314 protein-coding genes, 4 pseudogenes and 1 riboswitch are annotated in these 352,542 nt (G+C 70.7%); of the genes and pseudogenes, 140 read left to right on the forward strand and 178 right to left on the reverse strand.

From position 1 onward, the window contains the following. From ACFV7R_RS13965 to ACFV7R_RS13990, 6 genes are all read right to left on the reverse strand, one after another. Positions 1-8,630: type I polyketide synthase (locus ACFV7R_RS13965; RefSeq protein WP_385263381.1), on the reverse strand; the 8,630-nt coding region annotated here is incomplete at its 3' end. Between the two features lie 181 nt (positions 8,631-8,811). Further along, a complete protein-coding gene (locus ACFV7R_RS13970) occupies positions 8,812-9,342 on the reverse strand; it encodes a LuxR C-terminal-related transcriptional regulator (RefSeq protein ID WP_385263383.1) in 531 nt (176 codons plus the stop codon). A gap of 517 nt (positions 9,343-9,859) precedes the next feature. Continuing rightward, complete coding sequence (locus tag ACFV7R_RS13975; RefSeq protein ID WP_385263385.1) at positions 9,860-10,081, reverse strand: ferredoxin; 222 nt, start codon at positions 10,079-10,081, stop codon at positions 9,860-9,862. Then, positions 10,078-11,067, reverse strand: coding sequence for a cytochrome P450 (locus ACFV7R_RS13980; RefSeq protein WP_385263386.1), 990 nt, complete (start codon positions 11,065-11,067; stop codon positions 10,078-10,080). The genes ACFV7R_RS13975 and ACFV7R_RS13980 overlap by 4 nt, the downstream gene beginning before the upstream one ends. A 347-nt stretch (positions 11,068-11,414) precedes the next feature. Next, the gene (locus ACFV7R_RS13985; RefSeq protein WP_385263388.1) at positions 11,415-12,203 is read right to left on the reverse strand and encodes a thioesterase II family protein; all 789 of its coding nucleotides are present in this window, start codon (positions 12,201-12,203) and stop codon (positions 11,415-11,417) included. Beyond that, positions 12,200-13,123: an oxidoreductase gene (locus ACFV7R_RS13990; protein ID WP_385263390.1), complete on the reverse strand. Its 924-nt coding sequence runs from the start codon at positions 13,121-13,123 to the stop codon at positions 12,200-12,202. Before ACFV7R_RS13990 ends, ACFV7R_RS13985 begins: the two co-directional genes overlap by 4 nt. Positions 13,124-13,196: 73 nt before the next feature. Here ACFV7R_RS13990 and ACFV7R_RS13995 point away from each other — a divergent pair, with 73 nt between their 5' ends. After that, positions 13,197-13,820, forward strand: a complete 624-nt coding sequence (locus tag ACFV7R_RS13995) for a TetR family transcriptional regulator (protein WP_385263785.1) — start codon at positions 13,197-13,199, stop codon at positions 13,818-13,820. 20 nt (positions 13,821-13,840) lie between these two features. Here the strand turns inward: ACFV7R_RS13995 and ACFV7R_RS14000 are convergent, their stop codons facing one another. After that, positions 13,841-15,073, reverse strand: a complete 1,233-nt coding sequence (locus ACFV7R_RS14000) for an FAD-dependent oxidoreductase (RefSeq protein WP_385263391.1) — start codon at positions 15,071-15,073, stop codon at positions 13,841-13,843. A gap of 151 nt (positions 15,074-15,224) precedes the next feature. On the opposite strand from ACFV7R_RS14000, the gene ACFV7R_RS14005 reads away from it, so the two are divergent. Beyond that, entirely contained in the window at positions 15,225-16,514 is a 1,290-nt protein-coding gene (locus ACFV7R_RS14005; protein ID WP_385263393.1) for a cytochrome P450, read from the forward strand. Positions 16,515-16,520: 6 nt separating this feature from the next. On the opposite strand, the gene ACFV7R_RS14010 is transcribed toward ACFV7R_RS14005, so the two are convergent. From ACFV7R_RS14010 to ychF, 6 genes are all read right to left on the reverse strand, one after another. After that, complete coding sequence (locus ACFV7R_RS14010) at positions 16,521-16,811, reverse strand: sulfurtransferase TusA family protein (protein ID WP_385263394.1); 291 nt, start codon at positions 16,809-16,811, stop codon at positions 16,521-16,523. Further along, on the reverse strand, positions 16,808-18,076 hold the full coding sequence (locus ACFV7R_RS14015) for an MFS transporter (RefSeq protein WP_385263396.1): 1,269 nt from the start codon (positions 18,074-18,076) through the stop codon (positions 16,808-16,810). The genes ACFV7R_RS14010 and ACFV7R_RS14015 overlap by 4 nt, the downstream gene beginning before the upstream one ends. Before the next feature lie 30 nt (positions 18,077-18,106). Further along, positions 18,107-18,646 (reverse strand): DinB family protein, encoded by a 540-nt coding sequence (locus ACFV7R_RS14020; protein WP_385263398.1) that lies wholly within the window; start codon positions 18,644-18,646, stop codon positions 18,107-18,109. Continuing rightward, positions 18,643-19,302: a flavin monoamine oxidase family protein gene (locus ACFV7R_RS14025; RefSeq protein ID WP_385263400.1), complete on the reverse strand. Its 660-nt coding sequence runs from the start codon at positions 19,300-19,302 to the stop codon at positions 18,643-18,645. The genes ACFV7R_RS14020 and ACFV7R_RS14025 overlap by 4 nt, the downstream gene beginning before the upstream one ends. After that, positions 19,289-20,623, reverse strand: a complete 1,335-nt coding sequence (locus ACFV7R_RS14030) for an ATP-binding protein (RefSeq protein ID WP_385263402.1) — start codon at positions 20,621-20,623, stop codon at positions 19,289-19,291. Before ACFV7R_RS14030 ends, ACFV7R_RS14025 begins: the two co-directional genes overlap by 14 nt. Before the next feature lie 468 nt (positions 20,624-21,091). Then, positions 21,092-22,180 (reverse strand): redox-regulated ATPase YchF, encoded by a 1,089-nt coding sequence (ychF, locus tag ACFV7R_RS14035; protein WP_385263404.1) that lies wholly within the window; start codon positions 22,178-22,180, stop codon positions 21,092-21,094. A gap of 586 nt (positions 22,181-22,766) precedes the next feature. Between ychF and ACFV7R_RS14040 the strand changes: the two genes are divergently transcribed. Further along, on the forward strand, positions 22,767-23,159 hold the full coding sequence (locus tag ACFV7R_RS14040; RefSeq protein ID WP_385263406.1) for a DUF6542 domain-containing protein: 393 nt from the start codon (positions 22,767-22,769) through the stop codon (positions 23,157-23,159). A gap of 4 nt (positions 23,160-23,163) precedes the next feature. On the opposite strand, the gene ppgK is transcribed toward ACFV7R_RS14040, so the two are convergent. Continuing rightward, positions 23,164-23,910, reverse strand: coding sequence for a polyphosphate--glucose phosphotransferase (gene ppgK, locus ACFV7R_RS14045; protein ID WP_385263407.1), 747 nt, complete (start codon positions 23,908-23,910; stop codon positions 23,164-23,166). Positions 23,911-23,939: 29 nt separating this feature from the next. Beyond that, the gene (locus ACFV7R_RS14050; RefSeq protein WP_385263409.1) at positions 23,940-24,950 is read right to left on the reverse strand and encodes a 4-hydroxy-3-methylbut-2-enyl diphosphate reductase; all 1,011 of its coding nucleotides are present in this window, start codon (positions 24,948-24,950) and stop codon (positions 23,940-23,942) included. 103 nt (positions 24,951-25,053) lie between these two features. On the opposite strand from ACFV7R_RS14050, the gene xseA reads away from it, so the two are divergent. The 3 genes from xseA to ACFV7R_RS14065 all read left to right on the forward strand — a co-directional run bounded on the left by xseA (position 25,054) and on the right by ACFV7R_RS14065 (position 27,249). Next, complete coding sequence (xseA, locus tag ACFV7R_RS14055) at positions 25,054-26,286, forward strand: exodeoxyribonuclease VII large subunit (RefSeq protein ID WP_385263411.1); 1,233 nt, start codon at positions 25,054-25,056, stop codon at positions 26,284-26,286. Beyond that, positions 26,283-26,522 carry an exodeoxyribonuclease VII small subunit gene (locus tag ACFV7R_RS14060; protein WP_385263413.1) on the forward strand — a complete coding sequence of 80 codons (240 nt, stop codon included), beginning with the start codon at positions 26,283-26,285 and terminating at the stop codon, positions 26,520-26,522. Before xseA ends, ACFV7R_RS14060 begins: the two co-directional genes overlap by 4 nt. Before the next feature lie 136 nt (positions 26,523-26,658). Next, the gene (locus ACFV7R_RS14065; RefSeq protein ID WP_385263414.1) at positions 26,659-27,249 is read left to right on the forward strand and encodes a malonic semialdehyde reductase; all 591 of its coding nucleotides are present in this window, start codon (positions 26,659-26,661) and stop codon (positions 27,247-27,249) included. Between the two features lie 113 nt (positions 27,250-27,362). Here the strand turns inward: ACFV7R_RS14065 and ACFV7R_RS14070 are convergent, their stop codons facing one another. Further along, positions 27,363-27,896 carry a DUF4245 domain-containing protein gene (locus tag ACFV7R_RS14070; RefSeq protein ID WP_385263416.1) on the reverse strand — a complete coding sequence of 178 codons (534 nt, stop codon included), beginning with the start codon at positions 27,894-27,896 and terminating at the stop codon, positions 27,363-27,365. A gap of 126 nt (positions 27,897-28,022) precedes the next feature. On the opposite strand from ACFV7R_RS14070, the gene glpX reads away from it, so the two are divergent. Further along, positions 28,023-29,054, forward strand: coding sequence for a class II fructose-bisphosphatase (gene glpX / locus ACFV7R_RS14075; RefSeq protein WP_385263418.1), 1,032 nt, complete (start codon positions 28,023-28,025; stop codon positions 29,052-29,054). A 156-nt stretch (positions 29,055-29,210) separates the two neighbouring features. Here the strand turns inward: glpX and ACFV7R_RS14080 are convergent, their stop codons facing one another. Both ACFV7R_RS14080 and ACFV7R_RS14085 read right to left on the reverse strand, forming a co-directional pair. Further along, a complete protein-coding gene (locus ACFV7R_RS14080; protein WP_129801260.1) occupies positions 29,211-29,588 on the reverse strand; it encodes a WhiB family transcriptional regulator in 378 nt (125 codons plus the stop codon). Between the two features lie 126 nt (positions 29,589-29,714). After that, complete coding sequence (locus ACFV7R_RS14085; protein ID WP_385263420.1) at positions 29,715-30,413, reverse strand: DUF1707 domain-containing protein; 699 nt, start codon at positions 30,411-30,413, stop codon at positions 29,715-29,717. 154 nt (positions 30,414-30,567) lie between these two features. On the opposite strand from ACFV7R_RS14085, the gene ACFV7R_RS14090 reads away from it, so the two are divergent. The 5 genes from ACFV7R_RS14090 to ACFV7R_RS14110 all read left to right on the forward strand — a co-directional run bounded on the left by ACFV7R_RS14090 (position 30,568) and on the right by ACFV7R_RS14110 (position 38,495). Continuing rightward, positions 30,568-32,235 (forward strand): fumarate hydratase, encoded by a 1,668-nt coding sequence (locus ACFV7R_RS14090; protein ID WP_385263421.1) that lies wholly within the window; start codon positions 30,568-30,570, stop codon positions 32,233-32,235. Between the two features lie 102 nt (positions 32,236-32,337). Continuing rightward, positions 32,338-33,723, forward strand: coding sequence for a class II fumarate hydratase (locus tag ACFV7R_RS14095; RefSeq protein WP_385263423.1), 1,386 nt, complete (start codon positions 32,338-32,340; stop codon positions 33,721-33,723). 82 nt (positions 33,724-33,805) lie between these two features. Next, positions 33,806-34,498, forward strand: coding sequence for a DUF402 domain-containing protein (locus ACFV7R_RS14100; protein ID WP_385263424.1), 693 nt, complete (start codon positions 33,806-33,808; stop codon positions 34,496-34,498). Between the two features lie 329 nt (positions 34,499-34,827). Beyond that, on the forward strand, positions 34,828-36,897 hold the full coding sequence (locus ACFV7R_RS14105; protein WP_385263426.1) for a SpoIIE family protein phosphatase: 2,070 nt from the start codon (positions 34,828-34,830) through the stop codon (positions 36,895-36,897). 134 nt (positions 36,898-37,031) lie between these two features. Then, positions 37,032-38,495 carry a catalase gene (locus tag ACFV7R_RS14110; protein WP_385263428.1) on the forward strand — a complete coding sequence of 488 codons (1,464 nt, stop codon included), beginning with the start codon at positions 37,032-37,034 and terminating at the stop codon, positions 38,493-38,495. Positions 38,496-38,545: 50 nt separating this feature from the next. Here ACFV7R_RS14110 and ACFV7R_RS14115 read toward each other — a convergent pair whose 3' ends face one another. Continuing rightward, complete coding sequence (locus ACFV7R_RS14115; RefSeq protein WP_385263429.1) at positions 38,546-40,843, reverse strand: transglycosylase domain-containing protein; 2,298 nt, start codon at positions 40,841-40,843, stop codon at positions 38,546-38,548. A 252-nt stretch (positions 40,844-41,095) separates the two neighbouring features. On the opposite strand from ACFV7R_RS14115, the gene ACFV7R_RS14120 reads away from it, so the two are divergent. The 5 genes from ACFV7R_RS14120 (at position 41,096) to ACFV7R_RS14140 (ending at position 45,964) form a co-directional block, all read left to right on the forward strand. Next, positions 41,096-42,025 (forward strand): SPFH domain-containing protein, encoded by a 930-nt coding sequence (locus tag ACFV7R_RS14120; protein ID WP_385263431.1) that lies wholly within the window; start codon positions 41,096-41,098, stop codon positions 42,023-42,025. Further along, positions 42,022-42,279 carry a hypothetical protein gene (locus ACFV7R_RS14125; RefSeq protein ID WP_240797735.1) on the forward strand — a complete coding sequence of 86 codons (258 nt, stop codon included), beginning with the start codon at positions 42,022-42,024 and terminating at the stop codon, positions 42,277-42,279. Before ACFV7R_RS14120 ends, ACFV7R_RS14125 begins: the two co-directional genes overlap by 4 nt. Before the next feature lie 147 nt (positions 42,280-42,426). Next, positions 42,427-42,951, forward strand: a complete 525-nt coding sequence (locus ACFV7R_RS14130; protein ID WP_385263432.1) for a PadR family transcriptional regulator — start codon at positions 42,427-42,429, stop codon at positions 42,949-42,951. Then, positions 42,948-43,637 (forward strand): ABC transporter ATP-binding protein, encoded by a 690-nt coding sequence (locus ACFV7R_RS14135; RefSeq protein ID WP_385263434.1) that lies wholly within the window; start codon positions 42,948-42,950, stop codon positions 43,635-43,637. The genes ACFV7R_RS14130 and ACFV7R_RS14135 overlap by 4 nt, the downstream gene beginning before the upstream one ends. Further along, complete coding sequence (locus tag ACFV7R_RS14140) at positions 43,634-45,964, forward strand: ABC transporter permease (protein ID WP_385263435.1); 2,331 nt, start codon at positions 43,634-43,636, stop codon at positions 45,962-45,964. Before ACFV7R_RS14135 ends, ACFV7R_RS14140 begins: the two co-directional genes overlap by 4 nt. A gap of 1 nt (position 45,965) precedes the next feature. Here ACFV7R_RS14140 and ACFV7R_RS14145 read toward each other — a convergent pair whose 3' ends face one another. Next, complete coding sequence (locus ACFV7R_RS14145; protein WP_385263436.1) at positions 45,966-46,922, reverse strand: LysR substrate-binding domain-containing protein; 957 nt, start codon at positions 46,920-46,922, stop codon at positions 45,966-45,968. A gap of 134 nt (positions 46,923-47,056) precedes the next feature. Here ACFV7R_RS14145 and ACFV7R_RS14150 point away from each other — a divergent pair, with 134 nt between their 5' ends. Both ACFV7R_RS14150 and ACFV7R_RS14155 read left to right on the forward strand, forming a co-directional pair. After that, a complete protein-coding gene (locus ACFV7R_RS14150; protein WP_224737606.1) occupies positions 47,057-47,611 on the forward strand; it encodes a peroxiredoxin in 555 nt (184 codons plus the stop codon). Positions 47,612-47,616: 5 nt separating this feature from the next. After that, positions 47,617-48,150, forward strand: a complete 534-nt coding sequence (locus ACFV7R_RS14155; protein ID WP_129801243.1) for an alkyl hydroperoxide reductase — start codon at positions 47,617-47,619, stop codon at positions 48,148-48,150. Positions 48,151-48,237: 87 nt separating this feature from the next. Here the strand turns inward: ACFV7R_RS14155 and ACFV7R_RS14160 are convergent, their stop codons facing one another. The 4 genes from ACFV7R_RS14160 to ACFV7R_RS14175 form a co-directional block, all read right to left on the reverse strand. Further along, positions 48,238-49,554: an AI-2E family transporter gene (locus tag ACFV7R_RS14160; protein WP_385263437.1), complete on the reverse strand. Its 1,317-nt coding sequence runs from the start codon at positions 49,552-49,554 to the stop codon at positions 48,238-48,240. 124 nt (positions 49,555-49,678) lie between these two features. Next, complete coding sequence (locus ACFV7R_RS14165; protein ID WP_129801241.1) at positions 49,679-50,383, reverse strand: transglycosylase SLT domain-containing protein; 705 nt, start codon at positions 50,381-50,383, stop codon at positions 49,679-49,681. Between the two features lie 418 nt (positions 50,384-50,801). Further along, the gene (locus ACFV7R_RS14170; protein ID WP_129801240.1) at positions 50,802-52,127 is read right to left on the reverse strand and encodes a PhoH family protein; all 1,326 of its coding nucleotides are present in this window, start codon (positions 52,125-52,127) and stop codon (positions 50,802-50,804) included. 314 nt (positions 52,128-52,441) lie between these two features. After that, positions 52,442-53,215, reverse strand: coding sequence for an isoprenyl transferase (locus tag ACFV7R_RS14175; protein WP_385263439.1), 774 nt, complete (start codon positions 53,213-53,215; stop codon positions 52,442-52,444). 562 nt (positions 53,216-53,777) lie between these two features. Here ACFV7R_RS14175 and ACFV7R_RS14180 point away from each other — a divergent pair. Continuing rightward, positions 53,778-54,944, forward strand: a complete 1,167-nt coding sequence (locus ACFV7R_RS14180) for a winged helix DNA-binding domain-containing protein (protein ID WP_385263440.1) — start codon at positions 53,778-53,780, stop codon at positions 54,942-54,944. Between the two features lie 10 nt (positions 54,945-54,954). Here ACFV7R_RS14180 and ACFV7R_RS14185 read toward each other — a convergent pair whose 3' ends face one another. Further along, positions 54,955-55,740: a class I SAM-dependent methyltransferase gene (locus ACFV7R_RS14185; RefSeq protein WP_385263442.1), complete on the reverse strand. Its 786-nt coding sequence runs from the start codon at positions 55,738-55,740 to the stop codon at positions 54,955-54,957. 90 nt (positions 55,741-55,830) lie between these two features. Beyond that, positions 55,831-56,703, reverse strand: coding sequence for an LLM class flavin-dependent oxidoreductase (locus tag ACFV7R_RS14190; RefSeq protein ID WP_385263443.1), 873 nt, complete (start codon positions 56,701-56,703; stop codon positions 55,831-55,833). A gap of 277 nt (positions 56,704-56,980) precedes the next feature. Here ACFV7R_RS14190 and ACFV7R_RS14195 point away from each other — a divergent pair, with 277 nt between their 5' ends. Together ACFV7R_RS14195 and ACFV7R_RS14200 are read left to right on the forward strand one after the other, a co-directional pair. Continuing rightward, positions 56,981-58,048: a DUF418 domain-containing protein gene (locus ACFV7R_RS14195; protein ID WP_385263444.1), complete on the forward strand. Its 1,068-nt coding sequence runs from the start codon at positions 56,981-56,983 to the stop codon at positions 58,046-58,048. Between the two features lie 88 nt (positions 58,049-58,136). Further along, positions 58,137-58,499: a DUF192 domain-containing protein gene (locus ACFV7R_RS14200; RefSeq protein WP_385263446.1), complete on the forward strand. Its 363-nt coding sequence runs from the start codon at positions 58,137-58,139 to the stop codon at positions 58,497-58,499. Between the two features lie 23 nt (positions 58,500-58,522). On the opposite strand, the gene ACFV7R_RS14205 is transcribed toward ACFV7R_RS14200, so the two are convergent. The 3 genes from ACFV7R_RS14205 to ACFV7R_RS14215 all read right to left on the reverse strand — a co-directional run bounded on the left by ACFV7R_RS14205 (position 58,523) and on the right by ACFV7R_RS14215 (position 62,177). Next, positions 58,523-59,050 carry a hypothetical protein gene (locus ACFV7R_RS14205; protein WP_385263447.1) on the reverse strand — a complete coding sequence of 176 codons (528 nt, stop codon included), beginning with the start codon at positions 59,048-59,050 and terminating at the stop codon, positions 58,523-58,525. Further along, positions 59,047-59,766 (reverse strand): hypothetical protein, encoded by a 720-nt coding sequence (locus ACFV7R_RS14210; protein WP_385263448.1) that lies wholly within the window; start codon positions 59,764-59,766, stop codon positions 59,047-59,049. Before ACFV7R_RS14210 ends, ACFV7R_RS14205 begins: the two co-directional genes overlap by 4 nt. Before the next feature lie 74 nt (positions 59,767-59,840). Further along, positions 59,841-62,177 (reverse strand): Tox-REase-5 domain-containing protein, encoded by a 2,337-nt coding sequence (locus ACFV7R_RS14215; protein WP_385263449.1) that lies wholly within the window; start codon positions 62,175-62,177, stop codon positions 59,841-59,843. 132 nt (positions 62,178-62,309) lie between these two features. Here ACFV7R_RS14215 and ACFV7R_RS14220 point away from each other — a divergent pair, with 132 nt between their 5' ends. Next, a complete protein-coding gene (locus tag ACFV7R_RS14220; protein WP_385263451.1) occupies positions 62,310-62,501 on the forward strand; it encodes a hypothetical protein in 192 nt (63 codons plus the stop codon). A 135-nt stretch (positions 62,502-62,636) separates the two neighbouring features. On the opposite strand, the gene ACFV7R_RS14225 is transcribed toward ACFV7R_RS14220, so the two are convergent. After that, positions 62,637-63,173 (reverse strand): hypothetical protein, encoded by a 537-nt coding sequence (locus ACFV7R_RS14225; RefSeq protein ID WP_385263452.1) that lies wholly within the window; start codon positions 63,171-63,173, stop codon positions 62,637-62,639. A 184-nt stretch (positions 63,174-63,357) separates the two neighbouring features. On the opposite strand from ACFV7R_RS14225, the gene ACFV7R_RS14230 reads away from it, so the two are divergent. After that, positions 63,358-63,741, forward strand: coding sequence for a hypothetical protein (locus ACFV7R_RS14230; protein WP_385263453.1), 384 nt, complete (start codon positions 63,358-63,360; stop codon positions 63,739-63,741). A 67-nt stretch (positions 63,742-63,808) separates the two neighbouring features. Here the strand turns inward: ACFV7R_RS14230 and ACFV7R_RS14235 are convergent, their stop codons facing one another. The 17 genes from ACFV7R_RS14235 to ACFV7R_RS14315 form a co-directional block, all read right to left on the reverse strand. Next, positions 63,809-64,417 carry a hypothetical protein gene (locus ACFV7R_RS14235; protein ID WP_385263454.1) on the reverse strand — a complete coding sequence of 203 codons (609 nt, stop codon included), beginning with the start codon at positions 64,415-64,417 and terminating at the stop codon, positions 63,809-63,811. A gap of 165 nt (positions 64,418-64,582) precedes the next feature. Further along, positions 64,583-64,789 (reverse strand): hypothetical protein, encoded by a 207-nt coding sequence (locus tag ACFV7R_RS14240; RefSeq protein ID WP_385263456.1) that lies wholly within the window; start codon positions 64,787-64,789, stop codon positions 64,583-64,585. A 181-nt stretch (positions 64,790-64,970) separates the two neighbouring features. Beyond that, positions 64,971-65,246 carry an Arc family DNA-binding protein gene (locus ACFV7R_RS14245; RefSeq protein ID WP_385263458.1) on the reverse strand — a complete coding sequence of 92 codons (276 nt, stop codon included), beginning with the start codon at positions 65,244-65,246 and terminating at the stop codon, positions 64,971-64,973. A gap of 1,179 nt (positions 65,247-66,425) precedes the next feature. After that, positions 66,426-67,052, reverse strand: coding sequence for an OmpA family protein (locus tag ACFV7R_RS14250; protein WP_385263459.1), 627 nt, complete (start codon positions 67,050-67,052; stop codon positions 66,426-66,428). A gap of 8 nt (positions 67,053-67,060) precedes the next feature. Next, complete coding sequence (locus ACFV7R_RS14255; protein ID WP_385263461.1) at positions 67,061-67,642, reverse strand: hypothetical protein; 582 nt, start codon at positions 67,640-67,642, stop codon at positions 67,061-67,063. Between the two features lie 33 nt (positions 67,643-67,675). Further along, complete coding sequence (locus tag ACFV7R_RS14260) at positions 67,676-68,272, reverse strand: pilus assembly protein TadG-related protein (RefSeq protein ID WP_385263462.1); 597 nt, start codon at positions 68,270-68,272, stop codon at positions 67,676-67,678. Continuing rightward, entirely contained in the window at positions 68,272-68,469 is a 198-nt protein-coding gene (locus tag ACFV7R_RS14265; RefSeq protein ID WP_385263463.1) for a Flp family type IVb pilin, read from the reverse strand. Before ACFV7R_RS14265 ends, ACFV7R_RS14260 begins: the two co-directional genes overlap by 1 nt. Positions 68,470-68,620: 151 nt before the next feature. Continuing rightward, positions 68,621-69,550: a response regulator gene (locus ACFV7R_RS14270; RefSeq protein ID WP_385263464.1), complete on the reverse strand. Its 930-nt coding sequence runs from the start codon at positions 69,548-69,550 to the stop codon at positions 68,621-68,623. A 39-nt stretch (positions 69,551-69,589) separates the two neighbouring features. Beyond that, complete coding sequence (locus ACFV7R_RS14275; protein ID WP_385263786.1) at positions 69,590-71,140, reverse strand: histidine kinase; 1,551 nt, start codon at positions 71,138-71,140, stop codon at positions 69,590-69,592. A 23-nt stretch (positions 71,141-71,163) separates the two neighbouring features. Further along, positions 71,164-72,051 carry a DUF5936 domain-containing protein gene (locus tag ACFV7R_RS14280; protein ID WP_385263466.1) on the reverse strand — a complete coding sequence of 296 codons (888 nt, stop codon included), beginning with the start codon at positions 72,049-72,051 and terminating at the stop codon, positions 71,164-71,166. A 19-nt stretch (positions 72,052-72,070) separates the two neighbouring features. Beyond that, positions 72,071-73,015, reverse strand: a complete 945-nt coding sequence (locus tag ACFV7R_RS14285; RefSeq protein WP_385263468.1) for a type II secretion system F family protein — start codon at positions 73,013-73,015, stop codon at positions 72,071-72,073. A gap of 15 nt (positions 73,016-73,030) precedes the next feature. Then, positions 73,031-74,368 (reverse strand): CpaF family protein, encoded by a 1,338-nt coding sequence (locus ACFV7R_RS14290; RefSeq protein ID WP_385263470.1) that lies wholly within the window; start codon positions 74,366-74,368, stop codon positions 73,031-73,033. Positions 74,369-74,384: 16 nt separating this feature from the next. Next, positions 74,385-74,759, reverse strand: a complete 375-nt coding sequence (locus tag ACFV7R_RS14295; protein ID WP_385263471.1) for a TadE/TadG family type IV pilus assembly protein — start codon at positions 74,757-74,759, stop codon at positions 74,385-74,387. Between the two features lies 1 nt (position 74,760). Beyond that, a complete protein-coding gene (locus ACFV7R_RS14300; protein WP_385263472.1) occupies positions 74,761-75,147 on the reverse strand; it encodes a TadE/TadG family type IV pilus assembly protein in 387 nt (128 codons plus the stop codon). Beyond that, positions 75,144-76,397 carry a CpaE family protein gene (locus ACFV7R_RS14305; RefSeq protein WP_385263474.1) on the reverse strand — a complete coding sequence of 418 codons (1,254 nt, stop codon included), beginning with the start codon at positions 76,395-76,397 and terminating at the stop codon, positions 75,144-75,146. Before ACFV7R_RS14305 ends, ACFV7R_RS14300 begins: the two co-directional genes overlap by 4 nt. A gap of 7 nt (positions 76,398-76,404) precedes the next feature. Continuing rightward, positions 76,405-77,112 (reverse strand): Flp pilus assembly protein CpaB, encoded by a 708-nt coding sequence (gene cpaB, locus ACFV7R_RS14310; RefSeq protein WP_385263475.1) that lies wholly within the window; start codon positions 77,110-77,112, stop codon positions 76,405-76,407. Between the two features lie 118 nt (positions 77,113-77,230). Beyond that, the gene (locus ACFV7R_RS14315; RefSeq protein WP_385263788.1) at positions 77,231-78,052 is read right to left on the reverse strand and encodes a hypothetical protein; all 822 of its coding nucleotides are present in this window, start codon (positions 78,050-78,052) and stop codon (positions 77,231-77,233) included. 364 nt (positions 78,053-78,416) lie between these two features. Here ACFV7R_RS14315 and ACFV7R_RS14320 point away from each other — a divergent pair, with 364 nt between their 5' ends. The 8 genes and pseudogenes from ACFV7R_RS14320 to ACFV7R_RS14355 all read left to right on the forward strand — a co-directional run. Beyond that, a complete protein-coding gene (locus ACFV7R_RS14320) occupies positions 78,417-79,979 on the forward strand; it encodes a Flp family type IVb pilin (RefSeq protein ID WP_385263477.1) in 1,563 nt (520 codons plus the stop codon). 21 nt (positions 79,980-80,000) lie between these two features. Continuing rightward, positions 80,001-80,555: a hypothetical protein gene (locus tag ACFV7R_RS14325; RefSeq protein ID WP_385263478.1), complete on the forward strand. Its 555-nt coding sequence runs from the start codon at positions 80,001-80,003 to the stop codon at positions 80,553-80,555. A 3-nt stretch (positions 80,556-80,558) separates the two neighbouring features. Then, positions 80,559-80,984, forward strand: a complete 426-nt coding sequence (locus ACFV7R_RS14330; RefSeq protein ID WP_385263480.1) for a DUF3592 domain-containing protein — start codon at positions 80,559-80,561, stop codon at positions 80,982-80,984. 3 nt (positions 80,985-80,987) lie between these two features. After that, entirely contained in the window at positions 80,988-81,377 is a 390-nt protein-coding gene (locus tag ACFV7R_RS14335) for a hypothetical protein (protein ID WP_385263481.1), read from the forward strand. 226 nt (positions 81,378-81,603) lie between these two features. Continuing rightward, positions 81,604-83,265, forward strand: coding sequence for a chitinase (locus ACFV7R_RS14340; RefSeq protein ID WP_385263483.1), 1,662 nt, complete (start codon positions 81,604-81,606; stop codon positions 83,263-83,265). A 265-nt stretch (positions 83,266-83,530) separates the two neighbouring features. After that, on the forward strand, positions 83,531-83,698 hold the full coding sequence (locus tag ACFV7R_RS14345) for a hypothetical protein (RefSeq protein WP_385263485.1): 168 nt from the start codon (positions 83,531-83,533) through the stop codon (positions 83,696-83,698). After that, positions 83,695-84,129, forward strand: coding sequence for a hypothetical protein (locus ACFV7R_RS14350; protein WP_385263486.1), 435 nt, complete (start codon positions 83,695-83,697; stop codon positions 84,127-84,129). The genes ACFV7R_RS14345 and ACFV7R_RS14350 overlap by 4 nt, the downstream gene beginning before the upstream one ends. Continuing rightward, positions 84,030-84,257: pseudogene (locus ACFV7R_RS14355) on the forward strand (putative T7SS-secreted protein); the annotation flags it as partial. The gene ACFV7R_RS14350 and the pseudogene ACFV7R_RS14355, both read left to right, overlap by 100 nt. A 644-nt stretch (positions 84,258-84,901) precedes the next feature. Here ACFV7R_RS14355 and ACFV7R_RS14360 read toward each other — a convergent pair. After that, positions 84,902-85,396 carry an ATP-binding protein gene (locus ACFV7R_RS14360; protein ID WP_385263488.1) on the reverse strand — a complete coding sequence of 165 codons (495 nt, stop codon included), beginning with the start codon at positions 85,394-85,396 and terminating at the stop codon, positions 84,902-84,904. A 267-nt stretch (positions 85,397-85,663) separates the two neighbouring features. Here ACFV7R_RS14360 and ACFV7R_RS14365 point away from each other — a divergent pair, with 267 nt between their 5' ends. From ACFV7R_RS14365 to ACFV7R_RS14380, 4 genes are all read left to right on the forward strand, one after another. After that, positions 85,664-86,515: a helix-turn-helix domain-containing protein gene (locus tag ACFV7R_RS14365; protein ID WP_385263489.1), complete on the forward strand. Its 852-nt coding sequence runs from the start codon at positions 85,664-85,666 to the stop codon at positions 86,513-86,515. A gap of 11 nt (positions 86,516-86,526) precedes the next feature. After that, the gene (locus ACFV7R_RS14370) at positions 86,527-86,718 is read left to right on the forward strand and encodes a hypothetical protein (RefSeq protein WP_385263490.1); all 192 of its coding nucleotides are present in this window, start codon (positions 86,527-86,529) and stop codon (positions 86,716-86,718) included. A gap of 80 nt (positions 86,719-86,798) precedes the next feature. Then, a complete protein-coding gene (locus tag ACFV7R_RS14375; protein WP_385263492.1) occupies positions 86,799-87,305 on the forward strand; it encodes a SigE family RNA polymerase sigma factor in 507 nt (168 codons plus the stop codon). A 61-nt stretch (positions 87,306-87,366) separates the two neighbouring features. Continuing rightward, the gene (locus tag ACFV7R_RS14380) at positions 87,367-88,638 is read left to right on the forward strand and encodes a hypothetical protein (protein WP_385263494.1); all 1,272 of its coding nucleotides are present in this window, start codon (positions 87,367-87,369) and stop codon (positions 88,636-88,638) included. Between the two features lie 3 nt (positions 88,639-88,641). Here ACFV7R_RS14380 and ACFV7R_RS14385 read toward each other — a convergent pair whose 3' ends face one another. From ACFV7R_RS14385 to ACFV7R_RS14400, 4 genes are all read right to left on the reverse strand, one after another. Continuing rightward, positions 88,642-89,970 (reverse strand): Nramp family divalent metal transporter, encoded by a 1,329-nt coding sequence (locus ACFV7R_RS14385; protein ID WP_385263496.1) that lies wholly within the window; start codon positions 89,968-89,970, stop codon positions 88,642-88,644. A 76-nt stretch (positions 89,971-90,046) separates the two neighbouring features. Next, entirely contained in the window at positions 90,047-90,544 is a 498-nt protein-coding gene (locus tag ACFV7R_RS14390; protein WP_385263498.1) for an ATP-binding protein, read from the reverse strand. An 87-nt stretch (positions 90,545-90,631) separates the two neighbouring features. Continuing rightward, positions 90,632-91,540: an anti-sigma factor RsbA family regulatory protein gene (locus tag ACFV7R_RS14395; protein ID WP_385263500.1), complete on the reverse strand. Its 909-nt coding sequence runs from the start codon at positions 91,538-91,540 to the stop codon at positions 90,632-90,634. Between the two features lie 29 nt (positions 91,541-91,569). Beyond that, positions 91,570-93,888, reverse strand: a complete 2,319-nt coding sequence (locus ACFV7R_RS14400; protein WP_385263502.1) for an ATP-binding protein — start codon at positions 93,886-93,888, stop codon at positions 91,570-91,572. Between the two features lie 359 nt (positions 93,889-94,247). On the opposite strand from ACFV7R_RS14400, the gene ACFV7R_RS14405 reads away from it, so the two are divergent. Beyond that, complete coding sequence (locus ACFV7R_RS14405; RefSeq protein WP_385263503.1) at positions 94,248-95,603, forward strand: M14 family metallopeptidase; 1,356 nt, start codon at positions 94,248-94,250, stop codon at positions 95,601-95,603. Here ACFV7R_RS14405 and ACFV7R_RS14410 read toward each other — a convergent pair. The 5 genes from ACFV7R_RS14410 to ACFV7R_RS14430 form a co-directional block, all read right to left on the reverse strand. After that, positions 95,600-96,088 (reverse strand): hypothetical protein, encoded by a 489-nt coding sequence (locus tag ACFV7R_RS14410; RefSeq protein ID WP_385263505.1) that lies wholly within the window; start codon positions 96,086-96,088, stop codon positions 95,600-95,602. The genes ACFV7R_RS14405 and ACFV7R_RS14410 overlap by 4 nt on opposite strands. A 54-nt stretch (positions 96,089-96,142) precedes the next feature. Beyond that, positions 96,143-97,630, reverse strand: coding sequence for a GntP family permease (locus tag ACFV7R_RS14415; RefSeq protein ID WP_385263506.1), 1,488 nt, complete (start codon positions 97,628-97,630; stop codon positions 96,143-96,145). 107 nt (positions 97,631-97,737) lie between these two features. Beyond that, positions 97,738-98,148, reverse strand: a complete 411-nt coding sequence (locus ACFV7R_RS14420; RefSeq protein ID WP_385263507.1) for a RidA family protein — start codon at positions 98,146-98,148, stop codon at positions 97,738-97,740. After that, on the reverse strand, positions 98,145-98,906 hold the full coding sequence (locus ACFV7R_RS14425) for an IclR family transcriptional regulator (protein WP_385263509.1): 762 nt from the start codon (positions 98,904-98,906) through the stop codon (positions 98,145-98,147). Before ACFV7R_RS14425 ends, ACFV7R_RS14420 begins: the two co-directional genes overlap by 4 nt. Beyond that, positions 98,903-99,976 (reverse strand): sugar kinase, encoded by a 1,074-nt coding sequence (locus ACFV7R_RS14430; RefSeq protein ID WP_385263511.1) that lies wholly within the window; start codon positions 99,974-99,976, stop codon positions 98,903-98,905. Before ACFV7R_RS14430 ends, ACFV7R_RS14425 begins: the two co-directional genes overlap by 4 nt. Before the next feature lie 135 nt (positions 99,977-100,111). Here ACFV7R_RS14430 and ACFV7R_RS14435 point away from each other — a divergent pair, with 135 nt between their 5' ends. Both ACFV7R_RS14435 and ACFV7R_RS14440 read left to right on the forward strand, forming a co-directional pair. Further along, entirely contained in the window at positions 100,112-101,377 is a 1,266-nt protein-coding gene (locus ACFV7R_RS14435) for an amino acid deaminase (RefSeq protein WP_385263512.1), read from the forward strand. Between the two features lie 10 nt (positions 101,378-101,387). Next, on the forward strand, positions 101,388-102,998 hold the full coding sequence (locus ACFV7R_RS14440; RefSeq protein WP_385263514.1) for an amidohydrolase family protein: 1,611 nt from the start codon (positions 101,388-101,390) through the stop codon (positions 102,996-102,998). 19 nt (positions 102,999-103,017) lie between these two features. On the opposite strand, the gene ACFV7R_RS14445 is transcribed toward ACFV7R_RS14440, so the two are convergent. Beyond that, a complete protein-coding gene (locus ACFV7R_RS14445; RefSeq protein WP_385263516.1) occupies positions 103,018-103,950 on the reverse strand; it encodes a serine protease in 933 nt (310 codons plus the stop codon). Positions 103,951-104,206: 256 nt separating this feature from the next. Here ACFV7R_RS14445 and ACFV7R_RS14450 point away from each other — a divergent pair, with 256 nt between their 5' ends. The 7 genes from ACFV7R_RS14450 to ACFV7R_RS14480 all read left to right on the forward strand — a co-directional run bounded on the left by ACFV7R_RS14450 (position 104,207) and on the right by ACFV7R_RS14480 (position 111,396). Beyond that, positions 104,207-104,656 (forward strand): hypothetical protein, encoded by a 450-nt coding sequence (locus tag ACFV7R_RS14450; protein WP_385263517.1) that lies wholly within the window; start codon positions 104,207-104,209, stop codon positions 104,654-104,656. Between the two features lie 310 nt (positions 104,657-104,966). Further along, a complete protein-coding gene (locus ACFV7R_RS14455) occupies positions 104,967-106,178 on the forward strand; it encodes a pyridoxal phosphate-dependent aminotransferase (RefSeq protein ID WP_385263519.1) in 1,212 nt (403 codons plus the stop codon). Positions 106,179-106,278: 100 nt separating this feature from the next. After that, entirely contained in the window at positions 106,279-106,701 is a 423-nt protein-coding gene (locus ACFV7R_RS14460; RefSeq protein WP_385263520.1) for a hypothetical protein, read from the forward strand. 249 nt (positions 106,702-106,950) lie between these two features. Then, positions 106,951-108,024: a hypothetical protein gene (locus tag ACFV7R_RS14465; RefSeq protein WP_385263521.1), complete on the forward strand. Its 1,074-nt coding sequence runs from the start codon at positions 106,951-106,953 to the stop codon at positions 108,022-108,024. A 12-nt stretch (positions 108,025-108,036) separates the two neighbouring features. After that, on the forward strand, positions 108,037-109,248 hold the full coding sequence (locus ACFV7R_RS14470; RefSeq protein WP_385263523.1) for a toxic anion resistance protein: 1,212 nt from the start codon (positions 108,037-108,039) through the stop codon (positions 109,246-109,248). Further along, entirely contained in the window at positions 109,245-110,786 is a 1,542-nt protein-coding gene (locus tag ACFV7R_RS14475; RefSeq protein WP_385263525.1) for a substrate-binding domain-containing protein, read from the forward strand. Before ACFV7R_RS14470 ends, ACFV7R_RS14475 begins: the two co-directional genes overlap by 4 nt. Then, positions 110,773-111,396 (forward strand): hypothetical protein, encoded by a 624-nt coding sequence (locus ACFV7R_RS14480; RefSeq protein WP_385263527.1) that lies wholly within the window; start codon positions 110,773-110,775, stop codon positions 111,394-111,396. Before ACFV7R_RS14475 ends, ACFV7R_RS14480 begins: the two co-directional genes overlap by 14 nt. Here ACFV7R_RS14480 and ACFV7R_RS14485 read toward each other — a convergent pair. Both ACFV7R_RS14485 and ACFV7R_RS14490 read right to left on the reverse strand, forming a co-directional pair. Continuing rightward, entirely contained in the window at positions 111,386-113,116 is a 1,731-nt protein-coding gene (locus ACFV7R_RS14485) for an Ig-like domain repeat protein (RefSeq protein WP_385263529.1), read from the reverse strand. The two genes, ACFV7R_RS14480 and ACFV7R_RS14485, sit on opposite strands and share 11 nt — an antisense overlap. A 304-nt stretch (positions 113,117-113,420) precedes the next feature. Further along, on the reverse strand, positions 113,421-115,244 hold the full coding sequence (locus ACFV7R_RS14490; protein ID WP_385263530.1) for a phosphoenolpyruvate carboxykinase (GTP): 1,824 nt from the start codon (positions 115,242-115,244) through the stop codon (positions 113,421-113,423). A gap of 339 nt (positions 115,245-115,583) precedes the next feature. On the opposite strand from ACFV7R_RS14490, the gene ACFV7R_RS14495 reads away from it, so the two are divergent. From ACFV7R_RS14495 to ACFV7R_RS14510, 4 genes are all read left to right on the forward strand, one after another. After that, positions 115,584-116,297: a hemolysin III family protein gene (locus ACFV7R_RS14495; RefSeq protein ID WP_385263532.1), complete on the forward strand. Its 714-nt coding sequence runs from the start codon at positions 115,584-115,586 to the stop codon at positions 116,295-116,297. Between the two features lie 122 nt (positions 116,298-116,419). Next, the gene (locus ACFV7R_RS14500) at positions 116,420-117,976 is read left to right on the forward strand and encodes an MFS transporter (protein WP_385263533.1); all 1,557 of its coding nucleotides are present in this window, start codon (positions 116,420-116,422) and stop codon (positions 117,974-117,976) included. Continuing rightward, positions 117,973-118,611: a TetR/AcrR family transcriptional regulator gene (locus ACFV7R_RS14505; RefSeq protein WP_385263535.1), complete on the forward strand. Its 639-nt coding sequence runs from the start codon at positions 117,973-117,975 to the stop codon at positions 118,609-118,611. The genes ACFV7R_RS14500 and ACFV7R_RS14505 overlap by 4 nt, the downstream gene beginning before the upstream one ends. A 34-nt stretch (positions 118,612-118,645) precedes the next feature. Next, on the forward strand, positions 118,646-119,377 hold the full coding sequence (locus ACFV7R_RS14510) for a Mut7-C RNAse domain-containing protein (RefSeq protein WP_385263537.1): 732 nt from the start codon (positions 118,646-118,648) through the stop codon (positions 119,375-119,377). Here ACFV7R_RS14510 and ACFV7R_RS14515 read toward each other — a convergent pair. The 5 genes from ACFV7R_RS14515 to ACFV7R_RS14535 form a co-directional block, all read right to left on the reverse strand. Then, positions 119,374-121,779 carry a galactose oxidase-like domain-containing protein gene (locus ACFV7R_RS14515; protein WP_385263538.1) on the reverse strand — a complete coding sequence of 802 codons (2,406 nt, stop codon included), beginning with the start codon at positions 121,777-121,779 and terminating at the stop codon, positions 119,374-119,376. The genes ACFV7R_RS14510 and ACFV7R_RS14515 overlap by 4 nt on opposite strands. After that, positions 121,776-122,993, reverse strand: a complete 1,218-nt coding sequence (locus tag ACFV7R_RS14520; protein WP_385263540.1) for a glycosyltransferase — start codon at positions 122,991-122,993, stop codon at positions 121,776-121,778. The genes ACFV7R_RS14515 and ACFV7R_RS14520 overlap by 4 nt, the downstream gene beginning before the upstream one ends. Continuing rightward, the gene (locus tag ACFV7R_RS14525; RefSeq protein WP_385263541.1) at positions 122,990-124,633 is read right to left on the reverse strand and encodes an ArnT family glycosyltransferase; all 1,644 of its coding nucleotides are present in this window, start codon (positions 124,631-124,633) and stop codon (positions 122,990-122,992) included. The genes ACFV7R_RS14520 and ACFV7R_RS14525 overlap by 4 nt, the downstream gene beginning before the upstream one ends. After that, on the reverse strand, positions 124,630-125,892 hold the full coding sequence (locus ACFV7R_RS14530; protein WP_129801178.1) for a glycosyltransferase: 1,263 nt from the start codon (positions 125,890-125,892) through the stop codon (positions 124,630-124,632). Before ACFV7R_RS14530 ends, ACFV7R_RS14525 begins: the two co-directional genes overlap by 4 nt. A gap of 187 nt (positions 125,893-126,079) precedes the next feature. Then, positions 126,080-128,110: a thioredoxin domain-containing protein gene (locus ACFV7R_RS14535; RefSeq protein WP_385263543.1), complete on the reverse strand. Its 2,031-nt coding sequence runs from the start codon at positions 128,108-128,110 to the stop codon at positions 126,080-126,082. Between the two features lie 180 nt (positions 128,111-128,290). Between ACFV7R_RS14535 and ACFV7R_RS14540 the strand changes: the two genes are divergently transcribed. Beyond that, a complete protein-coding gene (locus ACFV7R_RS14540) occupies positions 128,291-131,491 on the forward strand; it encodes a tetratricopeptide repeat protein (RefSeq protein ID WP_385263544.1) in 3,201 nt (1,066 codons plus the stop codon). Positions 131,492-131,601: 110 nt separating this feature from the next. Here ACFV7R_RS14540 and ACFV7R_RS14545 read toward each other — a convergent pair whose 3' ends face one another. Both ACFV7R_RS14545 and mca read right to left on the reverse strand, forming a co-directional pair. Beyond that, complete coding sequence (locus ACFV7R_RS14545; protein WP_385263546.1) at positions 131,602-131,865, reverse strand: hypothetical protein; 264 nt, start codon at positions 131,863-131,865, stop codon at positions 131,602-131,604. Continuing rightward, a complete protein-coding gene (gene mca, locus ACFV7R_RS14550; RefSeq protein WP_224734025.1) occupies positions 131,858-132,718 on the reverse strand; it encodes a mycothiol conjugate amidase Mca in 861 nt (286 codons plus the stop codon). Before mca ends, ACFV7R_RS14545 begins: the two co-directional genes overlap by 8 nt. A gap of 170 nt (positions 132,719-132,888) precedes the next feature. On the opposite strand from mca, the gene ACFV7R_RS14555 reads away from it, so the two are divergent. Further along, complete coding sequence (locus ACFV7R_RS14555; RefSeq protein WP_385263547.1) at positions 132,889-133,287, forward strand: DUF4307 domain-containing protein; 399 nt, start codon at positions 132,889-132,891, stop codon at positions 133,285-133,287. Between the two features lie 168 nt (positions 133,288-133,455). Then, positions 133,456-133,956 carry a transcription elongation factor GreA gene (gene greA, locus ACFV7R_RS14560; RefSeq protein WP_385263548.1) on the forward strand — a complete coding sequence of 167 codons (501 nt, stop codon included), beginning with the start codon at positions 133,456-133,458 and terminating at the stop codon, positions 133,954-133,956. A gap of 136 nt (positions 133,957-134,092) precedes the next feature. Here greA and ACFV7R_RS14565 read toward each other — a convergent pair whose 3' ends face one another. The 3 genes from ACFV7R_RS14565 to ilvA form a co-directional block, all read right to left on the reverse strand. Beyond that, a complete protein-coding gene (locus ACFV7R_RS14565) occupies positions 134,093-134,938 on the reverse strand; it encodes an ABC transporter permease (RefSeq protein WP_129802047.1) in 846 nt (281 codons plus the stop codon). After that, positions 134,935-135,963: an ATP-binding cassette domain-containing protein gene (locus tag ACFV7R_RS14570; protein ID WP_385263550.1), complete on the reverse strand. Its 1,029-nt coding sequence runs from the start codon at positions 135,961-135,963 to the stop codon at positions 134,935-134,937. The genes ACFV7R_RS14565 and ACFV7R_RS14570 overlap by 4 nt, the downstream gene beginning before the upstream one ends. A 188-nt stretch (positions 135,964-136,151) precedes the next feature. Further along, the gene (gene ilvA, locus ACFV7R_RS14575) at positions 136,152-137,381 is read right to left on the reverse strand and encodes a threonine ammonia-lyase (protein ID WP_385263551.1); all 1,230 of its coding nucleotides are present in this window, start codon (positions 137,379-137,381) and stop codon (positions 136,152-136,154) included. 161 nt (positions 137,382-137,542) lie between these two features. Here ilvA and ACFV7R_RS14580 point away from each other — a divergent pair, with 161 nt between their 5' ends. The 3 genes from ACFV7R_RS14580 to ACFV7R_RS14590 all read left to right on the forward strand — a co-directional run bounded on the left by ACFV7R_RS14580 (position 137,543) and on the right by ACFV7R_RS14590 (position 139,133). Beyond that, on the forward strand, positions 137,543-138,049 hold the full coding sequence (locus ACFV7R_RS14580; RefSeq protein WP_385263790.1) for a MarR family winged helix-turn-helix transcriptional regulator: 507 nt from the start codon (positions 137,543-137,545) through the stop codon (positions 138,047-138,049). Positions 138,050-138,367: 318 nt separating this feature from the next. Further along, entirely contained in the window at positions 138,368-138,871 is a 504-nt protein-coding gene (locus ACFV7R_RS14585) for a sigma factor-like helix-turn-helix DNA-binding protein (RefSeq protein WP_385263552.1), read from the forward strand. Positions 138,872-138,884: 13 nt separating this feature from the next. Then, entirely contained in the window at positions 138,885-139,133 is a 249-nt protein-coding gene (locus ACFV7R_RS14590) for a hypothetical protein (RefSeq protein WP_385263554.1), read from the forward strand. A 9-nt stretch (positions 139,134-139,142) separates the two neighbouring features. On the opposite strand, the gene ACFV7R_RS14595 is transcribed toward ACFV7R_RS14590, so the two are convergent. Beyond that, positions 139,143-140,297 (reverse strand): cystathionine gamma-synthase, encoded by a 1,155-nt coding sequence (locus tag ACFV7R_RS14595; RefSeq protein ID WP_224735496.1) that lies wholly within the window; start codon positions 140,295-140,297, stop codon positions 139,143-139,145. A 142-nt stretch (positions 140,298-140,439) separates the two neighbouring features. Here ACFV7R_RS14595 and ACFV7R_RS14600 point away from each other — a divergent pair, with 142 nt between their 5' ends. Continuing rightward, positions 140,440-141,558: a hypothetical protein gene (locus ACFV7R_RS14600; protein ID WP_385263555.1), complete on the forward strand. Its 1,119-nt coding sequence runs from the start codon at positions 140,440-140,442 to the stop codon at positions 141,556-141,558. A 175-nt stretch (positions 141,559-141,733) separates the two neighbouring features. Here ACFV7R_RS14600 and msrA read toward each other — a convergent pair whose 3' ends face one another. Both msrA and ACFV7R_RS14610 read right to left on the reverse strand, forming a co-directional pair. Continuing rightward, positions 141,734-142,246, reverse strand: coding sequence for a peptide-methionine (S)-S-oxide reductase MsrA (gene msrA / locus ACFV7R_RS14605; RefSeq protein ID WP_385263556.1), 513 nt, complete (start codon positions 142,244-142,246; stop codon positions 141,734-141,736). A gap of 80 nt (positions 142,247-142,326) precedes the next feature. Continuing rightward, a complete protein-coding gene (locus tag ACFV7R_RS14610; RefSeq protein WP_385263557.1) occupies positions 142,327-142,494 on the reverse strand; it encodes a hypothetical protein in 168 nt (55 codons plus the stop codon). A gap of 180 nt (positions 142,495-142,674) precedes the next feature. On the opposite strand from ACFV7R_RS14610, the pseudogene ACFV7R_RS14615 reads away from it, so the two are divergent. After that, positions 142,675-142,821 (forward strand): annotated as a pseudogene (locus ACFV7R_RS14615) (DUF4291 family protein); the annotation flags it as partial. Between the two features lie 67 nt (positions 142,822-142,888). On the opposite strand, the gene ACFV7R_RS14620 reads toward ACFV7R_RS14615, so the two are convergent. Continuing rightward, the gene (locus ACFV7R_RS14620; RefSeq protein WP_385263792.1) at positions 142,889-143,599 is read right to left on the reverse strand and encodes an alpha/beta fold hydrolase; all 711 of its coding nucleotides are present in this window, start codon (positions 143,597-143,599) and stop codon (positions 142,889-142,891) included. 365 nt (positions 143,600-143,964) lie between these two features. On the opposite strand from ACFV7R_RS14620, the gene ACFV7R_RS14625 reads away from it, so the two are divergent. Then, positions 143,965-144,291 (forward strand): hypothetical protein, encoded by a 327-nt coding sequence (locus tag ACFV7R_RS14625; RefSeq protein WP_385263793.1) that lies wholly within the window; start codon positions 143,965-143,967, stop codon positions 144,289-144,291. Between the two features lie 313 nt (positions 144,292-144,604). Continuing rightward, entirely contained in the window at positions 144,605-145,711 is a 1,107-nt protein-coding gene (locus tag ACFV7R_RS14630; RefSeq protein WP_385263559.1) for a serine hydrolase domain-containing protein, read from the forward strand. Between the two features lie 158 nt (positions 145,712-145,869). Here ACFV7R_RS14630 and ACFV7R_RS14635 read toward each other — a convergent pair whose 3' ends face one another. The 7 genes from ACFV7R_RS14635 to ACFV7R_RS14665 form a co-directional block, all read right to left on the reverse strand. Then, positions 145,870-146,829: an MvdC/MvdD family ATP grasp protein gene (locus ACFV7R_RS14635; RefSeq protein WP_385263560.1), complete on the reverse strand. Its 960-nt coding sequence runs from the start codon at positions 146,827-146,829 to the stop codon at positions 145,870-145,872. A gap of 14 nt (positions 146,830-146,843) precedes the next feature. Then, on the reverse strand, positions 146,844-147,035 hold the full coding sequence (tgmA, locus tag ACFV7R_RS14640) for a putative ATP-grasp-modified RiPP (RefSeq protein WP_385263562.1): 192 nt from the start codon (positions 147,033-147,035) through the stop codon (positions 146,844-146,846). A 566-nt stretch (positions 147,036-147,601) separates the two neighbouring features. Then, complete coding sequence (locus ACFV7R_RS14645) at positions 147,602-148,582, reverse strand: hypothetical protein (RefSeq protein WP_385263564.1); 981 nt, start codon at positions 148,580-148,582, stop codon at positions 147,602-147,604. 289 nt (positions 148,583-148,871) lie between these two features. Continuing rightward, positions 148,872-150,533, reverse strand: coding sequence for a SpoIIE family protein phosphatase (locus tag ACFV7R_RS14650; RefSeq protein WP_385263566.1), 1,662 nt, complete (start codon positions 150,531-150,533; stop codon positions 148,872-148,874). A gap of 664 nt (positions 150,534-151,197) precedes the next feature. After that, complete coding sequence (locus ACFV7R_RS14655; RefSeq protein ID WP_385263567.1) at positions 151,198-152,379, reverse strand: LCP family protein; 1,182 nt, start codon at positions 152,377-152,379, stop codon at positions 151,198-151,200. Further along, a complete protein-coding gene (locus tag ACFV7R_RS14660; RefSeq protein ID WP_385263569.1) occupies positions 152,376-154,481 on the reverse strand; it encodes a bifunctional polysaccharide deacetylase/glycosyltransferase family 2 protein in 2,106 nt (701 codons plus the stop codon). Before ACFV7R_RS14660 ends, ACFV7R_RS14655 begins: the two co-directional genes overlap by 4 nt. Positions 154,482-154,783: 302 nt before the next feature. Beyond that, on the reverse strand, positions 154,784-155,164 hold the full coding sequence (locus ACFV7R_RS14665) for a hypothetical protein (protein ID WP_385263570.1): 381 nt from the start codon (positions 155,162-155,164) through the stop codon (positions 154,784-154,786). A 113-nt stretch (positions 155,165-155,277) separates the two neighbouring features. Here ACFV7R_RS14665 and ACFV7R_RS14670 point away from each other — a divergent pair. Continuing rightward, positions 155,278-155,672 (forward strand): annotated as a pseudogene (locus ACFV7R_RS14670) (peptide-methionine (S)-S-oxide reductase); the annotation flags it as partial. A 49-nt stretch (positions 155,673-155,721) separates the two neighbouring features. Here ACFV7R_RS14670 and ACFV7R_RS14675 read toward each other — a convergent pair. The 3 genes from ACFV7R_RS14675 to ACFV7R_RS14685 all read right to left on the reverse strand — a co-directional run bounded on the left by ACFV7R_RS14675 (position 155,722) and on the right by ACFV7R_RS14685 (position 158,975). Continuing rightward, positions 155,722-157,338 carry a phospholipase D family protein gene (locus ACFV7R_RS14675; RefSeq protein WP_385263571.1) on the reverse strand — a complete coding sequence of 539 codons (1,617 nt, stop codon included), beginning with the start codon at positions 157,336-157,338 and terminating at the stop codon, positions 155,722-155,724. Between the two features lie 58 nt (positions 157,339-157,396). Then, positions 157,397-157,780, reverse strand: coding sequence for a VOC family protein (locus ACFV7R_RS14680; protein WP_385263572.1), 384 nt, complete (start codon positions 157,778-157,780; stop codon positions 157,397-157,399). Positions 157,781-157,931: 151 nt separating this feature from the next. After that, positions 157,932-158,975: an NAD(P)-dependent alcohol dehydrogenase gene (locus tag ACFV7R_RS14685; RefSeq protein WP_385263573.1), complete on the reverse strand. Its 1,044-nt coding sequence runs from the start codon at positions 158,973-158,975 to the stop codon at positions 157,932-157,934. Between the two features lie 169 nt (positions 158,976-159,144). On the opposite strand from ACFV7R_RS14685, the gene ACFV7R_RS14690 reads away from it, so the two are divergent. Further along, the gene (locus tag ACFV7R_RS14690) at positions 159,145-160,065 is read left to right on the forward strand and encodes a helix-turn-helix transcriptional regulator (RefSeq protein ID WP_385263575.1); all 921 of its coding nucleotides are present in this window, start codon (positions 159,145-159,147) and stop codon (positions 160,063-160,065) included. A gap of 89 nt (positions 160,066-160,154) precedes the next feature. Here ACFV7R_RS14690 and ACFV7R_RS14695 read toward each other — a convergent pair whose 3' ends face one another. The 5 genes from ACFV7R_RS14695 to ACFV7R_RS14715 form a co-directional block, all read right to left on the reverse strand. After that, a complete protein-coding gene (locus ACFV7R_RS14695) occupies positions 160,155-163,448 on the reverse strand; it encodes a S8 family serine peptidase (protein WP_385263576.1) in 3,294 nt (1,097 codons plus the stop codon). Positions 163,449-163,625: 177 nt separating this feature from the next. After that, a complete protein-coding gene (locus ACFV7R_RS14700) occupies positions 163,626-164,309 on the reverse strand; it encodes an ABC transporter ATP-binding protein (protein ID WP_385263577.1) in 684 nt (227 codons plus the stop codon). Between the two features lie 63 nt (positions 164,310-164,372). Further along, positions 164,373-165,833, reverse strand: a complete 1,461-nt coding sequence (locus tag ACFV7R_RS14705; protein WP_385263578.1) for an ABC transporter permease — start codon at positions 165,831-165,833, stop codon at positions 164,373-164,375. A 177-nt stretch (positions 165,834-166,010) separates the two neighbouring features. Continuing rightward, entirely contained in the window at positions 166,011-167,276 is a 1,266-nt protein-coding gene (locus tag ACFV7R_RS14710) for an Ig-like domain-containing protein (protein ID WP_385263579.1), read from the reverse strand. Positions 167,277-167,483: 207 nt separating this feature from the next. Continuing rightward, positions 167,484-167,828 (reverse strand): hypothetical protein, encoded by a 345-nt coding sequence (locus ACFV7R_RS14715; protein ID WP_385263580.1) that lies wholly within the window; start codon positions 167,826-167,828, stop codon positions 167,484-167,486. A gap of 110 nt (positions 167,829-167,938) precedes the next feature. Between ACFV7R_RS14715 and ACFV7R_RS14720 the strand changes: the two genes are divergently transcribed. After that, positions 167,939-168,250, forward strand: coding sequence for a hypothetical protein (locus tag ACFV7R_RS14720; RefSeq protein WP_224738497.1), 312 nt, complete (start codon positions 167,939-167,941; stop codon positions 168,248-168,250). A gap of 56 nt (positions 168,251-168,306) precedes the next feature. Further along, complete coding sequence (locus ACFV7R_RS14725) at positions 168,307-169,077, forward strand: hypothetical protein (protein WP_385263582.1); 771 nt, start codon at positions 168,307-168,309, stop codon at positions 169,075-169,077. A 44-nt stretch (positions 169,078-169,121) separates the two neighbouring features. Here ACFV7R_RS14725 and hutH read toward each other — a convergent pair whose 3' ends face one another. From hutH to ACFV7R_RS14740, 3 genes are all read right to left on the reverse strand, one after another. Continuing rightward, a complete protein-coding gene (hutH, locus tag ACFV7R_RS14730) occupies positions 169,122-170,660 on the reverse strand; it encodes a histidine ammonia-lyase (RefSeq protein ID WP_385263794.1) in 1,539 nt (512 codons plus the stop codon). 96 nt (positions 170,661-170,756) lie between these two features. Beyond that, positions 170,757-171,899, reverse strand: a complete 1,143-nt coding sequence (locus tag ACFV7R_RS14735; protein WP_385263583.1) for a diguanylate cyclase domain-containing protein — start codon at positions 171,897-171,899, stop codon at positions 170,757-170,759. Positions 171,900-172,146: 247 nt separating this feature from the next. After that, positions 172,147-172,947 (reverse strand): enoyl-CoA hydratase/isomerase family protein, encoded by an 801-nt coding sequence (locus ACFV7R_RS14740; RefSeq protein WP_385263585.1) that lies wholly within the window; start codon positions 172,945-172,947, stop codon positions 172,147-172,149. A 212-nt stretch (positions 172,948-173,159) separates the two neighbouring features. Between ACFV7R_RS14740 and ACFV7R_RS14745 the strand changes: the two genes are divergently transcribed. Then, positions 173,160-173,789 (forward strand): hypothetical protein, encoded by a 630-nt coding sequence (locus tag ACFV7R_RS14745; protein WP_385263587.1) that lies wholly within the window; start codon positions 173,160-173,162, stop codon positions 173,787-173,789. Between the two features lie 8 nt (positions 173,790-173,797). Here ACFV7R_RS14745 and ACFV7R_RS14750 read toward each other — a convergent pair whose 3' ends face one another. Further along, positions 173,798-174,958, reverse strand: coding sequence for an adenylate/guanylate cyclase domain-containing protein (locus ACFV7R_RS14750; RefSeq protein WP_385263589.1), 1,161 nt, complete (start codon positions 174,956-174,958; stop codon positions 173,798-173,800). A 129-nt stretch (positions 174,959-175,087) separates the two neighbouring features. Continuing rightward, complete coding sequence (locus tag ACFV7R_RS14755) at positions 175,088-175,954, reverse strand: biotin--[acetyl-CoA-carboxylase] ligase (protein ID WP_385263590.1); 867 nt, start codon at positions 175,952-175,954, stop codon at positions 175,088-175,090. Between the two features lie 110 nt (positions 175,955-176,064). Between ACFV7R_RS14755 and ACFV7R_RS14760 the strand changes: the two genes are divergently transcribed. From ACFV7R_RS14760 to ACFV7R_RS14775, 4 genes are all read left to right on the forward strand, one after another. Further along, on the forward strand, positions 176,065-177,657 hold the full coding sequence (locus tag ACFV7R_RS14760) for an acyl-CoA carboxylase subunit beta (RefSeq protein ID WP_385263592.1): 1,593 nt from the start codon (positions 176,065-176,067) through the stop codon (positions 177,655-177,657). Between the two features lie 15 nt (positions 177,658-177,672). Beyond that, on the forward strand, positions 177,673-177,882 hold the full coding sequence (locus ACFV7R_RS14765; protein ID WP_129802020.1) for an acyl-CoA carboxylase epsilon subunit: 210 nt from the start codon (positions 177,673-177,675) through the stop codon (positions 177,880-177,882). Positions 177,883-178,020: 138 nt separating this feature from the next. Next, the gene (gene mmpB, locus ACFV7R_RS14770) at positions 178,021-178,149 is read left to right on the forward strand and encodes a morphogenic membrane protein MmpB (RefSeq protein WP_129802019.1); all 129 of its coding nucleotides are present in this window, start codon (positions 178,021-178,023) and stop codon (positions 178,147-178,149) included. Between the two features lie 31 nt (positions 178,150-178,180). Further along, entirely contained in the window at positions 178,181-178,801 is a 621-nt protein-coding gene (locus ACFV7R_RS14775; RefSeq protein ID WP_385263593.1) for a Maf family protein, read from the forward strand. Here ACFV7R_RS14775 and ACFV7R_RS14780 read toward each other — a convergent pair. Beyond that, positions 178,770-179,246, reverse strand: coding sequence for a hypothetical protein (locus ACFV7R_RS14780; RefSeq protein ID WP_385263595.1), 477 nt, complete (start codon positions 179,244-179,246; stop codon positions 178,770-178,772). The genes ACFV7R_RS14775 and ACFV7R_RS14780 overlap by 32 nt on opposite strands. A gap of 391 nt (positions 179,247-179,637) precedes the next feature. Here ACFV7R_RS14780 and ACFV7R_RS14785 point away from each other — a divergent pair, with 391 nt between their 5' ends. Beyond that, the gene (locus tag ACFV7R_RS14785) at positions 179,638-181,410 is read left to right on the forward strand and encodes an acetyl/propionyl/methylcrotonyl-CoA carboxylase subunit alpha (RefSeq protein WP_385263597.1); all 1,773 of its coding nucleotides are present in this window, start codon (positions 179,638-179,640) and stop codon (positions 181,408-181,410) included. Positions 181,411-181,568: 158 nt separating this feature from the next. Here the strand turns inward: ACFV7R_RS14785 and ACFV7R_RS14790 are convergent, their stop codons facing one another. Continuing rightward, on the reverse strand, positions 181,569-182,537 hold the full coding sequence (locus ACFV7R_RS14790) for a DeoR/GlpR family DNA-binding transcription regulator (protein ID WP_385263598.1): 969 nt from the start codon (positions 182,535-182,537) through the stop codon (positions 181,569-181,571). Between the two features lie 167 nt (positions 182,538-182,704). Then, positions 182,705-184,153: an NAD(P)H-quinone dehydrogenase gene (locus ACFV7R_RS14795; protein WP_385263599.1), complete on the reverse strand. Its 1,449-nt coding sequence runs from the start codon at positions 184,151-184,153 to the stop codon at positions 182,705-182,707. 105 nt (positions 184,154-184,258) lie between these two features. Between ACFV7R_RS14795 and ACFV7R_RS14800 the strand changes: the two genes are divergently transcribed. The 3 genes from ACFV7R_RS14800 (at position 184,259) to ACFV7R_RS14810 (ending at position 187,345) form a co-directional block, all read left to right on the forward strand. Then, on the forward strand, positions 184,259-184,696 hold the full coding sequence (locus ACFV7R_RS14800; protein WP_224734967.1) for a gamma-glutamylcyclotransferase: 438 nt from the start codon (positions 184,259-184,261) through the stop codon (positions 184,694-184,696). 114 nt (positions 184,697-184,810) lie between these two features. Beyond that, positions 184,811-185,635, forward strand: a complete 825-nt coding sequence (locus tag ACFV7R_RS14805; protein ID WP_129802012.1) for a purine-nucleoside phosphorylase — start codon at positions 184,811-184,813, stop codon at positions 185,633-185,635. A gap of 78 nt (positions 185,636-185,713) precedes the next feature. Beyond that, positions 185,714-187,345, forward strand: a complete 1,632-nt coding sequence (locus tag ACFV7R_RS14810; protein WP_385263601.1) for a phospho-sugar mutase — start codon at positions 185,714-185,716, stop codon at positions 187,343-187,345. 185 nt (positions 187,346-187,530) lie between these two features. Here the strand turns inward: ACFV7R_RS14810 and ACFV7R_RS14815 are convergent, their stop codons facing one another. Continuing rightward, a complete protein-coding gene (locus tag ACFV7R_RS14815; protein WP_385263795.1) occupies positions 187,531-188,226 on the reverse strand; it encodes a PH domain-containing protein in 696 nt (231 codons plus the stop codon). Positions 188,227-188,340: 114 nt separating this feature from the next. Between ACFV7R_RS14815 and deoC the strand changes: the two genes are divergently transcribed. The 4 genes from deoC to ACFV7R_RS14835 all read left to right on the forward strand — a co-directional run bounded on the left by deoC (position 188,341) and on the right by ACFV7R_RS14835 (position 192,543). Continuing rightward, positions 188,341-189,291 (forward strand): deoxyribose-phosphate aldolase, encoded by a 951-nt coding sequence (gene deoC, locus ACFV7R_RS14820; RefSeq protein ID WP_129802082.1) that lies wholly within the window; start codon positions 188,341-188,343, stop codon positions 189,289-189,291. A gap of 5 nt (positions 189,292-189,296) precedes the next feature. Continuing rightward, positions 189,297-190,733: an aldehyde dehydrogenase family protein gene (locus ACFV7R_RS14825; RefSeq protein ID WP_385263602.1), complete on the forward strand. Its 1,437-nt coding sequence runs from the start codon at positions 189,297-189,299 to the stop codon at positions 190,731-190,733. Further along, entirely contained in the window at positions 190,726-191,640 is a 915-nt protein-coding gene (locus ACFV7R_RS14830) for an aldehyde dehydrogenase family protein (protein WP_385263603.1), read from the forward strand. Before ACFV7R_RS14825 ends, ACFV7R_RS14830 begins: the two co-directional genes overlap by 8 nt. Positions 191,641-191,838: 198 nt before the next feature. Continuing rightward, on the forward strand, positions 191,839-192,543 hold the full coding sequence (locus ACFV7R_RS14835; RefSeq protein WP_385263604.1) for a uridine kinase: 705 nt from the start codon (positions 191,839-191,841) through the stop codon (positions 192,541-192,543). Between the two features lie 134 nt (positions 192,544-192,677). Here the strand turns inward: ACFV7R_RS14835 and ACFV7R_RS14840 are convergent, their stop codons facing one another. After that, the gene (locus ACFV7R_RS14840; protein WP_385263605.1) at positions 192,678-193,421 is read right to left on the reverse strand and encodes a SigE family RNA polymerase sigma factor; all 744 of its coding nucleotides are present in this window, start codon (positions 193,419-193,421) and stop codon (positions 192,678-192,680) included. Positions 193,422-193,683: 262 nt separating this feature from the next. On the opposite strand from ACFV7R_RS14840, the gene afsQ1 reads away from it, so the two are divergent. The 5 genes from afsQ1 (at position 193,684) to ACFV7R_RS14865 (ending at position 197,607) form a co-directional block, all read left to right on the forward strand. Further along, on the forward strand, positions 193,684-194,361 hold the full coding sequence (gene afsQ1 / locus ACFV7R_RS14845) for a two-component system response regulator AfsQ1 (RefSeq protein ID WP_210927948.1): 678 nt from the start codon (positions 193,684-193,686) through the stop codon (positions 194,359-194,361). Next, complete coding sequence (locus tag ACFV7R_RS14850; RefSeq protein WP_385263606.1) at positions 194,358-195,923, forward strand: ATP-binding protein; 1,566 nt, start codon at positions 194,358-194,360, stop codon at positions 195,921-195,923. Before afsQ1 ends, ACFV7R_RS14850 begins: the two co-directional genes overlap by 4 nt. Then, positions 195,923-196,528, forward strand: a complete 606-nt coding sequence (locus ACFV7R_RS14855) for a hypothetical protein (protein ID WP_385263607.1) — start codon at positions 195,923-195,925, stop codon at positions 196,526-196,528. Before ACFV7R_RS14850 ends, ACFV7R_RS14855 begins: the two co-directional genes overlap by 1 nt. A gap of 123 nt (positions 196,529-196,651) precedes the next feature. Continuing rightward, positions 196,652-197,233: a VanZ family protein gene (locus ACFV7R_RS14860; RefSeq protein ID WP_385263608.1), complete on the forward strand. Its 582-nt coding sequence runs from the start codon at positions 196,652-196,654 to the stop codon at positions 197,231-197,233. 173 nt (positions 197,234-197,406) lie between these two features. Next, the gene (locus ACFV7R_RS14865) at positions 197,407-197,607 is read left to right on the forward strand and encodes a PspC domain-containing protein (protein WP_385263609.1); all 201 of its coding nucleotides are present in this window, start codon (positions 197,407-197,409) and stop codon (positions 197,605-197,607) included. 114 nt (positions 197,608-197,721) lie between these two features. Here the strand turns inward: ACFV7R_RS14865 and ACFV7R_RS14870 are convergent, their stop codons facing one another. Together ACFV7R_RS14870 and ACFV7R_RS14875 are read right to left on the reverse strand one after the other, a co-directional pair. Next, positions 197,722-198,063 carry an ATP-binding protein gene (locus ACFV7R_RS14870; protein WP_385263610.1) on the reverse strand — a complete coding sequence of 114 codons (342 nt, stop codon included), beginning with the start codon at positions 198,061-198,063 and terminating at the stop codon, positions 197,722-197,724. 142 nt (positions 198,064-198,205) lie between these two features. After that, positions 198,206-199,369, reverse strand: a complete 1,164-nt coding sequence (locus ACFV7R_RS14875; protein ID WP_385263612.1) for an adenosine deaminase — start codon at positions 199,367-199,369, stop codon at positions 198,206-198,208. Between the two features lie 112 nt (positions 199,370-199,481). Here ACFV7R_RS14875 and ACFV7R_RS14880 point away from each other — a divergent pair, with 112 nt between their 5' ends. Beyond that, entirely contained in the window at positions 199,482-200,243 is a 762-nt protein-coding gene (locus ACFV7R_RS14880) for an alpha/beta hydrolase (protein WP_385263613.1), read from the forward strand. A 93-nt stretch (positions 200,244-200,336) separates the two neighbouring features. Here ACFV7R_RS14880 and ACFV7R_RS14885 read toward each other — a convergent pair whose 3' ends face one another. After that, complete coding sequence (locus tag ACFV7R_RS14885) at positions 200,337-201,290, reverse strand: LysR substrate-binding domain-containing protein (RefSeq protein ID WP_385263614.1); 954 nt, start codon at positions 201,288-201,290, stop codon at positions 200,337-200,339. Positions 201,291-201,353: 63 nt separating this feature from the next. Here ACFV7R_RS14885 and ACFV7R_RS14890 point away from each other — a divergent pair, with 63 nt between their 5' ends. Together ACFV7R_RS14890 and ACFV7R_RS14895 are read left to right on the forward strand one after the other, a co-directional pair. Then, positions 201,354-202,625 carry an MFS transporter gene (locus ACFV7R_RS14890; protein ID WP_385263616.1) on the forward strand — a complete coding sequence of 424 codons (1,272 nt, stop codon included), beginning with the start codon at positions 201,354-201,356 and terminating at the stop codon, positions 202,623-202,625. Positions 202,626-203,137: 512 nt separating this feature from the next. Next, positions 203,138-204,154, forward strand: a complete 1,017-nt coding sequence (locus tag ACFV7R_RS14895) for a sigma-70 family RNA polymerase sigma factor (protein WP_385263617.1) — start codon at positions 203,138-203,140, stop codon at positions 204,152-204,154. On the opposite strand, the gene ACFV7R_RS14900 is transcribed toward ACFV7R_RS14895, so the two are convergent. Then, entirely contained in the window at positions 204,038-204,424 is a 387-nt protein-coding gene (locus ACFV7R_RS14900; RefSeq protein ID WP_385263618.1) for an STAS domain-containing protein, read from the reverse strand. The genes ACFV7R_RS14895 and ACFV7R_RS14900 overlap by 117 nt on opposite strands. Positions 204,425-204,580: 156 nt before the next feature. Here ACFV7R_RS14900 and ACFV7R_RS14905 point away from each other — a divergent pair, with 156 nt between their 5' ends. Next, complete coding sequence (locus ACFV7R_RS14905) at positions 204,581-205,501, forward strand: AEC family transporter (RefSeq protein WP_385263620.1); 921 nt, start codon at positions 204,581-204,583, stop codon at positions 205,499-205,501. 159 nt (positions 205,502-205,660) lie between these two features. Here ACFV7R_RS14905 and ACFV7R_RS14910 read toward each other — a convergent pair whose 3' ends face one another. From ACFV7R_RS14910 to ACFV7R_RS14945, 8 genes are all read right to left on the reverse strand, one after another. After that, entirely contained in the window at positions 205,661-206,944 is a 1,284-nt protein-coding gene (locus ACFV7R_RS14910; RefSeq protein ID WP_385263622.1) for a thymidine phosphorylase, read from the reverse strand. A 71-nt stretch (positions 206,945-207,015) separates the two neighbouring features. Next, the gene (locus ACFV7R_RS14915; protein WP_385263623.1) at positions 207,016-207,411 is read right to left on the reverse strand and encodes a cytidine deaminase; all 396 of its coding nucleotides are present in this window, start codon (positions 207,409-207,411) and stop codon (positions 207,016-207,018) included. Then, complete coding sequence (locus ACFV7R_RS14920; protein ID WP_385263624.1) at positions 207,408-208,673, reverse strand: ABC transporter permease; 1,266 nt, start codon at positions 208,671-208,673, stop codon at positions 207,408-207,410. The genes ACFV7R_RS14915 and ACFV7R_RS14920 overlap by 4 nt, the downstream gene beginning before the upstream one ends. After that, positions 208,670-209,791 carry an ABC transporter permease gene (locus tag ACFV7R_RS14925; protein ID WP_385263625.1) on the reverse strand — a complete coding sequence of 374 codons (1,122 nt, stop codon included), beginning with the start codon at positions 209,789-209,791 and terminating at the stop codon, positions 208,670-208,672. The genes ACFV7R_RS14920 and ACFV7R_RS14925 overlap by 4 nt, the downstream gene beginning before the upstream one ends. Continuing rightward, the gene (locus tag ACFV7R_RS14930) at positions 209,791-211,386 is read right to left on the reverse strand and encodes an ABC transporter ATP-binding protein (protein ID WP_385263796.1); all 1,596 of its coding nucleotides are present in this window, start codon (positions 211,384-211,386) and stop codon (positions 209,791-209,793) included. The genes ACFV7R_RS14925 and ACFV7R_RS14930 overlap by 1 nt, the downstream gene beginning before the upstream one ends. 162 nt (positions 211,387-211,548) lie before the next feature. Continuing rightward, positions 211,549-212,598: a BMP family protein gene (locus tag ACFV7R_RS14935; protein ID WP_385263626.1), complete on the reverse strand. Its 1,050-nt coding sequence runs from the start codon at positions 212,596-212,598 to the stop codon at positions 211,549-211,551. Between the two features lie 445 nt (positions 212,599-213,043). After that, positions 213,044-214,087 carry a BMP family protein gene (locus ACFV7R_RS14940; RefSeq protein ID WP_385263627.1) on the reverse strand — a complete coding sequence of 348 codons (1,044 nt, stop codon included), beginning with the start codon at positions 214,085-214,087 and terminating at the stop codon, positions 213,044-213,046. 297 nt (positions 214,088-214,384) lie between these two features. Then, positions 214,385-215,614 carry a M20 family metallopeptidase gene (locus ACFV7R_RS14945; protein WP_385263797.1) on the reverse strand — a complete coding sequence of 410 codons (1,230 nt, stop codon included), beginning with the start codon at positions 215,612-215,614 and terminating at the stop codon, positions 214,385-214,387. Between the two features lie 317 nt (positions 215,615-215,931). On the opposite strand from ACFV7R_RS14945, the gene ACFV7R_RS14950 reads away from it, so the two are divergent. Next, complete coding sequence (locus tag ACFV7R_RS14950; protein WP_385263799.1) at positions 215,932-216,558, forward strand: methyltransferase domain-containing protein; 627 nt, start codon at positions 215,932-215,934, stop codon at positions 216,556-216,558. On the opposite strand, the gene ACFV7R_RS14955 is transcribed toward ACFV7R_RS14950, so the two are convergent. The 5 genes from ACFV7R_RS14955 to ACFV7R_RS14975 are packed head-to-tail and all read right to left on the reverse strand — an operon-like array spanning position 216,529 to position 221,512. Further along, a complete protein-coding gene (locus ACFV7R_RS14955) occupies positions 216,529-216,708 on the reverse strand; it encodes a hypothetical protein (RefSeq protein ID WP_129801984.1) in 180 nt (59 codons plus the stop codon). The two genes, ACFV7R_RS14950 and ACFV7R_RS14955, sit on opposite strands and share 30 nt — an antisense overlap. A 56-nt stretch (positions 216,709-216,764) precedes the next feature. Further along, complete coding sequence (locus ACFV7R_RS14960; RefSeq protein WP_385263629.1) at positions 216,765-217,829, reverse strand: hypothetical protein; 1,065 nt, start codon at positions 217,827-217,829, stop codon at positions 216,765-216,767. A gap of 58 nt (positions 217,830-217,887) precedes the next feature. Next, entirely contained in the window at positions 217,888-218,826 is a 939-nt protein-coding gene (locus ACFV7R_RS14965) for an N-acetylneuraminate synthase family protein (RefSeq protein ID WP_224735114.1), read from the reverse strand. Positions 218,827-218,840: 14 nt separating this feature from the next. After that, on the reverse strand, positions 218,841-220,121 hold the full coding sequence (locus ACFV7R_RS14970) for a cytidylyltransferase domain-containing protein (protein ID WP_385263630.1): 1,281 nt from the start codon (positions 220,119-220,121) through the stop codon (positions 218,841-218,843). Positions 220,122-220,162: 41 nt separating this feature from the next. Beyond that, positions 220,163-221,512: a DUF6716 putative glycosyltransferase gene (locus ACFV7R_RS14975; RefSeq protein WP_385263632.1), complete on the reverse strand. Its 1,350-nt coding sequence runs from the start codon at positions 221,510-221,512 to the stop codon at positions 220,163-220,165. Positions 221,513-221,710: 198 nt separating this feature from the next. Between ACFV7R_RS14975 and ACFV7R_RS14980 the strand changes: the two genes are divergently transcribed. Both ACFV7R_RS14980 and ACFV7R_RS14985 read left to right on the forward strand, forming a co-directional pair. Continuing rightward, on the forward strand, positions 221,711-222,697 hold the full coding sequence (locus ACFV7R_RS14980; RefSeq protein ID WP_224734562.1) for a glycosyltransferase family 2 protein: 987 nt from the start codon (positions 221,711-221,713) through the stop codon (positions 222,695-222,697). Continuing rightward, entirely contained in the window at positions 222,697-224,028 is a 1,332-nt protein-coding gene (locus ACFV7R_RS14985) for an alpha-2,8-polysialyltransferase family protein (RefSeq protein ID WP_385263633.1), read from the forward strand. The genes ACFV7R_RS14980 and ACFV7R_RS14985 overlap by 1 nt, the downstream gene beginning before the upstream one ends. A gap of 240 nt (positions 224,029-224,268) precedes the next feature. Here ACFV7R_RS14985 and ACFV7R_RS14990 read toward each other — a convergent pair whose 3' ends face one another. Next, positions 224,269-225,108, reverse strand: coding sequence for a helix-turn-helix transcriptional regulator (locus tag ACFV7R_RS14990; RefSeq protein WP_385263635.1), 840 nt, complete (start codon positions 225,106-225,108; stop codon positions 224,269-224,271). 311 nt (positions 225,109-225,419) lie between these two features. Between ACFV7R_RS14990 and ACFV7R_RS14995 the strand changes: the two genes are divergently transcribed. Together ACFV7R_RS14995 and ACFV7R_RS15000 are read left to right on the forward strand one after the other, a co-directional pair. Continuing rightward, complete coding sequence (locus ACFV7R_RS14995; RefSeq protein WP_385263637.1) at positions 225,420-226,469, forward strand: S1 family peptidase; 1,050 nt, start codon at positions 225,420-225,422, stop codon at positions 226,467-226,469. A gap of 247 nt (positions 226,470-226,716) precedes the next feature. Next, positions 226,717-227,559 (forward strand): FkbM family methyltransferase, encoded by an 843-nt coding sequence (locus ACFV7R_RS15000; protein WP_385263638.1) that lies wholly within the window; start codon positions 226,717-226,719, stop codon positions 227,557-227,559. A 78-nt stretch (positions 227,560-227,637) separates the two neighbouring features. Here the strand turns inward: ACFV7R_RS15000 and ACFV7R_RS15005 are convergent, their stop codons facing one another. After that, positions 227,638-229,974 carry a glycosyltransferase gene (locus ACFV7R_RS15005; RefSeq protein ID WP_385263640.1) on the reverse strand — a complete coding sequence of 779 codons (2,337 nt, stop codon included), beginning with the start codon at positions 229,972-229,974 and terminating at the stop codon, positions 227,638-227,640. After that, complete coding sequence (locus ACFV7R_RS15010) at positions 229,971-231,476, reverse strand: glycosyltransferase family 29 protein (RefSeq protein WP_385263642.1); 1,506 nt, start codon at positions 231,474-231,476, stop codon at positions 229,971-229,973. Before ACFV7R_RS15010 ends, ACFV7R_RS15005 begins: the two co-directional genes overlap by 4 nt. 287 nt (positions 231,477-231,763) lie before the next feature. On the opposite strand from ACFV7R_RS15010, the gene ACFV7R_RS15015 reads away from it, so the two are divergent. After that, positions 231,764-232,930: an acyltransferase family protein gene (locus ACFV7R_RS15015; protein ID WP_385263643.1), complete on the forward strand. Its 1,167-nt coding sequence runs from the start codon at positions 231,764-231,766 to the stop codon at positions 232,928-232,930. 7 nt (positions 232,931-232,937) lie between these two features. Here the strand turns inward: ACFV7R_RS15015 and ACFV7R_RS15020 are convergent, their stop codons facing one another. Then, a complete protein-coding gene (locus ACFV7R_RS15020; RefSeq protein WP_385263645.1) occupies positions 232,938-233,666 on the reverse strand; it encodes a TetR/AcrR family transcriptional regulator C-terminal domain-containing protein in 729 nt (242 codons plus the stop codon). Between the two features lie 35 nt (positions 233,667-233,701). Between ACFV7R_RS15020 and ACFV7R_RS15025 the strand changes: the two genes are divergently transcribed. Next, positions 233,702-235,156: an FAD-dependent oxidoreductase gene (locus ACFV7R_RS15025; protein ID WP_385263646.1), complete on the forward strand. Its 1,455-nt coding sequence runs from the start codon at positions 233,702-233,704 to the stop codon at positions 235,154-235,156. Positions 235,157-235,296: 140 nt separating this feature from the next. Further along, positions 235,297-236,244 (forward strand): class I SAM-dependent methyltransferase, encoded by a 948-nt coding sequence (locus ACFV7R_RS15030; RefSeq protein ID WP_385263647.1) that lies wholly within the window; start codon positions 235,297-235,299, stop codon positions 236,242-236,244. Between the two features lie 94 nt (positions 236,245-236,338). Here the strand turns inward: ACFV7R_RS15030 and leuE are convergent, their stop codons facing one another. Both leuE and ACFV7R_RS15040 read right to left on the reverse strand, forming a co-directional pair. Continuing rightward, complete coding sequence (gene leuE, locus ACFV7R_RS15035) at positions 236,339-236,986, reverse strand: leucine efflux protein LeuE (RefSeq protein ID WP_385263648.1); 648 nt, start codon at positions 236,984-236,986, stop codon at positions 236,339-236,341. A 45-nt stretch (positions 236,987-237,031) separates the two neighbouring features. Further along, positions 237,032-238,612, reverse strand: a complete 1,581-nt coding sequence (locus ACFV7R_RS15040; protein WP_385263649.1) for a methylmalonyl-CoA mutase — start codon at positions 238,610-238,612, stop codon at positions 237,032-237,034. A 154-nt stretch (positions 238,613-238,766) separates the two neighbouring features. On the opposite strand from ACFV7R_RS15040, the gene ACFV7R_RS15045 reads away from it, so the two are divergent. After that, a complete protein-coding gene (locus ACFV7R_RS15045) occupies positions 238,767-239,612 on the forward strand; it encodes a L,D-transpeptidase family protein (RefSeq protein ID WP_385263650.1) in 846 nt (281 codons plus the stop codon). 201 nt (positions 239,613-239,813) lie between these two features. Here ACFV7R_RS15045 and ACFV7R_RS15050 read toward each other — a convergent pair whose 3' ends face one another. The 9 genes from ACFV7R_RS15050 to ACFV7R_RS15090 all read right to left on the reverse strand — a co-directional run bounded on the left by ACFV7R_RS15050 (position 239,814) and on the right by ACFV7R_RS15090 (position 245,967). Continuing rightward, complete coding sequence (locus tag ACFV7R_RS15050; protein ID WP_385263651.1) at positions 239,814-240,869, reverse strand: hypothetical protein; 1,056 nt, start codon at positions 240,867-240,869, stop codon at positions 239,814-239,816. Next, positions 240,869-241,540: an RNA polymerase sigma factor gene (locus ACFV7R_RS15055; RefSeq protein WP_129801968.1), complete on the reverse strand. Its 672-nt coding sequence runs from the start codon at positions 241,538-241,540 to the stop codon at positions 240,869-240,871. The genes ACFV7R_RS15050 and ACFV7R_RS15055 overlap by 1 nt, the downstream gene beginning before the upstream one ends. A 395-nt stretch (positions 241,541-241,935) precedes the next feature. After that, entirely contained in the window at positions 241,936-242,673 is a 738-nt protein-coding gene (locus ACFV7R_RS15060; protein WP_385263652.1) for a hypothetical protein, read from the reverse strand. Positions 242,674-243,045: 372 nt separating this feature from the next. Beyond that, the gene (locus ACFV7R_RS15065) at positions 243,046-243,663 is read right to left on the reverse strand and encodes an RNA polymerase sigma factor (protein WP_385263653.1); all 618 of its coding nucleotides are present in this window, start codon (positions 243,661-243,663) and stop codon (positions 243,046-243,048) included. 118 nt (positions 243,664-243,781) lie between these two features. After that, the gene (locus ACFV7R_RS15070; RefSeq protein ID WP_385263654.1) at positions 243,782-244,633 is read right to left on the reverse strand and encodes a hypothetical protein; all 852 of its coding nucleotides are present in this window, start codon (positions 244,631-244,633) and stop codon (positions 243,782-243,784) included. Then, positions 244,630-245,061, reverse strand: coding sequence for a hypothetical protein (locus tag ACFV7R_RS15075; RefSeq protein WP_385263655.1), 432 nt, complete (start codon positions 245,059-245,061; stop codon positions 244,630-244,632). The genes ACFV7R_RS15070 and ACFV7R_RS15075 overlap by 4 nt, the downstream gene beginning before the upstream one ends. 227 nt (positions 245,062-245,288) lie before the next feature. Then, the gene (locus ACFV7R_RS15080) at positions 245,289-245,459 is read right to left on the reverse strand and encodes a hypothetical protein (protein ID WP_385263656.1); all 171 of its coding nucleotides are present in this window, start codon (positions 245,457-245,459) and stop codon (positions 245,289-245,291) included. Beyond that, the gene (locus tag ACFV7R_RS15085; protein WP_385263658.1) at positions 245,456-245,731 is read right to left on the reverse strand and encodes a hypothetical protein; all 276 of its coding nucleotides are present in this window, start codon (positions 245,729-245,731) and stop codon (positions 245,456-245,458) included. The genes ACFV7R_RS15080 and ACFV7R_RS15085 overlap by 4 nt, the downstream gene beginning before the upstream one ends. After that, positions 245,728-245,967, reverse strand: a complete 240-nt coding sequence (locus tag ACFV7R_RS15090; protein ID WP_385263659.1) for a hypothetical protein — start codon at positions 245,965-245,967, stop codon at positions 245,728-245,730. Before ACFV7R_RS15090 ends, ACFV7R_RS15085 begins: the two co-directional genes overlap by 4 nt. A 184-nt stretch (positions 245,968-246,151) precedes the next feature. On the opposite strand from ACFV7R_RS15090, the gene ACFV7R_RS15095 reads away from it, so the two are divergent. The 5 genes from ACFV7R_RS15095 to ACFV7R_RS15115 all read left to right on the forward strand — a co-directional run bounded on the left by ACFV7R_RS15095 (position 246,152) and on the right by ACFV7R_RS15115 (position 251,847). Continuing rightward, positions 246,152-246,994, forward strand: coding sequence for a helix-turn-helix domain-containing protein (locus ACFV7R_RS15095; protein ID WP_385263800.1), 843 nt, complete (start codon positions 246,152-246,154; stop codon positions 246,992-246,994). Next, positions 246,976-247,185, forward strand: a complete 210-nt coding sequence (locus ACFV7R_RS15100) for a DUF397 domain-containing protein (protein ID WP_385263661.1) — start codon at positions 246,976-246,978, stop codon at positions 247,183-247,185. Before ACFV7R_RS15095 ends, ACFV7R_RS15100 begins: the two co-directional genes overlap by 19 nt. Positions 247,186-247,685: 500 nt before the next feature. Beyond that, positions 247,686-248,570, forward strand: a complete 885-nt coding sequence (locus ACFV7R_RS15105; protein ID WP_385263662.1) for a septum formation family protein — start codon at positions 247,686-247,688, stop codon at positions 248,568-248,570. A gap of 209 nt (positions 248,571-248,779) precedes the next feature. Next, entirely contained in the window at positions 248,780-249,064 is a 285-nt protein-coding gene (locus ACFV7R_RS15110; RefSeq protein ID WP_385263663.1) for a hypothetical protein, read from the forward strand. Between the two features lie 104 nt (positions 249,065-249,168). Beyond that, positions 249,169-251,847 (forward strand): FG-GAP-like repeat-containing protein, encoded by a 2,679-nt coding sequence (locus tag ACFV7R_RS15115; protein ID WP_385263665.1) that lies wholly within the window; start codon positions 249,169-249,171, stop codon positions 251,845-251,847. Positions 251,848-251,894: 47 nt separating this feature from the next. On the opposite strand, the gene ACFV7R_RS15120 is transcribed toward ACFV7R_RS15115, so the two are convergent. The 4 genes from ACFV7R_RS15120 to ACFV7R_RS15135 form a co-directional block, all read right to left on the reverse strand. Next, entirely contained in the window at positions 251,895-252,290 is a 396-nt protein-coding gene (locus tag ACFV7R_RS15120) for a hypothetical protein (RefSeq protein WP_385263667.1), read from the reverse strand. A 130-nt stretch (positions 252,291-252,420) separates the two neighbouring features. After that, positions 252,421-252,990 (reverse strand): hypothetical protein, encoded by a 570-nt coding sequence (locus ACFV7R_RS15125; RefSeq protein ID WP_385263668.1) that lies wholly within the window; start codon positions 252,988-252,990, stop codon positions 252,421-252,423. 76 nt (positions 252,991-253,066) lie between these two features. After that, complete coding sequence (locus ACFV7R_RS15130; protein WP_385263669.1) at positions 253,067-253,591, reverse strand: hypothetical protein; 525 nt, start codon at positions 253,589-253,591, stop codon at positions 253,067-253,069. 81 nt (positions 253,592-253,672) lie between these two features. Next, on the reverse strand, positions 253,673-255,328 hold the full coding sequence (locus ACFV7R_RS15135) for a glycoside hydrolase family 20 protein (protein ID WP_385263670.1): 1,656 nt from the start codon (positions 255,326-255,328) through the stop codon (positions 253,673-253,675). Between the two features lie 166 nt (positions 255,329-255,494). Here ACFV7R_RS15135 and ACFV7R_RS15140 point away from each other — a divergent pair, with 166 nt between their 5' ends. From ACFV7R_RS15140 to ACFV7R_RS15175, 8 genes are all read left to right on the forward strand, one after another. Next, positions 255,495-256,052: a 2-oxo-4-hydroxy-4-carboxy-5-ureidoimidazoline decarboxylase gene (locus tag ACFV7R_RS15140; RefSeq protein ID WP_385263801.1), complete on the forward strand. Its 558-nt coding sequence runs from the start codon at positions 255,495-255,497 to the stop codon at positions 256,050-256,052. Positions 256,053-256,231: 179 nt separating this feature from the next. Continuing rightward, positions 256,232-256,612 carry a succinate dehydrogenase, cytochrome b556 subunit gene (gene sdhC / locus ACFV7R_RS15145; RefSeq protein ID WP_129803666.1) on the forward strand — a complete coding sequence of 127 codons (381 nt, stop codon included), beginning with the start codon at positions 256,232-256,234 and terminating at the stop codon, positions 256,610-256,612. Positions 256,613-256,617: 5 nt separating this feature from the next. Next, entirely contained in the window at positions 256,618-257,100 is a 483-nt protein-coding gene (locus ACFV7R_RS15150; RefSeq protein WP_224737944.1) for a succinate dehydrogenase hydrophobic membrane anchor subunit, read from the forward strand. A gap of 23 nt (positions 257,101-257,123) precedes the next feature. After that, positions 257,124-258,878, forward strand: coding sequence for a succinate dehydrogenase flavoprotein subunit (gene sdhA / locus ACFV7R_RS15155; RefSeq protein ID WP_385263671.1), 1,755 nt, complete (start codon positions 257,124-257,126; stop codon positions 258,876-258,878). Further along, entirely contained in the window at positions 258,878-259,639 is a 762-nt protein-coding gene (locus tag ACFV7R_RS15160) for a succinate dehydrogenase iron-sulfur subunit (RefSeq protein ID WP_385263672.1), read from the forward strand. The genes sdhA and ACFV7R_RS15160 overlap by 1 nt, the downstream gene beginning before the upstream one ends. 139 nt (positions 259,640-259,778) lie before the next feature. After that, entirely contained in the window at positions 259,779-260,189 is a 411-nt protein-coding gene (locus ACFV7R_RS15165) for a VOC family protein (protein ID WP_385263673.1), read from the forward strand. A gap of 23 nt (positions 260,190-260,212) precedes the next feature. Next, positions 260,213-260,971, forward strand: coding sequence for a TetR/AcrR family transcriptional regulator (locus ACFV7R_RS15170; RefSeq protein ID WP_385263674.1), 759 nt, complete (start codon positions 260,213-260,215; stop codon positions 260,969-260,971). A gap of 90 nt (positions 260,972-261,061) precedes the next feature. Continuing rightward, positions 261,062-261,676 carry a Uma2 family endonuclease gene (locus tag ACFV7R_RS15175; RefSeq protein ID WP_385263676.1) on the forward strand — a complete coding sequence of 205 codons (615 nt, stop codon included), beginning with the start codon at positions 261,062-261,064 and terminating at the stop codon, positions 261,674-261,676. On the opposite strand, the gene ACFV7R_RS15180 is transcribed toward ACFV7R_RS15175, so the two are convergent. Then, positions 261,669-264,077 (reverse strand): MMPL family transporter, encoded by a 2,409-nt coding sequence (locus ACFV7R_RS15180; protein ID WP_385263803.1) that lies wholly within the window; start codon positions 264,075-264,077, stop codon positions 261,669-261,671. The two genes, ACFV7R_RS15175 and ACFV7R_RS15180, sit on opposite strands and share 8 nt — an antisense overlap. Before the next feature lie 174 nt (positions 264,078-264,251). Here ACFV7R_RS15180 and ACFV7R_RS15185 point away from each other — a divergent pair, with 174 nt between their 5' ends. After that, positions 264,252-264,941 carry a response regulator transcription factor gene (locus tag ACFV7R_RS15185; RefSeq protein ID WP_385263678.1) on the forward strand — a complete coding sequence of 230 codons (690 nt, stop codon included), beginning with the start codon at positions 264,252-264,254 and terminating at the stop codon, positions 264,939-264,941. After that, positions 264,938-266,401 carry an ATP-binding protein gene (locus ACFV7R_RS15190; protein ID WP_385263680.1) on the forward strand — a complete coding sequence of 488 codons (1,464 nt, stop codon included), beginning with the start codon at positions 264,938-264,940 and terminating at the stop codon, positions 266,399-266,401. Before ACFV7R_RS15185 ends, ACFV7R_RS15190 begins: the two co-directional genes overlap by 4 nt. A gap of 32 nt (positions 266,402-266,433) precedes the next feature. On the opposite strand, the gene ACFV7R_RS15195 is transcribed toward ACFV7R_RS15190, so the two are convergent. Continuing rightward, positions 266,434-267,702: a metallophosphoesterase gene (locus ACFV7R_RS15195; RefSeq protein WP_385263682.1), complete on the reverse strand. Its 1,269-nt coding sequence runs from the start codon at positions 267,700-267,702 to the stop codon at positions 266,434-266,436. 34 nt (positions 267,703-267,736) lie between these two features. Next, on the reverse strand, positions 267,737-267,976 hold the full coding sequence (locus ACFV7R_RS15200; RefSeq protein ID WP_129799148.1) for an SCO4848 family membrane protein: 240 nt from the start codon (positions 267,974-267,976) through the stop codon (positions 267,737-267,739). A gap of 91 nt (positions 267,977-268,067) precedes the next feature. Here ACFV7R_RS15200 and ACFV7R_RS15205 point away from each other — a divergent pair, with 91 nt between their 5' ends. Then, a complete protein-coding gene (locus ACFV7R_RS15205) occupies positions 268,068-269,366 on the forward strand; it encodes a D-alanyl-D-alanine carboxypeptidase family protein (RefSeq protein ID WP_385263684.1) in 1,299 nt (432 codons plus the stop codon). On the opposite strand, the gene ACFV7R_RS15210 is transcribed toward ACFV7R_RS15205, so the two are convergent. Next, positions 269,320-270,231 (reverse strand): YihY/virulence factor BrkB family protein, encoded by a 912-nt coding sequence (locus ACFV7R_RS15210; protein WP_385263686.1) that lies wholly within the window; start codon positions 270,229-270,231, stop codon positions 269,320-269,322. The genes ACFV7R_RS15205 and ACFV7R_RS15210 overlap by 47 nt on opposite strands. Positions 270,232-270,366: 135 nt before the next feature. Here ACFV7R_RS15210 and ACFV7R_RS15215 point away from each other — a divergent pair, with 135 nt between their 5' ends. Further along, the gene (locus ACFV7R_RS15215; RefSeq protein ID WP_385263688.1) at positions 270,367-271,119 is read left to right on the forward strand and encodes a decaprenylphospho-beta-D-erythro-pentofuranosid-2-ulose 2-reductase; all 753 of its coding nucleotides are present in this window, start codon (positions 270,367-270,369) and stop codon (positions 271,117-271,119) included. A gap of 30 nt (positions 271,120-271,149) precedes the next feature. Here ACFV7R_RS15215 and ACFV7R_RS15220 read toward each other — a convergent pair whose 3' ends face one another. Beyond that, positions 271,150-271,728: a 2'-5' RNA ligase family protein gene (locus ACFV7R_RS15220; protein WP_129799152.1), complete on the reverse strand. Its 579-nt coding sequence runs from the start codon at positions 271,726-271,728 to the stop codon at positions 271,150-271,152. A gap of 250 nt (positions 271,729-271,978) precedes the next feature. Then, positions 271,979-272,992, reverse strand: coding sequence for a tryptophan--tRNA ligase (trpS, locus tag ACFV7R_RS15225; protein ID WP_385263690.1), 1,014 nt, complete (start codon positions 272,990-272,992; stop codon positions 271,979-271,981). A gap of 131 nt (positions 272,993-273,123) precedes the next feature. On the opposite strand from trpS, the gene ACFV7R_RS15230 reads away from it, so the two are divergent. The 3 genes from ACFV7R_RS15230 to ACFV7R_RS15240 all read left to right on the forward strand — a co-directional run bounded on the left by ACFV7R_RS15230 (position 273,124) and on the right by ACFV7R_RS15240 (position 275,112). After that, complete coding sequence (locus tag ACFV7R_RS15230) at positions 273,124-273,684, forward strand: RNA polymerase sigma factor (RefSeq protein WP_385263692.1); 561 nt, start codon at positions 273,124-273,126, stop codon at positions 273,682-273,684. After that, the gene (locus tag ACFV7R_RS15235) at positions 273,671-274,588 is read left to right on the forward strand and encodes a hypothetical protein (RefSeq protein ID WP_385263694.1); all 918 of its coding nucleotides are present in this window, start codon (positions 273,671-273,673) and stop codon (positions 274,586-274,588) included. Before ACFV7R_RS15230 ends, ACFV7R_RS15235 begins: the two co-directional genes overlap by 14 nt. A gap of 101 nt (positions 274,589-274,689) precedes the next feature. Next, complete coding sequence (locus tag ACFV7R_RS15240; protein WP_385263696.1) at positions 274,690-275,112, forward strand: hypothetical protein; 423 nt, start codon at positions 274,690-274,692, stop codon at positions 275,110-275,112. Here ACFV7R_RS15240 and ACFV7R_RS15245 read toward each other — a convergent pair. Then, entirely contained in the window at positions 275,088-276,539 is a 1,452-nt protein-coding gene (locus ACFV7R_RS15245) for a glycine hydroxymethyltransferase (RefSeq protein ID WP_385263698.1), read from the reverse strand. The genes ACFV7R_RS15240 and ACFV7R_RS15245 overlap by 25 nt on opposite strands. A gap of 240 nt (positions 276,540-276,779) precedes the next feature. Here ACFV7R_RS15245 and rocD point away from each other — a divergent pair, with 240 nt between their 5' ends. Then, entirely contained in the window at positions 276,780-277,985 is a 1,206-nt protein-coding gene (gene rocD, locus ACFV7R_RS15250) for an ornithine--oxo-acid transaminase (RefSeq protein WP_129799158.1), read from the forward strand. A gap of 8 nt (positions 277,986-277,993) precedes the next feature. Here rocD and ACFV7R_RS15255 read toward each other — a convergent pair whose 3' ends face one another. Both ACFV7R_RS15255 and ACFV7R_RS15260 read right to left on the reverse strand, forming a co-directional pair. Continuing rightward, complete coding sequence (locus ACFV7R_RS15255; RefSeq protein ID WP_385263700.1) at positions 277,994-279,178, reverse strand: glutathionylspermidine synthase family protein; 1,185 nt, start codon at positions 279,176-279,178, stop codon at positions 277,994-277,996. 15 nt (positions 279,179-279,193) lie between these two features. Continuing rightward, a complete protein-coding gene (locus ACFV7R_RS15260) occupies positions 279,194-279,559 on the reverse strand; it encodes a hypothetical protein (RefSeq protein WP_385263702.1) in 366 nt (121 codons plus the stop codon). 421 nt (positions 279,560-279,980) lie between these two features. On the opposite strand from ACFV7R_RS15260, the gene ACFV7R_RS15265 reads away from it, so the two are divergent. From ACFV7R_RS15265 to ACFV7R_RS15290, 6 genes and pseudogenes are all read left to right on the forward strand, one after another. Next, entirely contained in the window at positions 279,981-280,559 is a 579-nt protein-coding gene (locus ACFV7R_RS15265) for a hypothetical protein (protein ID WP_385263704.1), read from the forward strand. Between the two features lie 30 nt (positions 280,560-280,589). Further along, a complete protein-coding gene (gene pabB, locus ACFV7R_RS15270; RefSeq protein ID WP_385263706.1) occupies positions 280,590-282,938 on the forward strand; it encodes an aminodeoxychorismate synthase component I in 2,349 nt (782 codons plus the stop codon). Continuing rightward, positions 282,935-284,458 (forward strand): benzoate-CoA ligase family protein, encoded by a 1,524-nt coding sequence (locus ACFV7R_RS15275; protein WP_385263708.1) that lies wholly within the window; start codon positions 282,935-282,937, stop codon positions 284,456-284,458. The genes pabB and ACFV7R_RS15275 overlap by 4 nt, the downstream gene beginning before the upstream one ends. 29 nt (positions 284,459-284,487) lie before the next feature. Next, positions 284,488-286,053 carry a class I adenylate-forming enzyme family protein gene (locus tag ACFV7R_RS15280; RefSeq protein WP_385263710.1) on the forward strand — a complete coding sequence of 522 codons (1,566 nt, stop codon included), beginning with the start codon at positions 284,488-284,490 and terminating at the stop codon, positions 286,051-286,053. Further along, positions 286,050-287,227, forward strand: a pseudogene (locus tag ACFV7R_RS15285) (FAD-dependent monooxygenase). The gene ACFV7R_RS15280 and the pseudogene ACFV7R_RS15285 overlap by 4 nt, the downstream one beginning before the upstream one ends. Positions 287,228-287,240: 13 nt before the next feature. Next, positions 287,241-288,035, forward strand: coding sequence for an aminotransferase class IV (locus ACFV7R_RS15290; protein ID WP_385263712.1), 795 nt, complete (start codon positions 287,241-287,243; stop codon positions 288,033-288,035). A gap of 104 nt (positions 288,036-288,139) precedes the next feature. On the opposite strand, the gene ACFV7R_RS15295 is transcribed toward ACFV7R_RS15290, so the two are convergent. Both ACFV7R_RS15295 and ACFV7R_RS15300 read right to left on the reverse strand, forming a co-directional pair. Further along, positions 288,140-288,628, reverse strand: coding sequence for a carboxymuconolactone decarboxylase family protein (locus ACFV7R_RS15295; protein ID WP_385263714.1), 489 nt, complete (start codon positions 288,626-288,628; stop codon positions 288,140-288,142). A gap of 86 nt (positions 288,629-288,714) precedes the next feature. Continuing rightward, on the reverse strand, positions 288,715-290,118 hold the full coding sequence (locus tag ACFV7R_RS15300; protein WP_385263716.1) for a PLP-dependent aminotransferase family protein: 1,404 nt from the start codon (positions 290,116-290,118) through the stop codon (positions 288,715-288,717). A gap of 47 nt (positions 290,119-290,165) precedes the next feature. Here ACFV7R_RS15300 and ACFV7R_RS15305 point away from each other — a divergent pair, with 47 nt between their 5' ends. From ACFV7R_RS15305 to ACFV7R_RS15315, 3 genes are read left to right on the forward strand one after another with little or no spacing between them, the layout of a single operon-like run. Continuing rightward, on the forward strand, positions 290,166-290,672 hold the full coding sequence (locus ACFV7R_RS15305) for a carboxymuconolactone decarboxylase family protein (RefSeq protein ID WP_385263717.1): 507 nt from the start codon (positions 290,166-290,168) through the stop codon (positions 290,670-290,672). Continuing rightward, positions 290,669-291,115, forward strand: coding sequence for a carboxymuconolactone decarboxylase family protein (locus tag ACFV7R_RS15310; RefSeq protein ID WP_385263719.1), 447 nt, complete (start codon positions 290,669-290,671; stop codon positions 291,113-291,115). Before ACFV7R_RS15305 ends, ACFV7R_RS15310 begins: the two co-directional genes overlap by 4 nt. Further along, positions 291,112-291,258 (forward strand): hypothetical protein, encoded by a 147-nt coding sequence (locus ACFV7R_RS15315; RefSeq protein ID WP_385263721.1) that lies wholly within the window; start codon positions 291,112-291,114, stop codon positions 291,256-291,258. The genes ACFV7R_RS15310 and ACFV7R_RS15315 overlap by 4 nt, the downstream gene beginning before the upstream one ends. A 3-nt stretch (positions 291,259-291,261) precedes the next feature. Here ACFV7R_RS15315 and ACFV7R_RS15320 read toward each other — a convergent pair whose 3' ends face one another. From ACFV7R_RS15320 to ACFV7R_RS15375, 12 genes are all read right to left on the reverse strand, one after another. Then, positions 291,262-292,218 carry an ABC transporter substrate-binding protein gene (locus ACFV7R_RS15320; protein WP_385263723.1) on the reverse strand — a complete coding sequence of 319 codons (957 nt, stop codon included), beginning with the start codon at positions 292,216-292,218 and terminating at the stop codon, positions 291,262-291,264. Between the two features lies 1 nt (position 292,219). Further along, a complete protein-coding gene (locus ACFV7R_RS15325) occupies positions 292,220-294,154 on the reverse strand; it encodes an ABC transporter permease (RefSeq protein WP_385263724.1) in 1,935 nt (644 codons plus the stop codon). Then, on the reverse strand, positions 294,154-295,344 hold the full coding sequence (locus tag ACFV7R_RS15330; protein WP_385263726.1) for a glycine betaine/L-proline ABC transporter ATP-binding protein: 1,191 nt from the start codon (positions 295,342-295,344) through the stop codon (positions 294,154-294,156). The genes ACFV7R_RS15325 and ACFV7R_RS15330 overlap by 1 nt, the downstream gene beginning before the upstream one ends. Next, entirely contained in the window at positions 295,344-296,873 is a 1,530-nt protein-coding gene (locus ACFV7R_RS15335; RefSeq protein ID WP_385263728.1) for a GMC family oxidoreductase, read from the reverse strand. The genes ACFV7R_RS15330 and ACFV7R_RS15335 overlap by 1 nt, the downstream gene beginning before the upstream one ends. Before the next feature lie 46 nt (positions 296,874-296,919). Further along, complete coding sequence (locus tag ACFV7R_RS15340; protein WP_385263730.1) at positions 296,920-298,440, reverse strand: aldehyde dehydrogenase family protein; 1,521 nt, start codon at positions 298,438-298,440, stop codon at positions 296,920-296,922. Between the two features lie 206 nt (positions 298,441-298,646). Further along, positions 298,647-299,741: a hypothetical protein gene (locus ACFV7R_RS15345; RefSeq protein WP_385263732.1), complete on the reverse strand. Its 1,095-nt coding sequence runs from the start codon at positions 299,739-299,741 to the stop codon at positions 298,647-298,649. A gap of 43 nt (positions 299,742-299,784) precedes the next feature. Next, a complete protein-coding gene (locus ACFV7R_RS15350; RefSeq protein WP_385263733.1) occupies positions 299,785-300,147 on the reverse strand; it encodes a hypothetical protein in 363 nt (120 codons plus the stop codon). Continuing rightward, the gene (locus ACFV7R_RS15355) at positions 300,134-301,903 is read right to left on the reverse strand and encodes a hypothetical protein (protein WP_385263735.1); all 1,770 of its coding nucleotides are present in this window, start codon (positions 301,901-301,903) and stop codon (positions 300,134-300,136) included. The genes ACFV7R_RS15350 and ACFV7R_RS15355 overlap by 14 nt, the downstream gene beginning before the upstream one ends. A gap of 274 nt (positions 301,904-302,177) precedes the next feature. Next, positions 302,178-303,167 (reverse strand): malate dehydrogenase, encoded by a 990-nt coding sequence (locus tag ACFV7R_RS15360; protein ID WP_385263736.1) that lies wholly within the window; start codon positions 303,165-303,167, stop codon positions 302,178-302,180. Between the two features lie 317 nt (positions 303,168-303,484). Then, on the reverse strand, positions 303,485-304,738 hold the full coding sequence (locus ACFV7R_RS15365; RefSeq protein ID WP_385263738.1) for a DUF2690 domain-containing protein: 1,254 nt from the start codon (positions 304,736-304,738) through the stop codon (positions 303,485-303,487). A 541-nt stretch (positions 304,739-305,279) separates the two neighbouring features. Continuing rightward, positions 305,280-305,774, reverse strand: a complete 495-nt coding sequence (locus ACFV7R_RS15370) for a DUF3017 domain-containing protein (protein ID WP_385263739.1) — start codon at positions 305,772-305,774, stop codon at positions 305,280-305,282. Beyond that, positions 305,764-306,618 carry a bifunctional methylenetetrahydrofolate dehydrogenase/methenyltetrahydrofolate cyclohydrolase gene (locus tag ACFV7R_RS15375; RefSeq protein ID WP_385263740.1) on the reverse strand — a complete coding sequence of 285 codons (855 nt, stop codon included), beginning with the start codon at positions 306,616-306,618 and terminating at the stop codon, positions 305,764-305,766. The genes ACFV7R_RS15370 and ACFV7R_RS15375 overlap by 11 nt, the downstream gene beginning before the upstream one ends. A 321-nt stretch (positions 306,619-306,939) precedes the next feature. Between ACFV7R_RS15375 and ACFV7R_RS15380 the strand changes: the two genes are divergently transcribed. From ACFV7R_RS15380 to ACFV7R_RS15390, 3 genes are all read left to right on the forward strand, one after another. Then, positions 306,940-307,554: a hypothetical protein gene (locus ACFV7R_RS15380; RefSeq protein ID WP_385263742.1), complete on the forward strand. Its 615-nt coding sequence runs from the start codon at positions 306,940-306,942 to the stop codon at positions 307,552-307,554. Between the two features lie 228 nt (positions 307,555-307,782). Then, a complete protein-coding gene (locus ACFV7R_RS15385) occupies positions 307,783-308,523 on the forward strand; it encodes an FHA domain-containing protein (protein WP_129799179.1) in 741 nt (246 codons plus the stop codon). Beyond that, the gene (locus ACFV7R_RS15390) at positions 308,520-309,968 is read left to right on the forward strand and encodes a protein kinase (RefSeq protein WP_385263743.1); all 1,449 of its coding nucleotides are present in this window, start codon (positions 308,520-308,522) and stop codon (positions 309,966-309,968) included. Before ACFV7R_RS15385 ends, ACFV7R_RS15390 begins: the two co-directional genes overlap by 4 nt. Here ACFV7R_RS15390 and ACFV7R_RS15395 read toward each other — a convergent pair. After that, the gene (locus ACFV7R_RS15395; RefSeq protein WP_385263744.1) at positions 309,926-310,936 is read right to left on the reverse strand and encodes an ArsR/SmtB family transcription factor; all 1,011 of its coding nucleotides are present in this window, start codon (positions 310,934-310,936) and stop codon (positions 309,926-309,928) included. The genes ACFV7R_RS15390 and ACFV7R_RS15395 overlap by 43 nt on opposite strands. 85 nt (positions 310,937-311,021) lie before the next feature. On the opposite strand from ACFV7R_RS15395, the gene ACFV7R_RS15400 reads away from it, so the two are divergent. Then, a complete protein-coding gene (locus ACFV7R_RS15400) occupies positions 311,022-311,519 on the forward strand; it encodes a hypothetical protein (protein ID WP_385263745.1) in 498 nt (165 codons plus the stop codon). A gap of 200 nt (positions 311,520-311,719) precedes the next feature. On the opposite strand, the gene purH is transcribed toward ACFV7R_RS15400, so the two are convergent. Both purH and purN read right to left on the reverse strand, forming a co-directional pair. Beyond that, positions 311,720-313,285 (reverse strand): bifunctional phosphoribosylaminoimidazolecarboxamide formyltransferase/IMP cyclohydrolase, encoded by a 1,566-nt coding sequence (gene purH / locus ACFV7R_RS15405; RefSeq protein WP_385263747.1) that lies wholly within the window; start codon positions 313,283-313,285, stop codon positions 311,720-311,722. Continuing rightward, positions 313,282-313,911, reverse strand: coding sequence for a phosphoribosylglycinamide formyltransferase (gene purN, locus ACFV7R_RS15410; protein ID WP_129799184.1), 630 nt, complete (start codon positions 313,909-313,911; stop codon positions 313,282-313,284). Before purN ends, purH begins: the two co-directional genes overlap by 4 nt. 314 nt (positions 313,912-314,225) lie before the next feature. Here purN and ACFV7R_RS15415 point away from each other — a divergent pair, with 314 nt between their 5' ends. Continuing rightward, the gene (locus ACFV7R_RS15415; RefSeq protein WP_385263748.1) at positions 314,226-315,047 is read left to right on the forward strand and encodes a hypothetical protein; all 822 of its coding nucleotides are present in this window, start codon (positions 314,226-314,228) and stop codon (positions 315,045-315,047) included. A gap of 136 nt (positions 315,048-315,183) precedes the next feature. Here the strand turns inward: ACFV7R_RS15415 and ACFV7R_RS15420 are convergent, their stop codons facing one another. Next, positions 315,184-317,289, reverse strand: coding sequence for a DUF6350 family protein (locus ACFV7R_RS15420; protein WP_385263750.1), 2,106 nt, complete (start codon positions 317,287-317,289; stop codon positions 315,184-315,186). 96 nt (positions 317,290-317,385) lie between these two features. Here ACFV7R_RS15420 and ACFV7R_RS15425 point away from each other — a divergent pair, with 96 nt between their 5' ends. After that, positions 317,386-318,522, forward strand: a complete 1,137-nt coding sequence (locus tag ACFV7R_RS15425; protein ID WP_385263751.1) for a helix-turn-helix domain-containing protein — start codon at positions 317,386-317,388, stop codon at positions 318,520-318,522. A gap of 75 nt (positions 318,523-318,597) precedes the next feature. Here the strand turns inward: ACFV7R_RS15425 and sucD are convergent, their stop codons facing one another. From sucD to ACFV7R_RS15460, 7 genes are all read right to left on the reverse strand, one after another. Continuing rightward, the gene (gene sucD / locus ACFV7R_RS15430; RefSeq protein ID WP_129799186.1) at positions 318,598-319,482 is read right to left on the reverse strand and encodes a succinate--CoA ligase subunit alpha; all 885 of its coding nucleotides are present in this window, start codon (positions 319,480-319,482) and stop codon (positions 318,598-318,600) included. Between the two features lie 28 nt (positions 319,483-319,510). After that, the gene (gene sucC / locus ACFV7R_RS15435; protein WP_385263753.1) at positions 319,511-320,692 is read right to left on the reverse strand and encodes an ADP-forming succinate--CoA ligase subunit beta; all 1,182 of its coding nucleotides are present in this window, start codon (positions 320,690-320,692) and stop codon (positions 319,511-319,513) included. A 499-nt stretch (positions 320,693-321,191) separates the two neighbouring features. After that, positions 321,192-323,327 (reverse strand): hypothetical protein, encoded by a 2,136-nt coding sequence (locus ACFV7R_RS15440; RefSeq protein ID WP_385263755.1) that lies wholly within the window; start codon positions 323,325-323,327, stop codon positions 321,192-321,194. Between the two features lie 266 nt (positions 323,328-323,593). After that, positions 323,594-324,718: a hypothetical protein gene (locus ACFV7R_RS15445; protein WP_385263756.1), complete on the reverse strand. Its 1,125-nt coding sequence runs from the start codon at positions 324,716-324,718 to the stop codon at positions 323,594-323,596. A gap of 191 nt (positions 324,719-324,909) precedes the next feature. After that, the gene (locus ACFV7R_RS15450; RefSeq protein ID WP_385263758.1) at positions 324,910-326,091 is read right to left on the reverse strand and encodes a vWA domain-containing protein; all 1,182 of its coding nucleotides are present in this window, start codon (positions 326,089-326,091) and stop codon (positions 324,910-324,912) included. 82 nt (positions 326,092-326,173) lie between these two features. Next, positions 326,174-328,633 carry a DUF5682 family protein gene (locus ACFV7R_RS15455; protein ID WP_385263760.1) on the reverse strand — a complete coding sequence of 820 codons (2,460 nt, stop codon included), beginning with the start codon at positions 328,631-328,633 and terminating at the stop codon, positions 326,174-326,176. Positions 328,634-328,756: 123 nt separating this feature from the next. After that, positions 328,757-329,956, reverse strand: a complete 1,200-nt coding sequence (locus ACFV7R_RS15460) for an AAA family ATPase (RefSeq protein ID WP_385263761.1) — start codon at positions 329,954-329,956, stop codon at positions 328,757-328,759. 145 nt (positions 329,957-330,101) lie between these two features. On the opposite strand from ACFV7R_RS15460, the gene ACFV7R_RS15465 reads away from it, so the two are divergent. Both ACFV7R_RS15465 and ACFV7R_RS15470 read left to right on the forward strand, forming a co-directional pair. After that, the gene (locus tag ACFV7R_RS15465; RefSeq protein ID WP_385263762.1) at positions 330,102-331,457 is read left to right on the forward strand and encodes an SWIM zinc finger family protein; all 1,356 of its coding nucleotides are present in this window, start codon (positions 330,102-330,104) and stop codon (positions 331,455-331,457) included. Positions 331,458-331,576: 119 nt separating this feature from the next. Then, positions 331,577-333,226 (forward strand): DUF5691 domain-containing protein, encoded by a 1,650-nt coding sequence (locus ACFV7R_RS15470; RefSeq protein ID WP_385263764.1) that lies wholly within the window; start codon positions 331,577-331,579, stop codon positions 333,224-333,226. A gap of 343 nt (positions 333,227-333,569) precedes the next feature. On the opposite strand, the gene ACFV7R_RS15475 is transcribed toward ACFV7R_RS15470, so the two are convergent. After that, positions 333,570-333,986, reverse strand: a complete 417-nt coding sequence (locus ACFV7R_RS15475) for a cobalamin B12-binding domain-containing protein (protein ID WP_224735418.1) — start codon at positions 333,984-333,986, stop codon at positions 333,570-333,572. 560 nt (positions 333,987-334,546) lie between these two features. On the opposite strand from ACFV7R_RS15475, the gene ACFV7R_RS15480 reads away from it, so the two are divergent. Beyond that, the gene (locus tag ACFV7R_RS15480) at positions 334,547-335,434 is read left to right on the forward strand and encodes an esterase/lipase family protein (protein ID WP_385263766.1); all 888 of its coding nucleotides are present in this window, start codon (positions 334,547-334,549) and stop codon (positions 335,432-335,434) included. Positions 335,435-335,637: 203 nt separating this feature from the next. After that, positions 335,638-337,194: a M23 family metallopeptidase gene (locus ACFV7R_RS15485; protein WP_385263768.1), complete on the forward strand. Its 1,557-nt coding sequence runs from the start codon at positions 335,638-335,640 to the stop codon at positions 337,192-337,194. A gap of 65 nt (positions 337,195-337,259) precedes the next feature. On the opposite strand, the gene pcrA is transcribed toward ACFV7R_RS15485, so the two are convergent. Then, entirely contained in the window at positions 337,260-339,728 is a 2,469-nt protein-coding gene (pcrA, locus tag ACFV7R_RS15490) for a DNA helicase PcrA (protein ID WP_385263769.1), read from the reverse strand. A 306-nt stretch (positions 339,729-340,034) separates the two neighbouring features. After that, positions 340,035-340,207: riboswitch (cyclic di-AMP (ydaO/yuaA leader) on the forward strand. A 7-nt stretch (positions 340,208-340,214) separates the two neighbouring features. Between pcrA and ACFV7R_RS15495 the strand changes: the two genes are divergently transcribed. Then, the gene (locus ACFV7R_RS15495) at positions 340,215-341,417 is read left to right on the forward strand and encodes an NlpC/P60 family protein (protein ID WP_385263770.1); all 1,203 of its coding nucleotides are present in this window, start codon (positions 340,215-340,217) and stop codon (positions 341,415-341,417) included. Between the two features lie 289 nt (positions 341,418-341,706). Then, complete coding sequence (locus ACFV7R_RS15500) at positions 341,707-342,696, forward strand: tellurite resistance/C4-dicarboxylate transporter family protein (RefSeq protein WP_385263771.1); 990 nt, start codon at positions 341,707-341,709, stop codon at positions 342,694-342,696. A 21-nt stretch (positions 342,697-342,717) separates the two neighbouring features. Here the strand turns inward: ACFV7R_RS15500 and ACFV7R_RS15505 are convergent, their stop codons facing one another. Beyond that, positions 342,718-343,071, reverse strand: a complete 354-nt coding sequence (locus ACFV7R_RS15505) for a hypothetical protein (protein WP_385263772.1) — start codon at positions 343,069-343,071, stop codon at positions 342,718-342,720. Positions 343,072-343,558: 487 nt separating this feature from the next. Here ACFV7R_RS15505 and ACFV7R_RS15510 point away from each other — a divergent pair, with 487 nt between their 5' ends. After that, positions 343,559-344,614, forward strand: a complete 1,056-nt coding sequence (locus tag ACFV7R_RS15510) for an NlpC/P60 family protein (RefSeq protein WP_385263773.1) — start codon at positions 343,559-343,561, stop codon at positions 344,612-344,614. A gap of 9 nt (positions 344,615-344,623) precedes the next feature. Here ACFV7R_RS15510 and ACFV7R_RS15515 read toward each other — a convergent pair whose 3' ends face one another. Beyond that, positions 344,624-345,364, reverse strand: a complete 741-nt coding sequence (locus ACFV7R_RS15515) for a LuxR C-terminal-related transcriptional regulator (RefSeq protein ID WP_385263774.1) — start codon at positions 345,362-345,364, stop codon at positions 344,624-344,626. Further along, positions 345,361-346,659: an ATP-binding protein gene (locus ACFV7R_RS15520; protein ID WP_129799211.1), complete on the reverse strand. Its 1,299-nt coding sequence runs from the start codon at positions 346,657-346,659 to the stop codon at positions 345,361-345,363. The genes ACFV7R_RS15515 and ACFV7R_RS15520 overlap by 4 nt, the downstream gene beginning before the upstream one ends. A 179-nt stretch (positions 346,660-346,838) precedes the next feature. Here ACFV7R_RS15520 and ACFV7R_RS15525 point away from each other — a divergent pair, with 179 nt between their 5' ends. Further along, positions 346,839-348,407, forward strand: a complete 1,569-nt coding sequence (locus tag ACFV7R_RS15525) for a PspC domain-containing protein (RefSeq protein ID WP_385263776.1) — start codon at positions 346,839-346,841, stop codon at positions 348,405-348,407. Next, on the forward strand, positions 348,394-348,636 hold the full coding sequence (locus ACFV7R_RS15530) for a hypothetical protein (RefSeq protein ID WP_385263778.1): 243 nt from the start codon (positions 348,394-348,396) through the stop codon (positions 348,634-348,636). The genes ACFV7R_RS15525 and ACFV7R_RS15530 overlap by 14 nt, the downstream gene beginning before the upstream one ends. A 51-nt stretch (positions 348,637-348,687) precedes the next feature. Here ACFV7R_RS15530 and ACFV7R_RS15535 read toward each other — a convergent pair whose 3' ends face one another. The 4 genes from ACFV7R_RS15535 to ACFV7R_RS15550 all read right to left on the reverse strand — a co-directional run. Next, a complete protein-coding gene (locus ACFV7R_RS15535) occupies positions 348,688-349,212 on the reverse strand; it encodes a DoxX family membrane protein (RefSeq protein ID WP_385263779.1) in 525 nt (174 codons plus the stop codon). 152 nt (positions 349,213-349,364) lie between these two features. Next, positions 349,365-350,654 (reverse strand): hypothetical protein, encoded by a 1,290-nt coding sequence (locus ACFV7R_RS15540; RefSeq protein ID WP_385263781.1) that lies wholly within the window; start codon positions 350,652-350,654, stop codon positions 349,365-349,367. Between the two features lie 239 nt (positions 350,655-350,893). After that, entirely contained in the window at positions 350,894-351,688 is a 795-nt protein-coding gene (locus ACFV7R_RS15545) for a class II aldolase/adducin family protein (protein ID WP_129799216.1), read from the reverse strand. 125 nt (positions 351,689-351,813) lie between these two features. Beyond that, positions 351,814-352,542, reverse strand: a 729-nt coding sequence (locus ACFV7R_RS15550; RefSeq protein WP_385263783.1) for an RNA-guided endonuclease InsQ/TnpB family protein, incomplete at its 5' end; no start/stop codon positions are given.

Genomic DNA, 352,542 nt, shown 5'->3' on the forward strand with positions numbered 1-352,542 from the left:
ACCGTCACACCACCGGCCAGCGCGAGCGTGCACTCCCCGTTCCGCAGCGCCTGCGCCGCCAGATGCAATGCCACCAACGACGACGAGCACGCCGTGTCCACCGTCATCGCCGGGCCTTCCAACCCCAGCAGATACGAGATCCGGCCCGAGGCCACACCACCGCTGTTGCCGGTGATCATCAGGCCTTCGATGCCTTCGGTGGCCTCCGGGAGCCAGGAGCCGTAGTCGTGGTACATCAGGCCGGCGAACACGCCCGTCCTGCTGCCGCGCAGCGAGGTCGGGTCGATACCCGCCCGCTCCAGAGCCTCCCAGGACGTCTCCAGCAGCAGCCGCTGCTGCGGGTCCATCGCCGCAGCCTCACGCGGGCTGATCCCGAAGAAGTCGGCGTCGAAGTCACCGGCCCCGGTCAGGAAGCCGCCCCGACGGGCGTATGTCGTGCCGAGGTGGGTCGGATCGGGGTCGTAGAGGCTCGCGAGGTCCCAGCCGCGGTCGGCCGGGAAGTCGGAGGTCGCGTCCACACCGTCGGCGACCGCCTGCCACAGCTGCTGCGGCGACTCGATGCCATCGGGCATACGGCAGGCCATGCCGACGATCACGATCGGGTCGTCGTCCGTGACCGTCGCCAGTGGCACCGGGGTCGTCGGACCGGTGGCCGTGCCGTCGATCTGCTCGGCCAGGTAGCCGACGAGTGCGGTGAGAGTGGGGTAGTCGAAGACCAGCGTCGACGGCAGCCTGAGTCCGGTCGCGGACTGCAGACGCTGACGCAGCTCCAGACCGGTCAGCGAGTCGAAGCCCATGTCCCGGAAGGCACGGGACGGCTCCACCGAAGCAGCATCTCCATGCCCCAGCACCAACGAGATCTGCATACCGACGAGGTCCAGCAGCGCAGACTCCCGCTCGGTCTCCTCCAGGGCGGCCATCCGGGCAACCCAGGACGAGGCCTCCTCGGCGCTGGGCGCCACCGCTCGTCGTGCCGGCACCCGCACCAGGGACGTGAAGACTGCCGGGAGGTTGTCCTGCGCAGCGCGGTTCCGCAGGGCCGGCAGGTCGAAACGGGCCGGGACGACGGTTGCCCGGTCGGCGGCCAGCGCTGCATCGAGCAACGCCAGGCCCTGGGCGGGTGACATCGGTGCCAGCCCACTGCGCGACAACCGCGCCAGGTCCGTGTCGTCCAGATGCGCCGTCATCGAACTCTCGCCGGCCCACAGTCCCCACGCCATCGACGTGGCCGCCAGCCCCTCGGCCCGGCGCGCACCGGCCAGCGCATCCAGCCAGGCATTGGCCGCGGCGTAGTTGCCCTGCCCGGCCGTCCCGATCACCCCGGCCGCGGAGGAGAACAGCACGAACGCCGCCAGATCCGCACCCCGGGTCAGCTCGTCCAGCAGCCGCGCCCCGTCGGCCTTCGGCCGCATCACCGTGTCGACCCGCTCCGGCGTCAACGCCGTCACCACACCGTCGTCGAGCACACCCGCCGCGTGGATGACAGCCGTCAGCGGATGCTCCATCGGAACCCCCGCCAGCACCCCGGCCAGCGACTCCCGGTCGGCCACATCACAAGCGGCGAACGTCACCGACGCCCCCGCCGCCCGCAACTCGGCGACCAGATCCTCCGAACCGGCCCCACCCCGGCGGCTGACCAGCAGCAGATGCCGTACGCCGTACTCGGCCACCAGATGCCGGGCCACCAGTCGGCCCAGCGCACCGCCGGCCCCGGTGATCAGCACCGTGCCGTCCGGATTCCACTCCGGCAGCGCGTCCGCGTCCACGGCGACCGTAGCCAGCCGCGGCACGTACAACCGCCCCTCAGTCAAGGCAAGTTGGGGCTCATCCGACGCGACGGCGAGAGCTGCCGCCGCCTGGGCGTCGTCCCCCTCCGCCACGTCGACGATCACGAGACGCCCGGGGTGCTCGGCCTGCGCGGAACGCAGCAGACCCCACACGGCCGCCGTCGCCGGATCAGGCGTCCCGGCCACTCCGCCCCGGGTGACGACCACCAGCCGTGACTCGGCCGACTCGGCGTCCCCGACGAAACCCTGCACGAGCGCGAGCGCCTCACCGACCCGCGTACGCACGTCCCCGCCCGGCTCCACCGACGCGACGACGACGTCCGCCGGGACACCCGACGAACCGCCCGGGGCCGGTATCTCAACCCACCGCACCTCGAACAACGGATCAGCAACCGTCGCCCCCAACTGCTCCGGCGCCATCGGCTGCAACCGCAGCTCATCGACCGTGACGACGGGCAGCCCCGCACCGTCGAACGCGGCGACCCGCACCGCCCCATCGGTACGCGGCGACAACCGCACCCGCAGCACCGAGGCACCCACCGAATGCAGCCGCACACCGTTCCAGGAGAACGGCACCCGCACGTCACCGGACAGCAGCGGATGGAGCGCGGCATCGAGCAACGCGGGATGGATCCCGAACGTGTCTGCCTCAGCGGGCAGTTGGACCTCGGCGAACAGCTCCTCGCCCACCCGCCATACGGCACCCAGGCCCTGGAACACCGGCCCGTAGCCGTACCCCAGGCCGGCCAGACGCTCGTACGCCTCGGAGACGTCCACCGGCTGCCCACCGGCCGGCGGCCACACTCCGTCCAGCCGCTCCCCCGACGCCATCGAACCGGCCGCCACCACACCCATGGCATGCCGGACCCACTCGGCCTCGGCGTCCTGCGCCCGCGAATGCACAGCAACCGACCGACGACCGGAGGCGTCCGGCGCCCCCACCGACACCTGCACCGCCACCTGCGCGTCCTCCGACAGCACCAGCGGCCGCTCCAGCGTCAGCTCCTCCATCACACCGCAACCGACCTCGCCACCGGCATGCAACGCCAGCTCGACGAACCCGGTGCCGGGCAGGATGACCGTGCCGAAGACAGCATGGTCGGCGAGCCATGCATGCGTGTGCAGCGACAGCTGACCGGTGAGCACCAGCCCGTCCTGGGACGCCAGCCGGACGGCCGCGCCGAGCAGCGGATGATCAGCGGAGTTCAGTCCGAGCCCGGCCGCATCCACGACCGACCGCCCCGCCTGCAACCAGTGACGCCGCCGCTGGAAGGCATACGTCGGCAGATCCACCAGCCGCCCGCCCTGCGTCCAAGGCGACCAGTCGACCTCGACACCGGCGACGAACACCTCGGCCGCACTCTGCAACAGCCGCGCCTGACCACCCTCACCCCGCCGCAACGTCCCGACCGCGGTCACGCCGGTCACCCCGCCGCTCTCCGCAGCCTGGGTCACCGCCCCAACCAGCACCGGATGCGGACTGGCCTCGATGAAGACCCGATGCCCGGATCCCAGCAACGCGTCCACGGCCGCGTCGAAGCGGACGGTCTCGCGGAGGTTGGTGAACCAGTACTCCGCATCCATCGCCGCGGTGTCGATCACCTCACCCGACACCGTGGAGAACAACGGGACCTGGCCGGATTTGGGCGCGATGCCGGACAGGACGTCCAGCAGCTCCTCGCGCAGGTCCTCCACCTGCGGGGAGTGGGAGGCGTAATCCACCGCGATACGACGGACCTGGACACCGTCGGCCTCGCACGAGGCCACGAACGCGTCCAGTTCCTCCGGCGCGCCGGAGACCACCACCTGCTCAGGACCGTTGACCACGGCCACCTGCAGGCCGTCGGTGAGCCGGCCGGTGACCCGCGCCGGCGGAGCCAGCACCGACACCATCCCGCCCCGCCCCGCCAGCCGCACAATCGCCCGACTCCGCAACGCCACCACCCGGGCCGCGTCCTCCAGCGACAGGCCACCCGCGACACACGCCGCAGCGATCTCCCCCTGCGAATGCCCCACCACCGCAGACGGCCGCACCCCCACCGACCGCCACACCTCGGCCAGCGACACCATCACCGCAAACAGCACCGGCTGGATGACATCGACCCGCTGGAGATCCTCTTCACCGCCCTCCCGCACCACGTCCAGGAGAGACCAGCCGTCGATATGCGGCTCGAGCGCGGCCGCACACTCCGCCATCCGGGCCGCGAACACCGGCGAGAACTCCAGCAGCTCCCGCGCCATGCCCACCCACTGCGAGCCCTGACCCGGGAACACAAACACCACACCACCGGAACCAGCCCGCCCGCAGACCACGCCCGAAGCGTCACGGCCGGCCGCCAACTCCCCCAGCCCGGCTGCCAGCTCAGCAACGTCACCGCCGAGCACCACCGCCCGGTGCTCCAACGCAGCCCGCCCCGCCAGCGACCAGGCGACATCCCGCGGCGCCAGCCCGGCATCAGCGGCAACCCGAGCCAGCAACCGCCCCGCCTGCTCCGCCAACGCCGCCGCACTCCGCGCCGACACCACCCACGGCACCACACCCCCACCGACCACCGCTTCGGCCGGCTCCTCCCGAACCGGCGGCGCCTCCAGGATCACGTGCGCGTTCGTCCCGCTGATCCCGAACGACGACACCGCCGACCGGCGCGGCCGGTCCAGCTCGGGCCACTCCTCCTCGGACGTCAGCAGCCGGACCTGGCCGGCGGTCCAGTCGACGTGACGGGAGGGCACCTCGGCATGCAGGGAACGCGGCAGCACACCGTGCCGCATCGCCTGCACCATCTTGATGACACCGGCGACACCAGCAGCCGCCTGCGTATGCCCGAGGTTCGACTTCACACTGCCCAACCACAACGGCCGGTCCTCCGGCCGGTGTTGGCCGTATGTCGCCAGCAGCGCCTGCGCCTCGATCGGGTCGCCGAGCGTCGTCCCCGTACCGTGCGCCTCCACCACGTCCACCTCGGCACCCGACAACCGCGCACTGGCCAGCGCGGCCCGGATCACCCGCTGCTGGGAAGGACCGTTCGGCGCGGTCAGGCCGTTGCTGCCGCCGTCCTGGTTCACCGCCGAACCCCGCACGACCGCCAGCACCGGATGACCGTGTCGCTCGGCGTCCGACAACCGCTCCACGACGAGGATGCCGACGCCCTCGGCCCAGCCGGTCCCGTCGGCCTCGTCGGAGAACGGCTTGCAGCGGCCGTCGGGGGCGAGTCCGCGCTGGCGGGAGAACTCGACGAACATGCCCGGCGTGGACAGTACGGTCACGCCGCCGGCCAGCGCGAGCGAGCACTCGCCGTTGCGCAGCGCCTGGACGGCCAGATGCAACGCCACCAACGACGACGAGCACGCCGTGTCCACCGTCATCGCCGGGCCTTCCAGCCCCAGCAGGTAGGAGATGCGGCCGGAGGCCACGCTGGTCGTGTTGCCGGTCAGACGGAAGCCCTCGGTACCGTCGACGGGGGCGTGCAGGCGGGGGCCGTACTCCATGTTCATGGCGCCGACGAACACGCCGGTTCCGCTGCCGCGCAGGCTGTCGGGGTTGATGCCGGCCCGTTCCAGGGCTTCCCAGGACGTCTCCAGCAGCAGCCGCTGCTGCGGGTCCATGGCGGCGGCCTCACGCGGGCTGATCCCGAAGAAGTCGGCGTCGAAGTCGCCGGCGCCGGGCAGGAAGCCGCCCCGGCGGGCGTATGTCGTGCCGGGGTGGTCCGGGTCGGGGTCGTAGAGGCTCGCGAGGTCCCAGCCGCGGTCGGCCGGGAAGTCGGAGGTGGCGTCGAGGCCTTCGGCGACCGCCTGCCACAGCTCCTGCGGGGAGTCGATCCCGCCGGGCAGGTGGCAGGCCATGCCGACGATCACGATCGGGTCGTCGTCCGCGGTCGCCGGGGTGACGGCGGTCTCGGTCCCGGTCTCGGGTGTGTCGTCGAGGACGCCGAGGATCTGGTCGTGCAGATACGCCGCGAGTGCGTTCGGCGTGGGATGGTCGAAGAGGACGCTGGTGGGCAGGCGCAGGCCGGTGGCCGAGACGAGCCGGCCTCGCAGCCGTACGGACAGGGCCGAGTCGAGGCCCAGGTCGCGGAAGGTGGAGCCGGGGTCGAAGCCGGTGACGCCGGTCGCCTCCGCCAGGTGCTCGGCCAGCCAGCGGGCCAGGAAACCCTCCGGCTGCGTGCGCAGGCGTTCGCGCAGGGCGAGCGTGGCGGAGCTGAGGTGCTGTTCGGGCGTGGCCGCGGCCGGGCGTTCGTCGAGCCAGTAGCGCTCGCGCTGGAAGGCGTAGGTGGGCAGGCCGACGGTCCGGGCCTCGCCGATGACCGCGGGCCAGTCCACGGGCACGCCGGCGACCCAGGCCTCGGCCAGGCCGGTGAGCAGCGCCTGCGGCTCGGGGCGGTCGCGGTGCTGGAGCGCGACGGCGAGGTCGCTGTCGGCCGGCTGGACCAGCGGGGTCAGCACGCTGTCGGGGCCGAGTTCGACGAACCGGGTCACGCCCTGCGCGCGGCACGCCTCGATCGCGTCGTGGAAGCGGACGGTGGCGCCGACGTGCTCGATCCAGTACTCCTGCGTCATGTCGGTGCCGGTCCGGCCGGTGACGGTGGAGACGATCGGGATGTCGGGTGTGGCCACGGACAGCCCGTGGATACGGCGGGCGAACTCGTCGAGCATGGGCGCGGTCAGCGGCGAGTGGGCGGCGTTCTGGACTCGCAGGCGGGTGGTGCGGCGGCCGTCGGCGCGGAAGGCGTCGGCGATCCGGGTGACCGGCTCCTCGGCGCCGGAGAGCACGATCGCCCGCGATCCGTTGATCACGCCGATCGAGACGTCGTCGACGCCGTCGAGGGCGGTGAGCGCCTCCTGTTCGGTCGCCTCGACGGCGATCATGGCGCCGCCGGGCGGGAGCGCCTCCATCAGTTCCCCGCGGGCGGCGGCGAGGGCGGCGGCGTCGGCGAGGGAGAGGGAGCCGGAGACGTGGGCGGCCACGATCTCGCCGAACGAGTGGCCGACGAGCAGGTCCGGAACGACGCCCCACGAGGTGACCAGGCGGTACAGGGCGACCTGGAAGGCGAACAGGGCGGGCTGCATGTACCGCATGCCGTCGAGTGCCGTGGCGGCGTCGTCACGTCGGCCGAACAGCACGTTACGCAGGCCGAGTTCGGGGTCGAAGTGGTCGAGCACCTCGTCGAGGGCCGCGGCGAAGACCGGGTACGTGTCGTACAGTTCGCGCCCCATGCCGACGCGGTGGGCGCCGCCGCCGGCGAACAGGAAGGCGGTCCTGCCGGTCGGGGCGGCGACCCCGGTGACGGCCTCGTCGTGGAGGCGTTCCAGGCCCGCGACGAGCTCGGAGCGCCCGGCGCCGAGGACGACGGCGCGGTGTTCGAACGTCGTCCTGCTGACCGCCAACGACCGTGCGATGTCGGGGGCTTCGGCGTCCTGGTGCCGCTCCAGGTGGGTGAGCAGGCGGGTGGCCTGGCCGTCCAGGGCCCGGCCGGAGCGGGCGGACAACACCCAGGGCAGCGGACGCGGGGCCGCGGCGGGCGCCACGTCGGCGGCCTCGGTCGCGGGACCGCCGGGGTGTCCGGTGTACGGCCCTTCCGTCAGGACGACATGGCAGTTGGTGCCGCCGACGCCGAACGAGCTGACGCCGGCGATCAGGGGTGCCTCGGGGTCGGGCCAGCTGTCGAGTTCGGTCTGCACCCTGAGGTTCAGCTCGGTGAGCGGGATCGCCGGGTTGGGGGTGCGGAAGTGCAGGCTCGGCGGCAGCCGGCGGTGGCGCAGGGCGAGCGCCGCCTTGAGCAGGCCCGCGATGCCGGCGGCGGCCTCGAGGTGGCCGATGTTGGTCTTGACCGAGCCCACGTGCAGCGGCGCCCGCCCGGCGTCGCCCCGGCCGAGGACGGCGGACACGGCGGCGGCCTCGACCGGATCGCCCACCGGCGTGCCGGTGCCGTGCAGTTCGACGTACTGGACGGTCTCGGGGCGGATCCCGGCGTCGGCGTAGGCGCGGCGCAGGACGTCCTGCTGGCCCTGCACGTCCGGGTCGGTGAGCCGGTCGCCGCCGCCGTCGTTGTTGACGGCGCTGCCCCGGATGACGCAGTAGACGGGGTCACCGTCGGCGACGGCCTGCGCGAGCGGCTTGAGCAGGACGACGCCCCCGCCCTCCCCGCGTACGAACCCGTCGGCGCTCTCGTCGAACAGGGCGCACCGTCCGCGCACGGACAGCGCACCGAGTCCGGCCGTCGTCACCATGCTGTCCGGGGAGAGGATCAGGTTGACACCGCCGGCGAAGGCGAGGTCCGCCTCGCCGCGCCGGATGCTTTCGCAGGCCAGGTGGACGGCGACCAGCGAGGACGCCTGGGCCGCGTCGACGGCGAGGCTGGGGCCGTGCAGCCCCAGCGTCCAGGAGACCCGGTTGGCGATGATGGCGCGGTGCCGTCCGGTGAAGTCGTGCAACTCGCCGCCGGGGCGGTCCCCTTGTGCGGCGAGGGTGGCGTAGTCGTCGGACGAGACGCCCACGAACACGCCCGTACGGGAGCCGCGGAGCCGGTCGGCGCGGACGCCCGCGTCCTCCATCGCCTCCCAGGCCAGCTCCAGGGCGAGCCGCTGCTGCGGATCCATGGCGGCCGCCTCGTCGGGCTCCACGCCGAAGAACGCGGCGTCGAACTCGTCGACCTTGTCCAGGAAGCCACCATGCCAGGACCGGCGCCCGGGGCCGCGCTGCGACGGCCACGGTGAGACGGCGTCGGTCCCCTCGGACAGCAGGCGCCAGAACTCGTCCGGATTCGACGCCGAAGGCACCCGGCAGGAGGCCCCGATCACGGCGATCGCGGTGCTGTCGACGCCGTCGGCGGTGTGGTCACCAGACATGGATGGCTTCATATCTGGAGTATCTGTTTGCGCCGGGTGGCGGGACTTCGGCCAGAGGATGGGGGTCGGCGGCAGGGCTTCGGTGCAGGAACGCCCGCTGAAACCAGGACTTTCGGCCAGGGTGGGGGCGGACGTGTGGTGGTACGTCCGCCCCCTGCCGGTCAGTCCCGGTCAGTGCCGTTCAGATCGAGGCGCCGGACGCGATGAGCTGTGCCCGGGACGCCATGTGTGCCTTCGCCAGCACGTTGGACACGTGGAACTTGATGGTCTTCTCGCTGAGGCCCAGCCTGCGGGCGATCTCCTTGTTGGCCATTCCCCGTCGCACCAGTTGGAGGACTTCGGCCTCGCGTGAGGTCAGCGGGGTGTGGGTCCGTACGGCCCGCAGCGGTCGCGGCAGCGTGGCGCGGACGAGCCGTAACAGCTCGCCGCTGAGGCCGGCGGAGACGTAGTCGGAGTCGTCCGAGGCACGGCGGACCGCCTCGACGAGTTCCTCCTCGGGATCGTCGGCGTGGACGAGGCCGCGGACGTTCGCCTGGGTGAAGCGGATCCACTCGGCGGCGGCCTCCGCGTCTCCCACGACGACCACCATGGCGGCGTCGACATGGGTCAGGTCGTCCAGGTGCTGGGCCTGTGCTTCGAGGACCACGACGTCCGGCCTCTGCGCGTCCGCCACGGAGACCAGCTCGTCGACGTTTCCCGCCTCACCGACCACGGCGAGTGCCGGATCCCGTTTCAGCGCTCCACGAATGCCCAGCCGGGCGTAAGGGTGTCGGTTGCATATAACAACGCGTGCGTGGGTACCACTATCCAACTTGTCCGCTCTCCTGTTACGTGAAATTCACATAGGGGTGAGGAACGCATTCGCCAGGAATTCGCCTCCGACGCTGGAGACGCGGCAGCGGAATGCATACCGACTCACAGTTCCTGGGCCTTTTCGGCGCACGAGGGGTCGGTCGGCTCGGACTACCCGGCGGTCACGACAGAGGTCGGGGCGCCAGGCGCGTATGGATAGAGATGGCGCGTGCGGAAATCCCGCGAATCCCGCGAATCCCGCGGATCCCATGGATCCCGTAGACCCTGTGGATTCCGTGGAACCAGCCATGGTCTGCCTGTGGCAGATACCGGTCCGGACCGGCCGCCCGCCGAGAGACGCTCGGCGGGCAGCGGGCAGCCGGACACGTCGAGATACACGACGAGACGTCGTGCACCAACCCCCGTGCACTGCATCGTCAGCCCTTTTCTCCTACGGGCTGACGCGTCATGTCGATCGCGCCCACCGGGCACAGCTGGACAGCCAGCTCGACCGACTCCTGAAGGTCTGCGGGCGGCTGCGTGATCCGCAGCGTCACCAGACCCTCCGTATCGTCCTGATCGAACACCTCGGGCGCGGTCACCACGCAGTTGCCGGAGCCGCAGCAGAGGTCCCGATCCACCGTGACCCGCGCGCTCACCAGGTCACCGGCAGCTCGCCCAGCCCGAACGTCACGGCCATGTGCCGTTTCGGGACGTCCGCCAGGGTCGTCTCGGCGCGCAGGCCGGGGAAGCGGCGGGCGAGTTCGACGAGCGCCACCCGCAGTTCGGCGCGGGCCAGCGGCTGGCCTATGCACTGGTGCAGGCCGAAGCCGAACGCCATGTGCCGGTGCGCCTCCTTGCGCTGCGGGTCGAACAGCTCGGGGTCCTTGAAGACCGAACCGTCCCGGTTGGCCAGCGACAGCATCGCCACGGCGCCCTCGCCCTCACGGATCAGCCGGCCGCCGATCTCGGCGTCCTCCAGCGCCAGCCGGGGCAGGCCTGTGCGGACGACGGTCACGTACCGCAGGAGCTCCTCCACCAGGCCCGGCGCGAGGCTCGGGTCGGCGCGCAGCGCATCCAGGTGCTCGGGGAACTCCAGCAGGGCGAGGGCGGAGAGCCCGATCATGTTGGCGGTGGTCTCGTGACCGGCGACGAGCAGCAGCATCGCCATGCTCAGCAGCTCGTCCTCGCGGAGCTCGCCGGGTATGACGCGCTCGGCGACCAGCCGGCTCAGCAGGTCCTCGCCGGGCGAGGTGCGCTTGGCCTTGATCAGCTCGGCGAGGAAGCCACCGAGGGCGCCGAGGGCGGCCTCGACCTCCGCGGGTCCGGACTCCCGGTCCATGATCGCGCGGCTGTGGAGCTGGAAGAAGTCATGGTCGGCGTACGGGACGCCCAGCAGGTGACAGATCGTCATGGAAGGGACCGGCAGGGCGAACTCCGCCATCAGGTCCGCGGGCGGTCCCAGGGCGCGCATCTTCTCCAGCGCGTCGACCACCGTCTCCTCGATCAGCGGTTCGATCCGCCGAATGTTCTTGATCATGAACTCGGCGGTCAGCATCCGCCGGAAGCGACTGTGCGCCTCGCCGTCCATGAAGATGAAGAGGCCCGAAGCGTCCTCCTGCTTCTGCGGGATCGGGTTCAGCACCGGAAAGCCGGGACGGTACTGATCGGAGCTGAAACCCGGGTGCCGCAGCAACTGGCGTACGTCTTCGTGCCGGGTGACTAACCAGGCCCAACCTCCGAACGGAAGTCGCACCTTCCCCAGCGGCCCGTCCAGGCGTTCCAGATCGGAATCGCGGACGGGGATGAACGGATTCGAGTCGGGGCCAATAAATGGGAATGCCGGAAGATCTGCGACATTTGGACTGCCCACTCAACACCTCGCGAAAATCGGCATTGCAAAGAGGGCTTCAGACTAACAAGCGGGCACCGGACAAACGTTCCATAGTGACACAGGTCACACAAGTCCTGACAAGGCCTACTCTTGGCCATTTATCTGGTATGCACACCTGGCTGGACTTGTACCGGGAGCAACTCCGAGATCTGCTCGGAGACCGCGGCGAGCAAAAGCGGAATCTGATCGTTCAGATAAAAATGGCCGCCCGGATAAGTCCGCAGCTCGAAGCCGCCCTCCGTGTGCTCACCCCAGGCGCGCACCTCGTCGAGCGTCGCCCTCGGGTCGTCGGTGCCCGTGTGCGCACGCACGGGCGCCGCGAGCCGGGGACCGGGGACGTGGCGGTAGGTCTCGGCCGCGCGGTAGTCGCTGCGGATGGCCGGCAGCACCATCCGCAGCAGCTCCTCGTCGTCGAACACCCGGGCGTCGGTACCGCTGAGCGCCCGCAGCTCGGCGAGCATGCCCCGGTCGTCGAGCAGATGAATGCCGCTGTCGCGGTGCCGGGAGGGCGCGCGCCGACCGGAGACGAACACCGCGAGCGGCCCGGCCCCCAACCGCTCGAGCCGCAGGGCGAGTTCGAAGGCGACCGTCGCCCCCATGCTGTGCCCGAAGAACGCCAGCGGCCGGTCGGCCCACACCAGCACCTCGTCGGCCAACGCGTCGGCGAGGACGGGTATGGAGTCGATCAACGGCTCGTCACGGCGGTCCTGACGGCCCGGGTACTGGACGCACAGCACGTCGACGGCGGGCGAAAGGCCCTGGGAGAAGGGGAAGTAGTACGACGCGGAGCCGCCGGCGTGCGGCAGGCACAGCAGCCGCACCGGCGCGTCCGGAGCCGGGTGGTAGCGGCGGATCCAGCGGCCCGTGTCGGCCCGGTTCACCGTCACAGCGCGAACCGGACGTCGGTCAGCTGCTCCGAGAGCTCCCACAGCCGGCGGCCGGTCTCGGCGTCGGTCGCGCGGGGCGCCAGCTGGACCCGCTTCGGTGCACCGCGCAGCTCGCCCATGCCGTCCGGCCCGATCAACTCGCCGCCCGCCACCGTCGGTTCGGTGGCCGCGTACAGCTGCGGCAGCGCTCCCTGGTCCGGGGACTGGGCGAGCGGCGAGAGGAGGGTGCCGAAGAGCAGCTTCACCATGCCGGTCGGCGAGCTCGTCTGCAGGTTGGTGGAGGTGTAGCCGGGGTGGGCGAGCACACTGCGCACCGGGCTGCCGGCGGCGGTCAGCCGCTGGTGGAGGGTCCAGCCGAAGACGGCGTTGGCGAGCTTCGACTGGTTGTAGTGGCCCATGGGCGAGTACTTGCGCTCGCCGGTGAGATCGTCGAAGAAGATCGTCGCCTGCCGGTGGTTGGTCGACGTCACCGAGACCACCCGGGGGTCGGTGCCGACGGACAGCAGATCGAGCAGCAGGCCGGTGAGCGCGAAGTGGCCGAGGTGGTTGGCGGCGAACTGCAGCTCCTGGCCCTGCCGGTTCAGGGAGCGGGGCGGCGCCATCAGACCGGCGTTGTTGACCAGGACGTCCAGCCGCGCGTGGTCGAAGCGCACCTGGTCGGCAAAGGCCCGTACCGAGTCGAGGTCGGCCAGGTCGACGCGGCGCACCTCCAGGCTCGCGCCCGGCTGCCGGGCGGTGATCTCCTGAGCCGCCCGCTGCCCCTTCGCCTCGTCACGCACCGCGAGGATCACATGCCCGCCCCTGCGGGCGAGCGCCCGCGTGGTCGCCAGGCCGAGGCCGCTGTTGGCTCCGGTGACGACGAACACCCGCTTGGTCTGGTCCGGGATGTGATCGACGGTCCAGCGCTGCTGCTTGGTCATGCGCCACACGTTGCCCTGCATGGCACTTGGTGTCAAGGCGCGCCTGGGTGCCATTCGCGGCATGGCGTGTACGATGGTTGGGGTGAGCACCCGCCCCGAAGTGAGCCTGGCCCAGCGCAAACGTGAGCTGGTCTCCAACGAGCTGACCGAAGCGGCGCTGCAGCTGCTGGCCCTGAAGGGGTTCGACGGGGTCACCATCGACGAGATCGCGGCCGCCGCCGGAGTGTCCAAGCGGACGTTCTTCCGGTACTTCGCGTCCAAGGAGGACGTGGTCGTCCAGTTCCTGGCCGAAATGGGCGCCGGCATCCGCACCGAGCTGGCGGGCCGCCCGGCCGGGGAGCCGCCGTCCGTGGCCCTGCGGCACTCCGTCTCGGTCTCCGTCGCGGCCTGCGCCGGCCACTCGGACCGCGCCCTGCGTGTGGTCCAGCTGATCCTGGGCACCCCCGCCCTGCACGCCCGCTTCCTGGAACGCCAGGCCCACTGGCGCGACGAACTGGCGACGGAACTGGCGCACCGCCTCGGCCTCGACCGCGCCACCGACCTCTACCCCCAACTGGCCGCCGGAATGGCCCTGACCGCCTTCGACACCGTCCTGCAACGCTGGAGCGGCAGCGACGGCGCCGAGGACCCCGCGGCCCTGTCCGACCGGGCCTTCGCCATCATCGCCCCCGCGCTGGACAGAGCCGCGCAGGCGTAAGGCACGCTCCGCTTCAGCGCTCACCGCACCGACGCGGCCGGCGGACGCTCTCGTACGGCGCCGTAGGCCAGGAAGTAGGCAGGCACCCGGTTCAGCCACCGCGAGGTGGTGATCAGCTCGGTCATCCGCTGCGCCCGCCTGGGGTTGCCGAAGGGGGAGCGTCCCGCCAGCAGCGGTTCGATGACCCGGGCGTGGGCCGTCCGCTGCAGCGCCTGCGTCAGGGCCGCGGTCGGCCACCGGCGGCGCTGGACGGCGCGTACGTCCCGCAGGCCCACCGCGCCCGCGCGCAGCGGCTCGACGAGATACCGGGCGGCGGCCACGGCGTCCTCGACGGCGAGGTTGATGCCGATGCCGAAGACCGGCGACATCGCGTGCGCCGCGTCGCCGATGCACAGCAGCCCGGGGCGGTGCCAGCGGCGGAGGCGGTCGAGCCGTACGTCGAGCAGCTTCACCTCGTCCCACGACCGCACCGCCTGCGCGCGGTCCCCGAGCCACGGGACGGCGACCGTGAAATCGGCCATGAACCGGTCGAGCCCGGCGGCGCGGCGGCGGGCGTCGGTTCCCTTGGGGATCAGCGCGGCGCACTGCCAGTAGTCCCCGCGGTCGATCATGGCGGTGAGAAACCGGTCGCCGACGCCTCCCACGAGCCCGTACGGGTCGCCCTCCCGCCGCGGCAGCCGGAACCACCAGGCGTCCATCGGGCAGTCGAACCTCCGCAGTCCCAGTTCGGGCCGTGACCGGGCCAGCGAGTCCCGGCCGTCGCAGGCGACCGTGAGGGTGGCCCGCAGCTCACCGGTACCGCCGTCGGACGTGCGGTACCGCACCCCGGTGACGCGCCCGCGCTCCACCAGGAAGGAGGTCGCTTCGGTGCTCATCCGCACGGAGAAGGACGGCTCCCGCCGGGCCTCGTCCGCCAGGAGGTTGAGCAGGTCCCACTGAGGCACCATGGCGATGTAGTTGTACGTGCCGCGCAGCGCGCCGATGTCTCCGACGGTGACCAGCGAACGGTCCCGGCCGAGCGGCAGCCGGACCGTCGTCACCCGCCGCTGCGGCAGTTCGGCGAACCGCTCGGCCAGACCCAGCTCCTCCAGCAGCGCCAGGGTGGACGGATGCACGGTGTCGCCGCGGAAGTCGCGCAGGAAGTCACCGTGCTTCTCCAGGACGGTGACCGCCACGCCGGCCCGGGCCAGCAGCAGGCCGAGGACCATTCCGGCGGGGCCGCCGCCCACCACACAGCACGTCGTCCGCTCCATCACGCGCCTCCCTGTCGGGTCCATCACGTGCCGCCCTGTCGGGGATTCCCGAAGCCGCCCGGGCCGTTCCTGAAGCCGACCAGACCGGATCATATAATCCCAAAGTGCCGTAATTTCTCCGTAGATGTCCTCGACGCTCCGGGAGGCCGCCATGAATCGGCAGCCGGTCCTTCTGCCCTACGCCGACCCGGCCTTCCTGGCGGATCCCTTTCCGTTGTACCGGCAGCTGCGGGAGGACGGCCCCGTGCGGCGCGCGGTCATCGCCGGCGGCCTGGAGGCCTGGCTGGTCACGCGGTACGAGGACGGCCTCGCCGCCCTGTCCGACCCCCGGCTGAGCAGCGACGTCCACGAAGCGTCGGACCCCCGGCTGCTGCAGCAGCTGCCCGCTACGGAGCGCGAGTCCATGTTGCGCACCATGCTCCGCGCCGACCCGCCCGAGCACACCCGTCTGCGCCGCCTGGTCTCCAGGGCGTTCACCGCCCGCAAGGTGGCCGAGCTGCGGCCCCGCGTCCAGGAGATCACCGACCGGCTGCTCGACGCGATCGCTCCGGCCGGCGCCGCCGACCTCGTCGATGACTTCGCGCTGCCGCTCCCGGTCACCGTGATCAGCGAACTGCTCGGCGTGCCCACGGCGGACCGGCACGACTTCCAGCGGTGGACCGACGACATGATCCTGCGCGGAACGGAGCCGCCGGACCCGGCCGTGGTGAACGAGGCATGGCAGCACATGCGCTCGTACCTGACCGGCCTCCTGGCAGCCAAACGAGCCCGGCCGCAGGAGGACCTGCTCAGCGCACTGATCACCGCCCGGGACGAAGAGCAGCGCCTCGACGAGGACGAGCTCATCGCGATGGCGTTCCTGCTGCTGGTGGCCGGCTACATCACCACGGTCAACCTGATCGGCGGCGGCATCGCCGCACTGCTGGCCCACCCCGACCAGCTCCGGATGCTGCGCGACGATCCGGCGCTGCTGCCGGACGCCATCGAGGAGTTCCTCCGCTACGACGGACCGGTCAACCCCGGCATCGCCCGGTTCGCGCGCGAGGACGTCACCATCGGGGGCGTGACCGTCCCGCGGGGCGCGACCGTGCTGATCGCCTCCGCCATCGCCGACCGCGATCCGGCACGGTTCCCCGACCCCGACCGCCTGGACATCACCCGACGGGACAACGCCCACCTCGCCTTCGGCCACGGCCTGCACTACTGCCTCGGGGCGCCGCTGGCCCGGCTGGAGGGCCAGGTCGCCATCGGCACCGCCCTGCGCCGCCTGCCCGGCCTCGCCCTCGCCGTACCGCCCGGCGAACTCCGCTGGCGGCCCGGCGGCCTCCGCGGCCCCGAGCACCTGCCCGTCACGTTCACTCCGGCCGCCGGACGTCCGTCCCAGGACCGCTCCAAGGACAGGGACCGCCCGAAACACCTTGGCCCGGCGCTCGGCCGGTGACGGACCTCAGGGTTCGGCCAGCTGCCATGGCGCGTCGGGGCGGGGGGTGTGCGCGTCGGCGGCGACCCGCAGTGCATACACCGCCTGATCGGTACCGGAGACGGGCCCGAGGTACTGGTGTCCGGTCATGTGGCACCAGGCGGGCAGGTCGAGCGGTGCGGCGGGGTCGGTGGCGATGACGTGGACGACGGTGCCCGGTGCTGCCCCGTCGATGGCCTGGCACAGGCGCAGCAGGAGGGTGACGCAGAGCAGGCCGGTGCCGTCGACGGCGAGGTCGGCTTCGGCGGGCGGGGTCACCGGCTGCTCGCGGTGGCAGCGATGGCGGGAAGGACGGCGAGGGCGAGGACACCGCCGCTGAGGGCGAGAACGGGGTAGCCGGCGGCAGAGACGACGAGGCCGGAAGAGATGCCACCGGTGGCGCCGGCGATGGCGATGGAGACGTCGACCAGGCCCTGGGTCTTGGCACGGGTGGCGAGGGGCACGGCGTCGGTGATCATCGCGGTGCCGGAGACGAGGCCGAGGTTCCAGCCCAGCCCCAGCAGGGCGAGTGCCAGGGCGAGCAGGGCGATGGAGTCCGCGGGCGCCGCAGCGGCCATGATTCCGGCGGCGAGGAGGGTGAGGCCGGAGGCGGCGGCGATCGCGGTGGGGCCGTAGCGGTCGACGAGCCAGCCGGTCAACGGTGAGGGCAGGTACATGGCGCCGACGTGGATGGCGATGACGAGGCCGGAGGCGGCGATGCCGTGGCCGTGGTCGTGCATGTGCACGGGGGTCATCGTCATGATCGCGACCATGACGAGCTGGGTGAGGATCATCGTCAGTGCGCCCGGTATCAGCCCCGGACCGCGGGTGGGTGCCGGGTCCGGTTCGGTGTCGCCTGCGGTCTTCGCCGCGGCGGCTTCCGTCCGCTGCTGGAGGTCGAGGCTGCGGGCGAGCAACAGGGGGTCGGGGCGCAGCCAGACGGCGAGAACGAGGGCGGCCAGGGCGTAGGCGGCGCCGGAGAGCAGGAACGGCCCGGCCAGGGTGGGGATGCCGAGGGCGTCGGCGAGGCGTCCGGTGGGGGCGGCGAGGTTGGGGCCCACGACGCCGCCGAGGGTGGTGGCGACCAGGACGGTGGACACGGCGCGGGCGCGGTGGGCGGGCGCGGCGAGGTCGGCTCCGGCGTACCGGGCCTGGAGGTTGGTGGCCGTCCCTGCGCCGTAGACGAACAGGGCGATGAAGAGCAGCACGGGGTTGTCGGCGACAGCGGCGGCGATGACGCCCGCGCTGCCGACGGCGCCGGTCAGATATCCCGCTGCCAGGCCCGGCCGACGGCCCCGGGCTTGGGAGATACGGCCCACCGCGACAGCGGCGAGGGCCGAGCCGGCGGTGAACAGCGCACTGGGCAGGCCCGCCAGGTCGGTGGAGTCCAGCATGTCCTGCGCGAGCAGGGCACCGACGGTGATGCCGGCCGCAAGCCCCGCCCCGCTCAGAATCTGGCTGCTGACCAGGACGGCGAGGACGCGGCGCTGCGCCTCGGGCCTGGGGGACATACCGGCGGTGGTGGCTGAGGCGGTGCTTGTCACGGACAGTTCTCTTTCCCTCTCAGGACCCGACTACAGAACATCGACGACGAGGTAGCCGTCGATACGGCGTACGTGCTCACCGTCGGGATCGGCCGGGAGTGCGTGGCCGAGGTCGCCCGCGCGGACTTCGCTGATCCACTGGTCGTGCTGGTACTCGTGGTTGATGAGCGCGGCGAGCAAGTGGGTGGCGACGATGGTGAGTTGGGTGGGGGCACCGACCCGGCCGGCGGCGATGTCGCCCATGCGTGCGTGCACGCGTTCGGCGACGGTGGTGCGGAAGTCGGTGAGTCGTCGGATCGTGGGCAGGGCTCCGCGGAAGCGCTCGGGATTCGCCGAATCCATCAGGGCGTCCAGCTCCGGGTCCGGACTGGGTTCGGCCGCGGTGAGGTTGCGGATCATGAAGTGCGCGACGTGGGCCTGGTGGCCCAGGTGCCAGCCGATGGCGCTGGAGTTCTCGTGCGGTCGCCAGGTCACCTCGTCCGGGGTGAGGTCCTTCCACAGGGCGTCGGTGTAGGCACGAGCGCGGTCGTACTCGCGCAACAGTGCCTCAATCCGGTTTTTCTGGTTCATGAGTTCGTCTCACCTGTGTTCAGGGACGCCGGTTCACGGAGCGGGGCGGCCGTACGGGCACGGGACACGGACAGGACGGCGTGCGCCGCTCGCTCGCCGGTGGCGAGAGCACCCTCGATGTGCCCGGCGTACCGGGCGGCCGTCTCGGTCGAAGCCCAGTGCAGCCTGCCACCCAGTGCGGGCCGCTGGTAGAGGGGGTGACCGAACAGAGAGTAGTCGGCCAGACGGTGCACGGCAGGCGGAGCGGTCCACCGCTCGCTGCTCCAGTCCTGCATCTGCAGCGTCTCGGGCCCGGCGGCGGCAGGGCCGAAGAGCCGTACCAGCTGGGCGATCACCGCTTGCTCGAAGCCGGGGCCGACGACCTGGGCCGGAGCGAAGCCGAACAGCGCGGCGGGTCGCCCGTCGGGCCCCGACATGTCGTGCAGCTCCTGCAGCGGGCCGGTTCTGCTGAACGCCGCACCGGCCAGCCCCTCCTTCCGCCAGAAGGCGGAGGGGTACTGGGCGACGACCTTGGCGACGGCCCCCCTCCAGACCGGGGTGGACCTGGCCAGGTCCACGAGGTCGGCGGGGAGCGCGTCGCGGAAGTCGATGCGCTCCAGGGCCAGGGCCGGGGGGACGGCCAGGACGAGGTGCGCCGACCGGTCACCGCCAGGCACGTACGAGGTCCTCCGGACCCCAGTGCGCCACGAGCGGCAGGCGGTCGGCGACGCCACTGCGTGAGACCGCGACGAGAGGGGTGTCCGTTCCCGCGCCCGGCACGGCGAGCATGTCGCGGACCAGTGCGTCGTAGTCGTGGCGGTCGAACGGCCGGTCCTCCAGCCACTTGATGGAGCCGAGGAAGTGCACCCGCCCGGCCACCGGTTCCCGGTCGGCGCCGATCAGGTCGATCTCGGGGTTGTTCTGCCGGTTCCACCAGCCGCCGACCGCTTCGGTGTCCGGCCACGCCTCGTCGGGCAGCAGCCGCAGCAGCGACTCGCGGACGATCGGCTCCACCGCCCGTCCGCGCCAGCTGGTCCAGCCCCGCTCGATGCGCTCCAGCGCCAGGTCGCCCCGGCCTCGCTCGATCAGCGGCAGGCCGCGCTGCAGAAAGGCCAGCCAGAAGCGCAGATAGGGGTCGGCGATGCGGTAGCGCTTGTTCTTGCGGTCGGATTTGGCCGACAGCGGGAGGTCGGCGGCCAGCACCCGCTTGCCCAGCAGCGTGTTCAGCAGCGGAGTCAGCACCCCGGAAGGCAGTGCGCCGGCCCCGCCGGCCTGGGCCGCGATGGTGGAGAACGTCCGCTCGCCGGCGCCCACAGCCTCCAGCACCGCCCGGGCGTGGGACGCCTCGGGGAACTCGCCCAGCAGCGACAGCTCGCCCGCCACCAGCAGCGGCGAGAGCGGGTTGGCCACCGCCTCGGCCAGGAAGTCGGTACGGCTCATCCCCGGCCGCCAGGACTGGACGATCTCCGGGAACCCCCCGGTGATCAGCAGGGCGTCCACCGCCTCTGCCGCGCCCAGCCCGGTGGCGGCCTGCACATCTCCGAGGTGCAGCGGATCGACGGTCATCTTCGTGGCCCGTCCGAAGAACGGACGACCATGGGACTGCAATGCCTCCATCACGGAGATATCGCTGCCGACCAGGATCAGCAGCACGGGCTTGGCGGACAGGTGGCGATCCCAGACCGTCTGCAGCGCGCCCTCGAACTCCCGGTCCTGCTCCACCGACCACGGCACCTCGTCGATCACCGCGATGCTCGGGGCGTCGTCGGGCAGCGCGACGGCCAGGGACCGCAGCGCCTGGTTCCAGTCGCCGGCCTGCAGCCCGGCCACCAACTCCGCCCCCGACAGCGGCGACTGCGCGAGCGTGGCGATGAAATCAGCCCGCTCGGCCACAGGGTTACGGCCTCGCGTGGCCTGGAAGACCACGTAGGGCAGCCCGGATCGATCACAGAACTCCTGGGCCAGCCGCGACTTCCCCACCCGCCGCCGCCCTGTCATGATCACAGCCTGACCGCGCGTGGTCCCAGTCCCCTGGGCCACCCGACCCAGTTGGCGATCCAGCCGCTCCAGGTCCAGCGCCCTGCCCTTGAAGCCGCTCACAGCCCACCACCTCGACCGGGAATGCAAACGCAGTTTCGATATTACGTAGATGGAATCTACGTTTAGCGTAGCTCACCCTCGCGGCTCAGGCCCGGGGCCGAGAACCGCACGGCAACTCGGACGCGTACCCTTCGGTGGCCGAACACGCTCCGTCGCCACTGAAAGCGAGCCGGCCCCGCTGACGGCACAGACACACGAGTCGGCGCGAACCCGGACCAGGGAGGCGTGAGGACCGGGGCGTGAGGTGATGGCGCGTCAGGTATCCCAGCACCATCCCGGCACGGGAAAGAGCCAGGGGCCCGACTCCAACGAGCCGGGCCCCTTCTGACCTGCATATTCGACAGCAGCAACGTGATGGAATTGCGCCTACACGTTGAAGCGGAACTCCACCACGTCCCCGTCCTGCATCACGTAGTCCTTGCCCTCCATCCGCGCCTTGCCCTTCGCGCGGGCCTCGGTGACCGAGCCCGTTTCGACCAGGTCCTGGAAGGAGATGACCTCCGCCTTGATGAAGCCCTTCTGGAAGTCGGTGTGGATGACACCCGCGGCCTCCGGGGCGGTGGCGCCCTTCTTGATGGTCCAGGCGCGGGATTCCTTCGGGCCGGCCGTGAGGTAGGTCTGCAGGCCGAGGGTGTTGAAGCCGACGCGGGCCAGGGTCGCGAGGCCGGGCTCGTGCTGGCCGACGGACTCCAGGAGTTCGAGGGCCTCGTCCTCGTCCAGCTCGGCGAGGTCCGCCTCCAGCTTGGCGTTGAGGAAGATCGCCTCGGCGGGGGCGACCAGCGCCCGCTGCTCGTCCTTGAAGGCGTCGTCCATCAGCTCGTCCTCGTCGACGTTGAAGACGTAGAGGAAGGGCTTGGTGGTGAGCAGGTGCAGGTCGTGGAGGAGCTCGTTGCGCTCGGTGCCCTGGACGATGCCGTGTGCGAAGAGGGTGTCGCCCTTTTCGAGGATCTCCTTGGCCTCCTCGACCGCCTTGACCTTCGGCGCCACGTCCTTCTTGATCCGCGACTCCTTCTGCAGGCGCGGCAGGACCTTCTCGATCGTCTGCAGGTCGGCCAGGATCAGCTCGGTGTTGATCGTCTCGATGTCGTCCTTGGGCGAGACCTTGCCGTCGACATGGACGACGTTCTCGTCCTTGAACGCGCGGATGACCTGGCAGATCGCGTCGGACTCGCGGATGTTCGCCAGGAACTTGTTGCCGAGGCCCTCACCCTCGCTGGCGCCGCGCACGATGCCCGCGATGTCGACGAAGTCGACGGTGGCCGGCAGGATCCGCTCCGACGAGAAGATCTCCGCCAGCTTGGCCAGGCGGGTGTCGGGGACGCCGACCACGCCGACGTTCGGCTCGATCGTGGCGAACGGGTAGTTGGCCGCCAGCACGTCGTTCTTGGTCAGGGCGTTGAACAGGGTCGACTTGCCGACATTCGGCAGACCGACGATTCCGATCGTGAGCGACACGTTGCGACTTCCCGTACGTGAGAGGGCCAGGGGTGGTGGGCCGGGGCCGGGGCCAGGAGACGTCTGGCCGATCCACCAGTCTACGGGGTGCCCGGCGCCGCCCCGGCGACGTATCGAACGCTTGGCCAAGCTCTGCGCCTCGGCGTGTCTGACGGGCTATTCGGCACATAAGCCGACCTAAGTTGGTCCAGTGGAGCAATACAAGGCGCGACCCCCGCAGCACGGACCGCGACGCGCCACGCCCCCGCCCCTGCCGCCGCAGGCGGTGCGCGGCGGAGCCGGCGGTGGTCCTTCGGGTGCCGGCGGGGCTCGCGGTGCTGCCGGTTCGGGCGGCGCGGGCGGCGCGGGCGGCGGCGCCGTACGGTCGACGCGGTCCCCGCGGCCCGAGCGGACTGGACGGGCCGAACGGACCGAACGGACCGAACGAGGTCAGCGGCCCGAGCGAGGCAACCCTCCGGCTGACCGGCCGGTCCGCCCCCGCTCGCCGCAACCGCGCGGGGGCGCGGGCGTGGGCCGGGCCGGTGGGGTGAAGCGGCCCGTGGCCGTACGGCGGCCCGCTCCCCAGGGGGGCCGGGTGGCACGCCGGATGCCCAACCCCCGGCTCACCGGGCTGGGCGTCGGATTGTTCTGCGGGGCGCTGATGCTCGCGCTCGGCTGCCTGGATCAGCTGCTGTTCGGGGCGTCGCTGGTGGTGTACGGCGTGCTGTTTCTGCCGGTGTGCGTGCTGACGGCGGTGTGGGTGCGGCGGGGCGACCTGGTGACCGTGCCCATCGTGGTGCCGATCGCGTTCGCCGTGGGGCTCGTGCCGGTCGCCGAGCGCGGTGACGGGGTGAGCGGGCGGTTCGTGGGCCTCTTCACCGCGCTGGCGACTCAGGCGGGGTGGTTGTACGGCGGGACGCTCGTCGCGGGGTCCCTGGTGACCGTGCGCTGGATTCGTATGCTGCGCCGCCGGGCCGCACGCAGCCGCCCACCCGTGTGAGGCCCTACCCTTCCTTCGCCGCCCGCATCGCCGCCCCCACGATGCCCGCGTTGTTCTGCAGTTGCGCCGGGACGATCTCGGCCTTGATGCCGTCGATGTAGCGCAGGAACTTGTCGGCCTTGCGGCTGACGCCGCCGCCGATGATGAACAGCTCGGGTGAGAAGAGCATCTCGACGTGGGCGAGGTAGCTCTGGACGCGGTGGGCCCAGCTCTCCCACGACAGGTCGTGGTCCTCCTTGGCCTTGCTGGAGGCGCGCTTCTCGGCGTCGTGGCCGTGCAGTTCCAGGTGGCCCAGCTCGGTGTTGGGGACGAGGGCGCCGTCGATGAAGAGGGCGCTGCCGATGCCGGTGCCGAAGGTCAGCAGGATGACCGTGCCCCTGCGGTCGCGGCCGGCGCCGAAGGACATCTCGGCGATGCCCGCCGCGTCCGCGTCGTTCACGACCGTCACCGGGGCGCCGCCCAGGCGGTCGCCGAGCAACGCGCGCGCGTCGGTGTCGATCCAGCTCTTGGCGACGTTCGCCGCCGTGCGGATCGTGGCGTTGCCGGTGACGACGCCCGGGAACGTGACGCCGACCGGTCCGGTCCAGCCGAAGTGGTCGACGACCTCCTTGACCCCGTCGGCCACCGAATCGGGCGTGGCCGGGTGCGGGGTCAGCACCTTGAACCGCTCGTCCGCCAGGTCGCCCCTGTCGAGGTCCACAGGGGCGCCCTTGATCCCTGATCCGCCGATGTCCACGCCGAAGATCTGCATGTCACCACGTTACGACGGACCACTGACGGTCACTCCCCTGCGGGGTCCTCCGCCCTCGTGCGCTCCGCGATCAGCGCGGCCGCCTCCTCGCGCAGATCACGGCGCAGCTCCTTCGGCAGGGAGAACGTGATGGACTCCTCGGCCGCCTTGACGATCTCGACGTCCTCGAAGCCACGCTGGGCGAGCCATTCGAGGACCTCCTCGACGAGGACCTCGGGAACGGAGGCACCGGAGGTGACACCGACCGTGGACACACCCTCCAGCCAGGCCTCGTCGATCTCGGCGGCGAAGTCCACGAGGTAGGACTCGCGGGCGCCGGCCAGCTTGGCGACCTCGACGAGCCGCTTGGAGTTGGAGGAGTTCCGGGAGCCGACCACGATGACCAGGTCGGCCTCGGCGCCCATCTGCTTCACCGCGAGCTGGCGGTTCTGCGTGGCGTAGCAGATGTCGTCGCTCGGCGGGGAGATCAGTTGCGGGAACTTCTCCTTCAGTGCGTCGACGGTCTCCATGGTCTCGTCGACGGAGAGCGTGGTCTGGGACAGCCAGACGACCTTGGAGGGGTCGCGGACCTCGACCTTGGCGACGTCGCCGGGGCCGTCGACGAGCTGGATGTGGTCGGGGGCCTCGCCGGAGGTGCCGATGACCTCTTCGTGGCCCTCGTGGCCGATCAGGAGGATGTCGTAGTCGTCGTTGGCGAAGCGGACGGCTTCCTTGTGGACCTTGGTGACCAGCGGGCAGGTCGCGTCGATGGTGGCGAGGCGGCCCTGCCTGGCCTCCTCGTGGACGGTCGGGGCGACGCCGTGCGCGGAGAACATGACGATGTTCCCCGGCGGGACCTCCTCGGTCCGCTCGACGAAGACGGCGCCCTTCTTCTCCAGGGTCTGTACGACGTACTTGTTGTGGACGATCTCGTGGCGGACATAGACCGGAGCCCCGTACTGCTCCAGTGCTTTCTCGACGGCGATCACGGCGCGGTCCACACCCGCGCAGTAGCCACGGGGGGCGGCGAGCAGGACACGGCGGCCAGGCGAAGCAGTCATGGGCACCATCGTAAGGCCGCGCTCGGGGGGCCAAAGATCGCGTTCCGCGTCGGCCGAACGCCGGACGGGCCGGAATGTCGGCGGTGGCCATTACGCTCGCGGCATGGCTGTCAACACGTCCCCCGAATCCCCGCTCCCTGTCGGTGAGGTGTCGCGGCTCATCGGTGGGTGGATCGACCGGCTCGGTGCGGTGTGGGTCGAGGGACAGATCACGCAGTTGTCGCGGCGGCCGGGCGCGGGGGTCGTGTTCCTGACGCTGCGGGATCCCTCGCACGACATCTCGGTGAGCGTCACCTGTTACCGGCAGGTGTTCGACGCCGTGGCCGACGTGGTGAGCGAGGGCGCCCGGGTCGTCGTCCTCGCGAAGCCGGAGTGGTACGCACCGCGGGGGCAGTTGTCGTTGCGGGCCGCCGAGATACGGCCCGTGGGAGTGGGCGAACTGCTCGCGCGCCTCGAGCAGCTGAAGAAGACGCTGGCGGCCGAGGGGCTGTTCGCGGCGGAGCGCAAGCGGCCGTTGCCGTTTCTGCCGCAGCTCGTCGGGCTGGTCTGCGGCCGGGCCTCCGCCGCGGAGCGGGACGTGCTGGAGAACGCCCGGCGCCGCTGGCCGGCGGTCCGCTTCGAGGTGCGCAACGTCGCCGTGCAGGGCGTGCACGCGGTGCCGCAGGTCGTGCAGGCGGTGAAGGAGCTCGACGAGCTCGACGACGTCGACGTGATCATCGTGGCCCGGGGCGGCGGCAGCGTGGAGGATCTGCTGCCGTTCTCCGACGAGCAGCTGATCCGGTCCGTCGCCGCCTGTCGTACGCCCGTGGTGTCGGCCATCGGCCACGAGCCCGACACCCCGCTCCTCGACTACGTCGCCGATCTGCGCGCCTCCACTCCCACCGACGCCGCGAAGAAGGTCGTACCGGACGTGGGCGAGGAGTTCGAGCGGGTACGGCTGCTCCGCGACCGTGCGCGGCGGTGTGTCGAGGCGTTCGTGGAGCGGGAGGAGCGCGGGCTTGCGCACGCGCTGGCACGGCCGGCGATAGAGGATCCGCACCGGATGATCGACGAGCGGGCCGACCAGGTGACGGCGCTGGTCGACCGCGGGCGGCGGTGTCTGGGGCATCACCTCGACCGCGCGGAGTCGGAGCTGACCCATACGCACGCGCGCGTGGTGGCCCTTTCTCCGGCGGCGACGCTGAAGCGGGGCTACGCGGTGCTGCAGAAGGCCGACGGGCACGTGGTCCGCACGCCGGACGAGGTGACGGCCGAGGAGCGGCTGCGGGCCCGGGTGGCCGAGGGCGAGTTCGCCGTACGAGTCGATGTCGAGTCAGGTCCTAGGGTGGGCGGATGAGCAGCAAGGTGGATGAGGCGCTCGGGTACGAGCAGGCGCGCGACGAACTGATCGAGGTCGTACGGCGGCTGGAGGCCGGTGGCACGACGCTGGAGGAGTCGCTCGCGCTGTGGGAGCGGGGCGAGGAACTGGCGAAGGTGTGCCGGCGGTGGCTGGAGGGGGCGCGGGCCCGGCTGGACGCGGCGCTGGCCGAGGAGACGGCGCACGAGGAGAAGAACGGGGACGACGCCGGGTAACCGGGGGCTGGGTGGACTGTGAAGCGGATCACCACACCCCGCTTTTGGTTGAACGTTGAACTTCACTTCGCGTACGGTCATGCCTGTCAGCCGATCCGGCCCGCCGGATCCGACTCATGCACCCAGAAGGTTCACCATGTCTCTCGTTCTTGACCCCGCCGCCCAGGACCTGCTGTTCCGCGAGGCCCGCACCGCGAACACCTTCACCGACGAGCCCGTCACCGACGAGCAGGTGCAGGCGATCTACGACCTGGTCAAGTACGGCCCGACCGCCTTCAACCAGTCCCCGCTGCGCGTCACCCTGGTCCGCTCCCCCGAGGCCCGTGAGCGCCTGGTCCAGCACCTGGCCGAGGGCAACCAGGCCAAGACGGCCGCCGCCCCGCTGGCCGCGATCCTCTCCGCGGACAACGAGTTCCACCAGGAGCTGCCGGAGCTCTTCCCGCACTTCCCGCAGGCGAAGGACCTCTTCTTCTCGGAGCGCCCGGTGCGCGAGAACTCCGCCGTGCTGAACACCGCCCTCCAGGCCGCGTACTTCATCATCGGCGTCCGCGCCGCCGGGCTGGCCGCCGGCCCCATGAACGGCTTCGACGCCGAGGGGCTGCGCAAGGAGTTCCTGGACGACGACCACACCCCGCTGATGGTCGTCAACATCGGCAAGCCGGGCCCGGACGCCTGGTTCCCGCGCTCGCCGCGCCTGGCCTACGAGCAGGTCGTCACCACCGTCTGAGACGCGTGCACCACAGCGAAGGCCCCCGGCTGCCGTGCCGGGGGCCTTCGCATGTCATGGGGGGGCAGTGCCGTGGGGGTCACATGCCGCGGGCGGTCACGTGCGGTGGGGGGTCAGGACGTCTTCAGCGCCCCGGCCACCTCCGCCAGCTGCTCGAACGATCCCGTGCCGGCGACCACCGTCGTCGCACCCTTGGCGTCCTCGTCCTCGGCCAGCACCAGCGCGTCGTACCGCCCGCCGGTGTACCGCACCCACGTACGGCCGCCGATCTCCTCGGTGACGTCGGTCTCCTGCGCGCCCTGACTCGCGTCCTCGATGAACGGGATGCGCTTCTCGGTCGACTGCTTCACCGCCACGTACTCCCCGTCGGGGGCGTGGAAGCCCAGGTGCCAGACATCGTGCTCGGTGCCGTCGAAGCGGACGGACGTCGGCTTCCAGCTCTGCGACAGGCCCTCCGGCGCGGCCACCGGATACGCGGCAGCACGGCGTGCCGTGAGCAGCTCGACCCGGTAGTCGACCCTCGGGAGGTCGGGTTCCTTGTCGTCGTGCGGGATGAAGAGGTAGATGACCCATGCCGCCAGCACGATCAGGCCCAGGGAGAGCACCATGTCCCGGACCGTTTTCTGCTTGCCGTTCGTACCTGCCACGCGTCCTATCGTCGCAGGTGCTCACGCTGCTCATCCGTGGGGGTATCTGCTCATTCTGTCGTCTGACGATAGAGTCATCAGCGAAACCCTCATCCGGCCGTCGTCGTATCAGAAAGGTGCGTTCCGATGACCGAGCATCATCTGCCGTCCGAACTCGATGTCCCCTCCGAGGCCCCCGACCGCAACCTCGCGCTGGAACTGGTCCGCGTGACCGAAGCCGCGGCGATGGCCGCCGGCCGCTGGGTGGGCCGCGGTGACAAGAACGGAGCCGACGGTGCCGCGGTACGCGCCATGCGCACCCTCGTGTCCACCGTCTCCATGAACGGCGTCGTCGTCATCGGGGAGGGCGAGAAGGACGAGGCGCCGATGCTCTTCAACGGGGAACGTGTCGGGGACGGCACCGGACCCGAGTGCGACATCGCCGTCGACCCGATCGACGGCACGACCCTGACCGCGAAGGGCATGCCGAACGCGATCGCGGTGCTGGCCGCCGCCGAGCGCGGATCGATGTTCGACCCGTCCGCCGTCTTCTACATGGACAAGCTGGTCACCGGGCCCGAGGCGGCCGACTTCGTCGACATCGACGCACCCGTGTCCGTGAACATCCGCCGGGTCGCCAAGGCGAAGGCCCGCCAGCCCGAGGACGTCACCGTCGTCATCCTCGACCGGCCGCGGCACGAGGGCATCATCAACGAGATCCGGGAGACCGGCGCGCGCATCAAGCTGATCTCCGACGGCGATGTCGCCGGCTCGATCCTGGCGCTGCGCGAGGGCACGGGGGTCGACCTGCTGCTGGGGATCGGCGGTACGCCCGAGGGCATCATCTCGGCCTGCGCCGTGAAGTGCCTGGGGGGCACCATCCAGGGCAAGCTGTGGCCGAAGGACGACGAGGAGCGGCAGCGGGCAGTTGACGCGGGGCACGATCTGGATCGCGTGCTGACCACGGAGGATCTGGTCACCGGGGAGAACGTGTTCTTCGTCGCGACCGGCATCACCGATGGTGAGCTGCTGCGGGGGGTTCGGTACCGGTCCGAGACCGCCACGACCGACTCGATCGTGATGCGGTCGCGGTCGGGTACGGTGCGGCGGATCGACTCCGAGCACCGGCTGAGCAAGCTGCGGGCTTACAGCGCGATCGACTTCGACCGGGCGAAGTAGCTCCGCCGGTGGCGCGGGGAAGCTTGGACCGTGGGCGACTGCGGGCTGTCCTTGGCTGGTCGCGCAGTTCCCCGCGCCCCTGAGTCGGCATGCTCCCCGGCGTCATAAGGGGGCGCCCTCTGGTGCGGAGAGGGCGCCCCTTGCCATAAGTACCGGCTAGCCCGCTGCCGCTATGTGGTTCGTCGTGCGGGCTGCCTTCTTCAGTTCCAGTTCGCGGCGGCGACGCCTCGCCAGGACCACTCGGCGTTCGGCGGCGGTGAGACCGCCCCAGACTCCGTACGGCTCGGGCTGGAGCAGGGCGTGTTCGCGGCATTCGACCATCACCGGGCAGCGGGCGCAGACCCGCTTCGCCGCCTCCTCGCGGGACAGCCGCGCGGCGGTGGGTTCCTTGGAGGGTGCGAAGAACAGGCCGGCCTCGTCGCGCCGGCACACGGCCTCCGTGTGCCAGGGTGCGTCTTGGTCCCTGTCTCGCGCTGGCACCCGCTGGGCCGGAACGGCAGCTACCTGCAGGGACGAATGCGGCGGTTGCAGCACGGTCTACTCCTGACGACGGCTTCGCGAGCGAGAGACGATGCAGCAAGGTCTACCCGCTGTACGCACGCCTATGCAGGGAGTCCCCAACCGCTGGAGTTCGTGCGTTCTTGTGCGGCGCCGGGAACACTAGAGGTGCTTGCGCACACTCTTGTCGACCTTGCGCTGCACCCGGTCGAGAATGTCCGCGACGAGCTTGCCGCGCTTGGGCCGCGCCTCGATGTTGCCCAGAACGGCCCAGCCGTCCACGAAGACCACCGGTGCCTCGGCGTCCGGCGCGTCCAGCGTGTCCACCTCGAAGTTGCCGAGGACGCCGCCGCCGGTGCCGCGCAGCGAGACGTTCTCCGGGACGCGGACCTCGACGTTCCCGAAGAGCGAGAACGCCTTGATCACGACCTGCTGATACTCGAAGATCGCCTCGCTCAGATCGATCTCGACGCTGCCGAAGATCGAGTACGCGTGGATACGGCGGCCCGCCCGCCAGCGGCCCTTGCGGACGGCGCTGCTGAACACCGCGATCACGTTCTCGTCCGGGTCGGCGGGTATCGCACCGGCCGTGGGGCGGCCCGGGGCGGCGGCGTAGGCCGGAGGTGTGCGGTGTTGATGCGCGCCCGGCAGGTCCCGTACGAGAGGCTCGAGTTCGCCCACCGTCTTGGCGCGGAAGACGTCCTCCACCCGCTCGGCGTGCTCCTCGGCGGTGAGGCGCCCCTCGGCGAGGGCGTCGCGCAGGATGTCGGCCACGCGGTCGCGGTCGGCGTCGGACGCGCGAAGCTCGGAGGGGGCGGGCGCGGAGGCGGCCGCAGGAGCGGTCTGCTTCTGAAGGTCCACGGGAGCAGCGTACCCAAACACGATAGATCGCGACACCCCTGGGGGCATCGAACTGAGCCTTACCTCACAAGCTCGCCGTCAGTGCCAGGTCCTACGCTGGTGGACGCTGCCAATGGAGGCCAGCCGCGCTGTCTGTCGAGTGAGGAATGGGCGCATGCCTGAGTTCGCGTACACCGATCTGCTCCCCATGGGAGAGGACACCACCCCGTACCGGCTGGTGACCTCCGAGGGTGTCTCCACCTTCGAGGCCGACGGGCGGACGTTCCTCAAGGTCGAGCCGGAGGCGCTGCGCAAGCTGGCCGAGGAGGCCATCCACGACATCCAGCACTACCTGCGCCCGGCCCACCTCGCGCAGCTGCGCCGCATCATCGACGACCCGGAGGCGAGCGCGAACGACAAGTTCGTCGCCCTGGACCTGCTGAAGAACGCGAACATCGCGGCGGCCGGCGTGCTCCCCATGTGCCAGGACACCGGCACCGCGATCGTCATGGGCAAGCGCGGCCAGCACGTCCTGACCGAGGGCGGCGACGAGGAGGCGCTGAGCCGCGGCATCTACGACGCGTACACGAAGCTGAACCTCCGCTACTCGCAGATGGCTCCGCTCACCATGTGGGAGGAGAAGAACACCGGCTCCAACCTCCCGGCGCAGATCGAGCTGTACGCCACCGACGGCGGCGCCTACAAGTTCCTGTTCATGGCCAAGGGCGGCGGCTCCGCCAACAAGTCCTTCCTCTACCAGGAGACGAAGGCCGTCCTGAACGAGGCCTCCATGATGAAGTTCCTGGAGGAGAAGATCCGTTCGCTGGGTACGGCCGCCTGCCCGCCGTACCACCTGGCGATCGTCGTCGGCGGTACGAGCGCGGAGTACGCGCTGAAGACCGCGAAGTACGCCTCCGCGCACTACCTGGACGAGATCCCCGCCGAGGGATCGCCGCTCGGCCACGGCTTCCGGGACAAGGAGCTGGAGGAGAAGGTCTTCGAGCTGACGCAGAAGATCGGTATCGGTGCGCAGTTCGGCGGCAAGTACTTCTGCCACGACGTGCGTGTGGTCCGGCTGCCGCGGCACGGCGCGTCCTGCCCGGTCGCGATCGCGGTCTCCTGCTCGGCCGACCGCCAGGCGGTCGCGAAGATCACCGCCGAGGGCGTCTTCCTGGAGCAGCTGGAGACGGACCCGGCGCGCTTCCTGCCGGAGACGACGGACGAGCACCTGGAGCAGGACGGTGACGTCGTACGCATCGACCTCAACCAGCCGATGGACGACATTCTCGCCGAGCTGACCAGGTACCCGGTCAAGACCCGCCTCTCCCTCACCGGCCCCCTGGTCGTGGCCCGCGACATCGCCCACGCCAAGATCAAGGAACGGCTGGACGCGGGCGAGGAGATGCCGCAGTACCTGAAGGACCACCCGGTGTACTACGCGGGCCCCGCGAAGACCCCCGAGGGTTACGCGTCCGGCTCCTTCGGGCCCACGACCGCCGGGCGCATGGACTCCTACGTCGAGCAGTTCCAGGCGGCGGGCGGCTCCAAGGTGATGCTCGCCAAGGGCAACCGCAGCAAGCAGGTCACCGACGCGTGCGGATCGCACGGCGGCTTCTACCTCGGCTCCATCGGCGGCCCGGCCGCCCGGCTCGCCCAGGACTGCATCAAGAAGGTCGAGGTCGTCGAGTACGAGGAACTCGGCATGGAGGCGGTCTGGAAGATCGAGGTCGAGGACTTCCCGGCGTTCATCGTCGTGGACGACAAGGGCAACGACTTCTTCCAGGATCCGGCGCCTCAGCCGACGTTCACGTCGATTCCGGTACGGGGGCCCGGGCTGGCGTAAGTGCCAGGGGGTGCGGCGGGGTCACTGTCCCCGCCGTGCTCCGGTCGGGGGCTGATGCCGCAGGAACGGAACATCCGCACCCTCCCGGTCGCTGTACCGGGTATGAGCGAATACCGCATCGAGCACGACTCCATGGGCGAGGTCCGGGTCCCCGTCGACGCCAAGTGGCGGGCGCAGACCCAGCGGGCCGTCGAGAACTTTCCGATCTCCGGGCAGCGGATCGAGCGGGCCCACATCGAGGCCCTGGCGCGGATCAAGGGCGCCGCCGCCAAGGTCAACGCCCAACTCGGGGTGCTCGACAAGGACATCGCCGACGCGATCCAGGAGGCGGCCGCCGAGGTCGCCGAGGGGCGGTGGGACGAGCACTTCCCCATCGACGTGTTCCAGACAGGTTCCGGCACCTCGTCCAACATGAACACCAACGAGGTCATCGCCACCCTCGCGACCGAGCGGCTCGGCCGGGACGTCCACCCCAACGACCACGTCAACGCCTCGCAGTCGTCCAACGACGTCTTCCCCTCCTCCATCCACATCGCCGCCACCGCCGCCGTCACCCGCGACCTCGTCCCCGCCCTCGACCACCTCGCCGCCTCCCTCACCCGCAAGTCGCAGGAGTTCGCCGACGTCGTGAAGTCGGGGCGGACGCATCTGATGGACGCCACGCCGGTGACCCTCGGCCAGGAGTTCGGCGGTTACGCCGCGCAGATCCGCTACGGCATCGAGCGGCTCAACGCCTCCCTCCCCCGCCTCGCCGAGCTCCCCCTCGGCGGCACCGCCGTCGGCACCGGCATCAACACGCCGCCCGGTTTCTCCGCCGCCGTCATCGAGGAGGTGGCCCGCGCCACCGGGCTGCCGCTCACCGAGGCCCGCGACCACTTCGAGGCGCAGGGCGCCCGGGACGGGATCGTGGAGACCAGCGGCCAGCTGCGGACCATCGCCGTGGGGCTGACGAAGATCGCCAACGATCTGCGGTGGATGTCCTCCGGGCCGCGCACCGGGCTCGCCGAGATCGCGCTGCCCGACCTCCAGCCCGGCTCGTCGATCATGCCGGGCAAGGTCAACCCGGTCGTCCCCGAGGCCGTCCTGATGGTCGCCGCCCAGGTCACCGGGAACGACGCCACCGTCGCCTGGGCGGGTGCGGCCGGCAACTTCGAGCTGAACGTCATGCTGCCGGTGATCGCGAAGAACATCCTTGAGTCCATCCGGCTGCTGTCCACCGCCACCCGCCTGCTCGCCGACCGCACCGTCGACGGCATCACCGCCGACCGGGAGCGGGCCCGGGAGTACGCCGAGTCGTCACCGTCCGTGGTCACCCCGCTCAACAAGTACATCGGGTACGAGCAGGCCGCGAAGGTCGCCAAGAAGGCGCTGGCCGAGCGGAAGACGATCCGCCAGGTCGTTCTGGAGAGCGGCTACGTGGAGCGCGGCGACCTCACCGTCGAACAGCTGGACGAGGCCCTGGACGTCCTGCGGATGACGCATCCGTAACGAGGTGTTCCGGCACGTGACCGGCGCGTGAACCGTGACGCGCGCCGCAGCGTCGTATGTCAGTGACACCTAATATCTGTGCATGGCGGACGACGGAGCGGTGAGACGCGTGGAAGCGGGCGGAGCAGCGGCCTTCTGGGCGCCCGGGAGCCGGATCCTGTGGCGGTACCGGGAGAACGGCGGCGACCGCTTCCACATAGCGCGCCCCGTCACCGTCGTACGGGACGATGCCGAGCTGCTCGCCGTCTGGATGGCGCCCGGCACGGAGTGCGTCAGGCCGGTGCTCGCGGACGGTACGCCGGTGCAGCAGGAGCCGCTTCAGTCGCGCTACACCAAGCCGCGGACGGTGCAGCGCGACCGGTGGTTCGGTACGGGTGTGCTGAAGCTGGCGCGGCCGGGTGAGCCCTGGTCGGTGTGGCTGTTCTGGGAGCCGGGCTGGCGGTTCAAGAACTGGTACGTCAATCTCGAGGAGCCGTTGGTGCGTTGGGACGGCGGGGTGGACTCCGAGGATCACTTTCTCGACATCTCCGTGCACTCCGACGGCAGTTGGCACTGGCGGGACGAGGACGAGTTCGCGCAGGCCCAGCAGGACGGGCTGATGGACGCCCGGTCGGCCGCGCGGGTCAGGGCGGCGGGGCGGTCCGCGGTGGAGGTGATCCGCGCCTGGGGGCCGCCGTTCTCGGACGGCTGGGAGCACTGGCGCCCCGATCCGTCCTGGTCCGTCCCCCCGTTGCCGGACGACTGGGATCGTACGCCCGTGCATGTGTCCTCATGAGACCCTTGATGCGCCCCGGGGCAAGAAACGTAGGATCGTCCTCCGCAACCGCAAAAAGCATGGTCGGTGCGCAGCACCGTCGTTGAGGGGTGGTGGCCGGGTGGCGGGCGGGAACGCGGCGACAACTCCCGGAGTTCGCACTGTGCTTGACCACATGTCACCGAGGGGCGGCAGGACGTGAGCGAGGGGTACCAGGGCACCACCCGTGCGGGCCACGATCGGTCCGCCGGCGGCACAGGAACAACCTCTGACCACGCGGGAAATCCGTTCCTGGGGCACGTATTCCGGGTATCGGGATTCCTGCGGGACGAACTGCACGCCCCGGACGGATGGATGCGACACGCGTGACGGAGCAGCCGACCTCCTTCGAGCGCCCCCAGCCGGGCGTCGACCCCGCGGACCCTCGCGGGGCGTTCCTGCGTCCCCAGGCGCCCGCACCGCACGCCGGTGCCACCGCCTTACCCCCGCAGGCCCGCAGCACCGGCGAGACGCCCTCGGGCACGTCGGTGACGCCGAGCGACGGCGCCGGCCCCGAGCACTCCCAGCCGGCCGCCGCCGAGACCGACACCCACCGCCCGCGCCCCACGCCGGAGGCCATCCCGGCGCAGCCCGGTCTCGAGCCGGAGCGTTCCGGCCCCGGCGGCAAGGAGCGGCGCACCGGGCAGGTGACGCCGCCCGGCCGGCCCACGCCGATGCGGCGGGACGGGGACCGGCTGCGGTTCGTGGGCGCCGCGACCCGGCGGATCGCCCGCGGTATCGACCTCGACGAGATCGTGATGGGGCTGTGCCGGGCGACCGTGCCGACCTTCTCCGACGCGATCCTCGTCTATCTGCGCGACCCGCTGCCGGTCGGTGACGAGCGGCCCACGGGCCCGGTCGTGCTGCGGCTGCGCCGCACCGACCGCATTCCGGAGGAGCGGGACACCGAGGGCGGGTTCCAGCCCGTGCCCCAGCCGGAGCCGTCGGAGCTGTCGGCGCTGACCGCCGAACTGTGCGAGGTGCTCCCCGGCGGCGCGCTCTCCGAGGTGCTGCGCGGGGTGCGGCCGGTGTTCGCCGACGCGCCCGCCGCCCGTGCCGCGCTGCCCGAACTCCTCGGAGCGGGCGGCGAGTCGGTGATCCCGGGCGGCCAGCGGGCCATCCTCGCCCCGCTGCGCGGCCGTCGCCGGGTCATCGGCGCCGCGGTCTTCCTGCGCCGCCCGGAGCGGATCCCGTTCGAGGCCGACGATCTGCTGGTGGCCGCCCAGCTGGCCACGCACAGCGCGCTCGGCATCGACAAGGCCGTGCTGTACGGGCGGGAGGCGTACATCGCCGACGAGCTGCAGCGCACCATGCTCCCCGAGACCCTGCCGCAGCCGACCGGCGTGCGGCTGGCCTCGCGCTACCTGCCGGCCGCCGAGACCGCGCGGGTCGGCGGCGACTGGTACGACGCCATCCCGCTGCCCGGCAGCCGGGTCGCCCTCGTCGTCGGTGACGTGATGGGCCACTCCATGACGTCCGCCGCGATCATGGGCCAGCTGCGCACCACCGCGCAGACGCTGGCCGGCCTCGACCTGCCGCCGCAGGAGGTGCTGCACCACCTCGACGAGCAGGCCCAGCGGCTCGGCACCGACCGCATGGCGACCTGTCTGTACGCCGTCTACGACCCGGTCACGCACCGCATCACCATCGCCAACGCCGGCCATCCTCCGCCGGTCCTGCTGCACCTGGGCGGCAGGGCCGAGGTGCTGCGGGTGCCGGCGGGCGCCCCGATCGGTGTCGGCGGTGTCGACTTCGAGGCCGTGGAGCTGGACGCCCCGGCCGGAGCGACCCTGCTCCTCTACACCGACGGACTGGTCGAATCCCGCCTGCGCGACGTGTGGACCGGCATAGAGCAACTGCGCGAGAAGCTCGCCGCGACCGCGCAGCTCACCGGCCCCGACCATCCGCCGCCCCTCGAGGCCCTGTGCGAAGAGGTGCTGGACATGCTCGGCCCCGGCGACCGGGACGACGACATCGCGCTGCTCGCCGCCCGCTTCGACGGGATCGCGCCGAGCGATGTGGCGTACTGGTCCCTGGAGCCGGAGGAGATGGCCCCAGGCAAGGCCCGGCGGCTGGCCCGCAGCGCACTCGCCCGCTGGGATCTGGAGGAGCTCACCGACCCGGTGGAGCTGCTGGTCAGCGAGGTCGTCACCAACGCTGTGCGCTATGCGTCACGGCCGGTCACGCTGCGGTTGCTGCGCACCGACGTGCTGCGCTGCGAGGTCGGCGACGATGTGCCGCAGCTGCCCCGGCTGCGGCAGGCACGCCACACCGACGAGGGCGGACGCGGGCTGTTCCTGGTGAACCGGCTGGCCCGGCGATGGGGGGCGACACGGCTCAGCACCGGGAAGGTGGTCTGGTTCGAACTCAACCAAGGGTGACCCATCGGACACACCCGGAATCGGGCCGGAATTAGACCCCGTCCAAAAGTTGCCGACTTCCTGTCGGCGGAGTTGACTGCTGGGGTGAGCGAAGCGACCTGACCGACCCCTCACGCACGATGGGAGGGCCCCTCGTGACGCAGGCACCCCAGCAGGTTCCGTACACCACCAACAACCACGGCATCCCGGTCGAGAGCGACGAACACTCGCTGACCGTGGGCTCCAACGGCCCGATTCTGCTCCAGGACCACTACCTCATCGAGAAGATGGCCCAGTTCAACCGGGAGCGGGTCCCGGAGCGGGTGGTGCACGCCAAGGGCAGCGGCGCATACGGAGTCTTCGAAGTAACCAACGACGTCAGCCAGTTCACCAAGGCCGACCTTTTCCAGCCGGGGAAGCGCACGGAGATGCTGGCGCGTTTCTCCACCGTCGCCGGCGAACTCGGTTCCCCCGACACCTGGCGTGACCCCCGTGGCTTCGCCCTGAAGTTCTACACGGAGTACGGCAACTACGACCTCGTCGGCAACAACACGCCGGTCTTCTTCGTCCGTGACCCGCAGAAGTTCCAGGACTTCATCCGCTCCCAGAAGCGCCGGCCGGACAACGGGCTGCGCGACAACAACATGCAGTGGGACTTCTGGACCCTCTCCCCCGAGTCCGCACACATGGTGACGTGGCTGATGGGTGACCGGGGTGTCCCGAAGACGTACCGCAACATGAACGGGTACTCCTCCCACACCTACATGTGGGTCAACCGCGGCGGCGAGAAGTTCTGGGTCAAGTACCACATCAAGACCGACCAGGGCATCGACTTCCTCACCCAGGAGGACGCGGACCGCATGGCCGGCGAGGACGCCGACTGCCACCGCCGGGATCTCTTCCAGGCCATCGAGCGGGGCGACCACCCGTCCTGGACCATGCACGTACAGGTGATGCCGTTCGAGGACGCCCCGGACTACCGGTTCAACCCGTTCGACCTGACCAAGGTGTGGCCGCACGGCGACTACCCCCTGATCGAGGTCGGCCGGATGACCCTGAACCAGAACCCGGAGGACTACTTCGTCCATATCGAGCAGGCCGCGTTCGAGCCGTCCAACATGGTGCCGGGCGTCGGGCCGTCGCCGGACAAGATGCTGCTCGGCCGGCTGTTCTCGTACCCGGACACGCACCGCTACCGGATCGGCCCCAACTACGCCCAGCTGCCGCCCAACCGGCCTCGCTCGCAGGTGAACTCCTACGCCAAGGACGGACCGATGCGCTACGAGCCCGCGAACACCGGTGCGCCGTACGCGCCGAACTCGTACGGCGGGCCGGCCGCGGCGGTCGACCGGTTCGGCGACGTCGCCGGGTGGCAGACCGCCGGTGAGATGGTGCGCGAGGCGTACAAGCTGCACTCGGAGGACGACGACTTCGGGCAGCCCGGCACGATGGTGCGGCATGTGCTGGACGACGCGGCCCGGGACCGGCTCGTGTCCAACGTCAGCGGCCACCTGAAGAACGGGGTGACCCGGCCGGTGGTCGACCGGGCCCTGCAGTACTGGCGGAACATCGACAAGGAGATCGGGGACCGGATCGCCCACAACGTCAACGGCGCCTGATCCCCCGGCCACGAAGAGGGGCGCCCGGCGAAACGCCGGGCGCCCCTCGTTCACTCCTCCTCGCCCGGCTCCACCGGATCCAGCGTGATGTCCCCGTCCGGCGGCCTCGTCGTCGGCGTCTGCGTCGGGGTCTGGGTCGGGGTCTGCGTCGGTGTCTCGGTGGGGGTCTGGGTCGGCGTCTGCGTCGGCGTCTCGGTCGGCGCTTCGGACGTCGGGGCCTGGGTCGTCGGCTCCTGCGTGGGGGTCTGGGTGGGCGTCCGGCTCGGGGTGCGGGTCGGCTGGACGGCCGCGCCCTGGTCGGTGTCCAGGTCGAATCGGGTGACCTCGCCCATCGCGCCGAAGGTGTACTGCGCCCAGATCATGGCGGGGAAGCCACCGCCGTTGACGCGTTCCTCGCCGCCCGCGCCGTAGAGCGAGGACTGCGCGTACGTCTTGGCGTCCTCACCGAAGACGCCGACCGAGGTGACCAGTTCGGGGGTGTAGCCGGTGAACCAGGCCGACCTGTTCTCGTCGGACGTACCGGTCTTGCCGGCGACCTGCTGGCCGTCGCGGGCCGGGTTGTCGCGCACGGAGCGCCGGGCCGTACCGTCGTCGACCACGCCGGTGAGCACCGAGGTGACCGTGTCGGCGGCCTCGGGGCTGATGACCTGCTCGCCGATCGGGTCGGGCATCTCGACGGCGGTGTCCTTGTGCTTGGCCGAGGCCACGATCGACGGGGTGACCTTCTTGCCGTGGTTGTCGAGGGTGGCGTAGACGCCGGCCATCTCCAGCGGGCTCGCGCCCATGGTGCCCAGGGTCTGGGCCGGCACCGGCTGGAGGTCCTTGGCGTCCATGCCGAGCTTCTCGGCGACCTCCATGACCTTGTCCATGCCGACGTCGACGCCCATCTGCGCGAAGACGGAGTTGATGGACTCGTTCATCGCCGTCTGCACGGTGACGTCGTCGTAGTCGACGTCGTCCTCGTTCGGCGGCGCGAAGCCGACCTTCTCACCGTCGTCCACGACCGGGCGCTTGCTGTCGCCGTCGTAGATCGTGTCGGCGGTGATCGGGGTGCCGTCCTGGGTCTCGGCGCCCTCGTCGACCGCCGCGGCCAGGATCAGCGGCTTGAAGGTGGAGGCGGGCTGGTAGTCGGTGCGCGTGGCGTTGTTCGTGAAGTGCTTGACGTAGTCGACGCCGCCGTACATCGCGAGGACCTTGCCGGTCTTCGGGTCGACGGAGGCGGCGCCGGCCTGGACGTCCGCGTCGACCTCCCGTTCGTCCGGGTCGAGCTTGCTGGTGAGCTGCTCCTTGGCCGCCTTCTCGAGCTGGGTCTGCTTCTTCTTGTCGATGTTGACCGTGATGGTCCAGCCGCCCCGGTCGATCTTCGTCAGGGCTTCCTCCAGGTCGGACGCCGAGCCCTGGGCGACCAGTTGCCTGGCCAGTTCCTGGTTGGCCGCCTTCACGATGTAGCCGTTCTGGCCCTCCATGCCGGGCGCGGCCTTGGGCTCCTTCGGCACCGGGAACTTCATGCCCTGGCGCTCGGCGGAATCCAGCCAGCCCTGCTCGACCATGTTGTCCAGGACGTAGTTCCAGCGCTCCTCGACCAGTTGCTTGCCCGTCTCGGAGGCGATCGCCCAGTCGTACGAGTTCGGTGCCTGGAGCAGCGCGGCTAGGTACGCCCCCTGCTCGAGGGAGAGGTCGCTCGCGTCGACGTGGTAGTAGGCCTGGGCGGCGGCCTGGATGCCGTAGGCGCCACGGCCGTAGTAGCTGGTGTTGATGTAGCCCGCGAGGATGTCGTCCTTGGACTTCTCGCGGTCCACCTTCAGGGAGATCACCAGCTCCTTGAGCTTGCGGGTGACCGTCTGGTCCTGGGTGAGGTAGTAGTTCTTGACGTACTGCTGGGTGATCGTCGAGCCGCCCTGCTTGCCCTTGCCGGAGAGGGTGTTGAGCAGGCCTCGGGCCGTTCCCCTGAGGTCGACGCCGGAGTCGTTGTAGAAGGTCTTGTTCTCGGCGGCGACGAAGGTCCGCTGGACCTCCTTGGGGACCTGGGCGAGGTCGACGACCTCGCGGTTGACCTCGCCGTCGCGGGTGAGGGTCGTGCCGTCGCTGTACTTGTAGACGTTGCTCTGCTCCTGCGCGAGCGCGTTCCCCTTGGGGATGTCGATCACCAGGTACAGCACGATGAAGCCGCCGATGCCGAGCAGGCAGAGGCCGAGGAACGTGCCGAGGACCTTCTTCCAGGTGAACAGCCGGCGTATGCCGCTCTTCCCGGTTGTGCCCGCACTCGCTGCCTGCGACGAACGGCGGCGCTTCGGTGCCGCGCGGTGCCCACCGCGCTGTCGCGCTCGTCTCTCTTCCGCTCGTCCCATGAGTCCGTCTGCTCCGCTTCGTTGTCGGCTGTCACTCCGGTGCCCGGTGCAAGTCGGCTCAGAAAGCTAACACCGCTTTCTATGACCAAGTCCGACTGATTCGGTCTTTTACGGGCGTGACAATCAGCACCCACCCCAACAGAACCGACGTTCGAGTGGGGGTTGAGGTTGCCGTGGCGGGGTAAAGTGATATCACTTAGCTAGAACTGAGCTAGACAGGAAACAGCTCCACCGAGAACGGGGGAACCATCCATGACCACGCACGACTCCGCACCCGACGTCCCCGAGATGCCCGAACCGCGGGTCCGCGAGTTCACCGCGCACAGCATCGGCGGCGGACTCGCCCTGCTCCTGGGCCTCATCGGGCTGCTGGCCGGCATCGGTATGGCCGTGTCCGCCTCGGCGGTCTCGGGGGCCGGCGCGAAGGCCACGCTGATCATCGTCGGCGTCCTCGTCGGCATCTCCGCCTTCGTCGCCATGTGCGGGCTGAACATGGTCGCGCCGGGCGAGGCCCGGGTCGTCCAGCTCTTCGGGCGCTACCGGGGCACGATCCGGCAGGACGGCCTGCGCTGGGTGAACCCGCTCACCTCCCGCACGAAGATCTCCACCCGCGTCCGCAACCACGAGACCGCGGTCCTGAAGGTCAACGACGCGTACGGCAACCCGATCGAGCTCGCCGCGGTCGTGGTGTGGAAGGTCGAGGACACCGCGCAGGCCACCTTCGAGGTGGACGACTACATCGAGTTCGTCTCCACGCAGACCGAGGCGGCGGTCCGGCACATCGCCATCGAGTACCCGTACGACGCCCATGACGAGGACGGCCTCTCGCTGCGCGGCAACGCCGAGGAGATCACCGAGAAGCTCGCCGTCGAGCTGCACGCGCGCGTGGAGGCGGCCGGCGTGCAGATCATCGAGTCCCGCTTCACCCACCTCGCCTACGCCCCCGAGATCGCCTCGGCGATGCTCCAACGGCAGCAGGCCGGGGCGGTCGTCGCGGCCCGGCGGCAGATCGTGGACGGGGCGGTCGGCATGGTCGAGGCGGCGCTCGCCCGGATCACCGAGCAGGACATCGTGGAGCTGGACTCCGAGCGGAAGGCGGCGATGGTGTCCAACCTGATGGTGGTGCTGTGCGGGGACCGTTCCGCGCAGCCGGTCCTCAACACCGGGACGCTCTACCAGTGACGGCTCCCTCCGGGGGTTCAGCCCCTCAGCGTCGGCCGCAGCAGCGCAAGCAGGTGCTGCTGCGGCTGGACCCGTCGGTGTACGAGGCGCTCGCGCGGTGGGCGTCCGACGAGCTGCGGTCGGCCAATGCGCAGATCGAGTTCCTGTTGCGGCGCGCCCTCGCGGAGGCAGGCCGGCTGCCGGGCGACACCGGTCCGATGCCCCGCCGGGGTCGTCCGCCCGGGGGCTCCGCCCCCAGACCTCCGTCGACCTGAACGGCCTCGCCCTCACGCGCCGGACGGGCCGGTCGGCTGTAGCAGAACCGTGACAACAAGCTCCGACCTGCACGGCCGTACACCCCGCCATGATCTGCACACCCGACGTATACATGCGACGTATACACCCCGTGTAGAGTCCTTGACATGTCCATCGGTCACACCCTCCTAGGGCTCCTGGAGTCGGGCCCCCGCCACGGCTACGACCTCAAGCGGGCCTTCGACGAGAAGTTCGGTCAGGACCGGCCGCTGCATTACGGCCAGGTCTACTCGACGATGTCCCGCCTGCTGAAGCACGGGCTCGTCGAAGTCGACGGAATCGAACCGGGCGGCGGGCCGGAGCGAAAGCGGTACGCCATCACCGACGCCGGGATCACCGACGTCGAACGGTGGCTCGCGACGCCGGAGAAGCCCGAGCCGTACCTTCAGTCGACCCTGTACACCAAGGTCGTCCTCGCACTGCTCACCCGGCGCGACGCCGCCGAGATCCTCGACACCCAGCGCTCCGAGCACCTGCGGATGATGCGGATCCTCACCGACCGCAAGCGCAAGGGCGACCTCGCCGACCAACTGATCTGCGACCACGCCCTGTTCCACCTCGAGGCCGACCTGCGCTGGCTGGAACTGACCGCCGCGCGCCTCGACAAGCTCGCGGAGGCGATGGCCAAGTGACCGCTCCTTCCGGTTCCCTGCTCGTGGCCGAAGGGCTGCGCAAGACGTACGGTCCCACGACCGCGCTCGACGGCGCCGAGTTCTCCATCCACCCCGGCGAGGTCGTCGCCGTGATGGGCCCCTCCGGCTCCGGCAAGTCGACGCTGCTGCACTGCCTCGCCGGGATCGTCACGCCCGACGAGGGCTCGATCCGCTACGACGGCCGGGAGATGGCCACGATGAGCGACGCCGAGCGCAGCGCGCTGAGGCGCTCGGAGTTCGGGTTCGTCTTCCAGTTCGGCCAGCTCGTGCCCGAGCTCACCTGCGTCGAGAACGTGGCCCTGCCGCTGCGGCTGAACGGCACGTCCCGCAAGGCCGCCGAGCGTACGGCGCTGTCCTGGATGGAGCGCCTGGAGGTCGACGGCATAGGCAGGAAACGGCCCGGTGAGGTCTCCGGCGGCCAGGGGCAGCGGGTCGCCGTGGCGCGGGCGCTGGTCACCAGTCCGCGGGTGCTGTTCGCCGACGAGCCGACCGGCGCGCTGGACTCCCTCAACGGCGAGCGCGTGATGGAGCTGCTGACGGATGCGGCCCGCTCCACCAACGCGGCCGTCGTCCTGGTCACGCACGAGGCGCGGGTCGCCGCCTACTCCGACCGCGAGATCGTCGTACGGGACGGGAAGTCCCGGGACATGGAGCGCGTCGTATGAGGCTCCGCCAGTGGTCCAGGGATCTGGCCATGGGCGTCGGGTTCGCGTTCACCGGCCGGGGCGGCTGGGTGCGGGCGGTGCTCACGGCGGTCGGCGTCGGGCTCGGCGTGGCGCTGCTGCTGCTCACCACCGCGCTGCCGAGCGCGCTGACCGCCCGGGACCAGCGCGAACAGGCGCGCACCGACTTCACGTTCAGCGACACGACGCCGCCGAAGACGGACGCCACCCTGCTCGTCGCCAACGTCGGCACGACGTACCGCGACGACGACATCCGCGGCCGCGAACTGGAGCCGGAGGGTGCGAAGGCTCCGCTGCCGCCGGGCGTGGCGGAGTTCCCGGCGACGGGCGAGATGGTCGTGTCCCCCGCGCTGAAGGACCTGCTGACGTCGGCGGAGGGGGCGCTGCTGCGCGAGCGGCTGCCCGACCGGATCGTCGGCACCATCGCCGAACCCGGTCTGGTCGGCTCTCACGAACTCGCCTTCTACCGGGGCGGCGAGGGGCTCGCGTCGAAGCTCGACGGCGGGCGGGTCGTGCGCATCGAACGGTTCGGGGAGGAGATCCCGGGCACGTCCGAGCCCTGGGACCCCGTTCTGCTCCTGCTGATCCTGGTCGTCTTCGTGGTGCTGCTGATGCCGGTGGGTGTCTTCGTCGCCGCGGCCGTACGGTTCGGCGGGGAAGGGCGCGACCGGCGGCTCGCGGCGCTGCGGCTGGTGGGCTCCGACCGTCATATGACCCGCCGGGTCGCGGCGGGCGAGGCACTCGCCGGGTCCGTGCTGGGCCTGGTCTTCGGTACCGGTTTCTTCCTGATCGGCCGGGAGATCGCGGGTTCCGCCGAGGTGTTCGAGGTCAGCGTGTTCCCCAGCTACCTCAACCCCTCTCCCGTCCTTGCCGCACTGGTCGCTCTCGCGGTCCCGGCGGCGGCCGTCCTGGTCACCCTGTTCGCCCTGCGCGGTGTGGTGATCGAGCCGCTCGGTGTGGTCCGCACGGCGAAGCAGCGCCGCCGCCGGCTGTGGTGGCGGCTGCTGCTGCCGCTGGCCGGCCTCGCGATGCTGGCCCCGATGATCGGCCAGGGCAGCGACGGCGGCGACTTCAACCAGTACCTGGTCGTCGGCGGCGTGCTGCTGCTGCTCATCGGCGTCACCGCGCTGCTGCCGTGGATCGTCGAGGCGGTCGTGGCCCGGCTCGGCGCCGGCTCGGTGTCCTGGCAACTGGCCGTCCGCAGGCTCCAGTTGAGCAGCGGTACGGCGGCCCGCACGGTCAACGGCATCGCGGTGGCGGTGGCCGGCGCGATCGCGCTGCAGATGCTGTTCGCCGGTGTGGAGGACGACTTCACCGTCGAGTCCGACCAGGACGTCTCGCGGATCCAGATGCAGGTGTCCGTACCGGAGGGCATGCCGCTCACCGAGGCCGCGGAGGAGTTCCGGCGGACCGAGGGGGTGCGCAGGGTGTACGCGTACTCGGAGGGCTATCTGGGCGAGCGGCGCTCGGATCCCGAGCTCAGCACCATGGTGACCGTGGGCGACTGCGCCTCGCTGCGGGAGGTGGCGAAGCTGCCGTCCTGCCGTGACGGTGACGTGTTCGCCGTGTCGGACGCGGAATACGACACCGACACCGGCACCATGGCCAAGCCCGGCCGGACGGTGTACTTCGACCCCACGTACGAGGGCAGCCCGAAGGGCGCGGAGACCGCCTGGACCCTGCCGGCCGTGAAGCGGGCGAGGGCGGCCCCGGACATGACCGGGAACGAGCGCGGCGGCCTCCTCGTCACCCCGAAGGCGCTGCCCGCGGCGGCCCTGGAGAGCCTGACCGGCCAGGTCTATCTCCGCCTCGACGAGTCCGTGCCGGACGTACGCGACCTGGTACGCAACACGGCGGCGGCCGTCGACCCGCTCTCCGAGCCCATGGTGTGGGTGTCCAGCGAGCGCTCCGACCGCTACGAGAGCATCCGTACCGGCCTGCTCGTCGGCGCCACCTGCGTCCTGGCCCTCATCGGCGCCAGTCTGCTCGTCTCCCAGCTGGAACAGCTCCGCGAGCGCAGGAAGCTGCTGTCCGCGCTGGTCGCCTTCGGCACCCGGCGCCGCACGCTGAGCCTGTCGGTGCTGTGGCAGACGGCGATCCCGATCGTGCTCGGCCTGACCCTGGCCTCCGTGGTGGGCCTCACCCTGGGCGCGGTGCTGCTGAAGATGACGGCCACCCCGGTGAGCGTCGACTGGGCGAGCGTGCTGGCGATGACCGGCATCGGCGCGGGCGTGGTCCTGCTGGTGACGCTGCTCAGCCTGCCGCCGCTGCTGCGGCTGATGCGCCCGGAGGGCCTGCGCACCGAGTGACTCAGTCGGCGCCGTCCACCACCCGTACGGGCTGCGGCCGCAGTGCCTCGCGCAGTGCGGCCGCCAGCTCCTCGTACTCACCGCCGCGCGCCGCGCCGGTGCGCATGGCCAGGGCGATGCGCCGGGTCGGCGCGGGGTCGGCGAAGTAGCCGGTGAGGAGCTGGTTGCTGCGGCTCGTCTCGACCTTGACGGCGGTACGCGGCAGCAGGGTGCACCCGAGCCCACCGGCGACGAGCTGGACGAGGGTGGACAGCCCGGCGGCCGTGGTGGTGACGGGCGCGTCCTCACGCCCCGCCTCCCGGCAGATGTCGAGGGCCTGGTCGCGCAGGCAGTGCCCCTCGTCGAGCAGCAGCAGGTTGAGCTCTCTGAACGCCTCCCGCGGAATCCCCTCCCGCCCGCCGAGCCAGTGGTCCAGCGGTGTGACGAGCACGAAGTCCTCGTCGAACAGCGGGAGTTCCGACACTCCCGGCACCCCGAGGGGCACGGCGAGCAGCAGCAGGTCCAGCCGGCCCGAGGTGAGTCCCTCGAGGAGGTTGGCGGTCTGCTCCTCGTGCACCTGGAGGTCGAGGTCGGGATAGCGGTCGTGCACCAGCCTCAGCACGGTCGGCAGGAGATAGGGCGCGACGGTCGGAATGACGCCCAGCCGCAGGGCCCCGGTGAAGGGCGCCCGCACCGCCTCGGCCTCCTCCATCAGGGCGCCCACCTCGCTCAGCACCGCCTTCGCCCGTACGGCCAGCCGCTCACCGGCGGGCGAGAGCAGCACCTTGCGGGTCGTACGCTCGAGGAGGGTGACACCGAGAACCTCCTCCAGGGCGGAGACGGCGCCGGAGAGGGCGGGCTGGCTCATGCCGATCGCGGCGGCGGCGTCACGGAAGTGCAGATGCTCGGCCACGGCGGCGAAGGCACGCAACTGGGCAAGACTGGGCTGTCGCCTCTTGCTCACGTTACCGACAGTCACTGATAGCTACCTCCGATCAATCCGACTGAGTGTAGCTATTTCCGTAATCAATGCGCGTTGTGCCACGATCACCGACGTCCAACCCCATGGGAAACGCCCACACAATGGGCTTTTCTTCGCTGCAAGGAGAGCTAGTGCTCACTGTCGGTGACAAGTTCCCCGAGTTCGAACTGACTGCCTGTGTCTCGCTGGAGCAGGGCCAGGAGTTCGAGAAGATCAACCACAAGACCTACGAGGGCAAGTGGAAGGTGATCTTCGCGTGGCCCAAGGACTTCACCTTCGTGTGCCCGACCGAGATCGCGGCCTTCGGCAAGCTGAACGAGGAGTTCGCCGACCGCGACGCCCAGGTCCTCGGCTTCTCCGGTGACTCCGAGTTCGTGCACCACGCCTGGCGCAAGGACCACGACGACCTGCGTGACCTGCCGTTCCCGATGATGGCCGACTCCAAGCACGAGCTGATGCGCGACCTCGGCATCGAGGACGAGGAGGGCTTCGCCAAGCGGGCCGTCTTCATCGTCGACCAGAACAACGAGATCCAGTTCTCGATGGTGACCGCCGGCTCGGTCGGCCGTAACCCCAAGGAGGTCCTGCGGGTCCTCGACGCCCTCCAGACGGACGAGCTGTGCCCGTGCAACTGGAGCAAGGGCGACGAGACCCTGGACCCGGTCAAGCTGCTGGCCGGTGAGTGACTGACATGTCCCTCGACTCCCTGAAGTCCTCGATTCCGGACTACGCCAAGGACCTGAAGCTCAACCTGGGCTCGGTCATCGGCAACTCCGAGCTGCCGGCGCAGCAGCTGTGGGGCACGGTGCTGGCGACCGCCATCGCCTCCCGCTCCCCCATCGTCCTGCGCGAGCTGGAGCCGGAGGCCAAGGCGAACCTGTCGCCCGAGGCGTACACGGCGGCGAAGGCCGCGGCCGCGGTCATGGCGATGAACAACGTCTTCTACCGCACGCGCCACCTGCTGTCCGACCACGAGTACGGCACCCTGCGCGCCGGCCTCCGGATGAACGTCATCGGCAACCCCGGTGTCGACAAGGTCGACTTCGAGCTGTGGTCCTTCGCCGTCTCCGCCATCAACGGCTGCGGCATGTGCCTCGACTCGCACGAGCAGGTCCTGCGCAAGGCCGGCATCGACCGCGAGGTCATCCAGGAGGCCTTCAAGATCGCCTCCGTCGTCCAGGCGGTCGGCGTCACGCTGGACGCCGAGGCGGTCCTGGCCGAGTAGCCGGACCAAGCCCCCCGTGTGCGGGCCCCGTTCACCTTCGTGGTGGGCGGGGCCCTGTCCGTTGCCGCGGGAGGCTTGCGGAGACGGTCAGTGCGCGTCCGACGGGGAATCGGGCGGCGGGGGAGCGAGGGACGTCGCCGTCGCGCCGTGCGGCTGAGGGGAGTTCCGCAGCGCCTCCTGGGAGTACGACCGCAGATAGCCGACCACCGTGTTGGTCACCGCCACCAACGGCACCGCCACCACCGCGCCGCCGATCCCGGCCACCAGGCCCCCGGCCGTGACGGACAGCACCACGGCCAGCGGATGCACCCGCACCGCCCGCCCCAGAATGAACGGCTGCAGGATGTGCCCCTCGATCTGCTGGACCGCGAGGACGACGGCCAGCGTCATCACGCCCGTGAAGACGCCCTGCGTCACCAGCGCGACCACGACCGCCAGCGCCCCGGACACCACCGCACCCACCAGCGGGACGAAGGCGCCGAGGAAGATCAACACGGCGAGCGGCACGGCCATCGGGACGTCCAGGAAGTAGATCCCCAGGCCGATGAAGATCGCGTCGATCAGCGCCACCACCACCGTGCCGCGCACATACGCCGTCAAGGTCCGCCAAGCCCGGGGTCCCGCCCCGGCGACTCCCGACCGCGCTGCCGCCGGCACCAGCTTCAGCGTCCACTGCCAGATGCGCGGCCCGTCGTAGAGGAGGAACAGCGTCGAGAAGACCGCGAGCAGGATCCCGGTCAACGCCTCGACGACGACCGTCACGCCCTCCAGCCCCGCGGACGTGATCTGTTCGGTGTTCGCCCCCACCGCCTCCCGCAGGTTCTCGGCGATGTCGTTGATCTGCTTGTCGGTGACGTGGAAGGGGCTGTCGAGCAGCCACCGGCGCAAGTCGTCGATGCCGTCCTGGATCTGGTCGGAGAGGTTGTCGATGTTCTCCATGACCTGCCAGGTCACGAACCAGCCGATGAGCCCCATGACGACGAAGCCGAGGATCGCGGTGAGCACCGTGGCCGGCCCGCGCGGCACCCCGTACCGCCGCAACCGCGCCACCGTCGGCTGCAGCAGAGCAGTGATGAACAGCGCCGCGACAAAGGCCAGCACCAGCAGCTGTACGGCGCTGATGACCCGCATCAGCACCCACAGGGTGCCCGCCAGCACCAGCAGCCGCCACCCGGCCTCGGCGGCGACCCGCACACCCCACGGCACGGCCTGCGCCGGATCGGGCCGGACGACCGTCGGCGCGGCGGCGCGCTCGTGGGGTGCGGACGGCTGCGCGGCGGCCGCCGGCTCCGGCTCGGGCTCGGCGTGCTTCTTCTCCGCCTCGGCCCGGCGCTCCTCCCACCGCTGGCCCATGTCTGCCAGCCGGGTCCCGAGCCGGCTCAGCCACTGTGGCACTCGCGACATGATCCGTCCCTTTTCCCCGTCTGTCCCCACCGCTCCCCCTGGAGTCGTCCTTTCAGACCGTACATGGCCGAAGCCCCTCACCGAAGGACGGTGAGGGGCTCGGAAAAGTTGAGCGGGGGTCGGCTCAGTACCAGTTGTTGGCCTGCCAGAACGCCCAGGCGTCGCAGGGACTGCCGTAGCGCTCGTTCATGTAGTTGAGGCCCCACTTGATCTGGGTGGCCGGGTTGGTCTGCCAGTCGGAACCGACGGAGGACATCTTGGAGCCGGGCAGCGCCTGGAAGAGGCCGTAGGCACCGGAAGAGGGGTTGACCGCCCGGTAGTTCCAGTCGGACTCGTGGTCCACGATGTTGCTGAAGCACTGGAACTGCCCGCTCGGCACCATCGAGGCCGCCATCGACTGGATCTCGGCGATGGTGTACGAGCTCTGGACGGCGAAGTCGGACGCGTCCCGGGCGGCGTCGCGGCTGGCCGCCTGCTCCGCCTCCTCGCGCTCCTTGGCTTCTTGGGCCGCCTTCTCCGCCTTCTCTGCGGCTTCCTTCTTCGCGATCGCGGTCTCGGCGGCCGCCTTGCGGGCCGCCTCCTCGGCGTCCTTCTTGGCGCTCGCGTCGGCGGCGATGGCCTGCACGTCGGCCTGCTGCGTCAGGGACGCGGTCTGCACCTGGGCCTGCTGGCCCGCGGGTATGTCCGCGAGGAGCGTCAGGTCGGTTGCCGCCGCCTCGGCGTCGTTGTTCTGCGCGGTGCTGCCCGAGGCAACGCCGACGACGCTTCCGACTGCGGTGACCGCCGTGGCCGAGGCCACTGCGAATCCCCGGACCGAAATCCGGCTCACACGGTTTCCTTCCAGCATCGCCCGCTTCGGTGACCCTGGCGGACGCAATCGTGCCCCTGGCACTGGCCTCCCCAACTGCGGGTCACGGGAGGCGCGGGCCCGGTGGGCAACTCCCCGCAGGGGAGCGCCGCATGGTGCTCGGGCGGCATACGACGGAGCTATGGAGTTAGCGGTGTGCTTCTGTTGTGCCGTACCGCTGGGGGTACAGGTGTGTCGTATGCGGGGCCTGACAGGAGTGAGACTCTGCCGTAACCGGACGGCGGGTGGCAATTCTGAGTTGCGTGTGAAAGCTCACATCCTGTTTGGCCCTGGGATTTTTGAGAAACCGTGACGCGCGAAGGCGCCGCCCGACTAGGCTCTCAGCCTTTGCCGGACGGCGCCAACTACCGCGTAACCGCCCCGAGATGGGACGCGAGGGTCAGATCTGCCCGTCCTCCAGCATTTCGGTCACAAGCGCCGCGATCTGGGACCTCTCGGACCGCGTCAGCGTGACATGCGCGAAGAGCGGATGCCCCTTCAGTTTCTCGACGACGGCGACGACACCGTCGTACCGCCCCACGCGCAGATTGTCCCTTTGCGCCACATCATGGGTCAGAACGACCCGTGAATTAGCGCCGATTCGGGACAGAACGGTGAGAAGTACATTCCGCTCCAGCGACTGCGCCTCGTCCACGATCACGAACGCGTCGTGCAGCGACCGCCCGCGGATGTGCGTGAGCGGCAGCACCTCCAGCATCCCGCGCGCGGTGACCTCTTCGATGACCTCGCGGCTGGTGACCGCGGACAGCGTGTCGAAGACCGCCTGAGCCCAGGGGCTCATCTTCTCGGCCTCGCTGCCGGGCAGATAACCGAGCTCCTGCCCGCCCACCGCGTACAGCGGACGGAAGACCATGATCTTCTCGTGCTGACGGCGCTCCAGGACCGCCTCCAGACCCGCGCACAGCGCCAGCGCCGACTTGCCGGTGCCGGCCCGGCCGCCCATCGACACGATCCCGATGTCCGGGTCGAGCAGCAGATCCAGCGCGATGCGCTGCTCGGCACTGCGTCCCTTGATCCCGAACGCCTCCCGGTCGCCGCGCACCACCCGGACGTTGCCCTCCGGGGTCACCCGGCCGAGTGCCTTGCCGCGCTCGGACTGGATGGTCAGACCGGTGTGGACGGGCAGGTCGGCGGCCTCGGGAACGTAGACGTGGCCTTCCTCGAAGAGGATGTCCACCTGCTCGCCGGGCAGGGTCAGTTCGGACATTCCGGTCCAGCCGGAGGCGTCCGTGATGGCCAGCTCCGCGCGGTACTCCTCGGCGAGGAGGCCGACCGACGACGCCTTGATCCTGAGCGGGAGGTCCTTCGACACCACGGTGACGTCGAACCCCTCGGCCTGCAGGTTGCGGGCGACCGCGAGGATGCGGGAGTCGTTGTCCCCCAGGCGGTAGCCGGTGGGCAGCACGCTGGGGTCCGAGTGGTTGAGCTCGACACGCAGGGTGCCGCCGAGGTCCCCGATCGGGATGGGGGCGTCGAGACGGCCGTATCGCACCCGGAAGTCGTCGAGCAGGCGCAGTGCCTGCCGGGCGAAGTACCCGAGTTCGGGATGGTGCCGCTTGGCCTCCAGCTCCGTGACCACGACGACGGGGAGCACGACCTCGTGCTCGTCGAAGCGGTTCAGGGCGTTCGGGTCGGCCAGCAGGACGCTGGTGTCGAGAACATAGGTGCGCCGGTCTGGCTTGTGGCGCTTTGTGCTGGTCACCACGGAAGGACGTACCCCCTCGGATGAGGTCGGGGAGCGACGGAGACGATCTGGACCGGTCGACGGCTCCGATGCACGGGCCGAGAACCGGCCCTCACGTTGCTTCGTCCGTGCTGTGACCGCACGATCGGGCTGGTGCAAAGGGCCTCCCGGGCGGACGGCCCCGTGCCGCCCGCTGAGATCCGACACCCGTGGTTCGGGTGTCGACCTGATTGCCTTATGCCCTCGAACATGCGCTGCCATGCCACGGCATATGACGGCGCCCCGGTGAACTCCTCGTGAAGCGGGGTACGTCCGCTGCTGCGGGGGTACGTCCGTCAGCCGCCGTAACGGCGGTGGCGCGCCGCGTAGTCACGCAGGGCGCGCAGGAAGTCGACCTTGCGGAAGGCCGGCCAGAAGACCTCACAGAAGTAGTACTCCGAGTGGGCCGTCTGCCAGAGCATGAATCCGGACAGCCGCTGTTCACCGCTGGTGCGGATCACCAGATCGGGGTCGGGCTGGGCACCCGTGTAGAGGTGCCGGCCGATCATGTCGACGTCGACGGTCTCGGCGACGTCCTCGATGGACCTGCCCTTGTCGGCGGCGTCGAGCAGCATCGAGCGGACGGCGTCGGCGATCTCCTGGCGGCCGCCGTAGCCGATGGCGACGTTGACGAGTATCCCGTCGACGTGCGCCGTGGCCTCCTCGGCCTCCTTGAGGGTGGTCTGCATCTGCTGCGGCAGCAGATCGAGGGTGCCGACGTGGTGGACGCGCCAGCGGCCGTCGGCGGCGAGGGTGCGCACGACGTCCTCGATGATCCCGAGCAGCGGGACGAGCTCCTCCTGGGGGCGGTCGAAGTTGTCCGTCGACAGCAGCCAGAGGGTGACGACCTCGACGTCCGTCTCGGAGCACCAGCTGAGGAACTCCTCGATCTTCTCCGCGCCGGCCCGGTGACCGTGAACAGTGGTGGAGCCCGCGGCCTTCGCCCAGCGCCGGTTGCCGTCCATGATGACGCCGATGTGCTTGGGCACCTGAGCGTGGTCCAGGTGGCCTTCCACCCGGCGTGCGTACAGCCTGACCAGCAGGCCGCGCAGCTTGTCGCGCAGGTTCACGTGATTGTCAGCCCCTCCGTACGGTGGCGGTCCCCGCGGGCGAAGCCTACCCCTGCGGGGCGCTGCGGGGGTTGGGCGGGCGTGCAGTGGGCCGCGGACGCGGGGCGCCCCGCCTCCGCAGAAGAGGAGCACCCCCGCCTGCAGAAAAAACGGGCCGGTCCGTGGGGGGGAGACGGACCGGCCCGAGGGGGGGTTTCCACCATAACCCTTCGTAAGGGATGCTGCGTGCATCGGCGCGCAATAACTACTCTCCGGAATCGTCCGGCGACGCATCGGTGGCCGCGGAATGCGCGGCTCACAGGGGGTTCACAGCCGATTCATGGCTGAATCCGGGGCGTCCCTCTGATGGGCGAACGACCTACGGAGGCTTGACGTACAGGGCACCGCGCAGCCCCCTCCACTGCGCGGCGCGGCCCGCGCGGCTTTGCTCACGCGAATTACCTTGGTCTGAACTTACGTGAAGGTGCCGAAGTGAAACCAGGGGATGCCGATAACGATGTGAAAACTCTGTGGCCCGTATGGAGGACAGCATCCGGCCTAGTACCGCCCTAGCGTGCCTCACATGAGCGTGAGGAGCAGAGGGATCACATGGGACCGGGCGAGCGCGCGGCGACTCGAACGACAGTTACTGGCCATTCCCGCTGCGGCCGGTACGCCGGTCGCCGACGTCGTCGCCGCGATGCTCGGGGCGCATGCTCAGGTGCTGTCCGCGGCCGAGCTGTCGGTGGGGGCGCGGGCCGCCGGGGTGACCCGGGCGGACGTACGCACCGCGCTGTGGGAGGAGCGGTCGCTGGTCAAGACGTACGGCCCGCGCGGGACGGTGCATCTGCTCGACGCCCGCGAGCTCCCGGTCTGGAGTGCCGCGCTGACCGCGGTGCCGACCGGGCCGAGCGACTTCCCTCCGGACATCCGGCTCACCGACGAGCAGGCCGAGCAGGTCGTGGCGGCCATCGGCGACGCGCTCACCGGTGTGTGCCTCACGGTGGACGAGCTGGGCGAGGAGATCGTCGCGCGCACCGGTCCCTGGGCCGGGGAGCGGGTGATGCCGGCCTTCCAGGACCTCTGGCCGCGCTGGCGGACGGTGCTGCACCGGGCCGGCCAGTCGGGCGCCGCGTGCTTCGGCCCCAACCGCGGACGCCGGACGACGTACACCCGCCCGCCCCGCTTCACGCCGCTGCCGCCGGAGGAGGCGGTGCGCACCCTCGTACGCCGCTATCTGCACGCCTACGGGCCCGCCACGCCACAGCACTTCACCAAGTGGCTGGCCGCGCCCGCCGGTTGGGCCGCCGAGCTGTTCGCCTCGCTGGCCGCCGCCGGGGAGATCGAGGAGGTTCTCTTCGAGGGCACGCGCGCGTGGGTGGCGGCCGGCGACACGGCGTTCCCGGAGGGCCCGGTGCGGGGCGTACGCCTGCTGCCGTACTTCGACGCCTACTCCATCGCCGCGCAGCCGCGCGAGCTGCTGTTCCCGGGGCCGGCCTACGAGCGGGCGCTGGCCCGCGGCCAGGCGGGCAACCATCCCGTGCTCCTGGTGGACGGCGTGGTGGCCGGGGTCTGGCACCAGCGGCGCCAGGGACGGCGTACGACCATCACGGTGGAGCCACTGGGCCGGCTGACGGCGCGACAGGAGCGGGAGCTGGGCGAGCAGGCCGAGCGGGTGGCACAGGTGCTGGAGGCGACGGCCGGAGCGGACCTGGTGGTCGGCGAGGTGACGACGGGGCCGCACGCGTGAACAGGCCTGCCTAGGCGGCGGGCTTGCGGGCGTCGAAGAGGTGCCGGGTGCTGTGGGCGACGAAGGGGCCCTCGGCGCGGATGCGTTCGTGCAGGGCGCGGAGCTTGTCCTCGTAGGCCTCCACGGTGAAGTCCGGCACCATCCAGATCACCTTCCGCAGGAAGTGGACGACCGCGGCGATGTCGTGGAACTCCATCCGCAGCCGCTGCGCGCGCAGGTCGGCGATCTCCAGGCCGGCGGCCTCGGCGTCGGCGCGTTCGCGGTCCGGGTGGCGGCCGTTGCGGTTGTCCTCCGGCTGCGGTCCGAGGAAGTACTCGACGAGTTCGTAGCAGCTGCCCGGGCCGACGTGCTGGGCGAAGTACGTGCCGCCGGGCTCGAGTACGCGGGCGATCTCGGCCCAGTGCGGCCGTACGGGGTGGCGGCTGACGACGAGGTCGAAGGCGGCGTCCGCGAAGGGCAGCGGCGCGTCCTCGGGCGCGGCGACGACCGCGACGCCGCGGGGGCGGAGCAGGGCGGTCGCCTTGGCGACGTTCGGCGGCCAGCCCTCCGTCGCGACCGTGAGGCGGGGCGGGTGCGGGGCCGCACCGAGGGCGAAGTCGAGGACCTCGCCTCCGCCGGTCTGGAGGTCGAGAGCGGCCCTCGCGCGGCCGAGGCGCCCGGCCGTCGACTCCGCGTACCGCCACACGGGCCGCTCCTCCGTGGCCCGGCCCTCGAACCAGGAGAAGTCCCAGCCCTCGGTGGGGACGGAGGCCCCCTCGGCGACGAGTTCCTCGAAAGTGCGCTGGCCGTGATCCATGCGCTGATCGTGGCAAAGCGTTGTCAGTGGCCGCTGCTGATTTTTCGGCAGCAGATCCTCGCCTGCTGCGCCCGTGCCCGCGCCGCGGCCCTACGGGACCAGAGGCCGCACCTCCCGTGCAGTGAGGCGCAGGAAGCCCTCGGGGTCGGGTTCGTCGGCCGTCGGCTGGAGGATCACCGAGTCGGCGCCGGCCTCGGCGAGGCGTCGGACGGCCTCGGCGACCGTGGCCGCGTCACCGGCGACACCGAGGTCGGGGACGGAGGCGAGACCCTCGGCGGTGAGTTCGGCGCGCAGCCGGGCGGCGGCGTCGGGGCCGGTGGCGGTGAGGAGATAGACGACGATGCGGTGCGGGTCGGTCCGGTCGGCCGACTTGCGGCCCTCGTCGACGAGTTGACGCGCCCGGCGTACGCCCTCGGGCGGTGTGGCGGCGGTGAGGATCGTGCCGTCCGCCGCCTCGCCGGAGAGCCGGAGCGTACGCGGGCCGGTGGCGCCGGCGAGCACCTCGACCGGGGTCTGCGGCGGCCAGTCGAGGGCGACGTCGTCGAGCATGACGTACCGGCCCTCGGTGGTGAGCCGCTCCCCGCTCAACAGAGCCCGCAGCGCGAGGAGATGCTCGCGCAGCAACGTCACCGGCGACTCGACGCGCGCCCCGACCTGCCCCATCCAGTCCTGCACCCCGTGTCCGACGCCGAGGATCGCGCGGCCCGGGAACATACGGTGCAGCGAGGCGGCCTCCATCGCGGTGATGGCGACGTTGCGCAGCGGCACGGGCAGCAGGCCGACACCCACCCGTACCCGTTCGGTCCAGGCGAGGGCGGCCGCGGCCGTGGAGATCCCGCCCTCACGGAAACAGTCCTCCCACAGCCACAGCTCGTCGAGCCCCGTCTCGTCGGCGAGACGGGCGAGGGCACGCAGCCGCTCAGGAGGAAGTTGCGGACGGAACACTGCGCCGAGTTCGGTCATGTCCTCTTCCTATCCAGCGGACGCCCGCCCCAACACCCCCACGCGCCGCGCACGGCTCACCTCACCGATGTCCGATCCGCGTCCCGAGCGCTGCATCGAAGGATGTACGGCGGTTTCGTCCGGCGGCACGAAGATTGTGCCGCGACGCTCCGCGAGCCTGGTGTCATGTCGAACAGCCTGCGCGCGTCGGTGGACGCCGCCTCCCCCCCACACCTCCCCGCCGGCCCGGCTGCCGCTGCTGGACGTCCTGCGCGGGGCCGCGATCCTCGGCACGCTCATGACGAACGTGTGGATCTTCGCCACCCCGGGCTCCGAGTGGGCGTTTCTGCAGGGTGCGGCCACGGCGGACCCGTTGGGCGAGCCTGCGGAGGCGCTCTTCCGGTTTCTCGCCGACGGGAAGTTCCTGGCACTGCTGACGATCCTCTTCGGCGTGGGCCTGGCCATCCAGTACGACTCCGCCGCCCGCCGCGGCACCCCCTGGCCGGGCGGCTACCGGCCCCGCGCCCTCTTCCTCCTCGCCGAGGGCACGCTCCACTTCGTCCTCGTCTTCGGCTTCGACGTGCTGATGGGGTACGCCGTCACGGCCCTGCTCGTCGCCCGGCTGCTGGCCCGCTCCGAGCGGGTACGGCGCGCGGTGCTGTGGACGTCGGTGAGCCTGCACGTGGCCCTGATGTCGCTGATCACCCTCGCCCTGCTGACCTCCGACTCCGCCTCCGACGAGGCGTCGGTCTCCGCCGAGACCGTGGACCTCTACGCCCACGGCAGCTGGCTCGACCAGATCGCCTTCCGCCTGGAGAACGCCATCTCCCTGCGCCTGGAGCCGGTGATCTCCTTCGGCCTGCTGGTCTTCCTCTTCCTGCTCGGTGTCCACCTCCACCGCGCCGGTGCCCTCACCGCGACCGAGCGGGGCCGTCAGCTGCGTTCCCGGATGGCGGTCTGGGGTCTGGGCCTGGGCATCCCGTTCAACGCGGCCCTCACCCTGGGCGGCGAGGATTTCTTCTTCCTCGGCCGCTATGTGGCCGCCCCCGTGGTCGCCCTCGGTTACATCGGCCTGATCGGTGTCGTGCTGGACCGCGGGTGGCTCCCCACTCCCCTGACCAACGGCCTGTCGTCGGTCGGCCGCACCGCCCTGTCCTGCTACGTCCTGCAGAACCTGCTGTGCATGCTGGCCTGCTACGGCCTCGGCCTCGGCCTGGCCGAGCGGCTCGCGGACGAGGGGCCGTGGTGGGTGATGACCCTGTGGGCGGCCGTCTGCGCGCTCCTCGTCGCCGCCTCCACCCTGTGGCTGCGCCGCTTCTCCCAGGGCCCGCTGGAGTCGGTGCAACGGGGGGTACTGCGCCGCTGACATCGCCGATCCGCCGGTGGGGATCGTCCTCCGGCGGATACGGTCGGTCCGCACACCCGGAGTGCGGACGACGGAGGTGGCCTTGAGCATGGGACGTTGGCGGGACGGACGCGGCAAACTCATCGTGCACGGGGACGGAACGCCCACCGCGGTCCCCCTGGAGATCGCGACGTCCTACCGGGCCCGCACCAAAGGGCTGTTGGGTCGCGACTCCCTGGACGGCGCGATCCTGCTCTCCCCCGCCAACAGCGTCCACACCTTCCGCATGCGCATTCCCATCGACGTCGCCTACCTCGACCGCGACCTCACCGTCGTCGCCGTCCACACGATGAAACCGTGGCGCCTGGGCCTGCCGCGGCTCCGCTCCCGGCATGTGCTGGAGGCGGAGGCGGGGGTCATGGCGGGGTGGGGGGTGCGGGTGGGGGTGCGGGTTTCACTGGAGGGTGGGTAGCCCGCGCGGCGTTCGTCTCGCGCCTACTCCTCCAGTTCGGTGATGGGCCGGTCGGTGACCACCACGATCATGATCATCGGGGCGTCGCCGTCGGACTGGTTGAGCGAGACCGCGACCCAGCGCGGGGCGGCGTCCGGGCCGGCGGTCACCGGTCCCCACACCGCCAGGTCGCCCAAGAGGTCCTTGTGACTCAGCGTGTGAAACAGCGGTGGCATGGCCTCGCCGGCCAGCCTCCGGAAGAGCGGCACCCGCATGCTCACCTTCCGATGAGGCCCCCACCTGCGGTCCAGCTGCCGTACGAGGGACGACAGATGCGCCTCGGCGGCATCCGCGGCCTGGTTCCACTCGGGCGCGTACAGCCCCGTGAAATCGCCGCTCTCCCAGAGCGGGGCGATCAGGAAACCCTCGCCTCCGGTCACGGCCCACTCGCCCGTGACCGGCTCGTCCTCGCTGACCACCGGTCCAGCCGCCGGCAGGGGGCGGGCCAGGAGCGCCTCGATCGCGGACCCGGCCCGCGCGGTGTCGAAACCCTCCCCGAAGCGGGCGGTCACAGCACGGGCCTGTCCATCGGGCGGGGCAGCGGCTCCAGGGCTCCGGCCTCCTTCAGCGCCCGGTAGGCCGCGACCACCGCTTCGGTGTCACCGGGGGCGGCGATCTCCAGGAGCACACCGGCGTCCGGGAGTTCCTTCCGGACGGCCGCGAGCCCGTCGGGAACCCGGGCCGCTCTCCCCGGGGACAGGAAGCCGGCCCATCCCACCGACGGCGTACCGACCTTGAAGCCGGCCTCGCTCTTCAGGGCGGCCGTCACGGCCCGGTCGCCGACGTCGCCGAAGTCCGGCTGCCATGCCTCGGCGACCGCCGTGAGCAGTCCGGCGTCGGGGAGTTGGGAATCGTCGGGAGATACGAGCGTGACCACCAGCGACTGGAGCAGGAACTCCGGGGTGCCGCCCGCCAGTCCGGCGACCTCCGCCTTCCAGCCCGGAGCGCTGTCGGCGAGCAGCCGCAGAGAGGTGCCGTTCGCCGCCGACCAGTCGTCGGCCGCCTGCGCCGTACGCAGCGCCCCCGCGAGGGACGCCGCGTCCGACCGCACGTCCACGGAGGGCCCGGATGCGGGAACGGTCCGCCACGTCCACTCCGCGCCGGCGCCCGCCGCCCCGGCCTCCGGGAGAAGCCGGGCGAACCGGTCCAACGTCGCGCTCCAGCGTCCGGCGAGCTCCTCGACCGACTCCTGCCGGGGCCCCCAGAAGCCCCGCACCACTCGTCGCATGCCTTGCACCTGCCTCCTCGTACGGGCTGTCCCCACTGTATGGCGCCGATGCGTCCGCGCCCGGCTACCGAGTCCTAGTTGAACGCCTCGGGCCTGCGGTCCCCGGCGACCGGCTGCGGCGCGGTGTGCACGACCTCGATGTCCAGGCCCGCGTCCTCGAACGCGTCCCTCGCCGCGTCGGCCACCTCCGGGTTGGAGAAGTGCCACTCGATGCCCCTGCCCCGCGCGGCCTCGGACTGCCGGCGGGCCTCGGTGAGCAGCCGTTCGCGGCCGGACGGGGTGAGTTCCGTCCGATCGGCGGTCAGGAAACTGTCGTAACCGTTCTTGGCCTCCAGATACGTCCCCCGGGAGGCGTCCCAGCCGTCGAACTCGACGTCCGGCACGTCCGGGTCGGGATGCGGGACGACGTACTCGTATCCGCGCTGGGTACCGGTGACCTGCTCCTGGTAGCGCAGCCAGGACTCGTTCCGCCAGTTGGGCTCGGGGTTCCGGTCCCGGCCGGCCCAGAACCCGTCGCCGCCGTCGGCGTCACCGTAGGTGCGGCTCTCCAGGTCGTCGGCCCAGTCGGGCGGGTTGTAGTTGCGTGGGTCGCCGGTGTCGCCGTGTTCGGGTTCGGGATACTCCCGCCTGTTCTCCAGGGCACGCCGGGCGCGTTCCGGCTCCTCGGCGCGCTTGCGCTCCAGATAGGCCTGACGCTCCTGCTCGCGGGCCTGACGGGCTTGCTCCCTGGCCTCCTCGTCACAGCCGCCTTCCGTGCGGAACACCGTGGGGGCGGTGGCCTGAGCGGCGGCAAGGACGGTGGTGCCGGAACCGGCGTCACCGCTGAGGCCGGGGGCCGTGCCGTACGGGACGTCCCGGACCGGAGCGGAGATGGTGCAGCCCGTCCTCCGGGCCGCCTCCTCCGCCTCGTCCGCCGCCTCGTCGGCCCGCCTCGCGGCGTCCTCCAGCGCGTCGAGGTCACCCGCCCTGGCGGCCCGCCGCGCGTCCTGCGCCGCCTCGGCCGCGTTGTCGGCGAGGCGGCTCAGTTTGCCGAGGGCACCGGCCTTCTCGGCGACTTTCGCGACGTTGTAGCCGGGAATGAACAGCGAGCCGACGTTCCAGAGGACGGTGGTGACGGCGCGGGTCTCGTTACCGCTGTTCCACTGGTCCACGACGTCGTCGCCGATGAACATGTCGAACAGAACCGTGCCGCCGGTCCCCAGCGAGGCGCCGCCCCAGTCCAGGATCGCGCCCAGATAGTCGCCGTCGCCCCACATCTCGCGGGCGTCCGCAGTGTTGTCCCACCACTCCTCGCCCAGCGAACGGCCGTAGTCCATCAGGCCGTTCCAGGTGTCGACCGGGTTGGTGACCGTGTTCCAGATCCCGGCCAGGTCGCCGCCGATACCGTCGACGAAGAGTCCCTCACCGACCTGCTGGAGCTGATCACCGGCACAGCCGAAGAAGGCACCGAACCCGGAGAAGCACCCTTCGCCGTCGTCGCCGTCGTCCCCGTCCTCACCGCCCGTGGTGGGGTCTTCGTACGGCGACTCGTCGATCTCGTCCTCGTCGGAGACGGGGTCTATGACGGAGAGGTCGTCGGGGGCAGGGTCGTCGGGGGCGGGATCATCGGCGGAGGGGTCGTCGTCCCCGCCGCCTGGGCCGTCGTTGCCGGCGTTGCTGTCACCGTTGCCGTTGCCATTGCCATTGCCGTCGCTGTCGCCGTCACCGTTGCCATCGGTGCTGCCGTCGCTCCCGTCCCCGTCCCCGGCAGTGACATCGCCACCCCCTTCCGGAGCCGGACAGGCCGCACCGGTCACCCGGCACACCTGAGCCTGAATCCCGCTGAGGATCTGCGTACCGAGCCCGCTGACGACGAGCGCGCCGACGATGGCGACGACGACCGCGACAAGTCCCGCGTACTCCACCGCGGTCTGCCCCTCGTCCCGGCGCCAGCGGATCATCCGGGCCAGGGAGAACGGACGGCGGCCAGGCCGATCGGATACGGGACGGCGATACCAGTCGCGACTCTCCGACCGCGTAAGGAAGTACAAGATCAGGACAGGCAGCAGAAGTTGCGTGAACCCCCGGGCCGACCCGTCGGTGAGGTTGGACAAGGAGCCCAGAACAAGCCACGCCTGTACGGCAATCAGCCCACCCCGGACCCAGCTCCCGCCCACCCAGGTACGCCGGGCCAGCCACCACCCGAGCACACCGGGCGTGGCCGCGTACGCGACCTGCGCCAGCAGCCCACCGTCCACCGCGTCCACGGAGGCCGCCGTGAGGAGCAGGCCGAGCCCGCCGACGACGGTGACCGCGAACAGCACATGGACAAGAACAAGAGCCGCCGAAACCGGCCCGGGCACACCCTGCCGCCCCGCCCGCCCGGACGGCCCCGCACCCCCGAACTCCGGCACTCCCCCGATCGAGGCCATGCCCCCGCCTCCTCAACTCAGGCAGAGCAGGAGCACGTTCAGGCCCCTGCCTCACCGCCAGAGGCTAGGGAGGGGGCCACCTGCGGACATGGGCCCGAGGACCCAAATCCACGCCCAAACCAAGGGCGCCGGGTGGGTCAGCCCGAAGAGGAAGACCCCTACTGCGCCGAGGGCAACAACTGCTTCCGCATAGGCACCGACCCCGAAGGCAACGCCTACATCGCCGTCACCGGCCAGGAGGACCACTACCTCATCGACACCCGCGAAGCCCTCCGCACCCTCATCCGGGACATCAAGGCAGGCAAGGCCGACCACCTGCTGTAGAGCCCCCCGTATTCAGCGTGGTCCGCGCCGCCAGCTCGATGCCGGCTCCCGGCCGAGGCCAGGGGCGGACCACCACTCCAGCATGGGCCCGAGGCCCGATCCTGCCCGGGGAAGAAGCGAGGCAGGATCTCGCGTTCATGGCCCGGGGCCCGACGAGGCAAGCAGCCGTTGCAGGTCCCGTACGAGGATCAGCTCGTACCGGCCGACAGCGCTGAGGTTGTCGAAGATCCGGCGCGCGGTCGCCTCCTGGCGGTCCAGGTCCGAATCGAAGTCCCGCACTGTGAGCAGCGAGTCGTACCGATCGAACGGTATGCCGTGATCCTCCTCGTATTCGTGACTGAGCTCCACCTCAACCGCCGCATACCCCAGGTTCGCCGCATAGTCGACAAACTCGGAATCCACCGGCCCCAAGGCAGCACCGCAGGCCACCGAAATATCGCCGACGAGTCGCTCTCGGGGAGAACCAGGGAGCACGAAGACGTAGTGATACTCGCTCACAGAACCCCCAAAGCCGCCGAATGTTGTGCCGCTCACTGGGGGCTCCTGACCGGCCACGGCTAGTCGGACGACAGGAGGAGCAGACGCTACGTCAATCACACCCCAGTCCCCCTCCAGGCGGTGGACGTTCTGGAACCCACGAAGCTGCGGATGGTCGACCTTCTCAGTGTTCACGGCAGATCCCAGACGATCGGTCTGTGGTTTCCCGGACTCTTCCTGGTGACGATGTTCCCGTGCGGGTCAATACGCTCCCCTCCGCTTCCCCACCTTCGCCAAGCAAGTCGGCTGTCTCGACCAAGATTTGCTGTCGCCCTCTCCCGCGGCCGATCCTGTGTGCTCGGTCGACGAGGAGGACATCGTGGGGCTCGTTCTGTTCCCAGGAGACGACGACACCAGCAGCCCGGACGTGTCCTGGTCCTACACCGGCTTCGGGATGTTCCGGCGATGGCTGGCGCAGGCCGAGGGGTTCAGTCTCGACGAGATGAGCGGCTTCGGTGGACAGCGTCCCTGGAGCGACGTCTCCACCACGCTCACACCGCTTCTCAATCACCCCGACGACGCCGGCCCCGACCTCTCGTCGGCCCAGTGCGCCGCGATCCTGCCCCGCCTGCAACAGATCGCCGACCAGCGGCACGAGGGGAGCATCGAACCGCTCCTCCAACGACACATCGACGACGCCCGCCAGTTGGTGATCGTCCTGCAGTTCTGTGTCGGGAAGGACGTCGATCTCCTCTTCGGCTGACCGTCGGTCGGCGTTGCCGGCACACCATGAAGGCCGACCACTTGCTGTAGTGCCCCGAAGGGCGTTCTCAGGGCGACACGACGTGGAGGATTGCCGTACCGTCCTCCCCCGTCGCCGCCTGGATCACCACGGCGTCGGGCTGGGCGCTCGGCCGGCCGGCGTCCCCCAGTCCGCCGCACGAGTTGCTGCTGCCGTTGCTGCGCAGAACGGTGATGCACGCCTGCCCCGGACCGTTCGCCCCGTTCTTGGCCTGGCCCTTCTCCGACTTCACCGTGTACTCGACCTCGTTGGGTCCGACCTTCGTCACGGACAGCGTCGCCGTACCGACCCCGGCCGGCCCCTTGAAGCGGAACGTCACCGGCTTGGACACCGCGATCTCACAGTTGCCGTCCGCGCAGGCACCGACGTCGTCCCCGTCCGCCGCCGTCACCGAGGGCTTCGCCGACGGGGTGCGGTCGGCGGGGCTGCCCGACGGCTTCGGGGAGTGGGACTCCGCCGCCGACTCTCTGCGACCACTGTCCGGCTGGTCCTCGTCCGGGCTGCCGCAGCCGGCTGCGGTCAGAACGGTCAGCGTGGTCAGCGCCGTCAGAACGATGCCGGCTCGCGGTCGAGGTGTACGGCGCCTGCCTGGCGTGGGTGCCGTGGGTGCGGTGCGTGTCGAAGTCGTCGATGCCATGGTGCTCCCGTGTCCCGGTCGGTCTGCTGCGGTTGCGTGCGCGCGGCGGATCTCCGTGTTCCACCTCGACGACTGACGTCCTATCATCCGCGGGACTTCCAGGGACCCATCCCGAATATGGCGTGGCTGCGGGCAGCCACCGTTCGCCGACACGAATTCCGCTCGTCAGCGGTTCAGGTCCATGACCCCGACACCGAGTCCGTCGCAGGCCTCCGGCGTGACAGTGGCGGCCAAGGCCCTCTCAGGGAGCATCGGATTCGGCCGCGCCACATGGACGGCCGCCACGACACCGAAGACAACTCCGCCACTGCACAACTCGGCAACTGTCCCAGCCATCGCGTAGGCGTCGTCGATGACGTGAAACACATCCATCAGCACACCCGTGTGAGCCACGATTCCGGTGCGTTCCCGCTCAGCTTCCCGGAGGCACAGGACCGGCACCCACAGGCGTACGTCGTCGCTGGCCGCCGCGGCATGGATGAGCCCGGAGACCTGCTGTCTCCTCCCATGGCCAGCAGAGTCGGGCTGTCGAGTACGTAGTGTTCGGTGTGGTTCAAAGGGCCGCCTCCGCCAGGGCAGCCCTGTGGGCGGCGGTGGCCTCACGCATCTTGCGCCGCATCTCTGCGGATTCCTCATCCGTGACGTAGTGCCCGAACCGCTCTGCAAGCAGGTCACGAGTGCGATCGGCCCGTTCCTTGATCTGCTCGGGCGTCAGGGTCTGAGCGGCTATCTCCTGCATGAGGGCACGCAGACTGGTCCCCCGCGCCTCCGCCACGGCGGCAAGCTGGTCGCGGACTTCGGCAGGCACCCGGATCATGACGTCAGGCATGAGGGGAGTATGCGCAACGTATACGTCACGTGCCGGCTGCCTGGGACATCAAGGCCGGCAAGGTCGACCACCTGCTGCAGAGGTGACCGTCGGGGCCGCCCGCTTCTTTGCCAGTGTCGTGCTTCCACGGCCCGAGTAAAGGGCGCTGCGTTCCGCTGCGCTCCACTCCGCGTCGGCTGCGCCGATGGCCCTGCGGCCGACCCTTGACTCGCCTCGTTCCAGCACGGGTGAGAAGCGAGCGAGCGGCCCGGAAAGGCGGGTGGCCGAGGCAGGCGGCCACCTCCGTCGGCTGCGTCGTCGGCCTGGGTTGGCGGGCGCGATCGCGCCTCGCATGCACGCCGGGTCGGCTCAGCGGCTTGCGGGTGGTGGGGGTGGGCGCGTCAGCGGGGTGGGGGCACGCCGGGTCGGCTCAGCGGCCTGCGGATGGTGGGTGGCGGGGGCGGGCGCGACAGCCGTGTGGCGGGACGCCGGGTCGGCTCAGCGGCTTGCGGTGAGCTGGTGGCGGGGGCGGACACCCCCACGGCCGGTGGGCCAGGCCCCCAAGTCCCCTCACGCCACACGAGCCTCACCAACCCCACTCCTGCAGATGATTGGAGGATCTGTGCCACAAGCAGGCACCCACGCCCGGGCCTTTTCGCCCGCTGGGTGACACAGATCCTCCAATCACTGCTCCTCGCCCGCCACCGGAGCGATCCGAGGGCGGGCCACCGCCGCCCCGGCGCTGCGGCCGCCGAACCGGCCCGGCCTGCCGCCACCCGCCTGTCGCACCCGCCCCGCCACCTACCGGCCGGATGCCGCTGAGCCCACCCGGCATGCCGCCACCCCGCCGACGCGCGGCCGTCACCACCCACCCACCGACCGCCGCTGAGCCCACCCGGCGTGCATGCGAGGCGCGGACGCGCCCCCGACCCCGGCCAACCCCCCAGCCCACCCGCATGGCCGACCGACCTGGGGCACCCGCCTTTCCGGGCCGCTCGCTCGCTTCTCACCCGTGCTGGAACGGACCGAGTCAAGGGTCGGCCGCAGGCCGATCGCCGTCAGGCGACGCGGAACGCAGCGCAGCGGAGTGGAGCGCCCTTTACTCGGGCCGTGGAAGCACGACACTGGCAAAGAAGCGGGCGGCCCCGACGGTCACCTGAAAAGTGTCGGTCCCGTCGAGGCACTCCCCGGGGGGCTCGCTCAGCTCTCCGTGCGCGGGAAGGAGACCTCGACCCGGCGGTTCTTCTTGCGGCCGGCCTCCGTCGAGTTGTCCGCGATGGGGTACTGCTCGCCGTAGCCGCGTACCTCGAACGTGATGTTCGGGTCGTTCAGTTCTCCGTCCAGGACGTCGTGTACGGCGTTGGCGCGCTGCCTGGACAGGACGTCGCCGTGAGCCGACGAGCCGAGGTTGTCGGTGAAGCCGAAGACGCGGACCTTCGTCGCATTCTGCGTCTTGATCTCCTCCGCGATCGCCGCGATACGGGACTTGGCCTCGCCGCTGAGCTTCGCGCTGTCCTTGCCGAACAGCACCTCCGCCTGCAGGGCGAACTTCACGTCCGCGTTGGTGTCCTCGCGGCGTTCGTCTCCGCTCTGGTCCTCGACGACCTGCTTGATGTCCAGGACTTTCGGCTCGGCGAGCGTCGCGCCCTCGGGGATCTTCAGGTCTGGGTCGTTCGCGTCGACTTCGACGGGAGCGGAGGCGGTGGCCTCGGTGCCCGGCGGGACGCTGGGGCTCTCGTCGGCGTGGGCCGTCGCTGCGCCGTAGAGGTTCGTGGCGAACATTACGGTGGCGGCGGTCAGGGCCAGGGTGAGGCGGGTGTGGGTCATGGTGGGCCTCACCCGGAGATCGTGATGTCCGCGGGAGCGAACATGGGGAGCTGGAAGGTCACCTCGGTCGTGTCGGCTGGCGGTGCGGGGAACTGCATGAACACAGGGACGGTCTCACCAGACTTCACTGTCGTGACGCCCGTGGTCGTCAGAGGCCGGCCGTCGGTGTCTCGAAGAACGTAGTAACGCTTCTTGCCTTTGGAGTCCACGAGCGTGGCTCCGCCGAAGGACCGGCCGTTCCGAATGATCTCAGTCTCATTGCCGCTCAACTGCGCGGGAAGGGTGAGCGTCTTGCCACTGTCGTTCTTCAGATCGCCGCTCACCGTGACGAATCCACCAGAGTCCCGCTTGGCCAACGTGACCTGAAGCAGCAAACCGTTGGGCCCCTTCAGCTCGGCGAGTGGCTCCGACGACTGGCCTTCTTGAGCACTCGGATTGGATCCACTTTCCTTGGAGGCGGATGCCGAGCTGTCCGGCTTCTTGTCCTCACCGCCACCACCGCCGCAGCCGGCCACGCCGACGGCCAGACCGGCCGCAACGGTCAAGGCGACCATCCTCCTGCGGGCCTTCGTAGTGAACCGAATGCTCATGACTCCGCTTCCTTCATCCTCGTCGTTCGCTTGTCAGTCGGCCAGATGGACGTCGAAGAGATCCTCTGGTCCCGGGAGATCCAGGAGGTTCTTCGGGTCGAGGACCCAGTCCCGGTCCTTGCAGGTAAGCTTCGGCAGCAAGCCGCCTCCGTCGCCCTCGCCCGGGAGCTCGAACGTGCAGCGAGGCTCGATGACGGCGGTGGCGGATGCCCGCGCGTACTTGTCCTCCGTACCGGGCACGATGGTGTCCCCTACGGGCTCGTTGGTCTCGATTTCGACCTCGTAGCCCAGGAATCCCTCCGGCACGCAGCTTTGCACTTGGGCGCCGTTCTGTGCCGCGAGCTGATCGGCGCGCCCGCACGAGGGGTCGAGCCCATCCACGTTGCCGTCGAAGATGTCCTGCCAAAGGCTCGGGTCCAGCACGTTAGTCAGCCACTGCCCCGCGAGCTGGTCCCGCCTGTCCTGGGCCGCTGCGAGCGCTGCGGCGTCCGCCGCCGTCTGGGCCTCGTTCCGAGTCGCCGCGGCCTGGCCGACCGCAAGGTACGCAAACGCGAGAAAGAGCAGGCCCGCCACCACCGTGATGTAGATGGGGAAGGCCTGCCCTGCGTCGCCGTACCGACGAGAGCGCATCAGCCGCCGGTGACCTCGGTGATCTTGTCGGTGATCGCGTTGAAGATGTTCTGCCCGATGTCCGTACCCGTGATCGCCAGCACGATCGCCACAACCACCGCGATAATCCCCAGGTACTCCACCGCGGTCTGCCCCTTGTCGTTGCGGGCGGCGCGAGCCTGGAAGTACGTGACGGTGGTGTTGATCCAGTTGCTCATGGTGTTCCCCTCCGGTATCGGCTTCGGTGCCGCTTGCGATACCGGAAACGTACGGCGGGACACCCCTCCCACCAGAGGGCCCCAGGGCCCAATCACGGGCCCAAGCCGAGGCCCATCGCCTCTTGTTCGTCCCCCCACTGGTCACCGCAGGTCACCCCAGTCCCAGCTGTGAACCGGGGGCCGTGCCCAGCCACTTGGCGGCTGCCTCGGAGCGGCTTGTGCTGTGGAGCTTGGCGAAGATGCGGTTGATGTGGTTCTTGACCGTCTTCTCGCTGATGAAGCAGGTGGCGGCGATCTGCTGGTTGTTCATGCCGGATGCGATGAGGTCCATGATCTCCGCCTCCCTCGTGCTGAGTTGGAACCTTGACCGGTACGACGTCGACTGTGCCACATCCGGTTGCACCTGCGAAAGGTTTTCTGGAGAAATAGGCGGTGCAGGTACGTGACTGAGAGAGGAACTTCCAGTTCGTGCCACGACTTCGGGGTTTGCAGTCGCATTCGTCGTGCCCAGGCCGTCGGGGAGTGGTGGCGGTTCGCCGGGGGCGCCTTGCTCCTGCCGGAGTTGCGCCAGTAGCGCGCCTGCCGCCGTCGGTGTGAAGTGGGCCCTGCCCTGCCTGATGTCCCGTACCGCCGACACCAACTGATCCGCCGTGAACTCGCCGTGCACCAGGTAGCCACCCGCTCCTCGGCGCAGGGCTTCCTGGACGATCTCCGACTCGCGGCTGTAGGTGAGCATGACGACCGGAGCCAGGCGTACGAGGTACGGGAGGGCCGAGATGCCGTCCACGCCGGGCATGCGGACGTCGAGGAGGACCACGTCGGGGTGGTGGGCCTGGGCGGCGTCGTAGGCCTCGCGGCCGTCGGCGGCCTCCGCCACGACCGTGATGTCCTCGCGGCCGGAGAGGAGGGCGGTCAGGCCGGCGCGGACCACCGGGTTGTCGTCGGCGACGACCACGCGGAGGGGGGCCGTTTGCGGGGGCGGTGGGAAGTCGGCGAACGGGTTCTGAGGCGAAGACGTCGGCGCAGGCGGGGGCGGGGGCGGCGAGCCGGGGTGGGGCAGGTGGGGCTGGGTGTCCGGCATCGTTCGGCCTCCTCTCGGGTCGTGGGGACGAGCGGTGGGTCAGGCTGGGGGTGCGTTCAGGGCTGCCAGCGGGAGGTCCAGGCGGACCTCCGTGCCGCGGGGGTGCGTGCCGCGGCCGATGCGGATGCGGGCGCCTACCGAGGCGGCGCGTTCGACCATGCCGACCAGGCCGAAGTGGCCTGCACGGCGGAGTTGTTCGAGGGTGGTGCCGGGGGGCAGGCCGCGGCCGTCGTCGTAGACGGTGATGCGGAGCAGGTCGCCGTGTACGCCTGCCGTTACGTCGACCCGGGTGGGCGCCGCGTGGCGGTGGGCGTTCTCCATCGCCTCCGACGCGATGGTGAGGAGCTGGCGGGCCACGGCCGGGGGGACGGGGGGTACCGCGTGTTCGCCGGTGGGGCGGTAGGTGGCCGGGAGTCCGGTGCGGGTGCTGAAGTCCCGGGTGCGGGCGGCGAGTTCGACCAGTACGTCCGTGCCGTGGTCGGGGTCCGACTCGCGACGCAGGTCGGTGAGGAGTTCGCGGGATTCGGCGGCGGCTCGGCGGGCGGAGCGGGCGACCAGTTCCGCCTGTTGTTTGACCAGGCGGGGGTCCATTTTGTCGGCGGAGCCTGCCAGGCCGTCGGCCGCCAGGGCCACGCCGTGCAGGGTCTTGGCGACGGAGTCGTGGAGTTCGCGGGCCAGGCGGGCGCGTTCTGCGGCCACCGCTTCGGTGACGGCGAGGCGGGCCTGGACCGTCGTCAGGGCGTGGGTGGCCTCGCCGAAGCGGAGCATGAGGTTGCGCAGGGTCGAGCCGACCGCACCTGCGATGACGCAGAGGCCGGGAAGGAGGAGGGTTTCGGCGGGGCCGGCGTTCGGGGTGTCCGTGAGGGTGGCGTGGACGAGGACGAGGATCAGGGACTGGAGGGAGGCGAAGACTGCGGCGCCTCGCCAGCTGTAGACGAGGCCGGCGAGGAGGGGGGTGCAGACGCTGACGTAGGCGAGGGTGGTGTCGGGGCCGGCGGAGATCAGAGGGAGGGAGCCGAGGAGGGTGTCCACGGCGAGGAGGGAGGGGTGGCGCAGGAGGAGGGGGCCGAAGCGTTCCCAGTCTCTGAAGAGGACGTACGACGCCATGAAGGTGACTACTACGGCTGCGCCCACCAGGTACGCGCCTACGCCCGGGTTGGCGTTGAGGAGGGCGGCGGGGGCGGCGAGGGCGATCATGGCCAGGCGGAAGCCGAAGACCTGCCGGCACATTGCTTGTAGGGCGTTGATTTGGATGGAGGGTGCGGGTGTGTGGGGGGGCACCCGGCCTTCGGCCGGGTTTGGATTCCCACCCGCACCACCCGTGCGGGATTCGTTGTCGGGTGCGGGTGGCCCCTGTTGGGGTTCCGCGCCATCGGCGGCTTTCCCATTCGGCGGGGACGGTACCTGCAATGGGGCAGGTCTCACCCCATCCGCCCGCACCCACCCCACCGGCAACGCCGGCGTAACCGACGTCACCGGAATGTCCGGGGCCCCCGACCGCACATGTGCCGGCAACACCGTCCCCGCGGGCGGCGTCGTGATCTCAGGGAGTTTGGGGCGGCGGCGCAGAAGGCCCGCGCCCTCCTTCATCGTCGGCGGTGTCGTCATGGTCGTCACTCACCTGTGATCGAGCCGAAGTCCGTACCGGAGCCCAGCAACAGGCCCGCGCCGAGCAGCAGCATCGTCGCCGGGACCATGAACGTCGTGATCATCATGGTGGCCTTGGGGACGGCGCGGGCCGCCTTGCGGCGGGCGTTCTGTGCGTCCGTACGCCGCATGTCCTTGGCCAACGACACCAGCGTGTCGACGATCGGCGCGCCCAGCTCCTCCCCCTGCTGCAGCGCCGTGACGAACATGGCGACCTGCTCGGAGTCGTTCCTGCGCCGGAGCTCGGCGAAGGCCTGGCGGCGGCTCATGCCGAGGTCCATCTGGCGGAGGGTGATGCGGATCTCGTCGGCCCAGGGGCCCTCGTAGCGGGAGGAGACCCGGTCGAGGGCCTGGCGGAAGCCGAGGCCGGCGCTCACCACGACGGCGAGGACGTCGAGGAAGTCGGGCAGGGTCCGTTCGATGACGTCCTTGCGGAGCCGGATCGCCGACCAGATGCCGACCTCGGTCCAGAACGCGCCGAAGGCGAACAGGAGCAGGGCCATGAACACGTTGCCCTGGAGCAGGAACACCAGGCCGCCGAGGCCGCCCAGGAAGCCGTAGACCGCCCGCCTCGCCGCATACCGGTCGATCGTCAGGCCGCCGGGGTTGCCCGCCAGGTCGATCTTGCGGCGGTACTTGGCGACCTGCTTGGTGCCCATCATGCGCAGCACGGCGGGCGCGTACCGCATGCCCAGGCGGTCGACCAGCGAGTCCACCGCGCCCGTGCGGGTCGAGCCGACCTCCAGGGCGAGCGCGAGGTCGCCGGGCAGTTTCGCCTCCGCCCGGTACATCCGGATGCCGGCGAAGACGCCCCAGACGCCGAGGCCCATCAGAGTTGCGAGCAGAAGTGCCATCTCGAGGTACCCCTCCGCCTCAGACGTCGATTCGGGACATACGGCGGATCAGGACGAAGCCGACGGCGTACAGCGCGAACGCGATGATCACGCATGCCTGGCCGACCGGGGAGGCCGTCATACGGTCGAGGGCCCCGTCCTTGACGCCGTTCATCAGGAAGAGGGAGCCGACGCCCATCACCGGGACCGCGTACGACGTCATGCTCACCTGCGAGAGCTGGGTGCGGATCTCCCGTCTGGTCTCCTTGCGCTCCTCCAGCGTCTCGGTCAGGTTTCTGAGCGCGCTGACCACCTGGCCGCCCGCCCGGTTGGACAGCACCAGGGTGGTGACCAGGACCACCAGCTCACGCGAGGGGAGCCGGTCAGCCATCTCCCCGAGCGCGTCGTCCATCGACGCGCCCACCGCCAACTGGTTGGCCACCTTGGCCAGTTCCTCGCCCGCGGGAGCCTCCAGCTCCTCCGCCGCCATGCCGATCGCGGTGCGCAGGGCGAGGCCGGCCTGGGTGGCGTTGGCCAGGATGCGGGCCAGTTCGGGGAGTTGGTTGATGAACTTCTCGATGCGTTTCTGCCGCTGCCAGTTGAGGAACTGCAGTGCCACCCAGATGCCCAGCAGTCCGGCGATGGGGCCGAAGAAGGGGGCCAGGGTGGCCTGGCCGATCAGCCACAGGCCCGCGACCGTGGTGAGCATGGCCGCGAAGAACTCGCCCGGTGTGATGTCCAGGCCCGTTGCCGCCAGCCGCAGCTCCAGCTTCCTGCCCAGCTTGGTGCGGCGCAGCCGGCGGTCCAGGGTCGGGAAGTGGCGCCGGCGGCCGGCCACCGGGATCTGGCCGGTGGACGACAGGCGGTCGACCAGTGCCTGGCGCTGGGCCTTGCCCATGGCGTAGGCGTGCAGTCCGGCCACGGCGAGGACGCAGGTCAGCAGGGTGATGCCGGTGATGAGCGTGACGACGGTCTGGAGTTCCATGGGGACGGTTCCTGCCTACCTGGCTTCTCGGGTGGCTAGCTGGTCTGCGGACTGGGCCACGCCGAAGGCCTGGGGTATGGGCTGGCTCGCCATGTAGAGGCGGTCGGCGGTGCGGCGGGTGAGGGGGAAGTACTCGAAGGATCCGTAGATACGGCCGTCGGCGGCCATGGGCTGGGCGTTGAAGCGGGCGACGGTGGCCAGCCGGTAGGGATCGCTGCCGTGGCTGTCGAGCAGCGCGATCTCGGTGACCCGGCGGGCGCCGTCGGCGAACCGGGTGAGCTGGACGATCACGTCGACGGCGCTGTTGATCTGGTCGTGCAGGGCGACGAAGGGGATTTCGACGTCGGACATGGAGGCGAGGGTCTGCAGGCGCATCAGCGCGTCCTCGGCGCTGTTGGCGTGGACCGTGGCCAGCGAGCCGTCGTGGCCGGTCGACATCGCCTGCAGCATGTCCAGTGACTCGCCGCCGCGGACCTCACCGACGACGATGCGGTCGGGGCGCATCCGCAGCGAGTTGCGGACCAGGTCGCGGATCGTCACCTGGCCCTGGCCCTCGACGTTCGGCGGACGGGACTCGAGCCGGATGACGTGCTGCTGCTGGAGCTGGAGTTCGGCGGAGTCCTCGATGGTGATGATGCGTTCGGCCTCGGGGATCAGGCCGGAGAGGGCGTTGAGCAGTGTCGTCTTTCCGGTGCCCGTCGCCCCAGACACGATGATGTTGAACCTGGCCTGCACCAGCCCGGCCAGCAGGTACAGCATGTGCTCGTCCAGCGAGCCGAAGCTGATCAGTTCCTGGAGGGTGAAGGAGCGCGGGAAGCGGCGGATGGTGAGGGTGGCGCCGGTGAGGGACAGCGGCGGGATGATGACGTTGACGCGTTCGCCGGACGGGAGGCGGGCGTCGACCATCGGATTCGACTCGTCGACGCGGCGGTTGACGGTCGAGACGATCCGCTCGATGGTCTGCATCAGCTGCTCGTTGGAGGCGAAGCGCAGCGGCAGCTGCTCCACCCGGCCGCCGCGCTCGACGAAGATCGCGTCCGGCCCGTTCACCATGATCTCGGTGATCGACGCGTCCTCCAGCAAGGGCTCCAGGATGCCGAGCCCGAGCGCCTCGTCGACGACCCTCCGGATCAGCTGGGACCGCTCGACGGTCGACAGCACCGGGCCCTCACGGCTGATGATGTGCCCGAGCACCCGCTCCAGCCGCGCCCTGCGCTCGGCCGCCGCGAGCGAGCTCATCTCCGCGAGGTCGATCTCCTCCAGGAGTTTGGCGCGGTACGAGGCGACCAGGTGGCCGTCCTCGCCCCTGCTGCCGTTCTCCTCGGGGGAGTTGATCCGTGCCCGCAGGCTCATCGCCGTGCTCCCTGTTTCAGTGGTCGATCGGCATCGTGGCGGTCTTGTTCGCGTCGCCGAAGTCCCAGCCGGGGACGATCGACGGGATGTCGACGGTGGCGGTGACCTCGACCTCGTCGCCCAGCTCGGCGCTCGAGCAGTCGGTGCCGTCGGCCAGCCAGCTGCTGACCGCGTTCTGGCAGTCCTGCACGTAGGGCCCGTTCAGGGAGGCGCTGCGGGCGCCGGTGCGGGCGGCCGTGCCGGCCTGCTGGCCCGTGTAGGCGATCAGTCCGATCTGTACGGCGGCCATGGCGACGAGGATCAGGATCGGGATGAACCCGAGGTACTCGAGGGCGACCTGGCCACGGTCGCGGTCTTCAGGACCGTAGAAGGAGGATCGCTCGTACGGCATCTCAGTCCACCTCCTCCTCCACGGCCCCCGCATGCCCGTCGACGCCGGGGAAGGGGAAGCCGACCGAGCCGGGGAAGAGGACCGGCACGTCGAGACTGACGTCGGCCGTGACATAGCCGCCGTTCGTGGTGCACTGCACGCTGGCGCCCCCCTCCCACGCGTCCGGCAGATGCCGGCGCCCCGCCTCCTCGCAGGCCGCCTGACGGTCGACCGCCGCCGTTCCCTCCCGTACCGCCTCGTCGGCAGCATTCCCCGCGAGCGTGAACGTGTATCCCACGAGCACGAACTGCCACAGGAGTACCAGCGTCAGAATGATCAGCGGGGTCATGCCGAGGAACTCGATGGTGACCTGGCCCCGGTCCCGTTTGCGCAGTGCACGCACGTTCATCCCCCTCCGTCCTTCCGCCTCCGGAAGCTCACCGCGCCGCGGTCGCCCCGCAGCCGGCTGCCCTTGCGGTCGCCCTCGGGGGCCTTGACCAGTCCGAGTTCGCCCGCGAGGCCCCACAGGGCCTGTTTGACCGTGCTCCTGCTGTCCAGCTCGTGGAGGCGGCCCGCGTCCACGGCTCCCTGGAGTTCCTTGAAGTTGGCGGGGACGGCCGTGGCCGCCACCGGCGTGCCGGTGATCTTCTGGACGAGCGATGGCTGGATCTCGGTGACGCGTGAGTGGCGGTTGACGACGACCGTCGTCTCCTCCGCCTTGCGGATCTGCAGCCGGTCCCACATCCGGACGGTGCGTTTGGCGCCCCGGACCGCGACCACGTCCGGCGTCGTGACCAGCAGAGCCCGGTCGGCCATCTCCACCGCGGCCGCGCTCGCGCCGCTCATCTGGGCGCCGCAGTCGATGACGACGGTCTCGTAGCGGGAGCGCAGGGCGCTGACGATCTGCCGGGTGGCCCGGTCGGTGACCTCCTCACCGCGCTCGCCCTCGCCGGGGGCGAGCAGGAGCGCGACCCCCGTGTCGTGCCGGAACACCGCGTCGGCCAGGACGCGCGGGGATATGTCCGTGATGGCGGCGAGGTCGACGACGGACCGGCGGAACTGGACGTCCAGGTACGACGCCACATCCCCGGTCTGGAGGTCCATGTCGACCAGGGCGGTGCTGCGGCCCGACGCCTGGGAGGCCAGCGCCAGTTGGACGGCCGTCACCGTCGCGCCCACCCCGCCCTTCGCGCCGCTGACCGTGACGACCGTGCCGCCGACGCCGGTGAACACATCGCCGGTGTGGCCGAGGTGGCGGCGTACACCGACCGACCACTGGGCGACGGCCTGGACGCGGTTGGCGAGTTCCTCGTAGCTCAGCGGCAGGGCGACCAGGCCCCGGGCGCCGGAGTCCATGGCGGCCTGGAAGAGGCCGGGGCCGGCGTCGGAGGTGACGAGGATGACCCCGACGGCGGGGAAGCGCAGGGCGACCTCGCGGATCAGCTCCAGTGCCGGGACGGGTCCGATCCGCTCGTGCACGACCACGACCTCGGGCAGTTCGTCGACGGACTCGGCGGCGAGCCGGGCGAGGGTGTCGATGAGCTGGGTGGAGTCGACCACCGGGGCCACCGGCTCGGCGTCCGGGAGCTGGCTGAGCAGGGTCGTGACGGAGCGGACCGCGTCCGCGTCGCCGACCGCCGGGAGGATCCTCGTGGGCATACGGGCCTCACTTGTCCTTCGCGAGTTCGTAGGTGCGGTCCTCGTCCGGGACGGTGGTGTCGCTGCCGGGTGCGACCAGGGCGAGCCGGACGCGGTCGGCGAACGACTCGGCGTAGGTGAGGCGCTGGGCGTCGATGGTGGACAGCGCGAAAGTGATGGGGACGGCGTCCGTGGTCCGGCGGTTGCGGTCGTCCTCGTCGGGGGTGAGGGATGTCAGCCTGCCGACGTCGATCACCCGCGCATTTGTTACGATGATCTTGGACTGAGCGGGGTCACCCTCACGCTCGCCCGCGAAGGTGGCGTACACGTTGACGGTGGAGTTCGGCGTGATCTTGCCGGCCACCCCGGTCGCCGCGTCGATCATGATGGCGACCTCCTGCTGCCCGGGCTGCAGGGCGGGCTGGTCGACGATCATGTCGCTCTGCAGCAGGGAGCCCTCGCGCAAGGTCGTCACGGCGGTCTTGCCCTCGATCTGCCGGAGATCGGTGACCGCGTTGGCCGACAGCCAGCGCTCGGGCATCTCGATCTCCTCGAACTGGCCCGTGGTGAGGGTCGTGTAGGGCTCCACGTTCGCCTTGACCCGGTACGCGGTGACCTCGGGACCGACCTTGGACTTCACGTCGCTGATGACGGACAGAACGCCCGCGAACGCGCCGAGGGCGCAGATGACGGACAGAAGCAGGAGTATCACGCCGCGGCGCTGACGGGAGTTCATGAACCGTGCAACCTCATTGGGGATCTTGGTCGAGTGGGCTGGGTTCGTGTGAGCGGTGAGGGGTCGTGTGCGGCCCCGCGGGATGCCGGGGCCCCGTGCGTGTCCTGTGATTCAGGACTCACCCGGCGGGGATTTGGTTCTCGTAGGGCTGCTCGTGGTCGGGTGCGACGGCGGAGCAGAACACGCACCGGTCGCCGATGACGTCGATGCCGCACCAGTGGCAGAGGCCCTGTCGTACCGAGCTGACCAGCTGGTAGAGCACCGACAGGTCGGGCAGGTAGGTGCAGAACTCGATGAGTTTGCCGGTCCCCCACCAGCCGGCCGACTCGGCGGGCAGCTGGGCCTCGCGCAGCCCCTGCACTTTCCAGGCCGGGGCGAGGGAGGCGGTGACCCAGTCCGACTGGAGCTGGCCCTTGGCGAGAAGCATCCAGGTGCCGAACTCCGGTCCGTTCAGGGTGGCTTCGGGGGTGATCTTCACCAGCTGCGGCTCCGGGTGGGCGATCACTCCGAACTGGCTCCCCGGCATCCAGGACTTGGCGTGCGACTTGAGGCTGACGGGGACGCGGTCGAGCCGGGCGACGGAGCCGAGGAGGGCGCCGGCGTGGATGTAGTGGGTGAGCAGCCGGCCGGCCGAGGCGAGGACGCCGGGGGTGAGGTCGCAGGAGGCGAGTTGTCTCAACTGCCGGGCCAGGACCGCGAGTCCGAGTGGCGGCAGATCGGGGCGGAACAGGGCGATCCGGTCGCTTTCCAGGATCGACCGGATGGTGTGCAGCCGCCGGTCCACCGCGGCGGGGACGGCCCGTGAGCTGACGACGATCACATGGCCGTGGGTCTCGATCAGCGTCTGCATCTCCGCGAGCGCCTGTTCCAGCGGGCGCTGGTGCACATCCTGCAGGACGACGGCGGGCAAGGTGCGTTCGTCCTGCGCCGGCAGGGCCATGTCGACGCTGGTCACGGCAATGGCTGTTGGCACGCGCAGCTCCCCGTTTCCCGCCCGGTCGGTCCACCGGCGCAACTCCGGTGTACCGAGATGACTTCATTGCGTGACTTCCTCAGCACTGTATCCACGCCTCGATGACCGGAGAACAGCGTTTCCGTAGCTGGCGTGCAACTGTCGTCGCACAAGACACGTCAAATCGGGGCAGGTTGAGCATCCCGACCGGACCCGAACGAGTGGGCCCTGGTAACCGGACTGACGCTGGGCCTGAAGTTTGGGTCCGTGGGCCCACGCCGCCCGACCGCCGCCGCACCTACGCTCACCGTCCGAAAAGGCGCTGTTGCGAAGGGGTAGGAGGGGGTGCCGTATGGCGGGCGGGGGCGGCATACGGGCGTGCATACGGACGTACAGATGCGATGACCGGGGAGCCACCGGCACCGAGTACCTGGGCATGATCGTGGTGGCCGTCGCCATCGTCCTCGGCATCACCGCCACCGGAATCGGCCAGACGATCTTCGACCGGATCGCCGAGCAGATCTGCAAGGTCACCGGCGGCGGCAACTGCGGCTCCGGGACCACCCCCCAGGCGGGCAAACCACTCACCGACGCCGACTTCGAACCGCCGCTCTGCCAGATCTCGTCGGTGACCGACAAGGCCGGCTCCAAGGCGAAGATCCTGTTCTGGGAGATCGGCAAGGAGTACGGCTTCCAGGAGCAGCACCTCAGGGCGAACACCGACGTCAACGGCGACGGCACGGTCGACGACAAGGACGAGCTGGTCTATCTGACCTTCACGGACGCGGCGTCCGTCGGCGTGAAGAAGGACTTCAAACCCGGAATGAAAGTGGGCAGGTTCGGCACCGACAAGGTCGAACTCGGCGCCGGGATCAAAGTCACCAACGGTGACACCTGGGTCTTCGAGAGCCCGGAGGAGGCGGCGAGGTTCCGGGACGACATCGAGAAGCTGCAGATGTACGAGATGCGGCGCACCATGCCCGGCGGCGCGGAGGCCAGTGTCGGCGACAGCATCCTCTATCTCTTCGGAACGGGACCTCTGAAGGACGAGGAGGAGACCCGTGAACGCGTGGAGAACAGCCTCGGCACCAACCGGCAGATCACCTACGGCAAGGTCGGCCTGGAGGCCTCCGCGTCCGGCGGCATGAGGATCTCGGCGGCCGACGAGCGGAAGCTGAGCGCGCAGCTCGGCGGCACCTTCAAGTACTCCCCCGACGTGACCTGGACGGACAACGCCTACAAGAACACCAGGGCGTACACGTACACCTCGTCCATCGAGTACGGCACGAAGGCCGGCTACGAGGCGGGCCCGATCAGCGGCGAGTACTCGGCGCACACCGTCCAGACCGGCACCATCACCGTCACCTACGACAAGGCCACCGGAAAGCTGGTCCGCATCGACACGACCCGCACGGTCGAGGAGGGCGGCCAGAAGGACGGCGCCAAGGTGGGCGGCGACAACGGCAGGCCCGACGGCGACAAGCGGGGCGGCAACGCGGGCGCCAAGGGCACCGACAGCCCGGTCGGCATCGAGGTCGTCACCAACACCGTCACCTTCGACCCGGGGCCCGCGGGTGACCAGGACCGGGCGGTCGCCGAGCGGTGGCTGGACAGCACCAACGAGCAGGCGGTCACGCCGTTCCAGTACATGTTCGACGACCACGCGCCGACGTCCCGCCCCGGCGCGGACAACCCCTTCGGTCAGCTGATGTTCGACCAGGGCAAGTCGAGCAGGATGATCTACACGGGTGAGGTCAACGCGGCCGAGTACGGCTTCGAGCTGAACCTCGGGCTGAGCCTGGGTATGTCGATCAGCACCGAGCAGAAGTCGGAGACGCTGACGGACGCACAGTTCCTGGGTGCACCCCGCGGCACCAACCGCTCGTACGTGCCCTACAGCTACTGTGCGAACTGAAACGAGACAGGAGCCCCGCCGATGAAGACCCGCCGCACGCTCGCGACCGCCGGCCTGCTGACCGCCGCGCTGCTGGCCCTCACCGCCTGCGGGAACGGCGACTCGGACGCGGCCTCCGTGCCCGACGGCTGGGGGACGCTGAAGACGAAGGGCGTCTCCGTGTCGTATCCACCGTCGTACGAGAAGCAGCGCCCCACCGAGCACAACGCAGCGGTGGCCGTACGGACGGAATCCGGCCGCACCGTCTCGATCGTCACCGTGCAGCTGGACTTCACACAGGCGAACTCGGCGGAGCAGGCGGCCATCGGCGCGGAGGCCGGGATCCAGATGGGCGCGGACGTACGGGGTCAGCAGGACGTGAAGCTGACCGGCACGGACGACGCCAAGCGGATCGACTTCACGTTCAAGTCCACCGGCGAGGACTCCGACCCGCCCAAGGGCACCCCGATCGAGGGCGTGATCCTGACCGGCCTGGACTCCACCGACACGACGTTCGCGATCCGCATCGACGCGGCCGAAGGCAAGCTGTCGGACGCGGACCTGGACCGCATCATCGACTCGGTGGAGGTGCACTAGCCGATGGAGGTCCCCGGCGCCGGCTATGTCGTCCTCACTCTCCTCGCCGCCTTCTTCGGCGCACTGTCACTCAAATACGCCCGACGACTGCTCACCGTCGCGCGCGTACTGCGACGCGGGGTGCGCACGGACGGTGAGTGCGTCCGCGTGGAGTGGGAGCCCCACGAGTCCGATGCCAAGCGGCACTTCTTCACGTTCGTGACGGCGGACGGCACCTGCGTCGAGTTCGAGGACCTGGCCGCCTGGTCGACGACGAAGGGCACACCGGTCACCGTCACCTACGACCCCCGCGACCCGCAGGGGACGGCGACGGTCGCCGGCCGGGACAGCTGGTCCCCGCTCCTGCAGTCCCTCGCGCTGGCGGTGGGCTGCGGCATGGCGGCCATCGGCTTCACGACGCTGCTGCTCCACGAGGTCTTCGGAGGCTGACCCATGGCTCTCATCCGGTCCTGGGCCGCGGGCATCGTGGTCCTGGTCCTCACCGAGTACGTCCAGATGACCCTGATCCACGACAGTTTCGTCGGCCCCTCGGGGGTCGACTCCTTCGGCGCGGCACTGGTCCTCGTCCACCTGCCGAACCTCGTCTGTGTGGTGCTGGCGACCTGGGCGGCCGCGCGGGTGCATCCGCAGCCGTGGCGGGAGATCCCGGCCCGGCATGTGGCGGCGGCGTGCGCGGTACCGGCGGCGGCGCAGCTGCTGACGGTGACGCTGCGGTGGGACGTGGTGGGCGTGGCGAGCCTGGCGCTGTGGATGTCGACGGGGGTGCTGCTGGCGGGGTGTGCGGTGGGGCTGCTGCTGGACAGGTTGGTGTGGGCGTCCTGACGGTGAGTTGGCTGGGCGGCCTGACGGCGAACTGGTGTGGGTCTCCTGACGGGTGAACTGCTGTGGGTCTCCTGACGGGTGAATTGGCCTGGGCCTCTTGACAGTTGAATTGGTCTGGACCAACTTGTAGGCCAACGGTGGCCACCGCCGTACCGGAAGACCGGAACACCCCACTCCCCCACCGGAGGCCCCAGTGGACCGCGCACGCAGACGGAGACGGATACGCATGTGGTCGGGAGCGGTGACCGCCGCACTCGCCCTCACCGTGCCGACGATCGGCCAGGCGTCCGCCGCCGACGTCAACAACGCCAAGAACGCCGGCTTCGAGTCGGGCCTGAGCAACTGGACCTGTTCCGCGAACAGCGGTACGACCGTCTCGTCCCCGGTGCACAGCGGCACCGCCGCACTCAAGGCGACCCCGGCCGGGCAGGACAACGCCCGCTGCACCCAGACGGTGGCGGTACAGCCCAACTCGACGTACACCCTGAGCGGATGGGTCCAGGGCGGCTACACCTACCTGGGCGTCACCGGCACGGGCACGACCGACGTGTCGACATGGACACCGGACTCGACGACGTGGAAACAACTGTCGACGACGTTCTCGACAGGCGCCTCGACGAGGTCGGTGACGATCTACACGCACGGCTGGTACGGCCAGGCCGCCTACCACGCCGACGACATCTCGGTCCACGGCCCCGACGGCGGCGGAGGCGGCGACCCGGCTCCGACGATCCCGGGCGCGCCGAGCGGTCTTTCGGTGTCGAGTACGACGTCCTCGTCCGTGTCGTTGGCGTGGAACACGGTCTCCGGGGCGACCGGCTACAACGTCTACCGCAACGGCACGAAGGTGACCGCGGTGACCGGCACATCGGCGACGGTGACCGGCCTCGCGGCCTCGACGTCGTACTCCTTCCAGGTCACGGCGACGAACGCGGCCGGCGAGTCACCGAAGTCGGCGACAGTGACCGGCACCACGGCACCGACGGGCGACACCGGCTCCGATCTCCCCCGGCACGCGGTGACGGGCTACTGGCAGAACTTCAACAACGGCGCGACCGTGCAGCGCCTCGCGGACGTCCAGTCCCAGTACGACATCATCGCGGTGGCCTTCGCCGACGCGACAGGGACGCCGGGCGCGGTCACCTTCAACCTGGACTCGGTGGGCCTCGGCGGCTACACGGTCGACCAGTTCAAGGCCGACATCCGCGCCAAGCAGGCCGCCGGCAAGAAGGTGATCATCTCGGTGGGCGGCGAGCGCGGCACGGTCACGGTCAACGACGCGACGTCGGCGACGAACTTCGCCAACTCGGTGTACGGGCTGATGCAGACGTACGGCTTCGACGGCGTCGACATCGACCTGGAGAACGGCCTGAACGCGACGTACATGACGCAGGCGCTGCGCTCACTGTCCGCGAAGGCGGGACCGTCGATGATCCTCACGATGGCCCCGCAGACCATCGACATGCAGTCGACGTCGAACTCGTACTTCCAGACGGCCCTGAACGTGAAGGACATCCTCACGGTCGTCAACATGCAGTACTACAACAGCGGTTCGATGCTCGGCTGCGACGGCAAGGTCTACAGCCAGGGCTCGGTGGACTTCCTGACGGCCCTCGCCTGCATCCAGTTGGAGGGCGGCCTGGCTCCGTCCCAGGTGGGGTTGGGGTTGCCGGCGTCGACGCGGGGCGCGGGCAGTGGGTATGTGTCGCCTTCGGTCGTGAACAACGCCCTGGACTGCCTGACCAGAGGCACCGGTTGCGGCACCTTCAAGCCGTCGAGGACGTATCCCGACCTGCGCGGCGCGATGACGTGGTCGACAAACTGGGACGCGACGGCGGGCAATGCCTGGTCGAACGCGGTGGGGCCGCACGTGCACGCGCTGCCGTAATCCTCGCTCCCCTTGGCGCCGGCCGCATGTCCCGATGCGGCCGGCGCTGTCGTGGGGATCACGTTGTTGTTGTCGGAAAGCCGCGTTGCAATCCGTAATCGAGCTGCGTGATCTTTGGGCACATGTGTGCGGACGGGGGCGGCATACCAAGGCCGGAAGAGTCCAGTATTGCGGCCGAGTTGGTCGACGCGGTGCGGCGGGCGTCGTCCGCCACCAAGGTCGAGCCGGTGCTGCACCTCTCGTACCGGCCCGAGGAGGGCACGGCGTGAGCGACGGTCAGTCGTGGCTGATTCCGGTGGGGGCCGACGGCGGGGACTTCAAGTGGGAGGTGCAGTTCCTCCGCTCGATCGCCCGGCCGCTGGCGGAGTCGACGCAGGTCGCCCGGAAGATCGCCAAGCAACAGGCGAGGAACAGTTCGACTTCGCCGGCATGACCGAGGTCGCCAAGACCGGCACCGAGGAGGTGTCGCAGGCCGTCGACGACTTCCTGGACAAGTGGTGCCACGGTCTGGGCTGCATCGCCGAGGACGCGGACGTGATCGTCTCCGCCCTGAGCGCGACGATCAACGACTTCCTCGTCACCGAGACGAAGGTGAAGTACGACCTGATGATGGTCCAGCGCCAGAAGCAGTTCGAAGAGGACCATCCCGTCACCAGCTGGCTGGAGGACCAGGGCATCGGCGACGAACGCACGGTGTTCCGCGACCGGATCGACCCCGTCGACCACGGCCAGAACCAGGGCCAGGAGCAGGGGCACCCGAAGCGATGTCGGACAAGCAGGTCATCTTCCGCAGGATCTGGATCGGCCCCGAGGACACCGTCCAGGACTGGGTCCCCGGCAAACCGTCCGAACTGGACCAGCTGATCAAGAAGCTGGGCGGCGCGGCGGCTCATTTCGGTGAGGGTGCGGAGCAGCTGCGCAAGCTCAAGACCGACGCCTGGCAGGGCGAGGCGGCCGAGGAGTTCCGCAACACGGTCAAGCGGCTGCCCAAGGAACTGGACACGGCGCTGAACGCGTTCGTCGAGGCCGGTCTGGCGGTCCTGGCCTACCGGGGCGGCGGTGGCCCGCCCTCGGATCGCTCCGGTCGCGGGCGAGGAGCAGTGATTGGAGGATTTGTGCCACCCAGCGGGCGAAAAGGCCCGGGTCGTGGGTGCCTGCTTGTGGCACAGATCCTCCAATCATCTGCAGGAGTGGGGGTGGTGAGGCTCGTGTGGCGTGAGGGGACTTGGGGGCCCGGCCCACCGGCCGTGGGGGTGTTCGTCCCCGCCACCAGCTCACCGCAAGCCGCTGAGCTGGTCAGGCGTCCCCTCACCCGGCCGACGCGCCCGCCCCGATCACCCACCACCCGCCACCCGCAAGCCGCTGAGCCGACCCGGCGTGCATGCGAGGCGCGATCGCGCCCGCCAACCCAGGCCGACGACGCAGCCGACGGAGGTGGCCGCCTGCCTCGGCCACCCGCCTTTCCGGGCCGCTCGCTCGCTTCTCACCCGTGCTGGAACGGACCGAGTCAAGGGTGGCCCGCAGGGCCATCGCCGAAGGCGACGCGCAGCGTCAGCGGAGCGCCCTTTACTCGGGCCGTGGAAGCACGACACTGGCCAAGAAGCGGGCGGCCCCGACGGTCACCTGATAACGCCGGTCAACCGGGGAGCGTGCCGTACCTCGCCGTCCCCGTCCTCGGCAGCGTCGCCCACATTCGCGTACCGCCGCCCGGTTCTCGGGCTTCGCCGAAGCCCCAGTCGCCGTTGCAGGCCCGGCAGACGCAGGCCAGGACTCGGAGGGCTGCGCGGCGGCGGGTGTCGCAGGCCGTGGTCAGGTGGGGTTGGGTGTGGCGGGGATGGCTGTCGTAGGCGATCAGGCGGAGGGTGTCGGCTCGGTAGCGGAGGGAGAGGTAGTAGTCCGCGGACTCCGTGAACTGGCAGGCCGTCGCCGTCAGTTCGCCTACCGCCTGTAGCGCCGGGTCCAGCATGTCCGTCAGGCCGTGTGCCCTCAGGACCTCCCTCGTCGCCGCCCTTGCCAACGCCGGGCTGGCCAGCGCTGCGGGGAGCGTGAAGCTGTAAGCCAGGGTTTCGGGGGTGGGGGCGGTGGGGTCCGCCGGGTAGGTGGGGGCGAGGGGGCAGCGGGATGCCGGCATGCGGGCTCCTTGTTCCAGTGCGGTTGTTCCAGTGAGGGGTGGCAGCAGTCGGTGGCTCGTCTCCCTGGCGCGGGTCGCCCCTCCCAGGGCAGGAGGTTGCGGGCAGGCTCGCGCGATGCACTGCCGACTGCCGCGAGTAGCAGGTGCGTCACTGACTGTAGGATGCCGCTTGGTTATATTGCCACGTGCTTGGAGAAATTGACCCGATCGTAGGTCGTCGGCGCCTGATGGCGGCAGACTGCTGACGAGCTGCAGGGAAGGAAAGGCATGCCACCGAGGACGACACCCACCGAGCGCCAGAAGCGTCTGGGCAGCGAGTTGCGGAAGATGCGGGTGGCGGCGGGAATAACGGCCGACCAGGCTGCTGGGCTGCTCGGCCTCGATCGGGCGAAGATCTCCAACATCGAGACGGGCATCCGCACGATCAGCGAGGAGCGGCTGCGCACCCTCGCCTGCAACTGCGACTGCTCGGATCAGGCGTATGTGGCAGCCCTGGTGAGCATGGCCCGACCCAACGGGCAGGGGTGGTGGGAGCGTTATCGCGGCTCACTCGCCGCCGGGCTGCTGGACATCGCCGAGTTCGAGGCTTTCGCGACACGGATGCGGACGGCCCATATCGCCCACATCCCCGGCCTGCTGCAGACCAGCGACCACGCTCTTGAGCTCTTCCGGGCCGTGCTGCCGCCGCTTCCCGAGCACGAAGTCGCACTGCGGCTGGCGTACCGCGTGGAGCGGCAGCAAGTGCTGGACGGCGACAACCCGACCGAGTACGTCGCCGTTGTGCACGAGGCCGCTCTGCGTATGCAGTTCGGCGGGCGGAAGGTGGCTCGCGCTCAGCTCGAGCATCTGCTGACCGTCTCGGAGCGACCTGCAGTACGGCTGCTGGTGATTCCGTTCGCCGCCGGCACGTTCCCCGGCTCGGGGCAGACCTTCAACTTCCTCGAGGGTCCGGTTTCCCAGCTGGACACCGTTCAGATCGACAGCAGTCACGGGCCGGAATTCCTCAGTGGGGACACACAGTTGGCCAAGTACCGTACGCACCTGGACTGGATGGAGCGCATCGCGCTGTCACAGGAGGAGTCGCGTGACTTCATTCGGGACATCGCCAACAGTCTGTGAGGAGACCCCTGATGAACGACATCGCCTGGGAAGAGCCGTTCTGCGGCGAGGGAGCCAGCTGCTTCCGCCTCGGCACCGACCCCCAAGGCAACGCCTACATAGCCGTCGCCGGTGCCGAGGACTCCTACCTCACCGACAGCCGCGAAGCTCTCCGCAGCCTCATCCTCGGCATCAAGGCCGGGGAGGCCGATCACCTGCTCTGAGTGATCTGAGGCCGGCGTGAAACATTTCCCCGGGCCTGGCGCATCAATGAAGTGACGGTGCCTACGACGGGGGGACGACGATGCAGGTCCGCGGGGACGAGTACGCGGAGTTCGCGGCGGCACGCGCCGGGCATCTGTACCGGTCTGCGTGTCTGCTCACCGCGGGGGACACGTATCTCGCCGAGGATCTGGTGCAGGAGACCCTCGGGCGGCTGTACGTCAGATGGGGGCGCGTTGCGCGGGTCGGGAACCCCGCCGCGTACGCGCAGACCGTGCTGACCCGTACGTTCCTCGCCCATCAGCGGCGGCGGAGCAGTACCGAGCGCGCCATGGACGTACTGCCGGACCGGCCCGACGCGGGCGCCGGTGACGCCTCCCTGCGGCTGACCCTGCTGGAGGCCCTCGCCCGGCTGCCGGCCAAGGACCGGGCGGTGGTCGTGCTGCGCTACTGGGAGGACCGCAGCATCGAGGAGACCGCCGACGTACTCAACGCCAGTTCGGCCGCCGTGCGGACGCGTTGTGTCCGTGCGCTCGCCCGGATGCGTGAGCTTCTGGGCGAGGACCTCGGCGAGTACGCCACCCACTGAAGCGCCCCCTGATCCCTTACGCCTCACTTCATCCGTGTGTCTTGAGAAACGGTGATTCGCCATGCCCACTCCACACCACGACGACCCCTTCGACGACCCCTTCGAGGGCCGCCTCGGCGCAGCCCTGCGGCAGACCGGGGACACCTTCGACACCGATCGTCCCGCCCTGATCGCCGCCGGTCAGGCCCGCGGGCGCAGGCTGCGGCTGCGTCGCCGGGCCGCGGTCTTCGGCGGCGTCGCGAGCATCGCCCTCGTGGGCGTGACCGGGGCGCTGGTCCTGCCCGGGAACGGCACGGACGGCAGCGGGACCTCGCAGCAGTCCGTGGGGCGGAACGGCTCCCCGGCGCCCGCCTCGTCCACGCCCGCCCCCGTCTCCGGCGACGAGCTGCTCAAGACGCTGAAGAAGTACCTTCCCGACGGCGAGTTCAGCGCCGAGTCGGCGCGCGGCACGAACGAGTTGCCTGGGCCGTACGCCCACCTCGTGTACGACGACGGCAAGGGTCCGGCGGCGATCGGTGTCAGCCTGAGCCGGGTCGAGCCGGGCAGTGATCAGGCCCGCGAGGCGACCACCTGCCCGGACAAGACGTTTGTGCCGTACGACAGCTGCCGCACGACGAGGCTGGGCGACGGCTCGCTGCTCATGATCTTCCAGGGGTACGAGTATCCGGACCGCCGCGTCGACACCAAGCACTGGCACGCGGAGCTCGTCACGCCCGAGGGGCAGCAGGTCGGCGTGAGCGAGTGGAACTCCGCCGCCGAGAAGGACAAGCCGATCTCCAGGGACGAACCGCCGCTGTCCCCGGCTCAGTTGAAGAAGGTCGTCACGGCTCCGGAGTGGCGTGGCGCCGTCGACGCCATCCCCGAGAACCCGAAGGGGGGCGCGCCGGTGCCGGAGGCGCCCACGCCGCCCGAGGGTCCCGAGGTCGCCGACATCGTGACGACGCTCACCGAACTGCTCCCGGACGGCGTCGAGGTGGTCGACAAGGGGTCGTCGTACTCGTACGTCGTCCTCGACGACGGCAAGGGCAGGAGTCTCGTCCAGGTCGACGTGCAGCCCGGTATGTCCGACATCGAGGCCGAGATCTTCGGCTCCGAGGCCGAGACCCTGGAAGACGGCACGAAGGTCGTCACCCGGGAGGGGTCCGGCGACAAGGGCGTCGACGGGGTCGTGATGTGGACCGCCGACACCCTCAGGAAGGACGGTCTGCGCGTGGCCGTCAGCGCCTTCAACGCCGCCGACCAGCACAGCGCCGCCACCCGTGAGACGCCCGCCCTGACCATGGAGCAGCTTCGGGAGATCGCCCTCAGCCCGAAGTGGGCCGACCTCCTGTGACCGCTAGAAGAACTCCGACCACGGCTGGTCCCAGATCTGCTTCACGCACAGCACCAGAAACAGCAGCCCCGCGATGACGAGCATGCCGTTGCTCACCCACCCGTTGCGCCACTCGCGGGGTGTGCGGTCGGAGTTCAGGAGCCAGATCAGGGTGCCGGCGAGGAAGGGGAGGAACGCCGCGCCCAGCACGCCGTAGATGACGACCAGGCGGAACGGCTGGCCCTGGAAGAGCAGGACGATCGGCGGGAACGTCAGCCACAGCAGGTACGCGCGGAACGGCCAGGAGCGCTCCCGCTCGCCCGACGCGATCTCCTCGCCCTTGGCGGCGTCGCGGCGGCGGTAGCGCGCCACGAAGTCCGTGAACATCAGGCTCACGCCGTGCCAGACGCCGATCAGGGAGGTGAAGGAGGTGGCGAAGAAGCCGATCAGGAAGAATTTTGCGGTAGCGGTGCCGTATTCGTCTTCCAGGATGTCGCCGAGCTGGATCAGGCCCTTGTCGCCGCTCTCGATGGCGATGTTCGCGGCGTGCAGCAGTTCGGCGCCGACGAAGAGCATCGCGACGACGAAGACGCCGGTGGTGGCGTAGGCGACCCGGTTGTCCAGGCGCATGACCTTCATCCAGCCGGTGTTGGTCCAGCCCTTGGCGTTGACCCAGTAGCCGTATGCGGCCAGCGTGATGGTGCCGCCGACGCCGCCGATCAGGCCGAGGGTGTTGAGGATCGAGTCCTTCTCGTCGGGCAGGACGGGGAGGAGGCCCGCGAAGGCGTCCCCGAGGTTCGGGGTGACCCTGATCGCGAGGTACACCGTCACCACGAACATGACGCCGACCAGGACCGTCATGACCTTCTCGAAGACGGCGTACTTGTTGAACCAGACGAAGACCAGGCCCACGAGACCGCAGGCGATGCCCCACCACTTGAGGTCCATGACGTCCGGGAACAGCGCCTGCAGCGGCAGCGCGCTGGACGACATCGCCGCCGCGCCGTAGACGAAGCCCCAGATCACGACGTAGACGACGAAGAAGTACGTGGTCCAGCGGCCCAGGCTCGCCCAGCCGTCGAAGAGGGTGCGGCCGGTGGACAGGTGCCAGCGGCCGGCCGCTTCGGCGAGGGAGATCTTCACCAGGCAGCCGATGATCGCGGCCCACAGCAGGGTGTAGCCGAAGTTGCTGCCCGCGATGAGCGTGGCCACCAGGTCACCGGCGCCGACGCCGGTCGCCGCGACGACGATGCCGGGGCCGATGTACTTCCAACTGGATTTACGAGGGGTGGAGTTGGAGTTCTGGGCCGGTGATGCGCCGGTTTCACTGGTGTTTCCCGTGGTGTCCGCCATGAAGGTCAAGTAAGCCCATGGGCGGCCGGGCGACAAGAGGGCGGACGGGATCTTCACCCGATGTGTGCGACGCGTGCTACGGCTGCCGCCGACCGCAGCCGTCGCACGCGCACGTGCCGAGTTCGAACCAGACGGTCGTACCCGGTCCGTCCTGGTGGTGGCCCCAGCGTCGGGCGAGCGCGTCCACCAGGAACATCCCGCGGCCGCTCTCCGAGGTGCCCGCGTCGACCACCCGCGGCGGGCGCCGGCCACGGTCGGCGACCTCGCAGCGCAGGACGCCGTGCGCGGCGGTCAGGGTGAGCCGGAAGGGGGTCGCGGCATGCAGCAGGGCGTTGGTGGCCAGCTCGCTGACCAGCAGTTCGGCCGTGGCCACCAGATCGTCGTCGCCGGTACCGTCCCGCTCCGCCAGTCCCCATGCCTCCAGCTGCCGCCGGACCTCCGTGCGGGCCTCGCGGACGGCGGAGGGTTGCGGGTCGTACTCGACGCTCAAGTGGCCCGCGCGCATGGGTGGTTGGGGATAGGCGCCGTACCGGGGGTCGGGGTCCGGGCGGCCTCCCCCGGAGAGTTGCAGCATGTCTCCAGGGTGTCCGTACCGGGTGTACGGCACACGGGGAGGACTACCCGATTCCATACCTGTGCAGGGATGCGCATACGGATCGGCTTACGCGTACTGCAGGCGTACGGCCGCGCCCGCCCCCTCGTCGCGTACGTCGACGTATGCGCACACCTGCCGGGCGAACCACAGCCCCTGGCCGGGGGCGGGCTGCGCGTCCGGCGGTGGGACGAAACCGGCGAGGGGGTCGTCGACGCGGCGCGGGGAGCGCAGTTCGCAGACGCAGGCGGGGGCGTCGCCCCACAGCAGGACGCGGGTGACGGGGTCGAGCGGGGCGGCGGCCTCGGTGACCGCGGCGGCGAACAGGTCGGCGTCGGCGGCGGACAGCCCGCGGGCGGTGGCCCAGGTGTGGACGGAGTGCGGGTCCGGGGCGGGCAGCGGGTGGGCGTCCGGCGGGGGCGGCGGCAGCGGTACGGCGTCCAGTTCGGCGGCGATGCGCAGCGGGTCCTCGTAGACGCCGGTGCCGGGGTGGGTGCGGCGGGCGGCGGCGACGACGGCGGAGCCCGCGGTGCGGGTGTCGTAGGCGCACAGGGCGGTCGTCGCGAGCGGGGCGAAGAGGAGGTTGGCGAAGGCCTCGTAGCGGATCCACTCGCCGGTCTCGCGGGCGGAGCGGCCGGCCCGGCCGCTCCAGTCGGGTTCCATGAGGAGGTGGATACGACCGTGGGGGGCGGCGTGCGCGGCGAGGTAGCCGGCGCCCTGGGCGATCGCGTTGGCGGCGGAGCCGGTGTACCACTCGGTGTGCGGGACGAAACCGATGTGCCGGGCGTCGTCGCCGAGGGCGTCGCGCAGCAGGCCGAGTTTGGCGGGGGCGGCGATGGCCACGGGCGGGGGTTCGTCGGGGGCGGCGAGGCCTTCGGCGAGGAAGGGCAGGGCGGCGGCCAGGAACTCCTCGTCGGTGTCGAAGACGGCCATGCGGTGGTCGAAGGTGCCTTGGGCAAATGCGGGTCGGGCAGGCATGGGTTTCCTGTCGGTGGTAGGGGCGGGTGTCAGCGCCGGGCGGTGACCCAGGCGGCGATCTGGCTGCGGTTGCTGAAGCCGAGCTTGCTGAGGATGCGTTCGACGTGGCCCTCGGCGGTGCGGCGGGCGATCACCAGGCGGTCGGCGATCTGCTGGTTGGCGAGGCCCTCGGCGACAAGTTCGGCGACCTCTCTCTCCCGGCGGGTGAGGCGGACGTCGGGCTGGGGGCGTTCGCCGGTGGGCTGTTCGGGGCGGTGTTCGTCGAGGGCGTGGCCGACGATGTCCGTGAGCCCGAGTCCGGCACCGTACTCGTAGGACCGCTCGTAGGCGGCCGTTCCGAGGGCTTCGCGTACCCGGGTCTCGGTGTCGTGGCGGCCGGAGTTGAGGGCGGCGGAGCCCCAGCGGTTGCGGTCGACGTCGGCCCAGATGCGGTCGGCGCCGCCGAGCAGGACGGCGGCGCGGTCGTGGGCGCCGGTCCGGCTCGCGGTGTGGGCCAGCAGGTCGAGGGTGAGGCCGATGCCGACGACGTCGTGCACGGCGAGTTTGAGGCGCAGGGCCTCGCGGGCGTGCCGTTCGGCCTGCCGGTGGTCCTGCCGCACGCTGTGGGCGAGGGCCAGCATGCGGTGGACGTACGACAGCACCCATTCCTCGCCGTGCCGTTCGCACAGCCGGCGGGTCTCCTCGCAGACCTCGATGGCCTGGTCGGCCTCGCCCAGGAAGCCGAGGGCGCAGGCGAGTTCGACGCGGTCGAGGCCGACGAGGCTGAGGTGCTGGCCGGGGGCGCGGCCGCGGGCGACGGCGGCCCGGAAGTGGTCGAGGGCGGCGGGCAGGTCGTCGCTGAACAGGGTGATCACGCCGAGGACGTACTCGGCGTGCGCCGCCTCCGCCGGGTCGCCGAGCCGCCGGGCCAGGGTGCGGGCCTCTTCGGCGCGGCGGTGGCCTCGGGTGAGGTCCTCGGGGCAGAGCGCGAGCAGTCCGGAGACCCACAGGGCGCGGGCGCGTTCGGGGGTCGGTTCCGGGTTGGCGTCGAGGGCGCGGTCGAGCCAGTAGCGGCCCTCGCGGGGGGCGCCGCAGGCGTGCCAGTAGAACCAGAGGGTGCCGGCCAGGCGCAGGGCGGCGAGGGCTTCGCCGGGGGTGGTGAGGCTGAAGTCGAGGGCGGCGCGCAGGTTGTCCTGGTCGGCGCGCAGCCGGGCCACGATCTCCCGCTGGCCGGGCCCGAACCAGGCGCGTTCGCAGGCGGCGGCCCGCTGCTGCATCCAGTCCCGCTGGCGGCGGCGTGCGGCGGTCTCGTCCTCGGGTCTGTGCCGGAGTTTCTCCCACCCGTAGTGCCGGAGGGTGTCGAGGAGGCGGTAGCGCACACCGTCGGGGCCTGCTTCGCGGCACAGTACGGACTTGTCGACGAGCCCGGCGACGGCTTCCAGGACGTCGTAGGCGTGCAGCCCTTCCTCGTCCGCGCACACCGCCTCCGCCGTCTCCAGGTCGAAGCTGCCGGCCAGTACGGACAGCCGCGCCCACACCGACTGCTCCCGCTCGGTGCACAGGTCGTGGCTCCAGTCGACGGCTGCGCGCAGCGTCTGGTGGCGGGGGCGGGCCGCGGGGCTGCCTGCGGACAGCAGGCGGTAGCGGTCGTCGAGGCGGTCGAGGAGTTGTTCGACGCCGAGGACGCGCATCCGGACGGCGGCGAGTTCGATGGCGAGGGGGAGGCCGTCGAGGCGCCGGCACAGGCGGACGACGGCGGGCCGGTTGGCGGGCGTGAGCCGGAAGCCGGGGACGACGGCGGCGGCGCGGTCGGCGAAGAGGGCCACGGCCGGGTTGGCGTCGGCGGCGGAGAGGTCGCCGTCGGGGTCGGGGACCGGCAGGGGCCGTACTTCCAGGAGGTGTTCCTCGGTGAGGCCGAGGCGGTGCCGGCTGGTGGCGAGGATACGGACGCCGGTGGTGCCGCGCAGCAGGGCGGCGGCCAGTTCCGTGCAGGCGCCCAGCAGATGCTCGCAGTTGTCGACGACGAGGAGCAGCCGCCGGTCCCGTAAGTGCTCCACCAGCGCGTCCAGCGGCGGTTGTGCGGAGTGGTCGTGCAGGCCGAGGACGTCGGCGGCGGCGAGCGGTACGAGTGCCGGGTCGTGCAGCCCCGACAGGTGCACGAACCGCACGCCGTCCGGGAAGGCGCGGGCGACACGGGACGCCAGGCGTCCGGCCAGCCGGGTCTTGCCGACGCCGCCCGGGCCGGTCAGCGTGACCAGGCGGGCACGGGCCAGCAGTTCGCGGCCTTCGGTGAGTTCGGTCCGCCGGTCGACGAAGCTGGTCGTCTCGACCGGCAGACGACCGTCCCGGTGCGGCGCTGATCCGCCCATGATCAGCCAGTCCTCTGGGGTGGGGGGAGGGTTCGCCCTTGCGCGGACTGCAACTCTCCCCCGACGCCTACATATATGCACGTTCCGCTCACACCGACGGGTGCACTTTGCCGGGGACGGCGCCGGGTGAGGACGTCGTGCGTACACTGCGCGGACGCTCAATCCCCTGTCCGGCAGCCGTTTTTCGTTCGCTTTCGGCCACCGGTTCCCGGCCGACTCTTGACCTGACCATGCCAGGCACCCACGATGAGCGCCACACCCGCACCAGAACGTCGTACGTCGCGCGGAAGAACCACCCCCACGGCTCCACTCCCCCACTTCCGGAGACCCCGGAATCACTGGAGAAACAAGGAGATTTCATGCGACTTCGCATCCGCGGCTCAGGTGTGCGCAGCGGCAGACGCACCGCCGCGCTCGCCGCCCTGCTGGCCCTCGCCCTCGCGGCCCCGATCTCGGCGACGGCCACCGACGCCACCGCCGACGGGGCGGACCGGGCGTCGGCCTCGGCGGACGACATCCGCCAGTACGAGATCCATATGCACTCGACCGCCAAGGACCGTACGGCACTTCAGCGGTCGGGCGTGACCGTGGACGAGGTCCACAGTCACGGCGTCGTGATCTCCGGCCGCCCGGACCAGGTCAGGAAGCTGCGCTCACAGGGCTACGAGATCACCGCACTCGGCGCGGTCCCCGACCGGTCGGCCGGCGAGGACGACGTCCGGCTCTACGACTTCCCCTCCGGCGACTCCCGCTACCACAACTACGCGGAGATGACGAGCGAGATCAACTCGGTCGTCTCGGCGAACCCGGGCATCGCGAGCCAGCGCGTGATCGGTACGTCGTACCAGGGCCGGAACATCGTCGCCATCAAGATCAGCGACAACGTGGCGAGCGACGAGTCCGAACCGGAGGTGCTGTTCACCCACCACCAGCACGCCCGTGAACACCTCACCGTCGAGATGGCGCTGTATCTGCTGCGGGAGCTGACCTCCGACTACGGCACGGACTCACGCGTCACCAGCATGGTGAACAACCGGGAGATCTGGATCATCCCGGACCTCAACCCGGACGGTGGTGAGTACGACATCGCGACCGGCTCCTACCGGTCGTGGCGCAAGAACCGGCAGCCCAACTCCGGTTCGTCGTACGTCGGTACGGACCTGAACCGGAACTGGAACTACCGGTGGGGCTGCTGCGGCGGGTCGTCCGGCTCGCCGTCCTCGGACACCTACCGGGGCTCGGCGCCCGAATCCGCGCCCGAGGTCAAGGTGGTCGCGAACTTCGTGCGCAGCCGGGTCGTCGGCGGGACGCAGCAGATCAAGGCCGGCATCGACTTCCACACGTACAGCGAGCTGGTGTTGTGGCCGTTCGGGTACACGTACTCCGACACGACCACCGGGATGACGGCCGACGACCGGAACGCCTTCGCCGCGGTGGGGCAGAAGATGGGTGCCAGCAACGGCTACACGGCTGAGCAGTCCAGCGACCTGTACATCACCGACGGGTCGATCGACGACTATCTGTGGGGCTCGCAGAAGATCTTCGGGTACACCTTCGAGATGTATCCGTCCTCCGCGTCCGGGGGCGGGTTCTACCCGCCCGATGAGGTGATCGAGCGGGAGACCTCGCGGAACCGGGATGCGGTGCTGCAGCTTCTGGAGAACGCGGACTGTATGTACCGGTCCATCGGCAAGGAAGCCCAGTACTGCAGTTAGTCGGCGTCCTCTTCGAAGTAGGCGTCGAGGACGTCGTCCAGTTGTGAGTCCCACTCCTTGTGCTGGGACTTCGACGTGGCCTCGATCTCGATGGGGTACCAACGGCGGTCCGGCGTGTGCACGGTCACGGTGAACCGCTTGCCGAAACGCGGGGACTCCGTCTCGATCGCGCCGATCTCGTCCCAGCGGAACTCGCACTTCTCGTCGTCGAGGCTCAGGCGTACGCCCCTGGCGTCGGCGACGATGCGTGCGCGGCGGTCGGCGGCCTCGAAAACGGGGCCGTCGGCCGCCTCGGCCTCCTCGGCGTCCGAGGCTTCCTCCACCGGGGCCTCCTCGGGGGCCGCGTCCTCGACGGGGGCCGCCTCCTCGGGCTCGACCGCGTCCTCGGGCTCGGCGGCCTTCTCCGGCGCCGTGAACCCGGGGATGTGGGCCGGGTTGACGCCGGCGTCCAGGGGCTGACTGCTCGTACCTATGCGCTGCTCCACAGCGGAGCAGTATGGTCGACGATCCTGTGTCCGAGACAGTCAGCCCCTACTTTGTTATACGAAGATGCTCAATGCGGCGGCCACCACGAACCCGGCGACGGACAGCACCGACTCCAGCACGGTCCAGGTCTTGAGCGTGTCCCGCTCGCTGATGCCGAAGTACTTGGCCACGATCCAGAAGCCGCCGTCGTTGACGTGCGAGGCGAAGATCGAGCCGGCGGAGATGGCCATGATGACCAGCGCGACGAAGGCCTGCGAGTGGTCACCCTCGGCGAGCAGAGGGGCGACGATTCCGGCCGTCGTCACGATGGCCACCGTCGCCGAGCCCTGGGCGACCCGCAGCACCACGGAGATCAGGTAGGACAGGACGATCACCGGGAGGCCGACGTCGTTGAAGGTGTCGGACAGGGCCTGGGCGACGCCGCTCGCCTTGAGGACGGCGCCGAAGACACCGCCCGCACCGACCACCAGCAGGATGTTGCCGACCGGCTTCAGGGACGAGGTCGACACCGTCTCCAGGGACTTGCGGGACCAGCCGCGGCGGATGCCGAGGACGTAGTAGGCCAGCAGCAGCGCGATGGTGAGGGCCACGAACGGGTGCCCGAAGAACTCGATCACCGAGCGCAGGGTGGAGGGGTCCAGGGCGATCGACGAGAACGTGGCGGCCAGGATGAGGATCAGCGGCGTACCGATGATGGCGAGGACCGTGCCGAGGGCGACCGGCTGCTCGCGGGGCTCCACGCCGGCCGCGCGCTGCTCGGCGAGGACGGCCTGCTTGGCCTCGCCCGCCGCCTCGACCATGTCCTGCGGTACGGCGACGAAGATGCGGCGGCCGATCCACGAGGAGAACACCCAGGCGGCCAGCACTGCCGGGATGCCGCAGACGATGCCCATGAGGATGACCCAGCCGAGGTCCACCCGGAGGAGACCGGCGGCGGCCACCGGGCCCGGGTGCGGGGGCAGGAAGGCGTGGGTCATGGAGAGGCCGGCCAGCAGGGGCAGGCAGTAGAGCAGGATCGACTTGCCCGAGCGCTTGGCGGCGGCGTAGACGATCGGCGCGAGGACGAAGATGCCGACGTCGAAGAAGACCGGGACACCGAAGATCAGGCCCGTGAGGCCCATGGCGAGCGGGGCGCGCTTCTCGCCGAAGAGGTTGAGGAGACGGGACGCCAACACCTCGGCGCCACCGCTGACTTCGAGGATCGCGCCCAGCATGGTGCCCAGGCCGATGATGATCGCGACATGGCCGAGGATGCCGCCCATGCCGGACTCGATGGTGGAGACGGCGTCCGAACGCTGGACCGTGCCGAAGAGTTCGGTGACCGAGAGGCCGGCCAGCAGGCCGACGACTATGGAGACGGCGAGGAGGGCCACGAAGGGCTGGAGCCGGGTCTTGATGATCAGGAAGAGGAGGAGGGCGATGCCGATCGCGGCGACGGTCAGGAGTCCTGCCGTGCCGTCGATGAGAAGGAGCAGTCCGCCGGTGTGGGGTGGGGTCTCCGCGGGGGCGGATGCGGCGAGCGGGAGGGACAGTGGGGACATTTGTGGGTCCTCTGCGTCAGCACGTACTGCTTTCGGGCAGGGCGGATCGCGGCACGGCGCCCCGGTGGGCGCCGTGCCGTTGACGAAGGTGCGGGAGTGAGGGTGCGTCAGCCGAGCACGGCGAGCGCGTCGATCTCGACGAGGAGCCCGGCGGGCAGACCGACGTAGACCGTCGTGCGCGCGGCGGGCGGCTGGGTCAGGCCCTGCGCCTCGAAGTAGGCGTTGTAGATCTCGTTCATCTCGGCGAAGTGGGCGACGTCCGTGAGGTAGACGCGGATCATCATCACGTCGTCCCAGGAGGCGCCGCCCTCCTCGAGGATCGCCTTGACGTTGGCGAGGGTCTGCAGGGTCTGCTCGCGCAGGGTGGGGCCGGCCGGCGTCGGGGGCTTGCCCTCCTCGGCGGGCAGGAAGCCGACCTGGCCGGCGACCTGAAGGATGTTGCCCTTCTTCACGCCGTGGGAGAACTTCGCGGGCGGGGTGGTGTGGGTCTTGGGGGTGAGGGCGGTCTTCTCGGTCATACGACGTCCTTGGTCGGGGTCCTTCCGGAGTACTCGCCGCTGATCGCGTCCGCGGCGCGGCGGACCAGCGGGAGCAGGGTGAGGAGTTCGTCGGCGGTGACGACGACGTTGGGGGCGGACACCGACATCGCGGCGACGACCCGGCCGTCGGCGCCGCGGATGGGCGCCGCGACGCAGTTGATGGACTCCTCGTGGCCACCGAGGTCGGTGGCCCAGCCCTGTTCGCGCACCTTCGTGAGTTCCTTGAGGAAGGCCCCGGCGTTGGGGGTCGAACGGGCCGTGTACAGGGGGTAGTCGAGCTTCTCCGCGACGGCCCGGCGCTCGTGCTCGGGCAGGTCGGCGAGGAGGAGCTTGGCGACGGCGGCGACCGTGATGGCGACCGGTTTGCCGATCCGGGAGTACATGCGCACCGGGTAGCGGCTCTCCACCTTGTCGATGTAGAGGACCTCGTCCTCCTCGTACACCGCGAGGTGCACGGTGTGTCCGCACTGCTCGTTCAGCCGTACGAGGTGAGGGTGGGCGATCTCGCGGATGTCGAGGTTCTCCATCGCCTCCTGGGCGAGCGCGAAGATGCGGGCGCCGAGGCGGTAGCGCTGGTCGGACTGGCGGTAGACGAAGCCGTGCTCGTGGAGCGTGCGCAGGAGGCGCAGGGCGGTGGACTTGTGCACGCCGAGGCGGTCGGCGACCTGTCCGAGATCGGCGGGTCCCTCGGCGAGCAGCGGCAGGATGCTCAGGGCGCGGTCGACGGTCTGGCTCATGGGGTGCGTACCTCCTCCGGGGCCCGATCAACGGCGTGCGTCCAGCCGGGGCCGAGTCGCAGTCTCCCCCACGCCTCGGCATCGAGGGCGGCAAGGCGGTCGGCGTGGGCGCGGGTGGGGGGTGTGGCGAGGTCGCCGGGGGCGGTGAGGGCGGCGGCGGCCGTGAGGTGACCGTGGCGGAGGCGGTCGCGGACAGGGAGGTCTCGGAGGGTGGCGGACAGGAAGCCGGCGGCGAAAGCATCACCGGCACCGACAGCGGCTGCAACGTCGACATCGAGGGAGGGGACAAAGGTGGCGGTGCCGGTGGCGTCGGCAAGGCCTTCGGTGGCGTGATCAAACGCGGTGGCACCACCCTTTCCCTGCTTGACCACCACTGTCCCCGGCTCAGGCAGCGCCTCCAGGATCGCGCGCCCACCATGAAGCCCCCACGCCTCCCGCGCCTCGTCATCGCCGACGAAGACGATGTCCGCCCTGCGCGCCAGCTCCAGCAGCACAGCAGGGCCGTCGCCGTCGGCGGACCACAGCCCAGGTCGGTAATTGACGTCGAAGGACACCAGCGGGCGGTCCGGACCCGGAGCCGTCAGCTCACGCATCAACTCAAGACAGTCCCCGGACAGCGCTGCCGTGATTCCCGACAGGTGGAGAATCCGCCCCGCCCGCACCGCCGGCATGTCCACGTTGGTCACGGCCATCGCCGACGCCGCCGACCCCGCCCGGTAGTACGCCACCTCGTGACCGTCGCCCGCCCGGTCCCCGGCCGTACGGAAGTACACGCCCGTCGGACGGGCAGGGTCCCGGCGGACGGACGACACGTCGACGCCGTACGCGCCGATCGCCTCGACCAGGTGGTCGCCGAAGCCGTCCGCGCCCACCCTGCTGACCCACCGCGTCGTATGCCCGGCCGCCGCCATCACGCACGCCACATTCGACTCCGCGCCGCCGATGGCGCGGTCGAAGGAGGGGACGTCGGCGAGGCGGCCCGGGCGGGTGGGCAGGAAGGTGACCATGGACTCGCCGAGCGCGACGACGTCCACGACGTCGGGGGCGGTGGTGGGGCCGGTGGCGGTCACGATGGTCGGGACTCCTCGTCGTCTCGCGGGGCGGCGGCTCCGTTGACCCCGCGTTGGCCGAGATGTTAGACAGCGGTAAGCGATATACGCAATGAATGTTGCAATACATGCAACGCACCTGATGAGGGAGGCCCCATGGCCGGAGAAGCGCTCGCCCGCCTCGCCGAGGAACGCGTCGACCACCGCTTCAAGGGCCTTCCGCCGGATGCCGACGGGCTGACGGTCGGCGAGCTGGCCGCCCAGCGCCGCAACCTGTTCACCGACGGCTTCACCACGCCCGTCCTGGCCCTGTCCGCCGAGCACCTGGAGCACAACCTCGCGCTCATGGCGCGGTACGCGAGCCGGCACGGCCTCGCCTTCGCCCCGCACGGCAAGACCTCCATGGCCCCACAGCTCTTCCACCGCCAGGTCGAACGCGGCGCGTGGGGCATCACGCTCGCCGTGCCGCACCAGGTGCGGGTGGCGCGGGCGTTCGGCGTCCGGCGGATCTTCCTCGCGAACGAGCTGGTGGACGCCGCGGCCCTGCGCTGGATCGCCGCGGAACTGGCCGCCGACCCGGACTTCCGTTTCATCTGTTACGTCGACTCCGTGCGCGGTGTGGAGCAGATGGCCGCGGCCCTGCACGGGAGCCCCCGTCCCGTGGACGTCGTGGTCGAGCTGGCCGCCGGCGACGGCGCCCGCACCGGGGCCCGTACGGAGGCGGAGTGCGCGGCGATCGCGGAGGCGGTGGCGGCCGTGCCCGCCCTGCGTCTGGTCGGCGTCGCGGGCTACGAGGGCGAGGTGCCGCAGGCGACCCCGGAGCGGGTGCGCGCCTGGCTGCGCAGGCTGGTGGCGCTGGCCGCGGACTTCGACAAGGCCGGACGGTTCCAGGGCCTGGACGAGATCGTCGTCAGCGCGGGCGGCAGCGCCTGGTTCGACGCGGTGGCCGACGTGTTCGCCGAGGTCCCCGAACTGACCGCCCCCGTACTGAAGTTGCTGCGCTCGGGCGCGTACGTCTCGCACGACGACGGCCACTACCGCAAGCTGACCCCCTTCACCCGCGTCCCGGAGGAGGGCGCCCTGGAGCCCGCGTTCCGCCTGTGGGCGCAGGTCGTCTCCCGCCCCTCCCCCGGGCAGGCCTTCGTCAACGCGGGCAAGCGGGACGCGGCCTACGACCTGGACCTGCCCTTCGCCCAGGTGGTGCGCCGCGACGGTGCCGAGCGCCCGGCGACCGGCATCGAGGTCACCGCCCTGTCCGACCAGCACGCCTGGCTGCGCACCGCGCCGGAGGCGGATCTGGAGGTCGGGGACTGGCTCGGCATGGGCCTGTCCCACCCGTGCACGTCGTTCGACAAGTGGCAGCTGATCCCGGTGGCCGAGGCGGACGGCACGGTCGTCGAGTACATCCGTACGTTCTTCTAGGAGGCCCGGTATGGAAGACCTCGTCATCCGTGACGCGGACGTCGTGGACGGCAGCGGCGCCCCCGCGTACCGCGCCGATGTGGTGGTGAACGACGGCCGGATCGTGTCGATCGTCCAGGAGGCAGCGGCGGCCGGCTGCCAACGCCCCAGCGCCATGAGGGAGTTGGACGCCGAGGGCCTGGTCCTCTCGCCCGGCTTCATCGACATGCACGCACACAGCGACCTCGCTCTCCTGCGCGACCCCGACCACAGCGCGAAGGCCGCGCAGGGCGTCACCCTGGAGGTCATCGGCCAGGACGGACTGTCGTACGCCCCGGTCGACGACCGCACCCTCGCCGAGGTCCGCCGCGCCATCACCGGCTGGAACGGGTACGGCGACGACATCGACGTCGACTGGCGGTCGGTGGGCGAGTACCTGGACCGCCTGGACCGGGGCATCGCCGTGAACGCGGCGTACCTGATCCCGCAGGGGACGGTCCGCGCGCTCGCCGTCGGCTGGGAGGACCGGGAGGCCACGCCGGAAGAGCTGGACCGGATGCGGCAGTTGGTCGCCGAGGGCCTGGAGCAGGGCGCGGTCGGGATGTCGTCCGGGCTCACCTACACGCCCGGCATGTACGCCAAGGATGCCGAACTGACCGAGCTGTGCCGGGTGGTGGCGGCCTACGGCGGTTATTACTGCCCGCATCACCGCTCGTACGGCGCGGGCGCGCTGGAGGCGTACGAGGAGATGGTGGCGCTGGCCCGGGAGGCGGGCTGCCCGCTCCACCTCGCCCACGCCACCATGAACTTCGGCGTGAACAAGGGCCGCGCGCCGGAGCTGCTGTCCCTGCTGGACGACGCGCTCGCCGCCGGGGCGGACATCAGCCTGGACACCTACCCGTACACCCCCGGCTCCACCACCCTGGCGGCGCTGCTGCCGAGCTGGGCGAGCGAGGGCGGCCCTCAGGAGATCCTGCGGCGGCTGGCGGACGAGGAGACCGCCGAGCGGATCCGCTACGACCTGGAGGTGACCGGCGCGGACGGCTGCCACGGCGTGCCCGTCGAGTGGGACACGATCGAGATCTCGGGCGTGAGCGACCCCGCCCTCGGCGCCTACGTCGGCCGTACGGTCGAGGACTCCGCCGCGCTGCGCGGCGAGGCCCCCTGGGTCACCGCCCGCCGTCTGCTGGTCGAGGACCGGCTGGGCCCGACGATCCTCCAGCACGTCGGCCACGAGGAGAACGTGCAGGCGATCATGCGGCACCCGGTGCACACCGGCGGCTCCGACGGCATCCTCCAGGGCGCGAAGCCGCACCCGCGCGCGTACGGCACGTTCCCGCACTACCTCGGCCGGTACGTACGGAAGCTGGGGGTGCTGTCACTGGAGGAGTGCGTGGCCCACCTCACCTCGCGCCCGGCGGCGCGGCTGCGGCTGCCGGACCGCGGGCTGGTCCGCGAGGGGTACCGGGCCGACCTGGTCCTCTTCGACCCGGCGACCGTCGCGGCGGGTTCCACCTTCGAGCAGCCCCGCACTCTCCCGACGGGCATCCCGCATGTGCTGGTCGACGGCCGGTTCGTCATCGAGGACGGCCGGCGCACGGACGTACTGGCGGGGCGGGCGGTCCGCCGCACTCCGGTGTGACCGCCCGCCCGTCACGTTCCTACGGCTTGGGCAGGGTGCAGCCGCTCGCCGAGAGGTCGAGCTTGTTGTCGATGCCGAAGCAGGCGGCGAGCTGGTAGGTCTGCTGGGCGTAGTTGATGCCCTGGCGGACGGTGACGTTGCCGTTCGCGTCGACCTCGCAGGGGTTGTTCATCGTGCAGCGCTCACCGTCCGTGTTGCCGGTGTTGTTGACGGCGACGACGCGGCCGGTGCTCTGGTCGACGACGGGCGAACCCGACGTACCGCCGATGGTGTTGCAGGCGGAGGTGTAACGGACGGAGTCCTTCCAGGTCCAGTCGGCCTCCTTCAGTCCGTACGCGAAGCCGTCTATGGAGCAGTTGTAGATCCGCTTCCAGTAGCCGGAGACGACGCTGATGGCGGTGCCGGCGGTCGGGCGCGTGTCGCTGAGCGTCAGGGGGCTGATGCCGTACGAGCTGCTGATCTGCGCGTAGGTGGTGGTGAGCTGGTAGACCGCCACGTCCGTGTCGGTCATCGTCGAGTAGGCGATCTTGTTGGCGCGCAGGGTCGCGACCCGCGCACCGGAGGAGTTCAGCAGGCCGAAGCTGCGGCTGGAGGCCTGGTCGACGACGACCTCGCCGGGGCCGGGGAAGCCGGACTCCAGGCAGTGGCCGTTGGTCATCACGAGCGCCGGGTCGTTGTCCTCGGAGTCCGGCATGCGGACGACGGAGCCGGAGCAGTTGCTGAGCGAGACGGTGCCGGCGAAGTCGACGGCCTGGGCCGACGGTGCGGTGAGCCGCGACACGCTCGCCGTGGCGGACGTGACCACGTCGTGGACCACGGACGTGATCGTGTCCGTGTCCGTGTCCGCGGCCGTGCTCGAGCCCGTGGGGGTGGGCTCGGCCGCGACCGCGGGGGCCGCGCCGGCCCCGGCCATCGCCAGGGCCGAGAGCGCGACGACGAGAGGTTTTCTCATGTGTGGGGGTCCCCTCTTGCGACGAGGGCGACCGGAAATCTTCCGGTCGCCCGCAGGTTTGTCATGCGCATTGTGATGCCGCGCATGCGAGGGGACAAGGAGATGTTCCTGGCCGGGGACCGTTTCACGCCGGACGTCGCCGGATCTCCACGATCACCGCATGGGATCACCCCAAGAGGGCAGCTAGCGGGGGTCTTTGGTGCCGCCCTGCCCGCGTCCGGGATTGTCCTTCGTCCGGTCCGGGGACGAGGTGGTCGTGACGGGAGCGGAGGTCGTCGTCGCGTCGGCGGTGGGGGACCCGGTCGAGGAGTCCTTCGTCTTCGTCCCGGCCGAGGCGGAGCCGCTCACCGAGGGGGACGGGTCAGCAGACGCCGAGCCGGACGATTTCCCGGTGCCCGACGGGCGGTCTGCCCGCGCCGCGTCCGGCGCCGAGGCCCCGCCCGATTCCGTGGGCACCGCGGACTCCCCGGTCGTGGACCCCGTGCGGTCGTCCTTGTCCTGGGCCCCCCCGGACGGCGAACCCGAGAAGGAGAACCCGGCGATCAGCGCGGCCGCCGAGACGGCACCCACCGCTCCCGCGGCCACCGCCACGCGGCGGTTCCGCCAGGCCGACGGCTTCCGCCGGGACCGGCGTCCGCCGCGCGAAGCCCCCTCGCCCACTTTCGGCAGCTCCGCCGTCTCGTCGTACGTGTTCTGCCAGCCGTGAGCCGTGGCCGGGTCCGCGTACTCCTCGTACGCCGGAACGGCGTCGGCCTGCGGGTGATACACGTTCGGGGGACCCTGGGGCTCCCCGCCCCCCGGGCTCCCGCCGTGGGCGTCGTACGCGCCAGTGGCATTGTTCGCGGCATTCACGCTGTTCGTCCGTCTTCGAACCGAGGCGACCTGGACATGACCGCGCATTGTAGAGGCTGAAGTGACTCCTGGGACAGCGTGCGCCCATATCCACCCAAACGGTCGCGTCTCATGTGGCGGAAAGCACGACCCGCGTTGCGTTACCCCGCCGTAAGCTCCCTGACATGCAGGTGATCCAGTCGACCAAGCTCGCCAACGTCTGTTACGAGATCCGGGGCCCGGTACTCGAGGAGGCGATGCGGCTCGAGGCGGCCGGACACCGCATTCTCAAGCTGAACACCGGCAACCCGGCGGCCTTCGGCTTCGAGTGCCCGCCGGAGATCCTGGAGGACATCCTCCGCAATGTCTCCACGGCCCACGGCTACGGCGACGCCAAGGGCCTGCTGGCCGCACGCCGGGCCGTCGTCATGCACAACCAGACCCTCGGCATCGAGACGGACGTCGAGCACGTCTTCATCGGCAACGGCGTCTCCGAACTGATCACCATGGCGATGCAGGGCCTGCTGGACGACGGGGACGAGGTCCTCGTACCGGCCCCGGACTACCCGCTGTGGACGGCCGCCGTCTCCCTGTCCGGCGGTACGGCCGTGCACTACCGATGCGACGAGCAGTCCGACTGGATGCCGGACCTCGCCGACGTCGAGCGCAAGGTCACCGACCGCACCAAGGCGCTCGTCATCATCAACCCGAACAACCCGACCGGCGCGGTCTACGACGAGGCCGTGCTCAAGGGCCTGACGGACATCGCCCGCCGGCACAACCTGCTGGTCTGCTCGGACGAGATCTACGACAAGATCCTCTACGACGGCGCCACGCACACCCCCACCGCGGCGGTCGCCCCCGACCTGCTCACCCTCACCTTCAACGGCATGTCGAAGGCGTACCGGGTGGCCGGCTACCGGGTGGGCTGGATGTCGATCTCCGGCCCGCGCGCCCACGCCGACTCCTACATCGAGGGCCTGACGATCCTGGCGAACATGCGCCTGTGCGCGAACATGCCGGGCCAGCACGGGGTCGTCGCCGCGCTGAGCGGACGCCAGTCGGTCAACGACCTCGTCCTGCCGGGCGGGCGCCTGCGCGAGCAGATGGACGTGGCCTACGAGATGCTGACGCAGATCCCCGGCGTCACCTGCGTCCGCCCCAAGGGGGCGCTGTATCTCTTCCCGCGCCTCGACCCCAAGGTCTTCAAGATCAAGGACGACCGCCGGATGGTCCTGGACCTGCTGCGCCGGGAGAAGATCATGGTCGTCCACGGCACGGGCTTCAACTGGCCGGAACCGGACCACTTCCGGGTCGTGACGCTCCCGACGGTCGTTGATCTACGGGACGCGGTCGGCAGGATCGGCACGTTCCTGGACGGCTACAGCCAGCACTGACGCTCACGCTGCGTGGACAGCCGGCTCACTTTTGTGAACGACTCAACTTTAGACGAAATCCAAGCTAGGATGTCTTCTGTCGAACACAGGAGGCCATCCCATGTACGAGCCGATCCGCACCAAGTCGGTCCACACGACGATGGCCGGCAGCACCACCGACTTCCCCCACCGCTCCCGTGAGGAAGAGCTGGACATCCAGCTCGCGGGCCATCTCGCGGCACTGCTCGCCGTCACCGACGAGCTGCGCGCGCTGGCCCCGTCCGCCGACCTGGACACCGCGGCCACCCGGCTCGCCGACCAGGTGGCCCGGCTGCGGGGAGGAGCCGCGCCGGCCCGCACGTCGGTGACCGCGACCACCGCCGAGCCGCATCTCGCCGCCCTGCACCGACGCGCCCACACCCTCGCGGGCCGCGCCCTGGTCGTCGCGGCGTCCCGCGCGGACACGGCGGCGGCGATTCTCACGGCGGAACGCATGGACGCGCATGCCGCTGCGCTGGAGCCCCGCGAGGTCGCGTCCCGCTGAGCCCTCCGGGCTCCCCGACGGTCCCGGTTCGCCGTAGGGCGGTTTGTGGGTGGGCGGCTTCCGGTTGTTTGTGGTTGATCGCGCCCACGGTGGGGGTCCCCCGCTCGAGCGAAGCCGAGAGTGGGGGAGGAGCCGCATATTGATTGCAGCCCCGCACCCCTTAGGGCGTTGCGCTGCCGGGACCGGTAAGTCACCGGTCGTTCACCCGTCTCGCCCGGGAACGTTGGGTTCCGGGAGCACGCTCCCGGCGTGAGACGTATCGCAGGTATCGTCCTCGCGGTTGTGCTGATCGGCGGAGTGGTGGCAGCCGTCGTAGCGGGCCGGGACAACGGGGACCAGGGCACGGCAACGAAGACCGTGCGCGCAGTGATCGGGTCGGAGAAGGCCGAGTTCTTCGCCGACCCGAAGGTGGTGGACGCCCTGGCCGCCAAGGGCTACACCGTGGAGACGGAGACGTCCGGCTCGTGGGCCATGGAGGGGCTGGACCTGAAGGGCTACGACCTCGCCTTTCCGTCCAGCAAGGCGCCGTCGGACGCGCTCGCCGAGAAGTACGGCGTCCAGCAGCCGCTGCCGCGGCCCTTCTACTCGCCGCTCGTCGTCGTCGCGCATCGGGGCGCCGCCGAGGTGCTGGCCGCCAACCGTCTCGTCACCCTCGACAAGAACCACGGCACCCTCGACATGGGCGCCTACCTCGACGCCGCCCGTGACGACCGCACCTGGCAGCAGCTCAAGGGGGCGGAGAAGTACGGGGAGTTGACCGGCACTCTCTACATCACCAGCACCGACCCCGTGACCTCCAACTCCGGTGCCCTCTACCTCGCCGCCGCCTCCTACGTCGACAACGACGGCCGGGTCGTCGCGAGCGACGCCGACGTCGAGCGGACCGCCCCCCTGCTGCGCAAGCTGGTCACCGTCCAGGGCGCCCAGCAGTCCAGCTCGGACGGCGCGTTCCGGGACTTCATCAGCGGCGCCGGCAACCCGCTCGTCCTCGTCTACGAGTCCCAGGTCGCCGCACTGCTCACGCAGGGCCAGGGCGTGGACGACCTCACCGTCCTCTACCCGGACACCACCACGACCAGCGACCACACCGTCGTACCCCTCACCGAGGAGGGCCGCGAGGTCGGCGAACTCCTCTCCTCCGACCCGGAGTTGCGCAAGCTGGCCGTCCGGCACGGGTTCCGTCCGCAGGGCGCCACCGGCGAGTTCACGTCGGCCACCGCCGGCCACACCGACTACCTCAACCAGAAGCTGACCGGCGTACGGCAGGCGCCCGTGCCCACCTCCGCGGTGCTGCACGAGATGGCGCGCCGGGCGCGCGGATAGGGGGATCAGCAGATGACCGACTACGGCAGCAGCACCAGCCAGAACACCAGCCCCAGTCACGACGACACCTTCACCCTCATCCCGCCCGAGCCCGTCGCCCGGGTCCCGCGGGAGAAGGCCGGCGGGCTCGTGCCCGTCGACGACGGTGTCCGCGACGACATGGCCCGCAAGGCCTCCGACTACGTCGCCGGACTCGCCGCCCTCGACGCCCGCTCGCCCGAGTTCGCCGGCAAGGTCGGCGAGATCACCGCCCTCGGCGCCGGTGAGATGCGCACCGCGGCCGCGCAGTCCAACCGCATGCTGGAGCGGACCGTGCGGAGTCTGCCGTCCAAGGGCGGGGACGCGCAGTCGCAGGTGGCGGGGTCGCTCGTCGAACTGCGCAGGGTCGTGGAGGATCTGGATCCGCGTGATCTGCCCGCCGCCAAGGGGCGGAAGTTCCTGTCCCGGCTGCCGGGCGGCAACAAGCTGCGCGATCACGTCGCCAAGTACGCCTCCGCACAGGGCACCCTGAACAAGATCGTCGGCTCCCTGCGCGGCGGGCAGGACGAACTGCGCCGGGACAACGCCGCGTTGCAGACCGAGCGGGTGCGGCTGTGGGAGACCATGGGCAAGCTCCAGGAGTACGTCGTCCTCACCGAGGCCCTGGACACGGCGGTCGAGCAGCACATCGCCGGTGTCGGGACGGGCGACCCGCAGGCCGCCGACTCGCTGCGCGCGGACGTCCTCTTCCCCGTCCGGCAGAAGCACCAGGACCTGCTCACCCAACTCGCGGTGTGCGCACAGGGCTACCTCGCCATGGACGTCGTACGCCGCAACAACGACGAGCTGATCAAGGGCGTCGACCGGGCGGCCACGACCACGGTCTCGGCGCTGCGTATCTCCGTCATGCTCGCCTCCGCCCTCGACAACCAGAAGAAGGTCGTCGACCAGGTCAACGCACTGCGGGGCACGACGGAGGACCTGATCCGGGGCAATGCCGAGATGCTCGCCACGCAGTCCGGCGAGATCCAGCGCATCGCCGCCGACCCGGCGGTCGGCGCGGAGACGCTGCGCTCGGCTTTTCAGCAGATCTATCGCACGTTGGACGCCATCGACACGTACAAGGTCCAGGCCACCGAAGCGATGGCCACGACCGTCGAGTCGCTGACCGCCGAACTCCAGCACGCCTCCGCCTACCTGGACCGCAGCCGCTCGCAGAGCGCCCTGGAAGGGGGCCTGGCATGAGACGCCCGCTCGCCCTCGCCGTCGCGGCGCTGGCCCTGCTGACGGCCTGCACGACGGGCCAGGACGACGGGCCGGACGAGGACACCCAGGCCTACCGGCCCGGCACCCTGCGCGTCCTCGCCTCCAGCGAGCTCAGCGACATGACGGACGTCCTGGACCGGGTCCGTGAGGAGACCGGCATCACCGTCCGGCCCACCTACATGGGCACCCTCGACGCCGTCGACCTGCTCGCGCGGGGCAGGGCGGACGGGGCGTACGACGCGGTGTGGCTGTCCTCCAACGACTACCTGCGGCTGCGCCCGGAAGCGGCGAAGAAGGTCGTGTCGGAGACACCGGTCATGTCGAGCCCGGTCGCGATCGGCGTCAAGCCGGCCACCGTCAAGGCCCTCGGCTGGCAGCCGGAGGACGTCACCTGGTCCGATGTCGAGCAGGCCGTGCGCGACGGCGGCCTCACCTACGGCATGACCGACCCGGCCCGCTCCAACTCCGGCTTCTCCGCCCTCGTCTCCGTCGCCTCCGCCCTCTCCGGCGCCCAGTCCGCGCTCACGGACGCGGACGTGCAGAAGGCGACTCCCCGTCTGAAGGAGTTCTTCCGGGGGCAGCAGCTGACGTCGGGGTCGTCGGGCTGGCTGGCGAGCGCGTACGAGCGGCGCGGCACTGTCGACGCGCTGCTCAACTACGAGTCGGTCCTGAAGGGCATCCCCGGTCTGACGGTGATCCGCCCCACCGACGGTGTCGTCACCGCGGACTACCCGCTCTCGTCCCTCGCCTCCGCGGGTGCCCCGGCCCGCGAGGACGTCCGCCGGCTGACCGAGTCCCTGCGCTCCCCGGAGATCCAGCGCGCGATCACCGACGGCACGCACCGCCGCCCGGTCGTCGCCTCCGTGCAGCCCGCGACCGGCCTGGACACCACCCGTCGGCGCGAGCTGCCCTTCCCGGGCAGCCGGTCCGTCGCCGACGGGCTGCTCGACTCGTACCAGAACGAGCTGCGCCGCCCGTCCCGCACGGTGTACGTGCTGGACACCTCGGGCTCGATGGAGGGCGACCGGCTGGCCGGGCTGAAGAAGGCGCTGACCGGCCTGACCGGCGACTTCCGGGAGCGGGAGGAGGTGACGCTGATGCCGTTCGGGTCGGATGTGAAGAGCGTACGGACCCATGTCGTGGACCCGGAGGATCCGAAGACCGGGCTCGACGGGATCCGGCGGGACACCGAGGCGTTGACGGCCGAGGGCGACACCGCGATCTACACCTCGCTGGAGAAGGCGTACGAGCAGCTGAGGGCGGACCGTGACACGTTCACGTCGATCGTGCTGATGACGGACGGGGAGAACACGACCGGTGCGACCGCCGGCGACTTCGAGGACTTCCACGGTGCGCTCACCGGCGGCCAGAAGGACATCCCCGTCTTCCCCATCCTGTTCGGCGACTCCGACCGTTCCGAGCTGGAGCACATCGCCGAACTGACCGGCGGCCGCCTCTTCGACGCCCAGCAGGGCTCGCTGGACGGCGCCTTCGAGGAGATCCGTGGCTACCAGTAAGGCAGTGGCGTACCTGGAGTCCCGCAAGAACATCGCCGGGAGCGCGTGCGGGCTGGTCGGCCTCGTGCTGACCTTCGCGGGGGTGGCGGGCCCGTACTGGGCCGTCGTGGTCGCGGGACTGTACGGCGCGGGCGCGCTGATCGCTCCGCCGGAGCGGCCCGTGCTGCCCGACTTCCCGGATCCGTCGGCCCAACTCGACGAGCTGCGGGGCGACTTCGAGAAGCTGCGCGGTTATCTGACGGACGTCGAGCTGTCGGTCACGGCCGCCGCGCGACTGCGGGAACTCACCGAGCTGCTGGCCGCGTTGCTCGACCGCGGCTGGGTGGCCGAGCTGCTCGCGCACGACCCGGAGGGCGTGCATGTGCTCTCCCGTATCGTGCGGCGCGATCTTCCCGAGGCCGTCGACAGCTTCGTACGGACGCGCTGGTGGACGCGGATGGCGCCGGGGACCGAGTCCCCCGAGCTGCATCTGGAGCGTCAGCTCGGTCTGCTGAAGAAGGACGCCGAGCGGCTGGCGGCGGGCCTGCGCGAGGTGGAGGCCCGCCGCCAGGAGTCCCACACCCGGTATCTGGAGGACCGGGGCGGGACCGGTAGCGGCTTTACCGCCTGACGTACACCGTCGCCGAGGCGGACGACGCGGTGTGCAGGTCGTCGCCCGGCCAGCTGACCGTGTAGGTGACGTCGCCCCGGGTGCGCGGCAGGTCGTTGATCGTGAAGGTGCCGTCGGCGGCGACTGTCACCGACGACAGGGTGCCGGTGCCGAGCCGGTCGGTCCGGGTGACCTTGAGGACCGCCCGCTCGGGCAGCGCCTTGCCCTGCGCGGTGAAGGTGCCGGTGATCTCGACGCCCGTGCTCAGCGAGCCCTCCTCGGGCGCGGTGAGCGCGATCGAGGTGGGCGCCTTGCCGACGGACACCGTGGTGGTGATGTCCTCGGCGGGGCGGTGGGTCAGGTCGCCGAGGAAGGAGACGGTGTACGTGGCGTCGCCGACGAGGTCGGGCTCGTCGAGGACGGTGAAGGTGCCGTCGTCCTTGACGGTGAAGGTGCCCAGCTCGTGGGTACCGCCCGCGTCGGTCCGGGTCGCCTTGACCTTCAGGGGCTCGGCGGGCGCCGGGCCGTCCTGCTCCAGCTTGCCGCGCACCGCGAGCGGTTCGCCCGCGACGGCCTGGGCGGGGCTGTGGGTGAGGCCGCCGGTGAAGCGGGCGCCGTACTGGACGGCCGGGGGCTGGATGATGTGCAGCCAGTACTGGTTGCCGGCCGCGTTGGTGGTCACCGCGAACAGGCGGGAGCCGTCGGCGGACCACTCCATGCCGCGCGGCGCGACCCGGTCGCCGTCCTGGCTGCCCTCGAAGACGAACTCCAGCGGGGCGGTGGAGTCGGTCGGGTCGGCGGGCTGCACCAGCAGGTCGGGGGTGGCGCCGGTGGCCGAAGCGCCGCGCGCGAGGTACTTGCCGTCACCGCTGAAGGCGACCGAGCTGGCGGTGGCGCCGGCAGGGAGGGCCTGGTAGCCGGTGGACGCGTCCGACAGGTCGCTGGAGTTGAGCAACCGGGTGCCGGCGGTGGCGTCGGCAAGGGCGACCTTCGCGCCGTCCGGGGAGACGGCGATGTCCTTGAGGTTCAGGGCGCCCTTGCCGTCGGCGTCGGCGAACCGGCGGGTGGCGTTCCGTACGGGAGTCTCGCCGCTGCCGTCGAAGACGCTGACGAACGGGTTGGCCGCCGAGGAGTTGAGCGCCTGGCCCATCACGAAGGTGTCGTTCGGGCCGCCCTCCAGCAGGAGCTTGCCGGCGTCGTTCCAACCGGTGCGCTGCCAGCCGCCGTTGGCGACCGTGTCCAGGTGGGAGGTCCACGTGGCGCACTGGGAGAGGTAGTCGGTGTACTGCGAGGTGTAGTACGGCTTGCCGCCCGCGACGGCGACCTCGCGCCCGCACTGGTCGGTGTTGACGCCGGTCGCGCTCTTGAGTGCGAGTGTGGTGGTGTCGTAGGCGAAGAGCCGGTAGCGCTCGCCGACGAAGAGGGTGCTCGCGTCGGCGCTGAGCGCCAGGCCGGAGACGTGGTACGTGGTGCTGATGGTGGAGATGCGCTCGCCCTGGAAGGTGTAGACGGCGATCTGCCCGTAGTTGGAACTGGAGCCCACGGCGGCGTCGGCGAGGAAGACCCGCTGGTGGACGTTGTCGACGGCCAGCGCCGAGTACGAGGTGAACGGCAGCTTGGCCACGCTGTCGGACGCGGCGGCGTGCGCCGCGGGCGCGGCGGCCACGGTGAGTCCGGTCCCGGCGAGTGCGGCGGCGAGGACGGTGGCCGCGAGACGTCTGGGACGGTGTGCAGTATTCAACTGTGCCCCCCACAGGCTGTGTTGGGTGCCCACTGGGATGAGTGGTGCACCTGTGTTGAATATGAAACAGCCGTGAAGATCCTTGGATCAAGGGGGCGCACCCGGCGACATACGGCGGCATACAGGCGAGGGCCTGTCGCCGCGCGCTTCCGTCGGGGCGGACGGGAACGCGGCGACAGGCCCGGAGCCCCGCACGCCGTTGTACGGAACCTCGCCGGTCTGTGGTGCGGTCACCGCGGCCGGCCGTGACGATGTTGCTGGTCAGGGCACACTCGGAGCCGGCCGCGGCGTCATGGGGGCTGTCTCAGCCCAGGCGCTGCACCAGGGCGTGGTACTCGTCCCACAGCTCCTTGGGCGTGTGGTCGCCGAAGGTGTTGAGGTGCTCGGGGATCAGGGCGGCCTCCTCGCGCCAGACCTCCTTGTCGACGGTGAGCAGGAAGTCGAGCTCCTCGTCGGCCAGTTCGAGGCCGTCTGTGTCGAGGGCCTCCTTGGCCGGCAGGACGCCGATCGGGGTCTCGACGCCCTCGGCCTTGCCCTCCAGGCGCTCGACGATCCACTTCAGGACGCGGCTGTTCTCACCGAAGCCGGGCCAGACGAACTTGCCCTCGTCGTTCTTGCGGAACCAGTTGACGTAGTAGATCTTCGGCAGCTTGGCCGGGTCGGCCGACTTGCCGACCTTGACCCAGTGGGCCATGTAGTCGCCCATGTTGTAGCCGCAGAACGGCAGCATCGCGAACGGGTCGCGGCGCAGCTCGCCGACCTTGCCCTCGGCGGCGGCGGTCTTCTCGCTCGCCACGTTGGCACCGAGGAAGACGCCGTGGTTCCAGTCGAAGGACTCCGTCACCAGCGGTACGGCGGTGGCGCGCCGCCCGCCGAAGAGGATCGCGGAGATCGGCACGCCCTTGGGGTCCTCCCACTCGGGCGCGATGATCGGGCACTGCGCGGCGGGCACGGTGAAGCGGGCGTTGGGGTGGGCGGCCGGGGTCTCGGACTCGGGCGTCCAGTCGTTGCCCTTCCAGTCGGTGAGGTGGGCCGGGGTCTCCTCCGTCATGCCCTCCCACCAGATGTCGTTGTCGTCCGTCAGCGCGACGTTCGTGAAGACGGAGTTGCCCCACAGCGTCTTCATCGCGTTGGCGTTGGTGTGCTCACCGGTGCCGGGCGCGACGCCGAAGAAGCCGGCCTCGGGGTTGATGGCGTACAGCCGGCCGTCCTCGCCGAAGCGCATCCACGCGATGTCGTCGCCGATCGTCTCGACGGTCCAGCCGGAGACGGTGGGCTCCAGCATGGCGAGGTTGGTCTTGCCGCAGGCGCTCGGGAAGGCGGCGGCGACGTACTTCGACTCACCCTGCGGCGGGGTCAGCTTGAGGATCAGCATGTGCTCGGCGAGCCAGCCCTCGTCGCGGGCCATGACGGAGGCGATACGCAGGGCGTAGCACTTCTTGCCGAGCAGGGCGTTGCCGCCGTAGCCGGAGCCGTAGGACCAGATCTCGCGGGTCTCCGGGAAGTGGGAGATGTACTTGGTGCTGTTGCAGGGCCAGGGGACGTCCTGCTGGCCGGGCTCCAGCGGGGCGCCGAGCGAGTGCACGGCTCGCACGAAGAAGCCCTCGGAGCCGAGCTCGTCCAGCACGGGCTGGCCCATGCGGGTCATGGTGCGCATGGAGACGGCGACGTACGCGGAGTCGGTGATCTCCACGCCGATCGCGGACAGGGGCGATCCGAGCGGGCCCATGCAGAACGGCACGACGTACATGGTCCGGCCCCGCATCGAGCCGCGGAACAGGCCCTTCTCGCCCTGGAAGATCTCCCGCATCTCGGCAGGGGCCTTCCAGTGGTTGGTCGGGCCGGCGTCCTGCTCCTTCTCGGAGCAGATGAAGGTGCGGTCCTCGACGCGGGCGACGTCCGTCGGGTCGGAGGCCGCGTAGTAGGAGTTCGGGCGCTTGATCGGGTCGAGTTTCCGGAAGGTGCCCTTCTGGACGAGCTCCTCGCACAGTCGCTCGTACTCGGATTCGGATCCGTCACACCAGACCACGTTGTCCGGCTGCGTCAGTTCGGCGATCTCGTTCACCCAGGAGATCAGTTCCTGGTGGTTGGTCGGGATGACGGGGGTAGCCGATATGTCGCGCGCCACGGTTGCTCCTAAATGAGGGTTTTTTGTCCTTGTGCCCCGTGGGGGCTGCGACCCGGATGCTGCGCAGTATCGATCGCTACGCGCTCATCCGGTGCCGACTGCACTCATTTGATCATCCGAGGTGAGTGCGCATTTGTCCAGAGGACCGCCCACCTGAGCGGCGTGACCCGGCCCACGCACCTGGGCGTTTCTCTCCGTTTCTTTACGTGCACGTTGAGTTCGGATGACCGCCCCTTGGGGTGGAAGGGGTCGCCGGGACCCCCAACCTCCGTGAGATGATGGCCACTCCAGTCGCCGCACTGATCCGTAACTTACGGTTCCGTAGGTACGATGCCCCGCATGACTGCGCCCGCCTCCGACGCGCCGAGGGACACGCCGGTCGCCGACCGGGTATCCAGCGCGCTCTCCCTGCCGCACCCGATCAAACCCAAGCTCCGCGGCTGGCTGCACCTCGGGATGTTCCCTGCGGTGCTCGTCGCGGGCCTGGTCCTCACCGCCCTCGCGGACTCCCCACGCGGCCGCCTCGCCTGCGGGATCTACGCGCTGACGGCATGCCTGCTGTTCGGCGTGAGCGCGCTGTACCACCGGGGCGACTGGAGTCCGCGCATGGACGGCGTACTGCGCCGCCTGGACCACTCGAACATCTTCCTGATCATCGCCGGCACCTACACGCCGCTGACCCTGCTGCTCCTGCCGGGCGCGAAGGGGCAGTGGCTGCTGTGGGGCATCTGGGCCGCCGCAGCGGCCGGCATCCTCTTCCGCGTCTTCTGGGTGGGCGCCCCGCGCTGGCTCTACACGCCCTGCTACATCGCCATGGGCTGGGCGGCCGTCTTCTTCCTGCCCGACTTCATGCGCACCGGCGGTATCGCCGTCCTCGTGCTGGTGATCGTCGGCGGTCTCCTGTACAGCGCGGGCGGGGTGGTCTACGGCTTCAAGCGCCCCAACCCCTCACCGCGCTGGTTCGGCTTCCACGAGGTGTTCCACTCGTTCACGCTGGCGGCGTTCGTCGTCCACTACGTGGGAATCTCCCTGGTGGCGTACCAGCACGCGTAGGGCTCCCACCTCCTTCAGGGCCACGGCTTGCGAGCCGTGGCCCTTTTTGCATCCCCGATTCCATGCGACTGACACCGACACCCTATTGACAGCTCCTAGATTTTGAGAGCTACTCTCATTTTATGTCTGCACTCACCGAGGTACGACCCGACCCCCGCCGCTGGTGGGCCCTCGCCGCCCTGGTCGCGAGCATGCTCACGCTCGGCTTCGACCTGACGATCCTCAACGTCGCGCTGCCGACGATGGCCGAGCAACTCGGCGCGAGCACCGGCGAGCAACAGTGGATGGCGGACGCGTACGTCGTCGTCTTCGCGGCGCTGATGCTGCCCGCCGGGCTGCTCGGCGACCGGTTCGGGCGGCGGCTGATGCTGGTCACGGGGCTCGGCGTGTTCCTGGCCGGTTCGGTGGTCGGCGCGCTGGCCGGGGACGTGAACGCCGTGATCGCCGCCCGCGCGGTGATGGGCGTCGGCGGGGCGCTGGTCACACCGCTGTCGCTGTCCGTGCTGCCCTCGCTCTTCGGACCGGAAGAACGCACGAAGGCCGTCGGCGTCATCTCCGCCGCCTCGGCGCTCGGGCTGCCGCTCGGCCCGATCATCGGCGGCTGGCTGCTGGACCACTTCTGGTGGGGCTCGGTCTTCCTGGTCAACGTCCCCATGGCCGCCCTCGGCATCGCCGCCTGCGTCTTCCTGCTCCCCGAAACCCGCGACCCCGCCTCCCCCAAGGTCGATACCGTCTCCACCGCGCTCACCGCGACCGGCCTCGGCGCCCTCATCCACGCGATCATCGAGGCGCCCGAGCGCGGCTGGGGCGATCCTCTGGTGCTCGGCATGCTCGCCGCGGCCGCCGTCCTGGTCGCCCTCCTCGTCCTGCGCGAGCGCCGGGCCGTCCGCCCCATGCTCGACATGCCGCTGCTCGCCCACCGCGGGTTCCTGTTCAACACGCTCGCGGCGACGCTGGTGATGTTCGTGCTGTCCGGGCTGCTGTTCGTGCTGCCGCTCTACCTCCAGGCGGTCCTGGGGCACGATGCCTTCGGCACCGGGCTGCGGCTGCTGCCGATGATGGGCGGCCTGCTGGTCGCCGCGCGGGCCGCGCAACCGGCCGTCGCCCGGTTCGGGTCGCGCGGGGTGGTCGGTGCCGGGCTTGCGGTGCTGGCCTTCGCCGCGCTCCTCGGCAGCCGTACGACGGCGGAGTCCGGCTACGGATTCACCGCGCTGTGGCTCACTTTCGCGGGCATCGGCTTCGGCCTGAGCATCGTCCCGGCGATGGACGGGGCGCTCGCCGCGCTGACCGCCGACCGCGCCGGCAGCGGGTCCGGGCTGCTGATGACGCTCCGCCAGGTCGGCGGCGCGCTCGGCATCGCCCTGCTCGGCAGCCTCCTCGCGGGCACGTTCCGGGACCGGCTCGACGTCACCGGGCTGCCCGCGCCGGCCGCCGACACGGCCGGGGAGTCCGTGGTCGCCGCCCACCTCGTCGCCGAACAGACCGGCGCGGCCCGGTTGGCGGCCTCCGCGAACGACGCGTACCTGCACGGCATGAGCCTGGTACTGGTGGTGTGCGCCGCCGCGTCGATCGTGGCCGGGGTGCTGGCCGCCGTGTTCCTGGACGGCCGCAGGGACGGCCGGAGGACCGGGAACGACGCCCCGGACATGGCCGCCCCCGTGGCGGATGCCCGACAATGACCTCCATGACGGCCGCACGGACCACCACCCCCGCCGACCGCCCCCAGCTGGGACTGCGGGAGCGGAAGAAGATCAAGACCCGCGAGGCGATCCGCACCGCGACGTACGAACTGATCGAGGAGCAGGGATACGACGCCACGACGATCGAGCAGATCGCCGACCGCGCCGAGGTGTCGCCGTCGACCGTCTTCCGCTACTTCCCCACCAAGGAGGACATCGTCCTCACCGACGAGTACGACCCGCTGCTCCTCGACGAACTGCGGCAGCGGCCCGCGGACGAGCCCTGGCTGGAGTCCCTGCGGTACGTGATGCGCAAGGCCGTCGGCCTCGGTGCGCACGAGGATCCCAGGGTCACCCGGCTGCGGACCACGCTGATGACCGAGGTCCCGGCCGTGCGCTCACGGATGATGGAGAGCATGTCGGCCACCGGCGATCTGCTCGCCACCGCCATCGCCGAGCGCACCGGCCGGGACCCGGAGAGCCTGGAGGTGCGGGTCTTCACGATGTCCCTGATGGGCGGCCTGATGGAGGTCACCCGGTACTGGGTCCGGGGCGGCTTCCGTGAGGACTTCGCGGATCTGGTGGACCGCGCCGTCGACGTCTTCGAGCGTGGTCTGCCCCCTGTGAAACCCTGAGAGTCCCGGGCCGCCGCCGTGCCATCCTGATCAGGTGAACGGACCCGAGATACACGTCGAAATCGCCCCCGCGCTGCACCTGTTCGTCCCGCACCCCCGGCGCCGGGGCGCGACCCCGCTCGCCACGGACGGCGTCTCGACGCTCGGCCATGTCATCGAGTCCCTCGGCGTTCCGCTCACCGAGGTCGGCGCGCTGGTCGTGGACGGCCATGAGGTCCCGACCTCGCACATCCCCAAGGCCGGAGAGGCAGTGACCGTCCGCGCGGTCGAGCGCCCGCAAGAGATTCCCGGCGCTCCCCTGCGCTTCCTCCTCGACGTCCACCTCGGCACCCTCGCCCGCCGCCTGCGCCTGCTCGGCGTCGACACGGCCTACGAGTCGACCGACATCGGCGACCCCGCGCTCGCCGCCCGCTCGGCCACCGAGAAACGCGTCATGCTCAGTCGCGACCGGGGTCTGCTGCGCCGCCGCGAGCTGTGGGCCGGCGCCTTCGTCTACAGCACCCGCCCCGACGACCAACTCCGCGATGTCCTCGACCGGTTCGCGCCCGAACTGCGCCCGTGGACACGGTGCACCGCGTGCAACGGCCTGCTGCAGGACGTCACCAAGGAGGAGGTGGCGGACCAGCTGAAGGGCGGAACCCAGCGGACGTACGACGTCTTCGCGCAGTGCAGCAAGTGCGGCCGCGCCTACTGGAAGGGCGCGCACCACGACCAGCTGGAGGCCATCGTGGAGCGCGCCCTCAGCGACTTCCCGCAGCGGGGCTAACGCCGCCGGAGGTCCCCCTTCCCGCAGGCCACGCCGTCCCTGTTGGGGTCGAGGCGGAGGGGGTCGTCCTTGCCGTTGACCTTCAGGCGGCCGTAGTCGTTGGCCTTCAGCCAGGTGCAGCGGGCGGCCGTCGTCTTCTTCACCTCGGACGGGAAGGCGGTCGGCACGCAGACGTTGGCCGAGCCGTAGTGCCGGTCGCAGCCGGCGACGGTCGTGCCGACCTGCTGCGAGGTGCGCTTCCTGCCGGGGCCCGTGACCTTGCCGGACAGGTCGTCGGCGAAGGAGTGGACGTGGGCCGAGGCGTCGGTGGCGCCGAGGGCCTGCGGGCCCTGGAGGTGCACCCACTTGGCGACCGACGGCACCCCGCCCGCGTCGACCGCGAAGAGCATGTACCAGCCGGGCGGGGCCAGGTCGGGGTTGCTCGTCACGTTCAGGTCGATGGTGTTGCCGTCCACGCTCAACGGAAGATCCACGAACCGCTGGTTCGGGTCCGACGAGTGCGTCACCGCGGCCGGGCGGATCAGCTCCGCCTTCGCGATGGGCCGGTCCACCGTGATCCGCTGGGTGTCGCCGTAGGTCCACTCGGTGTCGATCACCGAGGTGATCGTCGGACGCTCGCCCTTGAGGAGATAGGGCGGGGTGTAGATCGACACGTTGTGGTTCCAGGAGCCGTTGCCCGGGTTGTCGCCGGTGGTCATCACCCGGCCGTCGGGCAGCAGGAACGCCGAGGAGTGGTAACCGCGGGCCTCCGGGTCGGCGGCCACCGGGTCGAAGGTGTTCGTCGCCGGGTCGTAGATCGACGACTCGAAGACCGGGTTGGCCCGGTTGTGCAGGGCGCCGCCGGTCTCGAGGACCTTGCCGTCCGGCAGCAGCACCGCGGAGACGTACATCTTGCCCTGGCCCCCGGTCTGCGGGACCGGCCCGTTGCCGAGGTCGACGGTGCCCTGCGGAAGCGGCGGACCTGCGGCGTAGGACGGGTTGGGCTCCTTGAGGTCGATGACATCGGTCAGCCGGTTCGCCTCCGGGTTGGAGTCGATGTTGCCGCCGCCGATGGTGAGGACCTTCTGGTCCTGCGCCGGCGGCAGCAGCACGCTCGCCGACTGGTCGCGCTCGTCCTTGTTCTGCAGACCGGGCACCTGCGTGATCGTGTTGGCGTCGTAGTCGTAGATCGCCGAGCCGGTGCCGGGGATGTTGTTGCCGAAGACATGGCTGCCGGAGTAGAAGAGGCGGCCGTCCTGCATCAGGATCATCGACGGGTACAGACCCCAGTATGACCAGGTCTGGTTGACCTTCCACAGCTCGAGCCACTTCTGCTCGGCGTCCGACCACAGCTCGGCGGTCACCGAGCCGGTCGAGTCCTCCTTCAGCCCGCCGAAGGAGATGACGTCACCGTTGCCGAGGATCGTGGCCGACGGGTACCAGTGCCCGTCGTTCATGTCGTTCGTCTTCGTGTACGTCTCGGTCTCGGGGTCGAAGATGTACGAGTCCTTGTACCCCTGGTAGCCGATCGTGCCGTCCGCCGACGGATAGCCCTTGTTGCCGCTCATCACCAGCACCCGCCCGTCCTGGAGCTGGACGTGCCCGGCGCAGAACATGTCGTCCGGCGTGGGGATGACCTTGTACGTGCCGTTCTGCGGGTCGTAGACCGCGGAGGTGAACGTGCCCGCCTCGAACATCTCCGGGTCGTTGCCGGAGCCCGCGATCAGCAGCACCTTGCCGTTGTGCAGGACGACCGAGTGCATCGAGCGGACCGGGTTCTGCGCGGGCAGCACGTCCCACCTGCCGTTCGCGCACTCCTGAGGCGTGCCCGTGCACTCGGGCTCCGGGACCGGGTCGGCGACCTGTTCCATCGTGTAGTCGTCGGTGGTCGCGGAGCCGGTGCCATAGACGGAGACGCCCCAGCTGACGCGGTCGGTGCCGGCCGGCACCTCCGGGGTGCGGACCGTGGCCCGGGTCCAGCTGCCCGCCATCTCCAGCGTCTTGAGGTCGGTCCAGTACTGCCAGCCGGCCGTCGTGTCGTGCCGGAACAGGGTGATGTTGGCGTCCGGTGTCGTCGTCTTGTACCAGAGGGAGAGGTCGTACTGCTTGCCGACCGTCACCACCGGCGCACAGTCCGCGGACTCCGTGATCAGCGCCTTGCGGTCGCCTTCGACACGGCGGGTCAGCTCGACCTTCATGGCCTTGCTGCCGGAGTGGGCGTCCGAGGTCGTGGCGAAGCTGAAGTCGTTGTCACCCCAGCCGGACTTCGACCAGCAGTACGGCATGTCGCCGGTGCCGGCCGTCTCGAAGCCGGGGTTCTTGATGAGGTTGGCGGCGGAGGCGGACTGGGGTGTGGTCAGGAGCAGGCCACCGGTGAGGCCTGCGACGGCCAGGAGTGCGGTTCTTCTACGGCGTTTGTTCACACGGCTCTCCTTGCTGTGCGGCTCCCGCGCTCGGGGGCGGCTTCATTCATGGGCCTCCGGCGCGGCAGATAGACCAGCGCTTCGGTACCGACGAAACGCAGGACGAAGGTCGTCACCAGCGCGAGCGCGGTGGCGGGCAGCGCGGCCATGCCGAACGCGCCGACCAGCAGCGCGATCAGCGGGATGCGCAGCACCAGGTCGGCGTTGGCGAGCAGCGCGAACCGGCCGAGCCGGTCCCACAAGCGCCGGTGCCGGCGGCGGTCGCGGAACAGCAGGCGCTCGATGAGCAGGAAGTTCCAGGCGACGCCGAGCTGGTTGGCGAGGATCTCGGCCGGGAGGTAGTGCATGCCGAGGGAGGTGAGGGCCCACAGCCCGAGCAGGTTCGGGACGAAACCGGTCGCGCCGATCAGCCCGAACACCACCATCCGGGCCAGCGGATCGGCCGTACGCAGCCCGGCGAGGTGCCGCAGGAAACGCCGCCCCTCCGCTGCCGTGGACTTGGACTCCCCGGCGAACCGCTCCTGGAACACGAACGGCACTTCGGTGACCGTGCGCGGGCGGCTGCGGACCGCCAGCTCCAGCAGGATCTTGTAGCCGAGCGGCGTCAGCGTCTCCGCCGTGACCGCGCTGCGGCGCACCGCGAAGAAGCCGCTCATCGGGTCGCTGATGCCGTGCAGCCGGCGCGGGAAGAGGGTCTTGGTCAGCCAGGTGGCTGCTCTGGACACGGCCACGCGGTAGCTGCCGGCCAGCCCCGCCCGGCTGCCGCCCTTGATGTAACGGGAGGCGACGACCAGTGAGGCGTTCGCCCGCTCGCCGGTCGCCACCAGCTCCGGGACCAGGGACGGCGGATGCTGGCAGTCACCGTCCATGACGACGATCCAGTCGGAGCCGGCCGCCTTCATGCCCTCGACCACCGCACCGCCGAGCCCACCGACCGGCTCCTCGCGGTGCAGCACGGTCACCGGGAACGGGCAGTCCTGGGCGGCCTCGCGGATCACCTGCGGGGTGTCGTCGGTGGAGTCGTCCACGAAGACGACCTCGCAGGGCAGCCGGGACGGCACCGACTCGGTGATCTGGTGCAGCAGCTGACGGATGTTCGCCGACTCGTTGAAGGTCGGTACGACGATGGTGACGGCACCCGGCTCGGGAACCTCCACGGCGTACGCGGCCGGGTCGCCCAGTTCGCCGGGGACGGTGGACTCGTGGCCGCTCATCGGGCGCCTCCCACGGTCTGGATCTGCCGGATCTCGATCCGGTCCTCACCGGTGCCGAAGACGGCGACCGGCGTCGAGTTCTCCATCGCTGCCCTGACGTTGGGCAGATCGACCGCGTCCCGCCGTACCGTCGGCGAGGCGACGACGTAGTCGAGGTCCCGCCAGCCGCGCGGCATCGTCTTCGTCACCGCGGGGTCGAGGTCGGCCTTGTAGAACCAGATGACGCCGAGCCCCGGCCGGTACCCCTCGTGCACCAGGTCCAGCCAGAGCGCGTCGTCGACGAGTACCCGGGTGTCCTCCGGGTCCTCGACCTCCGTGGCCAGCCATGTGGAGGCGGCCCGGTAGGGGGCGTTGGCGTCGGCGGTCATGGCGGTGCGGTCGCCGTCGTACCAGCGGGGTACGACGTAGGCGCCGGCCGCGAGCGCGAGGACGGCCGCGAGCGCGTACCGCCCGCCGGTGACGTACCGCTTCTCGCCGTCCCGGCGCCGTCTGCGCAGCACCAGGTGGGTCACACTGGCGGTGCCGCCGGCCAGGACGAGGGCGAGGAACGGCAGCGCCTGGATGATGTACATGGCGGGCAGGTAGCCCGGCCGCATGGCCATCCCCGCGAGGATCGCCACGGCGAGCGCGGGCCCGGCGAGCGCCCGTGCCGTGACCGACCAGCGCCAGGTGAGCAGGAGCAGCAGGGCGCCGGCGAGTCCTCCGAGGGGCAGGACACGGTCGTAGTACAGCCAGGACTGGAGCACTCCGTGGGAGCCGGTGCCGGGTTCGAGGATGAAGCCGGAGCCGGGGCGGCTCATCTGGTAGACGATGCCGTCCCAGAGCGAGACGTGCCCGTCGCCCGGCAGCAACTCACCCTTCAGCAGGGCGAAGAGGGGATACGAGATGCCGATGAGCGCGCAGGCGGTGATCGCCCCGGTGAGCGCGAACTTCCGGGTGTCGCGGTGACTGTGCCGCCACATGGTGACCATCACGGCGGGCAGGACGAGCAGCATCGTCTCCTTGGTGAGCACGGCCGCGGCGGCCGCGATGCCCGCGCCGAAATGGTGCCAGAGGTGACGGCTCGGGGAGGCCGCGAGGCAGAAGGCCAGCAGCGTCCACATCACCGCGATGTTGTCGAGGAAGATCTCGCGCTGGAGGACCACCGACAGCGGGGAGAGCCCGAAGAGCACCATGCCGAGCCCGGCCGCCCAGCGGGGCAGCGCGAGGCGGCGGCCGAGGACGTAGACGAGGACGGCGCTGACCGCGCTGATCAGCAGCATCATGACCCGCATCGAGCCGACGGTCATCGACTCGGGCGCGAGGTACGCAGGGATCCAGGTCAGGACGGCGATCTGCACCCAGCCGAAGGGCGGGTGGTCGTACCAGTACGTGTAGTGGGCGAGGCCCCGGCCCTCCTGTACGGCCCAGGCCTGGGCGAGGTAGGTGCCCTCGTCGTCGCTGAAGGTCGGGTAGTCGGCGATGTTCCAGCCCTGCACGACGAGGATCGCCACGAGGAGGACACCGCACAGGATGAGGTCGGGGCGCGAACTGCGCAGCCGGAGCGGAGGTGTTGTTCGGCCGGTCGAACCGGTTCTGGGCGCAGCTGTCCGCTGCGCGGGGACCTTGACTCCGGTCGCCGCGGGAAGTGTGGAGGTCACGCAGGAACGTCCTCTCGGTTCACGTGCGCGAGATGTGCGCCGACGTGGCTGGTCAACTCCCAGTCGTTGCGGCCGCGTTGCTCACGCCATACGGCGCGGACCGCGGCCCCGGCGAGGAGCACCTGGTAGAAGGGGCCGCCGACGATGAGCTTGAGGTAGTGCACGAGGCGGACCCGGAGCCCGTACTGCTTGCCGAAGTCGTGCAGTCCGACGAGCTCGAAGACAAAGGTGACGAGCGCGGTGACGGCCGGCAGGAAGGTGATGAAGGCGACGCCGACCGGGACGTCCAGGAAGAGCGCGATGGCCACGTTCAGCGGGATGATCACGCCGGAGATCGCCTGCAGGTACGGCGTCATGAGGGTGTAGCGGGCGAGCAGCCGCTGCCGGAAGCCCGGGAGCTGCTTCCAGTCCTTCTTCCGGTAGACCTGGAGGAAACCCTGGTTCCAGCGGGTGCGCTGCTTCAGCAGGGACATCAGGCTGCCCGGGGTCTCCTCGCGGGTGACCATGTCGGAGTCGTAGGCGACGACGACCTTCTTGCCGACGCTGGACAGGCGCACGCCCAGATCGCAGTCCTCGGCGAGGCAGTTGGGGTCCCAGCCGTCGGCCTCGCGCAGCACCTTCGTCCGCACGAAGACGGTGTTGCCGCCGAGCGGGATGAAGCCCTTCTGCGCGTGCAGGTGCAACCGTGAGCGGAACCAGAAGAAGTACTCCAGGCAGTTGCGCAGGCTGTACCAGCTGGAGTGGAAGTTGATGAGCTGCACACCGCCCTGGACGACGTCCGCACCGGTGGACCGGAACGCGTGGTCGACATGGGCGAGCAGCTCCGGATGGACCTGGTCCTCCGCGTCGAAGACCCCGACGACATCGCCGCGGCAGTGCGGCAACGCCGTGTTCATGGCCTTGGGCTTGTTCTTCTTCTCGTGGGTGTCGACGACGACTCGTACACGCGGGTCGCGGGCCTCCGCCCGACGGGCCACCTCGGTGGTCTCCGGGTCGTCGTGCCCGACGATGACGATGATCTCGAAGTCGTTGTGTGTGGACTCCAGCAGCCGCTGGATGGTGTGGTCCAGCACGGCCTGTTCGTGCCGGGCCGGAAGCAGCAGCGAGAACGACAGGTGCTCACCGCCGTCCGGCCGGCTGAAACGGGTGGACGCGAGCACTTCGGGCGTACGCCACGCGTGCATCTGCCACCACAGGGTGAATGCCGCCATCCAGAACAGGGCCAGTGAAACGGCAGCGATGAAGACAGACGTCAGCAACAGATCCCCCCAGATCCCCAAACCCCCTGCCGAGACGGTGAGTCACCGCCGTCTCGGCACTGTGGAGAGAGTAGGGGGGAAATGTGAAGCTCGGAAGCTGTTCTGATAAATGGCGTGTTTCGTACTGGTGGGCGGCGGGTGAGGCATGTTCACACACATGCCCAATTGCGCTGCCCGGATCAGCGGATCATCCGCTCAGCGCCACGCGCAGCCGCTCCGGGTCGGTCGTCGGGGCGTCACAGGTGAAGTTACGGCAGACGTACGCGCTCGGTTCACCGCCGACCAGCGGCCGGTCGGCCAGCAGCGGGAACTCCTCGCTCCCCGGCACGCCGTACGCGACCACCGTGCCCGGAGCGGTGCCCAGAAGTGCCGTACGGTGCAAGGCCTTTGTGGCCCTGTCGTCGAGGCTCGGCCCGACGATCGCGACCTCGCGGGGCCCGTCGAGGTTGGCCTCGGCGACGGCGAGCCCCCAGCCGATGAACCGGGGCACGCGCGGACCCAGCGCCTTCACCATGCCCAACGCCCGCTCGGCGGCGGCCCGGTGGGGTTCGGCGCCGGTCTGGGCGGCATAGCTCAGCAGGGCACCCGCGGCGGCGGTCCAGCCGGACGGGGCGGCGTTGTCGGTCGGGTCCTGCGGGCGGCGGATCAGCTGCTCGGCATCCGCGGCGGTGTCGTACAGGGCGCCCGACTTCTCGTCGACGAAGCTGACCAGAACGTGGTCGAGCAGCAGCCCCGCGAACTCCAGCCAGACGCCCTCCCCGGTCACGGACGCCAGCGCCAGGAAGCCCTCGGCGACATCGGCGTAGTCCTCCAGCACGCCTGCATTGGCGCCGACCCGGCCGTCCTTGCTGGTGCGGGCGAGGCGGGCGTGGTCGTCGAGGTGGACGCGGACCAGGAGGTCGGCGGCGGCGAGGGCGGCGTCCACCAGGTCGGGCCGGTCGAAGTAGGCGCCGGTCTCGGCGAGCGCCGCGATCGCGAGGCCGTTCCAGGCAGCGACGATCTTGTCGTCCCGTCCGGGAGCGGGCCGCTCGGCGCGGGCCGCCCGCATCCGCTGCTTCACGGACTCGACCTTCTCGGCGTCGAACACACCGTCCTGCTGCGGGAGTTGCAGGACCGAGGCACCCTCCTCGAAGGTGCCCTCCTCGGTCACGCCGAAGCAGCGGGCGGCGAGTTCGGCGTCGTCCCCCAGCACGTCACGGAGCTGCTCGGGCGTCCAGACGTAGTACACCCCCTCGACGTGCCGACCGGTCCCGTCGTCGCTGTCGGCGTCGAGCGCGGAGGCGAACCCGCCCTCGTTCGTGCGCAGTTCACGCACCATGAAGTCGGCGGTCTCCAGGGCGACCCGGCGGGCGAGCTCGGAGCCCGTGGTGCGCCAGAGGTGGGCGTAGACGCGGCACAGCAGGGCGTTGTCGTACAGCATCTTCTCGAAGTGCGGCACGACCCAGTCCCGGTCGACGGAGTACCGGGCGAACCCGCCCCCGAGCTGGTCGTAGATCCCGCCCCGCGCCATCCGCTCACAGGTGTCCTGCGCCATCTGCAGCGCACCCTCGGCGCCGGTCCGGGCGTGATGCCGCAGCAGGAACTCGATCACCATGGACGGCGGGAACTTCGGCGCGCCGCCGAACCCACCGCGCTGCGGGTCGTACTCCCGGGTCAGCCCGAGCAGCGCCTGCGCCAGCTCCTGCTCCCCCGGCGCCTCGGTCCCCCCGAAGTCGATCTCCCGCCCGGCGAGATCCCGCACGATCTTCCCGGCGACGTCGGAGACCTCCTCCCGACGGTCCCGCCACGCGACGCTCACGCCCTCCAGCACCTGCCGGAAGGAGGGCATCCCGTGCCGGGGCGCCGGCGGGAAGTACGTCCCGAAGTAGAACGGCTCGGCGTCCGGGGTGAGGAACACCGTCATGGGCCAGCCGCCCTGCCCGGTGGCCGCCTGCACGGCCTCCATGTAGACGGCGTCCACGTCGGGGCGCTCTTCGCGGTCGACCTTGATGTTGACGAAGTGCTCGTTCTGGAAGTCGGCCGTCTCCTGGTCCTCGAAGGACTCGTGCGCCATGACGTGACACCAGTGGCAGCTCGAATATCCGACGCTGAGCAGGACGGGTTTGTCACCCCGGCGCGCCTCCTCGAACGCCTCCTCCGACCAGGGCCACCAGTCGACCGGGTTGTCGGCGTGCTGGAGCAGGTAGGGGGACGTCTCATGGGCCAGTCGATTCGGCATACCCCCATCCTGCCCCACGGGCCCGGACCGGTCGTGAGGAAGCTCCGCCGCTCGGTCGGCCGTTTCCACCGGCGTCGCAACGGTCACCGAAGTGGACGGTGATCGTCGCCCCCCTCGCGTTCGGGGCGTCCCGCAAGGACACTCGTAGGCAAAGCAGTTGCCGCCGGAGGGGGACGGGACATGCGGGACAGTCATCGCGCGGAGGCCGAGCGGCTGTTGGTGCGCGCGGTGGAAGAGGAGGTACGGCGGTCGGGTGGCCGTATCGACGGCAAGGTGCTCATGGCCCGGGCGCGCGGGGCGCTCGACACCATGGCGCAGGCGGCGGCCGAGGAGTACGAGGCCTATACGCGTGCGCTGGACGAGACGGAGGCCGGGCGGCTGTCGTTCGGGCAGCGGTATGCGCGGGAGGGCGCCGGTACGCCGCTGTTTGTGGCGGGTGTGGCTGCTGTGGCGGCAGCGGTGGCCGATCTGGCGCTCGGTACGGGGCCGGGGACCGCGGTCGGTGCGGGGGTGACCGTCGGGGTGGTGGGCGCGGCGACGACGGTGGTGAAGGTCGCCGGGTCGCATCTGCCGGCCGCGCATCACCGGGCCGGTGCCGCGGGGCAGCCGGGCGGGCCGGAACAGTTGCGGCTGCAGTGGCTGACGGCGCTGGACGTGCGGGGGATCCGGCCGTTCCTCGATCAGCAGCGGGTGCTGGCCGCGTCCACGGGGCCGAAGAAGAGCGGGCCGCAGCTGAAGGGGACCAACAAGAGCGGGGCCGCGCGCGGGCGGAGTGTGCTGGAGCAGTCGTTCGGTCAACTGCCCGAGCCCGTGGGTCCGTTCGCGGGGCGGCGGCAGGAGCTGGCGCGGATCCGGCAGTGGGTGCAGGCCGCCCGGGCGAGCACCCGGACCCGGCCGACGGTGGTCGTTCTGCACGGGGCGCCCGGCAGCGGCCGTACGACGCTGGCGGTGCGAGCCGCCCATGATCTGAAGGACCAGTTCCGCGGGGCGTGCGTGGTGGATCTGCGCGGCGACAGCCCGGAGGAACCGCCGCTGTCCACCCGCGAGGCCCTGCTGCACCTGCTGAACCGGCTGGGCGCACCGCGCGAGCAGCTGCTGTTCCGGGAGCGTTCCTCGGCCGACCAGCAGGTCAAGCGGCTGAGTGAGCTGTACCACCAGCATCTGACCGGCGTGCCCGTCGCGGTCGTCCTCGACGACGCCTCGGACCCCGAGCAGGTCCGCACCCTGGTCCCGGAGCGGTCCGACAGCCTGGTCCTGGTCACCGCACGGACCCCGCTCGACCTGCCCGGCGACCTGCCTGCGTGGGTGCACCAGCTGCCCGTCGAGACGCTGGACGCGGTGGGCGCGGAGGAGCTGCTGGGCGCGGCCGCGCAGGACGCCTCGAGCCCGTACGACGCCGAATCCGCCGACCGCGTACGGGAGTTGTGCGGCGGGCTGCCGTTGGCGCTGCGCGTCGCCGGTTCCTCGCTGGGCCCGCGCTCGCCCCGGCAGCTGGCCTCGGACCTCGGGGCGTACGGGCCGGTGGAGCCGGTGGAGCGGGCGCTGTGGCTGCGCTACACCGACCAGGCGGAACCGGCGCGGCGACTGCTGCGGCGGCTGGCGCTGGCCGGGCGTGCCTCGCTCGGCGCGGCGGCCGCCGCCGCACTGCTGGCCACGGACGAGGCGGAGGCTGCCCGGTACCTGGTCGCCCTCTCCCGCGCGGGCCTGATCGACCATGTGCGCGGCAGCCGCTACCGCCTGCACGACCTCGTGCGGATCTTCGCGCACGCCCGCCTGCTGGACGAGGAGGAGCCGGCCGAGCGGGCCGCGGCGCAGGAGCGGCTGATCGTGAACTACGCCGAGCTCGCCGACTCGGTGCTGCGGCTGGTGGACGGCAACATGTCGACCCGCTCGGACCGCTTCGGCCCGCACGGCTTCACCTCCCTGGACGAGGCGCTGCGCTGGCTGGACGACGAGTCGAGCTTCATCACCTCGACACTCCGGTTCGCGGAGGGCGTGAACCAGGCGGCGGTGCTGAACCTGCTGGGCGCGCTGTGCGACTACTGCCTGCTGCGCGGCGACCTCTACCGCCTGGGTGAGATCAACGAACTCGCCCAGGCCGTGGACCAGGGGCTGCTGATCCGCTCGGTGCAGTGGCGCACGGGTATCGCGGCCCGGCAGCTGGGCGAGCTGGACAAGGCCCGTACGACGCTCGCCTCGGTCGTCGACCTGTACCGGGAGGCCCACCACGACGCGGGCGCGGCCCGCGCCCTGTGCTCGCTCGGCATCACCCTGCACCACCAGGGCAACCTCACCGAGGCGGCGGCCCGGCTGCGGGAGGCGCTGGACCTGCAGGCCGCGCCCGAGCTGGCCACCGACCGGGCGTGGACGATGCACGCGCTGGCGGCCGTGGAACGCGACCGCGCCCACCTCGCCGAGGCCCTGGACCTGCTGAACCGCTCCCTGGAACTGCACCGCGCCGGCGGCTCCCTGCACGGCGAGGCGTGGGCCCACTTCCAGCTCGGCCAGCTGTACCTGCGCCTGGGCGACGTACCGCGCGCGGAAGCCGAGCTGCGCGCGGCGCTCGAACGGTACGGCCGGACCCGCGACGCCCGCGGCGAGGCGTGGGCGCTGACCCAGCTGGCCCGGGCCCGGCTGGTCGCGGGCGACGCCTTCACGGGGGTGGAGGAGCTGCGCCGGGCGGCGGCCCGGCACCGCGACAACGAGGACGCACGCGGCGAGGCCTGGACGCTCTACTACCTCGGTCAGGCGCTGGAGGAGGCGGGCAACCTCGACCAGGCGGTCCGTGACCTGGAGCGCTCACGCACGATGTTCTCCCGGATGCGGGACGTGTACGGGCTGGCCTGCGCCCGCCACCACTCGGCCCGGGCGACCCGCGACCTGCGTGCCGCCCAGACCGGATCGCTGCGGAACTCGGGCTTCGCGAGGCAGCTGCTCGTCGACGCCCGCGCCGACTTCCAGCGCATCGGCGTCGCCCACGGCGAGGCGTGGACCTGTCTGGAGCTGGCCGTCGTCGACGCGGGCAACGCCCGTACGGCACAGGCGCTGGCCCTGTGCGACGAGGCGGTGGGGCTGTTCGCGTCGTACGGGGACCGGCGGGGCGAGGACTGGGCCCATTTCCTGCGCTGCACGCTGCTGCCGTATGCGGCTCCGGGTGGGGTGGAGGTCGGTACGGCGGTGGCGCAGGAGGAGCTGGCACAGCTGGGTCGGGCCGGCCATCCGGCGCGGGACGAGAAGCTGGACGACTACGTGGAGGCGTACCAGCTGCTGCTGGAGCGCGGCGTGAGCCTGGAGGACGGGTGGCAGGCCTGGCGGCTGGGGATGGTGCCGAACCGGCATGCGCGGGAGGTCATGGGGGTGGGGGTGGTGGCGGCCCCGTGAGTGTCCCGGACGGAGGGGGGAGCGGGCCTGCGGGCGCCTGCTCCGGCACCAGCGCGGCGGGACCGGTCGCTGCCGGTGCCGCCGGGCTGGTGTGTGCCCGGCCGGGGGACTCAGCCCTTCGCGGGTGAGGCCTTCCCCGACGCCTGGTCCGCGTCGCCCTTGCCGGAGGCCCCCGCCCCGTCGGGGGCCTCGTCGAAGTCGACCCGGCCCATGTGGCGGTTCATGGACTTCATCAGGCCCCACACGGCCAGGGCCATCACCGCGAAGACGATGAAGCCGAGGACGCCGGGGGTCACCTTGTCCTCGTCGACCTCCTTGGCGAGGGTGACGAGATGGGTCATTGCCAGGCTCGCGCTTGCGCTCATGTCAGGCATTGTCGCGGATGCCTGCAAAGAGGTCGTCCTCGGGGAGGGAGGTATCCACGAGGGACTTCGCGAGCTCGTACTCCTCGGTCGGCCAGACCTCCTTCTGAAGCTCCATCGGCACCCGGAACCAGCCCCCGTCGGGGTCGATCTGCGTGGCGTGCGCGATCAGCGCCTTGTCACGGATCTCGAAGAAGTCCGCGCACGGGACGTGCGTGGTCAGCGTGCGGTCCTTGTGCCCCGAGTCGTCCCAGCGCTTGAGCCATTCCCCGTACGGGGACTCCAGGCCCCGGTCGAGCATCGCCTGGTGCAGCGCCTCGGTGCGTGGGCGGTTGAAGCCCTGGTTGTAGTACACCTTCAGCGGCTGGTACGCCGGACCGAACTCGGACTCCGGGTACTTCTCGGTGTCCGCCGCGCCCTCGAACGCCACCATCGTGATCTTGTGGGTCATGATGTGGTCGGGGTGCGGGTAACCACCGTTCTCGTCATAGGTGGTGATCACCTGGGGACGGAAGGAGCGGATGCTCCGCACCAGCTCGCCGGCCGCCTTGTCGACGTCCTCGAGGGCGAAGCAGCCCTCCGGCAGCGGCGGCAGCGGGTCGCCCTCGGGCAGGCCGGAGTCGACGAAACCGAGCCACTCCTGCTTGACGCCGAGGATCTCGCGGGCCTCGTCCATCTCCTTCTTGCGTACCTCGTGGATGTGCTCCTCGATGTACTTGTCGCCCTGCAGCTTCGGATTGAGGATGGAGCCGCGCTCCCCGCCCGTGCAGGTCACCACCAGCACGTCCACCCCCTCGGACACGTACTTGGCCATGGTGGCCGCGCCTTTGCTCGACTCGTCGTCGGGGTGCGCGTGGACGGCCATCAGTCGCAACTGGTCAGTCAAGACTCAATCCTCGTTTGGTCGGCGCCCGGCGTGACCGGGTGCGAACGGCGGCTTCTATAGTGACCGAATCGGGGGGCGAAAAATTCCGGGGCCCCGGTCCCGGGAGCCCCGTCCGGGACCTCGGTCCCGCCCCGGCCGAGAGGACGATCATGAGTACGGCGAGCACGCGACTGCCCGAGGGCCGTTACGGCCGCTCCTCGGACGAGCGCGCGGACCGCACACTGAAGGTCGCCGGCGCCGCCCTCGGGGCGCTGCTCCTCGCCGTGATGGCCTTTTTTGCCTTTCACTACGTCGGCCAGAACAAGATCAGCGCCGAAGTGATCAGTTTCGATCTCTCGGACGATTCGGTGAAGGTGAAGCTGGCGGTCGAGAAGGACGCGGGCGCCTCCGGCTACTGCACGGTGCGCTCCCAGGCGGAGAACGGCGCCGAGGTGGGCCGGGCCGACTTCCGCTTCACCGGGGACACCACCCGCATCACCGAGGTCGTCACCCTCCGTACGACGGCACCGGCCACGACGGCCGAGCTCCTGGGCTGCCACGCCGACTGACGTCACCCGTATCACGTAGCCGCTGACCTGCATTGACGCGATTTTGTTGGCTTATGTCCTCCCCCTTCCGCCATTGAATTGTTAGGCTCGTGGTTTCGCCCACTCGTGAAGGAACATTCTTCTGGGTAGGGCGATGCTTTGTATTCCCAGTACCGACGAGGAGCACCTGTGACCCAGACCAGCGAGAACGTCACCTGGCTGACCCAGGAGGCGTACAACAAGCTCAAGGACGAGCTTGAGTACCTTACTGGTCCTGCGCGCACGGAGATCGCCGCCAAGATCGCGGCCGCGCGCGAGGAGGGCGACCTGCGGGAGAACGGCGGGTACCACGCGGCCAAGGAGGAGCAGGGCAAGCAGGAGCTCCGCGTGCGCCAGCTGACCCAGCTCCTGGAGAACGCCAAGGTCGGCGAGGCGCCGGCCTCGACGGACGGTGCCGTGGCGCCCGGTATGGTCGTGACGATCGCCTTCGACGGTGACGAGGACGACACACTGACGTTCCTGCTCGCCTCGCGCGAGTACGCCAGCGCCGACATCGAGACGTACTCCCCGCAGTCCCCGCTGGGGTCCGGCGTGATCGGCCACAAGGTCGGCGAGGACGCGGACTACGAGCTGCCGAACGGCAAGACGGCCTCGGTGAAGATCCTGAAGGCCGAGCCGTACAGCAGCTGAACCCGGTCAGTGCCCTGCGCCTGACCGACTCGCCCTTCACGGCCCCCGGCGTCCGCGCGACGCCGGGGGTTTCGTCATGTCCAGGTCAGTCTCATCGAGCCGGTCTCGTCGTGGATTCTCAGGCCGTCGTGGGTTCTCAGGCCGTCGCCGAGCGGTACTTCCGTACCGCCAGAGTCCGGAATATGACGATGATCAGGGCCGAGTAGATCAGTGAGGCCCAGACCGGGTGCTCCATCGGCCAGGCGCCCGAGGTGGAGACACCCGGGTTGCCGAAGAGTTCTCGGCAGGCCTGGACCGTGGCGCTGAACGGGTTCCACTCGGCGATGTGCCGCAGCCAGGGCGTCATCTGGTCCGAGTCCACGAACGCGTTCGAGACGAAGGTGACCGGGAAGAGCCAGATCAGCCCGCCGGACGTGGCCGCCTCGGGTGTCCGCACGGACAGGCCGATCAGCGCGCCGATCCACGTGAACGCGTAGCCCATCAGCAGCAGCAGCCCGAAGGCGCCGAGCACCTCGCCGACGTTGGTGTGCGTACGCCAGCCGACCAGGAGGGCCACGATCGCGAGCACCAGCAGGGTGAGCGCCGTCTGCACCAGGTCGGCAAGGGTGCGGCCGGTCAGCACCGCGCCGCGCGCCATGGGCAGCGAGCGGAACCGGTCGATCAGCCCCTTGTGCATGTCCTCGGCGATGCCGGCACCGGCGCCCGCGGTGGCGAAGGTGACGGTCTGGGCGAAGATGCCCGCCATCAGGAACTCGCGGTAGACACCGGAGTCCGTGGTGCCGCCGATGGTCATGGATCCGCCGAACACATAGCTGAACAGCACCACGAACATGATTGGCTGGATCAGCCCAAAAATAATCATTTCGGGGATCCGGGACATGCGAATCAGGTTGCGCTTTGCGACGACCAGCGAGTCCCGGACGGACTGGCCGATCGGGTTCGGGCGGGCGGGCCGCGGTACGGCGTCGGTCACGGCGCTCACTTGACGGTCTCCTTCTTGCGTTTGCGGCCCCTGGCGTCGGCGGGCGTACCGCTCGCGCCGTCGGCGCCGTCCTCTTCGTCGGCGGCCTCCGCCACATGGCCCGTCAGTGACAGGAACACATCGTCGAGGGTCGGGCGGCGCAGGCCGATGTCGTCGATCTCGATGCCGCGGGTGTCCAGCTCGCGGATCACCTCGGCGAGGAGCTTGGCGCCGCCGGTGACGGGCACCGTGAGCTTGCGGGTGTGTTCCTCGACGGTGGTGTCGCCCTTGCCGAAGCCGCGCAGCACCTCGGCGGCGGTCGCCATGTGCTCGCGCTCGTGCACCACGACCTCGACGCGCTCGCCGCCGGTGCGGGCCTTGAGCTGGTCGGAGGTGCCGCGGGCGATGACGCGGCCGTGGTCGACCACCGCTATGTCGTGCGCGAGATGGTCGGCCTCTTCCAGGTACTGCGTCGTCAGCAGCAGGGTCGTGCCGCCGGAGACCAGCTGTTTGATGACCTCCCACAGCTGCTGGCGGTTGCGCGGGTCGAGGCCGGTCGTCGGCTCGTCCATGAACATCACGGGCGGGGAGACGACCAGGGCCGCGGCAAGGTCGAGCCGGCGGCGCATGCCTCCGGAGTAGGTCTTGGCGGGCCGGTCGGCGGCGTCCGCGAGGTTGAACTGGTCGAGCAGCTCACCGGCGCGGGCCTTGGCGGCCTTCGCCGTCATCTGGTAGAGCTGGCCGACCATCTGGAGGTTCTCCCGGCCGGTCAGGTACTCGTCGACCGCAGCGAACTGGCCGGACAGACCGATGGAGCGCCGGACCTGGTCGGGGTGGGCGAGCACGTCGATGCCCGCGACGACGGCCCGGCCCCTGTCGGGGCGCAGCAGGGTCGTCAGACAGCGGACGGCCGTCGTCTTGCCCGCACCGTTGGGCCCGAGCAGGCCGAGGACCGTGCCCTCGGGGACATCGAGGTCGACGCCGTCCAGAGCCCTTACGTCACCGAAGGTTTTGACCAGGCCTTCGGCATAGATGGCGCCTGGCATATGAGTCTCCACGTCGTCGGGTCGCTTCGAGAAGCGTGGGTTGGTGGGTTCGGTTCTGCTTGAGGAGTGGCACGAGACACACCATAACGCGATGTATCGCGTCTTACAACGGGCTTACCCGATCGAGTGACAAAGAGCCCGTGACCTTGGCCTGACCTCGGCCTTATCGGTCCTACGGCCCCGGCGCCTCAGTCGATGACGAGGTACCCCGCCTGTCGCAGGGCCTCGCCGACCTCGGTGCAGTGGGCCGGGCCTTTCGTCTCCAGGTGCAGCTCGACCTCCGCCTCCGTGAGCCCGAGCCGTGGGTCGGTCCGCACGTGGCTCACATCGAGGACGTTAGCGTCGACCACTGACAACACCCCGAGAAGCGTCGCGAGGGCGCCCGGCCGATCCGTCAGCCGCAGCCGAACGGCCAGGTAGCGGCCCTGCGCCGCCATGCCGTGCCGCAGAACGCGCTGCATCAGCACCGGGTCGACGTTGCCGCCGGACAGCACCGCGACGACCGGTCCCTCGAACGCGCCCGGATCGCTCAGCAGCGCCGCGACCGGGCTGGCGCCGGCCGGCTCGACGACCAGCTTGGCCCGCTCCAGACACAGCAGCAGCGCGGCGGACAGCTCGTCCTCGCTGACCGTGCGCACCTCGTCCACCAGATCACCGACGATCGCGAACGGTACGTCACCGGGCCGGCCGACCTTGATGCCGTCGGCCATCGTCGCCGGGTTCTCGATCGACACCGGACGCCCCGCCGCCAGAGAGGGCGGATACGCCGCCGAACCCGCCGCCTGCACACCGACGATCCGCACATCGGGCCGCAGGGCCTTCACCGCGACCGCGATCCCCGCCGCGAGACCGCCGCCGCCGATACCGACGACGATCGTGCGCACCTCCGGGCACTGCTCCAGAATCTCCAGCCCGACCGTGCCCTGGCCCGCGATGACGTCCGGATGGTCGAAGGGATGGATGAACACCGCGCCCGTCTCGGCGGCGTACTCCTGCGCGGCGGCCAGGGTCTCGTCGACCACGTCTCCGTGCAGACGCACCTCGGCGCCGTAGTCACGCGTCGCACTTATCTTCGGCAGCGGCGCGCCCTTCGGCATGAACACCGTCGAGTGCACGCCGAGCAGCGAGGACGCGAGGGCGACGCCCTGTGCGTGGTTGCCCGCGCTCGCGGCGACCACACCGGCGGCCCGCTCCTCGGGCAGCAGACCGGCGATCCGGACGTAGGCGCCGCGCAGCTTGAACGAACCGGTCCGCTGGAGGTTCTCGCACTTGAGGTGCACGGGAGCGCCGACCAGCTGGGTCAGGTACCTGCTGCCCTCCATCGCGGTGACACGTGCGACGCCGGTGAGCATCTTCTGCGCGCCGCGTACGTCGTCGAGGGTGACCGGGGGCAAGGGGGCGGCCTTGCGGTAGTTCATGGCTCAAGTCTCGCAGTTCACCTGCCGCAACAGCCGTAGTGACCAACGTCCGAGACTGGTTTGCGCAGCGCCGGTACGGCCCGCCTCCCATCCGCGTACCCTGTCCCCCAACCCAGCACCCAGTATGAAGTGAGCCCCCGGCCATGCCCACAACACCTGAAATGTCGATGGACATGACGACCGTCGGTGACACCGGCCTCCTCGACGCGCTGCAGCACGAGGTGGCGGTGTTCGCCCGGCGTGCCGAACAGACCCGGCTCGGCGGGGTCGGACAGGTGCGCAACTCCATGGACCGCGCCGCGTACCTGCTGCTCAACCGGCTCGACAAGGAAGGGCCGATGGGCGTCAAGGCGCTCGCCGCGAGCATGGGCATCGACTCGTCGACGGTCACCCGGCAGGTGGCTCCCCTCGTCGACACGGGCCTGGTCAAGCGGACCTCGCACCCCGAGGACGGGCGTGCCGTGGTGCTCCAGCTGTCCCCGCGCGGGCTGTCCCGGCTGGAGGAAGTGCGCTCGTCCCGGCGTCAGCTGATGGCCGAGCTCACACACGACTGGGCACCCGAGGAGCGCGAGGCATTCTGCACGCTCCTCACCCGCTTCAACCTGGCGCTCTCCGCACGGATGGCGGCGCAGGGCGTGCCGGGGACGGAGCCGCAGTCGGCTTCCTGAGCCGCGGGTGAGACACGTGCACGCGCGTGCGGCGGGAGTTACGAGACGCCGCGTGCCGCTCCGGGCCGGGGGCGGACACGCGCGCGTGGTGCCGGGACTCCACCGCCCCTCACCAGCCCCTCCCCCGCTCCCGCCGTATGGAGCGCGATCTTCCACGGCAGCCGAGGCATGCCGCACGGTGCGCGGGCTCTTGACCGAAAGCCCACCGCTGGCCTCATATGAGACCGGGTCCTCGTGGTCGTACGGGGGTTCACATCCGGTGGGCCGGGTACGCCACCGGGATCCGTATCCTCAGGTCGGCCTCAGGCGGGAGGCGCGGTGCGAGAACGGCAAGCGTCCCAAGGTGCCCGCCGGGCCCGGGAGTTCGAGGCGTTCGTCGCCGGCGCGGCGGGGCGGCTGCTGCACACCGCCACGCTGCTCACGGCCGAGGCCCCGGACGACAACCCGCGCGCGCGGCGCCTGCTGACCCTGGCCCTCGCCCACACCTACGCCTGCTGGGACCGACTGCGCGGCGAGGACCCGTACGACCGCACTCGCCGGTACCTCGCCACCCGCTTCGCGCACGGCGCCTGGCACCAGTACGGCGTCTTCGGCCGGGCCCGCCCGCACCCCACCGGCGCACTCGCCCACCTCGCCCCGCAGGAGCGCCTGATCCTGGTCCTCAGGCTGTACGAAGGGGTTGCCGAGGAACAGACGGCCGCGCTGCTCGGGCTGCCCACGGAACGCGTCCGCGCCCTGTGCGACCGGGCGACGGCGACGGTCCTCCACCCGCCCCGGGGGCCTGCACCGGCGGTGGCGGAGGCGAAGGTGGCGGCGTCGTGATCGGGGGTCTGCGGTGAACCGGTTGGAACGGGAGGCTGCCGCGCGGCAGATCATGGAGCGGACGCCGCCGCGGGTGCCGCCGGACCTCTGCGCCGACGCCGTGCGCCGCGGCAACCGTCTGCTGCGACGCAGGGCCCTCGCCCTGCGCCTGGGCTGGCTGCTGCTGTTCGCCGTGACCGTGGCGTTCACCGTGTGGGCGCTGACGGCCCGCCCCTGGGTGGAGCCGCCGTCGGAGACGACCCCACCGCTGACGGGCTGGTGAGCGCTCCGGCTAGCCGAGCGCCTGCTGGAGGTCCTCCAGGAGGTCGTCGGCGTTCTCGATGCCCACGGAGAGGCGTACGAGGTCGGCGGGTACCTCCAGGGCAGAACCGGCCGCGGAGGCGTGCGTCATGCGCCCTGGGTGCTCGATCAGCGACTCGACGCCGCCGAGGGACTCGCCCAGGGTGAACACCTTGGCGCGGTTGCAGACCTCGACGGCCGCCTCCTCGCCGCCCTCGACCCGGAAGGAGACCATGCCGCCGAAGGACCGCATCTGCTTGGCGGCGATCTCGTGACCGGGGTGATCCGGCAGCCCCGGGTACAGCACCCGCGTCACGCGCGCGTGCCGGGTGAGCATGTCGGCGACCCTGGCCGCGTTCTCACTGTGCCGGTCCATGCGCACGGAGAGGGTCTTGGTGCCGCGCAGCACCAGCCAGGAGTCGAAGGGCCCGGCGACCGCGCCCATCGCGTTCTGGTGGAAGGCCAGTTCCTCGCCCAGCCCCTCGTCGCCCACGATCAGCGCGCCGCCCACGACGTCCGAGTGGCCGCCCATGTACTTGGTCAGGGAGTGCACCACGACGTCCGCGCCGAGTGACAGCGGCTGCTGGAGGTAGGGCGTGGCGAACGTGTTGTCGACGACGAGCCGGGCGCCGGCGTCCCGGGCGATCTGGGCGACGGCGGCGATGTCGGTGATGCCGAGCAGCGGGTTGGAGGGGGTCTCCACCCACACGACCTTGGTCTTGGGGGTGATGGCGGCCCGTACGGCTGCGGGATCGCTCGTGTCGGCGACCGACCATTCCACGCCCCACCGGGCGACGACCTTCGCGAACAGGCGGAACGTGCCGCCGTACGCGTCATTGGGGATGACCACGTGGTCGCCGGGGCTGAGCAGCGTACGCAACAGGCAGTCCTCGGCCGCCAGTCCGGACGCGAACGCGAGTCCACGGCGCCCGCCCTCCAGGGCGGCGAGGTTCTCCTCCAGGGCGGTCCTGGTCGGGTTGGCGCTGCGGCTGTACTCGTAGCCGCCGCGCAGACCGCCCACCCCGTCCTGCTTGTAGGTGGACACCTGGTAGATCGGCGGGACGACCGCACCGGTGAGGGGGTCGGCCGTGTTGCCCGCGTGGATGGCGAGCGTCTCGAAGTGCTGACTGATGTGCCTGTCGCTCATGAGAACCGAGCGTAGTGCGCTCGTCCTCCCCATGCCGCCGCCACGGCGCGGCGCAGGCGCCCGCCTGCCGTCGGACGCGGTTTTCCACAGGTCCGAGGGAGGGGGTTCGCCAATTGTCGGCGGCGTCTGGTTCGCTTGATGCATGGAAATTCTCTGGGTCCTGTTGGGTCTGCTCCTGATCGGTTTCGTGCTGGGTCCGTTCGTGATGCGCAGGCGCAGGGGGATAGAGCTGGTCACGCCGGGCCACCCGGACGCCGCGGACCCCGCGAACTACGGATTCGTACGGCAGGAGGAACTGGACGTCCGCATGCCCGGCCCCGACCAGGACCTGGTGGATGTGCTGGACCTGGTGCAGCGCACCCAGGACCACCGGGCCGCCGCCCAGCTCCTGGCCGGTACGGAGGCGGAGGGCGAGCTGCGCTGGCAGCGTGTGCAGGCCTTCGCGGGCGCGGCGTCGCTGGAGCTCCAGCAGCGGCCGGGCGGCGTCAGTGAGACGCCGGGCGGGCAGTGGCTGCGGGTGTGGCGGGCCGAGGCGCCCAAGGACGCGGGCGGCGCGGCGGTGCACGCCGAGTTCCTGGTGCAGCAGGCGTGGCGGACGGCGACGCCCGGCACGGACGAGTTCCGGATCATCATGGAGGAGGCGAAGGCGGCCTGCGGCGACGCGGCGCTGCTCGCCCCCGGTGACCCGATCCCGTACATCATCGAGCTGTCGGTGGCCCGGGGCCTGGCCTATCCGCGCGCGGAGTTCGAGCAGCTCTGGCTGAAGATCCTGGACCGCGCGCCGAACCACATGGGAGCGCATCTCGCCGCGCTGCACTACTGGTGCGAGAAGTGGCACGGCTCGCGCGAGCTGGCGTCCCAGTTCGCGGAGGCCGCGGCGGCCCGCGCCCCGCAGGGCTCGCTGCTGGCGGCGATGCCGCTGTTCGCGGTCTTCGAGCACCTGCCCGAGGTCAATCTGGTCGCCAGTTTCTACCAGAGCGAGGTCGTGACCAAGGCGATCCACGGCGCCCTGCACGCGGTGCACTCGGCCCGCCCCGACGACCCGATGCTGGCGCACGTCCGTCATCTGCTGGTGTTCTTCCTGGTCCGCTCCGAGCGCTGGTCGGAGGCCATGAGCCAGCTGATACACATCGACGGCCATGTGGGCGCCCTGCCCTGGACGCTGTCGCCCGACCCGGCCGCGGAGTTCGCGGTCTACCGGGCGCTGGCCGTGGCGGGCTACGAGGCGAACGGCGGCAGCCCGGCGACGCTGCTGCACTGAACCTGCCGTACGCCCTGATGGCAGTCCGTGGCGGCATGCGGGCCCGTACCGGAATGCGGTACGGGCCTGCCTGCATTCACCACGGTGTGCGGCCTGTGCGCCGCAGGCGCAAGCACGGCCCGGCCGGAGCCTCGGCCCAGTCAGCCGCCGCACTCCGCCGGGCCGCCTCGCGCGGTCAGCCCTCCGCGCGGGCGGGCAGCCGCCATCCCGGGCGCGGGAAGTGGCAGGTGTAGCCGTCCGGGTAACGCTCCAGGTAGTCCTGGTGCTCGGGCTCGGCCTCCCAGAAGGGGCCGACCGGCTCGACCTCGGTGACGACCTTGCCGGGCCACAGTCCGGAGGCGTCCACATCCGCGATCGTGTTCTCGGCGATCCGCTTCTGCTCGTCATCCACGTAGTAGATCGCCGAGCGGTAGCTGAGGCCGATGTCGTTGCCCTGGCGGTCCTTGGTGCTCGGGTCGTGAATCTGGAAGAAGAACTCCAGGATCGCGCGGAAGTCGGTCTTCTCGGGGTCGAAAAGGATCTCAATGGCCTCCGCGTGCGTGCCATGGTTACGGTACGTCGCGTTCGGCACGTCACCCCCGGTGTATCCGACGCGGGTCGCCGTCACGCCCGGGAGCCGGCGGATCAGGTCCTGCATCCCCCAGAAGCATCCGCCCGCCAGCACGGCCCTCTGCGTCTGCGCAGCCATTGCGGCCCCTCCAATATCTGTCAGCTCGGTCACTCGGGCTGCTCGGCTTGCACACCACCGGCATCCCCTACGCAATCGCCTCAACACGCGAGGGCGCCGAGCGATTCCGTGCCCGTCCCACTCGCCCTGGCCTGGTAGACGCCGAGGATCATCTTGTACATCGAACCGTTGCCGAGCCCGGTCAGCACGAACAGGATGATGAACGCGGTGGTGAGCAGTGGCAGCGACTTCTGCATCGACGCGATCACGATGATGCCTCATGGGCCGTCTGTCACGCCCCGCGGGGTCGGTCCTGGGTGGCCTGGTAGCCGGTAGGACTCGGTTCCGGTGTCGTCGGGCGTGCGGTGCCACGGCCGGATCGTCCCGCGGAAGCAGTCGCATCGAAAATCAACGGCCGACGTGGATCCGTCGGCATCCCCCTGTGCACCATGGAAGAACCGCAACGCAGAATCCGCGCGCTCCACACGGCATCCACGATCACCGTCTACCAGGCATACTCCCCCGAGATCGGCATGCCCGCGGTTCGCCAGGGCCGTTTCCCCGCCGCATGGAAGCGGGACCGCATGACGTGGGTCACCAAGCCGCGTTCACAACCTCTCGCTGCTGTCCTGGGCGCTTACCTTCTCGACCGGTTCTTCGGTGTCACGCTCCGACCTCGCGGGCGATCTCGCCGATCAGGTCGGCCAGTAACCCCGGGTGGGACAAAAACGGATGGTGGCCGACCGGCAGGTCGAGCACCCGGGATGCCCGCCGGGCGAACTCCCGCTGCTTCTCCGGCGGCGTGGCCCGGTCCCCCGTACAGACGACGTACGTAGAGGGGGTTTCGTGCCAGGCGACGCCGCGTGGGGCCTGGGCGAAGACCGCCTGTGACTGCGGTCCCAACCGCCGGAAGGCGCCCGCCACGGCCTCCTCGTCGCAGTCGTAAAGGAAGGCACCCCGCAGGTCGACCGCCGTGTTCGGGACGACCGTACCGTCATCCCGCGGAACGACCCAGGGCGCGGGGTTTGGTCCTGCCAGGGCTGCGAGGGATTCGCCAACGTCCGGCACGACCGCGGTGACGTAGAGGAGGTGCCTGATGTCGTCCCGGCCCGCGGCAGCGTCGGTGATCACCATCCCGCCGTAGGAGTGCCCGCACAGCAAGGCGGGATGCCCAGGCTCCTCATCGAGTACGGCCCGCACCGCGTCGGCATCGGCGTACAAATCCGCCCCGTACGCGGCGCCCGCCCGTTCGCCACAGCTGGGCAGCTCCACGCTGCGGCTCTCCAGCCCCAGGGCTGCGAGTGGTTCCACCATCCGGTGCCACCACCAGTCGGAATCCAGCGCGCACGCGCCGTGGGCGAACACGACCCGCATCGAGACCTCCCTCAGCTCCACAGCCGCCTCGTGACGACCGCACACCGAAGCCATCATGTCCGGCTGGACGGTCAACCGCTTGCCCCTGCGGGCGAACGTCTGATGCCGTCGGCCAGCCCTCGGCCGCAAGCAACTGGAGACGTCTGCGAGCCCGAGCGACCTGATCGACAGGCCGCCCGATCGATCGGGGCTCCGATGCCCAGCCCGTCATCCTCCAGGAGGAACAAGGGCTGTGAACGCCAGGACGAAGTCCGCTCAGCCAGGCGCCAAGGACTCTGACCAGGACTTCTACTCAGGGATGGGTGATCGCCGAAAAGAGCTGCGAACGCCGCTTGACATGGATCAAACCGTCGTTCCTGTGGATGATGTACCGCTGCGGCTGGGTCACGAAGGCGGGGCAGGAAACCGTTCTTGCCCGCGAGATCCATGCCCTCGTCAGCGATGGCGACCTGGACTCCGCCGCCCGACTGCTGCCCCAGGAACACCCATATCCCGTTGGAGACGAACTCCTCGCCCACCTACGGGGACGACGGGCTGATTCACCCCACAGCCGGCTGCGGCCGATGGGGCACATGGCAGCACAGACTCGCCGGGACGGGGGTCAAACTAAGTACCCCGTTCGAAGCGAACTGGGGAGCTTCCTGCCCGACGGGCATCGCTCCGGCGCCGGAGAAGTAGCCGAACCAGCCTGAGTCCCGTCCAACGGGCCGTGGCGTCGATCATCGTTCGCGCGGTGACATGGCCGGGTCGGCGCCGATCCTGACGCCGTGACTGGGCGGGCACGCTCGTCGAAAGGCCAGCATCGCTCCGGCTCCTCCCGAGGCCGAGAAGGAGGAGACCCCCTCCTTCCGCCGATGGGTGTGGCGCAGTCGCCCGATCGGCGTCCACACGCACTCTCGTGCCGGCCCCTCCGCAGGCCGAGATGATCGACAGGAGTGCCCAACACACCTGCCGGGCTGAGAAATTCGATTGCCCCTGACGTGCCGATGCGCGCTAATACGGCGCATGGCCGATATTCAGGGCTCATACGATGATCTGTTCACCGCAGTGCCGAATGCGCTGGCCGGATTGCTGGACGACGGAGACGCGGGTGCCTCGGTTGCGGTCTTCGTGGACGGCGAGCCGGTGGTGGACGTCTGGGGTGGGTTCGCCGACGCGGACCGCACGATCCCGTGGCAGCGGGACACGATCACCAATGTCTGGTCCGTCACCAAGACGATGACAGCACTGTGCGCGCTGGTCCTGGCCGACCGCGGCGACCTCGACCTGGCCGCACCGGTCGGCCGGTACTGGCCTGAGTTCGCCACGACAGGCAAGGAAAACGTGCTGGTGCGACACCTGCTCGCGCACATTGCGGGCCTGCCCGACTGGGACGGGCCGATCGAGGATCTCTACGACTGGCCGTCCGCCACGGCACGTCTGGCCGCGCAGGCTCCGCAATGGGAACCGGGAAGCACGGCCGGATACCACTCGCTCACCCAGGGGTTTCTCGTGGGCGAGGTCGTACGCCGGATCACCGGCCGGAGCCTGGGCGAGTTCTTCGCAGAGCAGGTGGCCGGACCGCTGGGTGCCGACTTCCACATCGGACTGCCGGCCGAGCACGACAGCCGGGTGGCGCTCACCGTCCCACCGTCGTCCCAGGACGAGGACTATGCCGCGAGCGCGCCCGGCAACAGCGCGTCCCCCGCCGCCGGCACCGCCGTACGGGTCCGTGACGGGAACAGCGTGGCCTGGCGCCGCGCGCAGATCCCCGCGGCGAGCGGCTTCGGCAACGCCCGCTCGGTCGCCCTCGTGCAGTCGGTGTTGGCCTGCGGAGGAGCAGTGCGTGGGGTGCAACTGCTGTCGCAGGCGGGCTGTGACCGTGCAAGGGAGGAGCAGTTCAGCGGCGAGGACCGCAGACTGGGCATGCCGGTCCGTTGGGGGCTGGGCTACGGGCTGTTCGGCAACACCTTTGGGTGGGGCGGTTGGGGCGGCTCACTCGTCATGATCGATCCCGAGGGCCGTATGACGGTGGCATACGTGACCAATCAGATGCGCGAACCCGCGGACGACAACCGGGGACTGGAGCTTGTGATGGCCGCCTACGACGGGCTCAAGGGTCTGCGGGCTTGATCCAACGGGTCACATAGCAGTACGGGCTCGCCGGGACGGGGGGCAAGCCAAGTGACCCGTTCGAGACGAACTGGGGGCGTCGTGCCCGATGGGCATCGCTCCCGCGTCGGAGGGGTCGGAGAAGTGGCCGAACCAGCCTGCTCAAAGCGATGGTCGCCTCACCGGTGGGTCTGGGGACTTGGATGGTGAGCCGCCCTGGGCTGTGAAAGCCACAGGGCGACCGCCTCAGCGATCGGCTGCCCGGTCGCCAGTTCGACGAAGCCGAACTGGCCACCCTGGTTGCACTCCAGGAACCACCAGATGCCCTCCTCGTCCTCGGCGAAGTCGAAAGCGGCGTACGCCAGCCCGGCAAGGGCGACGTACTCATGCACCGACTTGCTGATGCGTTCGGGTACCGAGACCACCTCCCAAGCGTGCTCGGTATCGCCGTAGCGCCCGTCGACCTGGCCGGGCCCGGCCGTCTTCCGCGCGGCGAACAGCCGGGTGCCGACACAGGTCAGACGAATGTCGGCACGCTTGGGTATGTAACGCTGCAGCAGCGCAGGGCCGGCCGCGACGGCCGAGAAGTCCGCGTCGGCTCCGATCAGGGTGGTCGGCAAGGTCAGCGCGGGGTCACCGGGCGGCGGTCCCGAGGCGGACTTCACCACCATGTCCCTGTGCTCTTCGGCGAACTGCTGCGCCAGGCGCGGATCCGTGGTGAAGACGGTCGGTGGTACGGCGAAGCCGCTGAGGTGAGCGATCCTCAACTGCCATGGCTTCAGGCGGGCCCGGTCGGCGTTGCGCGGATGATTCATCCATCGCGTGGTGGCGGAGAAGAGCATTCCGAACAGCGCTTGACGGGTCTCGGCGGTCAGCCACGGTGAGGGGTGTGCCGCGTGCGCGGCTGGTGCGCCGGGCCTGCGCATCCATACGGCGCGCAGGCCCCCCATGCTGAGCACCTGTCCATTCACCGACAGATGGCCGTCGAAGTCGCCGTGGGCGTAGTGAGCGGACAACGTGACCTTGTCCGGCACATCGGCAGGATCCAGCCGCATGACGGGTGTCCCCATGTCGTGCAGCTTGGCCACCACCATGTCGGCGGTCACGTCCTCCTCGGACGTGAGGATCAGGACGGTCATTCGGTTACGGGTCGTCAGTCGTCGAAGTGAGTCTGGGAACCAGCGGTGGACGTGGTCGTGCCGACCGCCAGCAGCAGGTCCGGGTCACTGACGGCCGGGCGACCGTCGGAGAGCACGTTCAACTGACGCGACGCGTCGAAGTGGTACGGCGTCCCCACCGGCTGAAGCCTCCTGGGAAGGGCGTAGTTGAGGGTGAACGGTCGCACTCTGAAACCTCCATGCACGTTGCTTGCATGCGGTCCCTACGCTCTCTTTGCGTAAGGAACTCACCGCTTTCTGTCCATCCGGGGGAGGGTTCGCCACAAGGCGCGCTGCTTCATCCACATCAGAACATCAGCAGCCACGTCTTCCCCACGAAACACACATCGGATGGCGCATCAGATCTGTCACAGGTGACACGAGCGGTGACTGCTTCCTCACCCTCAGAGAGTTGGCGAACCACCGGAACGGCCGGCGTCGCCGATGGGATCCATGGCAGCAGACCATCACCGGAACCGGCGTCAAGCTGAGCGATCCTTCTAAGTGGCTCGCGTCACCCCTCTGCGCGGCTTCCGGGCCATGGCCGCGGCCGTCCGCGGTTTGCTGCGGGTGCTTATGACAGTGCGCCTGAAGAACCTCCAGGTGTGCAGCCGACCCGACGGCGGGGCGTTGGACGACGCGGAAGTCGCCGCGCGGATCTGGACCGCGCCAGTTGACGCACAGTCCTGCCCGAGGATCCCGATGCCGCTGCCCCGGAGGTGTCCTGACGCGCATGGGCGATGGCCGACGGGTCCTACGGAACAAACAAGTCCGCCAGATAGGTTGGTTTGGCCTCTATCTCCGCATAGCGCCCGGTCTCCTTCGACCAGGCGACGTTCCCGGCGGTGAGCACGTGGAAGTCCCTGACACAGCGGAGCGTGTCGACGATGACGTCGTCGGCGAGGCCTGAACGCGCCAGCCGTTCGGGCAGGACCTGTTCGAGATCGAGGATGCGCTGGACGTATCCGGCCTGCATCACGGCCACTCGCTCCACCGCCTCCTGGAGGCTGCACTGGTGATGGTGGCAGATCACCGTGACGGCGTTGAACGCATAGTTGTGGGCGAGTTCCTTGGGCAGCGAGTAGAGATCGTTGATGCAGGCATTCGCGTAGATCACTGCCTCTCGCAGGTCCGCGAAGGCCGGGTTCGCATGCAGTTGGTCGGGCAGGTCCACACCGGAACCGATTTCCATCAGGTCCAGGACGGCATCGAATGCGAATGAGGCGCGGCGGTGGGCGAGATATTGCTGCAGGCCGGGTACACGCCCTTCCTCCCGATGAATCATGTCGGCCCGATAGCTGTCGAAATACCACAAAAGATGCGGGACAAATCTGCGCTGCCACATGGGAGAACGGACGGCCTTCGTACGGGACCACAGATCGGCCAGGGAACGCGCCAGTCGCCCAGCCGTAACCTTTCCGTCGAATACGGCGAACAGCGGCCCGAACGCCTCCCGCCACCGCTCGGGCTGGTAACCGCGCACCGGGTCGTCGTCGAACTGGTCGTCCAACTGGAACAGCCACGCGTTCCACAGGGTAATCAGGGTCAGCGCCTCCTGTGAGGCGTTCGGGCACAGCCACGCGGTGAGCCGGTCCACACGAGTACGCTGCACATGCCGACGCGCTTCCTCGGTGGGCACCAGACCGAACTCGTCCAACCAAGCCTCGGCGGCCGCCGTGGCCTCCTGGAGTTCCGGATTGAGCGCTGCCGGTATGGGTATGTAAAGGTCCGGCATACGGAAATTTCCCATACGTCAGCTCGCTTCTCGGTGATTCTCTGCCATTGGCGACATCCAGTGACATCGCCGCTCCATGCATGCCAAGGCCCGCATGGAGCATGCCCAGGCAATCCCCAGCCGCCGGTGTAAAATACCCTGCCCGTCGATGACGTTTCGACAGGTGTCTCGTTCCTTGGCGCTCTTTGCCTTTGCGCCGGGCAGCACTACAGACAGAACATTCGTTGGTCTGGGTACAAGTGCCCGGCGACTCAGGCGAGTTGAGGACCAGGCCGTGTGAGGCCTGGGTTCAGCTGCGGCGGCCGGGCCTGTTCAGACGAGCCAGGAGCAGAGCGACGTCGTCGCCCAGGCCGTGAGCCTTCTGCGTACCGGCAAGGAGGTCGTCGACAACGGTCTCCAGGTCCGCCGTGGGAGCCCCTCGCAGACCCTGGAGAAACCTCTCGATGCCCTGGTCGATGTCCTTGTTCACGGCCTCGAGCAGGCCGTCGGTGGTCAGCGCGAGCACGCTGCCCGGAGCGATGCGCAGGCGGGTGGTCGGGTACCGCTGCTCCCGGTCGATCCCCAGGGGGAGGCCGCCGGGGACCTCCAGGAGGCGCGGCGGCTTGCGGGGCGTGATCAGCGCTGGGGCTGGATGGCCCGCCCGGCACACCTGAAGCGTTCCGTCGGAGGGGGTGAGGGCGATGTAGCAGCACGTGGCGAACAGGGCCCTGTCCGGGTCGGTGTTCAGCTCGGCCAGCAGACGGTTGGTGCGTTCCAGGACGGCCGCGGGCGGGTGTCCTTCGTTCGCGTAGGCGTGCACGGCGGTGCGCAGCCGCCCCATGAGAGACGCGGCGTGAACGCTGTGTCCCTGCACATCTCCAATGACCAGAGCCACGCCGCCGTCGGGCAGGCTGATGGCGTCGTACCAGTCGCCACCGATCCACATGCCGGAGGTGGCGGCCTGGTAGCGGGCGGCGATGGTCACACCTGGCACCGTGAGCGGCCCGCGCGGCAGCATGCCGCGCTGGAGCTCGGTCGCGAGCGCGTGTTCCGACTCGTACATGCCGGCTCGCTCCAGTGACTGGGCGAGCAGTCCCATGGCGGCGACCAGGAGGGCCCGCTCCTCGGCCAGGAATTCCTGCGGCTCGGGAAAACTGACGAGGCAGGAACTGACGCGGCCGCGCGAGTCCGTGAGCGGCAGTGCCGCCCACGCCTGTCGGGCCGACTGCGCGAGCGGTGCCAGGCGGGGATAACCGGTGATCAGCGCGTCCACGGAGCCGATGAGGACGGGCGCCCTACGGTCGAGTGACTCCTCCACGAGCGTGCGGGCCGTGGCGTCGAGGGCTCGCATGGAGTCGTCACCCTGCTCGTCGTCGGCGCACGAGGCGATGACGGTCAGCCGGTCCCCCTCCGGGGCGATCACCGCCAGCGAGTCCGCTCCGAAGGTACACAATCCTGCCTGCGCGGCAGCCATGATGTCGTTGACCGTCACCGCGGCGGCCAGAGCCGCGGTCAGCTCCTGCATCCAGCGGTCACGGGTGGCGCGCTCGTACAGCCGCCGCCTCTCCGCTTCGTGGCGTTCATGGACGGCCGTGGTGTCCATGACCACTCCGACCATGCGGGCCGGCAGCCCGTCGGCGCCGGGCAGGACGCGGCCCCGGGCCTCCAGGGACCGGTGCCGGCCGTCGTCGGAGGTGACGCGGTACTCGATCTGGTAGTTGCCGCAGGATTCCGCTATCAGCCCCAAGGCATCGCGCACATCGGCCAGATCGGACTCGTGTACTGCGGCCAGGAAGCTCGAGATGTCCGACGGACCGTTCTCGGGCATGTCGTGCAGCGCGAGGGTGAGAGGGTCGCAGCTCACCTCGCCGGTGGCGATCTCCCAGCAGAAGAAACCCGCCTGCACGATGCTCGCGCTGGCCTGGAAGGTGCCGGGATCGGACTCATCCTCTCGGAATACGGCAGTACGCACCGCCCTGACATCTTTCACTGGATCTCCCTGCCGCGGCGTGAACTACGTCCCTCCGAGGAGCCGAACGTGCCCAACAGGATGGGCCACGCAGTGTAGTGGGCGGCCGATGGAAACCAGCCAGTGAGGCGACTCGAGAACCTGCGGCACTGCGACACCGTTCCCTCCTCATGTGAACGGGGCTCTTACAGCGGAGTGTGCTCCCGCCCTTCCAGGGAAGATCGCCGGACCGACCCGGCAGTGGCCGGATCGTGCGCATGGTAGTGACTTTCTGGATCTTGCGCTAGACGTCCCCCGGCAGGGCGAGCGAAGGCGTTCCTCCGCTCAGCCCACGCCGGTCGCTGAACGCCCGGCGCAGGTGGGTCCTGGCAGACGCCCGCCGCTTGATCTCGGGCGCCGAGATGGGCGCCCCAACCCATCCGGTGGGGTACTGCGGGATCGGCGGGACGGGGGTCAAGCTGAGTACCCCGTTCGAGACGAACTGGGGCGTCGTGCCCGACGGGGATCGCTGCCGCTCCAGAGCTCACGGAGTAACCTCGCAGAGAGCGAGCAACCGTCACCTCTCGGCCTTGGGGAGCTCGCTTTCGGTCCATGTTCTCCCTGACGGCACCCCCGTCCGGCCATGGGCCGGGACAGACCACCCGAAGCATCAGCACCGCCCGCCCGTTCAGCCGTGGACCGTGACCGGACGGTCCGCGCGCAGTTCGGCGAAGAGCCGGGCCGACTTCTCCTTGTCCCAGACGACGGCGCTGCCCTTGGAGGTGGCCAGGCGGGTGGTTGCGACGGGGACGTTGAGCTGTTTCCCGTTGCCCGCGGACACCGTGCGCATCGCCTTGAACAGATGGGTCAGCTGGGGCAGTCCGGTGGACTTGTCCACGATGAGGGTGTCCAGGCCCGCACCGGCCGTGCCGAACATGGCGGACGGGCTGAACAGGACGTCCCGGGACGCCGCCTTTACGGCCAGGGCGGCCAGGAACTTCTGCTGGTTGCGGGAGCGGCCGAGGTCGCCCTCCTTCTCCTGGTGGCGCTGGCGTACGAAGGCCAGCGCATCGCGGCCGTCCAGGGTGTGACAGCCCTTGGTGAGGTCGAGCCCGGACTTTTCGTCGACGATGTGCCGGTCCACGCACATGCGCACGCCACCGACCGCGTCCACGATGCCGACGAAGCCGGCGAAACCGATCTCGGTGTAGTGGTCGATTCGCAGGCCGGTGTTCGACTCGACGGTGCGGACGAGGAGTTCGGGGCCGCCGAGGGAGAACGCCGCGTTGAGTTTGTTCTTCTCCCGCTTGTGGTGGACGCCGGTCTTCGGGTCGACGTAGGCGGGGATGGTGACCCAGGAGTCGCGCGGCAGGCTGGTCAGCGTAGTGCCGTGGGCGCCGGTGTGCAGCACCATCATCGAGTCGGTGCGACGGCCCTCGGAGCCGATCGAGGAGCCGGTGTGCAGGTCCTTGGCCTGCTGCTCGCTCAGGCCCTCGCGGCTGTCGGAGCCCACGATCAGGTAGTTGGTGCCCTTGCCGGGGGCGGGCCGGTCCGGCAGCGCGGACAGGTCGACGTCGCTGTCGAGGCGGGAGTCCGCCCACACGTAGGTGCTCGCGCCGCCGAGCACGCCCAGCACGACCAGCAGGCAGAGCGCGCGCAGAACGCGGCGGAAGCGCGAGCGCGGCTGCCTCGGCCGGCGATCGCTGCGCTTGTATCCGCCGCCGTCGGCCGGCGGCCCGGCAGGCGCCGGCTCGTACGGGTCGTACGACGTCGGCGCGTACGGCTCGTAGGGCGTCGGCGCGTACGCGTCGTACGGGTCCTCGTGACCGAGGGGTATCGGGGTCAGCGGGCTGGAATTCAGGGTCGTCACCTCGTAACCGGCAGGCCGCGGCCGTCGGCCGCCTTGCCGATGTGCTGGGCCGCCGCGGCGGCGGTACCGGAACGGTGCATGCGCTGCCACTTCAACCGGCTGCCGCCCAGGAAGGCGACCACCGACTGGATGACCACGAGGTACATCAACTGCCGGTAGACCAGCAGCTGGAAGGGCAGCGCCCACAGCGTGCGGCGGCGCTCTCCGTCGAGTCGCAGGGCATACGCCGCCACGGCCATCTGCACGGCCAGAAAACCGATCCACGCAGCCATCGACTTCACCGGCGAGCTGGTGAACAGGGCGCTGTAGAGCATGAAGACGTCGATGACCGGCGCGAGCAGCGGCAGCATCACCTGGAAGAGGAAGAGGTACGACAGGCCACGCCGCCCGAACCGCCCGGCGGGCCCGACCTCCAGGACGGCCCTGCGGTGCTTCCACATCGCCTGCAGGGTGCCGTAGCACCAGCGGTAGCGCTGGCGCCACAGCTGCCGTAGCGAGGTGGGGACTTCGGTCCAGGCGATGGCGGTCTCCTCGTACACGACCCGCCAGCCGGCCCGCCACAGCGCCATCGTGAGGTCTGTGTCCTCGGCGAGGGTGTCCTCGCTGAGGCCGCCCACGCCCATGAGCGCGTCGAGCCGGAACGCGCCGATGGCGCCCGGCACGGTCGTCATGCACTCCAGAACCTCGAACATCCGGCGGTCCAGGTTGAACCCGAAGACGTACTCCAGGTGCTGCCAACGCCCGAGGAGGCGTTTGCGGTTGCCCACCTTGGTGTTGCCGCTGACAGCGCCGACCGCCGGATGGGCGAGCGGCTGGATGAGGCGCTGAATGGCGTCCGCCTCGAAGACGGTGTCCGAGTCGACCATCACGACATACGGGCAACGGGCATATTTCAGGCCGCGGTTGAGGGCAGCGGCCTTGCCCGCGTTGGACTGGCACACCACCTGCACGCGCGGGTCGCGGTGGGCGTACTCGTTCGCGATCTCCACGGTGCGGTCCGACGATCCGTCGTCGATCACGATGATCTGCAGCCGCTGGTGAGTGGAGGCGAGCAGCGAGCGCAGGGTGCCGCCGATCCCTGCCTCCTCGTTGTACGCGGGGACGAGCACGGTCACCGGGTCGCGGATCTCGCGCAGCCAGGGCGCGCCAGGACGGTACCGCTCCAGGCGTCTGACGTGCGCGCGGGCGAACAGGACCAGGACGAACAGGCGCAGCAGGCCGAGCCCAGCGGCGACGGTCAGCACCCAGGTGAGGGCAGCGACGAAGCTGCGGCCCAGCTTCTGGAACCAGATGAGCCCGGTGCCCAACCATCGTTCGGGCGTGGCCACTTCGGTCATGGCGGGCGCCTCGGTGTCGACGCCCTCGGAGATCGTGGCGAACCGACGGGCGTTCGGGTCGGTGAGCAGTTTGCCGGTCTCGCGGTAGGCGAGGGAGGTCTGGCTGAACTGGCGGACGACCCCGTCGGCGGGCTTGCGCCCGGACCGGTCCGCGGCGACCAGAAGGTAGCCGTCGGCCGAGGCGCTGCGCACGACGGGCCACTCGGCACCGCACAGGGTGGGGACGGTGGTGGTCAACGGCATCCGCAGCAGCGAGGTCCGGAAGCCGTCGGCGCCCGCGAACGCGCTTTGTGTGAGGCGGAGCTCAAGGGTGCTGCGCGCTGCGGAGGCGGCGCCGAGGTCGGCGCCGGTGTAGGTGTTGGAGCCGATCTCGTGCCCTTGCGCCCTGATCTGCCGGACGAGGTCGGGGTACTGGGCGGCCTTGGCGCCGCTGAGGAAGAAAGTGGCGTGCGCGTGGTGCTTCTTGAGCAGGGCCAGCAGTCGCGGGGTCCAGTACGGGTCGGGGCCGCCGTCGTAGGTGAGGGCGACGGTGCCCGCGGGCATCGAGGCCGACTTCACCCGATCGCCGTGCACCGCGAGGACGGGGCCGGCGTCAGTGGCGGCCTGGGGAACCGGCTCGGTGCAGGCCTGTTTGGTCCGGGAGCCGTCGACCTCGTTCTGTGTCCAGCCCTGGAAGAGCAGGGCTCCGAAGAGGATGGGCAGGGTGAGGGTGAGGAGCAGCCAATGCGCCCTCGGATCCCTCGCTTGCTTGTGCCGTGCCGCCATCAGGCGGCGCGCTCGGCATGGTTGTCCGGTTGGTTCAGACCTTGCTCCGGCGGCCGTACTGGCCACCCGTTCTTCACGTACCACTCACACATGAGGGGCGAGTGTATTGAATTCTTGGCCTGCGATTTGGGGCATTGCGAAACAACTGGGACCGATGCGAGAAGTGATATACAGCACACCTTCGGCATTGGGTGCAACCATTTGCCGTCCGGGCGACTCACCGCCGGCCGCCGTCGGGAGCGCGAGAGGGCGGGCGGGCGCATCGCCACCCGCCCGCCCCACTCACAGACCGTGATGCGCAATCACTTCCCGTAGTAAGCGGAGCGGAACGTCCAGCTCGCATCGATCCGGGTGGTGGCGGCCGCCACCTTCGCGCTGCGCCTGGCCGAGGTGGTCAGCTGGTACGCGGCGTCGCCCGACGGGACCTTGAACGTCTTGTCCCCGAACAGCGGGTCATCGTTCGCACCGACCTTGGTACCGCCCTGGTACAGCGTCGTGGCGACCGAGGCGAAGTCGGACGAGCCCGCGTGCGTCTTGCCGTCGGCGAACAGCGGCAGGTAGCCGTAGATCTCGTTGCCGTCGCGGAACAGGCCATCCTCGTCCTTGCCCGCGTACTGCGAGAAGTCCAGGACCCACTGGACCTGGTTGCCGGTCGACAAGTACAGGGTGCGCGCGCCGGACATGCTTGACCTTGGCGCTGGTCGCCACGTCGTACTCGGCGTCGCCGCCCTTGGCCCACTGCCCGAACCAGGTCTGCGACAGCAGCGTCACCGCGCCGGAGTCGGCCTGGGGCGCGGAGGCGGTTCTCGTCGTCGGCGACCCGTCCCAGGTCACGTACGAGCAGTTCCTGAAGGTCTTCTGGGAGTCCCACGACCCGCCCCAGGGTTTCCGCCAGGGCAACGACGTGGGCACGCAGTACCGCTCCGCGATCTACACGCACACCCCGGAGCAGGCCGCGGCGGCCGAGGCCTCCCGCACGGCCTACCAGAAGGTCCTCACGGCGTCCGGCCACGGCACGATCACGACGGAGCCGCTGCCCGCGGAGGGCCGTACGTTTCTGTCCGGCGGAGGGGTACCACCAGCAGTATCTTTCGGGCAGCAAAAACCCCCAGCGGGTACCGCGGGCTGGGCGGGCCGGGGCTCTCCTGCCCCGTCGGCATCGCGCCGGCACCAGAAGCCGCGGGCAAGTAGGCCGCCCCAGCAGCCGGGCGGCCGCCGCGGCGCTGATGGCGAGCGGTGGTCAGTACGCGTTGCGGCGGCGCAGTCCGAGGGGGCGGCCGTCCGGGTCGACGAGGAGGCGGTGCAGGGGGGTGCAGAGCGTCGTGGCCGTACGGGAAAGGGGCGGTGGGCGGTAGGTGCGCAGGCGGCCGGGGGGTCTGGGGCCGCGGCGGCCGCCTGCGTGCCAGGAGTCCAGTGCGGCGGCACTCGCCGCGAAGGCGTCGAAGGCGGTCGTGGGATCGCAGAGCGGGTCGGATGCCTGGGGAGTCCGGGGGGCTTGCGTGTCCAGGTGCTCGTGGGAGAGTTCCAGGCGCAGGTTCCTGGCGTAGCTGCGCGCGCCGTCCCCGAGGCCGCCGGGGTCGCGCGGCTCACGTGGGTCTGCGCTCTCGTCCAGGACGGCGCAGCTGAGTTCGGAGTCGTGGGTCCAGGAGCGGAGGTTGATGTTGTCGGATCCGACCGAGGCCCACACGTCGTCGATCACGCACGCCTTGGCGTGCACGTACACCGGTGTCCCGGCGTGGTTCTCCAGCCCGTACACCGCGACGCGCCCACCGCCGGCGCGGCGCAGCCTGTCCAGGGCCGCGATCCGGCCGATCAGGTTCATCGGCAGGGTGAGCGGGCCGTCCTGCTCGGGGAGGGACGGGATGACCGCGATCAGGCGCAGGCCGGAGTTTGCGGTCAGTGCCTCGGCGAAGAACTGCACCACGTGCGGAGACCACAGGTACTGGTCCTCCAGGTAGATCAGGGCCCGGGCCCGCCGCAGCGCTTTGCGGTAGCCGCGCGCGATGCTGCGCTCGCCGTCGGGGGCGAACTCGTAGCCGCGCAGCAGTCGGTTGGGGTAGGTGCGCAGGACCTGGACGGTGTGGGTACCGCAGGGCCGGGGGTCGGGCGCCTGGGGTGGCAGGGGGTCCGCGCGGGTGTCCTCGCGGTGTGCGAGCTCTCGCAGGCGGACGAGCGGGCTGCGGGTGAGCGGCGCCGGGTCCTCCCAGCGTTCCCGGAAGACGGCCTCGATGTCGCCGACGGCCGGTCCGCGTATCGCGAGCTGGATGTCGTGCCACGGTGGGCGCTGTCCGTACGCGGCGGCGATGGACTGTGACTGCGGGTCGCCGCGGTGCGTCGCATCGTCATGGCGGCTGTGGCACAGGTCGATGCCGCCGACGAACGCGATGTCGAGCTCCGGGCGGTCGGAATACCGGAGCACGACGAACTTCTGGTGGTGCGAGCCGCCGGGACGCACCCGCATGTCGAGCAGGTACTCGCCGCCCCCCGCTTCGACCGCCTCGCCGAGGTGGCGGTTCTCGGCCTCGCTGAACTGGAACCGGTCCAGGTGGGAGCGCCAGACCAGCCCTTTGACGATCACACCCCGCTCGGCCGCCTCGGACAGGACGGTGCCGATTTCGCTGCCGGGGCCGGCGAGGCGCTCGTCGGGGTCTCCCCGCCAGTCGGTGAACAGGAGCAGGTCTCCGGCGCGCTGCGCGCGGATCGCTCCGAGGAGTTCCCGGAAGTACGTCGCGCCGTGGATCAGGGGCCGCACCAGGTTTCCGCGCGACCAGGCCGTTCGATCCGGTCGGCGGGTGTCCAGACGTGTCGCGCTGTTGCCGCGTTCGCTCGAGGTCAGCAGCCAGTCGGTGAGTTCCACAGCCAGGTCCTCCAGCTCCGCCAGGTGGCCGGCGGCTCCGCCACGGACCGACGGCGGCTCAGCCCCCGCTCCCGTACGGCCGCGTGATGATCTCCAGGTTGTGGCCGTTCGGGTCGTCGAAGTAGGCGCCTCGGCCGCCGTCGTTGTGGTTGATCTCGCCGGGGCGGGAGTGGGCCGGGTCCGCCCAGTAGGTCAGGCCTGCGCGCTGGATGCGGGCGAAGATCGTGTCGAAGTCGGACTCCGAGACCAGGAAGGCGTAGTGCTGGGGGACTATGTCGCCGGGGGTGTCCATGTAGTCGAGGGTCACGCCGTTCGGTATCTCGACGGGGGCGAAGGGGCCGAAGAGCGGGCTCACCTCGAGGCCGAGCATGTCGGCGAGGAAGCGGGCCGACGCCTCCTTGTCGCGAGCGGCGACGATGGTGTGGTTCAGCTGGATCGTCACGGTGCGCCTCCTCCTGCGTCCTGGGCTCAAAGGCGGTCACTTCCCACGCTAGGGCCTGTCCGCTCGGGGGCACACAGTGTGTGGTTTCCCTCGCTGGTCGGCGGCCCGTGTCTGCTGTGGCTGCCGGGCCGCCGACCGGCGAGGTGAACGATCAGATCGTCGCGGTGTCGATCACGAACCGGTACCGGACGTCGCTCGCCTGCACCCGCTCGTACGCCTCGTTGATCTGGTCGGCGCGGATCAGTTCGATCTCGGCGCCGAAGCCGTGCTCGGCGCAGAAGTCGAGCATCTCCTGGGTTTCCTGGATGCCGCCGATACCGGAGCCGGCGAGGCTCTTGCGGCCCATGATCACCGAGAACAGGTTGAGCGAGACGGGATCCTCGGGCGCGCCCACGTTCACGAAGGCGCCGTCCGTCTTCAGCAGGGACAGGTACGTGTCGAGGCCCAGCGGAGCCGACACCGTCGACAGGATGATGTCGAACGAGCCCGCGAGCTCCTCGAAGGTCTTCGGGTCGCTGGTGGCGTAGTAGTGGTCGGCGCCCAGCTTCAGGCCGTCGTCCTTCTTGCGCAGGGACTGGGACAGCACCGTCACCTCCGCGCCGAGCGCGTGCGCGATCTTGACGGCCATGTGGCCCAGGCCACCCATGCCGACGATCGCGACCCTCTTGCCGGGGCCGGCGTTCCAGTGCTTCAGCGGGGAGTACGTGGTGATGCCGGCGCACAGCAGCGGCGCGGCGACGTCGAGGGACAGGCCGTCCGGGATGCGTACGACGTAGTTCTCGTCGACGACGATCTTCTGCGAGTAGCCGCCGTAGGTCGGCTCGCCGTTCTTGTCGAGGGCGTTGTACGTGCCGATCATGCCGCCGCCGGTGCAGTACTGCTCCAGGCCGGCCTTGCAGTTGTCGCACTCGCGGCAGGAGTCGACCATGCAGCCGACGCCCACGCGGTCGCCGACCTTGTACTTGGTCACGCCGGAGCCGACCTCGGAGACGACGCCCGCGATCTCGTGGCCGGGGACCATCGGGAAGATCGCCTCGCCCCAGCCCTCCTGGGCCTGGTGGATGTCGGAGTGACAGATGCCGGCGAACTTGATGTCGATCAGGACGTCGAACTCGCCGACCGGCCGACGCTCGATGGTGGTGCGCTCCAGCGGAGCCTTGGCGGCGGGTGCGGCGTACGCAGCAACAGTGGTCATGCCGGGGTTCTCCTAAGGGGGGTCCGTGCCCGGCTGCCTTCCGACCGGGCACGGGATCCAGCGTGCCGCCGTTTTCCGCATTCACCCAGGCCACGGCTTTGCGTACGTTTGCTGTTCCTACCACTGGCGGGGTCAGGCTCCTGTGCGTACGACGGGGAATACTGGACGCATGGACGAACAGCGCGACCCCGCACACGAGCCCCGCAGGGGCCTGGACCGGCGCGCCGAGCTCAGCGAGTTCCTGCGCACCCGGCGTGCCCGGCTGAAGCCGGAGGACGTGGGGCTGCCCGACTTCGGGCGGCACCGCCGGGTGCCCGGCCTGCGCCGCGAGGAGCTGGCGCAGCTCGCCGGAGTGTCCGTGGCGTACTACACACGCCTGGAGCAGGGCAACGGGCAGAACGTCTCGGCGGAGGTGCTCGACTCCATCGCCCGCGCCCTGCGCCTGACCGGCGCCGAGCATGCGCACCTCACGCACCTGGCGAAGCCGAAGCAGCACAAGAAGAAGCCGGCCGCGCGGGCCCAGCAGGTGCGGGTCGCGCTGCGGCAGCTGCTGGACTCGATCGACGGTGTCCCGGCGTACATCGTGGGGCGCCGCTCGGACCTCCTGGCCTGGAACCGGATGGCCGCGGCGCTCTTCGGTGACTGGGCGAAGCTGCCGCCGCAGGAGCGGAACTGGGCGCGGCTGGTGTTCCTGAACCCCGCCTACCGCGAGCTGTTCGTGGAGTGGGACCAGAAGCAGTCCGACATGGTCAGCTTTCTGCGCATGGACGCCGGCTGCCATCCGGACGACCCGCGACTGTCCGCCCTGGTCGGCGAACTCTCCCTCAAGAGCGAGGAGTTCCGGCGGCTGTGGGCCAGGCATGACGTCAAGGAGAAGAGCCACGGCGTCAAGCGCCTGAGGCATCCGCTGGTCGGTGACCTGACGCTGTCCTTCGAGACGTTCCGCATGATCGACGACGTCGAGCAGTCGCTGGTCACCTACCACGCGGAGCCGGGCTCGCCATCGGCGGAGGCGCTGCGCCTGCTGGCGAGCTGGGGTGCGGATGCGACCCGGGCGAGCGGGGCGGCTTCTGCGCCGTCGGCGGGTTAGACAGCGGGCCTGAACAGCCGCCTCGTTCTCAACGGAAACGCGGAAAGCCCGCCGGAAGCTGTATCTTCCGGCGGGCTTTCACCAACGGCTCACTTGCCGTAGTACGCGTTGTAGATCGAGATCGTCGACTTGTTGTTCTGCTTGTCGGTGATCTTGGCGTGGAAGGAGATCGCCTTTCCCTTCTCCGGGTTCTTGAAGGTGATCTTGCCGTTCTTCACGGTGACCTTCTTCCAGGTCTGCCCGTAGTCGTACGACACCCACACGCCCAGCGCCTTGAGGTTGCTGCCCTTGGCGGAGCCCTCGACGGTGACCGGGACGGTGGCCGTGCGGCCGGCCGTGACCTTGCTGGCCAGGTCGGTCGTGGCGTTGAAGCGGACGGTGGACGCGGGGAGCTTGGCCATGTCGGTGGTCGGCTTCTTCGAGCGGAACGTCCAGCTCGCGTCGATCCGGGTGGACGCGGCGGCGACCTTGGTCGTCCGCTTGACCGAGGTGGTCAGCTTGTACTCGGCGTCGCCGGACGGGACCCTGAACGCCTTCTCGCCGAACAGCGGGTCGTCGTGCGTGCCGACCTTGGTGCCGTTGCGGTACAGGGTCGTGTTCACCGAGGTGAACAGCGACGAGCCCGGGTGCTGGGAGCCGTCGGCGAACAGCGGCACATAGCCGTAGATGTCGTTGCCCTCGCGGAACAGACCGAACTCACTGTTCAGGTGCGGACCGAAGACCGCCTTGTTGAAGGTCTGCGAGTACGACTTGCCCGCCGTGAACTTCTTCAGGTCGCTCAGCGTGTAGAACGCCTCGGAGATCGGGTAGCCGTTCGCGTCCTTGCCGCCGAGCTGCTCGAAGTCGAACGACCACTCGATGCCGTCGACCGTCGACAGGTACACCGTGCGCGAGCTCGGCAGCTTCTGCTCCACCGGGGTGCCCACCACGAACTCCTCGGGGAAGAGACCCCAGGGGGTGAGTGCGCCGGTCTTGCCGGGGGTGGCGGCGCCGAGGTTGTTCTTCACGGTGGCCAGCTCGCTCGCCTTGAAGTGGCGGACCTTGTCGCCCTGGATCTTCTTGACCGGGGCGGTGGTCGCCACGTCGTACTCGGCGGTGGTGCCCTTGGTCCACTGGCCGTGCCAGGTCTGGGTGAGACCGCTCGCGATCTCGCCGCCCAGGTGGCCCATGCGCAGGTCGGCGAAGGAGGTGGCGCCGACGCCGAAGCCGCCCGCGGCGTCGTAGGCGTAGCTGATCATCGCGGAGTGGGGCTTGGCGGCGGCGTCCGGCACCGTGATGTCGGCCGTCTTGGTCTTGCGCGCGTCGATCGTCACCGAGGTGTTCTTGGTGACGGTCAGCCGGGGCTGGACCAGCCAGTCGAGGCCGCCCTCCAGGTTCACGAAGTCCTTGGCGACCCAGGCGTCCAGCAGGTACGTGCCCTTGGGGATGCGCAGGGTCGTCGTGCCGGACGCGGCGATCGGAACCTGGTAGCCGCGGCCGTTGCCGAGGCCCGAGTAACCCATCAGCGCGGTGTTGTAGTCGTCGGTCGGCTGCCCGTCCCGGCCGATGTGCTTGACCGTGACGTCGTACGACTCGATCTCACGCTGCACGGCGGCGGCCGTACGGACGCTCTGCCCGCCGCCCGTCGCGGTGACGTACGCGGAGTAGGCGCCGTCGAGAGTGCCGCCCAGCTTGGTGTTCACGGTCAGGTCGACGGAGGCCTTGCCGCCCGCCGGGACGGTCACCTTGGTCGCGCCGAGCTTGAAGAAACCGGCCGGGGCGGCCTCACCCTTGGGGTTGGTGGCGGTCGCCTTCAGGTCCAGCGTGACGTCGGCCGTGCCGAGGTTGCGGTACGTCAGCTGCTCGGTGACCGGGGTGTCGTCGGTGTGCGGCCACTGCTGGACGCCGAAGCTCACCGAGACCGGGTCGGCGATCACCGTCTGCTCGACGGCCTTGTCGACCTGGATGCGGCCCGAGCCCTGCTCGAACGGCGTGTAGGCGCCGCCCTTGGTGGAACCGGTCAGCGCGCCCTTGATCTCGGCGTACGTCCAGTCCGGGTGCTGCTGCTTGAGGATCGCGGCGGCGCCCGCGACATGCGGGGTCGCCATCGACGTACCCGAAATGGTCAGGTACCCGGCCGGGTTCTCGCCGACCTCCTGCTCGATGACGCTGCCCTTGGCGGAGGCCGCGGTGATGTCCACGCCGGGCGCGGTGACGTCCGGCTTGACGGCGCCGTCGCCGACGCGCGGGCCGGTGCTGGAGAAGTCGGCCAGCTTGTCCTGGTCGTCCACGGCACCGACGGTGAGCGCGGCGTCCGCCGAGCCCGGCGAACCGACGCTCTCCGGGCCGGAGTTGCCGGCCGCGATGGCGAAGAGGATGCCCTTCTCGGCGGAGAGCCGGTTGACGGCCGCCTCCAGCGGGTCGACATCCGGGGTGTCCATGCCGCCGAGGCTGAGGTTGACGACGTCGGCGCCCTGCTCGGCCGCCCACTCCATGCCGGCGAGGATGCCGGAGTCGTCGCCGAAGCCGCTGTCGTCGAGGACCTTGCCGTTGAGGATCTCGGCTCCGGGGGCGACGCCCTTGAACTTGCCGCCCGCCTTGTCACCGGTGCCGGCCGCGATGGACGCGACATGCGTGCCGTGGCCGTACTTGTCGCTCGCGTCGGCGGCGGTGGTGAAGTTCTTGGACGCGGTGACCTGCGACTTCAGGTCCGGGTGGGTGGCGTCCACGCCGGTGTCCAGCACAGCGATCTTCACGCCCTTGCCGTCGTAGCCGGCGGCCCATGCCTTGGGGGCGCCGATCTGCGGCACGGATGTGTCGAGGGTGACCTTGCGGACGCCGTCGAGCCAGATGTGCGCGATGCCGGAGACGGCCTTGTCGCCGTTGGTGACGGCGTCCCACAGCTCGGGCGCGTCCTTGTGCGCGGTCTGCACGGCGTCCGCGTTGAGGGACTCGAGGCTCTGCCGGAGGGTGCCGGCGTCACGGACGTCGGCCTTCGCGGCGGTGGCGGCGCCCTTGTAGCCGACGATGACCTTCAGGCCCTTCTTCTGGGCCTTGCGGGTCGTGGACTTGTTCAACTCGGTGATGTCGAACAGCCGCTGGTCCAGCTTGCCGGTGGCGACCAGACGGGCCGCGTCCGCGGGTATGACGAGGGTGTGTCCCTCGGTCTTGCGGATCTGTACGGGTATGTGCTCACGCCCTTCGGCCCGTTCCAGGCCTACGACCCGCCCCTTGGCGTCCACGCTGACCCGGTCACCGGTGATCAGGGTGATGCGGTGGTGGGACGTGAGCTTCGCAGCGCCGGTCGGGCGCTGCTCCGGCTTCGCCGACGCCGGGCTGGTCAGTCCCGCGGCGAGGGCGACGGCGGCCGCGGTGGCGACCGCGGCGGCACCGGCTCTCTTCACTTGTCTGCGCAAAACTCCCCCTGGAGTTGAGGAACCGGGCGAATTCCCCGTTCACCCGGCCGAGGGTCGTTCCGCACACCTGCGCGTGCACCCCCCGGAAACACGCAGTATGCCGGGGGGTGATCAGACACCTCAATAGAACGTTCCGTTACGAGTTCGCCATAGGTACGGAAGCGGTCAGGAGTTGGCGTTCTCCTTTACGCTGATCCGTCCCTTGCGGATCGTCGCCAGCCGCGGGGCCTTCTTCGCGATCGAGGAGTCGTGGGTGACCATGATGAACGTCAGCCCGAGCTCCTTCCACATGCGCTCCAGTACGTCCATGATCTCGTCGCGCATCGACTCGTCGAGGTTTCCCGTGGGTTCGTCGGCGAGCAGCACCTTCGGCTGCTTCACCAGCGCACGGGCGATCGCGACGCGCTGCTGCTGACCGCCGGACATCTCACCGGGCAGATGCCCGAGCCGCTCGCCGAGTCCGACCGACTTCAGCGCCTCGGCGGCCCGTTCGCGCCGCTCCTTCCCCTTCACTCCGAGGGGTACGAGGGCGGTCTCGACGTTCTCCTGAGCGGTGAGCGTCGGGATGAGGTTGAAGCTCTGGAAGACGAACCCGATGTTCTCGCTGCGCACGGTGGTGAGCTTGGCCTCGGACAGCCGCGCCAGATCGGTCCCGTCGAGCACCACCTCACCGGAACTGGGCCGGTCCAGCCCACCCAGCATCTGCAGCAACGTGGACTTCCCACCACCGGTGGGGCCCTGGATGACCAGCCGGTCCCCGTCGGCGATGGTGAGATCGACGCCGTCGAGAGCGTGGACGGTCTCCTTGCCGCGGGTGTAGCGCTTGGTGACGGCCTTCAGTTCGTACATGGTGGCAACTCCTGGGAGAGGTAAGGGCAGTGGGCGCAGCTGCGAGCCGCGAACGGCATTCGGCTACTCGACACGCCGCAACGCATCCGCCGGCCGCAACCGCGACGCCCGCCACCCACCGAACGCGCCGGCGACGAGCCCACCGGTCACCGCAAGGCCGACCGCGAGGGCAATGGTCGTCACGCTGACCGGCGCGGTGAGCGCGACATCCAGCGTCCGGGACGCCGCCTCGCGCCCGGGCCCGCCACCGAAGCCGCCGGGCCCTCCGCCACCGTTCATACCGCCACCCCCCGCGCCGAGCTCCGCCTGCAACGTAGGACTGACCGCGGTGACGGCATACGCCCCCGCCAGCCCGACCGCGATACCGAGCGCACCGCCCACCAGACCGCTGACGACGGCCTCCCCGACCACCTGCCGGGTCACCCGCCCCGACCGCCAGCCCAGCGCCTTCAGCGTGCCGAACTCCCGCACCCGCCGGGACACCGCCGACGACGTCAGCAGCCCGGCCACCAGGAACGCCGCCGCGAGCACCACGACCGACAGCCACTTGCCCACGCTCGTTGCGAGATCGGACGCGGTGGACAGCGAGCCGGACACGGTCTCCGCAAGGTCCGCGGAGGTCGTCACGGTCGTACCGGAGATGTTCTTCTGGATCGCCGACTTGACGGCGTCGATCCGCTGCGAGTCGGTCGCCTTGACGTAGATCGTGGTGACCTTGTCCGCCGAGTCGCTGAGCGTCTGTGCCTGCTTCAGCGGGATGTAGAGGTTGGCCGCCGCGTCCCCGCTCTCCGGCGTGGCGATGCCGATGACCTCGTACTTGACGTCCTTGACGGTGACGGTGTCGCCGAGGGCGAGCTTTTTCTCCTTGGCGTAGGAGGCGTCGGCGACGACCACCTTGGCGTTGGTCTCGGACGCCTTGAAGACACGGCCACTGGTGATCTTCGAGGAGGTCAGCGGGCCGAGCTCGGGCTCGGTGACGTCGGTGCCGTAGACGGAGTAGCTGTTGACGTCGAAGTCGGCGCCGCCGCCCTGGACGCGGCCCTCGGGCTGGCCGGTGCCGCCGCCGGGGGCGCCGCCCGGCTGCTCGCCGCCGTCCTGCTGGAACTGACCGCGCGTGAACTGGCCGCTGACCTTGATGACCTGCAGGCTCAGTCCGCCGACGGCGTCCGACACACCGTCCTGCGCGCCGACCTTGCTCACGGTCGAGCTCGACAGCGTCTCGAAGCCCTGGACCATGACCCGGTCGCTGCTCTGCTCCTCGTCGGAGTCGCCGTCCTGCGCGTCGAACCGGAAGCGGGGCCGCTGCGCCTGGCCCTCCTCCTGGGCGGCGGCCGCCTTGGTGACGGTCATGTCGGTGCCGAGCCCGTACAGGGACTGCAGGACCTTGTCCTGGGCCTTGCCCATGCCGGAGGAGACGGAGCTGACCACGATGACCAGCGCGATACCGAGCGCCAGTCCGGAGGCGACGACGAGGGCCGCCTTTCTGCGGCGGCGCAGTTCGCGCCTCAGATAGGTGAAGAACATGCGCCGCAAGTTAGGGACGCACCGTGATGGCGGCATAAGGCCGGCATAAGAGAAGGATGAGAAGGCTGTGCCGGTCCTTGGAACCGGCCCGTAAGCCCTTGGAACAGGCCCCTGAAACCTGTGAAAACACGAATGCCGCCTCCGAGGGGCGGCATTCGCGGCGTATCAGAGGGCGCGTCAGATGGCGGAGCCCGCCTTCCACTGCGCCCAGTCCATGTTCCAGCCGTTCAGGCCGTTGTCCGGCGCGATCGTCTTGTCGCCGGTGTTCTGGACGACCACGACGTCACCGACGATCGAGTTGTTGTAGAACCAGGCGCCCTCGGTCTTCGGGTCGTTGGCACCCTTGGTGTCGTTCAGGCCGACACACCCGTGGCTGGTGTTGACGCTGCCGAAGACGGAGTCGGCGCCCCAGTAGTTGCCGTGGATGAAGGTGCCGGACGTGGACAGGCGCATGGCGTGCGGGACGTCCTTGATGTCGTACTCGCCCTTGCCGTCGTCGTCGGTGAAGCCGACCGTCGCGCCGTTCATCCGGGTCTCCTTGAACTTCTCGGAGATCACCATCTGGCCCTCGTACGTCTTGTTCTCGGGCGAGCCGGCGGAGATCGGGATGGTCTTGACGACCTTGCCGTCCTGCGTGACCTTCATCTGCTTGGTGTTCGCGTCGACGTAGGAGACCTGGTTGCGGCCGATGGTGAAGGTGACCGTCTTCTGCTGGACGCCGTAGACACCCTCGGCGCCCTCGACGCCGTCGAGCGCCAGCTTCAGCGTGACGGTGGAGCCTTCCTTCCAGTAGTCCTCGGGCCGGAAGTCGAGCCGGTTGGCGTTGAACCAGTGGCCGACGACCTCCTGGCCGCTGCTGGTGGAGACGGTGATGCCCTTCTGGACGTCCACCTTGTTGGTGATCGCCTTGTCGAAGTTGATCGACACGGGCATGCCCACACCGACGGTGGCGCCGTCGTCCGGCGTGAAGGTGCCTATGAAGCTGTTGTCCGGCGAGACCGTGGTGAAGGAGGCGTTCTCGTGGGCCTCCCGGCCCTCGGAGTCCTGCGCGGTCGCCGCGACCTTGTACGTGGTGGAGCGCTCCAGCTGGACGGTGGGCTTCCAGCTCTTCTTGTCAGCGGAGATCTCGCCCTCGACGGCGGTGCCGTCGGACGTGGTCATCGTCACCTCGGTGAGCTTGCCCTTGCTCACGGTGACGGCGGCGGAGTTGTTGATGGAGGCGTTGGCCGAGCCGTCCTTCGGCGTGATCTCGATCTGGGCTTGGGAGCTCTTCTGGGCCGCTGCCTCGTCGACCTTGGCCTGCGAGGTGTCGTTGCCGCTGTCGCTTCCGGAGGCCTCGTTGCCGCCGGAACACGCCGAGAGCACCAGCACACTGCCGAGCAGTGCGGACGCGGCCCTCAGGCCCTTGCGCCGCTTACTGTCCGTTATCACACGCTTCTCCATCGTTGCCGATTCCCCGAAAACCCCGAGAGTCCCCGTTAAGAACTTTCAACGCTACGACCGGTTCGTCCCGTTCCACATGCCTTGCTGATGTGGGGCACACCACGTTTTCGATGAGCGGGTGGTGCAGGTGTCGGTCTGTGCGCCCCTTGAGACGAGGAAACCCCGGGTGGCGGTTGCCGCCCGGGGTCACGATTTCCCCAAGTCGCGTCAGCCGACCCGCTCTCCGTCTTCCTGGTCGTCGACATCATCCTCGGCGAGGTCCCATTCCGGCGAGTCCGGGTCGTAGTCGACCTGCTCACTGCTCCAGGAGGCCTGCTGGAGCTCGATCCCCGGCACCTCCCTGACCAGGTCGAACGGGTCCACAAGGTAGGCGAGGGCCTCCGCGGTGTCTTGCGTCACAGCGCTCTGCGCGTGCGTCCGTTCCTCGGCCGGCATGTCCGCGTCGCCGGAAATCCGCCGCAGCGCCGCCTGCGTCACGGCGTCGTTGTCGTCGACCTCAAGGACGAGTTCCACGCGAACCCGTACAAAACGTGATGTCTCTGGAGTGCTCATGCCTCGGAGAGTACGGCCCGTGGCCCCCGTGACTTTCCCGTGACCCGCGCCTTTCACTAACATCGCCCCACACGGCCAATTCGCCAGCATCACAAGGGGATCGATATTCCGTGTCATCCGCTCGTCGTCCGTTGCTGACCGCCACCGCCGCGGGCACCCTGCTCGGCGCCCTGTGGTTCGTTCCCTCCGCGAACGCGACCGCGGACGACCCTGCGCAGGAGCAGCCCACGGTGACGCAGACGACGCAGGCCAGAGCGGCGGCAACGACCACCGACACGACCGGCGTTCAGACCGACGGCACCCGGCTCGCCGACACCGGCAGCTTCGACAGCACCCCGTACGTCGTCGGCGGCACGCTCTGTCTGACCCTGGGCGCCGGGTTCGTGGTGTATTCGGTGCGCCGGGAACGACTCGGGTTCTGAAAAGGTTCGGAAAATCTGGCTTGACGTGTCCTTGACCTGAGCCTCATAGTCCGCTCATGAAGAGATCATCGAGGGCGCGCACAGGCGCCACGGTCGCCGTGAGCGTGCTGTCGCTCGCCCTCATCACCGGATGTGGCGGGGGGTCGGACAGTTCCGACGACTCCAAGGACACGGAGTCCTCCTCCTCGCCGGCTCAGGCCGCCAAGGCGCTCAGCGCGGCCGAGCTGGAGAAACTGCTGCTCGCTCAGGGCGAGGTCAAGGGCTACAAGGTCGCCTCCGGCGACGACACCCTGCCGAAGTCCAAGACCGAGGTGAAGACCGACAAGGCGGAGTGCGACCCGCTCGCCTGGGCCACCGCCGGTCTCGCCCCGGGTGACACGGACGCGAACGCCAGCAACACCGTCGCGGAGGACAAGGCGTCGACCGCCACCGCGCAGCCGGAGGACATCGCGGACGCCTTCAACGTCAACATGACGTTCGTCGGCCTCTCCTCGTACGAAGGCGACGGCGCCGAGAAGGCCATGAAGGCCGTGTCCGACGGCGTCTCGGCCTGCTCCGGCGGGTACGGACTCACCACCGGGGGCGAGGACTCGAAGGTCACCAAGGTCGCCTCGGTGAAGGGCTCCGGGCTGGGTGACGAGTCGGTGGCGTTCGCCGAGGACGTCGACATGGACGGCGAGGGCACGGCCACCTTCCACACCGAGGTGGTGCGCAAGGGCAACACCGTCGCCACGTTCTACACCGTGAACTTCGCCGCGCTCGGTACCGGCGAGGCGGCCGAGATCCCGGCGGCCGTGGTCGAGGCGCAGATCGCCAAGCTCAAGTAGTCTCCGGGGCCCTGCCGGTCGTACGGCAGGGCCCCTCAACCGTCCTACTGAAGCGGTCCGGTGACCGTCTCCACCGCGGCCAGCAGCCGCCCGTCCCGCACGAACGCGTCCGCCGCCGCGAGGTCGGGCGCCAGGAACCGGTCGGGACCGGGACCTTCGACCCCTGCCGCCCGTACGGCGTCGATGACGGCCTGGGACGCGGGCGCCGGGGCCAGGCCCTCGCGCAGTTCGATCGCGCGCGTGGCGGCGTACAGCTCGACGGCGACGACCCGCGTGAGGTTGTCGACGGCCGTACGCAGCTTGCGCGCCGCCGACCAGCCCATGGAGACATGGTCCTCCTGCATCGCGGAGGACGGTATCGAGTCCGCGGACGCCGGTACGGCGAGCCGCTTCATCTCGCTCACCAGCGCGGCCTGCGTGTACTGGGCGATCATGAGCCCGCTGTCCACCCCGGCGTCGTCGGCGAGGAACGGCGGCAGACCGTGGCTGCGGTTCTTGTCCAGCAGCCGGTCGGTGCGCCGCTCGGCGATGGAGGCCAGGTCGGCGGCGGCGACGGCGAGGAAGTCGAGGACGTAGGCGACCGGTGCGCCGTGGAAGTTGCCGTTGGATTCGACGCGTCCGTCGGGAAGTACGACGGGATTGTCGACGGCGGAGGCGAGTTCGCGCTCGGCGACCAGGCGGGCGTGCGCGATCGTGTCCCGTCCGGCGCCGGCCACCTGCGGAGCACAGCGCACGGAGTAGGCGTCCTGGACCCGGGGCGCGTCGTCCTGGTGATGGCCGGTCAGGCCCGAACCCTTCAGTACGGCCAGCATGTTGGCGGCGCTGGCGGCCTGGCCGGGGTGCGGGCGGATGGCGTGCAGCTCGGGAGCAAGGACCCGGTCGGTGCCGAGCAGGGCCTCCAGCGACAGGGCCGCGGTGACGTCGGCGGACTTGTAGAGGGTGTCCAGGTCGGCGAGGGCCATCAGCAGCATGCCGAGCATGCCGTCGGTGCCGTTGAGGAGGGCGAGGCCTTCCTTCTCGCGCAGCTCGACGGGCTGGATGCCGTGCGCGGCGAGGAGTTCGCCGGCGGGGCGTACGGTCCCGTCGGGTCCTTCCATGTCCCCCTCCCCCATCAGCGTCAGGGCGCAGTGGGACAGCGGGGCGAGGTCGCCGGAGCAGCCGAGGGAGCCGTACTCGTGCACGACCGGGGTGATACCGGCGTTGAGGACGTCCGCCATGGTCTGCGCGACCTCGGGCCGTACGCCGGTGTGTCCCGAGCAGACGGTCTTCAACCGCAGGAACATCAGGGCCCGTACGACCTCCCGCTCCACCCGCGGCCCCATGCCGGCGGCGTGCGAGCGGACGATGTTGCGCTGGAGCTGGGTGCGCAGTTCCTGGCCGATGTGCCGGGTCGCGAGGGCGCCGAAGCCGGTGGAGACGCCGTAGACCGGGTCGGGCTTGGCCGCCAGCGCCTCCACGATCCCGCGGGCCGCGGTGAGTGCGGCCACCGCCTCGCCGGAGAGCTCGACCCGGGCGCCGGCGCGCGCCACGGCGAGGACGTCGGACGCGGTGACACCCGACGTCCCCACCACCACAGTGTGCATATCCATATTCAGGAGCGTACGCAGTGAATTCGAAGATGTCACGGGTGGGTGCGCGATGCAGCCCTTACCGCTGTTGCCGCCGAGGTACGGCGTTGCTCACCGCCGGCCCCGGAAGCGGCGCCGCTCCGGAGTGTGCTCGTCGGTCGGCGCGTCGGCGAGGCGCACCACCGGGTCCTCGGGCCCCTCGCGCCCGGCGACGACCGCCCGGACGGCGCGAACCCCCTTGGCCTGGTACTGGGCGGCGTCCGCGAGCCGGAACAGCCGACGGGCGGAGCGCACCGGCCCGACCGGATCCTGGGTGGAGGCGACCCCGCAGGCGACACCGTCGCCCAGCTCCAACTCGGCGGCCCGGCGGCACAATTCGTCGGCCACCTTCACCACGTCGTCGGCGGGCGGCCCGACCGCGAGCAGACAGAACTCGTCGCCCCCGAGCCGGGCCGCGAGCGCACCGGGAAGCATGGCCCCGCACAGCGACAGCACGGAGCCGAACCGTTCCAGGAGCCGGTCGCCGACCGCGTGCCCCCGGGTGTCATTGACCCGCTTGAGCCCGTTGACGTCGCAGACGACCAGGCTGACGACGACGCCCTCCCGGCGGTGCCGTTCGATCGCCTCGTCCAGGCGCATGTCCACGGCACGACGGTTGGCGAGCCCGGTCAGGGAGTCGGTGAAGGCCAGCCGCCTGGCCTCCTCCAGCCGCTCGGTCTGTGCGATCCCGGCGGCCACCACGGCGGCCAGGACGGTGGCGAAATCGGCGTCGCCCCGGTCGAAGACGGGGGCACCGACCGGTCGCGCGACATACAGCTCGCCCCACGCCCGGCCGTGCAGGACGACCGGCGCGACGACGCAGCTGCTGCGGCCGCGGCGACGCAGGGCGGCGACCCGCTGGTGACAGTAACCGGCGCGGCCCGCCGTCGACCCCTCCGCGGTCTCGACCCAGGCGTCGGGCTCGCCGCCCCCGGCCCACTGCTCGTGCAGGAACTCCGTGATCTCGGCGAACTGGTGCACCGGGTAGGCCTCGCCCTCCGGGAACTCCTCCTCGTCCGGCGCCCGCTCCCCCACGTTGACCAGGACCCGAAGACGCCCGAGGTCCCGCTCCCACACCGACAGCGCGGCGAAGCTCGCGTCCAGCGCCCGGCACGCACCGAGCGCGGCGGCCCGCCACGACTCGCGCGGGGTGTGCGCCGCGGCCATCCCCTGCGCCAGCGCCACAACGGCCGCGAGGCGATTGTCCTCACCCATCACTCCAGGCTAGGGAGATTTATGGGGAAGCGGGAGGTTTGCGGGGCGGTGGGGTGACCGGTTTCCCACGTCAGCCCGCGGGCAGTCGTACGTCCGACGTAGCCCGCGGGCAGTCGTGCGTCCGGACGTAGTCCGCGGGCAGTCGTGCCGCTGGGGCGGCACGGGTGGGCGCGGGCGGCGCCCCGTAAGCGCCGGGCTGCGCAACCCACCCCACCGCAACGCAGGTCACCAAGCAACGCAGGCCCCCTCACTCCCCCGGCCACTCCGGCTTCCGCTTCTCGTTGAACGCCGCCACCCCCTCCGCCCGATCCCCGGAAAACGCCACCGACCGCCACGCCGCGTCCTCGATCTCCAGCCCGGCCCGCAGATCCAGCCCGTACCCCACCCGCAACGCCCGCTTCGCAGCCCGCAGCCCGACCGGCGAGTTCCCGGCGATCCGGGACGCCAGCACCAGCGCCTCCTCCCGGTCCCGCCCCTCGTCCACCAGAACGTCCACCAGCCCCAGCTCCCGCGCCTCGGCCGCCTCGACCCGCCGCGCGGTGAAGATCAGCTCGGCCGCCCGCGCGGCCCCCACTCGCCGGGGCAGCAGCTGCGTGCCGCCGCCACCCGGAATCACGCCCACGGACACCTCCGGCAGCCCGACGACGGCCGTGCGGTCGGCCACGATCACGTCGCACGACAGCGCCAGCTCGAAGCCGCCGCCGAGCGCGAAGCCGTGCACCGCAGCGACCGTCGGCACCGGCAGCTCGAGCACTCCGGTGTACGCACCACGCGCAACCGGACGCTGCCGCACCAGCTCGGCGTCGCTCAGGGAGTTGCGCTCCTTGAGGTCGGCGCCCACGCAGAACGCCCGCTCGTGCGTCGACGTCAGAACGACGACGCGTACGTCCCGGTCGTCGCCCAGCGCCGCGCACGCCGCGGCGACGGACCGCGCCATCTCGGTCGAGACGGCGTTCATGGCCTTGGGTCGGTCGAGGGCCAGCTCCGCGACATGCCCCTGCTCGTGCCGACGCACCAGCACGAACTCCCCGAACCGTTCCTCGCTCACGACACCCTCCCGGTTAACGACGGTTAACAGCACTCGCCCCGATCATCGCAGCCGCGCCCCTCCGGGGAAAGAGCGGGCGACCACGGCCCGACACCCGTTCGAGTGACATCAGGGCGACTCCCGCCCTGCCCCCCGCGGAAGCGCATAGCGTGCCCACCGCCGGGCTCATCGGGGGCGCATCGGGGGCGCAACGGCACCGGGGAGGAACCGCCATGACGACCGAGACGACGACGCACACCTCGGCGAGCAACAACCCGGTCGGCGCCGACCCGCACGGCGAGGACCCGGACGTCCGGCAGCAGAGCGCGCGCGGGCGGGGCAGGCACCGGCGTCCGCGCCCCCGTAAGGTCCTGTTCGCCGTCGGCGGGCTTGCGCTGGCCGCCGGTGCGCTGAGCCTCGTACGGATGACGTCGGAGTCCGGCGGCGACGGCCTCGGCACCGCACAGGCGGCTCCCGGCCGGGATCCGGTGACCGGCTCGGACCGGGCGGCGACCGCGGCCGCCACTGTCTCGGACGCCCCGGACACCGGCCCCTCGACCGGCGTTCCCCTCGGCGGGGCCGACGCGACGCCGAGCACCGGCACGGGACCGGCTCCGCTCCTGTCCGCCACCGCCTCGCCGACGCCCCCGGCCACCCCGCCCGTGGCTGAGGCCACGTCCAGCACCCCGTCCCCGCCCGGCAGCACGGAACCGCCCCGGCCGTCGTCGCCGCCGAGCTCCGCCCCGCAGCCCGCCCCGACACCCACACCCCCGCCCGGCAGCCCGTCCCCGGCACCACAGCCGGACCAGCCCGGACTGTGCGTGCCGATCATCGGCCTGTGCGTGGATGCGCTGAACGACTGAGCAGGGGCCTACGACGCCCCGTCCCGCCGGGTGAGCAGCCATGGCTCGACCACGCCGAGGCCACGCACCGGACGCTGCCACATCGGCTGGAGCGCGAAGCGGTACGTCGGCGGCTCCTCGCCCTCCTTCTCCGCGGCGGCCACAGCCTCGGCGGCCTCCGCCTCGGAAGCGGGAGCCTCACCGGTGCGGATCAGTTCCTCCGCGAACGCGCTGTCGACCAGGACGGCGTCACGCGGAGCTATCGACGTCAGCCGGGAGGCCAGGTTCACCGTCGTACCGAAGACATCGCCCATACGGGTGGTCACCGTGCCGAACGCTATGCCGACGCGCAGCTCCGGCATCGTCTCGTCGTTCGCCAGGGTCTCGATGAGCCGCAGCGCGATCTCCGCGGCGACGCCCGCGTCGTCGGCGGCGTAGAGCACCTCGTCGCCGAGGGTCTTGATGAGCCGCCCGCCGCGCGCGGCGACCAGGTCGGCGGACGTGGTCTCGAAGGCCTCGACGAGTTCGCCGAGTTCCTCCTCCTCCATACGGCGGGTCAGTCGCGTGAACCCCACGAGGTCCGCGAAGCCGACGGCGAGGCGGCGGTCGACCATCTCCTCGTCGTCCCCGGTCTGGATGACGCGGCCGGCCGAGGCGGCGAGCTGGCGCCGCCAGACGTAGACGAGGAACTCCTCCAGCTCGGGCAGGAGCAGCTCGATGATCGGGTACGTCACCTCGGTGCGGGTCATGCCGGGCTCGGGCGGCTCGGTCAGGCCCTCGAGGAAGGAGTCCATCTGCCACTCGGCCAGCCGGGCGGTGGTCTGTCCGGTGGAGCGGGCCACCTGCACGGCCATCGCCTCGCTCAGCAGCCCGGCCTCGACGAGACCGGCCAGCCGGCGCAGCGCGAGGACGTCCGCCTCGGTGAGTGCCTTGGCCTGCCCGATGTCGGCGAAGCCCATCGCCCGCCAGAAGCGGGACGCCAGTTCCATGGAGACGCCGGCGCTGCGAGCCGCCTGGAAGGGGGTGTAGCGCCGCTCGGCGCCGAGGATGAGCTGTTCCAGGCGCAGGGCGAGCGGATCCTCGCCGGAGTCGCCGGCATGGAGGTCCCCCCGCTCGAGCGAAGCCGAGAGCGGGGGCTGATCCACTCGGCCGTGCGCGCCCGTGCCGGAGCCCGTGTCGTCGACGGTCACGCCTGCTGCCCTTCCGATCTGCCGCGGTCAGGTATCGACCGGCCCCAACTTTACGTCAGCTGTGGGCCAGCTCACTCTTCGCGGGCCTGCGCGGCCTCTCCGTACTCCCCGGGCCGCACACCGGCGAACTCACGCCCGCCTCAGGTGGACGATGTCCCCGGCCCCCACCGGCTCCCGCACTCCCTCCTCCGTCGCCAGCACCAGCCGCCCGTCGCCGTCCACCGCAACCGCCTCTCCGGTGATCGACCGATCCCCCGGCAGTTCGGCACGCACCGCCCTTCCCAGCGTCGCGCACCCGGCCGCGTACGTCTCCTGCAGACCACAGGCCGCCGCATCGCCCCCGGCGGCCCGCCACCGTCCGTACCAGTCCTCCAGCGACCGCAGTACGGCCCTGAGCAGCGGATCCCGGTCCGTGCTCACCGCCCCGGCCAGCGCCAGCGAGCCCGCGGTCGGTACCGGCAGCTCCGCCTCGCGCAGGGTCACGTTGATGCCGACGCCGATGACCACGCCGTCGTCGCCCGCCCGTTCCGCGAGGATGCCGCCGGCCTTGCGCTCCTCGCCGCCGACGGTCACCAGGAGGTCGTTGGGCCACTTGAGTGCCGTGTCGACGCCTGCCGACCGGGACAGTCCCGTCGCCACGGCGACGCCGGTGAGCAGCGGCAGCCAGCCCCAACGGGCCACCGGGATCCCGGCCGGGCGCAGCAGCACGGAGAAGAACAGGCCGGAGCGGGCCGGCGCCGTCCACCGGCGGTCCAGCCGGCCCCGCGCGGCGGTCTGCTCCTCGGCGACCAGCACCGCCCCCTCCCCGGCCGTGCCCTCGACGGCACGGGCGACCAGGTCGGTGTTGGTGGAGCCGGTGCGCTGCACCACGTCCACCTCCGACCACAGGCCGCCCTCCCGCACCAGGGCGCGGCGCAGGGCCGCAGCGTTGAGGGGTGGCCGCTCCAGGTCGGACCACCGGCTGTTGTTCGGCTCTGCAGCATCGTGCGGCTTCATACAAGCCACCCTAGGTGTGGTAAACGCCGCACTGCCGATCCGTGGGCCCCGCACTACGCTACGGATGAGTAACCGTCCCCCCTTTTGAGCAGGCAGGGAGCCGCATCCCGATGTCCGAGCCGGAAGAGATCGACATTCACACCACCGCCGGGAAGCTCGCGGATCTCCAGCGCCGCATCCACGAGGCGACCCACGCCGGTTCGGAACGAGCCGTCGAAAAGCAGCACGCCAAGGGCAAGCTGACGGCCCGTGAGCGGATCGAGCTGCTGCTCGACGAGGAGTCCTTCGTCGAACTGGACGAGTTCGCCCGCCACCGCTCCACCAACTTCGGGCTGGAGAAGAACCGCCCGTACGGAGACGGTGTCGTCACCGGGTACGGGACCGTCGACGGGCGCCCGGTCGCCGTGTTCTCGCAGGACTTCACCGTGTTCGGCGGTGCGCTGGGCGAGGTCTACGGGCAGAAGATCGTCAAGGTGATGGACTTCGCGCTGAAGACCGGCTGCCCGGTCATCGGCATCAACGACTCCGGCGGCGCCCGCATCCAGGAGGGCGTCGCCTCGCTGGGCGCGTACGGCGAGATCTTCCGCCGCAACACGCACGCCTCCGGCGTCATCCCGCAGATCAGCCTGGTCGTCGGCCCGTGTGCGGGCGGCGCGGTCTACTCCCCGGCGATCACCGACTTCACCGTCATGGTCGACCAGACCTCGCACATGTTCATCACCGGCCCGGACGTCATCAAGACCGTGACCGGCGAGGACGTCGGCTTCGAGGAGCTGGGCGGCGCCCGCACCCACAACTCCGCCTCCGGCGTGGCCCACCACATGGCCGGGGACGAGAAGGACGCCATCGAGTACGTCAAGCAGCTGCTGAGCTACCTGCCGTCCAACAACCTCACCGAACCGCCGGCGTTCCCGGAGGAGGCGGACCTCACCGTCACGGACGAGGACCGCGAGCTGGATGTGCTCGTCCCGGACAGCGCCAACCAGCCGTACGACATGCACACGGTGCTCGAACACGTCCTGGACGACGCCGAGTTCTTCGAGACGCAGCCGCTGTTCGCGCCGAACATCGTCACCGGCTTCGGCCGTGTCGAGGGCCGCCCGGTCGGCATCGTCGCCAACCAGCCGATGCAGTTCGCCGGCTGCCTGGACATCAAGGCCAGCGAGAAGGCGGCCCGCTTCGTGCGCACCTGCGACGCCTTCAACGTGCCGGTGATCACCTTCGTCGACGTCCCCGGCTTCCTGCCCGGCGTCGGCCAGGAGCACGACGGCATCATCCGCCGCGGCGCCAAGCTGATCTACGCCTACGCCGAGGCGACCGTCCCGCTCATCACCGTCATCACCCGCAAGGCCTTCGGCGGCGCCTACGACGTCATGGGCTCCAAGCACCTGGGCGCCGACCTCAACCTCGCCTGGCCCACCGCCCAGATCGCCGTGATGGGCGCCCAGGGCGCGGTCAACATCCTGCACCGCCGCACCATCGCCGAGGCGGAGGAGTCAGGAGAAGGGGAGGCCACCCGGGCGCGGCTCATGCAGGAGTACGAGGACACCCTCCTCAACCCCTACATCGCCGCCGAGCGAGGCTACATCGACGCGGTGATCATGCCGTCCGACACCCGGAGCCACATCGTGCGCGGCCTGCGTCAGCTGCGCACCAAGCGGGAATCCCTGCCTCCGAAGAAGCACGGCAACATCCCCCTCTAGGCCCTGGGAGCAGAGATGACGATCAAGGTCGTACGGGGCAATCCGACCCCTGAGGAGCTTGCCGCCGCCCTGGCGGTGGTCCGGGCCCGCGCCGCGGCGGCATCCACCGTGCCGCCCGGCGCACCCGGTCCGAGGGACTCCTGGTCGGACCCGGCAAGGATCGCAGCACACCACCTGCCGCAGCCCGGCCCCACGGCATGGACCCGCACTTACTGGCCGGGCTGACCGCAGCCGGCCTGAGGGGCGCGGAGCCGCATCACTGTGCGGCTCCGCCGCGTGGGCGCACGGTACGGCAAACCCCGGGCGCCAACTTGAGTACGCGTACTCAGGCGCCCCGGCCCGGCCCGGCCACACGCTGGTGACATGCTGTGGTCCGACCCGGAGAACGAGCCGCCCGAGGAACTGCGTGAGACGCAGGAGATGGTGCGGCGACTGGGCGTTCTCGTGGCGCTGGCCATGGTGCTCGTGATGATCGTGATCGGGCTGGGATGAGCCGCCGTGGCGACGCCGTTACGCTGACCGCATGACTGATCAGCCGCGCCGCCGACTCGTCCTCGCCTCCCAGTCCCCCGCCCGGCTCGGACTGCTGCGCCAGGCCGGACTCGACCCCGAGATCATCGTGAGCGGCGTCGACGAGGACGCGGTCACCGCGCCGACCCCCGCCGAGCTGGCGCTCGCCCTCGCCGAGGCGAAGGCCTCCGTGGTGGCCGCCAAGCCCGAGGTCAAGGGCGCCCTGGTGATCGGCTGCGACTCGGTGCTCGAACTGGACGGCCAGGCCCTGGGCAAGCCCGCGGACGCCGAGGAGGCCACCGCACGCTGGAAGGCGATGCGCGGCCGGGCCGGGACGCTCCAGACCGGCCACTGCATCTACGACACGCTCAGCGGGCGGTACGTCTCCGCCACCGCCTCCACCGTCGTCCACTTCGGCGACCCCACCGACGAGGAGATCGCCGCGTACGTCGCCTCCGGCGAGCCGCTCTACGTCGCCGGGGCCTTCACCCTCGACGGCCGCTCGGCCCCGTTCATCGACGGCATCGACGGCGACCACGGCAACGTGATCGGCATCAGCCTGCCGCTGGTCCGCCGGCTGCTGGCCGAACTGGGCGTCGGGATCACGGAGTTGTGGGCGCAGGCGGAGGGGTGACCGGGGAGCCGTCGTCCCCCTTGCCACCCTCGGGCGCGGCATCGGCCGGCTCCGCCCGGGCGTCGTACGTCATGAGCAGCAGCACGACGAGCCCGAGCACGACCATCATGAACAGGAACGCCGTCCAGCCCACCAGCCCCCATGTGAACGCGCCCAGCAGACCGTGCACCACGGCGGCGCTGATCAGCAGGACCCGGCCGAGCCCGGCGGGGGCGCGGTCGCGCAGGGCGACCAGGAGCGCGACCAGGCCGCACAGGGCGAAGTAGAGACCGAAGACGATCCCGCCGATCTTCGAGGACACGGACATCATGTCCGGGTCGAGTCCCGCCAGGGACATGTCCTGCCGGTCGACCACGACCCCCAGGAACCAGTTCAGTGCCGCTACGCCGAGCGCCTCCACGAAGAGCACGACCGCCACGATCCACGCCACCGGCCTGCGCACCACCGGTCCCCACCCACTTCCCGAGCCGTCGAGCTGTCGAGCGTCATCCGATCAGTACTGCTGTTACCCCAAGTACGTTCGAGCCGTCATGAACGCTACTAACGGGTAAACCCCGGGACAAGGGTTCTGCCGAGAGCAAAGATGCGTTGGGCCATTCGTAGGGACTCGACAAAGAAACGGAGTGGGGCGCAGCACGCTCTCACAGAGACCTTGACCACATTGGAGGGCTAGGGTTTTCCGGAGGAATCCTGGGTACCGCCGTGCCACAAGGGATTTCGCGGGTCGAGCGAGCCTCGAATCACGCTCCGTGTGGGCAAGCTCACCATTGGGGACGGGTCGAAGTGCCGTGTCGGCAGTCCCTAAACTCGGCTTGTTTCAAGGAGGGAGCCTCATCGTGCGCAAGGTGCTCATCGCCAACCGTGGCGAAATCGCTGTCCGCGTTGCCCGGGCCTGCCGGGACGCCGGTATCGCGAGCGTGGCCGTCTACGCCGACCCGGACCGGGACGCTCTGCATGTCCGTGCCGCGGATGAGGCGTTCGCCCTGGGCGGTGACACCCCGGGCACCAGTTACCTCGACATCGAGAAGGTCCTGAAGGCCGCTCGGGAGTCCGGTGCGGACGCCATCCACCCGGGCTACGGCTTTCTCTCCGAGAACGCCGAGTTCGCGCAGGCGGTCCTGGACGCGGGCCTGATCTGGATCGGCCCGCCGCCGCAGGCGATCCGGGACCTGGGCGACAAGGTCGCCGCCCGGCACATCGCCCAGCGCGCCGGGGCCCCGCTGGTCGCCGGTACGCCGGACCCGGTGTCCGGCGCCGACGAGGTCGTCGCGTTCGCCGAGGAGAACGGCCTGCCGATCGCGATCAAGGCCGCCTTCGGTGGCGGTGGCCGCGGTCTGAAGGTCGCCCGGACCCTCGAAGAGGTGCCCGAGCTGTACGACTCCGCCGTGCGTGAGGCGGTGGCCGCGTTCGGGCGCGGCGAGTGCTTCGTCGAGCGCTACCTGGACAAGCCCCGGCACGTGGAGACGCAGTGCCTGGCCGACCAGCACGGCAACGTGGTCGTGGTGTCGACCCGTGACTGCTCGCTGCAGCGGCGGCACCAGAAGCTGGTCGAGGAGGCCCCGGCGCCGTTCCTGTCGGACCAGCAGGTCGCCGAGCTGTACCGGGCGTCGAAGGCCATCCTCAAGGAGGCCGGGTACGTCGGCGCGGGCACCGTGGAGTTCCTCGTCGGCAATGACGGCACGATCTCCTTCCTGGAGGTCAACACCCGTCTCCAGGTCGAGCACCCGGTCACCGAGGAGGTCACCGGCATCGACCTCGTCCGCGAGATGTTCCGCATCGCCGACGGTGAGGAGCTCGGCTACGACGACCCCGTCATCCGCGGCCACTCCTTCGAGTTCCGCATCAACGGCGAGGACCCCGGCCGTAACTTCCTGCCCGCCCCCGGCACGGTGACCACGTTCGCCCCGCCGTCGGGCCCCGGCGTGCGGCTGGACGCCGGTGTGGAGTCCGGCAGCGTGATCGGCCCGGCCTGGGACTCCCTGCTCGCCAAGCTGATCGTCACCGGTGCCACCCGTCAGCAGGCCCTGCAGCGGGCCGCCCGTGCGCTGGAGGAGTTCCAGGTGGAGGGCATGGCCACGGCCATCCCGTTCCACCGCGCGGTGGTCACGGACCCGGCGTTCGGCCCCGAACTCACCGGCTCCACCGAGCCGTTCACGGTCCACACCCGGTGGATCGAGACCGAGTTCGTCAACGAGATCAAGCCCTTCACGGCCCCCGCCGCCGGAGAGGCGGAGGAGGAGCCGGGCCGCGAGACGGTCGTCGTCGAGGTCGGCGGCAAGCGTCTGGAGGTCTCCCTGCCGTCCTCCCTCGGCATGTCCCTGGCCCGCACCGGCCTCGCCGCCGGCGCCAAGCCCAAGCGACGCGCCGCGAAGAAGTCCGGCCCCGTGGCCTCCGGCGACACCCTCGCCTCGCCCATGCAGGGCACCATCGTCAAGATCGCCGTCGAGGAGGGCCAGGAGGTCAAGGAAGGCGACCTGGTCGTCGTCCTGGAGGCGATGAAGATGGAGCAGCCCCTCAACGCCCACAAGTCCGGCACCATCAAGGGCCTGAGCGCGGAGGTCGGCGCGTCGGTCACGTCCGGCGCGGCGATCTGCGAGATCAAGGACTGACCGGCTGACACCGGATCGGCGCGTCGGCCAGGTGCGGCGCGTCGATCCGCGGACCGAGGACCGACACCGCTGACACCGGATCGGCGCGTCGGTCTCGTCCGGCGCGGCGAACCGCGGATCCGAGGACACAGCCGCCGGCGGGCCTTCCCGCCGGCGGTTCAGCGTCGCCGTAGGTCCGCCACCCGTGCCCGGTCCGTCCCCGGTGTCTGGTCGCCCAGGACCGCGGCCGTGCGAAGGGTGGGGCCGCCCGGGACCTGGCCGCGGCGCGGGCCCGGGAGAGGTACGTCCCGGCGCTGCTGACGCGCCGGGGCGGCATCACCCCCCGCGCTTCCGTTTCCCGACGTGCCCGTCCCCGCCACGGCGATCTGGACGCCCTGGTCGGCCAGGGCCTGCAGCTCGGTGGCCGCGCGGTCGTCGTGCGGCGGGGGCTCGTCCGTCACCAGGCGGGTGATCACGTCGGTCGGGACCGTCTGGAACATCGTGTCCGTGCCGAGCTTGGTGTGGTCCGCGAGGACCACGACCTCCGCGGCGGCCTGGACGAGCGCGCGGTCGACGGACGCCGAGAGCATGTTGGACGTGGACAGACCGCGTTCGGCGGTCAGCCCGCTCCCGGAGAGGAAGGCCCTCGACACCCGCAGCCCCTGGAGGGACTGCTCGGCGCCGGAGCCGACGAGGGCGTAGTTGGAACCGCGGAGTGTCCCACCCGTCATCACGACCTCCACCCGGTTGGCGTGGGCCAACGCCTGGGCCACCAGGAGGGAGTTGGTGACGACGGTCAGGCCGGGCACCCGCGCGAGCCGGCGGGCCAGCTCCTGCGTGGTCGTACCCGCCCCGACGACGATGGCCTCGCCCTCTTCGACCAGGCCCGCGGCGAGGTCGGCGATGGCCGTCTTCTCGGCGGTCGCGAGATGTGACTTCTGCGGAAAGCCGGACTCCCGCGTGAATCCGCCCGGCAGTACCGCACCGCCGTGCCGGCGGTCGAGGAGTCCTTCTGCCTCCAGTGCGCGCACGTCCCGCCGTACGGTCACTTCGGAGGTCTGGACGACGCGGGCGAGCTCACGGAGCGACACGGCTCCGTTGGCACGCACCATTTCGAGGATCAACTGGCGACGTTCTGCAGCGAACACGAAACTGACAGTAACCCCAACGACCGTCTGCTTTCAGCAGTTTGCGCCGAATAACAGAAGTTGTTCGCACACAGCAGCGGGAAGTGGTATAGGGGCGTACTCCCGTTGCCTATGCCGTCCGCATGGTCGGCAACTCCCCGTGACCAGCGGGGAGTCGGTTTCGGCCGTCAGCTCTCGGCGGTCGCCTTGCGGGTGTGGAGCTGGCGCGCCACCTCGGCGATCGACCCCGAAAGGGAGGGGTACACGGTGAACGCGTTCGCGATCTGTTCGACCGTCAGATTGTTGTCGACGGCGATCGAGATGGGGTGGATCAGTTCCGAGGCGCGCGGCGACACGACCACACCGCCGACCACGATCCCGGTCCCCGGCCGGCAGAAGATCTTGACGAAGCCGTCCCGGATGCCCTGCATCTTGGCCCGCGGGTTGCGCAGCAGCGGCAGCTTCACGACCCGGGCGTCGATGATGCCGCCGTCCACGTCGGCCTGGGTGTAGCCGACGGTGGCGATCTCGGGGTCGGTGAAGACGTTCGAGGAGACCGTCTTGAGGTCGAGCGGGGCCACCGTCTCACCGAGGAAGTGGTACATGGCGATACGGCCCTGCATGGCGGCGACCGACGCGAGGGCGAAGACACCGGTCACGTCACCGGCCGCGTACACGCCCGGAGCGGTCGTCCGGGAGACCTTGTCGGTCCAGATGTGCCCGGAGTCGCGCAGCTTGACGCCCGCCTCCTCCAGACCCATGCCCGCGGAGTTGGGGACGGCACCGACGGCCATCAGACAGTGCGAGCCGGAGATGACCCGCCCGTCGGCGAGGGTGACCTCGACCCGGTCGCCGACCCGCTTGGCGGCGGCGGCGCGGGAGCGGGCCATGACGTTCATGCCGCGGCGCCGGAAGACGTCCTCCAGCACGCCGGCCGCGTCCGGGTCCTCGCCGGGCAGCACCCGGTCGCGGGAGGAGACGAGGGTGACCTTGGAGCCCAGGGCCTGGTAGGCGCCGGCGAACTCGGCGCCGGTGACACCGGAGCCGACCACGATGAGCTCCTCGGGCAGCTCGTCGAGGTCGTAGACCTGGGTCCAGTTGAGGATGCGCTCACCGTCCGGCCTGGCGTCGGGCAGCTCGCGCGGGTGACCGCCGGTGGCGATGAGGACGGCGTCGGCGGTGAGGGTCTCCTCGGTGCCGTCGGCGGCGCGTACGACGACCTTGCGCGAGCCGTCGAGGGCCTGCATGCCCTCCAGCCGGCCGCGCCCGCGCATCACCCGCGCGCCCGCACGCGTCACCGACGCGGTGATGTCGTGGGACTGGGCGAGCGCGAGCCGCTTGACCCGTCGGTTGACCTTGCCCAGGTCGACGCCGATGATGCGGGCGGTCATCTCCTCGGGCGGAGTGTCGTCCGCGACGATGATGCCCAGCTCCTCGTAGGAGGAGTCGAAGTTGGTCATCACCTCGGCCGTGGCGATGAGGGTCTTGGACGGCACGCAGTCGGTCAGTACCGACGCCCCGCCCAGACCGTCGCAGTCGACGACGGTCACCTCCGCACCGAGTTGTGCGGCGACCAGCGCCGCTTCGTATCCGCCGGGTCCGCCACCGATGATCACGATCCGAGTCACGTACTCCATTGTCCCGCACCCTTCAACGTGCGACCGCCCCGGGGCCCACTCCGGCTACCACAGGTACCTGCGGGACGGAAGTGACACACGAGCCGACTGCCGTACGCTCGACCCATGTCCCTCCATGCCGCGTACGCCGCCCATCTCGACGCGCGGCTGATGTCGCGCCGCGCCCCGCACTCGCCGATGCGGGCCACGGGGTGGCTGAACGGCTGGCGGCTGACGTTCGGCGGCGAGCACATGGGGTGGGAGGGCGCGCTGGCGACCGTCGTCGAGTCGCCCGGCTCCCAGGTCTTCGTGGCGCTGTACGACATCGCACCGATGGACGAGGAGTCACTCGACCGGTGGGTCGGCGTCGGCCTCGAGGTCTACCGCCGGATGCGGATCCGGGTGCACACCCTCGACGGCGAGGAGACGGCCTGGGCGTACGTCCTGAACGCCTACGAGGGCGGCCTGCCGTCGGCCCGCTACCTGGGCGAGATCGCGGATGCGGCCGAATCGGCGGGGGCTCCGCACGATTACGTGATGGAGCTGCGCAAGAGGCCCTGCTGAGGGCTCGCCGCCCCTCCGCGCGGCAGCTTTCGTCGGAAACGACAAGACAACGATCGCCATCCCGTGACCTCCGTCATCTACGCGCGTAGGCCAGGACCGGCTACCCTCGTGCGCGTGAACGCATCTCTTCTTCCGGACGACATTCAGGGCGACCCGTACGCCGCCGCCGACGCCGCCGCCGCGCGCCTGCGCGAACTCACCGGCGCCGAGTCCCACGACGTCGTCCTCGTGATGGGCTCCGGCTGGGCTCCGGCCGTGGACGCGCTCGGCGCTCCCGACGCCGAGTTCCAGGTCACCGAGCTGCCCGGATTCCCGCCGCCGGCCGTCGCGGGCCACGGCGGCAAGGTCCGCACGTACCGGATCGGCGACAAGCGTGCCCTGGTCTTCCTCGGCCGCACCCACTACTACGAGGGCCGCGGCGTCGCCGCCGTGGCGCACGGTGTGCGCACCGCCGTCGCCGCCGGCTGCAAGACCGTCGTGCTCACCAACGGCTGCGGCGGCCTGCGCGAGGGCATGCGGCCCGGCCAGCCGGTCCTGATCAGCGACCACATCAACCTCACCGCCACGTCCCCGATCGTCGGCGCGAACTTCGTCGACCTCACCGACCTGTACTCCCCGCGGCTGCGCACCCTGTGCAAGGAGATCGACCCCACCCTGGAGGAGGGCGTCTACGCGCAGTTCCCCGGCCCGCACTACGAGACGCCGGCCGAGATCCGCATGGCCCGCGTCATCGGCGCGGACCTGGTGGGCATGTCGACGGTCCTCGAGGCCATCGCCGCGCGCGAGGCGGGCGCCGAGGTGCTGGGCATCTCCCTGGTGACCAACCTCGCGGCGGGCATGACCGGCGAGCCGCTGAACCACGAGGAGGTTCTGCAGGCGGGCCGGGACTCGGCGGCGCGGATGGGCGCCCTGCTGGGTCAGGTGCTCGACCGGCTGTAGGTCACCGTCGGTGGATCACCCGCCGGTGGACGACCGCAGCGCCCACACCGTACGAACACAACGAGAGGTTGACCCGACGTGCACGACGATCTCCTCGCACGGGCCCAGGCGTGGCTGGCCGAGGACCCCGACGCGGACACCCGTGCGGAACTCGCCGCGCTGATCGACGCCAAGGACGTCACCGAGCTGACCGAGCGGTTCGGCGGCACGCTGCAGTTCGGCACGGCGGGTCTGCGGGGCGAGCTCGGCGCCGGGCCGATGCGGATGAACCGGTCCGTGGTCATCCGCGCCGCCGCCGGTCTCGCCGCGTACCTGAAGAAACAAGGCCGCACCACCGGCCTCGTCGTCATCGGCTACGACGCCCGGCACAAGTCGGAGGACTTCGCCCGGGACACCGCCGCGGTGATGACCGGCGCCGGTCTGCGCGCCGCCGTACTGCCGCGGCCGCTGCCCACGCCCGTGCTGGCGTTCGCCATAAGGCACCTGGGCGCGGTCGCCGGGGTCGAGGTCACCGCCAGCCACAACCCGCCCCGCGACAACGGCTACAAGGTGTACCTCGGTGACGGTTCCCAGATCGTGCCGCCCGCCGACGCCGAGATCGCCGCGGAGATCGACGCCGTACGGTCCCTGAACGACGTCCCCCGCCCCACCGCCGGCTGGGAGATCCTCGACGACGGCGTCCTGGACGCCTACCTGGCCCGCACGGACGCCGTCCTGGCCCCCGGCTCCCCCCGCACCGCCCGGACCGTCTACACGGCGATGCACGGCGTCGGCAAGGACACCCTCCTCGCCGCCTTCGCCCGCGCCGGCTTCCCGGAGCCCGTTCTCGTCGCCGAACAGGCCGACCCGGACCCGGACTTCCCCACCGTCGCCTTCCCCAACCCGGAAGAGCCCGGCGCGATGGATCTGGCCTTCGCGAAGGCCCGCGAGACGGAACCGGACCTGATCATCGCCAACGACCCGGACGCCGACCGCTGCGCAGCCGCGGTGAAGGACGGCGCCGACTGGCGCATGCTCCGCGGCGACGAGGTCGGCGCGCTGCTCGCCGCGCACCTCGTGAGCCGCGGCGTACAGGGCACCTTCGCCGAGTCGATCGTCTCGTCCTCCCTCCTCGGCCGGATCGCCGAGAAGGCGGGGCTCCCCTACGAGGAGACCCTCACCGGCTTCAAGTGGATCGCCCGCGTCGAGGGCCTGCGCTACGGCTACGAGGAGGCCCTCGGCTACTGCGTCGACCCCGACGGTGTACGCGACAAGGACGGCATCACCGCGGCCCTCCTCATCACGGAACTCGCCTCGCAGCTCAAGGCCGGGAACCGCACCCTCCTGGACCTCCTCGACGACCTCGCCGTGGAGCACGGCCTGCACGCCACCGACCAGCTCTCGGTCCGCGTGGAGGACCTGTCGGTCATCGCGAACGCCATGCGCCGCCTGCGCGAGCAGCCGCCCACCCGTCTGGCGGGCCTGACGATCACCAAGGCCGAGGACCTCACCCAGGGCACGGACAGGCTCCCGCCCACGGACGGCCTGCGCTACACGCTCGACGGCGCCCGCGTGATCGTCCGTCCGAGCGGCACGGAGCCGAAGCTGAAGTGCTACCTGGAGGTCGTGGTCCCGGTCGCCACCCACGCCGGCCTCCCGGCCGCCCGGGCGAAGGGGGCTCAGCTGCTGGCGGCGATCAAGCGGGACCTGTCGGCGGCGGCCGGTATCTGAGGCGCCGGGCGCCGGGCGGCTCACGCGGCGGCCCGGCACCGGACAGAACAGAACGTGCAGGCCGGACGGAACGGTGAAGGCCGAACAGCACGGTGAAGGACTGCTCGCTGCCGTGCGGGCGCGGTGACAGCCCTCCGTGCGGCCCGATGACGGCCCTCGGCCCCGCCTCGCCGTACCGCCCCCGCTCACCCCACGGCCAGCAGAACCCCCAGCAACACCGCCCCGACAACGGCAGGCCCGACGATCTCGTAAGCCCAGCGCACGGTCACCTCGCCCTGCGCGGTCTTCGCCTTCTCCCGGGCCTCCAGCATCTGACGCAGGTCATGGATGATCTGGTCGCTCTCGGCACGGACCGGCCCGTCCGGCACCGCACTCCCGCCTCCGAGACCACCGCCGCCGGTCCCGAGGCCTCGGACACCGCCCCGACGGCCACCCCGCCCGCTCTGCTCCGCCTCGCGCCGGGCCTCCTTGCGTGCCGCGCGCTTCCGGCTCCGCAGCGAGACGGGGATGGCCCACAGCTGGTACTTGGTGCCGGACTTGGCGACGACCTCGTTGGTGTACCCCGACCGCAGTGAGGCGACCTCGCCCCACGGCAGCACGATGACGCGGAACGGGTTGCGCACGCGCAGCCGGTCCTCGCCCGCGAAGACGGCGGGCCGGATGGTGAAGGCGACGACCAGCGGCACCACGAGGAGCAGCACGGCGAGCGCCAGCCAGGGCGTACGCCCCTCGCCCGCGATGATCGCGTCGGTGCCGAGCCAGGCGGCGAGGGCGAGCAGCAGGACGCCGCCGACGAGGCCCATGGGCGACCGGTAGATACGGTCCCTGCTCTTGGGGCCGGGCGGCTGCGGCGCTGGTGACTGGGGGTCCGGGGTCGTCATGCCCCGATTCTGCACGACACCGTCGGCGTCGCTCATGCGCGGTGGGTTCCTGCAGGAGGGTGAGCAGGAGGGGTGTACAGCCGCTACGCGCGTAGATATGCTCGTCTGGTGACCATGCCCACCTCTGCACACACCCTCACGGACGTGGCGGCCTCCGACAGCACGCTGCGCCGCTTCCTGCACGGGCTGCCCGGCGTCGACGCGGTCGGCCTGGAGGCGCGCGCCGCCTCGCTCGGCACCCGTTCCATCAAGACGACCGCCAAGGCGTACGCCATCGACCTCGCCATCTCGATGGTCGACCTGACGACGCTGGAAGGCGCGGACACCCCGGGCAAGGTCCGGGCGCTCGGCGCCAAGGCGGTCCACCCGGACCCGACGGACCGTACGACCCCGGCGACCGCGGCCGTCTGCGTCTACCCCGACATGGTGCCCCACGCCAAGGAGGCCGTCGCCGGCTCCACCGTCAAGGTCGCCTCGGTCGCCACCGCGTTCCCGGCCGGCCGCGCCCCGCTCGCCGTGAAGCTGGCGGACGTGCGCGACGCCGTGGCCGCGGGCGCCGACGAGATCGACATGGTCATCGACCGGGGGGCGTTCCTCTCGGGCCGGTACATGAAGGTGTACGACGAGATCGTCGCCGTGAAGGAGGCCTGTGGTGCGAGCGCCCGCCTGAAGGTCATCTTCGAGACGGGTGAGCTGTCGACGTACGACAACATCCGCCGGGCCAGCTGGCTCGGCATGCTGGCCGGCGCCGACTTCATCAAGACGTCGACCGGCAAGGTGGCGGTGAACGCGACCCCGGCGAACACCCTGCTCATGCTGGAGGCCGTACGGGACTTCCGTGCGCAGACCGGGGTCCAGGTCGGCGTGAAGCCCGCCGGTGGCATCCGCACCAGCAAGGACGCCATCAAGTTCCTGGTCCTGGTCAACGAGACCGTCGGCGAGGACTGGCTGGACAACCACTGGTTCCGCTTCGGCGCCTCCTCGCTCCTGAACGACCTGCTGATGCAGCGTCAGAAGCTGGCCACCGGCCGCTACTCCGGCCCCGACTACGTGACGGTGGACTGATCACCATGGCATCCGCATTCGAGTACGCACCCGCGCCCGAGTCCCGCGCCATCGTCGACATCGCGCCCTCCTACGGCCTGTTCATCGACGGTGAGTTCACCGAGGCGGCGGACGGCAAGGTCTTCAAGACGATCAGCCCGTCGACCGAGGAGGTCCTCTCCGAGGTCGCCCAGGCGGGCGAGGCGGACGTCGACCGGGCGGTGAAGGCCGCCCGCAAGGCCTTCGAGAAGTGGTCGGCGCTGCCCGGCACCGAGCGCGCCAAGTACCTCTTCCGCATCGCCCGCATCATCCAGGAGCGCGCCCGCGAGCTGGCCGTGCTCGAGACCCTGGACAACGGCAAGCCGATCAAGGAGACGAGGGACGCCGACCTGCCCCTCGTGGCGGCGCACTTCTTCTACTACGCGGGCTGGGCCGACAAGCTCGGCCACGCCGGCTTCGGCGCCGACCCCCGCCCGCTGGGCGTCGCGGGTCAGGTCATCCCGTGGAACTTCCCCCTTCTGATGCTGGCGTGGAAGATCGCCCCGGCGCTGGCGACCGGCAACACGGTCGTCCTCAAGCCGGCGGAGACGACCCCGCTCTCCGCGCTGTTCTTCGCGGACATCTGCCGCCAGGCGGGTCTGCCGAAGGGCGTCGTCAACATCCTCCCCGGCTACGGCGACACGGGCGCCGCGGTCGTCGCGCACCCGGACGTCAACAAGGTCGCCTTCACCGGCTCGACGGCGGTCGGCAAGGAGATCGCCCGTACGGTCGCGGGCACGAACAAGAAGCTCACCCTCGAACTGGGCGGCAAGGGCGCGAACATCGTCTTCGACGACGCACCCATCGACCAGGCCGTCGAGGGCATCGTGAACGGCATCTTCTTCAACCAGGGGCAGGTCTGCTGCGCGGGCAGCCGTCTCCTGGTGCAGGAGTCGATCCAGGACGAGCTGCTCGAGTCGCTGAAGCGCCGCCTGTCGACGCTCCGCCTGGGCGACCCCCTGGACAAGAACACGGACATCGGCGCGATCAACTCCGCCGAGCAGCTGGCCCGTATCACCGCCCTCGCCGAGCAGGGTGAGGCGGAGGGCGCCGAGCGCTGGTCCCCGGCCTGTGAACTGCCGGAGAGCGGCTACTGGTTCGCCCCGACGCTGTTCACGAACGTCACCCAGGCGCACACGGTCGCCCGGGACGAGATCTTCGGCCCGGTGCTGTCGGTGCTGACGTTCCGCACGCCGGACGAGGCGGTCGCCAAGGCCAACAACACCCCCTACGGACTGTCGGCGGGCATCTGGACGGAGAAGGGCTCGCGCATCCTGGCGGTCGCGAACAAGCTCCGCGCGGGTGTCGTCTGGTCCAACACGTTCAACAAGTTCGACCCGACCTCGCCGTTCGGCGGCTACAAGGAGTCGGGCTTCGGCCGCGAGGGCGGCCGCCACGGCCTGGAGGCGTACCTCGATGTCTGACGCGACCCGACTCTCCGTCTTCAAGACCTACAAGCTGTACGTCGGGGGCAAGTTCCCCCGCTCCGAAAGCGGCCGGGTGTACGAGGTGACCACGCAGACATCAGCCGCTGACGCGGCGGGCAAGGGCAAGTGGCTCGCCAACGCTCCGCTGTCCTCCCGCAAGGACGCCCGTGACGCGGTGGTCGCCGCCCGCAAGGCGTTCGGCGGGTGGTCCGGGGCGACGGCCTACAACCGCGGCCAGATCCTCTACCGCATCGCCGAGATGCTGGAGGGCCGGCGCGAGCAGTTCGTGCGCGAGGTCGCCGACGCCGAGGGACTGTCGAAGTCCAAGGCGGCCGCGCAGGTCGACGCGGCGATCGACCGCTGGGTCTGGTACGCGGGCTGGACGGACAAGATCGCCCAGGTGGTGGGTGGCGGGAACCCGGTCGCGGGGCCCTACTTCAACCTCTCCTCCCCGGAACCGACGGGCGTGGTCGCGGTCCTGGCCCCCCAGGAGTCCTCCTTCCTGGGCCTGGTCTCGGTGGTGGCCCCGGTGATCGCGACCGGCAACACCGCCGTCGTGATCGCCTCCGAGAAGTCCCCCCTCCCGGCCCTCTCCCTCGGCGAGGTCCTGGCCACCTCGGACCTCCCCGGCGGTGTCGTGAACGTCCTCTCCGGCCGTACGGCGGAGATCGCGGCCCCGCTGGCCGCGCACCAGGACGTCAACGCGATCGACCTCGCGGGCGCGGACGACGAACTGGCGAAGGAACTGGAGATCGCGGCGGCGGACAACCTGAAGCGCGTCCTTCGTCCACAGCCTGTGGATTACGCGGAGACCCCGGGCATCGACCGCATGACGGCCTTCCTGGAAACGAAGACGGTCTGGCACCCGACGGGTTCCCTGGGCGCCTCCGGCTCGTCGTACTGACGACGGCCCCCTGAAACCGGAGAGCCGCGCTTCCCCTCCGTCCGGGGGAGGCGCGGCTCTCTGCTCGCAGGTCAGCGCTGTGCCGCCCGTCCCACCACCGGCACGCTCCCGACCGACGGCGCCTGCGCCACCGGGCCATCTCTGCCGCCACCTTCCACCGCACTGGGTAATCAGGTCGACGCAGGGAGTAGTTGAGGTGTGACGCACGCATCAAAGGCGACCCGCGGGGTCGTCCGGGAGTCGATCGATGCCTCACACTGGTGTCCCGTGAGTTCCCATCCGCCCATACCCACCCGGGTCGTGCTGCTCTGCGGCCCGTCCGGCTCCGGCAAGTCCCTCCTCTCCGCCCGCTCCGGCCTGCCGGTGCTGCGGCTCGACGACTTCTACAAGGAGGGCACCGACCCGACGCTGCCGCTGGTGGCGGGGAGCTCCGACATCGACTGGGACCATCCCGAGTCGTGGGACGCGGACGCGGCCGTCGCCGCGATCGAGGAACTGTGCCGCACGGGCCGTACGAACGTCCCGTTGTACGACATCTCGCTCAGCGCCCGCACCGGCGAGGACACCGTCGACATCGGCCGGACCCCGCTGTTCATCGCAGAGGGCGTCTTCGCCGCCGAGATCGTGACGCACTGCCGGGAACGCGGGGTCCTCGCCGACGCACTGTGCCTGAGCCGTGGCCCGGTGCGGACCTTCCGCCGGCGCTTCCTGCGCGACCTGAAGGAGGGACGCAAGTCGGTCCCCTTCCTGCTGCGGCGCGGCTGGCGGCTGATGCGCGCCGAGCGGTCCATCGTGGCCCGGCAGACCGCGCTGGGGGCGTACGCCTGCGACAGGGACGAGGCGATGGGGCGACTGGCGGCCGCGGCGGCCGGGCGGTGCGCAACGGCTCGTACGGCGGCCTGAGGCTTACGCCGCCTCAGCGACGCACACACGAGAAAGCGGGACTGGATGGACCCCCCGGCCCTCCAGTCCCGCTCCTTCACCACTCCCCCGTGGTCCCCCCGGACCCCGTACTCCCCCCGTGTTCCCCCCAGCCTTCAGGCGACAAGCTCCCCGAAGGCGTCCTCCTCGTCACGGCCGAAGCTGAGGACCTCGTCCTCGCGCAGCCGGCGGAGCGACCGCCAGATGCTGGACTTCACCGTGCCGACACTGATGTCGAGGATCTCCGCGATCTCCGGGTCCGTGCGGCCCTCGTAGTAGCGCAGGACCAGCATGGTGCGCTGGAGCTCGGGGAGCCGGGCGAGCGCCTGCCACAGGACCGCGCGCAGTTCCGTGCCGCGCATCGCGTCCGTGTCGCCGGCGGTCTCCGGCAGTTCCTCGGTCGGGTACTCGTTCAGCTTGCGGCGGCGCCACGCGCTGATGTGCAGGTTGGTCATGGTGCGGCGGAGGTATCCGCCGACCGCCGCCTTGTCACTGATCCGGTCCCACGCCTTGTACGTCGAGAAGAGGGCGCTCTGCAGCAGGTCCTCGGCCTCGAAGCGGTCGCCGGTCAGGTGGTAGGCGGTTGCGTACAGGGAGGCGCGGCGTTCCTGGACGTAGGCGGTGAACTCCGCCTCGGTCAGCGAGCGCCTCTCCCCCGATTCCTCCCTGTACGCGGCTCCCCCGTGCGTTTCCCCCGTGAAACCGTCAACCACCGTCATGTACGCGGTGTGCTGACGCCCGGTGCCGCGAGCGCACCCCCGCCCGCTCACGGCACCGGACTTCTCGGAACCCCGGTGCGTGCTCACGTCGTGCAGACGCGTGACCACTGCGCTGGTGCTGGTGCCGTGCAGCGTGTTCATCTCGCGCCCCCCGTCGTGGACTTGCCGGTGTTCGGCCCTGCTCCGTCTTGCTTCCGTGCTGTGTCCAAAAGCTTGCCCGGGGACCTTCATGGCCGTGTCCGCCGACTGTCACAGAGCTGTCACAGGGCCCGCTCGTATGTCGGTCGTACGAGACACACAGCGCGGCGTACGAGACCCACAGCGTGGTCACTCAGAAGAGCCGTACGGCTACGCATCCGCCCGAGTGTCGAAACGCCACCCCACCATGGGCCAGAATGAGCCCGTGCCTTCCCTGTTGCTGATCGAGGACGACGACGCCATCCGTACGGCCCTGGAGCTCTCACTGACGCGCCAGGGACACCGCGTGGCGACCGCTGCCAGCGGTGAGGACGGTCTGAAGCTGCTGCGTGAGCAGCGACCGGATCTGATCGTGCTGGATGTGATGCTGCCCGGCATCGACGGGTTCGAGGTGTGCCGGCGCATCCGGCGCACGGACCAGTTGCCGATCATTCTGCTGACCGCGCGCAGCGATGACATCGATGTGGTCGTCGGGCTGGAGTCCGGGGCCGACGACTATGTCGTCAAACCCGTGCAGGGGCGGGTGCTCGACGCGCGGATCCGGGCGGTGCTGCGGCGCGGCGAGCGGGAGTCGAACGACGCGGCGACGTTCGGCAGCCTCGTCATCGACCGTGCGGCGATGACCGTGACGAAGAACGGCGATGATCTCCAGCTGACCCCGACCGAGCTGCGGCTGCTGCTCGAACTGAGCCGGCGGCCGGGTCAGGCACTGTCCCGGCAGCAGCTGCTGCGCCTCGTCTGGGAGCACGACTATCTCGGCGACTCGCGGCTGGTGGACGCCTGTGTCCAGCGGCTGCGCGCCAAGGTCGAGGACGTGCCGTCGTCCCCGACGCTGATCCGAACCGTGCGTGGTGTCGGCTACCGGCTGGATCCGCCTCAGTGACCGACCGGCAAGGGGGAACGCGCGGCTGGGCCGCGGCACGCAGGGGAGTTCTGTCGGCGCTGCGTTTCACCAGTCTGCGGCTCAGGCTGATCGTGGTGTTCGGGCTGGTGGCGCTGACCGCCGCGGTGTCCGCGTCCGGGATCGCGTACTGGCTCAACCGCGAGGCCGTGCTCACCCGTACCCAGGACGCGGTGCTGCGGGACTTCGAGCAGGAGATGGAGAACCGCGCGGGCGCGCTGCCCGAGCATCCCGGCCAGGACGAACTCCAGCGCACCGCCGGTCAGATGGCGAGCAGCAGCCAGCGTTTCAGCGTGCTGCTCGTCGCGAAGGACGCGAGCGGCAGGACGGTGTACGGCAGTTCCGGCGGCCTCAACGACGGCTTCGCGCTGGAGGACGTACCGAAGTCGCTGCGCAAGGCCGTCAACAAGCAGCAGCCGCTGACCTCGAACAACAAGTCGCCGTACCACCTGTACTGGCAGCGGGTCGTCGATGACGGCACCCCGTATCTCGTCGCGGGTACGCGGGTGATCGGGGGCGGGCCGACCGGGTACATGCTCAAGTCGCTGGAGCCGGAGGCGAAGGACCTCAACTCGCTGGCCTGGTCGCTGGGGATCGCCACCGGTCTCGCGCTGATCGGCTCGGCGCTGCTCGCGCAGGCCGCCGCGACGACCGTACTGAAGCCGGTGCACCGGCTGGGTGTCGCCGCGCGCCGGCTCGGTGAGGGCATGCTGGACACGCGGCTCAGGGTGTCCGGGACCGATGAACTGGCCGATCTGTCCCGGACGTTCAACCGGGCCGCCGAGGCGCTGGAGAAGCGGGTCGCGGACATGGCCGCGCGGGACGAGGCGTCGCGGCGGTTCGTGGCGGACATGAGCCATGAGCTGCGTACGCCGCTCACCGCGATCACCGCCGTGACCGAGGTGCTGGAGGAGGAGCTGGACTCCGAGGGCGGCGGCATCGACCCGATGATCGAACCCGCGGTGCGGTTGGTGGTGAGCGAGACACGGCGGCTGAACGACCTGGTCGAGAACCTGATGGAGGTCACCCGCTTCGACGCGGGCACCGCCCGGCTGGTCGCGGACGACGTCGACGTCGCCGACCAGATCACCGCCTGCATCGACGCGCGGGCCTGGCTCGACGCGGTGGAGCTGGACGCCGAACGCGGCATCCACGCCCGGCTCGACCCACGCCGACTGGACGTGATCATGGCCAACCTGATCGGCAACGCGCTCAAGCACGGCGGTTCGCCGGTGCGGGTGTCCGTGCGGGAGGCGGACGAGGAGGTCGTGATCCGGGTGCGGGACCACGGGCCCGGCATCCCCGAGGACGTCCTGCCGCACGTCTTCGACCGGTTCTACAAGGCGAGCGCCTCCCGGCCGCGCTCCGAGGGCAGCGGGCTCGGCCTGTCCATCGCCCTGGAGAACGCGCACATCCACGGCGGCGAGATCACCGCCGCCAACTCCCCCGAGGGCGGCGCGGTGTTCACACTGCGGCTGCCGCGGGACGCCTCGGCGCTCGCGCAGGCGGCCGAGGAGGAGCGCTCGGAGAAGGGGGACGCCTGATGAAGTCAGCTGGACGTCTGCTGGCGCTTCCTCTGCTCGCGGGGCTGCTCGCCGGGTGCGGGATCCGGGCCACGGAGGTGCCGACGGACTTCGGGCCCGCGCCGTCGCGCGCGCACTGCTCCCTCACCGGGGCGGACATCACCATCCAGTCCTCGCGCGGGATGCCGGTGCAGGTGTTCCTGCTGTGCGGCTCGTCGCTGGTGCCCGTCGACCGGGCCGTGCGCGTCCCCGAGGGCGCGGCGGACTCCAAGCGGCGGGTGCTCGTGGCGCAGGGGCTGCTCGACGAGCTCGCCAAGGCGCCGTCGGCCCGGGAGAAGGAGGCCGGGTACTCCACGGACGTACGCGGCGGTATCACCGTGAGCGGTCCGGGCCCCAGGGACCCCGAGGACACGCTGCGCCTCACCACCGCCCCCGAGGCGCTCACCTCGTACGCCCTCGCCCAGATCGTCTGTACGTTCTCCGACTCGGCGGCGGCCGAGGGCGACGGTTCGGTGATCCTCGGCGGCCCGAGCACCGAGGAGCCCCGCCGCTACGAGTGCACGGACGAGGTGCGCTCCCGGCCGGGCTCGGTGGAGCCGCCGTCGACGGAGGTCACGGGCGACTGAACCCGGGTGTGGCGCAGGCCTCATCCGGGTAGGGGGTGACAACCCGGAACCGATGGTGCCGAAGGCCGCGTCTTGGGGGGCGTGCAGCGTCAAGGCTCCGTGGGCGGCAACGCCGCGATCCGCATGCGTGTGACAGGAGGTGTCCTCCTGGTCGCGCATCTCGCGTTCGTCGCCTGGTTCGCGCTGCGTCCGCTGGATGTGCCCTGGGTGATGCCCGCCAATCTGCGTCCGCTCGCCGGTATCCGGGCCGATCTGGCACTCGGCTGGCCCGAGGCGGCGCGGAGCATCGGTGCGGGGCTCGCGCTGCTGGCACCGCTGGGCGTCCTGCTTCCGCTGGCCGGCGGACGGCTGGCCGTGTCGCCGCTGGGCTCGCTGGTCCGTACGGTGGCCGCCGGAGCGCTGATCTCGCTGGGCATCGAACTGCTGCAGACCGGGGTGCCGGGGCAGGTCGTGGACGTCGACTCGATGCTGCTGAACACCGTGGGCGTGGCCCTCGCCCACCTCCTCGTCATACCGGCCGGTCGCCACTGGCTGCGCCGCAGGCCGAAATCCCCACGCGGGCCCTCCCGCAGGCGTCGGCCGGCGGACCCGGCCGGAGTCGCGGGGGCCGGCGCCCCCGCCCCCAGCGGCGCTGTCGTCGGTCGCCGACTGGCGTCGCCGTCCTCCTCCGGCTTACGGCTGGACACTCCCCGGCGCTCCAACTAGCCGGGGGCGGCCCCTCCGTCAGGAGGAGCCGGTTCAGGGTCGGACCCCGACGATTCCCAGGGTCGGCATCGCCCCGTAGAGCGACGCTTTGCCCGGTTCGTCTGCGTAGCGTTGCAGGTAGATGAGGCAGCCACGAGGGGAAGCCTCACACCGACGCTCACCAAGGAGCCGCCATGTCCCGCCTTGCCCGCCCCACCAGCGGCCGGATGATCGGCGGAGTGTGCGCAGCGCTGGCACGGCGCTTCGGCACCTCCGCGACCACGATGCGCGTGATCTTCCTGCTGTCCTGCCTGCTGCCCGGCCCGCAGTTCCTGCTCTACATCGCGCTGTGGATCCTGCTGCCGTCGGAGAGCAAGGCGCAGACGGCCTGGTGAAAGCCCCTCCCTCAGGGGAAAAGTCGATGGGGCGCACCCCTGCCGGGTGCGCCCCATCGGCACGTACGGGGACGGTGCTCAGCCCAGCGGGAGGCTGTTCAGCGGCGTGGCGGCCTACACGGGCAAACCCTTCGTCGGCAGTCCGCCGAGCAGCCCGCCGACCGGCGCGGTCGCGCCCTCGGGGAGCCCCTTCGTGGGGTCCGGCTTGGCGGAGTTCAGCCCCTTGCCGAGAGCGGGCTGCGCCTTCGTCAGCGTCTTGCCGGCACCCGGCAGCGTCTTGCCGGCACCAGGCAGCGACTGAGAGACGTTCTCCGCCGGCAGCGTCCGGGTGACGGTGTTCAGGGCCTGGGTCGCATCGGGGGCGGCCGGAGCGGCGTCGGCGGCACCCGCACCGGCCGCGGCGAAGGCGGCACCGAGGGCGGCGACACCGAGGGACTTGGCAGCAGACTGCTTCATGGTGAATTGCGTCCTTGACTGACTTGAAATGGGATGACGGTGTTTGGGAAGCGGTCCATGAACGTAAACACGCGATGGCAGGTGCCGCAAACATCGAAATGCGGACGGCTTGTGAATGCCCGCCCACATTTACCGTCCCCGGTCAGCCTTTCCGGGGTGCAGAACCGCTGGTGGAGGCGGTCTGCTGGAACAGCCATTCGGACTTCAGCTCTGCATATCCGGGCTTGATCACGTCATTGATCATTGCCAGTCGTTCATCGAAAGGAATGAATGCTGACTTCATAGCATTGACCGAGAACCACTGCAGGTCGTCGAGCGTGTAACCGAATGCATCGACAAGGTGCTCGAATTCCCGGCTCATGCTGGTGTGGGACATCAACCGGTTGTCGGTGTTCACGGTCGCGCGGAAGTGCAGGCGGCGCAGCAGGCCGATGGGGTGCTCGGCGTAGGAGTTGGCCGCGCCGGTCTGGAGGTTGGAGCTGGGGCACAGCTCCAGCGGGATGCGCTTGTCGCGGACGTACGAGGCGAGCCGGCCGAGCTTGACGGAGCCGTCCTCGGCGACCTCGATGTCGTCGATGATCCGCACCCCGTGCCCGAGCCGGTCGGCACCGCACCACTGGAGGGCCTGCCAGATGGACGGCAGGCCGAAGGCCTCGCCGGCGTGAATGGTGAAGTGGTTGTTCTCGCGCTTGAGGTACTCGAAGGCGTCGAGGTGCCGGGTGGGCGGGTAGCCGGCCTCGGCGCCCGCGATGTCGAAGCCGACGACCCCCGAGTCCCGGTAGCGGTTGGCGAGTTCGGCGATCTCCAGGGCGCGGGCGGCATGCCGCATGGCGGTGAGCAGGGCGCCGACGCGGATGCGGTGGCCACCTGCGCGGGCGATCCGTTCACCCTCCCGGAAGCCCTCGTTGACGGCCTCGACGACCTCCTCGAGGGTGAGCCCGCCCTCCAGGTGCTGCTCGGGGGCGTACCGCACCTCGGCATAGACGACGCCGTCCTCGGCGAGGTCCTCGGCGCACTCGGCGGCGACCCGGACGAGGGCCTCGCGGGTCTGCATGACGCCGACGGTGTGGGAGAAGGTCTCCAGGTACCGCTCCAGGGATCCGGAGTCGGCGGCCTCGCGGAACCAGAGGCCGAGCTTGTCGGGGTCGGACTCGGGGAGTTCCTGATAGCCCGTCTTCCGGGCGAGTTCGACGACGGTGCCGGGGCGCAGCCCGCCGTCGAGGTGGTCGTGCAGGAGAACCTTGGGCGCCCGGCGGATCTGGTCCGGGCTCGGGGTGTGCCTCATCCGGTCAGTCTGGCTCGTCATTTCCGCACTCTAACTCCTACGCGCGTAGATCGCCGTTGTACGAAACCGTCGATACGTAACGGTGACCGTGCGGACGGGTGGTGTACACCGGCGCTTCTGACACTGTTCTGTCATGGCACAGGAAGTGACGCCGGTCCGCGCGCCCCGGCTGGGGCGGGCGCTCGGTCCGGAACCGACGGCGGTGAACGGGGTGGTGCTGCTGCTCCCCGGCGGCGACGAGGTCTCCGCCCGCCGGCCGTCCCCCCTGCTCGCGGCCGCGTCCGTACGGGGGCTGGGGCGCCGCCTGGTGCGCGCCGGCCACGACGAGGGCCTCGTCGCACACGTCGTGCACTACCGCTACCGCGGCTGGAACGGCAACGAGGCCCATCTCGCCCGCGACGCCTCCTGGGCGGCCGACGAAGCGGTACGGCGCTACGGCGACGTGCCGGTCTGCCTGGCCGGCATCGACATGGGCGGGCGGGCCGCGCTGCACGCGGGTGGTCACGAGGCCGTCAACTCCGTGCTGGCACTCGCCCCTTGGCTGCCGGAGGACGATGTCGCGGCGCCACCCGAACCGGTGAAACAGCTCGTCGGCCGGCAGGTGCTGATCGTGCACGGCACCAACGACGAGCGCACCGACCCCGAGCTGTCCTTCCGGTACGCGGCCCGCGCGAAGAAGGTGAACCGGGACGTCTGCCGCTTCGAAGTCCACTCCGACCGGCACGGGTTGCACCAGCACCGCGACGAAGTACTGGCCCTTGCCGAGGACTTCACCATGGGAGCGCTGTTCGGGCACCCCCTCTCCCGTCCGGTCCAGGACGCGCTCGCCGCACCGCCGCCGCTGGGGCTGCGGATGCCGCTGGCCGCGGGGTTCGGCCGGTCGCTGCGGCGGTAGGGCCTGTTCGCCTGCTTCACCTGCTTCACCTGCTTCACCTGCTTCGCTGGCTTCGCTGGCTTCGCTGGCTTCGCCTGAGGGTGACAGGACGGCTCAGTCGGGCAGCAGATGCCCGCGTCGTGACAGCAGGAACTTCTTGAACGCCGCCACCGGGGGTGTGTCCGGGCGGCCGTCCAGCCAGGCGACGCCGATCTCGCGCGCCGCGCGCGGGGCGGTGACCGTCAGCTCGACGACACCTGGACGCGGCACCGCCGGCGGCGGCAGCAGCGCGACCCCGAGACCTGCGGCGACGAGCCCTCTCAGCGTCTCCGCCTCCTCGCCCTCGAAGGCGATCCGCGGCTTGAAACCGGCCTCCTGGCACAAGTCGTCGGTGATCCGGCGCATGCCGTAGCCGGGTTCCAGAGTCACGAACATCTCCTCGGCGGCCTCGGCCAGCCGGATCCTCCGACGGCCGGCCAGACGGTGGTCGGCCGGGACGACGAGGCGCAGCTTCTGTTCGTCGAGGCGGCGGGCGACCAGGCCGGAGGCGTCCGGGACGGGCGAGGTCAGACACAGGTCCAGCTCCCCCGCGCGCAGCCGCTCCAGCATCGCCTCGCCGTAGTTCTGGACGAGGCTGAACCGGACCCCCGGGTGGTCGGCCCGGAAGGCGTGCAGCAGGCCGGGCACGGTCTCGGCGCCCATGGTGTGCAGAAAACCGAACGCAACCTTCCCGGTGGCCGGGTCGGCGTCGGCGCGCACCTCCTCGGCGGCCCGCTCGATCTCGGCGAGGGCGCGTTCGACGGAGGCGAGGAAGGTCCGGCCGGCGGTCGTCAGCGACACGGTCCGGCCGCGCCGGGCGAACAGGTCGACGCCCAGGTCCTGTTCGAGGCGCACCATGGCGCGCGAGAGGGTCGACTGAGGGACGTTCATCTCCTGCGCGGCGCGGGTGACGTGCTCGGTGCGGGCGACTCCGGCGAAGTGAGCCAGGCGCGGCGCGAGCAGCGCGACGATGTCTTCTGTGTCACTGCTTGGTGACAGTCGCGCCTGTGACCTCTGCTGATGCTTCATGGGAACGATTATGACAATTCCATGCATTGGACGGATGAATGGTCGGGTCCTTAGGTTCGAGGTATGAACCCCGCCGATACCGGGGCGTCCACGATCGTGGGCGCCGCTGCCTCTGTTCCTGCCGTTTCTGCCGCCGATTCCCGTATGGCCCCCGGCGGGCCCGGCTACCGGCGGATGAGCCTCGCTCTCTTCCTCGCGGGTGTCGCGACCTTCGCGCTTCTCTACTCCACGCAGGCTCTGCTCCCCCTGATGTCGGGGGACTTCGGTGTGACGGCGAGCGAGGCCAGCTGGACGGTGGCAGCCTCGACCGGCGCTCTGGCGCTGTTCGTCCTCCCGATGAGCGCCCTGTCGGAGCGCTTCGGGCGGCGTACGGTCATGACCGCGTCGCTGGCGGTCGCGGTGACGGTCGCCCTGCTGGTCCCCTTCGCTCCCTCGATGGGCGCGCTGGTGGCACTGCGGGCGGTGCAGGGCGCGGCGCTGGCCGGGCTGCCGGCGTCGGCGACCGCGTATCTCGCGGAGGAGGTCCGGCCCAGGGCGCTGGTCACCGCGATCGGCCTGTTCGTCGCGGGCAACAGCGTCGGCGGGATGAGCGGCCGGGTCATCACCGGCTGGGTGGCGCAGGAGTGGGGCTGGCGGGTCGCGCTCGGCGCCCTCGGAGTGGTGGCCGTGGCCTGCGCGATCGCCTTCCGCCTCCTGCTCCCGGCGCCGAAGCACTTCACGCCGGGCTCGCTGCGCCCGCGTGTCCTGGCCGGCACGGTCCGCGCCCACCTCGCCGACCCGCTGCTGCGCCGTCTGTACGCGATCGGCGCCCTGTTCATGACGGTGTTCGGCGGCGTCTACACGGTGATCGGCTACCGCCTGACCGAGGACCCGTTCTCGCTTCCCCAGGGCATCGTCGGCTCGATCTTCCTGGTCTACCTGGTCGGTACGGTGTCGGCGTCGGCCGCGGGCCGGCTGGTCGGCCGGCTCGGCCGCCGGGGTGCGCTCTACCTGGCGGGCGGCACCACGGCGACGGGTCTGCTGCTGTCCCTGGCGGGGTCGCTCGCGCTGGTCCTGCTGGGTCTGGTCCTGATCACCGGCGGCTTCTTCGCGGGGCACGCGGTCGCGTCCTCCGCGGTCAGCAAGACGGCCACGCAGGGGCGCGCCCAGGCGGCGGCGCTGTATCAGTCGGCGTACTACGTCGGGTCCAGCGCGGGCAGCACGGTGGGGGCGATCGCCTTCCACGCGGGCGGCTGGGCCGGGACGGTCGGGGTCGGGCTGCTGGCGGTGCTGGGTGTTGTGGGGATCACCGGGCTGGGCTCGCGGGCGGCTCGGGTGGCTGCGCGGGTGGCGTAGGCGGGGGTGCCTGCAGCGGCCTGCGGGTGGCGTAGGTGGGGGTGCCTGCGCGGGTGGCGTAGGCGGGGGTGCCTGCGGCGGCCTGCGCGGGTGGGTGCTTTGGTTGCTGTCGCGCCTTCCGGCTGTGGGTGGGGCGGGGCCGCGCCGGGGGGTGTCCGTCCTCGGTCTGCCGGGCTGGTTCCTCGCGGGGTGCCGGGCGTTCACGGCAGCCGCTGCGGGCGGACACCCCCCGACACGTCCCCTTCCCGCCGTGCGCGACTGCGGGACCGGTCGATCTGCCGCGGGCAGTGCCTTGAGGGCCCGAGGGCAGCACGGGTGGGCACGGCGGCATCCTTCCAGCGCCGGGCTGCGCGACCCGCCTCCTGGCGCAATGCCGCGCATCTCCCCACTCACCCCATCTGACCTGCCCCTTTTCCTACTCTGGGGGTCATTGTCAGTGGGCTGCGGTAGCTTCCGAAGTGCTGAGCGCAAAGGCGCGTACGGGCAGGAACGGCCACAGGGGTGGGTGGACCATGAGCAACGGCACGGCGACGACGACGGACCTCGACGCCACACTGGAAAAGCACCGAGTCGAGCTGACCGGCTACTGCTACCGCATGCTCGGCTCCTCCTTCGAGGCCGAGGACGCGGTGCAGGACACCCTGGTCCGTGCCTGGCGCAGCTTCGACAAGTTCGAGGGGCGCTCCAGCATCCGCTCCTGGCTCTACCGGATCGCGACGAACGTCTGCCTGGACATGCTGAACGCGGGCAACAAGCGGGCCAGGCCGATGGATCTCTCCGAGTCGACGCCGCTTGCCCAGGCGGCCCTGTCCCCCCGCCCGGACAACACCTGGCTGGAGCCGGTGCCGGACAGCCGCGTGCTGCCCACGACCGACGACCCGGCCGAGGCGGCGGTCGCCAAGGAGTCGGTGCGCCTTGCCTTCATGGCGGCCCTGCAGCAACTGCCGCCCAAGCAGCGGGCGGTGCTGATCCTGCGCGAGGTGCTGACCTGGAAGGCGAGCGAGGTCGCCGAGCTCCTCGGCACGTCGGTCGCGTCGGTCAACAGCGCCCTGCAGCGGGCCCGGGCGACCCTCGCGGAGCGGGAGGACAAGGGCGCCGAGGCGGCGCTCTCCGATCCCTTGGACGAGGAGCAGCAGAAGCTTCTGGAGCGGTATGTCGCGGCCTTCGAGGGCTACGACATGACGGCGCTCACGGCCCTGCTGCACGAGGACGCCGTCATGACGATGCCGCCCTTCGACCTGTGGCTGACCGGTGTCAAGGACATCACGGGCTTCATGACGACGCTCGGCGCCCCCTGCGCGGGCTCGCGTCTGGTGCCGGTCCAGGTCAACGGGTTGCCGGGCTTCGCCCAGTACAAGCCGGACCCCGAGGCGGGCGGCTTCACTCCCTGGGCCGTGCAGGTGCTGGAGATCTCAGACGGCCGGATCACCGGGTTCCACTGCTTCCTCGACACCAAGCGCTGGTTCCCGTTGTTCGGGCTGCCCCTCCATCTCGAAGCGGAGGCCGACCAGGTCGAGGAGGGCGTGTAGGGCAGGATCGGGATCCCGCAGCCGGATCCTCCCCCCGGCCCGCTTGGCCGCCAACTCCAGCCGCGCCAGCAGATCCACGGCGGCCAGCCCCGGCGGCCCGAGCCCTCCGACGTCACACACCACGACCGCCGCCCCGGTGGCCTGCAGCAACGCCCGCACGTCATCGCAGAGCCCGGTCACCTCATCCCGGGTGACGGGGCCGGCGAGCACGATTTCGGCGGGTGGCATGGCATTCACATGCGGTAGACCGGGCGGGCGGGTGGAATTCATCGGGGCCGAGGTCGTGGGCTGCCGCAGACCGCCGGGTGTCCGCAGTTCAGGATCATATTGACCCGCCGCCCTCCTGCCCCGGAGGGTTGGCTGTATGCCCCATGGATCGCCACCGCGCGTGCTGCCCGACGCTTTCCGGCCCGCCACGGAGGCGCGATGCAGGGGGTGTTGAGCGGGTTCGCGGTCATCGCCGTCGTCATCGGTGTGGGCTACGCGATCGGCCGCGGCGGCCACCTCGGTGACCAGGGCCGCGAGGTGCTCACCAAGCTCGCGTTCCACGTGGCGTCACCGGCCCTGCTCTTCACCACGCTCGCGCGGACCGATCTGTCGATGATCTTCTCCAGCCGCCTACTGGTCACGGCGTTGAGCACGGCAGCGGTGGCGGCGGTCTTCGTGGCGGTGGGAGTCGTACGCCGCTGGGGTGTGGGGCGTACGACGATCGGCGCGCTGTGCTCGAGCTACGTCAACTCCGGCAATCTCGGCATTCCTATCGCCGTGTACGTGCTGGGCGATGCGTCGCTGGTGGCGCCGGTACTGCTGTTCCAGCTCGTCGGGGTCACACCCGTCGCGTTGACGATCCTGGATCTGACCGGCGGAGGTGGGCAGGGGCCGCTGTGGAAGCGCCTGCTGACTCCGCTGCGCAATCCGATTGCGGTGGGTTCGCTGACCGGGGTGGCGGTGTCGGCGGCGGGCGCGGAGCTTCCGGGCCCGATCATGGATCCGCTGACTTTGATCGGGAACATGTCGGTCCCCGCCGTACTCCTCGCCTTCGGCATCTCCCTGCGCGGCAGCACGCTTCCGCTGCGCGGCGCGGAACGGGGCGCGGTGCTTCTCGCCGTGGGCCTCAAGTCGGTCGTCCAGCCGCTCGCCGCCTGGGCATTGGCGGCGGGCGTCTTCGGCCTGCGCGATGCGGCCCTGCTCGACGTGGTGGTGACGTCGGCACTGCCGGCCGCCCAGAACCTCTTCACGTACGCGAGCCGCTACCGGGTGGGCGAGACGCTGGCGCGGGAGGCGATCCTGTTGTCGACGCTGCTTTCGGTGCCGGTGTTGGTGGTGGTTGCGGCGCTGCTGGGTTGACTCCGAAGTCGGGGAACTTGCCAGTATCGAGCAGCAGGTCGAAGGGTGCGGGCAACAAGACCGGCTCGCCGGACTTGTCCGCGCGAAGAACCCGGTACACGCCGAACGGGACCGGCGCCGGTCCACCGATCCCGTTCACTCGAACGTGAAAACTCCAGGTCAGGCGATACGTTCCAGCACCACCGGCGACGGCGTGAAGTCCGTTCCGGGCGCCGCGATGTCGTACGAGCCCTCCACCGCCTGCAACGCGTACTCGAACCGCTCCGGCGTGTCCGTGTGCAGCGTCAGCAGGGGCTGGCCCTCGGTGACCGTGTCGCCCGGCTTGGCGTGCATCTCGACGCCCGCGCCCGCCTGTACCGGGTCCTCCTTGCGGGCGCGCCCGGCGCCCAGGCGCCAGGCGCCGACGCCGATGCCGTAGGCGTCGAGGCGGGTCAGGACACCGGAGGACGGCGCCTTGACCACGTGCTGCTCACGCGCCACCGGCAGCTCCGCGTCCGGGTCTCCGCCCTGCGCCGCGATCATGCGCCGCCAGACGTCCATCGCCGAGCCGTCGGCCAGAGCCTTCGCCGGGTCGGCGTCCTTCACCCCGGCGGCATCCAGCATTTCGCGGGCCAGGGCGATCGTCAGCTCGACCACATCAGAGGGTCCGCCGCCCGCCAGGACCTCCACCGACTCGCGGACCTCGAGCGCGTTGCCCGCCGTCAGGCCGAGCGGGGTCGACATGTCCGTCAGGAGGGCCACCGTCTTCACGCCGTGGTCAGTGCCCAGGCCCACCATCGTGGACGCCAGCTCGCGCGCGTCCTCGATCGTCTTCATGAAGGCGCCCGTGCCGACCTTCACGTCCAGGACCAGCGAGCCCGTGCCCTCCGCGATCTTCTTCGACATGATCGACGAGGCGATCAGCGGGATCGCCTCCACCGTGCCGGTCACGTCGCGCAGTGCGTACAGCTTCTTGTCCGCCGGGGCCAGTCCGTCGCCCGCCGCGCAGATCACGGCGCCGACGCCGTCCAGGACCGACAGCATCTCCTCGTTGGAGAGCAGGGCCCGCCAGCCGGGGATCGACTCCAGCTTGTCCAGCGTGCCGCCCGTGTGGCCGAGGCCCCGGCCCGACAGCTGCGGGACGGCCGCACCGCAGGCCGCCACCAGCGGGGCCAGCGGGAGGGTGATCTTGTCGCCCACCCCGCCCGTCGAGTGCTTGTCCGCCGTCGGACGGGACAGCGACGAGAAGTCCATACGCTCGCCGGAGGCGATCATCGCGGCGGTCCAGCGGGCGATCTCACGCCGGTTCATGCCGTTGAGCAGGATGGCCATCGCGAGGGCCGACATCTGCTCGTCGGCGACCTCGCCGCGCGTGTACGCGTCGATGACCCAGTCGATCTGCTCGTCGCTGAGCTCACCGCGGTCCCGCTTGGTGCGGATGACGGAGATGGCGTCCATGGCCATGGCTGGCTTTCCTTCCGGGGATTGCGAAGAGTACGGCCCCTGCGAGTCGAGTCCCAGGGGCCGTACGGGAGTTACGAGCTCAGGTGCCCCGGCCCGAAGGCCTGCGGCAGCATCTCCGACAGCGGCAGGATGCCCGCCGGTGTCTCCAGCAGCAGGTCGGGGCCGCCGAACTCGTACAACAGCTGCCGGCAGCGGCCGCACGGGACGAGGATCTCGCCCCTGCCGTCCACGCAGGTGAAGTGCGTGAGGCGGCCGCCCCCGGTGCGCTGCAGTTCCGAGACCAGCCCGCACTCGGCGCACAGGCCGAGGCCGTACGAGGCGTTCTCGACGTTGCAGCCGGTGACCGTCCGGCCGTCGTCGACGAGGGCCGCGACGCCGACCGGGTACCCCGAGTAGGGGGCGTACGCGTGGCTCATGGCCTCGCGCGCCACCTCCCGCAGGGCGTCCCAGTCGACCGCGGGCGTCACTTGCCTTGTCCCTTCCGGTACGGCAGACCGTCCGCCTTCGGCATCCGCAGCCGTTGCGCCGACAGGGCGAGGACGACCAGCGTGATGACGTACGGCGTGGCGGAGACGACCTGGTTGGGGACCTCGTTGGTGCCGGCGTACCAGGCGAAGACCAGGGCGCCGACGACCAGCGTGATCACGGCCTGGACGTACTTCTTCCGGACCACCAGCCAGATCGCGCCGATGATCAGCAGCAGGGCGCCGAGCAGCAGCAGTGCGTGGACGTTCTCGGAGCCGCCACGCAGGTTGAGGCTGTCGGTGTAGCCGAACAGGCCCGCGCCGATGGCGAGTCCGCCCGGCATCCAGTTGCCGAAGATCATCGCGGCGAGACCGATGTAACCACGGCCGCTGACCTGGCCCTCCAGGTAGAAGGGGTTGGCCACGATGGAGAGGAACACGCCGCCCAGGCCGGCCAGGCCGCCGGAGATGATCACGGCCAGGTACTTGTACTTGTAGACGTTCACGCCGAGGGACTCGGCCGCGACCGGGTTCTCACCGCAGGAACGCAGCCGCAGGCCGAAGGCCGTACGCCACAGGATCCACCAGGTCGCCGGGACGAGCGCGACGGCGATCAGGGTCAGCCAGGAGACGTTGGTGACCAGGCCGCCGAGCAGGCCCGCGATGTCGGAGATCAGGAACCAGCCCTGGTTGTTCAGATCCCGCAGGCCGTCGGAGAGTCCCGGCACGGTGAAGTGACCGAGGGATTCCACCGCCGGGGACTGCTTGGCGGAGCCTCCCGCGTGGCCCTCGAAGGCGAGGGGCGCGAGGTAGCGGGTGGCGCCGAGGGCGAGGATGTTGATCGCCACACCGGAGACGATGTGGTTGACGTTGAAGGTGACGGTCACGAAGGCGTGCAGCAGGCCGCCGATCGCGCCGCCGAGGATACCGACCAGGACACCGGTCCACGGGCCCCACTGGAATCCGGCCCAGGCACCGAACCAGGTGCCGAGGATCATCATGCCCTCGAGGCCGATGTTGACGACGCCCGCGCGCTCGGCCCAGAGGCCGCCGAGACCGGCGAGGCCGATCGGCACGGCGAGCTGGAGCGCGGTGGACATCTGGCTGACGTTGGTGATGCCGTCGGCGCCGGTGATGATGCGGACGATCGAGATCAGCGCCAGGGCTCCGGCGATGACCAGGAGCAGCACCGGCCAGGACATCCGGCGGCCGGTCGGCGCCGCGGGCTGCAGCGTGGGCTGGTTGACGTCGGTCGCGGTGGTCATCGGCCAGCCACCTCCTTCGTGGTGTTGTGGGCGCCGAGGACGTGACCGGCGGCCAGTTCGGCGCCGACCCGGCGCTGCTGGCGGCGCAGACCCCATTCGCGGACGGCCTCGTAGGAGACGACGACCGACAGCACGATCAGGCCCTGCATGATGACCGCGATCTCCTTGTCGTAGCCGTGGAAGTCCAGCTCGGGCGAGGCCTTGTCGAGCCACGCCCACAGCAGGGCGGCGAAGGCGATACCGACGGGGCTGTTACGGCCGAGCAGGGCGATGCCGATGCCGAGGAAGCCGATGCCGGTGGGGAAGTTGAGGCTGTAGGTGTGGGTGTCGCCGAGCAGGATCGGCAGGCCCGCGAGTCCGGCGATGGCGCCGGAGATGAGCATCGCGGTGAGGACCATGCGCTTGGGGTCCACGCCGCTGGCCGAGGCGGCGGTCTCCGAGGCGCCGGAGGCGCGCAGGTCGAAGCCGAAGCGGGTGCGGTTGAGGACGACCCAGTAGCCGATGCCGAGAAGTACGGCGAGGACGACCAGGCCGTAGATCTCGCCGGCGGCGCCCATGTCGATGCCGGGCACCCAGCCCGACTCGTGCATCTCGCCGGTGGTGTTGTTGTTGCCGACCTTGACGCCGAAGACGGTCGGCAGCCACAGGTAGCCGATGACGGAGGTCGCGATCGCGTTGAGCATGATGGTCGCGACGACCTCGCTGACGCCCCGGGTGACCTTGAGGACACCGGCGATGCCGGCCCAGAAGGCGCCGGTGAACACGGCGGTGAGGAGCAGCAGCGGGATCTGGATCGCGGCCGGCAGGTTCATGTGGGCGCCGACGATCGCGGCCAGCATGGCGCCGAGCTGGTACTGGCCGTCGACGCCGATGTTGAACAGGTTCATCCGGAAGCCGATGGCGACCGCGAGCGCCGCGATGTAGTACATCGAGGCCTGGTTGATGATCAGGACCTGGATGTCGGAGAAACCGGCCTGCTCGAACATCACGGCGAACGGCTCGACCGGGTTCTTGCCCGAGGCGATCAGCACGATCGCGCTCAGCACGAAGGCCACGGCGAGCGCGATGACCGGTCCGGCCACGGCGAGGAGCACACGCTCCTTGTCGAACTTCTTCATCAGCGGGCCTCGTCTTTGCCGGACTCGGGGGTCTCTTCGTGTTCGAGGTGTCCGGTCGCGGCACCGGTCATGGCCGAACCGAGCTCCTCGGGAGTGATCGTGGCCGGGTCGGCGTCGGCGACCAGCCTGCCGTTGTAGATCACCCGGAGTGTGTCGGACAGGCCGATCAGCTCGTCCAGGTCGGCGGAGATCAACAGCACGGCCAGGCCCTCGCGGCGGGCCTCACGGATGTGGTCCCAAATCGCGGCCTGCGCGCCGACGTCCACACCGCGGGTGGGGTGCGCGGCGATCAGGAAGCGCGGCTTGTGGCTCATCTCGCGGCCGACGATCAGCTTCTGCTGGTTGCCGCCGGACAGGGAGGCGGCGGTGACGTCGATGCCGGGGGTGCGGACGTCGTACGCCTCGACGATGCGGCGGGTGTCCGCCTGCGCGGCCTTCGGGTCGAGCCAGACGCCCTTGGCGTTGGGCTTCTCGGTGACGTGGCCGAGTATGCGGTTCTCCCAGAGGGGGGCCTCCAGGAGCAGGCCGTGGCGGTGGCGGTCCTCGGGGATGTAGCCGACGCCCTGCTCGCGGCGCTTGCGGGTGGCCCAGCCGGTGATCTCCTCGTCGCCGAGCCGGATGGTGCCGGAGTCGGCGTGCTTGAGACCGATCAGCGCGTCGACCAGCTCGGTCTGGCCGTTGCCCTCGACACCGGCGATGCCCAGGACCTCGCCGGCGTGGATGGTGAAGGTGATGTCGTCCAGGAGGGCCTTGCCGCCGGCCGCCTCCAGGCGCAGCTTCTCGACCGTGATGACGGGACGGTCGGTGACCGTCGACTCCGCGGTCTCCGGCGTGGGCAGTTCACTGCCCACCATCATCTCGGCGAGCTGGCGCGGGGTGGTCTCGGCGGGGACGGCCGTACCGACCGTCGTACCGCGCCGGATGACGGTGATCTCGTCCGCGACGGACAGCACCTCGCCCAGCTTGTGGGAGATGAAGATGACCGACAGGCCCTCCGCCTTGAGCTCGCGCAGGTTGTCGAAGAGCGCGTCCACCTCCTGCGGCACCAGGACGGCCGTCGGCTCGTCCAGGATCAGCGTGGTGGCACCCCGGTACAGAACCTTGAGGATCTCCACCCGCTGGCGGGCGGCGACGCCGAGCTCCTCGACCAGAACGTCGGGGCGCACCCCGAGGCCGTACCGCTCGGAGATCTCCTTGATCTTGCGGCGGGCCTTGGCGCCGATGCCGTACAGCTTCTCGCTGCCCAGCACCACGTTCTCGAGCACGGTGAGGTTGTCGGCCAGCATGAAGTGCTGGTGCACCATGCCGATGCCGCGGGCGATGGCGTCGGCGGGGCTGTGCAGGCTGACCTGCTCGCCGTCGATCGTGATCGTGCCCTCGTCCGGCTTCTGCATGCCGTAGAGGATCTTCATCAGCGTCGACTTGCCGGCACCGTTCTCGCCGACGAGGGCGTGGACGGTGCCCTTGCGGACGCTGAGGTGGATGTCGTGGTTGGCCACGACGCCCGGGAAACGCTTGGTGATCCCGGCGAGTTCGACGGCGGTCGCCTGACCGTTGACCGCCGCTCCGGCCGGAGGGCTGCTGGACGCGTTGATGGCGCACTCTCCTGGGGACGGGGGTCGTCTACGCGCGTAGCGCCCCTACGGCATACAAAGGGGGTGACGCGCCGAGACAACGGGGTACAGGGAGACAGCCTCCCCATACCCCGTTGAGCGCACGTAACCCCGCGGTTACTGACTGCTCGAAGTCGTACCCTGTCAGCTGCTCTTGACCTTGATCTCGCCGCTGATGATCTTCTCCTTGGCCGTCTCGATGGCTTCCTGGAGCTCGGCGTCGTCGGCGAACTCCGGGTTGGAGTCCGCGAGCCCGACCTCGCCGGTCTTCAGATCGCCCTTGACGATACCGGTCACGGGCTTGCCGTCCTCGACCGACTTCGCCAGGCCGAACACAGCCTTGGCGACGTCCTTCGTCGCCGAGGTCAGGATGTAGTCCTTGTACTTGGCGAGGGCTTCCTGCTTGTACTGGTCGGAGTCGACACCGATCGCCCACACCTTGTTGGCGGCGGCGGCCTCGATCACACCCTGACCGGACAGACCGGCCGCCGCGTACACGACGTCGGCCTTCTTCTCGATCTGCCCCTCGGCGGCGGTCTTGCCCTTGTCGGGGCTGGAGAAGCCACCCTCCTCGGCAGTCTGCGTCAGGTACTGCGAGACAACCTTGACCTTGCCACCACTCGTGTCCTCGACGCCCTGCTTGTAGCCGGCCTCGAACTTGTGGATCAGCGGGATGTCCACACCACCGACGAAGCCGACGACGTTCGACTTGGTGCTCTTGGCAGCGGCGACCCCCGCGAGATACGAGGCCTGCTCCTCGGAGAAGACCAGGTCCGCCACGTTGTCCGCCTGGACCTGGGAGTCGTCGACAATGCCGAAGGTGGTGTCGGGGTACTTCTCCGCGACCTCCTTGACGGCCGGCGCGTACGCGTAGCCGACACCGATCACCGGGTTGTAGCCCTGCTTCGCCAGCGACGACAGACGCTGCGCCTTGTCGGCGTCCGTCTCCCCCTCGGTGGGCTCGATGTCGGCCGTCTCGTAGTCGAACTCCTTCTTCGCCTGCTCCAGGCCCGCGTAAGCGGCGTCGTTGAAGGACTGGTCGCCCTTTCCGCCGACGTCGTAGGCGATGGCGAGGCCCTTGTCGTCCGACCCGGAGGACGAACCCTCGGTCGAGGTGCCGCCGCAGGCGGACAGAGCGAGGGCGAGGGATGCGGTCGCTGCGCCTGCGACCGCGATGCGGGAAACCCGGCGCATGTGTGGTGCTCCTGTCGTACAAGCGCCGGACGGTTCGGCTTCGGCGCTGGCTTCGCCGCAGATTAACGCGCGTAGACCTGCCTGAAAACCCCTTCTGTCCACCTTGTTATGCGCCCGTGGCCAATACCACTCAGACCCCAGGTCACGGCCTTGCCGCCTGCAAACGGAACATGGCAGCCGGTGACGACGGGCCGCACTCGCCCACGGCGGAAGGGGACGTGCTGGGGGTGCCCGCCCGCAGCGGCTGCCGTGAACGCCGGCCCACCCCACCAAGAAACCCGTCGGCAGACCGAGGACGGGCACCCCCCGGCGCGGCCCCGACCCACCCACCGTCAGTAGGCGCGACACCAGCCCCCCACACAGCGGCACAGGCCGCCGCAGGCATACCAGGAAGCGGGCGGACGCTCCTGCGCCCACCCGCTTCTCATCGATCCGACCGCGTCTGCTACTCGGTCTTGACCTTGATGGAGCCGCCGATGATGCCTTCCTTGGCCTCGTTCACGGCGTCCTGGAGACCGGCGATCTTCGCGAACTCCGGGTTGCTCTCGGACAGTCCGACGCCGTTCACCTTCAGGTCGAACGTCTGGGTGCCGGTCAGCGGCTTGTCGTTCTCGACGGACTCGGCCAGCGTGTACACCGCACCGCCGACGTCCTTGAGCGCGGAGGTGAGGATGAAGTCCTTGTACGCCGACAGCGCTTCCTGCTGGTACTGGTCCGAGTCGACGCCGATCGCCCACACCTTGGCCTTGGCCGCGGCCTCGATGACACCCTGCCCGGACAGACCCGCCGCCTGGTAGACGACGTCGGCCTTCTTCTCGATCTGACCCTCGGCGGCGGCCTTGCCCTTGTCGGGGCTGGAGAAGCCACCCTCCTCGGCAGTCTGCGTCAGGTACTGCGAGACGACCTTGACGTCCGGGTTGGTCTCCTCGACGCCCTGCTTGTAGCCGGCCTCGAACTTGTGGATCAGCGGAATGTCCACACCGCCGACGAAGCCCACGGTGTTGGTCTTGGTGGCCTTGGCAGCAGCGACACCGGCGAGGTAGGACGCCTGCTCCTCGGCGAACACGAGGGAGGCCACATTGTCGCCCTCGACGACCGAGTCGACGATGCCGAACGTGGTGTCCGGGTACTTCTCGGCCACGGCCTGCATGGCGGGCCCGTAGGCGAAGCCGACGCCGATGACAGGGTTGTAGCCCTGCTTGGCGAGGGAGGCCAGGCGCTGCTCCTTGTCGGCGTCGGTCTCACCCTCGGTGGGCTCGATGTCGGCGGTCTTGTAGCCGAACTCCTTCGCGGCCTTCTGCAGACCGGCGTACGCGGCGTCGTTGAAGGACTGGTCGCCCTTGCCGCCGATGTCGTACGCGATGGCGAGGCCCAGGTTCTCCTTGGACTCGTCGCCGCTGTCACCACTGGTGCCACCGCAGGCCGTGGCAGCGAGTGCGAGCGACGCGACCCCCACCGCGACGCGGGTCAGTTTGGATATCCGACGCATCTGAAGTTCCCCATTCTCCAAAGCCCCGCAGTGGGTGCTCGGTTCGGCGCACATTAACGCGCGTAGACACTCCTGGGAACGGGCTTCTGCGTGGCCGTTATCCATTCGTGCCGGTGGCCGGTTACTTCCTTGTGAACCATCGGCTCGAATGGTGTGCACCTGGGGCGATCCCGGCGCGGTGAAGGGCATCTCTGATCACTACGCGCACCAGGCTGCCCCCACTCCTGGCAGGCCGCAACCGGAGGAGAACGACGTCGAACGACCGTCCTGGGCCGACCCTCCTGCCGTTCTGCCGGCCTACCGCCCGCCGTGGACCAGCGCCGCCGCGGTGAAGAGCTCCACGCCGACGGTGATGGCGGACTCGTCGACATCGAAGTCGCCCTGGTGCAGATCGCGCACCGTGCGCTCGCCGGGGGTGCGCACGCCGAGCCGGGCCATGGCGCCGGGCACCTGCTCCAGGTACCAGGAGAAGTCCTCGCCGCCGAGGCTCTGGTCGGTCCCCTCGACGGAGTCGGCCCCGCGCCGCGCGGTCATGGCCTCGCGCAGCAGCTCGGTCGTCTCGGCCTCGTTGACCACGGGCGGAACGCCGCGCACGTAGTTGATCTCCGACTTGGCGCGGTGCAGATTGGCCACCTCGTCGATCGCCGCGTGCACGATGTCGGGGGCCTGCCGCCAGGCGTCGAGGTCCAGGCAGCGCACGGTTCCGGAGAGCTCGGCGTGCTGCGGGATGACGTTCGGGGCGTGCCCCGACTCGATCCGCCCCCAGGTCACGGCGAGCCCGCTGCGGGTGTCGACACGCCGGGCGACCAGGGCGGGCACGTCGGTCACCACCCGGGCGACGGCGGTGACGAGGTCGGTCGTCAGATGGGGCCGGGCGGTGTGCCCGCCGGGCCCGTCCAGGGCGATTTCCAGCCGGTCGCAGGCGGAGGTGATGGGGCCCTGCCGCAGTCCGATCAGCCCGGCGTCGACCCGGGGGTCGCAGTGCACGGCGATCATCCGCTCCACCCCCTCGAGCACCCCGCAGTCGATGGCGTCGGCGGCACCTCCGGGCAGCACCTCCTCGGCCGGCTGGAAGACCAGCCGCACGGGCCGCGGCAGCAGTCCCTGCTTGTGCAGCTCGGCCAGGACGAGGCCGGCGCCGAGGACCACGGTCGTGTGGACGTCGTGCCCGCAGGCGTGTGCCCGGTCGGGCACGGTGGACCGGTAGGGGCACTCGGTCTTGGCGTCCGGGATGGGCAGGGCATCGATGTCGGCCCGGAAGCCGAGCATGGGGGGACCGCCGCGCCACTGACCGCCGTCGGCTCCGACGTCACATACGAGCCCGGTCCCGACAGGCAGCACCCGCGGCTTCAGGCCCGCCTTCTCCAGGCGTGCCTTGATCGCGGCGGTCGTACGGAACTCCTGGTTGCCGAGTTCCGGGTGCATGTGCAGGTCACGCCGGAAGGCGACCAGTTCGGCACGCAGCGCCTCGGGCAGCGTGCCGGGAAGCGCGGCCCCGGGGAGGTCGGCGTCGGACTCCAGTGACATCTGTTGCTTCACCCTCTGAAGGGTAGGACGCCCGGACGGCCGACTGACCCGAGATCAACAAAAGTTCAACCCGTTAGGGGAAGAAAATCTGGCCGTCGGACGCATAGGCATCAACTTGGGTGGGTAAACTCGCCGGTTTTTACCGGTTGAGCCGATCACGGGCACCGCATTCCTCCACGCATACCACGCCCAGCCCCACCCGCGCGCTCTCGTTCATCTGTCGGACGCCCACGGCACGCGCTCCGCCGGTAGCCTGCGCGACCGTGACCGATCTGGACGCGGCCTTCCTGGAGGCCACCCGCAGCTCTTACGACGCGATGGCCGACGACTACGCGGCCCACTTCCCCGACGGCCCCGGCCTGCCCCTGGACCGGGCCGTGATCGGCGCCTTCGCCGATCTGACCCGCACGCACGCCCCCGCCCCCGTGGCCGACCTGGGTTCGGGCCCGGGCGGGGTCACGGCGATGCTGGACGGCCTCGGTGTCCCGGTGTTCGGTGTGGACGTCTCCCCGCGGATGGTGGAGCTGGCCCGCCGGGCGCACCCCGGTCTGCGCTTCCACGTGGGTTCGATGACGAGCCTGGACCTGCCGGACGGGACACTGGCCGGCGTGCTGGCGCTGTACTCGATCATCCACGTCCCGGACGAGCACCTGCCTGCGGCGTTCGCCGAGTTCCACCGCGTTCTGCTCCCCGGCGGACACGTCCTGGTGGGCTTTCAGTACGGCGACACGGAGGACCGTCTCCACCTCACGGAACGCTTCGGCCACGAGATCGCCCTCGACTACCACTGGCGTACGCCCGAAAAGGTGGCCGATCTCCTGACGAAGGCCGGCCTCGACGTCCATGCCCGTGTGGTGCGCGAGCCCCAGGAGGAGGAGAAGCGCCCGCGGGCGTTCCTGCTGGCCCGCAGATCCCTAGTCGTCCGAGCCGGAGCGGCTGCGTGAACTTCCGGAGCGGCTCAGCAGCTCGCCGGCCGTCCGGGTGACGGCGGCCACGACGCGTACCCAGCGCGGGCCGCCCCGTTCCGCCCACACGACGCAGACGCACCCCCCGACGACGAGCGCCAGAACGCCGGACAACACGAGTATCTCCATGCCTCTCCCCCTGCTTGCGAGTGCTGCGGTCCGCGCATCCTCTCATTCGCGGATCGCTACACCGCCCGCACCGCCGACAGCCGGTGCACATCGCGGGCCGTCCCCGTCACCCCGTCCAGGAAGCCCTGGGCGCGCGGTGAGGCGGTCCGGGTGAGCCATTCGGGGTTGATGTCGCAGACGGCGACGCGGACGTCCGTGCCGGCGAGGGCCAGCGGGAGGGTGTGGACGACCGTGGACGGGAAGCTGAGGATCGTGCGACCGACCGGGCCGCGGCGGGCGATGAGTTCCAGGGGGAGGTCGGGGCGGACGATCTCCAGGCCCGTTTCCACCGCGAGCCGGTGGAGTTTGTCGGTGCTCTCGCGGCGGTGGGCGAAGTAGCGGCGGGCCCCGTGCGCCTTGGCGAGGGACCGTACGGCGTCGATGTACCGCTCGCCGTCCACGACGCCCGTCTCGACCAGCGAGGTGCCGACCATGTCGGCGCTCTTGGTGATGCGGGGCGGGCCGAAGCGGGTGCGGGTCCAGGAGAAGTCGTTCGCGGTGACGGTGACGCCGCCCGGCGCCTCGTCGATCGGCATCGAGGAGAAGATCTCGACCCGGCGGCGCTCGCCGGGCGTCAGGCGGCGCCGGGCGGAGGACGACACCGGGGCGAAGAGCAGATCGCGCGGGCCGGGACGGCTGCCCCGCCGGTGCCAGCGCTCCAGGCGTTCACCGCGGGCGAGTTGGGTGACGAACTCCATCGTCGCCGTCCCGTCGTCCACGACGACCAGGTCACTGGCCCGCGTGATCGTCAGCAGAAGTTGTACGTACCGCGAGAACGGATCGCCCATGACGATCCGTTCCGCACGGCGCAGCGGCCCCACGAGCCCGCCGATCGTCTGGAAGGGTGCCGACGCGCCGCCGCGCGCCTCCTCCCAGCGGACCTCGTAGCCCTCCTCGCGCGCCAGTTCCGCCATCCGGCGCAGCTGGCCGCGGGTCATCGGGTCGACGGGCGAGAGGACCACGAGCGTGAGCCCCGCGCCGGGTGCGTGGACATGCGCCCACTCCAGCACGTTCAGGAGCTGTACCGGACTCTCGACGAAGGCGAGAGTGTGAGGGCCGGCATTCCCGGCGCGGGGGCTCATCGGCGTACGACCGTCCCGTCGTAGGGCGTTGTGGGGTTGTGAGGGGCTGACGGTGACGTCAGACCTGGAGCGGCTCGCCCGCCGCTGCGGCGATCTCCGCCTCGGCGACGACGCCCTGGACGCGGCGCAGCTTCTTCATCGGGCCCAGCTCGGACTCGTAGACCTTCTTGACGCCGTCACCGAGGGAGGCCTCGATGGTGCGGATGTCGCGCACGAGGCGCGTGAGGCCCTGCGGCTCGACCGAGGCGGCCTGGTCCGAGCCCCACATGGCGCGGTCCAGGGTGATGTGACGCTCGACGAAGGTCGCCCCGAGCGCGACCGCGGCGAGGGTGGTCTGCAGGCCGGTCTCGTGGCCGGAGTAGCCGATCGGGACGTTCGGGAACTCCTTCTCCAGCGTGTTGATCACGCGGAGGTTCAGCTCCTCGGCCTTCGCCGGGTAGGTGGAGGTGGCGTGGCACATGAGGATGTTGTCCGAGCCCAGGACCTCGACCGCGTGGCGGATCTGCTTCGGCGTCGACATGCCGGTGGAGAGGATGATCGAGCGGCCGGTGGCGCGCAGCGCCTTCAGCAGCTCGTCGTCCGTCAGGGACGCGGACGCGACCTTGTGGGCCGGGACGTCGAACTTCTCCAGGAAGGCGACGGCCTCGGTGTCCCACGGGGAGGCGAACCAGTCGATCCCCTTCTCCTTGCAGTACTCGTCGATCTGGCGGTACTCGGCCTCACCGAACTCCACGCGGTGGCGGTAGTCGATGTAGGTCATCCGGCCCCAGGGGGTGTCGCGCTCGATGTCCCACTGGTCGCGCGGGGTGCAGATCTCCGGGGTGCGCTTCTGGAACTTGACCGCGTCGCAGCCCGCCTCGGCGGCCACGTCGATGAGCTTGAAGGCGTTCTCCAGCTCGCCGTTGTGGTTGATGCCGATCTCGCCGCAGATGTAGACGGGCTTGCCGGGGCCGACCTCGCGGGAACCGAACGTACGCAGGCGGGAGTTGGTGCTCATGGCAGGAACTTTCCTTACTTGGTGGAGGGGTCGAGAGAGTCGAGAGAGGGTCCGAGGATCCAGCCGGCGATCTCTCGGATCGCGCCGACGCCACCGGGGACGGTGGTGACCGCGCGTGCGGCGCCGCGTACCACGTCGTGGGCGCTCGCGACCGCTACCGGCCAGCCGACGAGGGCGAAGCACGGCAGGTCGTTGACGTCGTTGCCGACGTAGAGCACGCGCTCCGGCGCGATGCCCTGCTCCTCGCACCACTGCTTCAGCGCGAGATCTTTCCGGTCGATGCCGTGCAGCACCGGAATCTTGAGCTTCCGGGCCCGGGCGGCGACGACCGGGTTCTGCTCCGTGGACAGGATCAGCATGGTCAGGCCGCTGCGTCGCAGGGCCGCGATGCCGAGGCCGTCTCCGCGGTGCACGGAGACGAACTCCCGTCCATCGGCATCGATCAGCACCCGGTCGTCTGTCTGGGTGCCGTCGAAGTCGAGTACGACCGCGTCGATGTCGGCGGCGGTCGGAAGGGCGCCGGGGCGGTCCGCGTCGAACAGCGGCGCGAGGGCCCGGGCGCGGGCGAGGTCGTGCGGGTCGTCGATCTCCAGCACGCGCGCGGGGTCGGTGCGCACCAGCTCGGTGCGGCCGAAGAAGCGGTGCTGGTGCTCGCGGAAGCCGGCCGCGTTCATCGCGTAGGCGGCGCCGGTCTCCAGCAGGTCCTGGGGGCGGTCCTGGCGGCGCGGGCGGAAGGACTTGTCGTGGTTGACGCCGTAGCCGCCGCCCGTGCTGAGCGAGTCGGCGGCGGTGACGACGCTGTCGGCCGCGGCCTCGGCGTCGGCGTCGCGCCAGATGAAGCCGTGGAAGGGGGCGACGGTGACGGCCGTGTCGGCGCCGTTCTCGACGACCGCGCCGGCCACGCCGTCGATGTCCTCGCGGATGAGGAACGGGCTGGTGCACTGGACGAGCAGGACGGCGTCGACCGGGGAGCCGTGCAGCGCCTCGTGGGCGTCCATGGCGTGCAGCACGGCGGCTTCGGAGGTGGCGGTGTCACCGGCGATGGCGGCGGGGCGCAGCACGACCTCGGCGCCGGCCGAGCGGGCGGCGGCGGCGATGGCCTGGTCGTCGGTGGAGACGACGACGTCGGTCACCAGGCGGCTGGCGATGCACTCGCGCACCGCGCGGGCCACCAGCGGAACGCCGCCGACCGGGGCGAGGTTCTTCGCGGGCACGCCCTTGGAGCCGCCGCGCGCGGGAATCACCGCGAGCACCCGGCGCACCGCAGCGCCTTGGCCCGCTTCCGGGTTGGACATTGGCTCTACTCCTTGACGTGCGTGAGGTGAGGTCCCGTGGCTCACAGCTCCCCCATCCGCCGGATGACGGGTGCGACCCGCTGGACGCCGTGCCGGTAGGCGCCGCGGGCGGCGCGGCGGACTATCTGGCGGACCGGGCCGGGCTCCTTGTCGTGGGCGGGGGCACCGGGCAGCGGGGTGCCGTCTGGGCCGAGGTGGTGGCGGGCGAGGATGCCGGGCAGGTAGCCGGGGGCGGTCGCGGGCGTGTAGTACGGCGTCAGGGGCGGCAGTCCGCCGGGCCGGCCGAGCAGCTTGGTGATCCGCTCGCGGGCCGCGTCGAAGGCCGTGTCGTACGAGCCGTCCGCTGCGACGCCCTGCCGGGCCACCCAGTCGGCGTCCGGAGTGGGCCGGTGCCCGGCGTCGAGCTGGTCCCAGGAGGCGAGGCAGCCGGAGCCGACGAAGTGGTGGTTGCCGAGCACCTCACGCACGCCGAGGTCGGTGAGGACGACGGTGGGGATCCGGCGGTGGAGGGACTCCAGCGCGGCCGTCGAGCTGACCGTGACGAGCAGGTCCGTGCGGTCCAGGACCTCGCCCATGTTGCCGTAGACGAGCTTGAAGTTGGGGGGCAGCTCGCCGAGCCGCTGCGCCAGCTTCTGGTACGGCAGTTCCTCGATGTGGGTGGTGTGCTCGCCCGGCTTGGAGCGCAGCTTGAGCAGCACCTCGCGTTCGGGGTGCAGCCGCGCGTGCTGGACCAGGCGGTCCAGCAGGTACGTCCGGTCCTTGCGGCTCTCCGGAACGGACGGCTGGGCGGCGAAGACGACCGTGTAGGGGTCGTGCTCGCCGGTGTACTTCGCGCCGCCCAGGAACGGCAGTGCCACCTCGGTGACCGCGGAGGAGTCGGCGTCGACCCCGTCGTAGACCGCGCGGAAACGCTCGGCGTCCTGGCGGGAGTTGGCGAGGACGAGGTCCGCGCCGTGCCGCAGCAGGAGGCCGTCGGCGAGCTTCTCGTAGACGACGCCGACATAGCCGGTGACGACGACGGGCCGCGTCTCGCGGTCCTGCCAGACACGCCCGAGGCCGTGCAGCATCGCCTGGACGCCGCCGCCGACCAGGGAGAGGACCAGGACGTCGTACGACTCCTGCGCCATGATCCGCAGGAACTCGACGGCCGTGACCTCCCTGAGGGAGTCGGCGCGGACGCCCACTTCGGCCAGTTGGCGGGGGGTGGGGGTCGCCCGGCCGCGCAGCAGAAATCCGTCCAGGGCAGGGGCAACTTGCGCCTCGCCTTGCGGTCCGGCTTCCATGGACGGGCCCGGAGCGATACGGCTCGCGGTCAGGGCACCCCATTTCCATCGGGTGTCGGAGTCCGCGAGTACTGCGATCCGCGTGGGCTTCGTTGTACTTGGTGGCACGTCCAAGACGCTAGGAAGCAATTTCTAGTTGCTGGCCAACCTCGCCTCAACGAAAAGTTAACAGCAACCCACCGAGAGCCGAACTGCCCCGCCGAACTCCAGGAAGTACACGGGATGCACCGTTCCGACACATTGAGTTCACCCTCAGTACCCTCACCGGAAAGTTCCACAGCGGGGCCGCCTCCTAGGCTTTCGCAGGTGCCAAAGCTTTCCGTGATCGTGCCGTTCTACAACGTGCAGCAATACGCCCCCGACAACCTGAGAAGCCTTCGCGCCAACGCCAGGCCGGACTTCGAGTTCATCCTGGTCGATGACAAATCGAAGGACGAAACGCCGGCCATTCTCGAACGCGCGGCCGACGAACTCTCCGCGGTCGCTCAGGTGCGCTATATCCGCAGAGAGGAAAACGGAGGGCTGGCCACCGCTCGCAATACCGGCCTCGATGCCGCGACCGGCGAGTACATCACCTTCCTGGACGGTGACGACTGGCTGGCCCCGGGCTACTACACCGAGCTGGTGGCGGCCATCGAGGAGCTGGGCTGCGACTTCGTGCGCACCGACCATGTGCAGGCCACCGCCCGCGCCCGCAGCGTGACCCGTGCGCCCGTCGGGCGGCGGTACGAGGTGATGAACCCCCGCGACCACATCCTGCCCGCCCACCGCACGACCTCCGTGGACTACGCCTACGCCTGGGCGGGTGCCTTCCACCGCCGACTGCTGGACAAGGGCGTCTTGCACTTCACCGACGGGCTGCGCACGGCCGAGGACCGGCCGTGGATCTGGAAGCTGCACCGCGAGGCGGAGTCCTTCGCCGTGCTGAACCTGCTCGGCGTGTTCTACCGGCGCGGCGTCGCCGGTTCCCTCACGCAGATCGGTGACGTCCGCCAGCTCGACTTCATCCGCGCCTTCGACCAGGTCGTCGAGGAGACGGCGGCGGACCGTGACGCCGACGTGCTGCTGCCCAAGGCGGTGCGCACCTACTGCGCGATCATCGCCCACCACCTGTCGGAGATCGACAAGTTCGAACCGGCCGTGGCCAAGCAGCTGCGGATCATGAGCGCGGCGGCGATAAAGCGCATGCCGCAGGACGCGCTCGGCGACGTACTCGACACCATGGACCTGCGCCGCGCCTCCAAGCTGCGGCGGCTGCGGCGCCGGGTCACCACAGCGAAGGCGGCTGCCTGATGTCCCGTACCACCCAGATCTTCTGCGTCTCGACGCTGTACGGCGCCGCGACCCTGGCCGCCGCCATCGACTCGGACTGCTTCGCCGAGGCGGACCGCCGGGTGCTGCTGGTGTTCAACAACTCGGCGACGCCGGAGACCACCCCGGCCGTCGACGAGATGCCGGGCTTCGACACGCTGCGCGACCACTTCGACGACGTCCTGTCGTACAACGAGGCGATCCGTCCCTTCCACCCCGGTGCCTGGGCGCCGCGCCCCGACGACCTGCCGCTGTTCGAGCGCCATCTGCGGCTGCTGTGGGGGCTGGGCGACGACCGGGTGGAGCTGGTCGTGGAGTCCATCCAGGTCAACCCGGCGCTCGGGCTGGCCCAGATCTTCACCGGCGCCCCCCTCATCGTCTACGCCGACGGGCTGATGAGCTACGGCCCCACCCGCAACAAGATCGACCCGCTGGTCGGCACCCGGGTGCGGCGACTGCTGCACCTGGACCTGGTGCCGGGGCTCACGCCGCTGCTGCTCACCGAGTTCGACGTGCCGGCGCAGATGGTGCCGACGGACGCCTTCCTGAAGGTGATGAGCGGCCTCACGGACACCGCCGGGGAGCTGCCCCTGCTGCCGGACAGCGCGGCGCTGCTGCTCGGCCAGTACCTGTCCGCGCTGAACATCCTCTCCCCCGCCGAGGAGGAGGACCTGCACGTGCGGATGATGCGGGGGGCGGTGGCCCGCGGGCACCGCTCCATCGTGTTCAAGCCGCACCCCACCGCGCCGGCCCGCTACAGCCGCGCCCTGGAGAACGAGGCCGAGAAGCTCGGCGTCGACCTCACCGTGCTGGACACGCCGGTGCTCGCGGAGGTGCTGTTCGCCAAGGCGCGGCCCGCGCTGGTCGTCGGCTGCTTCTCGACCGCGCTGTTCACCGCGTCCGCGTTCTACGACCTGTCGGTCGTCCGCATCGGCACCGCGCCGCTGCTGGAGCGGCTCACCCCCTACCAGAACAGCAACCGCCTCCCGGTCACCCTGGCCGACGCGCTGCTGCCGGACCTGGAGAACGGCAAGGGCGAGGAGACGCTCGCGGACGAGCTGCTGACCGGCCTGGTCGAGGCGGTCGGCTTCACCATGCAGCCGCAGATCAAGGCGGACCTGAGGCCCGCAGCGGAACGCTTCCTCTCCCAGCACCTCGGGCCGCGCACCCAGCGCTACTTCAAGCGCAAGCGGCTGACCTCGCTCGGTCTGCCCGGCGGCATCCCGGAGCGCCTGTCGTTCCTGCCGCGCAACTCCACGGCACGCCGGGTGGTGCGCCGGGCGCGGGCACTGAAGAAGGCCGTGAAGCGCTGAGCCAACGAGCGGCCACGTTCCTGCGAAGGCCATAGAAAGACAGGCCAGATATCGAGTTAGTCCGTTGATTCAATGGTGAAGAGGTGCCCTGATCCCTAGGATCAGGGCACCGCCTCTCCGAATCCATGAGGCACTCATGACGAAGCCCGGCCGGCTCCACTCCCTCTTCGACAGCGTGACGCTGCCGAAGGACATGCCCCGTCAGAGGGCGGGAGACATCCGAGACGGCACGTGACGGCTTCAGCCGCGTCCGACCCGCCGAGCAACCGCCGTCGCCTCTACTGTGCGCCGCGGAGCCTCGTGCTCCGGGATGAAGAGGTACAGAGCCTGATCCGGTTCGCCGGGCGGCACCAACGCGCAGAAGCCGACGGACAGGCTGCCGAGCACGGGGGACTCGACGTGATAGCTGCCGGAGAGTCTGTCGGTCACATCCTGCTCGTCCCACAGCGCCTCGAACGCGGCACTGGACCGGGAGAGATCGCCTATCAGTGCCGCCAGGGAACCGTCCCACGGCCGACGGCCGACCTCCAGGTGCAGCCGGGCGACAGTGTCGCGGGCGACCGGTTCCCAGTCACGGAAGAGCTTCCGTGCCGACTGGTCGAGGAACAGCAGGCGGGCGAGGTTCCGCTCCGCCACGGGCAGGGAGTCGAAGTCGAGGAACAGCATCGAGGCGGGCCTGTTCCAGGCGAGCAGCTGCGTCCGCTGCCCCACCACGTATCCCGGCGTGTCGTCCAGGCCGTCCAACAGCCGTAGCACACCTGTCGAGACCCGTTCGTCAGCCGCTGTCCGCCGCCGGCGGGGTTGAGGGTGGGTCAGGTTGTACAGATGCTCCCGCTCCGTGCCGCTCAGCCGTAAGACCCGTGCCAGGGCGTCCACGACGGAGTCGGAGACCCCGTGTCTGATCCGGCCCTGCTCCAGGCGGACGTAGTAGTCGGGCCCGAGGCCCGCCAGCCGCGCCAGCTCCTCGCGCCGGAGACCCGGAACGCGGCGGACGGTGCCGTAGCTCTCCAGGCCCACGTCCTCGGGACTGAGCCGGGCCCGCCGGGACCCAAGGAACGCACGCAGCTCAGACCGCCACACCGGATCACCCCGTCACACCAGAGCGGGCGTTGATCATTGCGGTGTGCCATGAATTCTCCGCGGACACCCGCCGACCGGTAGACCAACAGAGCCTGGCGGCAAGGCATTTCGAGGCGGGTGCACCACTCGAGGCGGGTGCACCACTCCATCACTCGATACACACAGACGTCCGAATAGCACTCTCGCGCCCTTCACAAAAGAGGCGCGTCCGAACCCTGCCTGGAGACGCCCGGCCTACCCACATTGGCCTGGACCGAAGTTGTCGTCCCGACAGGGAAAGGGAACTCATGTCACGACGTCGTCCTCGTGCGGTGCTGACCGCCGTAGGCTGCCTGCTCGCCCTGCTGGCCCTGCCCCCCGCGCACGCGCGGGAGACACCCGCACCTCCCGCCGACCCCGCAGAGATGACCGCGCTGGCCGACCGCCTCGGCGACGATCGCACCGGGGGAGTCCACTACGAGAACGGCCGCCTGGTCGTCGCGGTGACCGACGAGGCGGCCGCGGAGACCGTCCGGAATGCCGGCGGGACGGCGGAGCTGGTCGCGCGCAGCATGAAGGATCTCAAGGCGATCCATGCCGAGTTGGACCAGCTGGGCTGGATCGGCAACACGTCGTGGGGCGCCGACCTCAGCGCCAACCAGATATCCGTCGAGCTCTACGACGATGTCCCGGCCGCCGACCGGGCCCGCATCGAAGCGGTCGCCGCGGCGCACCCCGGTGCCGTGCGCATCGAACGGCTCTCCGGCACCCTGCGGGAGGCCGCGACCCCGCTGCACGGCGGCATGACGATCAACAACGGTTCGTTCAACTGCAGCGCCGGATTCAACGTGCAGGGCAACACCGGGAACAAGTACCTGCTCACTGCAGGGCACTGCGTCAGAGGCGGCTACTACGACTGGTACCACGGCGAGGGAAGCACCTACGTCGGCAGGGTGATCGACTGGAACGACAGGCCCGGCGACTGGGCGGTCATCGACTACCGCAACGCCGACGTCACCCCGTACGGGACGATCCGGTTCAGGGACGGCACGATCTCGCAGATCGAAGGCTCCCGTTACGCCCGCCTGGGGGAGACCGTCAGACGTACCGGCGCGACCAGCGAGGACATGTCGGGCACGGTGCTGGATCCGGACAGGACGGTCAACTACATCGACGGCACCGTGCGCGAGCACATGATCGAGACAACGCTCTGCATGCGGAGGGGTGACAGCGGAGGCCCGCTCTTCATCGGCACCACCGCACTCGGCATCGCGTCCGGCGCCCTCGAGTTGGACGAGCCCTGCAGCGACTCGGTCGTCGGCCGGAGCTTCTACTACCCGGTCCAGAGGCTGCTCGACGCAAAGAGCATGTCCGTCTTCTGATGGGCCGACGGGACCCGCACCGAGGCGTTCGGTGCGGGTCCCGGTCCTCGGCCCTGCCGCTCGTGCCTCAGCCGTGGGCTACGCCCCGCGCACTTCGGCACGCGGGGTAAACGGCAGGAAGAATTGACGGAGGTTCCGGCTTACGACGGAACCAATTCGAGTGCAGCCCTGTGACGACGGGTTCACCGGGCCGGCCCACTTCTCACAAGGCTGCGACATACCGCTCGAACAGCTCTACGATCGCGGAATGCGTAACTCCCAGCTTGAAGAAGCGAATGCCCGGATGCTGGCCCACGCACCATCGGTCCGGCCGGTTTCCACCGGCGAGATCATCCGCACGCACCGCAAGAAGTTCCCTTACAAAGGCCTGGTGGAGATCGACTCCCCGCACTGCCCACCTTTTGTCATGTTGTGCGTCAACGACGAGGCGGTCGCCCTCGACACCCTGTGGAACGGGCGGTTCGGCTACGAGCCCGGCAGCCTGTCCACCTGGTCACGCCTGGCCGCGAAGAGCGCGACGATAGCCGACGTCGGGGCACATGTCGGCTACTTCTCGATGATCGCCGCGCTGGCCAACCCCAAGGCGAAGGTCCACGCCTTCGAGCCGGTGGACGAGATACACGCCCGGCTCGCGGTGAACCTGCGGATGAACAACGTCCAGAACGTCAAGCGCTTCCAGGCGGGTGTGTCCGCCGAGGCCGGCTGGGCCGAGATCAGCGTCCGTTTCGCGGGGAACCTGCTCTCGACGGGCTCGACCCTGGAACACGCCGCGGACGACGCCCAGTTGAAGCGCATCCAACTGCTGGCCCTGGACGACGTGTTCGCCGGCACCAAGCTGGATCTGATCAAGATCGATGTGGAGGGCCACGAGATGTCGGTCCTCCGGGGCGCGCGCCAGGTACTCAAGCGCGACCGCCCGACCGTGATGTTGGAGGCCCTGGTGGGCGCCCCGCTGGATCCCCTGCTCGCCGAGTTCGAGCCCCTGGGCTACGACTCCCACTGGGTCGCCGAGGCCGACGGCGAGTTGATCCCGTCGTACGCCCCCCGCCCGCGCGGGACGCGCAACCTTCTGTTCACGCCCCACGCGTAGGCGTTCGGCCCCCGCGACTGCTGAGCCGAGGTGAGCCCCCACCTGTGTGGGGGCTCACCTTCAGGGCACCGTTCCCGCTCAGCCGCCCAGGATGACCCGCAGGTCCGCGGCGTTCGCCTCCGTCACCTTCCACAGCTCCTGCTGCCTGCTGTGCACGTCGGCCACGGTCTTGGCGTGGTCGGCGAGCAGGTCCTTGGAGCGTTCCACCAGGCGGGCGGCGAGGTGGCGGTCGTGGACCGAGATGCCCCACTCGGGGCGCTCGATGTCCCGCAGGAAGTACGCCATCTTCGGGTGCGAGATCAGGCTGATGATGGGCGTGCCGCAGCCGAACGGAATCATGCCCGCGTGGCCGCGCATGCCGATGACCAGCTTGGTCCGTGCGTACAGGTCGCGGATCTCGTCGTTCTCGAAGTCGTACATCGGGATGACGGGCATCGAGACGCCGTGTTCGCGGCGCAGGTCGAAGGCGAGCCGCTCGTCGTCGAGCGAGTGCGCCACGCACTGCACGTCGCCCAGCTCGCCCAGGTCCCGCACCGCCTGCGCCATCTGGGCCAGGAAGTAGCCGTAGTCGTGGCCGAAGCGCAGGCCCGCGCGGTCGTAGGCGGCGTTGATGAGGATGGTGTCGTCACGCGTCGCCGGGTCCTGCCAGCCGGGGACGAGCTGGCGCGTCACCGTGGTCGGGCAGGGCTGGAAGCGCACCTTGTCGTGCAGGTGGGCCGGGAGCATGGCCCGCACCTTCTCGATCGAGCCGTGGTTGCGCAGACCGAAGAAGGCGGACTTCTCGACGAGCAGACGCAGCGACTCCCGGAACCGGTTGGCGCGGTAGGACTGGCCGTCGAAGGCGTTGAAGCCCACGGCGTAGACCGCGATCGGCACGTCGATGCGCTTCATCAGCTCGTCCGGGACGTTCCACTGCCAGGCGCTGTTGCCGTTGGGCATGGTGTCCGGGATGAACAGGCCACCGCCGCCGATGACCAGGCCGCGGCGGGCGTTGACGCGCTCCAGGGCCGCCTCGTCGAACAGGCGGTGGGCATGCACCGAGTGCCAGCGGCGGCCGGTGGTGTCGGGGTCGAAGCCGAGGCGCACGCTCTCCGGGAGCAGCTTGTCGCCCGCGTTGCCCTGCCGGTCCATGTAGAAGGCGACGTGCGCGAGCTGCTCGGCGGGACTGCCGGACTGCTGGGCGGGGACGCCGAGGGTGCGCTGCTGCCAGATGCGGCTGGCCCGGTGCGTGGGGTCGACGGTGAGGCCCTGGAGGGCGTACTTGTGCGAGGCGGCGTCGTCGCCGTGCACCCAGGAGATCAGGGCGAGCCGGGCGAAGGCGGTGGCGGCGCGGTTGGGCGCGGAGGTGGCCAGCAGCAGCTGGGCCTTGGCCTCCTCGTAGCGGGAGACGGCCAGCAGGGCGTGGCCGTAGACCTCGTGCGGCCAGGCCTCGTCCAGGGGGATGTGGACGCGCTCCATGATGTCCACGGCGGACTGGTAGTCACCGGCGCCGATGTGCGCGAGGGCGACGCGGCGGGCTATGTCGACGTCGCCGGTGCGCTCGACGTGCGGGGTGCCGAAGTGCACCAGCAGGTCGTGGTGCAGGGTGCCGCCGCCGGTGAGGTAGGCGGCCTGCAGCTCGGCGTCGCTCAGGTCGAACTCGCGCCAGCGCTCCTGCGCCTGCTCGTAGCCGGCCTCGCCGCCCTGCCAGGGCTTGTGGCGGCCGGTGAAGTGCAGGATGGCCGTGTCGTCGGGGACGGGGAGGTCGCCGGACAGCCGCCGCTTGACGAAGTTGTACTTCGCGTCCAGGCGGACGAAGTCGCCGTCGAGGACGGCGTTGAGGATGCCCTGGTCGTGCTTGTCGAGCTCGTAGGAGCCGCTGCGGCCGACCTGGTCGATCTTCGCGTAGAACTCGTCGCTCAGGTACTCCTTCTGAATGACGAGCAGGCCGCTGTTGAGCTTGTGCTGGCCGTAGAAGAACTGCGGTACGGCGGCGAGTCCCTCGCGCAGCGAGAGGAGTTCGGAGAGCGAACCGAGGACGACCATGTCGGTGTCCAGGGTGATCACGGTGTCGTAGTCGCGGATCTTGAAGACGTCGAGGATGAAGTACGCCTTGCGGACCAGGTAGTTGTCCTGGTCGCCCTTGGCGTAGGAGTCGTAGTGGTCGGCGTCGACGCGACGGAAGCTCACGCGCGGGTGCAGGGCGCGGATGCGGGCCACGGAGGACGGCTTGAGGTCGTCGTGCAGAACGATGAAGTCCTCGCACACGCCCGGGTTGGACAGGGCGAGGGAGCGCAGCAGGACGAGGAAACCGGGCAGGTAGTTCTCGTCCACGAAGCTGGCGAAGGCGATACGGCGCTTGCCGGTGAGGGCGCGGGCATCGGTGGCCGGGGCCGCGGTGCGAGCCTCGGCGGCGGGTATGTGGGTCGCGGTCATCTCAGGGAAATCCTCATGCCGGAGACGCTCTGGGCCCGTTCCATGACCCACGCCTTCTCGCTGGTGTATTCGTGAACGGAGGTGATCGGCATCTTCATCGCTGCGTCGATGCGGTAGGCACCGCTCTCGTAGAAGTCGAAGCCGATCAGGTCGAGGGTCGGGCTGACGTCGAGGAAGTCGAGCAGCCAGAGCATGTTGAAGCCGGAGGTCGGGATGGCGGGCCACGCGTCGGCGCCCAGCTTGCCGATGTTGCGCACGGGCCAGCGCAGCGACTCGTCGCCCAGGTACTTCTGTGCGCCCGGCACCAGGCGGTTGCGCAGGGACCACTTCCAGTCGCCGGAGACGCCGCCGAAGATCAGGCGGGTGTCGACCGGCTGGTCCCAGTTGAAGCCGTGCTTGTGGATGGAGACGTGGATGTCGGTCCGCTTGCCGGTGTGCACCGCGTCGATCTTGTACGAGTTGAAGCGTACGACCAGGTCGTAGGCGTCGATCTCGGCGCCCATCGAGCTCTCGCCGACCTTGCCGGAGTTGGCGATGAGGCAGATGGACTTGCCGGCGATCCTGTTGCGGAACTCGCCGAGGCTGATCCACTGCAGGCCGCCGAACAGCGGGTCGGACAGCGGGCCGCGCATACGGTTGCGGCGCTGCTCGGCGAACAGGGCGATCGCCTCGGTGAGTTCGGGGGTGGGCCGCTGGTGGATGCCGGTACACAGGTCCAGGTAGTGGCTGAGCGCCTCCTGGAACTCCTGCTCGGGGGCCTGAGCGCGGTCCATGGCCAGCAGCGCTCCCACGAGGCGGGCCTGGGCGGCGTCCCAGTCGCCGGCGGAGTGCGCCTCGAGACCCGCGGCCCACACGTCGGTCGCCGGGCCTGCGGCGAAGGAGGCGGCGTCCGGGACGGTCCGCTCGAGCAGGGCGAGCAGCTCGCCGCGCCGCTCCTGCGCGATGCGCAGGCCGGCGACCTTGGCGCGGACGCCGAAGCCGTCCTCCTGAGTGAGGCTCAGGTAGCGGTCGAAGGCCTCGACGGCGGCGGCCGGGCGGCCCATCTCCTCGAGCAGCCGGCCGCGCAGCCGCCAGCCGGCGCGGGAGTTCTTGCGCTGGGTCAGCACGGTGTCGTTGATGAGCAGGGCGAGGTTCAGCTCGTCGTCGTAGCCGCAGTCCAGGGCCTTGTTGCCGACGGCGAGGAGTGCGTCGAGGAGTTCGTTGCTCAGCCCGCCGCCGCTGACGGCCTTGGCGCCGCGCCGGATCAGGCTGCCGGCACCCGGCGCGGCCGGCTGGGGCTGTTCCTGTGCGGCCCACAGGGCGAGCAGCTCGCGCAGCTTCTCGGCCAGCGCTGTGCGGCGCCGGTCGAGGCTGCCCACCAGCTTGCCGCTGTGGACGGCGCAGGCACGCAGGCAGTCCTCCAGCTCGGCCGGGTTCACCTGTGCGGTCGGCGGCCCGGCGTCAGTGGCCGCCGATGCCGGGTCCCCTGTTCGGGAACGGGACCATCTGCTGCGAACCGTCATGGTGCTCCTGCTCTGGATATGACGAAGCAGGCAAGGATCTGCCTGGGTAAACGTGGTGGATTGGAGAACAGTAAGAAACCAATACGACGACAAGGTGAACCGCTCGGGACCGGTGGGCAAATCGTGTTTCCGTCGAACGGAATTCCGTCGAACGACGTTTAAGGTGGCGGGCGGCGTCAAAGGGCGTTGACAGACACCTCCGGGGGTTATGACTGATACGGGCGTCTTGGGCAAGATGGGCGCCCGAACAGGCCTGCGGACAAACGAGGTAGCCGAGGTATACGAGCGTGACCGAGACGGTCGTCAGCACAGCGAAGCCCCGACCCGCTGCTCCCGCGCCGGAGAGACCGCGGCAGGCCGCGAGCGGCCGGCCGCGGACCAGAAGCTCCGGAGGCCGGCTGCGCGCCCTGGACGGGCTGCGGCTGCTGGCCGCGCTGATGGTCGCCCTCTATCACTACGGCGGCCGGGGCGGTGAGGTCACCCATGCGTGGGGATCGTCACCGAAGGTCCAGTTCCCGACGCTGCACTCGTGGTTCGCCTACGGCTGTCTCGGCGTCCAGATCTTCTTCGTGATCAGCGGCTTCGTGATCTGTATGAGCGGCTGGGGCCGCCCGCTGCGGTCGTTCTTCGCCTCCCGGGTCGCCCGGCTGATGCCCTCCTACTGGGTGGCCGTCGTCCTGGTGACGGCCGTGTTCGCGCTGCCGGGCGTGGCCTACGAGGCGGTGACGCCGAGTGACGCGCTGGTGAACATGACGCTGCTCCAGCAGCCGCTGGGCGCGGACCGGGTGCTCGGCGTGTGCTGGACGCTTTGGGTGGAGATCCGCTTCTACGCACTGTTCGCCGTGTGCATCGTGCTGCCGGGCGCGAACCGCCGACGGGTGGTGCTCCTGTGTGCCGTGTGGACCCTGCTCGCCGCCATCACCAAGGCCGCCGACCAGCCGTTCCTCGACCTGGTCGTGATGCCGGAGTACGCGCCGTTCTTCATCGGCGGCATGGGCATCTATCTGGTGTACCGCAACCGGCGGGACGTCACCGCGTGGGGCATCGTGGCGGTGAGCTGGCTGATCGGGCAGCACGAGGCGGTGGACGGCCTCTGGCACAGCGCCTACCCGGACCAGTTCTCCTATCGTTCCGCCTCGGTCATCATCCTGATCGTCACCTTCGGCTTCGTCGCGGTCCTGGCCGTCGCGCTGGGCTGGCTGAGCTGGGCCGACTGGCCCTGGCTGACGGTCGCGGGGGCCCTGACGTACCCCTTCTACCTGGTCCACGAGCACCTGGGCTGGCCGGTCATCGAGGTCCTCCACCAGGACTTCGCCCTGACGTCCTGGGCGACCCTGGCCGGCACGCTGGCGATCATGCTGAGCCTGGCGTGGCTTTTCAACCGGTATGTGGAGAAGTGGTCGACGCCGTTGCTGCGGCGGTCACTGACACAGGTCCAGGCACCGAAGGTCTGACACTGCCTCAGTCGGGTGTCGCGGGGCTCCGCAGGGTCGCCGCGACGCCCTCGATCACCGCCCGGAGGCCGGCTTCGAAGCCCCGGTCGCGGTCCTGGAACACCTCGAGGCCGGCCTGCGCGGCGAGCGGGTGGGCGGCGAGCCGTTCGGCGCGGGCGTCGAGGTCGTAGCCCTCGGCGCCGGTGGCCGGGGCGGGGCCCATGGCCTGTTCCTCGATGACGTACCCGATGGTGTAGCTGTAGGCCGTGAACCAGGCCCGGGCCGCGCGCCCGGGCGTGAACCCGGCCTGCGTCAGCATCCACAGGTTGGCCTCCATGGGCTCCGCGTAGGACAGGTCCGTGAAGTGGGTGCCGGCATAGACCTTGGCGCCGTCGCGATAGCGCAGCAGATGCGTCCGCAGGCCGCTCATCCGCCGGAAGAACAACTCCCGCCAGTCCTCGTGCGGCGCCGCCGGCTCCTTCATCAGGTCGGCGCTCATGCGCCGCATCATCTCCGTGGCCATCTCGTCGAGAAGCGCCTGCTTGTCCTTGAAGTGCCAGTACAGGGCGGGCGCCTTGACGTCCAGTTCCCTGGCGATGGCACGCAGGGTCAGACCCTCCAGACCGACCTCGTTGAGGAGCCGCAGGGCGGTGTCCGCGACGCGTCGCCGGTCCAGCGGTGCTCGTCGTTCCGTGTTGCTCACGCCCGTCAACCTATCCCGCGCTTGACAACTTAACAGCGTTAAGGGCACGCTCATGGACGTTGCCACTTAACAGCGTTAAGGAGACGGGTATGGCTGTGCACACCGACGTACTGATCGTGGGCGCGGGCCCCACCGGCCTCGCCCTCGGCATCGACCTGGCCCGGCGCGGTGTGCCGGCGCTGGTCGTGGAGCGGGCCGACGGGCTGTTCCCGGGCTCGCGGGGCAAGGGCATCCAGCCCCGCACGATGGAGGTGTTCGACGACCTCGGCGTGGTCGACGCGATCCTCGCGGCGGGCGGCGGCTACCCGGTCGGCATGATCTGGCAGAACGGTGAGCGGGCCGGCGAGCACCGGATGATCGACCCGGCCGACACGACCGAGGACTCGCCCTACGCCGAGCCGTGGATGGTGCCGCAGTGGCGCACCCAGGAGATCCTCCGCGCCCGGCTGGAGGAGCTGGGCGGGCGGGTGTCCTTCGGCCGCGAGGCCGTCGGCGTCGAGCAGGACGCGGACGGGGCGACCGTGCGTTTCGCCTCCGGCGAGGATGTGCGCGCCCGGTACGCGGTCGCCTGCGACGGCGGCCGCTCGGCGCTGCGCCGCGCGCTCGGCATCGGCATGACCGGCGAGAGTGTCGATCCGGCCCCGATGCTGGTGGCGGACGTACGGATCACCGGCCTGGACCGCGACAACTGGCACATCTTCCCGCCGCGCGGGGAGGGCGAGAGCTTCCTCGCCGTGTGCCCGCTCGCCGGTACGGAGGACTTCCAGGTGGTGGCCCAGCTCCCGGAGGGCGCCGCGCCCGACCTGTCGCTCGACGGGGTGCGCAAGCTGGTCGCGGCCCGGTCGCATCTGGCCCCCGAGGACGTCACCGAGGTGCGGTGGGCCTCCGGCTTCCGGCCGCGTACGGCGCTGGCGGACCGGTTCCGGGACGGCCGGGTGTTCCTCGCCGGGGACGCGGCCCACGTGCACTCGCCGGCCGGCGGGCAGGGCCTGAACACCAGCGTCCAGGACGCCTACAACCTGGGCTGGAAGCTGGGCGCGGTGCTGCGCGAGGGCGCCCCCGCGGGCTTGCTGGACACCTACGAGGAGGAGCGCCGCCCGATCGCCGCCGACATGCTCGGCCTGTCGACCCGTGTTCACCGCGGCGAGACCCGACGCGGCGAGGCCACCCGCCAGCTCGGCCTCGGCTACCGCGACTCCTCGCTCACCGAGGAGACCCGTACGAATGGTGGCGCCGGGGTCCGTGCGGGTGACCGCGCGCCGGACGGAATCACGGAAGAGGGGCGACTGTTCGACGCCTTCCGTGGACCGCACTGGACGCTGCTGGCCGTGGGCACGGAAGCTGACCTCCCGGCGCTCCCCGTCCCCACGGTCCGCGTTCCGGCGCACAAGGCGCACGAGGTGCACCAGACGTACGGCACCGGCGTTTTCCTGGTCCGCCCCGACGGCTATGTGGGCTGGGCGGGTGAGACGGGCGTCGGACTGGTGGAGTACGCGGCACGGACCGGGGTAGCCGGGTGGCCACGGGCGTCGGTTACTCGGTGAACGGGCGCTGTCGGCGTACGGTACGTAGGGAATTGACCCATTGTTCATCTGTCGACTGGTTTGGGCAGGTTGGTCCCCCGGGCAGGCGCTGGGGCAGTCCCTGACCGCACCATTCGCACGAGGAAGGGCGTTCTCCTTCCATGACCACTGCACATGAGGCACCCCCGCGGCCCCGACGGCTCGACGATGTTCCAGGCTGGTTCCCCGTACTCGACCAGGTCCTCTTCAACTGGCTCCTGGACCGGCAGGAGGTCGCGGGAGTCCGCGGCGACCTGCTGGAAGTCGGGGTCTACATGGGCAAGAGCGCGATCTTCCTGGGGCGCCGTCTACAGGACGGCGAGCGGTACACGGTGTGCGACCTCTTCGAGGGCGACGCGCCGGACGACGCCAACCGCGCCGAGTCGACGAAGTCGTACAGCGCACTCACCCGCCAGGCCTTCGAGACCAACTACCTCTCCTTCCATGACGAACTGCCCCGCGTCCTGCAGGGCCCCAGTTCGATGGTGCCCTCCGAGGTCGAGCCCGGCTCGTGCCGGTTCGTCCATGTCGACGGCTCCCATCTCTACGAGCATGTGTACGACGACATCGGCGCCGCCCGCGATGTCCTGCTGCCCGACGGGATCGTCGTCCTGGACGACTTCCGCTCCGAGCACACGCCCGGCGTCTCCGTCGCCGTGTGGGAGGCCGTGCTCACGCGCGGGCTGCGGCCCATCTGTCTGAGCACGCAGAAGCTGTACGGCACCTGGGGCGATCCCGGGCCCATGCAGGAGGAGTTGCTGGCGATGGTGCGTGGCCGGGACGACTGCGCGCTCAGCGTGCAGCACGCGGCCGGACACCGTCTCGTCCGGCTGAAGTCCAGGGGCATGAAGGCTCCCGGCTTCCCGCTCTCCCGCCACGCGGACGAGCCCGAGCCCGAACTCGCTGTGGCCGAGCGGCCGGGGAAAGCGGCCGCGCCGGAGGCGACCCGGCCGGCCCGGCACCGGCACCGGCGCAGCCGCACCCGCCGCCTCGCGGTCGATCTGCTGCCGCCCGTCCTGACCCGCGCCATCGTCAACGCCCGCGCCGCCAGACAGTCACCACGACGCTGACGCGACGGAGGAGGCCGGCCTGGCGGGCGCCGACGCAGGAGCTCGCCGGGCAGGCGGGCGCCGGCCAGGCAGGCATCGGCCAGGCGGGCGCCGGCTAGGAGCTCGCCAGCGACAGCTTCGCCGCGAAGCCGAGGAAGAGCACGCCCGCCGCCGAGGTCGCCCCCGCCGACAGGCGCCTGCGGCGGCGGAAGGCGGCGGCCAGCTTCGTGCCGCTGAATATGAGCGCGCTGAGGTAGAGGACGCTGGCGAGCTGGGCGAAGGTGCCGAGGACGACGAAGGACAGGGCGGGGTAGGCGTATCCCGGGTCGACGAACTGCACGAAGAAGGCGACGAAGAACAGGATCGCCTTGGGGTTGAACAGGCTGATGACCAGGGCACGGCGGTAGGGCCGCTCGTCGCCGACGGCGGCCGCGCCGTCGCCGGCGGACTGCTCCCGCCGGGTCCGCCACATTCCCCACGCGGCCCGCAGCATCCCTATCGCCAGCCAGGTCAGATACCCGGCACCGGCGTACTTCACGATGCCGAACAACACGGCGTTGGCCTGGAGAAGAGACGCCACTCCGGCAGCCGAGAGTGTCATCAACACGGTGTCCCCGCACCACACGCCGGCTGCGGCGGTGTATCCGGCCCGGGCTCCTCGGCGGGCGGCCACGGAGAGGACGTACAGGGAGTTGGGGCCGGGCAGCAGGACGATCAGGACGAGTCCTGCGAGGTAGGTGGGCAGATCGATGACACCGAACATGAAAAGGAGTGTCGCACGGGGGTGTGACATTCCGAGGTGGGCGGGTCAGAACGCATCGCTCGGCACGTAAGTCCCCCAAACCCCCCGCAGCGCGTTGCACACCTCCCCCACCGTCGCCCGAGACCGCAGCGCCTCCTTCATCGGGTACAGGACGTTGTCCTTCCCCTCGGCCGCCTTCCTCAGCGCGTCCAGGGCCGAGTCCACCGCCGCCCGGTCCCGCTCGGCCCGTAGCTTCGCGAGCCGTTCCGCCTGCTGGGCCTCGATGGCCGGGTCCACGCGGAGCGGCTCGTACGGCTCCTCCTCGTCGAGCTGGAAGCGGTTGACGCCGACCACCACCCGCTCGCCGGAGTCCGTCTCCTGCGCGATCCGATACGCGTTGCGTTCGATCTCGCCCTTCTGGAAGCCGCGCTCGATGGCCGCGACCGCGCCGCCCAGTTCCTCCACCTTGCCCATCAGCTCGACCGCCGCCGCCTCGACCTCGTCCGTCATCCGCTCGATGGCGTACGAGCCCGCGAAGGGGTCGACCGTCGCCGTCACGTCCGTCTCGTACGCCAGCACCTGCTGCGTCCGCAGAGCGAGCCGCGCGCTCTTGTCGGTCGGCAGGGCGATCGCCTCGTCGAAGGAGTTGGTGTGCAGGGACTGTGTGCCGCCGAGCACCGCCGCCAGGGCCTGGACGGCGACACGGACCAGGTTCACCTCCGGCTGCTGGGCCGTCAGTTGCACGCCCGCCGTCTGTGTGTGGAAACGCAGCATCAGCGACTTGGGGTTCCTCGCGCCGAACTCCTCCCGCATCACCCGCGCCCAGATCCGGCGCGCGGCACGGAACTTGGCGACCTCCTCCAGGATCGTCGTACGCGCGACGAAGAAGAAGGACAGGCGGGGGGCGAAGTCGTCCACGTCCATGCCCGCCGCGACCGCCGTGCGGACGTACTCGATGCCGTCCGCCAGCGTGAACGCGATCTCCTGCGCGGGCGAGGCACCCGCCTCGGCCATGTGGTAGCCGGAGATCGAGATCGTGTTCCACTTGGGGATCTCGGCCTTGCAGTACTTGAAGATGTCCGCGATCAGACGCAGGGAGGGCTTCGGCGGGAAGATGTACGTCCCGCGCGCGATGTACTCCTTCAGTACGTCGTTCTGGATCGTGCCGGTCAGCTGGTCCGCGCTGACCCCCTGCTCCTCCGCGACCAGCTGGTACAGCAGCAGAAGCAGCGCCGCCGGGGCGTTGATCGTCATCGACGTCGACACCTTGTCCAGCGGGATCCCGCCGAACAGCACCCGCATGTCGTCGATCGAGTCGACGGCCACCCCCACCTTGCCGACCTCGCCGTGCGCGAGGGGCGCGTCGGAGTCGTGGCCCATCTGGGTCGGCAGGTCGAAGGCGACGGACAGGCCGGTCGTGCCGTGGGCGATCAGGTCCCGGTAGCGGGCGTTGGACTCCGTCGCCGTACCGAAGCCCGCGTACTGACGCATCGTCCAGGGGCGGCCCGTGTACATCGTCGGGTACACGCCACGGGTGAAGGGATACGACCCCGGTTCGCCCAGCTTCCCGGCCGGGTCCCAGTTCTCCAGGGCGTCCGGTCCGTACACCGGCTCGATGGGCAGTCCGGACTCCGACTCGCGCGCCATGGTGTGCCTCCTGCCGAGCACCGACTCACTTCTTGTTCATAACGATGCCGCGCCGTTCGCAACCCGTCATGCGCGGGGAACATCTCAGGTGACGTCGGCGTCCTGGGGTGGGGCGGCCGTGAGACGACGGGGGGCTGTCATGCGTACTGCGGGCATGGGGAGAGCGATAGCCGCGCTGGCGGCGCTGGTGACGGTGGGCGGCTGCACCGCGCAGGCGGTGGACGCGGACGGAAAACCCCGCGGGCCGGTGCACATCGACATCACCGGCACCAGGCCGGCGACGCCCACCCCGTCCTCCCGGCCCACCGAAGACAAAGGCGAGGACCAGGACGACAGATCCAGCACCCCGTCCCCGCCCGCCGCGCCGCCGAAGGTCCTCTGGTCACCCGGTGACACGGGCCGGGACGTGCGTGAGCTGCAGGCGCGGCTGCGACAGGTCGCCTGGCTGTTCGACGGGCCGACGGGGACGTACGACGACCTGACCGAGCAGGCCGTCCGGGGCTTCCAGGGAAAGCGCGGGCTGCCGCAGACGGGTGAGACCGACACGGTCACCTGGCAGCGGCTGCTGAAGATGACGCGCGAGCCGGGCCAGTGGGACCTGTACCTGATGGGCGGCCAGTCCGCCGACGCCCCGGATCCGCGCTGTCTGACCGGCCGGGTGCTGTGCATCAGCAAGTCGAGCCGCACCCTGCGCTGGATGATCGACGGGCGGACGGTCTCGACGATGCCGGTGCGCTTCGGATCGACGTACACACCCACCCGGGAGGGCGAGTTCCAGGTCTACTGGAAGTCCCGGCACCACCACTCCACGCTGTACGACTCGCCCATGCCGTACGCCATGTTCTTCAGCGGCGGACAGGCCGTGCACTACTCGTCCGACTTCGCCGCCCGTGGGTATGCCGGAGCCTCGCACGGATGCGTCAACGTGCGGGACGAGGCGGCGATCGCGGATCTGTTCGCCCAGGTGCGGGGCGGCGACAAGGTCGTCGTGCACTGGTGAGGCGAGGGAGGGTTTCGGGGCGCGGGCGGGACCGGGGGAACGTGTCCCGCCCGCGCCGAGGTGCACGAGCCGTGGGTACGGGGGGAACCCCGGCTCAGTGCGACGGCCGATGACCAGTCGGCTCATTCAGTACTGCGCTGCCGCGGCCGAAAATGTCACACCCTGCGGGGCGAGAAGTTCAATGCGGAACGAAATCGCAGGTCAGAAGGCCGAGCGGGACGGGTCGGCGGTCGGCAGCGGCGAGGTTGCCGACTGCTCCGGGCGACTGGGCGCGAAGGCCGTCGGCGAGGACGACACGCCGTCCCGGTCTCCGGGGATGCCGGGGGCTATGTCGTCCTCACCCTTGTCGTCGTCGCCTTTGTCGTCGTCGCCTTCGCCGCCGTTGCCCTCGTCGCCCTTGCCGTCGCTCCCGGCGTCGTCATCGCCGTCGCTGCGGCCCTTGTCGACCTGGGCCTCGGCACTGCCGGCGTTCTTCAGGACGTCGTCGCAGTACTTCCCGACGCGCGACGAACCACCGGCCGCCCCCTCCAGGGTCCGCTTGCGGTCCAGGTCCAGGTCCTTGCCGTTGCGCACATCGCGGCACGCCGAGGTGACCGTCTCCCACCAGCCGTCGGGCCGGCCGGCCGGGCTCTCGGCGCCGTCCCGCTCCTCGGTCGTGCTCTTGTCGGCCGGGGTGGACTCCTCGACGGCGGGGCCGCTCGTGGTGCCCTCGGGCGTGGGCGCGCCGGTCTCGCCGCCCTGCGCCGACGGGGGCGAGGCGAGCGGGCGCTCCGAATCCGGCGGTTCGGCGGCCGAGACCGACGCGGCCGGGCCGGGTTCGTCGTCGAAGGGCGTGGGCAGGACTCCGGTTCCGGCCGCGACAGCCACCCCGCCGACCATGCCGACGGCCAGCGCGGCGGCCAGCCCCAGACGCACGGGGCGGGCCCAGCGCGGGCTGCGAACGGCGGACGTACGCCGACGGGAGCGGCCGCCGATCCGCGCGAGCCCGGCGTCGGAGAGGTGCGCATCGCCGGGCGCACCGAGGTCGGCGCGCTCACTGTCCCGGTCCGCCCGCGCCTTGCGGAAAGCGGCCAGCGCGGCGGCCTCACCGGGGAGTTCGTCGCTGGTCAGCGCGGGTTTCACGGACAGCGCACCCAGTGTTTCGGCAAGCCTTGCGGCCTGGTCCCCGGCGGCGGCGTCGACAGCGTCCAGTGGCTCTCCGCTCAGCAAACGCTCCGTCGTATCGCGGTCCAGCCACCTGTACTGCTCGTCGGCCATCACATGTCCTTCTGCGTCCGCGCGCGCGTAGGCGTCACACTCGCGGACGTCACCGCGCCGTCGCGCGGTTCTCGCTGCGGCGGCAGGGCGTCGAGGACGCCGGCCGATTCCGGATCGGCTCCCGCCTCGCCGAGGAGCTCGGCGAGGCGCCTCAGACCGCGGTGCGCCGCGGTGCGTACGGCACCCGCGCGCTTGCCCAGCGTCTCGGCGGCGGTCTTCGCGTCCAGGCCCACCACCACGCGCAGGACGACGGCCTCGGCCTGGTCCTGCGGCAGCCGAGCGATGAGGGAGAGGGTTTGGTCGGTGGCCAGGGCCTCGATGGCCTCGCCCGCGGTGTCGGACTCGGCGGCCCGGCCGGTCAGTTCCGTCTCGTCGCCGCCTATCGCGGGGCGGCGTCCTCGCATGCGTATGTGATCCAGCGCACGGTTGCGGGCGATCCGGGCGGCCCACCCCCGGAACCGGTCGGCGTCCCCGCTGAACCGCTCCAGATCCCGCGCTATCTGCAACCAGGCCTCGGACGCCACGTCCTCTGCGTCCGGGTCGCCGACCAGCGTCCGTACGTATCCGAGCAACCGTGGATGCACCGCGCGGTACACAGTCCGGAACGCGGTCTCGTCCCCGTCCTGTGCCGCAAGCACCGCGGCTGTCAGCTCCGCGTCGTCCCCCAGCACCGCGCCCCTCTTGCGCCTAAACCGGCGCCGCTCTCGCGGACCGGGTTCTCGCCGTCGTGGTTCCTCAATTGATGGTTGCGGTCCTCCAGGACCGTGGATGGTTGCGGTGGTCTCCCGGCCTCCGTAGTCCGGCGCGAAAGGCACGTTACGTCCTGAAACCGCTCCCCGTCCATGTCCGTAGAGGATGCAACTAACTCGTGACACGCACGGGTGTGACAGAAAACGCACTCATGGCGCTGTAGGAAGTACGGGCCGCCGCGCGGCCCGTGCCGCGCGACGGCCGGGGTCTCTCCTGTGGGGGGTGGCGACCCCGGCCGTTGCCTCGGCGCAGGGCCTGCGCCGCCTGGCGAGTGGAGGTACCGGGGCGCGCGAGGTCAGGGCTCTTCCCCTGTGGGTCAGTTCTTCTTCCCGTTCTCGGTGGCCTTGTCGGCATGGTCGCCGCCCGCGCCACTGTTCGCGTTGCCCGCGCGGCTCTCCCCGTTGTCGGCACGGTTGTCGTCGGCACCGTTCGTCGCGCCCGCCGTTCCGCCGCCCGGCGTGGCCGCCTGACTCGGCCTGCTCGTGGCCGCCCGCGCCAGCTGCTCGGCGCAGTACGCGGCCACCTTGTCCTCGCCGCCCGCCGCCGTGACGAGCCGCTGCCAGGCCGTCGAGTCCAGCGCGTCACCGCGGTCCTTGACCTGGTCGTAGGCGCGGCACTGGGCCTCGGTGTCCTGGGCGGTGGACGGGTGGTCGGGCTTCCCGGAGGCGGCGTCGGACGCCGCAAAGGAGTGCTCGGCGGTCGGCAGGTCGGAGGTGCTGATCGACCGGGTCGGCCTGCCCTGGTCGGCAGGGCCGTCGGACGAGCCGATCGCGGCGACCGCTACGCCGCCCAGCGCGAGACTCGCAATGAACAGGGAGAGCATGGTCTTCACCGAGAGCGCCAGCCGCCGTTGCTCGCGGGGCCGCCAGTCGTCCCGGCGCCGGGTGCGCGCTCGGTGTGCCCCCGCGTCCCGCGCGGCCTGGAACGCGGACACGGCACGCTGCTCGCCCTCGGTGTCCACGCGGTGCCCGCGCAGCACGGCGGCGGAGAGCAGCGCCTCCAGCTCGGCGTCGTCGAGTGCCACGGCCGGGCCGGACGCGTGACCGGAGGCCATGCCGTCAGGGTGCACACGCCGACGGCCGGGGGACCCACCGCCGCTCTGCTGTTCACCCATGTCCGCTTCCCGTCCCTGTCCGACCTGTTCAATTCATGTGGCCTGTGGACTCTTGTGACTCACACACGCCTGTGGGGCCCGTATGGCCCCTGGCCCACGTGGTCTCTGTGACCATGTACGCCATGCGTCCTATGTGGCAGCTGTGACTCGCGGCCTCCGTAGAGCCTGTAAGGCGCCCACGAGAGCCTGTACGGCGCGCACGCCCGTACGACTCACGCGCCCGTCCGTCGACCGGCCACCTTCCGGGAGCCGCCGCACCCGACCGGCCTGCCTCGCCGATGCGCCGCCTTGGCCGCCGCCGTCACTCACTGTTCATTTCGATTCCCCCAGCGTCTGGGGGCCACCATCCGTCACACCTTCGACGCCCAGCTGTTTGGCCAGGCGCTTCAGCCCCCGGTACGCGGCCGTCCGCACCGCGCCCGGGCGCTTGCCGAGGACGCGGGCCGCGGCCGGGGCGTCGAGGCCGACCACCACCCGCAGCAGCACGGCCTCCGCCTGGTCCCGCGGCAGCCCGCGGACCAGCTCCACGGCGTGCTCCGTGGAGATCGACTCCAGCGCCTGGTCGTGCGTGCTGTGCGGACCGGCCAGGTCCAGTACGTCCTGTTCCAGCGCCGACGACCGGGGCCGTACCTTCTGCCGGCGCAGATGGTCCAGCGCCCGGTGCCGGGCGATGGTGGCGCTCCAGCCCCGGAACCCGGCTCCGTCGCCCTTGAACCGGCCCAGGTCCCGGGCGATCTCCAGCCAGGCCTCGGACGCCACGTCCTCCGCATCGTCCCCGACCAGCCCGCGCAGGTACCCGAGCAGTCCTGGCTGCACCAGCCGGTACGCGACCGCGAAGGCGGCCTCGTCACCTTCCTGGGCCCGCGCGACGGCCGCGCCCAATTCCCCGTCGTACGCGCGCAGGCGGCGGGGTTCCCCTCCCTGGCCCAATAACTGTCCTCGTCCGTACCGGTTCGCGGCGCGTCCGTACCCAGCGGCGCGGCCGTGTTTGCCCTTGTCCCCCACGGTCCTCAGCGTCGGGCCGGAGGTAAGTGTCACAGTGCGTCCGTCACCCCACTCCCTCCGGCAACACGACGGCTCCCTCGTACGGCCCCGAGGTCCGCTCGGTCACGTCCTGGGCGTAGCGGATGCTCCCCGTGCCGTACGGGATGCGGAAGACGCACCGGAAGGTGTGCGAAGTGACCTGGTACGTCGAGGAGTTGAGGACGAGCTTCTCCTCGGCGCGCTCCACGGTGATCCCGCTCTCCGGTGCCGTGACGCCGGCCGCACGCAACTGCTCCAGGGTCGGGGCGAGTTCGCGCAGGGCCTTGCGTACGACGCCCTGGTCCCGTACGGCGGGCAGCGGCGCGGCGGACGTCGTACGGACGCGCAACTCGATCCGCTGGTCCGAGGCGGTGAGAGAGACCGCGTCGCCGTAGTCCTCGAACGCGTCGAGGGCGGCCACCGGGTCCTCGACCCTGCCCGCGATCTCCGGGTCGGAGACGGGCCCGTGCCGCCAGGCGGCGTCGCCCTCCTTGACGTACCCGATGCCGTCGACGACGTAGATCTCCTCGGACTTGGTCACGCCCTTGCTGCTCCGGCTGCTGCCCACGGAGTGCAGCGCCCAGGGGTCGCCGGTCGTCCGGTGCACTTGCGCCGAGTAGGTCGCGCCGCTCTGCTGCCCCTGCAGGACCAGTTCCTCGCTCCCCCTCACGGTGAATCGCCAGCCCTCTTCCGCGGCCATCGCCTCCTCGGCCAGGGCGAGGAACTCGGCGGGGGTCTCGGGGGCGGGTGCGGGCTCGGTCTTGGCGGGTGCGGCGGCCCGGCGGCTCGGCTCGGAGGGCGGCGCGGCATCCACCGAGCACCCCGTGAGTGCGGCGGAGACGAGAAGCGCGGTCGTCGCGGCGATGCGTCTTCTCATGCCACGGCTCTCCCTGCCCGCCCGTGCAGGGTCAGGTAGAAGATCTCCAGCGACTCCTCGGGGCCGCCGACGTCGAACCGGTTGTGGACCTTGCCGAGCGGGTTCCAGACCCGCCCGTCCGGCATCCGCACCCCCACCGGCTGGCCGAAGTAAGCGCACTGGTCGGCGTCGAAGTCCATCCACACCGCCCCCGCGCGGCGCACGAGCACCTCACCGACGTACGCCCCGAGCCCCGACAGCGTCTCTCGCACGCGCTCCCGGTCGGCGTCGCCCCTGCGCAGTCCGTCGATCAGGAAGTCGACGATGCGCAGGCTGGCCACCGAGTAGTCCAGCGGCAGGCGATTACGGGCGGTGACGCGGGTGACGAAGGCCGCGGCGTAGAGGCGCATCTCACGTGCACGCGGTGTGCGTTCGTCCACTGGGCTCATGGGGACCCCACCCCTTTGGCTTGGCCGGCGGAAGGACTCCTTCTGGTCCTCCCGCTGACCAAGCGGACATCGCCTCACAAGCATCACGGGTAACGAGCGTGTTCATTCGCACACAGCAAGGTCACAGAACGCGTACAACCTTTTGACTTCTCGTGAGTCCGCGACGCATCTCAGGGAACGGCGGGTCCGCCCACGAAGCCGTCCCGGCCCGCCGAGGGGCCGAGCCCTCACAGGTAGAGTTGCCGCTCGCAGTCCCGGCAGTGCGTCTTGCCGTCACGCTTCTCGATCTGCCGGTGCTCGCACACCTCGGAACCGGCCGTCACGTTTTCCCGGTCTTCCCGGTCTTCCCGGACTTCTCGGACTTCCCGCTCGGCAGAGCTGCGGTGGACGACGGTCACGTCGCGCCCCCGCTGTCCCGCAGCAGCGCGGCCAGTTCAGCCGGGGGCCGCATCACCGCGTAGTCGCCGAAGTTCCGCCGGTAGCGCAGGTGCCGGGTCTCCTGCGTGTGCCGACGCTGCCACTCCTCGACGGGCGCGGGATGGCCATACGTACCGGACCGCGCACCGCACTCGGTCTCGTCGCCGGACACGCAACGGGCCTCGTACTCGGGCTCCGCGGTGCGGTCCTGCTCGATGGTGAACGGAACGTAGCGGAACACGCGCCGGGTCATCGCGCCGCCCCCCTCTCGATTCCCTTCTCGATGACGGCCGCCAACTCCCGTGCGAGGGGCGGGGAACAGCGTCCCAGCTCGATGAGGGGCCGGGGGTTCGCGTCGGCGTAGGTGTTCGGGTCCAGCCTCAGCGACGGGAGTCTGAGTCCGGCGCGTTCGAGGGCGGACGCGAGGGCATCCCTGACCTCCTCGGCGTCTCTGATCGTGTCGGCCGCCGCCCGGTGCTCCGCCGTCATGGATCCGCCCCTTCCGCCGTTCCCCCACGCGGGGTGAACTGCCTGGATTACGCTGCGTGTTCCAGTCATTACGAGCATGGCCCGGGAGCGGGACCGGAACGCCGTGGACGAGTTCTCCTTCGTCGCCCTGCGGCTTACTTCCACACCTGCCACGGCCTTCTTCCAGGGACGACGGAGGAGCGCGATGCCGCCGAGAAGGGTGATCACGGGACGCAGCCAGGAACCACGCCGACGGTACGCGGAGGAACTCCGGTTACTGCGCACGGCCAGGGGCGAGAGTCTGCGTGAGCTGGCCAAGGTGGTGGGCTGGGACGCGTCGCTGTTCGGGAAGCTGGAGAGCGGGGCGACACTGGGGAGCCCCGAAGTGGCCGAGGCGCTGGATCAGCATTACGGGACGCCGGGGTTGCTGTTGGCGTTGTGGGAGCTGGCGGTGGGGGATCCTACGCAGTTCAAGGAGCAGTATCGGCGGTATATGGCGCTGGAGGCCGAGGCGGTGAACTTGTGGCACTACGGGGTGAGCACGATTCACGGTCTTCTCCAGACGGAGGGGTACGCGTACGAGGTTCTCGCGCTGGGCAGCGCCAAGGGCAAGGAGTTGGAGCAGCAGGTTGAGGCGCGCACAGGCCGGCGGAAGTTGCTGGAAGGAGAGGACGCACCACCATTCCGCGCCCTTTTCGCCGAGGCGGTGCTGCGCACCCCGCTGCGCGACGCCAGGGCGTGGCGGGAACAGTTGGAGTACCTGCTGGAGGTGTCGGAGCGCCCGAACATCACCCTCCAGGTACTGCCGCAAAGCTCAGGCCTGCACGGGCTGGTGAGCACCGACGTGATGTTCCTTCGGCTGTTGGACGGCGCTACGGTGGCATACACGGAGAACGCGCACCGCGGCGAACTGATCGAAGAAAACGCCTCAGTTGAGCGGCTGCAACGTGCGTACGATGCGATGCGCGACCTAGCTCTGAACCCGGCCGAGTCGCGGAAGTTCATCCTGCGGATGTTGGAGGAAGTGCCGTGCGAGCCATCGACCTGACCGAGGTGACGTGGCGCAAGAGCAGCTACAGCAACCCGGACGGCGGCGCGTGCGTCGAGGTCGCCGACAACCTCCCCCCCATCGTCCCCGTCCGTGACAGCAAGGCCCCCGACGGCCCCGCACTCGTCTTCGAAGCCCGAGCGTGGTCGTCGTTCGTCACCGCCGTCAAGGACGGCGGACTCCCCGCCTGAGCCCACCGCCAGCCCCCGAACAACCGGCCCTCGCCACCACGGCGAGGGCCGTTGACATGGTCGGAAACCCCCCTGCCCGGCTACCCGAGCGGAAGCCACGACGGCCACCACCCCGGAATCCCGACCCGTTCCAGGCCGGGGACCCGCCCTGCAAGGCTTCGGCCGCATCGAACTCTTCAGCCGTGCCGTGGACCGTACCTGCAGCGATCGCATACAACCACTGCGGCTCGTCGAGAGTCAGAGAAGCTGTGACGAGCCAAGAGGGGAGTGCAGGCCGACGGCCTCCGGCGCTGGACCGGCTGTCCGAGTACTGGCCCGGCACGGAGCGCGACATCGCCGCTGACTGAAACGGTCCGAGCGTCGGCACGAAGCCCCGGAGGGCTGGGACTTGCCGTGCACCCGTCCTGACCGGCAAGGACCTTCGCGCAGTCCCGTCACAGGAGTGGCATACGATGCGCACGCCGCCCCTCATAAAGTTCTCATAAGAGGATGTACACGTCATGGCAATCCGTACCCCATACCGTCCCCTTCGTGGCATATCTGCCGTCGTCGCCCTGCTCGCGATCGGCGCGGTGGGGTGCTCGGATGTCTCGGATGCCGTGGACAGCGCCAAGGACGGCGCGAAGAAGGTGGCCCGCCAGCGATCGGTGTTCTCGCTGAGCATCGGAGACTGCTACAACCCGAACGGCAAGGTCGAGGGCGATACGTTCGCCGTCGAGATCGTGCCCTGCGGCGAGGCGCACGCGGGTCAGGTCGTCGGCGAATTCGACATCGACGAAGAGAAGACATACCCCGGCGACGACGCGGTCTCGGCGATCGCCGACGAGCGGTGCCCGGTCGAGGCGGGGAAGTCCGCCCCGGACACCTGGGCGCTCCCCAAGGGGGTCGACCTCTTCTACTACACCCCGACCAAGGAGAGTTGGGCAACGGGTGACCGCGCCGTGACCTGCACCTACACCAAGGAATCGGGCAAGTTCACCGGCTCACTGAAGGCCGACCTGAAGCCCGAACAGACCGCCTACCTGAAGGGTGCGAACGCCGTCTACGACGCTCTGTGGGCGAACCAGTCCGAAGAGGATTACGTCGAGGACGACCTGGACGGCTACAAGGCGCAGGCCAAAGCCGTCACGGCCGCCCTCGACGCGCACCTCGAGGGCCTGCAGGACATCGAGGGCACGGAGGTCGGCAAGCTCCGCGAGCAGCTGGAGAAGACCGCCGAGCAATGGAAGAAGGCCGCGAACGCCACCGACGCCGACGCGTTCTACATCGCCTACGACCCGGCCTTCACCGGCCTCGACCCGAACAAGACGGTCGCCGCCCGCAAGGAACTGGGACTGGCCACCACCGTCCCGGCCGACGATGCGGAGGTCTGGGCGGCGACCTGACGCCCTTCGGACCAGTGGGGCCGCGTCCGCCAAGGACCCGGCCCCGCCTCCTCATTGGCCGGCCGGTGTTCTCGTCCGGCCTGGCCTCCTTCAGCGGCTGGCCGCGGTCGGTGTAGGTGAACGCGGTGATCTGCTGCTTGCCGACGGTCGACGAGCTGCGTTGGTGATCTTGTTGATCTGTCGCGGACGTCGTAGTACCGACCGCCTCGGTGACATACGAGGTCAACGGCGAGGGCACAGCCAACCTCACGTATCAGGCGCACAGCGAGGCCGGGGAGGCCGTCGTCGCCAAGAGCATCGAGCTGGCCTGGAAGAAGACGATCGAGGTGCCGCTCGACAGGGCGCCCGTCGTGACCATCACGCTCGGCGAACAGGGCGGGCAGGCCCGCTGCACCCTTGCCGTCCGTGGGGAGCACGTCCAGACCGCCACCGCCTTCGGGAAGTTCGGCCGCGCGACCTGCCAGGGGGAGTTCGCGGCACCGACGTCACAGTGACACTTCGCCGGGACCGTGCGCTGTACAAGTGCCGCCTGTGTGACAGGCGAGGCCAATGAGCTTCTTTTCTAGGGGTGGGACATTTGAGTCCGCGTAGGACCCGTGTGTACAAACCGCTGAGCCTTCGGCGAAGAGCATGGCTGACCATCGGAGCCGTACTCGTCGGCGGTGCGGGCGCCGTCACATATGCCGTCGCGGATCAGCCCGCGCCGACCGACGGCAAGGGGGCGGCACGCAAGCCGTCCGTGCACACGCTGAAGCTGAAGGACGAGGGCAGGGGCCGCAAGGGCCTGGACCGACGGGACACGGACCGGTTCAGCGCCGTCGTGCTGACCTGGGACGACCCGGAGGCGGCGGCCAAGGGCAAGCCCCAGGTGCGGACTCGGGACATCGAGACCGGCAAGTGGTCGGCGTGGCAGACGGTGGCGCTGGAGCCGAGCCAGGCCGACGGCGCCGAGGCGGAGCGCGCCGCCGCCCGCGGTGGCACCGAGTCACTGTGGACCGGCGACTCCGACGGCATCGAGGTCCGCCTCGTGAACGGCGACGGCACCGAGGCGACCGGACAGCCGACCGGCATGGACGTCAAGCTGCTCGACCCGGGCACCGACCCGGAGGGCATCGGCACCAACGCCGCCGGCGCCGACGGGATGGAGCCCGCCGCGTTCGTCGCGGAGACCAGCGCCCCGGTCACCGAATCGCCGACGGCCACGGACACGCCCACGCCGACCGATACGCCGACCGACACCGCGACACCGACGCCGACGGACACGCCCACGGCCACGGTCACGGACACCTCCTCCCCGACGGCGTCCCCCACGCCCACCCCGACCTCCACGGTCCCCGCTCCCCGGCCCTCGACCGTCGTCAAGCCGCCGATCATCACGCAGGCCCAGTGGGGTGCGTCGACGGACTACAACGGCACGCCGAGCTACGGCACCGACATCAAGGCCGCCGTCGTCCACCACACCGGCGTGGACAACGACAACACCCTCTCCTGCGCCGAGAGCGCGGCCCGGATGCGGACGATCCAGCAGGCGCACCTGGCCCAGGAATGGTTCGACGTCGGCTACAACTTCATCGTCGACAAGTGCGGCCAGATCTTCGAGGGCCGCAGCGGCGGCATGGACCTGCCGGTGATCGGCGCGCACGACGCCGGCTTCAACACCGACACGCTCGGCATCTCGTACATCGGCAACTTCGAGACCGCCAAGCCGAGCCGCGCCGCGCTCGACGCGATCGCGCGGATCATCGCCTGGAAGTTCGGGATGTACGGCATCGACCCGACGACCAGCGTCACGCTGACCTCCCGCGCGGACAAGGGGTACAGCGGCAACAACGTGCCGCTGGGCCAGCAGATCACCCTGCCGCGCGTCTTCGGGCACAAGGACACCAACGCCACGGCCTGCCCCGGCGCCAACCTGTACCCCAAGCTGGGCCTGATCCGCGCCCTCGCCAAGACCCCGGGCATCTCGCACGCCCTGGCCACCTCGGACTACAACCGGGACGGCGTCAGCGACCTCGTCGCCGGTACGCCGAAGGCCAACCGGGTCACCGTGATCCCCGGCGGCATCGACGGCCCCGTCACGGCGTCGCGCATCGGCCTCACCCAGAGCAGCGCCGGCGTCCCTGACTCCTCCGAGGCCGGTGACTCCTTCGGCGCCTCGACCGCGTGGGGCGACTACAACGGCGACGGCCACGCCGACCTCGCGATCGGCTCCCCCGGCGAGGACGACACCAGCGGCAACACCGACCGAGGCCAGGTCACGGTGATGTACGGCCCCACGCTCACCAAGGGCTTCTCGTACACCACGTCCGGCACGGTCACAGCCGCCGGCGCCAAGCTCGGCTCCACCGTCACGGTCGGCGACTTCAACGCCGACGGCAAGGCGGACGTCTTCTCGGCGGGCACCGGCAAGGGCGGCAACTGGCACGTGCGGCTGTCCGGCGGCGCCACCGCCTCCGGCACGCTGACCAGTGCCACGGGTTCGCTCGCCTACCTCGACGCCGCGAGCGGCGACTTCAACCGGGACGGCCACGCGGACGTCGCCCTCAACTACCGGGACACCGCGGGCATCGGGCGTGTGGTCCGGTTCGCGGGCTCCGCGACCGGTCTGACCAAGGCCGGCGTCATCTCCGTCAAGGGCGGCCGTTCCATCGCCGCGGGCGACATCAACGCCAACGGCTACGACGACATCGTCATCGGCCAGGCGGTCGCCGCCGAGTCCGGCGCCATCTCCGGCGGCCAGGTCACCATGCTGCTCGGCACGTCGACCGGCTTCACCACCACCGGCATGAAGGTCATCCACCAGGACACCGCCGGTGTCCCCGGCGGCAACGAGTCCGGCGACGCCCTCGGCATCTCCGTCTCCATCGGCGACTACAACGCGGACGGCTACCCGGACGTCCTCGCCGGCGCCAAGAACGAGGACCTCACCCGCAGCGGAGTGAACCAGGTCAACGCGGGCAACGCGCTCCTGATCAAGGGCAGCTCGACCGGCCTCACCGGCTCCGGCGCGCTCGCGATCTCCCAGGACACCACCGGCGTCCCCGGCTCGACCGAGTCCAACGACGGGTTCGGCTCAGCCGTCTCGCTCACCGACCTGTCCGGATACGGGCGCGCCGACCTGACGTTCGGCGCCTCGGGCGAGGACGGCGGCGACGGCATCCTGATGCACCTGCCGAGCAACAGCACGGGCCTCGGCTACACGCAGACGGTCATCTTCAGCAAGTCCGCCCTGGGCACGCCCACGGACGGCATGCTGGGCCAGACGCTGACGCCGTAGCCACGGATCCGACGGCCGGGGCCCGCACTGCACAGGGACCCCGGCCGTCACTGCCCCGTCGTACCGAGCGTCGCGTCCCGGCAGAGCAGCCGCAGCGAACCGTCGCCCGCGAAGCAGCGGCGGGCCTCGTCGACCGGGTCCCAGAGGCGGCCGTCGGGGGTGCGGACCCAGTGGTCGCCCCCGGTCGCCCACCACTCGGCGCCGGTCTGACGGACGATCACCTCACCCGCGTACGCGCCCAGGCCGCGCAGCACGTTCTCCACGGCGGCGTACGGCGTTTCCTCCCGGCGCAGTTCGTCGATCAGCCGGTCGACGCGCCACAGGCTCTGCGCCGAGTAGTCGAGGTGCAGCCGCGCCCCCTCGCGCAGCGTCGCCACCGCGTCCGCCGCCCAGCGCACCGGCTTCGTCGCAGCTGAGGGCCTGGTTTCCTGCTCTGTCGTCACAGTCGTCACACTCCGAAGAGCGCGGCGGGGCGAGGATTCGTCACACGTATCCGGCGGGTTCCCGTGACCGGCGCAGGACCGCCCCAACGCCACCCCAGGACGGTCACAGGATTCTTTCCGGCAACCCGGTTTACACCTGACGCGCCCGGCGCGACACGACCGCCCGCAGCACCCGCCGCCCCTCCGTGGAGACCTCCAGCGCCCGGCGCAATCCGCCCGAGCCGTGCTCGGCGAGCAGTTCCAGGACGGTGATCTGGCGGCGCAGTTCGGCGGCGACGAGCGGCGACATGCCCTCCGTACGGCCCGCGCGGCGGGAGTCGACCGAGTCCGCGCCGTCCTCTGCGGGGTCGAGGAGGCGGTGGATCTGCAGGGAGGCGACCGAGCAACCGTCGGCCCACACCCGCGCCTCTGCGGCCGACCGGACGCCCGGGGCGGCGGCCAGCATCCGCCGGACCAGCAACGCGGCCTCGTCCTCGAGGTACTCGGCGTCCATGACGTCCGCGACGCCCAGCTGTGCGCGCGTCTTGTCCAGCAGAGCGCCCCACTCGCCCGTTTCCGCGCCGTCCGCGAGGTTCGCCCACAGCGGGCGCAGCACCTCGTCGTCACCGCCCAACAAGGGCACACACCGATCCAAACAAGCCAGCCCACTGGCGACCAGTCCGCGTTCGTCGGCCTGCGCGATCAGTTCCACCAGGCTCATCCACGCCTCCTGCTCCGGGGCGCCATCCCTTACGGAGCCCGCACTTCCCCTTACTGCGCGCAGCGCCGCCGCAGTGTCACAGGGGTACCACGCCGAGCCGGTCGAGGAAGCGGAAGAACAGGTTTTCGGCCAGGGGGTCCCGCGGGAGCAAGGCCGGGTCGGGGTCGGTGGTCAGGACGTCGAGCAGCGGCTCGGCGGGCACGGTGTGACCGGCCTCCGCCGCCCAGGCGACGGCCCGTTCGGCGGCGTCGCGCGGTTCGAGGAAGTAGTCCTCCAGCGTCAGCCCCTCACGGTCCGCGCCGAGGTACCCGGCCATCGCTGCCCGCGCCAGACAGGCCGTCCACGCCCCGCTCTGCAGTGCCGCCGCCTCCACGACCACGCAGGCGCTGTCCATGACGTATCCGAAGAGGGCGGGCGCCCCGGTCTCGGCGGCCAGCGCGTTCATGCTGCCCACGTCACCGTCGCCGCCGGCGTACTCCCACACCTGCCAGCCACCCGGCGCCGACTCCCGCAGCTCACCGCCCGGCACCCCCGACAGCGCGGCCAGCTCCGCGAGCGGCCGCTCGTCGCGTCCCACGACGAAGTATCCCCAGTAGCCCATGTCCGTTCCCCCGGCGTTTCGACTCGGCCCTGTGGGCCGAATACACCACAACCCCGGGGAACTTCGCAGCCCTTCGCGCCTTCAGCCGAGCCGGTCGGCCAGTTTGCTGAACTCTGCCCAGGAAAGCTCGGGTTGGTCCGGATCCCACAGCTTCTGGACCGTCGCCCGCAGCGGCATCCGGATGCCGGCGGCCACCTGGGCCTGCGTCTGGGAGTTCGCGAGGTCGCACCACACCGCGAAGGAGCCGCCGAGGATCTGGGCGTCGTACTGCGCCGGAACCGCCTGGGTACCGCGCAGCACGCGCGGCGTCCACTGCTCGTAGATCCGCTGCCCCGTCGGATAGACGAAGGTCTGCGGCTGCCCGAGGACGTAGTACAGGAACTCGTCGTTGTAGTTGATGACCTCGCGGCCCGCCCTCAGATACTCGACCGGGATGCGCGCGCCGATCTCCTTGCCCGTCCAGTACGCGACCTTGATGTCCCTGGCGGGCTGCACGGTCGTACCGGCATAGAACCCGTCGTTCCAGGCGCGCGGGGTGCGGCCGTGGGCGCGGACGGTGGCGGCGCGGTCGTTGAGCCAGCCGGTGGCGAGGTCGGCGACGGTCGCGCCGGGGCCGTACTTCTCCCGCGCGGCGGCCGCGAGCTGCGGGTACGAGGCCTGCGGGTCGGAGACCGTCAGCGCCCGGTACTCGTCACCGCCGACGTGCCACTGCCCGCCGGGGAAGAGGCCGGCGTACTCGTCGATCAGCTCGTCGACGATCTCGGCGGCGGCCGGCTTGGAGATGTCCACCGCACCGCGCGCCGCCACACCCTGCGCGTTGCGCAACTGCAGATCGGGATGGGCTGCGATGACCGCGCCCAGGTGCCCCGGCGAGTCGATCTCGGGCACGACCGTGATGTGCCGGCTCTCCGCGAGGTCGACGATCCTGCCGACCTCCGCCTTGGTCAGGTGCTCCTCGGACACGATCTCCGGATGCTTGTCGGACTCGATACGGAAGCCCTGGTCGTCGGAGAAGTGCAGGCCCAGCTGGTTGAACTTCAGGTCGCCCAGCTCCCGCACCCGGTCCTCGATCCAGTCGGCGGTGAAGTGCTTGCGGGCGATGTCCAGCATCAGCCCGCGCTGCGCCTTGGCCGGCTGGTCGCGCACGATGCCCTCCGGCGCCGTGCCGCCGCCGTGCACGGTCTGCTTCAGCGTGCGGGTGCCGTAGAAGACGCCCGCGTCGGCAGGCCCGCTGATCGTCACCCGCCCGCCGCGCACGGTCATGGCGTACGACTCCGGGTCCGCACCCCCCTCGCCGCCGAGCGCCAGCCGTACGTCCCCGGCGCGCACGTCATCCTTCTCACCGCCGTACGACAGCCCCAGCTCACCGGCGATCAGCCGCCCCTCGTCGGCCAGGTCCGCATCGCTCACCACCACGCGGTACCCCCGCGCCGGGCGCCATCCGGGGCCGCGCCCCGGAGTGTGGTCGCGGACGGCGGGGATCGTGCGCGGGGCCGTGGACAGGGGGTACGAGCGGGTGGGCGACGGGGTCGGCGCGGCCGCGGCATCGGGGTCGGAGGCCGTCGGAGCGGTGGTGTCCGCGGGCCGGGTCGCCGAACCGGCCGGACCGCCGCCGCCCTCCATGGCCCACACGCCCAGGCTCAGCCCGACCGCGATCACGCCGGCGACGGCCGCCGTGATCAGCACCCGCCTCCGCTTCACCTTCGTCGCCGGTGCCCGGCGCCTGCGCTGACTCACTCCGCCAACCTAAGGCGTCGAGCGTCCACCGCGCGCTTCCAAACTCTGCCGTTGGGGTGAAATTCGCGCATCCATCGGACAGTCCCTGACCACTCTCGATAACGTGACGACACGCCTCTCACAAGATCCCCTGCCGACACACACGTGACGCCCACAAGGACCCACGCTGCCTGCGCACCGTCTCCCAGACCTCCCCGGCCAAGCCGCTTTACCGGAACAGACCCGCGGCGCCCCTGCCCCGCTGGACCTGTTCAACACGGCCCCCGCCGAGGCGGTGCAGCGCATCCTCCTCGCCTGCCTGCGCAGCCCCCACTGGGCCCACCGCCTCACCGCCCACCGCCCCTACCCCGACCTGGACGCCCTGCTCGCCGCATCCGACGAGGCGGCGTACGACCTGACACCGGGGGACCTGGCGGAGGCGCTGACGGCGGAAGCCCTGCCCGATTTGCCCGAGGGCGCGTACTCCGCCGCCCACACGGCACTGAGCGCGGCCCAGGCGGCATACGAGTCCCGATTCGGACACGCGTTCGTCATCTACGTGGACGACCTCCCCCCGGACGAGGCCCTCGATCAGGTCCTGACATCGATCCGGTCACGATTGACGAACGATCCGGAGGAGGAACGGGTCGTAGCGGCGGAAGAGCTGCGACGCCTGGCAAGAGGGCGCTTGGTGAACGCCCTCAGGGGCGTGACCAGCCCAAACGGAGCCGTACCCGGCACATAACGGCACACCCCACCACGAATAGCCCGTTCGACTGCCACGTTGATCACATCCGCAGGCCCACCGTAAGCGCCACAGGCAACCGTCGCTACGATGCTGGGGGCCGGTGGACCGTACCCGGCCGGGCCCGTCCGACCAACGAAGCCGGCAGGCCCCAATCCCCGCTCCCGGAGGGTTCTTCCGTGCCGGCTGGAACGCTGTACCGCGGCCGGGAAGGAATGTGGTCCTGGGTGGCTCACCGAGTCACCGGCGTCCTCATCTTCTTCTTCCTGTTCGTACACGTGCTGGACACCGCACTCGTCCGCGTCTCCCCCGAGGCGTACGACGAGGTCGTGGCAACGTACAAGACGCCGATCGTCGCCGTGCTGGAGTACGGCCTCGTCGCCGCCATCCTCTTCCACGCGCTCAACGGCCTGCGTGTCATCGCCGTCGACTTCTGGTCGAAGGGCCCGCGCTACCAGAAGCAGATGCTCTGGACGGTCGTGGGCATCTGGGTCGTGCTGATGCTCGGGGCGATCTACCCCGTCCTCGGCCACGCCGCTCGTGAAGTGTTCGGGAGCTGACGCCAATGTCCACGACTGAGAAGACCGCTTCCGGGATCGGCCCCGTCGAGGGCGGCTCCGTCTACACGGTCGACAACCCCGCACCGCTCATCGAGCCCCCGCGCAAGCGCACCAAGAAGACCCCGAAGACCACGCGCGGCAACTTCGAGATGGCCGCCTGGCTCTTCATGCGCCTGTCCGGCATCGTCCTGGTCGTCCTGGTCATCGGCCACCTGCTGATCCAGCTCGTGCTGGACGGCGGCGTCTCCAAGATCGGCTTCGCCTTCGTGGCCGGCCGCTGGGCGTCGCCGTTCTGGCAGGTCTGGGACCTGCTGATGCTGTGGCTGGCGATGCTGCACGGCGCCAACGGTCTGCGCACGATCATCAACGACTACGCGGAGCGCGCGAACACGCGCCTGTGGCTGAAGGGCCTGCTGTACACCGCAACGGTGTTCACCATCCTGCTGGGCACGCTGGTGATCTTCACCTTCGACCCGAACATCCGCTAGGCACGGGGCTGAGGTATCCACTCATGAAGATCCACAAGTACGACACCGTCATCGTCGGCGCCGGCGGCGCGGGCATGCGCGCCGCCATCGAGTCGACGAAGCGCAGCCGCACCGCCGTGCTGACCAAGCTCTACCCCACCCGCTCCCACACGGGCGCCGCGCAGGGCGGCATGGCCGCCGCGCTGGCCAACGTGGAGGAGGACAACTGGGAGTGGCACACCTTCGACACGGTCAAGGGCGGTGACTACCTGGTCGACCAGGACGCCGCCGAGATCTTGGCGAAGGAGGCCATCGACTCGGTCCTCGACCTGGAGAAGATGGGCCTGCCGTTCAACCGCACCCCGAACGGCACCATCGACCAGCGCCGCTTCGGCGGTCACTCCCGCAACCACGGCGAGGCCCCGGTCCGCCGCTCCTGCTACGCGGCCGACCGCACCGGCCACATGATCCTCCAGACGCTGTACCAGAACTGCGTCAAGGAGGGCGTGGAGTTCTTCAACGAGTTCTACGTCCTGGACCAGCTGATCACCGAGGTCGACGGCATCAAGAAGTCGGCCGGTGTGGTGGCGTACGAACTCGCCACCGGCGAGATCCATGTCTTCCAGGCGAAGGCCGTGATCTACGCGTCCGGCGGCTGCGGCAAGTTCTTCAAGGTGACGTCGAACGCGCACACGCTGACCGGTGACGGCCAGGCCGCGGTCTACCGCCGGGGTCTGCCGCTGGAGGACATGGAGTTCTTCCAGTTCCACCCGACCGGCATCTGGCGCATGGGCATCCTGCTGACGGAGGGCGCCCGTGGTGAGGGCGGCATCCTCCGCAACAAGGACGGCGAGCGCTTCATGGAGAAGTACGCGCCGGTGATGAAGGACCTCGCGTCGCGAGACGTGGTGTCGCGCTCGATCTACACCGAGATCCGTGAGGGCCGCGGCTGCGGTCCCGAGGGCGACCACGTCTACCTGGACCTGACCCACCTGCCGCCGGAGCAGCTGGACGCCAAGCTGCCCGACATCACCGAGTTCGCGCGGACGTACCTCGGTATCGAGCCGTACACGGATCCGATCCCGATCCAGCCGACGGCGCACTACGCGATGGGCGGCATCCCGACCAACGTCGAGGGCGAGGTCCTCGCCGACAACACCACCGTCGTCCCGGGCCTGTACGCGGCCGGTGAGGTGGCGTGCGTGTCCGTCCACGGCGCGAACCGTCTCGGCACGAACTCCCTGCTGGACATCAACGTGTTCGGCAAGCGGGCCGGCATCGCGGCGGCGGAGTACTCGCAGACGGCGGACTTCGTCGAGCTCCCGGAGAACCCGGAGTCGCTGGTCGTCGAGCAGATCGAGCGCCTGCGCACGTCCACGGGCACCGAGCGCGTGGCGACTCTCCGCCGCGAGCTGCAGGAGACCATGGACGCCAACGTCATGGTGTTCCGCACCGAGCAGACGATCAAGACGGCGGTGGAGAAGATCGCCGAGCTGCGCGAGCGCTACAAGAACGTGGCGATCCAGGACAAGGGCAAGCGGTTCAACACGGACCTGCTGGAGGCCATCGAGCTGGGCAACCTGCTCGACCTGGCCGAGGTCATGGCGGTCTCCGCGCTGGCCCGCAAGGAGTCCCGCGGCGGCCACTACCGCGAGGACTACCCGAACCGGGACGACGTCAACTTCATGCGCCACACCATGGCGTACCGCGAGGTCGGCGCAGACGGCACCGAGTCCGTCCGTCTCGACTACAAGCCGGTCGTCCAGACCCGCTACCAGCCGATGGAGCGTAAGTACTGATGGCAACTCCCGTTCTGGACAAGGCCGAGGCGGAGTCCGCGGCCTCCCCTTACATCACGGTCACGTTCCGGGTCCGCCGCTTCAACCCGGAGGTCTCGGCGGAGGCCACCTGGGAAGACTTCCAGCTGGAGATCGACCCGAAGGAGCGCGTCCTCGACGGCCTCCACAAGATCAAGTGGGACCTCGACGGCACGCTCACCTTCCGCCGCTCCTGCGCGCACGGCATCTGTGGCTCGGACGCGATGCGGATCAACGGCAAGAACCGCCTCGCGTGCAAGACCCTGATCAAGGACATCAACCCCGAGAAGCCGATCACGATCGAGCCCATAAAGGGCCTGACGGTCCTGAAGGACCTGGTCGTGGACATGGAGCCGTTCTTCCAGGCGTACCGGGACGTGATGCCCTTCCTGATCACGAAGGACACGAACGAGCCGACGCGTGAGCGTCTGCAGTCGGCGGAGGACCGCGAGCGCTTCGACGACACCACGAAGTGCATCCTGTGCGCCGCGTGCACCTCCTCGTGCCCGGTCTTCTGGAACGACGGCCAGTACTTCGGCCCGGCGGCCATCGTCAACGCGCACCGCTTCATCTTCGACTCGCGTGACGAGGCCGGCGAGCAGCGCCTGGAGATCCTCAACGACCGCGACGGCGTCTGGCGCTGCCGCACGACCTTCAACTGCACGGACGCCTGCCCGCGCGGCATCGAGGTCACCAAGGCGATCCAGGAAGTGAAGAGGGCGCTGATCACCCGGCGCTTCTGACCTTCCGTCAGCACAACGAGGGCTCCCCGTCCGGTACGCCGGGCCGGGAGCCCTCGGCCTCACCTCAACGGGTGATCACATGGTCGGCCCGCGGTCCGGTGTCCCTGGCCGGGCTTCGGCGTGCCCCTAACCTGAGGGCATGTCAGATGACCAGTCGTACGAGCTGCTCGGTTTCGACAACGTACTGCTGCCCGTCGGAGACCTCGACGAGGCCGTGCGGTGGTACGAGCGGGCCGGGTTCGCGACGGACTTCCGGCTCGACGAGGCCGGGATCGCACTGCTGAAGGTCGGAGGTGAGACGCCCGGGATTCTGCTGCGGCGGGAGGAGGAGTTCGGGCACCGTCCGCCGCCCTGGCCGTCGCCGCGGGTGTGGCTCGAGGTGCCGGACGCGCGCACGGCGGCCCAGGCCCTGACCGAGGCCGGCATCTCCCTCCTGGACGCCCCCTCCCCCGTGGCCACCGGCTGGACCGTCGAGATCGCCGATCCGTGGGGGAACGTCCTCGGCTTCACGGACTACAGCAAGCGGCCGGAGCTGGGGCGGAGGCCCTGAATCCCACTGGCTAGGCTCTCTTCGTGCCCGCGAAGAACGACAGTCCCGCGCCGAGCGACCACCCCGAGGGGGGCGGTACGCCGACCAAGTCCGAGCAGACACGTGCGCTGATCCTGGAGACGGCGATGCGGCTGTTCCGGGAGCGCGGGTACGACAAGACCACCATGCGGGCCATCGCACAGGAGGCCGGGGTCTCCGTCGGCAACGCGTACTACTACTTCGCCGGCAAGGAACACCTCATCCAGGGCTTCTACGACCGGATCGCCGCCGAGCACCAGGCGGCGGTCCGCGACGTCCTGGACCGGGAGACCGACCTGGAGGCGCGCCTCGCGGGCGTCCTGAAGGCGTGGCTGGACGTCGCGACGCCGTACCACGAGTTCGCGGTGCAGTTCTTCAAGAACGCCGCCGACCCCGACAGCCCGCTCAGCCCGTTCTCGCCGGAGTCGGAGCACGCGCGCGTGGAGGCGATCAGCGTGCACCGGGAGGTGCTGGCCGGGTCCAGGGCGAAGGTGCCGGAGGAACTGCGGGACGTCCTTCCCGAGTTGATGTGGCTGGCTCAGATGGGCCTGTGCCTGTACTGGATCTTCGACCGGACCGAGGGACGCGAGCGCAGTTACCGACTGGCCGAGCGGGGGGCCCGGCTCACCGCGCGCGGGGTGAGTCTGGCGCGGTTCCGGGTGCTGCGGCCGCTGGTGCTGGAGGTGCACGAGTTGTTCACGGACTTTCTGCCGGGGATGACGAAGGTGCTGCCGGATCCGGGACGTGGGGGCCGGACCGGGTGATCACTTTCGGGTGAACGAGCCGGAACGGGACGGAGCGCCTGCGGCCTGCCTACGATGATGCTCTCGACACCAGCCCCTAGGAGGCACGCGATGTCCGCTGCATCCGTCGAGCAGCCCTTCGACGACGAGCCGTTCTCACTCACGGCCATCGCCGACGAGATCATGGAGCGCCATCCGGGCTACCGCGTCGAGATCATCGAAGGCCATCTCCTCGTGACCCCATCACCGGATGCCCCCCACGCCCGAGCCCTGACCAGCCTCATGGTGCCCTTCATCGCCGCTGGACTGCACGGCGAGGAAACCGAGGTGCTCCAGAACGTCGGGCTCTGGCTGCCCACCGGGGCCGAGGACTACGCCATCCCCGACCTCGTGGTGGTGGACGCCGACATCGACGATCACTTCGTCGAGAACAATGCGTACGACCCGGTCTGCTTCCGCCTCGTTCTGGAGGTCACGTCCAGCAACTGGCGGGACGACCTGAAGACCAAGGTCACCGCCTACGCCGAGGCCAAGGTTCCCGTCTACCTCGTCGTCGACCGCAAGCATCAGCGCCTCCACGTCCTGACCGAGCCGACCGGGAGCGAGTACGCGAACCACCGCGTTCACGCTCCCGGCGAGACAGTCACGTTGCCCGAGACGATCGGTGCCGAGGTCACCCTCGATGTGAAGCAGATCATCAAGGCCGGGCAGAAGAAGGCTAATTGACCGCGTCCACCTCCCCCTCGGCGAGTTCCACGTCGTAAACCAACGGCCCCTCACCGACCACCACATGCCCCGCCCGCGAGGCATACGACGACGCCGTCGCCGCCAGCAGATAAGTCCCCGGCCCCGGCACCGCAACGATGTACGAGCCGTCCGCCAGCGACGTCACGCGGTCCAGTTGACGCCCGCCGCGCGACAGCAGCGTGACCGCCGCACCCTCCACCGGCTCACCGTCCGCCGTACGGACGAAGCCGTGGACCACCGAAGCCGGACCGTCCGCCCCCGCAGGAGACTCCTCCGCCTCCTCCCGCGGCTCCACCGCCAGATGCGGCAACCGCTTCTCCAGCCCCGCCGGCAGCCACCAGTTCGCGTTCCCCAGCAGATGCATCGCCGCCGGCACCAGTGCCGTACGCAGGATGAACGCGTCCAGGGCGACCGCCGCCGCCAAGCCGATGCCCGCCATCGCGCCCTCTATGTCGCCGCTGAGGACGAAGGCGGAGAAGACGCAGATCATGATCAGAGCGGCGCAGTTGATGACCCTGCTGGTCTCCGCTAGCCCCACCCGCACCGCGCGCGCGTTGTCCTTGGTGTGCACCCACTCCTCGTGCATCCGGCTCACCAGGAACACCTGGTAGTCCATCGAGAGCCCGAAGAGCAGGGACAGCATGATGACCGGCAGGAACGCCGTGATCGGGCCCTCCTTGCCGATGCCGAGCAGCTCGGTCCCCCAGCCCCACTGGAAGATCGCCACCAGGACCCCGAAGGACGCGGCCGCCGCGACCAGGTTCATGATCGCAGCGGTCAGCGGGACCACCAGCGAGCGGAAGGCGACCAGCAACAGCAGGAAGCCCAGCGCGATGATCGTCGCGATGAAGTACGGCAGCCGGTCGCCCGTCACCGACGCGAAGTCCTTGAAGACCGCCGTCACGCCACCCACGTGGGCCTCGACGTCCGCCGCCGGGATCACGTCCTCGCGCAGCACGTCGATCAGCCGGTCCGTCTCCTCCGACTGGGGTGACGTCGTCGGCACCACCTGGATCACGGAGATGCCGTTCGCGGGCGGGGCCGCGGCGACCTGGGCCACGCCCTCGGCCGACTCGATACCGGACACCAGCGCGTCGGGCGCCGGGCCCTCCACCACCACCTGCAACGGCCCGTTGAAGCCGGGGCCGAAACCTTCCGCCAGCAGGTCGTACGCCTGGCGGGTGGTCGTTGTCTCCTCGTGGTTGCCCTGGTCGGTGGCGCCGAGGCGGATGGACAGGACGGGGATCGCGAGGACCACCATGACGACGAGGGCGAGCGCCGCGACCGGGCGTGGGCGCTTCTGGACGTACGACGACCAGCGCGCCGCCAGACCGCTCGCCTCCTCCGGCTCCGGTCCCGCCTGGGTCAGCCGGCGCCGCTGCCGACGGCTGAGCACCCGCATGCCCAGCAGGCCCAGCAGCGCGGGCAGCAGCGTGACGGCCGCCAGCACGCTGAACACCACGGTCAGCGAGGTCGCGATGACGACACCGTCCAGGAAGCGCAGGTTCATCACCAGCATGCCGGCCAGCGCGATGCAGACCGTGCCGCCGGCGAACAGCACCGCACGCCCTGAGGTGTTGAGGGCGGTCACGCCGGCCTCCTCCGGCTGCATGCCGCGCAGGATGCCGCGCCGGTGCCGGGTGACGATGAACAGGGCGTAGTCGATGCCGACGCCGAGGCCGATCAACGAGCCGAGCAGCGGGGCGACGTCGGGCACGTTCGTGGCATGGCTGAGCAGCATCGTGCTGAGCATGCCGGTGCCCACACCGGCGATCGCCACGACGATCGGCAGCAGCATCGCGAACAGCGAGCCGAAGGCCAGGAACAGGACGATCGCCGCCGCCACGATGCCCACCAGCTCTGCGGTGCCGGTGGGCGGCTCCTGGATGCGGGCGATCGCCTGGCCGCCCAGCTCCACCTGCAGACCGTCGCGTTCGGCCGCCTGTGCGGTGTCGACGACGTCCTCGATCAGCTCCTTGGGGATGGCGTTCGCCTGCTCGGTGAAGGTGATCTGGGCGTACGCGATCCGCTCGTCCCTGCTGATCTGCGCCGCGCCCTGCGCACCGGCGTACGGGTCGGTGACCTCGCCGACCCCCTCCAGCCGTCCGATCTCCTCGAGTGCGGGCTCGATCCGGGACCGTACGTCCTCGTCCCGTACCGAGCCCTCCTCGGCCTTCCACACCACCGTGTCGGTGTCGCCGGCACTCTGCGGGAAGGCCTTCTCCATCAGGTCGTACGCCCTCTTGGAGTCCGTGTTCGGGAGGGAGAAGACGTTCGCGTAGTCCGTGCCCGCCGTCGAGGCCGAAAAGCCCAGGCCGAACAGCGCCCCCACCCACAGCAACAGGACCACCAGCCGGTGCCGGAAGCACCACCGTGCCAATGTCGCCACGCTCAAGCTCCTTCATCGAAGGGTCGGTTGATCGGTTGGTCCCCCAGGTCCTGCGCACCAGGATCGGCGGCGCCGCGCGCGCGTGAACACGACCGGCCCATGACTCTCAACGAACTCCAAAGCGAAGGCGGCACGGTTGTCAGTGCCCGCGCCGATACTGGGGGCATGACGACGGCTCCCGGCACCGTGCTGGTCGTGGAGGACGAGGTGAGCATCGCCGACGTCCTCGCGATCGCCCTGCGCTACCACCGTTTCGAGGTCATGACCGCGGGCACCGTCCGCGAGGCGCTCACCCTCGCCGAGCGCACCCGCCCCGACGCGGCGCTGCTCGACGTGATGCTCCCGGACGGCGACGGCCGCGCCCTCGGCCGTGAACTGCGCGAGCGGCGCCCTGACCTGGCGCTGGTGTTCCTCACCGCGCGCGACTCGCCCGCCGAGATCGTCGGCGCCCTCGGCTTCGGCGACGACTACATCACCAAGCCGTTCAACATCGACGAGGTCGTCGCCCGGGTCACCGCGGTGCTGCGCCGCACCCGCCCCGCCGACGTGCTGCCTCAGCGGCCCCCGCTGCGGTACGGCGACCTGGAGCTGGACGAGACGACGTACTCGGTGCGCCGCGCCGGCCGCACGGTCGAGCTGACCCCCACCGAGTACGCCCTGCTGCGCTTCCTGGTGCGCAACGGCGGCCGGATCGTGCCCAAGGAGCAACTCCTGCGCCATGTCTGGCAGTACGAGCACGTCCCGCTGGAGTCGACGGTCGTCGAGACCTACATCAGTTATCTGCGGCGCAAGCTGGACGCGCTGGGACCGCCGGTGATCACCACCCGGCGGGGCGTCGGGTACGGGCTGGCATGAGGCCGTACAAAGGCCGCTGCGGACACAGCCTGCACTCGCTGCGCGGCAAGCTGACGCTGGCGAACGTGGTGCTGCTGGCGCTCTCCATCGTCGTGGCGACCGCCGTGAGCCTGATGGGCATGCGGATCTACCTGCTGGACACCGTGGACCGCGAGCTGATGACGTCCCGCACCTCGATCGGCGACGCCCCGCTCACCTTCGAGCAGGTCGACTCGCTGACCGCGCTGTTCGCCCTCAGTGAAAAGATGGCTCCCGACTCCTCCGGCGGCGACGCCGACTCGCTCGTGCAGGGCTCCGTCTTCGCGGCCGTCGACAAGTCCGGGCGTCCCCTGACCATAGGCGGTTTCGCGCCGACCGACACCCAGCGCGCGCTGGCCGCCGCGGTGAAGGAACCCGCGGTCCTCGTGGCCGACACCGAGCCCCACGACCTCCAGGTCCAGGGCGACCACTACCGCGTCACCGCCGGCCGGCTCGCCGACGGCACCACCGTCCTGCTCGCCACCTCGACCGAGGCCGTCCACCAGATCCTCAGCAGGGCCCTCAAGCTCGACCTCGCCGTCGGCACCCTGCTGCTGGCCCTGCTGGCCTGCCTCACGATGTTCAGCGTGCGCCGCCGGATGCAGCCCCTGGAGGACATGGTCGAGACGTCGACGGCGATCGCCGAGGGCGACCTGACCCGGCGCGTGCCGTCCAGCCGCGAGGCCACCCTGGAGGTGGAGCAGCTCCGCCTCGCCCTCAACTCGATGCTCCATCAGGTCGAGTCGGCGTACCGCACGCGTGAACGCAGCGCCGCCCAGCTGCGCCGCTTCGTCGCCGACGCCTCGCACGAACTGCGCACCCCGCTGTCCGCGATACGCGGCTACCTCCAGCTGTACGACAAGGGCATGCTGCGCGACCCGGCGGACCGCAAGCGGGCCTGGGAGCGGGTGATGGCGGAGGCGGACCGCATGGGCCGGCTCGTCGACGAACTGCTCATCCTCGCCCGCCTCGACCAGCAGCCCGAACTGCGCTTCCACCATGTCGACCTGAGCCGGCTGGTGCGGGAGGCGGCTCAGGACCTGCGTGTGCAGCAGCCCGAACGGCCCATCACGGTCGGTGCCGACGGCTCCCTGCTGGTGCACGCCGACGAGTCCGGGCTGCGTCAGATACTCGGCAACCTCCTGGGCAACGTCCGTATCCACACACCCGCCGACGTGCCGGTGCGGCTCGGCGTGGAGCGCTCCGACGGGGTGGTACGGCTGTGCGTCGCCGACGAGGGGCCGGGCCTCGACACGGAGGACGCCGCCCGCATATTCGACCGCTTCTTCCGCGCGGGAGGCGGCGCGGGCAGCGGGCTGGGCATGGCGATCGTGCAGGGGGTGGTCCAGGCGCACGGGGGCGAGGTGACGGTGCGTACGGCGCCGGGCGAGGGGCTGGCGGTGACGGTGACCCTGCCGGCCCGGACGGCTGCGCCCGTGTAGGGCTCAGATCCGCCGCCGCTCCCTTCGCCCTGTCACCGGGGCGAGGCCAGCTCGATCACCGTGATGTCGGAGGGTGCGCCGACGCGCGTGGGCGGTCCCCAGGCGCCCGCTCCGCGGCTGACGTACAGCTGGGTGTCGCCGTAGCGATCCAGTCCCGCGAGGGTCGGGTTCGCGGCCGCCGCAAGGAGGTTGCCGGGCCAGAGCTGGCCGCCGTGGGTGTGGCCGGAGAGCTGGAGGTCGACGCCGTGCTCGACGGCGTCGTGGATCTGCACGGGCTGGTGGGCCAGGAGCACGCACGCGCGTGCCGTGTCCCGGTCGCCGAGGGCCTTGGCGAAGTCCGGACCGTTGCCCTCCTCCTCGCCGGCCACGTCGTTGACCCCCGCGAGGTCGAAGTGGGGCAGCTCCGTACGGGCGTTCTCCAGGGGGCGCAGGCCGAGTCTCCGCACCTCCTCCACCCACTGCTCGGCGCCGGAGAAGTACTCGTGGTTGCCGGTGACGAAGTAGGCGCCGTGGCGGGCCGTCAGCTGGGCGAGGGGCGCGGCCGCGGGCCCCAGGTCCTTCACACTGCCGTCGACGAGGTCGCCGACGACCGCGATGAGGTCGGGCTGCGTCGAGTTGATCGTGTCCACGACCTTCTGGGCGAAGCCCCGGCCGAGGACCGGGCCCAGATGGATGTCGCTGACCACCGCGATCCGGAAACCGTGCGCCGCGCGCGGGAGTTTGGCCAGCGGGACGGTGACGCGTTTCACACCCGGCCCGTTCAGGACGCCGTACGTGCCGGTTCCGACGGTTCCGACGGCCGCCGCGGCGGCGGCGCCGGCGACGACCCGGGAGACGAACAGACGGCGGGAGGGAGCGGGGGTGGGGGTGGGGGTGGGGGTGGGGTCCGGAGGCTGCGGGGGGTCGGTGGCCTCCGGCTGCGCGGCGGCGCCCGCCGTGATGGGTTCCGGCTGCGGTATGCCGGCCACGGCCGACGCCCGCTCGCGGTCCCGGCGTTCGAGGAAGCGGCGGAGCAGCGGTCGTACGACCTCACCCACGAGCAGGGCCAGCAGCAGGTAGATGGACAGTGCCAGCCACATGAATCCCGGCCAGGCGAGGGTGCGCTGGAGCCAGAACGGGGCGCCCGTGCGTTCGGCGACGAGCGCGCCGATGGCGAGCACCCAGCCACCGGCGACCAGTACCGCGCCCGCCCGGCGCACCGGGCCCGGGCTCTGCGTCGTGTCGCGGAACAGGCGGCGCCACAGATACCAGTTCGCCACCACGAGGACACTCACGACGACGAGCAGAAAGACGATCACCATGCTGTTGCTTCTCTCTTCGACCGGGTGCCGGTTGCTATGACGTACGGCGCAGTGCGCGCAGTCCGCGCAACCCGATGGCCCCGACGACCGTCCCCAATACGAAGGAGACGACGGCGAGCGTCAGATGCACCCAGAAGTACGCCGTCGGGTCTCCGTCGTCGAACGCGAGCCCGCTGCTGTCCTTGATCAGGTTCTTGACGAAAGTGACCCAGATGACCCAGCTCCACACCCCGAAGGCGAGCAGGAACCAGGAGATCGGGCGGCTGAGTTTCATACGTTCAGTATCGCCGCCGGATGTCCGGTTCCGTTCCCGGGGTGGGGAGGGGAGCGGGACTTCCCGGACCCGGGCATGTACGTTCTCGCTCGTGCCCGCACCCAAGAAGACCGCCAGGCGATCCCTACTGCTCGCATCCGCAACCCTGTTGACCGTTTCCCTGACCGCGCCCGCGGCTCTCGCGGCGCCGCGCCCGTCACCCAGTTCCACGGCGAGCCCGTCGGCCACTCCCCCGGCGAACATGTCGACCGTGGGCGGCGAGCGGCTCGGCCGGCCAGGCACGCAGGTGAACCTCGCCGACGGGATCCCGGTACTGCCCAAGGACGTCAGCGCCCGTTCCTGGATCGTCGCCGACGCCGAGTCCGGCGAGGTGCTCGCCGCGCACAACGCGCACTGGCGGCTGGCCCCGGCGAGCACCCTGAAGATGCTGTTCGCCGACACGGTGCTGCCCAGGTTCCCCAAGACGATGAAGCACAAGGTCGCCGTCTCCGACCTGGCGGGCATCGGCGCCGGCTCCAGCATGGTCGGGATAAAGGAGAACGAGACCTACACGGTCCACGACCTGTGGCTCGGCGTCTTCCTGCGCTCCGGCAACGACGCGGTGCACGTCCTGTCCGCGATGAACAAGGGCGTCGACAACACCGTCAAGGAGATGAACGAGCACGCCGAGGAGCTCCAGGCCCTCGACACGCACGTGGTCAGCCCCGACGGCTACGACGCCCCCGGCCAGGTCTCCTCCGCGTACGACCTGACGCTGATCGCCCGTTCCGGGATGCAGAAGAAGGACTTCCGCGAGTACGCCGCGACGGCGACCGCGAAGTTCCCGGGCGAGACGGCGAAGAACAAGAAGGGCAAGCCCGTCCGCAAGTCCTTCGAGATACAGAACACCAACCGGCTGCTGACCGGCGACTACGGCCTCTCCCAGTACCGGGGCATCGCGGGCGTCAAGAACGGCAACACCACCAACGCGGGAGCCACCTTCACCGGCGTCGCCGAGCGAGACGGCAGGGTGCTGCTCGTCACGGTCATGAATCCGCAGAACGACGAGCACAACGAGGTCTACAAGGAGACCGCGCGGCTGTTCGACTGGGGTTTCAAGGCGGCCGGGAAGGTGGAGCCGGTCGGTGAGCTGGTGCCGCCGAAGGGCGCCGCGCAGGCCGGCGCCGATCCCGGTGCGACCGCTTCCGGCGAGGCGGGCCAGGCCGGTGGCGCGGGTACCTCCGGCGGCGGCTCGGCCAAGCCCGTGGCGAGCGCCAGGACCGAGGGCGGGTCCAGCGGCATCGGGGTCGCGCTCGCGATCAGCGGTGGGCTGCTGGTGCTGCTCGCGGGCGGGGCGTTCCTGGTCAATCGCCGCTGGCCGCTGCCGGATCTGGTGCGTCGCCGCCGGTGACCTCGGCCTTCTCGGCCTCCTTGCTCTGCGTCGCCGTCCAGGCGGCGCAGAACAGCACCAGCTTCGACGTGAAGTTGATCCACAGCAGCAGGGCGACGGGGACGCCGAACGCGCCGTACATGCTCTTCGCGGCCACGCCCTGCATATAACCGCTCAGCAGCAGCTTCAGCAGCTCGAAGCCGATCGCGCCGATCAACGCGCCCACGATCAGCCGGCGCCGGGACGGTTCGACGCCCGGCAGCAGCGTGAGCACGTACAGCAGGACCAGGAAGTCGGCCAGTACGGCGACGGCGAACGCGGCGATACGCAGCAGAAGGCTGCCCCAGCCGTGCTCGTCCAGGCCCAGCTGGCGGGCGCTCCAGGTGACGGCGGCCGAGCCGACGGTGGACGCGGCGAGGGTGACCAGCAGCGCGCCGCCGAGACCGATCAGGACACCCGCGTCCTTGGCCTTGACCAGAACGGGGTTCTCCTCGCTGTCCGGCAGCTCCCACACCGCCCGCAGACAGTCGCGCATCGAGCCGACCCAGCTGATGCCGGTGAACAGCAGCAGGGCACCGGCGATGAGACCGATGGTGCCGGCGTTGTCGACCAGGGCGCCGATGTTCAGCTGCTCGGAGATGCCGGGGACCTGCTGGGCGATCTTGTCCTGCAGCTCCTGCTGCTGCTCGGCGCTGAGCGTGGCGGCGCCGATCGCGGCACCCACGGTGAGCAGCGGAAACAGCGCGACAAAGCTGGTGAACGTCATCGCCGCGGCCAGCCGCGTCCACTTCACGCGGTCCAGCCGCTCGTACGACCGCCACACGTGCGTGGCCATCAGGCGGGCGGCCGCGGGGCCGACGACGGGGAGCTTCTTCAGCCAGTCCATGAACCGACCCTGCCCTTCGTGACGCCCCCATTAATCAGCCATTCCGGGGAGGCAAGGGATGTTTCATAACTCTTGCCACATACAGGGCGCTACGGTCGCCGCAATGTCCGGCCCTCCACAAGGAGCGTGATCGTCGTGAAGGACACCGACGGCCTCCCCCAGTCCCTCCTCGTCCTCGGCGGTACGTCCGAGATCGCGCTGGCCACCGCCCGGCGCCTGATCGCCCGCCGCGCCCGCACGGTGTGGCTGGCCGGACGCCCCTCACCCGCCCTCGAACAGGCCGCCGAGAATCTCCGCACCCTGGGCGCCGACGTGCGCACGACCGCCTTCGACGCGCTCGACCCCGAGTCCCACGAAACGGTGCTCGGCAAGGTCTTCGCCGAGGGCGGCATCGACATGGTGCTGCTCGCGTTCGGGACGCTCGGCGACCAGGCGCACGACGAGCGCGAGCCGGTGAGCGCCGTGCGCGTCGCGCAGACCAACTACACGGGAGCCGTGTCGGCGGGCCTGGTCTGCGCCCGTGCGTTGCAGGCCCAGGGCCACGGCTCGCTCGTCGTGCTGTCCTCGGTGGCCGGCGAGCGCGCCCGCCGCGCCGACTTCATCTACGGTTCCAGCAAGGCCGGCCTGGACGCCTTCGCCCAGGGCCTGGGCGACGCGCTGTACGGCACGGGCGTGCACGTGATGGTCGTACGCCCCGGGGTCGTACGACCGAGGACCGCCGGACCGGCTCAGGCCCCGTTCACGACCACCCCGGAGGCGGTCGCGACGGCGATCGAGCTGGGTCTGCGCCGACGTTCGGAGACGGTGTGGGTACCGGGGGCGCTGCGCCTGCTCATGTCGGCGCTGAGGCACACCCCGCGCGCGGTGTTCCGGCGACTGCCGATCTAGAGCGGTCGGTATGTATCGGCCGGCCGGCTTTCACCGACTCGGAATGGTGCCCCGCTCCACAGGCCCCGCCTGCGGCGGCACGACCGCGCTCCCGAAGGTGAACTCGCGCAGCTTGCGCCACACCCCGTCGGGGCCCTGCTCGTAGAGGGCGAAGCCGACGCAGGCCCACTCCGCCCGGTAGTCGGCAAGCTCCTCGTAGGCGCGGTCCATGGCCTCGTCGTCGATGCCGTGGGCCACGGTGACATGCGGGTGATAGGGGAACTGCAGGTCGCGCGCCAACGGCCCCGATGTGTCACGCACCCGCTTCTGCAGCCGGGCGCAGGCCTCGGCACCGTCGACCACCTGCACGAACACGACCGGCGAGAGGGGCCGGAAGGTGCCGGTGCCGGACAGCCGCATCGCGAAGGGGCGCCCGGCGGCCGCGACCTCCGCGAGGTGCGCCTGGATCGCGGGCAGCTCCGAGGCCTCGACCTCCGTCGGTGGCAGCAGGGTGACGTGCGTGGGGATGCCGTGAGCCGCGGCGTCGCCGAAGCCCGCGCGCCGCTGCTGGAGCAGGCTGCCGTGCGGCTCCGGGACCGCGATCGACACACCGATCGTTACGGTCCCCACGTCTTCTCCTGTCGTCGTGTTGGTGCGTCCCGTGCGGGGCGGGTGGCCGCGAGTGCGGCTGCCCGGTTATCGACTGTACGGCCACGGCTGCGCCCTGGGCAGGCGTGGTCATAGTGATGTGCAGCGCTGTGCGGGGCCGCGCGCCAAGAGCCGGACCGGGTCGGATCCTGTCCGGATCCGTGCTCGGTTCGATGCTCTCCGCGGCGCGCGGCCGGTTGCTCGGCTCGGTCGCTCGGCTCGGTTGCTCGGCTCAGTGTTTGGCCGGGAGGAAGCCCACCCTGTCGTAGGCCTGCGCCAGCGTCTCCGCGGCGACGGCGCGCGCCTTCTCCGCGCCCTTGGCCAGGACCGAGTCGAGCGTCTCCGGGTCGTCCAGGTACTGGTTGGTCCGCTCCCGGAACGGCGTCACGAACTCGACCATGACGTCGGCGAGGTCGGTCTTGAGCGCACCGTAGCCCTTGCCGGCGTACCTCTCCTCCAGTTCCCCGATTCCGGCCCCGGTGAGGGTCGAGTAGATGGAGAGGAGGTTGCTGACGCCCGGCTTGTTCTCCGGGTCGAAGCGGATCACGGTGTCCGTGTCGGTGACGGCGCTCTTGACCTTCTTGGCGGTGGTCCTGGGCTCGTCGAGAAGGTTGACGAGGCCCTTCGGCGTGGACGCCGACTTGCTCATCTTGATCGACGGCTCCTGAAGGTCGTAGATCTTCGCCGTCTCCTTGAGGATGTACGGCTTCGGGACCGTGAAGGTCTCGCCGAAGCGGCCGTTGAAGCGCTCGGCGAGGTCGCGGGTGAGCTCGATGTGCTGGCGCTGGTCCTCGCCGACCGGGACCTCGTTGGCCTGGTAGAGCAGGATGTCCGCGACCTGCAGGACCGGGTACGTGAACAGGCCGACGGATGCCCGGTCCGCGCCCTGCCTGGCGGACTTGTCCTTGAACTGGGTCATGCGGGACGCCTCGCCGAAGCCGGTGAGGCAGTTCATGATCCAGGCGAGCTGGGCGTGCTCGGGGACATGGCTCTGGACGAAGAGCGTGCAGCGCTCCGGGTCCAGCCCGGCGGCGAGGAGCTGGGCGGCGGCGAGGCGGGTGTTGGCCCGCAGCTCCTTCGGGTCCTGCGGAACCGTGATCGCGTGCAGGTCGACGACCATGTAGAACGCGTCGTGGGTCTCCTGCAGGGCCACCCACTGGCGGACGGCGCCGAGGTAGTTGCCGAGGTGGAACGAGCCTGCGGTGGGCTGGATTCCGGAGAGCACGCGGGGTCGGTCAGAAGCCATGCTCCCCATTCTCTCAGGTCTCGCGGACCGGTCCGGAACCGATGCGAAACAGGTGGGAACCGATTCGGCTTCCGTGGTGTACCAAGAGTGTGAGGACGCGGGAGGGGGGCCGCATCGTCGATGAGGCCGCGGTGATCGCACGCGTACGCGCCGGAGAGCCGGAGGCGTACGCGGAGCTGGTGCGGGCCCATACGGGCATCGCACTGCGGGCGGCCGCGGCGCTCGGGGCGGGTGCGGACGCGGAGGACGTGGTGCAGCAGGCCTTCGTCAAGGCGTACTGCGCGCTGGGCCGGTTCACCGAGGGCTCGGCGTTCAAGCCGTGGCTGCTGTCGATCGTGGCGAATGAGACGAGAAACACCATGCGCACGGCAGCGCGCCAGCGCACGCTCGCCGGACGGGAGGCGGCGTTCGTGGAGGCGGAGCCGCTGATACCGGAATCGGCGGACCCGGCGGTCGCGACGCTCCGGACGGAGCGCCGCGCGGCCCTGCTCGCCGCCCTGGACAAGCTGAGCGAGGAGCACCGCCTGGTCGTCACCTACCGCTATCTGCTGGAGATGGACGAGTCCGAGACCGCCCAGGCACTGGGCTGGCCCCGGGGGACGGTGAAGTCCCGGCTCAATCGCGCGCTGCGGAAACTGAGCCGGTTGCTGCCGGATTTTCAGCCGCGGGAAGGGGGTGATGAGCGTGGGTGACAGGTCGTACGACGGTGAGGGCGGCGCCCGGCACGGGCTCAGTGGTGCCTCCCGGCTGCCGGAGGAGCTGCGGGCGCTCGGCCGGTCCCTGGACGCGCCCGGGGGCGCCGGGTCGGGCGGGTCGGAGTCGATGGTCGAGCGGGTGCTGGAGCAGATACTCGCCGAGCAACTGCCCGTCCCGGAGCCGCCGGGCGCCGGTGCGCGGCTGCGGGCGGTGCGGCAGTGGACACGGGTGCGGTGGCGTTCGCTGACGGCCGCGCTGTGCGGGCTGCTGACCCTGCTCGCGGTCACTCCCCCGGTGCGTGCCGCGGTCGTCGACTGGTTCGGCTTCGGCGGGGTCGAGGTGCGGTACGACCCGTCGGCGGTGCCCTCGCCCGGTACCGAGGTGCCCGGCTGCGGCCGGTCGGTGTCGCTGGCGCAGGCCGCGCGGCGGGCCGGCTTCGAACCGCTGGTGCCGGACGCGCTCGGGCCCCCGGACGCGGTGACGGTGTCCGGTGCGCCGCAAGGGCGGTTCCTGGTGAGCCTGTGCTGGCGCGAGGAGGGGCGCACGATCCGGTTGGACGAGTATGCGGCGAGCATCGACATGACCTTCGTGAAAGCGGTGCCGGAGCAGCCGGAACGGCTGACGCTGGACTCCGGCAGCAGCCCCACCGACGGGGAATCGGGAACAGCCCTGTGGTTCGCGCGGCCGCATCTGCTGAAGTTCTGGCTCGTGGACGAGGACCGGGGCCGCTTCACTCTGGCGGAGCGGACGGCCAGCCCGACGCTGCTGTGGACCCACGGGACGCCGAACGGCGAGGTGACGCTTCGCCTGGAGGGCGTGGCGGCGAAGGAGCGGGCGGTGGACGTCGCGCAGTCGGTCGAGGAGGGCCCGGCGAGGTCCTCGGAAGAGCCTCCCGAATAGTGCGCACGGGACGGGAACCCCGACGGCCCGGGCGGTGTACCAGAAGTGACACGCGGCTCGCGGACGGGCCGCACGGGGATCGATTGGTTCGGGGGGCTGGGATGCGCAGGCACGTGATGTGGTGGAAGGGCCGGTGCCGCGAACCGGCGGCGCTCACGGCGGCGTTGGCGGTGGCGCTCACGCTGCTGCTCTGGGGCGCGCCGGCCGCGTCGGCGGGCGGACCGACGAGCGTGCTCGTGGTCTCGCCGGAGAGCACGGAGGCGGCGGCTCAGTACTCCACGGAGAAGGAGCACGGGGAGCTTCAGAGGCTGCTGGGCGGCCAGGACGGGACAGGGTCTGCGGGGCCCGGCATGAGGGCGGGCCGGGCGGCCGGCGCTTGGTGGGCGATACCCGGGCTGGCCGTGGGGCTGGCCCTTGGGGCGGGCGGCACGCTGTTGATACGCCGCGCGGCGGCCCGGCCGGTAGCCGGACCGCCGCGGGTGGGACCACACCGGAAGCGTCAGCCGAGGTCGATCTCCGGGTAGAGCGGGAAGCCGGCCACGAGGTCGGTGGCCCGGTGGGAGATCTCGTCCGCGATCTTCGGGTCGAGGATGTGCTGGGCCTTGGAGGGCGTGCCCTTGGCAGTGGTGCCGGGCTCGGTGGAGGTGAGGACACGGTCGATGAGGCCGGCGACCTCGTCCATCTCGGCGGTGCCCAGGCCACGGGTGGTCAGGGCGGGGGTGCCGATGCGGATGCCGGAGGTGTACCAGGCCCCGTTGGGGTCGGCCGGGATGGCGTTGCGGTTGGTGACGATGCCGGACTCGAGAAGCGCGGCCTCGGCCTGGCGACCGGTCAGTCCGTAGGAGGAGGCGACGTCGATCAGGTTGAGGTGGTTGTCCGTGCCGCCGGTCACCAGGGTCGCGCCCCGGCGCATCAGACCCTCGGCGAGGGCGCGGGAGTTGTCGACGATGCGCTGGGCGTAGTCACGGAAGGAGGGCTGCCGTGCCTCGGCGAGAGCGACGGCCTTGGCGGCCATGACGTGCGGGAGCGGGCCGCCGAGGACCATCGGGCAGCCGCGGTCGACCTGGTCCTTGAGGGAGTCGTCGCACAGGACCATGCCGCCGCGCGGGCCGCGCAGCGACTTGTGGGTGGTGGTGGTGACGATCTGGGCGTGCGGGACCGGGTCGAAGTCGCCGGTCAGCACCTTGCCGGCCACCAGACCCGCGAAGTGCGCCATGTCGACCATCAGGGTCGCTCCGACCTCGTCGGCGATCTCCCGCATGATCCGGAAGTTCACCAGACGAGGGTAGGCGGAGTAGCCGGCGACGATGATCAGCGGCTTGAACTCGCGGGCGGAGGCGCGCAGGGCCTCGTAGTCGAGAAGGCCGGTGGCGGGGTCGGTGCCGTAGGAGCGCTGGTCGAACATCTTGCCGGAGATGTTCGGGCGGAAGCCGTGGGTGAGGTGACCGCCGGCGTCCAGGGACATGCCGAGCATGCGCTGGTTGCCGAAGGCCTGGCGCAGCTCGGCCCAGTCGGCCTCGGAGAGGTCGTTGACCTGGCGGGCACCGGTCTTCTCCAGGAAGGGGGCCTCGACACGCTGGGCGAGGACGGCCCAGAAGGCGACGAGGTTGGCGTCGATGCCGGAGTGCGGCTGGACGTAGGCGTGGCGGGCGCCGAAAAGCTCCTTGGCGTGCTCGGCGGCCAGGGACTCGACGGTGTCGACGTTGCGGCAGCCGGCGTAGAAGCGGCGGCCGACGGTGCCCTCGGCGTACTTGTCGCTGAACCAGTTGCCCATCGCGAGGAGGGTGGCCGGGGAGGCGTAGTTCTCGGACGCGATCAGCTTGAGCATCTCGCGCTGGTCGTGGACTTCCTGGCCGATGGCGTCGGCGACGCGCGGCTCGACGGCGCGGATCACATCGAGGGCGGAGCGGAAGGCGGTGGATTCAGTGGAGAGGGGCTGCTGCTCTGGCATGTCGGCCTCCGGGCGGCGTGGCTTTCAGCGTTCGCGGTTCACGGTTCGGCCCAGGCGCACGGCACTCGCTCGTCAGGCCGTCTCAAGGCCCTCGGGGGCCGCTCCCCGATGGTCGGTCCCATCCCAGCGCGCCAGTCACGGCCCGCGAGTCAGCCTACCGGGCGCGCCGGACGACCAAGTTCCCGAGTCCACCATGCGAGCGAGGATAGGAAGGGGGCATCCTCATGTTCGGGAGTTGCCGTGACCGCTACGGAAAGTCTTATCGCCGCCGCCGAAGCCCACAGTGCGCACACCTACCACCCGCTGCCGGTGGTTGTCGCCAGCGCCGACGGGGCGTGGATGACGGACGTGGAGGGCCGACGCTATCTGGATCTGCTGGCCGGTTACTCGGCGCTCAACTTCGGGCACGGCAACCGGCGGCTGATCGAGGCGGCGAAGGCGCAGTTGGAGCGGGTGACGCTGACGTCGCGCGCCTTCCATCACGACCGGTTCGCGGCGTTCTGTGCGGAGCTGGCGGAGCTGTGCGGGATGGAGATGGTGCTGCCGGTGAACACGGGCGCGGAGGCGGTGGAGTCCGCAGTGAAGACGGCCCGGAAGTGGGGGTACCGGGTCAAGGGCGTGCCCGCGGAGATGGCGAAGATCGTGGTCGCCGGAGGCAACTTCCACGGCCGGACAACGACGATCATCAGCTTCTCCACCGACCCGGAGGCGCGGGCGGACTTCGGACCGTACACGCCGGGCTTCGCGATCGTGCCGTACGGGGATCTGACGGCGATGCGGGAGGTGATGACCGAGAACACGGTCGCGGTGCTGCTCGAGCCGATCCAGGGCGAGTCGGGCGTGATCGTGCCGCCGCCGGGTTATCTGCCGGCGGTGCGGGAGCTGACCCGGGAGCGGAACGTGCTGTTCATCGCCGACGAGATCCAGTCGGGCCTGGGGCGTACGGGACGGACGTTCGCGTGCGAGCACGAGGGGGTCGTGCCGGACGCCTATGTGCTGGGGAAGGCGCTGGGCGGCGGGATCGTGCCGGTGTCGGCGGTGGTGTCGTCGGCGGAGGTGCTCGGGGTGTTCCGGCCCGGGGAGCACGGGTCGACGTTCGGCGGGAACCCGCTGGCCTGTGCGGTGGCGCTGGAGGTGATCGCGATGCTGCGGTCGGGCGAGTACCAGGCGCGGGCGGCGGAACTCGGCGAGCATCTGCACCGGGAGCTGGCGGCGCTGGCGGGGACCGGGCGGGTGTCGCAGGTGCGCGGGCGCGGGCTGTGGGCGGGTGTGGACATCCACCCGAGGTACGGCACCGGGCGGGAGGTGTCCGAGAAGCTGATGGACCGGGGCGTGCTGGTGAAGGACACCCACGGTTCCACCATCCGGATCGCGCCACCGCTGGTCATCGGGAAGGAGGACCTGGACTGGGGGCTGGCCCAACTCCGCGGTGTGCTGGGCCTGTAGGGCTCGCCCTAGAGGATGACGTGCGGCAGGAAGCGGGCGTACTCGTCCGTGATCAGGCCGGAGGACTCGCGGATGCCGAGGCCGGCCGACTCGTCCTCGACGACCCAGGCGCCGAGAACGACGCGGTTGCCGTCGAAGTCGGGCAGGGGGGCCAACTCCTGGTAGCAGCACTGCTCTTCGCGCACGACCGGGTCCGCGCCCGGCTGGTGGACCGTCACTCCGGCGCCCTCGCGGCCGAGCAGGGGCTTGGCGACGTAGCCACTGGTCGTGGCCAGCTCGCGGGGGCCGTCGAGGTAGGCGGGCAGCAGGTTCGGGTGTCCGGGATACAGCTCCCAGAGAATGGCGAGGAGTGCCTTGTTGCTCAGCAGCATCTTCCAGGCGGGCTCGATCCACAGGGTGGTGCCGGTGCCGCCGCCGTTGTCGAGGGTGTCGAGGACGTGGTCGGCGAAACGGTCGGTGGTGAGCCATTCCCAGGGGTAGAGCTTGAAGCAGCTGCGGATGAAGCGGAGGTGGTTGTCGACGAAGCGTCCGGAGAGGCGGTCCCAGCCGATCTCCTCCATGGAGATCCAGTCGGCGTCGAGGCCCGCCTGTTCGGCGGTCTCCTTCAGATAGGCGACGGTCATGAGGTCCTCGCCGAGTTCGTCGGCCGAGGAGTACGCGAAGTACAGGGGGCTGCCCGGCGGGAGGAGGGCGGCCTGCTTCTTCCAGGCGTCCATCAGGCGTTCGTGCAGGGAGTTCCACTGGTCGGCGCCCGGGAAGCGCTCCTCCATCCAGAACCACTGGGGCGACGCGGCCTCGACGAGGGAGGTGGGGGTGTCGGCGTTGTACTCCAGGAGTTTCGCCGGGCCCGTGCCGTCGTGGCGGAGGTCGAACCGGCCGTAGACGGAGGGGAGTTCGGCACGGCGGTGCCAGGCCTCGGCGACCACCCGGGCCACGCGCGGGTCGGTGATGCCGAGGTCGGCGAAGCGGTCCTCCGCGACGATGTGGTCGGCGGCGGCCAGGCACATGCGGTGGAGTTCCTCGACGACCTCCTCCAGGGCCTCGACCTCGTCGAGGGTGAAGACGTAATAGGCGCTCTCGTCCCAGTAGGGGCGCAGGGAGCCGTCGGGGTGGCGGGTGAGCGGGTAGATGAGCCCCTGCTCCTCGACGGTCTGCTGCCAGCCGGGGCGGGGCTCGATGGTGCGGCGTTCCATGGGCGCGGTGCCCCCTCAGCCGCCGCTGCTGCCGGAGCCGGAGCAGCCGAAGCCGCCGCGGTCGACGGCCTCGCTGCGGCTGAAGGTGCCGTAGTCGGCGTAGCCGCCGCTGACGTCGGCGTCGTAGTACCAGGCAGCGTCGACGCCCTTGGCCGTGCCGGTGCCGGTCTTCTTGCGGCTCTTGCCGTAGGAGGAGCCGGACGAGCCCGACTTGCAGTTCTTGTCGGCGATGATCTTGTAGCCGTTGATGTAGTCGTAGCTGTCCTTGTCCACGCAGCGGCGGTCCGGCTCGGACCCGCACGACGTGAGGGCCGCCGCGAGGACACCCATGCCTCCGAGCACCACCGTGCTCGACCTCAGCCGTCGCCGTGACTCTGCCATCTCCGTGTCTCCCCGTTGTGTGCTGCTTCGGACGGTGTGCCTGTCGCTGATCACCGGCTTACGAGCGGACAGCCTAGAGATCCGGTGCGAGCGCATACGCAGGAGCCCCCACCCGCGGCCGCTCCCCTCCTGTCGTTTTGCGGCCTTTGCGAGGGCATGCGCCCTTGATGCGATGGCCCGCCGGTACCGCGACGGGCCGCCCCTGCCGCCGGTCGGCGTCGGCCGAGGGGCGCGAATCAACCCCTTTCCACCTCCACTTTCCCTGTCCGACCGAATAGCGATCACAGGCCTTTTCCAGTCCTTTACAAGTGATTCTCTGGCGCCAAGGCGACCGAAAAGAGCACAAAGAGGAGCGTCCCGGACAGCAGAAAAAAATCGTTGAAGCTTGAACGCACGGAGACCGCTTTCCGTATTCGAAGGCGTGACCAGTAATTCCGTCACTGTCACCGTGGCCTATCACGTGACGCTGGGCCGCGAGGCCGACTTCCATACCTGGGGGTGGAGCATGCTGAGCGCAAGTGCTCGGCAGCCGGGGTTTCTGGGGGGTGGGGTACTTGCCGACGGAGAGGCGCAGTGGCATGTCGTCTATCGCTTCGCCAGCGAGGGAGCAGCCCTGGCCTGGGAGAACTCCTCCGCCCGGACGCAGTGGGACGCCTGGGCGGAGGGCCTCGCCCGGGAGACGGAACGCAGGAGGGTGCGGGGCTCCAAGGCATGGTTCGAGAGCCAGACCCTCCCCCCTGCCCCGCCGGCTCCGCCGTCGAAATGGAAGCTGTGGTTCGTGAATATGAGCGCGGTGTTCCCGCCGGTGCTCCTGTTCAATCTGCTCGTGCTTCCCTATCTCGGCGACCTCAATCCGCTGATCCGCACACTGCTGTTGTGCCTATGCGTGACGGCCCTGGTCACCTGGATTCTCATGCCGCGCCTTCAGCGTTTCTTCAGGAAATGGCTGTATCCACCGATCCAGGCGCTCCGCGGGCGGCACAAACGACGGACCGCGTAGGCCCGAGAACGACCCGAGGGAGGTGGGCGGGTGAAGACCCTGCTCATCGACAATTACGACTCGTACACGTACAACCTGTTCCAGTTGATCGCCGAGGTCAATGGCGAGGAGCCGGTGGTGATCCGCAATGACGCCCCCGCCGGGGACATTCCGGATCTGCGGAAGTTCGACAACGTGGTGGTGTCACCGGGCCCCGGTCACCCGGCGAAGACGCGTGACTTCGGCATCGGCGCCAGGCTGCTCGCCGCCTCCCCGGTGCCCGTGCTCGGCGTCTGCCTGGGCCACCAGGGCATCGCGCTCGGGGAGCAGGGCAGCGTCGTCTCCGCCCCGGAGCCCCGGCACGGGCATCTGTCCACGATCCGGCACGACGAACGCGACCTGTTCCAGGGGGTGCCGCAGAACTTCACCGCCGTCCGCTACCACTCACTGGCCGTGCGCGAGCCGCTGCCCGAGACGCTCGAGGCCACCGCCTGGGCGGAGGACGGCGTCCTGATGGGGCTGCGGCACCGCAGCCGGCCCCTGTGGGGCGTGCAGTTCCACCCGGAGTCCGTGCTCACCGACTACGGGCACCGCATGCTCGTCAACTTCCGGAACCTCACGGCCGAGCGGGCCCGCAAGCTCCGTACGAAGAACACGGCGGTCCCGGCGCCGGACGCGTCCCTGCCCCGCCCTTCGCTCCACCCGCCCGCCACGGCGGACTCCGGCCCCGAGGCCCACACGGACGCTCCCGGCTCCATGGCCCCCTCGGGCACTCCCAGCCCCGGCCCCACGGCCCTCTCCCACCCAGCAGTCACCCCGTCCACTCCGTCCACCCTGCCCATCCCCCGCCCCCGTCGAGCCGCCCGTCCCGCCTACCGTCTGCACACCCGGCGTATCGACACCGTGGTCGACGCGGAGGCCGCCTTCACGCGGATGTTCGCCGCCTCGCGGCGGGCGTTCTGGCTGGACAGTTCCCTCGTCGAGTCCGGACGGTCACGGTTCTCGTTCTTCGGTGACGACAGCGGGCCGCTCGCCGAGTTCGTGCACTACGACGTCACCAGCGGCCGCTGCGAGATCGAGCGGGCCGGGCGGCCGACGCGCAGGGTGACGGCGAGCGTGTTCGACTACCTCAAGCGACAACTGGCCAACCGTCATGTGGACGCCACCGGCCTGCCCTTCGACTTCACCGGCGGCTATGTCGGCTACTTCGGCTACGAGATGAAGGCCGACTGCGGCTCACCCAACCGCCACCGCGCCGAAACCCCGGACGCCTGCTGGCTGTTCGCCGACCGGATCGTCGTGGTGGACCACCAGGATGGCCACACCTACGCCGTCTGTCTGGCGGAGGACACCCCGCAGGCCGCGCGGGAGACCGCCGACTGGCTGGAGAGCGCGCTGGCCCAGCTCACCTGCGTGACGACGGAGCAGGCCGCCCCGCCCGTGCCGGCCGAGGCGGACCCGGGCGCCGCCGAGCCGTGGCTGGTGCGCGACCGGACGACGTATCTCGCGGACATCGAGGCGTGTCAGCGGGAGTTGCGGGCGGGCACCAGCTACGAGATCTGCCTGACGAACGCCGCCCGGTTGCCCGCCCCGCCCGACGCGTACGCCTTCTACCGGGTGCTGCGCCGCGTCAACCCGGCGCCGTACTCGGCGTTCCTGAGGTTCGGGGACCTCGACGTGGCGGGCTCCTCCCCCGAACGGTTCCTGCGGATCGGGCGGGACGGTGTCGCCGAGGCCAGGCCCATCAAGGGAACCGCGCCGCGCGGCGACGGGCCGGAGGACGATCTCCGGCTCAGGGACGCGCTGGCGGCGGACGCCAAGACGCGCGCCGAGAACCTGATGATCGTCGACCTGCTGCGCAACGACCTGGGCCGGGTCTGCCGGACCGGGACGGTGCGCGTGCCCCGCCTCATGGCCACCGAGACGTACGCGACCGTGCACCAGCTCGTCTCCACCGTGGAGGGCCGACTGCGGGAGGGCACGGACGCGGTGGACTGCGTCCGTGCCTGCTTCCCCGGCGGGTCGATGACCGGCGCGCCGAAGCTGCGCACCATGGAGATCATCGACTCCCTGGAGACCGAGGCCCGTGGCGTCTACTCCGGCGCCCTCGGCTACCTGGGGTGCAGCGGTGGCGCGGATCTCAGCATCGTCATCCGTACGGCCGTACTCGCCGACGGTCTGATGCACCTGGGCGCCGGAGGCGCGATCGTCCTCGACTCCGACGCGGCGGCGGAGTACGACGAGATGCTGCTGAAGACGGCGGCCCCGATGCGGGCCCTCCATCAGTACACCGCCGAGCGGATCCGGGAGCAGCGGGAGCAGACCGCCGTACGGACGGCCGCCGTGGTGCCGCTGAGTGCCCGTGCGGAACGCGCGGCCGCCGAGGAGGCCGCGCAGTGACGTCCCCGCAGTCCACGCTTCTTCCGGCCGACGCCAGCGCACCCGGCAACCTCGCCGCCCACCTGGCCGCGCTCGTCGAGCGGCGCGGGTGGGGCGGCCGGGCCGCGTTCCACCAGGGCCACCGGACCTGGACCCACGGCGAGGTGCACGATCTCGCGGCCCGCGCGGCCACCGTGCTCGCCGGCCATGGCGTGCGCCCGGGCGACCGGGTGCTGCTCGCGCTGCCCGACTCCGTCGCCTGGGTGACGGCGTTCCTCGCCGCCGCTCGCCTGGGTGCGGTCGCCGTGCTGGTCAACCCCGAACTCCCCGCCGCCGACCACGCGTTCATGGCCGAGGACACCGACGCGGCGCTGTGCGTGACGGGACCGGGCCTGGAGGATCGCTTCACCACACGGCGGCGCCTGGGCGCCGACCAGTTCATGGCCCTCGCCCCCGCCGCCGGGCCCGCCCCCGCCCACCCGGTCGACGCGCACACGCCGCTGTACGTCCAGTACACCTCCGGCACCACGGGCCGCCCCAAGGGAGTCGTGCATGTGCACGGCGATCCGAAGACGTACCACGATCTGATCGGCCGGCGGCTGCTGCGGATCACCGCGGACGACGTCACCCTGTCGGTGTCGAAGCTGTACTTCGCCTACGGCTTCGGCAACGCCTGCGTCTTCCCGCTCTTCTCCGGCTCGTCCGCCGTCCTGGTGGGCGGGCGTCCGACCCCGGCCGCCGTCGACGAACTCGTCGCCCGGCACCGCGTGACCCTGCTCTACTCCGTGCCGTCCGCGTACGCCGCCCTGGTGGCCGACCGCGGCCACGGGCACGAGGCCTGTTTCGCCTCGGTACGCGCCGCGGTGTCGGCCGGCGAGGGCCTGCCGCACGGGCTGGCGCGGCAGATCACCGAGCTGCTCGGCGCGCCGGTGCTGGAGCAGATCGGTTCCACCGAGGCGGGTCACGCGTTCTGCGCCAACAGCTTCGGCCACAACCACACGGGCACCGTCGGCCGCCCCGTGCCCGGCTTCGAGGTGGAGCTGCGCGACGGTGCCGGCCGACCGGTGCCGGACGGCGCGGAGGGTGAGATGTGGGTGCGCGGGCCGACGGTGACGCCCGGCTATCTGAACCGGCCCGCGGAGACCGAACGCACCCTGGTCGGCGGTTGGCTGGCCACCCGTGACCGGGCGCGGCGCGAACCGGACGGCACCTACCGGCACCTCGGCCGTGCCGACGACATGGAGATGGCCGGCGGCATCACCGTCTCCCCGCTGGAGGTGGAGGCCGTACTGCGCACCCACGCCGCGGTGAAGGAGGTCGCGGTCGCGGCCGTCACCGACGGGCACGGGGCGAGCCGGCTGCGCGCCTTCGTCGTCCCCGTCACCCCGCGGCCGGCCGGCCTGCAGGACGACCTGCTGAGCCTGGCACGCGAGCACCTCGCCGCCTTCAAGGTGCCCCGGAGCATCAGCTTCGTCCCGTCGCTGCCCCGCACCGCGACCGGCAAGCTCCGCCGCCACCTGGTGAGGCAGGGCGCGTGGTGACCACCACCCCGAGAGAAAGGAACGGCGCCATGGGACAGAGGGATCCCCTGATCGGCGACCGCGGCTTCTACCTGGGCCCGGTGTTCCGTCGGGCGGCCGACCGCCACGGAGCCGTCTTCGTCACCCTGGACCGGCCCCTGGACGTCCGCCCCGGCCTCGGGGTCGACCTCAGCTACCCGGTGCTGGCCGACGTGGTCGAGGAGCTGTCCGGCCGGCTGTGGGAGGCCGGGGTACGCCCGTCCGAGCAGGTGGTCGTGCACAAGACGGACAACGTCGACATCGTGCTGCTGACCTGCGCGGTCTCCCGTATCGGCGCCGTTCCCGTGCTGCTGTCGCCCGGGCTGGACGGCCCGGTGGCCGCACAGCTCCTCGAACGCCTCGACCGGCCCTGGCTGATCACCGACCGGGCGAAGCTGGACGGACCGCTGAAGGACGTCTCCGGCCTCGTACGGCGGACGCTGTCCGTGGACGACGCGCCCGGCGCCGAGCCCCTGGAGAAGTACGCCGGCGCGAAGCCGCCCACCCCCGTACGGCTGCACCCTCGCGAACCGTCCCTGATCACCCACAGTTCGGGCACCACCGGCGTCCCCAAGCTCGCCGTGCACTGCGCGAACACCATGTGGAACCGGCTCGTGCCGCAGCAGGCGATGGGCTGGCCCACCCGCGGCGAGACGGCGGCGCTGCACATGTCGTTCGTGCACTCGCGCTTCTACCACCTGCTCGGCGTCCTGCTGCGCTTCGGCAGCCCACTCGTGCTGATCACCGACCCGGACCCGGCCGCGGTGGGTCCGCTGCTGGTCCGGCACCGCCCCGGCATCGTGGAGACCCACCCCAACACGTTCGTGCTGTGGGAGGAGCTGACCGACGCGCCCGGCGCACCGCTGTCCCGGGTGAGGTCGTACGGCTCCACGTTCGACGCGATCCATCCACGCACCGTGCGCAAGCTGCTCGACGCCTCGCGGCGCCGAGCGCCCTGGCTGATCCAGCTGTACGGGCAGAGCGAGACGGGCCCCGTCGCGGTCCAGTGGTTCACCCGCCGCAGCGCCGCCCGCGCGGACGGTCGCCGGGTCGGGACCGGGATACCCGGGTTCACCCGGGTCCGGGTCACCGACCCGTACGACGGCAGGCGCCTCCCGCCCGGCACACCCGGCCGGATCGAGGCCCGCACGAGAGGCCGGATCCTCACCTATCTCGGTATGCAGGAGCGCTACGACCGCCAGCTCAACGACGGCTGGTGGGAGATGGGCGACATGGGCTACCGCAGCCGGCTGGGCGCCCTCCACCTGATCGACCGGGAGATCGACCGGATCGACTCCGTCCACAGCAATCTGGAGGTCGAGGACACGCTGATGTCCCGGCTGGAGGAGCTGCGGGAGGTCGTCATCGTGCCGGGTGCGGACCGGGAGCCGGTGCCGGTGGTGTGCGTCCGGGGCGAGCAGCCCCTGGACCCCGAGCGCTGGCGGGAGGCCACGGCCGATCTGCCCGTGATGGCCGAGCCGCGGCAGTGGCGGTTCGAGGACCTGCCGATGACCGGCACCTGGAAGGTGAAGCGGGTGGAGATCACGCGCATGCTCGCCGAGGATGCTCCCGCATGACCCCCGTCGTCGTGGTGGGCGCCGGCCCCGTGGGCCTGTCGGCGGCGCTCGCGCTGCGGGCGCACGGGCTGCCGGTCGTGCTGCTGGAGGCAGACCCGGAGGACCGCGAACGGCCGGGCAGCCGGGCCCTGTTCGTGCACCGGGAGACCCTCGCCCTGCTCGACGGGATGCGGCCGGGGCTCGCTGAGGAGATCACGTCGTACGGCCGGACCTGGCACACCCGGCGCACCCTCTACCGGGGCCGAGGGGTGTACGCCCGGACGTTCCCGCCCCTTGCGGGGCCGCCGCCGTTCACCAGCCTGCGTCAGGTGGACACCGAGCGCTTCCTGCGCACGGCCTGCGAGCGGGCCGGGGTGGAGTTCGTCTGGGGCGCCCGGGTCACGGCCGTACACAGCGCGGAGGACGGGGTGCGGCTGATCGGCGAGGACGGGCGGGTGTGGACCGCCGCGTACGCCGTCGCCGCCGACGGGGCCCGCTCCACCATCCGGCGCGAGCTGGGCATCGCCCTGGAGGGCACCCACGGCGAGGGCTTCCACGTCGTCGTCGACGTCGCCGACATCCCGGGCGCCGAGCTGCCGCTGGAGCGGGTCTTCCACTACGAGCATCCCGGGGTCGGCGGGCGCAGCGTGATGCGGGTGCCGTTCACCGGGGGTTTCCAGGTCGACCTGCAGTGCCGGGACGACGACCGGCAGGAGGCCTACGGCACCGAGGAGGCCGTACGGGGCTGGCTGCCCGCGGTCGTGGGAGACGGGTACGCCGAACGGTCCTGTGGGTGTCGACGTACCGGTTCCTGCGCAAGGTCGCGGCCTCGTTCACCGATCCGCACCACCGTGTGCTGCTGGCCGGCGAGGCGGCGCATCTGTTCCCGCCGTTCGGCGCGCGGGGCATGAACAGCGGGATCGCGGACGCGGCGGCGACCGCGGCGTCCATCGCCGCGGGGACGGCCGACGCGGTCGCCGGCTTCGCCGCGGTCCGCCGCGCGGCGGCCCTGTTCAACAGTGCCGCCGCCGGGGCCGCGCTGGACCACCTGCGGCCGCGGCGCCGGGCCGTACGGGTCGGGCAGCGCGCGGCGGCGGCCCTGGCGCCCGTGCTGCCGTGGTGCGGGTCCTGGCTGGAGCACGCGCCGTACGGGCCCCGGCACGGGGCGCCGGCCGTCGCGGGCGGCAAGTACTGAGGAGGAGCTGTTGGTGACACGACCGGCGGTTGCGGAAGGCGTGCTGACGTGGACGCACGCCCGTGGCCTGACCCCGGGGGCGGGGACCGGCGGGCGGCTGCTCGTCGCGGACTCCTGGCTGCTGCGCGAGGGCCGGGTGCGGGGGTACGGCCGGCACCGGGAGCGGTTCCTGCGGGCCTGCGCCGAGAGCGACGGGCCGGGGCCGCGCCGGCTCGTCGAGTTCTGGCAGGACGTGACCGCCGCGCTGCCGCGCACGGGTACGTGGTTCCCCCGGGTGGAACTCGCGGCGGGCTCGGGTGACCTGCGGCTGCTGCTGCGGCACGCCCCGCCTCTCGCCGCCGAGGTGCGTCTGTGGGCCACGGGGCAGCCCGACCCGCGCGCCTTCCCCCGCCGCAAGGGGCCGGACCTTCAGACGCTGGCCCGGGTGCGCCGCCGGGCCTCCGGCGAGGGCGCGGACGAGGCGGTCCTGACCACGCCCTCCGGGGTGGTGCTGGAGGCCGCCACCGCCAGCGTGCTGTGGTGGGAGGACGACACCCTGTGCCTGCCCCCGCCCCGGCTGCCCGTCCTGCCCGGAGTGACCGCCGGGCTCGTCCAGGAGCGGGCCCTGCGGTCCGGGATCCGTATCGCGCACCGCGAGCGGACGGTGGCCGAGCTGGACGGCCGCGAGGTGTGGCTGGTCAACGCGCTGCACGGGATCCGGCCCGTGACCGGCTGGGCGGGAGTGCCGATGCGAGCGGCACCGGCGAGGCGGGCCGGGGAATGGCGGGCGTGGCTGGACGACATCATGGAGCCGCTGCCGGCGGTGTGAATTCTCCGGAACGCATTCAGTGCCCCGACAGTGATTCCGCCGGGCCCTGCTTTTTCGAGTTTTTCGAGCAGGCCGGCGGAATCACTGCTGCATAAAACTGCGCGCTATTCTCGCGGCGCGGGCTGATAAGCGCCCGGCACCATACGCGTCGCGACGGCGATCCGGTTGTACGCGTTGATGACGGTGGCCGCCCAGATCAGCGCCGCGATCTGGTCCTCGTCGAAGACCCCGGCGGCCCCGGCGTAGACCTCGTCCGGGACGTGACCGTCGTGGACGAGCGTCACAGCCTCGGTCAACGCCAGTGCGGCGCGCTCGCGTTCGGTGAAGAAGGGGGTCTCCCGCCAGGCGTTCAGGGCGTAGATCCGCTGCTCGGTCTCACCCTGGGCACGGGCGTCCTTGGTGTGCATGTCGAGGCAGAACGCGCAGCCGTTGATCTGCGAGGCGCGGATCCTGACCAGTTCCAGGATTTCCGGTTCGATCTTCGCGTCCTGCGCCGCGGAAACGGCGGCTGCATGCAGGGAGCCCATCGCCGCGGAGACGTCCGGGGTGTTTTTCTTCAGGGCCACGCGCGTTATGTAATCGCTTTTGTTCATGGGCCGACACTATCCGCGGAACGGGATTCCGGAGCGGAAAACAGTCCGATCAACGGAAAATGGCCCGCCGACGGAAAACCGTCCGGCTATCCGGGCAGCGCCAGGCACAGGGCGTCCAGCGCGCCCGACCAGGCGTGATCCGGCGGCGTGGCGTACCCCACCACCAGGCCGTCCACCGGCTCGGTGGCCGCGTCGGGGTGCCGGTAGCGGGTGAGGCCGTGCACCGCGAGCCCCTGCCAGGCGGCCGCCCGGACGACCGACTGCTCGGTGCCGGGCGGCAGACGCAGCACGGCGTGCAGACCGGCCGCGATGCCGGTGGCGCGCACCTGGGGGGCACGGGCGGCGAGCGCCGCGACCAGGGCGTCCCGGCGGCGCCGGTACCGCAGGCGGGCCGACCGTACCTGACGGTCGTAGGCGCCGGAGTTGATGAACTCGGCCAGGGTCAGCTGGTCCGTCACCCCGCACGTGTCGACGCCGCCCTTCGCCGCCGTGACCTCCCCCACCAGGCCGGGCGGCAGCACCATCCAGGCCAGCCGCAGGCCGGGGGCGAGGGACTTGCTGGCGGTGCCGAGGTAGACGACACGGTCGGGGTCCAGACCCTGCAGGGCGCCCACGGGCTGGCGGTCGTAGCGGAACTCGCCGTCGTAGTCGTCCTCCAGCACCAGTCCACCGGTACGCCGCGCCCAGTCCACGACAGCCGCCCGCCGGTCACGGTGCAGGGGCACGCCCATGGGGAACTGGTGGGCGGGCGTGAGCAGCACGGCACCGGCGTCCGCCGGCTCCCCGTCGGTCAGCCTCCCCGGATCCGTCCCCCGTTCGTCGAAAGGCAGGGGTGCCGTGTGCAGGCCCGCCCTGGTCAGCAGGGTCCAGTGCGTGTCGAGGCCGTACGACTCGACGGCGACGGTGCGGACGCCGCGTGCCCGCAAGGCCGTGGCGAGCAGCTTCAGGCCATGGGCGAAACCGGCGCACACCACGATCCGTTCGGGGTCGGCACGCACGCCCCGGGCCCGGGCGAGGTAACGGGCGAGCGCGCCGCGCAGTTCGGTGCGGCCGCGCGGGTCGCCGTAGCCGAGGGCGTCGTAGGGGGCCGCGGTCAGGGCGCGACGGGCGGCCTTGAGCCACTCCGTGCGCGGGAAGGAGGCGAGGTCGGGGAGGCCGGGGAGCAGGTCATAGGCGGGACGGACGGGTTCGCGGGGACGGCCTGCCGAACCGGCCGGCCGCACGACCGTGCGGCCGGCGACCCGCGTGCCCGAGCCCTGCCGGGCGGTGAGCCAGCCCTCGGCGACCAGGTCGGCGTAGGCGTCGGCGACCGTGTTGCGGGCGATGCCCAGGTCGGCGGCGAGCGTACGGGAGGACGGCAACCGGGTGCCGGGGGCCAGCCGACCGGAGCGGACCGCCTCGCGCAGGGCCTCGGTCAGGCCGCGGCGCAGCCCCGGACCGGCCGGGTCCAGATGCAGGTCGACACCCAAAGTGGCCCAAGGTTTCGCCATGGAAGTGGACCATACTCCTGGGCTGCTTCACTCCTAAGGTCGAGGGCATGACGACGAACGACACTGAGACGACCGTGGAGTACGCCCCCGAGCCGACCCCGCGCCTGGACTGGGCCCGGCACGCCCCCGACGTCTTCAAGGCCATGCTCCGGCTCGACACGGCGGCCCAGCAGGGCCTGGATGCGAAGCTGCGCGAACTGGTGAAGATCCGCGCCTCCCAGATCAACCACTGCGCCTTCTGCCTCGACATGCACACCAAGGACGCCCTCGCGGCGGGCGAGAGCGTCGAGCGGATCGTGCAGCTCAGCGCCTGGGAGGAGTCGCGGCACTTCTACACCGAGAAGGAGCTCGCGGCACTGGAGCTGACGGAGGCCGTGACCGTGCTGACGGACGGCTTCGTACCGGACGAGGTGTACGAGCGGGCCGCCAGGCACTTCGAGGAGGCCGAGCTGGTGCGGCTGATCGCCGCGATCACGGTGATCAACGCGTGGAACCGGTTCGGGGTGACCTGCCGCCGGACGCCGGGGCACTACCAGCCGGGGCAGCACTCGTGACGACCCGCAGCCAGGTCCTCGACAGGACGGTCGCCCAGGCCATGTCCGGCCTCAGCGCCACCGCGAAGAAGGGCCTCGGCGACCCCGCGCTCGCCGAACTCGTGATGATCCGGGCCTCGCAGCTCAACCACTGCGCCTTCTGCCTCGACATGCACCTCTCACTCGCCCGGAAACACGGCGTGAGCGAGCTGCAGCTCGATCTGCTGGGCGCCTGGGAGGAGGCCGAGGACGTCTTCGACGAACGGGAACGGGCCGCGCTCGCGCTGACGGAGGCGGTGACCGTCCTGACGGACGGCTTCGTGCCGGACGAGGTGTACGAGCGGGCCGCCAGGCACTTCGACGACGTCCGGCTGGCCCACCTCATCGGACTCGTCGTCGCCATCAACAACTGGAACCGGGTGATGGTCAGCCGCCGGATTCCGCCGGGGGGTCACACGCCGTGAGCAAGGCCGAGACGTTCCGCAGACTGCACCGGGGCCGCCCGCCCGGCTCTTCGTCAACGCGGGCGCCGACCGCGTATCCGATCGGCGCCCCGCCGGACGTCCTGCCGCTGCTGCGGGACATCGCGGCCGGCCTCACGAAGTGAGCGTCAGGACAGCCACGCCTTCCACGTCGGCCTGTGGCTGTCCACCCACTTCTTCGCCGCCTCCTCCGGCGACAACTTCTGCTCGGCGATCATCAGGGAGACCTCGTTCTGGTCCTCGGTCGTCCACTGGAACTTCCTCAGGAAGGCCGCCGCCTTGCCGCCCTGCTCGGCGAAGTCCGTGTTGAGGTACTTCTGCAGCGGCGTGTGCGGATAGGCGCAGGCGACCTTCGCCGGGTCCGCGTCGCAGCCCTCCTGGTACGCGGGGAGCTTCACCTCGGTCATGGGGACCTTCTTGAAGAGCCACTGCGGGGAGTACCAGTACGTCAGGAAGGGCTTCTTCTCCTTGGCGAACTGCTTGATCTGGGTGATCTGCGCGGCCTCCGAACCGGCGAAGACGACCTGGTAGTCCAGCTTCAGGTTCTTCACCAGCGCCTTGTCGTTGGTGACGTAGGAGGGGGAGCCGTCCATCAACTGGCCCTTGCCGCCGCTCTCCGGGGTGCGGAACCGGTCGGCGTACTTGTTGAGGTTCTTCCAGTCGGTGACGTCGGGGTGCTGCTCGGCGAAGTACGTGGGGACGTACCAGCCGATGTGCCCGGTGACCCCGAGGTCGCCGCCCCGAGTGATCGTCTTCTTGTCGTCGACGTACCGCTGCTCCTGCTCGGGGTGGCCCCAGTCCTCCAGGATCGCGTCGACGCGGCCCTGGCTGAGGGCGTCCCAGGCGGGGACCTCGTCGACCTGGACGGTGTCGACGCGGTAGCCGAGTTCGTGTTCGAGCAGGTACTGGGCGACGGCGACGTTCGCCTGCGCGCCGACCCACGACTGCACGGACAGGGTCACGGTCTTGGCGCCCTGCGCGTTCGCGAAGGGCGAGGCCTGCTGGGTCATGTCGGCGGCGCCGCAGCCGGTGGTCAGCACCAGCAGGGCTAGAGCGCCCGCCGTCATCATCCGCTTGCGACGCATCTCAGGCTCCCTTCTTCGCACGGCGACCGGTCGGCTGTATCACCCGGTCGAGCATCAGGCCGAGGCAGACGATTGCGGCACCTGCCACCAGACCGGTCGCCAGGTCGCCCTGCGCAAGGCCGAAGACGACGTCGTAGCCGAGCGCGCCGGCGCCGACCAGGCCGCCGATGATGACCACGGCCAGGACCAGGACCACGCCCTGGTTGAGCGCCAGCAGCAACGCCGGCCGGGCGAGCGGAAGCTGGACCTGGCGCAGCTGCTGTCCACTGGTCGCGCCGAGCGAGCGGGCCGACTCCATGGCCGCGGGGTCGACCTGGCGCAGGCCCTGCGCGGTGATACGGACGACGGCCGGGAGCGCGTAGACGACGGCCGCGGCGACGGCGGGGGCACGGCCCACACCGAACAGTGCGACGACCGGGATCAGGTACACGAACTGCGGCATCGTCTGGAAGACGTCCAGGACGGGCCTCAGCAGCCGCTCGAAGCGGTCGCTGCGGGCCGCCGCGATGCCGGTCGCGAAGCCCAGGACGAGGGTGACGGCGACCGCCGCCAGCACCTGGGAGAGCGTGTCCAGCGCCGGCTCCCACACGCCGAGCACACCGATCGCGGCCATGGCGAGGACGGCGGTGAGCGCGGTGCGCCAGGTGCCGATCAGCCAGGCGAGGGCGGCCACCACGAGCAGCACCGACCACCAGGGCAGCCACTGCAGACCGTCGCGCACCGGGTCCAGGACCCAGGTGGTGAAGTGGCCCGCCCAGTCGGCGGTGCCGCCGACGACCGGCACGCCCGAGTACAGGTGGGCGGTCATCCAGTCGACGGCCCGGTTCACCGGCTCGGCGATGTTCAGGGTCCAGGAGTCGGGCCAGTCGGTACGGCCCAGCAGGCGGCCGGCGACCGCCACGGCCAGGGCCGCAGCCAGGGCGTACGGCCATCCCGCGCGGGGGTGTTCCGTGCCGCCGTTCCCGGCCGCCGCCGTCACGCGGTCCAGCACGACCGCGAGGAGCACGATCGGGATACCCGCAGCCAGCGCCGCGCCCACGTCCACCGAGGCCAGTGCCTGGTAGACGCGGTCACCGAGGCCGCCCGCGCCGATCACCGAGGCGATGACGGCCATGGACAGCGCCATCATGATCGTCTGGTTGAGGCCGAGCAGGAGTTCCTTGCGGGCCAGCGGGACACGGGCGGTCAACAGGCGTTGGCGGGCGGTGGCGCCCAGTGACTCGACCGCCTCCAGGACACCCTGGTCGGCGCCGCGCAGGCCGAGGGCGGTGAGACGGGCCATGGGCGGGGCGGCGTAGACGACGGTGGCGAGGACGGCGGCCGGGACGCCGATGCCGAAGACGAGCACGACGGGCAGCAGGTACGCGAACGCCGGGAGCACCTGCATGGTGTCCAGGACCGGGCGCAGCACTCGGTCCATACGGTCGGACAGTCCCGCCGCGAGGCCGAGCAGGGCGCCGACCGCGACCGACGCGAGCACCGCGACCACCATCAGGGCCAGCGTCTGCATCGTCGGCACCCACATGCCGAGCAGTCCGCAGGCGAGGAAGGCCGCCGCCGTGCCGAGCGCGAGTTTCACGCCGGCGACCCGCCAGGCGACGAGGGCTCCCAGGGCCGTCACGCCTGCCCAGCCGATGGTCAGGAGGGTGAGGTAGACGGCGCGTACGGAGAGGACGACCGCGTTGCTGATGTGGCCGAAGAAGTAGAGGAACAGGGGGTGGCTGTCGCGGTTGTCGATGATCCAGTCGCTGACGTCGGTGAGCGGCTGGGTGAGGTCGATGGTGAGGGCGCCGGGCCAACTGCCGCTTGTCCAGCGTGCGTTGGCCAACGGCACGAGAATCGCTGCGGCGAGGGCGAGCAGGAGGAGCTTGCGGGCGGCGGGGTGTTTGAGGGCGCCGGGGAGCGTGCGAGGGGGCGTTGCGGTGAGCGTGGCCATCAGACCGGCTCCTTGTTGGTGCCGGCGGAGCTGGTCGCTTGCCCGCGTTGGCGAGGTGCCTCCCCCACGCTCGAACGAGCTCGCGCGGGGGCACCCCCATCGCCCACCCGTGCCGCCCCAGCGGCACGACTGCCCGCAGCTACGGCGGCAGCTGCGTCAGCTTCGGCGGCTACGCCGGCCACCACGTCCAGCAGGGCCGTGTGGTCCACGATGCCGACGCAGCGGCCCCCGTCCATCACCCGGACCGGGCCGCCGGTGCGCGCGACCGCCTCGATCGCCTCCGACACCGTCGCCCCCGGCGCCACCGCCGGGCCGCTGTCCGCTTCGTCCGCCGACGCGGGCCGCATGGCGGTGCGGACCGTCATGACCTGCTCGCGGGGCACGTCCCGGACGAACTCGCGGACGTAGTCGTCGGCCGGGGAGCCGACGATCTCCTCCGGGGTGCCGAGCTGGACGATGCGGCCGTCGCGCATCAGGGCGATGCGGTCACCGAGTTTGAGGGCCTCGCTCAGGTCGTGGGTGATGAAGACCATCGTGCGGCCCTCTTCGCGGTGCAGCCGGACGACCTCCTCCTGCATCTCCCGCCGGATGAGGGGGTCCAGTGCGCTGAACGGCTCGTCGAACAGGAGCACCTCGGGGTCGACGGCCAGCGCTCGCGCCAGACCGACCCGCTGCTGCTGGCCGCCCGACAGCTGGCCGGGCCTGCGCTGCTCCATGCCTTCCAGGCCGACCTTGGCGACGACCTCGGCGGCCTTGGTGCGCCGCTCCGCCCTGCCCACGCCCTGGATCTCCAGGCCGTAGGCCACGTTGTCGAGGACCGTGCGGTGCGGGAGCAGGCCGAAGTGCTGGAAGACCATCGCGGCGCGGTGCCGGCGCAGTTCGCGCAGCCGGGCCTTGTCCATGGCGCGAACGTCCTCGCCGTCGATGGCGATGGTGCCGGCCGTCGGTTCGATGAGCCGGGTCAGGCAGCGCACGAGCGTCGACTTGCCCGAGCCGGACAGGCCCATCACGACGAAGACCTCGCCCTTGCGCACGTCGAAGGAGACGTCCCGGACGGCGGCGGTGCAGCCGGTGCGGGTGCGCAGGTCGGCGGCCGGAAGGACGGCGAGCTCGGGATCGGCCGGAACACGGTCGGCCTTCGGGCCGAAGACCTTCCACAGGCCGTCCACCGAGAACACGGACGTACTCATCACGCACCACCCCCGATCAGGTCAACGGCCCGCTCACCGACCATCAGCACCCCGATCATCGGGTTCACGGCGGTCATGGTCGGGAAGACGGAGGCATCGGCGATCCGGATGCCGTCCAGACCGCGGATCCTCAACTTCGGGTCGACCACGGCGAGTTCGTCGTCCACGGCGCCCATGCGACAGGTGCCCGCCGGGTGGTACACGGTGTGCGCGACCTTGCGGGCGTACTCGCTGAGCTCCTCGCCGCTGGTGATCTCCGGGCCGGGGCAGACCTCCCGCTTGAGCCAGTGCGCGAGCGGCTCGGACTTCGCGATCTCACGGGCGATACGGATGCCGTCGACGAGGGTGCGGCCGTCGTGGTCGTCCTCGTCGGTGAAATAGCGGAAGTCGAGGGCGGGCTTCTCGGCAGGGTCCGCACTCTTCAGGTACAGCCGCCCCCGGCTCTTCGGCTTCGGGATGTTCGGGGTCATCGAGACGCCGTGCGCGGGGCGTTCGTAGCCGAGCCGCTCCGGGTTGTCCGTGAACGGGATCTGGTAGAAGTGGAACATCAGGTCCGGGCCCGCGTGTTCGGGGTCGCGGCGTACGAACAGGCCGGCGTCGGAGTCCATCGCGGAGTTCTCCGGGATGGGACCGTGGGTCTCCCAGACGATCACCGACTCGGGGTGGTCGAGCAGGTTCTCGCCGACGCCGGGCAGATCGTGCGCCACGGGTATGCCGAGCGCCTCCAGGTCGGCCTTCGGGCCGATGCCCGAGTGCAGCAGCAGCCGCGGGGAGTCGACCGCGCCGGCGCACAGGACGACCTCGTTGCGGGCCCGTACGAGGAGTTCCTCGCCGTCCTTCGTGCGGACGTGGACGCCTTCGGCGCGCGTGCCGTCCAGCTCCAGCCGGTACGCCCAGGTCTCCAGAAGGATCGTCAGGTTGGGCCGCTCGTCCATGACCGGGTGCAGATACGCCACCGAGGCCGACGACCGCTTGTTGTTCTCGGGGTGGTAGGCGAGGTCGAAGAAGCCGACGCCCTCGGTGAACGGCTTCTTGTTGAAGCCCTCGACGCGCGGCACGCCGAGCGCGGACTGGGCGGCGTCGACGAAGTCGCGGGCGATGGCGTTCCGGTCCTTCTCGTCGACCGGGACGATGTTGTTCAGCAGGCGGGCGAAGTACGCCTCCATCTGGACGGCGCCCCAGCCCTTGGCGCCGGCGTTCTCCCACTCGTCCCAGTCGGACGGCAGCGGCTTGAAGGCGATCAGCGTGTTGTGGGAGGAGCAGCCGCCGAGGACGCGGGCGCGGCTGTGCCGGATGTGGGAGTTGCCGCGCGGCTGCTCGGTGGTCGGGTAGTCGTAGTCCAGCTCGCCGCCGAGCAGGCCCATCCAGCGGCGCAGGGTGAGGACGTCGTCGCGGCCGACGTCACTGGGGCCGCCCTCGATGACGGCGACGGTGACGTCGGGGTTCTCGGTCAGCCGGGAGGCGATGACGGAGCCTGCCGTGCCGCCGCCGATGACGACGTAGTCGTAGACGTGGGTGTTCTCGGGCATGGGGTGGTACTCCGGTGGGGGGTCGAAAGAAGGGATGGGTGCGGGTTCAGCCCGCGAACCAGCGCACCGGCTCGGGCGCGAGGTTCTGGTAGATGTGCTTGGCCTCGCGGTACTCGGCGAGTCCGGCCGGGCCGAGTTCGCGGCCGACGCCGCTCTTGCCGAAGCCGCCCCACTCCGCCTGCGGCAGGTAGGGGTGGAAGTCGTTGATCCAGACGGTGCCGTGCCGCAGCCGGCCCGCGACCCGGCGGGCCCGCCCGGCGTCGGCGGTCCACACGGCGCCGGCCAGCCCGTACTCGGTGTCGTTGGCGAGCGCGACGGCCTCGTCCTCCGTGCGGAAGGTCTCCACCGTCAGGACCGGCCCGAAGACCTCTTCCCGTACGACCCTCATCTCGCGGTGGCACTGGTCGAGCACCGTCGGCTCGTAGAACCAGCCGGTCGCGGGCCGCTCCGGGGCCGGCTCGGGGCGCTTGCCGCCACAGCGCAGCACCGCTCCCTCGGCCAGCGCGGAGGCGACGTGGTCCTCCGTCTTCGCGCGCTGCTGCTCGGAGACGAGCGGGCCGCACTCGACGCCCGGCTCGGTGCCGCGGCCCAGGCGGATCTTCGCGGCGCGGCGGGCGAGTTCGGCGACGAACCGCTCCCTGACACTCTCCTCGATGATGAGCCGCGCACCCGCCGAGCAGACCTGGCCGCTGTGGATGAACGCCGCGTTGAGCGCCTGGTCGACGGCGGTGTCGAAGCCCTCCTCGGTGGCGCAGGCGTCGGCGAAGACGACGTTGGGGTTCTTGCCGCCGAGTTCGAGGGCGACCTTCTTCACGCTCGGTGCCGCGGCCTGGGCGACCTTGACGCCGCTGACGAGTCCGCCGGTGAAGGAGACCAGGTCGACGTCGGGGTGCTCGGCGAGGCGGGCGCCGACGGTGTGGCCGGGCCCGGTGACGATGTTGGCGACCCCGGCCGGGAGGCCGGCATCGACCAGCAGGTCGATGAGCGCGACCGTCGTCAGCGGAGTGATCTCACTCGGCTTGATCACGAAGGTGTTGCCCGCGGCGAGAGCGGGCGCGATCTTCCAACTGGCCTGGAGCAGGGGATAGTTCCAGGGTGTGATCATGGCGCACACGCCGACCGGTTCATGGACGACCACGCTGTGGATGTCGCTGGACCCGGCGTCGACGACCCGGCCCGGCGCCTCGGCGGCGACCAGGTCGGCGAAATACCGGAACGCGTCGGCGACACAGTCGATGTCGACGCGCCCCTCCTCGACGGTCTTGCCCGCGTCCCGGCTCTCCAGCAGACCGAGCTTCTCCCGGTCCCGTACGAGGAGTCCGGCGACGCGGCGCAGCAGCGCGGCACGCTCGGCGACGGGCGTGTGCGGCCACGGGCCCTCGTCGAAGGCCCGCCGCGCGGCGGCCACCGCGAGGTCGGTGTCCTTCTCGTCGGCCTCCGCGACCACGGCGAACGGCAGGGCGTCCGCGGGGTCGAGGATCTCGCGTGTGGCGCCCGAGACGGCCGCTCGCCACTCGCCCCCCGCGTGGATGGTGTCGCGCGCCCGAAGTTCTGTACTGTCCGCCATGATCGGTTATGCCTTCCGTTCCTGTTCAGCGCCCGTGAGTCACACAGGAGCCACCCACGGGACCGGGTCCTTCTGCCCTACGGCCCCGAATGCATGCGCCCTTCACGACCGAACGTGCGCCGCGTCACGGAAAATGCGGACATTGCAGAAGAAACCACTCACGGCGTGAGCAGGCGGTGACGGAGACGAGCCGCAGCCGGTGCGGGTCAGCCGGCGTCCGTACCGCAGGTCGTGTACGGCGGGCAGAAGGCGCCGAGCGCTGTCCGCAGCAGCTCGCGCTCGTCGTCACGGCCGTCGGCGTCCGCTCCGTAGGCGGCGATCGCGTACAGCTTGCCGTCGGCGGCCATGAAGCGCTCGTCGACGACATACCAGGTGCCGATGTCGGGCTCGCCCTTGATGGAGTCGACGAGGTACTCCAGCCGGGAGCCGGTGAAGTCGCCGTCGTCCAGGTTCTCCAGCGAGAGCTCGGTGAATCCCGGCCCCTTCGGGACGGCATCGGAGAGGAACAGTTCGTGGGACTCCTCGGGGGACGCCTCCGACACCTCGAACACCTGGAGCCTGCGCCCGCCGTCGGGGCTGCGGTAGTGGACGACGTCGATGCCGTACTGCGAGGACACGGTCGTGCGGGTCCACCCCGTGGGGCGGGCGATGGTGAAGCCCTGGGGGTCGTCGTACGCTTCGAATCCGGCGGGAAGGTCACTGTTCAGGGCGGACGGCGAGCCGGTGGCCGTCTCCTGCGGACCGGGATCGGAGGGCAGCCCGGAGCCGGACGCCCCGGGGCTCTGCGACGCGCTCGCGGAGGCCGCCGCCCTGCCGTCGCCGGCCCGGCCGTCGGACGCCTCCTCGTCTCTGACGACGAGGGTCACCACCAGCCCGACCACCACTCCCACCGCAGCGGCCCCACCCAGCACGGCCCAGACCTTCCCCCGCCCGCCCCTGCGGGGCCCGGCCGGAACGGGCTCGGGGACCCCGGGTGGGTAGGCGGTCCCGTACGGCGGCCAGGGCGCGGGTTCCGGACCGCTTCCGGGCCGCTGGATCCCGGTGAGGGTCGGTACGGAGGGGGAAACGTGGGGAGGGGGCGGCGGCGGCGCGGCCGGGGCGACACCACCGCCAGGCGCGGCACCCCCGGCAGGAGGTGGCACGTCCGCGGCGGCCCCGCCGGCACCCGCCCCGGCATCAGGACCGGCCGGTCCGGCGACGGCGGCGCCCACTCCGCCATCGGTGTGCGCCGCACCGCCCCCGGCCTCCTCCCACCGCTGGGTCTCCTCGTTCCAGTACAGCGGTCCGGTGCCCGTACCCATCACATCCCCCTCGCCTCAGTCACCCGTGATGTACCCGCGCACGTCACATCCCGAGCAGCCCCGCCACGGTTCCCGCCGAGGCGAGCAGCGCCGTCAGGGCCTGGGCGTCCGTGAGGAGCTCCCGGAGCCGCTGCAGGCGCCCCGCGCCGGCCGCGCCGGTCCGGTTGATCTCCTCCTCGGTGTCGGCGAGCGCCGCGTCGAGCTCTGCCGTCTGTTCGCTCTGCCGCACCCGGCCGCCCGACAGGTCCGCCCGCAGTTCACGCACCGCCTTCAGCAGTTCCTCGGCGGCCTCGTCCCGCTGCGCGGGGGCACCATGGTGGTGGCTCTCCGCGCGCGCGTGGCTGCCGATGGCGAAGGTGCTGCCCGAGACGTCTCCGATCCGGACGTTCGGCTCATCGCTTGCCATGGCTCGCGGTTCCCTTCTGCGGCCCGGGGCCGCCGCTGGTGGCGCTGGCGTGCTCACCGATGGCGAAGGTGGAGCCCTCGACCCGGTCGATGTGCACGGCGCCGTTGCTGACGTTGACGATCTTCTGGACGAACTCGCCGGTCTCGTACCCGGCGTCGGACAGGGCGAGTCGCACTCCCCGCCCGATACGGTCCTGGACGCTGCGCAGGTACCGGGCCACGTCCATCTCCTGGAAGGTGGACCCCGTTTCCACCGAGGCCAGTTCCCGCACCGACACGGCGGGCCCCTCGGGCAGCGCGTTGCCGTGCCCGCCGATCAGCAGCCGCCATCCGTAGGCCGCACCCCGCGCGAGGGTGACGAGAGCGCGCCCGGCGGAGCCGGGCACCAGGACGAGCGCGGCGACGGCCTTGCCGAGCACGTTGCTGGTGCGGAACCGGTGGGCGGTGCGGTCGGCGTCCTTGAACTCGGCGAGCACCGGCGTCAGTACGTGCGGCGCGACCTCGAGCATGAGCATGCGGCCCTGCGTGTGGATGCGGACGTAGACAGTGACGACCACCTCCTCCTCCCAGCCGCCGACGCGGATGCGCAGGAAGTGCCGCCGCTTCTCGCCGCCCTCCTCGACGGAACGCAGCCGGTGCTGCTCGAACTGCTCGGGAGCGTAGGGTGCCTGATCACGCGCCGTCAGCCCTTCCACGGGCAGGAAGACACACTCGTCGATCTCCAGCCGCCGCAGCCGGTCCCGTACGGCCGTGCCCGCGTACTCGGCGGGCACGCGGAGCTGTTCGAGCATGGGCCGGACCCGGTCGAGGATCGCCCGGTTGCTGATCGGCTGCTGCTTCTTGTCGTCGTCGGGACGGAGTTCGACGGCGAGCACCCAGGTGTCGTACGGCGCTCCCGCTCCGCAGAACGGTCCCGCCTCGTTGTACATGATCAGCGGGGCGTGCTGTTCCCGCCGGATGAGCCCCATCAGCCGCCGGAAGCGCAGCCCCTCGGCCTGCTCAGCAGGGTCGCCCGCCGCGTCGGGGAACTGCCGCGGGGACAGTTCCGCGGCGAGCACCCGCGCGAACTGGCCGCGCCGCGCCGCCTCGCACAGCGCGATGAGTGCGAACACGGCGATCCCGAACCAGGCCTGCCACGGCTCGACCACCTCGGAGAACAGGTCGGCGAACGGGGCGAAGGCGTCGGCGGCGTCGGAGGTCCCGAAGCCGTCACCGGAGCCGTAGGAGTCGTAGGAGCCGTACGGGTCGTACGCCGAACCGGAGTCGTCCGACCCGACCCCGAAGGCGATGCCACCGACGGCGAACAGCCAGAACGCGGCCATGAACCGGCCCCACCAGCGCGCCAGGAAGGCGGCGAACAGCCGGTACAGGGGCGGCCGGGCGGCGCGGCCCCTGATCCACGGAGCGAGGGCGAGGAGCAGGCTCGGCCACACCAGGCCGGCGAGCAGCCAGCCGCTGAGCGGCATGCCGACGACCCACAGGCCGAGGATGGCGGCGGACCACAGCAGTTCCTGCCGCCGGGCGCGCAGCGCATGCGCGAGGACGCGGGCCACGTCGAACCCCAGCGAGGGCGCCACGAGGCGCTGCTCGTTGAGAAACAGCTCCTCGATGACGCGGTCGCGGTACTCGGGGTTCAGATAGGCACCCGCACACAACAGCCGTGTCGCCTCACTGGCATGGGGCGGGGTGGGGGGCGGCTCGGGCGGTGTCGGGGTGTCCGTGTGGTGCGGTTGCTGCGGCACGTATCCGGTGCTCATGCCGATCCCCCGATGCGCATGTGTTGTTGGTGACAGACGAGTTGACGAGCCATCAGCATAGGCGAGGCCCGAGACCGAAGGAAATCGGATTGTCAAGCGTGTAGTGCTGTGACGCGCGTCAAGCTTTGGCCTTGGCTTCCGGAGCCCGCCGGCATCCACACCTGCTCTTCCCGCCCACCGCCTGGGCCGACTTCATCGCCGCACTCAAGACGTAAAGCAACGGCCCCGCACCGGCCGGAACCGGTGCGGGGCCCAGTGCCCGAAGCAGATTGGATCAGATGAGGCCGAGGCCGCGGACCGCCTCGCGCTCCTCCTCCAGCTCCTTCACGGACGCGTCGATACGGGCGCGGGAGAACTCGTTGATCTCCAGGCCCTGGACGATCTCGTACTTGCCGTCCTTCGTGGTGACCGGGAAGGAGGAGATCAGGCCCTCGGGGACGCCGTAGGAGCCGTCGGACGGGATGCCCATGGAGACCCAGTCGCCCTCCGGGGTGCCGTTGACCCAGGAGTGGACGTGGTCGATGGCGGCGTTGGCGGCGGAGGCCGCGGAGGACGCGCCGCGGGCCTCGATGATCGCGGCGCCGCGCTTGGCGACGGTCGGGATGAAGTCCTCGGCCAGCCACTTCTCGTCGTTCACGACCTCGGCGGCGTTCTTGCCGGCGACCGTGGCGTGGAAGATGTCGGGGTACTGCGTGGCGGAGTGGTTGCCCCAGATCGTCAGCTTCCTGATCTCGGAGACCGGGGTGCCCGTCTTCTTCGACAGCTGGGTCAGCGCGCGGTTGTGGTCCAGGCGGGTCATCGCGGTGAAGCGCTCCGCCGGTACGTCCGGGGCGGCGGCCTGCGCGATCAGCGCGTTGGTGTTGGCCGGGTTGCCGACGACCAGGACCTTGATGTCGTCCGCGGCGTGCGCGTTGATGGCCTGGCCCTGCGGCTTGAAGATGCCGCCGTTGGCCTCCAGCAGGTCACCGCGCTCCATGCCCTTGGTGCGCGGGCGGGCGCCCACCAGGAGGGCGACGTTGGCGCCGTCGAAGGCGACGTTCGGGTCGTCGCTGATGTCGATGCCCTGGAGCAGCGGGAACGCGCAGTCGTCCAGCTCCATCGCGGTGCCCTCGGCGGCCTTCAGCGCCGGGGTGATCTCGAGGAGGCGAAGCCTGACCGGCACGTCCGCGCCGAGCAGCTGGCCGGAGGCGATGCGGAAGAGCAGGGCGTAACCGATCTGGCCGGCCGCGCCGGTGACGGTGACGTTCACGGGAGTGCGGGTCATGGCGTTCTCCGTATGACAGCTGGCGGTGGGGCGTCCCTGCCCCGGCTATTTTGATCGATCTCTTGGCGTCAAGAGAGATCCAGCGTCAGGCTATCGCGCATCCGGGATCCCGGACGTCCGGGTCGGTGTGGCCCGGCCCACAGCACCACGAAAGGCGGCGGCCGCCCGTCCGGGAGAGGAGAGACGGGACGGCCGCCGTGTGGGGGTACCGTTGCCGGACTCCCGTGGGGGTACGGTTCGCGTGCCCAGGAATACGGCGGCCATTCCTCTGTCCCCCGGCCGATTTTCCCCGGACGGGCTCGACTCGCTGACCTGCGTCAGTCCGTGCATCCCTCCTGTCCCGACGCCAGCGTCGTGCACGCCGTCGCCTCGCCCGCGTCCCGCACCGCCACCATCGGCGTGTACGCGATGGCGTCGCCGGCGACCGTGATGGAGCCCTTCTGCTGGGCGTCGCCCGCGGTCACCTGGACCTCGTCACCCTGCGTCGCCTGGGTGATGCGCCCCCAGGCCGCCCCGCAGATCTTGCTGTAGCGGACCTCGACGACGGTCGTGCCCACGGTCGCCGTCTTGGCGGTGGTCACCAGGTCCCCGCTGCACCCCATGCTCTCCGCGTCCTTGCCGGTGCAGCTGTCACCGCTGCACTTCACGCCCGGCGGCAGGTTGGCGTCGGTGGTGACGGACGGCGACGGGGAGGGCGACGCGTCGTTGTCCTTGTCGCCGTCGCCGCCGTTCATGAGGTAGAACGCGCCGGCGGCCACGGCGACCACGCCGACGGCTCCCGCGAGGAACATCGTCAGCCGGCGTCGGCCCGACGATCTGCCGGAGGCCGGGCGACCGCCCGACGGGGGGCGGCCGGAGCGGCCGGAGTGGCCGGCGGGGGTCGCCGACGGTGCGGCGCCGGTCCCGAATCCGGCACCGGCGCCGGTTCCTGCTCCGGCCCCGTTCTCGCTCCCGGCACCTGCTCCGGCGCCACGACCGGCACCGGAGCCCGCTCCGGTGCGCGAACCCGCTCCGCGGCCGCCGGTCTGCGAGGGTCCCGCGTATCCCGCGAGCCCCCACGAGTTGCCGCCCGGGGAAGCCCCCGGGCCGGCCGCCCGTGCGGTGCCCTCGCGTGCGTCCGCGTCGGACGCCGTGGGCTGCGGCGGCACCGTCGGGGACACGCCCGCCGGTCCCGCGATGCCGGGGGTCGCCGTCGCGCTGCCGCCCCGGCGGGCCGGTTTGCCGCCCTTGGCGTTCGCCGGGGGCGCCCCGAACTCGCCCAGTGCCGCACGGGCCTGGGAGATCCGTATCGCCTCCATGGTCATGTCGTGGCGCATCTCCGAACGGCTCCAGGCGCGCTCGGCGAGCTCCCACATCGTCGTCAGATGGATGGGATTGGTGCCGGTGACCTCTGCCAGGGCGACGATCGCACCCTTGGGCGCGAGCAGTCGGCCGTTGAGATAACGCTCCCAGGACGTCTTGCTGTAGCCCGTGCGGTCGGCCACCGCCGCGACGCTCAGGCCGCTGCGGTCCACGAGCCGCCGCAACTGGCTCGTGAACTCCCTGACCTGCGGATCGAGTTCGTCCGGCAAGGCCCTCCAACGAGGCATTGCTTCCCCCTCTTCCCCCCGGTTCGTGCTGGTTCTTCCCCCGCGCGTGCTGCCCTCTGCCGAGTCCCCGTTCTGGCTACCCACAGGGATGCGCCCGGTCAGGATCTCAGTTCCCGGGGTGGGGGCGCACGGGGGCGTTGGCGCCGCGGGCATGCACCGTTGCACGCCCACTGGCCCGCGGTCCAGCTCGGGACGTCCCGGACCGTCCCGATTGGGCAGATTAGCCCCGCTGTGCAGCGCCTTGGTCCCGGATCCCGGAACTGTCAATACATCGACACAACGGACACACACCGGTGACCTCGGGCGCCCCAGCGGTGCCGCTCCCACCCAGACGCAACCGCGCCGAGGACGCCAAGGACGCCGAGAACTGTCGCAGGGCGCGGACACGGTAGCGGAACGGTCACCTCCGAGCCACAGCGTACGGACAGCTGTTGAACAGCCCGTTCGCCGTGCGGGAGTTTGAGTGCGGCGGCGGCCCGTCCTTACTCGGGGGAGGGGACGGGTCGCCGTCGCGCCGAGCGTCTCAGCTGTCCACCGTGAAGTGCAGCGCGTCCTTCAGGAACGGGACCTTCAGCAGCGGGTCCGGCTGCGCCATCAACGCCAGCAGCACGATCGCGAGGCCCAGCACGCTGTAGGTCACGATGTCCGTGAAACGGGACCGTACGGCGAGCATGCCGACGCTGGGCAGGAGCCACCGCAGCACCGCGCCGGCCAGCAGGGCGCCGCCGACCACCAGCGTGCCGGCGCGGAAGACGTCGAGCGCGGTGATCAGCAGGCCGGTGCCGACCAGGCCGAGGACGAGGAGGACGGGCCACTGCCGGGCGGGCGCGGGCGCGTCACCGCGTGCGGCGCGGCCACCGCCCTCGGGGCGCGCCGTGTCCCGCGTGAACAGGGGGAAGCGGCGGGTGATCCGCCGGGGCACGCCCTCGGCGTCCGGCGCGCTCACCGGGTCCCGGACCTCGATCTCCTCCGCCCCGGCAGTGTCCTCCGCCCTGCCGGCGGCGTCCTCAGCCGACACTGCGCTCCGCCGCCTCGACCACGTTGACGAGCAGCTGGGCCCGGGTCATCGGGCCGACGCCGCCGGGGTTGGGGGAGATCCAGCCGGCGACCTCGGCGACGCCGGGGTGGACATCGCCGACGATCTTGCCCTCGGCGCTGCGGGAGACACCGACATCGAGGACGGCCGCGCCCGGCTTGACGTCCTCGGGCCGGATCAGGTGGGCCGAACCGGCCGCGGCGACGATGATGTCCGCGCGGCGCAGGTGGGCCGACAGGTCACGGGTGCCGGTGTGGCACTGGGTCACCGTCGCGTTCTCGCTGCGCCGGGTGAGCAGCAGCGGCATCGGGCGCCCGATGGTCACCCCGCGGCCGACGACCACGACCTCGGCACCCTTGATCTCCACGCCGTAGCGGCGCAGCAGGGTCAGCACACCGTTCGGCGTGCAGGGCAGCGGCGCCGGCTCGTTCAGGACCAGCCGCCCGAGGTTCATCGGGTGCAGCCCGTCCGCGTCCTTGTCGGGGTCCATGAGTTCGAGGATGCGGTTCTCGTCGATGCCCCTGGGGAGCGGCAGTTGGACGATGTAGCCGGTGCAGGCCGGGTCCTCGTTCAGTTCCCGTACGACCGCCTCGATCTCGTCCTGCGTCGCCGTGCCGGGCAGTTCGCGCTGGATGGAGGCGATACCGACCTCGGCGCAGTCGCGGTGCTTTCCGGCGACGTACTTCTGGCTGCCGGGGTCGTCCCCGACGAGGATCGTGCCGAGGCCGGGCGTGACGCCCTTCTCCTTCAGCGCCGCCACGCGGGCGGTCAGATCGGACTTGATCGCGGCTGCAGTGGCCTTGCCATCGAGAATCTGGGCGGTCATGAACCCCATCCTCCCGGATGACCGGGTCCCGGTTCCAATCAGGGTGCTCCGGAGCCCGTCCCGCCGTAGGCCCTCATGGCCCCCTGACCAATCAACTCATGAATCCCCTCATGAATCCCCTCATGGTCTCTCATGATCGATGATGTTGCACTTGCACAACACATCCGGAATGCGGCTGGACAAGCCGACGGTGGCTGAAGAACGATTGTCGGAACAGTGCCGCGGGCAGTACCGGGGGGACGAACCGCATCTGTAGAACCTTCCTCCGAATCCGGCCGCGCCTCGTCCCCGCCTTCCAGGCAAAACGGAGGAAAGACCGCCATGAGTTTCGGCGACCCGAACAACCCCTACGGGCACGGGCAGCCGCCCCAGCAGCCCCAGGCCCCCGCTCCCGGTTACGGCTACCCCCAGCAGACGCCGCCCGGCGCCCCGCCGCAGGGCTACGGATACCCGGCGGCCCCGCCCGTCCAGCAGCCGTACGGCGGCGGTTACATGCCCGGCGCTCCCGCGCAGATGCCGGGCATCACCCGCGCCTCGCAGATCATGCTCGGTGTGATCGCGCTGGCCCATGCGGTCATCGCCGTGCTGTACGGGGTCGCGCTCGGCCAGTGGGACGAGACCATGGCCGAGGCGGGTGTCACCGGTGACTCCGAGGCGGAGGCGATCGCCGATCTGGGCAAGGGCGTCGTCGTCTTCTTCCTCGGTCTCGCCACCGTGTTCGCGATCCTCGGTCTGGTGCTGCTGCTCCAGTACGCCAAGGGTGGCAACGGTGTCCGCGTCTGCTCGATCGTCTACGGTTCGTTCGCGATCGTCACGGGCATCTTCATGATCGCGGCCTATGGCATCGGCCTGATCATCATCGCGATCTCCATCCTGGTGATCGTCTTCTCCGCGAAGCGCGCCAGCGCCGAGTGGTTCCGCCGCCCGCGCTACTGAGCCGCCGGCCGACGGAACGGTTCGCGCCATTCACACCGAGGGCCGTGTCCCACCCGTGCAAGGGTGGGGACACGGCCCTGGTGCGTTCCCCCGCCCTGAAGCGGTGGCCGCCACCCCGACACACCGAACCCCGGACACCCTTCCTCCCTTCTCAGGGCAATCGCTTACCCTCCCCCACGTTGGACTGGGGGAGGGTGGCCCTCATGGATTGGGCGAGGGGACAAGTCCATGTACAGCGTCATCGTCGTGCCTCCGGCATGCGCACGTCCGGACGGACAGATCAGGATCGGCACAGGTGAGCGGCTCGCGTTCGGCAGGGAGGAGACGGGCGGCGGGCTCACCATCGCGCACGGGGGAGTCCCCCGGATCGCCGGGGAGATCACCGCTCAGGGCACCTTCTGGCTGCTGAGCAACCGCAGCGAGGACCAGACCTACGTCGTGGAGAACCCGGAGGGCGCCGGCGAGCACATCAAGGTCACCCCCGGCAGGGTCGACGCCCCCGTGCCCTTCGAGTTCTCGCGCGTCGTCCTGCCCGCCGCGGGCGACCTGCTCACCTTCGACGTCTGGGCGCCGCGCCACACCTTCCGCAGCGTCGCCCGGCACGGCCTCGCCGGAGCCGTCACCGCACCGGCGTTCACCCTCGACCGCACCAAGCGGTACTTCGCGGTCCTGGCCGCCCTGTGCGAGCCCCGGCTGCGCGGCGAACCGCACGCCCCGCTCCCCGCGGTCGAGCAACTGGTGGAGCGGCTGCGCCCGGCATGGCCGGCGGTCAGCCGGTCCGCGGTCTACTGGAACATCGACTACCTCGCCCTCAAGCTGCGGTTACGGCCGGGCCCGGACACGGCGGAACCCGGCCGGCGCGTCAACGGCAAGAAGGAGTCCCTGGTCTCCCTCGCCCTCCGCTTCGACCTGGTCCGCGAGGACGACCTCATCGTGCTGACCGCGCCCGCGAGCGAGGTGTGCCGATGAGCGACGAGCAGTCGTACGCCGTCCTCGTCCCCAAGGGTTACCGGGTCGGGGAGTGGGAGGTCCGTGAACCGCTCGCGTCGGGTGCGTTCGCCACCGTCTACGCGGGACGCCGTACCACCGGCGAACCCCGTACCGCCGCCCTGAAGTTCCTCCCCACCGGCACCCGCACCCCCCGCCAACTCCGCCACCTGCGCGAACTGGCCGAGCGGGAGATCGAGTTCCTCGGGCGCCTGCAATCGCCGCGGCTGATCCGGATGTACGACACCCTCACCGTCGACGACCCCGGGCACCCGGATCTCGACGGCGCCACCGTCCTCGTACTGGAACAGGCCGAGGGATCCCTGGACGCCGTACCGGCCGAGGATCCCGGCTCCCTGCTCGCGCAGACCTGCGAGGGTCTGGCCCAACTGCACCACGCCGGCTGGGTGCACGGCGACCTCAAGCCCGCCAACGTCCTGTTGATGAAGGACGGTTCGGTACGGCTGGCCGACTTCGGCATGGCGGCCGAGCTGGAGGGCACGCACGCCTACACCCCCGCCTTCGCGACCCCCGACTACACGCCGCCGGAGCTGCTCTGGCCGGAGGTGGACGAGCGGGGGACGCGGATCCGGCCCTCCGCCGACGTGTGGGCCTTCGGGGTCCTCGCCCATGTCGTCCTGACCGGCACTTTCCCGCTGCCGGGCGGGACGACGGAGGCCCGCAGCGACGCGGCGATGCGGTATGCGCGGGGTGCGGAGGAGCTGCGCCTGTCCGCCGAACTCCCGGATGCCTGGCGGGAGCTCATCCGGGACTGTCTGGCCCGTACGCACGCCGAGCGCGTCGGCACCGAGGCCCTGTTACGCCGGGTGGAGGCGGCGGCCGGGGTCGCCCACTCACCTCGCCCGCCGAAGCGGCGCCGCCCCTTCTGGCGCCACCACCCCGTCCTGGCCGGGGTCCTCACCACCCTCCTCGTGGTCACGACCGGGCTCGGGATCACGGCCGGCATCGCCCACCACCAGGCGACCCGGTACGACGGCACTCCGGTGTACGAGGCGGTGGCCGTACCCGACGCGTCATCGTCCGGCTACGGCTACGACCGCTGCCCGGCCGACAGCGTCTGCTTCTTCAGCGAGCACCACGGCAACGGGAAGATGTGCCACTGGCAGGACAGCGACCCGGACTGGCAGTCGGGCGACAGGACGTGCGCGTGGGCCGCGCACAGCCCCGTACGGTCGGTCTTCAACAACATCGTGGACAGCCGTGACCTCGACGGTGTCGTGTACTTCCGCGGCACCGACTACAACCCCGCCGGCTTCGACCGCCGCCGCAGCGCACAGCGCACCGGCTGCACCGGCGTGAACAGCCAGGGGAACCTGGCGGGCACGTACGCCCCGCTGTCGCACAAGGTGGTCGGCAGTTGCACCTACAGTCCGTCGCTGTGGGGTGTGCTGCGCTCGCTCTTCTGAGCCCGCAACAGCGCCGCCCCCATGGGGGTGAGTGTGTGCAGTACGGACGCGCCGTGCCGCCCGCTGGTGATGAGTCCGGCGTCTCTCAAGGCCGTCGCATGGCGGCTGGCGGAGGACGCGGAGACGCCGATGGCACGCGCGATCTCCCCGGTCGTGGCGCCGTGGGCGACGGCGTACAGGGCCGCGGCGCGCGCCCGGCCGAGGAGGGCGGTCAAGGGGGCCCGCGACAGGGGCGGCGCCTGCGGCTCGTGGTCGAGCGGACAGACCAGTACGGGGGGCAGGCCCGGGTCGGCGAAGGAGATCGGCCGCTGGAGGAGGAAGTACGCCGGGACGAACAGCACTCCGCGCCCGTCCAGATACAGATCCCGGTCGACGGTGGGGTTGTACTGGGCGTACAGGACGGGCCGCTCCCAACGCACCCAGGGCCCGAGCCCGGCGAGCATCCCCTCCACCCCGCCGTCCATCAACTCCCGGGCCCGCACCGCCCGTTCCGCCTCGATACGGGCCCCGACCTGGTGCTCGTACGGCGCGATGGCAACGTCGTGATAGGCGCGCAGCAGCCGCACCAGCTCCTCACGGGCCGTCCGCTCGGCCAGCCGCGCAGTCCACGCGGGCGCCCCGACGATCCGGTGGAGGCGGGCGATCTCGGCCCGGACCCGGCGGGCGGGGGTGGCGAGGATGGCTTCGAGACCGGCGTCCAGCCCTTCCGTGGTGGCCTGGTACGGCGTCAGGAAGTCGGGAAAGTAGGCGGCTCTCCGGTACACCGGTATCAGCATGCTGCGCACCGCCCGCTCCAGCCCCTTCTCCTGGAGCCGTCGCCGGGTGGTGCGGTACCACTCGGCGTGAGCCCAGCGGCCCTGCCGGGTCTGGAGGCGGTGCAGGCTGGTGGCGATGTCCCAGAGCGGGTCGGACGCGGTGCTGAACCTGGTCCTGGCCAGGTCGGCATCGCTGAAGTGGACGCGGAGCATGTCGTTCTCCCCCGATGAACTCAGCTGTTGCGTTCAGCTGCAACAGCATGGCCGCACGCGGCGGCGCGGGGCAACATCGGGGTGAATGGCTTCAGGCGCCCCGCCGTTCTCCGCCTCCGCCACCATGGCCGGGGCACCACCCGGAGAACGGCGGGGCGAACTGGACGGAGGGGCCGTGCTGCTGGGGTTGGGCATCTTCTTCGCGGTGACCGGCGCACTGGCGGCCCTGCTCGCAAGCCCGCGGTCCCGGCGTGAACGCCGTCTGCGCAAGCACGGCCGGCTGGCCACCGCGATCTGCCGCGAGCACCTCAACCCCGCCGAGCCCGAGGGCCCGATGCGGATCCGCTGCGGCTTCCGGGTGGAGCCACACCGAGGGGAGTACCGCGCCGTCGTCCGGACACGCGAGAGCATTCCCCAGGTCGGCGCGGAGCTCAGGATCGTCTACGACCCCCAGGACCCGGCCTACGCCGAGAACCTCGACTACATGACCACGGCGTCCTTCGGCCGCGGGGACCTCATCGTCGCGGCGCTGTGGGTCGTCATGTACCTCATGGCCGCGTCCTGCGTCGCGACAGCCGACTGAGGACGGAACCGCGGCACCCCGTGCGGGCAGCGGTTGCAGCCGACGCCTGCCCGCGGCACCACCCGGCCCGCATCACTCATCGCCAGGACGACGCCCCTCCTGCTTCTCCAGGTCTCGTCGTCAACGAGGGCGCGTTCCCCTGCGGCCGGCCACCCACCGCGAGAAGGGTGCCCCCGAACCGGGGGCACCCGTGTCGCCCATCAGTGGAAGAAGTGCCGCGTCCCCGTGAAGTACATCGTCACGCCCGCCTTCTTCGCGGCCTCGACGACCTGCTCGTCACGGACCGAACCGCCCGGCTGGACAACCGCCTTGACGCCGGCCTCGGTGAGGATCTCCAGGCCGTCCGGGAAGGGGAAGAACGCGTCCGAGGCGGCGTAGGAACCCTGCGCGCGCTCGGCGCCCGCCCGCTCCACGGCCAGCTTCGCCGAGTCGACGCGGTTGACCTGCCCCATGCCGACGCCGACCGAGGCACCGTCCTTGGCGAGCAGGATGGCGTTGGACTTCACCGCGCGGCAGGCCTTCCACGCAAAGGCCAGCTCGGCGAGCTCCGACTCGGACAGCGCCTCGCCGGTCGCCAGGGTCCAGTTGGCCGGGTCGTCGCCCTCGGCCTGGAAGACGTCCGTCACCTGGGCCAGGCCGCCGCCGTCGATCGGGCGGAACTCGGCGACCAGATCTGGCGCCTCGGGGCAGCGCAGCACGCGGATGTTCTTCTTCTTGGCGAGGGCTTCGAGCGCGCCCTCCTCGTAGTCGGGGGCGACGATGACCTCGGTGAAGATCTCGGCGACCTGCTCGGCCATCTCCTTGCTGACCGGCCGGTTGACGGCGATGACACCGCCGAACGCGGACAGCGGGTCGCAGGCGTGCGCCTTGCGGTGGGCCTCGGCGACGTCCGCGCCGATCGCGATGCCGCACGGGTTGGCGTGCTTGATGATCGCGACGCACGGCTCGTCGTGGTCGTACGCGGCACGGCGGGCGGCGTCCGTGTCCGTGTAGTTGTTGTACGACATCTCCTTGCCGTGCAGCTGCTCCGCCTGGGCCAGGCCGCCGCAGCCGCCGGTGTAGAGGGCGGCGGGCTGGTGCGGGTTCTCGCCGTAGCGCAGCACCTGCTTGCGCTCGTACGTCACCCCGAGGAACTCCGGGAACTCCTCGCCGTCACCGGCGTACTCGCCCGCGAACCAGCCCGCGACCGCCACGTCGTACTCGGCGGTGTGGCGGAAGGCCTCGGCGGCCAGCCGCTTGCGGGTGGCGAGGTCGAAGCCGCCGTCGCGCACGGCGGCAAGGACATCGGCGTACCGCTCGGGGCTGGTGACCACGGCGACCGAGGGGTGGTTCTTGGCGGCGGCGCGGACCATCGACGGCCCGCCGATGTCGATCTGCTCCACGCACTCGTCGGGCGAGGCGCCGGAGGCGACGGTCTCCTGGAACGGGTAGAGATTGACGACCACGAGGTCGAACGGCGCGACGCCCAGCTCGTCGAGCTGCTGCCGGTGGCTGTCCAGGCGCAGGTCGGCGAGGATGCCCGCGTGGACCCTGGGGTGCAGGGTCTTGACTCGGCCGTCCAGGCACTCGGGGAAGCCGGTGAGCTCCTCGACCTTGGTGACGGGGACGCCGGCGGCGGCGATGCGGGCGGCGGTGGAGCCGGTGGAGACGAGCTCGACGCCGGCCTCGTGCAGACCGCGCGCGAGGTCTTCCAGACCCGTCTTGTCGTAGACGCTGACGAGCGCCCGTCGAATGGCCCGCTTGTTGCTCTCGGCGGTGGCGGTCACTGGATAACTACCTTTCGTCCCTCAATGCGATAGCCGTTGCGGGCGAGCCGCCCCACGACATCGACGAGCAGCCTTCGCTCGACTTCCTTGATGCGCTCGTGCAGCGCACTCTCGTCGTCCTCGTCCCGGACCTCCACCACGCCCTGCGCGATGATCGGCCCGGTGTCGACGCCGTCGTCGACGAAGTGGACGGTGCAGCCGGTGACCCTGGCGCCGTACGCGAGCGCGTCGCGGACACCGTGGGCGCCGGGAAAACTGGGGAGGAGCGCGGGGTGGGTGTTGATGAACCGCCCGCCGTAACGGGCGAGGAACTCCTTGCCCACGATCTTCATGAACCCGGCGGAGACCACGAGATCGGGCTCGTACGCGGCGACGGCTCCGGCGAGGGCCGCGTCCCACTCCTCGCGGGTGGCGTAGTCCTTGACCCGGCACACGAACGTGGGCAGCCCGGCGCGCTCGGCCCGCGCCAGCCCCTCGATGCCGGCGCGGTCGGCTCCGACGGCCACGATCTCGGCTCCGTACGCCTCGGCGCCGGTGGTCGCGATGGCGTCGAGGAGCGCCTGCAGATTGGTGCCGGATCCGGAGACCAGCACGACGAGGCGCTTGACCACGGGCTTGGCGGCCACGGTGGGGCCCTTTCTCGGGGAAGCATGTGCACGGTCGGCCGGGTACGGCGCCGGTATGTGCGTTCGTACGAATGCTTCACGCCCCCGGATACGGGGAAGCCTACGAAGCGGCCGACCGTCAGCAACGATACCGGCACACCGGGCATCCCCCATGGGACGGGGGCGTGGCCGGAAGGTAGCGTCTGGGAGGAGCGGGCTCGGGAACGCGGCCGGGGTGCGGTGCGTTCACGAGAGGACAGCTCACGCCAGACCGGTCGTTCGAGACCAGCCGTTCCAGACCAGCCGTATTTCACCAAGGGGAAGACGCTCACTTGATGTCGGACCGCAGCCTGCGACTCCTCACGCTCCCCCCTCAGTCGGCACGGGGAGGGGAGCGTGTCGGCGTGCTGCTGCGGGAGCGCCCCTCGACGCCGCCCGGCGCGCCCTCGGGCGACGCCGACGACCGGCGGGGCGGTGCGGCCCAGGACGACAACCCGTTCGCGCCGCCGCCGGAGGGCACGCCGGACCGGCCGTGGCAGCCGCGGCGCCCGTCCGGCGACGGAGGGGACTCCGGGGGTTCACAGGGCTCCCCCGACTCTTCGGGCTCCTCCGGCTCACAGGGTGAGGGCGGCCGACCCGTGTGGGGCAGCCAGTGGAGCGACCGGCAGCCCGGCCGCTCCTCCAACGGCGGCTTCGGCGACCGGCCCGGCCGCAGCCCCGAGGGGCCGGGCGGCGGTCCGGGCCAGAGCGGACCGCGCTGGGACCCCACGGACCCGGCACAGCGCCGCGCGCGCTACACGCTGCTGGCCGGCATGTGGGCCTTCTTCTTCGCCCTCTTCAACTGGCCGTACGTGGCACTGCTGCTCGGCGCGCTGGCCCTCTACTGGGGCATCAGCTCCCTGCGCACCAAGCCCCGCACCCCCAGCCCCGACACCCCGGCCTCCACGACACCGGCCCGCCCACAGACCGCAGCCGCAGTGAGCGGCCTGGTCACGGCGTCCCTGGCCATCATGCTCGTCGCCGCGACCTTCACCGCACAGTTCGTGTACCGCGACTACTACACCTGCACCAACGACGCCCTCACCAACGAGGCCAGACAGGCGTGCACCAAGCTGCTGCCGGACGAGTTGCGGGGGGTTTTGGGGGCCAACGCTTAGGGGTGCGCCTTCGGCGGCTCGGGCGTTTGGAAGGCGCTGGACACGCCGGGCTCCGGGATGCGGCGGCCTCCGCGCAACGCCGGGTTCCGGGAGGCGAAGGACTCCGGGCACGCCGGGCTCCGGAAGGCGCCTGGCATCAGGAGTCGTCCGCCTCCGGTGGCTCCGCCCTCCTGGACGCCTCCTTCAACGCCGCCCAGCGGACCTCGCGGGTGTCGTCGCGCCAGGGCGTCGGGGGGTCGACGGGCAGGAAGTCGTAGGGCTCGAGGGTGGGGTCGTACGGGGCGTCCGGGCGGCCTGCGGAGGGTGCGGCCTGCGATGCGGTCGGCCGAGGATCCGGGCCGACACCGTCGCGCTTGCGGGATGACGAGCCGCCGGAGAAGGGCCACCGCCGGCGACGTCGCCGCACACCGGTGTCCGACGCATCCGCGCGGATCTCCGGCCCCTGCGTCCCGGAGTTCGAGGTCCCCGCACCGGGATGCACCATCTCCGTCCGGCTGTTCGCCGCATCCGCCGCTCCCGCCCCGACGCTCGGCTCCCCCACCGCGGAATCAATCACCTCGGCCCAGACGTCCAACTCGGTCGCCGCAGACTCCGGACTCCCCACACGCCCCTTCATCCCCACCGCCCCCGCGTCCGCCGCGCCCGCCCCGACGCTCGGCTCCCCCACCACGGGATCGATCACCCCGGCCCACACGTCCAACTCACTCGCCGCAGAGCCGGCCGCTCCAGCCGGGGCACCCGACCCTCCGGCCGCAGAATCAACCGCCCCGGCCCACGCCTCCGACCCGCCTGGCCCGGAATCCGGCATCCCGGCCCGAGCCTCCGCCGCTCCCTCCCCCGAAGCCGACGCCCCCACCCCAGCGCCTTCCGTTCCGCCCGGCACCGCCCCTTCCCGTTGCCCGGCGATGGTCGCCGTGGCTCCCTGCTCATGCTTCCGGCACCGCCAAGCCCGTACCCCCACCGCGGTCGGAACCGCCACGACCGCGGTCCACGCCAGCGTCGCCGCCCCCACCTGCCACCACACCGGCCCGAACCGAGCCAGCGCGTCCACCCCGAGCGGCCCGCCCGCCAGCCCGGCCAGCACGGCGAGTCCCGCCGCGCACCACACAGCCGCCAGCCCGGTGCAGCCCGCCGTACGCCCCCATGACCAAGGCATCCCCCTCGCGTCCTCGTCCTCCCCACCCCGGACCGCCGCCCTCCCCGTGAACCACCCGACCGTCACCCCGGCCACCACCGGCACCACCGCGGCCGCCCAGTTCAGCGGCGTCCCCGGGCCCGCCTCCGGTAGCGCCGCCAGCAGGGGGAACGGCGGGAGCAGCGGAGCGGTGTCGGTGGACAGCGGGGTCGTCGTGTGCCCGACGCCGAGCGTGAAGCCAGGGCCGAGGGCATAGGCCGCACCCCACACCGCCGAGTTCGGTACGAGCGCCGCGCACAGCAGCAGCACCGCGAACCGCCCCGACCACCCCTGCGTCAGCTGGGCAAAGGCCTCGCGGGCCGCGCCGCCGTGCCACAGCAGCGACACCGCCACCAGCAACGCCCCGCCCCCGACCAGCACCGCGGCCCCGGCCGCGGCCGCCCGCGCCGAGACATCCAGCCGCTCCCGGGCCTCAGCCCCGAGGAACAGCCGCCGCAGACCGCGCGGCAACAGGATCAGCACGCCGTCCACCGGCCCACAGGGCCGCCCGTACGCCGTCCACACCCCCGCTCCCGCCGCGCCCACGGCGATCACCGGCAGACACACTGCGGCCCACACCCAGTCGGCCCGCAGCGAGCCGCCTCCCGAGGCGTACACCGTGGCCATGCCTCCGACGGCGAGGTACCCCAGCACCACCCCCGCCCACGCCGTACGGACACCCACCGGTGCCCGGCCCTCCGGCTCCCCGTCCACCGCGTCCCGCGCCGCCCGGTGCACCAGCCACACCGGCAGCACGAGCAGCAGCAGCGGCGTGACGCCGACCGGCGCGGGAACGCCGGAGAGCGTGTCGGTGCGGACCAGCTCCGCGCCGTGCGCCAGCAGCCACAGCCCCGCGGCGACATGCAGCGCGCCCCCCGGCCCGCTGTCGGGGTAGGGCGAGGTGATCCACAGCATCATCACGAGCACGGCGAACGAGCCGAGCCCCAGCCCGGCCGCGACCGCGCCACCCAGGAGGCTGGCGGCCAGTCCGGGCGATCGGCGACGCAAACGGGTGAGCAGGGATGACAGCGGCGATCGGCGGTCGGACATCTGAATCACGACCGTCATGCTCCCAACGACACGCGCTTTCCCGTCGTAACAGGCGAACCTCCGATGTGTCGCCCAATATGTGTTTATGTACTTTTTCGTACGAAGGGGTGTCCTGTGAGGCAGAGCAGCCCTGCGACCCCGCTCCCCCCGCCCAAGGAGCGCCGCCGCCTGCGCGAGGCAGGTTCGCTGACTGTGGCTCAGGTCGCGGAGCGCATGGGTGTCTCCCGTCGGACGGTGCGGGCATGGGAGGCCGACCGCACGACTCCACGCGGCCGGAAACGGCAGGCGTACGCAGAATTGCTGAACGCGCTGACGACCGAGGCCGGCACGGAGACCGGCATCGAGACCGTCACCGATCGCGAAATCCCTGCGAAGAAGACAGCTGTAACGGTACGTCACGATCCGCGGGAACCCGAGGCCCAGCCCGACCGCTTCGCTCCGTCGTCACCGTCCTCCCTGACCCCCGCTCAGGCCTTCGACGCCCTTTACGCGTTCTGCGTCCCCGCCCTCGTACGGCAGACGTACCTGCTGACCGGGCGGCGCGAGCTGGCTCGTGAGTCGGTCGAGCGGGCGTTCCAACTCGCCTGGCAGCGCTGGCCCGAGGTGGCCGTCGACCGCGACCCGACGGGCTGGGTACGGGCGGCGGCGTACGAGTACGCCCTCTCCCCCTGGCACCGGTTCCGCCCGCGCCATCGCCACCCCGAGGCGCCGCCGGCCGACGCGTCCGACCGCACGCTGCTGAACGTACTTCTGAGGCTCCCGCCGCCGCACCGCCGCACGCTCCTGCTGTACGACGTCGTGGGCCTGGACCTGCCGGAGACCGCGGCGGAGACGGAGGCGAGCACCCCGGCGGCGGCGAACCGGCTGCTGCATGCGCGCGAGGCCGTCGCCGCGCAGCTGCCGGAGCTGTCCGACCCGGCCGAACTGCACCGGCGGCTCGCCCGCCTGGCCGACACGGAACGGCTACGGGCCTCCAAACCGTTCACGGTGCGCAACGGCAGCGAACGCCGCGCCCGTTTCTGGACCCGGGCCGCCATCGCCTTCACGGTCACCCTCATCGGCGCGACAGCCCTGACCCTGCGCACGGCCCCGACACAGTACGAGCCGCCGGTGGCACCGGGCGAGACGGTACGCGGGGTACCGCCGCGGGCGGCGCCGGGGCCGTTGTCGGAGCAGCAGCTGGAGCTGCTGGAGAAGCTGCGCATGGAAACGGCCGGCGGACCGGAACGGCTGGTGCCGGAACCGCGGTGAGGCGGGGACGAACGAAAACGCCGGTGGGCCCGCCCCCATTCGGGGAACGGGCCCACCGGCGGTCAGTCGGAGGACTCAGCCGGCGAGGATCTCGCGCGCCAGCTTCGCCGTCTCGGTCGGGGTCTTGCCGACCTTGACGCCCGCGGCCTCCAGGGCCTCCTTCTTCGCCTGGGCGGTGCCGGACGAGCCGGAGACGATGGCGCCCGCGTGGCCCATGGTCTTGCCCTCGGGCGCGGTGAAGCCCGCGACGTAGCCGACGACCGGCTTGGTCACGTTCTCCTTGATGAAGGCCGCGGCCCGCTCCTCGGCGTCGCCGCCGATCTCACCGATCATGACGATCAGGTCGGTGTCGGGGTCGGCCTGGAAGGCGGCCAGGGCGTCGATGTGCGTGCTGCCGATGATCGGGTCGCCACCGATGCCGACGGCGGTCGAGAAGCCGATGTCACGGAGCTCGTACATCATCTGGTACGTCAGCGTGCCGGACTTCGAGACCAGACCGATGCGGCCCGGCTTGGTGATGTCGCCCGGGATGATGCCGACGTTGGACTGGCCCGGGGTGATGATGCCGGGGCAGTTCGGGCCGATGATGCGGGTCTTGTTGCCCTTCTTGCCGGCGTACGCCCAGAAGGCGGCCGTGTCGTGCACGGCGATGCCCTCGGTGATGACGACGGCGAGCGGGATCTCGGCGTCGATGGCCTCGACGACGGCGTCCTTGGTGAACTTCTCCGGCACGAAGATGACGGAGACGTTGGCGCCGGTGGCCTCGATGGCCTCCTTGACGGTGCCGAAGACGGGTACCTCGGTGCCGTCGAAGTCCACGGTCTGACCCGCCTTGCGCGGGTTCACGCCGCCCACGACGTTCGTGCCGTCACCGAGCATGAGCTTGGTGTGCTTCATGCCGGTGGCGCCGGTCATGCCCTGGACGATGACCTTGCTGTCCTTGTTGAGCCAGATAGCCATGGTGTGTGGATGTCCTCGTCCTCGGTGCTTACTTGGCGGCTGCGGCGAGCTCGGCGGCCTTGTCGGCCGCGCCGTCCATGGTGTCGACGCGCTGGACCAGCGGGTGGTTGGCGTCCGTGAGGATCTGCCGGCCGAGCTCGGCGTTGTTGCCGTCGAGGCGGACGACCAGCGGCTTGGTGACCTGCTCGCCGCGGTCCTCGAGAAGCTTCAGGGCCTGCACGATGCCGTTGGCGACCTCGTCACAGGCGGTGATGCCGCCGAAGACGTTGACGAACACGGAGCGGACGTCCGGGTCGCCAAGGATGATCTCCAAGCCGTTCGCCATCACCTGGGCGGAGGCACCGCCGCCGATGTCCAGGAAGTTGGCGGGCTTGACGTTGCCGTGCTTCTCACCGGCGTACGCGACGACGTCCAGGGTGCTCATCACGAGACCCGCGCCGTTGCCGATGATGCCGACCTCGCCGTCGAGCTTGACGTAGTTGAGGTTCTTCTCCTTGGCGGCGGCCTCGAGGGGGTTGGCCGCGGCCTTGTCGTGGAGTTCCTCGAAGTCGGGGTGACGGAACTCGGCGTTGTCGTCGAGCGACACCTTGCCGTCGAGGGCGATGACCTCGCCGGAGGCGACCTTGGCCAGCGGGTTGACCTCGACCAGGAGGGCGTCCTCCTTGATGAAGGTGTCCCACAGCTTGACGAGGACGTTCACGACCTTGTCGGCGACCTCGGCCGGGAACTTGGCGGCCTCGACGATCTCGCGGGCCTTCGCCTCGTCCACCCCGTCGATGGCGTCGATCGCGATCTTCGCGACGGCCTCCGGACGGGTGGCCGCCACCTCCTCGATCTCCATGCCGCCCTCGACGGAGGCGATGGAGAGGAAGGTGCGGTTGGCACGGTCGAGGAGGAAGGAGACGTAGTACTCCTCGAGGATCTCCGGGGCCGTCTCGGCGATCATGACCTTGTGGACCGTGTGGCCCTTGATGTCCATGCCGAGAATGTCCGTCGCGCGGGCAACGGCCTCGTCCGGGGTGGCGGCCAGCTTCACGCCACCGGCCTTGCCGCGGCCACCGACCTTCACCTGCGCCTTGACGACGGACTTGCCGCCCAGACGCTCGGTGATCTCGCGCGCCGCCTCAGGCGTGTCGATGACTTCACCGGCCAGCACCGGTACATCGTGCTTGGCGAAGAGGTCCCTCGCCTGGTACTCGAACAGGTCCACGCGCTTCCGTCCCTATCAGTGATCTCGCGGTTCGTTGGATGCGTGGGCGTGCCGCGAAGGGCAACGTGACGACCGCATGTGTCACAAGGGAAGCGCACACGGTGTCCGAGCGCGCGGCATGTCCGTCTCGCAGGTTATCCCCGCTTGCTGGGGGTCTCTAAATCGCGGGTCACACCTGAGCGGTGATACCTGTCACATGATGCCGTACTCACTGGCACGGCGTGCCGTCGGTGAGGGAACAGGCGGTGACCGGGCAGCGAACAGGCCAGGGACGGCACAGGGCCTCACCGGGCTGGGGTTGACCCGGTGAGGCCCCTTGAACATCCCCGAGAGGCTGACGTACGGCCTCGGGGCACGGGTCCGGCGGTCCCCACCCCAATGGGGACCGCCGGGCCCGACCGCAGGTTTCCGTCCGGACGGACCGACGGCTTTCGGCCGTCGTGGAGCGGGCCCTGCGGGGTCTGGATGCCGGGCCTCTGCTCGGCGAGACCGCGCTCGGTCAGATGCTGTACGTGCCGCCCTGGCGTACGTCCTGGACGTAACCGGGGGTGACCGACTCGGCGACGCCCTCCGCTCCGGAGACGGCGTGGCCGGTCAGCGAACCGCCGGTGGACCGGACGGTGCCGGTGAGGTCCTGTGCGAAGGGCGCGGCCTGTCCGGCGACGCCGTGCACGAACGGGGTGGCCTCGCCGGCCACGCCGCCCGCGAACGGAGCGACGTCGCCCACCACGCCGTGGGCCAGCGTCGTGCTGCTGCCGCCGACACCCTCGACGACCGGCCATACGGTCTCGGTGACGGTGTCGACGAGCGGCTGGACCGCACCGGTGACGCCCTGCGCGAACGGCGGCACCTCGCCCGCCACGCCCTCGGCGAAGCCCCCGGCCTGCTCCGTCACGCCGTACGCCAGCGGCGGTACGCCCCCGGCGACCCCGCCGGTGAAGTACTCCGCATCGCCCACGACGCCGTACGCCAGCCCGCCCGCGTCGGCGACGGCCTGCCCGGCGACCGGCACGACACCCTGCACCGCGGTGTGCGCGACCGGCGGCAGCACGGTGCCCGTGGCGTCGCCGGTGACCTGCCCGACCAGGCCCGCGGCGTACGGCGGCACCTCGTCGACGACACCGGTCGCATACGGCGGTACGTCCGCCACCAAGCCCTCGGCCACCGGCCGCACGTCCCCGACCGCACCCCAGGCGAGGGACTGCACGTCCGTGACGGCCCCGCCGGCGACCGGCTGCACGCCCGCCACCGCACCGCCCGCCACCGCATGCACGTCCGTGACGGCACCGCCGACGACCGGCTGCACGCCCTGCACGACGCCGCCCACGACGGGCTGAACGTCGGCGACCACTCCGTACGCCAGCGCGGTCGCGGCGTCCACGGCATGACCGGCGACCGCGGCGACCCCGGCGACGGCACCGCCGGCGACCGGCGTCACTCCGTGCACCGCGTCGGTCACGGCGGGCGCGACCGCGTGCACGGCGTGACCGGCGACCGGGGTCACCCCGGACACGGCACCGCCAGCGACCGGGCGGACGCCGTGCACCGCTCCGGTGGCGGCAGGCACGACGCCCGCCACGGCCTGCTCGGCGACCGGCACCACACCCGTCACCGCCCGGTCGGCGACCGGCCGCACGCCGGCCACGGCGGAGGCGGCGACCGGCGGAACGGCAGCCGCGGCCGTCTGCTCCACCACCGGCGTGACCGCGCCCGGAACGGCGGTGACCGTGCCGACCACGCGCTGCTCGACCCCGCCGACCGTGCCCGTGAGGTGGCCCGGCACGGAGGCGACGCTCGCCTCGGCGGCGCCTCCGACGGCGCCGGCCTGGCCCTGAGCGGTGGTGACCGCACCGGCGGTCCGCGCGTCGGCCCCGGCGACCGCGGCCTGCGCGGCATGCGTCACGCCCGCCGCGGTGCGGCCCGCGCCCGCCACCGCGTACTGCGCCTTCGTCCGTACGACACCCTCGACGCCCTGCGTCTGCGACCGCGCCGCCGCCTGGGTGCCCTGGAGCCTCGTCTGCGCCGCGGCCAATGCCTGCTCGAGCTCGGGCGCGAAGGCGGAGAGGGGGCCGAAGAGGTAGTCGACCGTGTCCTGGGGCGTGGTGGGGGCGGCCGCTGCGGTGTCGGCGACGGTGGCCCCGGCCGTGCCGGCGACCTTGTCGGCAGTGACCTTGGCCTTGGCCTGCGCGGCTCGGGCGGCCTGGGCACCCTGGACGGCCTGCGCGCCCCGGACCTTGGCCGCCTTCGGCACGCTCACGTCGGCGTCGACGTACCGGCGGGCCTGCTCCACGGCACCGCCGTCGCCGGACGACGCGGCGGTGGCGCGCGCCCCGTCCGTGGTCGTCCGGGCGGTGCCGAGCACGTCCGTGACGGTGGAGGTCGCCTTGCCGACGCCGGCACCGGTGAGGGCGTCCGTCACGCCGGTGTCCTGCGCGTCGGCGTCGGCGAGGTCGGAGACGACCCCGTCGACGGCGTCGGTGACCTCACCGAGCGTGCTCTCGGCATCCGTGGTCGCGTCCGACACGGAGAGGGAGGAGGCGGGCAGTTCGTCGGCGCTCGCGACAGCGGAACCGAGCGCCCACGCGCCGGTGACTCCGGCGGCTATGACGATGGAACGGCGGATGTTCTTGTTCATTGCGTGCGTCTGATCCTTCGGGACTCGACGTCGGAAGCGCGAGCCCGCGAGCAGGTCACCGGGAGGGGCAACCTTGTGCTCGGGCTCGTGCCAGGGGACTTGGGGACCTTCCGGCGCCGTCTTCCGTTCGCGGTCCGGGGAGTGGGGACCGACGGCTGCAAAGACGACTCCGGCGGCTTCCGTCCGGGGACCGGGGGAGGTCCGGACGGTCGGGCAGACCTGTTCCGCCCCCGCGCGGCAGGTCTACGGCGCGGGAAAGGCCTGCCCTAGCCGGGGAATACCGGGATGTCCCGGTGCCGGTCCCGTGTCCCGTCCGACTCGACGCGCACGGCGGCGCCGGGCACGAGCCGCAGCCGCGCCCGGTGGTTCGAGGTCACGGCGTGCGTGTCGCCGTGCCGGGACGTGCTGCTGTCCGCCGCCGAACGGTTGCCCAGCATGCCGTCACCACGCCCGGCCGGCACCTGATGCACCGGGGCGTACTGACCTCCGGCCCGATCGTGCTGCCCGCTGCCGTGGACGGCGGCCACGACCTCGCCGGACGAGCCGCCGAGACGCGGCCCATGGACGCCGTCGACGCCCGCCTTGCCGCCACGCCCCTCGGAACCGGCCTCGGGAGACGGCGACGTCCCCGCAACGCCCGGCTGGGGCGTCACCGCCCCGGGCAGCGGCGGGAACTGCCCCGGCAGCCCGGGGAGGGCGGGGGGCGCGGGCAGGTACCCGGGAGGCTCCGGAAGGCCGGGCAGCTCGGGGAGGACGGGCAGCGTGGGTGAGTCGGACAACCCCGGCAGCCCCGGCAGCGACGGCAACACGGGCAACGACGACAGCGGCGGCACCTCGGCTTGCGCGGTCACGGTCTCCACCACGCCACCGACCGGCCGTGTCACTCGCTCACCCACGGACCCCACGAGGTCCTCGGTCACCGGCCGCACGATCGACTCGCTGTCCCGGCCGTGAGGAGCCTCGGCAGCGGGACGCCCTACCGGTCCCGGCGACACGTCCGTGAGCGGGGCACCGCCGCGGTCGGCGGGATCCTGAGAGCCGCCGAAGCCGTGGTCGGTCCCGCCCACAAGGCCCTGCGCCAACGACGCAGCGCCCTCTGCCGAAGTCGACTTCACGACGTCGTCCGGCCTCGCCTTCGCCGAAGTCACCGAAGCCGACGGGTCGACCGAACCCGGCGGGTCGACCGAAGCCGAAGCCGAGACAGTCACCGAGGCCGGGGAGATCGCCGATGTCGCCGAAGCCGTGCCGTCCGTCGCCCGTGCCTGCCCTCCGTACAGCACGCCGAGCACGAACAACCCACCCACCAGCAACACCGTCTGGAGCGCACGCCGCCCGGCCGCCGCGCGCAGCACACGCACAGCGGCACCGGACAGGGCTGCTGACCAGATCAAGAGAGGGAGGGTCCTTTGATGCGGCGGAACGAGTCGCGTAGTGGACGACGCGGTACGGGCGAGCAGAGCGCGGCGCACCGTTGACGAGGCATCGATCCTTGCACGGGACTCCCGAGGTTGCGCAAGCCCCCCGTTACCGATGGGTAGTCATATCCCCTTTCGAGGCGAACTCACCCGGTGCTCCCCGGTCGTCATGCGGTGTCCGGTATCGGAAGCGGACGCTTCTCGATGGCTGCCGCCATCACTTCCGGGAACAGGTCCGGCGTACAGGCGAACGCCGGCGCGCCGAGCCCTGCCAGCGCGGACGCGTGCTCCCGGTCGTAGGCGGGCGCCCCCTCGTCCGACAACGCGAGCAGCGTCACGAACTGCACCCCCGACGCCTTCATCGCCGCCACCCGCTTGAGCATCTCGTTCCGTATCCCCCCTTCGTAGAGGTCGCTGATCAGCACGACCACCGTCTCCGCGGGCCGGGTGATCTGCGACTGGCAGTACGCCAGCGCCCGGTTGATGTCGGTGCCGCCGCCGAGTTGGGTGCCGAAGAGGACGTCGACCGGGTCGTCGAGCTGGTCGGTGAGGTCGACGACCGCCGTGTCGAAGACGACGAGCCGCGTGCTGATCGACCGCATGGACGCCAGCACCGCCCCGAACACGGACGCGTACACGACGGACGCCGCCATCGACCCCGACTGGTCGATGCAGAGGATGACCTCCTTCTTCACCGACTGGGATGCTCGCCCGTAGCCGATGAGCCGCTCCGGCACGATCGTCCGGTACTCCGGGAGGTAGTGCTTGAGGTTGGCCGCGATCGTGCGGTTCCAGTCGATGTCGTGGTGGCGTGGCCGGTTGATGCGGGCGCTGCGGTCGAGGGCGCCGGTGAGGGTGGCCCGAGTGCGGGTGGCGAGCCGCTTCTCCAGGTCCTCGACGACCTTGCGCACAACGGCTCGTGCCGTCTCCTTCGTCGTCTCCGGCATCGCCTTGTTCAGCGACAGCAGCGTGCCGACGAGATGCACGTCCGCCTCCACGGCCTCCAGCATCTCCGGCTCCAGCAGCAGGGCGGACAGCCCGAGCCGGTCGATGGCGTCGCGCTGCATGACCTGCACGACGGACGACGGGAAGTACGTACGGATGTCCCCGAGCCAGCGGGCCACGGACGGCGCCGACGCCCCGAGCCCCGCCGAACGGTCCTTCCCCGTCTGCGGTTTGTCCCCCTTTCCGTAGAGCGCGGCGAGCGCCCCGTCCATCGCGGCGTCCCGCCCGCCGAGCGCACACCCCGTACCGTCCGCCGCCTCACCCCCCAGCACCAGCCGCCAGCGCCGCAACCGCTCCCGGGCGGCGTCGTCCGACTCGGCCACGGCCGTGGACTCCCTCGTCATACGTCCTCCTCCCCCACACGCTCCCCCGCCCGGTCCACCGGTGCGGCCGTTCGACTCGTCCTGCGTCCGCCGATGCTCCTGCTCATCCCGCCACCTCCACCAGGCCGGCGCTTTCGTCTGCTCCCGACCCGTCCAGCCCCAACAGCAGCCGCACCAGCGGCTCCACTGCTGTGGCGCGTTCGGCGTCGAGACCGGGCCCGAACCCGGGTATGCCCGCTCCCGCCGCCTGCGTGCTCCCCCGCTGTCCCGGCCCGCGCCGCACCAGCTCGCCGAGCGTTCTGCGCACCCCCGGTTCGTACGCCGAGAAGGTGCGCCGCAGCAGGGGCAGCACGTCCGTGAACGCCTCCGCCGGCACTCGGGTCAGCCAGCCGTCGACCAGTCCGAGCAGCCGCTCGTCGTGGACGAGCAGCATCCCGCCCCCGCCGCCTCCGCCGACGAAGCCCTCGATCCACGCGGCCGCATCCGCCGGCGCCGTCCCCGGGGAGAGCGCCAGCCCCATGAGCCGCGCCGCCTCCTCCTGGGCCAGCTCCCCGTCGTCCAGCAGCAGCCGCACCGTGCGCCCCTGGACGACGTCGGGCACGGTGTCCCGAGCGGACAGGACCCGCAACACCGCATGCCAGCGTCCGCGCAGGCCACCGTGTTCCGGTGTGCCGGCCTCGCCGAGCAGCCCCACGGCGGTGTGCACCGCGTCCACATGGCCCCGCATCTCCTGGGCCGCGTCCGCGTCGAGAGCGGCACAGGCCGGGGGCAGGCCGACGAAGATCCGCTCGGCGAGGCCGGCGGCGACCTCGGTCAGCGCTCCGGTGTCGGTGCCGCGCACATCGCCGTAGCGCAGCGAGCGGACCAGGGCCGGCAGCGCCTGGGCGAGGTGGCCGACATCCGTGTCGAGCGCCGCTCGGTCGGCGAGGATCCGCATCACCGCCGGGAGAGCGTCGGGCAGTTCGGCCAGCAGACAGCGCTCGGCGAGCCCGGTGACCTCGGCGAGGCCCTGTGCCGCGGTCGCGTCGGCCTCCGCCTTGGCGCTCGCCGCGGCGAGCACGGTCGTCCCCCACACCCCGGCCTCGGCGACCCGCACGGACAGCTCCGGCTCCCAGCGCAGCCGCCACGTCTCCCGGAAGGTCCCGGTGCTGCCGCGCGACACGGTCGGCTCGCCCCAGGCGACGCCGAGCAGCCGCAGCCGGTGCAGCAACCGACTGCGCCCGGCGTCGGTCTCCTTGCGCAGGTCGAGCTCCAGCTCCCGCTCCAGCGCCTCCGGTTTGAGCCGCAGCCGCCGCTGGAGCCGGGCGAGGTCGCGTTGCAACGGCACCGCAGGCGCCGCCTCCGGCACCTCCCCCAGTACGTCCCCCACGACCAGCCGGTCGTGCACCAGCGCCAGCGGCACGTCCGAGCCCTCACACATCACGGCACGCACGGCGTCGGTGGTCTCGCCGAGGCCGGCCAGCGGACGCCCGCGCATCGCCGCGAGCGTCTCGGCCAGCCGCACCGCCTCGATGACATGCGCCGAGGAGACGATCCTGTCCTCCGCACGCAGCAGCCCCGCCACCTTGGTCATCCACCGCTCCACCGGGCGGTCCGGCGCCGCGAACAGATGCCCGTACCATCCCGGCGAGTCGATGCCCGCGCCGTATCCGCTCGCCCGGGCCAGCCGACGGTACGTCCACGGCACCCAGGTCATGTCGGCCTTGACCTTGGGCAGCCCCTTCACCAGAGCCCGGTCGGCGGCGACGGTGGCCTTCTGCCGCAGGGCGGGCACGTGCCACGCCCCGCACACGACCGCCACGCCACCCCCGAACTCCCGCTGCGCGGCCCGCACCTGGAGCCGCATGTACGCCTCCCGCACGAGATCCCGCTCGTGCCCGCCGCTCCCGTACGTCTCCCGCAAGGCGCCCATGGCCTCCTCGAGCACGCCGAACGGAGCGAACGCATCCCTCTCGCCCAACCCCCGGTGCTCGACGACGTCCTCCCACCAGCGCTCGGGATCGTCATAACCTGCGGCCTCGGCAAGCACGGCGAGCGGATCGACCCGAACGTCCGTCTCGGTCATCTCCGGTTCGGCGGCGTCGCCGGCATCCGCCTCGTCCGCCTCCGGTACGGCAGCGCCCCCGGCATCCGCATCGTTCGCCTCCGCTTCCGCGACGTCGGTGGCCTCCGCCTCCCCCTCGGGATTCGTCACCGTCTCCCTGCCCCACACCAGCGTGTGCGTGGCCGGAAGATCGATGAAGCGAGCCGGCACCTCGTGCTCCAGGGCCCACCGGATCGCCACCCACTCCGGCGAGAACTCGGCCAGCGGCCAGAAGGCCGAACGGCCGGGATCGTCCACGGCGTGGGCGAGGAGGGCGACCGGTGGGCGCATGTCCTCGTCGGCGGCCAGCGGGATCAGTGTGTCCGCCTCGGGCGGGCCCTCGACCAGCACCACCTGCGGCCGGGCCGCGTCCAGCGCCGCCCGCACGGCCCGCGCCGAACCCGGCCCGTGATGCCGCACGCCGAGCAGCAGCGGCTCGTCCCCGGGCCGCCTGCTTCCTGCCCTCTCAACGCCTGTCACGCCGTCCCCCTCGCCTGCGAGGCCACCCCAGGTCGTCGTCGACCGCTGCCCGGACGTCCCCCGTCGCCTCCGTCGATCCGCCCGCCGTCGAACTTCCCTGTGCGAAATCCCACCGGTTGTCGCTCACGCGCTCACCTCCCGGCAGGCCCGGTAGAAGTCCTTCCAGCCGTCCCGCTCACGGACGACCGCCTCCAGGTACTCCTGCCAGACGACCCGGTCGGCCGCCGGATCGCGGACGACGGCGCCGAGGATGCCCGCGGCGACGTCGCTCGGTCGCAGCACGCCGTCGCCGAAGTGCGCCGCCAGCGCAAGGCCGTTGGTGACGACGGAGATGGCCTCGGCGGTGGACAGCGTGCCGCTGGGCGACTTCACCTTCGTACGGCCGTCGGACGTGACACCGTCGCGCAGCTCCCGGAAGACCGTCACCACACGACGGATCTCGTCGACGCCGTCAGGCACGGCGGGCAGATCGAGGGAGCGGCCGATCTGGTCGACGCGGCGCGAGACGATGTCGACCTCGGCCTCGACGCTCTCCGGCAGCGGCAGCACCACGGTGTTGAAGCGCCGACGCAGTGCGCTGGAGAGGTCGTTGACCCCTCGGTCGCGGTCGTTGGCCGTGGCGATCAGGTTGAAGCCGCGGACCGCCTGCACCTCCTGGCCCAGCTCCGGTATCGGCAGTGTCTTCTCCGACAGGATCGTGATGAGCGTGTCCTGCACATCGGCCGGGATACGGGTCAGCTCCTCGACGCGTGCGGTCATCCCCTCGGCCATGGCCCGCATGACGGGGCTGGGCACCAGCGCGTCCCGGCTCGGACCGTGGGCAAGCAGCTGCGCGTAGTTCCACCCGTACCGGATCGCTTCCTCCGGCGTGCCGGCGGTGCCCTGCACCAGCAGGGTCGAGTCACCGCTGACCGCTGCGGCCAGATGCTCGGACACCCAGGTCTTCGCGGTGCCGGGCACGCCGAGCAGGAGCAGGGCGCGGTCGGTGGCGAGCGTGGTGACGGCGACCTCGATGATGCGGCGCGGGCCCACGTACTTCGGTGTGATGACCGTGCCGTCGGGCAGGGTGCCGCCGAGCAGGTACGTCGCGACGGCCCACGGCGACAGTTTCCAGCGGGTCGGCCGCGGCCGGTCGTCCTGCGCGGCCAGCGCGGCGAGTTCGTCCGCGAAGGCGTCCTCGGCGTGCGGGCGCAGCGCTTCTGCCGCGGGCGCGGATGTGCGCGCGCCCGCGCTCGCGGTTGTAGGTGTCTCCACGCCCGTGTTCGCGGGCGCGGACCCGTTCTGGCTCGGGTCGACGGACGTCGGTTCTACGGACACAGGCATGGCTGAGTCCCCCTCCAGCTCGGCCGGTTCGGTTCTGGCATCCACGGTGCACCACACCACTGACAATGCGATCTGACCTGCGAAAACGTGCTGGCGACCGCGCTCGCGAGGCCGATTGTCAGTGGGGGGATCTACCTTCGATGCCATGACTCAGCAGGGGGTGCGCTGGACTGCGGATCAGGTGCTGGCACTGGCGCCGGACGCAGCATCGCGCAAAGCGGGAAGCAAACTCGGTGCGGCGGGGCCGTGGTCCGAGGCAGGCAGTTCTGACGAGGGGACGCTGTGGGGGCTGTGCAAAGGCAGCGGCAGCAAGCCGTATCAGACGGTCATCGACATCGCGGACGCGTCCGGTCCCGCGTACAAGTGCAGTTGCCCGAGCCGCAAGTTCCCGTGCAAACACGCGCTGGGGCTGCTGCTGCTCTGGGCCGGCGGCGACGGCGCGGTGCCACCGGGCAAGGCGCCGGACTGGGCCGAGCAGTGGACAGCGGGGAGAAGGCAGCGTGCTGCGGAGAAACGAGCGGCGGGCGCGGGCGGTTCCCCGTCCGGCTCCGCTGATCCGGAGGCGGCGCGGCGCCGGGCGGAGCGCCGGGCCGAGCGGATCACAGCGGGGGCGACCGAGCTGGAGCAGCGTCTGACGGACCTGCTGCGCGGAGGGCTGGCCGCGGCGGAGCAGGCGGGGTACGGGCTGTGGGAGGAGACGGCGGCCCGTATGGTCGACGCCCAGGCTCCCGGACTTGCCGGTCGTGTAAGGGAGTTGGGTGCGATCCCGGCGTCCGGTCCCGGCTGGCCGGTGCGGCTGCTGGAGGAGTGCGCGCTGCTCCATCTCCTCGACCAGGGCTGGCTGCGTCGCGACGGGCTGCCCGAGGGACTGGCGGCGACGGTCCGTTCCCGCATCGGTCTGCCCGCCTCGGCGGACGGCCCGCCGGTGCGCGACCGCTGGCTGGTCCTGGCCCAGTACGACAGGGCGGACGCCCGTCTGACGACCCGCCGGATCTGGCTGTACGGCGCCGAATCCGACCGCACCGCTCTCCTTCTCTCCTACGGCGCCGCCGGCCGGGCCCCCGAGCTCGCACTGCCGGTGGGGCTGACCCTGGAGGCGGAGGTGTCCGCCTACCCGGGCGGGAGCCGGCAGCGCGCCGCCCTGGGGGAACGGTTCGCGGCGCCCACGTCCACCTCGATACGTCCACCAGGAGTGACGACGACACAGGCGGTGGTCCGCTACGGCGACGCCCTCCACGCCGACCCGTGGCTCGACTCGGTCCCGGTGACGCTGGACCGGGTCATACCGACCCCGGACGGCGACTCATGGCAACTGGCGGACGCCGACGAGAACGCGGCACTGCCGCTCACGCCCACCGCCCGCTCCCGCTCCGGTCTCTGGCGGCTTGTGGCCCTGTCCGGCGGCGCCCCTGTCAAGGTCTTCGGCGAGTGCGGCCACCAGGGCTTCACCCCACTGACGGCCTGGCCGGCGGGCGCGGGCGAGGCGGTCCAGCTGTGCTGAGTCGCGGCCTCTCGACGCCTCCGACCCGGTTCCAGGGGAAACGGCCCCCCGTGACGGCGCCCGCTCCGAACTGACCCTCTCCGAACCACCGCACGGCATCCACCCTTGAAAGGACCCTTGTGAACAGGACTTCCGCTCCTGTGGATTCGCCCACGTCGGGCGTCTGGGAGGAGCTCGTCACCACCGCACTGCTCGGCACGGACCGGCGTACGCCACCCGGCGCCGCACCCGGCCGGGAGGCGCCCGTGGCGCTGCTGGACGCCGCGGCCATGGAGACCGTACGCCGGCGAGCCGGACTGCGCCCCGCGCGGCCGGCCCAGCGCCCGGCACCGGCCCTCGAGGATCCGCGCCCTCCGCTGCCCGCACCGGCGGCCCACAGGCTCGCGATGCTGCTGGCCGACCGTCCCGGCACCGCGGGCGGCGGACGCAGAGGCACCGCACCGGACCTCATGGAGCTGCTGCCCCAGTGGCTCGCGACGGCGAACGCCCGCGGTTTCGCGGCACCCCCGGAGGCCCTGCCCGCCCTGCTGGACGCGGCCCGGGGCCGTACGGATCTGCGGCCGGCGGCGCTGGCCTTCGCCGGCCCACGTGCCCTGTGGCTCGCCCGGCTCAACCCGGACTGGCGATTCGCGCTGCGCGCGACACCGGGCGGAGGCACGTCGCTGCCGCACCTCGACGACACGGACAAGGTGCAACAGCTGTGGCAGGAGGGCCTGTTCGCCGAACGCGTGGCCCTCCTGGCAGCCATACGCGCCCATGAACCCGGCACCGCACGGGAGCTGCTCGCGACAACCTGGGCGACGGAGCGGGCCGAGGACCGGCTGATGTTTCTCGACTCACTGCGTACGAATCTCGGCGACGAGGACGAGGCGTTCCTGGAACAGGCCCTGTCCGACCGCAGCCGCAACGTCCGGGCGACGGCGGCGGAGTTGCTGTCGGCGCTGCCCGGCTCGGCGCTGGCCGCACGCATGGCGGTGCGGGCCGGTGCCTGCGTGGCCGTCGACCACACGCGGGACACCCCGACGATCACCGTCGAGGCGCCGCACGAGTGCGACGCGGGCATGGAGCGGGACGGGGTCGTCGCCAAGGCGCCGGCAGGACGGGGTGAACGGTCCTGGTGGTTCGGCCAGTTGGTCGAGGCGACGCCGCTCGAAACGTGGCCGGGCCGGCTCGGCGGCCGGGCGCCCGAGGAGATCGTCGCTCTGCCGGTCACGGACGACTGGCAGGGCGAACTCCACGCCGCCTGGTGCCGGGCGGCGGTAAGACAGCGGAACGCCGACTGGTCGCGGGCCCTCCTGGGGGTGCCCGGGGCACCCGAGGCCGGCGGCCCGGGGGCGGTGTCCCTGGCCGAGCGGGCCAAGCTGCTGAGCACGCTGGGCACCGACGAACGCGCCGAGTGGGTGGCCGGCTTCATCGCGACGCACGGTCTGTCCGAGGCGTTTCAACTGCTGGGCGTGTGCGACGTGCCATGGGCGCCGCAACTCGGGCGCGCGGTCGTCGACGCGCTCAACATCGCGCGGGACGCCGGGAGTTATCCATGGAGTTTCAGCGGAGTGATGGGCCTGGCCGAACGCTGTCTGTCCCCCTCCGAGGCCAACCGCCTCGACGGGCTGCTGGCGGTACCGGACGAACCCGAGAACGCGTCACCAGGAGCCGGCAGCTACTGGGCCGAGGCCTTCCAGCGCCTGGTCACCACGCTGCGTTTGCGTGCCGCCATGGCCGAGGAACTGGGAGCGGAACAGGAGGAGGGGCTGCGGGGCCTTGCCTGAGCGGCGGACCGGCCGCCATCCGGATCCGCACCCGCAAACAGGCCGGCGCCCGGACACACCCCCAAAACGGACCGCTGTCCGGCCACGAGCCACTCCAACGGCCCATCACCCGAACACCGTCACTCCAACGGCCCACCGCCGAAACCGAGCCACACCAACGGCCCACGCCCGGACACACACCACACCAACGGCCCACCGTCCGGACCCGGCCCACGCCAACAGACCACGCCCGGACACACACCACACCAACGGCCCACCGTCCAGACCCGGTCCGCACCAACAGACCACCGCCCAAACCCGGGCCACACAACCAACGCGAACGCCACCCACGTCCGCCCCGGGCCTACGCCCCCGTCGTCTGCCGTACGTTCGCCCGTACCCAGTCCACGATCGACGCGGTCGTGGCCCCCGGCGTGAAGATCTCCGCGACGCCCTTCTCCTTCAACGCAGGGATGTCCCCCTCGGGGATGATCCCGCCGCCGAACACCAGGATGTCCTCCGCGTCGCGCTCCTTGAGCAGGTCGATCACGGCTGAGAAGAGCGTGTTGTGCGCCCCGGAGAGGATGGACAGCCCGATCGCGTCCGCGTCCTCCTGGATCGCGGTGTCGACGATCTGCTCGGGCGTCTGGTGGAGGCCCGTGTAGATGACCTCCATACCGGCATCCCGCAGCGCCCGTGCGATCACCTTCGCCCCCCGATCGTGGCCGTCGAGTCCCGGCTTGGCCACCACCACGCGGATCGGACCGGCTGCCACACCCATCACTGCCTCCAAGAAGCGAATTACATCCACCCGTACCGACAAGTACCGGCCACTATCGACAAGTACCGCACAGAACGGTGCCCACCAGGACAAGGCCACCCACCCCGCAACCACCGGGGAAGTGAACGAACGTTATCTCCAGCATCCCGCAACCGGCAGTTTCGCGATGCAGACCGAGGGGGAAATCACACAGTGGGACATATTCGCCGCGCAGTGTTCCAAGTCTCCGCGGCCACCCCCGCGCACCCACGCGGACCAGGGGGCGTGGAGGGGAACACGCGCAAAGAGAGCCGCAACGAGGTCGCCGTACCTCCACGCCGCAGGCCGCGCGTCGTGGGGTGCAGCGCATCGACCGGAAACGAAGGGCACGACAAGCAGACAGGGCACGTAGGGCAGGCCCCCCACCCCATCCCCAATGGCACCACATACGCCATACCGGGGCCGGCCCCACTCACCCGCCGGAACAACCCCACTCGCGCCCCGTCACCACCTCCGTCGCGGCTCGCACGGGCGCACACGGGGGACAGAGCCGTCCTCCGCGTGCCGACAGGAGGTCGGCCATGAAGGTCACGCAGGTCACCAGGGCACTGCTGCCCTTTCAACCGCTCTGCCATCGCCTGCTCCCGAACAGCCTGGCGGGGCTCTCACTGGCCATCCTGAAGGCGGCCGCCCTCGAGGTCGCGATCCTCGCGGGCCACCTCCTCCTCTACCCCTCCGGCATCATTCAGGAGCGCCGGACGCCGCCCGCCCTGGTCCCCTCCCAGGACGGCGCGGCGCGCCTGCCGACGCAGGCCAAACCCCCGGTGGTCCTCCTGCACGGTTTCATCGACAACCGCTCCGTCTTCGTCCTGCTGCGCCGTTCCCTCGCCCAGCACGGCAGGCAGCACATCGAGTCACTGAACTACTCCCCCCTGACCTGCGACATCCGTACGGCGGCCAAGCTGCTCGGCCGGCACATAGAGGAGATCTGCGAGCGCACGGGCAGCACGCAGGTCGACATCGTCGGGCACAGCCTCGGCGGACTGATAGCGCGCTACTACGTCCAGCTGCTCGGCGGCGACACCCGCGTCCGGATCCTGGTCACGCTCGGCACCCCGCACTCCGGCACCCGAGTGGCCCCCTTGGCGAACGCGCACCCCATAGTGCGCCAGATGCGCCCCGGCTCAGCCGTCATCGAGGAACTGGCCGGCCCGACACCCGGTTGCCGTACGCACTTCGTCAGCTTCTGGAGCGACCTCGACCACCTGATGGATCCGCTGGAGTCCGCCTGCGTCGACCACCCCGACCTGCTGGCGCAGAACGTGCGGGTGAGCGGGATCGGCCATCTGGCTCTGCCCGTGCACCCGGCCGTGGCGGCCGGAATACGGCAGGCCCTGGACGGCGCCTACGACACCACCCCGCAGGGAAGCGGGCCTGCAGCACACTCCGACGACCTCACCGTGGCCTGACAACACGACCGTGGCCGGCCGGCACCACCTCGAACATTCTTCGAACACAAACCCAAACCCGTGCCCGCAGTCCCCCGAAACACGGCCGATTGCCCGTTTCCTGCGCGCGCGAAACCTGCCGAAGATTGTCGTGCCCGCGTACCGCCGGGTACAGTCGCCGCACTGCTCTGCCAGCCCCTGTTGTCGAGGCGAAAGAGAAGTTGGTGAACGACCGTCACCCGTCGGGGACCATGACCACCCCGGCTCCGGCTTCCGAAGCCGCCTCGGCGTCCTACGCGCCGTACGGCACGCAGGAAGCCCAGTACGGCGACCTCACCACATACGGCGCCTACACCGCCAACGGATTTGACACCGGCAGCCACGCCACCGCGGCCACCACCACGACGTTCGAGACCGACCCCCTCTTCGGTGACCTCACGGGCAGTGGTCACGACACCGGCGCGTACGACGCCACACAGTGGTCCACCGGCAGCCACCAGACCCTCCACTACGACCCGTACGCGGCCCAGCATCACGCCGCCTACGACACCGGCGCCTACGACACAACCGCCTGGACCACCGGCCACCAGCAGCTCCCTCTCATCCCGCAGCAGGCGGGAGCGCCCGACGCCAGCGGCCAGTGGGACGCGAGTGCATGGCTCCAGCCGGAGCAGCAGCCCGGCAGCCCCGCCGACCAGACCCACCAGTGGGAATGGGGCACGCAGACCTTCGACTCCGGCGCGTACGACGCCACGCAGTGGAACTCCGACGGCACCACGGCCGACGCCTACGAGCAGCACGCCGAACCCTTTCCGCAGCAGGCCGAGTCCTACGAGCACCACGCCGAGAACTTCGGCTCGCACGCCGAGCCCTTCGACCAGCAGGCGACCGCCACCTTCGAGCACGTCGACTACGACGAACCGAACGCGGGTGACGGCGAGTCGGGCGTGACCGGCGAGATGCCCACCACGACCCCGTCCCTCCTCGACGACCAGGAGGAGGTCACCCCGGCCCCGGTCTCGCGGGCGGCCTCCCGCAGCGGGGCCCGCTCCCGTCGCCGTACGCCCGCGAAGCGATCCGCACTGCTGACCGTCGCCGTGCCCTCGGCGTGTGTCATGGGCGTGGCGGGCATCGCCGCCGCCTCCGTCGGCAACCTCGGCGGCGACGACCAGGACGCGTCGACGACCGCGGCGGACGCCCCGGCGGTGAAGCCGTCCGCTGCCAACAACCAGTTGGACACCCAGCTCGAGAGCCTCACCGCGGAGGCCGACGACTTCGCCGACCGGGCCAGCCGTACCCAGGAGCGCATCGACCTCAAGGCGCAGCAGGAGGCCGAGAAGAAGAGGGCGGCGGCGGAGGCAGCCCGCAAGGAACGGCTGCGTCCCAAGTACGCCCTGCCGGTCGCACAGCACGGGCTCAGCGCCTACTACGGCCAGGCCGGCATCAACTGGATGTCCGTGCACACCGGCATCGACTTCCCGGTCTCGTACGGCTCGACCGTGATGGCCGCGACCGACGGCACCGTCCGTACGGAGTACAACAGCGCGTACGGCAACATGATGATCGTGACGGCGATGGACGGCACGGAGACCTGGTACTGCCACCTCTCCAGCTACCAGGTCGCCTCCGGTACGACCGTCAAGGCCGGCGACCCGATCGCGCTCTCCGGCAACTCCGGCAACTCGACCGGCCCGCACCTGCACTTCGAGGTGCGGCCGGGCGGCGGTTCGGCGGTCGACCCGCTGGCCTGGCTGCGCAGCCACGGCCTCGAGCCGACGTAAGCACCGAAGCTTCCCCCGAGCCCCCGCCGATTGAGCGGGGGCTCACTTCGTACCGCCCGGAACAGCTACAGCTTCTCCACCGGTGCGTACCGCAGAAGCAGTCGCTTCGGCTTGGTGTCCCCGAAGTCGATGGTCGCCTCCGCGTTCGCGCCGGTGCCCTTCACCGCGACGACGGTCCCGAGCCCGAACTGGTCGTGCGTCACCCGGTCCCCCACCGCGAGGGAGACCACGGGCTTCTCTGCGGTCCGGCGTGTGGCGAACCCGGACGCGCCCGACGCCGACGAGCGGGACGACGACAGCGACGCCGCCACGCCCGAGACCGGGCCCGCCGGAGCCAGGGAACCACCCGTGCGCTTCCAGTCCACATGCGCCGCCGGGATCTCCTCCAGGAAGCGGGAGGGCGGGTTGTACGAGGGCTGCCCCCAGGCGCTCCGCATTGCCGAGCGCGTCAGATACAGCCGCTCACGCGCGCGCGTGATGCCGACGTACGCCAGGCGGCGCTCCTCCTCCAGCTCCTTGGTCTGGCCGAGGGCACGCATGTGCGGGAAGACGCCGTCCTCCAGGCCGGTCAGGAAGACGACCGGGAATTCGAGGCCCTTGGCGGTGTGCAGGGTCATCAGCGTGATGACGCCGTCGCCCTCCTCCTCGTCCGGGATCTGGTCGGAGTCGGCGACCAGCGCGACCTGCTCCAGGAAGTCGGCCAGCGTGCCCTGCTCGCCCTCGCTGCGCTCCTGCTCGAACTCCAGGGCCACGGCGGCGAGTTCCTGGAGGTTCTCGATCCGGGTCTCGTCCTGCGGGTCGGTGGAGGCCTGCAACTCGGCGAGGTAGCCGGTGCGTTCGAGCACTGCCTCCAGGATCGTCGCGGGGCCGGCGCCGGACTCGACGATCGTCCGGAGGTCCTCCATGAGCGTGTTGAACCGCTTGACGGCGTTCGTGGAGCGCGCGGCCATGCCGTACGCCTCGTCGACGCGCTTCAGTGCCTGCGGGAAGCTGATCTTCTCCCGCTGGGAGAGGGCGTCGATCATCGCCTCCGCGCGGTCGCCGATGCCCCGCTTGGGGACGTTGAGAATACGGCGCAGCGGGACCGAGTCCTCCGGGTTGGCCAGCACGCGCAGGTAGGCCAGGACGTCCCGGACCTCCTTGCGCTCGTAGAAGCGCACGCCGCCGACGACCTTGTAGGGCAGGCCGACGCGGATGAAGATCTCTTCGAAGACACGGGACTGGGCGTTCGTCCGGTAGAAGACGGCGACGTCCCCGGCCTTCGCCTCGCCCGCGTCTGTGAGGCGGTCTATCTCGTCGGCGACGAACTGGGCCTCGTCGTGCTCCGTGTCGGCGACATAGCCGGTGATGCGCGCGCCCGCGCCCGCGTTGGTCCAGAGGTTCTTCGGGCGGCGGGACTCGTTGCGCTCGATGACGGCGTTGGCGGCGGAGAGGATCGTCTGGGTGGAGCGGTAGTTCTGCTCCAGCAGGATCGTCGTCGCGTCCGGGTAGTCCTCCTCGAACTGGAGGATGTTTCGGATGGTCGCCCCGCGGAAGGCGTAGATCGACTGGTCGGCGTCACCCACCACGCACAGCTCGGCGGGCGGCAGGCCGCCCTCGCTGGGCGGTACGTCCTCGCCGTGCCCGCCGGTGCCGACGAGTTCGCGTACGAGGGCGTACTGGGCGTGGTTGGTGTCCTGGTACTCGTCGACGAGTACATGACGGAAGCGGCGGCGGTAGTGCTCGGCGACATCCGGGAAGGCGCGGAGCAGATTGACCGTCGTCATGATCAGGTCGTCGAAGTCGAGGGCGTTCGCCTCGCGCAGTCGCGACTGGTACAGGGCGTAGGCCTGGGCGAGGGTCTTCTCGAAGCCGTCGGTGGCCTGGGCGGCGAAGTCCTCCTCGTCGATCAGCTCGTTCTTGAGGTTGCTGATCTTGGCGCTGAAGGACTTGGGCGGGTAGCGCTTGGGATCGAGGTCCAGGTCGCGGCAGACCAGGGCCATGAGTCGTTTGCTGTCGGCGGCGTCATAGATCGAGAACGACGACGTGAAGCCGAGCTTCTTGCTCTCCCGGCGCAGGATGCGCACGCACGCGCTGTGGAAGGTCATGACCCACATCGCGTTCGCACGCGGACCGACGAGCTGCTCGACGCGCTCCTTCATCTCGCCGGCGGCCTTGTTGGTGAAGGTGATCGCGAGGATCTGGCCCGGGTGCACGCCCCGCTCGGCGAGGAGGTGGGCGATGCGGTGGGTGAGCACGCGGGTCTTGCCGGAGCCGGCACCGGCCACGATGAGCAGGGGGGAGCCGGAGTGGACGACGGCGGCGCGCTGGTTGTCGTTCAACCCCTCCAGGAGCGCTGCCGCGTCCATGGCCGGACGCGCGGCGCCGTCGCGGTAGTACATGTCCCGGTCCGGGGGCACGTCGAACTTCCCGCCGAACAGATCGTCCGGGATCGGCTCCGGAACGTGATCGTCCTCGGGCGGCGGCGGGTGCTCCTCGGGGGCCCGCTGGGCCTGGAGGTCCGCCAGGAAGCTGTCGTCAAAGAGGCTGCTCATCGCTCTCCGAGTCTAGGGCGCCCCACCGACAACCCGCGGCCGCCCCGAGAACATCCCCGGCCGGAACACCGTCGATCTTGGCGGTGAGGCCGGAATCACATCGGCTGCAGCGGCCCGCGATCTTCCCTCCCTACCCACCCCACATCGGCTTACTCTCCGGGCCTGCCCCACTACCACCCGCGACCACTGACTGGAGGTCACGAAAATGTATCGGGCATATCACCCACCAACCTTCACACGCACCACACTAGTTGGCTACCGTGCCGGGCAGGCCGTACGACCCCCACCGGCGAACGTCGCCGGGCCGCACGGCCTCCGCCGAGTCCGGTGCGCCCCCGTGGCTGCCGGAGCCGGGGACCCAACCGACTCTGGGGTGAATCGGTCCGACTCCCTTCCCGGGAGGGGACCGTAGGGCAACCCTTCCGAACCACCCGCCCGAACCCGACAGCTAACCCGGTAGGCGGCCCATGGAAGGAGTCGCCTCCTTTGGCGTCGCACCGTAAGTCGCGTCCCACGGGCGCGCGCGTCGCAGGCATACGGACCCCCGCGCTTGCCACGGCTGCCCTCACGTCTGTGGCCCTGCTCTCCCAGACGGCCAATGCCACCCCCTCGGCCGACGACAAGCCGAGCCTGGAAGAGGTCGAGAAGAAGGTCGACGACCTCTACCGCCAGGCGGAGTCGGCGACCGAGAAGTACAACGCAGCCAAAGAGAAGACCGAGAAACAGCGCAAGCAGGTCGACACCCTCCTCGACGACGTCGCCCAGCGCACCCAGAAACTCAACGAGGCGCGCGAGGAGCTGGGCTCGTACGCGGCGGCGCAGTACCGGACCGGCGCCTCCGCCCCCGACACCGCGACCTTCCTGCTCGCGGACTCGCCGCAGGACTACTTCGACCAGACCCAGCTGATGGGTCGGCTGACCAGCCGTCAGAAGGGCGCGGTCGACGACTACTTCACCCAGCAGTCCGCGACGGTGGAGAAGCGCCAGGAGGCCACCGAGAGCCTCGAGACGCTCACGGAGTCGCAGAGCGATCTGAAGACGGCCAAGGCCACCGTCCAGAAGAAGCTCGCCGACGCGCGCGAACTGCTGTCGCAGCTGACCGCCGAGGAGAAGGCGCGGCTGGCGGCGATCGAGAAGAAGAAGCAGGAGGAGGCCGAGCGCAAGGCCGCGGAGCTCGCCCGGCAGCAGGCGGAGGAGGAGCGGCAGCGCCAGGAGGCGGCTGCTCTGCAGGAACAGGAGGCGCAGCAGGAGACCGACAGCGGCTCCTCGACAAGTGCGGGTACGGGCACCGAGACCGGCTCAGACACCTCGACCTCCGACTCCTCGTACGCCACCAAGGCCGAGAGGGCGCTCGCCTTCGCCCGCGCGCAGATCGGCAAGCCGTACGTCTGGGGCGCGACCGGCCCCGACTCCTACGACTGCTCCGGCCTCACCCAGGGCGCATGGAAGGCCGCCGGCGTCTCCCTCCCGCGCACCACCTACGACCAGGTGAACGCGGGCACCACGGTCTCCCTCGCAGCCGCCCAGCCCGGCGACCTGGTCTTCTTCTACGACGACGTCACCCACGTCGGCATCTACATCGGCAACGGCATGATGATCCACGCCCCGAAGCCCGGCACATACGTGCGCGAGGAGTCGATCTACTACGACGGGGAGTCGTCCATCCACAGCGTGGTACGACCGGCCTGACGGGCGGAGGCAAGGGGCGGGCCGGACGGCACGCCCCGAGGAGGCTTCCGTGGGCACGCGCGCGTGGCGGGGTTTACGCAGGCACGCGCGCGTGGTGGCGTTTTTCGCAGGCACACGCGCGTGGGGTGCTGTCGGGCAGGCGCGTACGAGAGGCGTGCCTGCAGGCTCGCGCACCCGCCGAAACGGCCCACGCTCGGTGTGAGCCCGTTGCCGCGCGCCCGCGTGGTTTTCCGCATGCCCGCGCGCGTGGCCCGCTCGCGCGGCGCTGGGGGCTCCTTAGCATCGGCGCATGCCCGGCTCCTCCTCCCTCCGCGCCTGGTGGGCGCAGCATCCGCCGGCGGCCGGGGCCGCCGTCATGGCGACCGGTATCGTCTCGGTCGGCCTGCACCTGACGGGCTACGAGGTCCTGTCCCGGATCCTCCTCGTGGCGGCCTGCGCGGCATGGCTGGCCCTGGTGGCGGACGTCGTCACACGGCTGCTGCGGCAGCGGGAGCGCTGGATGACGGAGGCGGGAACACCGGCGGTGCTCACCGCCGTCGCCGCGACCGCCGTGCTGGGGACCCGTTTCTCCGCGCTGGACCGGCAGCCCCTGGCCGCGGCGCTGCTGGCGCTGGCGACGCTGCTGTGGCCGGTGCTGCTCGTGCCCGTCGTGCGGCACCGGCAGCGGCGGCGTATGCCAGGGGCGGTGTTCCTCGGGACGGTGGCGACACAGGGACTCGCCGTGCTCGGCGCGACCCTCGCGCAGGCCGAGTCGGCGGCGTGGCTCGCACATGCGGCGCTCGTACTCTTCTGGCTGGGCCTCGTGCTGTACGGCCTCGCCCTGGCCCGCTTCGATCTGCGGCAGGTGATCGAGGGGTCGGGGGACCAGTGGGTCGCGGGCGGCGCGGCAGCGATCTCGGCGCTCGCCGGGGCCAAGCTCATCGCCGCCGACGGACCGGGCCTGTACCTCTGGAACGACGACAACAGCGGCGTCCTGCGGACCGTGACCGTCGCCCTGCTGGTCCTCGGCCTGGGCTGGTACGCCGTACTGCTCGCCGGCGAGGTGGTCCGGCCGCGTCTGCGCCATGACGTGCGCCGCTGGTCCACGGTCTTTTCGATGGGTATGGCGGCAGTGGCGGCCCTGGCTGTCGCCGCCGCTGTCGACATCTCATGGCTCGGGTGGCCCGGGGAGATGCTGCTGTGGATCGCGGTGGCGGCGTGGCTCGCGGTCGCGGTCGGGGCGGTCGCGGCCGCCCGGGAGGTCGTACGCCCCGCGGCGCCCGGGCACCCCGGACCGTGAGCCGCGGGCCTCGGCCGGGGCTCAGGTCCAGAGCACCGCGATGAAGACGTTCGCCATGGTCAGCAGGCCCACCAGGCCGAACAGACCCTTGTCCACCTTCTCCTCGTCCCGCTTCACGTAGACGAGACCGAGGATCACGATCAGCAGAGCCAGCTTCACACCGATCTTGATGTTGTTGACAGACTGGTCGTCGGCCTGGTTGAGACCGACCAGGATCACACCGGTGACCAGCATGGTCAGCGCACCGTGCAGCATCCCCGGGCCGAATCGGGCGGTACCCTCGCCCATCGCCTTCATCTGGGAGAAGAAACCGCCGAGCAGGGCGGCGATGCCGATGATGTGCAGGCCGACGAAGAGGTTGATGAGTACGTCCATGGAGCCGGAGCCTAATCAGGGGCCAGGCACCATCCGGCACCGGCCTGCCGACCCGGCGCCCGGCGGCCTGGGGCGCGGGACGCATATATGCGCGCCATAGCACCTCCGCATGCACGCATGCCCCGTAAACCGCACATCGGTCATCGCGCTGCGTGAAGGCGACGGCCACGGACCGGGATCACGGTCACATCCGGTCGCCCCGCGGTCCCCTCATGTCAGTTCCGCACAACGCGTCACCGGTCCGACACACCCAGGTCTAGCGTCCTGCACCAGGTGACCGGCTCCCCACCGCCGTCCGGGCCAGGGGCGGCAGCCGGACACCTCCGCCGAGAAGGTCCGGCGGCGGCCCCGCTCCCCCTGCACGGGGCGCCGCCGGACGCGGAGACCGCATCGGAGCGGTCAGCACGGTCCGCCCGGTGGCCGTACGGACCAGCGGTCGTCCGGGTCGTCCAGGTCGTCCGAGTCGTACGAAAGGACGTGCAGTCCAGTGGCAGCGCACCGCAAGCCCCGACAACGCTCGGCGGGCGGCACCAGGGCCCGTACGGCGGCGACGATCGCTATCGCGGGAGCGGCGAGCGCGACCGGCGTCGACGGCATCGGGCACGCCGAGCCGCAGCTGACGCCGGGGCAGGTCAAGGCCAGGGTGGACAAGCTGTACCAGGAGGCCGAGGTCGCCACGGAGAAGTACAACGGGGCGAAGGAGAAGGCCGAGACGGCGGAGGAACGGCTTCAGTCGCTGCAGGACGAGGCCGCCCGCAAGGAGGAGCAGCTCAACTCGGCGCGGGCTGCGCTCGGTTCGTTCGCCGCGGCGCAGTACCGGAGCGGTGGCCTCGACCCTGCGCTGCAACTCGCGCTCTCCGAGAACCCCGACCGGTACCTCGACGGTGCCACGTTCGCCGAACGTGCGGGCAACCGGCAGTCCGCCGCCGTGGCGCGGGTCCGCAGACAGCTGCGCGAGATCGAGCAGCTGCGCGGCGCCGCCCGCGTCGAGCTGACCTCACTGCAGTCGCGGCAGGCCGAGCTGAAACGCCACAAGAAGACCATCACCGGGAAGCTGGACGCGGCTCGGCGGCTGCTGTCCCGGCTGACGGCCGAGGAGCGGGCGCGACTCGCGGAGGGCGAGGGCACGGACCGCGCCTCGCGGGCTGCCACGGCCGGACGCGACAGCCTCTCCGCCACGGCCGCGGCACCCAACTCCCGTTCCGCCGCGGCAGTCTCGTACGCCTACCAGAAGCTCGGCAGCCCCTACGTCTGGGGCGCGACCGGCCCGGACGCCTTCGACTGCTCGGGCCTGATCCAGGCCGCGTACCGCTCCGCCGGTGTCTCCCTGCCCCGCACCACCTACGCCCAGATCGACGCCGGCCGCCGCGTCTCCCGCTCCGAACTCCTCCCCGGCGACCTGGTGTTCTTCTACTCCGGCATCAGTCACGTCGGCATCTACGTCGGCAACGGCCAGATGATCCACGCTCCGAACCCCTCGGCGCCGGTACGGCTGGCCCCGATCGACGAGATGCCCTTCTCCGGAGCGACCCGAGTGGTATGAGGCCGGGCCTCACACCAGCCGTCGTGCCGTCGCCCACCGCGTCAGCTCGTGCCGGTTGGACAGCTGGAGCTTGCGCAGGACCGCCGAGACATGGGACTCCACCGTCTTCACGGAGATGAAGAGCTGCTTGGCGATCTCCTTGTACGCGTAGCCGCGGGCGATCAGGCGGAGGACCTCGCGTTCCCGCTGGGTGAGGCGGTCGAGGTCCTCGTCGACGGGAGGCGCGTCGGTGGAGGCGAAGGCGTCCAGGACGAAACCGGCGAGGCGCGGGGAGAAGACCGCGTCGCCTTCCTGGACCCGGAAGATGGAGTCGACCAGGTCCGTACCCGTGATCGTCTTCGTCACGTACCCCCGGGCGCCGCCCCGGATCACACCGATCACGTCCTCTGCCGCGTCCGAGACGGACAGCGCGAGGAAGCGGACCGGCTGCTCGGTGTCGGCCATCAACGTGGCGCAGCGGCGCAGGACTTCCACCCCGCCGCCGCCCGGGAGGTGCACGTCGAGGAGGACGACCTCGGGCCGGGTCGCGGTGATGACCGTGACCGCCTGGTCGACGTCCGCGGCCTCGCCGACGACCTCGACGCCGGTCTGCTCGGTCTGTCCGATCTCGGCCTGGACTCCCGTGCGGAACATCCGGTGGTCGTCGACGAGCACCACGCGCACGTGACGCCGCCCGGCACCGCCGCCCGGCGGCTCAGCGGACGCGGCCGCCTCCCCTGCCGTGCCGTTCGCCTCGGTCGGGTCGCTCATGACGTCTTCTCCGCCCTCTCCATCTCCAGCTCGACCTCGGTGCCGCCGCCCGGCACCGCCCGCAACCGGGCCGTACCGCCGTTGCGCTCCATGCGGCCGATGATCGATTCTCTGACGCCCATGCGGTCGGCGGGTATCGAGTCGAGGTCGAAGCCGGGTCCGCGGTCCCGCACGGACACGAAGACCGTCTTCCCCTCGACTTCGGCGTAGACCTGCACGGCGCCGCCCTCGCCACCGTACTTGGCGGCGTTGACCATTGCCTCGCGTGCGGCCTGCATCTGTGCGCCGATCTTCTCGTCGAGCGGGCAGTCGCCGACCACGACGACCTCTATGGGGACGCCGTGCTTGTCCTCGACCTCGGCGGCGTTGCGCCGCACCGCGTCGGCGAGGGCGGTCGGCTCGTCGGCCTCGTCCTTGCCGGTGCCCTCGGGCTTGTACAACCAGGTGCGCAGGTCGCGCTCCTGGGCGCGGGCGAGACGGCGCACCTCGCCGGCGTTCTCCGCGTTGCGCTGGATCAGGGTCAGGGTGTGCAGCACGGAGTCGTGGACATGGGCGGCGACCTCCGCCCGCTCCTGGGCGCGGATGCGCATCAGACGCTCCTCGGAGAGGTCCTGGGTCATGCGCACGAGGTAGGGGCCGGCGAGGAGCGTTATCCCGACGAGGACCGCGAGAGCCGCCTGCAGGACGGAGCCGAGGTGGGCTGCGGAGCCCTGCAGCACGAAGATGCCGGTGACACCGGCGGTGACCAGCAGGACGCCGGCCACTGCGCGCAGCAGCGTGAGCGTTCGTTTGCGGCGGCCGACCTCGACCCAGCGGGCCCGGCGGGCGTTGTCGGCCTGGCGCCACACCAGGGCGACGCCCGCGCCGACGAGCACGGTCGGCCAGAGGTAGGCCTGGGCGCCGGTGCCCAGGTTGACGTTGCCCACGAAGACCATGGCCACGACGACCATGAGCAGCAGGGCGACTATCTGGCCCTTGTCCGGCTTGCGGGCCATGAGTTTGCGCCGGCCGTCGGGAGAGGTCTCCGTGGTGACCAGGGACGGTGGCTTCTGTGCTTCGACGCCACCGACGCCGAGCGGCACGAAGAACCAGAACGCGGCGTAGAGCAGCGCGCCGAGGCCGTCGGCCATGAACAGCCCGACGAAGACCAGGCGTACCCAGATCACGGGCAGGCCGAGGTGCCCGGCGAGCCCCCGCGCCACGCCACCGAGCCAGCGTCCGTCACTGCTGCGGTAGAGCTTGCGCGGCGGCCGCGGTTCGGTGAGTGGCGCTGCTGCGGTTGCGGCTTCCGGCATGCCATTGATGGTCACACGGTCGGCGGGCGGGAGCATCAGGGTCGACCCCCGAGACTCCCCTGATCTTCGACGGGCCGGTCCGTCGAACGCCTCCCCGGCGTCGGCTCAGGGGCGATATCAGGGTCCGGCCAGGGTCATTCCGACTCCCGCCACGGCGGCTCGCCCGTCACCATGGACTCATGACTGATCACCAGCACGCCGCAGACGCCGTGCCCGACGCGGATGCCCTGCCCGCAGCGGCCGCCCCGTCCGACGCGGCGCCCGCGACGGGCACAGGTGAGGAACCGCGCGCGCCCGACGGCGCGGGCGCACCCGAGCAGACGAGCACGCAGGGCGAGGACGGACAGCCGGGCAGGCCCGCCGAAGGGGCCGGCGCGGCAGGAGATACGAGCGGGACCGGGCACATGAACGGGAAGACGACAACCGGCGGCGCCGGAGCGCCTCACGCTGCCGGGGCGCCCCAGGATGCCGAGGTGTCCGAGCCGCCCCTGAGGCTCCGGCGGGACCGACGGCACAAGGTGTTCGCCGGGGTGTGCGCCGGTCTTGGGCGGCAGTTCGACATGGACCCGGTGATATTCCGGATCACACTCGCGGTGCTCGCCGCGACCGGCGGTCTCGGTCTCATCTTCTACGGCTTCGCCTGGCTCTTCGTCCCGTACGACGACGAGGACCAGAACGAGGTGCACAAGCTCCTGACCGGCCGTGTCGACGGGCAGGCGCTCACGGCGGTGCTGTTCGCGCTGGTCGGCTGCGGTGTCTTCCTGACGATGCTGAACAACGGCGGGGTGCTGACCTTCGCCGTCGTGCTGTCCCTCCTCCTCGCGGGCGCCGGGTACTGGTCGCAGCGCCGCGGCGCCCCCGACCCCGACCCGCTGGCCGCCCAGGCGGCCGCCGACGCGCCGCCGGAGGCCCAGGCTCCCCCGGTTGCGGCCGCCTACCCGTCCTGGTGGCGCGACCCGATCGTCAAGGACGGCACACACGTCGGAGGCACCGGCTATCTCTGGGGACCGCACGAATCCCGCGACCGTGACATCGCGGCGGCCGTCAACATCAGCACCCGCGGGAGCGGCCGCGAGGGCCTTCGCATCCCGCGCCCCGCGCCCCCCAGACCGCGCGGCCCGCGCTGGATAGGCGGCTGGGTCTTCCTGTTCGCCCTGCTCGCCGGCGGCTTCGGTACCCGCCTGACCTGGGACGAGCAGCCACTGGGCACCAGCCTGCAGACCGGCCTTGCGTGCGCGCTCGCCGTCATCGGTCTGGGCATCGCGGTCAGCGCGTTCCTGGGCCGTACGGGAGCGGGGTCGATCTTCCTGGCGGTCGTCACGGCGGGCCTGCTGGCCGGGGCGGCAGCACTGCCCAAGGAGATCGGCACGGAGTGGACACGGACGACCTGGCGGCCGGCCGCGGTGGCGGACGTGGCGCCGGCCTACGACCTCGGAACCGGCGTCGGCACCCTGGACCTGACCCGGCTGAACCCGGCCAGGGGCCAGACGGTGTCCACGGACGCCGACGTGGGCGCCGGTCGGCTGCTGGTGATCGTCCCGCCGGACGTGACCGTGAAGGCGAGTATCGACGTGGGGTTGGGTGACATCCAGTTGCCGGGCGAGCAGACACAGGACGTGGATGTGCAGCCGGGCAGGTACCAGGAGGTGACGCTGAAGCCGGCCTCGGGCACCAGGAGCGCGGGCACGGTCGAGCTGGACCTCCATGTGGGTGTCGGACAGGTGGAGGTGAGCCGTGCTGCGTCATGAGTTCCAGCCCGGGAGGCTGGTCGCCGGTTTCTTCGTCACCGTCGCGGGCGTCATCTACGCCGGTGACGCGGGCGACGCCTGGGAGACACCGTGGTTCGTGGTGATCCCCGTGGTCGTGGGCGGCCTCTGCCTCGCCGGGATCGCGGGGATGGCCGGCCGCGCCATACGCCGGCGCCGCGGAACGGACCGCGCCCCCCGGCAGGACACGCCCGTCGACGCGCCCCGCTGACAGTGCCGGTCGTTTGAGCGGCCGGGGTACCGCCCGGCCTCGAGAGTCGGCCTACCGATAGGCCCGTCGGCGTCGCCGGGAGCGGAGTGCCGCGTCCAGCGAAAGCATGGGCGCGCCCGCGAGGACGAGGGGGAGCCAGGCCATGAGGTAGGGGAGGTCGTTGCCGTAGTAGTAAGGGTCGGAGGCCCAGCTGACCGTCAGCCAGAGGCTGAGGGAGATCAGTGCACCGCCGAGGGCGGCGAGGCGGGTGAGGAGGCCGAGGAGGGTGCCGATACCGACGGCGAGTTCACCGAAGGCGATGGCGTAGCCGAAGGCGACGGGGTTCTCCAGTGCCATGTCGACCAGCGCCGGGATGGCCGAGGAATCCCGCACGGTGCGCATCATGTCGCCGATGGAGCCGGAACCTGCGTCCTTCATGAAGGCGCTGTCGGTGAGTTTGTCGAGGCCGGCGTAGATGAAAGTGACGCCGAGGAAGATGCGCAGGGGCAGCAGGGCGTAACGGGTGGCGGTGTCCCGCCAGTCGCGGTCGCCGTTGAGATGGGGGGTGTGCGTGTCCGTACGAATACCGTGAGTCATCGCTGATAGCCGCCTCTCGGACGCCGTGCGGTGGGCCCTCATCAGACGATACGTACGCAAGGGAGAACCGGCTCAATCGCGTTCCGGCCGGATTTCGGTGAACTGGCCTCAGCAGCAACGCCCGGCTCTTGGCGGGGACGTCGGCCCTTCTGTCACTCCGTCACATCGATCGCATACGCATTCGTCTCGGCCCCGGCCGCGGTGACCACGCGCACCTCCACCCGTCCGGGCTCCACATCAGCCGGCACGGGCACGGTCAGCAGGCTGTCCGTGGGGTTGCTGAAGCCGCCGGCCACGGGGACGAGGGGGACATGGACGTGGACCGCACCGATGCGGACCACCATCCGGGACAGGCGGTCGGCACCGTCGGCACCCGGTGGGACGAAGCCCGCGCCGCGGATCTCGATGTCCTCGCCGGTGCGGATCGGTGCGTCCAGGTCACCGGCCTCGCGGGCGCGGACGACGGAGAGGACGACCGGGCGACCGCCCTCGGCGTACTTGCCGGCCAGGTAGGTGGCCGCCGACACCAGCACCACCACCGCGAGCCCCCAGGGCAGGTCGGGCAGTTGGTCGGGGCGGCGGGCCAGCCGTACCGCCGCGAAGAGCAGGGCGACGGCGCTGATGACGACGTACTGGATGTCGGCGAAGGTGCCGCGCCCCGAATCGTCCGTCAGCAGGTCGGCAGCCCTCGGCCGGTCCGCGCGGACCTTCTGCAGCCGTTGCCCGAGGACGCGCAGGCCGACCACCCGCCGCACCAGGACCGCGATCGCACACGTGACGGCCAGGACGGTCACCACCCCGGCGCCGCGGGCGAGTTCGAGCCCGGCGATCAGCGCGTCGCGCTCGGCGGGCGCGGAGGCCGCCGCCAACTGCCCCGCCAGCACGAGCACCGCATAGACGACGAACAGCACCCAGAGTGCGGCCACGGCACGGGAGGTGGACAGGCGGTTGTCCTCGCCGATGACCGGGGCCAGTACCCCGCCGCGCGTCCGGTGGAACCAGGAAGCCGCCGTCAGCATCCCCGCCACCACCAGCGCGGCGCACAGCCCGGCCGTGCGGGCTGTCGTCCAGCCCGCACCGATCGCGCTCAGCGACTGCATCAGCAGCAACAGCAGGACCAGCGTCCAGGCCGCGCAGGCGGTACGGCGCCACAGGCGCGCCAGCCAGGCCTCGCCCTCCGCCCGGCCGCGTTCGGCGACGACCGCCGCGGACTGGGTCAGTTCCTCGGAGACCCACTGGCGGGAGGCCGAGACCGAGTGGGCCACGGCCGCCGGCAGTCCCTGCCCGGCCGCGAACTGATCGCGCTTCAACAGGAATTCGGCGACGGCCCGCCGGTGTCCCGTACGCGCCCCGTGCGGGCAGCCCCCGCAGGTGCAGCCGCCCCCGTGGGCGCCCGCGCGCGCACTCGCGTCCGCGTCCTGTCTCGCTTCCTGCACCGCCACGCCCGACGCCTGCCTTCCCGCGCATCACCGTAGAACGGAGTCGTACATCCAGGTCGTACAACTCCCGTGCGACGACAGCGAATTGTGCCCTACGCCAACCCGGCTCGGGTCCGGCAGGTCCGGTCAGCGCGGGTGAAAGGACGGTCGCCGTGTTGACCCGACCGCGAGAATTTCCGTAAGGCCGAGATCATCCAGCGTGACGGAACCCGAACCCACGCCAGGAACCGTCCGCCACGACACTACGACAGCAGATCCGGCTCACCGCGGCTGATGTCCTGCCACAGCGGCTGGTAGTTGATCCACGCGACCAGGTCACCGCCGAGCTGCTCACGCGTCGCCACCGCCGACTTGTGATCGATGAGCACGGGGCGCCCGGCCGCTGTGGCCGTGAGCTGCACCTGGCAGGAGCGTTCCATCGACAGGAACCACCAGGCCGCCGCGTCCACCGAGTCGCCGACGGTCAGCAGTCCGTGGTTGCGCAGGACGAGCGCCTTGTGCGAACCGAGCGCGGCGGCGATCCGGCGGCCCTCCGCGAGGTCGACGGAGACGCCGGAGTAGGCGTCGTACAGGGCGTGGTCCTCATAGAAGGCACAGCTCTCCTGGGTGATCGGGTCGAGCAGGTCGCCGAGCGCGGACAGGGCGCGGCCGTGCACGGAGTGGCAGTGGGCGACGGCGACGACATCCGGGCGGGCGGCGTGGACCTGGGCGTGCACGGTGAACGCCGCCTGGTTGACGTGGTAGCGGCCGTCGACCACCTGCCCGTCCTGGTTGGCCAGCACCAGGTCGCTCACCGTGACGTGCTTGAACGGCATCCCGAACGGATTGACCCAGAAGCAGTCGGTGTGCTCCGGGTCGCGGGCGGTGATGTGCCCGGACACGCCGTCCTCGAACCCGTACCGCCCGAAGATCCGCAACGCCCCGGCGAGCCGCTCCTTGCGGTGCCGGCGTTCGTCGTCGAGCGACTCGTACATCGGCGGCATCGCGAACTGCAGCCGGTCGGTGGGCAGGGGCTGGGGCGGGATGGGCGCGGGCATGGGACCTCCGGCGCTGGGTTCCGGTACGGAGCGGAAGTTACCCGCGGTCAGCGCAGGAGAACAGGGCTTCGGCGACTTATGTCACCTTCGCGGCCGTGAGCGGCCGAGCTTGTGCACTCGGTCGTTCACACCTCGTCGCGCTCCCGACTGCCCCCTACGACAGGACGGTCACGGGTCGCATCCACCCAGCCCCCCAGCAGTGTCAGGGGGGAGGGTGCGGGTGCGGTGACGAACACCCACGCCGAGCGTGCGCGGTCGCGCACGTTGACCCCGGCGACGACGTCGGCCGGGCCAGCGAGCCCGCACCGACGACAGCAGAAGTGGTCCCGGTCGGGCCGGTTGGCCCGTTCGGTGTGCCCGCAGCGCGGACAGCGCTGCGAGGTGTAGGCCGCATCCACCTCCAGGAACGGCACCCCGGCCCGCCTGGCCTTGTAGGCGAGGTGCTGTCCGAGCTGGTGGAACGGCCAGGAGGAGAGCGTGCCCCGCTGGTCGCCGCGTAGCCGTACCCGCTCACGGATCCCGCCGAGCTCTTCGACGGCGATGCCGCGACCGGTGCGTTGGGCGACGGACACGATCTCCTTGCTGATCCGGTGGTTCACCTGCGTGGCATGACGCTGCTCCCTGTGCGCGCGGCGGGCCAGGCGGCGGGTGGCCGAGCGGGTGCGCCTGGCCTGGAGCTCGGCGCGTTTGCGGGCCTGCCAGCGCCGGTAGCGCGACAGCCGCCGCCCCTGGTGGTTGGTGCCGTCGCTGGTGGTGGCCAGGTTCACGATCCCCCGGTCGACCCCGATCCAGTCGGTCGGCTCGTACACCTCCGGATCGGGCAGGTCGCAGGTGGCGACCAGGAACCACTTTCC

It is taken from the genome of Streptomyces sp. NPDC059866 (assembly GCF_042731325.1).
GTDB lineage: Bacteria > Actinomycetota > Actinomycetes > Streptomycetales > Streptomycetaceae > Streptomyces > Streptomyces flavusporus.

Bases quoted from the DNA above. Each gene is read 5' to 3' on its own strand.
- ACFV7R_RS13990 (WP_385263390.1), bottom strand. From the start codon at position 13,123: ATGACCAAGCAGCAGCGCTGGACCGTCGATCACATCCCGGACCAGACC.
- ACFV7R_RS13995 (WP_385263785.1), top strand. From the start codon at position 13,197: ATGGTTGGGGTGAGCACCCGCCCCGAAGTGAGCCTGGCCCAGCGCAAA.
- ACFV7R_RS14000 (WP_385263391.1), bottom strand. From the start codon at position 15,073: ATGGAGCGGACGACGTGCTGTGTGGTGGGCGGCGGCCCCGCCGGAATG.
- ACFV7R_RS14005 (WP_385263393.1), top strand. From the start codon at position 15,225: ATGAATCGGCAGCCGGTCCTTCTGCCCTACGCCGACCCGGCCTTCCTG.
- ACFV7R_RS14020 (WP_385263398.1), bottom strand. From the start codon at position 18,646: ATGAACCAGAAAAACCGGATTGAGGCACTGTTGCGCGAGTACGACCGC.
- ACFV7R_RS14030 (WP_385263402.1), bottom strand. From the start codon at position 20,623: ATGACAGGGCGGCGGCGGGTGGGGAAGTCGCGGCTGGCCCAGGAGTTC.
- ACFV7R_RS14040 (WP_385263406.1), top strand. From the start codon at position 22,767: ATGCCCAACCCCCGGCTCACCGGGCTGGGCGTCGGATTGTTCTGCGGG.
- ppgK (WP_385263407.1), bottom strand. From the start codon at position 23,910: ATGCAGATCTTCGGCGTGGACATCGGCGGATCAGGGATCAAGGGCGCC.
- ACFV7R_RS14050 (WP_385263409.1), bottom strand. From the start codon at position 24,950: ATGACTGCTTCGCCTGGCCGCCGTGTCCTGCTCGCCGCCCCCCGTGGC.
- xseA (WP_385263411.1), top strand. From the start codon at position 25,054: ATGGCTGTCAACACGTCCCCCGAATCCCCGCTCCCTGTCGGTGAGGTG.
- ACFV7R_RS14060 (WP_385263413.1), top strand. From the start codon at position 26,283: ATGAGCAGCAAGGTGGATGAGGCGCTCGGGTACGAGCAGGCGCGCGAC.
- ACFV7R_RS14065 (WP_385263414.1), top strand. From the start codon at position 26,659: ATGTCTCTCGTTCTTGACCCCGCCGCCCAGGACCTGCTGTTCCGCGAG.
- glpX (WP_385263418.1), top strand. From the start codon at position 28,023: ATGACCGAGCATCATCTGCCGTCCGAACTCGATGTCCCCTCCGAGGCC.
- ACFV7R_RS14090 (WP_385263421.1), top strand. From the start codon at position 30,568: ATGCCTGAGTTCGCGTACACCGATCTGCTCCCCATGGGAGAGGACACC.
- ACFV7R_RS14095 (WP_385263423.1), top strand. From the start codon at position 32,338: ATGAGCGAATACCGCATCGAGCACGACTCCATGGGCGAGGTCCGGGTC.
- ACFV7R_RS14100 (WP_385263424.1), top strand. From the start codon at position 33,806: ATGGCGGACGACGGAGCGGTGAGACGCGTGGAAGCGGGCGGAGCAGCG.
- ACFV7R_RS14105 (WP_385263426.1), top strand. From the start codon at position 34,828: ATGGATGCGACACGCGTGACGGAGCAGCCGACCTCCTTCGAGCGCCCC.
- ACFV7R_RS14115 (WP_385263429.1), bottom strand. From the start codon at position 40,843: ATGGGACGAGCGGAAGAGAGACGAGCGCGACAGCGCGGTGGGCACCGC.
- ACFV7R_RS14120 (WP_385263431.1), top strand. From the start codon at position 41,096: ATGACCACGCACGACTCCGCACCCGACGTCCCCGAGATGCCCGAACCG.
- ACFV7R_RS14130 (WP_385263432.1), top strand. From the start codon at position 42,427: ATGTCCATCGGTCACACCCTCCTAGGGCTCCTGGAGTCGGGCCCCCGC.
- ACFV7R_RS14140 (WP_385263435.1), top strand. From the start codon at position 43,634: ATGAGGCTCCGCCAGTGGTCCAGGGATCTGGCCATGGGCGTCGGGTTC.
- ACFV7R_RS14155 (WP_129801243.1), top strand. From the start codon at position 47,617: ATGTCCCTCGACTCCCTGAAGTCCTCGATTCCGGACTACGCCAAGGAC.
- ACFV7R_RS14160 (WP_385263437.1), bottom strand. From the start codon at position 49,554: ATGTCGCGAGTGCCACAGTGGCTGAGCCGGCTCGGGACCCGGCTGGCA.
- ACFV7R_RS14180 (WP_385263440.1), top strand. From the start codon at position 53,778: ATGAGCGTGAGGAGCAGAGGGATCACATGGGACCGGGCGAGCGCGCGG.
- ACFV7R_RS14185 (WP_385263442.1), bottom strand. From the start codon at position 55,740: ATGGATCACGGCCAGCGCACTTTCGAGGAACTCGTCGCCGAGGGGGCC.
- ACFV7R_RS14190 (WP_385263443.1), bottom strand. From the start codon at position 56,703: ATGACCGAACTCGGCGCAGTGTTCCGTCCGCAACTTCCTCCTGAGCGG.
- ACFV7R_RS14195 (WP_385263444.1), top strand. From the start codon at position 56,981: ATGACGAACGTGTGGATCTTCGCCACCCCGGGCTCCGAGTGGGCGTTT.
- ACFV7R_RS14200 (WP_385263446.1), top strand. From the start codon at position 58,137: ATGGGACGTTGGCGGGACGGACGCGGCAAACTCATCGTGCACGGGGAC.
- ACFV7R_RS14210 (WP_385263448.1), bottom strand. From the start codon at position 59,766: ATGCGACGAGTGGTGCGGGGCTTCTGGGGGCCCCGGCAGGAGTCGGTC.
- ACFV7R_RS14215 (WP_385263449.1), bottom strand. From the start codon at position 62,177: ATGGCCTCGATCGGGGGAGTGCCGGAGTTCGGGGGTGCGGGGCCGTCC.
- ACFV7R_RS14235 (WP_385263454.1), bottom strand. From the start codon at position 64,417: ATGGCATCGACGACTTCGACACGCACCGCACCCACGGCACCCACGCCA.
- ACFV7R_RS14240 (WP_385263456.1), bottom strand. From the start codon at position 64,789: ATGGATGTGTTTCACGTCATCGACGACGCCTACGCGATGGCTGGGACA.
- ACFV7R_RS14245 (WP_385263458.1), bottom strand. From the start codon at position 65,246: ATGCCTGACGTCATGATCCGGGTGCCTGCCGAAGTCCGCGACCAGCTT.
- ACFV7R_RS14250 (WP_385263459.1), bottom strand. From the start codon at position 67,052: ATGACCCACACCCGCCTCACCCTGGCCCTGACCGCCGCCACCGTAATG.
- ACFV7R_RS14255 (WP_385263461.1), bottom strand. From the start codon at position 67,642: ATGAGCATTCGGTTCACTACGAAGGCCCGCAGGAGGATGGTCGCCTTG.
- ACFV7R_RS14260 (WP_385263462.1), bottom strand. From the start codon at position 68,272: ATGCGCTCTCGTCGGTACGGCGACGCAGGGCAGGCCTTCCCCATCTAC.
- ACFV7R_RS14265 (WP_385263463.1), bottom strand. From the start codon at position 68,469: ATGAGCAACTGGATCAACACCACCGTCACGTACTTCCAGGCTCGCGCC.
- ACFV7R_RS14270 (WP_385263464.1), bottom strand. From the start codon at position 69,550: ATGCCGGACACCCAGCCCCACCTGCCCCACCCCGGCTCGCCGCCCCCG.
- ACFV7R_RS14275 (WP_385263786.1), bottom strand. From the start codon at position 71,140: ATGAAGGAGGGCGCGGGCCTTCTGCGCCGCCGCCCCAAACTCCCTGAG.
- ACFV7R_RS14280 (WP_385263466.1), bottom strand. From the start codon at position 72,051: ATGGCACTTCTGCTCGCAACTCTGATGGGCCTCGGCGTCTGGGGCGTC.
- ACFV7R_RS14285 (WP_385263468.1), bottom strand. From the start codon at position 73,015: ATGGAACTCCAGACCGTCGTCACGCTCATCACCGGCATCACCCTGCTG.
- ACFV7R_RS14290 (WP_385263470.1), bottom strand. From the start codon at position 74,368: ATGAGCCTGCGGGCACGGATCAACTCCCCCGAGGAGAACGGCAGCAGG.
- ACFV7R_RS14295 (WP_385263471.1), bottom strand. From the start codon at position 74,759: ATGCCGTACGAGCGATCCTCCTTCTACGGTCCTGAAGACCGCGACCGT.
- ACFV7R_RS14300 (WP_385263472.1), bottom strand. From the start codon at position 75,147: ATGAACGTGCGTGCACTGCGCAAACGGGACCGGGGCCAGGTCACCATC.
- ACFV7R_RS14305 (WP_385263474.1), bottom strand. From the start codon at position 76,397: ATGCCCACGAGGATCCTCCCGGCGGTCGGCGACGCGGACGCGGTCCGC.
- cpaB (WP_385263475.1), bottom strand. From the start codon at position 77,112: ATGAACTCCCGTCAGCGCCGCGGCGTGATACTCCTGCTTCTGTCCGTC.
- ACFV7R_RS14315 (WP_385263788.1), bottom strand. From the start codon at position 78,052: ATGGCCCTGCCGGCGCAGGACGAACGCACCTTGCCCGCCGTCGTCCTG.
- ACFV7R_RS14320 (WP_385263477.1), top strand. From the start codon at position 78,417: ATGGCGGGCGGGGGCGGCATACGGGCGTGCATACGGACGTACAGATGC.
- ACFV7R_RS14325 (WP_385263478.1), top strand. From the start codon at position 80,001: ATGAAGACCCGCCGCACGCTCGCGACCGCCGGCCTGCTGACCGCCGCG.
- ACFV7R_RS14330 (WP_385263480.1), top strand. From the start codon at position 80,559: ATGGAGGTCCCCGGCGCCGGCTATGTCGTCCTCACTCTCCTCGCCGCC.
- ACFV7R_RS14335 (WP_385263481.1), top strand. From the start codon at position 80,988: ATGGCTCTCATCCGGTCCTGGGCCGCGGGCATCGTGGTCCTGGTCCTC.
- ACFV7R_RS14340 (WP_385263483.1), top strand. From the start codon at position 81,604: ATGTGGTCGGGAGCGGTGACCGCCGCACTCGCCCTCACCGTGCCGACG.
- ACFV7R_RS14350 (WP_385263486.1), top strand. From the start codon at position 83,695: ATGACCGAGGTCGCCAAGACCGGCACCGAGGAGGTGTCGCAGGCCGTC.
- ACFV7R_RS14360 (WP_385263488.1), bottom strand. From the start codon at position 85,396: ATGCCGGCATCCCGCTGCCCCCTCGCCCCCACCTACCCGGCGGACCCC.
- ACFV7R_RS14365 (WP_385263489.1), top strand. From the start codon at position 85,664: ATGCCACCGAGGACGACACCCACCGAGCGCCAGAAGCGTCTGGGCAGC.
- ACFV7R_RS14370 (WP_385263490.1), top strand. From the start codon at position 86,527: ATGAACGACATCGCCTGGGAAGAGCCGTTCTGCGGCGAGGGAGCCAGC.
- ACFV7R_RS14375 (WP_385263492.1), top strand. From the start codon at position 86,799: ATGCAGGTCCGCGGGGACGAGTACGCGGAGTTCGCGGCGGCACGCGCC.
- ACFV7R_RS14380 (WP_385263494.1), top strand. From the start codon at position 87,367: ATGCCCACTCCACACCACGACGACCCCTTCGACGACCCCTTCGAGGGC.
- ACFV7R_RS14385 (WP_385263496.1), bottom strand. From the start codon at position 89,970: ATGGCGGACACCACGGGAAACACCAGTGAAACCGGCGCATCACCGGCC.
- ACFV7R_RS14390 (WP_385263498.1), bottom strand. From the start codon at position 90,544: ATGCTGCAACTCTCCGGGGGAGGCCGCCCGGACCCCGACCCCCGGTAC.
- ACFV7R_RS14395 (WP_385263500.1), bottom strand. From the start codon at position 91,540: ATGCCTGCCCGACCCGCATTTGCCCAAGGCACCTTCGACCACCGCATG.
- ACFV7R_RS14400 (WP_385263502.1), bottom strand. From the start codon at position 93,888: ATGGGCGGATCAGCGCCGCACCGGGACGGTCGTCTGCCGGTCGAGACG.
- ACFV7R_RS14405 (WP_385263503.1), top strand. From the start codon at position 94,248: ATGCGACTTCGCATCCGCGGCTCAGGTGTGCGCAGCGGCAGACGCACC.
- ACFV7R_RS14415 (WP_385263506.1), bottom strand. From the start codon at position 97,630: ATGTCCCCACTGTCCCTCCCGCTCGCCGCATCCGCCCCCGCGGAGACC.
- ACFV7R_RS14420 (WP_385263507.1), bottom strand. From the start codon at position 98,148: ATGACCGAGAAGACCGCCCTCACCCCCAAGACCCACACCACCCCGCCC.
- ACFV7R_RS14425 (WP_385263509.1), bottom strand. From the start codon at position 98,906: ATGAGCCAGACCGTCGACCGCGCCCTGAGCATCCTGCCGCTGCTCGCC.
- ACFV7R_RS14435 (WP_385263512.1), top strand. From the start codon at position 100,112: ATGGCCGGAGAAGCGCTCGCCCGCCTCGCCGAGGAACGCGTCGACCAC.
- ACFV7R_RS14440 (WP_385263514.1), top strand. From the start codon at position 101,388: ATGGAAGACCTCGTCATCCGTGACGCGGACGTCGTGGACGGCAGCGGC.
- ACFV7R_RS14445 (WP_385263516.1), bottom strand. From the start codon at position 103,950: ATGAGAAAACCTCTCGTCGTCGCGCTCTCGGCCCTGGCGATGGCCGGG.
- ACFV7R_RS14455 (WP_385263519.1), top strand. From the start codon at position 104,967: ATGCAGGTGATCCAGTCGACCAAGCTCGCCAACGTCTGTTACGAGATC.
- ACFV7R_RS14460 (WP_385263520.1), top strand. From the start codon at position 106,279: ATGTACGAGCCGATCCGCACCAAGTCGGTCCACACGACGATGGCCGGC.
- ACFV7R_RS14470 (WP_385263523.1), top strand. From the start codon at position 108,037: ATGACCGACTACGGCAGCAGCACCAGCCAGAACACCAGCCCCAGTCAC.
- ACFV7R_RS14475 (WP_385263525.1), top strand. From the start codon at position 109,245: ATGAGACGCCCGCTCGCCCTCGCCGTCGCGGCGCTGGCCCTGCTGACG.
- ACFV7R_RS14495 (WP_385263532.1), top strand. From the start codon at position 115,584: ATGACTGCGCCCGCCTCCGACGCGCCGAGGGACACGCCGGTCGCCGAC.
- ACFV7R_RS14500 (WP_385263533.1), top strand. From the start codon at position 116,420: ATGTCTGCACTCACCGAGGTACGACCCGACCCCCGCCGCTGGTGGGCC.
- ACFV7R_RS14505 (WP_385263535.1), top strand. From the start codon at position 117,973: ATGACCTCCATGACGGCCGCACGGACCACCACCCCCGCCGACCGCCCC.
- ACFV7R_RS14520 (WP_385263540.1), bottom strand. From the start codon at position 122,993: ATGAGCGGCCACGAGTCCACCGTCCCCGGCGAACTGGGCGACCCGGCC.
- ACFV7R_RS14535 (WP_385263543.1), bottom strand. From the start codon at position 128,110: ATGCCGAATCGACTGGCCCATGAGACGTCCCCCTACCTGCTCCAGCAC.
- ACFV7R_RS14540 (WP_385263544.1), top strand. From the start codon at position 128,291: ATGCGGGACAGTCATCGCGCGGAGGCCGAGCGGCTGTTGGTGCGCGCG.
- ACFV7R_RS14545 (WP_385263546.1), bottom strand. From the start codon at position 131,865: ATGCCTGACATGAGCGCAAGCGCGAGCCTGGCAATGACCCATCTCGTC.
- mca (WP_224734025.1), bottom strand. From the start codon at position 132,718: ATGGCCGTCCACGCGCACCCCGACGACGAGTCGAGCAAAGGCGCGGCC.
- ACFV7R_RS14555 (WP_385263547.1), top strand. From the start codon at position 132,889: ATGAGTACGGCGAGCACGCGACTGCCCGAGGGCCGTTACGGCCGCTCC.
- ACFV7R_RS14570 (WP_385263550.1), bottom strand. From the start codon at position 135,963: ATGCCAGGCGCCATCTATGCCGAAGGCCTGGTCAAAACCTTCGGTGAC.
- ilvA (WP_385263551.1), bottom strand. From the start codon at position 137,381: ATGAACTACCGCAAGGCCGCCCCCTTGCCCCCGGTCACCCTCGACGAC.
- ACFV7R_RS14580 (WP_385263790.1), top strand. From the start codon at position 137,543: ATGTCGATGGACATGACGACCGTCGGTGACACCGGCCTCCTCGACGCG.
- ACFV7R_RS14595 (WP_224735496.1), bottom strand. From the start codon at position 140,297: ATGAGCGACAGGCACATCAGTCAGCACTTCGAGACGCTCGCCATCCAC.
- ACFV7R_RS14600 (WP_385263555.1), top strand. From the start codon at position 140,440: ATGGAAATTCTCTGGGTCCTGTTGGGTCTGCTCCTGATCGGTTTCGTG.
- msrA (WP_385263556.1), bottom strand. From the start codon at position 142,246: ATGGCTGCGCAGACGCAGAGGGCCGTGCTGGCGGGCGGATGCTTCTGG.
- ACFV7R_RS14620 (WP_385263792.1), bottom strand. From the start codon at position 143,599: ATGCGGGTCGTGTTCGCCCACGGCGCGTGCGCGCTGGATTCCGACTGG.
- ACFV7R_RS14625 (WP_385263793.1), top strand. From the start codon at position 143,965: ATGTACCGCTGCGGCTGGGTCACGAAGGCGGGGCAGGAAACCGTTCTT.
- ACFV7R_RS14630 (WP_385263559.1), top strand. From the start codon at position 144,605: ATGGCCGATATTCAGGGCTCATACGATGATCTGTTCACCGCAGTGCCG.
- ACFV7R_RS14635 (WP_385263560.1), bottom strand. From the start codon at position 146,829: ATGACCGTCCTGATCCTCACGTCCGAGGAGGACGTGACCGCCGACATG.
- ACFV7R_RS14645 (WP_385263564.1), bottom strand. From the start codon at position 148,582: ATGCCGGACCTTTACATACCCATACCGGCAGCGCTCAATCCGGAACTC.
- ACFV7R_RS14660 (WP_385263569.1), bottom strand. From the start codon at position 154,481: ATGGCGGCACGGCACAAGCAAGCGAGGGATCCGAGGGCGCATTGGCTG.
- ACFV7R_RS14665 (WP_385263570.1), bottom strand. From the start codon at position 155,164: ATGTCCGGCGCGCGCACCCTGTACTTGTCGACCGGCAACCAGGTCCAG.
- ACFV7R_RS14685 (WP_385263573.1), bottom strand. From the start codon at position 158,975: ATGACCACTGTTGCTGCGTACGCCGCACCCGCCGCCAAGGCTCCGCTG.
- ACFV7R_RS14690 (WP_385263575.1), top strand. From the start codon at position 159,145: ATGGACGAACAGCGCGACCCCGCACACGAGCCCCGCAGGGGCCTGGAC.
- ACFV7R_RS14700 (WP_385263577.1), bottom strand. From the start codon at position 164,309: ATGTACGAACTGAAGGCCGTCACCAAGCGCTACACCCGCGGCAAGGAG.
- ACFV7R_RS14705 (WP_385263578.1), bottom strand. From the start codon at position 165,833: ATGTTCTTCACCTATCTGAGGCGCGAACTGCGCCGCCGCAGAAAGGCG.
- ACFV7R_RS14710 (WP_385263579.1), bottom strand. From the start codon at position 167,276: ATGGAGAAGCGTGTGATAACGGACAGTAAGCGGCGCAAGGGCCTGAGG.
- ACFV7R_RS14715 (WP_385263580.1), bottom strand. From the start codon at position 167,828: ATGAGCACTCCAGAGACATCACGTTTTGTACGGGTTCGCGTGGAACTC.
- ACFV7R_RS14725 (WP_385263582.1), top strand. From the start codon at position 168,307: ATGAAGAGATCATCGAGGGCGCGCACAGGCGCCACGGTCGCCGTGAGC.
- hutH (WP_385263794.1), bottom strand. From the start codon at position 170,660: ATGCACACTGTGGTGGTGGGGACGTCGGGTGTCACCGCGTCCGACGTC.
- ACFV7R_RS14735 (WP_385263583.1), bottom strand. From the start codon at position 171,899: ATGGGTGAGGACAATCGCCTCGCGGCCGTTGTGGCGCTGGCGCAGGGG.
- ACFV7R_RS14745 (WP_385263587.1), top strand. From the start codon at position 173,160: ATGACGACCGAGACGACGACGCACACCTCGGCGAGCAACAACCCGGTC.
- ACFV7R_RS14755 (WP_385263590.1), bottom strand. From the start codon at position 175,954: ATGAAGCCGCACGATGCTGCAGAGCCGAACAACAGCCGGTGGTCCGAC.
- ACFV7R_RS14760 (WP_385263592.1), top strand. From the start codon at position 176,065: ATGTCCGAGCCGGAAGAGATCGACATTCACACCACCGCCGGGAAGCTC.
- ACFV7R_RS14765 (WP_129802020.1), top strand. From the start codon at position 177,673: ATGACGATCAAGGTCGTACGGGGCAATCCGACCCCTGAGGAGCTTGCC.
- mmpB (WP_129802019.1), top strand. From the start codon at position 178,021: ATGCTGTGGTCCGACCCGGAGAACGAGCCGCCCGAGGAACTGCGTGAG.
- ACFV7R_RS14775 (WP_385263593.1), top strand. From the start codon at position 178,181: ATGACTGATCAGCCGCGCCGCCGACTCGTCCTCGCCTCCCAGTCCCCC.
- ACFV7R_RS14795 (WP_385263599.1), bottom strand. From the start codon at position 184,153: ATGGAGTACGTGACTCGGATCGTGATCATCGGTGGCGGACCCGGCGGA.
- ACFV7R_RS14800 (WP_224734967.1), top strand. From the start codon at position 184,259: ATGTCCCTCCATGCCGCGTACGCCGCCCATCTCGACGCGCGGCTGATG.
- ACFV7R_RS14815 (WP_385263795.1), bottom strand. From the start codon at position 188,226: ATGACGACCCCGGACCCCCAGTCACCAGCGCCGCAGCCGCCCGGCCCC.
- deoC (WP_129802082.1), top strand. From the start codon at position 188,341: ATGCCCACCTCTGCACACACCCTCACGGACGTGGCGGCCTCCGACAGC.
- ACFV7R_RS14825 (WP_385263602.1), top strand. From the start codon at position 189,297: ATGGCATCCGCATTCGAGTACGCACCCGCGCCCGAGTCCCGCGCCATC.
- ACFV7R_RS14830 (WP_385263603.1), top strand. From the start codon at position 190,726: ATGTCTGACGCGACCCGACTCTCCGTCTTCAAGACCTACAAGCTGTAC.
- ACFV7R_RS14840 (WP_385263605.1), bottom strand. From the start codon at position 193,421: ATGAACACGCTGCACGGCACCAGCACCAGCGCAGTGGTCACGCGTCTG.
- ACFV7R_RS14855 (WP_385263607.1), top strand. From the start codon at position 195,923: ATGAAGTCAGCTGGACGTCTGCTGGCGCTTCCTCTGCTCGCGGGGCTG.
- ACFV7R_RS14860 (WP_385263608.1), top strand. From the start codon at position 196,652: ATGCGTGTGACAGGAGGTGTCCTCCTGGTCGCGCATCTCGCGTTCGTC.
- ACFV7R_RS14865 (WP_385263609.1), top strand. From the start codon at position 197,407: ATGTCCCGCCTTGCCCGCCCCACCAGCGGCCGGATGATCGGCGGAGTG.
- ACFV7R_RS14870 (WP_385263610.1), bottom strand. From the start codon at position 198,063: ATGAAGCAGTCTGCTGCCAAGTCCCTCGGTGTCGCCGCCCTCGGTGCC.
- ACFV7R_RS14875 (WP_385263612.1), bottom strand. From the start codon at position 199,369: ATGACGAGCCAGACTGACCGGATGAGGCACACCCCGAGCCCGGACCAG.
- ACFV7R_RS14880 (WP_385263613.1), top strand. From the start codon at position 199,482: ATGGCACAGGAAGTGACGCCGGTCCGCGCGCCCCGGCTGGGGCGGGCG.
- ACFV7R_RS14885 (WP_385263614.1), bottom strand. From the start codon at position 201,290: ATGAAGCATCAGCAGAGGTCACAGGCGCGACTGTCACCAAGCAGTGAC.
- ACFV7R_RS14890 (WP_385263616.1), top strand. From the start codon at position 201,354: ATGAACCCCGCCGATACCGGGGCGTCCACGATCGTGGGCGCCGCTGCC.
- ACFV7R_RS14895 (WP_385263617.1), top strand. From the start codon at position 203,138: ATGAGCAACGGCACGGCGACGACGACGGACCTCGACGCCACACTGGAA.
- ACFV7R_RS14900 (WP_385263618.1), bottom strand. From the start codon at position 204,424: ATGAATTCCACCCGCCCGCCCGGTCTACCGCATGTGAATGCCATGCCA.
- ACFV7R_RS14905 (WP_385263620.1), top strand. From the start codon at position 204,581: ATGCAGGGGGTGTTGAGCGGGTTCGCGGTCATCGCCGTCGTCATCGGT.
- ACFV7R_RS14910 (WP_385263622.1), bottom strand. From the start codon at position 206,944: ATGGCCATGGACGCCATCTCCGTCATCCGCACCAAGCGGGACCGCGGT.
- ACFV7R_RS14920 (WP_385263624.1), bottom strand. From the start codon at position 208,673: ATGACCACCGCGACCGACGTCAACCAGCCCACGCTGCAGCCCGCGGCG.
- ACFV7R_RS14925 (WP_385263625.1), bottom strand. From the start codon at position 209,791: ATGAAGAAGTTCGACAAGGAGCGTGTGCTCCTCGCCGTGGCCGGACCG.
- ACFV7R_RS14935 (WP_385263626.1), bottom strand. From the start codon at position 212,598: ATGCGCCGGGTTTCCCGCATCGCGGTCGCAGGCGCAGCGACCGCATCC.
- ACFV7R_RS14940 (WP_385263627.1), bottom strand. From the start codon at position 214,087: ATGCGTCGGATATCCAAACTGACCCGCGTCGCGGTGGGGGTCGCGTCG.
- ACFV7R_RS14945 (WP_385263797.1), bottom strand. From the start codon at position 215,614: ATGTCACTGGAGTCCGACGCCGACCTCCCCGGGGCCGCGCTTCCCGGC.
- ACFV7R_RS14950 (WP_385263799.1), top strand. From the start codon at position 215,932: ATGGCCGACGACTACGCGGCCCACTTCCCCGACGGCCCCGGCCTGCCC.
- ACFV7R_RS14955 (WP_129801984.1), bottom strand. From the start codon at position 216,708: ATGGAGATACTCGTGTTGTCCGGCGTTCTGGCGCTCGTCGTCGGGGGG.
- ACFV7R_RS14960 (WP_385263629.1), bottom strand. From the start codon at position 217,829: ATGAGCCCCCGCGCCGGGAATGCCGGCCCTCACACTCTCGCCTTCGTC.
- ACFV7R_RS14965 (WP_224735114.1), bottom strand. From the start codon at position 218,826: ATGAGCACCAACTCCCGCCTGCGTACGTTCGGTTCCCGCGAGGTCGGC.
- ACFV7R_RS14970 (WP_385263630.1), bottom strand. From the start codon at position 220,121: ATGTCCAACCCGGAAGCGGGCCAAGGCGCTGCGGTGCGCCGGGTGCTC.
- ACFV7R_RS14985 (WP_385263633.1), top strand. From the start codon at position 222,697: ATGTCCCGTACCACCCAGATCTTCTGCGTCTCGACGCTGTACGGCGCC.
- ACFV7R_RS15000 (WP_385263638.1), top strand. From the start codon at position 226,717: ATGCGTAACTCCCAGCTTGAAGAAGCGAATGCCCGGATGCTGGCCCAC.
- ACFV7R_RS15005 (WP_385263640.1), bottom strand. From the start codon at position 229,974: ATGACCGCGACCCACATACCCGCCGCCGAGGCTCGCACCGCGGCCCCG.
- ACFV7R_RS15010 (WP_385263642.1), bottom strand. From the start codon at position 231,476: ATGACGGTTCGCAGCAGATGGTCCCGTTCCCGAACAGGGGACCCGGCA.
- ACFV7R_RS15020 (WP_385263645.1), bottom strand. From the start codon at position 233,666: ATGAGCGTGCCCTTAACGCTGTTAAGTTGTCAAGCGCGGGATAGGTTG.
- ACFV7R_RS15025 (WP_385263646.1), top strand. From the start codon at position 233,702: ATGGCTGTGCACACCGACGTACTGATCGTGGGCGCGGGCCCCACCGGC.
- ACFV7R_RS15030 (WP_385263647.1), top strand. From the start codon at position 235,297: ATGACCACTGCACATGAGGCACCCCCGCGGCCCCGACGGCTCGACGAT.
- leuE (WP_385263648.1), bottom strand. From the start codon at position 236,986: ATGTTCGGTGTCATCGATCTGCCCACCTACCTCGCAGGACTCGTCCTG.
- ACFV7R_RS15040 (WP_385263649.1), bottom strand. From the start codon at position 238,612: ATGGCGCGCGAGTCGGAGTCCGGACTGCCCATCGAGCCGGTGTACGGA.
- ACFV7R_RS15045 (WP_385263650.1), top strand. From the start codon at position 238,767: ATGGGGAGAGCGATAGCCGCGCTGGCGGCGCTGGTGACGGTGGGCGGC.
- ACFV7R_RS15050 (WP_385263651.1), bottom strand. From the start codon at position 240,869: ATGGCCGACGAGCAGTACAGGTGGCTGGACCGCGATACGACGGAGCGT.
- ACFV7R_RS15060 (WP_385263652.1), bottom strand. From the start codon at position 242,673: ATGGCCTCCGGTCACGCGTCCGGCCCGGCCGTGGCACTCGACGACGCC.
- ACFV7R_RS15070 (WP_385263654.1), bottom strand. From the start codon at position 244,633: ATGAGAAGACGCATCGCCGCGACGACCGCGCTTCTCGTCTCCGCCGCA.
- ACFV7R_RS15075 (WP_385263655.1), bottom strand. From the start codon at position 245,061: ATGAGCCCAGTGGACGAACGCACACCGCGTGCACGTGAGATGCGCCTC.
- ACFV7R_RS15085 (WP_385263658.1), bottom strand. From the start codon at position 245,731: ATGACCCGGCGCGTGTTCCGCTACGTTCCGTTCACCATCGAGCAGGAC.
- ACFV7R_RS15090 (WP_385263659.1), bottom strand. From the start codon at position 245,967: ATGACGGCGGAGCACCGGGCGGCGGCCGACACGATCAGAGACGCCGAG.
- ACFV7R_RS15095 (WP_385263800.1), top strand. From the start codon at position 246,152: ATGCCGCCGAGAAGGGTGATCACGGGACGCAGCCAGGAACCACGCCGA.
- ACFV7R_RS15105 (WP_385263662.1), top strand. From the start codon at position 247,686: ATGGCAATCCGTACCCCATACCGTCCCCTTCGTGGCATATCTGCCGTC.
- ACFV7R_RS15125 (WP_385263668.1), bottom strand. From the start codon at position 252,990: ATGAGCCTGGTGGAACTGATCGCGCAGGCCGACGAACGCGGACTGGTC.
- ACFV7R_RS15130 (WP_385263669.1), bottom strand. From the start codon at position 253,591: ATGGGCTACTGGGGATACTTCGTCGTGGGACGCGACGAGCGGCCGCTC.
- ACFV7R_RS15150 (WP_224737944.1), top strand. From the start codon at position 256,618: ATGTCCACGACTGAGAAGACCGCTTCCGGGATCGGCCCCGTCGAGGGC.
- sdhA (WP_385263671.1), top strand. From the start codon at position 257,124: ATGAAGATCCACAAGTACGACACCGTCATCGTCGGCGCCGGCGGCGCG.
- ACFV7R_RS15160 (WP_385263672.1), top strand. From the start codon at position 258,878: ATGGCAACTCCCGTTCTGGACAAGGCCGAGGCGGAGTCCGCGGCCTCC.
- ACFV7R_RS15165 (WP_385263673.1), top strand. From the start codon at position 259,779: ATGTCAGATGACCAGTCGTACGAGCTGCTCGGTTTCGACAACGTACTG.
- ACFV7R_RS15175 (WP_385263676.1), top strand. From the start codon at position 261,062: ATGTCCGCTGCATCCGTCGAGCAGCCCTTCGACGACGAGCCGTTCTCA.
- ACFV7R_RS15185 (WP_385263678.1), top strand. From the start codon at position 264,252: ATGACGACGGCTCCCGGCACCGTGCTGGTCGTGGAGGACGAGGTGAGC.
- ACFV7R_RS15190 (WP_385263680.1), top strand. From the start codon at position 264,938: ATGAGGCCGTACAAAGGCCGCTGCGGACACAGCCTGCACTCGCTGCGC.
- ACFV7R_RS15195 (WP_385263682.1), bottom strand. From the start codon at position 267,702: ATGGTGATCGTCTTTCTGCTCGTCGTCGTGAGTGTCCTCGTGGTGGCG.
- ACFV7R_RS15200 (WP_129799148.1), bottom strand. From the start codon at position 267,976: ATGAAACTCAGCCGCCCGATCTCCTGGTTCCTGCTCGCCTTCGGGGTG.
- ACFV7R_RS15210 (WP_385263686.1), bottom strand. From the start codon at position 270,231: ATGGACTGGCTGAAGAAGCTCCCCGTCGTCGGCCCCGCGGCCGCCCGC.
- trpS (WP_385263690.1), bottom strand. From the start codon at position 272,992: ATGGCTTCTGACCGACCCCGCGTGCTCTCCGGAATCCAGCCCACCGCA.
- ACFV7R_RS15235 (WP_385263694.1), top strand. From the start codon at position 273,671: ATGAGCGTGGGTGACAGGTCGTACGACGGTGAGGGCGGCGCCCGGCAC.
- ACFV7R_RS15240 (WP_385263696.1), top strand. From the start codon at position 274,690: ATGCGCAGGCACGTGATGTGGTGGAAGGGCCGGTGCCGCGAACCGGCG.
- ACFV7R_RS15245 (WP_385263698.1), bottom strand. From the start codon at position 276,539: ATGCCAGAGCAGCAGCCCCTCTCCACTGAATCCACCGCCTTCCGCTCC.
- ACFV7R_RS15255 (WP_385263700.1), bottom strand. From the start codon at position 279,178: ATGGAACGCCGCACCATCGAGCCCCGCCCCGGCTGGCAGCAGACCGTC.
- ACFV7R_RS15260 (WP_385263702.1), bottom strand. From the start codon at position 279,559: ATGGCAGAGTCACGGCGACGGCTGAGGTCGAGCACGGTGGTGCTCGGA.
- ACFV7R_RS15280 (WP_385263710.1), top strand. From the start codon at position 284,488: ATGGGACAGAGGGATCCCCTGATCGGCGACCGCGGCTTCTACCTGGGC.
- ACFV7R_RS15295 (WP_385263714.1), bottom strand. From the start codon at position 288,628: ATGAACAAAAGCGATTACATAACGCGCGTGGCCCTGAAGAAAAACACC.
- ACFV7R_RS15300 (WP_385263716.1), bottom strand. From the start codon at position 290,118: ATGGCGAAACCTTGGGCCACTTTGGGTGTCGACCTGCATCTGGACCCG.
- ACFV7R_RS15305 (WP_385263717.1), top strand. From the start codon at position 290,166: ATGACGACGAACGACACTGAGACGACCGTGGAGTACGCCCCCGAGCCG.
- ACFV7R_RS15320 (WP_385263723.1), bottom strand. From the start codon at position 292,218: ATGCGTCGCAAGCGGATGATGACGGCGGGCGCTCTAGCCCTGCTGGTG.
- ACFV7R_RS15325 (WP_385263724.1), bottom strand. From the start codon at position 294,154: ATGGCCACGCTCACCGCAACGCCCCCTCGCACGCTCCCCGGCGCCCTC.
- ACFV7R_RS15330 (WP_385263726.1), bottom strand. From the start codon at position 295,344: ATGAGTACGTCCGTGTTCTCGGTGGACGGCCTGTGGAAGGTCTTCGGC.
- ACFV7R_RS15335 (WP_385263728.1), bottom strand. From the start codon at position 296,873: ATGCCCGAGAACACCCACGTCTACGACTACGTCGTCATCGGCGGCGGC.
- ACFV7R_RS15340 (WP_385263730.1), bottom strand. From the start codon at position 298,440: ATGGCGGACAGTACAGAACTTCGGGCGCGCGACACCATCCACGCGGGG.
- ACFV7R_RS15345 (WP_385263732.1), bottom strand. From the start codon at position 299,741: ATGGGTACGGGCACCGGACCGCTGTACTGGAACGAGGAGACCCAGCGG.
- ACFV7R_RS15350 (WP_385263733.1), bottom strand. From the start codon at position 300,147: ATGGCAAGCGATGAGCCGAACGTCCGGATCGGAGACGTCTCGGGCAGC.
- ACFV7R_RS15355 (WP_385263735.1), bottom strand. From the start codon at position 301,903: ATGAGCACCGGATACGTGCCGCAGCAACCGCACCACACGGACACCCCG.
- ACFV7R_RS15360 (WP_385263736.1), bottom strand. From the start codon at position 303,167: ATGACCCGCACTCCCGTGAACGTCACCGTCACCGGCGCGGCCGGCCAG.
- ACFV7R_RS15375 (WP_385263740.1), bottom strand. From the start codon at position 306,618: ATGACCGCCCAGATTCTCGATGGCAAGGCCACTGCAGCCGCGATCAAG.
- ACFV7R_RS15380 (WP_385263742.1), top strand. From the start codon at position 306,940: ATGAGTTTCGGCGACCCGAACAACCCCTACGGGCACGGGCAGCCGCCC.
- ACFV7R_RS15385 (WP_129799179.1), top strand. From the start codon at position 307,783: ATGTACAGCGTCATCGTCGTGCCTCCGGCATGCGCACGTCCGGACGGA.
- ACFV7R_RS15390 (WP_385263743.1), top strand. From the start codon at position 308,520: ATGAGCGACGAGCAGTCGTACGCCGTCCTCGTCCCCAAGGGTTACCGG.
- ACFV7R_RS15395 (WP_385263744.1), bottom strand. From the start codon at position 310,936: ATGCTCCGCGTCCACTTCAGCGATGCCGACCTGGCCAGGACCAGGTTC.
- ACFV7R_RS15400 (WP_385263745.1), top strand. From the start codon at position 311,022: ATGGCTTCAGGCGCCCCGCCGTTCTCCGCCTCCGCCACCATGGCCGGG.
- ACFV7R_RS15415 (WP_385263748.1), top strand. From the start codon at position 314,226: ATGTCGGACCGCAGCCTGCGACTCCTCACGCTCCCCCCTCAGTCGGCA.
- ACFV7R_RS15420 (WP_385263750.1), bottom strand. From the start codon at position 317,289: ATGACGGTCGTGATTCAGATGTCCGACCGCCGATCGCCGCTGTCATCC.
- sucD (WP_129799186.1), bottom strand. From the start codon at position 319,482: ATGGCTATCTGGCTCAACAAGGACAGCAAGGTCATCGTCCAGGGCATG.
- ACFV7R_RS15440 (WP_385263755.1), bottom strand. From the start codon at position 323,327: ATGAACAAGAACATCCGCCGTTCCATCGTCATAGCCGCCGGAGTCACC.
- ACFV7R_RS15450 (WP_385263758.1), bottom strand. From the start codon at position 326,091: ATGACGAGGGAGTCCACGGCCGTGGCCGAGTCGGACGACGCCGCCCGG.
- ACFV7R_RS15460 (WP_385263761.1), bottom strand. From the start codon at position 329,956: ATGCCTGTGTCCGTAGAACCGACGTCCGTCGACCCGAGCCAGAACGGG.
- ACFV7R_RS15465 (WP_385263762.1), top strand. From the start codon at position 330,102: ATGACTCAGCAGGGGGTGCGCTGGACTGCGGATCAGGTGCTGGCACTG.
- ACFV7R_RS15475 (WP_224735418.1), bottom strand. From the start codon at position 333,986: ATGGGTGTGGCAGCCGGTCCGATCCGCGTGGTGGTGGCCAAGCCGGGA.
- ACFV7R_RS15480 (WP_385263766.1), top strand. From the start codon at position 334,547: ATGAAGGTCACGCAGGTCACCAGGGCACTGCTGCCCTTTCAACCGCTC.
- pcrA (WP_385263769.1), bottom strand. From the start codon at position 339,728: ATGAGCAGCCTCTTTGACGACAGCTTCCTGGCGGACCTCCAGGCCCAG.
- ACFV7R_RS15500 (WP_385263771.1), top strand. From the start codon at position 341,707: ATGCCCGGCTCCTCCTCCCTCCGCGCCTGGTGGGCGCAGCATCCGCCG.
- ACFV7R_RS15505 (WP_385263772.1), bottom strand. From the start codon at position 343,071: ATGGACGTACTCATCAACCTCTTCGTCGGCCTGCACATCATCGGCATC.
- ACFV7R_RS15515 (WP_385263774.1), bottom strand. From the start codon at position 345,364: ATGAGCGACCCGACCGAGGCGAACGGCACGGCAGGGGAGGCGGCCGCG.
- ACFV7R_RS15520 (WP_129799211.1), bottom strand. From the start codon at position 346,659: ATGCCGGAAGCCGCAACCGCAGCAGCGCCACTCACCGAACCGCGGCCG.
- ACFV7R_RS15525 (WP_385263776.1), top strand. From the start codon at position 346,839: ATGACTGATCACCAGCACGCCGCAGACGCCGTGCCCGACGCGGATGCC.
- ACFV7R_RS15535 (WP_385263779.1), bottom strand. From the start codon at position 349,212: ATGACTCACGGTATTCGTACGGACACGCACACCCCCCATCTCAACGGC.
- ACFV7R_RS15545 (WP_129799216.1), bottom strand. From the start codon at position 351,688: ATGCCCGCGCCCATCCCGCCCCAGCCCCTGCCCACCGACCGGCTGCAG.